This is a genomic window from Sulfitobacter sp. KMM 9851 (assembly GCF_057178245.1).
In genome coordinates, this window is sequence record NZ_CM169991.1 from 284,513 (window position 1) to 736,143 (window position 451,631).

Annotated in this window: 438 protein-coding genes, 5 tRNA genes, 3 pseudogenes and 1 riboswitch (2 of these 447 running past the window's edge); of the genes and pseudogenes, 262 read left to right on the forward strand and 184 right to left on the reverse strand. The window is 60.1% G+C overall.

The features are described from left to right. The 4 genes from AC1965_RS01385 to AC1965_RS01400 all read left to right on the forward strand — a co-directional run. A protein-coding gene (locus AC1965_RS01385; protein ID WP_483885524.1) for an alpha-2-macroglobulin family protein crosses the window boundary here: on the forward strand, positions 1-3,514 show its 3' portion. Its footprint begins 1,922 nt before the window's first position; only the last 3,514 of its 5,436 coding nucleotides appear in the window; its start codon lies beyond the left edge, outside the window; the stop codon is at positions 3,512-3,514. Continuing rightward, positions 3,511-5,535: a penicillin-binding protein 1C gene (gene pbpC / locus AC1965_RS01390; protein ID WP_483885525.1), complete on the forward strand. Its 2,025-nt coding sequence runs from the start codon at positions 3,511-3,513 to the stop codon at positions 5,533-5,535. Before AC1965_RS01385 ends, pbpC begins: the two co-directional genes overlap by 4 nt. A gap of 69 nt (positions 5,536-5,604) precedes the next feature. Then, positions 5,605-6,255 carry a DUF1007 family protein gene (locus tag AC1965_RS01395; protein ID WP_483885526.1) on the forward strand — a complete coding sequence of 217 codons (651 nt, stop codon included), beginning with the start codon at positions 5,605-5,607 and terminating at the stop codon, positions 6,253-6,255. After that, on the forward strand, positions 6,240-7,136 hold the full coding sequence (locus tag AC1965_RS01400) for a nickel/cobalt transporter (RefSeq protein ID WP_483885527.1): 897 nt from the start codon (positions 6,240-6,242) through the stop codon (positions 7,134-7,136). The genes AC1965_RS01395 and AC1965_RS01400 overlap by 16 nt, the downstream gene beginning before the upstream one ends. Positions 7,137-7,332: 196 nt before the next feature. On the opposite strand, the gene AC1965_RS01405 is transcribed toward AC1965_RS01400, so the two are convergent. Genes AC1965_RS01405 through AC1965_RS01420 form a run of 4 tightly spaced genes read right to left on the reverse strand, consistent with a single transcriptional unit; the run spans position 7,333 to position 14,034 of the window. Beyond that, positions 7,333-9,375: a hypothetical protein gene (locus AC1965_RS01405; protein ID WP_483885528.1), complete on the reverse strand. Its 2,043-nt coding sequence runs from the start codon at positions 9,373-9,375 to the stop codon at positions 7,333-7,335. Beyond that, positions 9,372-12,146, reverse strand: a complete 2,775-nt coding sequence (locus AC1965_RS01410; protein WP_483885529.1) for a DUF4159 domain-containing protein — start codon at positions 12,144-12,146, stop codon at positions 9,372-9,374. The genes AC1965_RS01405 and AC1965_RS01410 overlap by 4 nt, the downstream gene beginning before the upstream one ends. After that, positions 12,143-13,030 carry a DUF58 domain-containing protein gene (locus AC1965_RS01415; RefSeq protein ID WP_483885530.1) on the reverse strand — a complete coding sequence of 296 codons (888 nt, stop codon included), beginning with the start codon at positions 13,028-13,030 and terminating at the stop codon, positions 12,143-12,145. The genes AC1965_RS01410 and AC1965_RS01415 overlap by 4 nt, the downstream gene beginning before the upstream one ends. Next, a complete protein-coding gene (locus tag AC1965_RS01420) occupies positions 13,027-14,034 on the reverse strand; it encodes an AAA family ATPase (RefSeq protein WP_483885531.1) in 1,008 nt (335 codons plus the stop codon). The genes AC1965_RS01415 and AC1965_RS01420 overlap by 4 nt, the downstream gene beginning before the upstream one ends. 69 nt (positions 14,035-14,103) lie before the next feature. Between AC1965_RS01420 and AC1965_RS01425 the strand changes: the two genes are divergently transcribed. After that, positions 14,104-14,688 (forward strand): DUF1285 domain-containing protein, encoded by a 585-nt coding sequence (locus AC1965_RS01425; RefSeq protein ID WP_483885532.1) that lies wholly within the window; start codon positions 14,104-14,106, stop codon positions 14,686-14,688. After that, on the forward strand, positions 14,689-15,474 hold the full coding sequence (locus AC1965_RS01430; protein ID WP_483885533.1) for a hydroxypyruvate isomerase family protein: 786 nt from the start codon (positions 14,689-14,691) through the stop codon (positions 15,472-15,474). It abuts the gene before it with no gap. Here AC1965_RS01430 and AC1965_RS01435 read toward each other — a convergent pair. Further along, the gene (locus tag AC1965_RS01435; protein WP_483885534.1) at positions 15,457-16,092 is read right to left on the reverse strand and encodes a glutathione S-transferase; all 636 of its coding nucleotides are present in this window, start codon (positions 16,090-16,092) and stop codon (positions 15,457-15,459) included. The genes AC1965_RS01430 and AC1965_RS01435 overlap by 18 nt on opposite strands. A 154-nt stretch (positions 16,093-16,246) precedes the next feature. Between AC1965_RS01435 and AC1965_RS01440 the strand changes: the two genes are divergently transcribed. Continuing rightward, positions 16,247-16,639, forward strand: a complete 393-nt coding sequence (locus AC1965_RS01440) for a VOC family protein (RefSeq protein ID WP_483885535.1) — start codon at positions 16,247-16,249, stop codon at positions 16,637-16,639. A 98-nt stretch (positions 16,640-16,737) separates the two neighbouring features. Here the strand turns inward: AC1965_RS01440 and AC1965_RS01445 are convergent, their stop codons facing one another. The 3 genes from AC1965_RS01445 to AC1965_RS01455 form a co-directional block, all read right to left on the reverse strand. Beyond that, entirely contained in the window at positions 16,738-16,956 is a 219-nt protein-coding gene (locus AC1965_RS01445) for a YdeI/OmpD-associated family protein (protein WP_483885536.1), read from the reverse strand. After that, positions 16,956-19,757: a DNA polymerase I gene (polA, locus tag AC1965_RS01450; RefSeq protein ID WP_483886954.1), complete on the reverse strand. Its 2,802-nt coding sequence runs from the start codon at positions 19,755-19,757 to the stop codon at positions 16,956-16,958. Before polA ends, AC1965_RS01445 begins: the two co-directional genes overlap by 1 nt. A gap of 143 nt (positions 19,758-19,900) precedes the next feature. Continuing rightward, positions 19,901-20,080, reverse strand: coding sequence for a zinc-finger domain-containing protein (locus tag AC1965_RS01455; RefSeq protein WP_483885537.1), 180 nt, complete (start codon positions 20,078-20,080; stop codon positions 19,901-19,903). A gap of 167 nt (positions 20,081-20,247) precedes the next feature. On the opposite strand from AC1965_RS01455, the gene gpmI reads away from it, so the two are divergent. The 3 genes from gpmI to AC1965_RS01470 are packed head-to-tail and all read left to right on the forward strand — an operon-like array spanning position 20,248 to position 24,239. Continuing rightward, complete coding sequence (gene gpmI / locus AC1965_RS01460; RefSeq protein ID WP_483885538.1) at positions 20,248-21,765, forward strand: 2,3-bisphosphoglycerate-independent phosphoglycerate mutase; 1,518 nt, start codon at positions 20,248-20,250, stop codon at positions 21,763-21,765. After that, the gene (locus AC1965_RS01465) at positions 21,762-22,895 is read left to right on the forward strand and encodes a murein hydrolase activator EnvC family protein (RefSeq protein ID WP_483885539.1); all 1,134 of its coding nucleotides are present in this window, start codon (positions 21,762-21,764) and stop codon (positions 22,893-22,895) included. Before gpmI ends, AC1965_RS01465 begins: the two co-directional genes overlap by 4 nt. A 3-nt stretch (positions 22,896-22,898) precedes the next feature. Next, the gene (locus AC1965_RS01470; protein WP_483885540.1) at positions 22,899-24,239 is read left to right on the forward strand and encodes a S41 family peptidase; all 1,341 of its coding nucleotides are present in this window, start codon (positions 22,899-22,901) and stop codon (positions 24,237-24,239) included. 54 nt (positions 24,240-24,293) lie between these two features. Here the strand turns inward: AC1965_RS01470 and AC1965_RS01475 are convergent, their stop codons facing one another. The 5 genes from AC1965_RS01475 to ilvD all read right to left on the reverse strand — a co-directional run bounded on the left by AC1965_RS01475 (position 24,294) and on the right by ilvD (position 29,034). Next, on the reverse strand, positions 24,294-25,322 hold the full coding sequence (locus AC1965_RS01475; RefSeq protein WP_483885541.1) for a Hint domain-containing protein: 1,029 nt from the start codon (positions 25,320-25,322) through the stop codon (positions 24,294-24,296). Between the two features lie 90 nt (positions 25,323-25,412). Next, complete coding sequence (locus AC1965_RS01480; protein ID WP_483885542.1) at positions 25,413-25,790, reverse strand: hypothetical protein; 378 nt, start codon at positions 25,788-25,790, stop codon at positions 25,413-25,415. A 9-nt stretch (positions 25,791-25,799) separates the two neighbouring features. After that, positions 25,800-26,573: a DUF6478 family protein gene (locus AC1965_RS01485; RefSeq protein WP_483885543.1), complete on the reverse strand. Its 774-nt coding sequence runs from the start codon at positions 26,571-26,573 to the stop codon at positions 25,800-25,802. A 120-nt stretch (positions 26,574-26,693) separates the two neighbouring features. Next, positions 26,694-27,287 (reverse strand): hypothetical protein, encoded by a 594-nt coding sequence (locus AC1965_RS01490; protein WP_483885544.1) that lies wholly within the window; start codon positions 27,285-27,287, stop codon positions 26,694-26,696. Next, positions 27,268-29,034, reverse strand: coding sequence for a dihydroxy-acid dehydratase (gene ilvD / locus AC1965_RS01495; RefSeq protein ID WP_483885545.1), 1,767 nt, complete (start codon positions 29,032-29,034; stop codon positions 27,268-27,270). The genes AC1965_RS01490 and ilvD overlap by 20 nt, the downstream gene beginning before the upstream one ends. 196 nt (positions 29,035-29,230) lie before the next feature. Between ilvD and AC1965_RS01500 the strand changes: the two genes are divergently transcribed. From AC1965_RS01500 to AC1965_RS01520, 5 genes are all read left to right on the forward strand, one after another. Continuing rightward, entirely contained in the window at positions 29,231-32,338 is a 3,108-nt protein-coding gene (locus AC1965_RS01500; protein ID WP_483885546.1) for an ABC transporter transmembrane domain-containing protein, read from the forward strand. Beyond that, on the forward strand, positions 32,335-33,234 hold the full coding sequence (locus AC1965_RS01505) for a lysostaphin resistance A-like protein (RefSeq protein ID WP_483885547.1): 900 nt from the start codon (positions 32,335-32,337) through the stop codon (positions 33,232-33,234). Before AC1965_RS01500 ends, AC1965_RS01505 begins: the two co-directional genes overlap by 4 nt. A 58-nt stretch (positions 33,235-33,292) precedes the next feature. Then, complete coding sequence (gene accD, locus AC1965_RS01510) at positions 33,293-34,258, forward strand: acetyl-CoA carboxylase, carboxyltransferase subunit beta (protein WP_483885548.1); 966 nt, start codon at positions 33,293-33,295, stop codon at positions 34,256-34,258. Next, complete coding sequence (locus AC1965_RS01515; RefSeq protein ID WP_483885549.1) at positions 34,255-35,529, forward strand: bifunctional folylpolyglutamate synthase/dihydrofolate synthase; 1,275 nt, start codon at positions 34,255-34,257, stop codon at positions 35,527-35,529. The genes accD and AC1965_RS01515 overlap by 4 nt, the downstream gene beginning before the upstream one ends. A gap of 98 nt (positions 35,530-35,627) precedes the next feature. Then, positions 35,628-35,816, forward strand: coding sequence for a hypothetical protein (locus AC1965_RS01520; protein ID WP_483885550.1), 189 nt, complete (start codon positions 35,628-35,630; stop codon positions 35,814-35,816). An 11-nt stretch (positions 35,817-35,827) separates the two neighbouring features. On the opposite strand, the gene zapE is transcribed toward AC1965_RS01520, so the two are convergent. Continuing rightward, positions 35,828-36,886, reverse strand: coding sequence for a cell division protein ZapE (gene zapE / locus AC1965_RS01525; protein ID WP_483885551.1), 1,059 nt, complete (start codon positions 36,884-36,886; stop codon positions 35,828-35,830). Positions 36,887-37,124: 238 nt separating this feature from the next. Here zapE and AC1965_RS01530 point away from each other — a divergent pair, with 238 nt between their 5' ends. Further along, positions 37,125-38,366, forward strand: coding sequence for an MFS transporter (locus tag AC1965_RS01530; RefSeq protein WP_483885552.1), 1,242 nt, complete (start codon positions 37,125-37,127; stop codon positions 38,364-38,366). On the opposite strand, the gene AC1965_RS01535 is transcribed toward AC1965_RS01530, so the two are convergent. The 7 genes from AC1965_RS01535 to mbfA form a co-directional block, all read right to left on the reverse strand. Further along, positions 38,363-39,283, reverse strand: a complete 921-nt coding sequence (locus AC1965_RS01535; RefSeq protein WP_483885553.1) for an ornithine cyclodeaminase family protein — start codon at positions 39,281-39,283, stop codon at positions 38,363-38,365. The genes AC1965_RS01530 and AC1965_RS01535 overlap by 4 nt on opposite strands. Then, positions 39,280-39,900, reverse strand: a complete 621-nt coding sequence (locus AC1965_RS01540) for an HAD family hydrolase (protein ID WP_483885554.1) — start codon at positions 39,898-39,900, stop codon at positions 39,280-39,282. Before AC1965_RS01540 ends, AC1965_RS01535 begins: the two co-directional genes overlap by 4 nt. A gap of 68 nt (positions 39,901-39,968) precedes the next feature. Then, on the reverse strand, positions 39,969-40,421 hold the full coding sequence (locus AC1965_RS01545) for a YaiI/YqxD family protein (RefSeq protein ID WP_483885555.1): 453 nt from the start codon (positions 40,419-40,421) through the stop codon (positions 39,969-39,971). Next, positions 40,418-41,836: a Si-specific NAD(P)(+) transhydrogenase gene (gene sthA, locus AC1965_RS01550; protein WP_483885556.1), complete on the reverse strand. Its 1,419-nt coding sequence runs from the start codon at positions 41,834-41,836 to the stop codon at positions 40,418-40,420. Before sthA ends, AC1965_RS01545 begins: the two co-directional genes overlap by 4 nt. Before the next feature lie 5 nt (positions 41,837-41,841). After that, positions 41,842-42,675: an S-formylglutathione hydrolase gene (gene fghA / locus AC1965_RS01555; RefSeq protein WP_483885557.1), complete on the reverse strand. Its 834-nt coding sequence runs from the start codon at positions 42,673-42,675 to the stop codon at positions 41,842-41,844. 50 nt (positions 42,676-42,725) lie between these two features. Continuing rightward, positions 42,726-43,655, reverse strand: a complete 930-nt coding sequence (locus tag AC1965_RS01560; RefSeq protein WP_483885558.1) for an AEC family transporter — start codon at positions 43,653-43,655, stop codon at positions 42,726-42,728. Positions 43,656-43,803: 148 nt separating this feature from the next. After that, on the reverse strand, positions 43,804-44,778 hold the full coding sequence (mbfA, locus tag AC1965_RS01565; protein WP_483885559.1) for an iron exporter MbfA: 975 nt from the start codon (positions 44,776-44,778) through the stop codon (positions 43,804-43,806). 139 nt (positions 44,779-44,917) lie between these two features. Here mbfA and AC1965_RS01570 point away from each other — a divergent pair, with 139 nt between their 5' ends. Both AC1965_RS01570 and AC1965_RS01575 read left to right on the forward strand, forming a co-directional pair. Next, positions 44,918-45,535 carry a TetR/AcrR family transcriptional regulator gene (locus AC1965_RS01570; RefSeq protein ID WP_483885560.1) on the forward strand — a complete coding sequence of 206 codons (618 nt, stop codon included), beginning with the start codon at positions 44,918-44,920 and terminating at the stop codon, positions 45,533-45,535. After that, the gene (locus AC1965_RS01575) at positions 45,532-45,792 is read left to right on the forward strand and encodes an I78 family peptidase inhibitor (protein WP_483885561.1); all 261 of its coding nucleotides are present in this window, start codon (positions 45,532-45,534) and stop codon (positions 45,790-45,792) included. Before AC1965_RS01570 ends, AC1965_RS01575 begins: the two co-directional genes overlap by 4 nt. 64 nt (positions 45,793-45,856) lie before the next feature. Here the strand turns inward: AC1965_RS01575 and paaK are convergent, their stop codons facing one another. Both paaK and paaI read right to left on the reverse strand, forming a co-directional pair. After that, complete coding sequence (gene paaK, locus AC1965_RS01580) at positions 45,857-47,167, reverse strand: phenylacetate--CoA ligase PaaK (protein WP_483885562.1); 1,311 nt, start codon at positions 47,165-47,167, stop codon at positions 45,857-45,859. Next, positions 47,167-47,604: a hydroxyphenylacetyl-CoA thioesterase PaaI gene (gene paaI, locus AC1965_RS01585; protein ID WP_483885563.1), complete on the reverse strand. Its 438-nt coding sequence runs from the start codon at positions 47,602-47,604 to the stop codon at positions 47,167-47,169. Before paaI ends, paaK begins: the two co-directional genes overlap by 1 nt. Before the next feature lie 120 nt (positions 47,605-47,724). Between paaI and AC1965_RS01590 the strand changes: the two genes are divergently transcribed. After that, on the forward strand, positions 47,725-48,072 hold the full coding sequence (locus AC1965_RS01590; protein WP_483885564.1) for a DUF2794 domain-containing protein: 348 nt from the start codon (positions 47,725-47,727) through the stop codon (positions 48,070-48,072). A 15-nt stretch (positions 48,073-48,087) separates the two neighbouring features. On the opposite strand, the gene AC1965_RS01595 is transcribed toward AC1965_RS01590, so the two are convergent. From AC1965_RS01595 to AC1965_RS01605, 3 genes are all read right to left on the reverse strand, one after another. After that, entirely contained in the window at positions 48,088-48,867 is a 780-nt protein-coding gene (locus tag AC1965_RS01595; protein ID WP_483885565.1) for a C40 family peptidase, read from the reverse strand. Further along, the gene (locus AC1965_RS01600) at positions 48,864-50,246 is read right to left on the reverse strand and encodes a leucyl aminopeptidase family protein (RefSeq protein ID WP_483885566.1); all 1,383 of its coding nucleotides are present in this window, start codon (positions 50,244-50,246) and stop codon (positions 48,864-48,866) included. The genes AC1965_RS01595 and AC1965_RS01600 overlap by 4 nt, the downstream gene beginning before the upstream one ends. A gap of 64 nt (positions 50,247-50,310) precedes the next feature. Next, entirely contained in the window at positions 50,311-50,688 is a 378-nt protein-coding gene (locus tag AC1965_RS01605; protein WP_483885567.1) for a hypothetical protein, read from the reverse strand. A gap of 149 nt (positions 50,689-50,837) precedes the next feature. Here AC1965_RS01605 and AC1965_RS01610 point away from each other — a divergent pair, with 149 nt between their 5' ends. Beyond that, positions 50,838-51,488 carry a carbonic anhydrase gene (locus AC1965_RS01610; protein ID WP_483885568.1) on the forward strand — a complete coding sequence of 217 codons (651 nt, stop codon included), beginning with the start codon at positions 50,838-50,840 and terminating at the stop codon, positions 51,486-51,488. 68 nt (positions 51,489-51,556) lie between these two features. Here AC1965_RS01610 and AC1965_RS01615 read toward each other — a convergent pair whose 3' ends face one another. The 3 genes from AC1965_RS01615 to AC1965_RS01625 all read right to left on the reverse strand — a co-directional run bounded on the left by AC1965_RS01615 (position 51,557) and on the right by AC1965_RS01625 (position 53,690). Continuing rightward, on the reverse strand, positions 51,557-52,579 hold the full coding sequence (locus tag AC1965_RS01615; protein ID WP_483885569.1) for an aspartate-semialdehyde dehydrogenase: 1,023 nt from the start codon (positions 52,577-52,579) through the stop codon (positions 51,557-51,559). Between the two features lie 141 nt (positions 52,580-52,720). Continuing rightward, positions 52,721-53,395: a winged helix-turn-helix domain-containing protein gene (locus AC1965_RS01620; RefSeq protein WP_483886955.1), complete on the reverse strand. Its 675-nt coding sequence runs from the start codon at positions 53,393-53,395 to the stop codon at positions 52,721-52,723. A gap of 1 nt (position 53,396) precedes the next feature. Then, positions 53,397-53,690: a hypothetical protein gene (locus AC1965_RS01625; protein ID WP_483885570.1), complete on the reverse strand. Its 294-nt coding sequence runs from the start codon at positions 53,688-53,690 to the stop codon at positions 53,397-53,399. Positions 53,691-53,873: 183 nt separating this feature from the next. Between AC1965_RS01625 and AC1965_RS01630 the strand changes: the two genes are divergently transcribed. From AC1965_RS01630 to AC1965_RS01640, 3 genes are all read left to right on the forward strand, one after another. Next, entirely contained in the window at positions 53,874-54,383 is a 510-nt protein-coding gene (locus tag AC1965_RS01630) for a hypothetical protein (RefSeq protein WP_483885571.1), read from the forward strand. Between the two features lie 119 nt (positions 54,384-54,502). Next, positions 54,503-55,132 carry a ribonuclease HII gene (locus tag AC1965_RS01635; protein ID WP_483885572.1) on the forward strand — a complete coding sequence of 210 codons (630 nt, stop codon included), beginning with the start codon at positions 54,503-54,505 and terminating at the stop codon, positions 55,130-55,132. An 87-nt stretch (positions 55,133-55,219) separates the two neighbouring features. Further along, entirely contained in the window at positions 55,220-56,320 is a 1,101-nt protein-coding gene (locus AC1965_RS01640; RefSeq protein WP_483885573.1) for a DNA methyltransferase, read from the forward strand. Positions 56,321-56,433: 113 nt separating this feature from the next. Here the strand turns inward: AC1965_RS01640 and AC1965_RS01645 are convergent, their stop codons facing one another. The 3 genes from AC1965_RS01645 to mutY form a co-directional block, all read right to left on the reverse strand. Further along, positions 56,434-56,859: a response regulator gene (locus AC1965_RS01645; protein WP_483885574.1), complete on the reverse strand. Its 426-nt coding sequence runs from the start codon at positions 56,857-56,859 to the stop codon at positions 56,434-56,436. 67 nt (positions 56,860-56,926) lie between these two features. Further along, positions 56,927-58,072, reverse strand: coding sequence for an alkane 1-monooxygenase (locus AC1965_RS01650; RefSeq protein ID WP_483885575.1), 1,146 nt, complete (start codon positions 58,070-58,072; stop codon positions 56,927-56,929). Between the two features lie 70 nt (positions 58,073-58,142). Next, positions 58,143-59,207, reverse strand: a complete 1,065-nt coding sequence (mutY, locus tag AC1965_RS01655; protein ID WP_483885576.1) for an A/G-specific adenine glycosylase — start codon at positions 59,205-59,207, stop codon at positions 58,143-58,145. 82 nt (positions 59,208-59,289) lie between these two features. Between mutY and AC1965_RS01660 the strand changes: the two genes are divergently transcribed. From AC1965_RS01660 to AC1965_RS01670, 3 genes are read left to right on the forward strand one after another with little or no spacing between them, the layout of a single operon-like run. Continuing rightward, positions 59,290-59,799: a DUF721 domain-containing protein gene (locus tag AC1965_RS01660; protein WP_483885577.1), complete on the forward strand. Its 510-nt coding sequence runs from the start codon at positions 59,290-59,292 to the stop codon at positions 59,797-59,799. A 23-nt stretch (positions 59,800-59,822) separates the two neighbouring features. Beyond that, on the forward strand, positions 59,823-60,503 hold the full coding sequence (locus AC1965_RS01665; RefSeq protein ID WP_483885578.1) for a DsbA family protein: 681 nt from the start codon (positions 59,823-59,825) through the stop codon (positions 60,501-60,503). Next, entirely contained in the window at positions 60,503-61,615 is a 1,113-nt protein-coding gene (locus AC1965_RS01670; RefSeq protein WP_483885579.1) for a CaiB/BaiF CoA transferase family protein, read from the forward strand. The genes AC1965_RS01665 and AC1965_RS01670 overlap by 1 nt, the downstream gene beginning before the upstream one ends. Here AC1965_RS01670 and lpxK read toward each other — a convergent pair. From lpxK to AC1965_RS01700, 6 genes are all read right to left on the reverse strand, one after another. After that, on the reverse strand, positions 61,612-62,601 hold the full coding sequence (gene lpxK / locus AC1965_RS01675) for a tetraacyldisaccharide 4'-kinase (RefSeq protein WP_483886956.1): 990 nt from the start codon (positions 62,599-62,601) through the stop codon (positions 61,612-61,614). The two genes, AC1965_RS01670 and lpxK, sit on opposite strands and share 4 nt — an antisense overlap. Beyond that, positions 62,601-63,830 (reverse strand): 3-deoxy-D-manno-octulosonic acid transferase, encoded by a 1,230-nt coding sequence (locus AC1965_RS01680; RefSeq protein WP_483885580.1) that lies wholly within the window; start codon positions 63,828-63,830, stop codon positions 62,601-62,603. The genes lpxK and AC1965_RS01680 overlap by 1 nt, the downstream gene beginning before the upstream one ends. 7 nt (positions 63,831-63,837) lie before the next feature. Next, entirely contained in the window at positions 63,838-64,080 is a 243-nt protein-coding gene (locus tag AC1965_RS01685; RefSeq protein ID WP_483885581.1) for a DUF4170 domain-containing protein, read from the reverse strand. Between the two features lie 66 nt (positions 64,081-64,146). Beyond that, a complete protein-coding gene (locus AC1965_RS01690) occupies positions 64,147-64,926 on the reverse strand; it encodes an inositol monophosphatase family protein (protein ID WP_483885582.1) in 780 nt (259 codons plus the stop codon). Then, the gene (locus tag AC1965_RS01695) at positions 64,913-66,259 is read right to left on the reverse strand and encodes a TldD/PmbA family protein (protein WP_483885583.1); all 1,347 of its coding nucleotides are present in this window, start codon (positions 66,257-66,259) and stop codon (positions 64,913-64,915) included. The genes AC1965_RS01690 and AC1965_RS01695 overlap by 14 nt, the downstream gene beginning before the upstream one ends. A 145-nt stretch (positions 66,260-66,404) precedes the next feature. Beyond that, positions 66,405-67,937 carry a DUF2125 domain-containing protein gene (locus AC1965_RS01700; protein WP_483885584.1) on the reverse strand — a complete coding sequence of 511 codons (1,533 nt, stop codon included), beginning with the start codon at positions 67,935-67,937 and terminating at the stop codon, positions 66,405-66,407. A gap of 146 nt (positions 67,938-68,083) precedes the next feature. On the opposite strand from AC1965_RS01700, the gene AC1965_RS01705 reads away from it, so the two are divergent. From AC1965_RS01705 to AC1965_RS01715, 3 genes are read left to right on the forward strand one after another with little or no spacing between them, the layout of a single operon-like run. Further along, a complete protein-coding gene (locus AC1965_RS01705) occupies positions 68,084-68,833 on the forward strand; it encodes an SDR family oxidoreductase (RefSeq protein ID WP_483885585.1) in 750 nt (249 codons plus the stop codon). Continuing rightward, positions 68,830-69,474: an enoyl-CoA hydratase/isomerase family protein gene (locus AC1965_RS01710; RefSeq protein WP_483885586.1), complete on the forward strand. Its 645-nt coding sequence runs from the start codon at positions 68,830-68,832 to the stop codon at positions 69,472-69,474. Before AC1965_RS01705 ends, AC1965_RS01710 begins: the two co-directional genes overlap by 4 nt. Continuing rightward, positions 69,471-70,652, forward strand: a complete 1,182-nt coding sequence (locus AC1965_RS01715) for a TIGR03862 family flavoprotein (RefSeq protein ID WP_483885587.1) — start codon at positions 69,471-69,473, stop codon at positions 70,650-70,652. The genes AC1965_RS01710 and AC1965_RS01715 overlap by 4 nt, the downstream gene beginning before the upstream one ends. On the opposite strand, the gene AC1965_RS01720 is transcribed toward AC1965_RS01715, so the two are convergent. The 5 genes from AC1965_RS01720 to AC1965_RS01740 all read right to left on the reverse strand — a co-directional run bounded on the left by AC1965_RS01720 (position 70,649) and on the right by AC1965_RS01740 (position 75,873). Beyond that, positions 70,649-71,242 (reverse strand): glutathione S-transferase family protein, encoded by a 594-nt coding sequence (locus tag AC1965_RS01720; RefSeq protein ID WP_483885588.1) that lies wholly within the window; start codon positions 71,240-71,242, stop codon positions 70,649-70,651. The genes AC1965_RS01715 and AC1965_RS01720 overlap by 4 nt on opposite strands. A gap of 17 nt (positions 71,243-71,259) precedes the next feature. Then, complete coding sequence (gene holA / locus AC1965_RS01725; protein WP_483885589.1) at positions 71,260-72,258, reverse strand: DNA polymerase III subunit delta; 999 nt, start codon at positions 72,256-72,258, stop codon at positions 71,260-71,262. Next, entirely contained in the window at positions 72,255-72,755 is a 501-nt protein-coding gene (gene lptE, locus AC1965_RS01730) for an LPS assembly lipoprotein LptE (protein ID WP_483885590.1), read from the reverse strand. The genes holA and lptE overlap by 4 nt, the downstream gene beginning before the upstream one ends. Next, a complete protein-coding gene (gene leuS, locus AC1965_RS01735) occupies positions 72,742-75,288 on the reverse strand; it encodes a leucine--tRNA ligase (RefSeq protein ID WP_483885591.1) in 2,547 nt (848 codons plus the stop codon). The genes lptE and leuS overlap by 14 nt, the downstream gene beginning before the upstream one ends. Positions 75,289-75,372: 84 nt before the next feature. Beyond that, positions 75,373-75,873: a DUF3576 domain-containing protein gene (locus AC1965_RS01740; RefSeq protein WP_483885592.1), complete on the reverse strand. Its 501-nt coding sequence runs from the start codon at positions 75,871-75,873 to the stop codon at positions 75,373-75,375. A 405-nt stretch (positions 75,874-76,278) separates the two neighbouring features. Between AC1965_RS01740 and AC1965_RS01745 the strand changes: the two genes are divergently transcribed. Together AC1965_RS01745 and AC1965_RS01750 are read left to right on the forward strand one after the other, a co-directional pair. Continuing rightward, positions 76,279-77,229, forward strand: a complete 951-nt coding sequence (locus tag AC1965_RS01745) for a porin (protein ID WP_483885593.1) — start codon at positions 76,279-76,281, stop codon at positions 77,227-77,229. 102 nt (positions 77,230-77,331) lie between these two features. After that, complete coding sequence (locus AC1965_RS01750; protein ID WP_483885594.1) at positions 77,332-77,985, forward strand: YggS family pyridoxal phosphate-dependent enzyme; 654 nt, start codon at positions 77,332-77,334, stop codon at positions 77,983-77,985. Here the strand turns inward: AC1965_RS01750 and AC1965_RS01755 are convergent. Together AC1965_RS01755 and ribA are read right to left on the reverse strand one after the other, a co-directional pair. Beyond that, on the reverse strand, positions 77,975-78,469 hold the full coding sequence (locus AC1965_RS01755; protein WP_483885595.1) for a L,D-transpeptidase family protein: 495 nt from the start codon (positions 78,467-78,469) through the stop codon (positions 77,975-77,977). The genes AC1965_RS01750 and AC1965_RS01755 overlap by 11 nt on opposite strands. Continuing rightward, positions 78,466-79,554, reverse strand: coding sequence for a GTP cyclohydrolase II (gene ribA / locus AC1965_RS01760; protein WP_483885596.1), 1,089 nt, complete (start codon positions 79,552-79,554; stop codon positions 78,466-78,468). Before ribA ends, AC1965_RS01755 begins: the two co-directional genes overlap by 4 nt. A 163-nt stretch (positions 79,555-79,717) precedes the next feature. Here ribA and AC1965_RS01765 point away from each other — a divergent pair, with 163 nt between their 5' ends. The 6 genes from AC1965_RS01765 (at position 79,718) to AC1965_RS01790 (ending at position 84,288) form a co-directional block, all read left to right on the forward strand. Continuing rightward, the gene (locus AC1965_RS01765) at positions 79,718-80,404 is read left to right on the forward strand and encodes a response regulator transcription factor (protein ID WP_483885597.1); all 687 of its coding nucleotides are present in this window, start codon (positions 79,718-79,720) and stop codon (positions 80,402-80,404) included. Positions 80,405-80,647: 243 nt separating this feature from the next. Then, positions 80,648-81,610, forward strand: a complete 963-nt coding sequence (locus AC1965_RS01770) for a zinc-dependent alcohol dehydrogenase family protein (protein ID WP_483885598.1) — start codon at positions 80,648-80,650, stop codon at positions 81,608-81,610. 68 nt (positions 81,611-81,678) lie between these two features. Continuing rightward, positions 81,679-82,467, forward strand: coding sequence for an exodeoxyribonuclease III (locus AC1965_RS01775; protein ID WP_483885599.1), 789 nt, complete (start codon positions 81,679-81,681; stop codon positions 82,465-82,467). Between the two features lie 55 nt (positions 82,468-82,522). Beyond that, positions 82,523-83,437, forward strand: coding sequence for a thioredoxin (gene trxA / locus AC1965_RS01780; RefSeq protein ID WP_483885600.1), 915 nt, complete (start codon positions 82,523-82,525; stop codon positions 83,435-83,437). Between the two features lie 27 nt (positions 83,438-83,464). Then, positions 83,465-84,109 carry an LON peptidase substrate-binding domain-containing protein gene (locus AC1965_RS01785; RefSeq protein ID WP_483885601.1) on the forward strand — a complete coding sequence of 215 codons (645 nt, stop codon included), beginning with the start codon at positions 83,465-83,467 and terminating at the stop codon, positions 84,107-84,109. Beyond that, positions 84,106-84,288, forward strand: coding sequence for a Trm112 family protein (locus AC1965_RS01790; protein WP_483885602.1), 183 nt, complete (start codon positions 84,106-84,108; stop codon positions 84,286-84,288). The genes AC1965_RS01785 and AC1965_RS01790 overlap by 4 nt, the downstream gene beginning before the upstream one ends. Here the strand turns inward: AC1965_RS01790 and AC1965_RS01795 are convergent. Then, positions 84,285-85,511 (reverse strand): FAD-dependent monooxygenase, encoded by a 1,227-nt coding sequence (locus AC1965_RS01795; RefSeq protein WP_483885603.1) that lies wholly within the window; start codon positions 85,509-85,511, stop codon positions 84,285-84,287. The genes AC1965_RS01790 and AC1965_RS01795 overlap by 4 nt on opposite strands. An 84-nt stretch (positions 85,512-85,595) precedes the next feature. Between AC1965_RS01795 and AC1965_RS01800 the strand changes: the two genes are divergently transcribed. From AC1965_RS01800 to AC1965_RS01815, 4 genes are all read left to right on the forward strand, one after another. Continuing rightward, positions 85,596-86,924: an amidase gene (locus AC1965_RS01800; protein ID WP_483885604.1), complete on the forward strand. Its 1,329-nt coding sequence runs from the start codon at positions 85,596-85,598 to the stop codon at positions 86,922-86,924. A 144-nt stretch (positions 86,925-87,068) separates the two neighbouring features. Beyond that, positions 87,069-88,250 (forward strand): aminotransferase class I/II-fold pyridoxal phosphate-dependent enzyme, encoded by a 1,182-nt coding sequence (locus AC1965_RS01805; RefSeq protein ID WP_483886957.1) that lies wholly within the window; start codon positions 87,069-87,071, stop codon positions 88,248-88,250. Positions 88,251-88,264: 14 nt separating this feature from the next. After that, positions 88,265-91,141: a DNA translocase FtsK gene (locus AC1965_RS01810; RefSeq protein ID WP_483885605.1), complete on the forward strand. Its 2,877-nt coding sequence runs from the start codon at positions 88,265-88,267 to the stop codon at positions 91,139-91,141. 176 nt (positions 91,142-91,317) lie between these two features. After that, entirely contained in the window at positions 91,318-91,917 is a 600-nt protein-coding gene (locus tag AC1965_RS01815; RefSeq protein ID WP_483885606.1) for a LolA family protein, read from the forward strand. 68 nt (positions 91,918-91,985) lie between these two features. Here the strand turns inward: AC1965_RS01815 and AC1965_RS01820 are convergent, their stop codons facing one another. Then, positions 91,986-92,573, reverse strand: a complete 588-nt coding sequence (locus AC1965_RS01820; RefSeq protein WP_483885607.1) for a transglycosylase SLT domain-containing protein — start codon at positions 92,571-92,573, stop codon at positions 91,986-91,988. A gap of 15 nt (positions 92,574-92,588) precedes the next feature. Between AC1965_RS01820 and AC1965_RS01825 the strand changes: the two genes are divergently transcribed. Together AC1965_RS01825 and hspQ are read left to right on the forward strand one after the other, a co-directional pair. Next, positions 92,589-92,921: a hypothetical protein gene (locus AC1965_RS01825; RefSeq protein WP_483885608.1), complete on the forward strand. Its 333-nt coding sequence runs from the start codon at positions 92,589-92,591 to the stop codon at positions 92,919-92,921. 35 nt (positions 92,922-92,956) lie between these two features. Continuing rightward, entirely contained in the window at positions 92,957-93,283 is a 327-nt protein-coding gene (gene hspQ, locus AC1965_RS01830; RefSeq protein ID WP_483885609.1) for a heat shock protein HspQ, read from the forward strand. A gap of 38 nt (positions 93,284-93,321) precedes the next feature. Here hspQ and AC1965_RS01835 read toward each other — a convergent pair whose 3' ends face one another. The 3 genes from AC1965_RS01835 to AC1965_RS01845 form a co-directional block, all read right to left on the reverse strand. Beyond that, positions 93,322-94,899 carry a gamma-glutamyltransferase family protein gene (locus tag AC1965_RS01835; protein ID WP_483885610.1) on the reverse strand — a complete coding sequence of 526 codons (1,578 nt, stop codon included), beginning with the start codon at positions 94,897-94,899 and terminating at the stop codon, positions 93,322-93,324. Positions 94,900-95,253: 354 nt separating this feature from the next. Next, a complete protein-coding gene (locus tag AC1965_RS01840) occupies positions 95,254-95,691 on the reverse strand; it encodes an ATP-binding protein (RefSeq protein ID WP_483885611.1) in 438 nt (145 codons plus the stop codon). A 44-nt stretch (positions 95,692-95,735) separates the two neighbouring features. Further along, positions 95,736-96,074, reverse strand: coding sequence for an STAS domain-containing protein (locus AC1965_RS01845; RefSeq protein ID WP_483885612.1), 339 nt, complete (start codon positions 96,072-96,074; stop codon positions 95,736-95,738). Between the two features lie 87 nt (positions 96,075-96,161). On the opposite strand from AC1965_RS01845, the gene AC1965_RS01850 reads away from it, so the two are divergent. The 7 genes from AC1965_RS01850 to AC1965_RS01880 all read left to right on the forward strand — a co-directional run bounded on the left by AC1965_RS01850 (position 96,162) and on the right by AC1965_RS01880 (position 104,472). Next, positions 96,162-97,334: a thiolase family protein gene (locus AC1965_RS01850; RefSeq protein WP_483886958.1), complete on the forward strand. Its 1,173-nt coding sequence runs from the start codon at positions 96,162-96,164 to the stop codon at positions 97,332-97,334. A gap of 88 nt (positions 97,335-97,422) precedes the next feature. Next, positions 97,423-97,881, forward strand: a complete 459-nt coding sequence (locus AC1965_RS01855) for a GAF domain-containing protein (protein ID WP_483885613.1) — start codon at positions 97,423-97,425, stop codon at positions 97,879-97,881. 63 nt (positions 97,882-97,944) lie between these two features. Beyond that, the gene (locus AC1965_RS01860) at positions 97,945-98,517 is read left to right on the forward strand and encodes a helix-turn-helix domain-containing protein (protein ID WP_483886959.1); all 573 of its coding nucleotides are present in this window, start codon (positions 97,945-97,947) and stop codon (positions 98,515-98,517) included. Positions 98,518-98,520: 3 nt separating this feature from the next. After that, entirely contained in the window at positions 98,521-99,144 is a 624-nt protein-coding gene (locus tag AC1965_RS01865) for a LysE family translocator (RefSeq protein WP_483885614.1), read from the forward strand. A gap of 1 nt (position 99,145) precedes the next feature. Further along, positions 99,146-99,520: a GFA family protein gene (locus AC1965_RS01870; protein WP_483885615.1), complete on the forward strand. Its 375-nt coding sequence runs from the start codon at positions 99,146-99,148 to the stop codon at positions 99,518-99,520. Continuing rightward, the gene (locus tag AC1965_RS01875; protein WP_483885616.1) at positions 99,513-101,960 is read left to right on the forward strand and encodes a GcvT family protein; all 2,448 of its coding nucleotides are present in this window, start codon (positions 99,513-99,515) and stop codon (positions 101,958-101,960) included. The genes AC1965_RS01870 and AC1965_RS01875 overlap by 8 nt, the downstream gene beginning before the upstream one ends. 70 nt (positions 101,961-102,030) lie before the next feature. After that, a complete protein-coding gene (locus tag AC1965_RS01880) occupies positions 102,031-104,472 on the forward strand; it encodes a GcvT family protein (RefSeq protein WP_483885617.1) in 2,442 nt (813 codons plus the stop codon). A 2-nt stretch (positions 104,473-104,474) separates the two neighbouring features. Here the strand turns inward: AC1965_RS01880 and AC1965_RS01885 are convergent, their stop codons facing one another. Further along, complete coding sequence (locus AC1965_RS01885) at positions 104,475-104,885, reverse strand: nuclear transport factor 2 family protein (protein ID WP_483885618.1); 411 nt, start codon at positions 104,883-104,885, stop codon at positions 104,475-104,477. Between the two features lie 58 nt (positions 104,886-104,943). On the opposite strand from AC1965_RS01885, the gene AC1965_RS01890 reads away from it, so the two are divergent. Next, on the forward strand, positions 104,944-105,591 hold the full coding sequence (locus tag AC1965_RS01890) for a pseudouridine synthase (RefSeq protein ID WP_483885619.1): 648 nt from the start codon (positions 104,944-104,946) through the stop codon (positions 105,589-105,591). On the opposite strand, the gene AC1965_RS01895 is transcribed toward AC1965_RS01890, so the two are convergent. Both AC1965_RS01895 and AC1965_RS01900 read right to left on the reverse strand, forming a co-directional pair. Beyond that, entirely contained in the window at positions 105,588-106,427 is an 840-nt protein-coding gene (locus tag AC1965_RS01895; protein WP_483885620.1) for an alpha-1,2-fucosyltransferase, read from the reverse strand. The two genes, AC1965_RS01890 and AC1965_RS01895, sit on opposite strands and share 4 nt — an antisense overlap. A 247-nt stretch (positions 106,428-106,674) precedes the next feature. Then, the gene (locus AC1965_RS01900; protein WP_483885621.1) at positions 106,675-108,102 is read right to left on the reverse strand and encodes an aldehyde dehydrogenase family protein; all 1,428 of its coding nucleotides are present in this window, start codon (positions 108,100-108,102) and stop codon (positions 106,675-106,677) included. Between the two features lie 160 nt (positions 108,103-108,262). Here AC1965_RS01900 and AC1965_RS01905 point away from each other — a divergent pair, with 160 nt between their 5' ends. After that, entirely contained in the window at positions 108,263-108,916 is a 654-nt protein-coding gene (locus AC1965_RS01905; protein WP_483885622.1) for a peroxiredoxin, read from the forward strand. Here AC1965_RS01905 and AC1965_RS01910 read toward each other — a convergent pair whose 3' ends face one another. The 10 genes from AC1965_RS01910 to rbfA all read right to left on the reverse strand — a co-directional run bounded on the left by AC1965_RS01910 (position 108,917) and on the right by rbfA (position 118,139). After that, positions 108,917-109,633, reverse strand: a complete 717-nt coding sequence (locus AC1965_RS01910) for a glycosyltransferase family 25 protein (RefSeq protein WP_483885623.1) — start codon at positions 109,631-109,633, stop codon at positions 108,917-108,919. It lies immediately after the preceding gene. 122 nt (positions 109,634-109,755) lie between these two features. Beyond that, a complete protein-coding gene (gene pnp, locus AC1965_RS01915) occupies positions 109,756-111,891 on the reverse strand; it encodes a polyribonucleotide nucleotidyltransferase (protein WP_483885624.1) in 2,136 nt (711 codons plus the stop codon). A gap of 183 nt (positions 111,892-112,074) precedes the next feature. Next, entirely contained in the window at positions 112,075-113,220 is a 1,146-nt protein-coding gene (locus tag AC1965_RS01920) for a sensor histidine kinase (RefSeq protein ID WP_483885625.1), read from the reverse strand. Beyond that, the gene (locus tag AC1965_RS01925; protein ID WP_483885626.1) at positions 113,204-113,716 is read right to left on the reverse strand and encodes a methanogen output domain 1-containing protein; all 513 of its coding nucleotides are present in this window, start codon (positions 113,714-113,716) and stop codon (positions 113,204-113,206) included. The genes AC1965_RS01920 and AC1965_RS01925 overlap by 17 nt, the downstream gene beginning before the upstream one ends. 178 nt (positions 113,717-113,894) lie before the next feature. Further along, positions 113,895-114,164: a 30S ribosomal protein S15 gene (gene rpsO / locus AC1965_RS01930; RefSeq protein WP_483885627.1), complete on the reverse strand. Its 270-nt coding sequence runs from the start codon at positions 114,162-114,164 to the stop codon at positions 113,895-113,897. A gap of 174 nt (positions 114,165-114,338) precedes the next feature. Then, a complete protein-coding gene (locus AC1965_RS01935; RefSeq protein ID WP_483885628.1) occupies positions 114,339-115,265 on the reverse strand; it encodes a calcium-binding protein in 927 nt (308 codons plus the stop codon). Between the two features lie 142 nt (positions 115,266-115,407). Beyond that, a complete protein-coding gene (locus AC1965_RS01940) occupies positions 115,408-115,932 on the reverse strand; it encodes a DUF1643 domain-containing protein (RefSeq protein ID WP_483885629.1) in 525 nt (174 codons plus the stop codon). A 7-nt stretch (positions 115,933-115,939) separates the two neighbouring features. After that, the gene (truB, locus tag AC1965_RS01945; RefSeq protein WP_483885630.1) at positions 115,940-116,866 is read right to left on the reverse strand and encodes a tRNA pseudouridine(55) synthase TruB; all 927 of its coding nucleotides are present in this window, start codon (positions 116,864-116,866) and stop codon (positions 115,940-115,942) included. Between the two features lie 101 nt (positions 116,867-116,967). Further along, positions 116,968-117,714: a phosphodiester glycosidase family protein gene (locus AC1965_RS01950; protein ID WP_483885631.1), complete on the reverse strand. Its 747-nt coding sequence runs from the start codon at positions 117,712-117,714 to the stop codon at positions 116,968-116,970. Next, the gene (rbfA, locus tag AC1965_RS01955; protein WP_483885632.1) at positions 117,711-118,139 is read right to left on the reverse strand and encodes a 30S ribosome-binding factor RbfA; all 429 of its coding nucleotides are present in this window, start codon (positions 118,137-118,139) and stop codon (positions 117,711-117,713) included. Before rbfA ends, AC1965_RS01950 begins: the two co-directional genes overlap by 4 nt. 97 nt (positions 118,140-118,236) lie before the next feature. Between rbfA and dapB the strand changes: the two genes are divergently transcribed. Next, a complete protein-coding gene (gene dapB / locus AC1965_RS01960) occupies positions 118,237-119,052 on the forward strand; it encodes a 4-hydroxy-tetrahydrodipicolinate reductase (RefSeq protein ID WP_483885633.1) in 816 nt (271 codons plus the stop codon). Positions 119,053-119,175: 123 nt separating this feature from the next. Then, positions 119,176-119,535 carry a dihydrodipicolinate reductase gene (locus AC1965_RS01965; protein WP_483885634.1) on the forward strand — a complete coding sequence of 120 codons (360 nt, stop codon included), beginning with the start codon at positions 119,176-119,178 and terminating at the stop codon, positions 119,533-119,535. 2 nt (positions 119,536-119,537) lie between these two features. Here AC1965_RS01965 and AC1965_RS01970 read toward each other — a convergent pair whose 3' ends face one another. Further along, positions 119,538-119,738, reverse strand: coding sequence for a DUF1674 domain-containing protein (locus AC1965_RS01970; protein WP_483886960.1), 201 nt, complete (start codon positions 119,736-119,738; stop codon positions 119,538-119,540). A gap of 172 nt (positions 119,739-119,910) precedes the next feature. Between AC1965_RS01970 and AC1965_RS01975 the strand changes: the two genes are divergently transcribed. Then, positions 119,911-121,185 carry an RsmB/NOP family class I SAM-dependent RNA methyltransferase gene (locus tag AC1965_RS01975; RefSeq protein ID WP_483885635.1) on the forward strand — a complete coding sequence of 425 codons (1,275 nt, stop codon included), beginning with the start codon at positions 119,911-119,913 and terminating at the stop codon, positions 121,183-121,185. A 91-nt stretch (positions 121,186-121,276) separates the two neighbouring features. Here the strand turns inward: AC1965_RS01975 and AC1965_RS01980 are convergent, their stop codons facing one another. Next, entirely contained in the window at positions 121,277-122,068 is a 792-nt protein-coding gene (locus AC1965_RS01980) for a phosphate/phosphite/phosphonate ABC transporter substrate-binding protein (RefSeq protein ID WP_483885636.1), read from the reverse strand. A gap of 175 nt (positions 122,069-122,243) precedes the next feature. On the opposite strand from AC1965_RS01980, the gene AC1965_RS01985 reads away from it, so the two are divergent. The 6 genes from AC1965_RS01985 to AC1965_RS02010 all read left to right on the forward strand — a co-directional run bounded on the left by AC1965_RS01985 (position 122,244) and on the right by AC1965_RS02010 (position 129,387). After that, complete coding sequence (locus tag AC1965_RS01985) at positions 122,244-123,992, forward strand: heparinase II/III family protein (RefSeq protein WP_483885637.1); 1,749 nt, start codon at positions 122,244-122,246, stop codon at positions 123,990-123,992. A 17-nt stretch (positions 123,993-124,009) separates the two neighbouring features. Next, positions 124,010-125,596, forward strand: a complete 1,587-nt coding sequence (purH, locus tag AC1965_RS01990; protein ID WP_483885638.1) for a bifunctional phosphoribosylaminoimidazolecarboxamide formyltransferase/IMP cyclohydrolase — start codon at positions 124,010-124,012, stop codon at positions 125,594-125,596. A gap of 14 nt (positions 125,597-125,610) precedes the next feature. Continuing rightward, positions 125,611-126,099 carry a signal peptidase II gene (gene lspA / locus AC1965_RS01995; RefSeq protein WP_483885639.1) on the forward strand — a complete coding sequence of 163 codons (489 nt, stop codon included), beginning with the start codon at positions 125,611-125,613 and terminating at the stop codon, positions 126,097-126,099. Positions 126,100-126,150: 51 nt separating this feature from the next. Next, the gene (locus AC1965_RS02000) at positions 126,151-126,663 is read left to right on the forward strand and encodes a DUF3035 domain-containing protein (protein ID WP_483885640.1); all 513 of its coding nucleotides are present in this window, start codon (positions 126,151-126,153) and stop codon (positions 126,661-126,663) included. Positions 126,664-126,742: 79 nt separating this feature from the next. Next, positions 126,743-128,068, forward strand: coding sequence for a M16 family metallopeptidase (locus AC1965_RS02005; RefSeq protein ID WP_483886961.1), 1,326 nt, complete (start codon positions 126,743-126,745; stop codon positions 128,066-128,068). Beyond that, positions 128,065-129,387 (forward strand): M16 family metallopeptidase, encoded by a 1,323-nt coding sequence (locus AC1965_RS02010; protein ID WP_483885641.1) that lies wholly within the window; start codon positions 128,065-128,067, stop codon positions 129,385-129,387. The genes AC1965_RS02005 and AC1965_RS02010 overlap by 4 nt, the downstream gene beginning before the upstream one ends. A 104-nt stretch (positions 129,388-129,491) precedes the next feature. Here AC1965_RS02010 and AC1965_RS02015 read toward each other — a convergent pair whose 3' ends face one another. After that, the gene (locus tag AC1965_RS02015) at positions 129,492-131,837 is read right to left on the reverse strand and encodes an aldehyde dehydrogenase family protein (protein WP_483885642.1); all 2,346 of its coding nucleotides are present in this window, start codon (positions 131,835-131,837) and stop codon (positions 129,492-129,494) included. A 44-nt stretch (positions 131,838-131,881) separates the two neighbouring features. After that, positions 131,882-132,895, reverse strand: coding sequence for a deoxyribose-phosphate aldolase (gene deoC / locus AC1965_RS02020; RefSeq protein ID WP_483885643.1), 1,014 nt, complete (start codon positions 132,893-132,895; stop codon positions 131,882-131,884). Between the two features lie 167 nt (positions 132,896-133,062). On the opposite strand from deoC, the gene AC1965_RS02025 reads away from it, so the two are divergent. From AC1965_RS02025 to AC1965_RS02040, 4 genes are all read left to right on the forward strand, one after another. Next, entirely contained in the window at positions 133,063-134,553 is a 1,491-nt protein-coding gene (locus AC1965_RS02025) for a DUF4153 domain-containing protein (RefSeq protein WP_483885644.1), read from the forward strand. After that, complete coding sequence (locus AC1965_RS02030; protein WP_483885645.1) at positions 134,550-135,254, forward strand: response regulator transcription factor; 705 nt, start codon at positions 134,550-134,552, stop codon at positions 135,252-135,254. Before AC1965_RS02025 ends, AC1965_RS02030 begins: the two co-directional genes overlap by 4 nt. Then, positions 135,236-136,201: an ATP-binding protein gene (locus tag AC1965_RS02035; protein ID WP_483885646.1), complete on the forward strand. Its 966-nt coding sequence runs from the start codon at positions 135,236-135,238 to the stop codon at positions 136,199-136,201. The genes AC1965_RS02030 and AC1965_RS02035 overlap by 19 nt, the downstream gene beginning before the upstream one ends. A gap of 62 nt (positions 136,202-136,263) precedes the next feature. Then, a complete protein-coding gene (locus tag AC1965_RS02040; RefSeq protein ID WP_483885647.1) occupies positions 136,264-137,934 on the forward strand; it encodes an ABC transporter permease in 1,671 nt (556 codons plus the stop codon). A gap of 95 nt (positions 137,935-138,029) precedes the next feature. Here AC1965_RS02040 and AC1965_RS02045 read toward each other — a convergent pair whose 3' ends face one another. Both AC1965_RS02045 and yghU read right to left on the reverse strand, forming a co-directional pair. Further along, a complete protein-coding gene (locus AC1965_RS02045) occupies positions 138,030-139,046 on the reverse strand; it encodes a Fe(3+) ABC transporter substrate-binding protein (protein ID WP_483885648.1) in 1,017 nt (338 codons plus the stop codon). A 232-nt stretch (positions 139,047-139,278) separates the two neighbouring features. After that, positions 139,279-140,151 (reverse strand): glutathione-dependent disulfide-bond oxidoreductase, encoded by an 873-nt coding sequence (yghU, locus tag AC1965_RS02050; protein ID WP_483885649.1) that lies wholly within the window; start codon positions 140,149-140,151, stop codon positions 139,279-139,281. Positions 140,152-140,336: 185 nt separating this feature from the next. Between yghU and AC1965_RS02055 the strand changes: the two genes are divergently transcribed. The 7 genes from AC1965_RS02055 to AC1965_RS02085 all read left to right on the forward strand — a co-directional run bounded on the left by AC1965_RS02055 (position 140,337) and on the right by AC1965_RS02085 (position 148,741). Further along, the gene (locus AC1965_RS02055; protein WP_483885650.1) at positions 140,337-141,317 is read left to right on the forward strand and encodes a metal ABC transporter solute-binding protein, Zn/Mn family; all 981 of its coding nucleotides are present in this window, start codon (positions 140,337-140,339) and stop codon (positions 141,315-141,317) included. A gap of 3 nt (positions 141,318-141,320) precedes the next feature. Further along, positions 141,321-142,121, forward strand: a complete 801-nt coding sequence (locus tag AC1965_RS02060; protein WP_483885651.1) for a metal ABC transporter ATP-binding protein — start codon at positions 141,321-141,323, stop codon at positions 142,119-142,121. Then, positions 142,118-143,323 carry a metal ABC transporter permease gene (locus AC1965_RS02065; RefSeq protein WP_483885652.1) on the forward strand — a complete coding sequence of 402 codons (1,206 nt, stop codon included), beginning with the start codon at positions 142,118-142,120 and terminating at the stop codon, positions 143,321-143,323. The genes AC1965_RS02060 and AC1965_RS02065 overlap by 4 nt, the downstream gene beginning before the upstream one ends. After that, a complete protein-coding gene (locus AC1965_RS02070) occupies positions 143,320-144,249 on the forward strand; it encodes a metal ABC transporter permease (protein ID WP_483885653.1) in 930 nt (309 codons plus the stop codon). The genes AC1965_RS02065 and AC1965_RS02070 overlap by 4 nt, the downstream gene beginning before the upstream one ends. Before the next feature lie 376 nt (positions 144,250-144,625). After that, positions 144,626-146,482: a DNA mismatch repair endonuclease MutL gene (mutL, locus tag AC1965_RS02075; protein WP_483885654.1), complete on the forward strand. Its 1,857-nt coding sequence runs from the start codon at positions 144,626-144,628 to the stop codon at positions 146,480-146,482. Further along, positions 146,482-147,723: a DNA recombination protein RmuC gene (locus AC1965_RS02080; protein ID WP_483885655.1), complete on the forward strand. Its 1,242-nt coding sequence runs from the start codon at positions 146,482-146,484 to the stop codon at positions 147,721-147,723. The genes mutL and AC1965_RS02080 overlap by 1 nt, the downstream gene beginning before the upstream one ends. 1 nt (position 147,724) lies before the next feature. Continuing rightward, positions 147,725-148,741 (forward strand): pyridoxal-phosphate dependent enzyme, encoded by a 1,017-nt coding sequence (locus tag AC1965_RS02085; protein WP_483885656.1) that lies wholly within the window; start codon positions 147,725-147,727, stop codon positions 148,739-148,741. Here AC1965_RS02085 and AC1965_RS02090 read toward each other — a convergent pair. Both AC1965_RS02090 and AC1965_RS02095 read right to left on the reverse strand, forming a co-directional pair. Beyond that, positions 148,738-149,379 carry a ChrR family anti-sigma-E factor gene (locus AC1965_RS02090; protein ID WP_483885657.1) on the reverse strand — a complete coding sequence of 214 codons (642 nt, stop codon included), beginning with the start codon at positions 149,377-149,379 and terminating at the stop codon, positions 148,738-148,740. The two genes, AC1965_RS02085 and AC1965_RS02090, sit on opposite strands and share 4 nt — an antisense overlap. Beyond that, entirely contained in the window at positions 149,376-149,894 is a 519-nt protein-coding gene (locus AC1965_RS02095) for a sigma-70 family RNA polymerase sigma factor (RefSeq protein ID WP_483886962.1), read from the reverse strand. The genes AC1965_RS02090 and AC1965_RS02095 overlap by 4 nt, the downstream gene beginning before the upstream one ends. A 267-nt stretch (positions 149,895-150,161) precedes the next feature. On the opposite strand from AC1965_RS02095, the gene AC1965_RS02100 reads away from it, so the two are divergent. Genes AC1965_RS02100 through AC1965_RS02120 form a run of 5 tightly spaced genes read left to right on the forward strand, consistent with a single transcriptional unit; the run spans position 150,162 to position 154,771 of the window. Further along, the gene (locus AC1965_RS02100; protein WP_483886963.1) at positions 150,162-151,490 is read left to right on the forward strand and encodes an NAD(P)/FAD-dependent oxidoreductase; all 1,329 of its coding nucleotides are present in this window, start codon (positions 150,162-150,164) and stop codon (positions 151,488-151,490) included. Next, positions 151,487-152,248, forward strand: a complete 762-nt coding sequence (locus AC1965_RS02105) for a DUF1365 domain-containing protein (protein ID WP_483885658.1) — start codon at positions 151,487-151,489, stop codon at positions 152,246-152,248. The genes AC1965_RS02100 and AC1965_RS02105 overlap by 4 nt, the downstream gene beginning before the upstream one ends. Continuing rightward, positions 152,245-153,480, forward strand: coding sequence for an MFS transporter (locus AC1965_RS02110; protein ID WP_483886964.1), 1,236 nt, complete (start codon positions 152,245-152,247; stop codon positions 153,478-153,480). The genes AC1965_RS02105 and AC1965_RS02110 overlap by 4 nt, the downstream gene beginning before the upstream one ends. Next, positions 153,477-154,043, forward strand: a complete 567-nt coding sequence (locus AC1965_RS02115) for a DUF3833 family protein (RefSeq protein ID WP_483885659.1) — start codon at positions 153,477-153,479, stop codon at positions 154,041-154,043. Before AC1965_RS02110 ends, AC1965_RS02115 begins: the two co-directional genes overlap by 4 nt. Beyond that, the gene (locus tag AC1965_RS02120) at positions 154,040-154,771 is read left to right on the forward strand and encodes an SDR family NAD(P)-dependent oxidoreductase (protein ID WP_483885660.1); all 732 of its coding nucleotides are present in this window, start codon (positions 154,040-154,042) and stop codon (positions 154,769-154,771) included. Before AC1965_RS02115 ends, AC1965_RS02120 begins: the two co-directional genes overlap by 4 nt. A 1-nt stretch (position 154,772) precedes the next feature. On the opposite strand, the gene AC1965_RS02125 is transcribed toward AC1965_RS02120, so the two are convergent. Genes AC1965_RS02125 through AC1965_RS02135 form a run of 3 tightly spaced genes read right to left on the reverse strand, consistent with a single transcriptional unit; the run spans position 154,773 to position 157,119 of the window. Then, a complete protein-coding gene (locus AC1965_RS02125; protein WP_483885661.1) occupies positions 154,773-155,825 on the reverse strand; it encodes a saccharopine dehydrogenase in 1,053 nt (350 codons plus the stop codon). A 1-nt stretch (position 155,826) separates the two neighbouring features. Beyond that, a complete protein-coding gene (locus tag AC1965_RS02130) occupies positions 155,827-156,447 on the reverse strand; it encodes a glutathione S-transferase family protein (RefSeq protein ID WP_483885662.1) in 621 nt (206 codons plus the stop codon). Between the two features lie 21 nt (positions 156,448-156,468). Further along, a complete protein-coding gene (locus tag AC1965_RS02135; RefSeq protein WP_483885663.1) occupies positions 156,469-157,119 on the reverse strand; it encodes a histidine phosphatase family protein in 651 nt (216 codons plus the stop codon). A gap of 258 nt (positions 157,120-157,377) precedes the next feature. Between AC1965_RS02135 and fdhF the strand changes: the two genes are divergently transcribed. Together fdhF and AC1965_RS02145 are read left to right on the forward strand one after the other, a co-directional pair. Next, positions 157,378-160,143 carry a formate dehydrogenase subunit alpha gene (gene fdhF / locus AC1965_RS02140; RefSeq protein WP_483885664.1) on the forward strand — a complete coding sequence of 922 codons (2,766 nt, stop codon included), beginning with the start codon at positions 157,378-157,380 and terminating at the stop codon, positions 160,141-160,143. A gap of 100 nt (positions 160,144-160,243) precedes the next feature. After that, positions 160,244-161,437 (forward strand): Zn-dependent hydrolase, encoded by a 1,194-nt coding sequence (locus AC1965_RS02145; RefSeq protein WP_483885665.1) that lies wholly within the window; start codon positions 160,244-160,246, stop codon positions 161,435-161,437. Here AC1965_RS02145 and AC1965_RS02150 read toward each other — a convergent pair. The 3 genes from AC1965_RS02150 to AC1965_RS02160 all read right to left on the reverse strand — a co-directional run bounded on the left by AC1965_RS02150 (position 161,434) and on the right by AC1965_RS02160 (position 164,362). Beyond that, positions 161,434-161,661 (reverse strand): WGR domain-containing protein, encoded by a 228-nt coding sequence (locus tag AC1965_RS02150; protein WP_483885666.1) that lies wholly within the window; start codon positions 161,659-161,661, stop codon positions 161,434-161,436. The two genes, AC1965_RS02145 and AC1965_RS02150, sit on opposite strands and share 4 nt — an antisense overlap. A gap of 74 nt (positions 161,662-161,735) precedes the next feature. Beyond that, positions 161,736-162,455 carry a response regulator transcription factor gene (locus tag AC1965_RS02155; RefSeq protein ID WP_483885667.1) on the reverse strand — a complete coding sequence of 240 codons (720 nt, stop codon included), beginning with the start codon at positions 162,453-162,455 and terminating at the stop codon, positions 161,736-161,738. Continuing rightward, on the reverse strand, positions 162,452-164,362 hold the full coding sequence (locus tag AC1965_RS02160; RefSeq protein ID WP_483885668.1) for a hybrid sensor histidine kinase/response regulator: 1,911 nt from the start codon (positions 164,360-164,362) through the stop codon (positions 162,452-162,454). Before AC1965_RS02160 ends, AC1965_RS02155 begins: the two co-directional genes overlap by 4 nt. A 137-nt stretch (positions 164,363-164,499) precedes the next feature. Here AC1965_RS02160 and AC1965_RS02165 point away from each other — a divergent pair, with 137 nt between their 5' ends. From AC1965_RS02165 to AC1965_RS02200, 8 genes are all read left to right on the forward strand, one after another. Further along, positions 164,500-164,907, forward strand: a complete 408-nt coding sequence (locus AC1965_RS02165) for a c-type cytochrome (protein ID WP_483885669.1) — start codon at positions 164,500-164,502, stop codon at positions 164,905-164,907. A 152-nt stretch (positions 164,908-165,059) separates the two neighbouring features. Then, complete coding sequence (locus AC1965_RS02170; protein WP_483885670.1) at positions 165,060-167,030, forward strand: AMP-binding protein; 1,971 nt, start codon at positions 165,060-165,062, stop codon at positions 167,028-167,030. Between the two features lie 31 nt (positions 167,031-167,061). Next, positions 167,062-167,880: an ABC transporter ATP-binding protein gene (locus tag AC1965_RS02175; RefSeq protein ID WP_483885671.1), complete on the forward strand. Its 819-nt coding sequence runs from the start codon at positions 167,062-167,064 to the stop codon at positions 167,878-167,880. A 113-nt stretch (positions 167,881-167,993) separates the two neighbouring features. Continuing rightward, positions 167,994-168,983, forward strand: coding sequence for a branched-chain amino acid ABC transporter permease (locus AC1965_RS02180; RefSeq protein WP_483885672.1), 990 nt, complete (start codon positions 167,994-167,996; stop codon positions 168,981-168,983). Positions 168,984-169,094: 111 nt separating this feature from the next. Then, complete coding sequence (locus tag AC1965_RS02185; RefSeq protein ID WP_483885673.1) at positions 169,095-170,171, forward strand: branched-chain amino acid ABC transporter permease; 1,077 nt, start codon at positions 169,095-169,097, stop codon at positions 170,169-170,171. 82 nt (positions 170,172-170,253) lie between these two features. Then, the gene (locus AC1965_RS02190; RefSeq protein WP_483885674.1) at positions 170,254-171,537 is read left to right on the forward strand and encodes an ABC transporter substrate-binding protein; all 1,284 of its coding nucleotides are present in this window, start codon (positions 170,254-170,256) and stop codon (positions 171,535-171,537) included. Between the two features lie 73 nt (positions 171,538-171,610). Next, positions 171,611-172,447 carry an ABC transporter ATP-binding protein gene (locus AC1965_RS02195; protein ID WP_483885675.1) on the forward strand — a complete coding sequence of 279 codons (837 nt, stop codon included), beginning with the start codon at positions 171,611-171,613 and terminating at the stop codon, positions 172,445-172,447. A 51-nt stretch (positions 172,448-172,498) separates the two neighbouring features. Beyond that, positions 172,499-173,725 carry a phenylacetate--CoA ligase family protein gene (locus AC1965_RS02200; protein WP_483885676.1) on the forward strand — a complete coding sequence of 409 codons (1,227 nt, stop codon included), beginning with the start codon at positions 172,499-172,501 and terminating at the stop codon, positions 173,723-173,725. 188 nt (positions 173,726-173,913) lie between these two features. On the opposite strand, the gene AC1965_RS02205 is transcribed toward AC1965_RS02200, so the two are convergent. Continuing rightward, positions 173,914-174,984, reverse strand: coding sequence for a flavin monoamine oxidase family protein (locus tag AC1965_RS02205; protein WP_483885677.1), 1,071 nt, complete (start codon positions 174,982-174,984; stop codon positions 173,914-173,916). 207 nt (positions 174,985-175,191) lie between these two features. Continuing rightward, complete coding sequence (rpsU, locus tag AC1965_RS02210) at positions 175,192-175,398, reverse strand: 30S ribosomal protein S21 (protein ID WP_025051451.1); 207 nt, start codon at positions 175,396-175,398, stop codon at positions 175,192-175,194. A gap of 113 nt (positions 175,399-175,511) precedes the next feature. On the opposite strand from rpsU, the gene AC1965_RS02215 reads away from it, so the two are divergent. From AC1965_RS02215 to AC1965_RS02230, 4 genes are all read left to right on the forward strand, one after another. Beyond that, the gene (locus AC1965_RS02215) at positions 175,512-176,195 is read left to right on the forward strand and encodes a COQ9 family protein (RefSeq protein ID WP_483885678.1); all 684 of its coding nucleotides are present in this window, start codon (positions 175,512-175,514) and stop codon (positions 176,193-176,195) included. A 62-nt stretch (positions 176,196-176,257) separates the two neighbouring features. Further along, positions 176,258-176,992 carry an energy-coupling factor ABC transporter ATP-binding protein gene (locus AC1965_RS02220; RefSeq protein WP_483885679.1) on the forward strand — a complete coding sequence of 245 codons (735 nt, stop codon included), beginning with the start codon at positions 176,258-176,260 and terminating at the stop codon, positions 176,990-176,992. Further along, positions 176,967-177,563: an energy-coupling factor transporter transmembrane component T family protein gene (locus tag AC1965_RS02225; RefSeq protein ID WP_483885680.1), complete on the forward strand. Its 597-nt coding sequence runs from the start codon at positions 176,967-176,969 to the stop codon at positions 177,561-177,563. The genes AC1965_RS02220 and AC1965_RS02225 overlap by 26 nt, the downstream gene beginning before the upstream one ends. 62 nt (positions 177,564-177,625) lie before the next feature. Beyond that, positions 177,626-178,171 carry a biotin transporter BioY gene (locus tag AC1965_RS02230; protein ID WP_483885681.1) on the forward strand — a complete coding sequence of 182 codons (546 nt, stop codon included), beginning with the start codon at positions 177,626-177,628 and terminating at the stop codon, positions 178,169-178,171. Between the two features lie 46 nt (positions 178,172-178,217). Here the strand turns inward: AC1965_RS02230 and AC1965_RS02235 are convergent. Then, positions 178,218-179,323 (reverse strand): annotated as a pseudogene (locus AC1965_RS02235) (acetyl-CoA C-acyltransferase). After that, positions 179,320-180,561, reverse strand: a complete 1,242-nt coding sequence (locus AC1965_RS02240) for an AMP-binding protein (RefSeq protein ID WP_483885682.1) — start codon at positions 180,559-180,561, stop codon at positions 179,320-179,322. Before AC1965_RS02240 ends, AC1965_RS02235 begins: the two are co-directional and overlap by 4 nt. 133 nt (positions 180,562-180,694) lie before the next feature. Here AC1965_RS02240 and AC1965_RS02245 point away from each other — a divergent pair, with 133 nt between their 5' ends. Continuing rightward, positions 180,695-181,681, forward strand: coding sequence for an NAD(P)H-quinone oxidoreductase (locus AC1965_RS02245; RefSeq protein WP_483885683.1), 987 nt, complete (start codon positions 180,695-180,697; stop codon positions 181,679-181,681). Positions 181,682-181,950: 269 nt separating this feature from the next. Here AC1965_RS02245 and AC1965_RS02250 read toward each other — a convergent pair whose 3' ends face one another. Further along, entirely contained in the window at positions 181,951-182,589 is a 639-nt protein-coding gene (locus AC1965_RS02250; RefSeq protein WP_483886965.1) for a ribonuclease T2 family protein, read from the reverse strand. A 134-nt stretch (positions 182,590-182,723) separates the two neighbouring features. Between AC1965_RS02250 and AC1965_RS02255 the strand changes: the two genes are divergently transcribed. The 3 genes from AC1965_RS02255 (at position 182,724) to AC1965_RS02265 (ending at position 186,195) form a co-directional block, all read left to right on the forward strand. Further along, complete coding sequence (locus AC1965_RS02255) at positions 182,724-183,494, forward strand: DUF1013 domain-containing protein (protein WP_483885684.1); 771 nt, start codon at positions 182,724-182,726, stop codon at positions 183,492-183,494. Between the two features lie 115 nt (positions 183,495-183,609). Next, a complete protein-coding gene (locus tag AC1965_RS02260; protein ID WP_483885685.1) occupies positions 183,610-184,713 on the forward strand; it encodes an endonuclease/exonuclease/phosphatase family protein in 1,104 nt (367 codons plus the stop codon). Between the two features lie 303 nt (positions 184,714-185,016). Then, positions 185,017-186,195, forward strand: a complete 1,179-nt coding sequence (locus tag AC1965_RS02265) for a type III PLP-dependent enzyme (protein ID WP_483885686.1) — start codon at positions 185,017-185,019, stop codon at positions 186,193-186,195. A gap of 175 nt (positions 186,196-186,370) precedes the next feature. Here the strand turns inward: AC1965_RS02265 and recR are convergent, their stop codons facing one another. The 4 genes from recR to AC1965_RS02285 form a co-directional block, all read right to left on the reverse strand. Beyond that, positions 186,371-186,964 (reverse strand): recombination mediator RecR, encoded by a 594-nt coding sequence (gene recR / locus AC1965_RS02270; protein ID WP_483885687.1) that lies wholly within the window; start codon positions 186,962-186,964, stop codon positions 186,371-186,373. Positions 186,965-187,110: 146 nt separating this feature from the next. Next, positions 187,111-187,455: a YbaB/EbfC family nucleoid-associated protein gene (locus AC1965_RS02275; protein WP_483885688.1), complete on the reverse strand. Its 345-nt coding sequence runs from the start codon at positions 187,453-187,455 to the stop codon at positions 187,111-187,113. Positions 187,456-187,507: 52 nt separating this feature from the next. Next, positions 187,508-189,280, reverse strand: coding sequence for a DNA polymerase III subunit gamma/tau (locus tag AC1965_RS02280; RefSeq protein ID WP_483885689.1), 1,773 nt, complete (start codon positions 189,278-189,280; stop codon positions 187,508-187,510). Between the two features lie 66 nt (positions 189,281-189,346). Then, positions 189,347-189,709, reverse strand: a complete 363-nt coding sequence (locus AC1965_RS02285) for a DUF202 domain-containing protein (RefSeq protein WP_483885690.1) — start codon at positions 189,707-189,709, stop codon at positions 189,347-189,349. Positions 189,710-189,773: 64 nt separating this feature from the next. Here AC1965_RS02285 and ypfJ point away from each other — a divergent pair, with 64 nt between their 5' ends. Further along, the gene (gene ypfJ / locus AC1965_RS02290) at positions 189,774-190,622 is read left to right on the forward strand and encodes a KPN_02809 family neutral zinc metallopeptidase (protein ID WP_483885691.1); all 849 of its coding nucleotides are present in this window, start codon (positions 189,774-189,776) and stop codon (positions 190,620-190,622) included. On the opposite strand, the gene AC1965_RS02295 is transcribed toward ypfJ, so the two are convergent. Next, positions 190,623-193,442: a [protein-PII] uridylyltransferase gene (locus AC1965_RS02295; protein WP_483885692.1), complete on the reverse strand. Its 2,820-nt coding sequence runs from the start codon at positions 193,440-193,442 to the stop codon at positions 190,623-190,625. It abuts the gene before it with no gap. Then, on the reverse strand, positions 193,405-194,589 hold the full coding sequence (locus AC1965_RS02300) for a penicillin-binding protein activator (RefSeq protein ID WP_483885693.1): 1,185 nt from the start codon (positions 194,587-194,589) through the stop codon (positions 193,405-193,407). Before AC1965_RS02300 ends, AC1965_RS02295 begins: the two co-directional genes overlap by 38 nt. A gap of 89 nt (positions 194,590-194,678) precedes the next feature. Here AC1965_RS02300 and rsmI point away from each other — a divergent pair, with 89 nt between their 5' ends. From rsmI to AC1965_RS02320, 4 genes are all read left to right on the forward strand, one after another. Next, positions 194,679-195,542: a 16S rRNA (cytidine(1402)-2'-O)-methyltransferase gene (gene rsmI, locus AC1965_RS02305; protein WP_483885694.1), complete on the forward strand. Its 864-nt coding sequence runs from the start codon at positions 194,679-194,681 to the stop codon at positions 195,540-195,542. Positions 195,543-195,548: 6 nt separating this feature from the next. Continuing rightward, a complete protein-coding gene (locus AC1965_RS02310; protein ID WP_483885695.1) occupies positions 195,549-195,938 on the forward strand; it encodes a YraN family protein in 390 nt (129 codons plus the stop codon). 105 nt (positions 195,939-196,043) lie between these two features. Beyond that, the gene (gshB, locus tag AC1965_RS02315) at positions 196,044-196,979 is read left to right on the forward strand and encodes a glutathione synthase (protein ID WP_483885696.1); all 936 of its coding nucleotides are present in this window, start codon (positions 196,044-196,046) and stop codon (positions 196,977-196,979) included. Between the two features lie 131 nt (positions 196,980-197,110). Further along, the gene (locus tag AC1965_RS02320; protein WP_483885697.1) at positions 197,111-197,872 is read left to right on the forward strand and encodes an alpha/beta hydrolase; all 762 of its coding nucleotides are present in this window, start codon (positions 197,111-197,113) and stop codon (positions 197,870-197,872) included. Positions 197,873-197,952: 80 nt separating this feature from the next. On the opposite strand, the gene AC1965_RS02325 is transcribed toward AC1965_RS02320, so the two are convergent. The 4 genes from AC1965_RS02325 to cobU form a co-directional block, all read right to left on the reverse strand. Next, on the reverse strand, positions 197,953-199,467 hold the full coding sequence (locus AC1965_RS02325) for a YifB family Mg chelatase-like AAA ATPase (protein WP_483885698.1): 1,515 nt from the start codon (positions 199,465-199,467) through the stop codon (positions 197,953-197,955). Positions 199,468-199,586: 119 nt separating this feature from the next. Continuing rightward, positions 199,587-200,270 carry a glutathione S-transferase gene (locus AC1965_RS02330; RefSeq protein WP_483885699.1) on the reverse strand — a complete coding sequence of 228 codons (684 nt, stop codon included), beginning with the start codon at positions 200,268-200,270 and terminating at the stop codon, positions 199,587-199,589. Between the two features lie 59 nt (positions 200,271-200,329). Then, positions 200,330-200,911: a histidine phosphatase family protein gene (locus AC1965_RS02335; RefSeq protein WP_483885700.1), complete on the reverse strand. Its 582-nt coding sequence runs from the start codon at positions 200,909-200,911 to the stop codon at positions 200,330-200,332. Then, on the reverse strand, positions 200,908-201,429 hold the full coding sequence (gene cobU / locus AC1965_RS02340) for a bifunctional adenosylcobinamide kinase/adenosylcobinamide-phosphate guanylyltransferase (protein WP_483885701.1): 522 nt from the start codon (positions 201,427-201,429) through the stop codon (positions 200,908-200,910). The genes AC1965_RS02335 and cobU overlap by 4 nt, the downstream gene beginning before the upstream one ends. A gap of 95 nt (positions 201,430-201,524) precedes the next feature. On the opposite strand from cobU, the gene AC1965_RS02345 reads away from it, so the two are divergent. From AC1965_RS02345 to AC1965_RS02365, 5 genes are all read left to right on the forward strand, one after another. Beyond that, positions 201,525-202,403, forward strand: a complete 879-nt coding sequence (locus tag AC1965_RS02345) for an RNA polymerase factor sigma-32 (RefSeq protein ID WP_483885702.1) — start codon at positions 201,525-201,527, stop codon at positions 202,401-202,403. Positions 202,404-202,575: 172 nt separating this feature from the next. Next, complete coding sequence (gene coaBC / locus AC1965_RS02350) at positions 202,576-203,769, forward strand: bifunctional phosphopantothenoylcysteine decarboxylase/phosphopantothenate--cysteine ligase CoaBC (protein WP_483885703.1); 1,194 nt, start codon at positions 202,576-202,578, stop codon at positions 203,767-203,769. 10 nt (positions 203,770-203,779) lie between these two features. Continuing rightward, on the forward strand, positions 203,780-204,232 hold the full coding sequence (gene dut, locus AC1965_RS02355) for a dUTP diphosphatase (protein ID WP_483885704.1): 453 nt from the start codon (positions 203,780-203,782) through the stop codon (positions 204,230-204,232). Beyond that, positions 204,232-205,263 (forward strand): HesA/MoeB/ThiF family protein, encoded by a 1,032-nt coding sequence (locus AC1965_RS02360; protein ID WP_483885705.1) that lies wholly within the window; start codon positions 204,232-204,234, stop codon positions 205,261-205,263. Before dut ends, AC1965_RS02360 begins: the two co-directional genes overlap by 1 nt. A gap of 48 nt (positions 205,264-205,311) precedes the next feature. Further along, on the forward strand, positions 205,312-207,324 hold the full coding sequence (locus tag AC1965_RS02365) for a M3 family metallopeptidase (RefSeq protein ID WP_483885706.1): 2,013 nt from the start codon (positions 205,312-205,314) through the stop codon (positions 207,322-207,324). Position 207,325: 1 nt separating this feature from the next. Here the strand turns inward: AC1965_RS02365 and AC1965_RS02370 are convergent, their stop codons facing one another. From AC1965_RS02370 to AC1965_RS02395, 6 genes are all read right to left on the reverse strand, one after another. Further along, positions 207,326-208,258: a 2-hydroxyacid dehydrogenase gene (locus tag AC1965_RS02370; RefSeq protein ID WP_483885707.1), complete on the reverse strand. Its 933-nt coding sequence runs from the start codon at positions 208,256-208,258 to the stop codon at positions 207,326-207,328. A gap of 3 nt (positions 208,259-208,261) precedes the next feature. Continuing rightward, positions 208,262-209,401: a rod shape-determining protein RodA gene (rodA, locus tag AC1965_RS02375; protein ID WP_483885708.1), complete on the reverse strand. Its 1,140-nt coding sequence runs from the start codon at positions 209,399-209,401 to the stop codon at positions 208,262-208,264. Continuing rightward, positions 209,398-211,341 (reverse strand): penicillin-binding protein 2, encoded by a 1,944-nt coding sequence (mrdA, locus tag AC1965_RS02380; protein WP_483885709.1) that lies wholly within the window; start codon positions 211,339-211,341, stop codon positions 209,398-209,400. The genes rodA and mrdA overlap by 4 nt, the downstream gene beginning before the upstream one ends. A 31-nt stretch (positions 211,342-211,372) precedes the next feature. Continuing rightward, the gene (locus tag AC1965_RS02385) at positions 211,373-211,912 is read right to left on the reverse strand and encodes a rod shape-determining protein MreD (RefSeq protein ID WP_483885710.1); all 540 of its coding nucleotides are present in this window, start codon (positions 211,910-211,912) and stop codon (positions 211,373-211,375) included. Then, positions 211,909-212,814: a rod shape-determining protein MreC gene (gene mreC / locus AC1965_RS02390; protein ID WP_483885711.1), complete on the reverse strand. Its 906-nt coding sequence runs from the start codon at positions 212,812-212,814 to the stop codon at positions 211,909-211,911. Before mreC ends, AC1965_RS02385 begins: the two co-directional genes overlap by 4 nt. A gap of 71 nt (positions 212,815-212,885) precedes the next feature. Beyond that, entirely contained in the window at positions 212,886-213,932 is a 1,047-nt protein-coding gene (locus AC1965_RS02395) for a rod shape-determining protein (protein ID WP_483885712.1), read from the reverse strand. Between the two features lie 174 nt (positions 213,933-214,106). Between AC1965_RS02395 and AC1965_RS02400 the strand changes: the two genes are divergently transcribed. Continuing rightward, on the forward strand, positions 214,107-214,694 hold the full coding sequence (locus tag AC1965_RS02400) for a VOC family protein (protein WP_483885713.1): 588 nt from the start codon (positions 214,107-214,109) through the stop codon (positions 214,692-214,694). A gap of 84 nt (positions 214,695-214,778) precedes the next feature. Continuing rightward, a complete protein-coding gene (locus tag AC1965_RS02405) occupies positions 214,779-215,210 on the forward strand; it encodes a DsrE family protein (RefSeq protein WP_483885714.1) in 432 nt (143 codons plus the stop codon). A 44-nt stretch (positions 215,211-215,254) separates the two neighbouring features. Here AC1965_RS02405 and AC1965_RS02410 read toward each other — a convergent pair whose 3' ends face one another. Next, entirely contained in the window at positions 215,255-216,823 is a 1,569-nt protein-coding gene (locus AC1965_RS02410) for a 2-isopropylmalate synthase (RefSeq protein WP_483885715.1), read from the reverse strand. 264 nt (positions 216,824-217,087) lie between these two features. On the opposite strand from AC1965_RS02410, the gene AC1965_RS02415 reads away from it, so the two are divergent. Together AC1965_RS02415 and AC1965_RS02420 are read left to right on the forward strand one after the other, a co-directional pair. Next, positions 217,088-217,753 carry an SDR family NAD(P)-dependent oxidoreductase gene (locus AC1965_RS02415; protein ID WP_483885716.1) on the forward strand — a complete coding sequence of 222 codons (666 nt, stop codon included), beginning with the start codon at positions 217,088-217,090 and terminating at the stop codon, positions 217,751-217,753. Next, on the forward strand, positions 217,747-219,276 hold the full coding sequence (locus AC1965_RS02420) for a cryptochrome/photolyase family protein (RefSeq protein WP_483886966.1): 1,530 nt from the start codon (positions 217,747-217,749) through the stop codon (positions 219,274-219,276). Before AC1965_RS02415 ends, AC1965_RS02420 begins: the two co-directional genes overlap by 7 nt. 18 nt (positions 219,277-219,294) lie before the next feature. Here AC1965_RS02420 and AC1965_RS02425 read toward each other — a convergent pair whose 3' ends face one another. Together AC1965_RS02425 and AC1965_RS02430 are read right to left on the reverse strand one after the other, a co-directional pair. After that, the gene (locus tag AC1965_RS02425) at positions 219,295-219,639 is read right to left on the reverse strand and encodes an antibiotic biosynthesis monooxygenase family protein (protein ID WP_483885717.1); all 345 of its coding nucleotides are present in this window, start codon (positions 219,637-219,639) and stop codon (positions 219,295-219,297) included. Continuing rightward, complete coding sequence (locus tag AC1965_RS02430) at positions 219,636-219,959, reverse strand: NIPSNAP family protein (RefSeq protein ID WP_483885718.1); 324 nt, start codon at positions 219,957-219,959, stop codon at positions 219,636-219,638. Before AC1965_RS02430 ends, AC1965_RS02425 begins: the two co-directional genes overlap by 4 nt. A gap of 70 nt (positions 219,960-220,029) precedes the next feature. On the opposite strand from AC1965_RS02430, the gene AC1965_RS02435 reads away from it, so the two are divergent. Continuing rightward, complete coding sequence (locus tag AC1965_RS02435; protein ID WP_483885719.1) at positions 220,030-220,707, forward strand: ArsR/SmtB family transcription factor; 678 nt, start codon at positions 220,030-220,032, stop codon at positions 220,705-220,707. A 17-nt stretch (positions 220,708-220,724) separates the two neighbouring features. Here AC1965_RS02435 and AC1965_RS02440 read toward each other — a convergent pair whose 3' ends face one another. Then, positions 220,725-223,805, reverse strand: a complete 3,081-nt coding sequence (locus AC1965_RS02440) for an FG-GAP-like repeat-containing protein (RefSeq protein ID WP_483885720.1) — start codon at positions 223,803-223,805, stop codon at positions 220,725-220,727. 146 nt (positions 223,806-223,951) lie between these two features. On the opposite strand from AC1965_RS02440, the gene AC1965_RS02445 reads away from it, so the two are divergent. Continuing rightward, positions 223,952-224,851: a glycosyltransferase family 2 protein gene (locus AC1965_RS02445; RefSeq protein WP_483885721.1), complete on the forward strand. Its 900-nt coding sequence runs from the start codon at positions 223,952-223,954 to the stop codon at positions 224,849-224,851. On the opposite strand, the gene AC1965_RS02450 is transcribed toward AC1965_RS02445, so the two are convergent. The 6 genes from AC1965_RS02450 to AC1965_RS02475 form a co-directional block, all read right to left on the reverse strand. Continuing rightward, positions 224,830-225,681, reverse strand: a complete 852-nt coding sequence (locus AC1965_RS02450; protein ID WP_483885722.1) for a sulfotransferase family protein — start codon at positions 225,679-225,681, stop codon at positions 224,830-224,832. The two genes, AC1965_RS02445 and AC1965_RS02450, sit on opposite strands and share 22 nt — an antisense overlap. 156 nt (positions 225,682-225,837) lie before the next feature. Beyond that, a complete protein-coding gene (locus AC1965_RS02455; RefSeq protein WP_483885723.1) occupies positions 225,838-227,016 on the reverse strand; it encodes a hypothetical protein in 1,179 nt (392 codons plus the stop codon). A 62-nt stretch (positions 227,017-227,078) separates the two neighbouring features. Then, on the reverse strand, positions 227,079-227,537 hold the full coding sequence (locus AC1965_RS02460) for a hypothetical protein (protein ID WP_483885724.1): 459 nt from the start codon (positions 227,535-227,537) through the stop codon (positions 227,079-227,081). A gap of 140 nt (positions 227,538-227,677) precedes the next feature. Next, positions 227,678-228,817 (reverse strand): SEL1-like repeat protein, encoded by a 1,140-nt coding sequence (locus AC1965_RS02465; RefSeq protein ID WP_483885725.1) that lies wholly within the window; start codon positions 228,815-228,817, stop codon positions 227,678-227,680. A gap of 101 nt (positions 228,818-228,918) precedes the next feature. Further along, the gene (locus AC1965_RS02470) at positions 228,919-230,556 is read right to left on the reverse strand and encodes a tetratricopeptide repeat protein (RefSeq protein ID WP_483885726.1); all 1,638 of its coding nucleotides are present in this window, start codon (positions 230,554-230,556) and stop codon (positions 228,919-228,921) included. A gap of 71 nt (positions 230,557-230,627) precedes the next feature. Continuing rightward, entirely contained in the window at positions 230,628-231,374 is a 747-nt protein-coding gene (locus AC1965_RS02475) for a prepilin peptidase (RefSeq protein WP_483885727.1), read from the reverse strand. 134 nt (positions 231,375-231,508) lie between these two features. On the opposite strand from AC1965_RS02475, the gene gspG reads away from it, so the two are divergent. Genes gspG through gspM form a run of 7 tightly spaced genes read left to right on the forward strand, consistent with a single transcriptional unit; the run spans position 231,509 to position 236,223 of the window. Next, on the forward strand, positions 231,509-231,994 hold the full coding sequence (gspG, locus tag AC1965_RS02480) for a type II secretion system major pseudopilin GspG (protein WP_483885728.1): 486 nt from the start codon (positions 231,509-231,511) through the stop codon (positions 231,992-231,994). Further along, positions 231,979-232,467, forward strand: a complete 489-nt coding sequence (locus tag AC1965_RS02485; RefSeq protein WP_483885729.1) for a prepilin-type N-terminal cleavage/methylation domain-containing protein — start codon at positions 231,979-231,981, stop codon at positions 232,465-232,467. The genes gspG and AC1965_RS02485 overlap by 16 nt, the downstream gene beginning before the upstream one ends. A gap of 17 nt (positions 232,468-232,484) precedes the next feature. Beyond that, positions 232,485-232,838 carry a type IV pilus modification PilV family protein gene (locus tag AC1965_RS02490; protein WP_483885730.1) on the forward strand — a complete coding sequence of 118 codons (354 nt, stop codon included), beginning with the start codon at positions 232,485-232,487 and terminating at the stop codon, positions 232,836-232,838. Further along, positions 232,835-233,503, forward strand: coding sequence for a type II secretion system protein GspJ (locus AC1965_RS02495; RefSeq protein WP_483885731.1), 669 nt, complete (start codon positions 232,835-232,837; stop codon positions 233,501-233,503). Before AC1965_RS02490 ends, AC1965_RS02495 begins: the two co-directional genes overlap by 4 nt. After that, on the forward strand, positions 233,500-234,414 hold the full coding sequence (gene gspK / locus AC1965_RS02500) for a type II secretion system minor pseudopilin GspK (protein ID WP_483885732.1): 915 nt from the start codon (positions 233,500-233,502) through the stop codon (positions 234,412-234,414). Before AC1965_RS02495 ends, gspK begins: the two co-directional genes overlap by 4 nt. Then, positions 234,407-235,735 carry a type II secretion system protein GspL gene (gene gspL / locus AC1965_RS02505; RefSeq protein WP_483885733.1) on the forward strand — a complete coding sequence of 443 codons (1,329 nt, stop codon included), beginning with the start codon at positions 234,407-234,409 and terminating at the stop codon, positions 235,733-235,735. Before gspK ends, gspL begins: the two co-directional genes overlap by 8 nt. Continuing rightward, positions 235,732-236,223: a type II secretion system protein GspM gene (gene gspM, locus AC1965_RS02510; protein ID WP_483885734.1), complete on the forward strand. Its 492-nt coding sequence runs from the start codon at positions 235,732-235,734 to the stop codon at positions 236,221-236,223. Before gspL ends, gspM begins: the two co-directional genes overlap by 4 nt. Here gspM and AC1965_RS02515 read toward each other — a convergent pair. Next, positions 236,220-236,738, reverse strand: coding sequence for a hypothetical protein (locus AC1965_RS02515; RefSeq protein WP_483885735.1), 519 nt, complete (start codon positions 236,736-236,738; stop codon positions 236,220-236,222). The genes gspM and AC1965_RS02515 overlap by 4 nt on opposite strands. Before the next feature lie 119 nt (positions 236,739-236,857). Between AC1965_RS02515 and AC1965_RS02520 the strand changes: the two genes are divergently transcribed. From AC1965_RS02520 to AC1965_RS02540, 5 genes are all read left to right on the forward strand, one after another. Further along, positions 236,858-237,316, forward strand: coding sequence for a hypothetical protein (locus AC1965_RS02520; RefSeq protein WP_483885736.1), 459 nt, complete (start codon positions 236,858-236,860; stop codon positions 237,314-237,316). A 143-nt stretch (positions 237,317-237,459) separates the two neighbouring features. After that, entirely contained in the window at positions 237,460-239,430 is a 1,971-nt protein-coding gene (gene gspD, locus AC1965_RS02525; RefSeq protein WP_483885737.1) for a type II secretion system secretin GspD, read from the forward strand. A gap of 31 nt (positions 239,431-239,461) precedes the next feature. Next, positions 239,462-240,883 (forward strand): GspE/PulE family protein, encoded by a 1,422-nt coding sequence (locus AC1965_RS02530; protein WP_483885738.1) that lies wholly within the window; start codon positions 239,462-239,464, stop codon positions 240,881-240,883. After that, a complete protein-coding gene (locus tag AC1965_RS02535; RefSeq protein WP_483885739.1) occupies positions 240,880-242,094 on the forward strand; it encodes a type II secretion system F family protein in 1,215 nt (404 codons plus the stop codon). Before AC1965_RS02530 ends, AC1965_RS02535 begins: the two co-directional genes overlap by 4 nt. Positions 242,095-242,419: 325 nt before the next feature. After that, the gene (locus AC1965_RS02540) at positions 242,420-250,807 is read left to right on the forward strand and encodes a DUF7933 domain-containing protein (RefSeq protein ID WP_483885740.1); all 8,388 of its coding nucleotides are present in this window, start codon (positions 242,420-242,422) and stop codon (positions 250,805-250,807) included. A 118-nt stretch (positions 250,808-250,925) separates the two neighbouring features. On the opposite strand, the gene AC1965_RS02545 is transcribed toward AC1965_RS02540, so the two are convergent. The 3 genes from AC1965_RS02545 to AC1965_RS02555 form a co-directional block, all read right to left on the reverse strand. Next, entirely contained in the window at positions 250,926-251,654 is a 729-nt protein-coding gene (locus AC1965_RS02545; protein ID WP_483885741.1) for a CE1 family esterase, read from the reverse strand. A gap of 212 nt (positions 251,655-251,866) precedes the next feature. After that, the gene (locus tag AC1965_RS02550) at positions 251,867-252,547 is read right to left on the reverse strand and encodes a DUF1236 domain-containing protein (RefSeq protein ID WP_483885742.1); all 681 of its coding nucleotides are present in this window, start codon (positions 252,545-252,547) and stop codon (positions 251,867-251,869) included. A gap of 222 nt (positions 252,548-252,769) precedes the next feature. Then, a complete protein-coding gene (locus tag AC1965_RS02555) occupies positions 252,770-254,428 on the reverse strand; it encodes an NAD+ synthase (RefSeq protein ID WP_483885743.1) in 1,659 nt (552 codons plus the stop codon). A 191-nt stretch (positions 254,429-254,619) separates the two neighbouring features. On the opposite strand from AC1965_RS02555, the gene AC1965_RS02560 reads away from it, so the two are divergent. The 4 genes from AC1965_RS02560 to AC1965_RS02575 all read left to right on the forward strand — a co-directional run bounded on the left by AC1965_RS02560 (position 254,620) and on the right by AC1965_RS02575 (position 259,600). Then, complete coding sequence (locus AC1965_RS02560; RefSeq protein ID WP_483885744.1) at positions 254,620-256,011, forward strand: MORN repeat-containing protein; 1,392 nt, start codon at positions 254,620-254,622, stop codon at positions 256,009-256,011. 224 nt (positions 256,012-256,235) lie between these two features. Further along, positions 256,236-256,652: a VOC family protein gene (locus AC1965_RS02565; protein WP_483885745.1), complete on the forward strand. Its 417-nt coding sequence runs from the start codon at positions 256,236-256,238 to the stop codon at positions 256,650-256,652. Between the two features lie 131 nt (positions 256,653-256,783). Beyond that, complete coding sequence (gltX, locus tag AC1965_RS02570) at positions 256,784-258,121, forward strand: glutamate--tRNA ligase (protein WP_483885746.1); 1,338 nt, start codon at positions 256,784-256,786, stop codon at positions 258,119-258,121. Positions 258,122-258,196: 75 nt separating this feature from the next. Beyond that, positions 258,197-259,600 carry an MATE family efflux transporter gene (locus tag AC1965_RS02575; protein WP_483885747.1) on the forward strand — a complete coding sequence of 468 codons (1,404 nt, stop codon included), beginning with the start codon at positions 258,197-258,199 and terminating at the stop codon, positions 259,598-259,600. Here AC1965_RS02575 and AC1965_RS02580 read toward each other — a convergent pair. Next, positions 259,544-260,134 (reverse strand): gamma-glutamylcyclotransferase family protein, encoded by a 591-nt coding sequence (locus tag AC1965_RS02580; RefSeq protein WP_483885748.1) that lies wholly within the window; start codon positions 260,132-260,134, stop codon positions 259,544-259,546. The two genes, AC1965_RS02575 and AC1965_RS02580, sit on opposite strands and share 57 nt — an antisense overlap. 101 nt (positions 260,135-260,235) lie before the next feature. Then, a riboswitch (glycine riboswitch) is annotated at positions 260,236-260,323 on the forward strand. A gap of 148 nt (positions 260,324-260,471) precedes the next feature. Here AC1965_RS02580 and gcvT point away from each other — a divergent pair. From gcvT to gcvP, 3 genes are all read left to right on the forward strand, one after another. Next, positions 260,472-261,605, forward strand: a complete 1,134-nt coding sequence (gene gcvT, locus AC1965_RS02585; protein ID WP_483885749.1) for a glycine cleavage system aminomethyltransferase GcvT — start codon at positions 260,472-260,474, stop codon at positions 261,603-261,605. 21 nt (positions 261,606-261,626) lie between these two features. Then, on the forward strand, positions 261,627-261,986 hold the full coding sequence (gcvH, locus tag AC1965_RS02590) for a glycine cleavage system protein GcvH (protein ID WP_483885750.1): 360 nt from the start codon (positions 261,627-261,629) through the stop codon (positions 261,984-261,986). Between the two features lie 68 nt (positions 261,987-262,054). Further along, entirely contained in the window at positions 262,055-264,901 is a 2,847-nt protein-coding gene (gcvP, locus tag AC1965_RS02595) for an aminomethyl-transferring glycine dehydrogenase (protein ID WP_483885751.1), read from the forward strand. An 83-nt stretch (positions 264,902-264,984) separates the two neighbouring features. On the opposite strand, the gene AC1965_RS02600 is transcribed toward gcvP, so the two are convergent. Together AC1965_RS02600 and AC1965_RS02605 are read right to left on the reverse strand one after the other, a co-directional pair. After that, complete coding sequence (locus AC1965_RS02600; protein ID WP_483885752.1) at positions 264,985-267,513, reverse strand: ABC transporter permease; 2,529 nt, start codon at positions 267,511-267,513, stop codon at positions 264,985-264,987. Then, positions 267,510-268,178, reverse strand: coding sequence for an ABC transporter ATP-binding protein (locus AC1965_RS02605; RefSeq protein WP_483885753.1), 669 nt, complete (start codon positions 268,176-268,178; stop codon positions 267,510-267,512). Before AC1965_RS02605 ends, AC1965_RS02600 begins: the two co-directional genes overlap by 4 nt. Positions 268,179-268,227: 49 nt before the next feature. Here AC1965_RS02605 and AC1965_RS02610 point away from each other — a divergent pair, with 49 nt between their 5' ends. Then, positions 268,228-268,878, forward strand: coding sequence for an arylesterase (locus tag AC1965_RS02610; RefSeq protein WP_483885754.1), 651 nt, complete (start codon positions 268,228-268,230; stop codon positions 268,876-268,878). 52 nt (positions 268,879-268,930) lie between these two features. Here AC1965_RS02610 and AC1965_RS02615 read toward each other — a convergent pair whose 3' ends face one another. After that, the gene (locus tag AC1965_RS02615) at positions 268,931-269,137 is read right to left on the reverse strand and encodes a cold-shock protein (RefSeq protein WP_483886967.1); all 207 of its coding nucleotides are present in this window, start codon (positions 269,135-269,137) and stop codon (positions 268,931-268,933) included. Between the two features lie 286 nt (positions 269,138-269,423). Between AC1965_RS02615 and AC1965_RS02620 the strand changes: the two genes are divergently transcribed. Next, on the forward strand, positions 269,424-270,746 hold the full coding sequence (locus AC1965_RS02620; RefSeq protein WP_483885755.1) for an NAD(P)-dependent oxidoreductase: 1,323 nt from the start codon (positions 269,424-269,426) through the stop codon (positions 270,744-270,746). Between the two features lie 25 nt (positions 270,747-270,771). Continuing rightward, positions 270,772-272,076 (forward strand): NAD-dependent dihydropyrimidine dehydrogenase subunit PreA, encoded by a 1,305-nt coding sequence (gene preA, locus AC1965_RS02625; protein WP_483885756.1) that lies wholly within the window; start codon positions 270,772-270,774, stop codon positions 272,074-272,076. A 14-nt stretch (positions 272,077-272,090) separates the two neighbouring features. Here preA and AC1965_RS02630 read toward each other — a convergent pair whose 3' ends face one another. Both AC1965_RS02630 and AC1965_RS02635 read right to left on the reverse strand, forming a co-directional pair. Continuing rightward, positions 272,091-272,558 carry a hypothetical protein gene (locus AC1965_RS02630; RefSeq protein WP_483885757.1) on the reverse strand — a complete coding sequence of 156 codons (468 nt, stop codon included), beginning with the start codon at positions 272,556-272,558 and terminating at the stop codon, positions 272,091-272,093. Positions 272,559-272,672: 114 nt separating this feature from the next. Next, positions 272,673-273,245 carry a TetR family transcriptional regulator C-terminal domain-containing protein gene (locus tag AC1965_RS02635; protein ID WP_483886968.1) on the reverse strand — a complete coding sequence of 191 codons (573 nt, stop codon included), beginning with the start codon at positions 273,243-273,245 and terminating at the stop codon, positions 272,673-272,675. Positions 273,246-273,460: 215 nt separating this feature from the next. Between AC1965_RS02635 and AC1965_RS02640 the strand changes: the two genes are divergently transcribed. The 7 genes from AC1965_RS02640 to AC1965_RS02670 all read left to right on the forward strand — a co-directional run bounded on the left by AC1965_RS02640 (position 273,461) and on the right by AC1965_RS02670 (position 282,011). Beyond that, entirely contained in the window at positions 273,461-274,711 is a 1,251-nt protein-coding gene (locus tag AC1965_RS02640; protein WP_483885758.1) for a Zn-dependent hydrolase, read from the forward strand. Between the two features lie 106 nt (positions 274,712-274,817). After that, complete coding sequence (gene hydA, locus AC1965_RS02645) at positions 274,818-276,278, forward strand: dihydropyrimidinase (protein ID WP_483885759.1); 1,461 nt, start codon at positions 274,818-274,820, stop codon at positions 276,276-276,278. Positions 276,279-276,352: 74 nt separating this feature from the next. After that, entirely contained in the window at positions 276,353-277,138 is a 786-nt protein-coding gene (locus tag AC1965_RS02650) for an ABC transporter ATP-binding protein (protein WP_483885760.1), read from the forward strand. A gap of 63 nt (positions 277,139-277,201) precedes the next feature. Next, entirely contained in the window at positions 277,202-278,065 is an 864-nt protein-coding gene (locus tag AC1965_RS02655) for an ABC transporter permease (RefSeq protein ID WP_483885761.1), read from the forward strand. Then, entirely contained in the window at positions 278,065-278,904 is an 840-nt protein-coding gene (locus AC1965_RS02660) for an ABC transporter permease (protein WP_483886969.1), read from the forward strand. The genes AC1965_RS02655 and AC1965_RS02660 overlap by 1 nt, the downstream gene beginning before the upstream one ends. 37 nt (positions 278,905-278,941) lie before the next feature. Beyond that, entirely contained in the window at positions 278,942-279,922 is a 981-nt protein-coding gene (locus AC1965_RS02665; RefSeq protein WP_483885762.1) for an ABC transporter substrate-binding protein, read from the forward strand. Positions 279,923-280,115: 193 nt separating this feature from the next. Then, positions 280,116-282,011: a PAS domain-containing sensor histidine kinase gene (locus AC1965_RS02670; RefSeq protein WP_483885763.1), complete on the forward strand. Its 1,896-nt coding sequence runs from the start codon at positions 280,116-280,118 to the stop codon at positions 282,009-282,011. A gap of 79 nt (positions 282,012-282,090) precedes the next feature. Here AC1965_RS02670 and AC1965_RS02675 read toward each other — a convergent pair whose 3' ends face one another. Next, positions 282,091-282,642 carry a L,D-transpeptidase gene (locus AC1965_RS02675; RefSeq protein WP_483885764.1) on the reverse strand — a complete coding sequence of 184 codons (552 nt, stop codon included), beginning with the start codon at positions 282,640-282,642 and terminating at the stop codon, positions 282,091-282,093. Between the two features lie 141 nt (positions 282,643-282,783). Further along, on the reverse strand, positions 282,784-282,990 hold the full coding sequence (locus AC1965_RS02680; protein ID WP_007117950.1) for a cold-shock protein: 207 nt from the start codon (positions 282,988-282,990) through the stop codon (positions 282,784-282,786). Between the two features lie 376 nt (positions 282,991-283,366). Between AC1965_RS02680 and AC1965_RS02685 the strand changes: the two genes are divergently transcribed. Beyond that, positions 283,367-284,344, forward strand: coding sequence for a response regulator (locus AC1965_RS02685; protein ID WP_483885765.1), 978 nt, complete (start codon positions 283,367-283,369; stop codon positions 284,342-284,344). 62 nt (positions 284,345-284,406) lie between these two features. On the opposite strand, the gene AC1965_RS02690 is transcribed toward AC1965_RS02685, so the two are convergent. The 3 genes from AC1965_RS02690 to ettA all read right to left on the reverse strand — a co-directional run bounded on the left by AC1965_RS02690 (position 284,407) and on the right by ettA (position 288,233). Continuing rightward, complete coding sequence (locus AC1965_RS02690) at positions 284,407-284,616, reverse strand: hypothetical protein (RefSeq protein WP_483885766.1); 210 nt, start codon at positions 284,614-284,616, stop codon at positions 284,407-284,409. Positions 284,617-285,290: 674 nt separating this feature from the next. Next, complete coding sequence (locus tag AC1965_RS02695; RefSeq protein WP_483885767.1) at positions 285,291-286,448, reverse strand: SEC-C metal-binding domain-containing protein; 1,158 nt, start codon at positions 286,446-286,448, stop codon at positions 285,291-285,293. Positions 286,449-286,577: 129 nt separating this feature from the next. Beyond that, positions 286,578-288,233, reverse strand: coding sequence for an energy-dependent translational throttle protein EttA (gene ettA / locus AC1965_RS02700; protein WP_483885768.1), 1,656 nt, complete (start codon positions 288,231-288,233; stop codon positions 286,578-286,580). A gap of 333 nt (positions 288,234-288,566) precedes the next feature. Here ettA and AC1965_RS02705 point away from each other — a divergent pair, with 333 nt between their 5' ends. The 3 genes from AC1965_RS02705 to AC1965_RS02715 all read left to right on the forward strand — a co-directional run bounded on the left by AC1965_RS02705 (position 288,567) and on the right by AC1965_RS02715 (position 291,272). Continuing rightward, complete coding sequence (locus AC1965_RS02705; protein WP_483885769.1) at positions 288,567-289,007, forward strand: universal stress protein; 441 nt, start codon at positions 288,567-288,569, stop codon at positions 289,005-289,007. 15 nt (positions 289,008-289,022) lie between these two features. Next, positions 289,023-290,576, forward strand: coding sequence for an alanine/glycine:cation symporter family protein (locus AC1965_RS02710; protein WP_483885770.1), 1,554 nt, complete (start codon positions 289,023-289,025; stop codon positions 290,574-290,576). A gap of 78 nt (positions 290,577-290,654) precedes the next feature. Beyond that, the gene (locus tag AC1965_RS02715) at positions 290,655-291,272 is read left to right on the forward strand and encodes a nicotinate-nucleotide adenylyltransferase (RefSeq protein WP_483886970.1); all 618 of its coding nucleotides are present in this window, start codon (positions 290,655-290,657) and stop codon (positions 291,270-291,272) included. Here the strand turns inward: AC1965_RS02715 and AC1965_RS02720 are convergent. Then, entirely contained in the window at positions 291,269-292,102 is an 834-nt protein-coding gene (locus AC1965_RS02720; RefSeq protein ID WP_483885771.1) for a DMT family transporter, read from the reverse strand. The two genes, AC1965_RS02715 and AC1965_RS02720, sit on opposite strands and share 4 nt — an antisense overlap. Before the next feature lie 100 nt (positions 292,103-292,202). Here AC1965_RS02720 and dacB point away from each other — a divergent pair, with 100 nt between their 5' ends. Further along, positions 292,203-293,705 (forward strand): D-alanyl-D-alanine carboxypeptidase/D-alanyl-D-alanine endopeptidase, encoded by a 1,503-nt coding sequence (gene dacB / locus AC1965_RS02725; RefSeq protein WP_483885772.1) that lies wholly within the window; start codon positions 292,203-292,205, stop codon positions 293,703-293,705. A gap of 4 nt (positions 293,706-293,709) precedes the next feature. Here the strand turns inward: dacB and AC1965_RS02730 are convergent, their stop codons facing one another. Continuing rightward, the gene (locus tag AC1965_RS02730; protein WP_483885773.1) at positions 293,710-294,132 is read right to left on the reverse strand and encodes a tellurite resistance TerB family protein; all 423 of its coding nucleotides are present in this window, start codon (positions 294,130-294,132) and stop codon (positions 293,710-293,712) included. A 120-nt stretch (positions 294,133-294,252) separates the two neighbouring features. Here AC1965_RS02730 and AC1965_RS02735 point away from each other — a divergent pair, with 120 nt between their 5' ends. The 3 genes from AC1965_RS02735 to AC1965_RS02745 all read left to right on the forward strand — a co-directional run bounded on the left by AC1965_RS02735 (position 294,253) and on the right by AC1965_RS02745 (position 298,862). After that, positions 294,253-295,833: a lysine--tRNA ligase gene (locus tag AC1965_RS02735; protein ID WP_483885774.1), complete on the forward strand. Its 1,581-nt coding sequence runs from the start codon at positions 294,253-294,255 to the stop codon at positions 295,831-295,833. Positions 295,834-295,874: 41 nt separating this feature from the next. Continuing rightward, a complete protein-coding gene (locus AC1965_RS02740) occupies positions 295,875-296,309 on the forward strand; it encodes a DUF4864 domain-containing protein (protein ID WP_483885775.1) in 435 nt (144 codons plus the stop codon). A 264-nt stretch (positions 296,310-296,573) separates the two neighbouring features. Next, positions 296,574-298,862 carry a glycosyl hydrolase family 28-related protein gene (locus AC1965_RS02745; RefSeq protein WP_483885776.1) on the forward strand — a complete coding sequence of 763 codons (2,289 nt, stop codon included), beginning with the start codon at positions 296,574-296,576 and terminating at the stop codon, positions 298,860-298,862. 59 nt (positions 298,863-298,921) lie between these two features. Here AC1965_RS02745 and AC1965_RS02750 read toward each other — a convergent pair whose 3' ends face one another. Both AC1965_RS02750 and AC1965_RS02755 read right to left on the reverse strand, forming a co-directional pair. Next, positions 298,922-299,593, reverse strand: a complete 672-nt coding sequence (locus AC1965_RS02750) for a hypothetical protein (RefSeq protein ID WP_483885777.1) — start codon at positions 299,591-299,593, stop codon at positions 298,922-298,924. Between the two features lie 145 nt (positions 299,594-299,738). Beyond that, the gene (locus AC1965_RS02755; RefSeq protein ID WP_483885778.1) at positions 299,739-299,924 is read right to left on the reverse strand and encodes a PLD nuclease N-terminal domain-containing protein; all 186 of its coding nucleotides are present in this window, start codon (positions 299,922-299,924) and stop codon (positions 299,739-299,741) included. Between the two features lie 148 nt (positions 299,925-300,072). Here AC1965_RS02755 and AC1965_RS02760 point away from each other — a divergent pair, with 148 nt between their 5' ends. Both AC1965_RS02760 and AC1965_RS02765 read left to right on the forward strand, forming a co-directional pair. Continuing rightward, complete coding sequence (locus AC1965_RS02760) at positions 300,073-300,261, forward strand: DUF3008 family protein (RefSeq protein ID WP_483885779.1); 189 nt, start codon at positions 300,073-300,075, stop codon at positions 300,259-300,261. A gap of 111 nt (positions 300,262-300,372) precedes the next feature. After that, the gene (locus AC1965_RS02765; RefSeq protein WP_483885780.1) at positions 300,373-300,729 is read left to right on the forward strand and encodes a PRC-barrel domain-containing protein; all 357 of its coding nucleotides are present in this window, start codon (positions 300,373-300,375) and stop codon (positions 300,727-300,729) included. A gap of 120 nt (positions 300,730-300,849) precedes the next feature. Here AC1965_RS02765 and uvrB read toward each other — a convergent pair whose 3' ends face one another. Beyond that, positions 300,850-303,057 (reverse strand): excinuclease ABC subunit UvrB, encoded by a 2,208-nt coding sequence (gene uvrB, locus AC1965_RS02770; RefSeq protein ID WP_483885781.1) that lies wholly within the window; start codon positions 303,055-303,057, stop codon positions 300,850-300,852. A 105-nt stretch (positions 303,058-303,162) separates the two neighbouring features. After that, complete coding sequence (locus tag AC1965_RS02775; protein WP_483885782.1) at positions 303,163-303,447, reverse strand: antifreeze protein; 285 nt, start codon at positions 303,445-303,447, stop codon at positions 303,163-303,165. 140 nt (positions 303,448-303,587) lie between these two features. On the opposite strand from AC1965_RS02775, the gene AC1965_RS02780 reads away from it, so the two are divergent. From AC1965_RS02780 to AC1965_RS02790, 3 genes are all read left to right on the forward strand, one after another. Continuing rightward, positions 303,588-303,899 (forward strand): ETC complex I subunit, encoded by a 312-nt coding sequence (locus AC1965_RS02780; protein WP_483885783.1) that lies wholly within the window; start codon positions 303,588-303,590, stop codon positions 303,897-303,899. A gap of 15 nt (positions 303,900-303,914) precedes the next feature. Further along, positions 303,915-304,856 (forward strand): MYG1 family protein, encoded by a 942-nt coding sequence (locus AC1965_RS02785; protein ID WP_483885784.1) that lies wholly within the window; start codon positions 303,915-303,917, stop codon positions 304,854-304,856. 55 nt (positions 304,857-304,911) lie between these two features. Further along, positions 304,912-304,988: transfer RNA gene (locus AC1965_RS02790), tRNA-Arg, on the forward strand. Here the strand turns inward: AC1965_RS02790 and AC1965_RS02795 are convergent. The 3 genes from AC1965_RS02795 to AC1965_RS02805 all read right to left on the reverse strand — a co-directional run bounded on the left by AC1965_RS02795 (position 304,976) and on the right by AC1965_RS02805 (position 307,888). Further along, on the reverse strand, positions 304,976-306,436 hold the full coding sequence (locus AC1965_RS02795; RefSeq protein ID WP_483885785.1) for a UdgX family uracil-DNA binding protein: 1,461 nt from the start codon (positions 306,434-306,436) through the stop codon (positions 304,976-304,978). The genes AC1965_RS02790 and AC1965_RS02795 overlap by 13 nt on opposite strands. Continuing rightward, positions 306,436-307,671: a putative DNA modification/repair radical SAM protein gene (locus AC1965_RS02800; protein ID WP_483885786.1), complete on the reverse strand. Its 1,236-nt coding sequence runs from the start codon at positions 307,669-307,671 to the stop codon at positions 306,436-306,438. Before AC1965_RS02800 ends, AC1965_RS02795 begins: the two co-directional genes overlap by 1 nt. A 142-nt stretch (positions 307,672-307,813) precedes the next feature. Then, a tRNA-Thr gene (locus tag AC1965_RS02805) sits at positions 307,814-307,888 on the reverse strand. An 83-nt stretch (positions 307,889-307,971) separates the two neighbouring features. Here AC1965_RS02805 and AC1965_RS02810 point away from each other — a divergent pair. The 5 genes from AC1965_RS02810 to hisD all read left to right on the forward strand — a co-directional run bounded on the left by AC1965_RS02810 (position 307,972) and on the right by hisD (position 311,639). Then, the gene (locus tag AC1965_RS02810; RefSeq protein WP_483885787.1) at positions 307,972-308,148 is read left to right on the forward strand and encodes a hypothetical protein; all 177 of its coding nucleotides are present in this window, start codon (positions 307,972-307,974) and stop codon (positions 308,146-308,148) included. 3 nt (positions 308,149-308,151) lie between these two features. Further along, the gene (gene murA / locus AC1965_RS02815; RefSeq protein ID WP_483885788.1) at positions 308,152-309,423 is read left to right on the forward strand and encodes a UDP-N-acetylglucosamine 1-carboxyvinyltransferase; all 1,272 of its coding nucleotides are present in this window, start codon (positions 308,152-308,154) and stop codon (positions 309,421-309,423) included. Continuing rightward, entirely contained in the window at positions 309,420-309,890 is a 471-nt protein-coding gene (locus AC1965_RS02820) for a DUF2948 family protein (RefSeq protein WP_483885789.1), read from the forward strand. The genes murA and AC1965_RS02820 overlap by 4 nt, the downstream gene beginning before the upstream one ends. A 30-nt stretch (positions 309,891-309,920) precedes the next feature. Then, positions 309,921-310,271, forward strand: coding sequence for a hypothetical protein (locus AC1965_RS02825; protein WP_483885790.1), 351 nt, complete (start codon positions 309,921-309,923; stop codon positions 310,269-310,271). A 66-nt stretch (positions 310,272-310,337) separates the two neighbouring features. After that, the gene (gene hisD, locus AC1965_RS02830) at positions 310,338-311,639 is read left to right on the forward strand and encodes a histidinol dehydrogenase (protein WP_483885791.1); all 1,302 of its coding nucleotides are present in this window, start codon (positions 310,338-310,340) and stop codon (positions 311,637-311,639) included. 136 nt (positions 311,640-311,775) lie between these two features. Here the strand turns inward: hisD and AC1965_RS02835 are convergent, their stop codons facing one another. Beyond that, complete coding sequence (locus AC1965_RS02835; protein ID WP_483885792.1) at positions 311,776-312,327, reverse strand: fasciclin domain-containing protein; 552 nt, start codon at positions 312,325-312,327, stop codon at positions 311,776-311,778. Positions 312,328-312,534: 207 nt separating this feature from the next. Between AC1965_RS02835 and AC1965_RS02840 the strand changes: the two genes are divergently transcribed. The 13 genes from AC1965_RS02840 (at position 312,535) to AC1965_RS02900 (ending at position 325,227) form a co-directional block, all read left to right on the forward strand. Beyond that, positions 312,535-312,611 (forward strand) — tRNA-Met (locus tag AC1965_RS02840). A 282-nt stretch (positions 312,612-312,893) separates the two neighbouring features. Next, positions 312,894-313,934, forward strand: a complete 1,041-nt coding sequence (locus tag AC1965_RS02845) for a TRAP transporter substrate-binding protein (protein WP_483885793.1) — start codon at positions 312,894-312,896, stop codon at positions 313,932-313,934. 76 nt (positions 313,935-314,010) lie between these two features. Further along, entirely contained in the window at positions 314,011-314,592 is a 582-nt protein-coding gene (locus AC1965_RS02850; protein ID WP_483885794.1) for a TRAP transporter small permease, read from the forward strand. Position 314,593: 1 nt separating this feature from the next. Then, the gene (locus tag AC1965_RS02855) at positions 314,594-315,910 is read left to right on the forward strand and encodes a TRAP transporter large permease (RefSeq protein ID WP_483885795.1); all 1,317 of its coding nucleotides are present in this window, start codon (positions 314,594-314,596) and stop codon (positions 315,908-315,910) included. Positions 315,911-316,003: 93 nt separating this feature from the next. Continuing rightward, entirely contained in the window at positions 316,004-317,545 is a 1,542-nt protein-coding gene (locus AC1965_RS02860) for a benzoate-CoA ligase family protein (RefSeq protein WP_483885796.1), read from the forward strand. Further along, a complete protein-coding gene (locus AC1965_RS02865; protein WP_483885797.1) occupies positions 317,545-318,366 on the forward strand; it encodes an alpha/beta fold hydrolase in 822 nt (273 codons plus the stop codon). Before AC1965_RS02860 ends, AC1965_RS02865 begins: the two co-directional genes overlap by 1 nt. Beyond that, positions 318,350-318,799, forward strand: a complete 450-nt coding sequence (locus tag AC1965_RS02870) for a DUF309 domain-containing protein (protein ID WP_483885798.1) — start codon at positions 318,350-318,352, stop codon at positions 318,797-318,799. Before AC1965_RS02865 ends, AC1965_RS02870 begins: the two co-directional genes overlap by 17 nt. A gap of 115 nt (positions 318,800-318,914) precedes the next feature. Further along, on the forward strand, positions 318,915-320,573 hold the full coding sequence (boxC, locus tag AC1965_RS02875; protein ID WP_483885799.1) for a 2,3-epoxybenzoyl-CoA dihydrolase: 1,659 nt from the start codon (positions 318,915-318,917) through the stop codon (positions 320,571-320,573). 81 nt (positions 320,574-320,654) lie between these two features. Then, entirely contained in the window at positions 320,655-322,106 is a 1,452-nt protein-coding gene (gene boxB / locus AC1965_RS02880; protein ID WP_483885800.1) for a benzoyl-CoA 2,3-epoxidase subunit BoxB, read from the forward strand. Between the two features lie 50 nt (positions 322,107-322,156). Next, positions 322,157-323,338 carry a benzoyl-CoA 2,3-epoxidase subunit BoxA gene (gene boxA, locus AC1965_RS02885; protein ID WP_483885801.1) on the forward strand — a complete coding sequence of 394 codons (1,182 nt, stop codon included), beginning with the start codon at positions 322,157-322,159 and terminating at the stop codon, positions 323,336-323,338. Beyond that, complete coding sequence (locus AC1965_RS02890) at positions 323,338-323,763, forward strand: acyl-CoA thioesterase (RefSeq protein ID WP_483885802.1); 426 nt, start codon at positions 323,338-323,340, stop codon at positions 323,761-323,763. The genes boxA and AC1965_RS02890 overlap by 1 nt, the downstream gene beginning before the upstream one ends. 82 nt (positions 323,764-323,845) lie before the next feature. Next, positions 323,846-324,730 (forward strand): helix-turn-helix transcriptional regulator, encoded by an 885-nt coding sequence (locus tag AC1965_RS02895; RefSeq protein WP_483885803.1) that lies wholly within the window; start codon positions 323,846-323,848, stop codon positions 324,728-324,730. Beyond that, the gene (locus tag AC1965_RS02900) at positions 324,727-325,227 is read left to right on the forward strand and encodes a 3-hydroxyacyl-CoA dehydrogenase family protein (protein ID WP_483885804.1); all 501 of its coding nucleotides are present in this window, start codon (positions 324,727-324,729) and stop codon (positions 325,225-325,227) included. The genes AC1965_RS02895 and AC1965_RS02900 overlap by 4 nt, the downstream gene beginning before the upstream one ends. Before the next feature lie 88 nt (positions 325,228-325,315). Here AC1965_RS02900 and AC1965_RS02905 read toward each other — a convergent pair whose 3' ends face one another. The 6 genes and pseudogenes from AC1965_RS02905 to hmgA form a co-directional block, all read right to left on the reverse strand. Beyond that, entirely contained in the window at positions 325,316-326,992 is a 1,677-nt protein-coding gene (locus AC1965_RS02905; RefSeq protein WP_483885805.1) for an ABC transporter substrate-binding protein, read from the reverse strand. Between the two features lie 520 nt (positions 326,993-327,512). Continuing rightward, positions 327,513-327,701: a DUF2783 domain-containing protein gene (locus AC1965_RS02910; RefSeq protein ID WP_483885806.1), complete on the reverse strand. Its 189-nt coding sequence runs from the start codon at positions 327,699-327,701 to the stop codon at positions 327,513-327,515. After that, on the reverse strand, positions 327,698-329,308 hold the full coding sequence (locus AC1965_RS02915; RefSeq protein WP_483885807.1) for an FAD-dependent oxidoreductase: 1,611 nt from the start codon (positions 329,306-329,308) through the stop codon (positions 327,698-327,700). Before AC1965_RS02915 ends, AC1965_RS02910 begins: the two co-directional genes overlap by 4 nt. A gap of 21 nt (positions 329,309-329,329) precedes the next feature. Beyond that, positions 329,330-330,283: an MBL fold metallo-hydrolase gene (locus AC1965_RS02920; protein ID WP_483885808.1), complete on the reverse strand. Its 954-nt coding sequence runs from the start codon at positions 330,281-330,283 to the stop codon at positions 329,330-329,332. A 66-nt stretch (positions 330,284-330,349) separates the two neighbouring features. Beyond that, positions 330,350-331,602 (reverse strand): annotated as a pseudogene (gene fahA, locus AC1965_RS02925) (fumarylacetoacetase). Between the two features lie 87 nt (positions 331,603-331,689). Next, on the reverse strand, positions 331,690-333,051 hold the full coding sequence (gene hmgA / locus AC1965_RS02930; protein ID WP_483885809.1) for a homogentisate 1,2-dioxygenase: 1,362 nt from the start codon (positions 333,049-333,051) through the stop codon (positions 331,690-331,692). A gap of 69 nt (positions 333,052-333,120) precedes the next feature. Here hmgA and AC1965_RS02935 point away from each other — a divergent pair, with 69 nt between their 5' ends. After that, a complete protein-coding gene (locus tag AC1965_RS02935) occupies positions 333,121-333,567 on the forward strand; it encodes a MarR family winged helix-turn-helix transcriptional regulator (RefSeq protein ID WP_483885810.1) in 447 nt (148 codons plus the stop codon). Between the two features lie 152 nt (positions 333,568-333,719). Here the strand turns inward: AC1965_RS02935 and AC1965_RS02940 are convergent, their stop codons facing one another. Next, positions 333,720-334,529 carry a division plane positioning ATPase MipZ gene (locus AC1965_RS02940; RefSeq protein ID WP_483885811.1) on the reverse strand — a complete coding sequence of 270 codons (810 nt, stop codon included), beginning with the start codon at positions 334,527-334,529 and terminating at the stop codon, positions 333,720-333,722. Positions 334,530-334,866: 337 nt separating this feature from the next. On the opposite strand from AC1965_RS02940, the gene AC1965_RS02945 reads away from it, so the two are divergent. Further along, a complete protein-coding gene (locus AC1965_RS02945) occupies positions 334,867-335,445 on the forward strand; it encodes a hypothetical protein (RefSeq protein ID WP_483885812.1) in 579 nt (192 codons plus the stop codon). Between the two features lie 73 nt (positions 335,446-335,518). Here the strand turns inward: AC1965_RS02945 and rpmE are convergent, their stop codons facing one another. The 16 genes from rpmE to AC1965_RS03025 all read right to left on the reverse strand — a co-directional run bounded on the left by rpmE (position 335,519) and on the right by AC1965_RS03025 (position 344,470). Beyond that, positions 335,519-335,740 (reverse strand): 50S ribosomal protein L31, encoded by a 222-nt coding sequence (gene rpmE, locus AC1965_RS02950; protein WP_298974744.1) that lies wholly within the window; start codon positions 335,738-335,740, stop codon positions 335,519-335,521. 11 nt (positions 335,741-335,751) lie between these two features. Continuing rightward, positions 335,752-336,135, reverse strand: a complete 384-nt coding sequence (rplS, locus tag AC1965_RS02955) for a 50S ribosomal protein L19 (RefSeq protein WP_483885813.1) — start codon at positions 336,133-336,135, stop codon at positions 335,752-335,754. A gap of 263 nt (positions 336,136-336,398) precedes the next feature. Beyond that, on the reverse strand, positions 336,399-336,560 hold the full coding sequence (locus AC1965_RS02960) for a DUF1328 domain-containing protein (protein ID WP_483885814.1): 162 nt from the start codon (positions 336,558-336,560) through the stop codon (positions 336,399-336,401). Between the two features lie 140 nt (positions 336,561-336,700). After that, positions 336,701-337,501: a tRNA (guanosine(37)-N1)-methyltransferase TrmD gene (gene trmD, locus AC1965_RS02965; protein WP_483885815.1), complete on the reverse strand. Its 801-nt coding sequence runs from the start codon at positions 337,499-337,501 to the stop codon at positions 336,701-336,703. Continuing rightward, complete coding sequence (locus AC1965_RS02970; protein WP_483885816.1) at positions 337,498-338,286, reverse strand: hypothetical protein; 789 nt, start codon at positions 338,284-338,286, stop codon at positions 337,498-337,500. The genes trmD and AC1965_RS02970 overlap by 4 nt, the downstream gene beginning before the upstream one ends. Continuing rightward, on the reverse strand, positions 338,286-338,519 hold the full coding sequence (locus tag AC1965_RS02975; protein WP_483885817.1) for a hypothetical protein: 234 nt from the start codon (positions 338,517-338,519) through the stop codon (positions 338,286-338,288). Before AC1965_RS02975 ends, AC1965_RS02970 begins: the two co-directional genes overlap by 1 nt. A gap of 23 nt (positions 338,520-338,542) precedes the next feature. After that, positions 338,543-339,067 (reverse strand): hypothetical protein, encoded by a 525-nt coding sequence (locus tag AC1965_RS02980; RefSeq protein WP_483885818.1) that lies wholly within the window; start codon positions 339,065-339,067, stop codon positions 338,543-338,545. After that, the gene (rimM, locus tag AC1965_RS02985) at positions 339,067-339,588 is read right to left on the reverse strand and encodes a ribosome maturation factor RimM (RefSeq protein WP_483885819.1); all 522 of its coding nucleotides are present in this window, start codon (positions 339,586-339,588) and stop codon (positions 339,067-339,069) included. The genes AC1965_RS02980 and rimM overlap by 1 nt, the downstream gene beginning before the upstream one ends. Beyond that, positions 339,585-339,734, reverse strand: coding sequence for a hypothetical protein (locus AC1965_RS02990; protein WP_483885820.1), 150 nt, complete (start codon positions 339,732-339,734; stop codon positions 339,585-339,587). Before AC1965_RS02990 ends, rimM begins: the two co-directional genes overlap by 4 nt. After that, positions 339,734-340,363 (reverse strand): 5,6-dimethylbenzimidazole synthase, encoded by a 630-nt coding sequence (gene bluB, locus AC1965_RS02995; protein ID WP_483885821.1) that lies wholly within the window; start codon positions 340,361-340,363, stop codon positions 339,734-339,736. Before bluB ends, AC1965_RS02990 begins: the two co-directional genes overlap by 1 nt. A gap of 17 nt (positions 340,364-340,380) precedes the next feature. Continuing rightward, positions 340,381-340,782 (reverse strand): 30S ribosomal protein S16, encoded by a 402-nt coding sequence (gene rpsP, locus AC1965_RS03000; RefSeq protein WP_483885822.1) that lies wholly within the window; start codon positions 340,780-340,782, stop codon positions 340,381-340,383. Between the two features lie 51 nt (positions 340,783-340,833). Continuing rightward, positions 340,834-341,127 carry a chorismate mutase gene (locus AC1965_RS03005; RefSeq protein ID WP_483885823.1) on the reverse strand — a complete coding sequence of 98 codons (294 nt, stop codon included), beginning with the start codon at positions 341,125-341,127 and terminating at the stop codon, positions 340,834-340,836. Then, positions 341,124-341,690 carry a GNAT family N-acetyltransferase gene (locus AC1965_RS03010; protein WP_483885824.1) on the reverse strand — a complete coding sequence of 189 codons (567 nt, stop codon included), beginning with the start codon at positions 341,688-341,690 and terminating at the stop codon, positions 341,124-341,126. The genes AC1965_RS03005 and AC1965_RS03010 overlap by 4 nt, the downstream gene beginning before the upstream one ends. Next, on the reverse strand, positions 341,687-343,183 hold the full coding sequence (gene ffh / locus AC1965_RS03015) for a signal recognition particle protein (protein ID WP_483885825.1): 1,497 nt from the start codon (positions 343,181-343,183) through the stop codon (positions 341,687-341,689). Before ffh ends, AC1965_RS03010 begins: the two co-directional genes overlap by 4 nt. 158 nt (positions 343,184-343,341) lie before the next feature. After that, complete coding sequence (locus AC1965_RS03020) at positions 343,342-343,839, reverse strand: hypothetical protein (RefSeq protein ID WP_483885826.1); 498 nt, start codon at positions 343,837-343,839, stop codon at positions 343,342-343,344. A gap of 46 nt (positions 343,840-343,885) precedes the next feature. Then, a complete protein-coding gene (locus AC1965_RS03025; protein WP_483885827.1) occupies positions 343,886-344,470 on the reverse strand; it encodes an FMN-dependent NADH-azoreductase in 585 nt (194 codons plus the stop codon). 112 nt (positions 344,471-344,582) lie between these two features. Here AC1965_RS03025 and AC1965_RS03030 point away from each other — a divergent pair, with 112 nt between their 5' ends. Further along, positions 344,583-345,470 (forward strand): LysR family transcriptional regulator, encoded by an 888-nt coding sequence (locus tag AC1965_RS03030; RefSeq protein ID WP_483886971.1) that lies wholly within the window; start codon positions 344,583-344,585, stop codon positions 345,468-345,470. Beyond that, positions 345,467-346,405, forward strand: coding sequence for a DMT family transporter (locus AC1965_RS03035; protein ID WP_483885828.1), 939 nt, complete (start codon positions 345,467-345,469; stop codon positions 346,403-346,405). The genes AC1965_RS03030 and AC1965_RS03035 overlap by 4 nt, the downstream gene beginning before the upstream one ends. 170 nt (positions 346,406-346,575) lie before the next feature. On the opposite strand, the gene AC1965_RS03040 is transcribed toward AC1965_RS03035, so the two are convergent. Further along, a complete protein-coding gene (locus AC1965_RS03040; protein WP_483885829.1) occupies positions 346,576-346,932 on the reverse strand; it encodes an ArsR/SmtB family transcription factor in 357 nt (118 codons plus the stop codon). A 242-nt stretch (positions 346,933-347,174) separates the two neighbouring features. On the opposite strand from AC1965_RS03040, the gene AC1965_RS03045 reads away from it, so the two are divergent. The 6 genes from AC1965_RS03045 (at position 347,175) to AC1965_RS03070 (ending at position 350,962) form a co-directional block, all read left to right on the forward strand. Continuing rightward, complete coding sequence (locus AC1965_RS03045) at positions 347,175-347,528, forward strand: AtpZ/AtpI family protein (RefSeq protein ID WP_483885830.1); 354 nt, start codon at positions 347,175-347,177, stop codon at positions 347,526-347,528. Between the two features lies 1 nt (position 347,529). After that, the gene (locus AC1965_RS03050; RefSeq protein ID WP_483885831.1) at positions 347,530-348,291 is read left to right on the forward strand and encodes a F0F1 ATP synthase subunit A; all 762 of its coding nucleotides are present in this window, start codon (positions 347,530-347,532) and stop codon (positions 348,289-348,291) included. 60 nt (positions 348,292-348,351) lie between these two features. Continuing rightward, positions 348,352-348,576, forward strand: a complete 225-nt coding sequence (locus tag AC1965_RS03055; RefSeq protein ID WP_007816449.1) for a F0F1 ATP synthase subunit C — start codon at positions 348,352-348,354, stop codon at positions 348,574-348,576. An 89-nt stretch (positions 348,577-348,665) separates the two neighbouring features. Beyond that, a complete protein-coding gene (locus AC1965_RS03060; RefSeq protein ID WP_483885832.1) occupies positions 348,666-349,223 on the forward strand; it encodes a F0F1 ATP synthase subunit B' in 558 nt (185 codons plus the stop codon). Positions 349,224-349,238: 15 nt separating this feature from the next. Continuing rightward, positions 349,239-349,799 (forward strand): F0F1 ATP synthase subunit B, encoded by a 561-nt coding sequence (locus AC1965_RS03065; RefSeq protein ID WP_483886972.1) that lies wholly within the window; start codon positions 349,239-349,241, stop codon positions 349,797-349,799. A 167-nt stretch (positions 349,800-349,966) separates the two neighbouring features. Then, positions 349,967-350,962 (forward strand): GNAT family N-acetyltransferase, encoded by a 996-nt coding sequence (locus AC1965_RS03070; RefSeq protein ID WP_483885833.1) that lies wholly within the window; start codon positions 349,967-349,969, stop codon positions 350,960-350,962. Here the strand turns inward: AC1965_RS03070 and AC1965_RS03075 are convergent. After that, positions 350,959-351,729 (reverse strand): FadR/GntR family transcriptional regulator, encoded by a 771-nt coding sequence (locus AC1965_RS03075; protein ID WP_483885834.1) that lies wholly within the window; start codon positions 351,727-351,729, stop codon positions 350,959-350,961. The genes AC1965_RS03070 and AC1965_RS03075 overlap by 4 nt on opposite strands. 151 nt (positions 351,730-351,880) lie before the next feature. Between AC1965_RS03075 and AC1965_RS03080 the strand changes: the two genes are divergently transcribed. After that, the gene (locus AC1965_RS03080; protein ID WP_483885835.1) at positions 351,881-352,309 is read left to right on the forward strand and encodes a hypothetical protein; all 429 of its coding nucleotides are present in this window, start codon (positions 351,881-351,883) and stop codon (positions 352,307-352,309) included. Positions 352,310-352,431: 122 nt separating this feature from the next. Beyond that, complete coding sequence (locus AC1965_RS03085; RefSeq protein WP_483885836.1) at positions 352,432-355,887, forward strand: chromosome segregation SMC family protein; 3,456 nt, start codon at positions 352,432-352,434, stop codon at positions 355,885-355,887. 87 nt (positions 355,888-355,974) lie between these two features. Here the strand turns inward: AC1965_RS03085 and AC1965_RS03090 are convergent, their stop codons facing one another. Continuing rightward, on the reverse strand, positions 355,975-356,334 hold the full coding sequence (locus AC1965_RS03090) for a helix-turn-helix domain-containing protein (protein ID WP_483885837.1): 360 nt from the start codon (positions 356,332-356,334) through the stop codon (positions 355,975-355,977). Positions 356,335-356,609: 275 nt separating this feature from the next. Here AC1965_RS03090 and AC1965_RS03095 point away from each other — a divergent pair, with 275 nt between their 5' ends. Continuing rightward, entirely contained in the window at positions 356,610-357,440 is an 831-nt protein-coding gene (locus AC1965_RS03095) for a LysR family transcriptional regulator (RefSeq protein ID WP_483885838.1), read from the forward strand. A 95-nt stretch (positions 357,441-357,535) separates the two neighbouring features. Next, entirely contained in the window at positions 357,536-358,252 is a 717-nt protein-coding gene (locus AC1965_RS03100; RefSeq protein ID WP_483885839.1) for a hypothetical protein, read from the forward strand. Positions 358,253-358,303: 51 nt separating this feature from the next. Here the strand turns inward: AC1965_RS03100 and AC1965_RS03105 are convergent, their stop codons facing one another. Next, entirely contained in the window at positions 358,304-359,902 is a 1,599-nt protein-coding gene (locus AC1965_RS03105) for a phosphoenolpyruvate carboxykinase (protein WP_483885840.1), read from the reverse strand. Positions 359,903-360,274: 372 nt separating this feature from the next. On the opposite strand from AC1965_RS03105, the gene AC1965_RS03110 reads away from it, so the two are divergent. Genes AC1965_RS03110 through AC1965_RS03140 form a run of 7 tightly spaced genes read left to right on the forward strand, consistent with a single transcriptional unit; the run spans position 360,275 to position 365,662 of the window. Continuing rightward, positions 360,275-360,976, forward strand: coding sequence for a response regulator transcription factor (locus AC1965_RS03110; RefSeq protein WP_483885841.1), 702 nt, complete (start codon positions 360,275-360,277; stop codon positions 360,974-360,976). A gap of 43 nt (positions 360,977-361,019) precedes the next feature. After that, positions 361,020-362,711, forward strand: coding sequence for a sensor histidine kinase (locus AC1965_RS03115; protein WP_483886973.1), 1,692 nt, complete (start codon positions 361,020-361,022; stop codon positions 362,709-362,711). Between the two features lie 57 nt (positions 362,712-362,768). Further along, a complete protein-coding gene (locus AC1965_RS03120) occupies positions 362,769-363,164 on the forward strand; it encodes an HPr kinase/phosphorylase (RefSeq protein ID WP_483885842.1) in 396 nt (131 codons plus the stop codon). After that, a complete protein-coding gene (gene rapZ, locus AC1965_RS03125) occupies positions 363,161-364,066 on the forward strand; it encodes an RNase adapter RapZ (protein WP_483885843.1) in 906 nt (301 codons plus the stop codon). Before AC1965_RS03120 ends, rapZ begins: the two co-directional genes overlap by 4 nt. Then, entirely contained in the window at positions 364,063-364,455 is a 393-nt protein-coding gene (locus AC1965_RS03130; RefSeq protein WP_483885844.1) for a PTS sugar transporter subunit IIA, read from the forward strand. Before rapZ ends, AC1965_RS03130 begins: the two co-directional genes overlap by 4 nt. Before the next feature lie 15 nt (positions 364,456-364,470). Continuing rightward, a complete protein-coding gene (locus AC1965_RS03135) occupies positions 364,471-364,740 on the forward strand; it encodes an HPr family phosphocarrier protein (RefSeq protein ID WP_483885845.1) in 270 nt (89 codons plus the stop codon). 37 nt (positions 364,741-364,777) lie between these two features. Continuing rightward, positions 364,778-365,662 (forward strand): lysophospholipid acyltransferase family protein, encoded by an 885-nt coding sequence (locus AC1965_RS03140; RefSeq protein WP_483885846.1) that lies wholly within the window; start codon positions 364,778-364,780, stop codon positions 365,660-365,662. Positions 365,663-365,775: 113 nt separating this feature from the next. Here AC1965_RS03140 and AC1965_RS03145 read toward each other — a convergent pair whose 3' ends face one another. Beyond that, on the reverse strand, positions 365,776-366,651 hold the full coding sequence (locus AC1965_RS03145) for a 3-hydroxybutyryl-CoA dehydrogenase (RefSeq protein WP_483885847.1): 876 nt from the start codon (positions 366,649-366,651) through the stop codon (positions 365,776-365,778). A gap of 157 nt (positions 366,652-366,808) precedes the next feature. Here AC1965_RS03145 and AC1965_RS03150 point away from each other — a divergent pair, with 157 nt between their 5' ends. Continuing rightward, entirely contained in the window at positions 366,809-367,642 is an 834-nt protein-coding gene (locus AC1965_RS03150) for a DUF6473 family protein (RefSeq protein WP_483885848.1), read from the forward strand. Positions 367,643-367,727: 85 nt separating this feature from the next. Here the strand turns inward: AC1965_RS03150 and AC1965_RS03155 are convergent, their stop codons facing one another. From AC1965_RS03155 to AC1965_RS03180, 6 genes are all read right to left on the reverse strand, one after another. After that, positions 367,728-368,654: an electron transfer flavoprotein subunit alpha/FixB family protein gene (locus tag AC1965_RS03155; protein WP_483885849.1), complete on the reverse strand. Its 927-nt coding sequence runs from the start codon at positions 368,652-368,654 to the stop codon at positions 367,728-367,730. Then, positions 368,654-369,412: an electron transfer flavoprotein subunit beta/FixA family protein gene (locus tag AC1965_RS03160; protein ID WP_483885850.1), complete on the reverse strand. Its 759-nt coding sequence runs from the start codon at positions 369,410-369,412 to the stop codon at positions 368,654-368,656. The genes AC1965_RS03155 and AC1965_RS03160 overlap by 1 nt, the downstream gene beginning before the upstream one ends. Before the next feature lie 203 nt (positions 369,413-369,615). Further along, a complete protein-coding gene (locus AC1965_RS03165) occupies positions 369,616-370,191 on the reverse strand; it encodes a cob(I)yrinic acid a,c-diamide adenosyltransferase (protein WP_483885851.1) in 576 nt (191 codons plus the stop codon). Beyond that, positions 370,191-370,397 (reverse strand): twin transmembrane helix small protein, encoded by a 207-nt coding sequence (locus tag AC1965_RS03170; protein ID WP_483885852.1) that lies wholly within the window; start codon positions 370,395-370,397, stop codon positions 370,191-370,193. Before AC1965_RS03170 ends, AC1965_RS03165 begins: the two co-directional genes overlap by 1 nt. A gap of 58 nt (positions 370,398-370,455) precedes the next feature. Beyond that, positions 370,456-371,283, reverse strand: coding sequence for an SDR family NAD(P)-dependent oxidoreductase (locus AC1965_RS03175; protein WP_483885853.1), 828 nt, complete (start codon positions 371,281-371,283; stop codon positions 370,456-370,458). Positions 371,284-371,365: 82 nt separating this feature from the next. Beyond that, entirely contained in the window at positions 371,366-372,052 is a 687-nt protein-coding gene (locus AC1965_RS03180) for an SH3 domain-containing protein (protein ID WP_483885854.1), read from the reverse strand. Between the two features lie 211 nt (positions 372,053-372,263). Here AC1965_RS03180 and parC point away from each other — a divergent pair, with 211 nt between their 5' ends. The 3 genes from parC to AC1965_RS03195 all read left to right on the forward strand — a co-directional run bounded on the left by parC (position 372,264) and on the right by AC1965_RS03195 (position 377,083). After that, a complete protein-coding gene (gene parC / locus AC1965_RS03185; RefSeq protein ID WP_483885855.1) occupies positions 372,264-374,585 on the forward strand; it encodes a DNA topoisomerase IV subunit A in 2,322 nt (773 codons plus the stop codon). A 126-nt stretch (positions 374,586-374,711) separates the two neighbouring features. After that, positions 374,712-375,971 carry a DUF898 family protein gene (locus AC1965_RS03190; RefSeq protein ID WP_483886974.1) on the forward strand — a complete coding sequence of 420 codons (1,260 nt, stop codon included), beginning with the start codon at positions 374,712-374,714 and terminating at the stop codon, positions 375,969-375,971. A gap of 11 nt (positions 375,972-375,982) precedes the next feature. Then, positions 375,983-377,083, forward strand: coding sequence for a M48 family metallopeptidase (locus tag AC1965_RS03195; RefSeq protein ID WP_483885856.1), 1,101 nt, complete (start codon positions 375,983-375,985; stop codon positions 377,081-377,083). Positions 377,084-377,142: 59 nt separating this feature from the next. Here the strand turns inward: AC1965_RS03195 and AC1965_RS03200 are convergent, their stop codons facing one another. Then, positions 377,143-378,501 carry a cytochrome P450 gene (locus AC1965_RS03200; protein ID WP_483885857.1) on the reverse strand — a complete coding sequence of 453 codons (1,359 nt, stop codon included), beginning with the start codon at positions 378,499-378,501 and terminating at the stop codon, positions 377,143-377,145. A 128-nt stretch (positions 378,502-378,629) separates the two neighbouring features. Here AC1965_RS03200 and AC1965_RS03205 point away from each other — a divergent pair, with 128 nt between their 5' ends. The 15 genes from AC1965_RS03205 to AC1965_RS03275 all read left to right on the forward strand — a co-directional run bounded on the left by AC1965_RS03205 (position 378,630) and on the right by AC1965_RS03275 (position 397,050). Continuing rightward, on the forward strand, positions 378,630-379,208 hold the full coding sequence (locus tag AC1965_RS03205; RefSeq protein WP_483885858.1) for a hypothetical protein: 579 nt from the start codon (positions 378,630-378,632) through the stop codon (positions 379,206-379,208). A 113-nt stretch (positions 379,209-379,321) separates the two neighbouring features. Beyond that, positions 379,322-380,497: an elongation factor Tu gene (gene tuf, locus AC1965_RS03210; RefSeq protein ID WP_483885859.1), complete on the forward strand. Its 1,176-nt coding sequence runs from the start codon at positions 379,322-379,324 to the stop codon at positions 380,495-380,497. Positions 380,498-380,974: 477 nt separating this feature from the next. Further along, entirely contained in the window at positions 380,975-381,478 is a 504-nt protein-coding gene (locus tag AC1965_RS03215; RefSeq protein WP_483885860.1) for a GFA family protein, read from the forward strand. Positions 381,479-381,576: 98 nt separating this feature from the next. After that, on the forward strand, positions 381,577-382,227 hold the full coding sequence (locus tag AC1965_RS03220) for a CatB-related O-acetyltransferase (protein WP_483885861.1): 651 nt from the start codon (positions 381,577-381,579) through the stop codon (positions 382,225-382,227). Positions 382,228-382,312: 85 nt separating this feature from the next. Next, positions 382,313-382,388, forward strand: a tRNA-Trp gene (locus AC1965_RS03225). A 204-nt stretch (positions 382,389-382,592) separates the two neighbouring features. Beyond that, positions 382,593-383,300, forward strand: coding sequence for a hypothetical protein (locus tag AC1965_RS03230; RefSeq protein WP_483885862.1), 708 nt, complete (start codon positions 382,593-382,595; stop codon positions 383,298-383,300). Between the two features lie 87 nt (positions 383,301-383,387). After that, positions 383,388-383,585 (forward strand): preprotein translocase subunit SecE, encoded by a 198-nt coding sequence (secE, locus tag AC1965_RS03235; RefSeq protein WP_483885863.1) that lies wholly within the window; start codon positions 383,388-383,390, stop codon positions 383,583-383,585. Between the two features lie 211 nt (positions 383,586-383,796). Then, positions 383,797-384,330: a transcription termination/antitermination protein NusG gene (gene nusG / locus AC1965_RS03240; RefSeq protein WP_483885864.1), complete on the forward strand. Its 534-nt coding sequence runs from the start codon at positions 383,797-383,799 to the stop codon at positions 384,328-384,330. A 165-nt stretch (positions 384,331-384,495) separates the two neighbouring features. Next, positions 384,496-384,921, forward strand: a complete 426-nt coding sequence (rplK, locus tag AC1965_RS03245; RefSeq protein ID WP_483885865.1) for a 50S ribosomal protein L11 — start codon at positions 384,496-384,498, stop codon at positions 384,919-384,921. 1 nt (position 384,922) lies between these two features. Continuing rightward, on the forward strand, positions 384,923-385,621 hold the full coding sequence (rplA, locus tag AC1965_RS03250) for a 50S ribosomal protein L1 (protein WP_483885866.1): 699 nt from the start codon (positions 384,923-384,925) through the stop codon (positions 385,619-385,621). Between the two features lie 273 nt (positions 385,622-385,894). Continuing rightward, on the forward strand, positions 385,895-386,410 hold the full coding sequence (gene rplJ / locus AC1965_RS03255) for a 50S ribosomal protein L10 (protein WP_483885867.1): 516 nt from the start codon (positions 385,895-385,897) through the stop codon (positions 386,408-386,410). 74 nt (positions 386,411-386,484) lie between these two features. Further along, positions 386,485-386,856, forward strand: a complete 372-nt coding sequence (gene rplL / locus AC1965_RS03260) for a 50S ribosomal protein L7/L12 (protein ID WP_483885868.1) — start codon at positions 386,485-386,487, stop codon at positions 386,854-386,856. Between the two features lie 302 nt (positions 386,857-387,158). After that, complete coding sequence (rpoB, locus tag AC1965_RS03265) at positions 387,159-391,298, forward strand: DNA-directed RNA polymerase subunit beta (RefSeq protein WP_483885869.1); 4,140 nt, start codon at positions 387,159-387,161, stop codon at positions 391,296-391,298. A gap of 97 nt (positions 391,299-391,395) precedes the next feature. Next, positions 391,396-395,640 (forward strand): DNA-directed RNA polymerase subunit beta', encoded by a 4,245-nt coding sequence (rpoC, locus tag AC1965_RS03270; protein ID WP_483885870.1) that lies wholly within the window; start codon positions 391,396-391,398, stop codon positions 395,638-395,640. A 540-nt stretch (positions 395,641-396,180) separates the two neighbouring features. Further along, positions 396,181-397,050, forward strand: a complete 870-nt coding sequence (locus tag AC1965_RS03275) for a DMT family transporter (RefSeq protein ID WP_483885871.1) — start codon at positions 396,181-396,183, stop codon at positions 397,048-397,050. On the opposite strand, the gene AC1965_RS03280 is transcribed toward AC1965_RS03275, so the two are convergent. Next, complete coding sequence (locus AC1965_RS03280; protein WP_483885872.1) at positions 397,042-397,845, reverse strand: putative rhamnosyl transferase; 804 nt, start codon at positions 397,843-397,845, stop codon at positions 397,042-397,044. The two genes, AC1965_RS03275 and AC1965_RS03280, sit on opposite strands and share 9 nt — an antisense overlap. A 426-nt stretch (positions 397,846-398,271) precedes the next feature. Between AC1965_RS03280 and rpsL the strand changes: the two genes are divergently transcribed. The 18 genes from rpsL (at position 398,272) to rplP (ending at position 411,971) form a co-directional block, all read left to right on the forward strand. Next, a complete protein-coding gene (rpsL, locus tag AC1965_RS03285; RefSeq protein WP_011570072.1) occupies positions 398,272-398,643 on the forward strand; it encodes a 30S ribosomal protein S12 in 372 nt (123 codons plus the stop codon). A gap of 89 nt (positions 398,644-398,732) precedes the next feature. Further along, the gene (gene rpsG / locus AC1965_RS03290) at positions 398,733-399,203 is read left to right on the forward strand and encodes a 30S ribosomal protein S7 (protein ID WP_483885873.1); all 471 of its coding nucleotides are present in this window, start codon (positions 398,733-398,735) and stop codon (positions 399,201-399,203) included. 65 nt (positions 399,204-399,268) lie between these two features. Beyond that, positions 399,269-401,395, forward strand: coding sequence for an elongation factor G (gene fusA, locus AC1965_RS03295; protein ID WP_483885874.1), 2,127 nt, complete (start codon positions 399,269-399,271; stop codon positions 401,393-401,395). A gap of 90 nt (positions 401,396-401,485) precedes the next feature. After that, on the forward strand, positions 401,486-402,661 hold the full coding sequence (tuf, locus tag AC1965_RS03300; RefSeq protein WP_483885875.1) for an elongation factor Tu: 1,176 nt from the start codon (positions 401,486-401,488) through the stop codon (positions 402,659-402,661). An 847-nt stretch (positions 402,662-403,508) separates the two neighbouring features. Continuing rightward, positions 403,509-403,826, forward strand: a complete 318-nt coding sequence (rpsJ, locus tag AC1965_RS03305) for a 30S ribosomal protein S10 (protein WP_483885876.1) — start codon at positions 403,509-403,511, stop codon at positions 403,824-403,826. Positions 403,827-403,844: 18 nt separating this feature from the next. Continuing rightward, positions 403,845-404,696 carry a 50S ribosomal protein L3 gene (gene rplC / locus AC1965_RS03310; RefSeq protein WP_483885877.1) on the forward strand — a complete coding sequence of 284 codons (852 nt, stop codon included), beginning with the start codon at positions 403,845-403,847 and terminating at the stop codon, positions 404,694-404,696. Further along, the gene (gene rplD / locus AC1965_RS03315) at positions 404,693-405,310 is read left to right on the forward strand and encodes a 50S ribosomal protein L4 (protein ID WP_483885878.1); all 618 of its coding nucleotides are present in this window, start codon (positions 404,693-404,695) and stop codon (positions 405,308-405,310) included. The genes rplC and rplD overlap by 4 nt, the downstream gene beginning before the upstream one ends. Next, on the forward strand, positions 405,307-405,603 hold the full coding sequence (locus AC1965_RS03320) for a 50S ribosomal protein L23 (protein ID WP_483885879.1): 297 nt from the start codon (positions 405,307-405,309) through the stop codon (positions 405,601-405,603). The genes rplD and AC1965_RS03320 overlap by 4 nt, the downstream gene beginning before the upstream one ends. A 185-nt stretch (positions 405,604-405,788) precedes the next feature. After that, positions 405,789-406,628: an isocitrate lyase/PEP mutase family protein gene (locus AC1965_RS03325; RefSeq protein WP_483885880.1), complete on the forward strand. Its 840-nt coding sequence runs from the start codon at positions 405,789-405,791 to the stop codon at positions 406,626-406,628. A 42-nt stretch (positions 406,629-406,670) separates the two neighbouring features. Then, positions 406,671-406,796, forward strand: coding sequence for a hypothetical protein (locus AC1965_RS03330; RefSeq protein ID WP_483885881.1), 126 nt, complete (start codon positions 406,671-406,673; stop codon positions 406,794-406,796). A 13-nt stretch (positions 406,797-406,809) separates the two neighbouring features. Further along, positions 406,810-407,841, forward strand: coding sequence for a fatty acid desaturase (locus AC1965_RS03335; RefSeq protein WP_483885882.1), 1,032 nt, complete (start codon positions 406,810-406,812; stop codon positions 407,839-407,841). 277 nt (positions 407,842-408,118) lie between these two features. After that, positions 408,119-408,325, forward strand: coding sequence for a cold-shock protein (locus AC1965_RS03340; protein WP_483885883.1), 207 nt, complete (start codon positions 408,119-408,121; stop codon positions 408,323-408,325). 293 nt (positions 408,326-408,618) lie between these two features. Next, positions 408,619-408,966, forward strand: a complete 348-nt coding sequence (locus tag AC1965_RS03345) for a hypothetical protein (RefSeq protein WP_483885884.1) — start codon at positions 408,619-408,621, stop codon at positions 408,964-408,966. A gap of 364 nt (positions 408,967-409,330) precedes the next feature. Continuing rightward, positions 409,331-410,173, forward strand: a complete 843-nt coding sequence (gene rplB, locus AC1965_RS03350; RefSeq protein ID WP_483885885.1) for a 50S ribosomal protein L2 — start codon at positions 409,331-409,333, stop codon at positions 410,171-410,173. A 3-nt stretch (positions 410,174-410,176) separates the two neighbouring features. After that, positions 410,177-410,455: a 30S ribosomal protein S19 gene (rpsS, locus tag AC1965_RS03355; RefSeq protein WP_007118838.1), complete on the forward strand. Its 279-nt coding sequence runs from the start codon at positions 410,177-410,179 to the stop codon at positions 410,453-410,455. A 3-nt stretch (positions 410,456-410,458) separates the two neighbouring features. Beyond that, positions 410,459-410,839, forward strand: coding sequence for a 50S ribosomal protein L22 (gene rplV, locus AC1965_RS03360; protein WP_483885886.1), 381 nt, complete (start codon positions 410,459-410,461; stop codon positions 410,837-410,839). Beyond that, a complete protein-coding gene (gene rpsC / locus AC1965_RS03365) occupies positions 410,839-411,546 on the forward strand; it encodes a 30S ribosomal protein S3 (RefSeq protein ID WP_483885887.1) in 708 nt (235 codons plus the stop codon). The genes rplV and rpsC overlap by 1 nt, the downstream gene beginning before the upstream one ends. Before the next feature lie 11 nt (positions 411,547-411,557). Beyond that, positions 411,558-411,971: a 50S ribosomal protein L16 gene (gene rplP / locus AC1965_RS03370; protein WP_007118841.1), complete on the forward strand. Its 414-nt coding sequence runs from the start codon at positions 411,558-411,560 to the stop codon at positions 411,969-411,971. A 784-nt stretch (positions 411,972-412,755) separates the two neighbouring features. On the opposite strand, the gene AC1965_RS03375 is transcribed toward rplP, so the two are convergent. Further along, a complete protein-coding gene (locus AC1965_RS03375; protein ID WP_483885888.1) occupies positions 412,756-413,316 on the reverse strand; it encodes an NYN domain-containing protein in 561 nt (186 codons plus the stop codon). Positions 413,317-413,477: 161 nt separating this feature from the next. Between AC1965_RS03375 and AC1965_RS03380 the strand changes: the two genes are divergently transcribed. After that, the gene (locus AC1965_RS03380) at positions 413,478-413,681 is read left to right on the forward strand and encodes a hypothetical protein (protein ID WP_483885889.1); all 204 of its coding nucleotides are present in this window, start codon (positions 413,478-413,480) and stop codon (positions 413,679-413,681) included. Between the two features lie 171 nt (positions 413,682-413,852). Here the strand turns inward: AC1965_RS03380 and AC1965_RS03385 are convergent, their stop codons facing one another. Continuing rightward, entirely contained in the window at positions 413,853-414,473 is a 621-nt protein-coding gene (locus AC1965_RS03385) for a TIGR02466 family protein (RefSeq protein WP_483885890.1), read from the reverse strand. A 332-nt stretch (positions 414,474-414,805) separates the two neighbouring features. Here AC1965_RS03385 and rpmC point away from each other — a divergent pair, with 332 nt between their 5' ends. The 28 genes from rpmC to AC1965_RS03525 all read left to right on the forward strand — a co-directional run bounded on the left by rpmC (position 414,806) and on the right by AC1965_RS03525 (position 435,539). After that, the gene (rpmC, locus tag AC1965_RS03390) at positions 414,806-415,009 is read left to right on the forward strand and encodes a 50S ribosomal protein L29 (protein ID WP_483885891.1); all 204 of its coding nucleotides are present in this window, start codon (positions 414,806-414,808) and stop codon (positions 415,007-415,009) included. Between the two features lie 14 nt (positions 415,010-415,023). Further along, positions 415,024-415,269, forward strand: coding sequence for a 30S ribosomal protein S17 (gene rpsQ, locus AC1965_RS03395; protein WP_007118847.1), 246 nt, complete (start codon positions 415,024-415,026; stop codon positions 415,267-415,269). A 66-nt stretch (positions 415,270-415,335) separates the two neighbouring features. Beyond that, positions 415,336-415,704, forward strand: a complete 369-nt coding sequence (gene rplN, locus AC1965_RS03400; RefSeq protein WP_007118848.1) for a 50S ribosomal protein L14 — start codon at positions 415,336-415,338, stop codon at positions 415,702-415,704. Then, a complete protein-coding gene (rplX, locus tag AC1965_RS03405) occupies positions 415,704-416,015 on the forward strand; it encodes a 50S ribosomal protein L24 (protein WP_483885892.1) in 312 nt (103 codons plus the stop codon). The genes rplN and rplX overlap by 1 nt, the downstream gene beginning before the upstream one ends. Further along, on the forward strand, positions 416,008-416,571 hold the full coding sequence (gene rplE / locus AC1965_RS03410; RefSeq protein WP_483885893.1) for a 50S ribosomal protein L5: 564 nt from the start codon (positions 416,008-416,010) through the stop codon (positions 416,569-416,571). Before rplX ends, rplE begins: the two co-directional genes overlap by 8 nt. Before the next feature lie 18 nt (positions 416,572-416,589). Continuing rightward, positions 416,590-416,895: a 30S ribosomal protein S14 gene (gene rpsN / locus AC1965_RS03415; protein ID WP_483885894.1), complete on the forward strand. Its 306-nt coding sequence runs from the start codon at positions 416,590-416,592 to the stop codon at positions 416,893-416,895. 12 nt (positions 416,896-416,907) lie between these two features. Next, positions 416,908-417,300, forward strand: a complete 393-nt coding sequence (gene rpsH / locus AC1965_RS03420) for a 30S ribosomal protein S8 (protein WP_483885895.1) — start codon at positions 416,908-416,910, stop codon at positions 417,298-417,300. 10 nt (positions 417,301-417,310) lie between these two features. Beyond that, positions 417,311-417,844, forward strand: a complete 534-nt coding sequence (gene rplF, locus AC1965_RS03425) for a 50S ribosomal protein L6 (RefSeq protein WP_483885896.1) — start codon at positions 417,311-417,313, stop codon at positions 417,842-417,844. 11 nt (positions 417,845-417,855) lie between these two features. After that, entirely contained in the window at positions 417,856-418,215 is a 360-nt protein-coding gene (rplR, locus tag AC1965_RS03430) for a 50S ribosomal protein L18 (protein WP_483885897.1), read from the forward strand. A gap of 148 nt (positions 418,216-418,363) precedes the next feature. After that, entirely contained in the window at positions 418,364-418,945 is a 582-nt protein-coding gene (gene rpsE, locus AC1965_RS03435; protein ID WP_483885898.1) for a 30S ribosomal protein S5, read from the forward strand. A 2-nt stretch (positions 418,946-418,947) separates the two neighbouring features. Then, complete coding sequence (rpmD, locus tag AC1965_RS03440) at positions 418,948-419,136, forward strand: 50S ribosomal protein L30 (RefSeq protein ID WP_483885899.1); 189 nt, start codon at positions 418,948-418,950, stop codon at positions 419,134-419,136. A gap of 669 nt (positions 419,137-419,805) precedes the next feature. Further along, positions 419,806-420,288, forward strand: coding sequence for a 50S ribosomal protein L15 (gene rplO, locus AC1965_RS03445; protein ID WP_483885900.1), 483 nt, complete (start codon positions 419,806-419,808; stop codon positions 420,286-420,288). A gap of 119 nt (positions 420,289-420,407) precedes the next feature. Next, complete coding sequence (gene secY, locus AC1965_RS03450) at positions 420,408-421,784, forward strand: preprotein translocase subunit SecY (RefSeq protein WP_483885901.1); 1,377 nt, start codon at positions 420,408-420,410, stop codon at positions 421,782-421,784. Beyond that, positions 421,781-422,425, forward strand: coding sequence for an adenylate kinase (locus AC1965_RS03455; protein ID WP_483885902.1), 645 nt, complete (start codon positions 421,781-421,783; stop codon positions 422,423-422,425). Before secY ends, AC1965_RS03455 begins: the two co-directional genes overlap by 4 nt. A gap of 315 nt (positions 422,426-422,740) precedes the next feature. Next, a complete protein-coding gene (gene rpsM / locus AC1965_RS03460; protein WP_483885903.1) occupies positions 422,741-423,109 on the forward strand; it encodes a 30S ribosomal protein S13 in 369 nt (122 codons plus the stop codon). A gap of 15 nt (positions 423,110-423,124) precedes the next feature. Further along, complete coding sequence (gene rpsK, locus AC1965_RS03465; protein ID WP_483885904.1) at positions 423,125-423,514, forward strand: 30S ribosomal protein S11; 390 nt, start codon at positions 423,125-423,127, stop codon at positions 423,512-423,514. A 112-nt stretch (positions 423,515-423,626) separates the two neighbouring features. After that, entirely contained in the window at positions 423,627-424,643 is a 1,017-nt protein-coding gene (locus AC1965_RS03470) for a DNA-directed RNA polymerase subunit alpha (protein ID WP_483885905.1), read from the forward strand. A 164-nt stretch (positions 424,644-424,807) separates the two neighbouring features. Continuing rightward, positions 424,808-425,227, forward strand: coding sequence for a 50S ribosomal protein L17 (gene rplQ / locus AC1965_RS03475; protein ID WP_483885906.1), 420 nt, complete (start codon positions 424,808-424,810; stop codon positions 425,225-425,227). A 137-nt stretch (positions 425,228-425,364) separates the two neighbouring features. Beyond that, a complete protein-coding gene (locus AC1965_RS03480; RefSeq protein WP_483885907.1) occupies positions 425,365-426,738 on the forward strand; it encodes a trypsin-like peptidase domain-containing protein in 1,374 nt (457 codons plus the stop codon). A gap of 11 nt (positions 426,739-426,749) precedes the next feature. Beyond that, a complete protein-coding gene (locus tag AC1965_RS03485; RefSeq protein ID WP_483886975.1) occupies positions 426,750-428,051 on the forward strand; it encodes a replication-associated recombination protein A in 1,302 nt (433 codons plus the stop codon). A 31-nt stretch (positions 428,052-428,082) separates the two neighbouring features. Next, complete coding sequence (gene crcB / locus AC1965_RS03490; RefSeq protein WP_483885908.1) at positions 428,083-428,439, forward strand: fluoride efflux transporter CrcB; 357 nt, start codon at positions 428,083-428,085, stop codon at positions 428,437-428,439. Continuing rightward, positions 428,436-429,482: an RluA family pseudouridine synthase gene (locus AC1965_RS03495; protein WP_483885909.1), complete on the forward strand. Its 1,047-nt coding sequence runs from the start codon at positions 428,436-428,438 to the stop codon at positions 429,480-429,482. Before crcB ends, AC1965_RS03495 begins: the two co-directional genes overlap by 4 nt. Next, a complete protein-coding gene (locus AC1965_RS03500) occupies positions 429,479-430,162 on the forward strand; it encodes an HAD-IA family hydrolase (RefSeq protein WP_483885910.1) in 684 nt (227 codons plus the stop codon). Before AC1965_RS03495 ends, AC1965_RS03500 begins: the two co-directional genes overlap by 4 nt. Further along, complete coding sequence (locus AC1965_RS03505; protein WP_483885911.1) at positions 430,159-430,872, forward strand: ATP12 family chaperone protein; 714 nt, start codon at positions 430,159-430,161, stop codon at positions 430,870-430,872. Before AC1965_RS03500 ends, AC1965_RS03505 begins: the two co-directional genes overlap by 4 nt. Before the next feature lie 197 nt (positions 430,873-431,069). After that, positions 431,070-432,086, forward strand: a complete 1,017-nt coding sequence (locus AC1965_RS03510; RefSeq protein WP_483885912.1) for an amino acid ABC transporter substrate-binding protein — start codon at positions 431,070-431,072, stop codon at positions 432,084-432,086. A 154-nt stretch (positions 432,087-432,240) separates the two neighbouring features. Further along, complete coding sequence (locus tag AC1965_RS03515; RefSeq protein WP_483885913.1) at positions 432,241-433,455, forward strand: amino acid ABC transporter permease; 1,215 nt, start codon at positions 432,241-432,243, stop codon at positions 433,453-433,455. Between the two features lie 3 nt (positions 433,456-433,458). Further along, entirely contained in the window at positions 433,459-434,757 is a 1,299-nt protein-coding gene (locus AC1965_RS03520) for an amino acid ABC transporter permease (RefSeq protein ID WP_483885914.1), read from the forward strand. A 14-nt stretch (positions 434,758-434,771) separates the two neighbouring features. After that, the gene (locus tag AC1965_RS03525) at positions 434,772-435,539 is read left to right on the forward strand and encodes an amino acid ABC transporter ATP-binding protein (RefSeq protein WP_483885915.1); all 768 of its coding nucleotides are present in this window, start codon (positions 434,772-434,774) and stop codon (positions 435,537-435,539) included. A gap of 39 nt (positions 435,540-435,578) precedes the next feature. Here AC1965_RS03525 and AC1965_RS03530 read toward each other — a convergent pair whose 3' ends face one another. From AC1965_RS03530 to rpmH, 11 genes are all read right to left on the reverse strand, one after another. Further along, positions 435,579-436,067, reverse strand: a complete 489-nt coding sequence (locus tag AC1965_RS03530; protein WP_483885916.1) for a SixA phosphatase family protein — start codon at positions 436,065-436,067, stop codon at positions 435,579-435,581. Positions 436,068-436,077: 10 nt separating this feature from the next. Next, a complete protein-coding gene (locus AC1965_RS03535; protein WP_483885917.1) occupies positions 436,078-436,725 on the reverse strand; it encodes a ferredoxin in 648 nt (215 codons plus the stop codon). After that, the gene (gene argB / locus AC1965_RS03540) at positions 436,722-437,585 is read right to left on the reverse strand and encodes an acetylglutamate kinase (RefSeq protein WP_483885918.1); all 864 of its coding nucleotides are present in this window, start codon (positions 437,583-437,585) and stop codon (positions 436,722-436,724) included. The genes AC1965_RS03535 and argB overlap by 4 nt, the downstream gene beginning before the upstream one ends. 40 nt (positions 437,586-437,625) lie before the next feature. Continuing rightward, complete coding sequence (yihA, locus tag AC1965_RS03545) at positions 437,626-438,276, reverse strand: ribosome biogenesis GTP-binding protein YihA/YsxC (protein ID WP_483885919.1); 651 nt, start codon at positions 438,274-438,276, stop codon at positions 437,626-437,628. Then, positions 438,276-439,013 (reverse strand): MOSC domain-containing protein, encoded by a 738-nt coding sequence (locus AC1965_RS03550; protein ID WP_483885920.1) that lies wholly within the window; start codon positions 439,011-439,013, stop codon positions 438,276-438,278. The genes yihA and AC1965_RS03550 overlap by 1 nt, the downstream gene beginning before the upstream one ends. Beyond that, positions 439,013-440,902 carry a membrane protein insertase YidC gene (gene yidC, locus AC1965_RS03555; protein WP_483885921.1) on the reverse strand — a complete coding sequence of 630 codons (1,890 nt, stop codon included), beginning with the start codon at positions 440,900-440,902 and terminating at the stop codon, positions 439,013-439,015. The genes AC1965_RS03550 and yidC overlap by 1 nt, the downstream gene beginning before the upstream one ends. A 159-nt stretch (positions 440,903-441,061) precedes the next feature. Beyond that, positions 441,062-442,603, reverse strand: coding sequence for a putative bifunctional diguanylate cyclase/phosphodiesterase (locus tag AC1965_RS03560; RefSeq protein ID WP_483885922.1), 1,542 nt, complete (start codon positions 442,601-442,603; stop codon positions 441,062-441,064). 113 nt (positions 442,604-442,716) lie between these two features. Beyond that, positions 442,717-443,565 (reverse strand): tRNA 2-thiocytidine(32) synthetase TtcA, encoded by an 849-nt coding sequence (gene ttcA, locus AC1965_RS03565; RefSeq protein ID WP_483885923.1) that lies wholly within the window; start codon positions 443,563-443,565, stop codon positions 442,717-442,719. A 119-nt stretch (positions 443,566-443,684) separates the two neighbouring features. Next, positions 443,685-443,906 (reverse strand): membrane protein insertion efficiency factor YidD, encoded by a 222-nt coding sequence (gene yidD, locus AC1965_RS03570; protein WP_483885924.1) that lies wholly within the window; start codon positions 443,904-443,906, stop codon positions 443,685-443,687. After that, positions 443,903-444,322: a ribonuclease P protein component gene (gene rnpA / locus AC1965_RS03575; RefSeq protein ID WP_483885925.1), complete on the reverse strand. Its 420-nt coding sequence runs from the start codon at positions 444,320-444,322 to the stop codon at positions 443,903-443,905. Before rnpA ends, yidD begins: the two co-directional genes overlap by 4 nt. A gap of 23 nt (positions 444,323-444,345) precedes the next feature. Further along, entirely contained in the window at positions 444,346-444,480 is a 135-nt protein-coding gene (rpmH, locus tag AC1965_RS03580; RefSeq protein ID WP_005849748.1) for a 50S ribosomal protein L34, read from the reverse strand. A 306-nt stretch (positions 444,481-444,786) separates the two neighbouring features. On the opposite strand from rpmH, the gene AC1965_RS03585 reads away from it, so the two are divergent. From AC1965_RS03585 to AC1965_RS03600, 4 genes are all read left to right on the forward strand, one after another. Beyond that, positions 444,787-445,530, forward strand: coding sequence for a TVP38/TMEM64 family protein (locus AC1965_RS03585; RefSeq protein ID WP_483885926.1), 744 nt, complete (start codon positions 444,787-444,789; stop codon positions 445,528-445,530). Next, on the forward strand, positions 445,527-446,948 hold the full coding sequence (locus AC1965_RS03590) for a dihydrolipoyl dehydrogenase family protein (RefSeq protein WP_483885927.1): 1,422 nt from the start codon (positions 445,527-445,529) through the stop codon (positions 446,946-446,948). The genes AC1965_RS03585 and AC1965_RS03590 overlap by 4 nt, the downstream gene beginning before the upstream one ends. An 8-nt stretch (positions 446,949-446,956) precedes the next feature. Next, a complete protein-coding gene (locus tag AC1965_RS03595; protein WP_483885928.1) occupies positions 446,957-448,342 on the forward strand; it encodes a sensor histidine kinase in 1,386 nt (461 codons plus the stop codon). Positions 448,343-448,430: 88 nt separating this feature from the next. Then, positions 448,431-448,507, forward strand: a tRNA-Arg gene (locus AC1965_RS03600). Positions 448,508-449,057: 550 nt separating this feature from the next. On the opposite strand, the pseudogene AC1965_RS03605 reads toward AC1965_RS03600, so the two are convergent. Beyond that, positions 449,058-449,243, reverse strand: a pseudogene (locus tag AC1965_RS03605) (transposase); the annotation flags it as partial. 1,371 nt (positions 449,244-450,614) lie between these two features. Then, positions 450,615-451,631: the 3' portion of an ABC transporter ATP-binding protein gene (locus AC1965_RS03610; protein ID WP_483885929.1), read on the reverse strand. It continues 831 nt past the right edge of the window; the window shows 1,017 of its 1,848 coding nt (coding positions 832-1,848); the start codon falls outside the window, past its right edge; its stop codon occupies positions 450,615-450,617.

Sequence of the window (451,631 nt, forward strand, 5' to 3'; positions counted from 1 at the left end):
GGATGGCGTGGAATACAGCCGCCAGTTGAGCCAGAAAAGCGTGGCTGGCGGGCATGTCTTTGCCCTGCCACTGGGCGCCGATGTGCCACGCGGTGCTTGGCGGTTGGACGTCTTGTCTGACTTGGATGCGCCCGCCTTAGCCAGCCAGACCGTACTGGTCGAGGATTTCTTGCCCGAGCGGATCGACTTTGACATCACGCTACCGCAGGTCGCGCTCCGCCTGACGGATACGCCGCCGGCCACGGTGGATGTGAAATATCTGTTTGGGGCGCCGGGGGCCAATTTGCAGGTAGAGGGCGACCTGAGGTTGCGGGCGACGCGTGAGATGCCGGGCTGGGCGGGCTATCAATTTGGCCGACACGATACCCGTTTCGACACACGCACGGCTGTCATCGACAGTGCCGTGACCGATGCCACCGGCCGGGCGGTATTGGACGTGCAGATGCCCGAGCTTGAGGAAAGTCCGGGTCTGCCGCTGACCGCTGAATTGATACTGCGCGTGTCGGAAGGGTCGGGACGCGCGGTTGAGCGTCGCCTGCGTAAAGCGATCGCCGCCGATACGCCACTGATCGGGATCAAACCTGCCTTTGACGATGTACTGGGCGAGGGCCAGGACGCCGGATTCGAGATTGTCGCTGTCGGTCCGCAAGGCGACGCGCAGGCGATGCCGGTGCGTTGGACCCTGAACAAGGTTGAGCGGCGATATCAGTGGTATCAGCTTTATGGCAATTGGGAGTGGGAGCCCACCGTGCGCCGTAAACGGATCGACACCGGCGAGGTCACGCTAGCGGTCACGCCCACAGCGCTAAGCCTGCCGACCGAATGGGGCGAGTACGAATTGATCGTGGAGCAGATGGACGGGGGTTATGCCGCAAGTTCGGTAAGCTTTTCTTCGGGTTGGTACGGCGGAGACGGATCAACCGACACGCCGGACCGACTGGAAATGTCGTTGAATGCCACAGAATTTGACAGGGGCGACACCGCGAAATTGCGACTGGTGCCAGAGTCCGATGGCGTTGCATTGATCAGCGTACTGTCCAACCGCGTGGTAGAACGCCGGGTTGTCGTGGTCAGCGCGGGTGAAAACATTGTACCGCTCGAGGTGACCGAGGATTGGGGCGCGGGGGCTTATGTGACCGCGTCGGTGCTGCGCCCGATGGACGTGGCGGCGGGGCAAAACCCGGCCCGCGCGATGGGCCTCGCCCATGCCGCCGTGCGCCCTGCTGCGCGTGAACTGACAGTCAGCTTTGATACGCCTGATGTGGTGGACGGGCAGGCGGGCATTCTGCGCGCCGCTGTGGTGGTCGATGGCGTCGCCCCGGGCGAAACGGCCTATGTCACATTGTCAGCCGTGGATGTGGGTATCTTGAACCTCACGGGGTTTGCGGCGCCAGACGCAAGCGATCATTACTTTGGCCAGCGCCGACTGGGTGTTGAAATCCGTGACATTTACGGTCGATTGATTGACGGGATGAATGGCGCGATGGGTGCCGTCAGGTCGGGCGGCGATGCCGCGGCGAGCGCGCAATTGCAGTCACCCCCGCCCACCGAGGAACTGATGGCATATTTTAGCGGTCCGGTGCAGGTCGGCCCTGATGGCCGTGCAGAAGTTGAGATCATCCGCCCCGCCTTCAACGGGACGGTCAAACTAATGGCGGTGGCGTGGTCTGACTCTGCTGTAGGCGATGCGGAACGCGACGTGATCGCGCGCGACCCAGTGGTGGTGACCGCTTCTTTGCCCCGGTTCCTTTCGCCGGGGGATCAAAGCCGTTTGCTGCTGGAACTGGTTCATGCCGAAGGGGATGCGGGCCAGATGAACCTAGCGGTGCGCGCTGATGATGATCTACGTCTAGGCGATGTGCCTGCGGTGGTAACACTGGCCACCAATGGCACGCAAAAGCTGGAGATACCGGTGACTGCGCAGGCCATCGGCGATCCGCTGATCACCGTTATCCTGACGACGCCGGAGGGAAAAGAGTTGCGCAAGGTGCTTACGATGCCGGTGCGCAGCAACGACCCCGAAGTGGCCGAGACACGCCAGTTTGCACTGGGGGTCGGGGAAAGTTTTACCTTTGACGGCAATGTCTTTGCCGGGCTGAAATCCGGCACCGCCAGCGCCACACTAACCGCCGGGCCGCTGGCGCGTTTCGATGTTCCGGGGCTGCTGAACCAGCTTGATCGTTATCCATATGGCTGCACCGAACAGGTGACATCAGCAGCGATGCCACTGCTTTACCTGAGTTCTGTGGCACAGGCCGCAGGTCTGGGCGAACCCGAGCAGATTGAGGACAAGATATCGACTGCCATTGCACAGGTTCTGACGCGTCAGGCCAGCAACGGGGCCTTTGGTCTCTGGCGTGCGGATTCGGGGGAGTTCTGGCTAGATGCGTATGTCAGCGATTTCCTCAGTCGGGCGCGGCGCGAGGGGCATGAGGTGCCCGATCTGGCCTTTGGCCTTGCCATGGACAACCTGCGAAACCGGATCAGTTATGCCCCCGATTTCGACAGCGGGGGCGAGGATGTTGCCTATGCCCTGCTGGTGCTGGCACAGGAGGGCGCGGCGAGCATGGGCGATTTGCGCTATTACGCCGATACCAAGGGCGACGATTTCGGCACGCCCCTGGCCGCTGCTCAATTGGGGGCGGCGCTGGCGGCTTATGGTGATCCGCTGCGTGCTGACGTGATGTTCCGCCGGGCGGGCGCGATGCTGTTGACCGAGCGGCAGAGGCGAGACTGGCGGTCCGATTTTGGCTCTCCGCTGCGCGACACGGCCGCGGTGCTGAAGCTGTCGGCGGAGGCAGGCAGCAATGCGGTTGATACCGCCGTGCTGGCCAGTTGGATCGGACGCGATAACAACCGGCTGTCGACGCAAGAAGCTGCACAGGTGGTGATGGCCGCCCATGCCCTTGCCTCTCCGGATGCCGTGCCGGGGCTGCGGGTGAACGGGCAACCCGCCGCTGGCCCCGTCGTGCGCCGGTTGACCGACGGCGATGCGGCGGCGTCTGTAATCGAGAATATCTCGTCTGCGGCGATGGATGTCACCTTGACCACCTACGGCGTGCCACAAGTGCCGCCTGAGGCTGGCGGCTATGGCTATGCGATCACCCGCGCCTATTTCACGATGGACGGTGCGCCTGTTACGGATCTGTTCGCCAGCGGTGATCGGATGGTTGTGGTGCTTACGATCACCCCGTTCGAGGACATCGGCGCGCGGTTGATTGTGGATGATCCGCTGCCCGCGGGGTTCGAGATCGACAACCCCAACCTGTTGCGCAGCGGCGAGGTGGGTGCGATGGAATGGCTAAAGACCGCCGAGGCCGAAAACGCTGAATTCCGTAGTGATCGCTTTGTCGCTGCGGTGAACCATCGCGAGGCCGAGGCCTTCAACCTAGCCTATGTCGTGCGCGCAGTCAGCCCTGGTCACTATCACCACCCGGCGGCCACAGTCAGTGACATGTACCGCCCTGAATACCGTGCCTATACCGGCACAGGGGCGGTGACGGTCGCCCCATGATACGCCACGCGCTGCTCGCACTGGTCATAGTGTCGGGTACCGGCGCAGCTTTGCGTGACGCTGTGGATGATTGGGTCGGGGCGACTGTTCTGCCGCCCGTATTGGTCGAAACATCGGTCGAGATGCGCGACCGCAACGGCGCGCTGATGCGCGTGTTTCCGGTGGAGGACGGGCGCATTCGTCTGCCGCTATCACTGGCGCAGGTGGATGCCGATTTTCTGGCGATGCTGGTCACCTATGAGGACAAGCGTTTTTACGATCACGCAGGCGTCGATCCTGTCGCGATGCTGCGTGCAGCCGGTCAGGCACTGTGGCGCGGCGAGGTCGTTTCAGGCGGTTCCACCCTGACGATGCAAGTGGCGCGGCTGTTGGAAAACTCCGGCACCGGGCGTTGGCACGGCAAGCTGCGCCAGGTCCGCGTCGCCCTCGCGCTGGAACGCAAGCTGAGCAAAGAGCAGATATTGGAGCTATACCTTGCCCATGCTCCGTATGGCGGCGCGGTCGAAGGGCTCCGCGCCGGGGCTCTGGCATGGTTTGGCAAGGAGCCCGCGCGACTGACCTTGGCAGAGGCCGCTCTGCTGGTGGCGCTGCCCCAATCGCCCGAAAGCCGCCGCCCGGACCGTCACCCCCGCGCGGCCGAAGCGGCGCGTGATCGGGTGCTCGTGCGGGTAGGTGCCCCGGCCCTCGCGCGTGCGAACCCGGTGCCTCGGCGGATGAAGCCGTTTGTGCGCCTTGCGCCACATTTGGCCGATCACTTGCGCTGGGCCGATCCATTGGCGGGGCGCCATGATGTCACTCTGGACGCGGCGCTGCAGGCACAGATCGAAGACCTTGTGCAGCGGGCTGTCCAGGGACATGCGGCTGGCGTATCAGCGGCGATCGTGGTGGCGGACCACCGCAGTGGCGCGGTTATGGCCACTGCGGGGTCGTCTGATTATTCGTCCCAGAATGGCTCTCTGGGATTTGTTGACATGACCCGCGCTGTTCGCTCACCCGGATCGACACTAAAGCCTTTCATATACGGCTTGGCCTTTGATCAGGGCCTTGCGCACCCGGACACCCTTATCAACGACGTGCCAATCGCCTTTGGCCGCTATGCGCCGCAGAATTTCGATGGCCAGTTTCGCGGTGAGGTGACGGTGCGCGAGGCGCTGCAACTGTCGCTGAACATTCCGCCGATCCTGTTAACCCACGAACTTGGGCCGTCACGGTTGCTGGCCGCGCTTCGGGCTGGCGGGGCAGACCCGCAGGTACCTGGCGGTAAGCCGGGGCTGGCTGTTGCACTGGGTGGAGTCGGGTTGACGCTGAATGATCTGGTGCAGCTCTATGCCGGACTGGCACAGGGCGGGGCTGCGCGCCCGTTGTACTGGCGTTCCGGTGGCGACGCGACACGACGTCAGCCGATGATGTCGCGGGCGGCTGCATGGCAGATCGGACATATCCTCGCCGGGTTGGTCCCGCCTGCCGGTGCCGCTGCGCGCGATGGGCAGGTCGCGTATAAGACCGGCACGTCATATGGGCACCGCGACGCCTGGGCCTTGGGTTTTGATGGCGCGCATGTGATCGGTGTCTGGCTGGGGCGGCCTGATGGGACGCCGGTGCCGGGGGCCTTTGGTGGTGATCTGGCCGCACCAATCCTGTTCGAGGCGTTTGGCCGTCTCAAGCCGCGGCCCGACCCCATGCCAGCGCCACCGCCGGAAACGCTGATCCTTTCTACCGCGTCCCTGCCGGTACCCTTGCAGAGGTTCCGCAGCCGCGATGCAGTTTTCGTGCGCGATATCAATGCGCCGACAGTCAGTTTTCCCCCTGATGGCGCGGTGCTGCGCCACAACGCTGCGGGCATTCCGCTGAAACTGCGCGCCGGGATGTTGCCGCTGACGGTACTGGTAGATGGAACGCCCCTTTTGACCGGGGTGCGGCAGCGCGATATGATACTGCCGCTGACGGGGCAGGGGTTTGCGCAGATTGCGGTGGTCGATGCTAGGGGCCGTTCGGCGCAGGTTCAGATCCAGATCAAATGATCCGGCCATCCGTCGCCGACGCACGCGCACCAATTGCCGACGCCCGCCAAGGCCGCTAAAGATAGTGGTATGAAACGCTGTGCTGCGCATCTTTTATGTCTGCTTGTTGCCGCCCCTCTGGGAGCGCATCCGCATATATTTGTCGAAACTGGTGTCGATGCCATTGTGGATGACATCGGAAACCTGACCCATGTGAGGGTGACTTGGGTATATGACGAATTTTATTCCCTGTTGATTACCGAAGACCGTGCGTTGGACCCGGATTATGATGGCGTGCTGACGCCCGAGGAACTGGCTCAACTTAACGGTTTTGACATGCAATGGGTCGATGGGTTCAACGGCGATCTGGTGGTGACGGATGGCGCGCGCGACGTGCCCCTGTCCGGTCCGCAGGACATAATCACGCGATTCTCCGAAGGTCGCATCACCACGGTGCATACACGCGCGGTCACCGGATCGCCGCAACTGGCGGACGGGGTGGTGATCAAGCCCTACGACCCAACCTATTACACGGCCTACGAGGTGAACCGCCCGGTAAAGATCACGGGCAATGACGGCTGCCGGGGCCGCGTTAAAATGCCGGACATGACGGCGGGGCTGAAAGCGGTGCAAGAGCAGCTCAGCACCCTTGATATGGAGTCAGACCCCGAGGACGTCGGTCTGCCCGATATCGGTGCCGCCCTGGCCAACGAAGTGATCCTCTCATGCGCAGTGCCGTGACCCTAGCCGCAGTGGCGGCGACACTGGCGCTGCTGGGTATTTGGGCCACGGGTGGCTTTGATGTCCTGTCATCCTGGGCAGCAGGGCAACAACGCGGTTTCCAAAATACCATCGCAACCGGGTTGCGTGCCGCGCGCGGGGGTGAGGCAGGCGCCCTGGCGACTGTCCTGACGGCTTGTTTCCTGTACGGCTTGGCACATGCAGCGGGCCCAGGCCACGGTAAGGTTCTGATAGGCGGTTATGGGCTTGCGCGCCGGGTCCCGATGCTGCGGCTGTCATTGATCGCACTAACAGCGTCGCTGGGGCAAGCCGTGACGGCGGTGGTTTTGGTCTATACCGGTGTGATGGTGCTAAACCTCAGCCGCGAGGCGCTGGTGGGGGTGACAGAGGGCATCATGGCCCCGGCAAGCTATGGCGCGATCATGCTGATCGGGCTTTGGTTGATCTGGCGCGGCCTGAGGCATCTGCGCGGAGCTGGCCCTCACAACTTAGAAATGTCGCACAATCACGAAGCCTGCCCAAGCTGTGGTCACGCGCACGGCCCATCGCTGCGCGAGGTGGATGACGCGGTTACCCTGCGCGATGCCCTTGTCCTCATCGCCGGGATCGCCATCCGCCCCTGCACCGGGGCGCTGTTTGTGCTGATCATCACCTGGCATATGGGCATTGGCGGTGCGGGTGTGCTGGGGGCTTTTGCGATGGCCCTGGGCACCGCCTTGGTCACCATTGCGGTGGGCCTTGCCGCAGGGGGATTGCGGGGAGGGCTGCTGGCCGGGTTGGGAGGCTCGCCGCGCATGGCACAGGTGGCTGCGGTGGTGGAACTGACAGCAGGCGCGCTGGTGGCGGTGCTCGCGGGTGGGCTCCTGTTCCGGGCGGTGTGACGCGTTAGCCGGTTAACGTTTATATTTCAGCCAGATAGCCGATGCACAATCCGTACAGCACCTGTACAGCAGCCGTACAGCGGACGCTTTACAGATCGCCATTGCGCGAGAGGTTAACACCCCTCGGTCTTCCTACTTTTTTGAGTCAAAAATACCCTCGGGGGTCTGGGGGCTGGCCCCCAGCCAACAGCAGCAACTACCGCCGCCCCTCGCGCAGCCAAGCGCCCGTGATCAACAGCGCCGACATGAGCAACACCAACCACCCCGGCAAGATCGGCGTCTGCCGCACATCACGGGTTTCATAGGCACCACGCGGGGTCAGGCCCAGCCACCCGCGCCCGGCAGCAGGGCGGCCAACCCGCACGTCTCGCAGACGCGGCAGCCCGTCTTGCAACCGCGCGACGCCGCCGCGCATGCCGTCGATCACCGCGCGCAGGGCTGCGTCACTCGCGATCGTTTCAACAAATTCGCGCGGGGCAGCAGGGCCAAGCCCGATGACGCTGGTCTGGTCGCCATTTTCCAAACGATACAGCCCGATCTCTGGCCCGCTATAGACGCCTTCGAATTGGCCCGGACCTGCGGGGGTCAATGCCAATTCATGCACGCTGCCATCGGGGGCGGTGATGGTCACGGGCGGCACGGTTTCGCCCAGTGTACGGCGCGTGATGCGCATGGTCTGGCCCTCGGCGATGGCGGTCAGAGCTTCTTCTTCCAGCTCGGGTTCCTTCATCATCCAATGGGCAAGGCGGCGCAGCAGTTCCAACTGTGGGCCACCGCCCTCGTAACCCCGGCTCCAGAGCCATGCGTGATCGGATGCCAACAGCGCCACGCGGCCCTGATCAACCCGATCCAGAACCAGCAGGGGACGGTCGTCTATGCCGCTCATGACCACGGTGCCTTTTGGCGCGGTGACATCAATCTGGCGCAGCCAGCGGCCCCAGTCGCCGTTTCCGGGCATGTCGGCGGTCACCGGATGACGCTGGCCAAGTTCGGTGATGGCGGGAAGGTAGGGTTGTTCGATCACCCGCGCCGTCGGTGTCGCGGGCAGCACCAGCCCCAGTGGAGAGCGATAGAGACTGTCGGCGCTGGCAAAATCTGGCCCGGCCGCGACCAGCACTGCCCCGCCTTTGCGCACATAATTGGCCACGTTTTCGAGGTACAGCGCAGGCAGAATTCCGCGGCGCTGATATCGGTCAAAGATGATCAGGTCAAAGTCGTCTATCTTGTCCATGAACAATTCGCGGGTCGGAAAGGCGATCAGCGACAGTTCGTTCACCGGCACGCCGTCTTGTTTTTCCGGCGGGCGCAGAATGGTGAAATGTACCAGATCGACGGAACTGTCTGATTTCAGCAGGTTACGCCATGTGCGGCCGCCGGGGTGTGGCTCCCCCGACACCAGCAAGACGCGCAACCGGTCGCGCACGCCGTTCATCTGGATCAGCGCGGCATTGTTGCGGTCGGTCAATTCGCCCGGGCTTTCGGGTAGCGAAAAGCGGATCACGTTGCGTCCGCCGTGCGGCAGGGTCACAGGCAGGTCGATGTCTTCGCCCACGGGCACGCGAAAACGCTGCGGTTCTTCGCCATCGACAGAGATATCCAGCAGCGCCAGCCCGTCGTTTTCAGGGGCCGCACCCAGATCGTCAATGCGCAGGGTCAGGGTGACGGGTTCGCCGATGATGGCAAAGGCGGGCGCATTGCGCACAGACAGGCGGCGGTCCCAGTCGGTGTCCAGCCCGGTTTGCAGCAGGTGCAGCGGCGCGGGCAGGTCCAGCGGCAGGTCGGCGTCATGCACGCGCCCGTCGCTGATGGCGAGGATACCTGCGATGCGCGAACGCGGTTCATCGGCCAGCGCGTCGGCCAGTGTGGTCATCAATTGGGTGCCAGCATCGCCCGCCCCGTCGGGCACGGATATGCGGCGCAGGTCGGTGTTGGGCCGCGCGGTGATGCGCGCGGCGAGGGCATCGCCAGCGCTGCTGCTTTGGGCCGGGCGGTCACCGAGTTTCTGGCTGGCGCTGTTGTCTTCGAGCAGCAGGACAATGTCGCTGAGCGGGGCGCGGTCCTCTTGCTGATAAGACGGGCCAGCCAGCGCGCCAAGCACCACCAAAGCGGCCAATCCGCGCAAGGCCCAGCCTGACAGCCCACGCCAAGCGGCCAGCGCCACGCCGAGGGCGGCGAGCACGGCAATCACTGCCAGCAGGGCCAGCGGGATCAGCGGGTCAAAGACTATGGTGGCGGTCATTGGCCCAACCTATCAAGCAGCGCAGGCACATGCACCTGATCAGATTTGTAGTTGCCGGTCAGCACATGCATCACAAGGTTTACCCCAAAGCGGTAGGCCAGTTCGCGCTGCCGCTCGCCGGAAAACCCACGCCCGATAGGCAGCAGCGGCGCACCATCTGAGCGCACGGCCCATGCCGCGGCCCAATCATTACCGCCGATGACCACAGGTGTGACACCATCGTTGAGGTTGCGAAACGGCATACCGTCGATTTTTTCAGCATTAGGAGGCGCCGCTTCGACCCATAGGTCGCGGCTGGCGTGGCGTCCTGGGTAATCTTGAAGCAGATAAAACGTGCGGGTTAGGACGTGGTCACCCGGCAGTGGTTCCAATGGCGGAATGTCCAGCGGAGCTGCGAGCGATTGCAGTTTGCGGCCATTGGGGCTGGCGGCGCCGTACCGCGCGGTATCGCCATCACGGGTGTCAAACAGGATCAGCCCCCCCGACCGTAGGTACGCGTTTAGCTTGGCATAGGCTTCTTCGGATGGGCGTGGCTGATCGGGGGTGATGGGCCAGTAAAGGATCGGGAAAAACGCCAGTTCGTCGCGCTCCAGATCGACGCCTGTGGGTGGAGCGGGCTCGATGGAGGTGCGAAAGAATAATGTATCGGACAGGCCCATCAGCCCCGCCTGTGCAATTTCATCAACACCCGCATCGCCGGTAATCACATGGGCCAGCGACACCTCGCCGGTCGATTGGATGGCGAAGTTATCGGCTTCGGTCATGTCTTGGGCATGGCCGGGGACGGGGTGGTGCAGGCCAATCGCGACACCAAGCACCAGTGCCGCGTTTACGCCGCGTAGCAATCGCCCCGATAGCGCCAGCGAAGCGGCCACATCGGCGACCAGCAGCATAATCGCGAGGCTGAGCAACGCGCCGGTGACGGGCTGTTCAGGTGCGGTGGCAAAGCCGCGCAGGGGTACGTCGGCAGGCCATGTAGCGGGGGCAAGGGTACTGTCGGCGCGAAAAGTGTTGCGCGCGATGCGGCGATCATCGGAACCATAGATGCCGGGGCGCAGCGCGGGTCCAGCGGCGGCACTGATCAGGTCCGGCCCGGTGACGCCCGGCAGGTTGTCGGCATCCGACAGTGCGCCAAAGCCATCCATCACCCGCAAGGGGGTCCATGTGGTGCCTTCGAGGTTTTGCGCCTCCGGTGTGGCGGCACCTGAGGACACGGCGAGCCGCTCCAGCATCTGCACAAACAGACCTGACAGAGGCAGGGTTGACCATTCGGCAGTGGCGGTGACGTGAAACAGCACAATCTGGCCTTGGCCCACGGTTTTGCGGGTGACCAGTGGTGTGCCATCGCTAAGTGATGCAATCACTCGGTCGGCCAATGTGGGATCGGGTTGCGCAACCACCTGCGACGAGACAACAACATCACCCGGCACGGGCAGGCCGAAGAACGGCGAGGCGCTGCGAAATGGGGCCAGCGACTTAGGTTCGCCCCATGACATCGCGCCACCGACGCTGCGCCCGCCGGCGCGCAGGCGCACGGGCATCAGCGGGTCTTCGTCGATGCGGCTGACGTCGCTGGCGGCGATGCGCGGCCCGGCAAAGCGGATCAGCATGCCGCCCTCGTTGATCCACTCAAGCAGCGGGGTGGTTTCGGCATCTGACAGGGTGGCGATATCGGCCAGCACGATCACATCGGGGTTGGCGGGCAGCACATCGGCCAGCGATCCGTCGATCAGGTCGGCGCTGGGGGCCAGCGCCTGTTCGATATAGTGCAGCGGCGACAGCAGTTGCAGCCCTTCGCGGGTGCCGCGCCCACCGATCAGCGCCACTTCGCGGCGGCGCAGCCCATCGTCCACCAGCGTGGTGGCCCCAGCCGAGCGCTGCCCGGCGATGTTGAACGAGGTCAACCGCGCGCGCAGTTCGGCCGGTAGGGCCAGCGCGGTGGTGGCCTGTGTTGCACCCTGATCAAAGGTGGCATTGGCGGTGGCGAGGATGCGGGCGTTGCCCGCCGGATCGCGGCCCCGGGCCTCAACCACAACGTCGCGTTCTAAACCGGCCGCGGCGCGGTGCAGGGTCAGGTTGATCTCGCCGTCGTCATAGGTGGCAGGGGCGATGGCCAGCACATTGGCGGCGGTTTGGTAAACCTCGACCTGTCCGCGTGATTGCAAGGTTTGCAGCAGGGCATCGCGGCCGTCAAAATCCAGACCATCGCTGAACCACAGGGTGTCGGCGGCAGGCACTTCGGCCAGTATTTCTGTGGCGCGGGTGATGTTGGCGGGGGCGGGTTGCCAAGCCTCTGGCGCGAGGCCCGCCAGACGGCTGCGCCAGACATCGGCGGATTGAAAAGTGGGCATATCAGGGCGGGTGAGGCTGAGCAGGCCAACGGTGCGGCCTGCGCGCCCGGCGCGGGTAAGCTGCGCCTCCAGCGCCTCCATCTGCTGGGGCCAGCGGGCGGCCCCGGCCCATGAGCCATCCAGCACAATCAGCAGCGGGCCATCGCCCTGCGCCTGATCGGTTTGCGGGTTCAGCACGGGACCGGCCAGCCCGATGATGATCGCCGCCACCGCCAGCATGCGCAGCAGCAAGAGCCACCACGGGGTGCGGTCAGACACGCTTTCGTCGTCTTTCAGGCCCAAGAGCAGCGCCACACCGGGAAAGCGGCGGCGGATCGGTGCGGGGGGCACGGCGCGCAGGATCAGCCAGAGGATTGGCAGGGCCAGCAAGGCCAGCAGGAGCCAAGGCGCGGTAAAGCCGATGCCGCCAAAGACACTCATGCTGCGACCCCGGCGCGGGCGTCGAGCGCGCCGTACAGCCAAAGCAGCGCGGATTGCGCGGAGGCATTTGTATGGTGCAGCCCGTATTGCCAGCCGGTGACGGCGCAAAGCTGTTGCAGCTCGGCCTTGCGGGTGGCGAGGCGGTCAAGATAGCGGTCGCGCAGGTCGTTTGCCTTGAGCGTTTCATGACGCAGGGTGCCACCGACGCTCTCAAAAATGGTGCGGCCGGAAAAGGGGAAAGCCTCCTCGGACGGGTCGAGGACATGGTAGAGGATGCCGCGCACGCCACGGTCGGCGGCTTTGGTCAGGGCCGATTGCACGTCCGCCAGATCACCCATGAAATCAGAGATGAACACGGCGCGGGCATGGGGGATCATGGCGCGGTGTTCGGGGGGGCTGTAATCGCTGTCGTCGTCGCGGCAGAACGCCTCGGCCAGACGCAACACTTGGGGGTTGCCGCGCCGGGGCGGCAGGGTGGTGCCGGTCAGCCCCACGCGTTCGCCGCCGCGCAGCAACAAGATCGCCAGAGACAGGCCCAGCAGGCGGGCGCGGTCGGCCTTTTGTGGCAGGTCGCGCCCGGAGGTAAAGCGCATCGAGGCGCCCTGATCGACCCAGAGCATGATGGATTGGGCAATCTGCCATTCGCGTTCGCGCACAAATTCAAGGTCGCCGCGCGCGCTGCGGCGGTGGTCGATCATGCGGCGGCTGTCGCCCATTTGTGCCGGGCGGTATTGCCAGAAATCATCCCCCAGCCCCGCCCGCCTGCGGCCATGCGCGCCCAGCAGGACGGCGCCGGCCAGATGTTCGGCACGGGCCAGCAGGGCAGGCAGGCGCGCGGCCTGATCCTCGGCCAAGGCACGTAGGGAATGTGGGGTTTGGGTCACGCGGCGGCCTTTGATCCGGTCAGGCGGGTGGCGGTTTCGCTGATCAGGTTGGGCAGGCTATCGCCACGGGCGCGGGCGGCAAAATTCAGCGCCATGCGGTGGCTTAGCACCGGGCGGGCCATGGCGATCACATCCTCAGCCGAGGGGGCAAGGCGCCCTTGCAAAAGCGCCCGTGCGCGCACTGTCAGCATCAGGGCTTGGGCGGCGCGTGGGCCGGGGCCCCAAGCCACGGTTTCGCGCACCAAGGCGCTGGCATCGGGATCATCGGGGCGGAAGGAGCGGACCAGATCAAGGATCATTTCGACCACGCTGTCGCCCACCGGCATGCGGCGCAGCAGGGTTTGCGCGGCCAGCAGATTGGCAGAGGTGAAGACCGCATGGGCCTGTCCTTCAGCCTCGCCCGTGGTGGCGATTAGGATGTCGCGTTCGGTGGCGCGGTCGGGATAGTTGACGTCGATCTGCACCAGAAAACGGTCAAGCTGTGCCTCTGGCAAGGGGTAGGTGCCTTCTTGTTCAATCGGGTTCTGGGTGGCGAGCACGTGGAAGGGATTGCCCAACGGGCGGTCTTGGCCAGCGACGGTCACGGTCTTTTCCTGCATCGCCTGTAGCAGCGCCGATTGGGTGCGCGGGCTGGCGCGGTTAATCTCATCTGCCATCAAAAGCTGGCAGAAAATCGGTCCCTCAACAAATCGAAAGGCACGAGAGCCATCCGCGGCGGTATCCAGCACTTCCGACCCCAGAATATCGGCTGGCATCAGATCGGGGGTAAATTGAACACGGTTGCCGTTGAGGCCCATCACAGTGCCCAGTGTTTCGACCAGACGGGTTTTGCCAAGGCCCGGCAGGCCGATCAGCAGCCCGTGCCCACCGCAGAGGAGTGCCGTCAACGTCAGGTCAACCACTTGTTCCTGACCGATAAACCGCTGGGTGATCGACTGCTTTGCCAGCGCCAGTTTTTCGGCCAGTACCTCGATATGGGCGATCAGATCATCCGCTTGGGTCATGACATTTACTCTCTTAGGGTTATATCGTTCAGTGTAAGTGTATCGCGATGACAGGGAATGGCAAAAGCAATGAGTGGACAAAAAACCGTGACCCCAACCGCTGACAGCCTGATTGCATCGGCCAAAGCGGCCAAAACACGCGGTTTGCCGCCGCTGGAAAAGTGGAACCCGCCGTTTTGTGGGGATCTGGACATGCAGATCAAGCGGGACGGGACGTGGTTCTATCAAGGCACGCCGATTGGGCGGATCGAATTGGTCAAATTGTTCGCGACGATTCTGTGGCGGGAGGGGGATGATTATTTCCTTGTGACCCCGGTGGAGAAGGTGGGCATCACGGTAGAGGATGCGCCGTTTATCGCGGTGGATTTTGAGGCGGAAGGAGAGGTCGATAACCAGCGCCTAAGCTTTGTCACCAACCTGGGCGACGTGGCCGTGGCCGGGGCAGATCATCCGATCCGGGTGGAGCGGGACGACGAAACCGGAGAGCCGGCGCCATATGTGTTGGTGCGACGCAATCTTGAGGCGCTGATCGACCGCAAGAGCTTTTACCGCTTGGTTGAGTTGGCGACACACCATGACGGCTGGTTTGGCGTCTGGTCGTCCGGAGAATTCTTTGGCATTATTCCATCGGACGAACTGCCGAAAGACGCTTGAATGTCCTTGAAATATGCCGCGAACCTTTCCCTGCTTTGGCCCGATCTACCCTATCTGGACCGGTTCGATGCGGCGGCGGAGGCTGGGTTTTCGGCGGTCGAAATCTTGTTTCCCTACGATCTGCCTGCCAAGGAAACTCAACGCGCTCTGTTGCGCAATGGGTTGGAACTGGTGCTGATCAACGCGCCGCCGCCAAATTATACCGGGGGGGAGCGGGGCTTTGCCGCCGTGCCGGAACTGGCGGGGCGGTTCGCCTATGACATGCGGCGGGTGTACCGCTATGTCGATGTTTTGAAACCGAAAATGATCCATGTGATGGCGGGCGAGGCTGTCGGGGATGCGGCGAAGGCGGTGTTTGTCGAGAACCTGAAGCGCGCGGCAGATGACGCCCCTGCGGGACTGACCCTGATGATTGAACCGCTGAACCCGGTTGCGATGCCGGGGTATTTCCTAAACGACTACGCGCTGGCGGCAGAGGTTTTGGCGGCGGTGGATGCGCCGAATGTGGCGCTGCAATATGACAGCTATCATGCGCAAATGATCCACGGCGATGCGGTGGCGGTGTTTGATCAGTATCGCGATCTGATCCGCCACGTGCAGATCGGTGACTGCCCAGAACGCAGCGCGCCGGGAACAGGTGATGTGGATTTCGCCATGTTATTTGGGCGTCTGCGTGACAGTGGCTATGACGGTTGGATCAGCGGGGAGTATCATCCCGGAGGGCCGACGGAAGAAACCTTGGGTTGGATGCAGCTTGATGCCGGCAATCTAACGACGCTGCGCTGACACTGGAAAATCTATTGGCACGTCGCCCGGCTGCCATTGCGGATACTTTTGCATAATCGCGCCAAAGCGAGGGCTGATCAGAAACGCGTCGAGCCATGCGCGAAGGTCGGGCCACGACTGCGCGTCAAACCACTCGCGGTCGATATAGGCGAATTGGCGGACGAAGGGCAGGATCGCGTAATCCGCCAGCGTCGGCCGATCGAATATCCAGGTGGTGATGGTGTCGTCGAGTTCGTGCAGAAAGGCGGCGGCGATGGCGCGGTGGTTGGCAGCGTCCTCATCGGGATAGCGGCTGGCGTATTTCGTGCGGTCCAGCGCTTGCTTGAACGGGCCATCGGCACGGGTGATCAGGGCGTGGCCTGCATCTGGCATGTCGAGCCAGCCTTCGGGATCGTTCTGGGCCAGCGCCCATTTCATGATGTCGAGGCTTTCGTCGATGGGACCGGTTTTGATGACAAGGCAGGGCACCGTGGCGCTGGGCGAGGCGGTTAGGAATTCGGCGGGTTTGTCGCGCAGGACAACTTCGCGCAGATGTACAAGCCTGCCGGCGGAAGCCAACGCCAGACGCGCACGCATCGCATAAGGGCAGCGGCGAAAGGAATAGAGGATCGGGGTCATGGGATAAGAGGTAGCGGAATTTGGGTGGCAGTGCCAAGGGCGGCGTTAAAAGAAGGCGCGCTGCGACGTTGCTTCGTGCCCGGGGGTAGTTACCCATCTGGCGGCATGTCTGGCATTGTGGCTATTGTGGTGCTTTCAAAAGATGGAACTGCAGATGAACCAATCACTTTCCCTCGTTGCTGTCGTGGTGCGCGATTATGACGACGCGATTGCCTTTTATACTGAAAAGCTGGGGTTTGAGCTGATTGATGATACGTATCAGCCGGAGCAGGACAAACGCTGGGTTGTTGTGCGGCCGCGTGGGGAAGGGCAGGCCGGGGTGCTGTTAGCGCGTGCCTCGAATACCCATCAGGGGGGGTACATCGGTGATCAATGTGGTGGGCGGGTTTTTCTATTTTTACAGACGGATGATTTTGAGCGCGACTATAATGCCTATCTGAACCGCGGCGTGAAGTTTGTCAGGCCACCCAAACACGCCGATTATGGCACCGTGGCGGTGTTTGAGGACTTATACGGCAACCTGTGGGATTTGGTGCAGTTCAAATAGACGATATTGGGCTATCTTTCCGAGCGAAGCCCTGAAGTTTGATCGCACCTAATACGACGCGCGATGCGCCAGGTTTCGGACCGTGAGATCACAGTGTGTCACTGAAACGGCGTGGGCGGCATGCCTTTGCCAGCAAAGCGCGCCACATCATCCACCCGTTTTGAACGTGCCGCCGTGGTGCGCGCGCTGTCGATCCATTCCAGGGCATCTGCGCGCATTTCGTCACTATATGCATCCCACCCTGCCTGCGCGCCTGTTTCATCCAGCGCCTGCATCAGATCATCGGGCAGTGGCGCCTTTGGATCAAGGTTTTCCATCAATGTGCCTCCGCCCAATTGGCACCCTGACCGGCATCCACAGTCAGTTTCACATCCAGCTTTACCACCGGATCATTGGCGTTCTCCATGACCTCGCGCGCGGCAGAGATGAGTGCGTCCTCGGCGCCCTGCTCGACCTCGAACAGCAGTTCATCGTGCACCTGCAACAGCATCGTCGCGGGCAGATCGGCGATGGCGGCGGGCATGCGGATCATGGCGCGGCGGATCACATCGGCGGCAGTGCCTTGGATCGGGGCGTTGATCGCGGCGCGCGCAGCAAACCCGGCATGCGGCCCTTTGGCACCGATGTTGGGCGTGTGAATTTTACGGCCAAACAGGGTTTGCACAAATCCATGTTCCTTGGCGAAAGCTTTGGTGTCGTCCATGTAAGTACGGATGCCGGGGAAGCGTTCGAAATAACGGTCGATAAATCCCTGCGCCTCGGCCCGCGGGATGCGCAGGTTGCGCGCGAGGCCAAAGCCGGAAATGCCGTAGATCACGCCAAAGTTGATCGCCTTGGCCTGACGCCGGATCTCGGGCGTCATGTCGTCAAGCGCGACGTTGAACATTTCCGACGCAGTCAGCGCGTGAATGTCGATACCGTCAGCAAAGGCCTGCTTTAGTTCGGGGATATCAGCGATATGCGCCAGGATGCGCAATTCGATCTGCGAGTAATCGAGCGCTACCAGCGTCTTGCCCTTCTCTGCCACAAATGCCTCGCGGATGCGGCGGCCTTCCTCAGAGCGGATGGGGATGTTCTGCAGGTTTGGATCAGTCGACGCCAACCGCCCGGTCGAGGCCCCAGCAATGGAATATGACGTATGCACCCGCCCCGTGTCAGGATTGATGTGTTCCTGCAGCGCGTCGGTGTAGGTGGATTTGAGTTTGCTGAGCTGCCGCCAATCAAGAATGCGGCGCGGCAGTTCGTGTTCAGTGGCGAGGTCTTCCAGTACGTCCGCGCCAGTGGCATAGGCGCCGGTTTTGCCCTTCTTGCCGCCCTCTAGCGCCATTTCGTCAAACAGGATCTCACCTAGCTGCTTGGGTGAACCGACGTTGAACTTGCGGCCTGCCAGTTCGTAAATCTCGTCCTCCAGCCCTGCCATTTTCTGGGCAAAGGCGTTGGACATGCGCGACAGCGTATCACGGTCAACCTTGATACCAGAGCGTTCCATCGCGGCCAGCACTGGCACCAGCGGGCGCTCTAGCGTTTCATAGACCTTGGTGACCTGCGCGCGGTGCAGTTGTGGCTTGAACAACTGCCACAGACGCAGCGTGATGTCGGCGTCTTCGGCGGCATAGGCCACCGCGTCTTCCAACGGCACCTTGTCGAAGGTCACGGCAGATTTACCTGACCCCAACAGCGGTTTGATAGGGAGCGGCGTATGCGCAAGGTAGCGTTCGCAAAGCGTGTCCATTCCGTGATTATGCAGGCCCGCGTGCATCGCGTAGGACATCAGCATAGTGTCGTCGATCGGGGCAACCGTGATGCCGATCTGGGCAAAAATCTTGCTGTCATATTTCATGTTTTGCCCGATCTTGAGGATCGCAGGATCCTCCAGCATCGGGGTGAGCATTTTCAGTACCTCTTCGGTGGGCATCTGGCCGGGTGCCAGATCGTCAGAGCCGAACAAATCATCGTCCCGGCTGGCTTTATGAATCAGCGGGATATAGCAGGCTTCGCCCGCCGTGACAGACAGCGAAATGCCGACAAGATCTGCCACCATTTCATCAAGTCCAGTGGTTTCAGTATCGACCGCGACATGGCCCGCTTCGTAAATCTGGTCGAGCCATTTCTGCAGGGCGGCGGCGTCGCTGACCTGTTCATACTTGCTGGTGTCAAACGGTATATCGGCAGCCTGCGGTGCAGTGCTGTCAGGGGCCGGTGCCTCGGTGATAACCGGGGCCTCACGGCCTAAAACATCGGCCACGCGTTTGGACAGGGTGCGAAACTCCATCTCTGACAGGAATCCCAGCAGTGTGTCCGGGTCTGGGTCGCGCACCTCAAGATCGTCGATGGTGAAATCAAGCGGGGTGTTTTCGTCAAGCAGGACCAGTCGGCGGCTCAGGCGGATCTGGTCGGCATGGTCAATCAGGGTTTGCCGCCGCTTGGGCTGTTTGATCTCGCCCGCGCGGTCCAGCAGGGCGTCCAGATCACCATATTCATTGATCAGCAGCGCCGCGGTCTTGATCCCGATGCCAGGTGCCCCCGGGACGTTATCAACCGAATCGCCAGCAAGCGCCTGCACGTCGACCACGCGTTCTGGATAGACGCCGAACTTCTCGAACACGCCGTCGCGGTCGATGGTCCTGTTCTTCATCGCATCGAGCATTTCAACGCCGTCACCGACAAGCTGCATCAGGTCCTTGTCGGAACTGATGATGGTACAACGCCCTCCCGCTGCGCGGGCTTGTACGGCAAGCGTGGCAATAATGTCGTCGGCTTCAAAACCCTCTTTTTCCTTACAGGCGATGTTAAACGCCTCAGTCGCGGTGCGGGTCAGCGGGATCTGCGGGCGCAGGTCTTCGGGCATCGCCTCGCGGTTGGCTTTGTAGAGGTTGTACATGTCATTGCGAAACGTATGGCTCCCCTTGTCAAAGATCACGGCCACATGGGTAGGTGCATCGGGGCCGGTGTTGCCCTCAACATAGCGGTGCAGCATGTTGCAAAACCCAGCCACGGCGCCAATCGGCAACCCATCTGATTTGCGTGTCAGTGGCGGCAGCGCGTGATAGGCACGAAAGATGAAGGCCGAGCCGTCGATCAGATGCAGGTGGTGGCCTTTGCCGAATGTCATGGTGATGCTCCTGTCGCGTTGGCGTCCCTTTTGCCACGAAGATCAGGGTTGGGCCAGCGGTCATTGCCACGGCACCCCGCGTGCATATTGCCCGATAGACCTTTCGCCGGAGGCTCCCCCGTGTGGCATCAGGCACTGCCGGTTGTGGTTCAGACTTTGCCTTCGAAATCCACGTGCACGAACTTGCAGTCGCAATATCCACATTCGACCCAGCCGCGATCCTGTGGGATTTGCAGCCAGACGCGCGGATGGCCCAACGCGCCTTCGCTGCCGTCACAGGCCACACGCCAAGTGTTTACAATGCGGGTTTCGGGCGCTTGCAGGGTCATGGTCTGGTCCTTAATCGGGGCGAAATTTGCCCCTTGTTATGACCAAAGCGGGCAGGCGGGGCAAGGGCCGAGCGCGTGAATGAGGTGGAACACAGGAAAGTGGTTCACGTCCCTGCCTACAAAGGGTAAAAGGCGCAAAACAAGTCCCCAAGCGGAGCAGAGCCAGAATGAATGCCCCTAAACCTGTCGTATTGTGCATCCTTGACGGCTGGGGCCTGCGGGCGGAGCGGGAGGGGAATGCGCCGCTGCTTGCTCATACGCCAAATTTTGACCGCCTCATGCGCGATTTTCCCCATGCCAGCCTAATCACCCATGGTCCCGACGTTGGTCTGCCACGGGGGCAGATGGGCAATTCCGAGGTGGGTCACACCAATATCGGCGCGGGGCGGGTCGTCGCGATGGATCTGGGGCAGATTGATCTGGCGATCGAGGACGGCAGTTTTGCGCAGAACGCCCCTTTGTTGGATTTCATCGCGCGATTGAAAGCAACTGGCGGCACAGCACATTTGCTGGGGGTCGTTTCAGACGGCGGCGTGCATGGTCACCTGAACCACATGATAGCGGCGGCGCGGGCGATTGACGCGGCGGGCGTGCCGGTGGTGATCCATACCATGACCGACGGGCGCGATGTGGCCCCGCAATCGGCGCTGGGATATTTGGACAGCTTGCAGGCCAAGCTGCCAAAGGGGGTTCGGATTGCCACCGTCACAGGGCGCTATTTTGCGATGGACCGCGACAATCGCTGGGATCGGGTGGCCAAGGCCGTGGCGGCCATTCTGCGCGGCGAGGGCCATGCCGAACCCGATGCCATTGCGGCGGTAAACGCTGCCTATGAGCGTGGCGAAACTGATGAATTTATCCCTGCCAGCGTGATCGGCGGCTATACGGGGGCACGGGACGGCGACGCGATGCTCTGCCTGAACTTTCGCGCAGATCGCGCGCGAGAGATCATGGCGGCGCTGGCGGGTCCGGGTTTTGATACGTTTGATGTTGGTCCGCGCCCGGATTGGGCGGCGGTGATGGGGATGGCCGAATATTCCAAGATGCACGGCACGTACATGACGACGATGTACCCAAAACCTGACATCGTGAACACGTTGGGCGATTGGGTGGCGCAGCATGGGTTGCGTCAGTTCCGGCTGGCCGAGACCGAAAAATATCCGCATGTGACGTTTTTCTTGAACGGCGGGGTAGAGATTCCGGCCACGGGCGAGGACCGCGCAATGCCCAAATCCCCCGATGTGGCGACCTATGATTTGCAGCCGGAAATGTCGTCGGGCGAGGTGACGGAGAAATTTGTGGCGGCGATTGAGGCAGGTTATGACCTGATCGTGGTGAACTATGCCAATCCCGATATGGTCGGTCATACTGGCGATCTGGATGCCGCCATTGCCGCCTGCGAAGCGGTGGATGCCGGGCTGGGCAAGGTTCTGGCGGCGCTGGAAAAAGCCGGGGGCGCGATGATCGTCACTGCCGATCACGGCAATTGCGAGGTGATGATCGACCCCGAAACCGGTGGGCCGCATACGGCGCATACGCTGAACCTTGTGCCGGTGGCGGTGGTAGGTGCGCAGCAGGGGGTCGTGTTGCGCGACGGGCGCTTGGCCGATCTGGCGCCGACGGTGCTGCATCTGATGGGCTTGCCGCAACCGGACGAGATGACGGGGCGGTGCCTGCTGACATGATACGGTTTTTCATCTCGGTACTGCTGGTGGTCTGGCCGCTGGCGGGTATAGCGCAGAACGATGCAGCCTTGCAGGCGCGTCTGGCGGCAGAGGAGCTTGAGGTCGCTTCGGAGCGTTTGCGACAGGCTGATGGTGCGCGTGACCGGGTTCAGGCGCTGACTGAAACCATACAGGCGTTTGAGAATGGACTGGCGGCGATGCGGGCCGGGCTGCGGCAGGCAGCGATCAACGAAGCACAGCTCAGCCAAAAATTGCAGGCCCGCGAGGGCGAGGTGGCCCAGTTTCTGGGTGTCTTGCAGACCATTGGCGGCGATCCCACCCCGGTGGTGTTTCTTCACCCCGATGGCCCCACCGGCACCGCTCGCGCAGGCATGTTGCTGGCCGAGTTGACGCCTGCATTGAATGCCCGCGCCGATGCGCTGCGGCGGGACTATGAAAATGTGCAGACCCTGCGCGCCTTACAGGTTGATGCCGCGCAGCGGGTGCAGGAGGGGCTGACCGAGGTGCAGCGTGCGCGGACTGAGCTGAATCAGGCGATGGCAAATCGCACCGATCTGCCGCTGCGATTTACCGAAGATCCGGTGCGCACGGGCATCCTGATCGCATCGACCGAAACATTGGACGGTTTCGCCAGCGGCCTATCTGAAATCGCAGCAGGCGAAGTCGAACCGGCCCCGGTCAATCTGGATGGACAAGTGGGCGACTTGCCCCTGCCCGCGCAGGGGCTGACCCTGCGCGAGGCGGGCGAAACCGATGCCGCAGGTGTCACCCGACCCGGTATGATACTTGCCACGCGCCCGCGGGCCATCGTCACCACCCCCACAGCCGCGACGATCCGCTATGTCGGGCCATTGCTGGATTTGGGCAATGTCGTGATCTTGGAACCACAGGTTGATACGCTATTTGTTCTGGCGGGTCTGGACGTTGTTTATGGCCAGGCCGGGCAGGTGATTGCCGGTGGCACACCAATCGGGTTGATGGGTGGGACGGAAAACGGCACTAACTCGGCAATGTCACCAAATGGTGATGGCACTGGCACTGACCGCACAGAAACGCTCTATATAGAAGTCAGACAAGACAACATACCTCAGGACCCGGCAGACTGGTTCCGCACCGACAAGGATGGATAACAGATGAAGAAATTCGTGATGGCCGCCGTGGCAGGCACCGTGGCAGGTGTTGTGGCAACGACGCAGATTGCCGGTCCGCTGCTGGCGCAGGAGGCGGCAAAGACCAGCAACGTCTACGAGCAGCTGGACCTGTTTGGCGACATTTTCGAACGTATCCGCGCGCAATATGTTGAAGAAGTCGACCCCGGTGACCTGATCGAAGCAGCGATCAACGGTATGTTGACTTCGCTTGATCCACACTCAAGCTATCTGTCGCCCAAGGATGCATCCAAGATGCGCGAACAGACGCGCGGCGAGTTTGGTGGTCTGGGGATCGAGGTCACGCAGGAAGAAGGTTTCGTCAAGGTCGTATCGCCGATTGACGGCACACCCGCCGCCGAGGCCGGGATCGAAGCCGGAGATTTCATCACCCATGTGGATGGCGAGAGCCTGCTGGGGCTATTGCTGGACGACGCGGTTGAGTTGATGCGCGGGCCGGTGGGATCGGAAATCGTGATTACCGTGGTCCGCGAGGGCGAGGCAGAACCATTCGACGTGTCGATCGTGCGCGACACCATCCAGCTGACCGCCGTCAAAGCGCGCACCGAAGGCCAGACTGCCGTCTTGCGACTGACCACGTTCAACGAACAGACCTATCCCAAGATGAAGGAAGGCCTGGAAGAGCAGATTAAGAACGCCGGCGGCATCGACAACATCAACGGCATCGTCATCGACCTGCGCAACAACCCCGGCGGCTTGCTGAATCAGGCAATTTCGGTGTCGGATGCCTTTCTCGAAGAAGGTGAGATCGTCAGCACACGGGGCCGCGACCCAGCCGATGGTGACCGTGTGAATGCGACGCCGGGTGATCTGTCGATGGGCAAGCCGATCGTGGTCTTGATAAACGGTGGCTCTGCGTCCGCATCCGAGATTGTTGCAGGCGCCTTGCAGGACCATCGCCGTGCCATTGTGATCGGGACTAAAAGCTTTGGCAAAGGGTCGGTTCAGACGGTGATGCCGCTACGGGGCGAGGGTGCGATGCGCCTGACCACTGCCCGCTATTACACACCTTCGGGCCGGTCGATCCAGGCGCTGGGCGTGTCACCGGACATCATCGTGGCGCAGCCGCCGACCAAACCGAAAACCGACGAAGAAGACGGCGCGCTGTCGACCAATCCGCTGCGGTCAGAGGCTGATCTGCGCGGTCGCCTGAACAATGACAGCTTGACCGATGACCAGATCAAACAGATCGAAGAGGACCGCGAGCGCACCCGCAAAGCGGCAGAACTGCGCGAAGAAGATTATCAGCTGGCCTATGCCATTGATATTCTCAAGGGTCTGTCGGCGCTGGGTCCAAAAGAATAACCGAAGTCTAATCGGTTACTGCGGGCCTCGCTGGCGACAGTGGGGCCTTTTTTGTCAGAGCGCCTGTAGTTGGGGCTGGATGTCCCGCTCTGCAGGGTCATTGCTTAGCAGCATATGCGCCTCTTTTAGGGTGAGGATGGGCCGTGCAGCTGTTTTATGCTGCACAGCGGTGTCGAGCGCGAAATGTGGCGCCGCGTCGTCGAAAGCGCCCACGGACAGTGATTTGCGTGCCTCTGTTCCCAGCAGCAGACTTTCGCACTGCGCCCCTTCGGCAAAGAGGATTTCGTGGTTTTCAAGCAGAAGATGCACGTAGCACATGCGCGAACAGGCTATGAGGCGAATGTTTAAACCATTGATCAAGGCCTTGGCGGGGGCAAGGGCCTCGGGGACACCAAATAATAGTTCCACGGCTGGTGATCTGACCAGAACACGGTGATTTTGCGATAGGCGCAGGGTCTGGCTGTTCCCGATGCTGCCTGGGTCAAAAACGACCGGCGCGGCGTTTCCGGTGCCGGGGCCGATGCGTTGGCCTGTCCAGACCAGCTTTGCAGGGCCTTTGTCGCTGGTGATAACGGTGTCGCCCGCAGTTAATTGCTGGGCGCGGGTGTGGCCATCGGGTGTCTGGATGCGGGTGGCCCCAGCGAAACAGACATAGGTATGGTCGTAGGACGCTTGCATGTCCTGCGTGTAAAACTGCGGTTCTTCAGACGGGTTGGTGTTGGCGTTGTACCACCCTTCGAGATCATAGCCCGGCGTCCAGATGATCTGCGCGATGTCGCCGTTCTGATCCGTGCCCTCCAGCACGATGATGCCACCGCCGCTGCCCCCGTCGGGCGCCGCGTCAGAGCGTACGACCACGGCATTGATGATCGACCCGCCGCCACCCGCACCGCCCCAGGTCACATCATAGCTGTCGCCGACTTCGAACAGGCGGGGGTCGTTATCGCCTTCGTGTGCGGTGATCACCAAATCGCTGGAGCCGTAGGGCGGATTGTCAAAGGTGGACGAATTCGGCGTCGTGCCAACATTGGTGCCAGTCGCGGCAGCGAATTCGTTGTCTATTCCATAAAAGGTAAGTGGCATGGCAGTCCCTCTGTGACTGCCGCAGATTGCGCAAAACTGGTTTACCGCAGGTTCAACCGCGCGAAATCTATACCGCTAAATTTACGCGAATTAGTCGGTTTCCAGACAATGCCGTCGAAAGGCGCGTTTGAGCATATCAAGCTCGGCGCGCAGAAGATCCATCTCGGCGCGGATGTCATCGCCCAAAGCCTCGCCCGCCAGTATGGTGACATGACCCAGTTTTTCACCGCTGGACTGGTCGGCGATGATCAGGGTCTGGATACCATCGGCAATCGCCTCGGGCGGAATCGGGATGGCAATCTGCCAGTGCCCCGCCTTTTCGTCGTGTGTGACCGTCACGCGCTCAATAGGCTCGCCCTGGTGGGTGACCACAATCAGTGGCATTTCCGTATTGTCATCATTGCGGGTCACGATGCCGCGCCACACCCCTTGCTGCATATCGGTTTTGGTCAGTTCCAGCGTGGTCATGGTCAGTTCCTAGATTTGCGCGCGGGGGCGGCGAGAGAAGGTGAGGTCGCGCACGATGACCTGATTCATCTGCGGCCCTTCAAAAATCAGGTCGATCCACGCGCGTTCGACACGTTTTTCATTGAGATTAGAATAGGCGAGGTCAAATTCGACGCGTATGTTTTCCTCGTTCAGGGGCATTTCACGTACGATCTGTTCGGTGTTGGGACCGTTGCGGATGTTGAGGCGGGCAAAGATCTCCAGCGGCTTTTCCAGCTCGATGATGGCATCCATACGGATCAGGTGGCTGCGTTTCAGACCTTTAACGCCGTCTTCGGGCAGATCAACGACCAGCGACAGGAATGAACCGTCAAATTTAAAAACATCCAGCCTTAGCCCATAGGGAGCGAGGTCTTCTTCGCGCAGGTTGCGCAATTGGCGCAGGGTCAATTCCGAGTAGTCGCAATCGTGAAACAGCGTCACTTCACTGCCCAGCTTGGATTTTGTCTGGACCGAGCTGAGACCGGGTGTGGGCAACGGGCCGCGCCATAATTCGGGCCGCCACGCCCAATCGGCATTATGGGGTTTGGAAAAGCTGGTGGAGCCGACCACGGGTAGGGCCAGCCGTTCGTCGGCAGTGTGAATCAGGCGGTCCAGGTGCGCCTTGAGCAAACGCGCGCGCAGGCGTTGGCGGCGCAGCAGCGGCAGTTCAGTTACGGCCGAGCGCCGGGCAATGCGCGCCCAATGGCGCATCGTACGCGTGTAGATCCCGCTATCCAGAAAGCCGAAACCGAATTTGCCCATGGGTGTGACTGCGCCTCTTGTTTCGGGTCAGTCTATCCAGACCAAAGGTTTCATTCAAATAAATTGCCCGGCGATTGTTTCCACCGCTGGTCAGTGTTGCCAAATTGGAAACAGTGGGTGTTAGTTCGTGGCCGGGGAATTGGCGACGCTGCGTTGGATCAGGTTTGCGACAACCGCGCGCCCTTCGCCCGAAATTGCGCGGCTTTGTGGTGGCCCGTAGAAGGTGACGCTGGCCGTTTGACCGCCGATCAGCGCGGTGCCGCGCCATTGACGCGCTGACATGCCTTCGATTGGAACCGGCCCGTCGGCGGCAAAGATCGTCGCACCATCCCGCGTTGATGGGTCCATGACCCGGGTGAGTTTGGCTGCCTTGGCGACCTGTGTCGGCGTGGGTAGTGGAGCCCCAGGTTTGCTGTCAACGAGAGAGACGGTCAGGATGCCCAGCGGTGCATCAGTGATCACATCAGGCACGCCAAGCGCATCGCATCGGGCCATGAGGGCAAAGCGGGGCTTTAGGCTTTTGCGGTCGATGCAATAGCCCTGCGGCGGCAACAGATGAACCGCTCCCCCCGCCATCTTTGTCTGCAACAGTGGCTTTTCTGGCGCGGCCGGGCCGCCAAGGGTCAGGCCCTGACCGCCCTCGCAAGCGGTCAGCGCCGACAGCGCCAGCAGAGCAATCGCTGCCCGGAAAGGTTCAGAGATCCATGTAATCATGGGTTTCTGCCTTGCCACCGGGATGTGTTACGGCACCAAGGTAAGTTGGACCGACCAGTTGCGCGTATTTCCACAGCGCACCGCTTTGATAGTTGGTCTTGCGGGCACCGGGCCATGCCCTGCGGCGGGCGTCCATTTCGTCATCGGTCAGATTAACGCTGATACTGCCTTCAATCGCGTTCAGCGTGATCATGTCGCCATTCTTGAGCAGGGCAATTGGCCCGCCATGTGCTGCTTCTGGCCCGACGTGACCGACGCAGAAACCGCGTGTGGCACCCGAGAAGCGGCCATCGGTGATCAGCGCGACCTTTTTTCCCATGCCTTGGCCCGAGAGCGCCGCCGTGGTGGCCAGCATCTCGCGCATGCCGGGGCCACCTGCGGGGCCTTCGTTGCGGATGACAAAGACGTCACCTTCGGAATAGGCGCGGTTTTGCACCGCTTCAAAGGCATCTTGTTCGCATTCAAAGACCAGCGCCGGACCGGTAAACACGATGTCTTCGTCTGACATACCCGCGATCTTTACGATGGCACCTTCAGGAGCCAAATTGCCCTTCAGGCCAACCACACCGCCGGTCTTGCTGATCGGGTTGGCGACCGAGTGGATCACCTTGCCGTCTGCTTCGCGGGTCACTTGATCGAGCACTTCGCCCATGGAGTAGCCGGTGGCGGTCATGCAGTCTTCGTGGATGAGGCCCGCTTTGCGCAGCTCGTTCATCACGACAGGCACGCCGCCCGCGTCGTAGAGGTCTTTGGCGACATAGGCGCCGCCGGGTTTCATATCGACGAAATAGGGCGTGTCGCGGAAAATCTCGCAGACATCTTCAAGGTAGAATTCGATGCCCGCCTCATGCGCCATCGCCGGCAGGTGCAGGCCCGCATTGGTCGAGCCCCCCGTGCAGGCGACGATACGCGCTGCGTTTTCAAAGGCTTCGCGGGTACAGATGTCGCGGGCGCGGATGTTTTTCTCAATCAGGTGCATGACGGCAGCACCGGAGGCTTTGCCGTATTCATCGCGGTCCAAGTAGGGCGCGGGCATGCCGGAGGAGTTGGGCAGCGCAAGGCCAATGGCCTCGGACACGCATGCCATGGTGTTGGCGGTGAACTGGCCACCGCAGGCACCGGCAGAGGGGCAGGCGACGCGTTCAAGGATTTCCAGTTCGGCCTCGGTCATGGTGCCGGACTGGAAGTTGCCAACGGCCTCAAACATGTCCTGCACCGTAAGGTCGCGATCGGCAAAGCTTGCGGGCACGGCGGCACCCTTGGGCGCTTTGCCCGGCAGGATCGATCCGCCGTAGAGGAAAACCGATGGCACATTGAGGCGAATCATCGCCATCATCATGCCCGGCAAAGATTTGTCGCACCCAGCAAGACCTACGATGGCGTCATAGCAGTGACCGCGCATCGTCAGTTCGACGGTATCGGCAATCGCTTCGCGCGAAGCGAGCGAAGAACGCATACCCTCGTGGCCCATGGCAATACCGTCGGTGACGGTGATGGTGGTAAATTCGCGGGGGGTGCCCTGTTCGGATTTTACACCCAGTTTCACCGCTTGGGCCTGACGGTTGAGCGCGATGTTGCAAGGGGCGGCTTCATTCCAGCAGGTGGCAACGCCGACGAGGGGCTGGTGAATTTCCTCTTCCGTCATGCCCATCGCATAATAGTAAGACCGGTGCGGCGCGCGGGCCGGGCCTTCGGTCACGTGGCGGCTGGGCAATTTGGATTTGTCAAAGCGTTGGTTGGTGGACATCGGCGAGGCTCCTTGAAACGGTTGCATTCGGAATAGTCCTGCGCGGGCTGTGCTGCAAGGCTCCTGCCGAAATTCGCATCTGGCATTCCGCGGTTTAGCGGGCGCGCAGTTGTATTGACTGCGACGGGCGCATAAGTTTGCGCAATTCACGCGGCGTCGTTTTCAGGCCCGATCCCCAATTGCGAAAGACCGGTGCATGGAGCGTAGTCTCTTTTCCTTTATCTGGAAGTATTCGCGCCGCGAGCAGCTTGGGTTGCTGGCCTTCACGCTTTTTACGTTTCCGTTTCTTTACGCCACGCTGGAACTACCCAAGCGGATCATCAACGACGCCATAGGCTCTGACACAGCCATGGTGCAGGTGTTTGATATCGAAATGACGCAGGTGCAATTTCTGTTTGCACTTTGCCTTGCCTACCTCGTGGCGGTCATTGCGCATGGCGTGTTGAAAATGCGGCTAAACACCCTGAAAGGGGTGCTGGCAGAGCGGTTGTTGCGGCGGTTCCGGTATCAGTTGATCAGCCGGATCATGCGGTTTCCGCGCAGCTATTTCCAGACCACCAGCCAGGGTGAGCTGGTGGCAATGGTGACATCTGAGGCCGAACCGATGGGCGGGCTTATGGGCGATGCCGTGGCGCAGCCGGTTTTTCAGGCCGGGCAGATGCTGATCATCGTTGTATTCCTGTTCTTGCAGTCGTTTTGGTTCGGGCTGGCGGGTGTAGCGCTGATCCCGTTGCAGGCTTGGTTGATTCCGATGTTGCAACGACAGATTAACCAGCTCAACAAAGAGCGCATTCAGGAGGTGCGCTACCTGGCCGCCGAGATTGGCGAAACCGCAGCGGGCATTACCGATCTGCGCACCAATGGTGGTTGGCGTTTCCGGCTGGCGGAGTTCACCGCGCGGCTGGGGCGGCTGTTCGATATTCGTTTCCGCATCTACCAAAAGAAATACTTCATGAAGTTTCTGAACAACTTCATAACGCAGTTGACGCCGTTCTTCTTCTACCTCGTGGGGGGGTACCTGGCGATCAAGGGACAGATTACCGTGGGGGCGCTGGTGGCGGCGCTTGCGGCCTACAAAGACCTGAGCAGTCCTTGGCGCGAACTATTGACCTATTACAACCAGACGCAGGACATGTCGTTGCGTTGGGATGTGGTGGTAGAGCGGTTCGCCCCGCGCAACATGATTGACGAGGCACTGTTTGAAGGTGCCCCAGCGGTGATCCCGCGCCTGCGGGGCGACATCACGCTGGAGGGGGTTTCGGTCCGCAGTGGCGATGGCAACATGGTGTTGGAAGACCTGAACCTGCATATCCCGGCAGGCAGCCGCGTGGCGATCACAGTGCCGAACCAGTCGGAACGACTGGCACTGGCCGAAGTGCTGGTACGCGAGGCGCTGCCCAGTCGGGGCAAGATCACCATCGCGGGTCATGATCTGTCTGCTCTGCACCAATCGGTCATCGCGGCGCGGATCGGGTATGCCCGCGCCGAACCCTATCTGTTTCAGGGTACAGTGGGGGACAACCTGTTGATGCCGCTGCGCAGCGCCCCGAAAATCTCTGGTTGGGACAAGGCGACTAGCAACCGTGAAACTATCGAGGCGGTACGGGCAGGCAACAGTCCCGATAGCCTGCTTCCCGATTGGTTCGATCCGGCCCTCGCGGCCCTGGAGACACCACAACACGTAGATGCGTGGTGGTATCAGATCACCGAAGCGCTAGGCACGGCGGATATCCTTTTTGCCCGCATGCTGAATTCCCGGATGGACCCGGACCGGCACCCGGAACTCGCCCGCCGTATTGTGGGGCTGCGCGACGAGGTGCATACGCGGCTCAAGGCCAAGGGATTGGACCGCGCGGTGTACCGGTTTGATCCAGAGCGGTTTAACCCGACGATCCCCTTGGGCGGCAATCTGATGTTCGCCGCCCCTTCCCGAGAGATCACCCAGCAAGAGATGGCAGGTGAGCGTGGCTTTCTGTCGATGGTGATCGAACAAGGTCTGGCCGAACAGGGCATCGCAATCTCGCAGACTTTGGTGGAAACGCTACACCAGACCTTTGGCCGGGACGGGACAGGGCACCCCTTGTTTACCGCTCTGGGAATCGAAGAGACGCTTTATGAACAGCTGGTAGATATCGCTGCGCGTCGGCGCGATAAGGGCGATGCGGCGTTGAGTCAGGATGAATTTGCCCTGCTGCTCACGGTGCCATTTGCCTTTACCGCCGAACAATTTGGCCCCACCTTTCCCGAGAGTTTCAAGCAGGAAATCCTGCATATCCGGCGCACCAACGGGGCCGAACTGCGCGATAAGGCGAAGGCGATGTTCGTGGCGGTCGAGCCGCAGAACTATTTGCCCCGCCTGACGGTGCTGGAGAACCTCTTGTATGGCCGCATCGGTGCGATGGCCGGTTTGCAGGGCGATCTGATCCAAGACGAGGTGACAGACGTTCTCAAGGCTCATGGGTTACAGGAGATGATTTCAGGCACATTGTTTGACATCCCTACGGTGATTGGCGGCACCAACCTGCCTGCTGTTTTCCAGCAGCGCGCGGCCTTCGGGCGGGCGGTGATCAAGCGCCCTGATATCATCGTCTTTAACCAGGCGCTGGCAGGGCAGGACCGGAACATTCGTGAACAGGTCCGCAACCGCTTGCGCGATATGCTGCCCGAAACGACGCAGATCTATCTGGACGACAAATTTTTGCGGCCCGAGGATTTCGACATGCATATCGAAATCCGCAATGGCCATATTGACGGGGTGGCGCAGCCGGAAGAGGCAGAGGCAGATCAGGGGGTGGCGGGCGATTTGCGCCGTAAGCTACGCATCATCGCCCGCAACGAGCTTTTTTCGGGGCTGGACGCGCGCAGCCAGCGCCTGTTGGCTTTTGCCGCCCAGTGGTACACAGCCGAACCAGGTCAGCGCATATTCGAGATGGGCGACCGGCCCGATGCGGCCTATCTGTGCCTGTCCGGCAGGGCAGAAATGGCTTGGCACGAACCTGACGGTCAGGCGCATCACGTCACGGACGTCGAACCGGGCCGTTTGATTGGTGATCTGGCAGTCATCCTGAACGAGCCCCGGCAGTTGGACCTGACGGCGGTGGAAACGGTGGAGTTCCTGCGATTTGACGCGGATCAGTTCCGCGCGGTGGTTGAGAGCGACCGCAGTGTCCTGCTGATTTTGCTGCGCACCGTTGCCGGGCATCTGACCGGGGTCGCGGATTTGCTGCGTAGTGCAAAGATCGACATACCACGCGAATCCGGCCCGCCAGCGCCGCCGCTTGACCCGTCGGAGGACAAGCCATGAGGTGGCTGCCGGATTATCGCGCCCACGAGAGTTTCATCGCCCCCGCCCGCCCGGCGTCAGCGCTCTGGCGGTTTGCGCTGGGGTTTGCCTTGGCGCTTTTTGGTTATTTCGCCCTTAACGAGCTCTATTTCCAGATCGTTTACGGTTTGGTCGGGGACGCCGGGGGCGGGTTCTATGCCAACCTGCTCAGTGGATCGACAGCACAGGCAATGTACGTACTGCTGTTCAGCTTTGGGCTGATGTCGGTGGCGGTTGGTCTGTCCGTGCGGATGATCCATCGCCGTCCGGCACACAGCCTGCTGGGACCGCTGCCGCGTCTGTGGCCGCAGTTCCGTGCGGTGTCGGCGATGCTCATTGCCTTGGGCGCTGTGGTGTTGATCCTGCCGCCTTGGGATATGGGGGGGGATTTTGTTTCTAACATGGGATTGGGTCGCTGGCTGATACTCTTGCCGCTGTCCCTGCTGGCAGTTCTAGTCCAAGTCAGTGCCGAAGAGGTCGTGTTTCGTGGCTATGTTCAGCAACAGCTTGCGGCGCGGTTCCGTTCGCCGCTGATGTGGATGGTGCTGCCGTCCGCCCTGTTCGCACTGGGCCACTACCTGCCTGAATCTGCCGGCGAAAATGCGCTGATGGTGGCGCTTTGGGCGGGCCTATTCGGCATCCTGATGGCAGACCTCACGGCGCGGTCGGGCAGTTTGGGTCCGGCGATTGCGGTGCATTTCTGGAACAACGTCTCGGCGATCCTGATCGTGTCGTTGCCCGATGATCTGTCGGGGCTGGCGCTGTTCCTGACACCATTTTCGATGGCCGACACTGGGGCGATGCGCGATTGGTTGCCGGTGGATTTCGCACTGATGTTGGTATCCTGGCTTGCCGCGCGGCTGGCGATACGCCGTTGATTGCATTTTCCCAACTTGGGGCTTATCTGGGGTCTAAAGATGCCAGCAGGGGTTGCTCATGAATTGGATCACAAACTACGTCCGTCCGCGGATCAACTCGATCTTTTCGCGCCGCGAAACACCGGACAACCTGTGGACCAAATGTGATGAATGCGGCACCATGTTGTTCCACCGCGAGGTGTCGGACAACCTGAACGTCTGCACCAGCTGTGGCCACCACATGCACATCAGCCCGCGCGCCCGCTTTGATGCGCTGTTCGATGGCGGGGTGTTTACCGAGGTAAAGGTACCAGCGCCAACACCCGATCCCCTGCATTTCCGCGACCAAAAACGCTATCCTGACCGGATGAAAGCCGCGCAAAAGCAAACCGGCGAACCAGAGGCGATGCTGGTGGTCACCGGCGAAATGGGCCGCACCCCTATCGTTGCCGCGGCGCAGGATTTTTCCTTTATGGGCGGTTCCATGGGCATGTATGTCGGCAATGCGATCATCGCAGCGGCCGAACAGGCGGTAAAGCTCAAGCGGCCGCTGATCTTGTTCTCCGCTGCGGGTGGCGCGCGCATGCAAGAAGGTATCCTGAGCTTGATGCAGATGCCGCGCACGACGGTTGCGGTGCAGATGCTGAAAGAGGCAGGCCTGCCCTATATTGTTGTCCTGACACACCCCACCACCGGCGGCGTTACCGCCAGCTATGCCATGCTGGGTGATGTGCAGATCGCCGAACCCAATGCGCTGATCTGCTTTGCAGGACCGCGCGTTATCGAACAGACAATCCGCGAAAAACTGCCCGAAGGGTTTCAGCGCGCCGAATACCTTCTGGATCACGGGATGCTTGACCGCGTGACGCGCCGGACCGACATGCGTGAGGAACTCATCACCATCACGCGCATGCTGATGGGTATGCCACCCGTAGTGCGGGGCGATCTGCCGCCGCCGAATACGGGAGCGGCAGAGGCCGCCGATGCCGCCGCTGCGGTCACGGTAGGCGCCGAAACCGTGCCTGCGAACGCCAAGACGAAATGAGTGCGGCCACGTCGGATGTCATCCTGGAACGGATGATGGCCCTGCACCCCAAGGTGATGGATCTGGTGCTGGATCGGGTCTGGCGTCTGCTGGCCGCCCTGGGCAATCCACAAAATGATCTGCCGCCAGTGATTCACATCGCTGGCACAAATGGCAAAGGGTCGACACAGGCGATGATCCGTGCGGGGCTTGAGGCGTCAGGCAAGCGCGTGCACGCCTATACCTCCCCGCATCTGGCCCGGTTTCACGAGCGTATTCGCGTGGCTGGTTCGCTGATCTCCGAAGCAGAACTGACCGCCGTTCTCGATGAGTGTTACGCCGCCAATAACGGCGAGATGATCACCTATTTTGAAATCACAACCTGCGCTGCCATTCTGGCCTTTGCGCGCACCCCTGCGGATTACACCCTGCTCGAAGTGGGGCTTGGCGGGCGGTTGGACGCGACGAACGTCGTGGACAAACCGGCGCTGTGCGTGATCACCCCGGTGTCGGTCGACCACCAGCAATACCTAGGTGATACATTGGCCGAGATCGCAGGTGAAAAAGCCGGGATCATCAAGCGCGGCGTGCCCTGCGTGGTGGGCCCACAGGAAGACGCCGGGATGGACGTAATCGAAGCACGCGCCGCCAAACTGGGCGCGCCGCTGCTGGCTTATGGTCAACAGTGGCATGTGGGGCCAGAGGCCGATCGCATGGTGTACCAAGACGAGACAGGCCTGCTGGATCTGCCGCGCCCGAACTTGCCCGGCGCGCATCAGATTATGAACGCAGGCGCGGCATTGGCGGCGCTTCGGCATTTGGGGGCGGAGCCCGACGCCTGCGAGGCGGCAGTCACGCGCGCCGACTGGCCCGCACGGATGCAACGGCTGACCAAAGGCCCCTTGGCTGATATCGCCGCACAGGCAGAGCTCTGGTTGGATGGTGGCCACAACCCGGCGGCCGGCGAGGCGATTGCGGTTCTGCTGACTGAAATGCCCACGCGCCCGACCCATCTGATTTGCGGGATGCTGAACACCAAGGACATCGCAGGCTATCTGCGCCCGCTTGCAAAACATGTCAAAAGCCTGAGTGCGGTGTCGATTCCCGGAGAGGCAAATACCCTGCCTGCAGAGGTGACAGCCCGCGTCGCGCACGATGTCGGCATGCAGGCGCATGAGTCGGACAGCGTCGGCGTTGCACTGGCGGCAATCGTGGCCGCAGACCCCACGGCGCGTGTCCTGATTTGCGGGTCGCTGTACCTCGCCGGGGGCGTGTTGCGCGAAAACAGCTAAGCCACGATATTTTGCGGACCACCCTGCGGCGTTAAGCAAATGTGGTAATATCGGTGTCACACAAGGGGCCAAACTCTGGACCGACCGAGGATGAGAAAATGGGCAATGAATTTCGGAAAACTGCACCGATCAATGACGCCGATGCGCGGAAGTACCAGATTCTTTTCATGAGCGTAGGTTTGGCCATTATCACGGCTGGATTGTGGTGGCTCTACGAGGTCAACGCGCCCTATCACCCTGAACTACAGGGCAGCGATATGCATCAACAGGACTATACTGATTCCTGAGTGATGATCCGTCAGGCGCCCCAATCCGTGGCCTGCATCTCGCGTAGGCGCGAGGCGGTGCGTTCAAATTCAAAATGCCCTTCGCCTTCGACATAAAGCATTTCAGGATGCGCTGCGGCCGAGCAGATCAGTCGGACTTTCGCTTCGTAAAGTGCATCTATCAGCGTGACAAAACGCTTGGCCTCGTTGAAGTTTGACCGGCTCAGGCGCGGGATATCATCCAACAGCAATACGCGCACGGCCTCGGCCAACGCCAAATAGTCTGCGGCCCCCAGCGGACGACCACACAGATCATGAAACCCGGCGCGCGCCATGGCGTTGTGGAAGGCAGGGATCACGACCTCACGACCCTTGACGTGCAGGGTCAGGGGCGCGCCCGGCGTGCCTGCCAGATCATCCCAGACCGCGTTCATGGCCGCCCGGCTATCAGCATTGACAGGGGTGAAATATACCTTTGACCCGGCCAGACGATCCTGACGGTAATCCGTGGGGCTGGCCAGTTCATGCACCACCATGTGATCCTTGATCAGGGCGATGAACGGCACGAAAACCTCGCGGTTGATGCCATTCTTGTACAGATCATCTGGCACCCGGTTTGACGTGGTCACGACCACGACCCCGGCTGCAAAGAGCGCCTGAAACAGCCTTCCGACGATCATTGCATCGGCGATATCGCTGATCTGCATCTCGTCGAAGGCCAACAGGCGCAGATTCTGGGCCACCTCAGCCGCGACGGGGGCTATGGCATCGTCCACGCCGGTCTTGCGTGCCTCGTGCATCTTGGCATGAATTTCTTGCATGAAGGCGTGAAAGTGGACCCGGCGCGCCGGAATGTCCGCCAGCCCGGCGACGAACATATCCATTAACATGGACTTGCCGCGCCCGACACCGCCCCACAGGTACAGCCCCTTGGGCGGCGCAGGCGGTTTGCGGAACAGGCGCTTCTTTACGGGCTCTGCCAAGGCATCGCGGATGCGGTCAAACTCAGCCATTACGGTTTCTTGCGCCGGGTCGCGGCGCAGCTTTCCGGCCGAGACCATCTGTTCGTAGGTATCACGCATGTTCTTCATGGCTCACAGATAACCCGCTCTATGCGAATAGGAAAGCAACGCCGCAGCGATATCTCATTGCTTTTTTGGGTCATAAATACCCTCGGGGGGCGGCGCGGCAGGCGCCGGGGGGCTGGCCCCCCTTGCAACCCCAGTTCAACACGCGCTCATCACATATACTTACACGCGGCGCACAAATTCTGATTTGACCCTGTCCGTCCAAAATCTACTGTGGCGGCAACACTTGGCCGGAGGTTTCATGCCACATCGTACGCCCTTTTTCACCCCGGTCCTGATCGTCGGCTGCGTCATTATCATGGTCAGCTTTGCCATCCGCGCATCCTTTGGCGTATTTCAAATCCCCATCGCCGAAGAGTTCGCATGGCTGCGCAGCGAATTTTCCCTCGCCATTGCCATTCAGAACCTGGCCTGGGGCATCGGCCAGCCGCTGTTCGGCGCGCTGGCGGAAAAGATCGGGGACAAGCGCGCGATCGTGATGGGGGCCATGGTCTATGCACTGGGCCTGTTGCTGTCGGCCAACGCCACCACCCCGATCGAGATGCAATCTTATGCGTGGTTGGTCGGCTTTGGCATCGCCGGCACCGGGTTCGGCGTCATCCTCGCGGTCGTTGGGCGCGCGTCTTCGGATGAAAATCGGTCCATGTCACTGGCGGTGGCCACCGCAGCCGGCAGCGCGGGTCAGGTCTTTGGCGCGCCGGTGGCGGAATGGATGCTGGGCTTTCTCAGTTGGCAAATGACTTTTGGAGTCTTTGCCGCCGTGATCTTGTCGATGATCCTGACCTTGCCCTTAATGCGTGCCCCGGCATTGGCCGGGCGGGCCGAGCTTGAAGAGACCATGGGCCAGATACTTGGCAAGGCATTCCGCGACCCATCGTTTACGCTGATCTTTCTGGGTTTCTTTTCCTGTGGCTATCAGTTGGCGTTTATCACCGCGCATTTCCCCGCCTTCGTAACCGAGATGTGCGGCCCGATCCTCGCGGGGGGCGTGCTGCACAACATTGGTATCACAACCACGTCTGCGCTGGGGGCGGTCGCGATTTCGCTGATCGGGCTCGCGAATATCGCGGGCACCTTGCTGGCGGGCTGGGCGGGCAAGCGGTATTCAAAGAAGTATCTGCTGGCGGGAATCTATGTGGGCCGTACCGTGGTCGCGGCGCTGTTTATCCTGCTGCCGATGACCCCGCTGACGGTGATTGTGTTTTCGGTCGCCATGGGCGCACTTTGGCTTGCGACAGTGCCGCTGACCTCTGGCCTCGTCGCCCATATCTATGGGCTGCGCTACATGGGCACGCTTTATGGCATCGTATTTTTCAGCCATCAGTTGGGCAGCTTTCTGGGCGTCTGGCTGGGCGGGCGCCTTTATGACCTGTATGGCAATTACACTGCGGTCTGGTGGGTTGGCGTCGCGGTCGGCGCTTTCAGCGCCGTGGTGCACCTGCCGATCCGCGAACGCCGCCTTGAGGGGCTGGTGACCGCCTAGCCCTGCGCCCGCCAGCGGTCGAGGATGTAACGGCTGGTCATCAAATCCAGATGTGCACCGCCACCGTTTTTGAACAGCGTGATGTCATCGTGGCTGTTCCGGACAAAGCGATTCAGATCGTAGTAATCTGCGACCAGATCATCGCGGGTGATCGCGCCTGCCTCAAGCGGGATGTTGATTTCGCCGATGTGTCCGATGGTGGTATCGAAACTGTCGACAAATATACGGGCACGGCTCAGGGCTTCATCATCTACTTCGCGCATGTCAGGACGGTAGGCGCCGATCAGGTCGATATGTTGACCCGGTTGCAGCCAAGCACCCTTGATCAGTGGATCAGTGGACATCGTGGCGCTTGTGACGACACAGGCGGCGCGCACGGCGCTTTCCAGATCGTCCGCCACCCGTAATCCCGGCACCTCTGCCGCCATGGCTTCGGCATTTTTGCGGGTGCGGTTCCAGACGGTGAACTGCGCGTCGGGGAAGATCGCAGAATAGGCGGCATGCAGCGCCCGGCCCTGGGTGCCTGCGCCGACGATCAGGATGTGACGGCTGTCCGGGCGGGCCAGCTTTCGCGCAGCCAGCAGACTATCGCCCGCCGTCTTCCACTTTGTGACGAGGTGGAAATCGACAATCGCCTGCAAGGTACCGCTGGTGTCGTCATAAAGCGTGACACCGCCGTTAACCATCGGCTCCCCCCGCCCGGGATTGCCGGGGAAAATGGTGGCAGATTTCACCGCGATACCAAGCCCATCAATCCACGCCGCACGGCTGAGCAATGTGTCCTTCCCGCGATAGAGGAACGTATCGCCGATCTCTGCCTTGGGCAGCGAATGGCCAGCGGCCAGTGCGTCGGTCAGGCCGACCCAGTCCAGCAGCGCCTCGCCAGCAGCAAAGGGGATGTTCGGGATGTCGGTCATGCAGCTTCCTTTTGTGTGAGCAGCCCTTCGGCTACCAGTCGTTCGGCCCAGCCTTCCGGCCCGGTAAATTGATGCGTCTGCCAGCCTCGCGCGGCGGCGGCAGTGATGTTGTCGGTACGGTCGTCGGTGAAGAGCAGGGCACTGGGGGCGATGCCGCTGACTTGTTCGACAGTTTCGTAAATGCGTGGGTTCGGTTTGATCATGCCCAGGTGGCCTGAGATGAAATCGCGGTCAAAGTCGCGTAGGAAGGGATAGTGGGTGGCGGCGTGATCATAGCTTTGGATGCCGAAGTTGGTGAGCGAAAACACCGGGACGCCGCGCCGCTGCAATGCCGCCATCAGGCGCACGGAATGGTCGATCACGGGGGCTGCCATTTCGATCCAGCGGTCATGCCACATACGAATTTCGTCGCCCCAATCAGCGTAGTCGTCTGCAGCGGCATAGATCGTCTTGCGAAAATCCTCGCCCATATCAACCCGGTCATTCATCGCGTGCAGGTCAACGGCGGCAAACATCGCGCGGCGGCGATCTATGCCGATGACACTGTCGTAAAAACGCTCAGGCTGCCATTCGATCAGCACATTGCCGATGTCGAAAACCACGGCTTGTGGTGTCATGGATCGTCCTCTTCGATGCGCGCTGGACTACTAAAAAACCCGCGCCGTTGTATGTTGAAAAATAACGGTTACCCGCGCACTGCGGCGCGCAATTCCCGTTCCAACGCCTCCAGAAAACGGGAGCGGTCGGCCTTTGTAAACCCCTTGCCGCCCCCTTGGCGAAAAGGATCAGCGGCGCGCAGATCGGCCATCAGGTCGCGGGTCGCCAGGACGTTGCCAATGTTGGCCGCGGTCAACGCCTCGCCGTTGTGTTTCAACACCCGCGCGCCGGCTTCGACACAGCGTGCAGCGAGGGGGATATCGCCGGTTACGACCACATCGCCCGGGCCGCAGCGTTCGGCAATCCAGATGTCTGCTATATCTGGCCCGTCCGGTACGATTATGTTTTCCACCAGCGGATTGCGCGACAAGCGCAGCCCGCCGTTCGAAACCAAGTACATGCGTATCTTGTGGCGGGTGGCCACGCGTTCGGCCTCGTCTTTTACCGGGCAGGCGTCGGCGTCAATGTAGAGCGCTGTCATGATTTTGCCTTTGCCTTGTACTCTGCCGGGATCGGCATGCGGTTGAACGCATCAAGTCCCGCGATCTTGTAGGCTTCGGCCAGCGTGGGGTAGTTGAACGTGTTTTGCACGAAGTAGTCTACTGTGCCTTTCAGGTTCAATACGGCCTGAGCGATGTGGATCAGTTCAGTGGCCCCCTCACCGACGATCTGCACCCCCAGCACGCGGCGGGTTTTTAGGCTGACGAGCATCTTCAGCAACCCGTGCTCCAGGCCCATAATGTGCCCGCGCGAGGTTTCGCGAAACCGGGCCACGCCGATCTCGTAGGGGATGCCCCGGTCCTGCATTTCCTCTTCGGACATGCCGCAGGTGGAGATTTCGGGCACAGAATAGATGCCATAAGGGAACCACGGGCTTTCGGGCAATGTAGGCACCTCAAGCGCATGGCAGGCGGCAATGCGCCCCTGTTGCAGCGACGTAGAGGCGAGCGATGGATGACCGATCACATCTCCTGCGGCATAGATATGAGGCACCGTGGTCTGATAAGTTTTGCGGTTCACGTCTAGACGGCCGCGATGATCAGCCGTCAGGCCTGCGGCGTCGATGTTCAGGCGGTCCGTCGCACCGATACGTCCGGCAGCAAACAACAGCATCTCGGACCGTACATGGCGGCCATTGGCGAGCGTTGTCTCGATGTGGTCACCGCTGTCTTCGATCTTTTCGATTTCGGAGCCGAGGCGCAGATCGACACCATTTTCGCGAATTTGATGAGTGAAATCCTGAATGATCGCGCTGTCGATGAAATCGAGGAATGTGTCGCGTGGTTCAATCAGAGTCACCCGCACATCTAGCGCCGAGAACATCGTGGCGTATTCCACACCGATCACGCCGGCGCCGACCACCACCAGGGATCGCGGAATCTGTGCCATGTCGAGGAATTCATCACTGTCCAGCACCGTGGTGCCGTTGAAAGGTACCCAATCTGGGCGGTAGGTTTTTGTCCCGGTCGCGATTAGAAAACGATCCGCTGTCAGGGTGGTCGTCTCACCCGCTTCGGTTGCTACCTCCAAGGTCTTGGCGTCAAGGAAGCGCGCGATCCCGTTAAGCGTGTCGACATGATTGCGGTTGAACTGATGTTCCAGCACGTCGACCTCGTGGTCCAGCGTTTTGTGCAAACGTCCCTTCAGGTCGTCGGCGGCGATTTCCTGTTTCACGCGGTAGGCGCGGCCATAAAAGCTGCGTTCGCGCCAGCCGGTCAGGTTCAGCACCGTTTCGCGCAGTGTCTTGGACGGGATCGTGCCGGTATGGACCGACACCCCGCCCAGACGGTCCTTGCGGTCGATCACCAGCAGCCGGCGTTTCAGCTTGCCCGCCTGAATCGCGGCAGAGCGGCCCGCCGGGCCAGAGCCGATGATGATCAGATCAAAATGCGACATCGCGGTTATCCTGCGTAAAGCGCGTCGGCATGGAAAGCCACGTGATCTTCGATGAAGGTGGCGACGAAGAAATAGCTGTGGTCGTAACCTGGCTGCATCCGGAAAGTGCCGTGCTGCCGCCGTGCTGCCATCGCTTCGGCCAATACCTCGGGTTTGAGCAGGTCAAGAAATTGATCCTGCGTGCCTTGGTCGATCAAGATCGGCCCGTCAAAGCCGACGTCGCGCATCAGCAGGGTCGCGTCATGTGCGGCCCAGGTGGTTTCCTCCGCGCCTAGATATGCGCCCAACTGCTTGCGCCCCCAATCGCTGTTGGTCGGATGCGTGATGGGAGCAAAGGCCGATACAGACAAAAACCGCCCCGGTAGCCGCATCGCCAGCGTCAGTGCACCGTGCCCACCCATGGAGTGTCCGGTGATTCCCTGACGCGTCATGTCGAGGGCAAAGTTGTCTGCCAGCAGAGCGGGCAGTTCATCCGCGAGGTAGTCCCACATTTGAAAGTGTGGCTTCCAGGGGTCTTGGGTGGCGTTGACATAGAAACCGGCGCCCTGTCCCAGATCGTAGGCATCATCGTCTGCCACGCCTTCGCCCCGTGGCGAGGTGTCAGGAAAGACCAGCGCAATGCCATGTTCAGCCGCCCAAGTCTGCGCGCCCGCCTTGGTCATGGCGTTTTCGTGGGTGCAGGTCAGGCCCGACAGATACCACAACACGGGAACCGGCCCATCCTGCGCTTCGGCGGGCAGGAAAAGGCCGAATGTCATGTCACAATTACAAGCGTCGGAATGGTGCGAGTAGACGCCTTGGGTGCCGCCAAAGCAGGCATTTTCGGACAGAGTTTTCACGGTCGATGTTCCTTTCAAATAACGATGCGCAGGTCTTCACCCCACGAGGGTCAAAGACCGGTGACCCAGGCCACCACCAAGCTGACTGTAACAATGCTGAACGCCGTGGATACAAGGATTGCGGCGGACACGCGTTGCGGTGCGGCACCGTAGTGCTGCGCCAGCATATAGACGTTTCCTGCAACGGGTAAGGCAGCGGCGCAGATGATAACCCCCGCCTTGAACGGATCGACGCCAAACAGAAACAGCGCCGCAAAAGCCACGCAAAGTGGGTGCAGCACCAGCTTGCAAAAGCTCAGCCAGCCCGCGATTTCAATGCGTTCCGTCGATTTCGACGCCAGCGATGCCCCGATGGCAAAAAGCGCGCCGGGTGTTGCGGCCCCGCCCAGGATTGCCAAAAACTCATTCATCGGATTGGGAATGGGAATGTGCAGACCGGACCAGACAAACCCCAGCGTGATGGCCACGATCATCGGGTTCTTGATCAGGCCCATGCCGATGGTGCGCAGCATCCGAAAGCTGATCTGCCCGTCGCGTGATCCGGTGATCAGGATCACGATGAGGCTGGCAAAGATCACCAGATCAACCGCCAGCGCCAGCAGGACCGGGCCAATCGCCTCTGGCCCCAGCAACAGCGTCAACATCGGCACGCCTAGAAAACCGGTGTTTCCGATCACGGCGCATTGCGCTTCGATCGCGTTGGTCGGCACGTCCAGCCCCCGCAAAAAACCCACGAGACTGGCAATGCCATATACAAAGGCTGTGCCCCACAGATATGCGATAACAAGGCGCGTGTCCCATACCTCGGCCAGCGACAGGTTTGCGGAGAAGCGGAACAGCATCGCCGACAGGGCAAAGTAGAATACGAACTTGGTCAGGTATGCGGTCGCCTCGGCCGAAAAGAACCGCGTACGCCCTGCCCAGTAGCCAAGGCCAATAAGGGCGAAGAACGGTAAGGTTTTCAGGAAGATCGCGAGCATGGGTACAGGGATATCCAGCCTGTCGCAGCGGCGCAACTGTTCTGGTCAGCAGGACGGCCATCGGCCACGACTGCGGTATGATTGACACGATCGCCGGTGCCGAAACCGAACCGCGTGATGAAGACGCGTTTTAACGCAAGAGCATGACCTAGCCCGATCCGATCAGCACCCCTGCGGCAAATACCAGCGCCCCACCCAGAACGACCTGAAACGCGGCGCGCAAAAACGGGGTTTCCATAAATTTGTTTTGGATCCAGGCAATTGCCCAAAGTTCAACAAACACCACGATGATTGCAATGACCGTGGCAGTCCAAAAATCAGTGATCAAATAGGGCAAAGCGTGGCCCAAACCGCCGACAGTGGTCATGATGCCCGAGGCAAATCCGCGCTTGATCGGCGAGCCCCGCCCCGACAATTCCCCATCGTCAGACGCCGCTTCGGTAAAGCCCATTGAGATGCCGGCACCAACCGATGCGGCCAAGCCAACCAGAAAAGTGGTCCATGTATTATGGGTGGCAAATGCAACGGCAAAGATCGGCGCGAGCGTCGACACCGACCCATCCATCAACCCGGCAAGCCCCGGTTGTACCCAAGTTAGGACGAATTGACGATGCGCGCGGCGGTCTTCGTCGTCGCGGCTGTCCGGTGGCAGATGGGTTTGCTCTAGATCATCTGCTGTAGCCTGATGGCCGGCCTCGGCAGCGGCCAGATCGCCCAGCAACTTGCGGGTGTCGGCATCTGTCGTGCGCGCGGCGGCTGCCAGATAAAACTTTTCGGCGTCCTGTTCCATTGCCGCGGCTTCGGCGCGGATACGTTCGACGCCGAGGTTCTGGATCAGCCAAACCGGGCGGCGCGCGTAATAGCCCGACACATGCTCACGTCGGATCAGCGGGATAACGTCGCCAAAGCGTTTCTGATGCAGATCAATCAGGCGTTTGCGGTGGTCGTCCTCTTCGGCTGCCATGCCATCGAACACCGCGGCGCTGTCGGGGAATTCGTTGCGCAGGGTCTCGGCATAGCCGCGATAGATCCGCGCATCGTCTTCCTCGGACGAGATGGCAAGGGCCAGCACCTCCTGTTCGGAGAGATCTTTGAAACGCTTTCGGTTCAGAGCGAGAGGCATGGGTAAGTCCAACTTGTTTAGAACAATTCTAATTGTAGGTACGGCAAACGGCAACAGGCTAACGCGAGGTCCAACACATTTAGCCCTTGGAACTGAACGATCCGGTTTATATCCTGTATGTCAGTCAATCGGAGCAACCATGAACGCCACAGCCCCAACCATACGCAAAGGCCGTAAGTACGATCAGGTGCTGGACGGGGCGCGCAGCGTGTTCATGGCTGATGGTTTCGAAGGCGCAAGCGTGGATGAAATAGCCCGTGTCGCAGCGGTGTCAAAGGCGACGCTTTACAGTTATTTTCCAGACAAGCGGTTGCTTTTCATGGAGGTGGCGAACTGCGAATGCCGCCGTCAATCCTGCGATGCCCTCGACAGTCTCGATATGGCGGCACCGCCGCGCGAGGTGCTGACGCAAGCCGGGATACACTTCCTGCGCTTCATCACGTCAAAGCTGGGCCAGCAAGTGTTTCGCATCTGCGTGGCCGAATCCGACCGTTTCCCAGAGTTGGGGCGGCAGTTCTATAATTCCGGCCCGGCGATCATGCGGACAGAAATGGCCCATTATTTCGAACAGGCCGAGGCGCGTGGCGAATTAAAGATCGACGATCGCGTATTGGCGGCGGATCAATTTGGCGAGTTATGCAAGGCGGATTTATGGCCGCGCCTGATGTTCGGCGTCAGCAAAAGCGTCACCGAAGAAGAAATCGCCCGCGTGGTCCACAGCGCGGTGGACATGTTTATGGCGAGGTATGGCACATGAGATTTATCGTTTTGGCATCACTGCTTCTGACTGGTTGCGCTGACGTAACCGCGACACCGCCCCCGCCCTCACCATCAGAATGCAATGCTCAGGCCTGGGTCAGGCTCGTCGGGCAACCGGCCACGGCGGCACTTGTTGTGCCCGAACCAAAGCGGCTGTACCGGCTTGGCGATCCGGTCACGATGGATTTTCGGCCGGACCGCGTGAATGTTGTGCTCAGCGATACAGACACGATCATCGACGTGAAATGCGGATGACCTGAAGCCAGGGACTGCGCTCCCTCAGCGTTTAGGCAGGCGCAAATGCCGCCTGCCTGACCTTTCAAGCTTTGCCGCGCAGATCCAGAATACGCACCGCCTTGCCCTCTGACCGCGCAACGCTGCCCGCATCGCTGACGTCGACCGCCACGGAAAGCCCGACTGTCTGTTTGATTTGCGCCGAAAGCGTCTTGGCCGCGCGCGCGCGTGCTTGGTCAGTTACACTGGCATCGGCACACTCACATAGGACCCGCATCTGATCCATACGGCCTGGACGGCTGAGTTCGATCTGGAAGTGCGGCGCCAGATCAGGGGTCGCCATGAGCGCTTCTTCGATCTGTGTGGGAAACACATTTACGCCGCGCAGGATGATCATATCGTCGCTACGTCCCGTTACCTTTTCCATCCGGCGCATGGATCGCGCGGTGCCCGCCAATAGGCGCGTCAGGTCGCGGGTGCGGTAGCGGATAATCGGAAAGGCCTGTTTGGTCAGTGACGTAAAGACCAACTCGCCGATTTCACCGTCCTCCACGGGCTGGCCGGTGTCGGGGTTGATGATTTCGGGGTAAAAGTGGTCTTCCCATATGTGCAGCCCGTCTTTCGTCTCGACACACTCCATCGACACGCCAGGGCCCATGACCTCGCTCAACCCATAGATGTCGACTGCGTGCATATCGAAGGCCTGCTCAATCTCAAGCCGCATGGCATTCGTCCAAGGTTCTGCGCCAAAAATGCCAACTTGCAGGGACGTTGCACGCGGGTCGATCCCCTGAGCTGCAAATTCGTCGAGGATCGACAATGCGTAGGACGGGGTGACAGTGATGCCCTTGGGCTGAAAATCCTCAATCAGACGGACTTGGCGTGGTGTCATGCCGCCGGAAATCGGCGTGGTCGTCAGCCCTAGCGCATCTGCGCCCAGATGGATGCCCAGCCCGCCGGTAAACAGTCCATAACCATAGGCATTATGTAGCATGTCACCCGGCCGCATCCCTGCGGCACGAAGCGAGCGCGCGACGACGTTGCCCCAATTGACGAGATCGTCCTTAGTATAGCCCACCACTGTTGGCTGCCCGGTTGTGCCCGAAGACGCATGAATGCGCGCCACCTGTTCGCGCGGCACGGCGAACATACCAAAGGGATAGTTATCACGCAGATCGCTTTTCACTGTGAACGGAAAGCGCGCCAGATCGGCCAGATCATGCAGGTCGTCCGGGTGTACCCCTGCGGCGTCAAAACTTTGTTTGTAGAAGGGAACATTATCGTAAGCATGGCGCAGCGACCATTTTAGACGACTGACCTGCAGCGCAGAGATTTCGTCACGGCTGGCGATTTCGATCGGGTCCAGCGTATTTCTGGCAGGGGTAAGATCTTGCATCAGGACGGTGCCTCCTCTGAGAAAAGCTGGCCTTGGATGGTGCGGGACAGGCCCCGGAAAAGGGCGATCGTGCGGCCGTCAGACCCGGACACCGTCACGTCATAGACGCCGGAACGGCCGCTGCGCGACACTTCGGTCGCTGTTGCAGTCAGACGTTCACCCGATTTTCCAGGTGTCAGATATGTAATCTGGTTCTGCTGGGCCACGGTGATCTGATTGTAGCTGTTACAAGCAAAGGCAAAGGCACTATCGGCCAGCGAAAAAATGAAACCGCCATGACAAATGCCATGCCCGTTTAGCATGTCTGGCCGCACATCCATGGATAGTACGGCCTGTCCGGGTGCAATCTGGTCGATCGTCATTCCCAAACCGGCAGAGGCGGAATCCTGTGCGAACATCAGTTCGGCGCACCTCTGTGCGCGGGCCTCTGGTGTCATGGTTGCGCTCCATCATGTTTCATATTTTTTATTGCTGGCATAATCCTGTAACGCTTTCAACAGGTTTGATCTGGTCGATCTGGGCTTGATTTGGCGCGCGAAGGGCGCAACTGTCAAATTATGACGATGCAGATCCCCCCGTCGGTCACGCCGTTCGAGCGTCCAGCAGAGCAAGTTTCATTCCACCGCACGGAACTGTCGGCGATTTTGTCGCTCTATGGACAGATGGTCGCCGCTGGGGAATGGCGGGACTATGGAATTTCCTGTCTGCGTGAGGTGGCTGTGTTTTCAGTGTTTCGCCGTACCGCTGAAATCCCGCTTTACCGCATCGAGAAACGGCCCAAGCTGCGCAGTCGGCAGGGGATTTATGCAGTTGTCGGACCCGGTGGGCAGATCTTGCGGCGCGGACATGACCTAAAACAAGTGCTGCGCGTGCTGGAGCGCAAGTTGATCCGTGCGGTGAAGTAGGACGAGCTGAAAGAGCTAAAGCCGACGGTGTGATGTTAGCGGCCCATCACCGGCTTTTTCGATGCGAGAGATGGCATCGTTGATCGTCTCAGAGGTCACGGACATGGCATGGGCATTGGCGTGGATCATCGTATTGTCATCACTCACCAAAGCAACATGGCCTTTCCAGAACAACAGGTCGTTGCGCCGATACGGCCCTGTCACCGCTGTTCCGAGGCTGGCTTCCTGTTGATCGCTGTCACCGGGGGAGGGTACGCCGCAGGCCAGCAGCGCGGCCTGCACCAAGCCAGAACAATCAATTCCCCATCGACTGTTGCCGCCCCAAAGATAGGGTGTTCCGAGGAATAATGCAGCGACTGTTGCGGGGTCATCGTGTTGATGGTCTGCCGGGGCAAGATGTGTCAGCGGGACAAATCCGTGCGGGGTTTTCGCAAAAGAACCCTCGGCTGCGGTCACGGTGACTTCAGAACCGTAGCTGAGACTTAAAAGGTCAGGTGATTTCAGATTGGCGGATGTGTAGGCATGGGTGGCAGGCACGCTGACGCGGTGGGTTGGTACACTATCGGTGTCCGTTAGGGCCGCTGTCGATACATAACCGCAGTAGCCATCCTTGACCGCCTGTACATAGGCCCATCCATCAGCCTCGTTCAATTTGATAACCGCGGCACCCAAGAGCAACTGGCGGTCGCGGGGGCCATCGGGGCGGCGGCACAGGTTGACGACCGGCTGACAGACCCGGACGGGCAAGGCGGTTTTGACCAATTTTGGGTCCGGTGTCAGGCGCGCGTCCGTCATAGGTCGAACAACGGTGTAAGTGCCGCATGCAGGGCGCGGGTGGCTTGGCCGACGCCGCCTTTCGGCCGGGCCGGGGCATCGCTGGGTTGCCAGCCGTAGATGTCAAAGTGCGCATATTTGCTGTCGGTGACGAAACGGCGCAGGAACAGCGCAGCGGTAATACAACCGGCAAAGCCACCCTTGGGCGCATTGTCGAGATCGGCAATGCCAGGTTCGATCATTGCCTCATAGGGCGCGTGAAACGGCATCCGCCAGACCGGATCGGCATGGCTTGCCGCTTGCGTTTCCAAGGCGTCGACAAAGACGGGATCGTCGCTGAAGTAGGGGGCGAGGTCGGGGCCAACGGCCACACGCGCAGCACCTGTCAGGGTGGCCATCGAGATGATTTGATCGGGCTTTTCCTCATCCGCGAGAGCCAGTGCATCGGCCAGAACAAGACGGCCTTCGGCATCGGTGTTATTGATTTCGACAGTCAGACCCTTGCGCGATGTCAGGATGTCCTGCGGGCGGAAGGCATTGCCTGAAACTGAATTCTCCACCGCCGGGATCAGCACGCGTAACTGTACCCCCAGTCTTGTGGCCATGATCATGTGGGCCAGACCCAGCACGGCAGCCGCCCCGCCCATGTCCTTTTTCATCAGCCCCATTGACGCGCCGGGCTTTAGGTTGAGACCGCCGGTATCAAAACAGACGCCCTTGCCTACAAGCGTGAGCTTGGGTCCTTTCGTCCCCCAACGCATGTCGATCAGCCGTGGTGCGCGGTCGGCGGCGCGGCCAACGGTGTGGATCATCGGCAGGTTCTGCGCCAGTAGGTCGTCACCGGTTATAACGGTGATCGTGGCGTCATGTTCATCGGCCAGCCGACGTGCAGCGGCCTCGAGGTCGGGTGGTCCCATATCTGAGGCCGGCGTGTTGATCAGATCACGTGTCAGCGCCTCGCCGGTGGCGAGCGCCGTGATATGCTGCGCATCGACCCCGGCAGGCGCGACCATGCGGGCCAGTAGGGGCGGCTGCGTGTGGTAGCGATCAAAGCGATAGCCAGCCAAGAGCCAGCCCAACGCCTCGTTTGCTAATTGAACATCTGGTATGCCCGATGCGATCTGGTAATCCCCCTTGGGCAGTTTCGAGACCGCTGCCGCGAGGTGAAAGCGCGCGCGCGCGCGGCTTGGCTCGGTGCCATACCCCGCAAGTGCCATCATCGGCGCGCCATCGGCCCCCGCAATGGCCAGCGCCTGCCCCAGTGCGCCTGTAAACCCATTGGCGGTGACCCACGCCTGAACGGGGGCCGATTGGCGCGCCTGCCACTCTTCAAACTGGTCCTCTGCCAGAACGTGCAGGGGCAGGGCGCTATCGGAAGGCGTGGCAAATGCGAGTGTCATGTAAGACCTTTAAGGGATTGGAATTGCCCCGCAGCCTAATCATTCTTGACCTGCCCGCAAGCAGTCAGATGGTGATGTCCTGCAAATCCCAGATTGCGGTCAAAGACCGTTCTCCGATGCGGATCAGCCGCGACAACGTGGCGGCGAGGCCCACGGCATCGCTGGTGTCGATACATAGAATCACGTCCTGCGCCACCGGCGACAGGGCCTGCATCCCGACCTGATCAGCGATGGCGATCAAGGTATGGGTCGCCTTGCGCAAACCCACCCAATCCTGTGCCCGGTAAAGTCTGTCACAGCTGGACATCCGCAGCGCCAGTTCTTCCATCGCGCGGCAGACGACATCTTCGGCTCCGACCTCACCCAATTGCGCGTATAGCGCGCCAAGGCGATCCTGATCGACGGAGACATGCTCCGTTGGTCGAATTTTCAAAAGTTGCATTGTTTTCACCCCAAACTCAGCCCCCACGGCCCTGTAGCAACATGACCCCTACAGGTGTGCAAATGGTTGAGACGCAAACGCATTTTCCCTCGAATTCGTTAGGAATTTGGGATATCTGCGTATGAGCATATTCCGAGGGAGCTAAGCACGTGGATAAGGCCAAGGCACTGCCATCGTATCTTTTGCAACGTTACCATGGCTGGAAAGCCACCAGCTATACCGAGAACCAGGCCTGGTATCGAAGGCTGGCGGCCGAAGGGCAACGCCCACGGGCGATGGTGATCTCGTGCTGTGATAGCCGCGTGCATGTTACTTCGATCTTTGGGGCGGACCAGGGTGAGTTCTTTATCCACCGCAACATTGCGAATTTGGTGCCGCCCTATCAACCTGACGGCGACCACCACGGGACATCTGCAGCGGTGGAATATGCGGTGCGGGTGCTGAAAGTGGCGCATCTGATCGTGCTGGGCCATTCCAATTGCGGTGGCGTGCAGGGGTGTATTCACATGTGCCAAGGAAAGGCCCCCGAGCTGGAGGCGAAAGACAGTTTTGTCGGCCGTTGGATGGACATTCTACGCCCCAAATACGATCTGGTTGCCGATCTGGAAGATCCGATGCACCAGCAGCGGCAGTTGGAAAAGCACGCAGTGATGATTTCGCTGGAAAACCTGATGACCTTCCCGTGGATCAACGAAAAGGTCGATAGCGGCGAATTGAGCCTGCACGGGCTTTGGACCGATATCGGCGAAGGTGGGCTGGAGTATTACAGTACCGACAAAGAGAGCTTTCAGCCGGTGTAAGGCAGCGATCCAGACATGAAAAAGGGGGCCGAATTGGCCCCCTTTTGTTATCAGACTGGTCGGTGCGGTCAGCCCTTTTTCAGAACTTCACGCCCCAGCAGCTCAGCAATCTGCACGGCGTTCAGCGCGGCCCCCTTGCGAAGGTTGTCGCTGACGCACCACAGGTTCAGACCGTTATCGATCGTGCTGTCCTGGCGGATGCGGCTGATAAAGGTAGCGAAATCGCCAACGCATTCAACCGGGGTGACATAGCCACCGTCTTCGCGCTTGTCGATCACCATGATGCCGGGGGATTCGCGCAGAATGTCGCGGGCCTCAGCTTCGTCGAGGTGGTCTTCAAATTCGATATTGATCGCTTCGGAATGGCCAACAAAGACCGGCACACGCACGCAGGTGGCTGTGACCTTGATCTTGGAATCGATGATTTTCTTGGTCTCGGCCACCATCTTCCATTCTTCCTTGGTCGAACCGTCTTCGAGGAAGACGTCGATGTGGGGAATGACATTGAAAGCGATCTGCTTGGTGAATTTGCGCGGCGGCTTGTTGTCCGTGGGGTTATAAATGCTCTTGGTCTGATCCCAAAGCTCATCAATGCCTTCCTTGCCCGAGCCGGACACGGATTGATACGTGCTGACCACGACCCGCTTGATCGTTGCTCGGTCGTGCAGCGGCTTCAACGCGACAACCATCTGCGCGGTCGAGCAGTTGGGGTTGGCGATGATGTTCTTTTTGGAATAGCCGTGGATTGCCTCTGGGTTCACTTCTGGAACGATCAGCGGCACGTCGACATCATAGCGATAGAGCGACGAGTTATCGATCACAACGCAACCAGCCTTAGCGGCGGCGGGGGCGTATTTCTTGGTCGCCTCGGAACCGACGGCAAAAAGAGCGATGTCCCAGCCCGTGAAGTCAAATGTATCAAGGTCCTTGGACTTAAGCGTTCGGTCCCCAAAGCTGACTTCGGAACCCATGGATTTTCGGCTGGCCAAGGCCACGATTTCGTCCACGGGGAACTGGCGCTCGGCCAGGATGTTCAGCATTTCGCGGCCCACATTGCCTGTGGCGCCCACGACGGCGACGCGATAACCCATCTGATTACTCCAATATGTCTGTGTGATGGTCGCAGCCGTTTAACGCGCCTGAACAGCAAAGGCCAGCGCATGTTGGGGGCTTTGCCCCCGCCGCGCTTAATGCATCGCCCGAGGACGAGTTGCAGCTAAAAAGAAATGGCGTCAGAGAACTTTGATTACGTCCTTGTCGATAGCCAGCATATAGCCCCGCCGTGCGATATTCTTGACCAGAAGCTCCGAGACAAGCTGATTGCCCAGCGTGTCGCGCAGGCGTTTGATGCGGGTGGCGCCCGCGGCTTCGTCACAGTCAGCGGCGTTGCGGCCTGAAATCATGCCTTCGATCTCCGACCCGGACAGCACATCGTCGTCCATCCGCGCCTCGGCCAGTATCGACATAGTCTCCATCGCGGCGGCGGTCAGCTTGAAACCAAGGTTGTTGAGGTAGACGGTGTTTTCCTCGCGGCTGATCAGCAGGGAATTCACCTGAATCCCCGTGCGTTCGATCTGGGCCATGCGGCGGTTAAAGCTGATCAGCATGATCAGAAACACAACGGCAGCGATCAACATGGCGGTGGCAAAAATCAGCAGGACAATGATCACCACCCGGTAGCCCGACAACGTATCGGAAAAGGCGGTTCCGGACTGCGCGAGGATTTCCAGCAGCTTGATTTCGGCCTGGGTGGTCAGATCATCGTTTTCGATGAAAATCCGTTCGACGCGGGCATTAAAGGCGTTGGCATCGGGCAGCGCCCAAAGCAGCAGCAGAGCACCTGCCAGCAACACGGCCACGATGGCGGCAATGCCGCCCCCTACGAAACGTCCACCGACGCGCCGCATATCAGAAGCGGAGGTAGTATGTTCCTGCACTGTCTTTCCTTTGTGCCAAGCCGTCATCGCCAAACACAGACAGTATATTCAGCAATGTCCAGCCCTGAGACGCAAGACGTGCCGAGAGTTCTGCCTGTGCGCTGCCTGCATCGCAGGCCCCAGAGATCTGCGCCACACCATAATGCAGGCGCAGAGGATTGTCTTGCTTTGCCTTGTAATCGGCATAGCAGCCGGCTGCTGCCGCAGCGGGCAGTGCCAGTGTGACCATCAAGACGGTCATGAGGGAAAGACATGTGTTTTTCATATGTTTTTAATGCGCTTTTGCGCGCTGATATTCAATATCCAATGCGGTTGGCTCGCGTTGTTATCGGATAACAGGGGGCTGTTATTGCCTGTCTTGGCCGACACACCCAATTTGATTTCACAACAGTTCATTCGGCCCAAGCGCACGACCTATCCGTGCTGATAACAAGAAAGGATCAAACCCATGTACCGCAAAGTCATTGCAACGATCGCCGCTGCTTCCATCGCTTTAACCGCGCTCGGTTCTGTCCCAGCCTATGCGGGTGACAAGGACGTTGCACGCGCCCTCGCGGCGATTCTAGGTGTCGCGGTTGTGGGTAAGATCATTCACGACAAAAAGAAGGACAGGGAACGTGAAGAGGCTGCGGCACGTGAGCGGCATATCCCCGTCTACGAAGCCCCGCGTCGCCACCGCCCCTATGTCGACCCACGACCTGCACCGCGCCGCCTCGACCCCAAGCCGCTGCCGCGCCGTGTCGATCGCAAGCTGTTGCCCGCCAACTGTTTCCGCAGCTTCGACACCCGTCGCGGCAAGGTGCAGATGTTCGGGCAGCGCTGCTTAGAGAATAATTACCGCTATGCCGACAGGTTGCCGTCTTTCTGCGCTCAGCGCATCCAGACCAACCGTGGGCTGCGCCACGGGTATGATGCCCGCTGTCTGCGCGATGCGGGATACCGCTTGGCCCGTGGGTAACCACGTGCCTTGACCGGGTGGCGCGTCCCTGCTGCCTGGTATCGGAAAGGGGAGATGTTCGGGCATCTCCCCTTTCTTTTTTGTTGCACTACCGCGCCTCATGCGGTTTTCCCGGTCGCATGACACCTGATTATGAATTTGAGCGCGCGGCCATCGCGCAGGGCTTTGCCACCATTGCTGGTGTTGATGAGGTCGGGCGCGGGCCGCTGGCCGGGCCAGTCACCGCCGCCGCCGTTGTCTTGTCGCCTGACCGCATCCCCAAGGGGTTGAACGATTCCAAAGCGCTCACCGCCAAGGCGCGCGAACGGTTATATGACGAGATCATGACCTGCGCCGACGTCTGCATTGCCCACGCCAGTGTCCAGGAAATAGAAGATCTGAATATTTTGCGCGCCAGTCACCTTGCGATGACACGGGCGCTGGCAGGGCTTGGCAAACCCGCGGACTATGCGCTGATCGACGGGAACATGATCCCGCGTGATTTGACCCTCCCGGCACAGACAATCGTGAAGGGAGACGCGCGATCTGTGTCTATTTCAGCGGCCTCAATTGTGGCAAAAACATGTCGCGACAGGATCATGGTGGATTTGGCGCAACAGCATCCCGGCTATGGCTGGGAGACCAACATGGGATATGGATCAAAAAGACACATCGCCGCGCTGCAAAATCTTGGTGTGACCCCACACCATAGACGTTTGTTCAAGCCAGTGCACAATATCTTGTATCAAGGTAATTTCTTAACTGATTGATTCAAAAAAGAAATTGACCGCGAATCGCCTATGACTCATTCTGTACCCAACCAATGAGCGCACAAGCGCCGGGACAGAGGCAGAGATATGAAAACCATGACAAAGGGTGCTGCGGCACTTCCCTTGAACACGATTATTGCGGGTGATTGCATTGAGGCGATGAACGCCTTGCCGGAGGAGTCGGTCGATCTGATCTTCGCCGATCCGCCATATAACCTGCAGCTGCGGGGCGATTTGCATCGGCCGGATAATTCCAAGGTCGATGCAGTCGATGATGAATGGGATCAATTCGCCAGCTTCAAGGTCTATGACCAGTTCACCCGCGCATGGCTCAAGGCCGCACGGCGCCTTTTGAAACCCAATGGCGCGATTTGGGTTATTGGCAGCTATCACAACATTTTCCGCGTAGGGTCCGCGTTGCAGGATCAGGGGTTCTGGATTTTGAATGATGTGGTTTGGCGCAAGTCGAACCCGATGCCGAATTTCCGTGGCAAACGGTTTACCAATGCCCATGAGACAATGATCTGGGCGGGCAAGTCCGAGGCCAGCAAATATACCTTTAACTACGAGGCGCTGAAAGCGCTGAACGAAGGTATCCAGATGCGCAGCGATTGGGTCCTGCCGATCTGTACCGGGCATGAGCGCCTGAAGGACGAGGCCGGCGATAAGGCCCATCCGACACAGAAACCTGAAAGCCTGCTGCACCGTATCCTGGTAGGGTCGACCAATCCGGGCGACGTGATCTTGGACCCGTTTTTTGGCACAGGAACTACCGGGGCCGTGGCCAAGATGCTGGGCCGCGATTTTATCGGGATCGAACGCGAGGAAGCATACCGCAAGGTCGCTTTGAAGCGCATCTCGATGGTCCGCAAGTTCGACAACGAAGCGCTTCAGACCACCACATCGAAACGCGCAGAACCACGTGTGCCCTTTGGTCAGTTGGTCGAACGCGGCATGTTGCGCCCCGGCGAGCAGCTTTATTCAATGAATGGCCGCCACAAAGCCAAGGTGCGCGCCGATGGCACATTGATCGGCAGCGATGTCAAAGGGTCAATTCACCAAGTTGGAGCAGCCTATGAAAAGGCGCCTAGCTGCAATGGGTGGACCTATTGGTGCTATAAAAAGGACGGAAAGAATGTCCCCATCGACATTCTGCGTCAGCAGATCAGGGCCGAAATGGCCAACTGATCGCCCTCAAGTTTTCTGAACACCGCCGGTGCCCTGCGATCTTTGAATAAGGTACGCCACTAAGGGCACTCACCTTGACCCTGCCCTTGTGGCGGGGTTTTTTTGGTCTCACGCTAGCTTAACCGCCTTTTTTGCCCTCGCAGCTGTTTCAGCGCCGCTTCGACATAGCGGGCGTCGAATTCGGCCTTGTTGACCACATAAAGCACACCGGCAGAGGCCGCTTTTTCCCACATAAAGGGCGATGGCCAATCGCTGACCATGATCACCGGGGTTTCGGCATGATGCTTGTCCGTCGCCAATTCCATTGCAAAATGCGCGCCCAGCCCATCGGGCAGGTTGTTATCCAGCAAGATCAGAGCCTTTCTGCCCGTTGCCAACGCGCGACGTGCAGCCCCAAGGCTGGTTGCCACCTCAATCCGCAATCCCTGATGGGATTGGTGCAGGATGCGGCGCAGTTTTTCCTGATCAAATTCGCTGTCTTCGACGATCAGGCATACGCCATCGCGTCCCGGCTTAACGGTACTCGTCTCAAAACGCATAAATCCCACTCCACTGGTTGCGCCCCAACAGAGGTGCCATGGAATGTTTAATATTGCGTGTGTCCGCTCAGCGCGGCAGCGGCGTTGTGCCTTTGTTGTAATCCGACCAATCGGTGATCTCGGGGTAATACATGTCGCGCCATTTGCGCACCCTTGGGTTCATGATGCGCCGCCACAGCGGTGGTACCATCGCGGCCATGGTCATTACCGGATAGCCATAGGGCAGTTGCGGTGCATCGCCCGCGCCGTAGGTTTGAAGCACCGGAAAGCGCCGGTCGGGTTTATAGTGGTGATCAGAATGCCGTTGCAGGTTGATCAGCAGCCAGTTCGATGCACGATGTGCGGCATTCCATGAATGACGCGGTTGCACGTGCTCATATTTGCCATCCCCCAGATGTTTGCGAGTCAGCCCATAGTGTTCGATGTAATTAACCAGCTCCAACTGCCAGATCGCTACACCTGCTTGGACGAGGAAGAGCCCGACACCACCCCAGCCCCCCAACACGAGTGCCAGCAGCAAGAAAGCCCCCTGAAGCGCCCAGTATTTGAAAAACGGGTTGCTGGGATCAGTCCAGGGAAGGTCCTTGCGGGCCAGCATTTTTTGTTCCGCGCGAAATGCCGACTTCAGCGATTGCCGCAGGACGCGCGGATAAAAGCGGTGAAAGCCCTCGTTATAATGTGCTGTCACCGGATCGCGTGGCGTGGCGACATAGCGGTGGTGAACCAGTAGGTGCTCAGAGCGGAAGTGCGAATACATCACCATGGCCAGCAGGAAATCAGCCAGGAACCTTTCGGTCTTGTTCTTCTGGTGCATCAATTCGTGGCTGTAGTTGATGCCGATGGTCCCGGTAATCACACCCACGCCGAAGAAAAGAAAAATTCGTTCGGCTATGCCCAGATGCGCGGCGCGCGTGGCATAAAAGATCAGGCCGAATACGGTGATGAATTGCAGCGGCACCCAGACCAGCGTGACAACGCGATACCAAAATAGGTCCTCTTCGGTGGCATCCAGATCGGCGTTATCAAGGTTCAAGCCCAGAACGGCGTCAAGTAACGAAAAAAGGTACCAGGTGACCAACGGTAGCAACGCAATGCTCCACCCGCCCTGCACGGCGCAGAACCATGCCAGCGGGACGAGCAGCAACGACATCCAGAAAGGCAGCGCGCGGGATAGGCGGGCAAGGTCTGCGGGCGCGATGGTGCGGCTGGTCATTTTGGTCACCTTTGTTGGATCGTGGCAGATATAACGCATTCCACGCAGGGCACAAAGCCTGACGCAGCGCTCATCGTGCCAGATCGAAGGCTTTGCGCATGACCGTTGGCAGATCGGTCGGGCTGAACTGGTTTGGCGGGATGAATTGCCCCGCCTGTGGCGTCGCGTTCGCCGGCACTTGGGCGTGCTGCACGGTCAACATTAAATGGAAATGGGTAAAGGTATGGCGCACTTCGCCGGTAACCTTCTTCCAGTCAGCCGAAATTGGTGGCAGGCCTTGCGGGCGTGGCTCTGTCGCGTCCAACCAGTCAGAGCCTGGCCAGCCTAGCATGCCCCCCAGCAGGCCCTTGTCGGGGCGGGTTTCCAGCAGCCATGCGCCATCGACGCGTCGCGCCAGATAAACGGTGCCGTGGCGGATGGGTTTTGGCTTTTTCGGAGTTTTGCGCGGCAGGGATGCGGCGGTGCCTTCACGCCGGGCGGCGCAGGGGTCACGCCAGGGGCAGATGCCGCAGGCCGGAGATTTCGGTGTGCAGATCGTGGCACCCAGATCCATCACCGCCTGAGCATAATCGCCGGGGCGATGTGCGGGCGTCAGCGCTTCGGCGCGCGCCATCAGTTCCGGCTTGGCCCCGGGCAGGGGTGTGTGGATGTCAGACAGTCGTGACATCACCCGTTCCACATTGCCGTCCAGCACGGCAAAAGGCAGATCGAAAGCGATGGATGAAATGGCCGCCGCAGTGTACGGACCAATCCCCGGCAAGGCCAGAAGTGCGGCGTGATCCGCAGGAAAGACGCCGCCGTGATCCGCCACCACCGCGCGTGCGCATTTCAACAGATTGCGGGCGCGTGCGTAGTAGCCAAGCCCCGCCCATTCAGCCATGACATCTGCATCGGCAGCCGTGGCGAGGGCGTGCACATCGGGCCAACGTGCGGTAAAGCGGGAAAAATAGTCGCGAACTGTTGCAACGGTGGTTTGCTGCAACATGATTTCGCTCAGCCACACACGATAGGGATCGGGCGCTAAGCCCGACTGCCGCGCACCGGGTGGCACGCGCCATGGCAGCATGCGGGCATGGGTGTCGTACCACTCCAGCAGGATCGGCGGCAGATCGCTGGTATCTGGGGTTTCACGCAATGTTTATGGCCTTTCGGGCTGCTTTGGCTGGTGATGCACGGGCAAACCTTTATGTATGTGATGACATCCGGGAAACATAGTCATGCCGCCACGTCGTACCAGTACAAAAGGGTTCAAACGGACCGACAGCCTGTTATCGGGCCAAATTCGCAAGGCGAGCGAAACCCGTGGCTTTGCGCAATCACGCCTGTTGACCCATTGGGCCGAGATTGCAGGCGAAGACACTGCCGCCGTCGCGCAACCTGTCGAAGTCAGCTATGGCCGGGGTGGCATGGGCGCGACCCTGACTTTGCTGACGACCGGCGCAAATGCACCAATGCTTGAAATGCAAAAGGAGCAGTTGCGCACGCGGGTGAACGCCGTCTACGGCTATAATGCCATTGCCCGGGTGCGGATCACCCAGACCGCTGCCACAGGATTTGCCGAAGGCCAGGTGGCCTTTGCCCACAAGCGCCCCAAAGCCAAAGTTGCAGCGTCAGACCCCGTCTTACGGCAAAAAGCTGTTGAGGCTGCGCGCCCAGTAGTCGACGAAGGGTTGCGCGACGCCCTTGCACGTCTGGGCGAGAACATATTGAACAAGACCAACACCTGACGAAGACGACAAAGGAATATCCAATGAATCGAAGAAATGTAATCCTCGGCGGTATCGCTGTTCTTGGCGTCGGCGGCTGGTTCGCGGCCAACCAGTTCGGCACCAATCCTGCCAACAGCACCGCAATCACACCTCTTGCCGGGGCCGCGAACGCCCAAACTGCGGATGTGGATACATCCGGCATCACCGATATGGTGATGGGCGATGCTGATGCGCCGGTGACGATGGTGGAATATGCATCCTTCACCTGTCCGCATTGTGCGACGTTTCACACCACCGCTTTCAAGCAGCTCAAGGCCGATTATATCGACACCGGTAAGGTGAAATTCATCTACCGCGAGGTCTATTTTGATCGCTTTGGTCTTTGGGCGTCGATGGTGGCGCGTTGTGGTGGCGAACAGAAGTTCTTTGGCATTACCGATCTAATTTACAAATCCCAGTCCGAATGGACGCGCGCAGGTGAACCTGCCGCCATCGTAGAGGAATTGCGCAAGATCGGACGTCTGGCCGGGCTGGATAACGAGAAGTTGGATGAATGCCTGCAAGACGCCGAACAAGCAGAGGCATTGGTGGCTTGGTTTACCAAGAACTCTGAAGAGGACGAGATCACGAGCACGCCAAGCTTCATCATCGACGGTAAGAAACAATCTAATATGTCCTATGACGAGATGAAGGGAATCCTCGACGAGGCGCTGGCGGGCTGATGACTGCACCACTGGCGGGATTGAAAGTTGTCGAACTGGCACGGATTCTGGCTGGCCCTTGGGCTGGCCAAACCCTGTCAGATCTCGGCTGCGAGGTCATCAAGGTTGAAAGCCCCGCAGGGGATGACACCCGCCAATGGGGCCCACCCTTTGTCACGCGGGACGACGATGTGTCGGCGTCCTATTTCCATTCGACCAATAGGGGCAAAGCGTCGGTAACCATCGACTTTCGAACCGACGAAGGACAGGCGCAGCTCAAGGCGCTGTTGGCCGATGCTGATATCCTGATCGAAAATTTCAAGACTGGCGGTCTGGCGAAATACGGGCTGGATTACGCCAGTCTCGCGCCGCAGTTTCCCAAGCTGATCTATTGTTCGATCACCGGGTTCGGCCAGACCGGCCCCTATGCCCACCGTGCGGGATACGATTTCATCATCCAGGGCATGTCGGGCCTGATGTCGATCACCGGAGAGCCGGACCGGCAGCCGCAGAAGTCCGGAATGGCGATCACCGATATTTTTACCGGCGTCTATGCCAGCACTGCCATTCTTGCCGCCCTACACCAGCGCAGCCAGACGGGCGTGGGTCAGCATATTGACATGGCTTTGCTGGATTGTGCCGTAGCGATCACGGGCAATCAGGCAATGAACTATCTGACGACAGGCGTCGCCCCGACGCGCATGGGCAATGCCCACCCTAATCTGACGCCTTACGAGGTGTTCGAATGCTCTGATGGTCACCTGATCATCGCCACCGGCAACGATGGCCAATATCAGCGCCTGTGCCGGTTGTTGGGGCTGGACGACATGGCGGCATCGCCAGATTACGCCCGCAATGCTGACCGGGTTGCGAACCGGCCAGAGATGATCCGGCGTCTGACGGGCGCGACGCGTCTGCGCACGCGCGATGATCTGCTGGCGGCCTGCGAGGCCGATGGTGTACCTGCCGGGCCTATCAACGACATGGCAGACGTGATGGCCGATCCGCAGGTGGTGGCACGTGGCATGCAGGTGGAACTTGACGGGGTGCCCGGCCTACGGTCGCCGTTCACCTTTTCGGGTGCCGACTTGGCGTTGCATCGCCCTGCGCCAAAACTCGGTGAAGATAACTAGCCCAGCTTAGGCAGTTGCTTCAACGCGTCATGTAATGGGTTTTCCGCAGGCAGGCTCAGGCGTACAGGCAATGTGATTACCTTGGTCCGAAAGGCAGGCGGCAGGCGCACTGCGTCTTTTTCCGTGGTCACCAATTGCGCGCCGCGCATCGTGGCTTCGGCCTCTAGCCGGGCCATCAGCCGGGGCGTCAGCGGCTGGTGATCATCCAGCGCTTCGGCATGCAGGATAGTCGCCCCCAACCCACGCAGCGTCGCAAAGAATTTTTCCGGGTGGCCGATACCGGCAAAGGCCAGCACACGGGCGTCTGACCAGTCCATCCCGGTTATCAGCGGTACCAATTCCGCGCGCGCATGGGGCAGGGCCGCAGGCAGTGGCGAGGCGTCGAACATGCTTTGCGCTTCGGCGTCCCCAATCGACAGCAACAGATCGGCGCGTGCCAGCCCCACCGCCACAGGTTCGCGCAGCGGCCCGGCCGGCAAACATAACCCATTGCCAAACCCCTTGGCGGCGTCGACGACGACGATGCTTAGGTCTTTGACAAGGGCGGGGTTCTGAAAACCGTCGTCTAGGACCACGACACTGGCCCCTGCTGCCTGCGCCGCGCGCGCGCCCGCGGCCCGGTCCTTGGCGACCCAAACCTCCGCAAAGGCGGCCAGCAGCAGCGGTTCATCCCCCACCTGTGCCGCGCTGTGGCGCGAAGGGTCGACTCGCAGCGGCCCCTCGACCGTGCCGCCATAGCCACGCGACACGACGTGTGGCTCGTGAAACTGATCGCGCAGGTGTTCAACAACTGCGATGACTGTTGGTGTCTTGCCGGTGCCGCCTGCGTTGATATTGCCAACGCAGATAACGGGTATGTCCAGCTTGGCCGGTTCTCCGCTTGCCAGTCTGCGCGCTGTGGCCGCCGCATATAACGCGCCCAGCGGTTGCAGCGCCCGCGCGCGCCAGTCGGGCCGGGGCAGGTGCCAGAAGGCGGGCGCGCGCATCATGACGCCCCCGCGCGCACGTCAAGCGTGTCTTGAACCAGGTCAATCACGCGGTCTGCCAGCTCGGCGCCCTGGCTGATCACGTCCCACCCCGCATGGGCCATGGTCGCCGCTTGATCCGGGGCAATCAGGCGCGACACCGCGGTGCCGAGAGCGGCGGCATCATTGACGATCCGCGCGGCACCAGCGGTGGCAAGCCGACCGTAGGAGGGCAAAAAATGCCGCACTTTTGGGCCATAAAGCACGGCGGAGCCAAGGGCTGCTGCCTCGAAAGGATCACAGCCGCCATGGCCCGCAACCAAGGAGGAACCCAGGAACGACACTGGCGCGATGCGGAAAAACAATCCCCGATCTGCCGCGTCATCAGCGATCAGAACCTGGGTCGTATCATCAGGATATTGCGCACCTCCCCATTGAAGCGCGTTAAAATCGCGCGCTTGGGCTTTTTCGAGTGCGAATGTTGCATCTGTCGGATCCTGAATGTGCAGGATCAACAGCAGCCGATGCGATAGCCGCATGGCTTGTCGGTGGGCGGATAGAACGACAGGAATTTCTTCGGTCAGCACTTGGGTCGCGAACCACGCTGGCCGCCCTACCAGAATGCGCGACATATCGGCCAGATCGGAATCGGCACAGCCAAGCGCCTGCCCCCCGGCCAACAGGGGTGAGGTCGCCTGGCCCTTGCTTGGCGGCAGGCCAAGCTGGATCAACCGCCGCAGGGCCGCATCTGAACGGGTAAGGGCCACTTCAAACAGGGACAGCATCCGTCGCGTAAGTTCGGGCATCCACCGGTCTCGTCGGCCGTCAAACCCGGCGGTGTCAGCGTCGATCATCATCAGCGGGCATTTGCGCGCCGCCGTTTCCAGTATCAGGTTCGGCCGTAACGCACCCCACGTCCAGATGCACAGATCCGGCTTCCAGTGATCCAGAAAAGCCGCGACGCTTGTTGGGTGTTCGCTCGGCACCGGGCAGGCGATCAGATCGGCGCTGTCACATTGGGGGAAATCGGCTACTTGGGTCGCTTCGGGCAGGGTGATCAGCAGGTTCAGACGCTGACGGGTGGCGCAAAGGCGGCTGGCCAGATCAAGGATTGCGATCATATTGCCGGCATCGGCGGCATGAATCCACACCAGTTCACCCTTGGGGCGGGCGGGCAGATCGGGGGTGGCGCTGACCTCCCCGCGTCGTGCAAGCGCACGGTATGCCGCCAGCCCCAGTGACCGCGCCATCGGTGCCTTAGCCCAGCTCTTCGGTTGAAGAGGCGGCTTTTTCTTCGTCCCGCAGGCGGTGTAGATGCGCGATGAAATAGCGCATATGGGCGTTATCTACGGTCCGGTGCGCTTCGGCTTTCCATGCGTTATAGGCGCCGGCGTAATCCGGGAAAATGCCGACGATGTGGATGTCATCGACATTTTTGAAGGCGTTTTTCGTCGGATCGACAAGTTCGCCACCAAATACAAGGTGCAGGCGCTGGGTCATGGTTCTGTCCTTTGTTTCGTCAGATTTGCTTTGAAGCCTGACACGTGGGTACCCAGATGGGCGCGGTCACGCAAGGGCGTCAATCAGGGCCCTCTGTACGGCAGTGCCGCCCGATACAATTCCGTCAACGCGCGGATCGGCATTGTTGAAACGCAGCGGTGCGCCGGAGGTCGTGGTGCTGGCCCCGCCCGCTTCCGCGACGATCAACGTGCCAGCGGCAATGTCCCATTCCCAAGTCCGTCGCAGAGTGACCATGGCGTCGAAACGGCCCTGTGCCACTAATGCCATGCGATAGGCCAGTGAGGGGCGATAGCTGCGCCGGAACGCAGGCGCCGCGCCGCCGTGCCAACGCTCGGCCACCAGCGCAGGCCGCGCGGCCAGAACGGTGGCCTGCGCCAGATCGTTGAGGCCCGTTGTTTTGATCGGTTTGCCGTTCAATGTGGCGCCCTGACCCTTGGCCGCTGCAAACAATCTGTCGCGCAACGGTAGATAGACAACAGCGGCGGTGACTTCTCCTGCGGTGGCGATGGCCAGCGAATGTGCCCAAGTCGTTTCGCCCGCGACAAAGCTACGCGTTCCGTCGATGGGATCAATGATGAACACCTGATCATGCGCCAGCCGGGCTTCGGTGTCTTCGCTTTCCTCTGACAGCCAGCCATAGTTGGGCCGTGCCGGGCGCAGCGTCGCCAGCAATTGTTCATTAACAGCCAGATCTGCCTCGGTCACGGGCCCTGCGTCGTCAGGTTTGTCCCAGCGTTTCGCGGTCGGACCCGCAAATCTGCTGGCCACGCGACCCGCCTGACGCGCCGCTTCGATCAGAAGCGAAAGATCATCATGCGCCTGCAAGGGTCATTCCCGTCACCAGCAAGGACGGCACCACCTGGCTGAGATGGGTGCGGGCATCGTTGGCGGGGATCACGCTGCGCAGCATGTCGCGCAGATTGCCCGCGATGGTGCAGCCGCTGACCGCATGGGTGATTTCACCGTTCTCGATCCAAAGCCCCGCTGCCCCGCGTGAATAGTCGCCGGTGTTGGGATTGATCGTGCTGCCGATCATCGAGGTCACCAGCAGGCCGGTGCCCATGTCACGGATCAGATCCTCGCGACTGGCGCTGCCCTGGGTCAGCGCGATGTTCCAGTTTGACGGCTGCGGGCCAGACCCGGTGCCGCGCGCCGCGTTCCCGGTAGAGGCCAGTCCCAGCTTGCGCGCGGTTGCCAGATCAAGGGTCCAGCCCTGCAAAACCCCGTTTTCCACGATGGCGCGGCGCGCGGTGGGCAACCCTTCGCCATCAAATGGGCGCGATCCCGAAGCGCGGGGGCGGTGTGGGTCTTCGACCAGGGATATTCCTTCGGGCAGGACACTGTCACCCAATGCACCGCGCAGCCAGGATGCGCCACGCGAGATAGCGCTGCCATTGCTGGCTGCCAGCAGATGCCCGATCAGCGACGAGGACACACGTTCATCAAACAGCACCGGATAGCTGCCTGTCGGCGGTTTGATCGCCCCTTGCCGTGCCAAGGCGCGGGTGGCGGCGCTGGTGCCAATGTCCTCGGGGTCGCGCATATCTGCCTGAAAGATGCGGCTGTCGCCATCGTAGTCCCGTTCCATCGCGGTTCCACTGCCGACGATAGCAACGCAGGACGTGCCACGGTTGGTCCGGGCATAGCCGCCCTCAAAGCCGTTGGTCGCCGCGAGATATACTTGCTGCGCGCCGTACCCGGCACTGGCCGATTGCACCTGTGACACGCCCTTCACAGCAAGCGCCGCCGCTTCGGCGCGCGCTGCGTCGTCTTGCAAACTTGCTGCCGCTGGTTCGGCATCGGGGTCATGCAATTCCAGTGCCTGCACGTTCCAATTGGTTGCCAGTTGATCCGCCATCGCGAGGCCCGCATGGGGGTCTTCTGGCGCTTCGCGGGCCATGGCCACAGCGCGGGCGGCCATTTCGTCGATCGTGCGTTGCGATATGTCTGAGGCAGACACATGCGCCGACCGCTGGCCGACAAAGACCCGCAGGCCGATGTCGACCCCTTCAGAGCGTTCGGCCTGCTCTAACGCGCCGCCGCGAACGTCGATGGAAACCGAACGCGCACTGATTGCCATGGCGTCAGCGGCATCCGCCCCGGCGGCCTCGGCGGCTTTGAGCAAGGATTTGGTCAGGGCATCAAGTGGCTGCGTCATGCAAAGGCTCCGATTGGTTGTCCAGAGGGGTAGCCCCCTGCCGGAGGAGGGGCAAGGGCAGCGGCAATTTTTCCCGCTCCAGCATGGTCGCAAATGAAAATGGGCGCACCCGCAGGCACGCCCATCCTGGTCATCCGGGCGGAAATTACTTGATCCGCTGACCGTTGGCGAGGATCTGCCCCTCGTCCGTAAATTCGATCTTGGATTTCAGCGTGTCTTCGCCATCACCCGGAACCGCAAAGAGACCCATCATCATCCGCGCGCCCATTGCCTGCTCTTCTGGCAAAAGGCCCATGGCGACCAGTTTGTCGAGCAACCCATTGCCTCCAACCAACGACAGATCAACTGCACCTACCGGCTTGGGCATTCCGTCAAAGGTGACCTTGTCACTGTTGTCGAAGGTGAAATCGCCCGACCCGTCGAATTTGGCCCCTACTGCATCCAGCGCCAGCTTGTTCACCGTCAACGCCTGAAGTTCGCCAGGTTCAGCTTCGCCCATCTTGGCCGCTGAATCGGGGTCCATCAGGTCAAACAGCAGTTTCGCCTTGCCCGACAGATCGACAACCAGTGTCGCAGGATCGCGGGGTAATTGGCCGGTTGGGTCAAAAATACCCCAGATCATGTCCGACATTTTGAACTGGTCCAGCGTGAAGCCAAGCGCAAAATCCTGTGGGTCGTCGGACTTGGAAACCGGCATCTTCAGGTTGAACCCACCTTCGGCCATGCTTATGGCAATCGGAAATGGCATAGCGGTGGCGGTGATGTTGACGTCGATGTCTTTTTGCCCGCCGGCATAGGCCAGCCCCTCGGCACCCATTTCAACGCTCAGATTGCCCCCGGACGACGACGAGGTCAGCGCGAAGTCGCCGTTTTCCGGGTCAGATACATTCATTTCCGTGTTACCGGCGCCCAAGGTGACGTTGCCATCAACGGAAAAACCCGCCGCCAGCATCGCGGCCATATCGCTGGCATCGACCAATGTCATAGGGATCTTGCCAATACCGTCAAAGTTCAGGCCAGACAAACCACCCTTGATGGCGACCGCCACCGGATCTTCGGGGTTCTTGATGGCTATGTCGTATTGCACGCTGTCGACCTGACCTGTCTGGGTGTACTCACGCAGGTCGCCAATGATCATGTCGGTGCTGCTGCTGACGCCCGTCGCAATCACATTTATCTTGGCATTTTCCTCGCCAAAGGTATCCGGACCCACCTGCACGCGATCCAATGTAACCGAGATGGTGTCGGCATTGTAATCGTACTTCAACTCGTCCGACGATCCGCTCGCCGTCATGGCGTGGCCAGTTTGGGCGTAGTTCAACACCAGTTCGACAGGTTTCGCATCGTCGCCTTCGGGCGTAATGTTGATGGTCATCGGCATCGCCTCTGGCATCACGATCGCCACGGAGCCGTCGCTGTTCTGCGTAAAGGTCAGGGTGCCCAACGACATCGACATGGAGCCTTCGTCTTCGGGTAGTTCCATCTGAAGTGCGATGTCGCTGACAATCAGATTGTCGCCATCCGGGGCCTCTTTTGCGTCAATCTTGTACCCCATCCCCTCCATATACTGACGCCAGTCGCCCCACACCTCGGCGGGGGTAAGATCGGCAAATGCGGCTTGGGATAGCAGGGTGACGGGCAGAGCCAGAGCAAAGCTTGGAAGGGTAAATCGGGACATGATGAAATTCCTTGTGGCAATTGATCGAGGCAACGTCTGCCAATCGCCTCGCAGCGTCAAGGCTGCACAGGACTGGACCATACCCCTTCGGCAGATTACCACAGGGCAGGAAAAATGTACAAAAGACCCTTCAGAGGAATGATGCGATGGATATGACAGGCAAGACGATACTGATCACCGGTGCAAGCCGCGGTATCGGCGCTGAAACCGCGCGGGTTTTCGCCAATGCCGGGGCCAATGTGGCGCTGCTGGCGCGCTCGCAGGACGCTATTGCCGATCTCGCGGGTGAGATCGGCAGCCGTGCCATCGCCATCCCCTGCAACGTTGCCCGATTCGGCGAAGTCGACTCGGCCGTTGAAACGACGATCCGGGCGTTTGGGGGGCTCGACGTGTTGGTCAACAATGCGGGCGTGATCGACCCGATCTCGCATCTGGCTGAGGCCAATCCAAATGATTGGGGTCAGGTGATCGACATCAATGTCAAAGGCGTATTTAACGGCATGCGCGCGGCGCTTCCGGTCATGAAAGCCGCCGGGGGAGGGTCCATTCTGACTATCTCGTCGGGTGCCGCCCACAGCCCGATCGAAGCCTGGAGCCACTACTGCGCCTCCAAGGCCGCGGCGAACATGATGACGCGCTGCCTGCATCTGGAAGAAGCCAACAATGGCATTCGCGCAATTGGCCTGTCGCCCGGCACCGTCGCCACGCAAATGCAGCGCGAGATCAAGGCCAGTGGGATCAACCCTGTCAGCCAGCTCGATTGGGAGGTGCATGTCCCTGCCGATTGGCCTGCGCGGACATTGCTATGGATGTGCAGCCCCGAGGCGGACCGCTTTCTAGGCGAGGAAATCTCGCTGCGTGACGAGGACGTACGCCGCGCTGTCGGGCTGACATGATAGAGCTCACCCGCGCCGCTGACGTCTGGACGGTCACCCTGAACCGCCCCGAAAAGGCCAATTCGCTGACCCATGCGATGCTGGTAGAGCTGGCCGAAATCATGGAGCAGGCGCAAACAGCGCGTGCTGTTATTCTGACCGGGCAAGGCAAGGTGTTCAGCGCCGGGGCCGATCTGGACGAAGCCCGCGCCGGGCTTGCGAAATCCGATGTTTGGGAACGTCTGTCTGGCGCCATCGCGGCGCTGCCGGGGCTTAGCATTGCGGCGCTGAACGGCACGATCGCCGGTGGCGCGATGGGGATGGCTCTGGCCTGTGATCTGCGGATCGCGGTGCCAGAGGCGCGGTTTTTCTACCCGGTGATGAAACTCGGGTTCCTGCCGCAAGCTTCAGACCCGGCGCGCATGGCAGCGCTGATTGGCCCCGCACGAACCAAGTTGATTTTGATGGCTGGACAAAAGATCACCGCAGATGAGGCCCTGAGCTTTGGCTTGATCGATCGGATCGTGCCTGCGGATCGGCTGATTGACCAGACCACGGACCTATTGGCCGATACCCTTGCCGCGTCCGCCGAGGTTGCCGGCGGCATCAAAGCGATGTGCGCCAGTGAGACGGAGCGCGCAGCCCCACCAACGCGCCGATGACACGCGCGCTGGTCATCGGCGGTGGTCCGGCAGGGCTTATGGCGGCCGAAATGTTGGCTAAGGCCGGCTGCACTGTCACCCTGTGCGAGGCAAAGCCGTCAGTTGGGCGCAAGTTTTTGATGGCTGGTAAATCGGGGTTGAACCTGACCAAGGCAGAAGCGCAAGAACCGTTTATGGCTGCATATGCCGAGGCCACCGGCCCGCTGCGCCAGATGCTTGGCACCTTTGACAACACGACCGTGCAGGCCTGGGCCGAAGGGCTTGGGCAGGATGTGTTCACAGGATCAACCGGACGGGTATTTCCACGCGCGATGAAAGCATCGCCGTTGCTGCGGGCATGGTTGAAGCGGCTGGCAGATCATGGGGTGCAGATCAACACCCGGTGGCGCTGGACAGGTTGGCAGGATGAGGAGCTGTCATTTGAAACGCCTCAGGGCGTTCAGGTGATTGCTGCCGATGTGACCGTTTTGGCACTGGGCGGGGCAAGCTGGGCGCGTCTGGGGGCCACGGGTGAATGGGCCACCCTGCTCGCCGCGCGGGGCGTGCCATTGGCCGATTTTGCCCCTGCCAACGCCGGCGTTTCGGTGAATTGGTCCGATCACATGGCACAACATTTTGGCGCGGCGTTGAAAGGTATTGCGCTGTCCGCCGGGGTATTCGCATCGCGCGGCGAGGCAGTGATCTCGCGTCATGGGCTGGAAGGCGGCGGGGTCTACTCGGTGTCGCGTGGTCTGCGCGAGGGGAAGGCGCTGTTGATTGACCTGCTGCCCGATCTGACGGTTGAACAGGTGGCGGAACGCCTGGCGCGCCACCGTGGCAAGGCGAGCATGGCCAACCATCTGCGTAAAATGCTGAAACTCAGCCCGGCGCAGATCGCGTTGGCGCAGGAGATGGCGCGGCCGTTGCCGCAGGACCTTTCGGCGCTTGCCAAGCTGCTCAAGTCGCTGCCGATCACGCATTCAGGGTTGCGCCCGATGGATCAGGCGATTTCAACGGCTGGCGGCGTGCGCTTTGACGCGCTGGACGATGGGCTGATGTTGCGCGATCTGCCGGGGGTGTTTGTGGCTGGTGAGATGCTGGATTGGGAAGCCCCTACCGGGGGCTACCTGATCAACGGATGTTTGGCGACGGGGCGTTGGGCCGGACTGCGCGCAGCAGAGTGGGCGGCCAACCCCTAGCCGTTTTCCTTGGCCATAGCGGCCTGAAAAGCCGGGCGGTCCCGCATGGATTTGGCCCAGAGGTTCAGCTTGTCATCCACGCGCGGAAAATTCGCCCCAATCGACCAGTTGATGCAATGTACTGCCAGCAAATCCGGCAGGCTGATCTGATCGCCCATCAGAAACGGCCCGTCCAGCCTGTCAGACAGAGTGGCCGCGGCGCGTTCGAACTCGGCTCTCAGGCTCTCCTTGATCGCAGGCACGCGTGCCTCTTCGGGAAAGACAAAGCTGTGCTTGGCTGCCGCCCAGAGGATCGCGTCAAATTCGTCGATCAGCCAGAGCGTCATGGCATCCTGCCGCGCCCGGTCGGGTGTGCCTGCGGGGGCGGTCAGTTGGCCGTGCTTATCAGCCAGGTAGGTCATGATCGCCACGGAATCGGTTAACACGTCTGCGCCGTCAACCAGTGCGGGTATCTTGCCCGACGGGTTGAATTTCTTGGCCTCATCCGACCGCGCGGCAGCGGGGTTCAGATCGTAGGGCTGACCGATTTCTTCAAGCATCCACATAACGCGGAAGGCACGGGATTTGGTGGCGCCGATGACAGTGTACATGGCAGGTCCTTTCAAGGTCAGCGTTGAGCGCCCAGCATGGCGAGGCGGATAAAGGTGCGTTCGACCAATGCCAGTGCCGGGGCGTGCTGGCCCGCCGATCGCAACGTCAGATCGGTGTCGGTCAACTCGGCCAATGCGGTTTCCAGCTTGGCGGCGCCCCATTGCTTGGCCTGCCGCATCGCGCGGTCGCGGTCGCGCACGCCGTAGATCGGCGCGCCGGGGCTGGCCGCAATGCGGTAAAGCGTGCGGAAGTGTCGAATCGCCATGATGCACAGGGTCACCGCGTTTACGCCCTGGCCTTGCAGCTTGCTCATCACCGGTCCGATGTCAGCCGCTCGGGCCTCGGCCACCACATGCAGGATGTCGTCCACCTCAGCCTCAGTCGAGGTGGGCGCGCAGGCGGCGATGTCATTCAGGGAAACCGGGCTGGGGTCGCTAAGCTTGTACAGGGTGATCTTTTCAAGCGTCTGGCGGAAATCACCGGGGTCCAGCACGCGTGCCAGATCGCTAAGCGCGGCCATCGTATCGTCCTGAGGCGTCAGACCCGCGTCTTTGAGCAACTGTTCAATCTCTGCACGGTCGGGCGGGTTGTCATAGATCGCGGCGGCGTAGGCATTCTTGTGAGTTTCAAACGCCTTGAGAACCTTCGACGTTTTCTTGAGGTCGCCGCCGGTCACCACGATCTGCGCGTCACCTGTCTGCCAGTCCGCCAGCGTGTTGATCAGGATCTGGGCGATATTGTCATTGGCGTCTTCGACCAGTGCGGCGCGCGGGCCGGGGAAAAATCCAACCGCTTTGATTGCATCCAGCAGCAACGCCGGGTCGCGGCGCAACTCGGCGGCGGGCATGCGGGTCAGGCGCATTTCCTCTTCGGCGTTCGGACCTAACAGGTTTTTCAGGAATTCCTGCCGTTTCAGCGCAACGCGCATGGCATCGCCGCCGTAGATCAACAGCCCTGTTCGCCCGTTTTCGGGGCGCGCGAACAGACCCTTGGCATCGCGCGGTGACAGTTTCATTGTGTCAGGTCGGTGGCGTGCAGACGGGTGACGATCTGATCGGCCAGAATGGTCATCAGCCGTTTCTGCGCATCCTGCTCCGCCGCCAATGTCGCGACCGTGGTGCCGGTTGCGGAATAGCCGGTAAAACTTTCGACTTTGCCGGATGTCACGATCTGCCCGGTGGTCAGGTCGCGCAGGGCGAAATCGGCGGTGCCAAGGATGTTGTAACGGGTGGTCGTGCCCGTGCTGTCAATTGCCAACCCGTCTTCTTGGGTGGTGATGGTCAAGCCAAGGCCATAAGCAGGTGCATTTGTACGGCCCAGCCGGGTTTCCAGTTCGCGGACCAGGAAATAGCCAAAGCGGTCGTCAGGCGTGTCCACCAAGACCCGGTTTTGCAGGGCCGCACCTGTCCCGCCCGGCCCATAGACCGGTTGAAACCCGCAGGCGCTTAGGGCCAGCAGGGGCAGGATCAGCAGAAAACGGCGATTAAACCGAGGTGTTCTACGCAACGACATTCACAATCCGTCCCGGCACGACGATGACCTTTTTCGGAGCGGCCCCGTCAAGTGTTCGAATGACAGCTTCGTGCGCCAGCGCGATTTTTTCAACCTCTTCCTTAGGCATGTCGGCAGGCACCTGTATTTCGGCGCGGCGTTTGCCGTTGATCTGGATCGGCAGGGTGACGGTGTCGTCTACCAACATTGCCTCGTCGGCCTGTGGCCAAGGCGCTTTGACAATCAATCCCTCGCCGCCTTGATGCGCCCAGATGTCTTCTGACAGGTGCGGCGTCATGGGTGACATCAACTGCGCCAGCGTCATGATGGCCTGCCGCTGTGCATCGTACCCGGCCTTGGATTTCTGCAAAGTTGCGGTAAAGGCGTAAAGTTTTGCAATCGCGGCGTTAAACCCAAAGGATTCGATGCCCATTGTCACGTCATGGATCGTCTTGTGCATGGCGCGCAGCAGATCGTCGTCGCCTTCACCCTTGGCGGCGCGGTCCATTTCGCCCACCCGATCACAGATGTTCCAGACCCGGTTGAGGTGCTTGAACGCTGCATCGGCGCCCGAGGCCGTCCATTCCACATCCCGTTCGGGGGGCGAATCGGACAGAACGAACCAGCGCGCCGTGTCGGCCCCATAGGCCGAGATAATGCTAAGCGGGTCGACCACGTTTTTCTTGGACTTCGACATTTTCGCAGAGGGAATGATCTCCACCTCGGTGCCGTCGGCCAACTTACCATCGGTCACATCTTCGGGCAGGTGATATACCGGGCGGTCGTTTTCACCGCGAGTCTGATAGATCTCATGCGTGACCATGCCCTGCGTAAACAGCGCGTCAAACGGTTCAATAGCGCTTTCGGGCAGGTGGCCGGTGATCTGCATCGCACGTGCAAAGAACCGGGAATACAGCAGGTGCAGGATCGCGTGTTCAATGCCGCCGATGTATTGATCGACATTCATCCAGTATTGCGCGTCTTCCATCACTGTGGGCGTGTCGGCGCGCGGGGCGGTGAAGCGGGCAAAGTACCACGACGAATCGACAAATGTGTCCATCGTATCGGTTTCGCGCTTGGCCGCGGCTCCGCAGGCCGGGCAGGCGCAGTCGCGCCATGTCGGGTGCCGGTCCAGCGGGTTACCGGGCGTGGAAAAATCCACGTCATAGGGCAATTCGATGGGCAGGTTTTCTTTCTTTTCCGGCACCACGCCGCAGGCATCGCAATGCACCACGGGAATCGGGCAGCCCCAATAGCGCTGCCGAGACAGGCCCCAGTCGCGCAGCCGGTACTTGGTCACGCCCTGGCCGATGCCGTTTTCCTCGCAAAAGGCGATGGCGGCGTCGATGGCTTCCAATCCGGTCTGCCATGCGTCGCCCGCAAACCCGGAGTTGTAAAAGACCTTTTCGGTCTTGGGGGGCACATAGGCTTCGGACAGTTTCGGGCTGGTGTCTTCGCTTGGCAGATAGGTCGATATGATGGGCAGACCGTATTTGGTCGCGAATTCGAAATCGCGCTGATCGTGGGCCGGGCAGCCAAAGATGGCGCCGGTGCCGTAATCCATCAGGATGAAGTTGGCGATATAGACGGGCAGTTCGTGTGCCGTATCGAACGGATGGCGGACGCGAATACCAGTATCCAACCCCAGCTTTTCGGCCGTCTCAATGGCTTCTTCGGTGGTGCCACCCTTACGGCATTCAGCGCAAAATTCTGCCACAGCCGCATCATCGCGTTCCAGCGCCTTGGCCAGCGGATGATCGGGTGAGACGCCAACAAAGGCTGCGCCCAGCAGCGTGTCCGGCCTTGTGGTGTAAACCTCGATCCGGTCATGACCTTCGGGGGCATCGATAGTCGAGAACGCAAATTGCAGCCCGCGCGATTTGCCGATCCAATTGGCCTGCATCAGTTTGACCTTGGCTGGCCAGTTATCAAGACTGTCCAGCGCGGCCAGCAGTTCTTCGGAGTGGTCCGAGATCTTGAAGAACCACTGTGTCAACTCGCGCCGCTCAACCAAGGCACCAGAGCGCCAGCCGCGTCCGGCTTCGACCTGTTCGTTGGCCAAAACGGTCATATCCACCGGATCCCAGTTCACCACAGCATTCTTGCGATAAACCAGTCCGCTATCAAGGAAGTCGAGGAACAGCGCCTGTTGCTGCCCGTAGTAGCCCGGATGGCAGGTGGCGATCTCGCGGGACCAGTCGATCGACAGGCCCAGCGGCTTCATCTGCTTTTTCATCTCGGCAATGTTGGCATAGGTCCAGTCTGCGGGGTGACCGCCGATGGCCATTGCGGCATTTTCGGCAGGCATCCCAAAGGCATCCCAGCCCATCGGGTGCAGCACGTTATGGCCCGTCGCGATCTTGTAACGCGCGATGACGTCGCCCATCGTATAGTTGCGCACATGGCCCATATGGATGCGCCCCGACGGGTAGGGAAACATCTCAAGCACGTAGTACTTGGGCTTGTCCGCGGAACGGACGGCCTGAAAAATGCCATCCTTTTCCCAGGCCTGCTGCCAGCGGGTTTCGATTTCTGCGGGGGTATAGCGGGGCATCGGGCGGACCTTATGACATGAAAAACGCCGGGCTGCTGCTTTCACAAAGGCCCGGCGTTGACGTGGTTTGATGATATGGCGGGCTTAGAACTTGTTATCGGCGATGCGCATTTCGCGCGCCCGGCTGAGAATCGCATCTTCGACAGCGCGCGATGTTGCCGTGCTGACGGGGCGGCCGCCGCTGGTTTGCAGGGCCACGTTCAGCGAACGGGCATCAAGCGCCGGATCGTCGATCAACACGGTGGCACGGTAGGCGCGGCCACCGCCGGGCGGTGTGCCATACCCGGTGACAATTACACCAGTGAACGGATCAACTGATTGTACGGGTAGAAAATTCAGCACTTCTAAGGACGCGGACCACAGGTATTTGTTCACCGAGACATTGGTGTCATTGCTCTTGCGGTTGAAGATCGACCAAATCGTGTTGTTTGGATTAGTCTCAATGTTATTGGGATTATTGGCATTGGTATACTGCGCTGGGCGCTCAGTGGCAGGGCTGCCAAGGATACGGCCTCCACCGCAGGCGCTAAGGGCCGCCAGTGCCAAGAGAGAGATTGCGATTCTGCAAACGGTACGACGCGCCATTCCAGCTATCCTTTGCCTGTTTGGCCACTGGTCTACCCAAGCAGACCCCCATCGGCAAGGTCTATGTCGCTCGTAACGGGCGCAGGGTCTATGTCGCTCGTAACGTGCGCAGGGTCTATGTCGCTCGTAACGTGCGCAGGGTCTATGTCGCTCGTAACGTGCGCAGGGTCTATGTCGTGCGTAACGGGCGCAGGTCAGTTCGGAATGCGGCGCTCTATATGTATGTAGCCGCCGTTGGGTCAGGGCCGAGCGACAAAACTGTGGCAAAGCTGCACCATCCACCGCGACATTGCAGCGAACCGATGCGCGATCCTTGCCAAGACCGGGGCATTGGATGCAAACACCCTCCATACCCTTACCGGATTCCCCGGTTTGGGCATGTGAATTCAAACCGAGGGAAAACTCATGAAAAAAGTTCTCTTCGCTACAACGGCTCTGGTTGCGACCGCCGGCGTTGCAGCAGCAGACGTTACTTTCGGCGGCTACGGTCGTTTTGGTGTGATGTACACCGATCCAGCAGGCGCTGGCGCTTCCACAACAAACGTGACTTCGCGTTTCCGCCTGCAGATCGACGCGACAGCAGAATCTGACGCTGGCGTCACTTTCGGTGCCCGCGTTCGCATCCAGCAGAACAACACCGACAGCACAGGTGGCATTTCCGATCCCGATGGCATCCCAGCAAGCGGTGACGAAACCCTGACGTCGAACGGTCCTGCCGGTACCGGCATCAACGGTGTGCGCTTCTTCGCTCGCTCCGGTGGTCTGGAAGTTGGCGTTGGCAACATCTACGGCGCTCTGGAATTCATGCCTGGCATGTACCCAATCGACCTCGGCCTGACCGGTCTGGGCTATGACTACACCGCGTACAACTTCCGCGGCGATGCATACTCCTCCGGTGGCGCTGGCGCAGCTGGCAACAACGGCGTTGAAGTCATGTACTCCGCAGGCGACCTGTCGGTGCACGTGTCGGCTTCCGACGTAAACGACCGCATCGCCGGTTACGTTGCGTACACATGGAGCGGCTGGACATTTGCTCTGGGCGCACAGGACTCCAACAACGCAGCTGACACCGAGTTGGCCGCTTCGGTTGGTGGTTCCTTCGGCATGGCCGACGTGACACTGGCATATGCCGACAACGGCACAGCTGGCGATCGCATCGTTCTGGCCGGTCGCTTTGACGTTGGCGCAGCAACAGACGTAGAAGTCTACGTTGTTGACCAAGATTTCGCAGCCAACACAGGCTACGGTATCGACTTCAACCACGACCTGGGCGGCGGTACATCGCTGCGCGGTGGTGTTGCGAAGCGTCTGTCCGGTGCGACAGTTGCCGACCTGGGTGTTCGCTTCAACTTCTAAGTTGAACGACATACTCTGAATATTGGGGCAGGCCATTGGTCTGCCCCTTTTCTTTTGCGCGCCGCTGTTGTTCTGTGCACCCCGTATCAGGAGGGCCAAAACATGAGCTTGCAAGACATTCAGAACCGGATCGCGAAAGCCGAAAAAGATGCTGGGCGCGTTCCGGGATCGGTGACGTTGATCGCGGTCAGCAAGGTTCAGCCTGATTCCCGCGTGCGCGAGGTGCTGGAACAAGGGCATCGCTGTTTTGGCGAAAACAAGGTGCAGGAAGCGGCAGGCAAATGGCCCGATTTTCGCAAGGATTTCGACGGTGTTGACCTACATCTGATCGGTCCGCTGCAAAGCAACAAGGTCCGTCAGGCGATGGAACTGGCCAACGCGATCCACACGCTGGACCGTCCAAAGCTGGCGAATGCCTTGGCGCGGTTGGCGCAAGACCTTGGCCGTTGCCCCGACCTGTTCGTTCAAGTCAACACTGGCGAAGAGCCACAAAAGGCAGGCGTCCTGCCTGCCGATGCCGATGCGTTCATCGCAGAATGTTGTGCGCTGGACCTACCCCTGCGTGGTCTGATGTGCATCCCTCCGGTTGACGAAGAACCCAGCCTGCATTTCGCACTGTTGGCCAAGATTGCGGCCCGCAACGATTTGACAGGCCTGTCGATGGGCATGAGCGGTGATTTCGAACGCGCCATCGCACTGGGTGCGACCCATGTGCGTGTCGGCTCTGCGATCTTTGGCGAACGCGTTACCGGATAATCAGCCGCGTTTGCGGGGTTATCTGCCGGGCGATATGATGCAGATGCGGTCGTGAAACGGCAGCGCATCCCGCTGTAGGCGCGCCGCGCCGCCGCCATTGGTGGATGAAAATCGCAGATCCACGCCCCGGCTCTGCATCGGGCCAGTTCCAGTCTGTCAGGATAACCAAATCATACATCGGATCAGCGCGGCGCAAGGACTCGGACCTGCCGTCATAGGGTGCGCGCACCAAATGATTGTAATCGGGCATCGCAGCATCGTCTGACCACAGGTCGCCGGGGCCGATCGGCCGCGCCCAGGCGGTCGGGGCTGCCATGCGGTCAGCACGATAAAGCATGCCAACAAGCTGCAGCACCCCCCGTGGCGTTGCCCCGTCGCCTTCGCGTTTGGAATTCGTCCGCCCGCCGCTGCCAATGCTGCAAGGATACCGCCGACCCTGAAACCGAAGGCCGGTCGGGGTCAGTACCAGATCGTCGAGCGTCACAGCAGATGGCCCGACTTTGCGGCTTTGGTCGCCAGATATGCGTGATTATGGCTGTTCTCGCCGACCTTCAGGGGAACGCGCTCGCTGACCGTGATCCCGCTCTGTTCCATCATATCTACCTTGCGGGGGTTGTTCGTCAGCAGCCGAACGGCGGAAAAGCCCATAGATTTCAGAATATCCGAACCGATACGAAAATCGCGTTCGTCGTCCTCGAATCCCAGCCGGTGATTCGCTTCGACCGTGTCAAAACCCTGATCTTGCAAGGAATAGGCGCGCATCTTATTCGCCAGGCCAATGCCGCGCCCCTCTTGGTTCAGATACAGCAGCACACCGTTACCTTCGGCCCCCATCTGCGCCAGCGCCGCGCGCAGCTGTGGGCCGCAGTCGCATTTCAGGCTGCCCATCAGATCGCCCGTAAAGCAGGCCGAATGCAGGCGCGCCAACACGGGGCTGGCGCGATCGGGGCGGCCGATTTCGATGGCGTAATGTTCCTCGGCGCCGTCATCGGGGCGAAAGATATGCAGCCGTCCGGCGTCGGAGACCTCCATCGGCAGGCGGGCATGGATGACCGGGTGCAGCGGGCTGCGTTCGGCCAGAACCGTTTTGGCGGCGGCGAGGTCTATGACTGTCAGACCGTTTTGCCGGGCAAAGGTCGACCCATCGGACAAGTCCAACACCACAGCGGCAGGCAGCAGCCGCGCGGCCTTGATCAGGTGCAGCGCAGCGCGATGTGCCGCTGCATCCCCATCTCGGGCGCTGCGCAATGGGCCTTTCATCGGTGCGCGGAGGTCATCGGCGGGGTCGGCAACGCTTTGGACCCAGGCAGATGTCGCGTCGTCGGGCAGCACGATCCGTGCCAGATCGCCATCATAGGCCCGCGCCTTGAGCGTTTCTGCACGCCGCGCTGTGATGGCCAGCACAGGTGCCCCGCCCAAGGCCAGCACATCTGCGAGCCGCTGTGCGCTGAGCGTTTCGGCAGCCAGTACCAGCACGGCCTGCTCGCCCGTAAACACCACAGGCACGCCCATCCGCAGATCGGCCCGCGCACGCGCCAGTTGTTCGGTGATATCGGGGGCAAAGCTCATGGTTTGGTGCTACTCCGCAGGGGACAGATGATATCTAGGATACTTGGCGCAGGATTGAAACATTTGACCCTATTTCGACACGAGGCTGTGAAAGATTTGCAGCAAACCTTGTCGTGGGGCCCCACAAGGCGCATCTGTAGTGTCACCGCAGACGGAGAACCCCATGGCCCAGCTAAAGAAAATCCTGCTTGTTGACGACGACGACGATCTGCGCGAGGCGCTGAGCGAGCAGTTGATCATGACCGAGGATTTTGATGTCTTCGAAGCGGCCAATGGCGCCGATGCGATGACCCGCGTGAAAGAGGCGCTTTATGATCTGGTCATTCTCGACGTCGGCCTGCCTGATACAGACGGGCGCGAGCTGTGCCGCCTGATGCGCAAGCAGGGGGTCAAAAGCCCGATTGTGATGCTAACAGGCCATGACACCGATGCCGATACCATTCTGGGCCTTGATGCAGGCGCCAATGACTACGTCAGCAAGCCGTTCAAATTTCCCGTGCTCTTGGCGCGCATCCGCGCCCAACTGCGTCAGCACGAGCAATCTGAAGACGCAGTTTTTCAGCTTGGGCCATATACGTTCAAACCTTCTATGAAAGTCTTGGTCACCGAAGACGACAAGAAGGTGCGTTTGACCGAAAAAGAAACCAATATACTCAAGTACCTCTACCGCTCGAACGATGGGGTGGTGCCGCGCGACGTGTTGCTGCACGAGGTTTGGGGGTACAATGCCGGTGTGACCACACACACGCTTGAGACCCATATTTACCGCCTGCGCCAAAAGATCGAACCCGATCCGTCAAACGCGCGCCTGTTGGTTACCGAATCCGGCGGCTATCGTCTGATGGCCTGACACCGGGAACCTTTCCAGCCCGAGTTGGTTGGAAACCCGAGAGGCGGGGTTTTCATGACCTGCCGATCGGTTTGAACCCGACTTTTATGCCCGGGCATAGGCATATTCCTCCCTGTTGGACTGGTCGGGCCACTGTGCCCGACCTTTTTTTTGCCTGATGGCCACAGGGGATGACGTAGCGGCGCGGGGCTGGTCAGCAGCCTGTACCGCAGGCAGAATGGCCCCAACAAAAAGGATCACATAATGAAACAGGTAATCTACGAACGCTTTGGCAACCCGGCAGAGGTGCTGCAAGTTGTCGAGGTAGCACAACAGGCGTTGGAGCAGGGGCAGGTGCGGGTACAGGTGCTGCGCGCGCCGATTAACCCGTCAGACCTGATTCAGGTTACCGGAAACTACGGCGTTAAACCCCCGCTGCCAGCGGTGGCGGGCAACGAGGGCTTGGGCCGCATCGTCGAAGGCGAGGGTGCGGGGCAGCTTGTGCTGTTGCCAGCAGGGCAGGGGACTTGGGTCAGCGAGTTGGTTTGCGACCCGCGTCACCTCGTGCCATTGCCGGATGGTGATCTCGATCAGCTTTCGATGTTGATGGTCAACCCGGCCACCGCGCATTTGCTCCTGAGTGAATACGTCGATTTGCAGCCGGGCGATTGGGTGATCCAGTCTGCCGCGAATTCTGCGGTAGGGAGCTATCTTGTTCAGCTCGCACGGGAACGCGGAATAAACGTCGTCAATGTCGTGCGCCGCGAAAGCGCGATTGCCGGGCTGAAAGAGCTGGGCGCCGATGTGGTGTTGGTCGATGGGCCCGACCTCGTGCGCGACGTCAAGGCCGCGACCGGGGCCAAGATGAAATTGGCCGTCGATGCGGTGGGCGGTACGACATTCGGTAGATTGGGGGCCTGTCTGGAAAGCGGTGGCACGCTGGTCAGCTATGGCGGAATGTCCAACGAGGCATGCGCCATCGACGTCAGTGCCTTGATCTTCAACGACATCCATATCCACGGTTTCTGGCTGGTGAAATGGTTTGAGCGGGCGGACAAGGCGGCGCGCACATCGGTCTATCAATCGCTGACGCGCGCGGTTGCGGCGGGTACGTTGCACGCCCCCATCGACCGGCATTTTACTTTGGATCAGATCGCCGACGCCGCCAAATATTCTTGGGCGGGGGCGCGTAACGGCAAGGTGATGTTGGCGCCAAACGGCGTCTGATTTCGCCATGGCACCGGGCGGCGGCACGCGTTAGGGTGCCGCCGTACCCAAAGCCCGGAGCCAGCACCATGTCCTTTTCCCTTGCCACCTGGAACATCAATTCGGTGCGCCTGCGCGAACCTCTGGTACTGAAACTATTGGCAGAACATGGGCCTGACGTTCTGTGTTTGCAGGAATGCAAAAGCCCGGTCGACAAGATCCCCGTAGAGGCCTTTCGCGCGGCGGGCTACACTCACATGGTGGCGCGGGGCCAGAAGGGGTACAATGGCGTTGCGATCCTGTCCAAGCTGCCGTTGGTCGATGCGGGTGATCAGGATTTCGCCACGCTGGGCCATGCGCGCCACGTCGCCGCGACGCTAGACAACGGCACAACCGTTCACAACTTTTACGTCCCGGCCGGGGGCGACAAGCCGGACCGAAGCATCAATGAGAAATTTGGCCAAAAGCTTGATTACCTTGCAGAAATGCGGGACTGGTTTCATGCAGAAAAGCCCGAGAAATCAATTCTGGTGGGCGATCTGAATATTGCGCCGCGCGAAGATGACGTCTGGGATCACAAAAAGCTACTAAAGGTGGTCAGCCATACCCCGGTCGAAGTCGAAGCGCTGGGAGCTGCGCAGGATGCGGGCGGTTGGGTCGACATCACGCGCAAGGATGTGCCCGAGGGAAATCTTTACAGTTGGTGGTCCTATCGCGCTGCCGATTGGGATGCGGCGGACAAGGGCCGCAGGCTTGATCACATTTGGGCGACATCCGACATTGCACAGGCCGGTCATTCCAGCCACATCGTGCGCGCCGCGCGCGGTTGGCAGCAACCAAGCGACCACGCGCCGGTATTTGCTACTTTTGATCTTTGAATCACGGTGGCGCACGTCCATATAAAGTTAAATGCGACCAAGCGAGGATGACAACATGATGGATCTAAACCTTTCACCAGCCCCGGCAGATGACCTGATCAAGGACACGACTGAGGCGACATTCATGGCCGATGTGGTCGAAGCATCGCAAACCACCCCGATAATCGTTGATTTCTGGGCGCCGTGGTGTGGCCCTTGCAAGACGCTCGGCCCGATGTTGGAGGACGCCGTGCGCGGCGCCAAAGGCGCCGTCAAAATGGTCAAGATCAATGTGGACGAGGCGCAGGGAATTGCGGGCCAGTTACAGATTCAGTCGATCCCGACCGTTTATGCCTTTCACAAGGGCCAGCCGATTGATGGATTTCAGGGCGCGCTGCCGCAGTCCGAGATTTTGGCGTTCATTGACAAGGTGATCAAGGCAAGCGGTGGCGAAGCACCCGGCGATACGCTGGCCGATGCCGTCGAGGCTGCGGATGAAATGCTGGCCGAAGGCGCGACAGCGGATGCGGCCCAGACCTTTGCCGCCATTCTGGACGAGGACGGTAAACATGCCGGAGCTTACGGCGGGTTGGTGCGTGCCCATATTGCGATGGGTGATCTGGACCAGGCCGAGGCATTGTTGAACGGTGCGCCGATTGAAATTTCCAAGGCGCCAGAGCTGGAAGCGGCCCATGCACAACTCGTCCTTGCGCGGCAGGCCGCTGATGCAGGCCCCGTTGCAGAATTGACCGAACAGGTCGAGGCCAATCCGCAAGACCATCAGGCACGGTTTGATCTGGCGCAGGCACTCTATGCCAATGGTGATGCCGAAGGTGCGGTAACCCATCTGCTGACGCTGTTTGGCAAGGATCGCGACTGGAACGACGGGGCCGCCAAAGCGCAGCTTTTCACGATCTTTGAAGCCCTTAAGCCAAATGATCCGGTTGTGCTGAATGGTCGTCGCAAACTGTCGTCGATGATATTTGCCTGAGGAGTTGGGCGCACTACGTCCCATGTCATGATCAAGCCCGCAGAATTGCCAGACACCATCGCGATTTTCCCCTTGGCTGGGGCGTTGCTGTTGCCGCGCTCGCGCCTCCCGCTCCATATATTTGAGCCGCGTTATCTGCAGATGGTCGAAGATGCGTTGAAGACCGATGCGCGTCTGATCGGCATGGTGCAGCCCAACCCGGTTCCGGGGCGCGACGGGCCTGGCTTGCATACCATCGGCTGTGCCGGACGGATCACCCAGTTTTCCGAAACCGAAGATGGCCGTTATATGATCACCCTCGGCGGTGTTTCGCGCTTTCGCGTGGTGAGCGAAATTGAAGGTTTTTGCCCCTACCGCCGCTGCGATGTGAACTGGGACGGCTTTGATCGTGATTTGGGCAAAGACGAGGCTGATAATACCTTTGATCGTGAGTGCTTTCTTGATCTGCTTGGCAGGTATTTTGACGCGCGCGGTCTGTCGGCGGATTGGGATACTTTGAAAGAGGCGGACGACGAGCTGTTGATCAATTCCCTTTCGATGATGCTGGATTTCGAAGCCGAGGATAAACAGGCGCTGCTCGAGGCGCCTTCGCTTGAGACGCGGCGGGAAACATTGGTTACGCTGATCGAATTTTCGATGCGCGGCGGGCAAGAAGAAGGGCTGATGCAATGAGTGAAACAACGGTTCAATTTGATCGCCGTATGCTGGAAGCGCTTATCTGTCCGCGCACGCAGACGACGCTGAGCTATGACGCCGACAAGCAGGAGCTTGTGTCGAAAGCCGCCGGTTTGGCCTATCCGATCCGCAACGGCATCCCCATAATGCTGGTGGACGAGGCCCGACCGCTTTAAAGGGGTTCACCCTGCATCAAGCGCGGCAGTTCCCCGGTCAGGCCAGCGGCCTCGCGGATAAAGTTCCGGCGCAGGCCGGGCAATGCGTTGACGGCCGCCATGCCGATATCTCGCGCCAAGCGGATCATGGGGTTATCGTTTGAAAACAGCCTGTTGAAACTGTCTGTCGCCAGTGCAAGCGCGGTGTTGTCAAAGCGCCGCCATTCCTGATACCGCGCAAGTGCCGCGTCGCTGCCGGGGTCTTCGCCCCGCCGAGTGGCATCTGCGATGACCTCCGCCAGTGCAGCAACGTCGCGCAGGCCCGCGTTCAATCCCTGACCCGCAATCGGATGCACGCCATGCGCGGCGTCCCCGACAAGGGCCACACGGGGCGCGATCATGGTATGCGCCAGCGACAGACCCAGAGGATAGGTAAACCGCGCACCCGTCAGTGAGATGTCGCCCAGAAAGCTGCCGAAACGGGGTCGCAATACGTCGATGTATTCAGCGTCCGGCAGGGCGTGGATAGATGCGGCATTGGCCGTGGTCTCGCTCCAGACGATAGACGATCTGTTGCCGGTCAGGGGCAGGATTGCCAGTGGTCCGGGGGGCATAAAAAACTGATGCGCAATTCCGTGGTGGGGCAATTCGTGTTCCAGCGCGCAAACCAAAGCGGTCTGGCCATAGTCCCAGCCGATCCGTTTGATGCCAGCCCGTTGTCCGGTCCCTGTGGCACGCCCATCCGCCCCGATTGCCAATTTCGTGCGCAGTGTTTGACCGCTTTCCAAAGTCAGCGTGACGCCGGTGGCATCGACCTGTTGCGCGGTGACCGCCTGACCGTTCAATGAGGTCACCTCGGGCGTGGCTTTGACGGCGTCCAGTAAGGCGCGGCGCAGATGGCGGTCTTCGACCATGTGGCCCATCGGACCTTCTTCGATCTCGGCGTGGTCGAAATGCATGAACATCGGCGACGGGCCTTCGCCCGCGCGCCCGTCCGTCACCTTGATTTCCAGCATCGGTTGGGCGTGGTCGACAATAGCATCCCACAGGCCGAGGCCATGCAACAAACGCACTGAGGTCAGCGCCAGCGCGTAGGACCGGCCATCGAAGGCGGCGTTCTTGCGGGTTTTCACCTCTAGCGCGTCGATAAGCGTCACGCGCAGCCCCACCTTTGCGAGGGCCAAAGCCAAGGCGGGCCCGTTCAACCCGCCGCCGATGATCGCTATGTCGCTGTCAAAATCCATGCCCCTTGATATGACTGCCCGGCAGGGATTGTCCATGCGCGGAACGGTCGCTACCTTCCGACCAAATTACCAAGGGGACGTTCGATGCAGGATTGGTTGAAAATGACGGCGGCGGATCTGGGGCGCGGGATCGCATCGGGGGAAATTGACCCGGTGAACCTCTGCCAGACCTATCTGGATGCCATCGACGCGCATCCGATGCGCGACCGCATCTATGCCCGCGTGACCCCCGACCGCGCATTGGCCGAAGCGCGCGCTTCGGCGGAACGGGCTGCCGCTGGGCATCGCCTGTCGCTACTCGACGGCGTGCCAATCAGCTGGAAAGACCTATTTGATACTGCCGGAACGGCCACCGAAGCTGGGTCAAAGCTGCTTGAGGGTCGGGTGCCTGATGCCGATGCCGAGGTGCTGGTAAATGCCACCGCGATGGGGCTGGTTTGCCTGGGCAAAACCCATATGAGCGAACTGGCCTTCTCTGGCCTGGGACATAACCCTAGCACGGCCACATCGCCGTGCATCAATGATGAAACGGCAGTGTCCGGTGGGTCGTCTTCTGGCGCGGCGGCCTCTGTGGCTTTTGGTCTGGCTGCGGCGGCAATCGGCTCTGACACTGGCGGTTCGGTGCGTATTCCGGCGGCATGGAACGATCTTGTTGGGCTGAAAACCACTGCGGGCCGACTGTCGCTTCAGGGCGTGGTGCCACTGGCGGCAAAATTTGATACGGTCGGCCCGATCTGCCGCTCAGTCGAGGATGCGGGCCTGCTTTTGGCGATGCTGGAAGGCAGCAAACCTGCGGACCTGCAAGACACCCATCTGGAAGGCCGACACTTTGCCGTTCTGCGCAGCGTCGTGATGGAAAACATCGCGGATGACCCCGCCGAGGCCTTTCGAGGCGCGGTCGAGCGTATTCAGGACGCCGGCGCCACCGTCGACTATATCGACGTGGCAGAGGTGGACGAGGCGATGCCGCTGAGTTCGTGTCTTTATACCGTCGAGGCTTACGGCCTTTGGCGCGACATCATCGAAGCCAGCCCCGATGCGATGTTTGCTGAAATTCTTGAGCGGTTTCGGCTGGGTAAGGGATTTTCCGGGCCGGATTATGTCGCGGCTTGGGCCAAGCTGGATCTGGCGCGCGCAGGATATGACCGGGCCGTGGCAGGCTATGACGCGGTGCTGGTGCCCACCGCAGCGATGTTGCCGCCAAATTTGCAGCGCCTGAGCGATGATCATGACTACTATCTTGCGCAGAACCTTATGGCGCTGCGCAATACGCGGATAGCGAACCTGATGGGCCTATGCGCGCTGACCCTGCCAACTGATGTGGCATCTTGCGGTCTTTCACTGATGTGCGCCCCCAACATGGAGGAACAACTGTTGCGCCTGGGCGTCGCTGTAGAGGAAGCCCTGCGCTAAGCCGTTGTAAATGGGCGCGAAGCACCACGACCAAAAAGCCACAAGTGCAGCATCATCGCCCGGTTTTTCTGGACGAAAGCGCTGGCCTTAGGTAGCTTGAAACAAACGGGGCGATAATGATCCCGACCTGAGGCAGTTTAAATGATGTTTCCTGAGCGGTTTTCGAACCTTCCGGCCCATGCATGGCCGCGCCTGCGCGCATTGTTGGATGCGCACGAGGGTGGCGGTGTGCCGGTTCACATGACCATTGGTGAACCCAAGCATGAATTTCCTGCTTGGGTCACGGATGAGATCGTCCAGAACGCTGCGGGCTTTAACAGCTATCCACCGAACGAAGGGTCGCCCGAACTGCGCCGGGCCATTTCCGGCTGGATCAAACGCCGCTACGCGGTCGATATGGACCCCGATACCGAAGTAATGGCCCTGAACGGGACGCGCGAAGGGCTGTATAACGCTGTCATGGCGTTGTGTTCGGAGACAAAGAATGGTGAACAACCTGCCATTCTGATGCCGAACCCTTTTTACCAGGTCTATATGATCGGGGCGATTTCTGGCGGTGCCGAGCCGGTGATGGTGCCAGCCACCGCAGAAACGGGGCATCTGCCCGATTTTGCCAACCTGCCCGAAGAAGTATTGCGCCGCACCACAGCCGCCTATCTGTGTTCGCCTGCGAACCCGCAAGGCGTTGTGGCAACGGCAGAATACTGGGCCGACCTGATCGCGCTGGCCGAGAAATACGATTTCCTGATTTTTGCCGACGAATGCTATTCAGAAATCTACCGCGACACGGCGCCGACGGGCGCGCTGGAGGTGGTCAAGGATCTGGGCACCGACCGTAACCGCGTGGTGATCTTTCACTCTCTGTCGAAGCGTTCGAACCTTCCAGGCCTGCGTTCTGGCTTTGTTGCCAGTGGCCCCGGTACGATCCGCGAGATGAAGCAGTTGCGCAACTACGCCGGCGCGCCCTTGCCCTTGCCGCTGCAACAGGCTGCCGCAGCCGTGTGGTCTGACGAAGAGCACGTGCGCGAAAACCGCGACCTGTACCGCGAGAAATACGAGATCGCGGACCGTATTCTGGGCAATGTGCCGGGCTACAGCAGCCCGCAGGCCGGCTTCTTTTTGTGGCTTCCGGTCGAGAATGACGAGGCAGCAGCGCTGAAGCTGTGGCGCGAAACCGGCGTGCGGGTGCTACCCGGCAGCTATCTGGCGCAGGATGTGAACGGGGAAAACCCCGGCAAGACATATATCAGGGTCGCGTTAGTGGCCCCAAAAGACGAAACGACGCGCGGGTTGGAAGCGATCCGTGACTGTCTGTATTCGACATAAACGAGGGACGACGCATGGCATATCAGACACGGGGACGCGATCCATTGCTGGACAGCAACATGGCCGAGGCGATTGAAAAGCGCGGCAAGGAGTTGCTGGGCCTGGCGCTGATCATGCTGGGTGTGATGGCCGCGATGATGATCGGTAGCTACACGCCCGATGACCCCAACTGGATGGTGTCCACAGATGCGCCGGTGCAGAACTGGATGGGCCGGATGGGTGCGTCGATTGCCGCGCCTCTGTTTATGATTGTGGGTTGGGGCGCTTGGGGCATTGCCGTGGTTCTGCTGGTCTGGGGTGTGCGTTTTGCATTGCACAGAGGCGAAGACCGCGCCATCGCGCGCCTGATATTTGCGCCGATTGCTGTGGCCCTGGGGGCCATCTATGCCGCGACGTTGACGCCAGATTCGCAGTGGCTTCAGACGCATAGTTTTGGTCTGGGCGGTCTGTTTGGCGATACCGTGATGGGGGCGATGCTCACGATCCTACCAATTGGTTCGACCTTTACGGTCAAGCTGATGTCGCTGTTGATGGGCGTCGCTATCCTTGCATTGGGCGCATTCGTGCTGGGCTTTACCAAGGTTGAGCTGGGCCGCATCCTGCGGTTTTTGCTGATTGGCGTCATCATGGCCTACGCTGGGTTGATGAACCTGTTGGGCCGCGGTGCCAACGGTGCCGTGATGGCCGCGCAGAACATGTCAGCACGCCATGCCGACCGTCGCGAACGCCTTCGCCAAGAGGCCGAAGATGCGACAGACTTTGCCGCAAGCCAGCCCGAATACAATTGGTCCGAAAACAACTATGGGCAGGCAGCGCCGATGCCCATCGAACAGGCGATCCCAAAAACCAGTCTTCTTGGCCGGATGCCAGGTTTGATCAAACGCCCCGATGCGATGCCCGAACCGGAACTGATCGAAACCTATAGCGATGCCGTGGTCGATGAAGCGCCCGGCGAGGAACGGATCAAAAGCAAGATTGCCGACGTGATCAAGAACCGTGTGCGCAGCACCACAGCGCTCCACACCCCCACCACTGCGCCGCTGACCCGCGGGCGGGGCAGGGGGCCTGATCCATTGGTGCTGAGCACTGCGCCCGGTGCGCGGTTGCGGGCAGAACCGCCATTGACCGGCGGCGCGCGCGCAGAACCACCGCTGACTGCAACACCGCAGCTGCAACAGCAACCGATTACCACAATGATCGAACCGGAAATGCCGGACGAAGTGTTGCCATTGCAAGAGACCCCCGTGGCCGAGACGATCCAAATTCCGATCGCTGAGCCGCGCAAGGTCGTGCAGCAGCCGGTACGCAAGCCTGTCCAGCCATCACGCCAAGCGCGGGCAGAGGCACAGCCGACCCTTACCTTTGAAGACACGCATCCCGGTTTCGAGTTGCCACCGCTCAACCTCTTGGAAAGCCCGGAAACCGTGCAGCGCCTGCACCTCAGCGATGAGGCATTGGAAGAAAATGCGCGGATGCTGGAAACCGTGTTGGATGATTATGGCGTCAAGGGTGAGATCGTCGCCGTGCGCCCTGGCCCCGTTGTCACCATGTACGAGCTTGAACCAGCGCCGGGTCTCAAGGCCAGCCGTGTGATTGGTCTGGCCGACGACATCGCACGCTCGATGGCGGCGTTGTCGGCGCGGGTATCGACCGTGCCGGGCCGCAGCGTGATCGGCATTGAACTGCCCAATGAACACCGCGAAAAAGTCGTGCTGCGCGAAATTCTCGCAGCGCGTGACTTTGGCGACAGCAATATGCGCCTGCCGCTGGCCCTGGGTAAGGACATCGGTGGCGACCCCGTCGTTGCCAACCTTGCCAAGATGCCGCACCTTCTGATCGCGGGGACCACCGGGTCGGGTAAATCCGTGGCGATCAACACGATGATCCTGTCGCTGCTCTATAAACTGACGCCCGAAGAATGCCGCATGATCATGATCGACCCAAAGATGCTGGAACTCAGCGTCTATGACGGCATCCCGCACCTGCTGTCCCCAGTTGTGACCGACCCGAAAAAGGCGGTTGTGGCGCTGAAATGGACTGTGGGCGAGATGGAAGAGCGCTATCGCAAGATGTCCAAAATGGGCGTGCGCAACATTGAAGGCTATAATGGCCGTGTGCGCGAAGCGCTGGCCAAGGGCGAAATGTTCAGCCGCACCGTACAGACAGGGTTTGACGAAGACACCGGCGAGCCGATCTTTGAGACAGATGAGTTCAAGCCCGAAACACTGCCATATATTGTCGTGATCGTGGACGAGATGGCCGATCTGATGATGGTCGCTGGTAAAGAGATCGAAGCTTGCATCCAGCGTCTCGCACAGATGGCGCGGGCATCGGGCATTCATTTGATCATGGCCACACAACGTCCTTCGGTGGATGTTATCACCGGGACGATCAAGGCCAACTTCCCGACCCGGATTTCGTTTCAGGTGACGTCTAAAATCGACAGCCGTACGATCTTGGGTGAAATGGGGGCCGAACAGCTGCTGGGCATGGGTGACATGCTGTATATGGCGGGCGGCGCCAAGATTATCCGCTGCCACGGACCCTTTGTCAGCGACGAAGAAGTCGAAGAGATCGTCAATCACCTCAAGGCATTTGGTGAACCCGATTACATCGGCGGCGTGGTCGAAGGCCCGTCCGAGGAGAACGAAAGCAGCATCGACGCGGTGCTCGGCCTTGGCGGCAATACCGACGGCGAAGATGCGCTGTATGATACTGCCGTGCAGGTAGTGATCAAGGATCGGAAATGTTCCACCTCCTACATTCAGCGCAAGCTGGCGATCGGGTATAACAAGGCCGCGCGTCTGGTAGAGCAGATGGAAGATCAAGGCCTTGTGTCGCCCGCCAACCATGTCGGCAAACGTGAAATTCTGGTGCCAGAACAGGGATAGGCTTACCTCCTCCTCCCCTTGTGATCTGAGCATGCCAAAACACCGGCGGGCCCCTAGTCCCGGCGGTGTTTTTTTGTGAGATGGTCAAGGGGCAGGCGAAAATCTGCCCTATGATATCGCATATCACCGCGCCGCGCCCTATGTCTGAGCATGAGGCAAAACCCAAGGAAACAAATATGCGTATTCTGAATTCTGTGATCCTGGCGATCGGTATGGCTGTCACCGCCCCCCTTGCGGCGATGGCGCAGCAACTGTCGCTTGGCGAAATTTCGGGTTATCTGAACCAGTTGCAAACGGCTAAAGGTGATTTCACCCAGATCAACGACGATGGGTCTATCAGCACCGGGACGATCTATATCAAACGGCCCGGTAAGGTCCGATTTGAGTATAACCCGCCCGAATCCGCACTGGTCGTCGCAGGTAGCAATACCGTTGTTATCTATGATAAAAAGTCGAACCAGCCGGCTGAAACCTACCCGCTTTCGAAAACACCGCTGTCGATCATCCTTGCTGAAAAGGTTGATCTTGGCCGTGCCAAGATGGTGACGAACCATACTTATGACGGCACGGCGACAATTGTCACGGCTCAGGACCCCGCACATCCCGAGTATGGCAACATCCAGTTGAAGTTCACGGGCAACCCGGTCCAACTGCGCCAGTGGATCATCAACGACGGCAATGGCAGCAAAACAACGGTTGTGCTGGGCGATCTGAATGTTGGGGGCGCGCTACCCAACAGCCTGTTCGATGTCAGCAAGCCAAAACAGTCTCGCTGAATGTTTAGTTAAATTGCATAATAAGCAAAAAGCCCCAGCCATGATTGCCGGGGCTTTTTGATATTTGGTCAGCCGCGTAGACGACAGCCCGCGATCTGGGCCTGGTACATCTGCGCGCGGGCGTCCACCTTGCCCGCAACACCGACCAGCCACGCCTTACTGTTATAACTTTGCCGGGCAAAGCCTGTGTGGCCCTCGTGATAGGCCAGATACTGATTGCGTGCATCATGCAACGCGATACCGTTACGATCCCGGCTTTGGTTCATGTACCAGCCCATAAAATCGGTGGCGTCGCGGATATGATCCCGCTTGGCCCGGTTGCGGCCTTCGGCAACTTGATACTCTGCCCAGGTGGCATCCAGCGCTTGCGAATAGCCAAAGGCGCTGGACTGACGCCCCATCGGGAGGACGCCCAGCACGTATTTGAATGGCGTGCGCGCGTCAGCGACAAATTTGCTTTCCTGATGGATAGTGGCCATCTGCACATGCACCGGCACTCCCCACCTGCGTTCTGTGGCGCGGAAAGCCTTGTAGTATTCGGGGCGCTCTTTGAGAATCGTGCATGCGTCGTCTAGATTACGGGGCGTTGACGTATCTCCGCCACCGCAGGATGACACCAGCAGCACAATTATCAATGCGCGAAGGGTTTTGCTCATTTGCCTCTCGCTTTTTTGTCGTTTCTTGCTTTTTACAGCAGTTTACCCGATTCTGCGCTGGCATCACATCACTATTTTTACAGCAATGCGAACCGCAACAGCGGCATTGTGCCGAAAGCCATCAACTTGGATATCACCAGCCTGCCGACGACAGGTTGGGCATTGGCGGCACTTTTTCAGCTGGCAGCAACACCAATACCTAATCGTTGCGCGACGCAGCGCGGCGAAGGCGTAGCGTCCGGAGTGGATTTTAAGGCGTATAGGGCCACGATTAGGCGCACTGTCACTGTCAAGTTCACAGTCTGTTTCCCCGGCATGGTGCCGGAGGATTGGACAAATGCCTCTTGAAACGACTACTAACGAAAGGTAGGGGCTGCAATGTTATGATACGTACGCGCGCAAAATATCACCTCGGGCAGATTGTCCGTCACAAGAAACATCCCTTCCGAGGGGTGATCTTTGACGTGGACCCTGAATTTGCCAATACAGAGGAATGGTACGAGGCGATCCCCGAAGAGAACCGGCCGACCAAGGGGCAGCCGTTTTATCATCTTCTGGCTGAGAATGACCAAAGCTACTATGTGGCCTATGTGTCTGAACAGAACCTTGTTGCCGATTATTCCGGGGAACCTGTGGATCACCCGGACATCCCCGATCTGTTCGGCCCCTTCACCGATGGGGCCTATCCGCTGCATTTTCAGCTGAACTAAACGCGCAGGCGGGCAGTGCGCCTACCTGCGGTTTTACCTTAGTACCCCAGCGCGCAACCATCCTTGCGTGGATCGCTTGCGCCCTCAAGCACGCCGTCATCGCGAATACGAATGGCCTGCGCCCCACCAATCGGTGTTTCCGGGATTTCGATCTTGTGGCCCATGTCGGCCAGTGCCTGCACGACATCGGGTGCATACCCGCGTTCAATCTTCAAGATATCGCCATCGGCAAAGGCGCGGGGCGCATCTATTGCCGTCTGAGCGTCCATGCCGAAATCCGTTAGATTCGACGCAAATCGCGCATGACCACAGCACTGATACGCACCACCCATCACTCCAAAGGGCATGGTGACCTTGCCATTTTGGCAGATCATACCGGGGATGATCGTGTGCATCGGTCGCTTGCCGCCCTGCAATTCATTGGGGTGACCCTTCTCAAGGCTAAAGCCTGCCCCCCGGTTCTGCATCAGGATGCCAAATTTGTCCGATGCGATGCCGGAACCGAAGCCGTGAAAGATAGAATAGATCAATGAAACGGCCATGCCGTCACCGTCCACCACAGTGATATAGATTGTGTCCTTGTGCACCGCTTCGCTGATCCTCGTGGCCGAGGCCATCGCCTTGGCGGGGTCGATCAGCCCCGCCAGCGAACGCGCAGTTTCGGGCGCCAGCATATGCTCTAGCCGTGTGGTATGCTCGGGGTCAGCCAAGAACCTGTTGCGAGCGTCATAGGCCAGCTTTGTCGCTTCGGCTTCGATGTGCAGCCGCTCTGCGCCCAATGGCGCCATCCCGGCAAGGTCGAAATGGCCCAAGATATTAAGCAGCAACAATGCCGTTGCCCCCTGACCGTTGGGCGGATGCTCCACCACTTCGATGTCTTTGTAGGGACCACGGACCGGGATGGTTTCGGTACAGACCGCATCGGCAAAATCCGCCGCCGTGTGGGTGCCACCCATCGCCTGCAGGCTGGCGATCATGTCGTCGGCGATTTCCCCTTTATAAAACGCATCCCGACCCTGTTTGGCGATCCGGCGCAACACTTCCGCCTGCCCGGGGGCGCGGAAGATATCGCCGACGCGGGGAACATTGCCGTTGATCAGGTAGTGATTGCGCGCCTTGCCTTGCAGTGTGCCCGCATCAGTCGCCCAGTCATGGGCGACGCGGGGTGCGACCGGCACACCGGTTTCTGCATAATGAATCGCAGGTGCCAACAGTGCGTCCAGCCCCAGTTTTCCAACACTGTCAGACAAGTGGCAAAAAGCGTCGATCGCGGTGGGAATGGTGACCGCATGGGCAGACCTCAACGGCACCGCCGTTTCACCCTTTGCGCGCAACATCTCAGCGCTTAGGCCGGCAGGCGCGCGCCCGGACCCATTTAGTGCCTGAATGTCATTGCTGCCCGCAGGGGACCAAAGCACAAAGCAGTCGCCCCCAATCCCGGTCATTTGAGGTTCGCAAAGGCCCAACAGGACAGCGCCGGCGATAGCGGCGTCCATTGCGTTGCCACCCCGCGCCAAAATATCGACTGCGACCCGCGCGGCCAGTGGATGGGACGTGGCGCACATGCCATTTGTCGCTAGGACGGGTGACCGTCCGGGGAGGTGAAAGTCGCGCATATATTGCCCCTGTCGCTGAAACTTGGCAGAGTCTAGCCTGCCTTTGCAGGGCTGCCAATCATGATAGGGGGAAAGTAGTTCCTCGGCACCGCGCACTGGGTGGGGGCTATTAAACGCGATGCCGAGGGAAGCCATATGCAGCTACAAGTGCAGGTATGCAGCCCAACCAAGGCGGAAATGTGATCGAGGTGAGGCCGTTTCTTGATTTACACTGGCGGGAATGCGGCAGGGTTAACGCCTTTCCCCATGATTCATGAGTTAATGCCGTGCCTCAAAACACAGGACGCCCTCCGCAGGTTGGGGTGTGGCCGTGTGATTTATTTGGGGGTGCTGACGCCTGGCGCTGACACTAGGCTATGCCGGGGCTGGAATGGCCACCGCAAGTCGCAGATCTAGCTGATTTTGTTTGCCAACCCGATGATAGCAGACGTCCTTCGCCAAATCCCTGATCAAGAACCATCCAAAACCACCTTCGGGCAATTCGCTGTCTGGCACATCCAAGTTCTGGGCCATACCGAGAGGCGCCTGACCATCCGGCATCGCATAGCCTTCATCATTGATGCGAATGTGCAGTCCGTCTGCGCTGTGCAGGCAGTGGATGTGAATCAGCCCTGCTGCCTGCGGGTCGGGATAGGCGTGTTCGTTAATGTTGTTCAACGCTTCTGCGAGCACCAGTTCCACGGTGCTGGCTTCTTCCAAGTCAAGGCCCAGCGGATCAAGGCCATCCAGCACCTTGCGCAGCGCCTCGCGCACGGCAAATTCACTGCTTTCAATGTAGACGTCGAAAGGCAACAGCGTGGCAGAGTGCCTAGTGGAACATCCCGGCCTGTGCATGCTCAGACGCTCTGCGCCGACAGTGCCGCGTCCAATGTGTTGAAAACACTGAATACGGAATCCATCCGCGTCAGTTTGAACACCTTTTCAACTGCCGGCGTCAGGCCGGCCAGAACCAGCGACCGTTGCGGTGCAAGGTGCTTCATCGTCGCGACAATCGCACCCAGCCCGCTGGAATCTATGAAATCAACCCGGTGTAGATCTAGGATTACGACATTAGGGGCATCTGCGGTGGTTTGGCGCATCGCCTCTTTAAACTCAAGCGCTGCTGCGGCATCAATACGCTGATGCATGACGCTGACAACGCAAAAGCGGTCTTCAGTTTTTGCAGAAACTTCCATAGACAAATCCCGTGACCCATAAGTTATCAGACCTGATAGCCGCAAATCCTTACCAATTGATGAGCGGCTTTGACCAAGGAGACCATGATGCGCAATGTAGTAATTGCTGGTGCGGCCAGAACGCCAATGGGCGGATTTCAGGGCGTTTTTGAAACGCTCACCGCTGCCGACCTTGGCGGCATGGCGATCAAGGCGGCCTTGGACGGGGCAGGGAACGCACAGGTCCAGGAGGTGCTGATGGGCTGCGTCTTGCCTGCGGGGCAGGGCCAGGCACCGGCGCGTCAGGCCGGGTTCAAGGCCGGCTTGGGCGAAGACGTGCCCGCCACCACCCTGAACAAGATGTGCGGATCGGGCATGAAGGCGGCGATGATCGCCTTCGATCAGATCGCGCTGGGTCAGACAGATGTCATTGTAGCGGGCGGCATGGAAAGCATGACCAACGCGCCCTATGTCCTGCCGAAAATGCGCGGTGGCGCGCGGCTGGGGCACGGGCAGGTGATTGACCACATGTTCCTCGACGGGTTGGAAGACGCCTATGACAAGGGCCGCCTTATGGGCACCTTTGCCGAGGATTGCGCCGAACGCTTTCAATTCACCCGCGAGGTGCAGGACGATTACGCGCTTGCCTCCCTGTCCCGCGCGCTCGACGCGCAGTCGGGCGGCGCATTTGCCGACGAAATCGCGCCGGTCGAGGTTACCTCGCGCAAGGGCAGCGCCACCATCACCGCCGATGAACAGCCCGCCAGCGCCCGGCCGGAAAAAATTCCACAACTCAAACCCGCCTTTCGTGAGGGCGGAACTGTGACAGCGGCCAATTCTTCGTCCATATCAGACGGTGCGGCGGCGCTGGTGCTGGCGAGCGAAGACATCGCCAAAGCCCAAGGTCTGAATATCCGGGCCCGCATCGTAGGCCACGCCAGCCATGCGCAGGCCCCCGGTCTGTTCACAACCGCCCCCGTGCCTGCCGCACAAAAGCTGCTCGACAGGATCGGTTGGCGCAAGGAAGACGTGGACTTGTGGGAGGTGAACGAAGCCTTTGCCGTGGTTCCCCTGGCTTTCATGCATGAAATGGGTCTGTCGCATGACATCGTAAACGTCAACGGCGGTGCCTGCGCCTTGGGTCATCCTATCGGTGCATCGGGCGCACGGATCATGGTTACACTGCTGAACGCGCTTGAAAAGCGTGGCCTGAAACGCGGTGTTGCAGCAATCTGCATCGGCGGTGGTGAAGGCACGGCAATCGCCATCGAACGCCTCTGACCCTTTCTTTCAGGCCATAAACAATCCTCGGAGCGCTGGGGGGGGGCAGGCAGCCCTCCGGTGGTTCCCTTACCCCCCCAGGCACATCATGCACGTTGATTACACTACCCTAGCAAAAAACATTGCCGCCCTTACCGAAGGCGAAGATGACGCGGTGGCACTGATGGCGACAGTTGCCTGCGAAGTGCACCACGCAGATGATCGTTTTGACTGGACCGGCTTTTACCGTGTGACCGCACCAGCACTGCTCAAGATCGGTCCCTATCAGGGCGGCCACGGTTGTCTGGTGATCCCGTTTTCGCGCGGTGTCTGCGGGGCGGCGGCCCGTACGGAGCAGGTGCAACTTGTGGCTGATGTCGATGCCTTTCCGGGTCATATCGCCTGCGCCAGCTCCACGCGATCTGAACTCGTTTTGCCTGTATGGAACGGGCAGGGCACGCTGCTGGGCGTGTTCGATATCGACAGCAACCAACCAGACGCCTTTACGCAGAACGATGCCGACGCTCTTGGTGCAATTCTGAAAACAAGCTTCGCGTCCGTGAAATAGTTCTGGATTTTTTCACGCGAGTCGGTCAACGTGAAATTATATATCCAATTTTCACGAGCCGACATGCAGCACAGCACGCCCGACATCTCCGAAACTTTAGGCGCTGACCTGCGTGCCTTGCGCAAGGCACGTGGGCTGACCTTGAGCGACATGGCCGAAACACTTGGCCGTTCCGTTGGTTGGCTCAGCCAGGTTGAACGCGACAAATCCGAACCCTCAATTACCGATCTGCGCCATATCGCGGCCTGTCTGGGGGTCTCTGTGTCCATGCTGTTCCGTCACGCCGCCGCTCCGGCGCATGAGGCAGGCTATATCGTGCGCGCGGGCGCACGGCGGCGCATTGGGTCGGCCATTGCCGGTCTGGTAGAAGAACTGCTGTCCCCGGACCTGACCGATGATTTCGAGATGGTGCATTCCACCTTTCAGCCCCATAGCCGCATCAAGGCCGCCGTAACACGCCCTACCCAAGAGGTCGGCTACCTGCTCTCCGGTGCGCTCCAGATCGAGATCGCAGGCACCACACATGACATCGCCCCCGGTGACAGCTTTCGCATACGGGGCGAGCCGTTCCGCTGGGCCAATCCCGGTGCAGAACCCGCTGTGGCCATCTGGGTCATCGCGCCACCGGTGTATTGAGCCATGACATTTGACGCATGGATCATCTTTGCCTTGTTCTGGCTGGTTTTCGTCACCACGCCCGGGCCAAATGCGGTGAACTGTATCACCAACGGCATGACCCTGGGCTTTCGCCGTGCCCTGATCGGCGTGCTGGCGATTCTGACGCAGGCAACGCTGTTTTTGCTGCTTTCGGCGGTTGGGGTCACTGCGTTGATCGCCGCCTCGCCCGAGGCATTTCTGGTGGCCAAGCTGATTGGCGCGGGGTTTCTGATCTTTCTGGGGCTGCGCGGCTGGTTGACGGCGCGCAACCCGCCAATGGTGCAAGATCGCCCTGCGGCATCGGTCTATTTGCGCGCCTTTGCTATCGCCACGATCAACCCCAAGTCAGTCGCGGGTTACCTCGCTGCCTTTTCGCAACTCGTGCAGCCGGACGTGCCAATTTGGCAGCAGATGGGGGTGATCATGCCGACCGCGCTGACACTCACCGCGCTTAGCTATGTCGGGTTTACTGCGCTGGGGGCAGGTATTGGCCGCGCGGCGCTGGGGGCTGTGTTCAACGTCTGGTTTCGCCGGGTGATGGCGGTCTGTTTCATCATCTACGGGGTACTCTTGGGTGTCGCGACGCCCCTATCTGAAAGGACATGACATGTTGAAAGGCAGTTGCCTGTGTGGGGCGATCACATTCACCTCCGCTGCGGTTTCGCGTGATCCCGCCGCCTGTCACTGCGGCCAGTGCCGCAAGCAATCTGGCCACTACTGGGCCTCGGTGCAGGTCATGGACGATGGGCTGGCAATTTCGGGTACGCCCACTTGGTACGCCGCATCCGACGGCGCCAAGCGTGGCTTTTGCCCCACCTGCGGATCATTCTTGTTCTGGAAACGCAACGGTGATCCTGACACCGCCGTCGCGCTGGGTGCAGTTGACGGCGCCACCGGCCTTCGCCTGACGCGGCATATCTATACCTCCGACAAAGGCGATTACTACGAGTTGCCGCACGACGAAGGGACTAAGGATGTCTGATTTTCCCACCACCGCACGCGTGGTTATCATCGGCGGCGGCGTTGTCGGTGTTTCGTCGCTTTATCACCTGGCCAAGGCGGGCTGGACCGATTGCGTTTTGCTGGAAAAGAACGAATTGACCGCCGGCAGCACATGGCACGCCGCCGGCAATTGCCCCAGTTTCAGCACCTCCTGGGCTGTGATGAACATGCAGCGTTACTCGCTGGACCTCTACAAACGGCTCGGGGGCGAAGTCGGCTATCCGATGAACTACCATGTTACCGGCTCCGTCCGGCTGGCCCATGGCAAAAACCGGATGATGGAGTTTGAACGCGCCTGTTCGATGGGCAACTATCAGGGTCTGAACCTCGAAATGATGGACCTCGCGATGATCCGCGAGAAGTATCCGTTCATCGAAACGCATGACTTGGCCGGGGGGCTGTACGACCCCGACGATGGCGATATCGACCCGGCGCAACTGACACAAGCGCTGGCCAAGGGTGCACGTGACATGGGCGCGCGGATCGAACGGTTCTGTCCCGCGACAGGCGTCAGCCGCGATGGCGACGAATGGATCGTACACACCGACAAGGGCGATATCCGGTGCGAGAAGGTGGTTAACGCTGCCGGGTACTACGCGCAGCGGGTCGGGGAATGGTTCAAACCCCACGGCGGGCGCACCGTTCCCATGACCGTCATGTCACATCAATACTTCCTGACCGAAGAGATACCGGAGCTGAAGGACTGGACACAAAAGCAGGGCCACAAGGTGCCATTGCTGCGCGACGTCGACAGCTCCTACTATCTTCGGCAGGACAAATACGGGCTGAACCTCGGTCCATATGAACGCAACTGCCGTGCGCATTGGGTCACCCCGGACGATCCGATGCCCGATGATTTCTCGTTCCAACTTTATCCCGACGATCTGGAGCGGCTGGAGTGGTACATTGAAGATGCAATGGCACGGGTGCCGATTCTAGGCACCGCTGGCGTGGGCCGCGTGATCAACGGGCCAATCCCCTATGCCCCTGACGGCCTGCCGCTGATTGGCCCGATGCCGGGCGTGCCAAACGCATACGAAGCCTGCGTATTCACCTTTGGCATCACCCAAGGCGGTGGTGCGGGCAAGGTGCTGGCGGAATGGATCACCGAAGGGCAAACCGAATGGGACATGTGGGCGGTCGACCCGCGCCGTTACACCAATTACGCCGATCAAGCCTATTGCGATGCCAAGGCAGTCGAGACTTACGGCCACGAATACGCGATGCACTTCCCACGTCACCGCTGGGCTGCCGGGGGGGATAAACGTCAGTCGCCGCTGCATGCGCGCCTGCAAGACGCGGGCGCCGTTTTTGGCGCCTATAACGGCTGGGAGCGTGCCAACTGGTTTGCCAAACCGGGTGATGACACCAGCGAGGCCGCAACTCAAACCTGGGACCGCGAAGGGCCTTGGACCAAACGCGTGCAAAGCGAATGCGAGGCCGTGCGCGATGGCTGTGGCATCCTGCCGATTTCGGGGTTCACCCGGATCAAAGTCGCCGGGCCGGGCGCCCGCGATTTTGTCGACAGGCTGAGCTGTTCCGCCCTGCCAAAACCCGGGCGCATCGGCCTGGCCTATTTTCCCGACGACCGCGGCCGCGTCGTGACGGAAATGTCGGTGATGGTGCACGGCGATGATGATGTGGCGCTGATCACCGCCGGGACGGCGCAGTGGCACGATGCCGAGCATCTGTCGCGCCAGGCGCCCCCCGGCATCACCGTTACCGACCATTCCGACGAGGTGGAATGCGTGCTCGTCACTGGCCCGACATCGCGCGAGCTGCTCGCCCCGTTGACAGATCACGACCTGACCGCCCCATGGCTTTCGGTCAGCCTGCAGGGGCAGGTCGCAGGGCATGATTGCGCGCTGATCCGTGTCTCCTTTGCGGGTGAACTGGGTTGGGAGGTACATTGCGCCCCGGCGTCGGCCCCGGCGATATGGGACGCGCTGACGGATGCCGGTGCCGTACCCTTTGGCATGTGGGCACTCAATTCGCTGCGCATTGAAAAAGGGTATCGCGCGTGGAAGGGCGATCTTTCCACCGATTACAGTGTGCTTCAGGCGGGGCTGGACCGTTTTGTTAAACTGGACAAACCCAACGATTTCACAGGCAAGGCGGCGATGCTGCGCGAGAGGCAACAGGGTGTGACCAAGCGGTTCGCCACTTTGCTGGTCGATGCAGGCGATCAGGACGCGCCTTATATGTCGACGGTTTGGCATGACGGCGACATTGTGGGGGAAACCACCTCTGGCGAGTGGGGCTACCGCGTTGGCAGGTCCATCGCGCTGGCGATGCTGCGCAGTGACGTGGCCGTTCCGGGCACTGAAGTGCACATCAACATCTTTGGCAAGATGTGCCGCGCTGTCGTGCAACCTGACGCCCCGCTTTGGGACCCACATAACGAACGGCTGCGCGCTTAGCCGCTTTCTCGAATAGAAAACGTACCGGAGTTTTTGAAAACTTCGCCACCGCAGATTGGAGTTCTAAGCGATGTCCAGCGTCCCCTCCCAAGCCCGCGTCGTCATCATTGGCGGTGGCGTGATCGGCTGTTCAGTGGCCTACCACCTGACCCAACTGGGCTGGCAGGACGTGGTGCTGCTGGAACGCAAACAACTGACATCAGGAACCACATGGCATGCGGCGGGGCTGATCGCGCAGTTGCGCGCCAGCGCCAATATGACCAAACTCGCAAAATACTCTCAGGAACTGTACGGCAACCTAGAGGCCGAAACCGGTGTCGCCACCGGCTTCAAACGCTGCGGTTCTATCACCGTGGCGCTGACCGATGAACGCCGCGAGGAGATTTACCGGCAGGCGGCGATGGCCCGCGCATTTGGCGTGAGCGTCGAGGAAATCAGCCCGGCAGAGGTGAAAGACCGATACAGCCACCTCAATATCGATGGGGTGAAAGGGGCGGTCTATCTCGACAAGGACGGGCAGGGCGACCCTGCCAATATCGCGCTGGCGCTAGCCAAAGGGGCGCGGCAACGCGGCGGGCAGGTGTTTGAACGCACCGCCGTCACCGGCGTCACCCGGGTGGGCCGACGCATCACCGGCGTCGACTGGCAGCGCGGCGAGGAAACCGGCCACATCGTTTGCGATGCGGTGGTGAACTGCGCGGGGATGTGGGGGCACGGCGTGGGCCGGATGCTGGGTGCGAACGTCCCGCTGCACGCCTGCGAACATTTCTATATCGTGACCGAGGCAATTGCAGGGCTGACGCAACTGCCGGTACTGCGCGTGCCCGATGAATGTGCCTACTACAAGGAAGACGCGGGCAAAGTCCTGCTGGGCGCGTTTGAACCTAACGCGAAGCCTTGGCGGCTCGATATCCCTGCGGACTTCGAATTTGACCAGCTGCCCGAGGATTTCGATCATTTCGAACCGATCCTGGAGCGCGCTGTTCACCGGATGCCGATGCTGGCCGAGGCGGGGATACACACGTTTTTTAACGGCCCCGAAAGCTTTACCCCCGATGACGCCTACCACCTTGGTCAAGCGCCCGAGATGGACAATGTTTGGGTTGCCGCGGGTTTCAACTCCATCGGCATTCAGTCGGCGGGCGGCGCGGGTATGGCGCTGGCACAGTGGATGGACGCCGGTCAGAAACCCTTTGATCTGGGCGATGTGGATATCGCCCGGATGCAGCCGTTTCAGGGCAATCGGCGCTATCTGTTTGAACGGTCCAAGGAGACATTGGGCCTGCTTTATGCGGATCATTACCCCTACCGGCAAAAGGCCACGGCGCGCGGTGTGCGGCGCACGCCCTTTCACCATCAGTTGCTGGAAAACGGTGCAGTCATGGGCGAATTGGCTGGATGGGAGCGTGCAAACTGGTTTGCACGTCCGGAGCAAGACCCTGTCTATGAATACTCGTGGAAACGGCAGAACTTCTTTGACAACGTCGGGGATGAATTGCGGGCGGTGCGGAACAATGTCGGGATTTATGACATGTCGAGCTTCGGTAAAATTCGAGTCGAAGGGCGTGACGCCTGTGACTTCCTCAATCACGTGGGCGGCGGGCAATTCGACGTGCCGGTGGGCAAGATTGTCTATACCCAGTTTCTCAATCCGCGCGGCGGAATCGAAGCAGATGTCACCGTGACCCGTCTGTCAGAGACAGCCTATCTTGTCGTCACGCCTGCCGCGACGCGGCTGGCAGATGAAACATGGCTGCGCCGTCATGTCGACAATTTCAACGTGGTGATCACCGACGTGACCGCGGGCGAGGGCGTCTTGGCGGTCATGGGGCCTAATGCGCGCAAGCTCATGCAAATGGTATCGCCCGACGACTTTTCAAATGCAGCCAACCCATTTGGCACAGCACAAGACATCGAACTGGGCATGGGCCTCGCCCGCGTGCACCGGGTGACCTATGTTGGGGAACTGGGGTGGGAAGTTTACATCAGCACTGACATGGCGTCCCATGCGTTTGAGGTGCTGCACGCTGCCGGGCAGGAAATCGGCGCAAAACTTTGTGGGATGCACATGATGGATTGCGCCCGGATTGAAAAAGCGTTTCGCCACTTTGGCCATGATATCACGAGTGAGGATCACGTGCTCGAAGCCGGGCTTGGCTTTGCCGTGAAGACAGACAAACCCGATTTCATTGGCCGTGATGCGGTTCTACGCAAAAAGGACGCGGGGCTGAAACGGCGTCTGGTTCAGTTTCGCCTGCGCGACCCCGAACCGCTGCTTTATCATAACGAACCAATCCTGCGCGACGGGCAGATCGTTGGCTATCTGTCATCGGGCGCATACGGTCATCACCTTGGCGGGGCCATCGGGCTTGGCTATGTACCCTGCGCGGGTGAAACCGCACCCGAGGTTCTGGCCTCAAATTACGAAATTGACGTAGCGGGTGCGCGGTATGCGGCGGATGTATCGCTCAAACCGCTTTACGACCCCGCGTCAGAGCGGGCGAAAGTCTAGGATCAGCTTAGCGCATCTTTGAACGCGAGGAATGCGGGGTCTTTCATCACCCGCGCGTTCATCGCGTCACGCAACGCACCAACAGACTTATGCGGGCGCATGACGACCTCGAATGTCGCGATAAGCCCCTCATTGTCCAGCGTTATCAGGTCCACGCCTACAGCATCGAACGCCCCAATCTTGCACTGAAATTCCAGCGCCCAATCCTTGTCTGCGCCCATCACACGGCGATAGTGAAAATCACTGAACACCTGCCCAACGTGGCCAAGTACTGCGGCCACCGGCGCGCGGCCGGTCCAGGTTTTCCAATAGGTGGGCGGCAGGAACTTCACATTCTCGGCCAGCAGCGGCGCAATGGCGTCAGCATCGCCCTTGGCGACGACGGCTTGCATCTGTTCAATGGTGCTATGCATGGGCGGCCTTTGCGATCTGGTGGGTTGATCCCCCACTCTACATCTGGGAAGGGAAGGGATGGAAACGGAATATACGCCACCGCAGGACCCGCTGGTCGTCCTGCACGAAGATGCCGAAGTGCTGCTGGTCGACAAACCCGCCGGACTGCTGAGCGTGCCGGGCAAGGGGTCACATTTGGCCGATTGCCTTCTGGCACGGGTGCAGGCGGTATTCCCAGATGCGCTGCTGGTGCACCGGCTGGACCGCGACACATCGGGCGTGATGATCTTTGCCCTTACGCCCTATGCACAGCGCCATCTTGGGCTTCAGTTTGAAAAGCGTATGACGCGCAAGACCTATGTCGCGCGGGTTTGGGGCGTTCCGTCGGACAAGACGGGTACGATCGACCTGCCGTTGATCGTTGACTGGCCGAACCGCCCGTTGCAGATGGTCTGCCACGAAACCGGCAAAGCGGCACAAACGGATTGGCGCGTGCTGAAGGACGAAGGCGAGACATCTCGCATCCGACTGATGCCCAAAACCGGGCGCAGTCACCAGTTGCGGGTGCATATGCTGGCCTTGGGTCACCCGATCCTCGGTGATCCCTTCTATGCTACCGGACCCGCGCGCGATTTCCCGCGCCTGATGCTGCATTCCGAAGAGCTCAGGTTCAACCATCCTCAGGGCGGCACCTCGACCAAGGTGCGCGCCAAAGTGCCGTTCTAGATCCTGATCCAGTCGGCAGGCAGGATGTCGGGGTTATGCTGATGGTCATTGGCAAACCAGCGGGCCGGGGCGGCGACACGTTTGTTCGGATTCTGGTTCAGCCAGGCCGACCACCAACTGAAGGTGGAATTGGCAATGACATTGTGCTGACACAGGGACATCAGACGCATGTCCTCATGCGCGGTGTCGCGTCCATTCAGATCGACCACAACCTTGTCAAAAGGGACGGCCAGATTGTCGCGCGCCCAAGCGGGCTCGTCGGAGAATACAAAGACGGTCGGCGCTTTTGCCAAACCGTTGGTGACGGCATTGAGCGCCGCATCATAAAAGGCCTGATCACACACCGCTGTCGCGCCAAGGGCCACATAATCGCCGCGTCGCACATGCAGCGCGACCGACGGCCCTGCGGCAATCCGGGCCGCCATATCGGCGTTTTCCGGGGACATTGGCGGGGTCATCACAAACACCTTGCGCAGGTGGTCGGTGATGTCGTGAAAGTAACGCTCGCTTTGCCAATAACCGTGCAGATAGCTGTCATCGCCCCAAGTCGTAAATCCGGTATTATAGCCCAAACCGCGCTCGCGCCGTAGGTGTGGATGCCGACCCAGAACCCGCCATAGACCGTACGCCAGAGGACGCTTGTCCTGATCCGGAGGCAGTTTTTCCGGCGCCACAACAGGCAGATTAAATATATCGTTAAGGTCGCCCTGACCTGCTGCCGCCGCCCGACGTGTGTCGAGGGCCAGCGGCACATTCAGGCGCGTCGCCAAAGCCGCGCCTGCCGCGTATTGAAACATCTGGTTGCCGAGAAAGCCGTGCAGGCGGGAATAGATCATGCGCTTGGCTACCTTTTTCGTATGTCTTGGGCGGTATTACCTGAACGCGCCCTTATCAACCAGCGCAAATGAAACTGGCGATGAGCGTCGAAAGAGATCTTCACTTAGTTTAAAAACGCCCAAGCACCTTTGTGTAACGCGTCACTGCGCGACCGCTCGGCTGGTCGACATATGACAGGCGAGCGCGCTGTGGCGTATAAGAAAGGCCGCACAGTGGCGGCCTTACTCGTTAATTTATTGGGTGTGGTTATTCAGCGGCCCAGCCTGAGACCGCCTTGACCTCAAGGAACTCCTCAAGCCCGTACACCCCGCCTTCGCGGCCATTGCCCGACTGCTTGTAGCCGCCAAAAGGCGAACCTTGGGCAAATCCTTTGCCATTTGTTTCGACCATACCCGAACGCACCCGGCGCGCCACCCGGCGGCGTTTTTCCTGATCTTCGGTCTGGATGTAGTTGGTCAGCCCGTAGGGCGTGTCATTGGCGATGGCGATCGCTTCTTCTTCGCTCTCGAACGGGATGATCGACAGGACCGGGCCAAACACCTCTTCGCGGGCGATGGTCATGTCATTGTTCACATCTGCAAAGACCGTTGGTTTGACATAGTAGCCACGGTTCAACCCGTCGGGGCGGCCCAGACCACCGGCAACCAGACGTGCCTCCGCCATGCCTTTTTCGATCAGACCCTGAATCTTGTTGAACTGGGTCTCGCTCACGACGGGGCCGATGTGTTTGCCTGCGTCCGATGCGGGACCGACGTGGGTGTTATTAGCGACTTCCGCCGCCATTTCCACGGCTTCGTCATAGCGCGATTTGTGTACCAGCATCCGCGTGGGTGCGTTGCAAGACTGGCCGGAGTTGCCAAAACATTTAATCGCCCCCATTTTCGCAGCCTTCGGGTGCGCATCTTCAAAGATGATGTTGGCACCCTTGCCGCCCAATTCCAGCGAGACACGTTTCAGCGTGTCGGCGGCGGCCTTGGAAATGGCGATGCCCGCGCGGGTGGAGCCGGTGAAGCTGACCATATCGACATCGGGGTGCGCCGAAAGCTGGCTGCCCACGCCGGGGCCGTCGCCATTCACAAGGTTGAATACGCCGGCAGGAAAACCGGCCTCATGCACAAATTCGGCAAACAACAGCGCGCTGAGTGGGGCGATCTCTGACGGTTTGAGAACCATGGTGCATCCCGTCGCAATGGCGGGCACGGCCTTGAGCACGATCTGGTTCATTGGCCAGTTCCAAGGTGTGATCAGCGCGCAGACGCCAATCGGCTCCAACAGCGTCTTTTCAGTGCTGGTAAAATCACGCTCAAAGTTGAAATCTTCAAACGCCTTGAGGAAGCCTTCCATGTGCCAGCTGCCCGCGCCAACCTGGCTGCTGCGGCTCATGTCTATCGGGGCGCCCATTTCCATCGACATGGCCTGCGCCATTTCCTCGGATCGTGCATTGTAGATATCGAGCAGCTTCTTGATCAGCTTGGTGCGCTCTTCTTTTGAGGTCTGCGACCAGCCGTCAAAGGCGGCACGAGCGGCGGCCACGGCGGCGTTTGTGTCGGCCTCAGAACCAAGCGAGATGACGGCGCATTGCTCCTCGGTCGACGGGTCAATCACGGCGAGGTCATTGGCCTTGGCAGGGGCAACCCATTTACCGTTGATATAGAATTCGCGTTTCTCCAGCATGGTAAAACTCCTTTTATACATGCGGGCCTGTGGCAATGCCCGGGCCGAATTGGCGTCACTGTGTCACTGCCTAGATGGGGCCGCAAGAGAGGGGATGTAACCCGTCGCAATAAATACTACGTAAGAGATATCCGTTCAGACATTCACCCAGGAGGACATTATGGGCTTGCGTATTAACGATACTATTCCAGATATGACGGTCGAGACTGACCAAGGCACTATCAGCCTGCATGAATTCGTCGGCGACAAATGGGCGATCCTTTTCTCACATCCCAAGGATTTCACCCCCGTTTGCACCACTGAATTCGGCGCTGTGGCGCAACTGGCCGATGAATGGGCCAAACGCGACACAAAGGTCATCGGCATCAGCGTTGACGGCGTCGAGGATCACAAGAAATGGAAAGGCGACATTGAAAAAGTCGCCGGCGCCAAGGCCACATTCCCGATCATCGCCGACGCCGAGCTCGCGGTGTCCAAGGCCTTTGATATGCTGCCTGCCGAAGCTTATATGCCCGACGGTCGCACCCCCAATGACAGCGCGACCGTACGGTCGGTTTTCATCATCGGGCCAGACAAAAAGCTAAAGCTGTCGATGACGTACCCGATGAATGTGGGCCGCAACTTTGCCGAGGTGCTGCGCGCGCTGGATGGCTTGCAGACGGCCAACGGCAAGGGCGTGGCGACACCGGCGAATTGGAACGTCGGTGATGACGTGATCATCCCTACCACCGTTTCCGATGCGGATGCCAAGGCTAAGTTTGGCGATTTCACCACCGTGCTGCCCTACCTGCGCACCACCAAAGCGCCCAAGTAACTACGCCTTTTGGGGGCGCATCCTGACCTGCGCGCGATACCATGCGCGCCGTATTTCCCGCATCAGTTTGCCGCTGGTGCGGGTTTTTTTCTGAATGGTCGAACCACCGGTTTCCGCTGTCAATTCACGCACGCCATTGGGAATGACCGTCAGCATCCGCTGCCCCGTGACCCAGTGCATTTGCAGAAACGTGTCGACCGGGCGGTCAATGCGTGCGGATGCGGCGAGCAGCCGTTTTGCGGCGTTGCGCCCGACCACCTGACAGACAGTCTGCAATCCAACGACAGGGGGCTGGAACAACACAGCCTCGCCCTGCTGGGCAATAATCTTTCCCGGTGCTTCGCGCCTTTTCGCGGGCAGACGTATAAAACGATCCGGGCCCGCATGTGCCGTGATCAGCGCCAGCGCGTCGTTCCAAACTTTCGCGTCCAATCCCAGATCATCCTCGGCGATCAGCGCGTAATCTTCACCACTGTCGACGATCATCTGCCAGCATTTGCGGTGGCTGAGAAAACACCCAACTTCGCCGGGTGACAGGGCAAAGGGGTAGGCGGGGCTGTGCAGGTCGCCGGGGCGCAGGGTCATGCCCTCGGTCTGACTGGGGGCGCGGCCATTCACTGCGTCGATGACCCAAGCATCTGGCAACGCCTCAAGAAGACGCGCGACATTCTGCTGTCTCGCGTCGGTGCCGGGCATATGGATAATCAGCGATTTCATACCGTCTTCTTAGCGGCAATCGCGCGGCGGTCCAACGCCTCTGTTCGGCTCTACGTCTGGTCCGCACATAAAAAAGCCCCGGCGTTTCCACCGGGGCTTTGATCTGTCAGGTCGCGAAGGATTTACTCCTCTGCGCCTTCCTCTTTCTTCACTTCTTCGCCGGTTTCCTGATCGACGACTTTCATCGACAGGCGCACCTTGCCGCGATCGTCAAAGCCCAAAAGCTTCACTTTCACTTCCTGGCCTTCCTTCAGAACGTCCGAAGGGTGATTCAGGCGGCGGTTTTCGATCTGAGACACGTGGACCAGGCCGTCGCGCTTGCCAAAGAAGTTCACGAACGCACCGAAATCGACGATTTTCACAACCGTACCGGTGTAAACTGCGCCTTCTTCTGGCTCTGCGACGATCGAGTAGATCATCTCATAGGCCTTCTTGATCGCTTCGCCATTGGCGCTTGCAATCTTGATGATGCCTTCGTCGTTAATGTCGACTTTGGCGCCGGACACTTCGACGATCTCGCGGATCACTTTACCGCCGGACCCGATAACTTCACGGATCTTGTCGGTTGGAATCTGCATGGTTTCAATGCGTGGCGCGTGTTCGGAGAATTCTCCGGCACCCGACAACGCTTTGTTCATTTCGCCCAGAATGTGGATACGACCCGCTTTGGCTTGTGCCAGGGCTTTCTCCATGATCTCGGGCGTGATGCCTGCGATCTTGATGTCCATCTGCAAGGAGGTGATCCCCGCTTCGGTACCCGCAACCTTGAAATCCATGTCGCCAAGGTGGTCTTCGTCACCCAGGATGTCCGACAGGATCGCGTAAGACCCATCTTCTTCCAGGATCAGACCCATAGCCACACCGGCAACAGCCGATTTCAGCGGAACGCCTGCGTCCATCATGGACAAGGAGCCACCGCAGACGGACGCCATCGAGGAAGAGCCGTTGGATTCTGTAATCTCGGACACCAAGCGGATGGTGTAGGGGAAATCAGTCGACGCCGGCAGAACCGCCTGCAACGCGCGCCATGCCAGTTTACCGTGACCGATTTCACGACGACCGGGAGGGCCCACGCGCCCAACTTCGCCAACCGAATAGGGAGGGAAGTTATAGTGCAGCAGGAAGTTAGATTTGAAGTTGCCGTGCAGCGCGTCGATGAACTGTTCGTCATCGCCGGTGCCCAGAGTGGTCACAACCAGACCCTGCGTTTCACCACGGGTGAACAGCGCCGAACCGTGGGTGCGTGGCAGGATGCCGGTTTCGCAGACGATATCGCGGATTTCGTCGGTCTTGCGGCCGTCGATACGCTTGCCTGTTTTTACCACATCGCCGCGCAGGATGCTGGCTTCGAGCTTTTTGAGGGCGGAGCCGAGGTTGGCATCGTCCAGTTGCTCGTCGGTCAGCGATGCCTTGATCGTGTCGCGTGCAGCAGCAACAGCGGCGGTGCGCTCTTGCTTGTCAGCGATGGCAAAAGCAGCGCGCATGGCTGTCTCGCCAGCCGCTTTAACAGCAGCGGAAAGATCAGAGTAATCAACCGGCTGGAAATCAAACGGTTCTTTCGCGGCGTCTTCGGCCAGATCGACGATCAGGTCGATGACGGGCTGAATGTTGTCGTGGGCGAACTTAACGGCACCCAGCATTTCTTCTTCCGACAGCTCATAGGCTTCGGATTCAACCATCATCACCGCGTCTTTGGTGCCGGCAACAACCAGGTCAAGGCGCTGTTCGGGGTTCAGGCGCAGGTCCTGCATGTCGTCGACGGTGGGGTTCAGGATGTATTCGCCATCCTCAAAACCAACGCGGCATGCAGCGATCGGGCCCATGAATGGCGCGCCAGAGATAGTCAGCGCGGCAGAGGCGGCGATCATTGCAACCATGTCGGGGTCATTGACCAGATCGTGGCTCAACACGGTGCACATCACCAGAACTTCGTTTTTGAAGCCGGGGACGAACAGCGGGCGGATTGGGCGGTCAATCAGACGGCTTGTCAGCGTCTCTTTTTCCGTCGGGCGCGCCTCGCGCTTGAAGAAACCGCCGGGAATTTTACCCGCGGCATAGTATTTCTCATTGTAGTGCACGGTCAGCGGAAAGAAGTCCTGCCCCGGCTTTTGTTGGCGTGCAAAGGTGACGTTTGCCATGACGGACGTCTCGCCATAGGTGGCAATCACTGAACCGTCCGCCTGACGGGCAACTTTGCCGGTTTCCAGTGTCAGCGTCTCTTCGCCCCACTGGATCGATTTTTTCGTTACATTAAACATCTACGTTTCCTGTTTCGGCCCATTGGCCATTTCATAGGGGCCGTATTGCCCCTGACTCCGGTATCTTTTTTTCGGGCGCTGGAGTCCGGGCGCCGGATTTCAGATTGCGCGGGCATACATGTTTTTATGGTAGATGGGAAGGGCGCAGTGCGCTGCAGGGCCGCGGCGCGGTGCCACGAAAGCTCAGTCGGGCAGGCAGATGCGGAATGTCGCACCAACGCCGACCTCGCCGGTAGCGATCAAATGCCATCCGAAACGATCGCAGATGCGGCGGCACGTGGCCAGACCGACGCCGCTGCCTTCGATATTGCTGTCGGCATGCAAGCGTTTGAAAGGTTCAAACATCCGTTCCGCCAATGTGTTGTCAAAGCCGAGGCCATTGTCGCGTAATTCGATCGCACTGCCCTTTACGCCCGTAGTGCAACGGCTGATGCGGATATGCGGCGCACGGATCGGATCGCGGTATTTGATGGCATTGCCGATCAGGTTTTCAAACAGTTGGTGCAGTAACACAGGATCAGCCTGGACCATGCCAAGATCACCCACCACCGCAATGCTGCCCTGCGACGTGGCAATGACCTGCCCCAGGTTTTCTTGCACCGTTTCTACAACATGTCTGACCTCAACCATCTGCGTTTCGACAGCACCCTTTCCGGCGCGGGCAAATCCCAGCAGGCGGGAAATCAGCCGGGACAGCCGATCTGCCGCCGCATTGGCAAGCAGCATCATCTCGCGCGCTTCGAGCGGGAGCGCATCACCATGATCTTCTTCGATAAATTGCAGCAGCATAGAAATATTGCGCAATGGCGCCTTGAGGTCATGGGCCGCGATTGCGCTGAATTGCTCAAGCTCATCGACGGTACTTTTCAACAGAAAGCTTTGTTCGCGCGCGCGCGCGGCGGTCGAGTTGGTCGCGCGCAATTCGCCGGTCAGCTTGGTAAAGGTGCTGTGCATTTTTGTTGTCTCGCGGTGCATCAGGAGGAAGCTGTCCGGCCTGCGCCGCGTCTCATGGCATAGTGGTACAACCTTGAACCGCAACTTGGCCCATGGCGTGCCCTGATCGTTGCGTAGGGGCAGAGTGACGGACCCGCTGCTTGCGCCGACAACGATATCTTTCATCACCCGCGCGGTGCCTTGCGCAAAGACATCCGAAACCTGAATGTCCTCGCGACCGGATTTTCCTGACAGCGTGTGGAAGAACGCGCGGGCCTGGTTATTGACCACTTCGATACAGCCGTCGCGTGACACGATCAGCATGATCTGGGGCAGATGCTCAAGCGTCAGGGACAACAGTGCTTTGGAGGTACCCAGATCAGCTGTAATACTCACGTCCCTCCCCGTCAGGATCGAAATAGACGGTGACCCGGCACCCGTCGTCGCCTCTGGCAATCGTCCGGTCAAGCGATACACGCGCATAGCCGAGGTTGTTGGCCGCGATGCGCCCAAAGACATTCGATGTCATCATGCATAGTGATTCCCGTTCTTTGACGTAGGCGCCAAAGGGGCAGGCAGTGTTCACGAGTACGATCTTGTCGGCGTCCATCGATTCGATCGAGAAGCCCCCGTCGATCCGCGCCTTAAGGTCTACCAAAGCGGCGGCGACCTGTGCCAGATCAAGTGTGTCGGTGCCTGCTGCTGCGAGGTATTCATCATTCATCAACTCGCCAATGCGATTGCCGACGACCGAAATGAACCCCTCTGCCTCTTCCAAGCCTATGGTCTCTTCCAGCGTACCGGAAAGTTCGCGCAGCAGCTCGCGCAGGAATTGATCCCGGTCGCGCGGGGGCGCTTTAGAAGTGAATTGTGAGACCGGATTGTTCAACATTACCTCCAAAATCAGAGGCAGAATGACCCTTTCAGGCTTAAAATACCTTTAATGGCAGCCCCTCACGGCGATATAATCTGGTCGTAACCGTCCCCCGAGCATAAAAAAACCTCCCGGTGCGGACCGGGAGGTTTCGATGTCTTACAACAACCGGACGGGCCGGTGATGCGGATCTGGCTTAGCGGCGCAGGCCCAGACGTTTGATCAGGTCCTGGTAACGGGCCTCATCCTTGGTCTTGACGTAGTCCAGCAGCTTGCGGCGTGTCGCGACCATTTTCAAAAGGCCACGGCGACCGTGGTTGTCTTTCTTGTGGGTCTTGAAGTGCTCGGTCAGCGTGGCAATGCGCGACGACAGAATGGCAACTTGTACTTCGGGCGAACCGGTGTCGCCTTCTTTGTTGCCGAAATCTTTCATGACTTTGGCTTTTTCTTCAGCGGTAATCGACATCGGGGTCTCCTTTCGGGAAAATGTTGATATGAATGGCGCAGGCCGGGATGTCGTCCAGCACAGGCCCATGGAGAAATCACCCACCGATGGGAATCAGCAGGCGATGGGGGCGTATAGGGGGAATTGCCGCGATTGGCAAAGGCATATTGCACAGACGGGCGGCCGAGGGCGTCCTTATGCCGCTGCGAGACCCAGTTCAAATGCCGCGCTTAGCGGGATCAGCGCGATGTCAGAGCCGTCAATGCTATCCCCTGCCACTGTGGCCACCACAATGTCGCCCATCAGAATCAGCGATTGATTGGCATCCTCTGAGTTCTGCACCACGGATACTGGCGGCTCGGCACTATCTTCGCTGCGGTCATCCCAGACAAACAGCAGCGAATCATTGCCGGATTCAAAGTCCATGATCGTGATCCCGTGGCCTGCGCTGATCCAATCCCCCATCACGATCTGATCGGCGCCCGTGCCAGCCGTCACAATATCGTCCTGACCGGCAATGATCACGTCATCGCCGCCGCCACCGTTGAGGAAATCGCTTTCATCACTGTCTGTGATGCCCGCCTCGTCGGGGTCGTCTTCAATGCCACTGAGCGTGTCATTGCCCCATCCGCCGAACAGGCTGTCATTGCCCTGTCCGCCGTACAACACGTCGTCATGCAACCCGCCTTGCAGCGCGTCGTTGCCATCATCGCCAAACAGCAGGTCGTCCCCGGCAGAGCCTTGCAGGTGGTCGTCACCGCCGCCGCCATGCAAGGTATCGCGATCGTTGTGGCCTACCAGCATATCGTCGTCGTCCCCGCCAAAGATGGCGTCCTCGCCATCCTGGCCGTGAACTGTGTCCTGTCCGATTCCGCCGAACAGGGTGTCGTTGCCTAGGTCACCGTGCAGGTCGTCGTTGCCCGCGCCGCCGTTAACCAGATCATTGCCTTCGTAGCCGCCAAGCTGATCATCTCCGGTGCCACCGGTCAAAATGTCATCATCCGCAGTCCCTACGATGATGGCACCCGTATCGGGGATGGTTTGGCCAGTCTCGCCATCTGCCAGTAACTCGTCTTCGTCAGCGGTGCCGATTTCAACGTAGGCCACTGCACCAACGGCCATCAGACCCATCATTCCCGCTAACCACAACATATGTTGATCCCACCAGTTAAATCACGGGTACCCCACACACCCATCCGATGATGATACAACCACAAGATGTCGACAAATGCGAAAGCTTATGACCGCGATGGTTAACCACGTCTTACCCTTGTCGGGTCGGCGCCTCCCAGATGACCGGCAACTGTCGATACGGCAGATAAAGCGGATGCTTGGGATGGCCTGCCTTGGACAGACCCAGATGAAAAAGCGGCGTGGACCCGCTGTGCAGCATCTGCGTCACCGTTTCACCCCGGCCCAGGTGGGCGCCGTGCACGCCCCAGGCCGCGATGATCTGGTCTGCCCAATCGGCACCGTCGGTCAGAACATCATCATTGGCCGGGCCGATCGGATCGGCGGCAGCGCGCATATCGCGCGGGTCGGTGGCGCGCCAAGCAAAGATATTGGTCACCCGAAACCCGCCAAACCCCAGCACGCGCGCACGTCGTTCACAGCGCTCGACTGTGGGGTCGTTCTGCACTTCTGTGGCGGTCGAGGGGTTGAGCATCACGAACATCACCCGCGGTGCTGCGTCGCTCCAGACCCGTGTCAGGCTGTAACGGTACTGCTCGCACCCCGAATAGACGGCGGTTGATGGGGCGTCGCCCTTGGTATGCGTGCGGGTAATCATGCGGGCCTTAGCCCGCGTCAGGTACAGATGGCAGGTTAAACACCCGGCTGGGGTGCAATTCACCGGCCTTGAACCGGCCGACCGCGACAGGCACGCCATCGAAAGATGCCCAGCATTCATCGCCGTATTCTACATCATGGGCGATGACCATGCCGGGGTTTCCGTTGCGCAGACGGGTGGCGCCTTCGGCCGTTGCCTTTACCTGTGGCAATTCGGACAGGCCCTGCTCCAGCGGCAGCAGATAGCTGTCCAGTTCCGGTGTGCGCGCCATGGCCTCGATCTGATCGAGCGTCAGCGCCTGTGAGGCCTCGAATGGTCCCGACCAGATGCGGCGCAATTCGCGGACGTGGCCCAGACAGCCCAGTTTTTCACCCAAATCGCGTGCGATGGAACGGACATAGCCGCCCTTGCCGCAGACCATTTCCAACGTGACGTGATCCGCATCGGGGCGATCGGTCAACAGGAGGCTTTCGACCCAAAGCGGGCGCGCGGCGAGGTCCATTGCCTCGCCCTCGCGGGCCAGTTTATACGCACGCTGACCGTCGATCTTGACCGCCGAGAACTGCGGCGGAACCTGCTGGATGTCCCCGATGAAAGCGGCCAGTGCATCCTTGATCGCGGCATCGTCCGGGCGCAAGTCAGAGGTACCCAGCACCTCGCCTTCGGCATCATCCGTATTGGTAGAAATGCCCAGCCGCACGGTAAATTCATACGCTTTCAGCGCGTCGGTGATATAGGGCACGGTCTTGGTCGCCTCGCCCAGTGCGATGGCCAGAACGCCGGTCGCATCAGGGTCTAGCGTCCCGGCATGACCTGCTTTTTTCGCCTCAAGCGCCCAGCGGACCTTGTTTACCACGGTGGTCGAGGTCGGCCCGGCGGGCTTGTCCACCACCAGCCAGCCTGAGATATCGCGGCCTTTGCGTTTGCGTGCCATGTCTTGCTCTTTCATCAAATCCGGTGGTGTCGTCTAACGGCTCTGCGCGGGTCTGCCCAGCCCGGAGGCGGCGAAAAATGTCATTTTGCCCTGAAAGCAGGTCAGTTCGCGGGCTTTACGACGCCAATGATCGGCCCCAGCCGGGTAAACCCGGCCCCGTCCCGGCGCAGATCGGGTGCGCGCAGCCGCGAAATATTACCATCGAAATACAGCGCGTTGGGCAGTTTCAGATGATCCCGAAACAGCCGCCCGAAACTATGAAACGTCACGATATCGTTGGAAATCACGAATACCGCGCGTTTGCCATCCGCGCTGGTGCCCACACCGTTACGAATATAGCGTGACGTGCTGTCGGGCAGGAAGCGCGGGTGCAGCGCGCCATCAATCACCAACATGGGACCGGATTGCGTGGCAAATCGGCAGGTGGGATTTTGCCTGACAAAGCGCTTCGTCTCAAACACATCGGCGCGGCCCTTGCGCAGGCACAATACCCCATTGGGCAGCAAGCCGAAGTTACCTGGCCCGGCGTTACTGATCACGCGCTTGGCCTCGCGGCCTTCTTCGACATAATGACCAACAGGGGATCGGTCTTCGTGGTACATGCCCGCGTTCATGGCAAAGCCCAGCCGCAGCCCGCGCCTGTTCAAATCTGCATCCAGCGTGCCAAAATAGCCATAGGGTTGACCGTCAGCATTGTTCAGAAACAGCCGCAGATCTTCGCGGGTCAGATCGACGTCGCAGATCGTGTAGGACGTGCCATCATAACTGGTATTGGAACACGTCGCCGCCCCGGCAGAGGTGACATTCAGTGCGACAAGCGCCAGCGCGATCAAAGCGACCCGGATCACGCGTCTGGCATATCGTCTGGATTGGTATCGGGTGCCTCCGCGTCACGGCGCACCACGTCCTGCGCCAGCATCCGGCGCGTGTCATCCATCCGGTCGAATGTCTCGTCCAACTGAAACCGCAGATCGGGTGCGAACTTCAATGTCAGCTTCTTGGATAACAACCGCCGCAATTCGCCTTTGTTGCGCGACAAAAGTTTCAGCACCTCATCCTTGCCCTGTCCACCCAGCGGCAGCACATAGGCCGTGGCGATCTTGAGGTCGGTGGAAACGCGCACCTCGCCAACGGTGATCGACATGCGGTTCAGGTCAGTGTCATGCACATCGCCACGCTGTAGCACCTCGGACAGGGCCCGGCGGATGGTTTCACCCACCCGAAGCTGACGTTGCGTTGGGCCTGCGCCCTCGGAAAAATTGTTCTTAGCCATGGGTGTCATCTAAGGCTTTGCATCCGCTTTGCCAAGCGCTGCGCGAGCAGTTACACCGGGCAAGCAATTCGATGCCAAGCCGCGCAGGAGACGAGCGATGACCAAGACCCCCGGCATAGCCGTGACAGGTGCCTCAGGCCGTATGGGCCAGATGCTGATCCGCGAAATCGCGGCCAGTGAAAAGATGCACCTTGCTGCAGCGATAGAAAGGTCTGGCCATGATTGGGTCGGGCAGGATGTGGGCGTCGCGATGGGCGGCGGCACGACAGGCGTGATCGTCACTGATGATGCCGCCGCTGGCTTTGCGCAGGCACAGGCGGTAATCGATTTTACCGCGCCGCAGGCCACGGTCGCTTTTGCAAGGCACGCGTCAGAGGCGGGGATCGTGCATGTGATCGGCACAACCGGGATGAGCGATGATGAAATCGCCTCATTGGCCCCGTCGGCGCAAGGCGCGGTGATCATCCGCGCGGGCAATATGAGCCTTGGGGTCAACCTGCTGACGCAACTGACCAAACGCGTCGCGGCGGCGCTGGACACCGATTACGATATCGAAATCATCGAATCACATCACAACATGAAGGTCGACGCGCCCTCTGGCACCGCGCTGATGCTCGGCGAAGCTGCCGCCGAAGGACGCGGTGTGAAATTGGCCGACGTCTCTGACCGGGGCCGTGACGGCATCACCGGCGCGCGCAAAACTGGCGACATCGGGTTCACAGCGATCCGGGGCGGCGACATCGTGGGCGAGCACGACGTGATGTTTGCAGCGGCCGGCGAACGGATCATCCTGCGCCACATCGCCTCTGATCGGGCGCTGTTTGCGCGTGGCGCGCTCAAGGCGGCGCTTTGGGGGCAGGGACGTGCGCCGGGTGAATACGACATGCTGGATGTGCTTGGGCTGAAAGATTAACCCTCGACGTATGACTGCACCGCGACCAGCGGCGGTTTTCAGCGCAGGCGTTTGTCGGTAAAACTGAACCAATTGACAGATCGCCACGTATCCTTCCCATAGCCAATAGCCTGGGAGAGACCGATGAAACCTGTTTACGCCGTATTTTTCGCCGCGCTGACGGGGCTGGCAGCCAGCCCCGCCTTGGCCGAGTTTGCTAAGGTCGCCAGCGAGCAAGAGTTCATCGCCCTGATTTCAGGAAAGAAACTGACCCGCCCGTTGGTCAAGATCGAAGTCAGCCCCAGCGGTCAGATTTCTGGCACCGGCGCGTCCTGGGCTGTCACTGGCCAGTGGCAGTGGCAGGGCAGCTATTTCTGCCGCAGTCTCGAGTGGGGCGGCGATGACATGGGCTACAACTGTCAGGAAGTCGCATCCGACGGTGGCCGCATCCGCTTTACGTCGGACCAAGGCGCTGGGGACGCGGCGATATTCGCTTTGAAATAGGCTCAGAAGTCGACCGCGATCCCTTTGTTTTCCCAGTCTCCGTATCGTACTGGCTCTGGCCCCTCGCGGCCCCCCAATTCCGTTGGGCGCACCACGTCGGCCGCCTGCCTGCGGCGGTCCTCAGCCTCGGCCAATGCGCGCTGTGCAGCGGCAGGTAAATCGGGGCCCGGCGCAGGCTTGGGGCCGTTTGGCGTGTCGGGAATTGGCGCAGGCGCGGGTTTTGGATGAGGCGGCAGATCGGGGGCAGGCGTGGGATGGGGGCGTGGATCGGGCATATCAGGACCTCTTGAGGCAAGTTCATCCTTGATATACGCCGCCCTATGGCCCAGACAACCCGGCAACCCCGATTGACCGACCCCAGACAGGAAAAGACGAATGGCAGACACAGGCGTTCAGGCCCGCAGAAGCGCGGTTTATCTGTTGGACCACATCCTTGATGAGGACGAGCCGCGCCTGATGTCGGAATTGCTCGCGGGTGGCGCGCTGGACAAATTACCCCCCGATGACCGCGCGCGCGCGCAGCGCTTGGCGCTTGATACCCTGCGCGGGATGGAACGGGCCGATCGCCTGTTGCAGAAACATCTGCAGAAATCGCCGCCGCTGACCGTGCGCAATGTGTTGCGCGTCGGCACGGTCGAGCTGTGTCAGGGCGGCGCTGCGCATGGGGTTGTGAATGCAATGGTTACGCTGGTGTCGCAACATCGAACGCTGAGCCACCTCAAGGGGCTGACCAATGCCGTGCTGCGCAAAATAGCGGCACAGGGGCCCGAGGCCTGGGGTGCCTTGCGCCCGCCGCGCCTGCCAAAATGGTTGCGCGGGCCGCTGCTGGAAGCCTGGGGCAGCGATGCGATCGCGGCGATGGAGGCCGCACATTTTGCCGGTGCGCCGCTCGATCTTACCGCCAAGGGTGACACCGCTGCATTGGCCGAAGCCGTAGGCGGCACGTTGCTGCCGACAGGGTCGGTTCGGGTTGTCGATGCGGGCCAGGTCTCGGCCATGCCGGGTTTTGCCGACGGCGACTGGTGGGTGCAGGACGCTGCCGCCGCGATCCCCGTGCGCGTGCTGGCGCCGCAGCCCGGCGAAACTGTGCTTGATCTCTGCGCCGCTCCAGGGGGCAAGACCATGCAGCTGGCCGCCGCGGGTGCCAAAGTAACCGCAGTCGACAGTTCGTCGCCGCGTATGCAGCGGGTGGGTGAAAACCTGACGCGCGTGGGGCTCAAGGCCAAAACGCTGACGATGGATGCCCGCGCCGTGACCGGGGAATACGACGCGATCCTGCTTGACGCGCCCTGTTCTGCCACAGGCACCATGCGGCGGCATCCTGATCTGCCCTATGCCAAGGACGGGTCTGAGTTCGGCACGTTGATTGAATTGCAGTCCGAGCTGATCGACCACGCCTGGAGCCTGCTAAAACCCGGGGGGCGTCTGGTTTTTTGTACGTGCAGCCTATTGCCCGACGAGGGCGAGGTGCAGGTAGACGAAGCGCTGGAACGCCACGGCGATATGACAGTGGACCGCGCGGCGCTGGCGTTGCCCGGTGTGGACAATGCTTGGGTCACGTCCGAGGGCGGATTGCGGCTGCGGCCGGATTACTGGGCTGAGCGTGGCGGCATGGACGGGTTTTACATCGCCTGTTTACGCAAGGCGTAGGGACGTGCCGGGGGGCCAGCCCCCCGAAGTCCCCCGGGAATATAAAGACCAAAAAGAAAGACAAGAGCGGCATTAGCAGCGCTTTCGGGGTTCAGGCGCCCTGAGGCGGATTGGCGATGCTGAGGTAGTCGGCTTTGGGGAGGTCGATCAGAGCCCTGATGCCGAGCGCGGCTGTATCCGCAGGTGTGAGTGCCGCAATGGCGTCGCTGATCGCGGCGAATGTGTCTGCGCGATTGGCAGTAGCGGCAGCGATATAGGGAAGGCCAGGCGTGGGCGGCGTGGTGTCGAGCACGCGTAGGGTTTTTGCAAAGCTGTCGTGCTGCTGTATCAACCGCCAGGAGACGGCATCAAGCGCCGCAATGTCGGCGCGGTTCTCGGCGATGGCGCGGGCCGAGGCGCGGTGGCCGTCGCTTTGGCTGCGGTTCTGAAACCAGAACCCCTGCCTCATGGTGTGGGCGTAGGGTGCTGCATAGCCGGATTGCGAGAAGGTCTGGTTGTACGTGAAGCGGGCGGTTTCATAGTCAGGCAGCGTCCTGCGCGCATCGTCAGCGCGGGTGATAAAGACGCTGTTGTAGTACCCGGGCGGGCAGTTCGGGACGCCGAAATCGGGGGTGCCGACAAGTGTGACGTGATCGTGCAGCCACAACCGATAAGGCATGCCGCAGGTCTGGCTAAGGACAAGATCGGGCGCATTCCAGACCTCAAACTCATCAGCATCGTTGCTGAGGGTTTCGGGCGCGTCGATGCCCCGGCTGGCGAGGGCCTGACGGATCAGTGCCCAGTAGCGCGCGTTGGCGTCCGCCAGTTCGGGGCGCAGGTACATCATCAGGCTGGCGATCATCGTGGTGCTCCGGCAGGGTAGGACATGTGTAGGGGTGTGCATTGCGCCAAGGCAAGCGTTGGAAAAGCGCCTGCGCGGTCAGCAAACGGTCAACCACGGGCCTTGGACCGCACCAAACCCGCTCATTCCCCGCCCGCCCCGAAAAAGCGGTGACTCACTGTCGCGTGGCGGGTATGCTGCATTCAAACGCCATCAGAGCGTCAAGGGCAGCATAGATATGATTAACACAACCAGCGTGATGGCGCGCACGGCGCGGCTTCTGAACCGGTGGCATGCTTGGGCGGCGACGCGCAGGCGGGCGCAGGCGATCGGCTTTGTGTCCTCGCCCGAACCGCGCACCATCGGGTCTTATGCACGCGGGCGCCAGCTGGTCGCGGGGAATTACCTGTTTGCGGGCACCCTGTTGTCCGAGCCGGACAGGTCGTTGTGGGATATTACCCCTCCGGATGCATCGTTTGCGGCCGAGCTTCATGGCTTTGCATGGATGGATGACCTCGCCGCTGTCGGCGATGTGGCGGCGCGCGGCGCGGCGCAGCGTTGGCTTTGGGGGTGGATCGAGACATATGGCAAGGGAAATGGCCCGGGCTGGACGCCGGACCTGACCGGGCGGCGGTTGATCCGTTGGATCAACCATGCGCTGTTTATGCTGCGCGGGACCGAAGCCGAGCAAAGCGATGTGTTCTACCGATCGCTGGTACAGCAAACGCATTTCCTGTCGAAACGCTGGCGCGGTGCGGCGCCGGGACTGCCGCGGTTCGAGGCGCTGACCGGGCTGATTTATGCCGGGTTGTCACTGGAGGGGCAGGAGGGGCTGGCTGATCCCGCAATCAAGGCATTGGCGCGCGAATGCACGGCGCAGATCGACGCACAGGGTGGGCTGCCCACACGCAACCCCGAAGAATTGCTGGCGGTCTTTACCCTGCTGACATGGGCCGCAGCGGCGCTGAGCGATGCCGGGCGCAGCACCCCCAAAGAGCATCTGACCGCGATTGAACGGATTGCCCCCACGCTGCGCAGTCTGCGCCATGCCGATGGCGCGCTGGCGCGGTTTCACGGTGGCGGGCGCGGCGCCGAAGGCTGGCTGGATCACGCACTGGCAGCGGCCAAGGCCAAGACGCGGCACGCGGATGGGCTCGCGATGGGGTATGCGCGGCTGTCGGCGGGGCGCACCAGCGTCATTGTCGATGCCGCGACGCCGCCGCGCGGGGCGGCGTCATATAACGCCCATGCCTCGACCCTCGCGTTTGAGCTGACATCGGGGCGGCGGCCCTTGGTGGTGAACTGCGGGTCGGGGGCGTCTTTCGGGCTGGAATGGCGGCGGGCGGGGCGCGCGACGCCGTCGCATTCCGCGATGTCACTGGTGGGCCATTCTACTGCGCGTCTGGCAGAACCGGACCGCGACACGGGTCTGGAGGCGTTGATTGACGGCCCCAGCCATGTGCCGGTGGAAATCGGACAAGCCTCGGACGGGCTGCGGTTTCAGGGCGGGCATGACGGCTATCTGTGCAGCCACGGATTGACCCATGCGCGCATGTTAGAGCTGACACTCGATGGTCGGGGGCTGGCCGGTGAGGACATGCTGCTGGTGCTCGAGGACAGCGAAAAGCGCCGCTTTGACCGGGCGCTCGACGCGACCAAGCTTAAGGGCATCGCCTTTGACATCCGGTTTCACCTGCACCCGGATGTGGACGCAACGGTCGATCTGGGCGGAGCGGCAATTTCGATGGCGCTAAAAAGCGGGGAAATCTGGGTGTTTCGACATGATGGCACCCATAATCTGTCTTTGGAGCCGGGGGTTTACCTGGAAACCACCCGCTTGAAACCACGCGCGGCGCAGCAGATCGTGCTGTCGGGTTTTGCAATGAACTATGCCACGCGGGTCAGGTGGTCCTTGTCCAAAGCGCAGGAAACTGCGATTGGCGTGCGGGATCTGTCAATCGACGATCCCTATGTTGACGAAGCCTGACCCAGAGGACCAGCCCCATGCCCGATCTGCACCCCATCAAACGCGCCCTGCTATCTGTTTCCGACAAAACCGGATTGATTGATCTGGGCAAGGCACTGGCGGCGCGCGGGGTTGAACTGCTCAGCACCGGAGGCACGGCAAAGGCGCTGCGCGAGGCGGGACTTGACGTGCGCGACGTGGCCGATGTGACCGGCTTTCCCGAAATGATGGATGGCCGGGTGAAAACCCTGCATCCGGTGGTGCATGGCGGATTGCTGGCGCTGCGCGACAATGACGAACATATGGCCGCGATGACGGAACATGGCATTGGCGAAATTGATCTGGTCGTGGTCAACCTTTATCCGTTTGAGGAAACTGTCGCCAAAGGTGCGGAATATGCCGAGGTGATCGAAAACATCGATATTGGCGGCCCCGCAATGATCCGCTCTGCCGCGAAGAACCACGGTTTTGTGAATGTGGTCGTGGATGTCGAAGATTACGCCGAAGTCATCGCCGAGATGGAGGCAAACGACGGCCAGACGACCTATGCCCTGCGGCAGCGGTTGGCGCAGACGGCCTATGCCCGTACGGCGGCCTATGACACGGCAGTCAGCACATGGATGGCGGCGCAGGTTGGCGGCACGCCACGGCGACGCAGCTTTGCCGGGACACTGACACAGACCCTGCGGTACGGCGAAAACCCACATCAGCAGGCGGCGTTTTATACCGATGGCAGCACCGCCCCCAGCTTGGCCACCGCCCAGCAGCATCAGGGCAAGGAGCTGTCGTATAACAATATCAACGACACCGATGCGGCCTTTGCCTTGGTCAGTGAATTTGACCCCGCAGATGGCCCGGCCTGTGCGATCATCAAACACGCCAACCCCTGCGGCGTGGCGCGCGGTGCCACGATGCTTGAGGCTTACACGCGGGCCTTCGATTGCGACCGCACGTCGGCGTTTGGCGGGATTATCGCGCTGAACCAGCCGCTCGATGGACCCACAGCCGAAGCGATTGCAGCGATTTTCACTGAAGTGGTGATCGCCCCCGGGGCCGACGCCGACGCGCGGGCAGTTTTTGCCGCCAAGAAAAACCTGCGCCTGCTGACCACTGACGGTCTGGCCGATCCGGCGGCGGCGGCACTTGCCGTGCGGCAGGTCGCGGGCGGGTTTCTGGTGCAGGACAAGGATGTGGGTCGGATCACCCGTGACGATCTGAAGGTCGTGACCAAACGCGCGCCGTCGGATCAGGAACTGGATGACATGCTGTTTGCCTGGACCGTCGCGAAACACGTCAAATCGAATGCCATCATCTATGTGAAAAATGGCGCAACCGTGGGGGTCGGCGCGGGCCAGATGAGCCGGGTCGACAGCACCCGCATCGCCGCACGCAAATCACAGGACATGGCCGAGGCGATGGGGATGGCCGCGCCGCTGACCCAGGGGTCTGTCGTGGCGTCCGATGCGTTCTTCCCCTTCGCTGACGGCCTGATCACGGCGGCAGAAGCCGGGGCGACCGCACTGATCCAGCCGGGTGGGTCGATGCGCGACGACGAAGTGATCGCGGCGGCAGATGAAGCCGGGCTCGCGATGGTGTTCACCAACATGCGCCACTTCCGGCACTGAGCGGGGCGATCAACATGCGGAATTTCGGCATCGCGGCCTTTGCGGCCTTCATGATCGACCAGATCAGCAAATACGTGGTCATCCATATGATGGAACTGGCACGCATACGCTCGATTGATGTGCTGCCACCGGTGCTGAATTTCCGCTATGGCGAAAACCGGGGAATCAACTTTGGCCTTGGCGGCGACATGAGCCAATGGGTGCTGATTGCCCTGGCACTGGTGATCTGCGTCGGCGTCACCGCTTGGCTCTGGCGGGCGCCGCAGGGGCGCTGGGGCATGATCAGCGGTGGTTTGCTGGTCGGTGGTGCCTTGGCCAACGTGGCGGATCGGCTGATCTACGGCTACGTGCTCGATTTCCTGAACAACAGTTGCTGCGGTATCACCAACCCATTTGTGTATAACATCGCAGATGTGTTCATCTTTGCCGGCGCGCTGGGGTTGATCCTGTTCACGGGTGACGCAAAAGCCGCGCGTCAGGTACGCAATAAAAAAGGTCAGTGACATTGCCTGCCTGCCTGCGATATTGAAGGGCAGACCCCGAAAGGAGACACCATGCGCCTCACCGCTGTATTTTGCCTGATCACGCTGGCTTTGTCGGCCTGTTCCAATCAGGGGTTGCGCGACCTGCGCTCGAACGCGGCCGGGCCGGATGAATTCATGATCCAGCCGGTGAAACCGCTCGAAGCGCCGACAGACTTTTCCGCACTGCCCACACCCACCCCCGGACAAGCGAACCTTGCTGACCGTTCTGCGGTTGCCGAGGGAGCTGCTGCCTTTGGCGGGCGGCTGGATACCGGTGGCGCGGTGCCTGCCAGCGATGGCGCACTGGTGCAGCATGCCGGGCGTATGGGTGTCGCGCCCAACATTCGTGGCACATTGGCCGAAACCGACGCGCAGTTCCGCAAACGCAAGGCGCGGTTCACGCAATTCCGCATTGTGCCGGTAGATCGCTACGACCAAGCCTACAAGCGTCAGGCGCTGGACGCCAACAGCGAGGCCGCCCGCTGGCGCCGGGCCGGTGCGCGCACGCCATCTTCACCACCACAGTCCACACGTTTCCGTTGATCCGCTTGAAACTGGCCTGAGGCCACGTAAGTAAGGTGGCGACGGACAGTTTTAAGGATACCTCATGATCCGATTGCCGATGTTTGCTGCCCTGTGCACCTTGATGGCGCAGGTGGGGCCCGCGCAGGCCCGCGACAACGAAGCGGTAACGCATTTCACCCTGGATAATGGCATGGATGTGGTGGTCGTCGAGAACCACCGCGCGCCGGTGGTGCAACAGATGGTCTGGTACCGCGCCGGATCAGCGGATGAGCCGAAGGGATCGTCTGGCGTTGCGCATTTTCTGGAACATCTGCTGTTCAAAGCCACTGATAAGCTGGACGCGGGCGAGTTTTCCGCCACCGTCGCCGCCAATGGTGGGCGCGACAATGCCTTTACCAGCTATGATTACACCGCCTATCACCAGCGTATCGCCGCAGACCGTCTGGGCCTGATGATGGAGATGGAATCGGATCGGATGAAAAACATCCGCCTGACACCCGACAATATCCGCACCGAACGCGATGTGATCCTCGAAGAACGCAACCAGCGCACCGAAAATAACCCCGGCGCCCTGTTCAACGAACAGATGAACGCCGCACAGTATCTCAACCACCGCTATGGCACCCCGATCATCGGCTGGAAACATGAGATGCAGCAGCTTGATCTGGACGATGCACTGTCGTTCTACAAAACCTATTATTCGCCTAATAATGCCATCCTTGTGGTGTCCGGTGACGTCACCCCCGACGCCGTGCGCACATTGGCCGAGGCCACTTATGGTGCGATCCCGGCCAATGCCGACCTCCCCGAACGCCTGCGCACCGAAGAGCCGCCCCAAACCGCCGAGCGGCGGCTGATCTTCCGGGACGCGCGGGTGGCGCAGCCCTATGTCAGCCGATCTTATCTGGCACAGGAACGTGACAGTGGCGCGCAGGAAAAAGCGGCGGCGCTGACCATGCTCAGCCAGATCCTTGGCGGTGGCACCACGTCATTCCTGACCGAAAAACTGCAATTCGACAGCCAGACCGCGACCTATACCGGCGCGTTCTACAACGCCAATACGCTGGACGACACGACCTTTGATCTGGTTGTCGTTCCCGCCGCCGGCGTCACGCTGCAAGAGGCCGAAGATGCGCTGGACGCGGCCCTGACCAGTTTCATGGAAACAGGCGTGGATGCGCAGCAGCTAGACCGCATCAAGCTGCAAATTCGTGCCGATCAAATCTATGCCCGCGACGATGCCGACCGTGTCGCCAGCCGCTATGGCAGCGCGCTGGCCATCGGGCTGACGGTAGAGGATGTGCAGGCTTGGCCCGATGTGCTTGAGGCCGTGACCGCCGAAGACATCATGCAGGCCGCGGCCGAAGTTTTTGACAGGCGTGCCTCTGTCACCGGATGGCTGATGAAGGAGGACGCGAAATGAAGTTTGTCTTTGCCCTGATCGTCACGGTTTTTGCCGCGCTGCCCCTGCGGGCAGAGGTGGATATCAAATCGGTCACCAGCCCTGGCGGCATCACCGCTTGGCTTGTTGAGGAACATTCGATCCCCTTTGCCGCGCTGGAAATTCGCTTTCGCGGGGGGGCGTCGTTGGACGCAGCGGGCAAACGCGGCGCGATCAACCTGATGACCGGATTGCTGGAGGAAGGCGCCGCCGACATGGATGCCCGCGCCTTTAGCCGCGCCACAGAAGAGTTGGCGACCTCGCTGGGGTTTGACGTGTCAGACGATTCACTGTCGATCTCGGCGCGCTTTCTGACCGAAAACCGCGACGCTTCGGTCGCACTGCTGCGCGCGGCCCTGCTGGAGCCCAGGTTTGACCCGCAGGCCATCGAACGGGTGCGCGGACAGGTCCTGTCGATCATCCAGTCCGATGAAAAAGATCCCGACGACATCGCAGGCCGGACCTTTGACCGCATTGCCTACGGTGATCACCCTTACGGGTCGTCCCTGAATGGTACGCAGGACAGCGTCGCGGCGCTGACTCGCGATGATCTGCTGGCGGCACACAAGGCCGTGTTGGCTCGCGACCGGATCTATGTCGGTGCCGTGGGCGATATTTCACCCGAGGAACTGGGTGCCTTGCTGGATGACCTGCTGGGCGATCTGCCCGCAACAGGTGCGCCGATGCCACCGCGCGTCGAGGTCGATATTCCCGGCGGTGTCACCGTGGTGGATTTTGCCACGCCGCAGTCCGTGGCCGTGTTCGGCCATGGTGGCATGGCGCAGGAAGACCCCGATTTCTTTGCCGCGACCGTGCTGAACCAGGTGTTGGGCGGTGGGTCATTCGAATCGCGTCTGATGAACGAGGTCCGCGAGAAACGCGGGCTGACTTACGGGGTCTATTCCTATCTGGTGCCGCGCGATCTGGCCGAAACCTATATGGGGTCTGTCAGTTCGGCCAACGACCGTATCGCCGAAGCAATCGCCGTGATCCGCGATGAATGGGCCAAGGCAGCGACCGAGGGCATCACCCAGCAAGAGCTGGACGACGCAAAGACCTATATCACCGGGGCCTATCCGCTACGCTTTGATGGCAATGCGCCGATTGCGAATATCCTTGTGGGGATGCAGATGTTGGGCCTGCCGATCGATTACATTGCCACCCGCAACGACAAGGTCGAAGCGGTGACGCTGGCCGATGTAAAACGTGTGGCAGGTGAACTACTGGACCCGGATGGGCTGCATTTCGTGGTCGTGGGTCAGCCCGTAGGGTTGCAGACAACCGCGCCACAGCAGAATTGACGCACTGACAGGCTGCGGTTTTGCGCCTGTCCCCCGAGGGGGGGCAGGCAGCGCCTCCGGCGGGAGGTTTATTTGGCCGGATAAAGCTGGGGGGGTGTGGTGCCTTACTCCCCGTAGGGCACCCAGATGTTCTTGACCTCGGTGGCGGCGCTCAGGAATGCGCGGCCTTCGCCATCGGCCCCCATCCAGTCACGTGCCATGCCATGATTGACCCATGTGCGTTTGATGTTGCTGGCGGCCGCTTTTTCGACAACCGCTGACAACGCCGCTGCGCCGAAGGACCATACCGCGTCAATATCCATGTGGCCTGCCATTGGATCAGCCAGATCAGCCTGTGGGCCGGTCAGAATGTTGACGACGCCGCCCGGCACGTCAGAGGTTTCCAACACCTGCACGAAATCGGTGGCGGCGAGCGGGAACGCCTCGCTGGCCGACAGGATCACGCGGTTGCCCATGGCAATGGCTGGGGCCATCAGGCTGATCAGGCCCAGCAGCGGGGCCTCTGTCGCGCAAAGCGCGCCGATGACGCCGACAGGTTCCTTCATCGCCAGCGCCACGCCCCGGATCGGGACGCCGTGCACCTGACCATCATATTTGTCGGCCCAGGCGGCATAGGTGAACAGGCGGTTAACGCAGGCGTCGACCTCTTTACGGCCTGTCTTGCCGCCCTGCATGGCATCAAGGCGGGCGGCAAATTCATCGCCGCGCGCCGCAAGGTTTTCGGCGATGTAGTAAAGAATCTGCGCGCGCAGGTGGCCGGTGGTTTTCGACCAACCCTTTGCGGCATGGGCGGCCTCGACCGCGTTGCGCACATCCTTGCGGTTGGCAATACTGGCGTGTCCCAGCAATGCGCCGGATTTCCCCCAGACAGGCATGGAATAGCCGCCGTCGGGGCGCACCTGTTTGCCACCGATATAGAGTTTCGCCGTGCGGTCGATGCTGTCGGCGGGGGCCCCGTCACCGGTGAAGGGTTCGATTGATTTCAGCTTGTTGGCGCTGCCTTTGGGCTGGGTGTAACTGGCCAGCCCTTCCCAACCGCCTTCGCGGCCAAAGCCGCTTTCGCGCACACCGCCAAAACCAGCGGCAGCATCCATCAGATTGGTGCCATTGACCCAGACAATGCCTGCGGCCAATTGCGGCGCGATATCCAGCGCCAGATTGACGTTCTCGGACCAGATCGTCGCGGCAAGGCCATAACGGGTGTTATTGGCCAACTGCACCGCCTCGGCGGGGGTGCGAAAGGTGGTAGAGACCAACACAGGGCCAAAGATTTCTTCCTGCATCAGCGTGTCGGCAGGGTTTAGCCCGGTGATCAGTGTGGGTGGGTAGAAACAGCCGCTCTCAGGCATTTCTGTCTGCGCGACAAAGCGTTCGCCGGCGCTGTTGGCATCCACCATGTCACTGACGCGTTTAAGCTGGACCGGATCGACCAGCGCGCCCACGTCGATGCTTTTGTCCAGCGGGTTGCCGATGCGCAGTTTCTCCATGCGCGCGCGCAGTTTGGTGTAGAAACGATCGGCAACGGGTTCATGCACCAACAGGCGCGACCCGGCGCAGCAGACCTGACCCTGATTGAACCAAATGGCGTCAACCAACCCTTCGACGGCTGAATCCAGATCGGCATCGTCGAACACGATATAGGGCGATTTGCCGCCCAGTTCGAGGCTCAGCGCCTTGCCAGATCCGGCGGTGGCCTGGCGGATTTTGCGGCCCACGGGGGTGGAGCCGGTAAAGGCGATTTTGTCGATGTCGGGATGGTTCACGATCATCTCACCCACAGCCCCATCGCCGGTCACGATGTTCACGACACCCTTTGGCAGGCCGGCCTGACGGCAGATATCGGCGAACAGCATCGCGGTCAGCGATGTATACTCCGCCGGTTTCAGCACCACGGTATTGCCCATCGCCAGCGCTGGCGCGATTTTCCATGCCAGCATCAGCAGCGGGAAATTCCACGGGATGATCTGGCCGCAGACCCCCAAAGCGCGGGCGTCGGGCAGTTCTGTTTCCATCAGTTGCGCCATGCCGGCGTGATAGTAAAAATGCCGCTGGGCCAGCGGCACGTCGATATCGCGCGCTTCGCGGATGGGTTTGCCGTTGTCCAGCACTTCGAGCACGGCAAACAGGCGGGCGTGTTTTTGCAGCAGCCGGGCGAGGGCATAGATATGGCGCGCGCGGGCGTGGCCGCCGATTTTCTCCCACTTTGGCTGGGCTTTTCGCGCCGCGCGTACAGCGGCATCCACATCGCCTTGGGTGGCTTGGGTCAGGGTGGCCAGCACCTCACCGGTGGCGGGGTTGACGCTGTCAAAACCGTCGCCGGGGGCCGTGAATGCCCCGTCGATGAAATGGCCAAAACGATCGCCTTGGTCGACCAACCACGCCAGCGCGTCCGCAGGCGATTCCGGGGCCTGACCGTAATCCATGGTTTCGAATATCTCAGACACGCTCATGCCTTCATCCTTTTACAAATACCTTCCCGCGGCCTGCCGCAGGCTCAGGAAGTCGCGTGGCGGTAACCCGCCGAATAATTGCCCGTCAGGTGGTGTTCCAGCTGCCGCTCAATATCGCCCAGCAGCGACGACGCCCCAAAGCGGAACAGATCAGGCTGTAACCAGCGGTCGCCCAGTTCTTCTTTCATCATGGCCAGATAGGTGATGGCGTCCTTGGCCTTCGATATGCCGCCTGCGGGTTTATAGCCGACGCGGATGCCGGTCCGGTCGTAATAGTCGCGGATGGCGCGGATCATGGTCAGGCTGACGGGTAGGGTGGCGTTCACGCTTTCCTTGCCGGTCGAGGTTTTGATGAAATCGGCACCGGCCATCATGCAGACCAGGCTGGCGCGCGCGACATTTCGCAGGCTGCCCAACTCGCCAGTGGCAAGGATCGCTTTGACATGGGCATCACCACAGGCCGCGCGAAAGGCGCGCATTTCATCATAAAGCGCCTGCCAGTCGCCGCTCAGCACGTGGCGGCGCGAAATCACGATGTCGATCTCGGCAGCGCCTTCGGCCACGCTCATTTCAATCTCGCGGATGCGCAGCTCAAACGGGGACAGGCCCGCTGGGAAGCCCGTGGAGACAGCGGCGATGGGGATGGCGGTGCCTGCGAGGGCGGCGCGGGCGGCAGGGATCATCTCGTGGTAAACGCAGACCGCGCCCACGGTGATCGGCGCCATGCCCAGTGCCTCGAGCAGGGCGGGGGCAACGGGCTGGCGCGCCTTGGCGCAGAGCCGTTCAACCCGGCGGGCGGTGTCGTCGCCCGACAGTGTGGTCAGGTCGATACAGGTGATGGCGCGCAGCAACCATGCAGCCTGATGGGCTTTTTTCACGGACCGGCGGGCGGGCAGCGACGCGGCGCGCCGTTCAATGGCCGAGGTATTGGCCTGTACCGAGCGCACCCAGTTCATATCAAGCGCCATACCATCGTTGCGCGGTTCGGTGACCTGCGGCAGGTGGCCCGACGTGGTGGTCGCGTCGGTTGTTGTAGGGGTCGTGAGGGTGCTGGCCATCGCGCGTCTCCGGGATTTCGTCAAGGGTTCAGGGTGCCATGACGGCGGGGCCGTGGCAAGCGGCGCTAACCCACCGTCATCTGCGCAAGAACTGCACAATTGCCACGCGGGGGCTGCACCCGTGAATGGCACAAGGGCACAAAGAAACTGAGATGAGGACAGGCAGGATGAAGACATATCTGATACGCGGTGTGCCGCTGGCAATGCAGCAGGATGGCTGGTGGTTAAACGGCGCGATTTCGCCGCCGCGCGTACCGGGGCAAACGCAGCATCAAATGCCGACCGGCATGGGGCGTCTGGCGGTGTTGGCGGGGTTGATCCTGCTGGGCGATCTGCTGGTGTGGCAGGTGGTGCCGGGGCTGTCGCTGGCTGTTTTCGGCGCGGCAATGATTTTGGCGGCGCTTTGGGTGGCGCGGCAGCGGGTGACGCGGCAGCGGGCCTCGCTGGTGGGTGGCGGCGCGGTGCTGGTGCTGTTGCCCTTGGTGGAATTGGTGCAGCCGCTGTCGGTGTTGATCGCGGTGGCAGGTCTGTCGGTGGTGCTGGCGCTCTTGGCGGGGTTGCGAACGGGGCAATTGTGGCGCGGGGCGCTGCGGCTGTGGCCGGTGGGCGTGGGGCAGGGGCTGCGTGATCTGCGCGGCGCGGTTCAGGGCCATGATGGGCGCGATACCCAAACGGTGGTGCGGCGGCTAATGATGGGCTGGCTGTTGCCGCTGGCGCTGGGGGCGGTGTTTATTGCCCTATTGCTCGATGCCAACCCAATTGCGCAGCGTTGGGTCGATGGGCTGTGGCAAGTCGATGTGCGACTGCCTTCGGTCTGGCGGATGGTGCTTTGGGGGGTGATTGCAGGGATCGCGTGGACTGCGCTGTCGGTCAGGGGCATGGTCGAGCGGCTGATCCGCACCCCGGTGCCGCGCGCCTTTGGCCCGGCCCGCGAGGGGCTGGTCAACGCCGCCTCTGTGCGCCGGGCGCTGGTGTTGTTCAACGGGGTCTTTGCCCTGCAAACCGCGATGGATGTGATGTACCTTTATGGCGGTGTCGGGCTGCCCGAGGGGATCAGCTATGCCCAATACGCCCATCGCGGGGCCTATCCTTTGGTGGTGACGGCGTTGATGGCGGGGGCCTTTGCGATGGTGACGCGGCGCTGGACAGACGGGGACCGCATGATGCGGGTGCAGTTGATGCTGTGGGTGGCGCAGAATCTGGCCTTGGTGGTCAGCGCGCTGGTGCGGTTGGACCTGTATGTCGGCGTCTACGGGCTGACCCATCTGCGTATGGCGGCGGCAATCTGGATGGCGTTGGTGGCCGTCGGGCTGGGGCTGATCCTGTGGCAGTTGCGCCAGCGGCACGGTAACGATTGGCTGGTGCGGCGTGGCGGGCTTTTGGGGGCGGCGGTGCTATATGGCTGTACCTGGATCAGTTTTGACGCCACCATTGCGCGCTATAATCTGGGCAATCCGGTACAGCGGGATTGGGGCTATCTGTGTTGGCTCGGGGATGTGGGACAGTTGGTGATTGCCCAGGCCGAGGCCGAACGCGGGTACGCGATTTGCCAATATCGCCGCGATGTAGATGTGCCGGATGACTGGCGCGAATGGGGCTTTCGCAACTGGCGCGCGCGCAATAGCCTAAGTACGATCCAAGCCGAGGCCACACCGTGACATTGAACATCTTGATCGTTGATGATGATCCACACATCCGCAGCGTGCTGCGCATCGCGTTGCGCCAGGCGGGGATGGAGGCGGCCGAAGCGGGCGATGGGGCCGAAGGGCTGGCCAAGGCGCGCTCGGGGCGGTTTGACCTGATCGTGCTGGATATTGGCCTGCCGGAAATGGACGGGCTTGAGGTTTGCCGGGCCTTGCGGGTCAGTGACGATACGCCCGTGCTGTTTCTGACCGCGCGCGATGACGAGATCGACCGCGTGCTGGGCTTTGAGCTGGGCGGCGACGACTATGTGACCAAGCCGTTTTCCCCGCGCGAATTGGTGGCGCGGATCAAGGCGATTGTGAAGCGCAATGGCGGTGCACCGGCGGCCCGTGGCTCGGATGCAGGCACGTTGGCGCATGGGGTGGTTCAGATTGACCCCAGTCGTCACGCCTGCACCGTTGCGGGCGCGCCCGTTACCTTGACCGCACGCGAGATGGGAATTCTGGCGCATCTTATGGCGCGTCCTGATCAGGTGGTGCCGCGCCCGGCGCTGACCGACGCCGTCTATGGCGCGCATCTGCATGTGTCGGACCGTACGGTCGACAGCCACCTGCGCAATCTGCGCGCCAAACTGGCGGCTGTGGGATGCGTGGATGCCATCGAAACCTTGCACGGCGTTGGGATCAGGATGGGCGCATGCCGCAGCACCGCGTAGCGCGCAAATGGCGCCCGCCCTTGGCGCTGGTCATCGGCGGCACGCTGGCGGCGGTGCTGGTCTTGCCGGTGGTCGGTATCGGATATTTCAAACTCGCGGGCAGTGTAATGGGCTGGGGCGAGGCGGCGTGGTTGATCGGTGGCATGGCCTTGGTGGCCACCGCGATCCTTGCCTTCCTGCTGTGGCGGCTGGTTCTGCGCCCGGTCTATGCGCTGACGGCCCATGCCCGCGCGATGAAGGCCGGGCGCATCGACGCGCCGCTGCCCCAGCATTTCGGCACACCAGAGTTCAGCGATCTGGGGCAAAGCGTGATCGACATGGGCGAGACCTTGCACAACCGCGCGGCGAGAATGCGCGCTTATGCTGATCACGTGACACACGAACTGAAATCGCCGCTTACGGCCATTACGGGGGCGGCGGAACTGCTGGGTGAGGACCTGCCAGCGGATGACTGCGCCGCGCTGGCCGTCACGATCCGCGACGCCGCCGCGCGGATGGAGCTGTTGCTCAGCGATCTGCGCCGCCATGCCGCTGCGGGGCAATCGCAGGCCAGGGGCAGCGCCGATCTGGTCGACGCGGCCAAAGGCGTGACCGGGATCGCGGTAACCGTCGTGCAAGGCGGGCAGGTGCCGATGCCTGCCGGGCCACTGACCGCTGTTCTGGCGCAGCTTGCGCAGAACGCAGCAGCGCATGGGGCGGACCGTATGCAATTGCACTGGCAGGCGGATGTGCTGCGGATAGACGACAACGGAACTGGCATCGCGCCCGGCAACCGTGCCCATGTGTTCGAGCCGTTTTTTACCACGCGACGCGAAAGTGGCGGCACCGGTATGGGGCTGAGCATCGTACAGGCGCTGCTGGGCGCGCATGGCGGGCAGATCGCGTTGATGTCCGACGGTGGCGGCAGCGATAGTGGACGCGGCGCGCGGTTCGAGGTGACATTCTGACGGGATATTTCGTCACAGCCGCAGGCTCTGGCAATTCCGACTGAAATGATCGAAATAGGGGCATGAATAGCAGCACACCCCCTCTGGTCAGCCCCGCCGCCCGCCCTGCGCGGGATGGATTGCGCGCGCTGAGCGGTGTTGCGCTGCTGGTGGCGGGGTTTTGTGCGCTGCCGATGCTGGCGGTGCTGATTGCCGCCCTCAGTGGCGGGACCGAGACCGTTCAGCACCTCGTGTCGACGGTGCTGGGGCGCTATGCGGTCACGACGCTGGTTCTGGTGCTGCTGGTATCGGCAGGGACATTTTCCATCGGGGTCGGGGCGGCGTGGCTGGTCACGATGACGCGGTTTCCCGGCGCACGCGTGCTGGAAATTGCGCTGGTGCTGCCGTTGGCCTTTCCGGCCTATGTGCTGGCCTATGCCTATACCCATGTTCTGGATCACCCCGGTGTGGTTCAGGCGCTGCTGCGCGATGTGACGGGGTGGGGACCGCGCGACTATTGGTTCCCTGAAATCCGATCCTTGGGCGGGGCGGCGGCGATGCTGGTTCTGGTGCTGTACCCTTATGTCTATCTGCTGGCGCGGGCCGCATTCCTGCAGCAAAGCGGCACGACCTTTCTGGCGGCGCGCGCGCTAGGGTCGAGCGCCTGGGCGGCGTTTTTCAAGGTGAGCCTGCCGCTGGCACGCCCGGCCATTGCCGGCGGTGTGCTGCTGACGGTGATGGAGACGATCGCCGATTTCGGTACGGTGGCCTATTTCGGTGTGCAGACCTTTGCCACCGGTATCTATACCAGTTGGTTTTCCCTGTTCGACCGCTCGGCGGCGGCGCAGCTTGCGCTGTGCCTGCTGAGCTTTGCCTTGTTGCTGGCCATGCTGGAGCGTTTGCAGCGGGGGCGGGCCCAATATCACGATCCGGCGCGGCGCACGCAGGGTATGCCGCCATCGCAACTCAAAGGTTGGCAGGCCGGGGCGGCAATGGTGCTTTGTGGGGTGCCGGTGCTGTTTGGGGCGATTGTACCGATAGTCATCCTGCTGGTCATGGGGCTGAGTTCTGAGCAGAACCTGTTCAGCCCGCGCTATCTGGGTTTTATCCGCAATTCCGCGACGCTGGCCGGGGCGGCGGCGGTGCTGACCGTGCTGGCGGCAATTTCTGTCGGCTTCTTTCGGCGGCAGCGGCCCGGTCGTTTGTCTGCCGTGGCTGCTTATGTGGCGCGGTTGGGCTATGCGGTGCCGGGCGGCGTGATTGCGGTGGGGTTGCTGGTGCCCTTTGCGGCCTTTGACAATGCGTTGGACGCCTGGATGCGCGCGACGTTCGATATCTCGACCGGGCTTTTGATCACCGGGTCAATATGGCTGCTGGTGCTGGCCTATCTGGTGCGGTTTCTGGCGGCCGCGCTGGGGGCCTATGAGGGCGGGCAGGCGATGGTGCATGACAATATGGATGCGGCGTCGCGATCACTGGGGCAGACGCCGCTCGGGACATTGCGGCGGGTGCATCTGCCGATCCTGGCCCCCAGTCTGTTGACGGCGCTGTTGATCGTATTTGTCGATGTGATGAAAGAACTGCCAGCGACGCTGATTATGCGCCCGTTTAATTATGATACTCTGGCCGTGCAGGCATACCGGCTGGCCAGTGACGAGCGGTTGAACGGAGCGGCGGTGCCGAGCCTGGTGATCGTGGCGATGGGGCTGTTGCCGGTGATCCTGATCTGCCGACAGGTGGGGCGGCAGCGGTAAGCAAAGGGGGCCGCCACCCGGCCTTGGCAGACAATGATCGAAACCAGAAGGGGCGGGCCATGACAGCCCGCCCCTTGGCGTTCATATGGTAGGGATTATTCCCAGCCGACGGTGTCGAAGATCTTTTGCGCGGTGGGCAGGTTTTCAGCCACTTCCGACAGGTTGATCGTGTCCGCTTTGAAGTCGCCCAGTTTCTTGACCGAAGGGGCCAGTTCAACACCCTCTACGGCTGGGAACTCGTCATTGCCCGCCGAGAAATATTCCTGCGCACTGTCAGAGGCGAGATATTCGAGGAACTTGACCGCATTGTCGCGGTTTGGAGCGTTCACGGCCACGCCGCCGCCCGACAGGTTCATGTGTGCGCCATTGCCGTCCTGATCGGGCCAGATCAGACCGATCTTGCCGATATCGGCGCTGACGCCGTCCACGTCCGTGCGCAGCGCACGGGCGAAGTAATAGCTGTTGGACACGGCGATATCGCATTCGCCCGACACGATGCCGCGCAGTTGGTCGGTGTCGCCACCCTGGGGTGAGCGGGCCATGTTATCGACGATGCCTTGCGCCCAATTGGTCGCCGCTTCCTCGCCGTCGTGGGTGATGATCGCGGCCAGCAGGGTCTGGTTGTAGGTGTTGGTCGAAGACCGGATGCAAACCTGACCTTTGTAGGCAGGATCGGCCAGATCCATGTAGGTGGCAGGCGGTGTGTCGACCGTTTCGGTATTGTAAAAGATGATCCGGGCACGCTGGGACAGGCCAAACCACTGGTTGTCGTCATCCTGCAGATTGGAGGGGATGCGGGATTCGAGCGTGTCGCTGTCGACGGTTTGCAGCAGGCCCATGTCCTTGGCGTATTTCAGGCGGCTGGTGTCGACGGTCAGCAGCACATCAGCGGGCGAATTGGCGCCCTCGGCCTGCATGCGGGCCATCAGTTCGTCTGCTTTGCCCTCGATGCGGTTGATGGTGATGCCTGTCTGTTCGGTAAAATCGGTATAGAGCCGTTCATCGGTGTCATAGTGGCGTGCCGAATAGAGGTTCAGTTCACCTTCGGCAAGTGCGGGCAGCGCCAGCGACATGAGGGCGGCGGCGGCGGTCGATGTTTTTATAGCGGTCATTTTGGGGTCCGTTTCATTGAGGATACTTACCTGACTGAAAGAGTAAGAAACAGATTCCGGCGCGGGGTGCAACCAATTCCTGATCGAAATACTAGGAAATTCACGGTGCCCCCAATCCTTGCTTCCGAAGGATGATAGACCCGGGGGGAGCAGTCCCCCCGGACCCCACTGAGGTATTTTTGACCCAGAAAAGCCAAAGAGGCGCGCAGCGAAGGGTGCGCGCCAAGTTGAATCAGCTGTTTTGGTCGACCTTGTCTTGGGTTTTCGTGTCGAAGTCCGACGCGTCATGGCGTTCATGCAGTTGCAGTGACAGGTCATCACCAAAGGCGCGGTTGACCATGCGGCCCCGGGTCACAGCAGGGCGGTCGTCAATGGCCTTGGCCCAGCGCTGCACGTTTTTATATGATTCGATATCAAGGAATTCTGCCGCTGAGTAGAGCCGCCCGAGCGCCAGTTGGCCGTACCAGGCCCAGATCGCCATGTCGGCGATGCTGTATTCATCGGCGAAATAGTCGTGATCGGCCAGATGGCGGTCCATCACGTCAAGCTGGCGTTTCGTTTCCATCGTGAAGCGGTTGATCGGGTATTCGTACTTTTCCGGCGCGTAGGCGTAAAAATGGCCGAACCCGCCGCCGAGATAGGGCGCACTGCCCATTTGCCAAAATAGCCATGACAGCGCTTCTGTGCGCCGCGCGGGGGATTTTGGCAGGAAGGCGCCAAATTTTTCGGCAAGGTGCAGCAGGATTGCACCCGATTCAAATACCCGCTGCGGTGTGTCACCTGAGCGGTCCATCAGGGCGGGGATTTTGGAGTTTGGGTTCACCTCGACGAAGCCGGAGCCGAATTGATCACCTTCGGAGATGTCGATGATCCAGGCATCGTATTCCGCGCCCGAATGCCCTGCGGCCAGCAACTCTTCAAGCATCACGGTGACTTTGACGCCATTGGGCGTTGCCAGTGAATAGAGCTGCAACGGGTGTTTACCGACGGGCAGTTCCTTGTCACTGGTAGCGCCCGCGATAGGGCGGTTGATGCTGGCGAATTTTCCGCCGCTTTCGGCGTCCCATTTCCAGACTTTGGGTGGGGTGTAGGTGATATCGCTCATGTCAAGTGTCCTTGCTGGGGATGCGTTGCGGGGCAGAGTGGCAAATGCGCGGGGGGATTGCCACCTCGGCTGTGGGAAAATTGTCGTGATTGACGGCGCAACGTGCCGCGCTACTTTGTCTTGCGAATAATTCGCAACTGGTTGACTTAGTTGCGAATGGATCGCATATAGAGGGCATGGAACATATGAAACATAGCACTGACTTAACGCGCCGCGCTGCTTTGATTGGCGGGTTGAGCGGGATTGCATTGCTTGGCTCGGCCCCCTTTGCCGATGCGGCGGATCAAATGAGCATTGTTGCCACCACCGGGATGATTGCCGATGCTGCGCGCCGGATCGGGGGGGAGCTGGTGACGGTCAAGGGGTTGATGGGCTCGGGCGTTGATCCGCACGGCTATCGTCAGACCCGCAGCGACATTGTGGCGATGACGCGCGCCGATCTGGTGTTGTGGCATGGGCTTTACCTTGAGGCGCAGATGGAGGGCTTTTTTGAAGAGCTGGCCGACAAGCGCACGGTGGTCGCAGTCGCCCAGGCGCTGCCAGAGGATATCCTGCTGAGCCATCCGAGCTATGACGGGCGCTATGATCCGCATGTTTGGATGGATCCGACGACATGGATTGGTGTTGTGTCTGAAATCGAACGCGCGCTGAGTGCCGCGCGCCCGGACCATGCCGCCACCTTTGCTGCGAATGCGGAGGTCTATCGCGGCGAATTGGCAGCGCTGGCGACCTATGCGGCCGATACCCTCGCGCAGGTGCCCGAGGATCAGCGCGTGCTGGTCACGGCGCATGATGCCTTTGGTTACTTTGGGCGCGCCTTTGGGTTTGAAGTGATTGGCATTCAGGGCATTTCCACTAACAGTGAGGCCGGGCTGAACCGGATTAGCGCGCTGGTGGATGAACTGGTGCAGCGTCAAATCGGCGCGGTGTTTGTCGAGACATCGGTATCGGACCGCAACATGCGCGCGCTTGTCGAAGGGGCCGCCGCACAGGGGCATGAGGTTGCCATCGGGGGATCGCTGTATAGCGACGCCATGGGTGAGCCGGACAGCTATGAGGGCACCTATGTCGGCATGATAGATCACAACGTCACCACGATCGCCCGTGCGCTGGGCGCGCCGGTGGATGCGGGTGGTATGTTGGGCCAATTGGCCGGACGGAGCTGAGCCATGACCCTTGATCTGGCCCATGACAGCGGCACGGCCGTGTTACAGACCTCTCGACCTGACAGTCCGCTGGCCATCCGTGGCATGACCGTTTCATACGGGCAGAAACCGGCGGTGTTTTCGGTCGACATGACTGTGGCACCCGGCAAGATGACTGCGATCATCGGGCCAAACGGTGCGGGCAAATCGACCCTGCTCAAGGCTGCGCTGGGCATTTTGCAACCCTTGGCCGGTACGGTGACGGTTTATGGCAAACCGGTGGCGCAGCAGCGCCATCGCATCGCCTATGTGCCGCAGCGCGCATCGGTCGATTGGGATTTCCCGACGCGGGTGATCGACGTGGTGCTGATGGGGCTTTACCCGCAACTGGGCCTGCTGGGCCGTGTGCGTCCGGTACACCGCGCGCGGGCGGCTGATTGTCTGGCGCGCGTCGGTATGGAAGATTTCGCCACCCGCCAGATTGGCCAGCTTTCGGGTGGCCAGCAGCAGCGGGTGTTTCTGGCGCGGGCGCTGGCGCAGGAGGCGGACCTGTATCTGCTGGATGAACCCTTTGCCGGGGTTGATGCAGCAACGGAAAAGGCGATTATCGCCGTGCTGAAATCGCTGCGCGACGCGGGCAAGACGGTGGTGGCGGTGCATCATGACCTGTCCACAGTGACCGAGTATTTCGACAATGTGTTCCTGATCAACACGCACCGCGTGGCCGAAGGCCCGGTGGCTGATGTGTTCCGCGCGTCGATGTTGCAGGATGCCTATGGCGGACGTCTGGCCGGGGCGCAGATGGATGCGCTGCGCCTGTCATGATCCGCGAGGCGCTGCTGCTGCAACTGGGCTATAACGCCACATTGGTCACATTGGGGGCCGCCCTGCTGGGCATGGCTGCCGGGGTTGGCGGTACGTTTTTGTTTCTGCGCAAACGGGCGCTGGTCAGCGATGCGATTTCGCACGCGACGCTGCCGGGGGTGGCGCTGGCGTTTATGGTGATGGTCGCGCTGGGCGGCGAGGGGCGCAATCTGATCGGATTGCTGGGTGGTGCTGCGGTATCGGCGGCGGCCGGGCTGCTTTTGGTGTCCTGGCTCAGCACGCGCACGCGGCTGGCTGAAGATGCGGCGATTGGGTCGGTGCTGTCGGTGTTCTTTGGATTTGGCATCGTTTTGTTGACCATCGTGCAGACGATGAGCGCGGGGCGGCAGGCGGGCCTTGAGGGGTTCCTGCTGGGATCCACGGCCGGGATGCTGCGCAGTGATGCGCTGGTGATCGCGGTGTCGGCGGCGCTGGTGCTGGCGCTCGTGCTGCTGCTGCGCCGACCGCTGACACTGGCGTCCTTTGATCCGGAATATGGCACGTCCATCGGGCAGAACGTGCGGCGCACCGATTTGGCGATGATGGGGATCGTGCTGGCGGTAACGGTGGTCGGGCTCAAGATCGTGGGGCTGATCCTGATCGTCGCCTTGCTGATCATCCCGCCCGTCACCGCCCGGTTCTGGAGCGATCGGACCGATCATGTGGTGCTGATTGCGGGCGCCCTGGGCGGCATATCGGCCTATATCGGGGCGGCGCTGTCGGCGGCACTGCCGAACCTGCCGACCGGGCCGATCATCGTGCTGGTCGGGTTTGGCCTTTTTGCGCTGTCGCTGCTGCTGGCTCCGGGGCGCGGGGCGCTGTCGGCGCTGCTGCGCCATCGCGGGTATCAGCGCCGGGTGCATCTGCGGCAAGGGTTGCTGGCGCTGGCCCACGGTCAACCGATCTATGAGAACCTGACCCTGCGCCTGCTGCGCGCCGAAGGGCTGGCACGGCCTGACGGTGTGGCCACGCGCGAGGGCCGGGGCCGCGCGAGCAAGGCGTTGCGGGACGAAACCCGCTGGCAGTTGATCCGCCGCGACCCGGCCTATGAGGCGGCGGCGGAGCAATATGACGGGCTGACCCCGATTGAAACCGTGCTGACCGCAGATCAGATCCGCGACATCGACAGGCGCATCGACCAGACCAAGGAGGTCACCCAATGACCGGTACCGAATTTGTACCCCTGTCACTGGTGCCGATGCTGACAGGCATATTTGTCGCCGTGGCCTGCGCGCTGCCCGGCAATTTTCTGGTGCTGCGGCGTCAGGCGTTGATCGGGGATGCTATCAGCCATGTGGTGTTGCCCGGCATTGTGGTCGCGTTTCTGATCACCGGGACGGTCAGCACTTGGCCCATGCTGCTGGGGGCGGCGGGCGCTGCAATTGTTGCCGTTGTCGCAATCGAGGCCGTGCGCCGCCTGGGCCAGATCGAATCCGGGGCGGCGATGGGCGTGATCTTTACCGCGATGTTCGCGGGCGGTGTGCTGCTGCTGGAACAATCTGACACCAGCTCTGTGCATCTGGATGTCGAACACGCACTTTATGGCAATTTGGAAAGCCTGATCTGGCTGGATGCGACCGGTTGGTCGTCGCTGCTGGACCCTGTCGCACTGGCGGGGCTGCCGGTGGAGTTGCCGCGTATGGCGCTGACGCTGCTGGGGGTTTCGGCGTTTATCGCGCTGTTCTGGCGACCGTTGAAGATCAGCACTTTTGACGAAGGATTTGCCCGCACCATCGGCATGCCGACCCGCCCGCTGGGTCTGGCCTTGGTGATCGTGGCGGCCATCGCGGCGGTCGCGGCCTTTGACGCGGTGGGCAGTATCATCGTGATTGCAATGTTCATCTGTCCGCCTGCCGCCGCGCGGATGATGACCAATCGGCTGGAACATCAGATCGCATGGTCCGTGGGGTTCGGTACACTGGCCGCCATTCTGGGGTATGTGATTGCAGGCTACGGGCCGCTGTGGATCGGTTTGCAGGATTCAGTTTCTGCCGCGGGTATGATCGCGACGGTATCGGGTGTCATTCTGGGGCTTGCGGCACTCTTTGGCCCCCACCGGCAACGCGGCGCTGCGGCCTCTGTGGGGTAATGCCGCTGAGCGGCATTTTGGGGCCGAAAATTACCTCAACGGTCCGGGCTGCCAGTGCCGGGGGGCTGTGCCGCCGAACACAAAAGAAGCGGCCAGCGAAATTTTTCTGCCAAAGTGATTCGTTTTCCTTTGACCCGCGAATCATCCTTTGGCTATATGAGTGCAGTTTCGGCAGGCAAGCGACAACCAGACCGGCCCACCACTGATAACCGAGACATAAAAAACACAGTGCGCAGCGCAGCCAGTCTGCAACGGACCACCCAAAGTCAGGGTGGTCCGTTGGCCGTTTACCCCCATCGCAAGATGCCGCCGCAGGGTCACGAGCGATAGATTCGCGGCTGGCAGAATCGCAAGGTGACATGCTAGGTTTTGCGTTATGGCTATCCCAAACCCCAATATAAGCGAAAATCGCCCGGTTATCCGCCAATTGGACGAAGGCGCAATCAACCGCATCGCCGCTGGCGAAGTGCTTGAGCGTCCGGCCTCTGCTGTGAAGGAACTGGTCGAAAACGCCATCGACGCGGGTGCGCGACGCATCACGGTCGAATATGCCGACGGCGGCAAGACGATGATCCGCGTCACAGATGATGGCTGTGGCATCGCACCCGAGGATTTGCCGCTGGCCATGTCACGCCACGCCACGTCTAAAATCGACGGATCTGACCTGTTGAACATCCACACCTTCGGCTTTCGGGGGGAGGCGCTACCGTCATTGGGGGCGGTCGGGCGACTGACGATCACCAGCCGCGCACCGGGCCATGCGGGCGCCGAGGTGAGCGTTGATGGCGGCCAGATCGGGCGGGTACGGCCCGCCGCGCTGAACAGTGGCACCATCGTGACCCTGCGCGACATGTTTTTCGCCACACCCGCGCGGCTGAAATTTCTGCGCACGGACCGGGCTGAGGCGCAGGCGATTGGTGATGTCATCAAACGGTTGGCGATGGCCGAACCTTTTGTGCGTTTTGTGCTGCGCGATGTATCGGGTGATGGGGCGGGGCGTGATAGTGGTGGGCGCGATGTGTTTCGCGCCGAGGCAGAACAGGGCGATCTGTTCGACGCGCTGCATGGCCGTCTGGCACAGGTGCTGGGCCGCGAATTCGCCGAAAATGCGCTGCCGATTGATGCCACGCGCGACGGTCTGCACCTGACGGGCTTTGCCGCGCTTCCGACCTATTCGCGCGGCTCTGCCGTGGCGCAGTATCTTTTTGTGAACGGCCGCCCGGTGCGCGACAAGCTGTTGGTCGGGGCGTTGCGTGGGGCCTATTTTGATTTTCTCAGCCGTGACCGTCATCCGGCGGCGGCGCTGTTCCTCGACTGCGAACCGACGCTGGTCGACGTGAACGTGCATCCCGCCAAATCCGAGGTCCGGTTTCGTGATCCGGGATTGGCGCGCGGGCTGATCGTTTCCGCCCTGCGGCACGCGCTGGCCGAAGCAGGGCACCGCGCATCAACCACTGTGGCGCAGGCAACTTTGGGCGCGATGCAGCCGGAGCCTGTGGGCGCGCGGGTGTATCAGATGGACCGACCCAGCGCTGGCGCGCGTTTTGCCGCACATCAGGCGCAGGCGCCGGGGTTTGCCGAAACTGCTGGCATGTGGGGGCGTGTTGAGGGCACACCCACACCGCAGGCAGAACCCGAAGCCGACGCCCCCGATTACCCGCTGGGCACCGCGCGGGGCCAAGTGCACGAGAATTATATCATCGCACAGACCGCGACTGGCATGGTGATCGTTGATCAGCACGCCGCGCATGAGCGTTTGGTTTACGAAAAGCTCAAACGCCAGATGGCTGACACCGGGATTGCCGCGCAGGCGTTGCTGATCCCCGAGATTGTTGATCTGTCGGCGGGCGACTGTGCGCGGCTGCTGGATGTGGCCGACGATCTGGCGCGGCTGGGGCTGAGCATCGAAGCCTTTGGCGGCAGCGCCGTGGCGGTGCGCGAAACCCCGGCAATCCTTGGCACGGTCAACGCGCGCGCGCTGCTGCTGGACGTGCTGGACGAACTGGCCGATCAGAACAGCAGCAACATTGTGCAGGCCAAGATCGAGGCGATCCTGAGCCGTGTGGCCTGCCATGGCTCGATCCGGTCAGGCCGCTGGATGCGTGCCGAAGAGATGAACGCCCTGCTGCGCGAAATGGAGGCAACGCCCCATTCCGGCCAATGCAACCATGGGCGGCCCACATATGTAGAACTCAAATTGGCCGATATTGAACGGCTGTTCGGACGCACTTAATGCTCATTGATGGTACGGTTTACGATCTCAGCAACCCTTGGGTGCTGGCGGGCCTCGCGGCTGCGCTGGTGCTTTTGTTGTTTTTCATTCTGCTGATCATGGCCGTGCGCGCGGCGGGCCGTTCGGCGCGGATGGCCGCCCCGTTGGCGCAGCAGATGCAGATATTGGGCGGCCATGTGCAGCAGTTGGGCGCAGGCCAAGAGCAGTTGCGCGGGGGATTGCAGACCGTATCAGACACCCAGTCCAACGCGCAGGCCCAGATGATCCAGAGCATGGAAACGCGTCTGGCCCATGTGCAGCAGCAAATGCAGGACCGTCTGGCGGATAACGCGGCGCGCTCTGCCCGGTCGCTGTCCGACATGCAGGAACGTATGACGGAAACCCTGCACGGATCATCCAAGCAGACCACCACCAGCCTGACCCAGTTGCAGGAACGGCTGGCGTCGATCGACAAGGCGCAGGACAACATCACCAAACTGTCGAGCGACGTGTTGTCGTTGCAGGACATCCTGAGCAACAAACAAACGCGCGGGTCATTTGGCGAAATTCAGCTGCGAGATATCGTGTCAAAGGCGCTGCCGAGCGACAGCTATTCGTTGCAGGCGACGCTGACCAACGGCAAACGGCCCGATTGCCTGATCCATCTGCCCAATCCCCCCGGCCCCATTGTCATCGACAGTAAATTCCCGCTGGAGGCCTACGAGGCGCTGCGCCGCGCCAAGACGGATTTTGAGATCAAAGCCGCCGCGGCGCAGATGAAAGTGGCGGTGCGGGTGCATATCAATGCGATTTCAGAGAAATACATCATCGAAGGCGAAACCGCCGATGGGGCGCTGATGTTCCTGCCGTCCGAGGCCGTCTATGCCGAGTTGCATGCGAATTTCCCTGAACTGGTGCGCGAGGGGTTCGACAAACGGGTCTGGATCGTCAGCCCAACCACCTGCATGGCAACGCTGAACACCATGCGTGCCATCCTCAAGGACGCGCGGATGCGCGAACAGGCGGGGGCAATCCGTAAGGAATTGGGAAACTTGAACAAAGACGTGGAACGTCTGGTCGTGCGGGTGGGCAATCTGGACCGGCACTTTAACCAGGCCCGCAAGGACGTCGAGGAAATCAAAGTCAGTAGTGAAAAAGCGGCAAAGCGTGCTGGTAGATTACATAATTTTGATTTCGAAGAACTGGCAGAAGACAAAACCGACGCTATTGTTCCTATAGGGAAGCCCGAAGGGAATGGCTGAGATGAGGGACGTAGACATCACCGGCATGACGCTGGAAGCGATGCGCGAACGTCTGGCGGAACTGCGGGGTGATCTGGTGCACACACCTGTCGTCGCGCTGCAATCGCCGGTCGTAGAGGCCGCACTTGAGGGCGCGCGTGTATCCCTGAAACTAGAGTGTTTTCAGCATAGCGGCACCTTCAAGGCGCGTGGTGCGCTGTCGGTTGTGCGTCATCTAGACGCCTCGCAGCGCGAACGCGGGATCACGGCGGCAAGTGCGGGCAACCATGCCATTGCGGCAGGCTGGGCAGCGGCCAAGCTGGGGGTTTCCGCGAAGGTCGTGATGCAGTCCAACGCGAGCCCTTACCGCGTCACGCTGGCCCGCGCGACCGGGGCCGATGTCATTATGAAACCGCCGGGCGCCGAAACCTTTGCCGAAGCAGAGCGTCTGGTGCGCGACGAAGGCCGCGCCTTTGTGCATCCTTTCGAGGGGTTGAACACCTCGCTGGGCACGGCGGGTATAGGGCTGGAATTTCTGGCTCAGGTGCCGGAACTTGAAGCGGTGGTCGTCTCGGTCGGCGGTGGTGGTCTGATCAGCGGCATCGCCGCCGCGGTCAAGTCGATCAACCCAAGCTGCCTTGTCTACGGGGTCGAGCCGGAGGGGGCTGACAGCATGTCGCAAAGTCTGGCCGCAGGAGCACCCGTGACGATTTCGCAGGTGAATACCGTGGCCGACAGTTTGGGACCGCCGATGGCGCTGCCTTTCGGACATGCGTTGTGCTATGCGTATGTCGATGATGTGGTCACGATCAGCGATGATCTGATTTGCGCCGGCATGGTGGTCTTGCAGCAAGAGGGCAAGTTGGCAGTGGAACCTGCTGCCGGCGCCGCAATGGCGGGTGCCTTGGGCCCGCTCAGGGCGCGTCTGGCCGGGCGCTGTGTGGGCGTCGTGGTCTGCGGGGCCAATATCGACACGCAAACCTATCTGAAATTGCTTACACGCGGGCAGGGAGCGCTGCCCGCCTTGATCGGCGGTTAGATCCGCACGAATTTCTGCACCAGCCGGGGCAGCCAGCCCTGAAACCGCAGGGGCGCGTCGGTGACGGCAAGGCAGATGCAATCCTGCCCCGGTGCGGCGGTGGGGGTGTGCGTCACGCTGGCGTCGGCCGTCTCGATATCGCCACGGGCAAAGTGGTCGTCCTCATCCATGAATGCCCCCTGAAGGACCAGCGTCAGTTCCATGCCGCCGTGGCTGTGGTCGGGCATCGCCACGCCTGCCGGAATATACAGCAACCGCGCAGAGGCATCGCGCGATGTGGGAAGGATCGCCTGTTTCACGCCCATGCCGACGGGCCGCCAGCGCACGGCGTCAAGATCGCCACCGACGTAATGCTGCACCGGGCCGGGCAGTACACCGCGTGGTCTGGACGATGGCGTGGTATCTTTGGGGAGGCGCTCTAGCTTGGCGAGGGTCCGTGCAAGGCTGTCGTCGTCCATCGGGGCGGTGGCAACGTCGTCGAGCAGCGCACCGCCAACAGCCTCAAAGCTGTGCAGCCCGGCGCGGCAGGCATCACAAAGCGAGACATGTGCCGCGATTATCAGGTTAAACGCCTCAGGCAGGCTGCCTGCGGCATAGGCCATCAGCGTGGCATCATCGAGGTGGTGTTTGATGGTCATAGCTGGCCCTTCATGGCGTGGCGCAGACGGTCAAGCGCCAACCGGATACGAGATTTTATAGTGCCAAGGGGCAGGCCGGTGATCTGGGAAATCTCGGCCTGGGTCAAACCACCAAAATAGGCCTGTTCTATCAGGCGGCGCTGCTTTTCCGGCAAGGCGGCGAGGGCTGCGGTCAATTGGTCGCTTTCTTGTTGCAGGCCCAGCACATCCGCCTGATCCGGTTCCGGCTCGGGGCCCCAGGGCAGGTCTTCGGGTTCGGGGCGGCGCTGGCGGCGGATCATGTCGATGCGGCGGTTGCGCGCGATGGTGAAAATCCAGGTCGCGACCGAGGCGCGGGTGGGGTCAAACTGCGCCGCCTTTTGCCAGACTGTTGCCATGACATCCTGCGCGCATTCCTCGGCGCTGGTGGCATCGGTGCCTGAATTGATCAGGAAACCTTTGATCCGCGGCGCGAAATGGCCGAAGAGCGCGGCAAAGGCGGTACGGTCACTGCTGTCGCGTACCTTTACCATCATCTGCGCCCAGTCTGGGTCACTGCTCTTGCCGCTTTGTGTCACGTGCTGCTGCCCCGATACGACCTTTAGACGCGGGGCCGATGCCCGCGTCAGGCATAACGTGCCGGGGGCGGGGCGGGAATGCAATGTGGCAATCAAGCTGTTCATGCAGGTCATACGTGGCGGGGCACGCGATGGATCACTAATTTTCTGAAACTCTTTTTGGTCCATTTGCGTGGTTGCCGCGTATTCACTGCAACAAGAGCAATGACGGGAACATCTTTTACCATGCCAATCGAAACTTTGCCGCAGCGACCTGCCGTCAATATCCCGTCAAATCCCGAACAACGCCGTGTTGCGGTTATTGGCGGCGGGATATCTGGTATGGGGGCGGCGCATATGCTCGCACCCACGCATCAGGTGACGGTGTTCGAGGCTGGCGCGAAGTTGGGCGGCCATGCGCGCACAGTGATTGCGGGCAAGAATGGGGATCAGCCCGTAGATACCGGGTTCATCGTGTTCAACTATGCAAATTATCCACATCTTGCGGCGCTTTTTGCCGAGTTGGACGTGCCGGTGGTGCCGTCTAACATGAGTTTTGGTGCGTCGATTGATGGCGGGCGTCTGGAATACGCCCTTACCAACTTTAACGCGGTCTTTGCCCAGCGGCGCAACATGTTCAGCCCGCCGTTCATTCGGATGCTGCGCGACATCGTGCATTTCAACAAAAACGCGCTGAACGTGGCGCGCGACCCGTCGCTGACCATCGGCGAATTCCTCAAGGTATTGGGAACCGGCAGCTATTTCCGCGATTTCTATCTGTCGCCCCTGTCGGGTGCAATCTGGTCTACGCCGACGGAAAAGATCATGGATTTCCCGGCCCATGCGATGGTCAATTTCTTTGAAAACCATGCCTTGTTAAATTATTCGGGCCAGCATCAGTGGTACACCGTCAAGGGCGGGTCACGGCAGTATGTTGACCGGGTCGAGGCAGCGTTGGTCGGTGCGGGGGTGACCCTGCGCGTCAATGCGCCGGTGCAGGCGGTTCGGCGCACGGCACTGGGGGTAGAGGTGCGCGCCTGGGGAGGGGAATGGGAAACCTTTGACGAGGTGATCTTTGCCACCCATTCCGACGACACACTGGCGCTGCTGGCCGATGCCTCCCCACAGGAACAGCGCGCATTGGGGGCGATCAATTACCAGCCCAACGACATCACGCTGCATGCCGACACAAGCATCATGCCCAAGCGCCGAGCGACCTGGGCGTCTTGGGTCTATACCGAGGATCGTGATAACAAATCCGACCGGATCGACCTGACCTATTGGATGAATTCACTGCAACCAATACCGCAGGACGATCTGCATTTTGTGACACTGAACAGCAAACGCTCGATACGCGAGGAATTGATCTATGATCAAGTTACGCTGCGCCACCCGGTCTACGATCTGGGTGCGCTGGCGGCGCAGGAGGAGATCAAGGTGTTTAACGGAGACCGCAACACATGGTTCTGTGGCGCGTGGATGCGCAACGGTTTCCACGAGGACGGGCTGGCAAGTGCCGTTGATGTGGTCCGGGGGCTGACCGGCGCGCGCGGGCTGGCCCTGGCGGCGGAGTGACGGCGGGCATTGATCATATTCGCGGCCAGACCTTTCATGGCCGCAAGGGCGCGGTGCAGAACAAGTTTCGCTATTCGGTAGACTATGTGCTGTGCGATGCCGAGGCGCTAGTGAGAGGCAAGGCCCTGTTTGGTCGCAACCGGGCGGGCCTAACATCATTACACGACAGCGATCATGGTGGCGCGCCTGGGCAGGGGCGTGGGGCGGCGTGGGTGCGTGACGTACTGGCGGCGCATCACATCACGGGCGTGGCCAAGATCGAGCTTTTGGCGCAACCGCGTGTTCTGGGCTATGTGTTCAACCCTGTCAGTTTCTGGTTGTGTCGGCGCGATGATGCGGCGCTGATCGCGGTGATTGCCGAGGTGACAAATACCTATGGCGACCGACATTCCTATTTGTGCCACCATCCCGATCTGCGTGAAATCACACCGCAGGACCGGCTGACGGCGGCTAAGGTAATGCATGTCTCGCCGTTTCAGGATGTGGCAGGCAGCTATGTGTTTCGGTTCGATATCAGCGCCGAACGGGTCGGCATCTGGATTGATTTTACCCATGGGCAAGACGGTGTAATCGCGACACTGACGGGTCCGCGCGTGCCGTTGACCAATCGCGGCATCCTCTGGGCGATGCTGCGCCGCCCCTTGGGGGCGCGGCGGGTGATGGCATTGATCCATTGGCAGGCGTTCAAGCTGTGGCTGAAACGCGCTGCATTTCGGACGCGGCCTGTGCCGCCCGCACAGGACGTATCGGGCGGATGACCGGGGCTGCCCGACTTCCGGCTTATGCGCTTTTTGCGGCGCTTTTGGCGGCGGCAGGGCTGCCGATCTACATTCATGCGCCGAAATTTTATGTCGATGAATACGGCGTGTCGCTGGCGGCGCTTGGGTCCGTGCTGTTCGGGCTGCGGCTGCTGGATGTGGTGCAGGACCCGTTGCTGGGCCGCTTGGCCGAAGCCTTGCGGACCGTGCGGGGTTTGGCGGTCGGGGTCGCGGCAACGGTGATGGCTTTTGCTATGTTGGGGCTGTTCGCGGTAGCCCCGCCGGTTGCGCCGGTGGTTTGGTTTGCGACGATGCTCGCGCTGGTATTTTCAGGGTTCAGTTTTCTGACCATCTGCTTCTACGCTCAAGGTGTGGCCAAGGCGGATAGACTGCCGGGTGGCGCGGGGCATCTGCGCGTGGCGCGCTGGCGCGAAACCGGGGCGCTGTTGGGTGTCTGTGTGGCATCGGTGGCGCCGGTGCTGCTGGGCCTGTGGATGGGCGCGCCCTTTGCCGGTTTTGCGGTTGGTTTTGCCGCACTGACGTTGGGCGCAACGGCGGCGATGGCGGGCGAGTGGCGCGATGCGGGCCTGCCAGCGGCCACAGGATTTGGCACCGTCTTGCGCGATGCTCAGGCGCGGCAGTTGCTGCTGATCGCGTTGGTCAACGCCGCCCCTGTCGCCGTCAGTTCGACGCTGTTTCTGTTCTATGTCGACATCGCGCTGGAGGCGCCGGGCTGGGAAGGGCCACTGTTGTTGCTGTTCTTTCTGTCCGCGGCGGGGGCGGCGCCTGTCTGGGGCGCGCTGGCGGAACGGCATGGCCCGCGCCCTGTGCTGCTGGTGGCGATGTGTCTTGGGATCGTGGCTTTTGGCGGTGCGCTGTTTCTTGGTGCTGGGGATGCGTGGCTGTTCGCGGTGGTCTGTGTCGCATCGGGGGCCGTACTGGGCGCGGACCTGACTTTGCTGCCCGCGATGTTTGCCGCACGTATGGCAAAAATCGCGCCCACAGCGGCCGAAGGTTTCGGGCTTTGGTCCTTCGTTTCTAAAATGACATTGGCTTTGGCGGCAATCGTCCTACTTCCTGCATTGGAACGCGCGGGGTTACAAAGCGCGCCCGAAGCCAGCGCAACAGATGCTGTGATACTGTTGATCTGGTTCTACGCCGGTTTACCCTGTGTGCTGAAACTTCTGGCAATTGCCTTGCTCTTACGGGCGAGGGACGGGGGGACGACGTGACAGAACAGATTATTTTAATTGCAATTGGCTTTGTCATCGCCGTGCTGCTGATGGTGGCGCGGCGGCGGCTGGCCGAATTTCATGGCCAAAAGCCCGAAGACTACATCGACGCCTTCCCGCAACTCGATCTGCAAGAGCGGTTGCGTGGCAAGATGGTGTGCGAAGGTGTCATCTTTGGCCCGGTGGGGCGGGTCACCAGCACCTTTGTCGCGCAATTCAATGTGGCCTGGGACGACAGGACCGCCGTTATCGACGAAGAGTTTCGGTACAACAACGGTACGCGCCAAACCCGGCAGTGGACGGTTGTCATGGGCCGGGAGGGGCATTTCACATGCACCGCGCCCGATGTTGTGGGCAAAGGCATGGGCGTGCAGGCCGGGCCGACCGTGCAACTGCGCTACCGGATAAGGCTGCCCAAGGAATTGGGCGGGCATGTGCTGGACACCGTGGACTGGATGTACCTGACGCCGGACGGGACAATCGTGAACCGCAGTCAGTTTCGCAAGTTCGGTTTCAAGGTGGCAGAGTTGGTGGCAACAATCAGGCCGAAGGATACGATGTGAAAGAGTGGTCAGGTAAACGGTATTGGTTAATCGGGGCCAGCGATGGGCTGGGTGCGGCATTGGCCGCCCGGTTAAGCGCGGCGGGGGCAGAGGTGATCCTATCGGCGCGGTCCGAGGACAAGCTGGCCGCGGTGGTCGCAGGGTTGCCGGGGCGGGCCAAGTATCATGTTCTGGATGTTCAGGACGACGCCAGCGTTGCCGCCGCAGCCGAGGCGGTGGGGCAGGTTGATGGTATCGTCTATCTGGCCGGGGCCTATTGGCCGTTTGGTGCAGCGGATTGGCAGCCGGGGCATGCGGTGACGATGGCCGACGTGAACTTTACCGGGTTGGTGCGGGTCCTTGGGCAGGTCGTGCCAACGATGGTGGCGCGTGACGCGGGGCACATCGTTATTACCTCTAGCCTGACCGCCTATCGCGGGTTGCCACGCTCTATCGGCTATACGGCGTCCAAGGCGGCGACGCTGTCGCTGGCGGAATGCATGTACGCCGATCTACGCAAGACGGGTGTGCAGGTCCAGGTGATCAATCCGGGCTTTATCAAGACTCAGCTGACCGACAAAAATGATTTCAAGATGCCTTTTCTGATGACGCCGGAAAAGGCCGCGCAGTTGGTGTTTGAACATATGTCCGGGGACGGGTTCAAACGGAACTTCCCCTGGGGATTTTCGCTGTTGTTCCGCGCGGCGCAGTTTCTGCCGGATTGGGCGTACTACCGGCTGTTCGGCTAGGTCAAACCTGCGCCACATGCTGTTGGAACAGCGCGCGGGCGCGTTTCCATACATCACTGTCCTTTGGCAGATCGCGCAGGGTCGGCAGCAGTTGCCCAGCAAAATCAAGCGAGCTTTCGAGCGGCAGCATTGAGGGCAGATTGTCGATGGCGGTCAGGTCCAGCACCGGGTCGTCATGCACCCGCAGGGCAGGGGCGGCCCAGGTGGTGGTTTGGTCATAAATCTGCACGGGATTGAAATCGCTGTCAGGATCGCAGGCGATATCACCGACCACGCGCAGGGCGCGGGGTGCTGTGGGGGCGTCGGGGCGCACGAAGGCGGGGGTGGTTGGCCCGGCCAGAATGCAGTTGAAGAAATAGGTGTGAGCAAGGATTTCCGGGAAGGGGCCGCCATGCGCGGTTTCGGCCATGTCCCAGCCGGTGACGGGAATGTTCATCGCACGGCAGAGGTCACCCGCCCCGGTGCCAACGCGCCCAAGCGCGCCGATGATCAGCGCGGTGTCCTGAGCGGCATCCACCTGTGCCAGTTCGGCCATCAGTTCCGCCTTGAGCGCCTCGGCGTTTTTGTAGGGGTGCAGCGGGCCGCAAATCTCGCCGCGCAGCTGTGCGATGCGGCATTTCAGCGCCACGGCGGCCCCGGCGAACCCAGCCCAATAGCCAAAGGCCGCAACACGCCGACCCTCGGCATTGGTCAGGTATTCGAGGTCGAGCAAGCTGCCGCCGCCCGCCTTGAATCGCTTGAGCAGGATTTGCCCGGCGGATTGGCCCTTGAACGCGTGACCGAACATGATGTGGGTATGCGGCAGCGCCGTGCCGTTGTCGGGAAGTTCCTTTAGGCCAAAGATCACGGCATCACGTGGCGCGTCCGGCCAGCTGTGCTCCGGGACAATGGTACAGCCCGCATCGGCGTAATCGGAGATGGCAATGGCGCGGGTATCGCTTTCTTCGACGGTGACCGCAATGTCGGCAGCAATCAGCCGCGCGGCCCCTTCGGGTGTCAGCCCGGTACGGGATTCATTGTCGCGTTGTTCGGCGCGCAGCCACAGGTGGGTCATGTCACAACATTCCTTTTTCGCGGATCGCCTTGACGCTGGGGCGTTGCTCCATACGGTTCAGAAAGGCGTCGATGGCGGGGAAATCGGCGCGCGGCACGCCGTCGCCTTCGATCCAGTTGCAGACCACAAAGAGATAGGGGTCAGCCAGCGAAAACGCGTCGCCCAGCGCATAGTCGCCACGCAGGCAGTTGCTGGACACGTAAGTTGCGCAGGCCGCGACGGTTTGCGGCACCTTGGCTTTCATGTCATCATAGCTGGATTGTTGATCGGCCCAGCGGTGGCCGCGCATCTTGTGGGCGTGGGCCACATGCATGGTGGAGGCAAGATAATACATCACGCCGCGCATATGGGCGGCCGCGTCGGGGTTGGCCGGGATCAGGCCGGCCTGTGGCGCCAGCGCCGCGATGTAATCGAGCAGCGCGCCGGTTTCGGTCAGGACATTGCCTGCCTCGGTCACCAGCGCGGGCACACGGCCCTTGGGGTTGATGGCGAGATACTCGGGCTTGGTCTGGGCGGCGTTGGCGAAATCGACCTTGATTGGATCATAAGGCAGACCGGCTTCTTCCAGGGTCAGGGCGACAGCGACGGAGATGGTGCCGGGAGCGTAGTAAAGTTTCAGCATGGCGGGGGCCTTTTGCAAAGATTACATGTGAGTCTGGGCAGGGCGCCGGTCAGGCGTGTCAAGGTGCGGGACCGCGTTGAACAGCACCGGCGACCAATGGCCGTCGATGGGAAAAAGCCGGTGCATTGAGGTATGCACAATCGCCAGCGCCAGGCGGGACATCGCAGGAATGCCCAGCCCCATCGCCTGCGCCATCACCATCGAAATCAGACCACCAGAGGTCACAACCAGCGCCGGACCATCGCCATCCGCAATCTCGTGCAGGGCGGATTGCACGCGATCCTCAAACTGCGTGTAGCTTTCAGGCGTGTCGGTGATCTTGCCCGCTTTCCAATAGTCGAAGACCTGCGGCAGGTGCTGGGCAAAGCCGCCGGGCTGGGGGAAAGGGATGCGGTGTTGCTGTTCAAGCAGCCCTGCGAGGGTGAAATATTCCAGTTCGTTCAGCCGCGCGTCACGTATCGGGGTCAGGCCGGTGTCCATCCCTTCTGCGGTCTCGATATGGCGGGTCAGCGTGCCGGTATAAAGCCGTGTATGATGGGTTTCGCTGTGGCGCAGATGCTCGCCCAGCCAGGCAGCTTGATCGTGGCCCAGCGGGCTGAGCCGGTCATAACTGAGTTCGTCCTTGGCGGTGGAGTTCGCTTGGCCGTGGCGGATAAGGGTAATGTGGGACATGAGCGCGCTTTTGTTGGTTGACCAAGTGATAGGGCAGGACGGCTGCGCATTCAAACCCCTATCCGATGATGGGTCCGCCGCGTCACCGTTTGGGGCGGCCCTTGGGGCTCTGCGGGGGGACGATTATTTGACAAGGTGAATTAGGATGCGGTGATTGGTTGGCGGGGGCGCAAATTCTTGGCAGGGTGTCGGGAATGAGCAGCCTGACAGGGGCCGCGATTGGGTATAGCATGGGCAATGCGATGCAGGAGGCAAGAGATGGCAGACAAGATCACATTCACGCTGAACGGCGAAACCGTTGAGGCAGAGGCGGGTCTGACCATTTGGGAGGTCGCCAACGGGCGCGGCCTGAAAATCCCACATCTGTGTCATAAACCTGCCCCCGGCTATCGCCCTGACGGCAATTGCCGCGCCTGCATGGTCGAGATCGAGGGCGAACGTGTTTTGGCCGCATCGTGTATTCGCGAACCCGCCGAGGGCATGGTGGTGACGACGAACAACGCACGCGCTGAAAATGCCCGCAAAATGGTGGTGGAGCTGTTGCTTGCCGATCAGCCCGCGCAGGACATTGCGCATGATAAATCGAGCCATATGTGGGACATGGCCGCACTGAGCGGTGTTGACGCCAGCCGGTTTCCGAAGCTGGAAGAGGGCCGCATTCCGTTGCTGGATGACAGCCATGTGGCGATGTCGGTGAACCTGGATGCTTGTATCCAATGTGGACTTTGTGTGCGGGCCTGTCGTGAAGTGCAGGTCAATGATGTGATCGGCATGTCGGGGCGGGGCCATGATGCCTATCCGACCTTTGACATGGCCGACCCGATGGGCGCATCGTCTTGCGTGGCCTGCGGCGAATGTGTGCAGGCTTGCCCGACCGGGGCGTTGATGCCCGCCACCGTGGTGGACGCGGCGCAGGTTGGGGACAGCGCCGATTTTGACAGTGAAGTTGACAGCATCTGCCCGTTCTGCGGCGTTGGTTGTCAGATTTCGCTGAAGGTGAAAGACGGCAAGGTCAAATATGTCGAGGGCATCAATGGCCCGGCGAACGAAGGGCGGCTGTGCGTCAAAGGGCGCTTTGGCTTTGACTATATCCATCACGAACACCGCCTGACCAAGCCGTTGATCCGGCGTGACGATGCGCCGGCAAAGGGGTTAAACGTGGACCCGGGCAACTGGCAGGAAGTATTCCGCGAGGCGTCATGGGACGAGGCGCTGGATTTTGCAGCCAAAGGTCTGAAGGGTCGGGGGCGCGAGGTGGCGGGCTTTGGCAGTGCGAAATGCACCAATGAAGAGGCCTATCTGTTTCAAAAGATGATCCGGCAGGGCTTTGGTCATAACAACGTCGACCACTGCACGCGACTGTGCCATGCGTCGTCGGTGGCGGCGTTGATGGAGAACGTGGGCAGTGGTGCTGTGACAGCCACGTTTAACGAGATCGAAAACGCTGATGTGGCGATTGTGATCGGGGCCAACCCGGTGGAAAATCACCCCGTTGCCGCGACCTATTTCAAACAATTCACCAAACGCGGTGGCAAATTGATCGTGATGGACCCGCGTGGCGTGGGGCTGCGGCGGTTTTCCAGCCATATGTTGCAGTTCCGCCCCGGCACGGATGTATCCATGCTGAACGCGATCATGCATGTGATCGTCGAAGAGAAGCTTTATGATGCGCAGTATATCGCGGGCTATACCGAGAATTGGGAAGCTGAAAAGGAACATCTGAAGGATTTCAGCCCTGAGAAGATGGCGGCGGTTTGCGGCATCGAGGCGGATGTGCTGCGCGATGTGGCGCGGACCTTTGCCGGTGCCAAGGCGGCGATGATTTTCTGGGGTATGGGCATTTCGCAGCATATTCACGGCACAGATAATTCGCGTTGTCTGATCTCATTGGCGCTGATGACGGGCCAAGTGGGGCGACCCGGTGCGGGGCTGCATCCGTTGCGCGGGCAGAACAACGTGCAGGGTGCCTCGGACGCCGGGTTGGTGCCGATGTTCCTGCCCGACTATCAAAGCGTAATGGATGATGGCGTGCGGTCGGCGTTCACCGACGTCTGGGGGTCAGGAGATTTCAGCAATGAAAAGGGTCTGACCGTAACCGAGATCATGGACGCGGTGCATGATGGGGACATCAAGGCGATGTATGTGTTGGGAGAAAACCCGGCGATGTCGGACCCGGATGTGGAGCATGCGCGCGATGCGTTGGCCAAGTTGGATCATCTGGTCGTGCAGGATATCTTTATCACTGAAACGGCAAATTATGCCGATGTGATCCTGCCTGCGTCGGCCTTTGCCGAGAAATCAGGGACGGTGACCAATACCAACCGTCAGGTCCAGATGGGCCGCGCAGCGGTGTCACCGCCGGGCGAGGCGCGTGAGGATTGGTGGATCGAGGTGGAACTGGCCAAGCGGCTGGGGCTAGGGTGGAGCTATACCAGCCCCGCGGAAGTGTTTGCCGAAATGAAGTTGAATATGAAGTCTCTGGACAATATCAGTTGGAACCGGCTGGAACGTGAGAACGCGGTGACCTATCCGTCGCTGAGCGAAAGCGATCCGGGGCAGGCAATTGTCTTTGGCGATGGGTTTCCGCGAGCGAATGGGCGGGCGAAGTTTACGCCGGCGTCGATCATCGCGCCCGACGATGTGCCGGACGCGGAATACCCGATGATCCTGACCACGGGGCGGCAGTTGGAGCATTGGCACACAGGGTCGATGACCCGGCGGTCTAAAGTGTTGGACGGGCTGGAGCCGGAGGCGAATTGCTCGCTACATCCTTCCACCCTGCGCAAGCTGGGGGTGGCACCGGGAGAGCATGTGCGATTGACCACCAAGCGCGGCACGATCGAGATCATGGCGCGCGAGGACCGTGCGGTATCGCCTGATATGGTGTTCCTGCCCTTTGCCTATGTTGAGGCGGCAGCGAATATTCTGACCAACCCGGCGGTGGACCCCTATGGAAAAATTCCTGAGTTCAAGTTCTCGGCTGTGAAGGTTGAGGCGGCAAAGGGCGCGCTGGCTGCTGAGTGAGGCAGCGGTGCGCCTGCGGCGCGTTTTTCTGATTGGAATGAGGGACTTTGTCCCTCAAACTCCCTAGGAATATTAAATCCAGAAAGAGATGGGGAGTGGCATGCAAATAGATGCGGCGCGGTTCTTGGCAGACTTGCATATGTTGCGCAGCTTTGGGGCTGCGGGTGTGGGCAAGGGCGTCGTGCGTCCGGCCTATTCTGCGGCTGATGTGGCGGCGCGTCAGTGGTTGGCGGATCGGATGCGCGCGGCGGGGCTGCGTGTTGAGGTTGATCCAATGGGCAACCTGTTTGGGTTGGCCGAGGGGCCGTCTGTCCTGTTGGGATCGCATTCTGACAGCCAGCCCGAGGGGGGATGGTTGGACGGAGCCTTGGGCGTGATTGCGGCGCTGGAGGTGGCGCGCGCGGCGACTGAGGCGGGCGGGCCTGCTGTTTCAGTTGTGTCGTTTCAAGACGAGGAGGGGCGGTTCGGCGTCACCACCGGATCTGAGGTGTGGTCAGGGCATTTGGACCAAGGCACGGCCGATACCTTGACTGATCATGCAGGGGTCACGCTGGGCGAGGCGCGGCAGGCCGTGGGGCAGATGGTCACCGGGGAGGTTGATCCGGGGCTATTCACCGGCTTTGTCGAGATGCATATCGAACAGGGGCCGACGCTGGACCAGAGCGGGGAAAAGATTGGTGTGGTGACTGATATTGTTGGCATCCGCGATATGAATGTCACCTTTGAGGGGCAGCAAAATCATGCGGGCACCACGCCGATGCATCTGCGCCGAGACGCGTTTCAGGCAGTGTCAGAGTTTAATGCGCTGTTGAACGAACGGCTGCGCAATGTGGTCACGCCGAGCAGCGTTTGGACCATCGGGCATCTGTCGCTGCACCCAAATGCGTCATCCATCGTGCCGGGGCGTGCTGTGTTTTCGATGCAGTGGCGTGATGGGGATGCGGACCGGCTGGCGCGGATGGAGATGATCATTCGTGACACCGCCGCCGAGGTGGCGCAGACGCGGGGGATGGCGCTGTCTTATGGGCCGCTGTCGGGGCTGGAGCCGGTGGCGATGGACGCCCGGTTGCGCGACGCATTGGCCGAGGCGGCCGAGGCCGTGGCACCCGCCGATTGGCGCAAGATGCCATCGGGTGCGCTGCATGACGCCACGAATGTGTCGCGGCTGATGCCAGTGGCGATGCTGTTCGTGCCGTCGATCGGTGGGATCAGCCATGCCTTTGACGAAGATACCGCCGAGGATGATCTGGTGGCGGGGGTGCAGGTGTTGGCGCGTGCGGTTGGCGCGCTCTAGCTGCGCAGGTAACCGCGTTTCAGGGCGCGGTTTCTGAAACGGTCGGCGGCCTGTGATGCCTCGCGCAGATTGCCAAAGCAGTTGACCACGACGCGCGGTTTGGTCCCGCAGGAGCCCCATTCCCGCATGACCGACACCTCTGAAAATAGGTTCATCGCGATCTCGACGCGGTAAAAAGCCGGGCGTCGGGCAGGGGACAAACGGTATAGAAGGCATTCTAGCATGGGGTGATTATTGCACCTTTGCGCGCAACCTCAAGTGGCGATTCGGCCCGGCGTGATGTTTTTGGGAAATCGCGCTATCCCCAGATTACATCGCCTAAAAAGATATATCCCGCGCCGTAGATCGTCTTGATCAATTGTGGGTTTTTGGGGTCTTCGTTGAGCTTCGTGCGAAGGCGCGAAATGCGTACATCCATCGCCCGGTCAAAGCTTTCCGAAGCGACGCCGCCCAGGCTTTCCTGCATCTGGGCCCGGCTGATCAGGCGTTTCGGCGCGTCGAGGAAAAGACGCAGGACCTCGCCCTCGGCATGAGAAAACGGCACCTCTGTTCCGGTTGCGTCCTGCAACGTGTAGCGGTCGAAATGCGCGGTCCAGCCTGCAAAGCGGGCGGTCTGTCCGGCGGGGACCGTGGGTTTGGCGCTGCGCAGGCGGGCGCGGATGCGGGCGACGACCTCAGCCGGGTCGAAGGGTTTGATGATGTAATCATCTGCCCCCAGTTCAAGCCCGGTTACGCGGTCCTGCACCTGGGCGCGGCCCGAGATGATGATCACGATGGCGCCCTGTTCGAGTGCCAGGCGGTGCACCAACGTCAGCCCGTCGGTATCAGGCAGGCTGAGGTCGACAAGGCAGACATCAGGGGTGTGTTTGGCCAGTGCCGCCTCGAACGCGCGGGCGCGGCCAAAGCTGAGCGTGTCGAACCCGGCCTCTTGCAGTACATCCGACAGCATGGTGCGGATTTCGGGTTCGTCGTCCAGAATGGTGACAAGTGGGCGGGCATTTTTGCTGCGAGCGGTCATTGGGCGGCGACTTTCAAAGGGGCGATCAGCGCCGTCAGGTCGGTCTGGGCAAAGGGTTTGCGCAGTACCGGGGCCGTGGCCTGTGCCTGTAGGAACAGCGGGTCATCTACGGGCAGTGACGTCATCAGCAATAGCGGCAGGGCGCCGCCTATTCGGGTGGCAAGGTCAATGCCCGTCGCCTCGCCGGTCAATTGGATGTCAGAAACAACCAGTGCGATGTCAGGCAGATCGGCGATCAGGGCCGTGGCTTCGTCCGCGCTGGTGGCTTCGATAACGGAATGGCCGAGTTCCATCAGCATATCGCGCACCACGGCGCGAATGTCGGTGGCGTCTTCGACCAGCAGCACCAGTCCGGTCGTCGCAGGTACAGCGGCGCGGTACGGCAGACGCAGGCTGATTATTGCGCCACCTTCTGGGGCGTTTGACAGGCGCAGCGTGCCGCCGGCCGATTTGGTCATGTCATAGACCATCGACAGGCCCAAGCCCGACCCTTCGCTGCCTTTGGTCGAAAAGAACGGTTCGATCCCGCGCTCGAGCGCGGAGGCGGAAAAGCCCGGGCCGCTGTCGTGCAGCACCCATTCGATCCAGGTCTTATGCAGCAGGCGCTGCGTTAGCCTGATCTGGCCGGTCGCGCCGCAGGCATCGCGGGCGTTGAGGATGAGGTTCAGCAGGCAATCCTGCACCATCCCCTTGTCGAGCAAGACCGTGGCTTCTGATACATCATCCTCGACGATTAACATGCAGTTCTGAGGCAAGGAAGGAGCCGCCAGTGTCGTCAGTTCGCGCAGCAGTGCACCCAGATCGGTTGCCATCGGGCGCAGGGGGCGCGGGCCGGTGACGTCAGCGATGGAACTAAGCAGCGTGCCACCACGCCGCGCGGCGGCGAGCGTGCCGTCAATCAGATCGACGGCGCCTGCGGGCAGGTCGGGCTGGCGCGCCAATTTCGATTGCATGCCTAGAATGATCGTCAGCAGGTTGGAAAAATCATGCGCCAGCCCGGATATCATACGCGCCGCCAACTCGCGTTTCAGGGTCTGTTGCAGGGCTTCGCGGGTTTGGGTTTCCTCGGTGATGTCCATCGACAGAATATATACCCCGCCCCTTCCATCCGGGGTAAAAGCGGCGCGTATGCGGCGGGCGGAGGGGTCATCGGTAAATTCCAGCACCGCCGGGGTGCCGTCGTAGGCCTGCTGTAGTGACGCCGAGATGCGCGCGTAGGATGGTTGGCCAAGCGCCGCGCTGATGCGCAGCCCATAGATATTGCTGGGGCGGCCCGGAATGACGCTGCTAAGGCGGCGGTTGGAGTAGGTGTAATGGCCGCCGGGGTCGACATGCGCGATATGGGCCGGCATCATTTCGGTGGTCAGCCGGGTGCGCGCCTCGCTTTCGGTTAGCTGGCGTTTGGCCTCTTCCAGTGCTGTGATCATCGCGGCCAATTTACGGTTGCTGGCGGATAGCTGTTCGGCGTGGGCAAGCACCTGATCGCTAAGCGCATCTGAACGCGCGCGCAGCAGGCTTTCCTGGCGTTTTGTGTTGGTAATGTCGGTATAGACAGTCACCCAGCCCCCTTGGGGCAGGGGCGATCCTTCGACACTGATCGTGCGGCCATTGGCGCGGGTGCGTTCCATATAGTGCGGGGCAAAGGCACGGGCCTGATCCACGCGTTCGGTGACAAATGCATCGACGTCCGTCACCTCGCCATATTCGCCGGTCTGGGCGAGGTGGCGAATGGTATCCTCAAACGGGGCACCGGGGGTCACGAGCGCATCTGGCAGGTCGAACATTTGCTGAAACGGGGCGTTGCATACGGCCAGGCGCAGATTGGAATCGTAGATCGACAGCGCTTGGGCAATCAGGTTCAGTCCTGCCGCCGTCAGCGCCTTTGTTTGTTCATCCGTGATATGCATCGTGCTACGCCTCCCCCGCGCAGGGCTAGCACCAAGCCATGAAAACACAAGGGGCCACGGGGCAATTCCTGCTTGACCTTCTTGCGCTGGAACCTTGCACAACGCAGCGAAACCATAGCCCAAGGAACCGAAAGATAATGCAAAAAGTAACGATTATCGTGGCCATCGGGCTGCTGCTGGGCGCGACGTATATCTTCTGGCCAGCAGGCGAGGACCCCACTGGCGCGCCTTTGGCAGAGGTTGCCGTACCAGGCACCCTGAGCGCCGAGGCGGCAGAGGGCAAAGGCATTTTCGATACCAAATGCGCCGCCTGCCATGGCGAGAGCGCGGCGGGGCGTGATGGGGTGGGGCCGCCACTGGTCCACAAGATTTACGAACCCGGCCACCACGGCGACCGTGCGTTTCTGGCGGCGGCAACGACGGGCGTGCGACAGCACCATTGGCCCTTTGGCAACATGCCCCCAGTAGAGGGGATCACACTCGAAGAGGTCGCCAAAATAGTCGTCTATGTGCGAGAGTTGCAGCGCGCCAACGGGATCGAATAGCCCTTAGGGCCATCTTGTAACAATTCGAAAGGATTGCGAAAACTTCAGGTAAAAGTTGACCTCCACACCAAAGAGAACATCCTTGTGCAACATGGGAATCGCACAAGCGATCGAACCTGCCGGAAAAATGGCAGGAATGGGAGGAAGACAATTTGGCCAAGCCGCTGACGCGCGCTGACGGACCGCAGTCCGTCCCGGCGCTGTTGCATCGCAACGCACGTGAATTCACCAATGCGCCCGCGTATCGGGAAAAGGAATATGGGATCTGGCAAAGCTGGACCTGGTCCCAGACCCGCGACGAGGTCGAGGCGCTGGCGCTGGGCCTGTTGGAACTGGGCATCAACGAAGGCGATTTTGTCGCTGTGATCGGGCGCAACCGACCCTATCTGTACTGGGCGATGATGGCCACGCAGATGGCGGGCGGCGTGCCGGTGCCGCTGTATCAGGACGCCAACGCCGAAGAGATGGCCTATGTCATGGCCCATTGCGGCGCGCGTTTTGCCGTAGTCGGCGATCAGGAGCAGGTCGACAAGATCATCGACGTGCAGGACCAACTGCCCGAATTCGAACGCATGATTTACCTCGATCCACGCGGTTTGCGTAAATACGACCACAGAGCGCTGGATCAATATACCGCCGTGCAGGACATGGGCCGTGCGAACCGCGAAAAACACATCGCCGAGTTGGAGGCGCGTCAGGCCAAGCTGGACTACGATTCAACCGGTGTGATGCTCTATACCTCCGGTACAACGGGTAAACCCAAAGGCGTGGTGCTGAGCAATCGCAACGTGATCGAGACCGCCAAATCCTCGTCCGCCTTTGATAATCTGCAACGTGATGATGACATCCTGGCCTATTTGCCAATGGCGTGGGTCGGGGATTTCATATTCTCGGTGGGTCAGGCGCTGTGGGTCGGTTTCTGCACCAACTGCCCTGAAAGCGCGGATACGATGCATGTCGATCTGCGCGAAATCGGGCCGACCTACTACTTTGCCCCGCCGCGTGTTTTTGAAACGCAGTTGACCAGCGTGATGATCCGCATGGAGGATGCCAGCCGTTTCAAGAAATGGCTGTTTGATGTGTTCATGGCCCATGCCCGCAAGGTGGGTCCGGCCATTCTGGATGGTAAGCAAGTGTCGTTCTGGGACCGGGCTAAATATGCGCTGGGCGAGATGATGATCTACGGCCCGCTGAAAAACACGCTGGGGTTCAGCCGTGTGCGCGTCGGCTATACGGCGGGCGAGGCGATCGGGCCTGAGATTTTTGATTTCTATCGCAGTTTGGGCATCAACCTTAAACAGCTTTACGGTCAGACCGAGGCGACGGTGTTCATCACGGCGCAGCCTGATGGCGAGGTGCGCAGCGATACTGTCGGTGTGACCTGCCCCGGTGTGGAGTTGAAGATCGCCGAGAATGGTGAGGTGTTTTACCGCTCGCCCGGTGTTTTTGTCGAATACTACAAGAACCCCGAAAGCACAGCCGACACTAAAGATGCGGAAGGCTGGGTGGCAACGGGGGACGCGGGTTTCATCGAGGAAAGCAGTGGTCATCTGCGCATCATCGACCGCGCCAAAGATGTGGGTCAGATGGCAGACGGGCGGTTGTTTGCGCCTAAATATGTTGAAAACAAACTGAAATTCTTTCCCAACATTCTTGAGGTGGTTGTTTTTGGCAATACCCGCACGGAATGCACCGCCTTTATCAACATCGACCTGACTGCGGTGGGTAATTGGGCAGAACGGAACAACATCGGCTATGCGTCCTATCAGGAATTGGCCCGTCATCCACAGGTAATGGACACGATCCAGAGCCATGTGGAAGAGGTGAACCGATCTGTTGCCGAGGACGAAATGTTGTCGGGCTGTCAGGTGCATCGCTTTGTGGTGCTGCACAAGGAATTGGACGCCGATGACGGTGAATTGACACGCACGCGCAAGGTGCGCCGCAAGATCATCGAAGAGAAATATGCCGACATCATCGCAGCGCTTTATGACGGGTCCAAAAGCATCAGCACAGAGACCGAAGTGACCTATGAAGATGGCCGCAAGGGCAGCATCAAAGCCACGCTGGAAATCCGCACCGCGGCGGTGCAGCCGACAGCGGCACGGATGGCGGCGGAATGAGTGTGGCCATAAATACAAGGGGTTTCGCGCTGTGAAAGATCAGGCTGACAGCTATACCACCGCAGATGGCCGCACGATTGGGCCCGTGGTGATGGAGATGAAGAACATCACCCTGCGCTTTGGCGGGGTGGAGGCGATCAAGGATATTTCGTTTGATATCCGCGAGGGCGAAATTCGTGCGATTATCGGGCCGAACGGCGCGGGAAAATCTTCAATGTTGAATGTTATCAGTGGGTTCTATGTGCCCCAAGAGGGCGAAGTTTGGTATAAAGGCGCGCGCCGTCCGCCGATGAAGCCCTTTGAGGTGGCCCAGCAGGGGATCGCGCGGACGTTCCAGAACATCGCCTTGTTCGAGGGAATGAGCGTGCTGGACAACGTGATGACGGGCCGCCTGACCCATATGAAAACCGGGATGCTGGCGCAGTCGATCTGGAAGGGTAAGGCCGAGCGGGAAGAAACAGCCAACCGCGAACTTGCCGAGAAAGTCATTGATTTCCTTGAGATTCAGGCCATCCGCAAGACACCGGTTTCGCGTCTGCCCTATGGGTTGAAGAAACGCGTCGAACTGGCGCGCGCGCTGGCGGCGGAGCCGACGATCCTGCTGCTGGACGAGCCGATGGCGGGGATGAACGTCGAGGAAAAAGAGGACATGAGCCGCTTTATCCTGGACGTAAACGACGAGTTTGGCACCACGATTGCGCTGATTGAACATGACATGGGCGTGGTGATGGACCTGTCCGACCGGGTGGTTGTGATGGATTATGGCCGCAAGATTGGTGACGGCACGCCACATGACGTGCGCAACAATCAAGAGGTGATCGACGCCTATTTGGGGGTGGCCCATGACTGAGTTTCTTAACGCCAGGTTAAATGTCACACGACGTACACTGGGCGTGCACCGGGCGTACACTGCCGCAGTGCCGCACAACCATTCCACCAGACTGACTTTGAGAGGGACATCCGATGCCTGAGCAACTGGCGTTTACAATCGAGGTCTTCCTCAACGGGTTGATGGCGGGGGTGTTATACGCGCTGGTCGCGCTGGGGTTCGTGCTGATCTACAAGGCGAGCGGCATTTTCAATTACGCCCAAGGGGTGATGGCGCTTTTTGCGGCGCTGACACTGGTGGGGATCATCGACGGGCAGGTGCCGTTTTCGCATCTGATCAACGCAATCTTTGGCACCAACCTGCACCACTTTGGCTGGCATGTACCGGCGCTGCTGGCGATTTTCCTGACGATGGTGGTGATGATATTCCTAGCCTGGTGCGTGCAGCGGTTCGTGTTCCGGCATCTGGTGGGGCAAGAGCCGATCATCCTGTTCATGGCGACCATTGGTCTGGCCTATTTCCTCGAAGGGGTGGGCGACCTGATGTGGGGGTCTGAGATCAAGACGCTGGACGTGGGCCTGCCGCAGGGCATCAACGTCTGGCTAGACGAGTTCACCTTCAACGCGATCGGTTACGGGTTCTTTATCGACAACCTTGATATCGTGGCGTCGATCGTCGCCGCCATCCTTGTGTTGGGGTTGGTGATGTTTGCCCAATACACCAAACAGGGCCGCGCGATGCGGGCCGTCGCAGACGACCATCAGGCGGCGCTATCGGTGGGCGTGTCGCTGAATTTCATCTGGATACTGGTCTGGTCGCTGGCGGGTTTTGTCGCGCTGGTGGCGGGGATCATGTGGGGCGCAAAATCGGGGGTGCAGTTTTCGCTGTCACTGATCGCGCTCAAGGCGTTGCCGGTGTTGATGCTGGGCGGGTTCACGTCGATCCCCGGTGCGATTGTGGGCGGGTTGATCATCGGCGTGGGTGAGAAATTGTTCGAATTCCTGATTGGTGCGCCGTTCCTTGGCGGGGCCACCGAAAACTGGTTTGCCTATATGTTGGCGCTGCTGTTCCTCGTGTTTCGTCCGCAGGGCCTGTTTGGGGAGAAGATCATTGAGCGCGTTTGATCTGAACCCCCCAAACATAATGGCGGGGCGTGGGCCCGTGGCGAAGGTGGACTGGGGCCAGCCCCAGACCCCGGGAATATTTAAGACCAAAAAGAAAGAAGAGGACGTCTAATGTTTTACCGTGAAGCAGGTGATTTCAACACGTCCTATCCGCAGGACCAGCAGACATTCCCGATCAAGTTCGATCGCTATCGGTACTATCTGGTATTGTTCATTGCGGTGGTGGTTATTCCTTTCATGGTCAACGACTATTGGGTGAACTCGTTGTTCATGCCTTTCCTGATTTATGCCATCGCGGCGATTGGACTGAATATTCTGGTGGGCTATTGCGGGCAGGTGTCGCTGGGGACCGGGGGGTTCATGGCTGTGGGCGCTTATGCCTGTTACAAGCTGATGACCGCGATGCCCGATGTCAGCATGTTCATTCATGTGTTGCTGGCGGGCGCGATTACCGCGGCTGTGGGTGTCTTGTTTGGTTTGCCCAGTTTGCGGATCAAGGGATTCTATCTGGCGGTGGCGACGCTGGCGGCGCAGTTTTTCCTGGTGTGGCTGTTCAACCGGGTGCCGTGGTTTTACAACTATTCCGCCTCGGGTCAGATTTCGGCGCCCGAAAGGGATGTGTTTGGCATCTTTGTGACCGGGCCAAATACTGAGGCCTGGGCAACCTATATGTTCTGCCTGATCTTCACGATCTTTTCCGCCGTGGTGGCCCGCAATCTGACGCGCGGGTCGGTGGGGCGCAAGTGGATGGCGATCCGCGATATGGATATCGCCGCCGAGATCATCGGGGTGAACCCGCTGCGCGCCAAACTGACGGCCTTTGCGGTATCGTCGTTTTTCATCGGCATTTCTGGGGCGTTGTTTTTTGCGATCTATCTGGGTGCCGTGGAAGTGGGGGAAGCCTTTGGCATCACCAAGTCGTTCCTTGTGCTTTTCATGATCATCATCGGCGGGCTGGGGTCGATATTCGGGTCCTTCGCGGGGGCGGCGTTTCTGGTGCTGTTGCCGGTGCTGCTGAAGATCGTCGGCGTCGACTGGCTGGGCTGGCCCACGGACATCGTGGCGCATTTGCAGTTGGTGATCGTCGGCGCGCTGATCATCATTTTCCTTGTGGCAGAGCCGCATGGCATTGCGCAGCTGTGGCGTGTCGCCAAGGAAAAGCTGAGATTGTGGCCCTTCCCGCACTAGCGGGACAGGTCGCGAAAAGAAGGTGGGGGGGTGAACCCCATCCTGTGAAACCAAATCGGACACATCCAGGGAGGAAAAACCGATGAAATATAAACTAGGAACACTGGCAGTTGCAGGCCTGATGGCTGCAAGCCCCGTCATGGCGGATCTCGTATTCCCATCGCTGAGCTATCGCACCGGGCCTTATGCGGCGGGGGGCATCCCCTTTGCCGATGGCTATGCGGATTATTTCACCATGCTGAACGAACGTGACGGCGGTATCGGTGGTGTGATGACGCAGGTGCCGGAATGCGAAACCGCGTATAACACCGAAAAGGGTGTGGAATGCTACGAGTCACTGAAGGACAGCGGCGGGTTAGTGTATCAGCCGTTGTCGACCGGCATCACCTATCAGCTGATCCCCAAGACCACGGCGGATGACATTCCGATGCACACGATGGGTTATGGCCGGACGTCTGCCGCGAATGGCGACGTATTCAGCCATACGTTCAACTATCCAGCGAACTATTGGAACGGCGCGTCCGGTGCGATCAACTATTTGCTGGCCGAAAACGGCGGTGATCTGAAGGGCAAGAAAATCTCGCTCGTCTATCACAACTCTGCCTATGGCAAGGAGCCGATCCGCACCTTGCAGGAACTGGCGGAAAAGCACGGTTTCGAGTTTACCGAAGTGCCGGTGGATCACCCCGGTCAGGAGCAGAAATCGCAGTGGCTGCAAATTCGCCGCGACAAGCCTGATTATGTGATCATGTACGGTTGGGGCGTGATGAACCAGGTTGCGGTTCAGGAAGCGGCCAACATCCGGTTCCCGATGGAGAACTTTATCGGCATCTGGTGGTCCGGGTCGGAAAACGACGTGCTGGCAGCGGGCGACGCGGCCAACGGGTACAAGGCGTTGACGTTCCACGGTGTGGGCGATGACTTCCCTGTGTTCGATGATATCAAGACGCATGTTGTCGACAAGGGTAAAGCGGCGGGCAACGGCGACCAGATCGGTACGGTTCTGTATAACCGTGGGCTTTATGCCGCGATGCTGGCGGCCGAGGCGGCCAAAACCGCGCAGGAAATCCACGGCACGATGGACATCACCGCAGCCCAGATGCGTGATGGCATGGAAGCGCTGGAGATCACCGAAGAGAAGATGGCGGCGCTTGGCCTGCCGGGCTTTGGTCCATCGTTCAAAGTGTCCTGTGCGAACCACGGTGGCACCGGTCTGGTTGGCGTGACCCAGTGGGATGCGGCGGCCAAGGAATGGAACCTGATTTCCGAATTTGGCGCGACCGACATGGATGTGATCCAGCCGTTGATTGATGAGGATTCCGCAGCCTATGCGGCGGAAAACAAAATCGAAAGCAGCTGCAAGTAAGCGGCACTTCCCCGGCTGCGCCAATCGCGGCGTGGCCGGGGAATTTTACGAATTTTGCAAAGGGTGAAGCCAGATGCTGGATGCCGCCAATACCAATGATGTGGCCGTTGAAAACCTGCTTGAGGTCAACAACATCGAGGTGATTTATAATCACGTGATCCTCGTGTTGAAGGGCGTCAGCCTGAATGTGCCCAAGGGCGGAATCACCGCCCTGTTGGGGGGCAATGGCGCGGGCAAGACCACGACGCTGAAGGCGATATCGGGGTTGCTGGCGTCTGAGCGCGGGGAGGTCACCAAAGGGTCGATCAAGTATCGCGGTGGTGACATTCAACATCAGGACCCTGCCGAAACCGTCAAGCGCGGAGTCGTGCAGGTGATGGAAGGCCGCCATTGTTTTGAGCATCTGACGATTGAGGAAAACCTGCTGACCGGTGCCTATACCCGCACGGATGGCAAGGGCGCGACGGCGGCGGATTTGGAAATGGTTTATGAGTATTTCCCGCGCCTGCGCGAGCGGCGCAAAAGCCAGGCGGGCTATACCTCGGGTGGGGAGCAGCAGATGTGTGCCATCGGGCGCGCGTTGATGAGCCGCCCCGAGACCATCCTGTTGGACGAGCCGTCGATGGGGCTGGCGCCGCAACTGGTCGAACAGATTTTCGAGATCGTGAAATCGGTGAATGAAAAGGAAGGTGTGACCTTTCTGTTGGCCGAGCAGAACACCAATGTGGCGCTGCGGTTTGCGCATTATGGTTATATTCTGGAATCGGGCCGTGTGGTGATGGATGGCCCGGCCAAGGACCTGCGCGAAAATCAGGACGTTAAGGAATTTTACCTTGGGATGTCGGACGAGGGGCGTAAATCGTTCCGCGATGTGCGCAGCTATCGGCGGCGCAAGCGTTGGCTGAGCTAAGCGTACGACGACAAACCCCACAGACGAAATGCGATGTAAGAAAGTGACGGGATGCTGATGAAGCCCTTTTTTGACGATCTCGAAACCCGCAGTGGCGATGCGCGGGCAGTGGCATTGGCCAAAGCCTTGCCAGTCCAGATCGCGCGTGCGCAGGGGTTGCCGGGTTACGCGGGGGCGCTGGATGGGGTTGATCCTGACGCGATTACCGATGCGGCGGCGCTGGCGGCACTGCCGGTGCTGCGCAAGTCCGAGTTGGGCAAGGCACAAGCCGCATCTGCGCCCTTTGGCGGGTTCACGACGCGCCCCGCGCATGGGTTCAGCCATGTGTTTCAATCGCCCGGGCCGATCTATGAGCCGTCCAGCAATGACCCCGACTGGTGGCGCATGGGGCGGTTTTTGCATGCGGCGGGGATTGGCGCGGGAGATATCATCCAGAACTGCTTTGGCTATCATCTGACCCCTGCGGGCATGATTTTTGAATCCGGGGCGCGGGCGGTGGGGGCCACTGTGCTGCCTGCCGGAACCGGGCAGACAGAATTGCAGGTGATCGCGGCACGTGATGTGGGCAGCACGGCCTATGCCGGCACGCCGGATTACCTCAAGGTGATTTTGGACAAGGCCGACGAGATGGGCGTGACCTTGGGCATCACCAAGGCGGCGGTGGGCGGCGGCGCGCTGTTCCCGTCCTTGCGGGCATATTACGCGGAGCGGGGGATTACCTGCCTGCAATCCTATGCCACCGCCGATCTGGGCAATATCGCCTATGAGACCCCGGCGATGGAGGGGTTGATCGTTGATGAACATGTGATCGTCGAGATTGTGACCCCCGGCACGGGTGATCCTGTGGCACCGGGCGAGGTGGGCGAGGTTGTGGTGACGACGCTGAACCCCGATTACCCGCTGATCCGCTTTGCCACGGGTGATCTGTCTGCGGTGCTGGAAGGCGTGTCGCCCTGTGGGCGGACCAATATGCGCATCAAGGGCTGGATGGGCCGCGCAGACCAGACGGCCAAGATCAAGGGCATGTTTGTGCGTCCTGAACAGGTGGCGGCGCTGGTGGCGCACCACGATGAAATCGCGAAGGCGCGGGTGATCGTGGCGCGTGCGGGTGAGCAGGACGTGATGACGGTGCAAATTGAGGCATCGGGCGGCGATGCTGAGGTGTTCGCGCAGACGGTAGCGCAGGTGTTGAAATTGAAGGGCAAGGTTGAGGTGGTGGCACCGGGCAGCTTGGCCAAGGACGGTGTGGTGATCGAGGATCAGCGGAGTTACGATTGAGGGTGAGGGCCCGGCGCGTTTAATGTGGGGCTGAAGTGGCGAAAGAACCCTTGGTGTTGTGGGGTGCAACCGAATTCGAACTGTGATCCGGTTTGAGCGCACGACGACCGATCACAGTTTCGGTTTCATATAGGCGGCCATCATTAAACGAAAGCGCACAGCGCGCCTTCTCTTGCACAAGCCTGCCCCTATAAATCCGCGCTGAGCAACGCCAAGGCGGCGCTCTCTCCTATCGCTAGAGCCCCTTCGATTAGACCGGGGCTACGCTCGGACGCCTCAGACACAGCAAACCGAACGCGACCATCAAGATGCGGTTGCCTTAGATGGGCTGGACCGATGTCGGGATGGGTTGCGGGGTGCAAGGTATCCAGTTCGGTCACGATGCGCGGGTTCATCGCCCAGTCTTGGATCACCAGTTCAAGGGGCTGCGCAGCAGCATTTCCAAAGCAATCTGAAAGCTGGTCCAAGATTGCCTGCCTCAGACGCGCTGGCTCTGCGCGTCTTTGTTCCGGTGTCCAGCTTACAAAGCCGAACAGCGCGGCAGGCGTTTTGTTTACACCTGTGTGGTCATGCACTTCGGCAAGCGGTCCGGTACGACTGGCGATCCTGCCGGATAGTCCATCGTTGCGCCAAAATGGCCTATGGTAGAGCGCAACGGCTTTGGCGTGGGTGCTCATCCATGTCGGCATTCTACGCATGGTATCAATCAGAGTGGATGACGCCCATGGGAGGTGCATGGTTGTGGCTGCAACGCGAAGTGGCACCGAGATAATCACTTTTTTGGCGGTGATAACGTCGCCTGAACTAAGATGGACGGCCATCTGGCCCGGCCCATCTTCGGAGACCTCAGTTACAGGCGCTGACGTTCGGATGTTTTCTTGGCCAATGCGGTTGGCAAGGATGTCGATGAGCGTCGTTGGTCCGCCCGCGATGCGAACCATACCGTCCTGTCCTGGCAGCGGCTGGCGAACCGGGTTAGGCCCGTACCCGACGACAACAGCATCACCTTGATTAAATTGCTCAAAGGTTGTTGCACCAAGCGTGTTCAGCCAGCGCGCGACCACAGGTTGGTGCCTTGGCCAAACCCAAGTCGGGCCGAGATCGGCAACTGCATCACCACTGATCGGATCACGTAGGGCGCGAATACGACCTCCGATATGCGCATCCGCTTCGAGAAGTTGCACTTGTGCGCCTGCTTCGCGCAACACTGCTGCGGCTGTTAGCCCAGACAGCCCTGCGCCAATAATGACCACGTCCATAAATTTACCTCGACATCAGTAGCCGAAGCGCAAAACGGCTCCAACGATGGTGGGATGCAATATTCGAGATGCCTTTGCAAACCCTGCGTACACCCCGTGGTGGCACGGGGTTTTCAAATGCGGTGATTCCACCCCAGCAAAAACAAAACCCCCGCCGCCATCAGGCCACGGGGGTTTCGTAATTCTGTCGCGTTACGCGGGTATGATTTACATCATGCCTTCGCGTTGCAATTTCTTGCGCGCCAGCTTGCGGGCACGGCGGATGGCCTCGGCCTTCTCGCGCGCTTTTTTCTCGGAGGGTTTCTCGAAATGTTGCTTGAGCTTCATTTCACGGAAAACGCCTTCGCGCTGGAGCTTTTTCTTCAAGGCCCGGAGGGCTTGATCGACGTTGTTGTCGCGAACACTAACCTGCATGTGGTTGTCACCACCTTTCTAGGATAAAGTTGCAATGATTTGCAGGAAATGGCGCTATAGCAAGCTATGTGCGCTTTGTCCACCCTGCCGTTGCACCGCTAGAGGAGCTTGCCATGACCGATCCCAAGGCCCAACTGCTTGACGCAGCACTGCCCCATGTCGCCTTTGACGGCTGGACGGGGGCGACATTCGATGCAGCCATAAAAGACTGCGGCATGGACGAGGGCCTGGCCCGCGCCACCTGTCCGCGCGGGGCGGTTGATTTGGCTGTGACCTATCATCGGCGCGGTGATGCGCAGATGCTGGCGGCACTGGCCGAGGCCGATCTGGAGGGGATGCGGTTTCGTGACAAGATCGCCAAGGCGGTGCAGGTGCGATTCGAGGTGTCGGGCGACCGCGAGGTGGTGCGCCGGGGGACGACATTGTTTGCCCTGCCGCACCACGCGCCCGAAGGGGCCAAGCTGGTGTGGGACACCGTCGATGCCATCTGGACGGCGCTGGGGGACACATCGGATGATGTGAACTGGTACACCAAGCGGGCGACGCTGGCCGGGGTCTATTCCGCAACATTGCTGTTCTGGCTGGGTGATATCAGCGAGGGGCACGGCGCGACATGGCGGTTTCTGGATCGGCGGATCGACAATGTGATGCAGATCGAAAAGTTCAAGGCGCAGGTGCGCGAGAGCCCGACGCTGAGCCGGCTGATGGCGGGGCCAAACTGGTTGCTGGGCAAGGTCAAGGCGCCGGGCAAGGCGGTGGACCCGAACCTGCCGGGGCGCTGGACGCCGCCGCAGTAGGCTTTTCCACTGCCGCCACAAGTGTTAGGGCAGGGCCACCAGACCCAAGACAGGCCCCGCCGATGACTAGCCCGACTGCCCCCCTGATCAGCGTTGAGGCCGTGCAGTACGCCCCCGGTGGGGTGGATGTGCTGCGCGATGTCGCTTTGCAATCAGATGCGCGGCGCATCGGTATTGTGGGGCGCAACGGGTCGGGCAAAACGTCGCTGGCGCGGGTGATTGCGGGGCTGGTGGCCCCGGACGCGGGCAAGGTGCGGCTGGCAGGCATTGACGTGGCCCGCGACCGCAAGGCGGCGCTGGGGATCGTCGGCATCCTGTTTCAGAACCCGGACCATCAGATCATTTTTCCCACGGTGGAAGAGGAAATCGGCTTTGGCCTGCGCCAGTTGGGGCAGTCCAAAGCCGAGGCGGCGCGGGGCGTTGCGGCCATTTTGGCGCGCTTTGACAAGGGGCATTGGGCGCAGGCGGCAATTCATCAGTTGTCGCAGGGCCAGCGGCAGTTGGTTTGCCTGATGGCTGTGCTGGCGATGCAGCCGCGGGTGATCATCCTGGATGAACCCTTTGCCGGGCTTGATATCCCCACTGCGATGCATCTGGCGCGCGTGCTCGATGGGGTGGAGGCTGTGTTGATCCACATCACCCATGATCCGGCGGTTTTGCGCATTTATGACCATGTGCTGTGGCTGGAGCAGGGCCGAGTGGCCGAGCAGGGCAGGCCCGACAGCGTTTTGCGCGCCTTCAGTCACCGGATGCAGAAATTGGGGGCTGACGATGATCTCTCTGACCTCGCCGGTTGAGACCCGCGCCCATGGTTGGGCGGCGGGGGGTAAACTGGGCGCGCTTTGTGGTGCGACGTTGGTTTTGTTTGCAGTGGACGCGCCGGGGGCGCATCTGGCCTTTCTGGCGGGCACGCTTGCGCTCTATGCGCTGCCGGGTCGGGCGTTTCTGCGCGCCGGTTTGGGGCGGCTTTGGCTGCTGTGGCCATTTGTCGGGCTGATTGTCTTGTGGCATTTGTTCACCGCCGATCTGGCCGCCGGTTTGGTCATCGCAATGCGGATGCTGACGGCCGTGGGGCTGGCCAATCTGGTCACCATGACCACACGGCTAACCGATATGATGGGGGTGGTGCGCTGGCTGCTGACGCCGCTGCGCCGCTTTGGCGTGAATACCCGCGCGGTGGAACTGGCGATGGCGATGGTGATCCGTTTCACCCCGGTTCTGGGGCAGAAAGGGCATCTGCTGGCGCTGGCATGGCGGGCGCGGGCGCGGCGACGGCTGAGTTGGCGCATTGTCACGCCCTTTGCCGTGCTGGCGATAGACGATGCGGAACATCTGGCCGAGGCGTTGCGGGCGCGCGGCGGCATCTGATGGCTTGACCGTGGCCGGGGGCGGTCCTACCAATCGCCAACGGAAACAAAAGGACCGCGCCAATGGAACGCAACCTGACCATGATCGCCCTCTTTGCTGCGTTGATCGCCGCACTGGGCCTGATCCCGAAATTTACCCTTGGGTTCGGCGTGCCGATCACGGCGCAGACGCTGGGCGTGATGCTGTGCGGGACCGTGCTGGGTGCCCGGCGCGGGGCGCTGGCGGTTCTCTTGTTCGTGGCGTTGGTGGCCTTGGGGCTGCCGCTGCTGGCTGGCGGTCGGGGCGGCTTGGGCGTCTTTGCCTCGCCTACCGTGGGCTTTCTTGTCGGGTTTCCTGTTGCGGCATTTGTCACAGGCTGGATCATGGGCCAATGGCGGAGCGCGCCTGTGGGCCTTGTCGCCGGTGTGGCGTCGGTCATCGGTGGGGTGCTGGTGCTCTATGTCTTTGGCATCTTCGGCATGATGATGACGCTGAACAAAACCGCGCCCGAGGCAGCACTGCTCGTCACCGCCTTTATTCCCGGTGATCTGATCAAGGCCGTTCTGGCCGGGTTCATCACCGCCGGTCTGGCCAAGGCCCGGCCTGCCAGCCTGCTGTCGCGGGCCTGACGTCTGCCACTGTCCCCAAAGGTTCGCGCATGTGGACCTTTGGGGATCAGGCGCGCAGGATCAGCGCTGAGCCGATCCCCCCCGCTGCCGCAATCGCGGCCAGCCCGGTGCCCTGCCCGCGCGCGCGCAATTCATGCCAGAGCCGCACGGCGTTGATTGCGCCTGACGCGCCAATCGGGTGCCCCGCGCAAGCGCACCGCCGCCGGGATTCACAATCTTTGGGTCGATCTGTGCGCCCTGCACGCAGGCGATCGCCTGCACGGCATAGGCTTCCATAACCTCGGCCACGGACAGATCAGCGATGGTCACATTGGCCTGCGCAAGGACGGCGCGGATGGCCACCAGCGGTGCCAGCCCCGGCATATCCGGCGTGCTGCCTTTGGTTGCGGCGGACAGTACCTCAATCCGCGGGACCCCCAGGCGCGCTGCGACCTTTTCGGACACCACAACGCAGTAGGCGGCGGCATCGGCTGCCACGGCCGCGTTGGCGGCGGTGATGTCGCCACTGATTGGCGCGGCGCGGCGGCAAAGTGCAAGGCTGAGGCGGCGGGTAAAAGCATCACGGTCAAGGCCCGCCAGCGGCACCAGTTCTTGTTTTGAAACGGGGTGCGCGCAGGCCTTGGCATGGCTGTGGACGGCCCAATCGTCCTGCGCTGCACGGCTGATGTGATGGCTGCGGGCCAAGGCGTCGGCGGCATCGGCCATGTCGGGGTCGCGGTCGGGCCAGGGGGTAAAGGGGGCCTGCTCGTAAGGTTCTGGCGGGCGGCCATCGGCAAAGGTACGCAGCCGCAGCGGCTGGCGCGAATAACTTTCCGCGCCGCCGGCGATCACCACATCTGCCGCGCCGCTGATGATCATCTGCCGCGCCAGTGCCAATGCATCCAGGCCGCCTGCGCATTGTCGATCAATGCTAAGCCCCGCGACATGGTCAGACAGCCCCGCCGCCAGTGCGATGCTGCGCGCGGGGTTGCCGCCGGGGCCAAGGGCGGTGCTGCTGATCACCTCATCCACCTGCGCCGGGTCAAGGTTCGCCTGCGCCAGAGTTGCACGCAGGATCGGGGCGGCAAGCTGCGGCAGGTCCAGATGCGCCAGCGCGCCACCGCGCGGGGCCACCGGGCTGCGGCAGGCGGAGATGATATAGGCGCGGGTCATGGGCGATCCTTAAGCCAACGGGCAAGGGCCGTGAGGTCGATCTTGCCCGAGGGGAGCAGCGGCAAGCTGGGATGAAAGAAAACCTGCTTTGGGGTGGCGAGGGGCCCAAATCTGGCGCGGCAGGCATCGGTGATCTGTGTGGCGATCTGATCGGCGATGGCGCCATCGGGCGTGGCGTCGACAATGGCAACCAGATGCTGCCCGCGCATCGGGTCGGGCCGGGGCAGAACGGCGCAAGCGCGCCCCAGATGCGCGGTGATCAGCGCTTCGATGGTTTCGGGAAAGACGTTCTGATCGGCGACCGTGATCATCCGACTGCGCCGCCCCTTAAGCCACAGATTGCCATCTTCGTCCAACTGGCCCATCTCGCCCACCGTGACAAAACCGTCGCGCCACCGGGTCTCTGTGCTATGGCCCAGGGCGTAGCCGTCGAATAAATAGGGGCTGCGCACCCAGACAGTGCCGATCCCCTGCGTCGGTTTGCCATCATCGGTCAGGATGCGCAGCGTGACACCGGGATAGGCCCGCCCGACAGCGCCCGCAGGCGTGGTGGCATCGGACAGGGTGATAAAACTGGTTTCAGCAGCGCCGTAAAATTCATGGATCGCCGCCTGCGGGGCCAACGTAGCAGCCGCGCGGCGGGCGTCAGCATCCAGCGCGCCCCCACCGCAGAGGATAAGCCGCAGAGCGCTGAGCGGCTGCCCTGCCGCGCCCCGCGCCAGCAGCCGCAATTGGGTTGGGGTGGTATACAGGATGCTGACCTCGGCTGCTGCCATCCGCGCCGCCTGGGCGCCGGGCCCCAGGTCGGACAGCACATGGGCATCGAGCCCCAGATGAAGCGCCTCAAGCACGCCGTATAGAGCCAGAGAATGGCCAAGCTGACCCAGCACCGCAATGCTGTCGGCCGGACCATAGGTAAACTGGGCGGCGTTGGCGGTGAAACTGGCGATCCAGGAGGCCTGGCTTCGGCGCACCGCCTTGGGCTGGCCCGCGCTGCCCCCGGTGAGCGTCAGTATCTGCCCCGGAGCGCAGGTGACGTTGGCAGGCAAGGCGGAATCGGCAAGGCAGAATGGGGCGCGTGCCAGAAGTGCCGCGCCAAGCCCGTCGAGGGCGGCGGATGCGGGTGTGGCCGGGATCTGGCGAAATTCGGTGCTGTCCGCCGCCACCACACGGATGCGATGCGCCCCGGCATACAGCCCTGCGTCTGCTGCCCAGCTAAAACTGTCCGCTGCCGCCATCCCAAGGGCCCTTCCGTCTGGTCCGGTCTGTCTAGCAAACTGCGCAGGCCTTGGCCAAGCGGCGATTATCGGGGTGCATGGGGCAGGGCTGCCGCATATGGTGCGGGAAAATCTCAGTTTGAAGGAGCCTGATATGACCGAGATGATGCGCGCAGTTGAAATTACGGAGCCCGGCGGGCCGGAGGTTTTAAAACTGGTCGAGCGTCCGCGCCCGGTGGCGGGGCATGGGCAGGTTGTGATCAAGGTGGCCTATGCCGGGGTCAACCGCCCCGATGCGCTGCAACGTGCGGGGAAATATGCGCCGCCCCCCACGGCGAGTGATCTGCCAGGGTTGGAGGCGGCCGGCGAAGTCGTCGAGGTTGGACCGGGGGTGCAGAACGTCGCGGTTGGCGATCTGGTCTGCGCGTTGCTGCCCGGTGGCGGCTATGCCGACTATGTCGCGACACCTGCGGCACATTGCCTACCGGTGCCCGAGGGGATGGGGCTGAAAGAGGCCGCCTGCCTGCCAGAGACGTTTTTCACCGTCTGGTCCAACCTGTTTGTGCGCGGCGGGCTGAAGGCAGGCGAACGGGTGCTGATCCACGGCGGGTCATCGGGCATTGGCACAACGGCAATCCAGCTTGCTCATGCTTTTGGCGCGCGGGTGTTCGTGACGGCGGGAACAGACAGCAAATGCGCGGCCTGCATGAAGCTGGGCGCAGAGGCGGCGATCAATTATCGCGATATGGATTTTGTCGATGTGTTGCAGGCCGAGGGCGGCGCGGATGTCATCCTTGATATGGTCGGCGGCAGTTACATCGACCGCAACCTCAAGGCGCTGGCCGAGGATGGGCGTCTGGTGCAGATCGCGTTCCTGCAGGGGGCGAAGCAGGAGATCAATTTCGCCACGCTGATGACGCGGCGGCTGACGATGACGGGCTCTACGTTGCGGCCCCAAAGTGATCTTGCCAAGGCGCGCATCGCCTCGGCGTTGCTGGAAACGGTCTGGCCGTTGCTGGAGGCAGGACGGGTGGCGCCGGTGATGGATAGCGAATACGACCTTGATGCTGCGAGCGCTGCGCACGCGCGCATGGAAGCCAGCGGCCATATTGGCAAGATCGTGCTGAAGGTCGGCGGCTGAAAGTGACGCACGGACCGCAGGAGTCCTTGTTGGGTTTGCCAGTGGCAAACCTGTGCCTCCGGCGGGGAATATAAGACCAAAAAGAGTAAGGAATTATTAACCCGAAGTGGGTTTCAATACCACCGCGGTACAGGCGTGGAAGCCGATGACCGTACCAGAAAGAGAGCGAAAGCTTTCGCGGGGAGGGGGGAGACTTCCTCCTCTTTTTGGTCTTATATATTCCCCGCCGGAGGCTCCGCCGCACGCCACGGGCGGTGCCAGTTGGCGCGTTAGCGCAGCGGCGTGAACAGGGCATCTTTCATCGTGCAGTCGCGCGATACATCGCGCCCGCAGGGGGTGAACTCCAGCGCGCGGGTCAGGCAGATGCGGGCTTCTTGAATGTGTCGCTGTTTGCAGGTGATAGTCAGCCCCGCGCGCGTCAGGCCGGGGTTGGCTTTCACAAACGCCTCCTCGACAACGTGAGCGGGAAGTTTCACTGCGCGGTCAAGTTTGCGAAAGATCGCGGGGCGGACGACGCGGGCGTAGGCTTTGCGCGACAGAGCGTAGTAGTCGGCGGGGTCAAGCCCGGTGCAGGAGCCGTGTTTCTTCCACTGATGCCAAGCCAGCCCGCTGGTGCCCATGATGTCAGCCATGGCGGTGGTCATGGCGCGGTTCGGCGGTGCCTTGCCGCTTTGGCAAAAGCTGGGGTACCCGCGCGTGTTCTGGGGCCAGAGCCCGTGCAGGATCCAGCCGTGGCCGCTGTTCTCGTCGCATTGCGGCGAACGGCGCGCGTCGCCGGTTAGGGCACACCAGTTGGGTGACCAGCTGAGGGCCAGTACGTAGTAGTCGAACTGGCCCGTACGACTGCCGTCAGCGCCGACGGTGGCCGGGGGGCACAGGAGGCTCAGGGCCAGCAGGCAGGTGCGCATCATATGCATTGGGTCTTTCCTTATTGCGTGGTCCTGAGTATATAGGCCTGAAGTTCCCCGACAATGGAGACCGTTCTGCCAGACAGGACAGCCTTTCAGGCGACGGGAAAGTTGCGTTTTAAGGAGAGAGCCACATGGCAAAACCAATCATGGCAAAGGCCACCGCCGTTTGGCTGGTGGATAACACCACCATCAGTTTCAAGCAGATCGCCGATTTCGTCGGCATGCACGAGCTGGAAGTCCAGGGTATCGCGGACGGCGATGTGGCACAGGGCGTCAAGGGCTTTGACCCTATTGCCAACAACCAGTTGACCGAAGAAGAAATCGAGGCGGCCCAGGCCGATCCGTTGCACAAGATTGCGCTGAAGTTCAACGCCGCAGCCCAAGGCGAAGAAAAACGCCGTGGCCCGCGCTACACCCCGCTCAGCAAACGCCAGGACCGCCCAGCGTCGATCCTCTGGCTGGTGAAGTTTCACCCCGAGTTGAGTGATGGTCAGGTCAGCAAGTTGGTCGGCACCACCAAGCCGACCATTCAGGCAATCCGCGAGCGGACCCATTGGAATATCTCGAATATCCAGCCGATTGATCCGGTTGCCCTGGGTCTGTGCAAACAGTCCGAACTGGACGCCGCGGTGCAAAAGGCCGCAGCCAAGAAGCTGGCCGCTGGTGAAGTGATGAATGATGACGAGCGTCGCAAGCTGGTCAGCACCGAGCAAAGCCTCGGCATGGACGCAGAGCCGAAGATGCCGACCGCCATTGAGGGGCTCGAAACCTTTACCCTTTCCGGCAACCCTCTTGATGAGGATGACGAACACAAACCCAAGGGCGACTACTCTGACGCGGACAGTTTCTTCAACATCCGTGATGGTGGGGAAGACGACGAAGAAGACGACGAAAAATCCTGAAACGAGGTGTCGGCGGAACATTTCCGCTGCACTGTGTGTTATGACAACAGGGCGTCGGGGAACCGGCGCCCTGTTTCAATTTACCCCCACTGGCGTGTTGCGCCTGAAAGGCATCATGGAGACCTCGCTGACCATCGTAATCTGGGGACTGGCGGTTCTGTTGGTCGTGGCGACCCTGCTGCCGCTCAGCAAGGTGCCGTTTGGGGCCATTCGGGGCCTCGCCTTTCCGCGCGAACAGATGGTGGCGTTGGCCTTGGTGCTGGTTCTGGTCCTACCTTGGGTACATGGTGGCACCTTGGGTGCCGCGGGGGCCGTCGTGATGGTGGCGATGGCGGCGATACAGGCCGCTTATATTATCAAGTTCACCCCGATCTGGCGGCGACAATCGGTGAACGCTGGGGCATCGCTGCGCGCCGACACCGACCGGCACGTCAGCCTGCTGGCCGCCAATGTCAAAAAATCCAACCGCGCCTATGACCGCTTGATCGCGCTGATCAGCGCCCGGTCACCCGATATCGTCATGGCCATCGAGGTGGACGATGATTGGATCAAGGCGCTGGAAGACGGTGTGGGTGACGACTACGAACACTGGGTCAAAGTGCCCAAAGACAACGGTTATGGCATGTGTGTCATGTCGAAGCTGCCATTGTCAGAGATCGAGATCAGCGAACTCGTTACCGAGGGTGTGCCATCGGTCAGTGCGCGGGTACGCCTGCGGATCGGTGAGGATTTCCGGCTTTATGTTGTGCACCCCGAGCCGCCTGTCATCAACCATGATACCGTCGGCCGCGACAGCGAGATCGCGTTGATTGGCATGTTGGCAGAAAAAGATCCTCTGCCTGCTGTTGTTTCGGGCGATCTGAATGACGTTGCTTGGTCCAGCACCACCCGACGGTTTCAGCGCCTTTCAGGTCTGCTGGATCCAAGGGTCGGTCGTGGCATGTACAACACCTTTAGCGCCACGATGCCGTGGATGCGCTGGCCGTTGGACCATCTATTTCATGACCCGCAGTTCCGCCTGCTGGAAATGGATCGATTAGGCAAGATCGGGTCGGACCATTTTCCGATGTGGTTCATCATTGCCTTGGCCGAAACCGAAGCAGCGGAAACAGAGCCTGAAGATATGGACGATCAAGAGCGCCGCGAGGTGTCTCAGATGATCCAAGAAGAACGTGGACGTAACCGGGATGCGATTGGCAGCGATTGGGAAGATGAATGACGGTGGTTGGCGGCGGTGCGATAACGCCTTGATTTAAAACAATTATATGTCTTTTTGGTCTTGGCGCACCGAAGCGTGTGATGCAATGACGACACAGTGACTTGCGGCGTCGAACAATTCTGAAACATGCTGATTTTCCCACTTGTACGAATCTGAAAAGGGCGTAAATGCGCCTCTACAGACGCCAACGCACGCGCCTCGGGCGGCTCAGTTTTCCAAGCTGACTGCCTTGTGACTTTGCAGCGACGGTAACGTCTCTTGAAACGACTCTTGGGGTACTCCCGCCCCACCTGCTCTTTGGAGATGCATATGACTTCTACCGCACAACGTACCGTTTTTTCCGATGCCGCGTCGAACTACGATGAAGTGGCGGAATATATCGCCGAAAACACATTCGACCGCCCGACGCTGGTCATCAGCCGTGACCGGGTTGCGGCGAAATACGACGCCTTGCACGACGGGCTGGGGCGCGCGCATATCCACTATGCGGTAAAAGCCAATCCGGCGCCCGAGATCATCCGTATGCTGGTCGAGAAGGGCTGCGGTTTCGATGCGGCCTCACGCCAGGAAATCGAACTCTGTCTGTCGCAGGGTGTGGATACCACCAAGGTATCTTTCGGCAACACCATCAAACGCGGTGTCGACATTGCTTTTGCGCATTCCGTGGGCGTGACCCTGTTCGCCGCCGATTGCGAAAGCGAATTGGACAAGATCGCGGAACATGCGCCCGGTGCACGTGTCTATATCCGGGTGATCGTGGAAAATTCGCTGGCCGACTGGCCGCTGACCCGCAAATTCGGCTGCGCGGATTCGCTGCTGCCGTCGCTGCTGGACCATGCAAAATCCGTGGGTCTGGTGCCCTATGGGCTGTCTTTTCACGTCGGGTCGCAAACCCGCAAGGCAGAATTCTGGCACCCGGTTCTGGATCAGGTCGCACCGCTGTGGCACGCCGCAAACGCCGCCGGGCACGATTTGCAATTGCTGAACATTGGCGGTGGTTTCCCGGCGTTTCACGGTGAGGCGATTGACGCGCCACGCGCCTATGCCTCAGCGATCATGAAGGCGGTCGAAGATCGCTTTGGACATGTGCCACATGTGATGGCAGAGCCGGGCCGTGGCCTCGTGGCCGAGGCGGGGCACATCGCCGCCGAAGTCCTGCTGGTGTCGACAAAATCGAAAGACGCGCAGCGCCGCTGGGTCTACCTGGACATCGGCCGCTTTTCGGGGCTGGCCGAAACCGAAGGCGAAGCGATCCGCTATCAGTTCGATACACCACATGACGGCGGCCCGGTTGGGCCGTGTGTTCTGGCTGGTCCGTCGTGCGACTCTGCCGATATCCTGTACGAAAAGAACCCGATTGATCTGCCTCTCGCGCTGCGTGATGGTGACAAGATCATGATCCGCAACTGTGGCGCCTATACCAGCTCTTACAGTTCGGTTGGGTTCAACGGGTTTCCGCCGCTGGATGTGGTCGTCCTGTAACCGGGACCGATCTGCCATGCCGGAAAGGGCCGCCTGCTTTGGGAGGAGCAGGCGGCCCGATTTGCTTTCACAGGCTGAAACTGCCCGCTGCCTTATCTCTTTTTGGTCAAAAATATTCCCGGGGGAATCGCCGCAGGCGATGGGGGCTGGCCCCCTTACCTCACACAGCCTTGCCTCACACCGCCTTGCGCGCGCGCATAGCGGCAGTGATGGTGCCATCGTCGAGGTAATCCAACTCGCCCCCTATCGGCACGCCCTGTGCCAGCGACGTCAGTTGCACCTGCCCGTCCAATTGATCGGCGATGTAATGTGCCGTCGTCTGGCCGTCGATCGTCGCATTCAGTGCGAGGATGACCTCGCTGATGCCTTCGGTCGCGACCCGGTCGATCAGGCGCGGGATGCGCAGTTCCTGCGGGCCGATGGCGTCCAGCGCGCTCAGGGTACCGCCGAGCACGTGGTAGCGCCCCTTGAACACGCCCGAGCGTTCCATCGCCCAGAGGTCTGCGACATCCTCGACCACACAAAGTTCGCCATTGCCGCGTTTTTCACTGGTACAGATATCGCAGACATCGGTGGTGCCGACATTACCGCAGTTCAAACACTCCCGCGCTGTGACGGCCACGGTCTGCATCAGGTCAGACAGGGGCGTCAGCAGCAGGGCCCGTTTGCGGATCAGGTGCAGTACCGCGCGCCGGGCCGAGCGGGGACCGAGGCCGGGTAGCTTGGCCATCAGTTCGATCAGGGCGTCGATGTCGCGGGTTGAACTCAAGGAATAGCACCTGTGGCAGAGGGTGGGTCGAGTTTATTTGGCAAAATAAAACAGAGGGGCGCGTCGCGCGAAGCACGGGGCGGGAAGCCGGATGCGATGGAAATCCGTTGCCGCCCGCCGAGCCGTGCCTTTGGTGAAAACACAGATTAGAAAGGCAGCTTCATGCCAGCGGGCAGGCCCATACCTTCGGTAAGCTTGGCCATTTCGGACTGCGCGCGCTCGCTTGCCTTGGACTGGGCATCTTTGATGGCAGCGAGGATCAGGTCTTCGACCACTTCCTTGTCGTCGCCATTAAAGATCGAGGGGTCGATATCGAGAGAGGTCAACTCGCCCTTAGCGGTGCACGTGGCTTTGACCAGGCCCGCACCGGATTCGCCGGTGACAGTGATATTCGCCATCTCCTCTTGCATCTGGGCCATCTTGCCCTGCATTTCCTGCGCTTTTTTCATCATTCCGGCCATATCGCCGAGGCCGCCTAGTCCTTTGAGCATCTCGTTCTCCTTGAATTGCGTGTCGTTTATATGTGGGGTCGGCGCGCAGGGATCAACCGTCTTCGAAGGGGTCCCATTCGTCTTCGACTTCGGGCAGCGCTTCGCTGATGGCGGCGGCGGCGCGTTGTTCGGGGGTATGGATCGCGGTGATGCGGGCTTTGGGAAAGCGCGCGAGAACCGCCTGCATCAGGGGGTGGTCCTGCGCCTTGGCGCGCAAGTCGTTTTCCTTTGCATCGCGGATTTCGGCGATGGTTTCAGCGTCGCCGGTATTGACCAGCGAGACAGCCCAGCGGTTGCCTGTCCATTGCTGAAGCCTTGTGCCAAGCCGGTGCGCGAGGTCAGGCGGGGCATTGGCGGCGGGGGTAAACTCGATGCGGCCCGGCTGATAGGCGGCGAGGCGCACGCCCGATTCCACGTCGACCAACAGCTTGACGTCACGGTTGGCGCGGATCAGTTCGACCACATGTTCGAAGGTGGGAAAGCGCGCCAAGGCGGCATCGACTTCGGTGGCGAGGGCTGCGACCGCCCCGCCGCCGCTGCGGGCAGTTGGCGCGCCGCCTGTGGTGCCGGAGGCGGGTGTGCTGTGGCTCGACTGCGCCGATGTGTTGCCACCTGTCACGCCGCCGCCAGTTCCGCCGCCGCTTGGGGGCGGGGCGGGGGGCGGTGGGGTGGCATTGAGTTTGCGCACCAGTTCCTCGGGTGTGGGCAGGTCCGCGACATGGGTTAGGCGGATGATGGCCATTTCGGCGGCCATCATCGCGTTGGGGGCTGCGGCGACCTCGTCCAGCGACTTTAGCAGCATCTGCCAAAGCCGTGCCAGCACCCGCATCGGCAATGCCTCGGCCATTTCCTGGCCTCGTTCGCGTTCCTCGGGTGACACTGTGGGGTCTTCGGCGGCGTCAGGCGTGATTTTGACCACGGACACCCAATGGGTGATTTCGGCCAGGTCGCGCATCACTGCCATCGGGTCTGCGCCATCGGCGTATTGCCCGCTGAGTTCGGTCAACGCACCTGCCGCATCGCCGCGCAGCACCATATCGAACAGGTCAAGCACGCGGCCCCGGTCGGCCAGGCCCAGCATGGCGCGGACCTGTACGGCAGTGGTTTCGCCCGCGCCGTGGCTGATGGCCTGATCAAGCAGCGATGTGGCATCGCGCGCAGAACCTTCGGCGGCGCGCGTGATGAGGGCCAGTGCGTCATCAGCGATCTCGGCCCCCTCTGACGTCGCGATCTTGCGCAGCAGGGCGATCATCACTTCGGGTTCAATCCGGCGCAGGTCGAACCGTTGACAGCGCGACAGCACGGTTACCGGCACCTTGCGGATTTCGGTGGTGGCAAAGATGAATTTGACGTGTTCGGGCGGTTCCTCGAGGGTTTTCAACAGGGCGTTGAAGGCCCCGGTCGAGAGCATGTGCACTTCGTCCACGATATAGACTTTGTAGCGGGCCGAGGCCGCGCGATAGTGAACGCTGTCAATAATTTCGCGGATGTTGGCGACGCCGGTATTGGATGCGGCGTCCATCTCCATCACGTCGACATGGCGCCCCTCCATGATCGCGGTGCAGTGTTCGCACTGCCCGCAAGGTTCGGTGGTGGGGCCGCCGGTGCCATCGGGTCCGATGCAGTTCATGCCTTTGGCGATGATCCGTGCGGTGGTGGTTTTACCGGTGCCGCGGATGCCCGTCATGATAAAAGCCTGCGCGATGCGGTCAGCCTCGAACGCGTTTTTGAGGGTGCGCACCATGGCATCCTGCCCAACGAGATCGGCAAAGGTTTCGGGCCTATATTTGCGGGCCAGCACGCGGTAGGCGGATGTGTCTGTCATGGTGCCCCAGATCGGATTCGGTCAGGTTGGTAAGCTAAGCTGTCCGGGCGGCGGCGTCCACCGCAGTCAGAGCATCCACAGGATGGCGCCCACGGCCACCGATGCAGCGCTGAAAATCACCGCGAGTGTTTTCATCCGGGAGTTGGGTTGCGCGTTGGCGTGGTGGTCCTCAAGCCGTTCCAGCGTTTTGGTCGCCGTGTCATGGGCGGCCCAAAAGATATAGACGGCCGCGACGACGAAGACGCTGGCAACCGCTTTTGCGGCCCAAGTCGGTTCAAAATCACCAAACACGGCCTTGAGGCCCACGGCCACCGCAAGAGCGGCCATGCCGGTCCGCATCCAACCCGCGAAGGTGCGTTCATTGGCGAGGATCGTGCGGTCCTCGGCCCAGTTGGTGCGGTGTTCGGCCAAATCATTTTTGTCAGTCATTGAACCATTGTGCGCGGTGTGCGTTCGCCTGACAATAGTCAGTGACATTCAGGGGGAGAGACACATGCGTTTGCGAGGGATCAATCGAAGCCGAAACGTCGAGGTGCGGCGTGGTGGCGGCGGGGGCGGCGGGCGTGCCGGTGGGCTTGGGCTTGTCGGTGTCGTGGCGGTTTTGGCAATCGGGTATTTCACCGGGATCGACGTAACGCCGCTGCTGACCGGGCAGGGCGGTGGCGGCGGTCAGGTGCAACAATCGCAGCCTGTGTCCGAGAGTGACGACCCCCAGACCCAGTTCGTCGCACAGGTGTTGACCACGACAGAGCAGGTCTGGACCCGTGTGTTTCAGGAACAGGTCGGCGAAACCTACCGCGCCCCCAAGGTTGTGGTGTTTGATAACGTGACTCAAAGCGCTTGTGGGGGGGCATCGGGCGCCACCGGTCCGTTTTATTGTCCGGCGGATCGCAAGGCGTATCTAGATACGAGTTTCTTTACCATGCTGGACCGTCAGATGGGTGCGGGCGGCGATTTTGCCGCGGCGTATGTGATCGCCCATGAGGTCGCGCACCACGTGCAGAACGAGCTGGGCATCCTGCCACAGGTTGATGCCGCGCGCAGGCAGGCATCGAAAACCGAGGCAAACGCCCTGACCGTAAAGCTGGAACTGATGGCGGATTGCTTTTCCGGGATATGGGCCGCGAATGTACAGGGTTTGATGGAAAAAGGTGATCTGGACGAGGCGCTGAACGCGGCGCGCAAGATCGGTGATGACCATCTGCAACGTCAGGCCGGGCGCGTGCCGCAGCCGCATACCTTTACCCACGGCACATCGGAACAGCGCGCACGCTGGTTCGGGCGCGGCTATGACAGCGGATCGCTTGATCAGTGCGACACCTTCGCCGCCAAGCAGCTTTAGTCAGCCTTCGGCGCGTTCAACACCGGCGGTGATCGCCTCGCGTAGGCGGCTTTCGAGTGAACGTTGTTTGGCCTCGGAATAGTATTTGAGGCCGAACATATCCTTTACATAGAAGGTATCGACCACTTGTTCGCCGTATGTCGCGATGACGGCATTGGCGATATAGACGTTGGCAGATGCCAGTGTCCGCGCCAGATCATAGAGCAGGCCGGGGCGGTCACGGGTATCGACCTCGATAATCGTGTAGATTTCTGATCCTTCGTTGTCGAAGGTAATATGGGTCGGCACGCGAAATGCCTTTTCGCGTTTCTTGACTTTGTCGCGAGATTTCAACGCATCGCGGGCCACGATTTCGCCGCGCAATGTCTTTTCGATCATCTGGCGCAGGCGAGGCAGGCGGTCGGTCTCAAAGGCGTTGCCGTCAGCGTCCTGTATCCAGAAGGCATCGGTCACGATCCCGTCCTTAGTGGTATAGCTGCGGGCGTCGACGACATTGGCGCCGACCAATGCCAGCGCGCCTGCCAGCCGTGAAAAGATGCCGGGGTGATCGGCCATGACAAAACAGGCACGGGTGGCGTCGCGGTCTTCGTCGGGGTGCAGGTCTATGCGCACATCTCCGTCCTGCACGTCGCGCAGCATTTCGGCAAAGGCGATATGGGCGGTGACATGCAGCCCCTGCCAGTACGGTGGATAATGTCGGGCGGTTTCCGTCTGCAATACCTTGCGCGGCCAATGCGACAGGGACTCGCGCAGGGCCTTCTTGGCCTCGGTGCCGCGATTTTCACGGTTGAGATCCTCAAGCCCGGTTTCCAGCGCGCGTTCGGTCTGGCGGTACAGGGCGCGGATCAGCACGGCCTTCCAGTTGTTCCAGGTGTTAGGGCCGACGCCACGAATATCGCAGACCGTTAGCACGCAAAGCATATCAAGCCGTTTGACCGTCTGCACCGCCTTGGCAAAGTCGCGCACCGTGCGGGGATCGGCAATATCGCGTTTCTGAGCCATGTCGGACATCAGCAAGTGATAGCGCACCAGCCATTCCACCGTGTCGACTTCGTCCTGTTTCAGACCCAGACGAGGACCGATTTTGCGCACCATTTTGGCGCCCAGTATCGAATGGTCTTCGGGGCGGCCCTTGCCGATGTCATGCAGCAGCAGCGCCACATAGAGCACCTTGCGGTTCACGCCGCGTTTCAGGATTGACGAGGCGACGGGCAGCTCTTCCTCCAGCTCGCCCTTTTCGATCCGGGCAAGGTTGGCGACACACTGGATGATATGTTCGTCCACGGTATAGCTGTGGTACATATTGAACTGCATCATTGCGACGATGGGTTCAAATTCGGGGATGAAGGCGCCCAGCACGCCCAGCTCGTTCATCCGGCGCAGAGCGCGCTCTGGGTTGCCATGTTTCAGCAGCAGGTCGAGGAAGATGCGCTGCGCCTCGCTGTTCTGACGCATGTCGTCGTCGATCAGCTCTAGGTTCGCCTTGATCAGGCGCATGGCTTCGGGGTGTATCAACATACCGGTGCGCAGTGCTTCTTCGAAGATGCGCAGCAGGTTTAATTTGTCGGACAGGAAATTCACGTCGTCGGCGACGGCGATACGGTTGTGCACCACCTCATAGCCGGCGCGGATTTTGGGACGTCGGCGGAAGATGCGTTCGAGCAGTGGTTCGGCCTTGACGTGCATCGCTTCCAGCCCGGTCACAAAGATGCGGGTAAGGTCGCCCACGGCGGTGGCCTGGCGGAAATAGGCTTGCATGAACACTTCGACCCCGCGCCGCCCGCCGGTGTCTTCGTAGCCCATGGCCTGCGCGACAGAGACCTGCATGTCGAAGGTCAGTTGTTCGGTGGCGCGGCCCGTTAGCAGGTGCAGATGGCCCCGCACGGCCCAGAGAAATTCCTCTGCTTCGCGGAAGGTTTCATATTCGTCGGCGCGGAACACTCCCTTGTCCACCAAATCGGCGACGCGGTCGACATTATGGATGAACTTCGCGATCCAGAACAGCGAATGCAGGTCCCGCAAGCCGCCTTTGCCTTCCTTCACGTTCGGCTCCACGACATAGCGTTCGCCCTGTTTCAGGTGACGGTTGTCGCGCTCTTCCAGCTTGGCTTCGATAAAGTCGCGCCCTGAGCCGGAGAAAAGATCGTTGCGCAGGGTGCTGTCCAGTTTTTTGGCCAGTGCGACGTCCCCAGCGATGAAGCGGTGTTCGAGAAGCGCTGTCTGAATCGTGTAATCATTGGCGCCCAAGCGGATACATTCACGGATCGTGCGGGTGGCATGGCCGACCTTGAGCTTGAGATCCCAGAGCACGTAAAGCATGGATTCGATCACGCTTTCGGACCAGGCGGTGGCCTTGTAGGGGATCAGAAACAGCAGATCGACATCAGAAAACGGTGCCATCTCGCCCCGGCCATAGCCGCCGACGCCGATCACCGACAGCCGTTCGCCATTGGTCGGGTTAGGGTTCGGATGCAGAATCTTGGCCGCAACATCAAGCGCCGTGCGCACCAGATGGTCTGTCAAATATGTATAGGCCGATGTCATGGCGCGGGCATCAAACGGGGTGGCGGCAAAAGCACGGGCAATTTCGGCGCGGCCTTGGTCCTGCGCGCGGCGCAGGATGGTCACCACCTCGGCGCGCTGGGCGGTGGCATCGCCACTGCTGTCCAGTTGCGCGAGCGCACTTTGTACCGCCTGGGTATCAAAGATCAGGTCCGGGGGGCAGATCAGGCGTGGCCGGGGGGCCACGCCTGTTGATGTGTCTGGCTGTGCGAGGTCCAACTCAGAACCCGGCCCCGCCAAAGGCACGCGGCGCCGCATCAATCACGACAACCTTGTTGTTGCGGATAGTGGCAACGGCCAAACCGCGTTCGTTCGTGCCGTTGGGACGCAGGCGGAAAATGCCGCTGGCGCCCTTAAAGCCCGCGCCTTGGGTAAGTGCCGCACCGGTCAAGGCGTTGGATTTACCCGATTTCACCAGTGCGCCCACAGCGGCGATGCCGTCGAAGGCGAGACCGGCCAGTGGGTGTGGTTCGCTGCCGTAGGCGGCACTGTAGCGCTGTGCGAAGGCTGCTGAGGCCGACGGATCAGGCAAGGCAAACCAGCCGCCCTGCACGCCAGGCAACTCCAGGGTTTGGCGCGGGATATCCCAACGTGTCAGGCCGATATACTGGGTGGTGGCGACCTGAAGACCTGCCTCTGGCAGCAATTGCGCAAAGAGTGGCAAGGCGCTGGCGGACGATGTGGTCAGGAACAGCGCGTTGGCCCCGGAAGCGTCGACCGTCGCCTTGACCCGCGGTACGGCGGCAATCACCGATTCCTGGCTGAGCGCATAGTCGACATTGCCTGCCAGCGTGGCACCATTGGCGCGGATGGCCTGTTCGATGGCGCTGCGGCCCAACTGACCAGCAACATCTTGCCCAGACACGATGACGATGCGGTCTTTGCCGGTCTTTTTGGCATAGCCAACCAAGCGGTTCGCGGTGTTGTCAAAGGTCGGCCCAAGGACAAAAACGTTGCCGCCCGCGATCGTTGGATTGTTGGAAAAGGACAAAACATTGATGCCCTTGGACGCAGCGGCGACGCCGGCTGCATTGGCGGCTTCGCCGTAGACCGGGCCAATGATGATCTTGGCACCCTCGTTCACCGCCTGAGTGGCCACAGCGGCGGCCGTGTCGGCACGGCCGGCGGTGGCATAGACACGCAGGTCAATTGTAACGCCGTCCAGGTCGCGCATCGCCAAACGCGCAGCGTTTTCTAGGTTTTTTGCCAACAGCTCGTCACTGCTGGACCCGCCGCGCGGGATCAGAAGTGCGACTGGAACAGGGGCAGATGTGTCAATCTTGGGCCCGCCGGAACTGGCCAGACCGCCCATCGCGGCCGGATCGCAGGCGGCCAGAATCAGGGCGAAAAGTGGCAACAGCAACAGTCGCATCCGCTTGCAGCTGGCGTGGAAAAAGGCAATCATCGTCAGTTCACTCCCCGGGTGGTGGCGCGGCACAAATCGCCGCAGAATATGTGCCGCGATCATAGTGTCTGCGAAAGGCGGGTCTAGCGTTGAATTTTCAGAAGGTGGCGCTAGCGCCCGGACTTTATTTTGTCGGGGTGCCAATTGGCACCGCACGCGACATCACGTTGCGGGCGCTCGACGTCTTGGCATCGGCGGATGTGCTGGCGGCAGAGGACACGCGCAGCCTGCGGCGGTTGATGGAGATTCACGGTGTGCCGCTGGCCGGTCGGCAGGTTCAGGCGCTTCATGATCACAGCGGCACAGGCGTGCAGGAGCGGCTGATTGCGGCCATGGCCGAGGGCAAATCCGTGGCCTACGCATCGGAAGCAGGTATGCCGCTGATTGCCGATCCGGGGTTCGAACTGTCGCGGGCGGTGGCGAAGGCCGGGCTGATGATGACTTGTGCGCCGGGGCCGTCTGCCGTGCTGACGGCGCTGGCATTGGGCGGCCTGCCGACAGATGCGTTTTTCTTTGCCGGTTTTTTGCCAAACAGCAAAGCTGCGCGGCTGGCGGCACTGGAACGGCTGCGCGATATACCCGGGACGCTGGTGTTTTACGAATCGCCCAAGCGCCTTGGGGCGATGCTGCGGGATGCGGCCCAGGCGCTGGGTGCCGAAAGACAGGCGGCGATGTGCCGCGAATTGACCAAGAAATTCGAGGAAATTCAACGCGGTAGTCTTAAAGATCTGGCGGAAATGTACCAAGGTGCCGCGCCAAAAGGCGAGGTCGTGGTGCTGGTCGATCGGGGGCGTTTGGAATCTGTTAAGCAAATTGATCTAGAATCTGACCTGTCGCGGGCCTTGGCTGATATGTCGATGCGCGACGCTGTTGATCTGGTGGCGCAGGCCCATGGCCTGCCCCGTCGGCAGGTGTATCAGGCCGCCTTGGCTTTGGGGCAGAACAAGGACTAGATGACGATGGATAAATTGAAATCGAACAGCATCCGTCATCAGCGCGGGCAGATCGCTTATCAGGCTGGTTTGGCCGCCGAAAACCGGATTGCACAGGATTACGAAAGACGGGGCTTTGCCGTTGCAAGTCGCCGCTGGCGTGGTCGGTCCGGCGAGATTGATCTGATCCTGCGCGACGGCAGCGGATTGATCTTTGTCGAAGTAAAACAAAGCCGGGATTTCGCGCGCGCGGCCGAAAGCCTGTCGCGGCGACAGATGCAACGGATATATCGCTCTGCCGAGGAATTCATGGGCCATGAACCGCTTGGCAGCCTGACAGAGGCGCGGTTTGACGTCGCACTGGTCGATGGTCAGGGCGCGATGGAAATCATCGAAAACGCGTTTGGCCACGGCTGACCCATTGCGCAGCGGCCCGTGCTGCGCCATCTAGGATAGAGTGCTTTTTGCCAGAGTTGCTGGCCGAATGGCGCTGAACTAGTGTACAGCAGCAGGGACAGCCCAATGAAAATCGCCTTTCAGATGGACCCGATCGGGGACGTGAACATCAATGCCGACAGCAGCTTTCGTTTGGCGGAGGAAGCGCAGGCGCGCGGGCATGATCTGTTCTTTTATACGCCCGACCACCTCGCCTATCAGGAGGGACGGATCACGGCGCGCGGGCATGATTTCACTGTTCAGCGGGTGCAGGGCGATCATGCCCAGCTTGGCCCGGAGAGAGAGGTGGATCTTGCCGATTACGACGTGGTCTGGCTGCGTCAGGACCCGCCCTTTGACATGCACTACATCACCTCGACGCACCTGCTGGACCGGCTGAAAGACACGACGCTGGTGGTGAACGACCCATTTTGGGTCCGCAACTACCCCGAAAAACTGATGGTGCTGGATTTCCCCGACCTGACGCCGCCAACGACCATCGCCCGCGATCTGGCGACCATCAAAGCGTTCAAGGCAAAGCACGGCGATGTTATACTCAAGCCGCTTTACGGCAACGGTGGCGCCGGCGTGTTTCGGCTTGATGCCAACGACCGCAACCTGTCGTCGCTGCATGAACTTTTCACAGGCTTCTCGCGCGAGCCCCTGATCGTGCAGAAATTCCTGCCTGCTGTTGCCAAGGGTGACAAACGGGTAATTCTTGTCGATGGTGAACCGGTGGGCGCCATCAACCGCGTGCCTGCAGAGGGTGAAACCCGATCCAATATGCATGTCGGCGGGCGGCCTGAGAAGATCGGACTCACCGAGCGCGACCTCGAAATTTGCGCCGCCATCGGCCCGCTGCTCAAGGAAAAGGGCCAGGTTTTTGTCGGCATCGACGTGATCGGCGATTACCTGACAGAAATCAACGTGACGTCGCCGACCGGCATTCAGGAATTGGAGCGGTTTGACAATGTCAACATTGCTGCCCGGATCTGGGAGGCGATTGAGCGTCGCCGCGGATGAGCCTGCGCCGACAAATACTCAATCGTTTGTTGCGCTGGACGGAACGACCCGTAATCGCAAGGGCAACGCCCGCGGGGCTCCGCCGCTCGCTTGCCGTAAAGGCGCGGTTGTTTTTCCATGGACCGCGTGGCGTGCACGAGGAATGGCGGCGCGCGGGCAAGACCGAGGCGCTTTGGCTTACGCCAGCCGCGCAAACGCGTAAGTTGGTGATCTTTTACATCCATGGCGGAGGCTTTGTTTTTGGCAGCCCCGATACCCACAAGGCCATGATCGCGCGGCTTGCGACATCCTTGGGCGCGCGCGCTGTTCTGCCCCGCTATGCGCTTTCGCCCGAAGTTGCCTTTCCGGGGGCTGCGGATGACGTGCGTTCAGCTTGGGATGATCTGATTGCAAGCGGTGTCGCACCAGGTGACGTGGTCGTCGGCGGTGACAGTGCTGGTGGGGCGCTGGCCTTTGATTTGCTGGCGCAGATTTGTCGCGAAGGGCGCGGCGTGCCAGCGGGGCTGTTTGCGCTCTCGCCCTTGGTGGATCTCACGTTCTCCGGCGCCAGCTTTCGCGAAAACCTGCATTGCGATGTCGTGCTGCCTGGCGAAAGGGCGGCAGAGTTGGCCCAAATGTATCTGCGTGGCCACGCCGCCAGTGATCCGCGCGCGAGTCCGCTGTTTGCAGACTTTCCCGGCGCGCCACCCGTTTGGTTAACGGTCGGTGATACCGAAATTCTACGCGATGACAGCCGTCGCATGGCGGCGCATTTGAACGCCACTGGCATCGATGTGACGCTAGAGGAAAGGCACGATCTGCCGCATGTCTGGCCGATTTTTCATAACGTCCTGCCCGAGGCACGCAACAGCATTGATGCCTTGGCCGCGTGGATCACCGCGATGGAGCGATAGAGTTTTGCATTCTTTTTGGTCTTAAATATTCCCCGCCGGAGGCTCCCTCATGCGCCTCGGGCGCTTTGGGTTAGGAAGTGTCAGCCGCCGCCTGGCGATGGCAATCGAAAGCTGATGGCCTCGGCGACATGGGGTTTGCGCACCTGCTCGGCCCCGGCAAGGTCTGCAATGGTACGTGCGACGCGCATCACCCGGTGATAACCCCGCGCCGAAAGGTGAAACCTGGCTGCCGCACGGCTCAGCAGTTCGCGTGCTTCGGGGTCAGGGCTGGCGATTGTCTCCAGCATGTCTCCGATGGCGTCTGCATTTGCTGACATGTCGGGCGTGTCGGCAAAACGTTCGGATTGGACCTGTCGCGCGGCGGCGACGCGCGTGGCGACCTCGGCGGAGCTTTCACCATTTGCGGGCAGGTCAAGGTCGGTGTAGGCGACGGGGGGCACGTCGACGCGCAGATCAAAGCGGTCCATCAACGGGCCGGAAATACGTCCCATGTAATCCTCGCCACATTGCGGGACGCGGGCACAGGCCCGCGCGGGATCGGGCAGATAGCCACATTTACAGGGGTTAGCGGCGGCGATCAGCATGAACTTGCAGGGGTAGGTGACATGGGCATTGGCGCGCGCAATCATCACTTCGCCGGTTTCGATGGGCTGGCGCAGGGTTTCCAAAACAGTGCGGGGGAATTCGGGGAATTCGTCCATGAACAGCACGCCATTATGGGCCAGCGAGACTTCGCCGGGACGCGCGCGCCGCCCGCCTCCGATGATTGCAGCCATCGACGCGGTGTGGTGCGGCTCACGAAACGGGCGGCTGCGCGAAATGCCCCCTTCGTCCAGCAATCCGGCGAGCGAGTGGATCATCGAGGTTTCTAGCGCCTCGGTCGGGGTGAGTGGTGGCAGGATTGTGGGTAGGCGCGCGGCGAGCATGGATTTGCCTGACCCCGGTGTGCCCACCAACATCAGGTGGTGACGTCCTGCCGCCGCTATTTCCAATGCGCGTTTGGCGCGTTCCTGGCCTTTGACCTCGCGCAGATCGCGGCCCTGCGGAGTAAGGGGCACCTCACCTGGTTCGGCGGGGCTGAGAGGCACTTGTCCGGTATAATGGCGCACGACGTCGCCGAGGGTTGCCGCCGCGATGACCTGTGCGGAGCCGACCCAGGCTGCTTCGGCCCCGGATGACGCGGGGCAAAGCAGCCCGAGGTTGCGCGAGGCCGCAGCCATCGCAGCGGGAAGTGCGCCGACAACAGGCATCAAGGTGCCATCAAGCGATAATTCCCCGAGAGCAACGACTGTCCGTGTCACATCATCGGGAAGGATGTCGAGCGCGGCCAGCAGAGCCAGCGCAATCGGCAGGTCGAAATGGCTGCCTTCCTTGGGCAGGTCGGCGGGGGAGAGGTTGATGGTGATGCGGCGTGACGGCAGGGCGATGGCCATAGCAGTAAGGGCGGTGCGCACACGGTCGCGGGCCTCTGACACGGCTTTGTCCGGCAGGCCGACGATGGAGAACGCAGGCAATCCCGCCGTTACCGCGCATTGGACCTCGACGATGCGTGCGTCGATGCCTTGGAATGCGACTGTGTAGGCGTGCGATACCATGCTGACCCTTCTCTCCGGATATGGTTAATCGGTAGGTAAGGGATGTTTAAGAATAGTTAACGCACGCGCTAAGTGCGTCGTTTTTTTAGTTTATTTGGCGGGGTGAAATTGAACAGCGCTTATGCGTCGGGCCACGCGCGGCGTTCGGTAGTGATTGGGTAAGGGAAGGGGTCGTAGGTCGTTTTCAACCCTTCGGTGCGCCATGCCTTAAACGCGGGGTCACTGATGGTAGCGTCGCAATAGTCGCGCGCAGCAGTTGAGACCGGCAGGTCGTATCCCACGATCCGCGCGGCAACAGGGGCATAAAAGGCGTCCGCGAGGCTGTAGCGGCCAAAAAGCCAGGGGCCGTCGTCCGTTGCCATGCTGCGGGCGTGCGACCAGAGGGTTTCAATGCGCGCAAGATCGGCTTTGACCGCGTCGGTGGGGGCAAACCCGGCGGCCACGTGATCAAGCTGCATCGGGCAGGCCGAACGGAGAGCAGAGAACCCGGATGCCATTGCGGCGGCCAGCCATCGCGCGGTGGCGCGGGCTTTGGCATCGTCGGGCCACAGACCTGCATCGGGATGCCGCTCTGCGAGGGTTTCGGCCATCGCCATTGTTTCCCCGACCACGGTGCCATCGGGCATACGTAGGGCCGGTACCAGCGTGGCGGGGACCAGCGGGGCCAGATCGGCGGCCATTGTGCCGCTGTAGAGACCGACCAGATGGGTCCGGTAGGGCAGGTTGAATTTTTCCAACATCAGCCAGCCGCGCAGGGACCAGCTCGAGAAGGTGCGATCGCCGATATAGAGGTCATACGTCATGTGTTCATGAATAGGTCGGCGTTGGCGGCGCGGCAAATGCTGGTTTGTGCGCCGTTCCATCACGGGCAGTGATTGATCCCCAGAACATGCCAATCGCCATCGCTGTGGCACATGTGCGTGACGGACAGGTTGTCGATCTTATGTGCCATGGCGGTGGTGGCATCCGCGCCGAGGGCTTGCTGAATTTGGGTCAGGATTACACCAAAATGCGCCACCGCGATGATATGAGCCGTAGGATGCGCGGCATTGAGGCGCGCCACGACCCGGTCGACGCGCGCCTTTGTCTGGTTCCAGCTTTCGCCGTCGGGCGGGGCGATATCGCCGGGCGTTTCCCAATAGGCGCGGCTGAGTGCCGGATCGCGCGTGGCAACATCGCTGAAATGCATTCCGTCCCAGACCCCAAAGTGCAGTTCGCGGAGGTCTCGTTCGTGTGCCAATCGGTGGCGGCCCTGCTGTGCGAGGGCATCAGCGGTGGCGCTGGCACGCGTCAGATCAGAAGAGACCAGCAGCGCGGCATCCGGCAGATGGGCGTTCAGCCGGGCGATTTGCGCGTGATCAGATAGGTCAGCCGGCACATCGCGCCATCCGACAAAGGTCTTTTCATGGGTTGGGCCGTGGCGCACCCAGTGCCATGTGGTCATGGCATCTGTCCTTTCAGCACCTGAGGCAGTCCCGCGATCACTTGCACGGCGAGGGTCGCCTCGGCTGCCAAAGCGATGTTTAGTCGGCCCTGCGCTTCGCGGAATTGTCGCCCCAGCGCGTTGTCGGGTACAATGCCGTTCCCCACTTCGTTCGAGACGATGACCCACGGTGCGGGGCACGCACGCAGCGAACAGAGCAATGCCGCTTGGGCGCGCGCAAGATCGGTGCCATCCATCAGGTGATTGCTAAGCCACATTGTCGCGCAGTCGATCAATACGACGCTGTCGGAGGTCAATTCTGCGAGTTCTGGCGCGAGGTCGAGCGGAGTTTCGATGGTTTTCCAGCTGCTGTCACGCCGGGCGCGGTGCGTGTTCACGCGAAGTTGAACCTCTGCATCCCAGATCCGGCCGGTGGCGAGGTAAACCTTTTGTAACCCACAGGATTCCACGAATTTTTCGGCCCATTGCGACTTGCCTGATGCGGCGCCGCCTAGGGCAAATGTACCTTTTGGCAACATGTTTTTCACCAAATATTTGAACCAAACACCTTGTCTCTGCGTATCTCTCACAATGGTTCATCACAAGATGCGCCGTGGATCAGGGGGATTTAAACATGTCATTGCAAACAGCGCGAGAATTTTCGCTCACCCGCACGGCAATGAAGGCAGAGCTGCTAGATGCCGACACCGAACTGGCATTGGCCTATGCTTGGCGCGACCAGCGCGATGAGGCGGCGCTGCACCGGTTAATCACCGCCTATATGCGTCTGGCCATTTCCATGGCGGGCAAATTCAAGCGCTACGGCGCGCCGATGAATGACCTGATTCAAGAGGCTGGTCTGGGCCTGATGAAGGCGGCAGACAAGTTTGATCCCGACCGGGGCGTACGGTTTTCCACCTACGCGGTCTGGTGGATCAAGGCGAGCATTCAGGATCACGTGATGCGCAATTGGTCGATGGTGCGCACCGGGTCCACCTCAAGCCAAAAATCGTTGTTTTTCAACATGCGCCGGGTACAGGCGCGGTTGGAGCGCGAGGCAACAGCTCAAGGCGAAACGCTGGATCGGCACCAGCTACGGCAGATGATCTCGACCGAGATTGGCGTGCCATTGCATGATGTGGAGATGATGGAGGGGCGGTTGTCCGGGTCGGATTATTCTCTGAATGCGACCCAGTCCGCAGAGGATGAAGGACGCGAATGGATCGATGCCTTGGCCGACGACGGTATCCAGGCGGCAGAACGGGTGGAAGAGTCGCATGACACTGCGCAATTGCGGCGCTGGCTGGTGGCCGCGATGCAGGGGCTGACCGAGCGCGAGCAGTTCATCGTGCGTGAACGCAAGCTGCGCGAACCTTCGCGGACCCTGGAAAGCCTTGGCGATGAATTGAGCCTGAGCAAGGAGCGTGTGCGCCAGCTAGAGGCGGCGGCCTTTGGCAAGATGCGCAAATCCCTGCAGGAGCAATCGCGTGAGGTTATGGCCTTTTTGGTCTGAAACGTCTCGCTGAGCAAACGGATGTACCTGGGGGGCAGCCCCCCAGCCCCCCCGAGGGTATTTATTGTCCAAAAAAGCATAGCGTGTACAGTTGCTGGCCTCTTGGCGGGGCTGGCAGATCGGGGTGTGTCGGACTATGGTTTGCCCAGCGGCAGATCATAAGGGGCGCATCATGCTGGAGGGCAAACATATTCTGCTGATTATCGGGGGCGGTATTGCGGCGTTTAAATCGCTGGATCTGATCCGGCGCTTGCGTGAACGTGGCGCCACTGTGACCCCGGTATTGACGCGCGCGGGGGAGGAATTTGTCACGCCGCTTTCCGTGTCTGCATTGGCGGGAAAGAAGGTTTTTCGCGATCTATTTGATTTGGGGGATGAGGCCGAGATGGGCCATATCCAGCTCAGCCGTGTGGCCGATCTGCTGGTTGTTGCCCCGGCGACGGCGGATTTGATGGCCAAGATGGCACAGGGTCTGGCCAATGATCTGGCGTCGACACTGCTGTTGGCAACCGACACGCCGGTGTTGCTGGCGCCTGCGATGAATGTGCGGATGTGGGAGCACGCCGCGACCCAGCGCAACGTTGAAACACTGCGCGGTGATGGCATCACATTGGTAGGTCCGAACGATGGCGACATGGCCTGCGGCGAGTTTGGCCCTGGACGCATGGCTGAGCCGCTGGAGATTGTTGCGGCTGTCGAGGCGCGGCTTGCGGATGGGCCGTTGAAGGGCAAGCGGGTGCTGGTGACGTCCGGGCCGACGCATGAACCCATTGATCCGGTGCGCTATATCGCCAACCGCTCGTCTGGTGCGCAAGGTACCGCGATCGCGCGGGCGCTGTCGGCGTTGGGCGCGCATGTGGTGTTTGTAACCGGGCCTGCCGATGTGCCGCCGCCTGAGGGTGTTGAGGTGATCCGGGTGCAGACGGCACAGCAGATGCTGGCGGCGGTCGAGGGCGTGCTGCCTGTCGATGCGGGGGTTTTTGCCGCCGCAGTTGCCGACTGGCGGGTTGAGGGCGCGAGTGGACGCAAGTTGAAAAAGTCCAAGGATGGCCTGCCACGTTTGGAGTTTGCCGAAAATCCCGACATTCTGAAAACCGTCAGTCGGATGGACAAGGACCGGCCAAAGCTCGTCGTTGGATTTGCCGCCGAGACCGACGATGTATTGGCCAATGCAACAGCCAAGCGGGTTCGTAAGGGATGTGATTGGATTGTCGCCAATGATGTGTCCGAAGGAACCGGCATCATGGGCGGACATGAGAATGCCGTGACGTTGATCAGCGATGACGGGGCCGAGGATTGGCCGCGTATGGGCAAGGATATGGTGGCGTCCAAGCTGGCGGCGCGGATCGCTGCGGCGCTGGCCTGAGGGGACGGATGTGGTTGTGATCAAGCTGACTTGGGCCGATGCGGCGGACGCAGCACTGGGCTTGCCTGCGTATCAGACACCGGGTGCGGCGGGGGCCGATCTGCGGGCCAATCTGCCGGGTGGCGCGATTGTCTTGGCTGCCGGTGCGCGTGCGCTTGTGTCTACGGGGTTGCACATGGAGATCCCGCAGGGGTTTGAGGTGCAGGTGCGCCCCCGGTCGGGGCTGGCGCTGAAACACGGGATCACCCTGATCAATAGTCCCGGCACGATCGACGCTGATTATCGTGGTGTCGTGGGGGTGATCCTGGGCAACACCGGGGATGCGCCGTTTGAGGTGACGCATGGGATGCGGATTGCACAGATGGTCGTGGCACCGGTGGTGCAGGCACGGTTTGAACTGGCCGACAGGTTGAGCGTGACCGCGCGCGGCGCGTCTGGCTTTGGCTCAACTGGGGCGGATTGATGCTGCTGGTATTGGTTATTGCCGGTGCGCTTTGGTTCGGCAGCGGCTGGATGGGCGCACCGCGTGCGATGCGTCTGGGGCTGGTGGCGTTGTTGTTTCTGGCGGTTTTGGGTATTCAGTTGATCTTTCCTGACGGGCACCCGCTGCGCGAGGCGACTGGGCAAAGTGGAGCGCTATGGCTCATCCTGGCGGGGTTCGCGGCCTTGGCGGCGGGATATCGCGTGGTGTTGCTGCGGTTGCGCGCACGCGCCGTGGCACCAACAGCGGAGCCCGTCGGCGGCACGTTTTCCGAGAGTGAACTTGGGCGCTATGCACGCCATATCGTGCTGCGTGAAGTCGGTGGTGCGGGGCAGAAGGCGCTGAAAAACGCCAAGGTTCTGGTGATCGGTGCCGGGGGCCTAGGGGCACCGGTGTTGCAATATCTTGCGGCGGCGGGGGTCGGCACCATCGGCGTGATCGACGACGATGTTGTGGAAAGCGCCAATTTACAGCGGCAGGTGATCCACAAGGATGCGGCGATCGGCACCCCAAAGGTTTTTTCGGCGCAGGCGGAAATGCTGGCGCAGAACCCCTTTGTGACCGTGCGCCCCTATCATCGCCGCCTGACCGCTGACATCGCAGCGGATTTGGTGGCGGAATATGATCTGGTTCTGGATGGCTGCGATAACTTTGATACCCGCTATCTGGTCAACGCCGCCTGTGTCGCGGCGGGCGTGCCGATGATTTCGGGCGCATTGAGCCAGTGGGAGGGGCAGTTGACCGTTTTTGACCCCGCACGCGGCGCGCCGTGCTATCGCTGTATCTTTGCGCAGCCGCCGACCGATGGGCTGGCGCCCAGTTGCGCCGAGGCGGGGGTAATAGGGCCGCTGCCCGGTGTCATTGGTGCGATGATGGCGCAGGAGGCGATCAAGCTGATTACGGGCGCGGGTAGTGTGCTGCGCGGGCAAATGGTGATCTATGACGGGCTTTATGGTGAAAGCCGCACCATTGGCGTGACCCGGCGCGAAGGCTGCGAAACCTGCGGCGGGTGATTGTAACTGCTGCCCCTGCGCCCCTATGTTGAGGCAAAGGAGATCCGCATGAACAACCCGCTGCTGCAAGACTGGAATACGCCCTTTGGGCTGGCCCCCTTCGATCAAATTACCGACGAGGATTTTACCCCCGCGCTGGAGGCCGCGCTGGCAGCGCATCTGGCCGAGATTGATGCGATCGCCGCCAATCCCGCCCCACCGGACTTTGCCAATGTGATCGAGGCAATGGAAGCATCGGGCAAGGAATTGGACAAGGTGCTGAGCGTCTTCTTTACAGTGGCCGGGGCCGACAGCAATCCGGCGCGAGAGGCATTGCAGCGCGATTTTTCGCCGTTGTTGGCCACACACCAGTCCGAAATTTCGGGCAATGCCGCGCTGTTTGCGCGTGTTGCGGCAGTCTGGGACGCGCGGGAGAACCTGAGTTTGAGCGATGAGCAGGCGCGGGTGCTGATGCTGACGCACCGTGGCTTTGTGCGCGCGGGTGCTGCGCTGACCGGGGACAGCGCTGCGCGGATGAAAGAGATCAAGGCGCGGTTGGCGGTCTTGGGAACGCAGTTTACCCAGAACCTGCTGGCGGATGAGCGTAGCTGGTTCATGGCGTTGAGCGAGGACGATCTGGACGGTCTGCCTGATTTTGTGATCGACACGGCCCGTGCGGCGGGCGTGGAAAAAGGTGCGGATGGTCCGGTGGTTACGCTGTCGCGGTCCCTGATCGTGCCGTTCCTTCAATTTTCGCCGCGTCGCGATCTGCGCGAAAAGGCATTTCGCGCCTGGGAAGCACGGGGTGCCAATGGCGGCGACACGGACAACCGCGCGATTGCGGCCGAAACGCTGGCGTTGCGGGCCGAACGGGCGTCGCTGCTTGGCTATGACAACTTTGCCACTTACAAGCTGGAAACCGAGATGGCCAAGACCCCGGCGGCGGTGCGTGATCTGCTTATGGCCGTCTGGCAACCGGCCAAGGCGCAGGCGGATGCGGATGCGCAGGTGCTCACGGCAATGATGCAGGAAGACGGCGTGAACGGCCCGTTAGAGCCGTGGGACTGGCGCTATTATGCGCAAATGCGGCGCACGGCAGAGCATGATTTGGACGAAGCCGCGATGAAACCGTATTTTCAGTTGAACCAGATGATCGACGCGGCCTTTGACTGCGCCACCCGGCTGTTCGGATTGGAATTTGCGCCTCTTGATGTGCCGCTCTACCACCCCGATTGCCGGGCGTGGGAGGTGACGCGCGGCGGCAAGCATGTGGCGGTGTTCATCGGCGATTATTTCGCGCGCGGATCGAAACGGTCGGGTGCCTGGTGCTCGGCGATGCGGGCGCAGGCAAAGTTCCCGGACACGCAGGCGCCGGTCGTCATCAACGTGTGCAACTTTGCCAAGGGTGATCCGGCGCTACTGTCCTATGACGATGCACGAACGCTGTTTCATGAATTTGGCCATGCCTTGCACCAAATGCTGTCGGATGTGACCTACGAATCCGTTTCAGGCACATCGGTCGCACGTGACTTCGTGGAATTGCCCAGCCAGCTTTATGAACACTGGCTTGAGGTGCCAGAGGTGCTGGCAAAGTTTGCGATCCACGCCAAGACCGGCCAGCCGATGCCGCGCGAGATGCTGGATAAGGTGCTGGGGGCCGCGACCTTTGACATGGGATTTCAGACGGTGGAATACGTCGCCTCGGCGCTGGTCGATCTAGACTTTCACGACGGTGCGCCGCCTGCTGACGCAATGGCGCGGCAGGCTGAGGTTCTGGCAGGGCTCGGGATGCCTGCCGCGATCCGCATGCGTCATGCCACACCGCAGTTTGCCCATGTCTTTGCCGGAGATGGCTATTCCAGCGCCTACTATAGCTATATGTGGTCCGAGGTAATGGACGCCGATGCGTTTGAAGCCTTTGAAGAGGCGGGTGGCGGATTCGATGCCGAGCGCGCCAAGGCTTTGGAGACCCATATCCTGTCGACCGGTGGCAGCCGCGACCCGGCAGAATTGTACACCGCGTTTCGGGGACGTCTGCCGGGTGTGGCGGCCTTGCTCAAGGGGCGGGGGTTGGCGGCCTGATCTAATAGCCTAGGGCGCGGTCCACCAGATGCAGGAAGGGCGCGCCCGTCTCGCCGCGACGGATGTTTTCCACGATCACCTCTGACGCAGTGTCGGCGCGGGTTTCGGCGGCGATATGCGGCGTAACGGTCACCTTCGGATCGGCCCAATAGGGGTGATCCGAAGGCAGCGGCTCTACCCGGAAAACGTCCAGCGTGGCGTGCGCAATCTGGCCGTCGTCGAGCGCCCCCAAAAGCGCGTCATCGTCAATCAGCGGCCCCCGTCCGGGATTGATGATAAAGGCGCCGCGCGGCATTTGGGCCAGGGTGTCGGCGTTGATGACATTGTTGGTGGCCGGGGTGTCGGGCATCAGCAGAACGGCGATTTCGGCCCGCGACAGCGCCTCTGACAGCCCGTCCTCGCCGTGTAGGCAACGCACACCTGCCACGTCTTTTTCGCTGCGCGACCAGCCGCTGATGTCAAAGCCAAGACCGACCAGCGTCCGTGCCACGGCCTGTCCCAGCGCGCCGAGGCCAAAGATCACGACGCCGCGTTCATGCGCCAGAGGCGGGGTGCGTTGCACCCAGTCAGTGCTGCGGTTCAGGATGTCGATGTCCAGTCCCAGATGATACCGCATGACATGGCCGGTGACCCATTCCACCATGCCCTTGGTCAGTCCCGGATCGACCATGCGGGCCAGCGGGATCGTAAGGGTCTGATTGCCTGTGATGTTTTCGACCCCTGCCCAGAGGTTCAGCACTGCCTTGGCGCGGGTGTAGGGGGTGAAATCCTGTAGCGCGCTGTTGGGCGCATAGACAATGTAATCGACGTCAGCAGGCGCGATGTCCTGTGCCAGATGGGCGTCGATCCCAGCTTTGGCCAAGGCAGCGCGCAGCGGTGCTTCGTAGATTATCCAGCGTTCGGGGCGGGCGGCAAATAGGATATTGAGGGGCATAGGCTACCTTGGTCTGTGAACATGGGCCGATTGCACCAGCCCAAAGGCCAGCAGCAGGACAAGCATCGCAGAGCCGCCATAGCTGACCAGCGGCAACGGCACGCCGACAACCGGGGCCAGCCCCATGACCATCGACATATTGACGGCAAAGAACAAAAAGAAATTAAGCGCAATGGAGAGCGTCAGCAGGGATGAAAACCGGTCCTTGTTTTTGAGCGCGGTCGCGACGCAGAACACGATGATCAGGGCATAAAGCCCAAGCAGGGAGAACCCGCCAACAAAACCGAACTCTTCGGCGAGGGTGGTAAAGATGAAGTCGGTGTGTTTTTCGGGCAGGAAGTTCAGCCGCGATTGTGTGCCCTGCATATACCCACGCCCGGCCCAGCCGCCAGACCCCAGCGCGATCTTGGACTGGGTGATGTGATAGCCTGCCCCCAGCGGGTCGGAACTGGGATCGAGAAACGTATCAATGCGGCGGTATTGGTAGTCTTTCAACAGTTGCCACGGCGTGCCGCGCGACTGGAAGACGGTTGTAACCAGCCCGATGGCCGCCGCGACCACGGCGGTGAAATACGCCCAGTGAACACCGGCCAGAAACATCACGCCACCGCCCGCCGCCAGCAGCAGGATCGCCGTGCCAAGGTCGGGCTGTTTGAGCACCAGCGCGGTCGGAACGATAATGATCATCAGCGGGAGCAACACCCAGAAGGGGCGCGAGGTCTTGCGTGCGGGCAGCCAGTCGTAATAGGCGGCGAGGAACATCACCAAAGTGATCTTCATCAGCTCTGACGGTTGCAGCCGCATGAAGCCTAAATCGATCCAGCGTTGCGCGCCCATGCCAACGGACCCGAAAAGTTCAACCGCCACAAGCAGCAGCAGCGTACCGCCATAGGCCACCCCGGCCAGGTTGCGCCACAACCAGATCGGCACCATCGCCACCCCGATCATCAACGCCATTCCAAGGCCAAAGCGTTTCATCTGAGGTTCGGCCCATGGGTCAAAACTGCCGCCTGCCACCGAGTAGAGCATCAAAAAACCGATGCCGCTGACACTGGACAGCAAAATCGCAAGCGGCCAGTTCAGGTACAGCACCTTGCGCAGACCTGTGGGGACGGATTTGACGGTATGTTCAAGATAGCTCACGCCTGATCGTTCCCGTGGATTGCCGCCTCGGGACGGACATCGCGCAGGCGTTCCTGCTGGGCGGCAATACGGGCGCGGTCGGCGGTCGGATAGGCCTCAAGCGGGGGTTCACCGCCAGCCATCGCTTGCAATAGAACGTCACGCGCAATGGGTGCTGCAGCGGTCGAACCACCGCCGCCGTGTTCCACCAGCACCGCTACCGCATAGCGCGGGGCATCATAGGGGGCAAAACTAACGAAAAGCGCGTGGTCACGCCGTTCCCAAGGCAGATCGGCGTTGCTGATCACGCCGCGGGCGCGTTCGGCGGCGGTAATGTTGCGCACCTGGCTGGTGCCACTTTTCCCGGCCATGCGCATGGCATCGTCGATGATGCGGCTGCGATAGCCAGTCCCGCGGCGGTCGTTTACCACATCGTACATGGCGCGGCGCATTTTGCGCAGGTTGTTTTCGTTCATGTTCAGCGATCCGCCCGCCCCGGTGGGCTGTTCAACGCCGTCGATGGACTTGATCAGCCGCGGCGCGATTTCGCGTCCGGTGGCAAGGCGTGCTGTCATCACCGCGAGCTGCAGCGGCGACGAAAGTGTAAAGCCCTGACCGATAGAGGCGTTCACCGTATCGCCAATCACCCAATCGGCATCTCTGTTGGCTTTTTTCCATTCCTTCGTTGGGGTCAGCCCCGCAGCGACAGACGACAGCGCCAATTCATGTTTCACCCCAAGGCCAAAGCGGTTGGCCATGGCCGAAATCTTTTCGATCCCGACCTTCAGTGCCAGGTCGTAATAATAAACATCGCAGGATTGTTTCAGCGAATTCTGCAAATCAACCCAGCCGTGGCCCGCCCGTTTCCAGCAGTGAAAGCGGCGGCCAGCGACCTCTAGATGGCCGGGGCAGTAGACGGTTTCATCGGGGCCTATGATGCCTTCTTCGATGGCGGCCATGGCCACGACCATCTTGAACGTCGATCCAGGCGGATAGGTGCCCTGCACAGTTTTGTTTACCAGCGGTCGGTATTTCGAATTCAGCAGCGGGTCATAGTCAGCCGACGATATGCCGCCGATGAACAGGTTTGGATCATAGCTGGGCGACGAGGCGAGCGCGGCCAGGTCACCGTTTTCGCAATCGATCATTACTACGGCGGCGCTTTCGTCCCCCAGACGGGCCTGCACATAGCCTTGCAGCTTGGCGTCCACCGTCAACTGAATATCGGCCCCGGCCTGGCCTTCGCGGCGGGCCAGTTCGCGCATCACGCGCCCGGTTGCGTTGACCTCGACCTGTTTGGTGCCGGCGCTGCCGCGCAGCGCGCTTTCGGCGCGGGCTTCGACGTTGATCTTGCCGATCTGGAAACGTGGGATGCGCAGCACCTGATCGGGATCTTCCAAGGCATCAAGATCCGCTTGGCTGACGCGGCCGACGCGGCCCACCACATGGGCAAAGTCGGACCCGCGTGGGTAGACCCGTGTCAGGCCCACCTCGGGTGTGACGCCAGGCAAGGCCGGGGCATTGACGCTGACACGGCTGACGTCGTCCCAACTGACATCGTCCACAATGGTCACGGGCAGAAACGGCGCCGAGCGGTTGATCTCGGCCATGGCGCGGGCGCGGACCTCAGGATCAATCTGGATCACCTGAGCAAGTTTGGCCATGACGGCATCGACATCACCGGCATCCTCGCGCACCAGTACGATCCGGTAGGACGGCACGTTCTGCGCCAACCGCATGCCGTTGCGGTCAAAAATTTCGCCCCGCGCGGGGGGGATCAGGCGGATGTTGATACGGTTCTCTTCGGCCAGCAGGCGAAACTGGTCTGCCTGATCGACCTGAAGATAGCGCATCCGCGCTGCCAGCCCGCCCATGAACAGCAGTTGCGCCCCGCCGAGCAAGGCCGCGCGGCGGGTCAGTTTGGAATGACTGGCGTCATTGTCGGCACGGTTGCGTCTCATGGCTTTGTGGCTTTCATCATACCCGCTGGCCTCACACCCTCTGGCCTAGGGCATCAAGATCGCCGGGCGCGGATTTTCGCACCCCCATCAGCCCGTGGGTGACCAGTACGATCAGGGGGTAGAATAGCACGGTCATCATCAGTTCTGAAAGGGTCAGCGCCAGGGCGGGAGGCTCGATCAGGACCAGGGCAAGGATGATCCGGTTCGCGAAGGTGATCACCGTCAGAACCAGCCCGACGGTCAGCCACTCGGCGACAAAGCTGGCATCGCGCAGGTTTCGCCCGCGCGACTTCAGGTTCTCGCAGCCCAGCAGTGCCAGCAGTGACCACAAGCCGGGGGGGCGTTGCAGCAGCAAATCGGCCAGCAGAAATGTCAGGGCAAGGAACAGCGCAGGCACGTATTCAGGCCGTCGTAGGCACCACGCAAAGGCAAAGCTGAGCAAGAGGTCCGGCCCCGCCCAACTGCGCGGCGTGGTTTCCAGCGGTAGCAGGTGAAAGAACAGGATCAAGAGCGCCAGAAAGACGAAACCGACCCGCATCAGCCATAGCCGGGTTTGTGACAGGTCGGTCACTGTTGCACCTCTTCCGGCTGCACAGTGATGTCTGCCAGCGGCCCGTTCGGGGTGATGACCTGCGCCGTGTCAGATACCTTTTCATTGCCATGGTGGCGCAGCACGCGCAGAAATTCCAGCCGTTCGTAATCGGCAGCCAGCCGCACACGAAGCCGGCCACCGGGGTCTGCAGCGACCTGACCGATCAGAAGCCCGGCAGGAAATACACCACCATCGCCCGAACTGATCACCCGGTCGCCGGGGCGCACCAGATCGGGGCTTTCAAGGAAATCAATCGGCGGCGCCGCAGAATTGTCTCCCGCGACAATGGCGCGTTGCCCGGAGGGCTGGATCGTGGCGGGGATGCGGCTGCTGGCGTCAGTTAGCAGGATCACCCGCGACGTGTTTTTAGCGACGCCCGAAATACGCCCGACAAGGCCGATACCGTCCATCGTTGCCCAGCCTTCGACGATGCCGTCACGCGCGCCGACATTCAACAGCACCGACTGCCGAAAGGGCGAGCCGGAATCGGCCAGCACCACGCCAGAGATCACGGTCAGCCGCGGGTCCAGCCGCACGTTGTTCAGATCGAGCAGGCGGGCGTTTTCCTGTTCGAGTTGCACTGCGGCTTCTTTCCAAGCCTGCATCTTGCGCAATTCCGAGCGCAGCTCGCGGTTCTGGGCCTCAAGCCGCTGATAACTTTGGTAATCGCGCAGCATGTTGATGGTGCCGGTCACCGGGGCCATGGCCCAATCGAGGTTAGGCACAAAACGGTCCGTGATTTGCGCGCGAAAGCGTTCAACGCGCGGGCTGTCGATGCGCCACAACAAAAATACGGCAGTGAGCACCAATACCAGCACAGCCAGCAGCAACCGGCGCAAAGGGCCGGTAAAATCATTGGAGCTTGATCTATCTCTGGCCATATTCCCTGAAACTCCCGCCCGGGGAGGCCGGGCATCTGCGCCGCAATCCGGGTTTGGCTATTTTGCCAGCCTTAGCTGTCGTAGTCGATGGCGTGGCGCAGTTGTTTTTCGTATTCCAGCGCCTTGCCGGTGCCAAGCGCCACACAGTTGAGCGGTTCATCGGCCACCGAAATCGCCAGCCCTGTCTGTTCTCGCAGCGCCAGGTCCAAATCGCCCAGCAACGCGCCACCGCCGGTCAGCATCACACCGCGGTCGACAATGTCGGCGGCCAGATCGGGTGGGGTGGTTTCCAGCGCGGTCATCACCGCTTCGCAAATCTGCTGTACGGGTTCGGCCAGCGCTTCGGCGATCTGCGCCTGTGTGACCTCGATTTCCTTTGGGACACCGTTGAGCAGGTCGCGGCCACGGATCTGCATTGATGTGCCGCGCCCGTCGTCGGGCATCCGCGCCGTCCCGATGGACGTTTTCACACGTTCGGCTGTGGTTTCCCCGATCAGCAGGTTCTGCTGGCGGCGCAGATAGCTGATGATTGCCTCATCCATGCGGTCACCCCCAACGCGCACCGACCGGGCGTAGACAATATCGCCAAGCGACAGAACGGCAACTTCCGTGGTGCCGCCGCCGATATCGACAACCATGTTACCAGTTGGATCAGTGATGGGCATACCTGCACCGATGGCTGCGGCAATGGGTTCTGCGATCAGTCCGGCGCGACGCGCGCCTGCGCTTAGCACTGAGGTGCGGATCGCACGTTTTTCAACCGGGGTCGCGCCGTGGGGCACGCAGACGATGATCTTGGGTTTGGAAAAGGTTGAGCGTTTGTGAACCTTGCGGATGAAGTGTTTGATCATCTCTTCGGCAGTGTCGAAATCGGCGATCACCCCTTCGCGCATCGGGCGGATCGCCTCGATGCTGCCCGGTGTGCGGCCCAGCATCAGCTTGGCGTCTTCGCCCACGGCCAGCACCTTTTTGACGCCGTCCTTGACGTGGTAGGCCACGACAGAGGGTTCAGACAATACGATCCCCTTGCCCTTGACGTAAACCAGCGTGTTTGCGGTGCCTAGGTCAATCGCCATGTCGGAGGAGAAAAGACCGCGAAATTGATCAAATATGGACATGGGCAGTGTGACCTTGCAAAAATTCGTATTGGCCCGACGACTCTATCTGAGGCGGGCTAGAGGCCCTTATAGGCTGGGGTGTCTCTGGGTGGAAGGGGGATCACCGGAAAGCTGGCACGATATCGCCGCTGCGCTATGCTAAACAGGGATCACGCAAGAAGTCAGGAAAATAGCATGCAGAAAATTCAGGTTCTTGGGGTGCACCACATCACCTTGACGGGGGCGGATCGGCAAAGCTCGATCGACTTTTGGGAGGGGGTTTTGGGTATGCCTTTCATCTTTGACCAGCCCAATCTGGACGACCCCGACGAGGGACATTTGTACTTTGATCCCGGCGACGGCCGGTTGATCACGATTTTCACTAATGAGGCGCGCAAGCCTGTGCATCGCCGCACGCCCACCGATCCGGGTTGTGTGCACCATCTCGCGTTCGAAGTGGACAGGGCAATGTTTGATCAGGCAATCGAGCGGTTAGAGGCGCGGGGCATTGGACATTCGGGGGTTAAGGACCGGGGCTTCATGTTCTCGATCTATTTCAAAGACCCGCTGGGGCTGCTCATCGAACTGGCTTGTTACACCTTTATCCCGCCGCGTGGCGCCAGCCATGCACAGGTGATGATTGAGGCGCATAAACTGCGGGTGGCGGCGGGGGATGATCATATTCAGCGCCAGCATCTGGCGGATGCCAGCGTAAAGATCGTGGAGCGTAGCCAAGCGTCACTGAGCGAAGATCGCGGGCCACAGAACCCATATCAGGGCTGAGCATCGACATCACATATTCGAATACGTAGTTGCTTTTCACGCGGAGTTGGCCGACGCTTTTGCTTTGGGAGAGAGGAACAAGCGATGAAATATCTGATATTGGCCATGTTCGTTGCAATGGCGCCTGTCATGGCGTTGGCTGAGGGCAAATCGCATAAGGTCGCGATCCATGTCGACGAAAATGATCCGCAGGTCATGAATATGGCGCTCAACAACGTCTCGAACGTGATCAGCTATTACGAATCCGTCGGTGATACGGTCGAGGTAGAGGTGGTGACCTATGGTCCCGGTCTGAACATGCTGGTTGCGGGCAAAAGCCCTGTCGAGGACCGGATCAGCGTCATGTCGCTGGAGATGGATAACGTGACCTTTGCGGCCTGCGGCAATACCCATCGTGCCATGCAGGAAAACGCCGGCAAAGACGTCCCGTTGATGTCAGAAGCCACAGTTGTGCCGTCAGGTGTGGTTCGCCTGATCGAGTTGCAAGAAGATGGATATGCCTACGTGCGACCCTGAAAATCAATGGGGCGACCCTGGAAAGGGCCGCCCCGTGATTGGTATTAACCAACGTCTTTGTAGTGGATTTCTCGTCGGTCCGTGCCGCCCTTTTCACGGCGCACAAGCAGGCGGTTCAGGGCATGGATATAGGCGCGTACCGAAGCGACAACCGTGTCAGTATCTGCTGACTGTCCGGTCACGATCCGGCCTTCTTCTTCCATCCGCACTGACACTGTGGCCTGCGCGTCGGTGCCTTCGGTCACTGCATGCACCTGATAAAGTTGCAGGCGCGCGGTGTGAGGCACCAGCACCTTGATGCAGTTGAACGCGGCATCAACCGGGCCGTCCCCGGTCTGAGAGGTCGTGTGTTCAAGCCCATCAACCGTCAGCACCATATCGGCCTTCTGCGGACCTTCGGTGCCGCAGACAACGGTCATTGATTTCAGGCGTACGCGATCTTCCTCGGGGTCGGTCGCGGTGCGCATGAGGGCGATCAGGTCTTCTTCGTAGATTTCCTTTTTGCGGTCGGCCAATTCCTTGAACCGCACAAAGACATCCTTGAGCTGGTTATCCCCCAACTCAAACCCGAGATCCTCAAGCTTGGAACGCAGTGCGGCGCGGCCCGAATGCTTGCCCATGACGATATTTGTCTCGGTCAGGCCCACGTCCTCTGGTCGCATGATTTCAAAGGTTTCAGCGTTTTTCAGCATGCCGTCTTGGTGAATGCCGGATTCGTGCGCAAATGCGTTCTTGCCGACGATCGCCTTGTTGTACTGCACTGCAAAGCCCGAAACAGCCGCGACCCGGCGCGATATGTTCATAAGCTTGGTGCTGTCGATCTGCGTGCGGTAGGGCATGATGTCATTGCGCACCTTCAGCGCCATCACAACCTCTTCAAGCGCGGTGTTGCCCGCGCGTTCGCCCAAGCCGTTGATGGTACATTCGACCTGCCGCGCACCAGCTTCGACCGCAGCAAGGCTGTTGGCCGTCGCCATGCCAAGGTCATTGTGGCAGTGCGTGGCGAAAATGATCTCATCCGCGCCCGGTACGTTTTCGAGCAGCTTACGGATCAGCTCAGCGCTTTCGCGCGGGGCGGTATAGCCGACGGTATCGGGGATGTTGATCGTCGTCGCCCCGGCCTTGATCGCGATTTCGACGGTCCGGTAAAGATAATCAAGCTCCGTCCTTGTCGCATCCATCGGGGACCACTGCACGTTCTCGCACAGATTGCGCGCATGGGTTACGGTTTCGTGGATGCGGTCGGCCATTTCGTCCTTTGTCAGGTTCGGGATGGCGCGGTGCAGCGGCGAGGTGCCGATAAAGGTATGAATGCGCGGCTGGCGGGCATGTTTTACCGCCTCCCAACAGCGGTCGATATCGCCAAGCTGGGCGCGGGCGAGACCACAGATCACGGCATTCTGGCTCTGGCGGGCGATCTCGCTTACGGCGTTGAAGTCACCTTCGGAGGCGATGGGGAAACCTGCCTCGATGATATCGACGCCCATTTCATCCAGCAGCGCTGCGATCTCAATCTTTTCGGCATGGGTCATTGTTGCGCCGGGGGATTGTTCGCCATCACGCAAAGTGGTGTCAAAAATCAAGACGCGGTCTTGTTTTGCTGTATCGGTCATTCTTGGATTCTTTCGTTTGCTAAATTCCGTGGCGCGCGCGCATGTCCCTCTGAGCGGGCGCGCCGAATGGCACGCTCAGAGGCGGATTAGCAGCAGTAGGTTGGCACGCAGCAGGCCCGCGCAGGGGCGCGGCAGGGTCGCATTATGGACGGCCTGTGTCATGGCGACTGTTATACCGGGCGTTTTTCAAATGGAAAGGGGGCAGCATGGTTTTGTTTGCCAGTTCCAGCGCGTGGCCTAGTTCGTGAGCCCAAGGAGTGACGCATGAGCCGGATTTTAATCATTGGGGCGACGGGTGGCATCGGGGCGGCGCTGGCGGCAGCCTATGGCGCGCGCGGTGATGATGTTGTTACGCTGTCGCGGTCTGCGGATGGGCTGGACCTGACGGATGACGTGTCGGTGCGCCGTCTCTTGGGCATGCTGACGGGACCGTTTGACGCGATCATAATTGCAACCGGGGCCTTGGAGATTGCCGGAGCGGTGCCCGAGAAAACCATCCGCGATGTTACACAACAGGCGATGCTGGATCAGTTCGCGCTCAATGCTGTGGGGCCAGCGTTGGTTTTGTCTCATGCGGCGGGGCTATTGCCGCGCACAGGGCGCTGCGTTTTTGCCGTGCTATCGGCCCGGGTTGGGTCCATCGGGGACAACAGGATCGGCGGGTGGATCAGTTATCGTGCGGCCAAGGCTGCGGTGAATCAGATCGTTCATACCGCCGCAATTGAACTAAGCCGCAGCCATCCGCAAAGTATTTGCGTGGCGCTGCATCCCGGCACGGTACAGACGCCCTTTACCGAAAAATATCTGGGCCGCCATCCGTCTGTCCCAGCTGCCGAGGCGGCGGAAAACCTGATTGGGGTGATGGACGGGCTGACCGCAGCGGACAGCGGCGGATTTTTTGATTGGGCTGGCAAGGCCGTTGTCTGGTGACACGGCTGATTTTAATACTGGGTGATCAGCTCAGCCTTGATCTGACCACGCTGCGTGGGGCGGACCGAAACACCGATGTCATCGTGATGGCAGAGGTGCGCGATGAGGCAGAATACGTCCGGCACCATCCCAAGAAGATCGCGCTGGTCTTTGCCGCCATGCGCAAGTTTGCAGCGCAACTGCGGCAAGACGGCTGGGAGCTGCGGTATACCGAATTGGATGACCCTGAGAACGCAGGGTCCATTGTTGGCGAATTGTTGCGCCGCGCCGAAGAAACAGGCGCTAAGGCAGTGATGGTGACAGAGCCGGGCGAGTGGCGGCTGATCGACAAGCTGACTTATGCCCCGATCAAGACCCATATCCTGCCGGATGACCGTTTTCTGGCCAGCCATGACGAATTTGATCAATGGGCAAAGGGCAGGAAGGCCTTGCGGATGGAGTATTTCTACCGCGAGATGCGCCGTAAAACGGGGCTGATGATGGAGGGCGATGACCCGGCAGGGGGCAAGTGGAACTATGACCACGACAACCGCAAACCGGCGCGCGAGGACCTCGACCTGCCGCAGCCTGTGAATTTTGAACCAGACAAGACCACGCGTGCGGTGCTGGATCTGGTAGGCAAACACTACGGCGACAACTTTGGTGATCTGGAGCCATTCGGATTTGCCACCACGCGCGACGAGGCGCTGAGGGTGCTGGACCATTTCATCAAGAACGCCCTGCCGCGGTTCGGCGATTACCAAGATGCCATGCTACAGGGCGAGGCGCATTTGTTTCACGCGCTCATATCTCCCTATCTCAACCTGGGTTTGCTGGGGGTGATGGAGGTCTGCAAGGCCGCCGAAAAAGCGTGGCAGGACGGCGATGTACCGATCAACGCGGCCGAAGGGTTCATTCGTCAGATCATCGGCTGGCGCGAATACATGCGTGGCATCTATTTTCACGAGGGGCGCGACTACACCGCGCGCAATGTGCTGGATCACCAGCGGGATCTGCCGGGATTTTACTGGGGTGGTGAAACCAAGATGAACTGTATTGCGCAGGTGGTTGGCCAGACCCAGACCCATGCCTATGCGCATCATATTCAGCGGCTGATGGTCACCGGGAACTTTGCCTTGTTGGCTGGGATCGACCCGGCGCAGGTGCATGAATGGTATCTTGAGGTCTATGCCGACGCCTATGAATGGGTCGAGGCGCCCAATACCCTGGGCATGAGCCAGTTTGCTGATGGCGGGGTGATTGCCTCAAAACCTTACGTGTCATCGGGGGCGTATATCAACCGGATGTCAGACCACTGCAAACATTGTAGCTATAGCGTGACGGCGAAAACCGGCGATAGGGCCTGCCCTTTCAACCTGCTGTACTGGCATTTTCTGGATCGGCACCGCGACCGTTTTGCGGGCAATCCGCGGATGACCAACATGTATGCCACCTGGGACAGGATGGACGCAGACCGCCGCGCCACGGTTTTGCAGGACGCCGGGGAGTGGCTGGCGCGGCTTGATAGAGGTGATGTGGTGTGAACGCCTGCGTTCGCGTTGTTAGCCATGGCTTTCACGGCTGTCGTCGGGAGCTTCGTCACGATCGAACATGCCGTAATCGCGGATCACATGGGCGATGCGCAGATGGTAATCGGTGAAAATTCCCCCGCGCCCGGCCTGTTGCGCGCCACGGTGCGCTGTCAATTGACGCCATTTTGCAACCGCCTCCTCATCGCGGAAGAAGGACAGCGATAACAGCTTTTCGGGGTTGGTCAGGCTTTGAAACCGCTCGACCGAGACGAAACCGTCCACCTGTTCCAACAGCGGGCGCATCTTGGCGGCGATGGCAAGGTATTCCTCACGGCGCGCAGGGTCAGGATAAACTTCGAAAATTACGGCAATCATTCGGGCGCTCCATGTGGCGATGACACCAGCTTAAGAAATGTGCGGTCCTCGCGCAGCAGAAACTTTTCCGATTGAGCAAAGTCGTAGTTTTCGCGACCCAAAGGATCGTCGCGCAGCCGCGCGCGGTAGGTTTCATACGCAGCCAGATCGGCGACATTGTAGATGCCATAGGCCAGCGTTGATGATCCTTCATGCGGGGCATAATAGCCGATCAGATCAGCGCCGCAGCGTGGGATTGCCTGACCCCAATTGCGCGCATACTGGGCGAACTCTGCGTGTTTGGTGGGGTCGATTTGATAGCGGATGATACAGGTCAGCATGGTTTTTCCTTTCGTGCTGTCCCTTTGATAGATGATTGCGCGGCGTCAATGCTTCGGCTAGCGTCGAAGTATGAAGGAAGGCCCAGACATATCCCGCATTGCGGCGTTGATCGGTGATCCGGCACGCGCCAATATCCTGACCGCGCTGATGAGTGGCAAGGCCCTGACAGCCACTGAACTGGCGGGCGAAGCGGGTGTAACGTTGCAAACCACCAGCGCGCATCTGGCCAAGCTGGACGCAGGCGGCATGATTAGCTGTCGAAAATCCGGGCGGCACAAGTATTTCACCCTCGCGGGGGCCGAGGTCGGTCATGCGCTTGAGGCGCTGATGGGGCTGGCGGCGGGCGCGGGGCATCTGCGCAACCGCACCGGACCGCGCGATGCGGCGCTGCGGGAGGCACGGGTGTGCTACAACCATTTGGCAGGGGAAAAAGGGATCGCGCTGTATCAAGGGCTGCTGTCGCGCGGACATCTAAAGGAAGATGGCACAGAGGTGACCCTGACCGACAGCGGCGCGGCGTTTCTTGATAGCTTCGGTATTGATCTTGCCACGCTCAGGCGCAGCAAAACGCCGCTTTGTCGGTCCTGTCTGGACTGGAGCGCGCGGCGCAATCACTTGGCCGGGTCGGTCGGGCGCGCGCTGCTGACGCAGATGCAGGCGTTGGGCTGGGCTGAGCGGGTTGCGGACACGCGGGTGGTGGCGTTTACGGCTGTGGGCGCGGCGGCGTTTCAGCGGCAGTTTGGCTGACGGTTTTCGCGGAGGTGTTACCGCCGCATGATCACATATCGGCTGCCAACCTCAAGCGTACCTTCAATCACGCTGACCGTGCCATCTGGCCAGCGCAGGTCGAGCCGTGTTGCGTGGGTTTCATTCCCCAATCCGAAATGTGCCTGCGGCGCGTCGAAGGACATGAAGCCACCGCCAAGCTGCACTTCGCGGGACTGCTGGCGACCGCTGGCATCCGATAGGGTCAGCGTCGCGCCGATCCCATCACGGTTTCCCGCCAGATCGTTCAGAACAAAGACAATGCCGGGGGTCTGGCCGTTGTTGCGAAATAGTGTGATCGGCCCGTTGACCGGGTGCGTGACCATATCCAGATCACCGTCGCCGTCCATATCGAACGCGGTGCCTGTGGCGGTCATCAGGTAATCTTCAACGCCAAAGGGGCCCGACGCTTCGACAAAGGTACCGTCGCCCTGATTGTGAAAAAACATGTTCGACGGGGATACTTCATTGGGTACCCAGGTACCGTTCATGATATAGACATCAAGCCAGCCGTCATGATCAAAATCTGCCAGCTTGGTGTCCCAGCTCCAGCCGCCGACATCCAGCCCCTGTGCCTCGGCAGTGTCTTGATAGGCGCTGCCATCCCAGTTCAGCAACACGTTCGAGCGCAGAATTTGCGGGTGGGTCAAGGCAATTTCATCAGCCTGCGGGCTGCGGGCGGGCAGAAAGTGGTTATCGCAATAAGCCCGGGCAATCGGCTGGCCTGCCGGGATCAGGGCGCAGACCGCTGGGTCGCGCTTTTGGATTGCCAAATCTTTGACCAGCATCGCGCGACATTCATCACGGTAGCGTCCCTCCAGCGCCTGACAGCGGCTGGCATAGCCCGGATCAAAATTGTTGCCGGACTTGTACCACGTCTTGATCTGCATGTTCTGCTGGCAAGTCGCGCGCGCGTCCGGGTTCTGAATCCCGGCGCAGTACTGCGCCAGCGGCTGCATCTTGAGCGTTTTTGACACGCCTGATGACCGCCCCGCGATCTGCGCAAGGTAGATCGCCAAGGTGCCATCGTTTGCCAGATCGCCGGTTTTCACAGCCATCGTGGTGGTGGTGGTGTGCGGAATCAGCCCGCTGTCATGGTCGATCATGGCAAAACCGCCTGCGCCATCGCCGCGATAAAAGTAATCGGGAATGTCGAAATCATTGCCTTCGATCAGGTCTGCATCGCCATCGCCGTCGATGTCGGAAAACAGGATGCTGAGTGTTTCGCCGGGCAGGCCGGGCAGGTCGGTGAATTTGTCGCCGGTCAATTGGCCATCATCGTTCCAGACGATGCGATTGCGCGCCTCTTCGCCGGGGATGCGGCGGTACCAACCGGCGGCCCAGTTGCCCAAGGCAAGATCCAGGTCCCCGTCGCGGTCGGGGTCGGCCAACGCAAAGGCCAGCGTCATCACAGCATCCGGGCGGTTCTTGATCGAGCGCGGCGGCTCTGGGCCGAACTGGCCCTTTACGTTCCGCCAAAGGTAATTGCCCTGCATATAGGTGCCCAGCACGAGATCAGGCCAGCCGTCGTTGTCGATATCCGCCAGGACGGCATGAAATACCGGGGCATCGCCAAGCGGCCCCAGATCGGTGGCGACGCGGGTGAACCGGCCAGTGCCATCATTTTCGTAAAGGTATAGTCCCACCTCGGTTGAGGCGATGACCAGATCCAGGTCGCCGTCGCGGTCGAAATCGCCCGACGAAATGCCGCGGCCTTCCCAGAACGGTGGCCACATGTCGCGAAAAGAGAACTCAATCGGTTTGTCGATGCCGATCTGGTCGGCCTCCATCCGGGTGAAAGGCTGATCGGCGGCGGGTGACAGAGGCCGCAGCGGTTCAGCGCTGACCGTAACGCGGTCGGCGTCGCCGCTGGTGATTTGCCACGGCGTTACCTCATCTGCATGGGCGGCCCAGAACAGCGGGGCGGGGCGCGCGTCGCCTTGCAGCAGGATGTCCAGCGCGCGATTGCTTTGCCATTGGTAATAGCTTTGCGTGGCGACCCCGGCGAGGATGCCCAATGCCGCCACCGCCCCCGCCAGCATCCACGCCGCGCGTGCGCCGATGGCCTGGTAGACGATAAAGAACGAATAGATCGAAAACGTCCCCAGCGTGAACAGCAGCCCCATAACATAGCCCTGCGCCAAGCCTGCACTCAGCAGGGCACCGCAGACCACCACATCAAAGGCGATGGGCACGGGCAAGAACAGTCCGACCAGCGCAATCAGCACCAGCGCGATGAGGGAGTACGACAGCCCGGTGATCAGTGATTGTGGCAGCAGCGTAGCGACCGCTGCCCCCAGCACCCCGGCAAGCAGCATCAGCGGCAGGGTCATCTTAACGATGTACCACAGGTTGCGCAGGTATTCGGAGGCGATGGCTACGACCGAATGCAGCGGATTTTCCCGACGCGGCAGGCTGCCGGGAGGTGCGGGAGGCGTTTCCGGCAGGGCGCATACGATCTCTTCAGGGGGCAGTTCGACCTGGGACAGATAGCGGCAGATCAGCGGAATGATCACGAGAATGATCAACAGGCTCAGCGCGATCTTGGTCAGCGCCATGTACAGTGGCAGCAGCGAGAACAGCATCGTCAGAACCACGATGTTTAGCGTCGGCGACGCAATCATCGCCGATAGGGTGGTTTCCGCCCGCATCCCCGCCGAATACATCCCACGCGCAATTGGCGCGGCACAGTTCACGCAGACACCCAGCGGCGCCCCGATCACCATCCCAAGCATCGAATTGGCAAATCCCCCGCGAAAACTGCGTCTTTTGAGGTAGGGTGTTACGGTCAGGAAACCGGCAGCAAAGAGCAAGCCAAAGGTCATGCCCTTTTTGTTGGTATTGATCCAGTTAAGCGTGGTCCAGAATATCCGCTCCGGCAGGGCCATGTCGGCGGTCAGGGCGTATTTAGCCTCAAATCCCAGTGGATCCTCAAGCTGGATCGCGCCCGACATCATTGCCTTTTCATCCAACGCGGGATAGCGCGAACCGGTCCAGAACAGATAGGTTAAAGTGATAAGTATCAGCGCGGCGAGGATGAAGCGCAGGCTGTAGGGTGATTTAATATAGCTAACAAACATACGGGCTTTTCCAAAGAGTATGGTGGCGCTCTGCGCTGAAAGTAAAATGGATTTCCTAGCTAGATTGGTATTTGCCAGTCTTGCCGATAATATGCCATTCGGGTCAGGAAACAAACCTAGAAGATGTATGCGGCAGAGGACACGATATGAAACTGGTCATGACCATGATCGTGCGCGATGAGGACGACATCATCGCTGACAATCTTCGATTTCATTTCGAAGGCGGTATTGATGGAGCTATTGTGTTAGATAACAATTCAAAAGATGGGACACGCGACATCCTGTCAGATTTGGCCAAAGTGTATCCCATCAAAATTATGGATGAACCGGGCAGAGACCATTCTCAGGGGCGGTGGATGTCACAGTTGGCGGGTATTGCCCGAGAGGAGATACAAGCGGATTGGATTTTGCCAAATGATGCGGATGAATTCTGGTGGTTTGGCGGCCAATCATTAAAGACAGCAATCGCGAATGTGGAAAATCGGCGAGATGCGGATATCAGTCTGATCAGATGTAAAAGGTACAATATGGTATGTGGGCATGATGCCCCTGAGGACGCGCTTTGGGCATCGCGGATCCTTTACCGGGTGGTTGACCCACAGCCACTGCCTAAATTGCAAAACCCCGTGCAAGATTTTCGACCTGACCCACATTTTTATTCCGCCTTGCCAGGCAAAGTACTGATCCGTGCCGAAAACATGATTTCAATCAGCCAGGGCAATCATAATGCCGAAGTCTCTGCCGGGGCGGATGATTCCGACAGTGGTATCGTCGTCTATCATTTCCCTGTGCGGTCAAAGCAGCAGTTTATAATCAAGTCCTGCAACGGTGGAGAGGCTTATGCGCGTAACGAACATCTGCCCAAAAGTGCGGGTTGGCACAAACGTCGCTGGTATTGGTTGTTGAACAACCGAGGAATAGAGCCCGCAATTAATGACGCGATACCCTCTGCTCAGCGGGTCGAAGCGGATGTCGAAGGGGGTATCCTGACAAGGGATGATACAATCATGCGCGCCCTTGCCGGTTACGCCGCTGGCAAATCATAACCCAATTTTCGCAAAAGGTCCCCGGCAATGGCATGAAATTGTGTCAGATCAGGTGCTGACATATCTGTGCGCCACTTGTTGATCCTGCTTGTTGTTGGGGGTTGGGACGCGAGAGTGAACATTTCACGGCGCTCTTTGGCGCTGATCATTCTGTGGTGTTCAAAATCCTTAAGCTCTTTCAGCCGATCGTCAGCGCGTGTGTGAAAAGCCGATTGCGCGGGATGCATATCGAGATCAATGAAGTCGCAGACTTTTTGCAGCACAACCTTGGGGTCGGTCACCAGTTGTTCATAGCGGATTTCAAGGTAATGCGACAGTTTGGGTGCGTCTTGTTGGGCCTGCAATATTTGCGTTTTCCAGTATCTGGCCATTGCTACGACATTTGATTGTTCTCCCGTCCAGACAGACAGACGGCTCAGCGCCACATCGCGCCCGTCCCGGATGATGTGGATGAACCGGGCCTCAGGAAGGACCTGTTGCAGCCACGGCATACGCAGCAGGTTCTTTGGTGTCTTGTCACCATATCTGGGTTTGTCAAAGCGATCGGCATAGCGGCGATATAGCTGGCGCAGAAAGCTCTGTGCCAAGGGGGGCGGGCTGGTCTGCAACAGGTGGCCCAACTCGGCGCGGGATATGTCGAGGTCTGGCCAGGACTGCGTTTTGGCAATCTTGTCTGCCAGCGCTTGGAGGTCTGGTTCTGTGGCGTCGAAATCCTGCATCGTCGCTTCCAGCCAGTTCAGTTCGGGCGGGATGGCCATTTCAGGATGTGCATCCAACATCATCCTGAGCAGGGTTGTGCCGGACCTGCCAACACCAACGATAAACGGCATGGGAGCGAGAGATGACTTGGATGGTTCGAAATGCATGTTCGCAATACCCTCTTTTGAACTGCGGCTGGCGCATGTCTGACTAGGGTATAGAAAAGAAACAAGCGCAGCCATGGCAGACTGCGCTTGTTAATTGTATCGGTTCGCCGGAAAAGCGAATTAGCCGTCTTGCTGTTCCAGAACGGACAGGCGCGTGTGCAGCTGTTCGATATAGATATGCGCTTTTTCCAGCTCGTTGAGCATCCGCAACATTTTGACGGTCATATCAATGGGCGTCTCAGCATTTGTCGGACCAACCGCAGGCAAATGTTTATTGGCCCACATGTCGCGCGCATGATCGTCGATGCTGGGAACAGTATATTTCTCAGGGTCAAATACCGCATCGCAAGGGTCAACCGCCGTACAGGCGCCGCCGCCGCCTGTGGTGATCAGGCTACCGGTCAGTGTCATGTTGCCTGCCTGTGAAACGGTGACAGCATTTGTTCCGGAAGAGTGGTTGCGGATCAGGAATTCGTCACCGGGCGAGCTGAGGCCGATATGCCATTCACCCACCCCTGCGGTTGCAGAGTTGTCAAATACAGCCCGTGGTGCACCGTTGTTGAGCAGCTTGAGCATCTGGGTAAAGCCAGCACCGGTTTCTTCGATCAGAAGCTGAACAGAGTTATCGCTGCGTTTGATGTGCAGGGCCGCTGATGGGTTTGTGCCCGCGCCGATACCAACCTCGGAACTGCCATCAATCACCAGAGCTTGGCTGGCCGCACCCGGCAGGATGCGGAAGGGCAGTGTGCTGCCATTTGTGGCGTCGCGCACGAAAAAGCCCGCTTCGTTCCCTGCCACATCCCAAGTCTGAGCTGTAAAGCCGGACGAGCCATCTTGCTCAAGGCGCATCGTGGGCGTGTTGCCGTCTTTCATGTGAACGCGCATCACAGGTGTCGCGGTACCGACGCCAACGCGCCCGGCATCGTCGACATAGAGCGAATTGGTGCGCGCACTAGCTTCGATGGTGAAGGGCGTCCGGCCGCTGTCAATATCATCGATAGAAAACTTGTTTTGGCCACCGTTGCTGGTGTCGTTGAACGTGATCTGCCAATCAACGCTCGGAAAACTAGCCGAAGTGGAGGTATCCTGCGCTTTGATGCGCAAGTTGTTCTCTTTCAAGCGCAGTGTGTCAAATCCGAAAGATTCGCCATTCACGCAGTCAAACCCGGCGCAGATGGACCCATCGACGATCAGATCGTCAAGGATCACCTGATCCGCCAATGCGCCGCTTGCCATGATGGCCAGGCTTGCGGTTGTCAGTGCGAAACCCCGCATCTGACGTTTTTTCAAAAGTGTCATAAATCCCCCCTTGAGGTGTTTTGCTTCGGATGTTGGCAACCGCGTCACCCGAAATTGATTGGTTATTCTTCTTTGATGTCTTCGGGCGTCACGATGACCCCACGAGAGACGGTGAAATGTCCGTTCAGAAAATATGGCATCGCTTGGCTGTCTTTTTGTGCGTCGCCGCGGCCGTTGTCGATCGGGTTTACGATCTTGACAGTTTCCTTGGTCGCAGCAGTCAGTTCATAGCGATAAATGCCATCTTGCACCTCGCCACCTTCCAACTGGAAAACGGGCGTGCCGCTATCGGCGATGATCGTGGTAACCTTTCCATCCGGGCTGGCGATGATCATCGAAGCATTGCTTAAGCCAGTCCAGTTTTCAAACCAGACGGCGTTGGAGTTGTGCTGCTGAACCGGTTTTGGCGTTTCTTGCGCAGCGGCAGGCAAAGCTGACAAAACCGCACAAAGACCGAGGCTCATCCATTGGGTTTTCATCTTGGCATCCTGAAGAAGTGGCAGGTTAAAGAAAGCGGGCATGAAAAGTGTAAATCAAATTCAACTGGTGCATACCATAAAAGGCGGCATCTGGGCAATAAAATGTTAAATTTGTGGCGCGAGGCTGTCAGCTAGTCTTTGTTTTTAAGTGTTTTTCCGAACAGATGCGCGGCGAGCAAGATTTAATGCTCTACCTGTGATTGAAGTCGAGATCCGTGTTCATCTGCGGCGCGCGCCTGGGCGTTGTTGATCTGTGCCGAAGTCATGCGCGCGCTGTAAATGTTGCTGAGTGTTTTGGCGGTTTCCACACCTGCAGATGCGGCGCGCAGGAGCCACATCTGCCCCAATTCGTAATCCTGCGGCAGGCCGGTACCCTGAAAATATAACACGCCCAGATTTGCCATTGATGGACCATGGCCCAGATCAGCCCCGCGTTGGAACAGCTCGGCCGCCCAGCGGTGGTCATCAAAGTGCGCATCTGGCGCGGTGGTTAACAGCCAAGCCATCTGGAACTGGGCCACTGGGTCGCCGAGTTGCGCGGCGGTTTGAAGGGCGCCGAGGCCCGGTGCGCTGGTATCTGGTGGCAACAGACGGGGGTCATATATCGGGCCGAGGCCGTCTTGGGGGGCGCTCGGGTCGGCACTGTTGCCGCGCCCGGCCTGACGATAGAGATCTGCGGCGCGCGCTTCGTCTACCGGCACGCCAAATCCGTTTTCATAAAGAACGCCAAGGTTGGCTAGTGCTTCGGTTAGGCCCTGGTTCGCAGCGGCGGTGAAATATTCGGCGGCGCGGACATAATCCTGCGGGACGCCGTTTCCACGCACGTGCAATGCCCCCAGATTGTTGAGCGCGCGGGGGTGGTTCCGCTCTGCCGGGGCCTGATATAGTGCGGCAGCGCGGGCGAAATCCTGTGCCACGCCCATGCCATTCTGGTAAAGTACGCCAAGATTGACGGGTGCATCTGGGTGCCCGGCTTCGACTGCCTGTGCATAGAGCTCCGCCGCCCGCGCAACGGTCGCTGCGTCCTTCTCCAGCACAAGCGCCAAATCAAAGAGGTGTTGCGCCGTGCCGTCGGATGCCGCTTGCTCAAGAAGTTGCAGGGCTTTGGCACGGTCCTGCGCAACGCCCAGACCTTCAAAGTAATAGCGGGCAAGGTGGTTCTGAGCCCCAGTATGGCCCTGTTGCGCCGCCTGACTGAACAGTTCGGCGGCCTTGGCGTAGTCAGCCAGAACGCCGTCGCCATTATGATATTTCACGCCCAGTTCGTACAGGGCGCCCGGCGTGCCCGCGACGGCATTTCCGTGCTGTTGTGGGGCGGTCATGGCGGGCGGCGGCGCGGTGTCTTGCGCCACGGTAGCTTGGGGAAGCAGGGTTATCAGCGCGAGACCTAGGACGCCTCCACCGCATGCAATGCGCCGCGTTCTCATTGGTCTTGCGGGGCAGTTTGAACGACCTGCGACGTCTGCGGAGCGCGCGCTGTTGCGCCGTCGAAATAGTCGCGAGCGGCAGTTTGGGCGTCAGCGATCTGTTCAGGGGTCATCAGGTCATTTATCGTCGACCGGGTTGCGGCAGCGGCGTCGTGGCCGCTGGCTGCGGCGATGTTCAGCCATTTATGGGCCAGAACATAGTCGAGCGACCCTGCGGCACCTGTCGTGTACAGTATACCAAGATGATATTGCGCGCTTACATCGCCAGCCGTGGCAGCGGCATCTAGCAGTTCATGCGCCTCGTCTGGGTTGGTCTGCCGATCCACATACCACAGGCCAAGCGCAGTCTGCGCCGGGCGCACCTGTGCCGTGGCCTGTTTTTGCAGCCAGTCGACGGCTAATTCATCGCCAGTTTCGGTCAGCAGTACCTTCACCCAGCGCACAGCATCATGCGGGGCAACGATGCCATCCAGTTCACCACTGACTGCGAGCTGGCCCAGCCGCTGTGCTGCTGGGCGATCCCCCTGACGAAAGGCAAGGTCATAAAGGCCGACTGCCTTGACCAGATCAGCGGGGACGCCGCGCCCTGCGTGATACATCTGCGCCAGACCCCGACTGGCGCGCGCCAGTCCTTTATCCGAGGCAATCTCGTACCATCGCAGGGCTTTTGCATCATCTTGAGCAAGAACGTCACCCTTGGCATAGGCAATGGCGAGGTTGTTCATCGCGCCGGGGTCGCCCGCCTGCGCAGCGGCCTCCAGCCACCTTTCGGCCTCGTCTGCATCGGGGTGATGACCATCTGCGCCGCCTAGGTATTTGGTGCCAAGGGCGCGTTGCGCCAACACGTGTCCTGTCTCTGCCGCGCGGCGGTACCAATCAAGCGCCTCTGCCGCAGACTGGGTTGCGCCTTGACCGGTATCAAGTGCAAAGGCCAAAAAGTACTGCGCATCGGCATGGCCGCCCTCGGCGGCGGCACGTAACCACCGCAGCGCCTCGCCGCTGTCGCCCGGCGTGCCTTCACCGCGCGAATAGGCGCGGCTAAGCTCGTATTGTGCCGCGACATTCTGGGCCTCGCTGGCCGCCAGAAACCAATTGAATGCGGTGGTTAAATCCTGCTCAACGCCTGTGCCATTGCGGTAGAGTAACCCAAGGTAGTATTGCGCTTCGGCCTCGCCTCGTGCGGCGGCATTGGCAAATAGGGCCGCCGCGCGTTCGGGATCGCGCGTGCCGGGGTCCGATAGCAATACACGGCCCAATAGTGTTGCAGCGGCGGCGTGGTTCTGTGCCACTGCCTGTTCCAGCGCCGTAATCCCGGCTTGCGGTTCACGGGGGCCACCCAGTCCTTCCAGCAGAACGCGGCCATAACGATAGAGTGCCAGTGCACTTTTTTCCTGTTCCGCCAACGTCTTTAGCCCTTGGCGGACAAAGACGTAATCTCCGCGCTGCCACGCTTGTTCAACTGCGGCCATGTCGACCGGCGCGATAACTGGCGGCGCGGCTGGTGTTGTCTCTTGTGCAGTGATGGTGGTGCCGGCGCCAATCAGCAGCAGCGCCAAAATCGCAGTAAATTGAGGGGAAGATGCGGACATATTGCTCTCTTTTGTGGCGGTGGGGCAGGCCGGGGTGCTGATCATGTCTTGGGTTTTGGTCGCAACAAAAGAGCAGGGCAAGGCAAGATTGAAGCATAAAGGCACCGAATATGAAGTCAATTGATCAGCCATAGCAGCGCCGCAGCAGCGCAGAGCGATGCGCCGAAAGGCAGGGGGTGGTCCGCCTGCACCCCTTGCCCTGAGCCGCGCTGGTACGCCAACGCCAGACCCAGTGCCAGCAGCGCGGCCAGCAGGACCAGCAGCGCGATATCCCAAGGCCCCGCAAAGGCGCCCAGCCCCGCCATCAGTTTGACGTCGCCCAGCCCCAGCCCTTCGCGCCCGCGCAGGACTTGATAGGCCCACCTGATGACCGCAAAGCTTCCGGCGCCGATTGCAGCACCTAGCATTGCAGTGCTCAGCCCCATGCCGTCTGGCATTGTGGCCATCAACAGGGCTATCCCGGCAAGGGTGGCGGTCAGTGCGTCGGGCAGGCGAAACCAGATCAGGTCACAGGCGCCAAGCGCGATAAGCAGCCACAGGAACAGGGCCGACAACGCAATGCTGTGCATACCGCCCCCGGCGATCACCGCCAGTACTGCCGCGCCCAGCGCGAGGATTTCAAGGTAGAGCGTCCAAGCCGGGATCTGGGTGGCGCAGGACTTGCAAGTGCCGCGCTGCTGAATGAACGACAGGATCGGAACCAACTGACCGGACCGTAGCCGCACACCGCATCCCCGACAGGCAGAGGGTTTGCTGATCACATTCTCTCCGCGTGGCAAGCGGTCCACCAGCACGGCCAGAAAGGACCCCACGGCAGGGCTGATCAGCAGCAAAAACAGAACGAGCGGGACTGAAACGGGCATTCGCGGCCTTTTGAGGCTAAGGCAAGCCGCCGAAATGGGGTGCCTGCGTTGCGTATAATCATGACGCAGGAAAACTGCGCATGGACAAGAAGCGTCGCGTTCATATGATATGCGCAATTGACAAGGACGTTGCAATGCACACTACCCTCTTCTGCCACCCCCCCCGGCCTGATCGCCACCAACGCGACGGCGCGCCTTGCCGCGACGCCGGATTTTCCTTGTTAGAGCTGATGGTCGTGGTGGTGATCCTATCCATTCTGGCGCTGGTGATCGTGCCGCGCGTGATCGACCGTCCTGATCAGGCGCGTGTCGTACGCGCCCAATCCGACATCGCCGCAATCTCAAGCGCCGTGCAGTTTTACCGCTTGGACAACTTTCAGTATCCCACCACTGAACAAGGGTTGGCCGCATTGGTTAATCGCCCGTCAAGTGATCCGCAGCCCCAAAACTGGGCCACGAATGGTTATATGGAACGCCTGCCGATCGACCCTTGGGGCAACCCATATCTTTATCTGTCGCCGGGCGTGCATGGTGACTTTGATATCTTTACCTATGCTGCCGACGGGGTCGCGGGCGGTAGTGGCGTAGATGCGGATATCGGGTCATGGACCCAGAATTAACCAAGGCTGCGACCAAAGCTGCGTCAGGCTCTGACGACGGTGTGACCTTGGTTGAATTGCTGGTTGTGGTTGCCGTCCTGGCGGTGCTGGCCGTGGGGACAAGCGTTCTCGCACTGCGCAGCGGCACGGATCGGGCAGAAACGGATCTGGCTTTGTTTCGCAGCAGTTATGACACAGCCCGCACCCTGGCCATCGAAGGCCGCAGCCCGCAGGGGCTGAATGTCGCCGCGCAGGGCATAGCGCGGCTGCGGCACGGCGCGGATGGCTGGCACGCGCCGGATAGCTTGCGGCGGTGGCAGGGGCGTGTGACCTTGGCCATGTCCGGCCCGCCGCCCCCGTTCGACGCGCCCGACATCATCCTGCTGGCAACCGGGCAGACGTCGACCTTTAGCATAGTTTTTGATCCCGGTAACGCAGCCCCTCGCCGTTGCCAGAGCGATGGCTGGACGGGTTTGACATGTTCGGGGGATTGAGGCGGCAGGGCACGCGCGTGCGGCGCGATCGGGGTTTGACGCTTGTCGAACTGACCGTGGCCATTTTGGTTTTGGCTATTGGTAGCGTTGCGGCGCTGCGTGCCGCCGATCAGTCGCGCCTGGCCATCGGAGGGGGGCAGGACCGCGTGCTGGCGCAGCTTGCCGCACGCAACCGGGCCGAGGAGTTGCGTGTGTTGGGAGGCAGCGGCGGCGGCGCTTTGCCCGGCGTCGTGGTGCAGGCCGGGCGGAATTTCACCCTGACCACCACCACCGCGCGCACTGCTTCTGGATTGGTCGAGGCGACAATCACTGCCCGCGCGCCGGGTGGCGGGGGTGCGGTGCAGGTCGTCTATCTGCCGGTGTCGCCATGACCCGACAGACTGGGCGTGGCGACAGGGGGCTGACGCTGATCGAACTGGTGGTGGCGATGGCGATTTTTGCGCTCGTGGCGATCATGGGCCTGCAAAGCCTGACGGCGATGTTGCGGATGCGCGACCGGCTGACGGAGATGGACGCGCAGACGGCAGCGCTTAGCCGCGGGATCAGCATGATGCGCAACGATCTGACGGCGGTGCTGCCGCTGTTGTTCTATCCGCCTGACCGGGCCCTGCCGCGATCGGCCTTGCATGTCAGTGGCGGTGGCGAGGTGTTTTCGATGTCTCTGGGCGGGCAGCCCGAATTGTCCGGGCGTATCGCGATGCACCGCGTCGACTGGCGACTTGATACGACATCCGGCGTGCTGCACCGGCGGGTTTGGTCCACATTGACCCCCGCTGACAGCAGCGCAATGCAGCAGGAGACGATCGTGCTGGACGGGATCGACGGGTTGCGCTTGCGCAGCTATTGGGCCGGGCAGGGTTGGGTCGATGGCCTGTCGTCACCGCTTGCCATATCGGGCGGGTTTGCGCGGCCTTTGGATGGCGACATCGCGGGGGGGGCGGCCGAGGTTTATTCCGACATATTACCTGACGCGATCGAGGTGACGCTGCTGCGCGGCGCACAGGGTGACATCACCCTGATCGAGAGTTTGCAATGAGCCGGGACCGGGGATTTGTTCTGGTGAACGCGCTGCTGATTGTTGCGGCCTTGGCGGCGGCGGCGGTGTTTTTGCTGGCACGGGCGGATTCCGGTCGGGTGCGTCTGGAAGCGCGTCAAGGTGCGGCGCAACTGGGGGCCTATCTGGATGCCTTCGAGGCGCTTGCGATCACTCAATTAAACCGCGATGCCCGCACTGGGGCGGTGGATCATGCGGGGGAGGATTGGGCGCGCCCTGTTCAGGATGTCACGTTGGACCGTGGCAGGGTGACTGGGCGGCTGCGGGATGAACAGGCGTTGTTCAACCTCAACTGGCTGGCCGATCAGGGCAACACCCAAGCCTCGGAAGCTTTTGATGCCCTGGCCAGCCGTATCGGCATTGCCCCCAGTACCGGCGATGCCATCCGTGCGTTTCTGCGTCCCGGCGGGCCAGAGCAACGGGCGCTGTTTCGCCGCCAGACGCCGCCGCTTGATCCAGTGGGCGGCGCGCTGCTGATGTTTGATCAACTGGCTGATGTGCCTGGCATTCCTGCGCGCGACATGCAGCGGTTGCGCCAGTTCACAACCGTGCTGCCGGGCGATAGCGCAATCAATGTCAACACGGTGTCGGTTGAGGTACTTGCCGGGTTTCTGCCCGCGCTGCGCCCTGCCATGTTGGACGGCGTTCTGCGCCGTCGCAGGCAGGCGCCTTTCACCTCGGCGGATGATTTCGTGCTGGTGGTAGAGGCCGCGATGGGGGCCGCGCTGGACGAGACCGTGGATGTTGCACGCTTTGCAGTGGGCAGCGATTGGTTCCGCGTTCAGGCGCAGGCCGAGTTGGAGGGGCAGACGGCCACAAGAACCGCGCTTTTGATGCGTCAATCCGCGCCGCGGGGCGCATTGGTGCGCTGGCGGGTCAGCACATATGACTGATAGGTCAGGGTTGAAGGGCCAGCAGGAGGCATTTGGTCGAACAGGCAGTGGCCTGCTTGCCATTGATCAATGGCGTCGCAGGCTGCATCTTGCAAACGCGGGCAAGCCCCGTGGCATTGCACAGGATACCGGTGTGAACGATCTGATAGATCATGGCTTTGGCGCGGACTTTATTCGGCTGGTCGACGGTGGCCCGCCGCCGGACGCGCGGCAGGTGGCGCTGGTCCCGGGGGCAGAAATACCAATTTTGGCGCTCGACCTGCCCAAGGGGCTGCGCGGTCAGGCGCGCGAACAGGTGGCCAGACGACAATTGCGCGACCGGACCAGCCTGACAGGCGATGTGATTGAAATGCGGCCATTTGCGCCATCGGCGCAGGCAGATAGTTGGCATCGCGTACTGTTGGCCGATGCCGGTCGGCTGGGAGAATGGCGGCGCAATGCCGGTCCGCTTTGCCGTGCCCTGTTGCCCGATTATCTAGCACTGCCAACCTGTCCGGCGCTCTGGACGGTAGGGCAGGTCGATGGGCAAATTCTGGTACGTCTTGGCCCCGATGATGGGTTTTCTGCAATACCGCCAGTGGCATTGGCACTCCTGTCCAAACAAATTCAACAGTCGGAGGCGAAGCCTAGCGCGATACTCTGCCTGAGCGATGACATGCCCGAGGTCGAGGCGTTGGCCGTGGCAAATGACATCGCTATTGTTCGGGATGCACAGGCGCTCAAGCCGCTTGGCCTGCCGATGCCAAAGGTGCTGGGCCATGGTGAATTGGCCTTTGATCTGCGCCGTAACCCGCAACTGGCGCGCGCCCGTTTGCGCGCGGCACTGGCGCCCTGGCGCTGGCCGCTGCTGGTGGGACTGGGGGCAGCGGCGGTCTGGGCTGCGGCGATGACGATCGAAACCGCGCGGATTGAGACCGAAATCGACGCCCTGCGTCAGCAAACTGAAATCCTTGCGCGGACGCATTTTGTTCCTAGCGGGCCGTTGCTGGATCTGCGCGTGCAAGTTGCGCAGGCGCTGGCGCAGCACCACAAGGCCGCCGCAGGAGGTGGAGCGCCGGACATGAGTGCGCTTGATCTCTTTGCCCGTGCTGCGGCCGTGATTGCGCGGACGAATGCGCAGACAGACAGCGCGGTATCCGGCTCGCCTGATGCGCTGACCCTTGTAATGCGTGTCACCGATTTTGCGGCGGCTGACGCATTGGCCGAGGCGCTGCGCGACGCAGGGTTACAGGTGGATGTAGTCGAGACACGCGTAACCGATGCTGCCGCAGAAGTGCGCAGCGAATTACGCATCACTGGCGATGCGAGGGTTGCAAAATGATGGATCGCTTGGTCGACACCTTGGTGAAGCGCACGGCGCGGGAACGGCGGATGCTGGGGCTGACGGTGCTGGTTGGCGTGCCCTTGGCCGTGGCGTTCGGGATCATGCTGCCGTTGCAGACGGCCTTACAGGCCGCGCGGCACGATCACATTGATGCGCTGGCGTTGCAGCTGTGGGTGGCGCAGCGCGCCGGCGAAGCGGCGATGCTGGCGCCCGCCAGTGTGCCCGAGAGCCAGGCGCCCGTCGGGTCGAGCGGGCTGGAGCGCGGGCTGATTGACGTCGGCTTGCGGGGAGATGTGTCTGATCTGGGGGTGGGCGACAACGGTGTGATCGAGTTACGATTTGATGAGGTCGGATTTACTGCGCTGGCCAATTGGGTGTCAGCCGCGCAGCCTTTCTGGGGCTATGACATCACCCGTTTTCGGTTCGAAGCGACCGAGGTTTCGGGCAAGGTCAGCGCGACCCTGACCCTCACACCGCGAAGTTAAGGCATCCCCTTGAGGCGTGCCGCGATGGTCGCCCGGCGACCCGCCAGTGATCCCAGCGGATCAAATTCGGGGTTGCTGGCCAGCAACTCGGTCAGGGCCTGTTCGGCCTGCATCAGATGGGTCTTGCCTGTCTTTGCGTCGCCATCGGCGAGCGCTGCGATACCCAGTTCATGATCAGCGGTCGCCTGAACCGAAAGCGCTGCGGCCCGACCCGCGCCAGATTGGCTTTGGGCCAGTTTGCCGGCCTCGGCGGCGGCGGCTTTGAAGTTGCCCGATCGTAAATAACTGTGCGACAGCTCCAATCGTACACGCGGTTGCAGCGCGCCCGCATCCGGTGCCAGCCGCAAATACATGCGGTTTGCGCTGTCGAAGTCACCTTTTTCCAAGGCATTGCGCGCCGTGGCATATTGCGACTGAAAAGAAGTTTTGCCTTTGCTGCTGCCCTCGGTGCAACTTGCCAACGCGAGAAAAGACAGGCCGATGACCCCGGCCCGGGTTATTTGGATTGCCTGCATTGTCCTGCTCATTTTTATTGTTTTGTTTTGATAGACCCTATCACGCGGCGGGCATTTCGTCCACAAAAGCAAGCGATGATGGGTGTGGGAGCAATATAATGCGGCTGATTGCTGCGATAATGACACTGCTTGCATTGGCAGCCCTCGGGCTGGCGGCACAGCGGCTGCACGCCACGATCACCATGCCGTTGGCGTCTGCTGATCTGGCGGAGCCGGTCGTCTTGATAGGGGCGGAGCCGCAGCCACCAATCCCCGGTCGTAAACCGCCACACTGGCCCGCATTGTTTGGCGAACCGCAGCCCCCGGCCCCACCACCCGAACCGCAGCCGCCCGTACAGAATACGCCGGAGCCGCAACCACCCGCCCCACCGATCGAGAGCCTTGGGTACAGGCTCAAGGGGCTGGTGCGCGCCAACGATACGGTCTGGGCACTGGTATCTCATCCTACCGGCGAGCGTATCATGCGGGTCGGGGACAGCCTTACCGACGGGATCGTCATCGAAAAGATCGACGACACCGGGATATGGCTTGATACGGGCGGTGGCGATCTGGTGCTGCTCGGGTTTGTCGAGGAATAGCGGCAAGAGAGTCACAGGCACATAATTTGCAGAAGCAACAGGTGCCAAGCGGCGCGAACTGCGCTAGGATTCATACAATCACATGGCACATACCCCAAAATCGGTCATCAGAACCGGATAGGGACGGCAGGCAGAGAGCAGTCTTGAAACAGAAATTTTCCCTTCGGGCGGCGATGCTGGCCCTTGTTCTGGCGTTGACGCAAGGTGCGTTGCTGTCGGTCCTTGTGCCGACACAAGTAAGTGCGCAGGTGCGTCTGGATCTGCGCGACGCTGACCTGCGTAGTTTCGCCGAAATTGTATCCGAGGCGACGGGCAAAAGCTTTGTTCTCGATCCTGCAGTGCGGGGCACTGTCACCGTGCTGGCCCCCGACGCGCTGAGTGCTGCCGAGCTTTATGAAGTATTCCTCAACGTGTTGGAGCTGAACCGCCTGACGCTGATCGAGGGGGGCAATGTCTCGCGGATCGTGCCGATGAACGTGGCCCGCGAGCTGTCTTCTGGTCCGGCGGGCACACTGGCCAAGGGTTTTGAGACGCGGGTGATCGAGGTAAAGAATATTCCGCTGAGCGAAGTTATCGAGGTGATCCGTCCGTTGATCCCGGCCGAAGCAGTGCTGACGCCGCTGCCGGGGTCCAACCTGATGATCCTGTCTGATCGCGGCCAGAACCACGCGCGGATTGAGGCGTTGGTGCGGCGGTTGGATACCTCGCGCGAACAGCCGATCGAAATGATCCGCCTGCGCAATGCTAATGCCGCCGAAGTTCTGCAGGTAATTGAATCTATGGGTATTCTGCCGCCAGACGCCGCGGTGTCGGTGGATCGGCGTTCCAATGCGCTGGTCGTTTCCGGGTCGGACGATTTGCGTATGCAGATGCGCACGCTGGCATCGCGGTTGGACACCCAGCGCGATAATGTAACGTCGCTGGCGGTGGAGCTTAACTATGCTGATGCGGTGGCTGTTGCCGACGTTATCCTGCGCGCCATTACCAATGAAAGCCCGACTGAAACCGCTGCCGCTATTCGCATCATTCCAGAACCGCAAACCAACAGCCTGCTGATCAGCGCGCCCGAAGACCGTATCCAAGACATCACCCAGATGATTCATTTCCTTGACCGCCGCCCGACGCAGGTGCTGGTCGAAGCGGTGATTTTCGAGATGTCGATCGAAGGTTTTGCCGATCTGTCAGCACAGTTTGGTGCGGTGCTGAACAACGCCGTTGTGGGCGGGGTGGAATTTGCCCTGCAAGGGCGGCCCAGCCTGACCTCGCTGGTTTCGTCAATCTTGAACAATCCAAACCAGCCAACGTCTCCGGGGGCTGGTGGCAGTGTCGGCATTCGTGCGGGCAACTCGGAAAACGGAATCGCCGGGCTGTTGTCTGCCATTGCATCCACCACCTCGACACGGCTGTTGTCCACACCGTCGATTATGACGCTGAACAATCAGGAAGCCGAAATCGTAGTGGCGAAGAACGTGCCTTTTGTCACAGGGTCGTTTTCGCAAGTGGGCGAAAGCAACCAGCCCGATAATCCGTTTCAGACCATCGAGCGTCAGGATGTGGGCCTGACACTGAATGTCACGCCGCAGATCAATGCCGACCGTACTGTGCGCATGGTGATCAAGCAGGAAGTGTCGAGCCTGACCAACACGTCCTCGGCGGCAGGGGGCGAGATTACAGCCCGCCGCGCGCTGTCGACTACCGTGCTGGTGCGCGACGGCAATGTGATCATGCTGGGCGGTTTGCTGGAAGACGGCTCGGGCTCGGTGTCGCAAGAGGTGCCGGGGTTGAGCAAACTGCCTTTTGTCGGTGGCCTGTTCAGAGGTAAAAATTCAAGCCAGAACCAGCGGGTTCTTTTGGTTTTGCTGCGCCCGCGTGTGGTAAATTCCGATGCCGAAGCAAAGCAGTTGACCACGCATGTGACGCAGGAGGCCAAAAAGGCAAGCCTTGCCTTGCAGCCCCCCAATGATGGACAGTATCCGCCAACACCGCAGGGAACATTGCCGTTTGATGGCGCTGATCTCAACCAACCCTTTGATGCCGGATTTGTTGATGACTTTGCCCAAAGCCGAAACTACCCGCCCCTCCCCAGCAGGCTCCGGTTCCGCAGCTCGAACTAGGCTGCCGTTTGCTTTTGCCCGGGATCAGCAGGTGATCCTGGACGGGTCGCGGATGATCGTCGGTCCCGGTGTCACCGACTTTGGCCTGCGCGAGGCGCAGCGGCGTGCGGCACATGTGCAAGGGCTGCATTTGATAAGCGAGAGCGCCGACATGTTCGAGGCGACACTGGCGCGGATTTATCAGGCCAAGGACGAGACCGCAGAGGGTAACTCGCCATTGCTCTTTGATCTGGAGGATACGGGCAACAGTGGCGGTCCGGCGCGCCAGCGTGATCTGCTAGAGGACGCGGGCGAGGCGCCCGTTATCCAACTGGTCAATCAATTGCTGATGCGTGCCGTGACGGCCGGGGCATCGGATCTTCATATCGAACCCTATGAGGGCGGTTTGCGGGCGCGGATGCGGGTGGACGGCTTTCTACAACAGATCATGGACCGCGCGGACGTTCCGGTGCGGCGCGTTGTGTCCCGATTAAAGGTGATGGCTGGACTGGATATCGCGGAAACCCGACTGCCGCAGGACGGGCGTATTCCGCTGTCGCTGGGCGGGCGGATGATCGACACGCGGGTGTCATCCTTGCCGGGCAACTACGGTGAACGCATCGTGCTGCGGATACTGGACCGGTCGGCGGGGCTGATGGAATTGCCGCAGCTGGGTCTGTCGCGCAATCAGATCGTGCTGCTGGAGCGGCTGGCGGCTCTGCCCAATGGTATCATCCTTGCCACCGGGCCCACAGGCGCGGGCAAGACGACAACGCTTTATTCCCTGCTGAAACTTGCCAACCGCGACGAACGCAACATTGTGACGGTCGAAGACCCCATCGAATACGATCTTCCCGGCATTTCGCAAAGCCAGATCAACGCCGAAATCGGTATGACCTTTGCAAACGGCCTGCGCGCCACCTTGCGCCAAGATCCTGACGTGATCCTTGTGGGTGAAATTCGGGACGGTGAGACATCAAGCGTGGCGGCACAGGCGGCGCTGACCGGGCATCTGGTTTTTTCGTCACTGCACGCCAATGGGTCGGTGGGCGCGGTCGTGCGACTGCGTGACCTCGGGCTCGACGATTTCCTGATCGCTGCCACCCTACGCGGCGTTATCGCGCAAAGGCTGCTGCGCAGGCTGTGTGGTCAGTGCCGCGCTGCCGCTGCCCCGGATGCCACAGAAGCTGCGCATTTCACTCGCCACGGCCTTGAGGCACCAGACACAATTTTTCACGCCAAGGGCTGCGATGTCTGCGGTGGGTCGGGTTATGCCGGGCGTCTCGGCATATTCGAGATGATTGAGGTTGGCGCTGCGCTGCGTGCGGCGATTGACCGGGGCGCGAGCGAGGCGGAAATGCGTGACCTCGCGCTGGAAGGGCGCGAAACACTGATCGGACAGGGGCTGGCCGAAGTTGCCGCCGGACGCACCAGTCTGGCAGAGACCCTGCGGGTCGTGGGGGATGTCGCGTGAGGGCTTATGCCTACGTCGCGTTTACCGAAGGCGGCAAACGCCGCAGTGGCACAGTCGTGGCCGAGACCGAAGCCCACGCCGCAGCACAGCTGAGTGAAAAGGGTCTCTATGTCTCGGACTTGACGGCGCGTGAGAATGACGCCGGCACTGGCTTTTTCACAGGTGCGCGGCGGATAAGTCTGAACCCCGACCTGCAAGCGGTGTTCACGCGCCAGATGGCGGTGTTGCTCAGTGCCGATCTAGCGGTCGATGCGGCCTTGGAGGCGGTGCGACAGGGTGGCCATTCCGCATTGGATGCGGTTGCCGCGCGGGCGCGGGCACGTTTGCTGGATGGGGCCAGCTTGTCGGACGCACTGGGGCGCAGCAATGCAGGGTTTGCGCCCTATTATCTCGCTTCGGTCCGGGCGGGGGAAACGGCGGGCAATCTGGCAGGGGTCTTTGCCGAACTGGCGGACCATATGGAAGGGCAGGGGCAGGACAAGGCGCAGATTGCTACGGCGCTGATCTATCCCGGTTTCGTCGCGGTCGTGGCGTTGCTCGTCTGCGGAATACTGATGGTGAATGTGGCCCCCGAAATCGTCGCGATGTTTGAACTGTCGGGGCGTCCTTTGCCGCAGATCACTCTGGTGGTGATGGCGATAAGCGATTGGATCAAGGCGAATTTCCTTCTGTTGTGCCTGGGTGCTTTTCTGCTGGTGGCTTTTGCCATTGCCGCTGCGCGCATTCCGGCCTGGCGGGCGCGTCGCGACCGGGTGTTTCTGCACCTGCCGCTGGTGGGGCGATTCATGCGCCTGTCGGCGGCGGTGCAATACCTGCGGACACTGGCCTTGGTGCTTGGAAGCCGTAATACGGTACCGGTGGCAATCCAGAATGCCGCAGAAGTCCTGACCGTCGCGAGATTTCGCACCGAGGGTGACGAGGTATCAGAAGCGATCCGACGGGGAGAGACCATGTCGCAGGCCTTGACCCATCTGTCGATCATCCCCCCAGTCGCACGACAATTGGTGCAGGCCGGAGAGGCATCGGTGCGATTGGCCGGCATGACCGAACGCGCAGCGGTACTGGTTGAAAACGGGTTGTCGACCGAGCGCAAACGTATCGCAGCCTTACTGGAGCCGGCGTTGATGATGCTGGTGGGCGCCTTGGTGTTGGTCATTGTACTGGCGGTATTACTGCCGATTTTTGACCTGCAGGCAGTTGTGGCGGGTTAACCATTTTTGAACGAATAACGGGTTCCCGCCGGTGGTGGCAACTGAGCCGTTGGGCCCCGTAGATGCAGCGCGTCGGCGCAAGAGTGCAACAGCCCGGATCAAACGCCAAAGCAGTTGTGCGCTGGGTTGTTTTCTAACCCCCCTCATGCGTTACTGGCGAAAATACGCCGATATAGCCCATTAGGCAAAAAGCCGCTTCGGCGTTTCAAAAGATACAACAGGCAGGGGAGATACCATGCAAACTCTATGTGCAATAAAGTCGCGCGTCCTGAGCGGATTTTTGGTGTTTCTCGCGGCTTTTGCGATTACCGGTTCCGCCAGCGCATTGAGCCCAGGACCTTCTTTCTCTGCCGCATACGCCCCCGACGCTATGGCCGAGGGCGAAGTGAGCGTCCTCACCTACACCATCACAAATTCGACGGCCAATGCCGCTACCGGACTGGCGTTTACACATACCTTGCCCGCAGCGTTGGAACTGGCAGCAGGTGAGGCCAGCACGAATTGTGGGCCTGCCGCGCTCTCCGCGCCCGCAGGATCGGGTACTATAGAACTTAGCGGTGGTACTATCGGGTCGGAGGCGAGCTGCACGGTATCGGTTACCGTGACAAGTGGCACCGCAGGTAGCTATCAGAATGCCACCGGCGATCTGACGTCATCCCTGGGCAACAGTGGCAGCGCGAGCACAAATCAACTGACGGTCAATGCCCCCAGCGGCGCACCGGTTTTGAGCCAGGCATTTTCACCGTCCTCGGTGACCCTTGGGGCCAAGTCGACGCTGACGTTTTCAATCGACAACACGGCCAATACCAATGGTCTTGCCACGATTTCGTTTTCCGATTCCTTACCCGCGGGGATCGAGATTGACCCATCCGTGGCGGCCACCAATACCTGCGGCAATCCCAATTTCGGCGCGACTTTCACCGTCGACACGGCGGCACAGTCATTTTCACTGTTTGCAAATGGATTCAATCCATCGTTCCCCGCTTTAGCGGCCGGCGCAAGCTGCGAAATAATCCTGCCGATTGTGACGCCGGCATTGGGCCGCTTCACCAATCAATCAGGTGGTGTGAGCTATGACAGCTCCACAACCGGCAATTCCGTGGCAACCCTGAACGTCACCGGTGCGCCCGCTGGCAGCCCGCTGCTGACCAAATCCTTCACCAATGATCCGGTCGATCCCGGAGCAAGCGTTTCCGTCGTCTATAACATTCGTAACACGGCGCGCAGTTCTGGTGCCACCGCGCTGACCTTCTCGGACGATCTTGATGCGGCGCTCTCGGGGCTGACCTTTGACGCCCTGACCAGCAATGGCTGCGGCGGTTCGGTTTCCGGTGTGGGCACCGGTGTCCTGACCCTGTCTGGCGGTTCGCTGTCTGTAGGTGACAGTTGCACCATCCAAGCCGCGCTCGCCGTGCCGACAGGGGCTGCTGGCGGCAGCTTTGTTGCGCCGACCAGCGTCGTTTCGGCCAACGTCGACGGCGCTACTGTGACCGGCAATAGCGCGTCGGACACGTTGCTGGTGCGGACGGCCCCAGCCCCGACCGGGACGGTATCCTTTAGCGACAGCGTCGCGGGTGGAAGCACCACGATGACGCTCGAAATTACCAATCAAAGCAGCACTGAGACCGCCACCGACGTCGCTTATAGCACTGTTTTCAGTGAGTTTCCGGTGACAACTCTAAATGGCGCGCCCACTGACGGCGACTGCGGGGCGGGCAGCAGCTTTGTGTTTTCAGCCGCCACTGGCGCTGGTGGCGGACAGCCTGCCAGCCTAAGTATGTCCGGCGGAACACTGAGCGCGGGGGCGTCCTGCACGCTGATCTGGGATTTGGCGGTCAGCCCAAGTGCGGCTGGCGGTACCTATTCCAACACATCCGCCCCGCTGTCGGCCAGCATTGGCGGCGGCAGCGTCACTGGCGGCCGGGTCAGCGGATCCATGGTGGTCGGCGGTAACCTAAAGCTTTCGATCAGCAAAGCCTTTTCGTCCTCGGCCGTCGCGGGGGGTAGCACCACGCTGACTTTCACCATCCGCAACGGCGCGGAATCGCCAGTTGCTGCGACTGACATCGGTTTTGTCGATAATCTGGACGGGATGCTGGTTGGGGCGACCGTAGATTTGGGCGCTGCGGTAAATGGCTGTGGTGGTTCGCTTGCAGGGACGAACGCCAACAAGGAATTGACGTTCTCGGGCGGGGCGCTGGCCGCGGGTGCAAATTGTACGATTCAAGTTGGTGTGGATATTCCGGCCAACGCCGCTGACGGCAGTTACACAAACACCACCAGCGCACTGTCGGCGACACCCGACGGCGGCGCGCCAACGTCGTTCGGCCCTGCCATTGCGGATTTGCAGGTTGCCTCCCTCTCGGTCAGCGGCACCTTTGTGCCTGACAGGATTTTGGCGGGGCAAACTACCAACCTGCGTTATGTCTTTACCAATCCAGGCAGTCAGAACGCCACTGATCTGTCATTCTTTTTTGAGACAAACCCCATCGGCACCGGAACAGTGCTGTCGCCCACACCCGTAACCGACACCTGCGGCGGCAGCTTCTCAAGGCCGTCATCCACATTAGGGTTCTATTCCAGTGGGACCGTCGCGGCAGGAAGCAGTTGCACGCTTGAAGTGGCCGTAACCTCACCCGTTTCGGCGACTCAAGACCGCAAAACCGTGACAACGAACACGATAACTTCGCAGGTCGGCGGCAACGCGGCCACGACCCCGCCGGTTCTGGCAAGTCTGACAATCGACAACTCGCAATTGCTGTTCTCCAAAGCATTTGCGGCAAACTCTGCCATTGACGGAAGCGCTGTCGATCTGACGTTCACTCTGGAAAACACCAACACCAGTTCAGCGGTTTCGTCGATGGCATTTGTCGATAATATGGATGATGATTTTATCCGTGGCGCGACAGTGCTGTCGGTTGGAACCAATACCTGCGGTGGCACAGTAGGCGGCGTTGGAACTGGCGCCCTTAACCTAACTGGCGCCAGTCTGGCTGCAGCGAGCAGCTGTAACATCTCAGCGAGTATTCAACTCCCCGCCGGGGCGGCATTGGGCGAGCATACAAATACGACCTCGAAACTGACCGGCGACGTTTCTGGGCTTACCGTCTCTGGCGACAGTGCCGTGGCAAAATTGACCATCCTGCGCTCGGATGCGCCGACCTTGGCGAAGTCTTTCGTGCCTGACAGCGCGTCGGCATCTGGCACTACCATCGCGCGCTATACGATCACCAACCCTGCAGGCGGCACGGCATTCGCCAATCTTCAATTCTCCGATCCCATCGGGACCGATATCCCGGGTGCGACGCTGACCATCGCGAGTGCGTCTGGCGTCTGCGGCGGCGCGGCTCGTCTTTCGGGAACGTCGACGCTGGCGATGACCGGCGGCAGTCTTGATGTTGGCACGTCCTGCAGCTTTGACGTCGCGGTGAATTTGCCGTTGGTTGCGGCCAATAGCTTCACCTCAAACACAAGTGATCTGTCCGACAATGGTATCAAGGTCGCTGATGGGGGCAGTGCGACGCTGACCATCACGTCCCCTTTGCCCACATTTGCGCAGGCGACCAGCCCGACGAGTATCGCCCAGGGTGACACCAGCACATTGACCTACTCGGTGGACAACACCGCCAGCGCGGACGCGCTGACGGGTCTTAGCTTTACCGGGGCGTTGCCCGCTGGGTTGAGAGTTGCGGCTACGCCTGCAGCAGCGTCGGGGTGTAGTGGCACACTGACAGCGGTTGCCGGTGACAGTAGCATCGCCTTTGTGGGAGGTACTCTTGCGGCCGGGGCCACCTGCACCGTACAGGTCGACGTCACCTCACGGACGATTGGGACTGCCAGTATTGCGGCAGTGACGCTGTCCAGTTCCGCAGGCGGCGCGACGGCGACAAGCACTTCGCTGACGGTCACCGCCGCATCGCCCCCGTCGTTTGCCAAAGCGTTTGCACCCGCAGCCATTGTTCAGGGCGCAACGTCGACCGTCACACTGACCATTGATAACACTGCTGCTGGAATTGAGGCCACCGCGCTGGACGTGACCGATAACCTGCCTGCCGGGATGACGATCGCCGCCACACCTGCGGCCACCAACACATGTACCGGCGGAACACTAACCGCCGCAGCGGGCGGCAACACCGTTGGCCTTTCTGGCGCCAGCATTGCTGCGGGCGAAAGCTGCGTCGTGTCTTTTGATGTCACTTCGGAAACGCCGGGCCTGTCGACCAACACCGCGGGTGATCTTACATCATCGTTGGGCAATAGTGGCACGGCATCGGCCGGTTTGACAATCAATGCCGCCCCTCCGCCTGCGTTCACCGCAGATTTTGCACCAGCCGCCATCGCGCAGGGCGCAACATCGACCTTGACCTTCAGCATTGACAGTTCGACCGCACTGGTGAGTGTCACCGCCTTGGATTTCACCAATAACCTGCCCGCAGGCGTGGTCTTGGCCGATACCCCGAACGCTTCTACCACCTGTACCGGCGGCACCCTGACTGCCGTGGCAGGCAGCGGAACCATTAGTTATTCCGGCGGCAGCGTTGCGGCAGGAGGGTCGTGCGCCATTGTGGCTGACGTTACCTCTGTTACCGTCGGTGCGGCGTTCAATACGTCGGGTGATCTGACCTCTTCTCAGGGTAACAGTGGCACTGCGTCGTCTACGCTGACAGTTACGGCAGCGCCTGCGCCAGATTTTGCCATGACCGTGTTGCCCGATACGATTGTCCAAGGGGGCGTGACAACAGTCCGGTTCACCGTCGACAACTCAGGCTCGCTGGTAGATGCTGAAACTCTGGCATTCGACTTTGTCCTGCCAAGCGGTGTCAATCTGGCGCCGACCCTGAATTTCTCTTCTGATTGTAGCGGTGGTGCTGCGACGCCGATTGTGGGAGGGGCGCGTCTGACGGCCACGACTCTTGCGGCCGGTGCATCGTGTTTTGCGCAGTTTGACGTGACTGCCACCGATGTAGGTGCCACGGTCTTTACCACGGGTGATCTGATTACATCGCTGGGCAATAGCGGCACGGCGATGGCGACACTGACCGTGCAGGGCGCTGATGTGCCCGCGTTCACCACCAGCTTTACCCCTGACAGCATCGTACAGGGTGCCGTATCGACCCTCGCGTTTAGCATCGACAACAGCGCGGCCTTGGTCGCGGCGGAAAACGTGGCATTTACCAATGCGCTCCCGAGCGGGGTCACCATCGCGGCCACGCCGAATTTTGTCGGCAGTTGCACCGGTACATCGACGGTTGGAACGACAACCTTTGCCGCCGGTGGGTCCAGCTTTGAGCTGGCCGGTGCCGAAGTGGGGGCCGGGGCGATCTGTAGCTATGCTGTTGATGTCACGAGTGTGACTGTCGGGGCGCAGCCCAATACGACGGGTGATCTGACGTCCTCGCTGGGCAATAGCGGCACCGCTGCTGCGATACTGACGGTGACCAGCGCCGCAGTCCCAGACTTTACCAGTGCCTATGTGCCCGACACCGTCGAACAGGGCGGGGTTTCGATCCTTACCTATAGCATCGACAATAGCGCAGGGTTGATTGACGTGACGGGCCTTGGGTTCAACGAACGGTTCCCGGCAGGGGTTCTCGTCGCGGACACACCAAATGCTGCCACCGATTGTGGACCGGGCGGTGTGACCGCAATTGCTGGGGCCACAGGGGTGGCCTTTAGCGGCGGTACCGTTGCCGCAGGCGCAATCTGTACCGTAGAAATCGACGTAACCTCGGCCGGTGTAGGCGGTTTCACTGGGACCAGTTCGGTGCTTGCGTCGTCGCAAGGCGACAGCGCGGCTGGCGCATCGGCTACGCTCACAGTGACGGGGGCAACACCTCCGAGCTTTGCAGCGGCCTATGTCCCGGACAGTATCGCGCAAGGCGACGTCAGCACGCTGACCTTCACCATTTCCAACACGGTAGCGCTGGTCGAGGCGAACGCGTTGTCCTTTGCGCAAACGCTGCCTGCGGGTGTGACGATTGCCGACAGTCCCAACGCGGCAACAACCTGTAACGGCACGGTGACTGCCGCAGCGGGCGATAGCGCGTTCAGCTTTGCCAGTGGTCTTGTGGCAGTTGGGGCCGAGTGCAGTGTTTCGGTCGATGTAACCTCGGCCACGATCGGCACGGTGTCCGCCACATCGGACAGCCTGACATCATCACTGGGCGACAGCGGAACGGCCACGGCGGGACTGACCGTCACTGGCGCGACCCCGCCCAGCTTTGCCAAGGCATTCGCACCTGACACTATCGTACAGGGCGCGGTATCGACACTGACTTTCACCGTCGACAATGCCGCCGCACTTGTTACTGCAGAGAGCCTCGCCTTTGTTGATACGATGCCCAGCGACATGGTGGTCGCCACGTCGCCGAACGCCACCACCACCTGCGGCAGCGGAACGGTGACAGCGGCTGCGAACACAGGCACGATCAGCCTCGCAGGCGGTGACGTCGCAGCAGCAGGAACCTGTACCGTCAGCGTTGATGTGACACTTTTGACTGTAGGCGTCTCTAACAACGTATCGGGCGATCTGACGTCGTCACTAGGCAACAGCGGCCCGGCGACTGCTTCGCTGACAGCTACGCCTGCGGATGCGCCGGGCTTTGCCAAATCTTTTGGCCCGTCTGCCATCACGCAGGGTGAAATCAGCACCTTGCAGTTTGACATCGACAACAGCAGCGTCGGTGTTGCAGCCACCGGTCTGGCCTTTGGCGATACTTTCCCGTCGGGGATGACAGTGGCGGCCGTGCCAAACGCGACCAACAGCTGTAGCGGCGGCGCGGTCATTGCGGCCGCAGGGTCGACCACAATGAACTATGCCGGTGGCAGTGTGGGCGCTGGGGCCAGTTGTTCGATCACTGTCGATGTAACCTCGGTCACCGTGGGAAGCTATGCCAATACCTCGGGCGATCTGACATCTTCGTTGGGTAACAGCGGAGCGGCAACGGCAACGCTGACGGTGTCGGCCCCTGCCGCGCCCGGCTTTACCAGCAGTTACTCACCGGCGACGATCGGGCAGCGCGGCACCACAACATTGGTACTGCGTATCGACAATAGCGGTGCCAGTATCGCTGTAACCGGCCTCGGATTTGCCGTCACGCTGCCGTCGGGCTTGACGATCGACGGCACACCGGTCTCGACCTGCGGGGGTAGCGTCAGCGCCTCAGGTGACAACGTAACCCTGATTGGTGGCACCGCCGCAGCAGGCGCGACCTGCACAGTCAGCGTGGACGTCACCGCAACCGCCATCGGGAGCTACGGACCCGCAACCGGCGCATTGTCTTCGTCGCTGGGTACATCGACGGTCAGCGGCGGCAGCGCTCCAACGCTTGAAGTGGTTGTAAGACAACCGGCACAGGTAACCTTTGTACAAACAGCGTCCGAAGATGGCACCTATCAGTTCAGCTCTGCCGAACCGAACCTCAACTTTGCCATCTCCACCAGCGGTGGCACGGGCACCTTTGGCCCGATCGACGTGGACGATGGCACCTATATGGTCACCCAGACCCGGCCCGCCGGAGTGGGCAATTCGACGGTCAGTTGTAACGATAGCGATAGTTTGGCGGATGCTGCCACGGGGACACTGACACTGGTTCTGGCAGAAGCCGAATCTGTTACCTGTACCTACAGCAGCATCAGCACGGCGCAGAAAACTAGTGAGGTCATTAATTCCTTCCTCAACCGCCGCAACAACCTGATCCTGAGCAATGGTCCTACCCGGGCGCGGCGCATGGCGCGGTTGTCGCAGGGCATTGGTCGCAGCGAAACGCTGAGCTTTCAGAACGGTGATATCAAATCCTTCCTGCCAGCGAACATTAATCTGCTGTCAGCGGGATCGGGTAACTACCAGATATCAACCTCGCTCTATCAAGTTGAGCGCGCGGCGCTGATGTTCCAACTGGCGCACGATGGCATCGCTGGGTCCACGGCTACATTTGAGCCGCGCCGTTTCGACATCTGGTTCGAGGCACATTACAACGAGTTTAAGGCCAGCCAGGGTTCAAGCGGTCACTTTGGTATCGCTTATCTGGGGGCGGATTACCTGGTCACGCCAGACTTGCTGGCAGGTGCGATGCTGCAATTCGACAGCCTCGACGACAGTTCGCCCATTACCAATTCGTCGATCAGTGGTCGCGGCTGGATGGTGGGGCCATATGTCACTGCGCGCCTGGCCCCGAACCTGATTTTCGACGGGCGTCTGGCCTATGGCAAATCGGTGAACGAAGTAAGTCCGTTCAACACCTACACCGATACGTTCGACACCGACCGCTTCTTGATCGACGCTTCTTTGTCAGGCAACTTTGACTGGGACGATTGGGTCGTCTCACCCGTTGTCAGCATCAGCTATATCGAAGAACGCCAACATGGTTATGTTGATACGCTGAACGTGGCGATCCCCGAACAGACGGTTTCGCTAGGCCAGATCAAATTCGGTCCGACGTTCTCGACCCGGTTCGACGGGGCCAACCATACGGTGATCGAACCTTCGTTCACGCTGAATGGCATCTATAACTTCGGCAATCGCAATGGGCCGCTGATCACTAACAACACGGCAGATGAAACGGACGGGCTGCGCGCTCGCATCGAGGCTGCCGTACGGATCACGAACCGCTATGGCACAAAGCTTGAGATGGGCGCGAATTATGACGGTATCGGCAAATCCGACTACGAAAGCTGGGGCGCAAACTTTAAGCTGTCTATCCCGCTTCAATAAACGAGGGGCGGCAGGGGCGTGACCCTGCCGCCGTCGACATCCGGCCCACAAGGCGAAAGCCAGTTCATCCTGTCATTTGAACCCTATCCGTTTTACGCCTGCGCCCCGCGCGATAGCATCATAGCCGCCCGGCGGCGCGTAATCGGTCTAATCCATAGCGCAGATATTCGGTTCGGAACGAATGACCGCCGGGAAACAGGCAGAACTCAAGGATTGCGCCCCCTGGATTGACCTTGTTTTCGCAGGTCAGATCATCGTTGCGGCGGGCGGTGGCGGGGCCAAAGCCACCAAATGCGCTGTACATTGCCAGCGCAGCGGATACTTCGCCCTGCCGCGTCGGGCCGATGGCGCGACCCTCCAGCGGAACAGTGCCGTCTGCGTTGCCGTGGATATGTACGATACTGGCCGTCGGTGCGGCGCAGGTGTCGGGCGGCGCTTGCCAAAAGGTGCCCGCGATCGGGACAAAGCCTGCAAACAAGTCAGGCCGCGCGCAGGCGAGGTTCCACACCATCATGCCGCCCGCGCTAAAACCCGCCGCGATCACGCGGCTGCGGTCGATGCCATAGCGGTTGGCAGCATCGTCGAGCACGGCTTCGAAATAGGCAAATTCCGAAGCGCCGCTGCTGTGCATATCGCGCGGCGCGCCGGGGATGTCCCACCCCCCTTCGCCGGATTTTACCGCAATTAGGGCCAGACCCGCGCCGGATACCATTCGCCGTAGGCTGTTATTCTGCATGACGCCCGCCGCCGTTCCGCGATAGCCGTGCGCCCAGACAACCGCCCCCACATCGCTGGTGCCATCATGCCCGACTGGCAGCGCAATCCGGTAGTGGCGCGCGCCAATCATGCAGTTGCTATCCGGGCCACAAGCCAAAGCTGGAGAGGCGAGCCAGCAAAGAAGGAATATTAAACCGCGCATGTCGTTTTCCCCGGTGTCTTGATCCGACTTTGGCGGGCGGGGCGGCTATTGGCAATTCACGTTGTGCTCGTCAGCAGACTGGCAGGAACAGAAAAAGGCCCGGAGAAAACTCCGGGCCCCGCTTTTAGATGGTAGGATGCTTAACGCACGACGCCAACGATGACGTTTGTCTTGGCGTCCACCAGTACGGTCTGGCCGTTCACGTTCAGATAGCGGTACTCTGTCTGTGGCACTTCGTAGGTCACGATTTCGGTTGGCACGCCGGCGCCCACGACAACTTCACCGTCAAGATACACTGTCTCGACTGGGTTGGATTTGACGTAAGTGACGGTTTCTTCGGCTGGTTCAGCAGCGGCAGAACCCGCAGCGCCCCCGATGATGCCTCCGGCTATGATGCCGCCAATCGGGCCGCCAACGGCGTAGGCTGTCAGTGCGCCCAACGTGGCCCCAGCAGTTGCGCCCGCTTTTTGGTTGCTGGCGGTGCCTTCGGGGTCTGCGTAGGTCACAGTTTCAACTTCGACGGTCGCGGGGCGTGTTGTCAGGGCGACAGCCTGCTTGTCAACTTCGACGGCAAGGTAATCCGAATAGGCCCAGCCCATCGTGTCGCCGAATTTGACCTGGCACCAAGATGCGCCATCAAGGCAGCCTTCGACAACGGCCGCTTTGCCACCGGGGATCACGCCGACGACTTCGTACTGAGGACCAGGCCCCATACGGATGTTGAGGTCTGTCGCGGCATAGGCCTCGGCAGATTGAGCGTAAACAGGTGCTGCGACGCCAAGGGCAAGTGCAGATACCATTCCAAGTTTCACGAGTTTCATTTCGACATCCTTTCTGACTGGCAGGCGTTCACATCTACGATGCGGCACCTACGCTGTGTTGGTAGTGGATGAACAACTTCAAGGCGGATGGAATGTTCCTGTGCGCTTTATCAAAAAGCACGCAAGCTACTGTTTTTGAGCGGGTTCTTGCCCGGGCTGTGCAATACATCGCCGAATTGGTGGCGGCCTGAAAAACTGCTGTGTGGCCGGGAACTTTTCGCGTCAGGACGGGTCGCGCCAGCGGTTAACAATAGGATAACGCCGATCAAGCCAAAACGCGCCCTTGGTCAGACGCGGACCGGGGGCGGATTGAAAACGCTTGTATTCGCTAATGTAGATAAGGTGTTCCACCTTCTTGGCGACAGCGCGGTCAAATCCCGCGTCAACGCAATCCGCGACAGAGCCATCATCATCCACCAGGATCTCAAGGATCGCGTCCAGCACCGGATAATCCGGCAGGCTGTCGCTGTCTCTTTGATCGTCACGCAGCTCGGCGGTGGGGGGCTTGGCGATGATATTGGGTACGATGACTTCGCCTGCTGGCCCCATCATCCAGTCGCGGTGATTGTCATTGCGCCAGCGGCAGGTTTCAAACACGCGGGTCTTATACAGGTCCTTGATCGGATTATAGCCGCCGGCCATGTCGCCATAGATCGTGGCATAGCCCACCGCGACCTCGGATTTGTTGCCGGTGGTCAGCAGCATCTCGCCAAATTTGTTCGACATTGCCATCAACAGCAACCCGCGCAGGCGCGACTGGATGTTTTCCTCGGTCAGATCTGGGGCGAAGCCCTGAAACAGGGGGGCAAGCGTGTCGGTGATAGCCCCGCGCGCCTGTTTGATCGTGACATAGTCATAGTGGCACCCCAGTGCCTTGGCCACGGCTTCGGCATCATCCAGCGAGGCTTGCGAGGTGTATTCAGATGGCAGCATCACGCATCGCACGTTCTGCGGCCCGAGTGCATCGGCGGCGATTGTGGCAACAATGGCGGAATCGATGCCGCCCGACAGGCCCAGCAGAACTTTTTTGAAGCCGGTCTTGCGCATGTAATCGCGCAGGCCCTCAACCATGACGCGGTAGTCTTTCTCGTATTCATCTGGCTGGTGTGCGATTTCGCCAGGCAGCACGCGCCAGCCTTCGGGCCCGCGGTCCAGATCAACATGGGCGATGGTGCTGTCAAAGGCGGGCAATTGCTGCACCAACTTGCCGCCGGGGTTCAGCGCAAAGGACGCGCCGTCGAAAATCTGGTCGTCCTGTCCGCCGACCATGTTCAGATAGATCAGCGGCAGACCGGTTTCGACAACGCGCGCAACCATGTGATTGAAGCGGGTATCCATCTTGTCGCGGTAGTAGGGCGATCCGTTTGGGACCAGCAGGAATTCGGCACCGGTCTCGGCCAAGGTCTCTGCGACATCCGGGTGCCAGGCATCCTCGCAGATTGGGCTGCCGATGCGCGTGTTGCCGACGGAATAGGGGCCGCCCAGCGGGCCAGCATCGAAAATCCGAACCTCGTCGAACACGGTTTCATTGGGCAGATTGTGTTTCAGAACCCGGCTGGCGATCTTGCCATCCTTGAGGATCAGATAGGCGTTATAAAGCTTGGTTCCTTCGACCCACGGCGCGCCGATGCCAAGAGCGGGGCCATCGACACAATCAGCGGCCAGCGCCTCGATATGGGCGAGGGTGTCGAGCTGAAAAGCCTGCTTCATCACAAGGTCTTGGGCGTTGTAGCCGGTGATGAACATCTCGGGGAGCGCCACCATCTGCGCGCCCGCCGCCTTGCCCGCAGCCCAGGCATCCCGGGCCAGAGCCGCGTTGCCGGCGAGGTCGCCAACGGTGGGGTTCAATTGCCCCAAAGTGATGCGAAAACGCTCTGCCATGTGATGTCTCCGGGCCTGTTCAGGCGATGATGTAGCAGATCAGGCGCGGGGCGAAACCCCCCTCATGGTGGCGTGCGGGTGGCATGCCTTCGCCAAAACGGGCACTGCTTGAGTGCAAACCCGTTGCCACTGGGGCGCATCACCCTTAACCTCTTGGCGAAACTCCAACTACGTGATCGGGATTCCTGCCCATGTTGCATCGCAGCTTGTCCATCTGCCTACTCGCCCTTCTGGCCACGCCCTTGTCGGCTCAGGATGGGCAGGTGCTGACCAAAGAATACGATGATGGCGGGGTCTATGAGGGCAAGTTTCAGGGCGGGTTGCAGCATGGCATCGGCTCTTACAAGCTGCCCAACGGCTATGAATACACCGGCGAATGGGTCGAGGGCGAGATCAAGGGCGAAGGTGTCGCGCGTTTTCCCAACGGGTCGGTCTATGAAGGTAGTTTTGCCAAGGGCAAGCCGGACGGTCTGGGCAAGATCACCTTTGCCGATGGTGGCACATACGAAGGCGAATGGCAGGCCGGCGCGATCATGGGGCAAGGCGTCGCCCTTTATGCGAACGGGGTCCGTTACGAGGGTGCGTTTCGCAATGCCAAACACCATGGCAAGGGCGTGATGCAAAGCCCCGGCGGCTATGAATACAAAGGCGACTGGGTTGACGGCGTCAAGCAGGGCGCGGGAACGATCACCTATCCAGATGGTGCTGTCTACGAAGGCAGTATCGCTGATGGCAAACGCAGCGGCGAGGGCAAGCTGACGATGCCCGACGGGCTGGTATATGTAGGCCTTTGGAAAGATGGGCAGATCGACGGCACGGGCAAGCTGACCCAGCCCAACGGCGATATTTACGAGGGCACGCTGGTGGCGGGCCGCCGTGAGGGCAAAGGCAAGGTGACCTATGAAAATGGCGACGTCTACGAAGGCGACTTCAAGGACGATCGCCGCGATGGGCAGGGTATTTTCACCGGGACCGATGGCTATATTTACAATGGCTCTTGGGTAGCGGGGCAGATCGAGGGCGAGGGCACGGTGACCTATCCGGACGGATCGGTTTATGTCGGATCTTTCCGTGATGATCTGGCAGATGGCATGGGCAAGATCACCTACCCCGATGGTTCTACCTACGAAGGCAATTGGGCCGCAGGTGTAATCGAAGGCGAGGGCATCGCGACCTATACCAACGGTGTGGTCTATGAGGGCGGTTTCAAGAACGCCCGCAACGATGGGCAGGGGGTTATGACCTATGCCGACGGCTATCGCTACGAGGGGGGCTGGAAAGATGGACAGCGGCACGGGCAGGGCAAGGCGACCTACCCGGATGGCACTGTTTACGAAGGACAGTTTGCAGAGGGGCAGCGCCAGGGCAACGGCAAGATCACCATGGCCAGCGGCTTTGTCTACGAGGGCGACTGGGCCGATGGCGAGATTGAGGGCGAAGGCCGCGCGACCTATGCCAACGGCGACGCTTATGAAGGTACCTTCAAGGCGGGCAAGCGACAGGGCAAGGGCACCATGCGCTATGCCAGTGGCGAAGAGGCCAGCGGCGACTGGGACAACGGGGCGCTGAAGGAAGGCGGCTGAAAGTGTGTCATCTCGCACATGCTTTAAACGCCGCTCCTTATATCCCCGTTTACGGCGTTTCAAACGTTGGCGATGCTGACAAGCGAGCTTGCGCGGCAAGTGCCGCGAATTCTAATCTGGGCATGCGTTGAGCGAATGGTTGATTGCGAACCAATTTCGTGAGGACGCTTGGCTCGGAATTGGTCTCATAGCGACACTCAAGTTTCCGAGAAGGAACGCTCAGAATGATTGCCTACGTCACCGTTGGTGCTGATGATATCACGCGTGCAAGACGGTTTTACTCTGCGTTCCTTCCGGCGCTTGATTACGGGCTGGAGGAGGGGGCCGAGGGTCTTAGCTACGCGCTGCCTGTGCAGCCGGGGCAATCACCTGCCTCGCCCGATTTCTATGTAAAGCCAACCTTTGACGGACGTCCGGCCACGGCAGGAAACGGTGTAATGGTTGCATTCGAGGCGCGCAGCCAAAGCCAAGTACGTGATCTCCACGCCGCAGCGCTTGCCGCAGGCGGTTTTAACGAAGGCGAGCCGGGCTTTCGGGCGTCTTATGGGCCGCATTTTTATGTCGGCTACCTTCGCGATCCTCAGGGGAACAAGATTGCATTGTTCTCCTGCAATCCGAACGAGCCTGGGCGAGACGGGTAGGACGTTTTTTGCGAGTGGCAAGATCGCCTGGCTCGCCTGAGCGGAATGAGCGCGGGCCGTCTCCCTCACCCAGCATAACTGGACAATACCTGCGCCTTGTGGCAAGCCCGCGCGCAACAGGAGTATGCCCGATGTCCAATTCCACCATCACCCGATTTGCCCCGTCGCCCACCGGTTTCATCCATGTGGGCAACCTGCGCACGGCGCTAATGAACTTTCTCATCGCGCGCAAAAACGGCGGCACCTTCATTCTGCGCATCGACGACACCGACCCTGAGCGCAGCAAGGAAGAGTATGTCGACGGCATCAAGGAAGACCTGACATGGCTGGGGCTGCATTGGGACCGAGTCGAGCGCCAGTCAGAACGTCTGGAGCAGTATCACGCCGCTGCGGAAGACCTGCGTGCCAAGGGCCGGTTTTATGAGGCATTCGAGACCCCGACCGAACTGGATCTGAAGCGCAAGAAACAGCTGAACATGGGCAAGCCGCCGGTCTATGACCGCGCCGCACTGGCACTGTCCGAGACAGAGAAAGACACATTGCGCGCCGAGAGGGGCGACGGGGTGTGGCGGTTCAAGCTGGACCAGCAACGCATTGAATGGGCCGACGGCATACTGGGCGACATTTCGATTGATGCGGCATCGGTCAGTGACCCCGTTCTGATACGGGGCGACGGGCAAATCCTGTACACGCTCGCGTCGGTCGTCGACGACACTGAAATGGGCGTGACCCATGTGGTGCGTGGGTCGGACCACGTGACCAATACGGCAACACAGATTCAGATAATGCAGGCGCTGGGCAATGGCGCTGTGCCATCCTTCGCGCATCATTCGCTGTTGACCGGACCACAGGGTGAGGCGCTGAGCAAGCGGTTGGGGACGCTGGCGTTGCGCGACCTGCGCGCGCAGGGCGTACAGCCTTTTGCCCTGCTCAGCCTGATGGCGCGGCTCGGGTCGTCCGATCCGGTTGAATTGCGCACCCAGATGGCGGAGCTGATCGACGGATTTGACATCAACCGTTTTGGCTCTGCCCCTACGAAATTCGATGTGGCGGACCTTTTTCCACTGACCGGGCGCTATTTGCAGCTATTGCCGCTGGCCGATGTAGCCGGACAGATTGCCGACCTTGGCGTGCCAGACGACAAGGCGGCGCTGTTCTGGGACGTGACGCGCGAAAACATAACCACGCTGAAAGATCTAGAAGGCTGGTGGGCGATGTTCCGCGAAGGGGCGGAGCCAGTGATCGAGCCGGACGATAAAGACTTTATCGTGCAGGCGATGGCGATGCTGCCCGAGATGCCGTTTGACACTGAGACCTGGGGAAGCTGGACCGCCGCCGTCAAAGAAGCGACGGGACGCAAGGGGCGCGGTTTGTTCCGGCCCTTGCGGTTGGCGCTGACAGGGCAGGAACACGGGCCGGAGATGGCCAAGGTGATGCCACTGCTGCAGGTCGTGAAGGCGCGGGAGTGAGGGCCCGGCGCGATCACTCGGTTGCGCCGCTACCGTTCCATATTTTCGGACACTTAAGATGCGCGGTGCCGCGCCATGGCTGAGGCGCGCGCCCCCAAGTTTCTGACGGGCAACTTGTTTGGCCACGTCACGGTGATGTCGCTGACCGCCTCGGTCGGGTTGATGGCGGTGTTTCTGGTCGATTTCGTCGACATGATCTTCATTTCCATGCTGGGCAAAGCCGAACTGGCGGCGGCGGTGGGCTATGCCGGTGCCATACTGTTTTTCACCACGTCATTTGGAATCGGGTTGAGCATTGCGGCAGGCGCATTGGTTTCGCGGGCGCTGGGGGCCGGTGAGGCGGCGCTGGCGCGTGAACGGACAACCCATGCACTGACCTATGGCGTGGTGTTCGGTGTCATCTTTTCCGTGGCTATTTGGCTGGCGCTGCCGGTGCTGGTTTCGCTGTTGGGGGCCACGGGCGAGACAGCGGATCTGGCGGTGCATTTCTTGCAGATTGTGGTGCCGTCGGTGCCGTTTTTGATGTTGGGGATGATGGGGGGCGCGGTGTTGCGCGCCCATGGCGATGCGCGGCGGGCGATGTTTGCCACGATTTCGGGTGGGGTGGTGAATGCCATTCTGGACCCGATCCTGATCTTTGGTTTTGACCTAGAGCTGACAGGGGCGGCACTGGCGTCTTTTGTGGCGCGTGTGGTGATTGCGGTGATGGCAATGCTACCGCTGATCCGCCATTACGGCGGCATTGCGCGGCCTCGGATGGCGGGGATGATGCGCGATCTCCGGCCCGTACTGGCCATCGCTTTCCCTGCCATTCTTGCACAGATCGCCACACCGGTGGGGCAGGCCTATGTCACCCGCGCGATGGCGGGCTATGGCGAGGCGGCGGTGGCGGGGATGGCGATTGTCATGCGGATGATGCCAGTGGCCTTTGGCGTGATCTTCGCCTTATCGGGCGCGGTGGGGCCGATCATCGGGCAGAATTTCGGCGCGGGCGACATGGACCGGGTGCGGCGCGGATTCAATGCGGCGGTGGTCTTTGTCGCTGTAGTGGTCGTCGTGGTATCGGCAATTCTGTTCGGACTGCGCGGCCAGATCGCGGCGCTGTTTGCCGCCGAAGGCATCACGCGCGAGTTGATTTATCTCTTTTGCGGTCCGCTGGCGCTGGCGTTTTTCTTTCCCGGTGTTATGTTTGTCGCCAATGCGGCCTTTAACAACATGGGCCGCCCCTTCCTGTCGACCTTCACCAACTGGGGGCGCAACGCGTTGGCGCTGATTCCGATGGTTTGGCTGGGGTCCACGCTGTTTGGCGCGCCGGGCGTGCTGATTGGCCAATTTGCCGCGGGCGTGCTGTTTGGCATTGTGGCTTGGGCCCTGGCCTTGCGCACGATTTCCCAAGGCGGCAAGCCGGGCGGCGGTTCCGGGTCAGAAATTTTTGGCCGTGAGGGTCGACTGATGGCCCTCTTTCACGCGCGCCGATAGGCGGATGAGGTGGTCATCGACCACGGATTTTTCCTCGGCGGTCAGCACTTGATGGCGCGGATAATGCGGCGCGTTGCGGTCGTTCAGGATCGGCGTATCCCAGCCATCGGTCGTGTCGAAAAAGCGCTGCGCACCTTCCTCGCCGAATTCGCGCAGGAAGCCTTGGACGACCACATCAAGATAGCTGAGCAGGATAACGTGTTCGCCGTCTTTACCACATGTCTCAGGTGGAATGGCGTAATGCGCGATGTCGGGGGATGGGATCAGATCATGCGCCACAGCGCCGCCTGATGCATGTCGCTGGTAGCCGCGTTCGCGCGCGTCCAATGCCACCCAATCGGCACCCGGTACCGCAGCGATGAGACCGTCAACAGTGGTAGGGCCGTGCGGCACGACTGTCAAAAATACGATATCGCGCCCACCGGTGCGGACCCATTTGCGCCGCCATCCTGCCAACTGTGCTGGCCGCGCATCGGGGTAGGCATGGGTGTTGCGATTCACAAGGCTGCCGTAGCCAAAGAAATAAGGGGTCATCAGGAGGGCCTTCCGATTATCGTGTCGTGCGCACCAAATCATGTGTCGCATCCGGTCACAAGCACGCTTGACGTGGAGGTATGCGGCAGCATACCTAAGTGCCAATCGTCACGGGAGAATCGGCACCACGCCGATGCCGAAGGAGCAACCGCCCCGGAAACTCTCAGGCCCAAGGACCGTGATGTGACCAAAAACTCTGGAGAGTGGCGCAGACGCGCCCGCCGAAGGGATAACGATCTCAGGCGGAAGGACAGAGGGGGCATCGGGCGCGGCGGTATGCCGTGCGGGGTGCCGGTATGGTCATTGGGACATCCGGAGCGACAAAAGGGGCGACCGGATGAGTGATTTGAAACGCACGGCATTGTACGATCTGCATGTTGAGCTTGGGGCCAAGATGGTGCCTTTTGCGGGCTATGACATGCCGGTTCAATACCCGATGGGGGTATTGAAAGAGCATCTGCACACCCGGGCCGAAGCCGGGCTCTTCGACGTCAGCCATATGGGGCAAGTCGTGGTGCGGGCCAAATCCGGGACATACGCCGATGCGGCGCTGGCAATGGAAACATTGGTGCCGGTTGATGTGCTGGGCCTGAGCGAGATGCGTCAGCGCTATGCAATGTTCACCAACGAGCAGGGCGGCATTCTGGACGATTTGATGCTGGCCAATCTGGGTGATCACTTGTTCGTCGTGGTTAACGCAGGCTGCAAGGATGCGGACATCGCACATATGAAAGCGGCATTGTCTGACACGTGCGATATCGAAGTTCTGGAAGACCGCGCATTGCTGGCTTTGCAGGGCCCAAAGGCCGCAGCGGCGTTGTCGCGGTTGCAGCCAGCCGTCGCAGACATGAAATTCATGGATGTAGCGCGCGATGTCGAAATCGCGGGCGTCAAGGTTGTCATGTCGCGGTCGGGTTATACCGGCGAAGATGGATATGAAATTTCAGTCGCAAATGGCGATGCGGTCACCCTCGCACGGGCGTTGCTGGCGCTGGACGAAGTCGCGCCGATTGGTCTGGGGGCGCGCGACAGTCTGCGTCTGGAGGGCGGTCTGTGCCTCTATGGCCATGACATTGATGAGGGTACGACCCCGGTTGAGGCTGCGCTGAACTGGGCAATCCAGAAGGTGCGTCGCACGGATGGTGACCGCGCGGGCGGTTTCCCCGGTGCCGATGTGGTGTTGGCGCAGCTGGCGGAGGGTGCCGGGCGCAAGCGGGTTGGGCTGTTGCCGGAAGGCCGCGCGCCGATGCGTGAAGGCGTGGTCCTTTTCGATGCCGCAGAGGGCGGCACCGAGGTGGGAAAAATTACGTCCGGTGGTTTTGGTCCGACAGCTGGTGGACCCATTGCCATGGGCTATGTCGCGGCGGGCAAGAGTGCTGTCGGCACGCCGCTGTGGGGTGAACTTCGCGGCAAACGCATGCCGCTTACAATTGCAAAGCTGCCGTTTGTTGCGGCAAACTTCAAAAGATAAACCAAGCATAGGGAAGACGACATGAAATTTACTGAAGAACACGAGTGGCTGCGCGTTGAGGGTGACGAAGTGGTGGTGGGCATCACGTCCCATGCCGCCGAGCAATTGGGCGACGTGGTTTTTGTCGAGTTGCCCGGCGAGGGCACAACCGTCAGCAAGGACGACGAAGTTGTGGTGATCGAAAGCGTTAAGGCAGCGTCAGATATTCTGGCCCCGATCGACGGCCAGATCACCGAAGTTAACACCCCGCTGACCGACAACCCCAGCATGGTGAATGACGACCCACAGGGCGAAGCATGGTTTTTCAAGATGAAGCCGAGCGATCCAAGCCAGATGGATGAGTTCATGGACGAGGCCGCCTACCAGAAGTTTATCGGGTAACGCCCGCAGCCCCCGCCGGAGCCTCCGGCGGGAGTTTATTCAGCAAAGTGAAACAAGGGGCCTGCGCCATGGTTTTCAAACCGACCGACTATTTGCCATATGATTTTGCCAACCGCCGTCACATTGGCCCATCGCCTGCCGAAATGGCGAAGATGTTGGAGACTGTGGGCGCAGACACCCTTGATGGTTTGATTGATGACACGCTGCCAAAGGCAATCCGGGCAAAAGAGCCCTTGGATTTCGGCAAGGCGATGTCGGAGCGTGAGGTGCTGGAGCACATGCGCGTTGTGGCGGGCAAGAACAAGGTTCTGACCTCGCTGATCGGGCAGGGTTATCACGGCACGGTGACGCCGCCTGCGATCCAGCGCAACATTCTGGAGAACCCTGCGTGGTACACGGCCTACACCCCGTATCAGCCTGAGATTTCACAAGGACGTCTTGAGGCGCTGCTGAACTTTCAGACCATGGTCAGTGATCTGACCGGGCTTGAGGTGGCCAATGCATCCCTGCTGGACGAGGCCACGGCCTGTGCCGAGGCGATGACCATGGCGCAGCGGGTTTCCAAGTCAAAGGCGACGGCATTTTTCGTCGACCGCGATTGCCACCCCCAGAACATCGCGGTGATGAAGACCCGCGCGGAACCTCTGGGGATCGAAGTTGTGGTGGGTGACCCTGACAAAATGGACGCCGAGACAGTCTTTGGCGCTATTTTCCAATATCCGGGCACGTACGGCCACGTGCGCGACTTTACCAAACATATTGCGGCGCTGCATGCTGCCAATGCCATTGGTGTCATTTCGGCTGATCCTCTGTCGCTGACGCTGTTGAAAGAGCCAGGCGAAATGGGAGCGGATATCGCCGTGGGCTCGACCCAGCGCTTTGGCGTACCCGAAGGTTACGGTGGGCCGCATGCGGCCTATATGGCGTGCAAAGAGGCGATGAAGCGCAATATGCCGGGGCGGATTGTGGGTGTGTCTATTGATGCCCATGGCAACCGCGCCTATCGGTTGAGCCTACAGACCCGCGAGCAGCACATCCGCCGCGAAAAGGCGACATCCAACGTCTGTACAGCGCAGGCGTTGCTGGCTGTTATGGCGTCGATGTATGCTGTGTTCCACGGGCCAGAGGGGCTCAAGGCGATTGCGCAGCGCATTCACCGCAAGGCGGTACGTTTGGCAAAAGGGCTGGAGGCCGCGGGCTTCAAAGTTGATCCGCAGGCGTTTTTCGACACGATCACAGTGGATGTCGGCCCCTTGCAGGCAGCGGTGATGAAATCGGCCGTGGATGAGGGCATCAACCTGCGCCGCGTGGGTGAGACCCGCGTGGGTATCTCTGTGGACGAGCGCACGCGGCCTGCCACGGTGGAGGCAGTTTGGCGGGCCTTTGGCATTGTGCAGGCAGACGATGACTTTACCCCAGATTACCGTGTGCCGGACAACATGCTGCGCACCAGTGCGTATCTGACCCATCCGATTTTCCACATGAACCGGGCCGAGACCGAGATGATGCGCTATATGCGTCGTCTTGCGGACCGTGATCTGGCGCTGGACCGTGCGATGATCCCGCTGGGGTCTTGCACGATGAAGCTGAACTCGGCCGCCGAGATGATGCCAGTGACTTGGCGCGAGTTTTCGTTGATCCACCCATATGTGCCTGCGGATCAGGCATTGGGGTACAAGGAAATGATCGACGATCTGTCGTCGAAACTGTGTGACATCACAGGCTATGATGCGATTTCGATGCAGCCAAATTCGGGCGCGCAGGGGGAGTATGCGGGGCTTTTGACCATTGCCGCCTATCACCGGGCGCAAGGCCAGGGGCATCGCAACATCTGCCTAATCCCGATGAGCGCGCATGGTACAAACCCCGCATCGGCGCAGATGGTGGGCTGGAAGGTTGTGGTGATCAAGACGGCGGCCAATGGGGACATTGATCTGGACGATTTCCGCGCCAAGGCCGAGCACCACAGCGAGAACCTTGCGGGCTGTATGATTACCTATCCGTCGACCCACGGTGTGTTTGAAGAAACCGTGCATGATGTAACGCGCATCACCCATGAACATGGTGGGCAGGTCTATATCGACGGGGCCAATATGAACGCGATGGTGGGGCTAAGCCGCCCCGGTGATCTGGGCGGCGACGTCAGCCACCTGAACCTGCACAAGACGTTTTGCATTCCGCATGGCGGCGGTGGCCCCGGCATGGGGCCGATCGGTGTGAAGTCTCACCTGATCCCGCATCTGCCGGGCCATCCGAACGATGAGGGTGCTGCCGTCTCTGCGGCGCCTTATGGCTCGCCATCGCTGTTGCCGATTTCGTGGTCTTACTGCCTGATGATGGGCGGTGACGGGCTGACGCAGGCGACGCGGGTGGCGATCTTGAATGCCAACTACATCGCCAAGCGGTTGGAGGGTGCGTTTGACGTTCTCTACAAGGGGCCGACGGGACGTGTGGCGCATGAATGTATCGTCGATGTGCGCCCGTTTGAGGACAGCGCTGGTGTGACCGTTGAGGATATTGCCAAGCGGCTAATCGACTGCGGATTCCATGCGCCAACGATGTCCTGGCCAGTTGCGGGTACGCTGATGGTCGAGCCGACGGAGAGCGAAACCAAGGCCGAGCTGGACCGGTTCTGTGATGCTATGCTGGCGATCCGGGCCGAGATTGCAGCGATTGAAGATGGCAAGATGGACCGCGACAACAACCCGCTCAAGAACGCGCCACATACTGTGGAGGATCTGGTTCTGGAGTGGGGCGATCGGCCCTATAGCCGCGAGCAGGGTTGTTTCCCTCCCGGTGCGTTCCGGGTCGACAAGTATTGGCCACCTGTGAACCGTGTTGACAACGTGCACGGGGACCGGAACCTGATCTGTACCTGTCCACCGATGGAAGACTACGCCGAAGCGGCGGAGTAAGGCGAAGCGGCGGAACTGGGGGGCCAGCCCCCCAAGGCCCCCCGAGGGTATTTAAGACTCAAAAAAGTTAGAAGGGCGCGGGGTTATTCCTGCGCCCTTAGCACGCCGGCGGGGCGGGTGTTGAGGGCTTGGATGGCAAAGCCGAGGCCAGCGAGGATCGTGGCCGCGACGCCGCCCAAGATGATCAGCAGGGCGTTTGGCCAGATCACGGTGAAGGAGGTCTCCATCACGTAATGGCTGACGGCCCAGCCGCCCGCGATCCCTGCAAGCAGCGCCACGCTGCCCGCAAACAGCCCCAGCAGGGCGGCGCGCAGAATGAAGCTGGCGGCGATCATCCGGCGGGACGCGCCGAGCGTTTTAAGCACGGCAGCCTCGTAGGTGCGGGCGTTTGCGCCAGCGGCGGCAGCACCGATCAGAACCAGGAAGCCAGTGAGCAGGGTGGCCATCGCGCCGTAGGAGGTGGCGGCGGCGAGGCCTGCCAGCACGGTGGCGACGCGGTCAATCGCATCGCGCACGCGGATGGCGGTGATGTTAGGGTACGCGCTGGCGAGGTCACGCAAGATGGCGACTTCGGCCTTTGGCTCGGCGTAGACGGTTGAGATGAAGGTATGCGGCGCGCCTTGAAGGGCGGCGGGGTTCATCGTGAGGACAAAGCCGATGCCAGCGGTGGAAAAATCGACCTCTTGAAAGCTGGTGATGGTGCCGGTGATGTCGCGGCCCAGCACGTTGATGGTGAGCGTGTCGCCAAGTGAGAGGCCAATCTCTTCGGCTTCTTCAGCGGCAAAGCTGATCTGGGGTGGCCCGGCGTAGTCTTTGGGCCACCATTCACCTTGGGTCAGCACCGTGCCATCACCCGGTAAGGCGGCATAGGTCACACCGCGGTCGCCGCGCACAACCCAGTGGTCGCCGGCCACCTCGCGCGCCGGTTTGTCGTTTATCGTGGTGATGACGCCGCGCAGCATTGGGGCGCTGTCAACCCGGGTGACGGCGGGGTCATCTGCCAGGCGCGCAGTATAGCCGGGCATTTGGTCTTTCTGAATATCGACAAAGAAATAAGAAGGCGCAACGTCGGGCAAGTTTCCAGAAATCGCCTGACGCAGATTGCCGTCGATCTGGCCGACGGCGGCGAGGACCGACAGGCCAAGGCCAAGCGACAGGACAACGGCACCTGCGCCTTCGCCGGGGCCCCCGATGGCGGCAAGCGCCCATCGCAGCCGGGGGTGCCCCCGCGCGCGCCGGGCTGCCACGCGCGAGAGCCAGCGCAGCAGTGTTGCTGCCAATGCCAGTAGCATCAGTGCGCCCGCGATGCCGCCGAGGGTGGATATGGTCAGCCACCATGAGCCGTTGAACCAGCCTGCGCTGCCGACCAGCGCCGCCACCAGCAGCGCCATTGTGATCAGATAGCGTGGCGCAGGCCAGCGCGGCGTGCCTTGCCATGCGTCGCGAAACAGGGTTGCGGCGCGAACTTCGGCGCTGCGGGCGAGGGGCCACAGAGTAAAGATAAGCGCGGTCAGAACGCCGTAGAGAGCCGCTTCGATTAGGGGAGCCGGGTAGAGCGTGAAACTCGCCGGTAGCGGCAGGCGAGACGTAATCAGCGGGGCAAGCAGGAGCGGCAGCCCCGCGCCGAGGATGAGGCCCAGCGCGATGCCGACCAGCGACAGAAGGCCAATCTGGATGAAATAGGTCTGAAAGATCGTGGCGCGGGTCGCCCCGAGCGCGCGTAGGGTGGCGATGACGCCAGTCTTGCCTTGTAGGTAGGCACGTACGGCGGCAGCAACCCCAACACCGCCTACGGCCAGACCGGACAGGCCGACAAGCACCAAAAACGCGCTGAGCCGTTCGACAAAACGCGCCACGCCGGGGGCGCCGTTGCGGGCGTCTGTCCAGCGCATCCCGGCGTCAGCGAATCGTTTCTGGGCCGCAGATTTCATCGGCGCAAGGGCCGTGTCGGGCGGAAGGTCGAGCCGGTATTTGCTGTTAAAGAGTGTACCGGGTGCCAGCAGGCCCGAGCCATCGAGAGCGGCGCGCAGCACCAAGGTGCGTGGGCCGAGGGCGAAGCCGCTGGCGGCGCTGTCGGGTTCACGCAAAATCAGGGCGGCGAGGCGAAAGCGCTGATCGCCAAGGGCAAACTCGTCACCGGGGGCCAAGCCAAGGCGGTCTGACAGGGCGCGTTCCATCACGGCGCCGGGTAGGCCATTCTGGTTTGCAAGCGCGGTGTCCAGCGGCATCGCCGGGTCCAGTACCATTTGGCCGATCAGGGGATAGGCACTGTCGACGGCTTTGACCTGCGTCAGGGCGCGGTCGGCGGTGTCCCCAGCGCCGACCACGGCCATGGACCGGAATTCGACCACTTCGGATAGTGCGTCGGCACGGATTTCCATCCACTCGCGCTCTTCCTGGGTGGCAAAGCGGTAGGTGAAATCAAGTTCGGCATCACCGCCCAAAAGCGCAGCACCCTCTTGTTTCAGCCCTGCATCAATCGCGGCGCGCACTGAACCGACAGCGGCAATTGCGGCGACGCCGAGGGCAAGGCACGCCAGCAAAAGACGGAAACCGTGCAGGCCGCCGCGCATTTCGCGTCGGGCAAAGCGGGCGGCGAGCCGAAGGCTCATGCAAGCCGCCCGTCGGCCAGACCCACCACACGATCACAGCGCGCTGCCAGTTCATCGGCGTGGGTGACCAGCACCAGCGTCGCGCCGTGACGATCGCGCAGGCCAAAGAGCAAATCCATAATCGCGGCGCCGTTAACGCTATCGAGATTACCTGTGGGTTCATCGGCGAGCAGGATCGCAGGACGCGGGGCGCAGGCGCGGGCCAGTGCCACACGCTGTTGTTCGCCCCCAGACATCTGCGCAGGGTAATGGTGGGTGCGGTGGCCAAGACCCACGGCCTCAAGTTCTTCGCGGGCGCGGTCAAAGGCATCAGTGTCGCCTGCCAGTTCCAGTGGCGTCGCGACGTTTTCAAGCGCGGTCATGGTGGGGATCAGGTGAAAGGATTGAAATACGATACCCATGCGCCCTTGGCGAAAGCGCGCCAGTGCATCCTCGTCCATTGTGCTGAGATCGTGGCCAAGTGCGGTGACAGTGCCGCCGGTGGCACGCTCGAGCCCGCCCATGACCATCAGCAGTGACGACTTGCCCGATCCCGATGGGCCGGTCAGGGCGAGGGTCTCGCCCGGCTCGACCTGTAACGATATGCCGCGCAAAATATCTACGGGTCCGGCATTGCCCTTGAGGCTTAGCATCACATCTTTGAGGTGGTAGACAGGATCAGTCACAGGGCCGCCTTTGGCTGGGGTCTTTGTTCGATATGGAGGTTGGCAGGCAATGCGCAAGGTATTGATCTCATTTGTTATGGTGTTCGCAGGGGCCGCGCAGGCGGATGAGGTCGTTATTGCGGCGCTTGGGGACAGCCTGACTCAGGGCTACGGCCTTCCGGCGGAAGACGGATTTGTACCGCAGTTGCAAGCCTGGCTGGATGCGCAGGGGACCGATGTGCGCCTGATCAACGCGGGGGTGTCGGGTGACACGACAGCAGGGGGGCTGGCGCGGGTCGATTGGACGCTGACGCCGGATGTGGAGGGAATGATCGTAACCTTGGGGGGGAATGATCTGTTGCGCGGGTTGTCACCCGCGCAGGCACGCGCAAACCTGAACGGGATATTGGATGCAGCAGATCGCGCCAAGGTCGACGTATTATTGGTGGGAATGACCGCCCCGACTAACTTTGGTGCCGGGTACAAAACGGGATTTGATGCGCTCTATCCAGACCTGGCTGACAACCACGGTGCCGCACTCTATCCAGATTTCTTTTCCGGGTTGCTGGCCGGCGATGTAGCGCGCGCTGATGCCTTGCGCCTGTACTTTCAGCCCGATGGCATTCACCCAAATGCGGTTGGGGTGGCACGGATCGTCGCGGACATTGGTCCTGCGGTGGCCGAACTGGCCCAGCGGATCGCTGCGCAAACAGACAACTGAAACGAAAACGGACGCCGTGGCGTCCGTCTAAAATTCTTATGCTGTGCCGGGCTTATGCCAGCGACAGGTTGCTTGCGCTTTCGCGGCCATCCCGGCCTGCTTCTACGTCAAAAGTCACCTTTTGATTGTCTGCAAGACCGGTCAGCCCTGCGCGTTCGACTGCGGAAATATGGACAAAAATGTCCTTTCCGCCGCCGTCAGGCGCGATAAAGCCGAAGCCTTTTGTTGTGTTGAACCATTTTACGGTGCCAGATGCCATGACCCATATCTCCGTTACTTGTTCTGCCCGCAGGATGCGGCAGCGTGGCTCTGTCGAATTCTTGATCGGACCAAAGCCATAGGGCAACCGGGTCGATATTTCTTCGCGTCGCAGCTCTGATATTGGAATCTTATTCACCAAAATCAAGGAAATTTGGCAGAGCGCAGGTGACAGGCGGGTGTTTGCCCATGAAATTTCACATCCCTGAAATAATTTTACCAGTTGATAAAAAAATGATTCCGTGAGAGCGTTTTGCAACAGCACAAGAAACGCAGGGGAGTTTATAATGGCACGTGATGTCTTTGAGCCGGGGATCGTACCGGGGCGGCTTGATCCGCAAAGCTATGAAACCGGGTTTTCGGACCTGCACCCGCCTTTGGGAGAACACGAGGCGTTGGTGGCTGCGGATCGGTGCTACTTTTGCCATGATGCACCCTGTATTACGGCCTGTCCGACGGATATCGACATTCCACTTTTCATTCGTCAAATCGCGACCGGCACGCCAGATGCGGCGGCCAAAACGATCCTGAGCCAGAACATTCTGGGCGGCATGTGCGCGCGAGTCTGTCCTACCGAAACGCTGTGCGAGCAGGCCTGTGTACGTGAATTGGCCGAGGGCAAGCCGGTGTTGATCGGTCAGTTGCAGCGCTATGCCACGGATCACCTGCAGGCGCAGGGCAAGCACCCGTTTGTTCGGGCGGAACCGACGGGCAAGCGCGTGGCGGTTGTCGGGGCCGGGCCGTCGGGCTTGTCCTGTGCACACCGTTTGGCGATGCTGGGACATGATGTGGTGATCCACGATGCGCGACCAAAACCCGGTGGGCTGAACGAATACGGCATCGCGGCCTACAAAACGCCTGATGGCTTTGCGCAGGGCGAGGTTGATTGGCTGATGCAGATCGGTGGGATCACCATCAAGAACAATACGGCATTAGGGCGGGACGTGACGCTTGATGCGCTGACGTCTGACTTTGACGCGGTTTTCCTTGGGCTTGGCCTTGTTGGGGTCAATGCACTGGGAGCCGAGGGCGAGGACAAGGTGGGGGTCGCCAATGCGGTGGATTTCATCGCAGACCTGCGCCAGGCAGGCGACATGGGCACGGTTCCCATCGGCCGTGATGTGGTGGTGATCGGCGGCGGAATGACTGCAGTGGATGCGGCAGTGCAAGCCAAGCTGTTGGGCGCGCTGAACGTGACACTTGTGTACCGTCGCGGCCGGGACAGGATGAACGCAAGCCCGTTCGAGCAGGATCTGGCTGCCAGCAATGGGGTGCGGATCGTGACACATGCGGTGCCTGTGGCGGTGCATGGCAACGGTGCGGTGCGCGAGATTGAATTTGAATATGTCGATGAGGCGATGAAAGGCACTGGGCAGATGCTGCGACTTGCGGCGGATCAGGTGTTCAAAGCCATCGGGCAAACGCTGATGGGCGACGGGCTGCCCGCGCTTGAGGGTCGCAAGATCAAGGTCGACGCGGCAGGGAGGACATCAATCAAGGGTGTCTGGGCCGGTGGTGATTGCGCCAGCGGCGGTGACGATTTGACGGTGACAGGCGTGGCCGAGGGCCGCGATGCGGCAATGGATATTCACAAGGCGTTGGTGGGCTAAGCCCAGTTCGACGGGAGGAACGAAAATGGCAGATCTGAGAAGCGACTTTATCGGGATCAAATCCCCCAACCCGTTCTGGCTGGCTTCTGCGCCGCCAACGGACAAGGAATACAACGTGCGCCGCGCCTTTGAGGCAGGCTGGGGCGGCGTCGTGTGGAAGACACTGGGCATGGAGGGCCCGCCGGTGGTGAACGTCAACGGTCCGCGCTACGGTGCAATCTACGGCGCCGACCGTCGGCTTTTGGGGCTGAACAACATTGAGTTGATCACTGACCGCCCGCTCGAGGTCAACCTGCAAGAGATGAAGGTGGTCAAACGTGACTATCCTGACAGGGCGCTGATCGCGTCCATCATGGTGCCTTGCGAAGAGGAGGAATGGAAGGCGATCCTGCCGCGCGTTGAGGAAACCGGCGTTGACGGGATCGAACTGAATTTTGGCTGCCCGCATGGTATGGCCGAACGCGGTATGGGCAGTGCCGTGGGGCAAGTGCCGGAATATATCGAGATGGTCACCCGCTGGTGCAAGATGTACTCGCGGATGCCGGTGATCGTAAAGCTGACGCCCAACATCACCAATGTTCTTTATCCGGCAGAGGCTGCGAAACGTGGCGGGGCGGATGCGGTGAGCCTGATCAACACGATCAATTCGATCACATCCGTCGATCTGGACTGTTTCGCACCGGAACCAATGATTGATGGCAAGGGCACCCATGGTGGCTATTGTGGCCCAGCGGTGAAACCGATCGCGCTGAACATGGTCGCCGAGATTGCGCGCAACCCGGCGACTGCGGATCTGCCGATTTCGGGCATCGGCGGGGTGACCACATGGCGTGACGCGGCTGAGTTTTTGGCGCTGGGTGCAGGGAACGTACAGGTTTGTACGGCGGCGATGACCTATGGCTTCAAGGTGGTGCAGGAAATGATTTCGGGCCTCAGCGATTATATGGACGAGAAGGGGCTGACCTCGGTCGACCAGATCGTGCGCCGCGCCGTGCCGAATGTGACCGACTGGAATCAGCTAAACCTGAACTACATCGCCAAGGCAGAGATCAATCAGGACCTTTGCATTTCTTGCGGCCGGTGCTTTGCCGCTTGTGAGGACACAAGCCATCAGGCAATCGCCATGTCCGAAGACCGCGTGTTCAGCGTGATCGACGATGAATGTGTCGCCTGTAACCTTTGCGTGAATGTCTGCCCGGTCGAAGATTGTATCTCGATGGTGCCGATGGCCGCAGGGCAAACGGACCCGCGCACGGGCAAGGTGGTCCAGTCAGATTATGCCAACTGGACCACGCATCCGAATAACCCGAGTGCAACCGCAGCAGAGTGACGCAACCGGTCTGATCACTGCCTCCTGAGATAGGGCGAGGTCGGCAACGGGTCAGGCATCTGATTGGCGGCCTCGCGCACCTCTTGGCTGGTGTTGATCACTTCGGGCACCGCGGGGCGCCCGTCAGATACCGCGTTCTGGCGTTTGGCCTCTATCAGGGCAAGCGCGCCGTCACGCGCCATCTGTTCCGTTCGCGCCGCGGCATTCGCCGTGGCCTGTGCCGTAACCACAGAGCGTGGCGTGGCATCTGATCGGCGGATGGCGGACGCGGGTTGTCGTGCCCCTTCGCCCCCGGCACCGCTGCCGGAACCGGAGTAGCTTGTTGAATTGCCGGATGTTTGGCTGTCTGGAGACGTTCGCGCGGGGGGCACGGCATCTGGCCCGGCGCTTTCGCTGGAGGCGTGCCCTGATTGCGCGCCGTCTGCTTGGGTTGGAGGCGGCTGTTGTGCCGCCCACGGATTCGTCAAAAGAATAGCACTCATGTCTGCTCCTCATGCTGCTGAAGGAGCCCTCACCCGCGTCGAATCTGCGCCTTTGAGGTTAACAAACGCTAAATGGGTGGGATGTTCTGGCATCGTGGTAAATGGTTTGGGGGGTCAGGACTGGTCCTTAACACCCAATAGCCCGCCGAACATCGCTTGAAGATGGGCCGCAGCGCGATCATGGGACGCGCCGCCGTCCAGAAGAACTTGCACCTGCACCTCGAAATCCGCATAGTGCTGTGTGGTCGCCCAGATCGAAAAGATCAGGTGCTGCGGGTCCAGCAGGGGCAGTTTTCCCGCAGTTACCCAGCCCGCGATAACGGCACATTTTTCGTCGAACAGGGGTTTGAGATGACTGTGCAGTTGCGGCGCTATTCGCGGCGCGCCTTGCAGGATTTCATTGGCGAACAAGCGGCTTTCGCGGGGCAGATCACGGGCCATGTCGAGCTTGCGCTGGACGTAATCGAGTATCTCAGTGCGCGGATCGCCGGCCGGATCTAGTTCGACAAGCGGGTCAAGCCAGGTCTCCATCAGATGCGACAACAGGGTCACGTGGATGTCTTCCTTGCCGCTGAAATAATACAGGATATTCGGTTTGCTCAGCCCCGCCTCTTCGGCAATCTGATCCAGAGTGGCGCCGCGAAAGCCGTGTCGCGAGAACACTTCGAGGGCGGCATCCAGAATCATCCGGCGGTTACGACGTTGGATGCGGCTGGGTTTCTTGATCGTGCCATCGTGCAAGGGAGCGCTCCTAAGAGTTGTGCCGCGAAAAGAGGCGGTTGGCCAATCTGCGGCGGCTTGTTTCAAACCAGTTCTTGACAGAACCTAGCCTAGCCGCAATCGTGGATTTACCAAATGGTAAAAAAATATGACGGCAAATGCCGCTGACGGAGGAGTAAACAATGCCCGCACCCGGAGAGAACCTGAAGATCAATCCTGACCGTTTGTGGGATACTCTGATGGAGATGGCCAAGATCGGTCCCGGTGTTGCAGGTGGCAACAACCGCCAGACGCTGACAGACGCCGATGGCGAGGGTCGCGCGTTGTTCCAAAGGTGGTGCGAGGATGCCGGTTGCGAGATGGGGCTGGATCAGATGGGCAACATGTTCGCTCGTCGTGAAGGCACGGACCCTGATGCCCTGCCGGTATATGTGGGGTCGCATCTGGACACACAGCCGACGGGCGGGAAATATGATGGGGTGCTGGGCGTTCTCGGCGGGTTGGAGATTATCCGCACGCTGAGCGATCTGGGGATCAAGACGAAGCACCCGATCGTCGCGACCAATTTCACCAACGAAGAAGGCACGCGCTATGCACCTGCGATGTTGTCGTCTGGTGTCTTTGCCGGGATTCATACGCAGGATTGGGCTTATGGCCGCGTTGATGCCGAGGGTAAGTCCTTTGGTGATGAGTTGAAGCGGATCGGCTGGCGCGGTGAAGAAGAGGTCGGCGCGCGCAAGATGCATGCATTCTTTGAGCTGCATATCGAGCAAGGGCCGATACTGGAGGCCGAGGGCAAGGATATCGGCGTGGTCACCCATGGGCAGGGGTTGAGCTGGACGCAGATCACCGTGACCGGCAAGGACAGCCACACCGGCAGCACGCCGATGCCGATGCGGTACGACGCGGGGCTGGGTATGGCGCGGATATTGGAAAAGGTGAATGAGATTGCGCTCAGCCATGCGCCCCACGCAGTTGGTGCCGCGGGGCATATTGATGTCTACCCCAACTCGCGCAACGTGATCCCCGGCAAGGTGGTGTTCACGGTTGATTTCCGATCCCCAGAACTGGCTGTGATCGAAGACATGGAGGCACGGTTGCGCGACGCAGGGCAGAAGATTGCTGATGACATGGGGTTGGGCATTGAGTTTGAAAAAGTTGGCGGGTTTGATCCGGTCGCCTTTGACGAGAGCTGTGTGTCGGCTGTACGTAGCGCGGCGGAGCGGCTGGGTTACAGTCACATGGACCTGATTTCGGGCGCCGGGCATGATGCGTGCTGGATCAACCGTGTGGCGCCGACTGCGATGGTGATGTGTCCTTGTGTGGATGGGTTGAGCCACAATGAGGCGGAAGAGATATCCAAGGAATGGGCGATGGCGGGCGCGGACGTGCTGCTGCATGCGGTTTTAGAAACGGCGCAAGTTGTGAGCTGATCTGTCTGGATTGGCCAAGGGTCAACCTCCAAAGGTAAGGGAATTGCGGGCCAGCCTCCGACCCCTCCGGAATAATTAAGGCTAAAAAGAACAAGGGAGAGTTGTGATGAGCAAAGTCATTAAGGGCGGCACAGTCTGTACGGCGGACAGAACGTGGAAGGCGGATGTGCTGATCGAGGGCGAGAAGATCGTGCGGATAGGCGAGGACCTGGTGGGGGATGAATACATCGACGCCGAAGGCGCCTATGTGATCCCGGGTGGCATTGACCCGCATACGCATCTTGAGATGCCCTTTATGGGGACCACAGCGGCAGAAACCTTTGAGAGCGGCACCTGGGCGGCGGCGGCGGGGGGCACCACGATGGTGGTGGATTTCTGCCTGCCGGGGGCTGATGGGTCGATCAAAAACGCGATCAACGAATGGCACCGCAAGAGCGCGCCGCAGATTTGCAGCGACATCGGTTATCATATGGCGATCACCGGCTGGAACGAGAGCGTTTTCAACGAGATGAAAGATGCTGTCGACATGGGGGTAAACTCGTTCAAGCACTTCATGGCCTACAAGGGCGCCTTGATGATCGAGGACGATGAGATGTTCGCCTCTTTCAAGCGCTGTGCCGAACTGGGCGCTTTGCCGATGGTACATGCCGAGAACGGTGATCTGGTGGCCGAGTTGCAGCAGAAATATTTCGATCTGGGCATTACCGGGCCAGAGGGTCATGCGTACAGCCGTCCTCCGGAATTAGAAGGCGAGGCAGCGAACCGAGCGATCACCATTGCCGATACCGCAGGTGTGCCGCTGTACATCGTGCATGTGTCTTGTGAACAGACCCACGAGGCGATCCGGCGGGCGCGGCAAAAGGGGATGCGGGTGTACGGCGAGCCGCTGATCCAGTTCCTTACCTTGGACGAGAGCGAGTATTTCAACAAGGATTGGGACCACGCGGCACGCCGAGTGATGAGCCCGCCGTTCCGCAGCAAGGATCACCAGGACAGCCTTTGGGCTGGGTTGCAGTCGGGGTCGTTGCAGGTGGTGGCGACCGATCATGCGGCATTCAACACCGAGCAAAAGCGCGCGGGCCGCAATGATTTTAGGATTATTCCAAACGGTTCCAATGGGTTAGAGGAACGTCTGGCCGTGCTCTGGACCGAGGGTGTGGAAACGGGGCGTCTGACGCCGAATGAATTTGTCGCGGCGACCAGCACCAATGTGGCAAAGATTCTGAACATCTATCCTCGTAAAGGCGCTATTGTTGAAGGCGCAGATGCCGACATCGTGGTCTGGGACCCAAAGATCAGCAAGACAATCAGCCCCGCGAACCATCATTCGGTGCTGGATTACAATGTATTCGAAGGTTTCGAGGTCAAGGCTCAGAGCCGTTACACCCTAAGCCGCGGTGAGGTGATCTGGGCATGGGGGCAGAACAGCCAGCCGCAGCCGGGGCGTGGCAAGTTTATCCCACGGCCTGCCTTCCCCAGCGCCAATGTGGCGCTGAGCAAGTGGAAGGAACTGAACAGCCCGAAGATGATCAAGCGTGATCCGCTGAATATACCTGCGGGGATATAACCGCCAAACAGCGCCAATACTGAAACGGTAAAGTGCCGCGCCAAAAGCGGCCTGCCAATGGGGAAGTGAACTTCGTGAATGACAGCCAGAGCGTAATAAGCGCCAGCAATCTAGACCTGACCTTTCAAACCAATGATGGGCCAATCCATGCGTTGAAGGACGTGAACCTAGAGATCAACAAGGGTGATTTTGTCAGCTTTATCGGGCCGTCGGGCTGTGGCAAGACCACGTTCCTGCGGGTGATGGCCGATCTTGAACAGCCCACCGGCGGCACTGTTCTGATCAATGGGGTAACGCCGGAGCAGGCGCGTAAATCGCGGGCCTACGGTTACGTGTTCCAGGCTGCGGGGCTCTATCCGTGGCGCACCATCGGGGGCAATATCCGCCTGCCGCTCGAGATTATGGGCATTCCCAAAGCCGAACAGGCCGAGCGGGTGAAGCGGGTACTGGAGCTGGTTGAGCTGGACGGGTTTGAAAAGAAGTTCCCCTGGCAATTATCGGGCGGCATGCAGCAGCGGGCAAGCATCGCCCGCGCGCTGAGCTTTGATGCCGACATCCTGCTGATGGACGAACCCTTTGGTGCGCTGGACGAGATCGTGCGTGACCATTTGAACGAACAATTGTTGAGGCTGTGGGCGCGGACCGAAAAGACCATCGCCTTTGTCACACATTCGATCCCCGAAGCGGTCTATCTCAGCACCAAGATCGTCGTGATGAGCCCGCGACCGGGGCGTATCACCGATGTGATCGACAGCCCTCTGCCCAAGGAACGGCCGTTGGACATTCGTGATACGCAGGCTTTTCTGGACGTGGCGCATCGGGTGCGCGAAGGGTTGCGGGCGGGGCATGGCGATGTTTGACAGTATATGCGCGTCCGTCGGGGTCGTGAGTTTTTCTGGCGGGATAAAACCGGGGGGCAGGGCATGAGGCGTAGCATACTGCCTGTTCTGACCGTCGTGAGCGCGTTGTTTGTCCTGTGGTATGCCGCCGCTATCTGGCTGAACACGCCATGGGCGCAGGACCGGGCTGCGCGGGCGGGAGAAACACTGAGCATGCAGGCGCTGGTGGCTGATACCTGGGCGCAGGATAAACCCAAGTTACCGGCCCCGCATCAGGTGGCGATTGAGCTGTGGCAGACCGTGGCGGAAAAGAAAATCACGTCGAAGCGGTCTTTGGTTTACCATTCCTGGGTGACGTTAAGCGCAACGTTGTTGGGGTTTGTAATGGGCACAGTGCTGGGCACGTTATTAGCCGTTGGCATCGTGTTTAACCGCACGATGGATATGTCACTGATGCCTTGGGTTATTGCCAGCCAGACCATCCCGATCCTGGCGATTGCGCCGATGATCATCGTCGTCTTGAACGCCGTGGGTGTGTCGGGCCTGCTTCCCAAGGCGATGATCAGCATGTATCTATCGTTTTTCCCCGTCGTCGTGGGCATGGTCAAAGGGTTGCGCAGCCCGGATCAGATGCAGCTAGACCAGATGCGCACCTGGCATGCCAGCGGCGCGCAGACATTCTGGAACCTGCGCTTGCCGGCGTCGATGCCGTACTTCTTTACATCGCTCAAGATCGGCATGGCTGCGTCCTTGGTGGGGGCGATTGTCGGTGAATTGCCAACGGGTGCTGTGGCCGGATTGGGCGCGCGACTGCTTGCGGGCAGTTATTACGGGCAGACCATTCAAATCTGGAGCGCGCTGATCATGGCCGCTGCCTTGGCCGCGGCGCTGGTGGGTACGATCGGAATTATCCAGCGCGTCACGTTGAAACGGATGGGGATGGCATGATGGGCTGGTTGTTTTTCGCACTTGGTGCCTGGGTGCTGGGTTGGTGGGTAAACCATCTGCTGGCGCGATATCCGCACCAGCGCTGGGCGCAGTTGGCCGCGCCGATTGTTTTTGGCCTGACCCTGATCGCCATCTGGGAAGGCGTGGTGCACGGGTTGGACATCAACCAGGTGCTTCTGCCTGCACCGTCGGTGATCGCCGCGCGCTTTGCTGTGTCGTTGGATATCCTGTGGGTGGATTTTGTGCAGACGGTAATCAAGGGCGCGCTGTCGGGGTATGCAATCGGCTGTGGCGCGGCGTTTTTGATTGCAGTAGCAATTGACCGCTATCCGTTTTTGCAGCGCGGTCTGTTGCCGGTCGGCAATTTTGTCGCCGCTTTACCGGTGATTGGCATGGCCCCGATTCTGGTGATGTGGTTCGGTTTTGACTGGCAGTCCAAAGCGGCTGTTGTCGTTGTCATGGTATTTTTTCCAATGCTGGTGAACACTGTACAGGGGTTGCAGGCCAGCGATGCAATGCAGCGCGATCTGATGCGGACCTATGCGGCAGGCTATTGGCGCACGTTGTTCAAGCTACGCCTGCCCGCGGCGATGCCTTTTGTCTTTAACGGGCTTAAGATCGCGTCGACGCTGGCATTGATCGGGGCGATTGTTGCCGAATTTTTCGGCTCTCCGATCAAGGGCATGGGGTTTCGCATCTCGACATCGGTCGGGCAGCTTGCGCTTGATCTGGTCTGGGCCGAGATTGTTGTGGCGGCAATTGCCGGATCGGCGTTTTATGGCATCATGGCGTTGATCGAGGGCCGGGTAACATTCTGGCACCCGAGCCAGCGAAGCTAAATACAAGAAGACGACCAACCAAGAGGGAGAATAACAAATGAAAAATATCACCAAGATTACAGCAGGGGCGGCCGTGGGCCTTTGGGGAAGCATGGCGCAGGCAGCGGATGATCTGACCTTGCAGTTGAAATGGGTCACACAGGCGCAGTTCGGCGGGTATTACGTGGCGCTGGACAAAGGTTTCTACGAAGAAGAGGGTCTAAACGTCACGATCAAACCGGGTGGGCCGGATATTGCGCCGGTTCAGGTTCTGCTGGGTGGCGGGGCCGATGTCATGGTGGATTGGCTGCCCTCCGCGCTGGCCGCGCGCGAAAAGGGCGCCCCGATCGTGAACATCGCGCAGCCCTTTGCCAAATCCGGGCTGATGCTGACCTGTCTTAAGGAACACGGGATTGAAAAGCCGGAAGATTTCCCGGGCCACACGCTGGGGACATGGTTTTTCGGTAACGAAATCCCACTGCTGAGCTGGATGGGGAAATTGGGTTATTCGACCGATGGATCGGACGGTGGAGTGACTATTCAAAAGATCAACTTTAACGTCGACCCGCTGCTGCAAAAGCAGGTCGAATGCGCAACCACCATGACCTACAACGAATATTGGCAGGTCATTGATGCCGGGCTAACGCCAGAAGATCTGGTCGTCTTTAAATACGAAGACGAGGGCATCTCGACGCTCGAGGATGGCCTGTATACCACCGAAGAAAATCTGGCCGATCCTGAAATGCAGGACAAGTTGGTGCGCTTTGTGCGGGCGTCGATGAAGGGCTGGAAGTACGCCGAGGAAAACACGGACGAGGCGGCGGAGATCGTGCTGGAAAACGATCAGACAGGCGCACAGACCGAAGAGCATCAGAAGCGTATGATGGGTGAGATTGCCAAGCTGACGGCTGGCAGTAACGGGGCGCTGGACGAGGCCGCGTTTGAGCGCAGTGCGACCATCACCATGGAGGGTGGCATGATTACCAAAGCGCCAGAAGGGGCCTGGACACATGATATCACTGACAAAGCGTTGAACTAAACCTTATGAGATAGAGCGTGAAAGGCCGGGAGCGATCCCGGCCTTTTGCATTTGGGGGCTGATAAGATCGGTTCAGCGCCACACCGGACCGCAAGTATTGTGCGCCGAAAGGCTTGGGCCAGATATTTTTATTGAATTTCCTAATTTTCTGCTAAGTTTGTTTCCCTAATGGGAGCTTGTGAATGGGGTCGTGATGGAAACGAGTCGGCTTGCCAGTTTGCAACTAGAAGTGCCGCGGCTCGAAGACGCGGCGGACCGTGTGCTCGATCAATTGAGCGCGGCTGTCTATACAACGGACAGTGCGGGCGTGATCACCTACTACAATCGTGCCGCCGCCGAGCTTTGGGGAGATAAGCCTGTTATCGGGTCGGCCCATTGGTGTGGGTCATTTCGGATTTACGAACAGGACGGGCGTGTTTTGCCCCATGATGCCTGTCCAATGGCGATATGTTTGAAATCGGGGAAAGGTATCGCGAGCGCCGAAATTGTTGTTGAGCGACCAAACGGTGAAATGCGTAATGTGATGGTGTCGCCGCAGCCTATCTTTAACGAGGCTGGCACCTTGATCGGCGCGGTTAATACACTGACGGATGTCACCGCGCTGCGCACCACGCAAGAGCAGCAACATAGCAGTGCATCGCTGGTTGGCTCCATCCTCGACTTCAGCAATGACTGCATCAAGATCCTAGCGCTAGATGGCAGTCTGAAGTCTATCAACCCCTGTGGCTGTCGCAGCCTTGAGGTGGACGACCCCGGGCAGGCACTGGGTCTCAGTTATTTTGACTTCTGGCAGCGCGAGGACGGAAAACTGGCGCGCAAAGCTGCGGCCGAAGCGTTAAAGTCCGGTGAGAGCGCATTTGTCGGCACCTACACAAGCAGTTCTGGCAAGGTCACGATCTGGGACGAGAGGATATCGGTGATCAACGATGCGGCTGGCGCGCCGAAAGGGTTTGTCGTGATCTCGCGCGACGTGACCGGCGAGCTTCGGGAAGCCGAGCGCAAATCCAAGCAATTAAAACAGCAAAAATCACTGACCGAAATTGGCGCACTGGCCCTGCGAAATGACCCGTTCGAGGATTTTATGGCGGCAACGGTGGCGCTGATGGCCGATGCATTGGCGGTGCCGATGGTCAAAATCCTAGGGTTTTCGGATCAAGCAGATCATCTGGTGTTGCTGGCTGGGGTTGGCTGGCACGATGGACTGGTTGGCGCAGCACAGGTCGGCATAGATCAGGAATCGCAGGCGGGCTATACGTTGTTGGCCGATGCACCTGTGGTCGTCACCGATCTATCAACTGAAACGCGGTTCAGTGGGCCACCCCTGTTATTCGAACACGGTGTCGTCAGTGGATTAAGTGTATCTATTCCGGGCATCAAAAGCCGCGCCTTTGGTGTGCTAGGTGTGCACGATGCAGTAGCGCATGAATTTACAGAAAGTGACGTGGATTATGTCGTGTCGGTGGCGAACCTCATCGCCAGTTGCCACCGCCTGCAAGACGCTACCCAGAACCAATTCTTGCTGACGCGTGAGATTGCTCATCGGGCGGGCAATCTGCTGCAAATGGTAAATTCGATCTTTAATCACACGGTACGTGCCTCTGCCGACTTGGGCGAGGCCAAAAGCAAGTTTGAAAAGCGCTTGGCGCATATGTCACGGTCCAACATGCTGGTCAGCGGTGACGGTTGGACCAAGACACAGGTGAGGGCGCTGGTCGAAACGACGCTGGAACCGTTCATGGCGATACTGGATATGGCCGGGCGCGATGTGTTGCTATCTGCTGACCTGAGCTTTGATTTGGGGCTGGTACTGCATGAATTGGCGACGAATTCGGCCAAATATGGTGCATTTACCGGCGATAGTGGGCGGGTTGCTGTCAGCTGGACGGTGACCAAGGGCTCAAATGGCGATCGCGAGTTCTGCCTGATTTGGTGCGATCATAAACAAGTTGAAACGACCAAATGTGCCGGAACCGGCTTTGGTACGAAACTCATTCATCAATTGATCGAGCGTAAATGGTCGGGCCACATCGAAACTGTGCTCGAGCCGAACTTCACCTGCACCATTAGGCTGCCGTTGCAGGATGGCTAACCACACGCGATTGCGTTTGGCATAAAAAAGGGGGCCGACGTTCCCGTCGACCCCTTTAGATCCAGCAATCTGGATCGGTTCAGAGAACGGTCACGACAGTACCAATCGGCACACGATTATAAAGGTCGATCACATGTTCGTTCAGCATTCGGATGCAACCGCTGGATACTGATCGACCGATTGAATTCGGCTGCGTCGTTCCGTGAATTCGGTAATACGTGTCGCGCCCGTTCTGGAACAGGTACAATGCACGTGCGCCCAGTGGATTGCCGGGGCCGCCGGGTTGGGCTTCGGTATTGCCAATAAAGCGTTTGTAGGCGCTTGGATCACGTTCGATCATCTCGTCCGTAGGACGCCACGTGGGCCATTCTTTCTTGACGCGGATGTTTGCAGTTCCGGTGAATTCCAGACCTGCTTTGCCCACGCCGACACCGTAGCGCATGGCTTGGCCCGGGGCGGTCACGAAATACAGGTAGTGGCTGCGCGGCAGGACAAGCAACTGGCCGGGCGAATACTGTGCCTTGATTGGGACCACTTGGGGTTTCGGATCATAGGCGGCTGTCTGGGCAATGCCCACGGCAGGTAGGGCTGTCGCGGCGAAGGTGCTGGCAAGAAAAGTACGGCGGCGCATAGCATGCTCCAATAAATTAGTTGAGTTAGAGATATTGTGGCACGGGCACTGATTTTGGCAACCCTGAGCCATAAAAAAACCGACCAACCGTTGCCGGTTGGTCGGTAAAATCTGCGTGTGGGGCCATGGCCCCGCTGACCCTTAGGCCAGTGCGATGTTAGTCGCGGATTCGCGACCGTCACGGCCGGCTTCGATGTCGAAAGTCACTTTCTGGTTGTCGGCCAGGCCTGTGAGGCCAGCGCGCTCAACAGCAGAGATGTGCACGAACACGTCTTTGCTGCCGCCATCGGGTGCGATAAAGCCGAAGCCTTTAGTTGTATTGAACCATTTTACGGTGCCAGTGGCCATATCCGTAGTCTCCATTTTAAACGCCATCCGCGGTGTGCGATGGCCCGGCGTGGTTGGTCTGGATCGATAGACTGAGCGCCGTGTAAGGGAGACAGTGGGTCGAAAAAGATAACGTTTGCGGAGGTTGTATCGCACTTATCAGAGATTCGTTCAAGGGGGCACGCATTTGGTGCCATTTGGGCACCCAAAGCATGGCGCGAAATGGCAAGTTGCCGCCACAAATCAGCGCGATTCCTTTTGTTTCATTGGCGTGGTCAAAACCGGCTGCGCCTAAAGATTGTCTAAAAGGCACCGCAATGATGCCCGCTATACGTGTTTTTCTGCAAGGAACAGCCACAACTGCGCCTGACGAAGGTGCATCCCTTGGAGAATGAACATGATGCGTATCCTAGCGGTTGATGACGATCCGGTGATCCTTGATCTCTTGACCGGGTGTCTGACTGAAAACGACCAATTTGAACTGGTGTGTTGCGAAAGTTCGGAAGAGGCACTGGAAATGATCAAGACGGCCAAGCAGCCGTTTGATTCCTTCCTGCTTGATATCATGTTGCCGGGGGTCAGTGGCATTGAGCTGTGCAAAATCGTTCGCGGCAAGCCCGAGCATCGCACGACACCTGTCATTATGATCACCGCCAGCAAGGAACCCGAGCTGATGCAGCGCGCGTTCGATGCGGGGGCGACCGATTTTATCAGCAAACCGCTGGATGGTATGGAGCTGGGCGCGCGGATCAACTCGGCGAGCATGTTGAACGCGTCGCTATTGCGCGAACGCGAAACCCAGCACACCTTGTCTGAATTGACCGAGCTGATGAAAATCCGCTTTGATGAGGATTTTGACCTGAATGTCGATGGGGTCAGCGATTTTCTTGAACTGGAAAATCACCTGCTGCGCCTGCCCGCGGGATGTTTTTCGATGAACCTGTTCTCCATCGCCGTCGAAGGCGCGCGGGGCATTTACCGGGCGGTGAAAGCGCCGGCATTTCGCCAGCAGATGGAGCAGGTCGGCGCCGCGTCCGTTCATGCCTTGGAGGGCATGCCGTTTCATCTGGCCTATGCCGGCAGCGGTCGGTTCGTCGGTGTCGTGATGAGCCGAACGCGGTTGAACTGTGGCGATCTGGCCGAGCGCATGCATGGGCATTTGTCCCAATTCTGGGAAGCGCGCGGAATGGCGGTGTCCATGGCCCCAACGCTTCGGGTGGCCGCAGTGACTGAGCAGCGGTTGTGGTCGGGTCTGTCAGCGAGCAACAAACTGCGGGAGTTCTTGCAGACATGGGACCCTCTGCATGGGTTGGCCAGGTCGGATGAGGACAATCTTTTTGCCCGTCTGGACAGCGTGTTCGACGACGAACGGTAACCGATCGGAAATACGCGAAAAGGCCGGGGAAACCCGGCCTTTTTTGTTTGTATAATAGGGGTTTAGGCGATGGCTGCGTTGTCGCCTTGGGGCGTTTCACGCGGCGCCGTGTGGCGCGCAAAAGCGATCAGGGCGAAGAGGGCGGTGACGGCAGTGCCCGCGGCAAAGTAGATGCCCAGAGCGGTGACAAAGCCGGTGCCTAAAATCAGCCAAGCCGTCACGAAGCTGACAAATCCTGCCAAGCTGCCAATCATGATCCCTGCAAGTGCCATTTGTTCATCCCTTTCGTTTCGATCGTATTAGTGCGCGGGAATGGGGCGATTTTGGGGCAGGCGGGGAAAATTTTGGAAGGGAATGGTTAACAGATGGCGCGGTGAGGGGGGCGGCCGGGCAACGGCGGGGCCGGAAGGGGCAGGTTAACAAGGGGAATCGGGGCGATTTTCGGGGGACACAACCCGTACAGCACCTGTACAGCGGGCGGACACAAAGGGCTGGATTAACGGGGCGTGCGGTGGGGAAAGGTTAATTTTGGAGTTTTTGGGGAGAGGATGGGCGGGGTTGGAGTGGGCTGTGGGTGGGTTGGTGTTCGATGTTTGAGCGATGGCTCAGAGTGTCGCGCAGCCCGGAACAAGCCGCAGGCCGCAACGGTGATGCGGTCACCAGAGCCCGGAACAAGCCGCAGGCGCCGGGCCATCGCCTGCGCGTGTCACGGCAAAGGCGTGCTTTAAGAGTGGCGCACCGTTGGTGCGACGGGCGGGTGATGGCCCAGCTTTCGCGGGTGTTGGAAAATTGGTACTTCGCGGAAACGCCTCGCGTTTTCGCCGCGCCCGACCGCCCCTCTGGGCGGGCGCGTTTCACGCCCCCGAGGCTTGTCAGCCTTCGAAACCCTCAATCGCTCCACTGGAGCGATTGCAAGACTGGTTTCGACCCGCGGTCGGGCGCTGGGTTAGCAAGGTTTTCGTTTCAGTTCACTGTGAAGATTATGCGAGATGTGCAATGCCCTATCAGAAAGTTTTGCTGCCAATGGCTTTTGTAACGTGTTGGAGATTTTTTCTTCGCCAACGCGAAAGTCAGTCCCATAATCTGATCTCTCGATTAGCTCAGCTTGCTGAGCCTCGGTGAGGTTTTCTACCCAGCTTGGGCGAAAATAGGTGTTTTCGATATGAACTAACGCAGCCCTTAAGGCGCAATCAGCTAATGTTTGCTTCGGTTGCGCTAGCAAAGAAGCCAAAAGTTGAAGCGTGGCTTTTGAATTTTGATCATTCATGCCAGAAATTACGAAACACCACCTATTCTCGGCATGCTGAACCACAGAAATCTGCGCGTAGCTGAAGCGTTGAGATACGGAAAATTCCTGAATTGTATTACCATCGAAATCTAGTTCGATGCAGAAATTTCCAGCGCTCGTAAAGTTGAGATTTCCTTCAAATTCAATTGCAACGAAGAAGAGCTTTCGATGGGATTTTCTCTCGATTACTTTTCCAAAGCGCCTTACTTGAGCCCAGTTATACCCTGAAAAGTATCGCATATTTTCGATTTCAGGTAGCATTTCGTCAGTGTGGAACGGGAATTCGAATTTAGGAACTGTCGAGAGCCATTGGAGCCACATGGTCGCTTTGGTATGTTCCAGTGCTTCATAAAGGACTGATCGATAGGCTAACCCAAGAAAAGTTCGATAAGAAAGAGCTAGGGGAAAATTTTCGATTTCGGCAAAAATTTCATTGTCATGAGCCGCACACAAACCTCTGAAAGTTGATGCGGTCCTTGTGCCGACGAGTACTAACCCAGATTTGAGGCGAAGAGATTTGGTCTGACCATATTTGTTGCTAGAAAAGGTGTAGACATGGTGAGCCTCAGCAATGGATCGCAAAGTGCCGTTCCGTTGGATCGAATGAGATGAAATTATTGGGTTTTCGCATTTATTCCCATCTTCTAGGACGCCACAGTTGGGCCACCATTTATTGAATTTCAAATGGTCTACAGAAATTTCATTCAAGTGACGATATCGTTTGAGTTTATGACAATCCGAATATTTACGCTGGCTTCCACAAAAGCAGGGTTCGTCTTCACCAAACCAATCACGAGGGCTAGGCTGTAACTTCATCTCAAAAGTCTTTCATAATTCAACCGCTCCGGCCTTCACCCCCGGCACTCAAACACCACCGAGTGCGAACGCGCCCGCAAGAGCGGACGCTGCCTCGCACCCGTTGAATTTGCTACGCAAAGTTCAACGTTAACGAACGAACTTCTTATGCTTCAACCGCTTCGGCTCAAGCGCATCGGCGCCCAAGCGGCGCTTTTTGTCTTCTTCGTAATCTTCAAAGTTGCCTTCGAACCATTCCACATGCGCTTCGCCTTCAAACGCCATGATGTGGGTACAGATCCGGTCAAGGAAGAAACGGTCGTGGGAGATGACCACGGCGCAGCCGGCGAAATCGACAAGGGCGTCTTCCAAAGCGCGTAGGGTTTCGACGTCAAGGTCGTTGGTCGGTTCATCGAGCAGCAGCACGTTGCCGCCGGCCTTCAAAAGCCGCGCCATGTGGACGCGGTTGCGTTCACCGCCTGACAGCAGGCCGACTTTTTTCTGCTGATCGCCACCTTTGAAGTTGAAGGAGGAGCAATAGGCGCGGGAGTTTACCTCGGCGTCGCCAAGCTGGATGATCTCGGCCCCGCCGGTGATGGCCTGCCAGACGGTATCGTCGTGGTTGAGGTCGTCGCGGGACTGGTCGACATAGGACAGATCAACGGTATCGCCGTATTCGATGGTGCCTGAGTCGGGTTTTTCCTGCCCCGTCAGCATTTTGAACAGGGTCGATTTACCCGCGCCGTTGGGGCCGATCACGCCAACGATGCCACCGGGCGGCAGCGAGAAGTCGAGGTTTTCGACCAACAGCTTGTCGCCCATGTGTTTGGTCAGGCCCGCCACTTCGATCACCTTGTTGCCAAGGCGGGGGCCGTTGGGGATGACGATCTGGGCGCGGGACAGTTTTTCGCGCTCGGACACTTCGGCCATTTCGTTATAGGATTTGATCCGGGCCTTGGATTTGGCTTGGCGGGCCTTGGCCCCCTGGCGCATCCATTCAAGTTCGCGTTCCAGCGTTTTCTGTTTGGATTTGTCTTCGCGGGCTTCTTGGCTCAGGCGTTTTGCCTTTTGTTCCAACCAGTCGGAATAGTTGCCTTCGTTCGGGATGCCCTTGCCGCGGTCGAGTTCGAGAATCCACGATGTGATGTCATCGAGGAAGTAACGGTCGTGGGTGACGATCAGGATTGTGCCTTTGTAATCAATCAGGTGCTGTTGCAGCCAAGCGATTGTTTCGGCGTCCAGGTGGTTGGTCGGTTCATCGAGCAGCAGCATATCGGGCGCTTCGAGCAGCAGTTTGCACAGGGCAACGCGGCGCGCTTCGCCGCCTGAGAGGTCGGCGATATTGGCGTCATCGGCGGGGCAGCGCAGGGCCTCCATTGAGACGTCGATCTGGCTGTCGAGATCCCAGAGGTCTTCGGCGTCGATCTGGTCTTGGAGCTTTGCCATTTCGTCGGCGGTTTCGTCCGAGTAGTTCATCGCCAGCTCGTTGTAGCGGTCGAGTATGGCCTTTTTCTTGGCCACGCCCAGCATGACGTTTTCACGCACGGTCAGGGTTTCATCCAGTTTCGGTTCCTGCGGCAGATAGCCGACGCGCGCGCCTTCGGCCGCCCATGCTTCGCCGGTGAAATCCTTGTCGAGGCCGGCCATGATTTTCAGCAGGGTGGATTTACCCGCGCCGTTGACGCCGACGACACCGATTTTTACGCCGGGGAGGAAGTTGAGGTGGATGTTTTCGAAAGTCTTTTTACCGCCCGGATAGGTCTTGGAAACGCCGGACATGTGATAGACGTATTGATAGGCGGCCATGAGAGACTCCTTAGAACGGGTGATTGGGCTTTGGCATGCAATATCGCCCAGAGGGGGCAAGATCAAACACTCAATCGGAGCGCAGGCGGTGCGGGGGGATTGGCCCCGGCTGGGTCGTTACACAGGACGTTTGGGCAGGGGGTGGTCTGCATTTTGGGGATTGGTTTTCGATCTGCACAATAATTAGTCGACGTGTGGTTAATACTTTTGTTACATTCATTACAACCTGTGATGGGTCGCATCAGAACGGCGGATCGCGGGTAGAGGAAACCGGGTGGGCGTATCATCGGTTCTGGTGTGCGCGATAATCGGTGCAGCAACAGGAAAATACTCATGTCAAAAACCACAATTGTTGTGGGTCTGGACGGGTCAGAGGCTGGCGCGCGTGCGCTGGCGTTTGCCAAGGCTCAGGCCAAACAGATCGGAGATTGTGCGATTTCGATTTGCTACGTGATCGAGTGGTCGCCTTTCAGCTTTCAAACCCCCGAGGAAAATGAGCAACGCCACAAGCGGCGTGAAGAAGAGCTGGCACTGGCCCGTGAGCGTGTCTTGGACCCAGCGGTAAAGGACACCGAAAGCGCAGGTGTGACGGTGGAAGGCATCGTTCGGCACGGGGACGTGGCCGATATTTTGCATGACGTCGCTAAGAAAAAGGGCGCGATACAGATCGTGGTGGGCCGGGTTGGCGTGCGCGGGCTGAAAGATCGTCTGTTTGGCGGTGTTACAGGCCGACTGGTGGCAGCATCCAGCGTGCCTGTCACGATTATCCCCTGAATTTGAGGTGAGCACATGAAACGTTTTATCACATCCGGGGTGGCCGCCGCAGCGGCGCTAAGCCATCCCAGCATGGTCGCGGCCCAAGAGGCTATGACCATGGACGAAAAGATTAACCAGACCTTTGCCAGTTCGACAGGCTGGTTCGTGAACCTAATTTTCGCGCCACTTCCCGGCACGGCATTTCCGTGGATCGTGTTGTGGTTGGTGGTCGCGGCGTCGGTCTTTACCATCTATTTCGGCTTTATCCAGTTTCGGGCCTTTGGCCATGCGATCAGCCTTGTGAAGGGTGATTATTCTGATCCCAACGACGCGGGTGAGGTGAGCCACTTTCAGGCGCTGACAACGGCGTTGTCGGGCACGGTGGGTTTGGGCAACATCGCGGGTGTGGCCGTGGCCGTGGGCATTGGTGGCCCCGGTGCGACCTTCTGGATGATTTTGGCGGGCCTGTTGGGCATGGCGTCAAAATTCACCGAATGTACGCTGGGTGTGAAGTACCGCAATGAATATCCTGACGGCACGGTATCGGGTGGCCCGATGTACTATATGTCCAAGGGCTTCACCGAACGCGGTCTGCCGGGTGGCAAGGCGCTGGCGGTGCTCTTTTCGGTCTTTTGTATTCTGGGTGCGCTGGGCGGGGGCAATATGTTCCAGGCCAATCAGGCGCATGCACAGATTTCCGGCATCGTGGGGGATTTCCCCGGATGGATTACGGGCGTGATTTTTGCCGGTGTGGTGTTTGCCGTGATCGTGGGCGGTATCAAATCCATCGCGCAGGTCACTGAAAAGGTCGTGCCGTTCATGGGCGTCTTGTATGTGGTCACGGCGCTGATCATTCTGATCATGAATGCGGGCCAGATCGGGTGGGCCTTTGGTCAGATCTGGGCCGGTGCCTTTACCGGGCTTGGTGTTGCGGGCGGCTTTGTCGGGGCGTTGATCCAAGGGTTCAAACGGGCGGCGTTTTCGAACGAAGCGGGTGTTGGGTCTGCGGCGATTGCGCACTCTGCCGTGCGGACCAAGGAGCCTGTGACCGAAGGCGTGGTTTCACTGCTTGAGCCGTTCATTGATACGGTTGTGATCTGCACCATGACGGCGCTTGTCATCACCATTTCTGGTGTTTTGGTGATGGACCCTGCCACCGGCAACTTTGTCTTGAACGAAGCTGGCACAGCGATCCAGACCATTGACGGTTCCAGCGGCGTTGGCCTGACATCGGCGGCCTTTGCCTCCGGGTTTAGCTGGTTCCCCTATGTGCTGGCGATTGCGGTGGTGCTGTTTGCGTTCTCCACCATGATCAGCTGGTCCTACTATGGGCTGAAGGCTTGGACCTATCTGTTTGGTGAAGGCAAGAACAAGGAATTGGTGTTCAAGCTGATTTTCTGCGTCTTCATCATCATTGGTGCGGCGGCGAGCCTTGGTCCGGTCATCGACTTTTCGGATGCGGCGATCTTTGCCATGGCGGTTGTGAACATCACGGCGCTGTATTTCCTGATGCCGATCGTGAAGCGCGAAACAGCCAGCTATTTCCGCCGGTTGAAGTCGGGTGAGATCGTCAAGCACGTGCCGTAATATTACCGTCACATGATTGACAATGGGCGCTTTAGCCCCTTCTTTCGGCCTCTGATACATCATCAGGGGCCGATTGCGTTGCGACATACCATTCCATATGCGGCCCGCGGTCAGGTCATCGGTCTGTTGGGGGGGTCATTTGACCCCGCGCATGAGGGTCATGCGCATATAACGCGCGAGGCGATCAAGCGGTTCGCGCTGGATCGGGTATGGTGGCTGGTCAGTCCTGGTAATCCCCTGAAATCTCACGGGCCGGCACCGCTGTCGCAGCGGTTGGAACGGGCTGGCGAGGTCATGCGGCATCCGCGTGTGGAGGTCACGGACATCGAGGCGCAGCTTGGCACGCGCTATACCGCGCAGACGTTGCGGGCGATGCAGGCGCGCTATCCCGGCGTGCGGTTTGTCTGGCTGATGGGGGCTGATAACTTGGCACAGTTTCACCTCTGGCAGGATTGGCGGCAGATCATGCAAAGTGTTCCCGTGGGCGTGTTGGCACGACCCGGACAACGCATTTCAGCCCGGATGAGCCGCGCCGCGGCCCTATATGCGCCCTACCGCATTGCCGGAAGGCAAAGCCAACTACTGGGTCGCGCAGAGGCACCTGCGTGGTGCTTCGTAAATGTGCCGATGGTCGATCTATCATCGAGCGCGATCCGGGCGGCGGGGGTCTGGACCTCGGCGGCGAAGGCCGATTAACGCAGCCGAGCGGACGTGATGCCTGCGGTGATGATCACGGCAAGTCCAACCCATGTCAGAGTGTCGGGCAGAGTGTTGAACAGCATCAGCCCCAGAAGAACCGCAGCGATCAGTTGAAAATAGACCAGCGGGGCGAGCCGCGTGGCGGGGGCTATTCTATAGGCGTAAAGCAACAGCAGGTTTCCGAGCATCGAAAATAGCGCACTGATTCCGGCCAGGGCAGCGATGGGTGCTGTGGCGGGGGGGAGGTTGATCAGCCCCAGTGGCAAGAGCAGCAGCGCGCTTATGGCCAGCTGCGTAAATGTCATGGCCAAGGGCGTAGCGACGGCTGACAGCCAGCGCGACATCGTCAGAAATACACCGTAAAACAGCCCCGCCGCCACCGCAAAGATCAATCTGCCACCGCCGCCGCCAGTATCCATACCGGGGCGCACCACCAACAGTACGCCGATAAACCCCAGTAAAATCAGCGCGCTGCGCAGCACTGTAATGCGTTCGCGCAGGAAAAGGGTGGCAAGGACATAGCTGAACATCGGGCCGATGAAGAAGGCGGCAAAGACGGTTGCGATGGCTTCGGTTTGCAGGGCGATCTGGATGCAAGTGATGCCACAGGCGAGTGTTGCTGCGCGCAGCCAGAGCCGCCAGTCGCGAAACAGCGCCCAAGTGCCGCGCGGCACAAATGGCAGTAATAAACCCGCGCCAATGATAAAGCGTGACCATGCCACAAAGACCGGGGCAACACCGAGACTGCCGCTCAGCAGTTTGCCGGCGCTGTCCCCGGCTGGGATCATCGACATGGCGACGAACATGATCAGGACCGCGCGTTGCATGACAGTCGATTATCAGGTCGGCGGTTTTGTGCAACCGCGAAAGAAAAGGGGGGGGAGGGGTGCTTGTGGCCGAGCGCGGCTTGCGGTTTATATCAGCGATATGAGCAAGAATATAACAAGACAGATTTCGCGGCGGTTTTTCCTGGGTAGCGCGGTTGCGGCAGTGGCCGGGTTGCCCGCCTTGGCGGCCCCGCCCACGGCATCGCTGCGCCCCGTGTTGCGCGGCGACGACCTGTTCAAGCGCAGCATCCCGGATGCCGCCGGAATCATTTCCGATGTCGGGCTCACGGGGGATGTGGCATTCGCCCTCGCGGATGTGGAGACTGGCGTCTGGCTGGAATGTGCCAGTGAACAGATGGGCATCCCCCCGGCCAGTGTCGCCAAGGCAATTACCGCACTCTACGCGCTGGATGTGTTGGGGGCGGATCATCGTTTCGAGACCCGTCTGCTGGCCACCGGCGGTGTAGAGGGGGGCGAAGTTCAGGGTGATCTGATCCTGGTCGGAGGTGGTGACCCGACGCTGGATACTGATGCGCTGGCGACGATGGCTGCCAACCTCAAAGCGGCCGGGGTCATTGGTGTTAAAGGCGCGTTCAAAGTCCATGAGGCGACACTGCCTGTATTGCGCCAGATCGACCCCGAACAGCCCGATCATCTGGGCTATAACCCCGGTGTGTCGGGGGTCGCGCTGAACTATAACCGTGTACATTTTGAGTGGAAGCGCGGCGGCAATGGCTATGGCGTGACGATGGAAGGGCGGACCCAGAAGTACCGCCCCGCCGTTGCGATGGCGTCGATGCAGATCGCAGACCGTTCGGCACCCGTCTATACTTACGAAGATCGCGGCGGGCGCGACAACTGGACCGTAGCGAAGGGCGCATTGGGCGGTGGCGGCGCGCGGTGGCTGCCGGTGCGCAAGCCTGGACTGTATGCAGGCGATGTCTTTGCCACATTGGCAGGCGCGCAGGGGATCAGGCTGGGCAGACCCGAGATGATTGACGCGCTGCCGGTGGCCGAGGTGCTGGTGACGCAGCACAGCGGCGATTTGCGCGGAATTCTGAAGGACATGCTGAAGTATTCGACAAACCTGACGGCAGAAATGGTCGGCTTGTCGGCCAGCCAGAAACGGTTGGGCGCGGTCAGCGATCTGCGTACCTCGGCGGCGGAAATGAACCGCTGGGCGATTGATACCCTGGGCATGGTCGGGCCCAAGATGGTTGATCACTCTGGCCTGGGTGATGACAGCCGGATGATGGCGCTGGACATGGCAGGCGCTTTGATGCGGATGAAGGACAGCGGGCTGCGGCCGATCCTCAAAGAAATCGTGCTGCGCGACGCCAAAGGCCGCCCCGACAAATCGCATCCGGTAAAGGTGGAGGCCAAGACCGGCACGTTAAATTTTGTCTCGGCGCTGGCAGGCTATGTCACCACGCCGAAGGGGCGCGTGCTGGCCTTTGCGATCTTCACGGCAGACCCGGATAAACGTGCCAAGGTCAGCAGAGAAGAGCGCGAGAGCCCGCCCGGCGCGTCAGGTTGGAACAGCCGCGCCAAGAAGGTTCAGCAAGGGCTGCTGGAACGCTGGGGAATGCTCTACGACGTCTGAGCGTTTAAGTCAGGTGTCGCGCCCGTGCGCCGCGTTCGATCGCGGCGGCATGCAAGCGGTCGATGTTTAACTCATACCGGACTTCTTCGAGCAGGCGGAGTTCGGCTTCGTCCAGTTTGCCATCTGCCGCCGCCACATCGCAGGCCAGTGCATAGGCCGTTTCGTGAAGGCGGTCCGGCAGGGCCTCGCGGATCAGCCCGAACAGGGCATCAAGCCCGTCTTCCTGTTCAAACAGGTCAAATACGGTTTTGCTCATGATGCCGACGCGGTCGTTGTCATAGCCGGAAAACACCGGGAGCAGGTTCAACGCGGACTCGATCTTGATCAATTCGGCGGTGCGGATGTTCTCATCCGAGGCTGAGACGGCGATCATCAGGGCCACCAGACAATCCTGAGCGCTGAGGGAAAGGGAGCTGTCGTCGGTCATGGGGGCCGTCCTTTGAAAGGGTTTGTTGCGGTGCAGAATATTGACCCGCCACCGGGGACGCAATAGGAACACACGACCCCCGCGCATTGGGTGCGGGGCAAGATTGATGGATGATCAGACATGTCCGAGACCCGCGACGCGGCAATGACCAGCAAAGCATGGCCCTTTGAAGAAGCGCGCCGGGTGCTCAAACGGTATGCCAAGGGCGCGCCGGAAAAGGGCTATGTGCTGTTTGAAACCGGCTATGGCCCCAGCGGTTTGCCGCACATCGGCACCTTTGGCGAGGTGGCACGTACCACGATGATCCGCCGCGCGTTTGAGGAAATCAGCGACATCCCGACGCGCCTGATTTGTTTCTCCGACGATCTGGACGGGATGCGCAAGGTGCCGGGCAATGTGCCGAACCCCGAAGCGCTGGCCGAGCATTTGCAGCGTCCGCTGACGTCTGTACCGGACCCGTTTGGCACCCACGAAAGTTTTGGCCATCACAACAACGCCATGTTGCGCCGGTTCCTCGACACGTTTGGTTTTGAGTACGAGTTTTATTCGGCGACGGAATTTTACGGGTCGGGCCAGTTCGATAAGATCCTGCTGCGGGCCTGTGAAAAGTACGATGAGATCATGGCCGTTATGCTAAAGTCGCTGCGCGAAGAGCGGCGCCAGACCTATTCGATCTTTCTGCCGATCCACCCTGAAACGGGTCGGGTGCTTTATGTGCCGATGAAAGAAGTGAACGCCAAAGAAGGCACGATCACCTTTGATACCGAAGAAGGCGAAGAAATGACCCTGCCGGTGACCGGCGGCAATGTGAAGCTACAATGGAAGCCCGATTTCGGCGCCCGTTGGGCGGCGCTGGGTGTCGACTTTGAGATGTATGGCAAGGATCATTCTACCAATACGCCGATCTATGACAGCATCTGCCGTATCCTTGGGGAAAAGGCGCCCGAGCATTTCACCTATGAGCTGTTCCTGGATCAGGATGGTCACAAGATTTCCAAATCATCGGGCAATGGCCTGACGATTGACGAATGGCTGACCTATGCCAGCGCCGAGTCCCTTTCGTATTTCATGTATCAAAAGCCAAAGACCGCCAAGCGGATGTATTTTGACGTGATCCCTAAGGCGGTAGATGAATACCATCAACAGTTGCGCGCCTATGAAGGCCAGGACATCAAGGCACGGTTGAACAACCCGGTCTGGCACATCCACGGCGGCGATGTGCCGACCTCGGATATGGTGGTGCCATATTCGATGCTTTTGAATCTGGCGTCTGTGTCTTCTGCCGAGGATTCCACGCAGTTGTGGGGCTTTATCCAGCGCTACGCGCCCGATGCCACGCCGGAAAACAACCCCGGCATGGATGCGGCGGCAGGCCATGCGGTGCGCTACTACAACGACTTCGTGAAGCCGCAGCGGGTGTTCCGCGCGCCCAGCGATCTGGAACGCGAAGCGCTGGAAGACCTTCGCGACCAGCTCAAGGTCTGGGAGGGCGGGCTGGATGCAGAAGCCTTGCAAACCATGGTCTTTGCCGTGGGCAAGGAACGGTTTGACCCGCTGCGCGACTGGTTTACGGCACTTTACGAAGTGCTGCTGGGTGCGAGCCAAGGGCCGCGATTTGGCGGATTTATCGCCCTTTACGGTGTGGATGAAACAATTGCGCTAATTGATCAGGCACTGGCGGGAAAACTGACCACCGTGTGAAACTTTTGCCCCTTTCGCCACGTGACTTAGATTAAGGCATCATGGCACGCGGGGGAAAGACAATGCGCAACGGCATCTTATCACTCTTCGGGGGGCTGATCCTGTCAGCCCTCCTGAACTTTGGCGCGGCGGCCCAGGACGCTGAGATTCAAAGCACGATCAAGCAGCAGTTTGAGGCCTTCAAGGCGGATGATTTCGCCGCCGCGTTTGAATTTGCTACGCCGCGTCTGCAAGGGCTCTTCCAGAACCCTGAAAATTTCCGCCGTATGGTCACAACCGGTTATCCGATGGTGATGCTCCCTGCTGAAGTGCGGTTCTTGGATCGCCGAGCGCAAGGCGAAGCGATCTGGCAGAAGGTGCAGATAACCGACGCAAAGGGTTTTACGCATCTGCTTGCCTATCTGATGGAGCAAACCGACGAGGGTTGGCGCATCGGCGCGGTGCAGATTCTTGACGCTCCGGGGGCGACTGTCTGAAGCATGCCCCGCGCGCGCCACTCCGTTCTCTTTTCTGCGACGTAAATACGTTGCACCGTGCGGGCGATACGCCTTGGCAACCCTTGTCCGCGTACCCCGTTCACTATGTGGGTGTTGCGTCGCACAGCGTTCGCAGCCCTCAGTCTGGTTTAACACTTCGTTGATATTTCCATGACTTCGCGGTCCGACAGCTTCGGATCACAGTCACAGTTCGGCACGCCACCGGTCCGGGGGGCATGTGTCGGCCCGGGGAAAGGAAATGCGATGAACAAGGCAATTACCGAGGGTGTGGTGCTGATGCCAACGCCGTTCGCGGCGGGGTTGGATGTGTATTCTAGCGGCGATGGGACGCCGGGGTCGGATACCTATGAAAGTGCCGCAAATGCCGCATTTGTCCCAGCGGACCAGGATTTTGGCGGCGCGTTGGAATTGCAGAAGATCACGTCGACGACCAAGGTGCGCTACATGGGGCAGACACCGTTGTTGCCGGGCTGCTATCTGCGGGTAACGGCGCGGATCAAGGCCGTTAGTGGCAATCTGCCCTCAGTGCGCATCGCCGCCTATCCGGCGACAGCGGGCGGGGCAAAAGTATCGGGTGTACCCGAATTCGGGCCCGCCACGGTTTTGCAGACCTATGGCGACGTTGTCGAAGTGTCGGCGATCATCGGGGCTGGCGCGCGTGGCGGGGTCGATATGGTTTGGGGAACAGCGCCGATCTATGCGCATGTCGGGCTCGACCTGACTGGGCCGAATGGTGGTGTGGTGCGGATTGACGATCTGGTGGTGGAAGACATCACATCTGTTTTCCTGCGCGACATGCTGGCCCAGATTGACGTGCGCGATTACGGTGCCATCGGAAATGGTGTGACAGATGACACAGCGGCCTTTGAGGCGGCGAATGCGGCAGCAGACGGGCGCACCGTGTTGGTACCTGCAGGGAATTTCCTGCTGAACGGTGACGTCACCTTTGATACCCCGGTCAAGTTTGAGGGCAGGGTGACGATGCCAGCCGCGGCCGTGTTGCTGCTGCGCCGGAATTTCGATCTGCCAAACTATGTCGAGGCATTCGAAAATGAAGAAACTGCCTTTCTGAAGGCGTTTCAGGCCCTACTGAATAACGCCGATCATGAATCGCTTGATATGGGAGGGCGCAAGGTCACGGTGACGCAGCCATTGAATATGCAGGCCGCCGTGCCGGACCGGACGGTCTATGCGACGCGCCGTGTGATCCGCAACGGCCAATTGGAGGCGGCGGCCAGCTCTGCCTGGGACACCCAGGTGGTGACATCGCAGGCGACGTATTCCGCATCCAACAATCGGACGCTGACGAACGTGACAAATGTGTCCAATATTCCCGTGGGGTCATTGGTCGAAGGCACCGGCGTGGGGCGCGAGATTTACGTGCGGTCCAAGAACGTGGCGACACAGGAAATCACGTTGAACGCGTCACTGTTTGACGCGGCCGGCACGCAGACTTTCACCTTTCGGAAATTCCAATATCTGATGGATTTCAGCGGGTTTTCTGCGCTGAGCAAGTTCACCATGTCTGACATCGAATTCCAGTGTAACAACCGATGCAGCGGCATCAATCTGGCGCCGTCGGGCATTACCTTTAACCTGCGGGACTGCTTTATCAGCCGTCCTATGGACCGGGGCATCACCTCGATCCGGGGCGGGTGCCAAGGGATGTTCCTTGACCGCTGTCAGTTCCTGTCGTCCGAAGACGCGCTGAACGTGCCGCAGCGCAAGACCATCGGGTTCAACACCAATGCGAATGATCTCAAGCTGCGCAACTGCAGGGCAACGCGCTTTCGCCACTTCGGGCTGATCGCGGGGGGCAACAGCATCATCACGGGCAACCATTTCTTTCAGGGTGATGCGGTGGCCAACGGTATACGCTCTGCCGGTTTGATCCTGGCTGCCCAGCACACCAGTTCGATCGTGTCAGGTAACTACGTCGATAACTGTTTCATCGAGTGGACAAACGAACAAGATCCGGCCCCGGAATACAGTAATGAATTTTCTTTTAGCGCGCTGAGTATCACTGATAACATTTTCCTGTCAGGGGACGTGGCGCCTTGGTTCAGCTATATTGTGGTCAAGCCGCATGGCACGGGGCATTTTCTGACGGGGGTCAGCATCACGGGTAACAAATTCCGTAGCATCAACGGCGGTATTGATCGGGCAGAACGGGTCGATACGACATATGCAGATCTGGATTTGTCGCGCTGCAAGGATGTGGTGATGGTCGGAAACTCCTTTCACAATGTCACCAATCAGGTGCACAACCTTGCCGAGATCGAACATACGGAATCGACACCAAGCGACACGTGGGTGATCGACACCAGTGGCAAGTTGCCCTTTGGCGGGCAGGCGCTGAACGTCGATACCGTGGTGGCCCACGGGGCGTTGCGGAACGGCGGGAATGTCACGCAGTTCGTGGTGCCCTATGTCAAGAATGCACAAGGGCCCGACAAGGATCAGGTGCATCTGATCTGGCCGTCAGATGTGAAGGGAAAGGTGTTGATTACCGTGCGGATGGACAACCGCTAGACCTGCACAGATCAACGAATTTTGGCCCCGGGGGAGCGATCCTACCGGGGCTTTTACCATCAGAAACTGCGCCAGAGACCAATTTTTATGGCTGTGCCGCGGGGGCTGCCCAGCGGGGTTTCGGTCCCGACCTGAAAGCGGAATTTGCTGAAACTAGGCGAAATCACGACAGAAGGGGCCAGTTTGGCATTGGCCCCGGCAGGATCGTGCGTGACGAATAGTTGTAGCATCCCGGTGGTGACGGGGGTGAAATCAATCCCAATGGTGCTGTCGATCTTGGTTACCGTCGTGTCGATGCCGATATCTCGGCGCACCGAGGCATCAACCGCCATCCAGCCAGAGTGGTCGTTCCATTTGACACTGCGCCCCCACGAGAGGCCCGCCCTGACATGCGGGTAATAGAACTCACCCGCCCAGGTGGCCCCGATCCCCAGTTCGTAGGCCCAGCGATTATCGCTATCGGTGGCCCCTATGGGCATCCTTAGGAACAGAGTGGCGTGACCTGACTGCTGGCCAAGGCGGCTGTTATAGAAATTTATATCGGCGCCCAGGGTCAGATTATCGCGCAATCCGAATTCGATATAGGTCGATTGGCTGGTATCAAGGAAATAGCTGCCGCTAAAGCTGGTGGCGGAAAAGCTGCTTCCCTTTTCGCGCAGCCATGCCCCAGCGCTTGCGCCTGTGGCAAACAGATGTGTCGCGAAAAGGATGATACCAAAACTAGGTCGCACTGCGTTCTCCCGGTCCGATATTGGTTAATGGGAGTTAACAAATTGTTAGGATTGGGGGACGCAGCGGCTCCAACAGCAAAAAACCCAGTGCGCGTGGCACCGGGTTTTAATGATCTGCTTTGATCGTTTCGGTTCTGACCCTGCGTCAGACGTGTGCGTGCTTTCCGCGTGGGCCAGCGACCAGCCATGCGATAAAGCCGAGGACGGGCAGGATCAGGATGGCAAGCACCCAGACGATCTTGGCCGCGCCGGAGCTGCCGGACGTCAGCACTTGGTAGATGGCGTAAAGGTCGGCGATCAGGATGATTAGTCCCAGAAGTCCATATTCCATTGTCATTCTCCGAGATAAAATTGTTGTTCCATTGCCAGTTCAACCCCTTGTCACCGGATTTTGTTCCCTGATCAGTAAATGGCGGAACCACGCGTGTTTCCCGCCTGTTGGTTAAACATCGAGAAATGCAACAATAGGAACGACACCCATGCCAGCCCAATCCAAATCACAACAGCGTGCCGCCGGTGCGGCGCTGTCCGCAAAACGTGGTGAGACCAAAGTGTCTGATCTTCAGGGCGCTTCAAAGGACATGTACGACGGCATGACCGAGGAGGAGTTAGGGGATTTTGCCAGTACCGATCACGATAACCTGCCCGAAAAGGTGGGCGAGAGTTGAGGGCGGATGAGGGGAGATGGGCCAAAATTTGCCGGCAATTCGCGCTCGGCGGAACAGGGCCATCGACGCGGCGTTTAATGTGCATCACCCCCACCATGAAAGGAATGCGCTATGAATGATTTGTCTGCACCTTCAACACTGGTTTCCTCCGACGATGTAAACGGTACGGCTGTCTACGGCTCCGCTGGTACGGAAATCGGACACATCGACCACCTCATGATCGACAAGAAATCTGGCAATGTCGCCTACGCCGTCATGGGGTTTGGCGGTTTTCTAGGGCTGGGTGAAGAACATTACCCGGTGCCTTGGAACGCGTTGCGCTATGATGTCGATCGCGATGGCTTTGTCACCAATATCGACGAGGCCACTGTCAAAGGCGCGCCGGACCGTCACGACGGATGGCACAGCGACCGAGACTGGCAACAGCGCACATTCGATCACTACGGTGTGCCGTACTATTGGCTGTAATTGCCAGTAAATAATTGCCAGTAAATTGATTGGGCAGGGAGGGCGGTTTCGCCCTCCTTTTTATGCCCGTCTTCCTATGCCTGTCGGCGTCAACCAAGTGGCTGGCCCGAACCATCCATCCTAACGCCGACCGCCATACCGCGACTTGCCGCCGCGCATGCCTCCTCGGCCGCCGGTGCTGCGACCCGACGCTTTCTGAGCGTCGCCGACAGCCTTTTCCACGGCGTATTGCCGCGCCATCGGATCGTCGGAGATTGCCATATCCACCGCTTCAAGGCGTTTGACCTCATCGCGCAGGCGGGCGGCTTCTTCGAACTCGAGGTTCTCTGCGGCCTTGCGCATGTCGGTGCGCAGACCGTCCAGCACGGTTTGCAGATTGCCACCGGCCAGCGGGTTGTCGACCTTGGCGGTGACGCGGTTCATGTCGACATCGCCTTTGTAGAGGCCTGCCAGAATATCCTCGACGTTCTTTTTCACCGTCTGCGGGGTGATGCCGTGTTCTTCGTTATAGGCGATCTGCTTGGCCCGGCGGCGGTCGGTTTCGCCCATCGCGCGTTCCATGCTGCCAGTGATGCGGTCGGCATACATGATCACGCGGCCTTTTTCGTTGCGCGCGGCACGGCCAATCGTCTGGATTAATGAGGTTTCAGAGCGCAGGAACCCTTCTTTATCCGCATCCAATATGGCCACCAGACCACATTCGGGAATGTCCAACCCCTCGCGCAGCAGGTTGATGCCGATCAGCACGTCAAAGGCCCCCAGCCGCAGGTCGCGCAGGATTTCGATACGTTCAATCGTGTCGATATCGCTGTGCATATAGCGCACGCGAATACCCTGTTCGTGCATGTATTCGGTCAGATCTTCGGCCATGCGTTTGGTCAGCGTGGTACACAGAGTGCGGAACCCATCGGCGGCGACGCGGCGCACCTCGTCTAGCAGATCATCGACCTGCATTTCCACAGGGCGGATTTCGATCATCGGGTCCAGCAGGCCGGTGGGGCGGATAACCTGTTCGGTGAACACACCGCCAGTTTGTTCGATTTCCCATTTCGCAGGGGTGGCCGAGACAAAGACCGATTGCGGGCGCATGGCGTCCCATTCCTCAAACTTCAGGGGGCGGTTGTCCATGCAGGACGGCAGGCGAAACCCATGTTCGGCCAGCGTCATTTTGCGCCTAAAGTCACCTTTGTACATGCCGCCGATCTGCGGGACGGACACGTGGGATTCATCTGCAAAAACAATGGCGTTGTCGGGGATAAATTCAAACAGGGTGGGGGGTGGCTCGCCCGGGGCGCGGCCTGTGAGGTAACGCGAATAATTCTCAATGCCGTTGCAGACCCCGGTGGCCTCCAACATTTCCAGATCAAAGTTTGTGCGTTGTTCCAGCCGCTGCGCCTCAAGCAGTTTGCCATCGCCGACCAGTTGATCCAGCCGCATCCGCAGCTCTTTCTTGATGCCGATGATGGCCTGGGACATCGTCGGTTTAGGGGTCACATAGTGGCTGTTGGCATAGACGCGGATCTGGTCGAAATTGTCGGTCTTTTCCCCGGTCAGCGGGTCAAATTCCGTGATGCTTTCCAGTTCCTCACCGAAAAATGACAGCCGCCAAGCGCGGTCATCAAGGTGGGCAGGGAAAATCTCAAGACTGTCGCCGCGCACCCGGAACGACCCGCGTTGGAAGGCCGCATCGTTGCGTTTATATTGCTGCGCCACAAGGTCTGCGATCACCTGCCGCTGATCGTAGTGTTCGCCCACTTTGATGTCCTGCGTCATCGCGCCGTAGGTTTCGACGGACCCAATGCCGTAGATGCACGACACCGACGCCACGATGATCACATCGTCACGCTCCAGCAGCGCCCGCGTGGCCGAGTGGCGCATGCGGTCGATCTGTTCGTTGATCTGCGATTCCTTCTCGATAAAGGTATCAGACCGCGCAACATAGGCTTCGGGCTGATAGTAATCGTAGTAGGAAACAAAGTATTCCACGGCGTTGTCGGGAAAGAAGCCTTTGAATTCGCCGTAAAGCTGTGCCGCCAAAGTTTTGTTCGGGGCCAGAATGATGGCGGGGCGCTGGGTCTCTTCGATCACCTTGGCCATGGTGAACGTCTTGCCAGTGCCGGTCGCCCCCAGCAGCACCTGATCACGCTCTCCCGCATTCACCCCTGCGGTTAACTCCTTGATCGCGGTTGGCTGGTCACCCGCGGGCTCAAATTCCGTCACCAGCTTGAACGCCCGCCCGCCCTCAAGCTTTGGCCGGGTCCGCACATCGGGTGCGGGGTTTGCCAGCACAGGCATCACGTCTGATTTGTCGGAATGGGCATAGGGCATCGGCGGCATCCTTGGGTGGGCAGCCCCATAGGTGCGCTCTTTTGCCTGAGGTTCAAGGGGGCGGGGCGTTATGCTGACAGAAACTGACAGCAAACGCTGCCACGGTCACGTCATCAGACGCTTGCGATTCTTGCGAACCTTGCTGGCCAGGGGGGTGAGCGTGGCGCTGAGCACCTGATCGGGGCTTTTGCCAGCCAAGGCGGCGCGGGTGCCGGCGCTCATGGCCTTTGCCATGGCGGGGCCCTTTTCGTTGATCATGCGCGCGTTTTCACCGGGGCGGGCGGGGATCGCCCCGGCCATGGCCATCAGCCGCAGTGACATGACGATCTGGGTCTCGACCGCCAGCGTCGCAAATTGTGCTTGCATGGCGAAAAACGAAAATGGGTTCATGATAGCCTCCAAAAGCTCTGCCGAGATATAGCGCTGCGTTGCAGCATTGTAATGGCGCGCGCGAATATGTTTGCATTCTCTTGCCCCTTTGGGCGGAATATCGGATAAGCTGTCACCATCCAAAAGCGAAAGATCACACAATGCGCGCACGTATCTACCAACCCGCCCGCACCGCGATGTCATCGGGCACCGCCAAGACACGTGTCTGGCTGCTGGAATTTGCCCCGTCCGAGGCGCGCGAAGTTGATCCGTTGATGGGTTGGACATCGTCCAACGACACACAGGCGCAGGTACGTTTGCAGTTCGACACCCGCGAAGCGGCGGTCGAATATGCCCGCGAGAATGGCATCGACGCGCAGGTGCAGGACCCGCAAAAGCGCAAACCCAATATCCGTGCCGGCGGCTATGGCGAGAACTTTGCCACTGGACGCCGAGGGGCCTGGACCCACTGAGGCATTATTAATCCCGTGACCATTACCCAACTTGTCACCCATTCCGGCGGGTTTCATGCGGATGAACTGCTGTCATCCGTCATTCTGACCCGGCTGTATCCTGACGCCACACTGCTGCGCACCCGCGACGAGAGTTGGATCGCCCCGGCGCAAAGCCGGATCGTTTACGACGTGGGCCGGGATTACGATGCCGACGCGCAGATTTTCGACCACCATCAACGCCCGACACCGCTGCGTGACGATGGCCAGCCCTACAGCTCCTTCGGACTGATCTGGAGGCATTACGGCCCTGCCTATCTGCGTGCGCTCGACCTGCCGGAGACCGACATCCCGGACATACACGCAAGTTTTGACGCCGACTTCGTATTGCCGATCGACCTGATGGATAACGGCGCCCTGGACCCGTCGGCGGCAGGGCCCCTGCTGTCCGGGCTGACCTTGCCGATGCTGCTTGAAAGCCTAAAGCCGGTGTTCGACAACCGCAGTGCGCAGGCGGATGATGAGGCGTTTGCAAACGCGCTGCCCATCGCCCGCGCCTTTGTCGAGGCGGCCATCGCGCGCAAAGCCGCCAAGCGCCGCGCATATTCCATCGTAATGCAGGCAATAACAAAGGCAGGCACCGCGCGGGTGTTGGAGCTGCCCATGGGCATGCCGTTTAGATCAGCCATTGACGCGGCTGGGGCCGATCACCTGCTGTTCGTCGTTCATCCGCGTGACAGTGACTGGGCCATCACAGGCATACGGGTGCGTGAAGACAGTTTTGACCAACGCGCCGATCTACCTGCTTCCTGGGCGGGCCTGACCGATGATGCGCTCGAAGCAGTCTCTGGTGTGGCCGGTGCCAAGTTTTGTCACAATGCCCGCTTTATCGCCGTGGCCAGTACCCATGAGGCGGCCCTGCGCATGGCATTCCTGGCGGTAGAGGCGGCGATGGCACAGCGCGAAATCGTCAGTTGATCCAGTCGACTTCCCCTTGATGCGCGGCGGGGCTTCCCCCTATAAGCGCAGGCGTGCTCCCTTAGCTCAGCTGGATAGAGCAGCCGACTTCTAATCGGCAGGTCGAGGGTTCGAATCCTTCAGGGAGCGCCACCAGACACCGACATTGGGCGCATGGCCTGTGACAACTGCCGCGCGGCCGCCTGCAAATCGGCGCTGAAACGGGCAGTCGCCCGTTCCTTTGCGACCGGATCGGGTAGCCGCAGCAGATACGACGGATGCATTGTGATCAGCACAGGGTGACCTGACGGTGTGCGTTCCATCGCGCCGCACCGGGCAAGAATATCTTTGCCCGTACCGGTCAACGCTTCGGCCGCCGTCGCGCCCATCGCAAGGATCAATTTCGGTTTCACCTGCGCAATTTCTGCATCCAGCCACCAGCGGCAATGACTGATTTCCGAGCTGTTGGGCCGCTGGTGCAACCGGCGTTTGCCGCGAGGTGTAAACTTGAAGTGTTTGACCGCGTTGGTCACATAGGCTTGCCCCCGGTCCAGCCCGACAGATCCCGCGATCTTGTCAAAAAGCTGTCCGGCGGGGCCAACAAAGGGCCGCCCGGTCAAATCCTCCATGTCGCCGGGTTGTTCGCCAACGATCATCAGGTCGGCGTCGACAGGCCCTTCGCCGGGCACGGCTTGGGTTGCGGACCTGTGAAGAGGGCAGCGGGTACAGGCCGAAACCGCCGCAGACAGCGCGCTGCGGTCGCCCTCCCAGGCGGAATGGCAGGCTTCCAACTGTGCCTGAACCTTGGCCAGCCGGGCAGGCGGTAGGGTCGGGGCCGCTTCAGCCATCTGGCGCGCGCGGGCAGGGGCGCCTGCGATCAGATCAGGTATCGCGACGGCTTCGGGCATGTTTTTCCAATACTTTTTGGGCATCTCTGATTGCATTGCTTTTACCTTCAACCGGGCAGGATTGAAGATATTGCGGAAATAGGTAACCCAAAGCTGTTCGTTCGCATCCTCAGGCAAAGTCGGTTTGTCCTGGCCCTGATGAAAGGACAGATCACCGTTTACAAAGGTTGCCGTGACATCCGGTGTCATGATCCGCCAGTCCATATCGCTGAACCGTCCGACAAAGAAATCCGCCGTCGGCTCAACGGTATGATGCGTGGGTTCAAACCAGGCGGCAAATGATCGGCGGGCGGCGTCTGCCTCGCCGATGTCGCGAAACCGCACGAACGCCTTCATCTTGTGCTGGCAACGGCGCACGTTTTTCTCCATTTGTCGCAGGCGGGCCAGATCGGCATCCCCCCGGTCCGTCATCAAATGAGGGGCGTCCTTTACCCGCCACAAAAAGGCGTAGAGCCGCGCAAACCGTTCCGGATCATTATGCCAGACAACCGTCTGCGCCATCGCGACGAAGCTGCGCGGCACAGTCATCTTTGTACCGGCTGGCAAAGGTGTCTCGCGTGCGAACAGGTCCAGTGCCGTCGATGCCTCGCCCCAAATGATCTGGTCAGGTGACACGCCCGCTGTCAAAAATTGCCGCGCCAGATCGCGCCATGCCTGTGCGGCCCCGATGCGGGGTACAACCGCCCGGTGCATTACAGCAGGATCAACTGTTGCGGGGGCGGCGTGAAACGCGCGCGCAAATCAATGCTGTCGATCAACCCGCGCGGCGACCAACCGACCGCCGTGATAAAGGCACGCGCTTTTTTGATCGACGCACCCATCCGCGCGAGGTCTTCATAGCGCAACGTGCGGTGGCGGCGGGTCGACAGGATGCGATTGACGGTCTTGATCCCAAACCCCGGCACACGCAGCAGCATTTCCCGGCTGGCGCGGTTCACGTCCATCGGAAAAACCTCGCGATGGATGAGGGCCCAGGCCAGCTTGGGGTCCACTTCGAGATCAAGATTGCCATCCGGTGCGACAGACGTGATTTCATCGAGTTTGAAATCGTAAAACCGTAGCAGCCAATCGGCCTGATACAGACGGTGCTCACGCTGCAACGGTGGCCGCACCAGCGGCAATTTCGACGACGAATCCGGGATCGGGGAAAAAGCCGAGTAGTACACCCGCTTTAGTTTATAGCTGGAATATAGCCGGGTAGACTGGCCCAAAACAGTGGCGTCGTTCGATCCATCCGCGCCGATGATCATCTGGGTCGACTGCCCAGCCGGCGCAAATCGCGGCGGGCGTTTGCCAGTGAATGACATCTCCTTGCCCGCTTCCTTGCGTAGACGGACATCGGCCATCGCCTTGCGAATTTGTTCGGGTTTCTTCTCGGGGGCATATTGCTTGACCGCGTCATCGGTCGGCAGCTCCACGTTGATTGACAGCCGGTCTGCCAGCAATCCGGCCTCGGCGATCAGTTCCGGTGCGGCATCCGGGATCGTCTTGAGGTGAATATAGCCGCGAAAACTCTCTTCGTGCCGCAGTTTGCGGGCGATCTGAACCATGTCGGACATCGTGGCATCAGGCGATCGGATCACCCCTGAGGATAAAAACAGCCCCTCAATATAATTGCGGCGATAAAATTCGATCGTCAGCTTGACCACTTCGTCCACACTGAACCGGGCGCGGGCCACGTTCGACGACACCCGGTTGATACAATAGCTGCAATCGTAGATGCAGAAATTGGTCATCAGGATTTTTAACAGACTGATGCAGCGCCCATCCGGCGCGTAGGCATGGCAGATGCCACTGCCTTCGTTCGATCCCAGCCCCTTGCCATCGCGCGAGTCGCGTTTTGTCGACCCCGAAGAGGCACAGGAGGCATCATATTTCGCGGCATCACTGAGAATCGCGAGCTTTTGTTCAAGTGTTTGCTTTGCCATGCGTTCACTATATGTTCTCGCGTCTCCGTCGGCAATTCCATTTGGGTCATGTCGTGGCGGCAGGCGATCAAACACGCGTTACCGGGCGTGAGGACAGTAGTGATCCTCATCGTGTACGACGCTGGAAATTTGTCAGGCTGAATGGTGCTGCTACAGAGAATCGAACTCTGGACCTCTCCCTTACCAAGGGAGTGCTCTACCTCTGAGCTACAGCAGCATCGTGGCGGGTGATTAGCGGCATTCCGAATACGGTGCAACCCTAATCTGGACCCTACCGGCACCCTGCGCTAGATAGGCATCATGGCAAAGGATACCGCCCCCAAAAAGCCCGCGAAACCGGCATCAAGCCGTGAGGCACGGCTCAAAGCTGCGCTCAAGGCCAATATGGGTCGGCGCAAGGCCCAGGCGCGCGCCCGGGCCATTGATGTGGCGGATGATACAGGCAATGGCCCGCAGGGGCCGGAAAAGGAAAGCTGAACGATGGATTCCATTCTGGTCAGGGGCGGTGGCGCCCTTCACGGGCAAATTCCGATTGCAGGCGCGAAAAACGCCTGCCTTGCCTTGATGCCTGCAACACTGCTCAGCGAAGAACCGCTGACACTGACCAATGCGCCACGGCTCAGCGACATCCGTACGATGACCGAACTTTTGCGCTCGCTCGGGGCCGAGGTCACGTCGTTGCAGGAGGGCAAAGTGATCGCCATGGCCAGCCACGGGCCGATTAACACCCGCGCCGAATATGATATTGTGCGCAAGATGCGCGCCTCCAACCTTGTGTTGGGTCCGCTTTTGGCCCGCGAAGGCCATGCCGAAGTGTCGCTGCCCGGGGGCTGCGCGATTGGCGCACGTCCGATGGACATTCACACCGATGGTCTGGCCAAAATGGGGGCCGAGATCGAATTGCGCGATGGCTATCTGCACGCCAAGGCGCAGGGCGGCAAGCTCAAGGGCGCGGTGATTGATTTCCCCTTCGCCTCGGTTGGCGCCACCGAAAACATCCTGATGGCCGCGACCTTGGCCAAGGGCACGACCGTAATCAACAATGCCGCGCGCGAGCCTGAAATCGTCGACCTGGCCAATTGCCTGCGGGCCATGGGCGCCCAGATCGACGGCGACGGCACCGCGAGCATCACAATTCAGGGCGTCGACAGCCTGCACGGTGCAACCCACCGCGTGGTGACGGACCGAATCGAACTTGGCACCTATATGCTGGCCCCGGCCTTTTGCGGCGGCGAAGTCGAACTGCTGGGCGGGCGGATCGACCTGCTGGCGGCGTTCTGTGAAAAGCTGGACGCGGCAGGCATTGATGTGTCTGAGACCGAGGCAGGGCTTAAAGTCGCGCGGCGCAATGGGCGCATTGGAGCCGTGGATATCACCACCGAACCTTTCCCCGGTTTTCCCACTGACCTTCAGGCGCAGATGATGGCGCTGCTATGTACCGCAGACGGAACATCAGTGCTGGAAGAAAAGATTTTTGAAAACCGCTTCATGCACGCGCCTGAACTTATTCGCATGGGGGCCAAGATTGACGTGCACGGCGGTCATGCCACCGTGACCGGCGTTGACAAACTAAAAGGCGCGCCGGTGATGGCCACCGATCTGCGCGCCTCGATCTCGTTGATCCTCGCGGGTCTGGCAGCCAGCGGCGAAACCACGGTCAGCCGCGTCTACCACCTTGATCGCGGCTACGAACATGTGGTCGCCAAATTGCGCGGCGTCGGCGCCGATATTGAACGGGTGCACGGCACATGACAGAAGACGCACGTTTCCAAGACGGCCGCGAGGCTCCTCTGAACCTGGGCGCGCTGGATGACGCCGACCTCGGCATCGTCGCGGCCTTGGCACAGGATGCCGTCTTTCCGGCGTCCGAAATGCGCTGGCACCGCAAGGGCGCGCGCTTTGCCCTCTTGCTCAACCGGCTGCGCCGCGAAGATGGCGACACATCGCGCCACGCGCCGGAACGGGTGCAATCGGTGCTGATGTTCAACAACGTGCAAAAGGTCGCCAGCCAGGGCGTACCCAAGGGCGACGCCGACACCATCCTGTCGCTGCTCGACATCACATTTGATGCCACTGACGCCCCCTCCGGCCAGATCACCCTGATCCTCGCAGGTGACGGCGCGATCCGGCTTGATGTCGAAGCGCTCGAAGTGACCCTCAAGGACGTGACGCGCCCCTATGTTGCGCCGTCAAAGAAGCGTCCGTCCCACCCCGAATAACCCGCACCGCGGTATCTCAGGATTAATCCAATGTCTGATCTCAAACCTGCAAAATATATCAGGGGCCGCACCGTTGCCCTTGTCCTCGAAGTGTTCGGTTGGGCCTTGATCCTGCTGGGGCTGGCGATGGCGGTTAACCTGCTGTTGCAGGGCCTGCAAGTGCTCGCCCTGCTGCCCGCGCTCTCAGCGGCGTCGGGCGGGCTGTTTGCCATTCTTGCAGCCCATGCGGCGCGTGCGCTTTTCGATCTGGCCCAGGACACCCGCGCACAGCGTCTGGCCCAGCGATCCAGCCCCGCCACGACTGGTGCCAACGCCCCCACCAAACCCGCCGCCACCAGCTTGCGCGCCGAGCCCAGCATCCGCCGCCCGGCCCCCCAATAACCGCGTCTTTGGACGTTAAATACCCTCCGCTGGAGGCATACTTCTCTTTTTGGAGCCTGATCCGCCATGCCCGTGACCCTTGACGCTACCGCCCCAGATTTCGAAGCCGCCTTCGACAAGCTGTTGAACGCCAAACGCGAAGACAGCCCCGACGTGGACGCGGTGGTCGCCGAGATCATCGCAGATGTACGCAATCGCGGCGACGCAGCGCTGATCGCATTGACCGAGAAGTTTGACCACGTCACCCTCACGCCCGATACGCTGCGCATCTCGGCGGATGAAATCGCAGCGGCCGCCGCCCAAGTCTCGGCCGAAGACCGACACGCGCTGGAATTGGCTGCCCACCGCATCCGCGCGTACCACGTGCGCCAGCTGCCCCAAGACGCTGAATGGACCGACCCCGACGGCGCAACCCTGGGCTGGCGCTGGACCCCGGTTTCTGCGGCGGGTCTCTACGTGCCGGGAGGGTTGGCCAGCTATCCTTCCTCTGTCTTGATGAACGCCGTCCCGGCCAAGGTCGCCGGAGTCGCGCGCCTGGCCATGGTCGTGCCAACCCCGGGGGGCGTGCTGAACCCGCTTGTGCTGCTGGCCGCTCAGATCGCGGGCGTGGACGAAATTTACCGCGTCGGTGGCGCGCAGGCGGTGGCGGCACTTGCCTATGGCACCGCCACCATCCCACCGGTGGACAAGATTACCGGCCCCGGCAACGCCTTTGTTGCCGCCGCCAAACGGCGCGTTTTCGGCAAAGTCGGCATCGACATGATCGCCGGGCCGTCGGAAATTCTGGTCATTGCGGACGCCGACAACGATCCCGACTGGATCGCGCTTGACCTGCTCAGCCAGGCCGAACACGACGAAAGCGCACAAAGCATCTTGATCACCACCGATCCCGCTTTTGGCCGCGCGGTGGCAGATGCGGTGCACAAACGGCTCGAAACCCTTGAACGCCGTGCGATTGCCGGGGTCAGTTGGCGCGACAATGGCGCAATCATCACCGTGCCCGACCTCGCGACGGCGGCCAGGCTTAGCAACCGTATCGCGCCCGAACACCTTGAACTATGTGTTGCTGACCCGGACGCGCTGAGTGCGCAGATTACGCACGCAGGTGCGATATTCCTGGGGCAATGGACACCCGAAGCCATCGGGGATTACGTCGGCGGGCCAAACCACGTCTTGCCCACCGCCCGCTCGGCACGGTTCTCGTCGGGGCTGTCGGTGCTTGATTTCATGAAGCGCACCACGCTGGCGCGGATGTCGCCCGACGCGCTGCGTGCGATTGGGCCTGCGGCGGAACGGCTGGCCCGCTCAGAGAGCCTTGAGGCGCATGGTCTGTCTGTGACGGCGCGGTTGCGCAAGTTGAACGGGTAGGGCGCGTTGCGCGCGATTGGGCGTAAACCAATTACGCAAAAATAATCACCCCCCGAGGGTGTTCTGGACCCGGAAAAGAATGTGGTAAGCGAAGATGCGTCCCCCGAGTAAAGCGCTCGGGGAACGCCGCTTTGGTTTATTGCTTGGGCAGCAGAACGCCGTCGATCACGTGGATCACGCCGTTTGACTGCTTGACGTCAGCGATCGTCACGTTGGCTTTGTTGCCGTTTTCATCGGTCAAGATCATTGCGCCATCGGCGTAGGTCGCTTGCAGAGTGCAGCCGCCCAATGTCGGTACAGGGTGGGTGCCACCATCATCGGCGATCATGCCTTGCAGTGCCTTGGCCATCACTTCCTTGCCAACCACGTGGCAGGTCAGGATCTGGGTCAGGGTTTCCTTGTTCTCAGGCTTTACCAGTGTCTCCACGGTGCCGGCGGGCAGCTTGTCAAAAGCGGCGTTGGTTGGGGCGAACACGGTAAAGGGGCCTTCACCCGACAGTGTTTCGACCAGACCGGCGGCTTTCACAGCGGCGACGAGCGTGGTGTGGTCCTTGGAGTTCACGGCGTTTTCCACGATGGTCTTGTCTTCGTACATCGCGGCGCCGCCGACGATGGGGCTGCCTGCAAAGGCGGTGCTGCCCACAAGGGCGAGGGCGGCGGTGGTCATCAGTGTTTGGGTAAAGGTCATTTCGGGTCTCCCGTTCATTATTCGCGATCGTCTTGCGATCCGGTTGAACCCACGCAGGGCACCGACCAAAGTTTCAACAAATGGCAGAATTATTTTTGGAAGGGGGCAAGGTGGCCAATGCGCCGCCATCTAATTGCAGTGGCAACCGGCCCAATCGGGTTTTCGCCCTTGACGGCGGTGCATGGCTGGCTTAGTCCACGCGCCGATGGCGTTATAGCTCAGTTGGTTAGAGCGAACGACTCATAATCGTTAGGTCCCTGGTTCAAATCCAGGTAACGCCACCATCTTTCCTCCAAAAACCAAGGCCTCTAGGCCCGCCTGCAGCCCGGAAATATTCGCGCATTGCGTGCAGTGTTTGCATTTTACTGCGAAATTTTCTCGGGCCTGTTGACTGTCACCTGATAACTTTGCCTAGATGTGCAAGAAATTGCGTTGGGGGCGCGGGATTTACTTCGGGGGGCAGGATTTACCTTGGTGACATCCAACATGCACTCACTTAGCGTTGCTTAACAAAACAACTGCATTGCATCCACTTGGGATGCGAGCGGGTTATCAGGGAGGATACGATGACCATCACGCGGAAAACATTTCTGAACATGGCCGGTGCGGCCGCGCTGGCCTTTGGCTTTGGCGCGACATCTGCCGCAGCGCAGGACGTCACGCTGCGCCTGCACCAGTTCCTGCCGCCTCAGGCCAACGTGCCAAAGCTGGTGCTGGACGTCTGGGCAGACAAAGTCGAGGCCGACAGCGAGGGCCGCATCAAGATTGAACGGTATCCGTCGATGCAGCTTGGCGGCACCCCGCCAGAGTTGATGGACCAGGCCATTGATGGCGTGGCCGACATCGTCTGGACCGTGGTCGGGTATACGCCGGGCCGCTATCCGTCGACCGAGGTGTTCGAACTGCCCTTCATGATGACCAATGCCCGCGCTGCCAGTTCGGCCTATTGGCAGATGTTTGAAAAGCACATGAAGGACACCGAATTTAAAGACGTCCATATCCTTGGCACTTGGGTCCATGGCCCCGGCATGTTGCACACCAACAAGGAAATCCGCACGCCCGCTGACATGCAGGGCATGAAGATCCGCGGCGGGTCGCGTCTGGCCAATGCGCTGCTGGAAAAGGTCGGCGCGACACCTGTCGGCATGCCGGTTCCGGCGATCCCCGAGGGGCTGTCCAAGGGTGTGATCGACGGGGCGACGATCCCGTGGGAAGTGACACCGGCGCTGAAAGTGTCGGAACTGGTCAAGAACCATACCGAGTACACAGGCAACGCGCTGTATGTGCTGACCTTTGTTCTGGCGATGAACAAGGACAAGTATGAAAGCCTGCCTGACGACCTGAAAAAGGTGGTCGACGATAACTCCGGTCTGGAATTCTCGATCTTTGCGGGTGGCACACAGGAGGATGCGGATGTTGGTGCGCGTCAGATCGCGGTTGATCTGGGCAACAACATCGTGACCCTGAACGAAGAAGAAACCGCCGTTTGGAAAGAGGCCGCGCAGCCGATCTATGCGGAATGGATTGCGGATATGGACAGCAAGGGCATCGACGGTCAGGCGCTGATCGACGAAGCCCGCGAATTGATGGACGCCTACGACAAGTAAGCGTACCACCAAGGGCCATGGTCTGCGGCGGCATTGCCCGCCGCAGACCTTTTTTAACCCCCAAGAGGTTTTCCAGATGCACAGAGCGATCCAGACCCTTGCCCGTGTCACGGCCATTGCCGGTGGCGTGGTGTTGTTGGTGTTGATCGTGATCACCACGCTGTCGATCGTCGGGCGGGCGCTGAACAAGCTGATGCACGGAGATTTCTTTCGCGAGAACATGACCGGGCTGGCGCAGTTTGTGCTGGATCTGGGGGTGGGGGAGATCAACGGCAATTACGAGATACTGGAGGCCGGTGTCGCCTTTGCGATCTTTTCCTTTTTGCCGATCTGCCAATTGTATGGTGCCCATGCGAGTGTCGATATTTTCACATCCTTCCTGCCTGCGCGGGTGAACCGCTGGATTGTGGCGTTCTGGGAGGTGGTGCTGACGCTGGTGATCTTGTTGATCATCTGGCGGTTGTACGAGGGGATGCAGCGTTATCTGGGCAATGGCGAGACGACATTTTTCCTGCAATTTCCGGTCTGGTGGTCCTATGCCGCCAGTTTTGCCGCCGGGATCGTGGCCTGTATCATCGCCGTCTATTGCGTGGTGATGCGTGTGGGCGAAGCGATGATTGGCCGTCCTTTGCTGCCATCAGAACACGGGGGCCACTGACGTGACCAATCTTGAGATGGGCTTTTGGTCCTTTCCTATTCTGCTGCTTATGGTGTTTTTGCGCGCACCGATTGGGTTGGCGATGCTGCTGTGTGGGTTTGGCGGCTGGTATATGGCGATGGGCGGCAACCCGACGCCGCTGTTGGCCAAGCTGAAGTCCGAAACCTACACCACCTTTTCAAGCTATTCGCTGAGCATCATCCCGTTGTTTTTGCTGATGGGCCAGTTTGCCACGCTGTCGGGCATGTCCTCGGCGTTGTTCAAGGCCGCCGAAAGTTTCCTTGGCCACCGCCGTGGGGGCGTCGCCATGGCCGCTGTGGGGGCCTGTGCGGGCTTTGGTGCGATCTGCGGGTCGTCACTGGCCACCGCCGCCACCATGAGCCGTGTGGCCCTGCCTGAGCTGCGGCGCTATGGCTATTCCGGTGGGTTTTCCACCGCGACGCTGGCGGCGGGGGGGACATTGGGGATTTTGATCCCGCCTTCGGTCATTTTGGTGATCTATGCGATCCTGACGGAGCAGAATATCGCCAAGCTGTTTTTGGCGGCCTTTATCCCCGGCATCCTTGCGGCGCTGGGCTATATCGCGACGATTTCGGTTTATGTGCGGCTGCATCCGGATGCGGCGGGCACGCGGCCCCCGGTGCCGATGGGCGAACGGTTTCGCGCGCTGGCGGACACATGGCCGGTGCTGGTGATCTTTTTCGTCGTGGTGGGCGGCATCTATCTGGGCTGGTTCACCCCAACCGAAGGGTCGGCCATCGGCGCGGCCGGCACCGGGCTGGTGGCGCTGATGTCCGGCTCTCTGAACTGGGCAGTGCTGCGCGAGAGTCTGCTGGGCACTGCACGCACCACAGCGATGATCTTTTTCATCGTGCTGGGGGCGGCGTTTTATAACGGGTTCCTCGCCCTGTCTGGCGTGCCTCAGTACATGGCGGAATGGGTCACGACCCAGGGCTATGCGCCGCTGACCGTTCTGATCGTGATCTTGGTGTTCTATCTGATCTTTGGCTGCCTGATGGATAGCCTGTCGATGATATTGCTGACGGTGCCGATCTTCTTCCCTGTCATCTCGGCGATGGATTTCGGGATGAGCCCGGAACATCTGGCGATCTGGTTCGGCATCTTGGTGCTGATCGTGGTTGAGGTTGGGCTGATCACGCCACCGGTGGGGATGAACCTGTTCATCATCAATTCAATGGACCGCGAGACACCGATTACCGACACTTACAAAGCGGTCATGTACTTTGTCGCCTCTGACATCGTCCGCGTCGTGATCCTTGTCGCCTTTCCTGCAATCACCCTGTTTCTCTTGCCCTGACGGCGGTTGATTGCACTAAAGTGCAGCTTTGCCACGGATTGCTTGCGGTATCCGCACTAAGATGCACAGATTGCCCCACATAAGGGGGATCATATGCTATCAGTCCATGCCAACGCCGCGACGTATTTTGTCGACCGTCACTGTGACGAAGGGCGCGGCGACGCCTGCGCCTACCGCGAGGTCGAAAACGGCCGAACGCTGAGTTTTGCGGCGTTGGCTGACGGGTCTGGTGCCGTGGCGGGGGCGCTGGGGCTGGCCGGGGTGCGGGCCGAGGAGCGTGCCGCGATGCTGGTGCTGGACCAGATTGAATTCCCACAGATTTTCTGGGGCGCGCTCAAGGCCGGGGTCGTGCCGGTGCCGCTCAACACGCTTTTGGGCGGTGATGTCTACGATGCGATCCTACGCGATTGCCGGGCGCCGATTTTGTTTGTCTCTGCCCCCCTTTGGGCGACAGTTGCCCCAGTGATCAAGGACAATCCCTATCTGCGGCAGGTGGTGGTGATTGGCGATGCCGTGCCCGGCACGACCCGCTATGAAGATTTCATCAAAGACGCCCCGGTTGTCGCCGCGCGACCGGCAAAAAGCGATGAGGTGGCGTTCTGGCTTTACTCATCTGGTTCGACCGGGCAGCCCAAGGGGGTGGCGCATGTGCATTCAGCGCTGCGCGCCACCGCTGATACCTACGGCGCGCAGGTACTGGGCATTGCCCAAAATGATTTGGTGCTGTCCGCGGCGAAACTGTTTTTCGCCTATGGGTTGGGCAATGCGATGACATTTCCACTGTCGGTGGGGGCTTGCACGCTGCTGTTTGCCGGGCGGCCCACGCCGCAGGGGATGATCGACGCGATTGCCACACATCAGCCGACAGTCTTTTGCGGTGTGCCGACGCTCTATGCCGCAATGGTTGCCCAGATGGATAAATCCGGCGCACCCAAGGCGCCGCTGCGGCGCTGCCTGTCGGCGGGCGAGGCACTGCCCGAGGATATTGGTCGCCGTTGGGAGGCGCATATGGGGGTCGGCATCCTTGATGGGGTCGGATCAACCGAGATGCTGCATATCTTTCTTTCAAATCAATCGGGCGATATCGCCTATGGCACCTCCGGCATTGCGGTGCCGGGCTATGCGCTGCGGCTGGTGGATGAACATGGCGAAGACGTGTTGGATGGCGAGGTCGGCGAGCTGCTGGTGAACGGCGCCTCTGCCGCGAGCTGCTATTGGAACCAGCGCGACAAAAGCCGCGAGACGTTTCAGGGCGTCTGGACGCGCACCGGTGATAAATACACGCGCCGCGCCGATGGGCGACTGGTTTACTGCGGGCGCACAGACGACATGTTCAAGGTGTCGGGCATCTGGCTGTCCCCGTTCGAGGTGGAGGGCGCGCTGATCAGCCACCCTGCCGTGTTGGAGGCCGCCGTGGTGGCCGCAAGGGACGAAGACGGACTTGAGAAACCCCGTGCCTATGTCGTTTTGCAGTCGGGCGCAGGAAACGACGCGCTGCGCGCCGAGTTGCAAGAGCACGTGAAGACCAAGGTGGGCAAATGGAAATATCCGCGCTGGATCGAATTTGTCGAAGACCTGCCCAAGACGGCAACCGGCAAGATCCAGCGCTTCAAACTACGACAGGGAGAAAACTAATGGTCGAATGGACACATGCAGCGGGCGCAAGGATCACCGTGGACGGAACCGCGCTGGAATATGGCTGCTGGGGGCCCGCCCCCGATCAGGCACCGACATTGGTGCTGTTGCACGAAGGTTTGGGTTCTGTGGCGCAGTGGCGAGATGTGCCCCAGCGTCTGGCTGAAATGACAGGCTTTGGCGTTCTGGCCTATTCGCGCGCTGGCTACGGCGGTTCTGATCCGGCGACACTGCCGCGCCCGCTGGATTACATGACCCGCGAGGCAGAGGATGTGTTGGGCGCCGTGTTGGACGGATTTGGCGTGCAGCACGCGGTGCTGATGGGCCATTCCGACGGGGCCAGCATCGCCGCGATTTACGGCGGATCGGTGTCGGACATGCGGGTGCGCGCGCTGGTGCTGATCGCGCCACATTTCTTTACCGAAAGCGCCGGTCTGGCGGCGATTGCGCAGGCGGGTGAACAGTTTGCCACCGGCGATCTGCGCGACCGGCTGGCGAAATATCATGCAGATGTCGACAGCGCCTTTAACGGCTGGCATGGGGTCTGGACCGATCCTGGGTTTGCGACCTGGAACGTGGCAGACGCGATTGACCACTGGCGCATTCCGGTGCTTGCGGTGCAAGGGGCGGATGACCCCTATGGCAGCATTGCCCAGATCGACGAAATCGCCGAGCGGATATATTCGCCGTTGGAGACGTGGATCCTGCCTGACTGCGGCCATGCCCCGCATCTGGAAAAGCCGGACGAAACACTGGCCGCAATTGCTGCGTTCTGCGCGCGTCTGCACCGTCTGGAGCAGGCCCATGTTGTCGCCGCCTGACGTCTTAACCGGGGTGATGCCGCCACATGCCCATGTGCCGGGCGTCACCCCGCGCCACCCCGAAGACTTTTTCGACGCCCTTAAGGCAACCGTGCGCGAGGACACGCCGCTTGCGGCGTTGCAGGACACACAGGCTTTCATCACCGGGCGCGCCTATTTCGATGCGGGCTATTACTGGGAATGTCACGAATTGCTCGAGGCCGTATGGCTGCGCACCCCCGAAGGTTCGCCCGAGCGCGATATGGTGCAGGCCGTGATCCAATTGGCCAATGCCCGGTTGAAGCTGTTGATGCAACGCCCGCGCGCCGCGTGGCGGCTGTGCGACATGGTCCTGGCGCATCTGGCGCGCTGCCCGAGGGACCACGCGATTCTGGGGCTGAGGGTCGCCCAGGTGAAGATCTGGGTAAAGCAAACGCAATCCCGTGTGAGGTAGTCGCTTTGTGCAATATTTTGCAAATTATGGGCGAAATATAGCATCTCAGCCCCGTTTACCCGCGCGGCTTGTGAACTATAATACATTCAAAGCCCAGCAGGCAAAGGACGCTTAGATGAACAAAGTTATTGATTTTCAAACCGACCCCTCACGCTACCGCCACTGGCGGGTGGAGTATGATGGCGCAGTTGCCAACCTGTTCATGGATGTGGACGAAAAGGGCGGGCTGTTTGACGGTTATGAGTTGAAGCTGAACAGCTATGATCTGGGCGTCGACATCGAACTCGCCGACATCGTGCAGCGGATGCGGTTCGAGCACCCCGAGGTCAAGGTGGTCGTGATGCAGTCGGCCAAGGACAAGGTATTCTGTGCCGGGGCAAATATTCGCATGCTGGGCGGTGCGGCCCATGCCCACAAGGTGAATTTTTGTAAATTCACCAATGAAACCCGCAACACCTATGAAGCAGCGCTGGCGGACAGCGGGCAGAACTACATCTGTGCCATCAAGGGCGCCTGTGCCGGCGGTGGGTATGAGCTGGCGTTGGCCTGTAACCATCTGATGCTGACCGACGACAGCACGTCATCGGTGGCGCTGCCCGAAGTGCCGCTATTGGCGGTGCTGCCGGGCACCGGCGGTCTGACCCGGGTGACGGACAAACGCAAAGTGCGGCGCGATCTGGCCGATGTGTTCTGTGCCATCGAAGAAGGTGTCAAAGGCAAGCGCGCGCTGGAATGGCGGCTGGTGGATGAGGTGATCCCCAACTCGAAATTCGACGAAACGGTTGTGGCGCGGGCGCGCGAAATGGCGGCGGCGTCGGACAAGGCGGATGTGGCGGCGGGGATTGAACTGACGCCCTTGGCACGCGAAATCACCGACGATAGCGTGCGTTATTCCACCGTTGATGTGGTGCTGCACCGGACGGGGCGGCGTGCGACGATCACCATCACCGGACCGGATGCGGCGGCCCCTGCGGATATGGATGCCTTTACCGCTGAGGGGGCGCAGGCTTGGATGTTGCGCGCGGCGCGGGAGTTGGACGATGCGATTTTGCACCTGCGCAACAATGAAAAAGAGCTGGGCCTGATTGAGTTTCAGACCCAAGGCGACCCCGATACCCTGATTGCACATGAAGCGCTGCTGCTCGACAATGCCGATCATTGGTTGGCGGGCGAGGTGCTTCAATATTGGAAACGCCTGCTGAAACGGATCGACGTGACCTCGCGGTCGCTGGTGGCGATTGTCGAACACGGGTCGTGCTATGCCGGGGTTCTGGCTGAACTGCTCTGGGCCGTGGACCGCAGCTATATGATGCTGGAAGAATTTGACGATGACGACCGCGCACTGGCGGCGATCACGCTGAGCGAAGCCAACTTTGGCCGCTACCCGATGGGCAATGATCTGACACGGCTTGAAACCCGTTTTCTGGGCACACCGGAGCATGTCGAGGCCCTGCGCGCCCAGATCGGCACCCCGCTGGAGGCCAAGGCCGCCGATGAGCTGGGTCTGGTAACCTATGTCTATGACGACATCGATTGGGAAGACGAAGTGCGCCTGTTCATGGAGGAGCGCGCCAGTTTTAGCCCCGATGCGATGACGGGGATGGAAGCGAACCTGCGCTTTGCCGGACCGGAAACCATGGAAACACGGATTTTTGGCCGCTTGACCGCTTGGCAAAACTGGATCTTCCAGCGTCCGAACGCGGTCGGCGAAGAAGGCGCGCTGCAACGCTACGGCAGCGGCGTACGCGGCAAATACAACATGGAACGTGTGTAACCGGGATGGGCTGCGCGCCGATCTTGCAGAGATGAATTGTTAGGGGGGCGCATGGCCCACCGCCACAGGAGGAACACCAAAATGATGGACCTGATCAACGTCAGCTACGACACGCAAATCCCAAATAACGTGGGGCTGAGCGAAGACAAAAAGGTGCTCAAAGCGCTCGAAAAATGGCACCCCGGTTACATCAACTGGTGGAACGACCTGATCCCGCAGAACTTTCAGGAAAGCATGGTTTACCTGCGCACCGCCGTGAGCGTGGACCCCAAAGGTTGGGCCAAGTTCGACTATGTGAAGATGCCCGAATACCGTTGGGGCGTGTTGCTGGCCCCGGCTGTCGAGGACCGCAAGATCCCGATGGGCGAACATCTGGGTGAACCCGCCTGGCAGGAAGTGCCGGGCGAATACCGCAACATGCTGAAACGTCTGATCGTCATTCAGGGCGACACCGAGCCGGGCAGTGTGGAACAGCAGAAGTTTCTGGGCCTGACCGCGCCGTCGCTCTATGACCTGCGCAACCTGTTTCAAGTGAACGTCGAAGAGGGCCGCCACCTCTGGGCGATGGTGTATTTGCTGCAAAAGTACTTTGGCCGCGATGGGCGCGAAGAGGCGAACGATCTGCTGGTGCGCTCGTCGGGCAGCGACGAGGCGCCGCGCATGTTGGGGGCGTTCAACGAGGAAACGCCCGACTGGCTGTCGTTCTTCATGTTCACGTACTTCACTGACCGTGATGGCAAAATGCAGTTGGAATCCCTCGCGCAATCGGGTTTTGACCCGCTCAGCCGCACCTGTCGTTTCATGCTGACCGAAGAGGCGCACCACATGTTTGTGGGTGAAACCGGGGTGGGCCGGGTTATTCAAGCGACGCTGGAGGCGATGGCCAAGGCGGGCATTACCGATCCGACGGATGTGGGTAAAATCCGTGATCTCGGCGTGATTGACCTGCCGACGATCCAGAAAAAGCTGAACCTGCACTATACGCTCAGCCTTGATCTGTTTGGTCAGGAGGTCAGCACCAATGCCGCCAATGCCTTTAACTCGGGCGTCAAGGGGCGCTACATGGAGCAGCGCATCGACGATGATCACAAGCTGACCAACGACACCTATCCGGTGACCTCGCTCAAGGAAGGCAAGATCGTCACCGAGGACGTGCCTGCCCTGACGGCGATCAACATGCGGCTGCGCGATGACTATGTGCGCGATGCGGCGGGCGGTGTAGGCCGCTGGAACAAGCAGATTGCCAAGGCCGGGGTCGAATTTGAACTCAAGCTGCCACACGAAGGGTTCCATCGGCAAATCGGGGTGTTTTCATCCGTTGCGGTGGACCCGGCGGGCAATATGATCAGCAGTGATGAATGGCACAAACGCCGCGATGAATGGCTGCCGACCAAGGCGGATGGCGATTTCATCCAGTCGCTAATGGTGCCGTGTTACGAGCCGGGCAAATACGCCAGCTGGATCGCCGCGCCCAAGGTCGGGATCGACAACAAGCCCGGCGATTTCGAATATGTGCAACTGCACATGGCATGAATGGTAGGGTGGGTTTGAAACCCACCCTACCTGCCCACCGAACCGGAGGCATGATGAACCAGCCCGTCAAACAACACCTGATCGACCCGGAAATCTGTATCCGCTGCTACACTTGCGAGATGACCTGCCCGATCAATGCGATCACCCATGACGATAATAATGTCGTGGTGGATGCGGATATCTGTAACTTCTGCATGGATTGCATTCCGGTTTGCCCGACGGGGTCGATCGACGAATGGCGCGTGGTGCAGGAACCCTATTCGCTGGAACAGCAGTACGAATTCGAAGAACTGCCCGAACAGGCACAGATCGAAGCCGCCCCCGCAACGGGCGATGATATCGCCGCAGACCCGATTGCGGCGCTGTTGGCCGAGGCGCACAAGGGCGCGGGCGGCAAGGCGCGCGCGCCGGTGACAGCCGCAAAACCTGCGTCGAACATGTATAATCTGGGCAAGCCTGCGCGCATGACGGTACAGGGCAATTACCCGCTGACCGATGATCCCGAACATGACGTGCGCCACATCATCCTCGACCCTGGCGCGCTGCGCTTTCCGGTGCTCGAGGGGCAATCGGTCGGAATCATTCCGCCTGGTATGGATGCCGACGGCAAGCCGCATCTGCCGCGGCTTTATTCCGTCTCAAGCCCCCGCGATGGTGAACGCCCCGGCTATCACAATATTTCGCTGACCGTGAAACGTGAGGGCGGCGGGCTGGCGTCAAATTACCTATGTGATCTTGCGCAGGGGGCAACGGTCGACGTGACCGGACCGTTTGGCACGACATTCTTGATGCCCAACCACCCGGACGCGCATATGCTGTTGATCTGCACCGGAACGGGGTCGGCCCCAATGCGGGCCTTTACCATGCAACGCCAGCGCAGTGGGGCGACGGGGGGCATGACCATGTACTTTGGCGCGCGCGCGCCCGAAAGCCTGCCCTATTTCGGACCGCTGAAAAAGGTGCCGACATCGGTGTTGCAACAGAACCTTGTGTTCAGCCGTTTGCCCGACAGCCCGCGTGAATATGTGCAGGATCGGATATTGGCACAGGGCGATGATCTGGCGCCGCTGCTGCGTGATGACCGCACCCATATCTACATCTGCGGGTTGCGCGGGATGGAGGAGGGGGTAGAACGGGCGCTCACCTCCGTTGCCGAAAGCATCGGCGAGCAATGGGCCGCTTTGCGCGACAAGATGCGTGAAGAGGGCCGCTATCACGTGGAAACCTACTGATGACCAAGACCAACTTCGTCCATGAAATCAACGTCACGTGGGGCGACTGTGACCCGGCACGCATCGCTTATACCGCGCGGCTGCCCTATTTTGCGCTGGATGCGATCAACGCTTGGTGGGAAGCGCACTTTGATGGCGATGGCTGGTTTCAACTTGAGATTGACCGCAACATCGGCACGCCGTTTGTGCATCTGTCGCTGGATTTTCGCAGCCCTGTCACCCCGCGCCACAAGCTGCTGTGCGAGACCTATCCGACACGGCTGGGCGATAAATCCATCACCTTTGGCATGAAGGCGCGGCAGAATGATGTGCTGTGTTTCGAAGGCACGTTCACCTGCGTCTTTACTATTGCAGACCAGTTCAAAAGCCAGTCCGCCCCGCCAGAACTACGCAAAGTGATCGAGCCGCTGATCCGGTCTGTGTGATTTTGCGCTTTAGTGCAAATCCTCCGTTTAAAAGCGGCGTGATCTGCGCTATTCATGCATTATCTTACATGAATTGAGCGCCATGACCCCACAAACTCCGCCCGCTGATCCCGGTATGCAATTGATCGCACGGCTTGCTACACGGGTGGGGGACGCGCGCCGAGCGCGCGGGTTGCCGCGTCGGGTGTTGTCGGAAATGTCGGGCGTGTCGCCGCGCTATCTGGCGCAGTTGGAGGCCGGGGAGGGCAATATTTCGGTCCTGCTGTTGCAGCGGGTGGCGGCGGCGCTCGATCTCAAGGTTGAGGACCTGCTGGCCGAAACCGCGCCGATGGACCACGACGCGGGCCGGGTGGCCACGTTGTTCCGTGATGCCCCTTTGGCGGTGCAGCACAAGGTGCGCGGCCTGCTGGCGCCACAGAACCCGCATGCGCTGCGTGCCGGGCGTATTGCGCTGATCGGGCTGCGCGGGGCCGGTAAATCCACCCTGGGGCGCATGGCAGGCGAGGCGCTGAACATTCCGTTTGTCGAGTTGAACCGCGAGATCGAGGCCGAGGCCGACATGCCGCTGGCCGAGGTCATGGCGTTCTACGGCCAGGATGGATATCGCCGGATGGAGGCCGACGCGCTGGAACGGGTCTGTACCCGGCATGACCGCGTCATCCTGGCGGTGGCGGGTGGCATCGTGGCCGACAGCGACACCTACGCGCATCTGTTGGAGCGGTTTCACTCTGTCTGGATACGCACCAGCCCGGCAGAGCACATGCAGCGGGTGCGCGCGCAAGGCGATGTGCGCCCGATGCAGGGCAACCCGGCGGCAATGGCCCAGCTTCGGCAATTGCTGACCGACCGCACGCCGCTGTATAATCAGGCCGAGGCGATGATGAATACATCGAACAAGGCGGTGCGGTCGTCACTGAACGATCTGATGACGATCATCGCCAAGGGCCGTTTTCTGGAGGCGGAGTGATCGCCCCCGATGTTACCGCCGATCTGCAAGACAGGTTCTGGCAGGCGGCCGAACGGATGCTGCTGCATCACACCAACCCTTGGGAGCTGGACGAGGCGCTGTGCGACTGGGGTTATGGCCTTGGACCCTGTGCCGCGCAGGATTTGCTGGGGCTGGACCGGGTGCTGGCGCGCCTCGCGCGGCCGCACAACCCGATCCTGCCGCGCATGGTGGCAGAGGGGCGGATGGGCAAGAGCGGCAGTGTTGGATACTACCGCTATCCCGGTGGGGGCGGGGCGGTGATTGATCCGCTGATCGAAGACCTGATCCGCGAAGAGGCGTGGTTTGCCAAGGTTGCGCGCAGCGAACTGGGGGATACAGAACTGGTAACGGCGATGAATGACGCGGTGGCGCAGGGGCGGGCGGCGTTGATCGCGGCAGGGGCGGACCGGGCGGCAGTTGCGGATGCTATCGTGGACGGGCTGCATTTTCCGCGTGACCGATTGAGCGAGATTTAGTGCGGCATCAAGGGGCGGCTACGTCCTACTTCATCACAAAAAAAGGGCCGCAGCGATGCGGCCCCTTCGATGTTGGTTGATCAGACGATCATTCAGTCCATGCCATCCGGGCCGGGTGGTATTCGAACCCGATGTGATGCTCTGCGCCAACCAGACCAAGCCTGGTGTGGTTATATAGTGACCGCCAGTAAGGCTGGATCGTGACGCCATCGTCTTGCAGCATCTTTTCGCCCTTCGCCATCAGCGCGCGGCGTTTTTCCACGTCGGCGGTGGCCAACGCTTGGGTCAGCAGGGCGTCGAACTCGGCGTTGGAATAGCCAAATTCGTTCCATGCTTCGCCCGAGCGATAGGCCAGTGCCCAGATCTGGACGCCCAAGGGGCGCGCGTTCCAGTTGGTCGAGGAGAAGGGATATTTTGTCCAGTCGTTCCAGAAGGTCGAGCCGGGCAGGATCGTCCGCTTTACCTTGATGCCTGCATCGCGCAACTGTGCCGCGACCGCATCGTTGGTGTCCTTGAGCCAGGCATCGTCGATCGAAATCAGCTCATGCTCGAAATCGCCAAAGCCTGCTTCGTCCATCAGGGCTTTGGCCGCTGCCGGATCAGCCTTGAGCGGTTCAATCTCGGCGTACTCGGGGTGCATTGGGCCGACGTGGTGGTTTTGCGCCACAAGTCCGCGTCCGCCATAGCCAAGCTCGAGCAATACTTCGTTGTCGACAGCCATCGCAATGGCCCGACGCACGCGGGCGTCTTCGTAGGGTTTCTTGCCATCGACTTCGGCCAGCTGGTTGGGGCGGATCACAACGGTTGCTGCGGTGGCAATGTTGTTTTCGTTCCATCCGTCCAGCGTGCTCATGACGTCGACGTATTCGCCCTCCATGGAATAGAAGGCGTCGACCTCTTCGGCCTCGGCGGCAGCGATCCATGCGGAGGGGTCGGTGCCGTAGTCGATGTATTCAAGCCGGTCGATGTAAGGCCCGCCGTAAACTTCGGTGCCCCACCAGGTGTGATCCTCGTTCTTTACCAGAACGCATTTCACACCGACCTCAAAGCTTTCGGGCAGGTAGGCGCCGGTGCCGACGGGATTGTCGAACATGGTGTCGGCGTTAAATCCTTCTGGCACAATTGCGGCGGGATAGTCGGCCATGCCGGGGATCAGCGTGATGTCAGAGACCGGAAGCGTTAGCTTGACGGTATGATCGTCGACGACCTGAATGGCGCCCTCGATGGCCTTGCCCGTGCCTTCGTCGATCAACGACGCGAAACGGCCAGCCATGGAGTTGCCCTCGACCGACTTGTCGCACCAGCCTTCGATGTTGCGGGCAACATCATTGGCGGTGAAGTCAGACCCGTCATTCCACGTGACGCCCTTGCGGACATTCAGCGTGTATTCGGTGGCGTCGTCGTTGATTTCCCAGCTTTCCAGCAGGGCGGGGGTGAATGTGCCGTCATTTTCCCAGATGGCCAGATATTCCAGCCACCCGCGCGATACGTTGCCCATCTCGGACCAGTCATAGGTGCGTGGGTCCTTGAGCGGTTTCAACAGCATCTGCATGCGGACGGTGCCGCCTTGCTTCATATTGGCGTGGGCGTCGGCGCGGGCTGGGGTCGCCATGCCAAGCATCGCGTAGGCGGTGGCGGATGTCGCGCCAAAGGCTGAAGCGATCGCCAGGAATTCGCGGCGGTTGACGGGGCTCTTTTTCGCGCTTTCGGCAGAATCCAGAACGGACTGTGGCAGCGGTTTACCGGTGCGTGTCAGAAATTTCATGATCTTCCTCTCTGTTGTCATGGACGGCCCGGGGGGCTGCCATGCGAAACGCCGCCAGATGTGCGCGGCTTCAGGTGTTGCAGTTGTCCTGCTTTTGGCACTCCCGAACGGGTGCACTGCGATAGTCAAACACTCCGGTGCGTTGCGTCAAGCCCATCACCGTAAGTTGTCCAAGGAACTAGGTCGCCAGCGGGGACCGGCAAGCGGTTGTTTTGAAAGGTATCGGGGGGACTTGTCGGTTTTGTGACAGGTGCCGCTTTCGGGCCTTGCAGGCAGGGTTTTCCCGGCAGCGCCATCTTTGGGCCCGTAGATGTCGCTGACAAACTATCGGGCGTAGATCGCGCCGCGTCTTTTTGCGCGGATCGGGCGGCATGAGGGGACGTGCGGAAACGGTTTTGGCTAACTGCCGCTGGCCGAGGCTGCATTGAAGAGACGGTTGGGCATTCGTGCCACCTCGCACGCTATCGGCAGTATTTTGGCCTGTTGCACGAATCCCCCCTGGCGTTCCCTTGGCGGCGGTTTACGCCTGTGGCTGCGCGGCTTGCAGCAGGGTCATCAGGCGGGGCAGGTCGCCGATGTCATTGGCGAGTATCAACACCAAGCGCGCGTTGAGTGCATGGCTTTGCGCATCGGTCAGGCCGCTGTGGGCGTCCATCAGGGCATTGTAAAACGCATCGCCATCGGGGCCCAGATTGTCGTCGAGGATCATGGCCGGGGTCCTTTTGCGCGCGTCAGGGCCGCCGTGATGGCGGCAGTGTCGGCCGGGTGTTCAAACGCGGCGCAGACATGGCCGTCGGGGCGCAGCAGGTACAGGTAATCGGTGCCGTAGCGCGCGCGGGCGTGGCCTGTCGTGTCGTTGAAACAGGGATAGTCGGCGTGGCTGTGACCAATGCCAATACGCGCGACGTCCTTGACTGCTGGCAGGGGGGCATCGCCCAGCCCCAGCAGGGTAAATTGCCCCTGCGCCTCGTGGATCAGCCAGGTGTCGCCCATCGGGCCGGTGAGAGGGGCATCAAGCAAGGCGCTGCCGGGGGGCAATGGTGCGTTACCAGGGGTTTGCAGCGCCTCGCCGTTCAGAGCGCAGGGCTGCGACAGGCGGCCCGAATTGATCAGTTTGCGCGCGAAGGGGTGTTTGGTCGCAAGGTGCAGCACCTCGTCCCGGAACAGTGCCTCCATGGGGGATTTTGGGGTCATGAAATTGGTGGCGCGGGAGGAATTGAGGATGTTTTCAGCCGAAGCGCGGCTGCGTTCTGCGGTGTAGGTTTCGATCAGGCCGGGTGCGGCATTGCCGTGCAGCAGCGCGGCAAGTTTCCAGCCCAGATTGTCGACATCCTGAATGCCGCCATTGCCGCCGCGCGCGCCAAAGGGGCTGACCACATGGGCGCTGTCGCCGACAAAGATTACGCGGTTGTGGATGAAACGATCAAGTTTGGCGCAGCGGAATTTATACACGCTCATCCAGTCGAGGCGAAATTCAGCATCGCCCAGCATGGCGCGCAGGCGCGGGATGACTTTTTCCTCGGTTGCCTCAAGCTTTGGGTCGGTGTCGGGGCCGAGCTGCAGGTCGATCCGGTAGATGTTGTCGGGCTGCTTGTGCAGCAGCGCAGATTGGCCGGCGTGGAAGGGCGGCGCGAACCAGAACCAGCGTTCGGGCGTGTCATGGTTACCAAAGGGCGAGGTTTGCATTTCCACATCGACGATCAGGAAATGTTCGTCGAATGTCTGGCCTTCGAACGGCAATTCCATCCGGGTGCGGGTGGCAGAGGCGGCACCGTCACAGGCGAGATACCATTCGGATTCGAGTGTGTAGGTGCCGTCTGGGGTGTCGATGGTGAGGGTCACGTGATCGCCGTGGTCTGTGTGATCCGTGACCTTGTTGAGAAAACGCAGATCGATGAGATCGGGAAAGTCGTGGGCGCGTTCAACGAGGTATTGTTCGACGTAGTATTGTTGCAGGTTCACGAAGGCGGGGTATTTGTGGCCGGGTTCGGGCAGCAGATCAAAGCTATAGACTTCGTTGGCGCCAAAGAATTGCCGCCCAACTTGCCATGTGACGCCTTTGGCGAGCATCCGGTCCCCGACCCCGAGACGGTCAAAGATTTCGAGTGTGCGTTTGGACCAGCAGATCGCGCGCGATCCGACGGACACCACGTTGTTGTCGTCCAGCACCACAGATTTGATGCCGCGCAGGGCCAGGTCCACCGCCATGGCCAACCCGATGGGCCCCGCGCCCACGATCACCACCGGATGACGCGGTTCGGGCGCTGTCAGGCCGGGTGGCGGGGTGTAGGGGAACGGGGCGTAATCATAGGCCATGGGTGACGTCCCTTGCTGGTGTCAGTCGCTTTGCAGCGCGTCCCACATTGCGATGTCGCGCTCTGCGGTCCAGATGCGCGGGGTGTCGATGTCGCGGGCTTCGTCATAGGCGCGGGCGACGTTGAAGGGCAGGCAGTGTTCGTAGATCGCGTAATCACCGAATTTGGGGTCACATTCGGCGCGCACGGCATCCCATGCTTCCTTGAGCGTACCGCCGCGCAGGGCAACGCGGGCCGCCGGGCTGTAGGTCGAGCGCACGAAATCCTTGGTGTTGTCGATGGCGGCGTTGACCATATCGCGTCCCACCAGCGCATCACCGCGCCCCGGCGCGATGGCATCGAGATTGAAGTTTCGGATACGGTCCAGCGTGCCGGGCCAATCGTGAAAATGGCCATCCCCGCAATAGCAGGCGGAGTGGTATTCAACGATGTCACCGGTGAACATAACGTTCTGATCGGGCACATAGACCACCGCATCGCCCGCCGTATGGGCGCGGCCAAGGTGCATGATGTCGACGCGGCGGTTGCCCAGATACACTGTCATGCGGTCATTGAAGGTGGTGGTGGGGTAGGTCAGGCCGGGGATGGATTCGTGGCCTTCAAACAGACGGGGGAAGCGTTGAAATTCGCTGTCCCAATCCTCTTGGCCGCGCTCAACAACCATGGCGCGGGCCTTTTCGGACATGATGATTTGGGTCGCACCAAAGGCCGATGCGCCCAGCACGCGCACGGCGTGATAGTGGGTAAGCACCACGTGGCTAATCGGTTTGTCGGTGACCGACCGTACACATTCGATGACCTTGTTGGCCAGTCGTGGGGTGGCTTGGGCTTCGATGATCATCACGCTGTCATCGCCGATGATCACGCCAGAGTTTGGATCTCCTTCGGCGGTGAAGGCGTAGAGGCCATCGCCCACTTCGGTGAAGGAGATTTTCTTTTCGGTCATGTCATCTTGGGAGGCGAATTTCTTGGCCATGGGGGATCCTTTGTCAACGTCGCGCTAGGTGCGGGGGCGGTGGGGCATATTTGGGGAACATTGAAATCAGGGGAATTTGACCGCCGGTTGGATGGTGCCGCTACAGGCGCCAAAGCCGATGCGGTAGCCATCGCCCTGGGCGTGGCCGGTGAGGATCATGGTGTCGCCGTCCTCGATAAAGCTGCGGGTGGAGCCGTCGGCGAGGGTGATCGGTTCCTTGCCGCCCCAGCTGAGCTCCAAGAGGCTGCCGCGTTGCGATTTTTCGGGGCCGGAGATGGTGCCGGAGCCCAGAGATCCCCTGCGTTCATGGCGCAGCCGGAGGAGGCGTGGTGGGTGAGTTGCTGCGCGGCGGAGTAGTACATTTCGCTGTAGTTGGTGCGCGCGATGACCTCTTGGTCACCGCCTTGGGGCTGGATGATTACCGACAGGTTGATGTCGTACAATCCCGGCTTTTCCTCCTTGAGGTAAGGCAACAATTCATGTTCGCGCGTGGGGGTCGACGTACGGAACGGTTCAAGTGCGGCGCGCGTCACGATCCACGGGCTGATCGAGGTGGCAAAGGCTTTGGCCTGAAAGGGGCCAAGCGGCTGATATTCCCATGCCTGAATGTCGCGTGCCGACCAGTCGTTCAGCAGCACGTAGCCAAAGATCATCTCGTCCGCCTGCGCCACGCTGACAGGTTGGCCCATATCGGTGGAGGTGCCAACAATCGCGCCCATTTCCAATTCGATATCGAGCCGTTTGCAGGGGCCGAAATGCGGCATATCGGCGTCCGGCGCCTTGAGCTGTCCATTGGGGCGGGTGATGTCGGTGCCAGAGACAACCACGGTGGAGGCGCGGCCGTTGTAGCCGATGGGTATGTGCAGCCAGTTCGGTGGCAGGGCGTTTTCGGCCCCGCGGAACATGGTGCCGACGTTGGTGGCGTGGTGCCGCCCGGCGTAGAAATCGGTATATTCCGACACAACCATCGGTATGTGCAGGCGCACGTCAGCCATCGGTATCAGATGCGGTGCGACCTTTGCCTGATCGGGGCTGGTCGCGCTGAGCAGTTCGAACAGCCGCGCGCGCAGAGTGGCCCAGGCGTCAGGCCCGAGATCCATCACGTCGTTCCAGTAAGGCACGTCAAAGACCGGTTCAAAATGCAGCAGGATCAGGTCTTCTTCTTCCATCGCGACCATATCGAGGATCATGTCACCGATGGCGACGCCGCAGCGTGGTTCAAGGCTGTTGGTGGAAAACACGCCGTAGGGCAGATTGTTGAGCGGGAAATCGGTGGCGGCTGAATTGGCGCTTTCCACCCAGGAGGTCATCAGGGTCATGTATGTTCTTTCTGTATCGGGACGGTGGGCTTTGCGCCCATCTTAGGCAAGGTGCAGGGATGCTGCACCTTCGCAATGATGCGGGGGTCACTTTTTGCCGGGGGTACCGTCGAATTTCTTTTCAAGGCTTTCCCAACAGTCGATGTAATCGTCCTGTAACGGGGCCTCTTTTGCGGCGAATTCCGTGAGGTGCTGCGGGAAGCGGGTTTCGAACATGAAGGACATGGTATTGTCGAGCTTGTGCGGTTGCAGATCGGCGTTCGAGGCCCCTTCAAAGGCGTTCCGGTCGGGCCCGTGCGGCAGCATCATATTGTGCAGCGACATGCCACCGGGGATGAAGCCCTTGGGCTTGGCATCGTATTGACCGTAAATATTGCCCATCAGCTCTGACATGATGTTCTTGTGATACCACGGCGGGCGGAAGGTGTCTTCGGCGACCATCCAGCGTTCGCGGAAGAGCACAAAGTCGATATTCGCGGTGCCCTCAACCCCCGACGGGGCGGTAAGCACGGTAAAGATCGACGGATCGGGGTGATCAAACAGGATCGACCCGACGGGGCAATAGGTGGTCAGGTCATATTTCACCGGGCAGTAGTTGCCGTGCCATGCGACCACATCCAGCGGTGAGTGGCCGATGTGGGTTTCGTGGAATTGGCCGCACCATTTGATCGTGACGGTCGAAGGCACCTCGCGGTCCTCAAACGCGGCCACGGGGGTTTTGAAATCGCGGCGGTTGGCCATGCAGTTGGCCCCGATCGGGCCGCGACCGGGCAGGTGGAATTTCTGGCCGTAGTTTTCACAGACAAAGCCGCGCGCGGGGCCTTCGACAACTTCGACACGATAGACCAACCCGCGCGGGATGATCGCGATTTCCTGTGGGGCTAGATCAATCACACCCAATTCCGTGCAAAAGCGCAGTCGGCCTTCCTGGGGGACGATCAACAATTCGGAATCGGCGGAGTAGAAGTAACTGTCTACCATGCTGTCGGTGACCAGATAGATGTGGCTGGCCATGCCGACCTGGGTGTTCACATCACCCGCCGTGGTCATGGTGCGCATGCCGGTGAGCCAAGTGAGGTTTTCGCCGGAATGCGGGACCGGGTCCCAGCGGTATTGTCCCAAGCTGGTGACGTCTTCTGGGATGTGGGGCGCGGATTTCCAGTAGGGCAGATCAATCTTTTCATAGCGGTGCGAATGTTTCACCGACGGGCGGATGCGGTAACACCAAGTACGTTCATTCGCATGGCTTGGGGCGGTAAATGCCGTGCCAGAGAGCTGTTCACCATAAAGCCCGTAATTGCATTTTTGCGGGCTGTTCATGCCCTGCGGCAGCGCACCGGGCAGGGCTTCGGTTTCGAAATCATTGCCGAAACCGGGCATATAGCCGGGGTGTGTGCCCATGGATGTGGCGGCTGTTGTCATCGCGGTCGGTTTGGTCTGACGGTTCATGGTGGCCCCCTTGCAGAATCTGTTGCATCTGTAATAGTTGTTTTTGTAACTAACAACCGGTCTGACCTGATGAATGACGATTTCGATCTAGAGAGTTTTCTGCCGTACTTGCTGAACCAGGCGGCGGAGGCGTCTTCGTTAGAGTTTCAGCGGATTTATAAAGACCGCTATGGGATGCTGCGCACGGAATGGCGGGTGCTGTTTCATCTGGGACTATATGGCCAGCTGACGGCGAGCGATATCGCGACGCGGGCCAAAATGCACAAGACCAAGATCAGCCGGGCGGTGTATCGGTTGAACGAGCGGCGGTTTGTGACCCGTGCGCGTGACGATGGGGATCGAAGGGTGGAGCATCTGACGCTGACGGCGCGGGGCCGCGCGGCCTATGACGACCTGCGTGCCGTCGCACGCCGCTATGACGCAGCGCTGACAGACGCGCTTGACCCCGCCGAAGAGGCCGCGCTGCGACGCGCTTTGCAAAAACTAAAGTCGATGGGGCCTGTGCCGTTTGCTTAGGCTGTGAATCCCGCCACCGATGCCCCGATATAAGACCAAATCAAAGGCCTTTCGATAACCCTTATTGCCGACCTATCGGCGGTGCCAGCGGCGTTGGCCATCTCACCGCCGCGCTGGTTTTGCTGCTCTGGGCACGGCCATTTGATGGGCCTTTAGAAATCTGCCGTTACGCCGGGCAGGTTCAATGCCTTGATCAGATCGCGCAACTCCTGACGTGCGGCGATATTCGAGATATTTAGCTGTTTGACGCCAATATCCTTGAGATCGAGTAAGGTCAGCCCGCGCGGGAATAGCTCGCGGAAGATGACGCGTTCGTTGAACCCCGGCGCAATTCGGAAACCGATGCGTTTGCTGAGGTTCTCAATCGCGCGCTCCATCTTTTCCTTGTTGACCATGCGCTGCGCACCCATACGGTTGCGCACGACAACCCAGTCGATTGCAGACAGCCCGGCCTGCGCACGCAACTGGCGCGCGTTCCAGACCATCTCGGAATAGACTGACGGACCGGTGATCTTGTCACCGCTGGAATCGGTATGGGCAAGCAGGTCAAAGTCGATGAAACTGTCGTTCAGCGGTGTGATCAGCGTGTCTGCCAACGAGTGGGCAACCTGGCTCAGCCGGGTATGCGAGCCGGGACAGTCGATCAGGATGAAGTCGTTGTGAGCCTCAAGCGAGGCCACGGCAGCACTAAGTCGGTGATCATAGATGTTTTCGCCAGGCCGCAGGCTGCCCGCTTCGACGTCTGGCAATTCGCACAGGCTTGGGCTGGCCAGCGACAGGCCCGCATCTTTTAGAAAGCCCTGCCGGTTCTCGACATAGCGCCCGAAAGTGCGCTGGCGCAGATCAAGGTCGAGCCCGCTGACCCTGTGGCCCAGACGCGCCAGTGCCGTCGCCACATGCATCGAGACAGTTGATTTACCCGCCCCGCCCTTTTCGTTTCCGACGACGATAATATGCGCCATACTGCTGTCCCTTCGTCCCTGCTGTTCATGCAGGATATTGTTGATAACCACTATATGTGGGGTTGGCAGCTTTGGGAAGTGGTACCGGCCTTGCCGCTGCAATGCAGGTGTCAAATGTAACCAAATAGTGTCCTGCGCAGCGCCGATATGGGGAACTTTGCGCGCGGTCAATCCGTTAGTCCGTCACCGTGGCACACAAGCTACACGACTTAGATATCGGAGCATTTGGCCGTTCATGGCGACACCCCTGACCCCACTCTCATCCTCGCACACCTCCGGCGCGCCCGGGCTCAGTACCACTGGGCGCAGGGTTCTGGCCCTTCTGACGGAAGCCTTGATGCTGGTGCTTGCCCTCGCCGCGGTGCCGGTTGTGGTGTTGCTGGACACGACGGTATTGGGCGTCCATATGTCGGAACATTCACTGACGGAGCTGTTGCAGGGAATGCTGATCGGCCTGTCGGCGCTTGCCTTTGGCTGGTCGGCGGCACGGATTGCGTCGTCGCGCGGCTACCTTGCGCTGGTAGCGGGGCTGTTTGGCTGGATGTTCCTGCGCGAGAATGACGCGGTTTTTGACATGATCGTACATGGGTTCTGGCAGGTACCGGCGACGGCGGTTCTGCTGACAGGTATTGGCATTGCCTGGCTGCATCGGCACCGCGTGTTGCCTGCGTTCCTGGCCCACGCCGAAACGCGGCAGTCGACCTATGTTTTTGTCGGCGTCATCCTGTTGGTGGTGTTCAGCCGGCTGTTTGGCACGGGCTCGTTATGGCAGGGCGTGATGGGCGACGCCTACCACCCGACGCTCAAATCCGCGATCCAGGAAGGGCTTGAACTGATGTCATATGTCCTGATCGCCTACGGCGCATTAGCATCTTACCGGACCGATTATGGCACGTCGCGCCAAGATGCGCACTGAGCCGTAGCGCATAACACAAAAGGCGCGACCCGTTGAGGGGCCGCGCCTTTCAATACCTGCAGGGTCGGGGTGCTTAGAAGCCCAGACCGGCGTATTTGTTCTTGAACTTCGACACGCGGCCGCCGGTGTCCATCAAACGGCTGGTGCCGCCGGTCCACGCGGGGTGCACAGAGGGGTCGATGTCGAGCGACAGTTGGTCGCCTTCCTTGCCCCAGGTCGATTTCATTTCCACGATCGTGCCGTCGGTCATCTTGACGTTGATCGTGTGGTATTCTGGATGTGTATCGGCTTTCATCGACCTGTCCTTTATGCGTTCGCGCCGGAAAGCGGCTTGTAGTGAGCGTTTTCGACAATCCGTGCGGATTTGCCGCGACGGCTGCGCAGGTAGTACAGTTTCGCGCGGCGCACACGGCCACGGCGGACAACTGTGATGCTGTCGATGTTTGTCGAGTGCAGTGGGAACACACGTTCCACGCCTTCGCCAAAGGAAATCTTGCGTACGGTGAACGACCCGGCGATGCCTTTGCCGTTGTTGCGCGCGATGCACACACCTTCGTAGTTCTGTACACGGGTGCGGGTGCCTTCGGTGACTTTAAAGCCAACGCGAATGGTGTCACCGGCACGGAAATCTGGGATTTCTTTGCCCAGTTCGGCGATTTGTTCCGCCTCGATCTCTGCGATCAGGTTCATCTGACCTATCTCCTATGATGTTCGCGGTATTCCACGAAATTATGACGCGACCCAGAGCTTCGGGTTCTATCGGGACGACACGTATGTGGCCCGCCGGAGGTATCATCGACATTACTTATAGCCTTGCGTCAAAAACGCAAAACACCGGAGCCGCCACAAAGCGATTCCAGTTGGCCGGGGTATAGGGGGCTTGTGCCGTGGGATCAAGGGGGCAGATTGCCTGCCCCCAAGTCCGAAATTAGGCCAAAAAAATTAGGCCACAATCAGGCCAGCGCGATAATGCCCAGAACCACCAGCAAGAACAACACCAGCACCACGCCGATCAGGAACTTTGCACCCGTCAGGGCGGCACCGGAAACGCGGCCAAAGCCCAACAAGGCAGCCACCGCACCAACGATCAGCAGAACAAGAATAATCTGTAGCATGTTTCTTCTCCCAAAAATGTGAGAGACCAACGCCCTGTGCCGCCTGCCGGTTCCAGAGGCACAGAAACCATGCTTTTACGTCCGCTTTTCTGAGTCCTAAATACCTATCCGGCCCATCGTCCGGGTGGTGTCAGCAGCGTTCAATCCTGCCCGCCGCCCTGCCGCGCCGCCCACATGTCAGGTCTGCGTTCCTGGGTGATCCGCTCGGCCTCGGCCTGGCGCCACTTGGCGATCTCGCCGTGGTTGCCCGACATTAGAACCGGGGGTATCTCGCGGCCTTCCCACACGGCGGGGCGGGTATACTGCGGGTGTTCGAGCAGGCCACTGGCGTGGCTTTCTTCCTCGATACTGTCGGCATTGCCCAGCACACCGGGCAGCAGACGCACGGTGGCGTCGATCATTGCCTGCGCCGCCAATTCGCCACCCGTCATGACAAAATCACCCAAGGAGACCTCGGTGATGCCGAAATGCTCGATCACGCGCTCGTCCACACCCTCAAATCGTCCACAGAGCATTGTCACCCCAGCGCAGTCCGCCAGATCGCGGGCCATGGCCTGATCAAACCGCTGTCCGCGTGGCGACATATACAGGATCGGCCAGCGGCCATGGCGCGATGCATGGCCCTGCGCTTCGGCCAACGCGGGGCCAACCACATCGGCGCGCATGACCATGCCGGCACCACCTCCCGCTGGGGTGTCATCGACGTTGCGGTGCTTGCCGATGCCAAAGCCGCGCAAATCATGGGTGTGCAACTGCCAGCGCCCGTCCTGCAGCGCCTTGCCGGTCAGGCTGGCGCCCAGCACCCCGGGAAAAAGTTCAGGAAACAGGGTCACGATGCGCGCCTGCCAGACATCGGCGTAATCGGGGTTGTCGCGCATCAACTCGCGCGGTTGCAGCGTGGCCTTCACGCTTTGGCGGCCGTGGGAGCGAGGTGAATTCATGTCGGTCTTGCCTGTTTTAGGATGTCCGCCTTGGCGGCACGGCGGGTGTCGGGGTCGCCCAGATTGCGGTTGGCGTCCAGCAGGGCCAGCAGGACGTCGGCGGGCAGTCGCGTGTTCGCAGGTGGCGGAACAGTCATCCCGGCCAGCACATCGTCTGGCACGCCGCAAAGGTCAAGCAATGGCGACGCGGGGCCAAGCGGCAGACCGCAGCTGTCGTCAAGCGCGCTGTGATGCACCGGGCAGGGCACGCGGCTGGCAATCTCGGCCACCATTTCGTCCAGTGCGGCCGCTGCGTGATAGCGTTCGACAAAGGCGTCTAGGTCCAGCGTCATCGACGAGGCTTTGACATGTTCCCAATAGGCTGACGTCAACCAGTCATCCGGCGCGCGGGTGGACAGATGGATCACGATTTCGGCCTGTGGATAGCGGCGGTGCAGAATTTCCCACATGGCATAAAGCAAAACCGGTGCGGCGGAATAATCGGCCAGATCACCGCGCCCCGGCATATGGCCAGACAGTTCTTCGGACGAGATGATCAGCGTGCGGCGGGGCATGCCCGGCACGCCGTCGAGCAGTGTTTCAAAACGATCCTGCACCTTGATCAGCGTCAGCGGATCGCGCCATGTGGAATAGCCCCGGGTGGCCTGGACCAGCTCCCTGAGCTGCCAATGCAGGCGCAGCGCCGCAAAGGGTTTCAGCGCCACACGGTTTTCGCGGAGCAGGTGCTGGATGCTGCTGGTGCCGGTCTTGTGGAAACCGGGGTGTAGGACGATCCGGCGTGGCATCAGCGGCGTCCTCGGTTGATCGCCTTACGCGCGCGGGCCGCGTCATCGTCGCTGATGGCAGAGAGGTTGATCGCCAGCAGATCGGACAGGGCCGTGGCCGAAAGTGCTCGGTTGGCGCGCGGCGCAGGTGTAAGGCGGCGTCGCAGGGCATCGGGGATTTCGGCGTGGTTCAACATCAGGTCCAACGCGCCAAGTGGACTATCGCCTGCAGTTTCTACAGCTACCTGCTGCACATCGACATCCGGCAGCGCCGCGGCTACGGCGGCGACAGCTGCGGGCAGATCGGATCCGCACCGAATTTCTGCACATAGTCGTCGCGTGTCAGGCACATGCGGGTGTGGCGCAGGTGATGTGCATGGCAGCTGTTCACCCAATCGACAGCGGTGCGGGTGGTAAACACAACGCTCAGCGGCGTGTCGGGCAGCACGGCGCGCAGGGCGTCCGCGATCAGCCGCATGAGTTTTGGCGTGTCGTCATATCCCGGCTTGCCATCCCGACCGGGGATCAGGCCCGACAGATCCTCAGCGCTGATCAGTACCGCGCCATCGTGGTCTTGCAGGTTCTGCGCCAACGTCAGGGCATCATCGGCAATCCTCGCCAGATCCAGCGGGTCGCCAAAACGCGAAAAGCGCCGGGTGGCGGCGCAAAGTGGTCTGATATCTTCGATCAGCAGAATCTTTAGCCTCGGCGCCAGAATGGCGCGGTTGTTGCGCAGCGTGTTTTGCAAGGTGGTCGTCCCCGTCTTGTGAAAACCGGGATGAAGGATGACCCTGCGCGGCATCAGTCGGTGTCTGCGCCCGGCAATATGCCCAGGGGCGGGTCCGCCACAATGCGCCGCGCTGCCAGATCGACGGTGGGCACGGCCGCCTTGGTAAACGGCAGAAAAGTGGTGGCGGAGTTGCCGGCAAGCTGCAGTTCCAGCAGGTCGTCCGCGCCGTGGTTTTGTACTGTCTTGACGCGGCCCAACAACACGCCGCCGGTGTCATATACCTCAAGCCCGATCAGGTCTGCGTGGTAAAATTCGTCGTCCGGCAATGAGGGCAGACTGTCACGCGCAGCATAAAGCGCTGTACCGCGCAGGGCGTCGCCGTCCTCTTTCGTGGTGATTTCAGCGATGCGGGCTGCAAAGCCATGTTTGACGGGGTGCAGCAGTGCCAGGGTGAACTGGCGGCTGCCGTCCTCAGACAGCAATGGGCCGTAGGTCTCGATGTCTTCGGGAGTGGCGCAATAGCTTTTTACGCGCACTTCGCCACGCACACCGTAAGAACCGGCGATAGCGCCCACACAAATCATGTCTGTCATTGCAGCAAATCCGAATTGAGGCAGATCGTGCCTGTCCATTGTCCGACGCCCGCCTTGCATTCGCCCTTCATCAGGTTGCGATCATACCAGATGCCGATGCCAAAGCCGATCACGAGCGCAGCAAGGAGGGTTAGCAAGCGTATCATCAGCGGCTCTCGATATTCAGGCGGGGGGCGCGTGCCTCCCAGCCTTTGGTTTCCAGTTCGGGCGTCAGGGTGTTTTCAAGTGGCCATCCCAGGCAAAGATAGCCCACCAGCGTCCAGTCCTGCGATACCCCAAGATCACGGTTCAGGCGGTCGGGGTCAAGCACCGACACCCAACCCAACCCCAAACCGTGCGCGCGCAGCGCAAGCCAGAACAAAGAGATCGCGCCAACCACGGAATAGCGGCGCATTTCGGGCATCGTTGCAGCGCCAAGGCCCGCGCCCTTGTCGGTGCTGTCGTCACAATAAACCGCCAATTGTTCCGGCGCGTCCTGCATACCGGACAGTTTTAGCCCGGCATAAAGCGCGGCCTGATCGCCGGCATACCCCGCAAGGGCCTCGGCGTTGGCTGATTGAAAGTTTTCAAGCGCAGCAGCGCGCGCGGTGTCAGAGGTGACGCGGATAATGCGCCAAGGTTCTGACAGGCCCACGGATGGGGCAAGGTTGAAGGTGTCGAGGCATTGGCTGAGCAATGCCTCATCCACCGGATCGCTGCGAAAGTGGCGCACATCGCGCCGCCATCGCATCAGATCGTGCAGCCCGGCACGGAAGTCGTCTGAGAACTGTTCCATGCCGGGCCTTTGCGCAATTATTCCGCGGCTGCGTCGTCAGCGGCAGGCGCTTCGGCTGGGGCTGCGGCAGCTTCGGCTGCGGCGGCTGCCTTGGCGGCTTTCTCTTCGACACGTGCGACGGCTTTCTTGCCTGGGGTGCCTTTTTTCGGGTTCTTGCGCTCGGTCTTGGGCAGGGCGCCCGCAGCTTCGAGCATACGTGCCACGCGGTCTGTTGGCTGCGCGCCTTTGGCGATCCATGCCTGGACCTTTTCGATGTCCATGTTCACACGGTCTTCGCTGTCTTTTGGCAGCAGTGGGTTATAGGTGCCCAGCTTTTCGATGAAACGGCCATCGCGTGGCATACGGCTGTCGGCAGCAACGATCCGGTAAAACGGGCGTTTCTTGGAGCCACCACGGGCGAGACGGATTTTCATGGACATGATTTTGTTTCCTTTAAGTTTTTTCAGTGAGGGCGGTGGGTTTCACGCACCCTAGCTTTGGTGGTTTTTGTGGTGCTGAATGACTTCAGCGATGATGAAGTTCAGGAACTTCTTGGCGAATTCGGGATCGAGGTCAGCCTCTTTCGCCAAATCTTCGAGCCGCGCAATCTGGTCCGCTTCGCGGGCCGGATCGGACGGGGGAAGGTCGTGGGTGGCCTTGAGTATCCCCACGGCCTGGGTGTGTTTGAACCGCTCGCCCAGCGTGTAAACGAGGATCGCGTCGAGGCGGTCGATCGAGGCGCGGTGGCCCTTTAGAATGTCGGCGGCACGAGTTACGTCATTCATGTAAGAGCCCCCTTATGATGCCGCCAGATGTTCACCAGCGGCATGTCGTCACCGTGAAAATCGCCGCCCGGTGCATTGGCGATTTTCGTTTCCTCGGCGTCAAAGGTGGCCCCGAGTGCCTTGGCGACAGCGACAGAAGGTTCGTTGCCTTCGTTGATATGCGATTGTGCCGTGTTGAGGCCAATCACGTCCCACGCCCATGGAATGATCCTGCGCATCGCTTCGGTGACAAAACCCTTCCCTTCGGAGGCGCCGTCATAAAGGGTCCAGCCAAATTCCGGCTCTGCCTGTGTCAGGGGATGAAAGATGCCAAAACCGCCAATGGGTGTGTCGGTGCTATCCTTGCGCACTGCCATGAACAGGCCATAACCGCGCAGACCCCATTGGCCCGCGATGCTGAAGAAATTCCTAGCAGCCTGTGCCCGGTCAATCTGCCCGCCCGTAAACCTGGACCGTTCAGAGCCTTTGAACGCGATATAGGCTTCTGCATCCGACAGGCGCGGGGCGCGTAGGATCAACCTGTTGGTTTCAAGTGTGGGGATGTCGACGGTGGTGGACATCATTTCTTTTTCCCGAAACCGGATAGGCCGGGGGGCAGGCCCATGCCGCCACCCATGCCACCCAGACCACCGGGCAGTTTGCCACCCATTTGCTTGGCGGCGGCTTCCAATGCGGCGGGGTCCATCTGGGACGGGTCCATGCCGCCTTTGCCCATCATGCCCTTCATGGCCTGCTTGAGCAAGCCGCCCTTACCCATCTTGCCCATCTTTTTCATCATGTCGGACATCTGACGGTGCATTTTCATCAGCTTATTAAGGTCGGACACTTCCATGCCCGCGCCGCGCGCGATGCGCTTTTTGCGCGAGGCTTGCAGCAGGGCGGGATTGGCGCGTTCTTTCTTGGTCATCGATTGGATCAGCGCGATTTGCTGTTTCAGGATGCGGTCATCAAGGCCCGCGTCTTCGACCTGTTTGGCCATCTTGCCCATGCCGGGCATCATACCCATCATGCCTTGCATGCCGCCCATCTTGATCATTTGCTCAAGCTGCATCTTGAGGTCGTTCATGTTGAACTGACCCTTGGCCATGCGCTTCATCATGCGCTCGGCTTGTTCGGCCTCGATGGTCTGCTGGGCCTTCTCGACCAATGCAACAATGTCGCCCATACCAAGGATGCGGCCCGCGATCCGCTCCGGCTCAAACGTCTCAAGCGCGTCCATCTTTTCGCCAAGCCCGACGAACTTGATCGGTTTGCCGGTCACGGCGCGCATCGACAGCGCCGCACCGCCGCGCCCGTCGCCGTCCATCCGCGTCAGCACCACGCCGGTGATGCCGATACGTTCGTCAAAGTTTTCCGCCGTGTGCACCGCGTCTTGACCGGTCAGGCCATCGACCACCAGCAGCGTTTCGCGCGGGTTGGCGACATCGCGCACCGCTTTGACCTGTTGCATCAGTTCTTCGTCGATGGACAGGCGGCCCGCGGTATCGAGCATATAGACGTCGTAGCCGCCCAAGCCCGCCTGCGTTTTGGCGCGTTTCGCGATCTGGACCGGGGTTTCGCCCTTGACGATCGGCAGGGTGTCGACGCCGATCTGCACGCCGAGGATCGCCAACTGTTCCATCGCGGCGGGGCGGTTGACGTCGAGCGACGCCATCAACACGCGCTTGCCGTCGCGTTCTTTCAGACGTTTGGCCAGTTTTGCGGTGGTGGTGGTTTTACCGCCACCTTGCAGACCAACCATCAGGATCGGCGCAGGCGGGTTGTCAATTTTCAGCGCGCCCGGTTCGCCTTCACCCTTGAGCACGTCGATCAGCGCGTCATGCACGATTTTGACGACTTGCTGGCCGGGGGTGATGGATCTGGTGACGGCTTGGCCGGTGGCCTTGTCTTGCACCGCTTTGACGAAATCGCGGGCGACGGGCAGGGAAACGTCGGCCTCAAGCAGGGCGACGCGCACCTCGCGCAGGGCGGTTTTTACGTCTTCGTCGCTGAGGGCACCTTGTTTGGTCAGGCGGTCAAAGACACCAGAGAGGCGTTCGCTGAGATTCTCAAACATGGGGCGCGGGGCCTTTCGAAACGGTTGCGGGATGCACCTGATGTAGGGGCGCCGCGATAAATGCACAATTACCCCCACGGGCGTAACACGCTGGTGGGGGGCGATCCCCGCCACAGGCAGGGACCGGAAGTCAGAGCTTCCGGGAGTTGCGCCAGCGTTTAGGCGCTTGGCGCGGCGGAGTCAAGCCGGGCGGCGTCGAGCCAGCGGTTGATGGCTTTGGCCGCGCGGTCGGCCCCGCCGCCGGAGGAATAGACGATGGTGATCGGATGGGTGCCTGCATCCATGCCGCCGGTAAAAACCAGCGCGGTGCGGTACGTCATGCTACCGTCGGATCGTCCTCGTTCGACGATGGCGCGGTCAAGGTCGGCCAAATCCCAGTCGCGGCGGCGATAGCCCGTGACAGACTTGCGGCGCATCTCGACGCGGCCGGTGGAGCGGTCAAAAATCACTTGGCTGCGGCGGATGAAGGCCGCCAGAAACACGCCGCCGAACACCATCCCGCCCAAGATGAAGCCAAGTCCGAGGCTGGTGTCATCCCCGAGGCTGAACATGCCGATACCGACGAACCCCAGAGCAAACAGGCCCAGCAGGATCGCCAGCAAGACCGGATTGTTTTCGATGATCAGTTGATCCGGGGTATCGCGGGTAATTTTCATCGCCGCATGTTACTGCGCCGATGAAACCTGTCAAAGCCCGCGTTTGTCACGCGGCAAGGGGCAGCGCGTCGATCTGGGCGTTGGCGCGGGCCAGTGTACCCTGGGCATCCTTCGCAAGCGCATCTGCGGCCACAAAGGTGACGTCAGTGATGCCGAGAAAGCCTAGTACGAAGCGCAGGTAGTTGCTGGCAAAGTCAGCGTCGGAGCCAAGGCCGGTGCCGCCCGATGCCATGGCGATGATCACGCGCTTGCCCTCAAGCAGACCTTCGGGGCCGTTTTCGGTATAGCGAAAGGTTACGCCCGCGCGGGCGATCTGATCGATCCACGTTTTCAGCGAGGCAGGAATAGAGAAATTGTAAACGGGCACGCCGATAATGATGGTGTCTGCCGCCTGGACTTCGGCAACCAGTGTATCGGACAGGGCCAGCGCGGCCTTGTGATCGGCGTTGCGGTCGTCTTCGGGGATAACGCGGGCGGTGGCCCAGGCGGCGTCGATCTGGGGCAGGGGGTCTGCTGCCAGATCGCGGGTCGTGACCACGCTGTCGTTCAGGGTCTCTACGATGCGGTCAGCCAGTTTGCGGGTCACCGAGTTTTCGGTGTTCAAAGATGTGTCGATGCGCAGGGTGGCCATTGGGGGCTTCCTTTAATGTGGTTGCGGGTATGTTGTTAATTTGGTTATTGCGCTCACGAACGCAACGGTCAAAATAGCGCAGTTGATGTTCATTTTCGCACAGGAGCCGACGTTGGATAACTGGGATGAAATCAAGACCGCCTATCAGGTGGCACAGATGGGAACGGTGAGCGGTGCGGCTGATGTGCTGGGGGTTCATCATGCCACGGTGATCCGCCATATCGACGCGCTCGAAAAGCGGTTGGGCGTCAAACTGTTCCAGCGTCACGCGCGCGGGTACACCGCGACCGAGGCCGGGCGGGACCTGTTGCAAGTTGCGCGGGCGACCGACGACCAGTTCAACCTGCTGGCCGGGCGTATCCGCGGGCAGGGCAGTGCCGTATCGGGTGATCTGGTGATCACGTCGCTGGCGTTTCTGGCGCCCAGTGTGGCGCCCCTGCTGACCGGTTTTCAAAAGCTGCACCCCGATGTGGTGGTGCGCTATCTGATTGGTGATCGGCTGTTCCGTCTGGAATACGGCGAGGCACATGTGGCGATCCGCGCAGGCAGCGCGCCTGATCAGCCGGACAACGTCGTGCAACCCTATGTGCAGATGGAGATGGCCGCCTTTGCCAGCCGCGCCTATGTCGCTGAACGCGGCATACCTGCGGGGCCGGATGACTATATCAACCACCGGTTTGTCGGGGCCGACAACCGCGACAGCCGCGCGCCCTGCTATCAGTGGCTGCGGGCCAATGTTCCGGATGCCAATGTGACGTGGCGCAGTTCTGATGGCCTGGCGATGGAATTCGCGGTCAAGGCGGGGGCTGGCATTGGGTTTCTGCCGCTGGCACATGGGCAGGCAGAGCCCGATCTGGTCGAGATGCTGCCTACGCGGCCGGAATGGACGAGCCCTTTGTGGCTGGTGACCCATGTCGACATGCACCGTACCTCAAAGGTGCAGGCGGCGCTGGCATTCCTGAAAAAGCATGCCGCCGCTGCGGCGACCTGCCCAACATGAGCCCGTCTGCGCAGGGGCATCTGGCGATGCTGACGTTTTCGGCGCTGGTGGCGGGGTCTTTCTCGCTGGGCAGCCAAGTGGCGAACGAGATGACACCGACGGCGCTGAACGCGGTCCGGTTCCTGTTTGCTACGGTTCTGGTCGGGCTGATGGCATGGCAGCGGGGCGATATCACGCGCCGCGGCTTTGACGCGCCGTGGCGCTATGTCGTACTGGCGGGTTTCTTTACCCTGTATTTCGTGTTGATGTTTGAGGGGTTGAAAACCGCGCCGCCCGTTTCTGCGGCAGCGGTGTTCACGTTGGTGCCGGTGATGGCGGCGGGCTTTGCCTGGTTGCTGATGCGGCAGGTGCTGACGCCGCGCATGGCGCTGGCGCTGGGCATTGGCGGCGTTGGCGCGCTTTGGGTGATCTTTCGCGGCGATCTGGGGGCCTTGGTGGCGTTTGACTTGGGGCGGGGCGAGGTGATCTATTTCATCGGCTGCATTTCGCACGCCATCTATGCGCCACTGGTGCGACGGCTGAACCGGGGCGAAAGTGCGGTGATGTTCACCTTTGGCACCCTGCTGGCCGGGAGCGTGCTGTTGGTCGCTTATGGCTGGAACGATCTGCGTTCGACGGATTGGGCCGGGCTGCGGCCGCTGGTCTGGATCACGATCCTTTATGTTGCGGTGTTTGCCACGGCGGTGACCATCGTTCTGCTGCAATTTGCGGCACTGCGTCTGCCGTCGGCCAAGGTGATGGCCTATACCTATCTGACGCCAAGCTGGGTGATATTGTGGGAAATTGCGCTGGGCAATGGTATCCCCGGCCCGCTGGTTCTGGGCGGGATCGCGCTGACCATTCTGGCGCTTTACCTGCTGCTGCGCGACGACGATGCGGCGGCCCAAATGACCCCTGCAAAGGGGGCGCAAAAAAAATTGGAACCAAATCGGTAGACACTGCGTTAGGGCATGAGGGAACTTAATAAGGACATACCCATGCGTAGCATTATTTATCTCATTGGCTTGATTGTCGTCGTTCTGGCCATCCTGAGGTTCGCATTCGGCGTCATTTGATCGCCGGTTGATCCCTCCCTTGTCTTATTTTACCTCGTGGCAAGGGAGGATCACTCTCCTAATTCCCGCCGCTCCCCGTTTTGGGTCGAGGGCAACTCGCTTTCCAAAAATCTTTCGAATGCATCTAGGTTGACCGGTTCAAACTGGCCAAACCCCTGCATCCAGACGGACGCTGCGCGCAACGCGTCCGGCTCCAGTTTGCACCACTTTACGCGGCCCCGCTTTTCCTGACTGATCAGCCCGGCAGCACTCAGCACACCTAGATGCTTAGATATCGCCGCCAATGACATGTCGAAGGGATCGGCCACATCGGTCACGGCCATATCATCCTCCAGCAGCATCCCAAGGATGGCGCGGCGGGTGGGGTCGGCAAGGGCGGCGAAAGCCTGATCTAGATCGCGTGTCATGATGCCAGCCATAGCGCGCAGGGGGGCGCGAGGGAAGTGGCCTGCACTTCATAGTCAACCGCGAGGTTGAATAAGCAATTTATCCTGCTGAGGTGCGAAAAGCTGTGAGTGTGGCCGGGGTGGCCCCATATAGAGGGGCTCAACGCACTGAATTTATTGCGATAATTGCGCCGCGCATCGCAGTTGACTCTGACCCCTCTGGCCATTAGCACCGCAGCAGATAATCCAATGGGGATTTTGGTGTGACCAGCCCGGACCAGCAGCAGCAACTGCAGCAGCTAGAGGCCAAGCTGGCCGCCGCGAAAAAACGCGGTGAGCCAAAGCCCCGCGCGGATGAACATTATTCGCAGGCCAATCTGGCATGGCGCATGGTGATTGAATTGGTGGCCGGTCTTGGGATCGGTTTTGGCATCGGATACGGGTTGGACCTGCTGTTTGGCACCCTTCCCATTTTCATGGTGCTGTTTGTGATGCTGGGCCTTGCGGCGGGGGTAAAGACGATGCTCCGCTCTGCTAAGGAAATCCAGGAAAAGCAGTTGGCCGAAGAGGCTGCAAAGAATTCGCCCGAAATGGGCGGCAAGGACGAGGGAGCCTGAAATGGCAACAGAGACACAAGGTGCAGAAGAAGGCGGTCTGGTCTTCCACCCGATGGACCAGTTCATCGTTGAGCCCCTGTTTGGCGAAAACGGCATCGTTGCGTGGTACACAATCACCAACGCGACCTTCTGGATGGCGCTGGCTGTGCTGGCGACATTTGCCCTGTTGGTTCTGGGCAGTTCGCGCCGCGCCATCGTGCCGGGCCGGATGCAGTCCATCGCGGAAATGGCCTACGGCTTTGTCTATAAGATGGTCGAAGACATCTGCGGCAAGGAAGGGCTCAAGTTTTTCCCCTACATCATGACCCTGTTCATGTTCATCGTCTGCGCCAACTTCCTCGGTCTGATCCCCACGGCCTTTACCCCCACGTCGCATTTTGCCGTGACCGTGGTGCTGGCGCTGGCCGTGTTCCTGACCGTGACCATCCTGGGTTTTGTCAAGAATGGCACCGCGTTTCTGGGTCTGTTCTGGGTCGCCTCCGCGCCATTGGCGCTGCGTCCGGTGCTGGCAATCATCGAATTGATCAGCTATTTCGTGCGCCCTGTCAGCCACTCCATTCGTTTGGCGGGCAACGTGATGGCGGGCCACGCGGTGATCAAAGTGTTCGCGGGTTTTGCCGCAATCACGCTTATTTCCCCGGCTTCGGTCGTCGCCATCACCGCGATGTACGGCCTCGAAGTGCTGGTGTCTTTCATCCAGGCATATGTCTTTACCATCCTGACATGCGTCTACCTGAAAGATGCGCTGCATCCGGGTCACTAACAACCAACAACGTGGGTTTCTCCCACATACTTTAAACTTCCAACGCATAGGAGATTTCTCATGGAAGGCGAACTCGCACATATCGGCGCAGGTCTGGCAGCAATTGGTTCCGGCGCAGCCGCAATCGGTGTTGGCAACGTGGCAGGCAACTTCTTGTCCGGCGCTCTGCGCAACCCATCGGCAGCCGCCGGTCAGACCGCAACACTGTTCATCGGCATCGCCTTTGCAGAAGCCCTGGGGATCTTCTCGTTCCTCGTTGCTCTGCTGCTGATGTTCGCCGTCTAAGCTCTCGGAACTGATATCCTTACGAGCGGGCAGGCGCGGTTCACGTGTCTGCCCGGCTGTAACGGCAAAGTTTCCAAGGAGAAGCCACGATGGCAACTGAAACAACAAGCGACGGACTGGCCGATGCGACCGGCGTTGCGACCCATGCTGCCGACACACCGGGCATGCCGCAACTGAACTTCGACCACTGGGGCAACCAGATCTTCTGGCTGATCTTGGCGTTGATCGCGACCTATCTGATCCTGTCGCGCGTGGCTCTGCCGCGCATTGGTGCCATTCTGGCCGAACGCCAAGGCACCATCACAAACGACATCGCCGCTGCCGAAGATCTCAAGGCAAAGGCGTTGGAGGCGGAAGCCGCTTATGACAAGGCGCTGGTTGATGCCCGCGCCGAGGCTCACACGATTGTGGCACAGGCCAAGGCTGACATGCAGGCCGATCTTGACGTAGAGATCGCCAGGGCAGATGCCGAGATTGCAGCGCAGGTTGCGGAATCGGAAAAAGCCATTGCAGAAATCCGCGACGGGGCAATGGACAGCGTGAAAATCGTTGCCAAGGACACCGCCAAGGAATTGATCACGGCGCTCGGCGGTAAGGCCGATGCCAAAACTGTAACCGCAGCCGTCACCGCACGGATGAAAGGATAAGCCATGAAGAATTCCATGCGTCTGAGCCTTTCGACCACGCTGGCTGCTGTTATGGCGTCGCCCGCCCTCGCGGCAAGCGGCCCGTTCTTTTCGCTCAAAAACACCGATTTCGTGGTGTTGCTGGCGTTCATTCTGTTCATCGCGGTCTTGTTCTATTTCAAGGTGCCGTCGCTGGTCGGTGGGATGCTGGACAAACGCGCCGATGGCATCAAGACCGAGCTGGAAGAAGCCCGCGCCCTGCGTGAAGAAGCGCAATCGCTGCTGGCCAGCTACGAGCGTAAGCAGAAAGAAGTGCAGGATCAGGCAGACCGGATTGTCAGCGCCGCCAAGGAAGAGGCCCGTGTGGCCGCTGAACAGGCGCGTGTTGATCTGGGCAAATCCTTGGAGCGCCGCATGGCGAGTGCCAAGGAACAGATCGGCTCGGCCCAAACGGCTGCCGTGAAGGAAGTGCGTGATCAGGCGGTGATGATTGCCGTGGCAGCCGCCCGCGACGTGATCGCCAAGCAGATGACCGCTGCGGACAGCAACAAGCTGATCGAAGACGGTATTGCACAGGTTGACGCCAAGCTGCACTGAGCGGCACTGGCAGAGATATCAAAAGGCCCCGGTTTTTATCGGGGCCTTTTGTGTTTGTGGGGCGGGCGACCGCGACGGGGCCGCTTGCCTTTGGCCGTCGTTTGTATGGTGGGCAAGCTGCGAAATTGTTGCTAGCCTTGTCGCGCGCCAATAACAGGGGATGTCACATGCCCATTTCGATACGTCCCGCCGACACCCGCGATATTCGCGTAATGGTCCCCCTCTTGCTGCAAGATGCCGCCGCGCGGGAGGCCCAGAACAACCAGCTGTGGGCCGTTGACCCCCACGCCGCCGCCCGACTGGGCGCCACTCTCACCGCCACTCTGCAAAACGAAACCCTGCCCTTTCGCCAGCAATGGTTGATTGCCGAGGACGCCGGGCGCGTCGTTGGGTTGGCCCACTCCATACTGCTGCCCGTGCCACCGATCTATGCCGGTGAATTCGGCCCGCCTGGGTTGATCATGGAGGATTGCTGTATCGCGCCGGGCGCGCCCGTTGGTACGCTTGCTGACCTTGTGCAGGCGGCGCAGGACGATCTGGTGGCCGCAGGTGCCCGTATCGTTATCGGCGCGTCGGTGCCGGATGGTGTGTTTGCCGCTGAGTACACGGCAAGGGGGTATGAGCCCCTGACACTGTATCTGACGAAATCTGATCTGCCCAGGGCGGCCCCACAAAGTGACATGCGCGCGGCACAAGCGGCGGATGTGCCGCAGATCGTCGCCGCCAGTGCACGGCACCGCCAGATAATCGCGGATCTGGACGACTTTTGGAAAACCCACCCAGACGCAGATGCGCGATTTGGCAGTTGGATGCACAAGAGCCTGACACTGCAAGATCGCGACATGGTCGTGGCCGAGGCCGAAGGCCAGTTGGAAGGCTATGCCATCGCTCAACCCGCCAGCGCGCTACATATTCCGCCCGCCCATGACCCCGCCAAGATCGGGTTTATCGACGATTTTTACCACGACGACTATGCCGATCCGGCGGTGCTGGAGGCAGATAGTGCAGGCGCGTCCGGCTTGTTGGCCGCAGCCGAGGGCGCATTGGCCGCCCGCGGCGATGTCGCGGCACTGATTGTCTGCCCTGCCGCGTGGGACTCCAAGGTCGCTCTGTTGGCACGGAACGGGTACAGCGTCGGGCAGACTTGGTTCATCCGTCGCTAGTGGCGTTCGGTTTCGTGCTGTAGCCGCTGACGGGCGACGACTTCGTTCCGTTCGGATTGCTGCTGTCCGTGCAGGGCGGCACCGACATAATCAAGGTGCGTTTCCACAGCGTCCCGCGCGGCGGCAGGATCGCGGGCCAACAGCGCCGCCATAATGCTGCGGTGCTGATCCAGCAGGCTGCTGCGGGTGGTCTTTTGCTTGAACATCACCCGGCGATTGTAAAACACCCCGTCCCGCAGCAGATCGTACATTGATCGCATCATGTGCAACATCACGACGTTATGGCTCGCCTCGAAGATCGCCATGTGAAATTGCGCGTCCAACTGCCCTTCTTCGTCGGCATCCTTGGCGATATGGGCCTTTTCCATCTTGGCAAAGATCGTGGCAATTACCGCCAGATCAGTGTCCGACCCAAGACGCGCCGCGCGTTCGGCGGCCAGCCCTTCCATATCGCGGCGAAACGACAGGTAATCAAAGACGGCCTCGTCGTGGCGGGCGAACAGATCGGTCAGCGCCGGTGAAAAGGCCGACCCAAGGACGTCAGCGACATAGACACCGGCACCGGGGCGCGCGGCGAGCAGCCCGGCCTCTTGCAACTGCGACAACGCATCGCGCAGCGACGGGCGAGACACCGCAAGCCGTTCGGCCAGTTCACGTTCTGCGGGCAGCCGCTCACCGGGCCGAAGGATGCCGCGCAGGATCAGTTCCTCGATCTGGCGGACCACAGCGTGGGACAGTTTTTCAGGTGCGACAGGGCGAAAGGGCATGGGGTTTCCTTGAATTGGTCAAACAATATGACCGCAGGCCCGGCGCCGCAAACGGTTTTTCCCAAGCAAGGGCGGAAGCCCGCGCCGCGCGCTGCGCGGTCCCCTTGAGGTTTGTCTGGCAAGGTGAAGGGCAAGTAAGGTTTTGTTAACCATGCCGACGCAGGATGATGGGATGTGGCGGTTTGTTGTGATCATGGCTGTGGTTAGTGCGGGCGCGGGGTGTAACACGCCCGGCCCCCATTTTCGCGGTTTGCCTGCAACGCGTGTCACGGTCGAGGGGTCGACCTTTGATGTGCGGGTGCGGGGTGACTTGGCCGAAGCGATGCGTGTGAACATGCAGTATGCGCCCCGGTTCGGCCCGATACGGGCGCGCGCGGGCAAGGCGATGGCGTTGGTCAGCGGCTGCGAGGTCAGCGAAGTGCGCGGCGATCAGGCCCTGGCCCTTGGGCTGCTGGATTGCGGCACCGGCGCGGCAAAGGCACGGCGGGCGCCTGTGGCCATAGACTGCGCCCCCGTGCCTGGCTCGGCCTATCGCTCGCCGCTGGGGCTGGAGGTCGATATTGACTGCTACACCCAGTAATTCGACAATATGTTGTGGATAACCCAGCCTCAGCCCCTTCCCCTTGTGGCTTTTGATTGACTTGAGGGCTATTGGCCCGGCAGGTTTGTGTTCAATCAGGAATCACCGGAGCACTGCGGGTTTTGCGCTTTTCCAAACTCAGACTGACAGGCTTTAAAAGTTTTGTGGACCCCACCGATCTGATCATCGCCGATGGTCTGACCGGCGTTGTGGGGCCAAACGGCTGTGGAAAGTCCAATCTGCTGGAGGCGCTGCGCTGGGTCATGGGTGAAAACCGCCCCACGGCAATGCGCGGCGGCGGCATGGAGGACGTAATCTTTGCCGGGGCGGCAACGCGGCCGGCGCGCAATTTTGCCGAAGTGTCGTTGCATCTGGACAATTCTGAGCGCCTGGCCCCGGCGGGCTTCAACGATCATGACGCTCTGGAGATCGTGCGCCGAATAACCCGCGATGTCGGCAGCGCCTACAAGGTCGGCGGTAAGGACGTGCGCGCGCGCGATGTGCAGATGCTGTTTGCCGATGCCTCCACCGGGGCGCACAGCCCGGCGTTGGTACGTCAGGGCCAGATTGCCGAGTTGATCAATGCCAAGCCAAAGAGCCGACGGCGTATTCTGGAAGAAGCGGCGGGTATTTCCGGGCTCTATCAGCGGCGCCATGAGGCCGAGCTGAAGCTGAACGGCGCCGAGGCCAATCTGGCGCGGGTCGATGATGTCGTAGAGCAGCTTGCGGCGCAATTGGCGCAGCTTGCGCGGCAGGCCCGGCAGGCGGCGCGCTACCGCGAAATCGGCGATGCGCTGCGCCGGGGCGAAGGCATGTTGCTGTATCGTCGTTGGCGCGAGGCCGATGAGGCGCGGGCCAGGGCCGAGGATGATCTGCGCGGACGGGTGACGGCTGCGGCGCAGGCCGAAGGTGTGGTGCGCCACGTTGCAAAGGGGCGGGCCGAAGCCGAAGATGCGCTGCCTGCGCTGCGCGAGGAAGAGGCGATTGCCGCGGCGGTGTTGCAGCGCCTGACGGTGCAGCGCGACACGCTGAGCGACCAAGAGGCGCGGGCGCAGGCGTTGATCGACACGCTGACCGGGCGGATTGCCCAACTGGCGCGCGACATCGACCGCGAAGGCGGGCTTAACCGGGACGCCGGCGAAACCATCGAGCGGTTGGAATGGGAAGCGCGCGAACTGGCCAAGGCGGGGGATGGCCACGGTGCGGCACTGGAAGCCGCGGCGGAGGCGGCGCGCGAGGCGGCAGCGGTATTGCAAGCGCGCGAGGGTGATCTGGCGCAGCAGACCGAAGATGTGGCCCGACTGGCGGCGCGGCACGGCTCGGCAGAGCGGCTGCTGCTGGACAGCCGTAAGACGATGGAAAAGTCCGAGGCCGAGGCACAGCGCGCACGCGATGCGGTGGCGCAGAGCCGCGCCACGCTTGAGCGCGCGGGTGTCGATTTTGCGCAGGCGCAAAAGGCCGAAGCAGACGCGGTCACGGCAGCGGCCGCAGCAGATACGGCGCTACTGGCGGCAGAAGAAACCCGGGCCGAGACCCAGACCCGCGAGGCCGATGCCCGCGGTGAACGGTCCGAGGCCGAGGGCGAGATGAATGCGTTGCGTGCCGAGGCTGGTGCGCTGGCCAAGCTGGTGGAACGTGACACAGCAGAAGGCGGCCAGATCCTTGATCGGCTTCAGGTGGAACACGGGTTTGAAAAGGCGCTGGGGGCCGCATTGGCCGATGACCTGCGCGCGCCGGAAGTGGCAGCGGATGGGCCATCCGGCTGGGCGGTGTTGCCCGGCTATGATGTGCCACAGGGCTTGCCTGCCGGTGTCACACCGTTGACACAGCATGTGTCGGTGCCCGAGGTCTTGGAACGCCGAATGAGCCAAATTGGTCTGGTCGACCCGGACGATGGTGGGCGGTTGCAGGCGTTGCTTTTGCCGGGGCAGCGGCTTGTGTCACTTGAGGGTGATCTGTGGCGCTGGGACGGCTTTCGCGCCTGGGCCGAAGATGCGCCATCGGCGGCGGCCTTGCGATTGCAACAGTTGAACCGGCTAGAAGTGTTGAAGCAATCGTTGGAGCAGGCCACGCAGCGAGCAGATGGTGCGCGGGATGCGCATGACAGCTTGCAACGGTTGCTGACCGAGCAGGGCGAGGCCGACAAACGTGCCCGCGAGGCGCGGCGTATGGCAGACCGTCAGGTCGCGGATGCCGGTCGGGCGCTGAGCCGGGCAGAGGCAGATCGTAACCTCGCCGAGGGGCGGCTGGAATCGCTAGGGCTTGCGGTAAAGCGTCACGAAGAAGAGGCGATTGCCGCACGCGCGCAAGTGCTGGATGCGGAACGGACCCTTGCGGGCTTGGGCGATCTGGCGGCGGCGCGGGCAGCGGTGGACGATATCCGCATGACCGTCGAGGCGTCGCGCATCACGATGATGTCGCGGCGGTCGGGCCATGACGAGTTGCGCCGAGAGGGCGAGGCCAGGACCAAACGGGCGCAGGAGGTCACCAAGGAGATCAGCGGCTGGCGGCACCGGTTGGAAACCGCTGAAAAGCGCAGCGCGGAACTGGTGGAGCGCAAGGCGGCATCAGAAGCGGAGCTGAAAGAGGCCAGCGCCGCCCCGGCAGAGATCGCGGCAAAGCGGGACGAATTGAACGGGGCGATCACCACAGCCGAGGCACGCCGCGCGCAGGCGTCCGATGCGCTGTCGGCGGCCGAAGGCGCCCTGCGTGCCGCCACAGATGCAGAACGAGACGCAGAGCGGCAGGCGTCAGAGGCGCGTGAGGCGCGCGCGCGGGCCGAGGCGCGCAGCGATGCAGCCCGCGAAACTGTGGCCTATGCCGCCGAACGCATCGCCGATGATCAGCAGATGACGCCGAATCAGTTGCTGACGGCCTTGGACATCAACCCCGATCAGATGCCTGCCGCCGACACGTTGGAAGCGGATGTGAACCGTTATAAGCGCCAGCGCGATGCCCTGGGTGCCGTGAACCTGCGTGCCGAGGAAGACGCCAAGGAAGTGCAGGCGGAGCACGATAACCTGACGGCTGAAAAAGCCGATCTGGAAGAGGCGATTAAGACCCTGCGCAGCGGTATTGCCAGTCTGAACCGCGAGGGACGCGAACGGCTGCTGACGGCGTTTGAGCAGGTGAATTCCAATTTCTCTATGCTGTTCAAACATCTGTTTGGCGGCGGCGAGGCTAATCTGGTGATGGTGGAAAGCGATGACCCGCTTGAGGCCGGGCTTGAGATCATGTGTCAGCCGCCGGGCAAAAAGCTCAGCACGCTGAGCCTGCTGTCGGGGGGGGAGCAGACGCTGACGGCTATGGCGTTGATTTTTGCCGTGTTCCTGGCGAATCCGGCGCCGATCTGTGTGCTGGACGAGGTCGATGCGCCACTGGATGATGCCAACGTGACGCGGTTCTGTGACCTGCTTGATGAAATGTGCCGCCAGACCGACACCCGTTTCCTGATCATCACCCACCATGCTGTCACCATGGCCCGCATGGATCGGCTGTTTGGGGTAACGATGGCAGAACAGGGTGTCAGTCAGTTGGTATCGGTGGATCTGAAAAAAGCGGAAACGCTAGTCGCCTAGGGTCCTGACTTTGTGGTGCATCCCCCATTCCTGCTCCGCCGGCCCAATAATGCAGGCCTCCCCCGGTGGGGCAGGAATGAGGGAGCATCAGACCTGCCGGGCGACCGTCATACCAGATACATCTTCGATGAATGTGACGATGCGGGTTTTGACCGCGTCATCCTTGATTGCGGCGAGGGCGGTAACGATTTCCATGCCTGGGTCATTCTTTGGCGGTGTGTTGGTGTTGTCGTGCAGACCTTCAAAGAAATAAGAGGGCGGCACCTCTAGTATTTGCGCCAATTCGAACAGCCGGCTGGCAGCAACGCGATTCGACCCGATCTCGTATTTCTGGATCTGTTGAAACGACAGTGCCAGTTTGCGCGCGACATCGGTCTGGGACAAACGGCGTAAGGTTCGGATCTGCTTTAGTTTTCGGCCAACGTGGATATCTACTGGATGTGACATTGTAACAAACCTCTGGTTGAATATACCTCATTCAGCCCCAACAAGCCCTTTCCAATCAATTGGATAGATATTTTCGTTTTTAGGTAATCTATCATCGGTTGCAGTGTGATTTTTGTTGCAATGGTGGGTGATATATTTACCAATATGGGTATATGAATAAACATATGACGCCAGAGAGTTCAGAACACCCTGTTCGTGAGTCCAAAAATGAAGCGCCGCCTGCGCTTCTTTTCGAGATGATGCGCTCTTTCACAACTTTGGCACGCACACTGAATTTGAGTCACGCAGTCAAGGAGCTGGGCAGCACGCGCCAGACCCTGCGACGGCACATTGCCCATCTGGAAGACCTGCGCGGCGCGCCGCTGTTTCACATTGTCGACCGGCACTACCAGTTGACCGACGAGGGGCATCGCGCGTTACCCGATGCCAAAGAACTGATCGCATTGGCCACAGTCTGGCTGCGCGGGCAAAGCGGCACTGTTGGTCAACTGCAAATCCTGAATGCCCGCGTCGGCGATTGGGCCTTTTTTCAGCAGCAAAAACCGATTGGCAGTCTGTGGAACGACGACGCCATCCTGATGCGCGAGACATACCGCGCCTGGTCAATGGCATCCGGGCAGATCGAAAGCCCCCTGATGGCGCATGTCAGGCCGTTTTTGATCGTCTACCGCCATACCGATGCGGGATGGGTCTGTGTCGAATTTGGCGAAAAATCGGTCTATGTGCATTGGTTCGGGTTGGATTTTGCACGGTCGAGCATAGGGCGACCTATCGCAAGACTGCCCGCGGGTGAAGAATTTGGCCTGCTGATGGACCGGTCATTTCACGAAGTTGAAAGCAATCAATCCGCCCGGCTGGACCATATCTTTACGCGGATGCCGCTGCGCGAATCGGATCGCCTGGTGCCGGTTGCTTACCAAAGGCTAATTCTGGGCGGCTCCTTTCCAGATGGATCGCCTGCCATCCTGTCGCTGATCCAACCCTTGCAACATGTCGATATCGCTGGGGTCACGGCGAACATGATCCAAGACGCAGAATCCGTTCCACCCTCTGATTTTGACCCAATAAGTGCGATTTTCGAGAGCATCGGCAAGGAAGGTATCTAGGGCAAATGCAGTTTTTGCGCTTCTGATTCAATTTTAGAGCGTTTTTTTTGAGAATGGATTAACCTTGTGCCAGGCCAGGCACAGGAGACAGCTTCATGACTATTCAATTCCCAAGGGATGCGGCACCATTTATTGCGACCAGCCGCGACATCTTGCGGGCACACGGTATCGAGGTAATTATAGGCAGCGATTTCGATGAATATCGCGAGATCATTGCCGATGAACGAAAGGTTCAGCAGCTCGGATCACCGTTCAACAGTCAGATGCATGAGCTTTCGAGTGCCAATGCGTTTTGGCTGATCGGGCGGAACGCGGACGGCGAGTTGATCCATACGCAGGCCGCCAAGGGAATCAATCTGGGGGGCAAGAATTTAAGCGGGTATCTGCTGCGGCAGTATAAGGCGTTTCCGCCGCCGCTTGCCGGCGTTAATCTAGAAAAATCGCGCTATCGTGCGACACCTGGCGCACATAGAATTCGCGGCCATGTGATCTACCATGGCGAAGTCTGGATGGCGCCAGACGAGAGCCGCTATCGCGGCGTCGGGTTGTCGACCGTGCTGGCCCGAACCGGATTGCTTGAAATCCTGCGCCGCTGGGACCCCGATTATATCTACGGTTTCATGCTGCGCAGTGTCGCCTTTAAAGGCTTTGCCGAGCGGATGGGCTATATGCATAACGAGCCCGGTGCCCTGTTGTGGTCAGTCGATGGCCGCGACGCGCAGATCGAAGCTTTTTTGACCTATCTCAGCCGGGAAGATGCACGGTTCTTGCTTGATATTCCCGTAGAAGATCTTGTGGCCCAAGCGGCGTGATACAAAAAGGGCCGCAGAATACTGCGGCCCTTTTTGCGTAACTCCGGTGCCTTAGCCGATCGCGGCGGCCCTAACGTCGTCGTCGATGAACGGCAGGTACTGCTCAAAGTTGTCCGAGAACATCGTGACCAGCTTGGCCGCCTGGCGGTCGTAGGACTGTGGATTGTCCCAGGTGCGGCGCGGGTCAAGCAGGATGTCAGCGACACCGTTCACTGAGACAGGCACATCAAAGCCGAAGTTCGAGTCTTTGCGATATTCTACATCTGCCAGACGTCCTTCGAGTGCGGCAGTCAGCAAGGCGCGGGTTGCCTTGATCGGCATCCGCGACCCGGTGCCGTGGGCCCCGCCGGTCCAGCCCGTGTTAACCAGCCAGCAGGTCGCGCCATGCTGGGCGATCTTTTCACGCAGCAGGTTGCCATAGACTTCGGGGCGGCGCGGCATGAAAGGCGCACCAAAGCAGGTGGAGAACGTAGGCTCAGGCTCTGTTACGCCGCGTTCTGTACCCGCCACCTTGGAGGTGAAACCGGACAGGAAGTGATACATAGCCTGCGCCGGGCTGAGACGTGCAATCGGGGGCAGCACGCCAAAGGCATCGCAGGTCAGCATGATGATGTTCTTAGGGTGGCCGCCGACGGCCTTGGCCGATGCGTTCGAGATATAGTGCAGCGGATAGGCCGCACGCATGTTGGCTGTCAGAGAATCATCGTCGAAATCCAGCTCGAAAGTGTCTGGATCAAAGACCATGTTTTCGATCACGGTGCCAAATTTGGACGTGGTGGCATAGATCTCTGGCTCGGCCTCGGGCGACAGGTTGATCGTTTTGGCATAGCAGCCACCCTCAAAGTTGAAGGTGCCGTTGTTGGACCAGCCGTGTTCATCATCGCCAATCAGCGTGCGTTCAGGATCAGCCGATAGCGTTGTCTTGCCGGTGCCCGACAGGCCAAAGAACACGGCTGTGTCGACTGGGTTGCCGGTGGCATGATTGGCCGAGCAATGCATCGGCATGATGCCTTTTTCGGGCAGCAGGTAGTTCAGCAGGGTAAAGACCGATTTCTTGTTCTCGCCCGCGTATTCCGTGCCGCCGATCAGGATCATCTTACGGTCAAAGTTCATCGCGATAACGGTGTCAGACCGGCAATCGTGTTTCTTTGGGTCCGCCTTGAAGCTGGGGCAGTTAATAACCGTGAAGTCGGCGGTAAAGTCGTCCAGTGCGTCCTGATCAGGGCGGCGCAGCATGGTGCGGATGAACAGCCCATGCCAGGCCAGTTCGGTGACCATACGCACGTTAATCGCATGTTTGGGGTCGGCGCCGCCCACCAGATCTTGCACGAAATAGTCGCGGCCCTGCATGTGGGCGATCATATCGGTATAGAGCGCGTCAAACCCTTCGGGTGACATCGCGGCGTTGTTTTCCCACCAGATCGTGTCGGCAACGCTGTCGGTCTTGACCACGTGCTTGTCCTTGGGCGACCGCCCGGTGAACTTTCCCGTGGTGACGAGGAAAGCCCCGCCACGCCCCAGGGTGCCTTCGCCACGGGCCAGAGCGGCCTGAACCAGCGCAGGTTCCATCTGGTTGTAATAGACATCGCCCAGCCCGGTGATCTGCTGATCTTCTAGGCGGAACTGCGGGTTTACCCGTCCAAATGTCATGTAATGTCTCCTGTAGCTGCGCGTCAGGTGGCGCAAATCTTGCTTGACCGGGCTTAACATACCCTGGGCTGCGAAGGCCTTGCTTGGCCTCTTAACACGATGTTTTCCCTGATGAACAGGCAGCTTTGTCGCAGTTAGCGCCACCATCGACATGTTTGCGCCGAAGGTTCGAAAACCCGCCGAGAAGTTGTGCGCCCTTCACGCAGGCGCTGCAGCGAAAGTGCGGCAATTTAGCCATTCCTAACCAAATTGTGGCGAAATTGGAGCGCCGAGGTGGCCTGATTCGCAGTTAAGGATTGATTCGTTTGGCGAAATTGTTGATCACTGTCCCTAAAAACTAGCAATGTTTTGAGCAGCATAAGGAAACAGGCAATGTCGAAGATCGCATTGGTAGACGATGACAGGAACATCCTGACATCCGTCTCGATGACCCTCGAAGCCGAAGGTTTCGAAGTGGAAACCTATAATGACGGGCAGGCCGCACTGGACGCCTTTAACAAGAAACTCCCCGATATGGCCGTGCTGGACATCAAGATGCCGCGCATGGACGGGATGGACCTGTTGCAGCGTCTGCGCCAGAAATCGGCGATGCCGGTGATCTTTCTGACCTCCAAGGATGACGAGATCGACGAGGTGTTGGGCCTGCGCATGGGGGCGGACGACTACGTCAAGAAACCCTTTAGCCAGCGCCTGCTGGTCGAACGCATCCGCGCGCTGTTGCGCCGTCAGGATGCGGTCGCCACGGACGAGGTCGGCGATACCGAAGAAACCAAGGTGATGGAGCGCGGCGAGTTGCGGATGGACCCGCTGCGCCATGCGGTCAGCTGGAAGGGCAAGGACGTGTCACTTACCGTGACCGAATTCCTGCTGCTTCAGGCGCTGGCGCAACGCCCCGGTTTCGTAAAGTCGCGCGATCAGCTGATGGACGTCGCCTATGACGATCAGGTCTATGTCGATGACCGCACGATCGACAGCCACATCAAACGTCTGCGCAAGAAGATGCGTACCGCCGATGACGAATTCTCGGCGATTGAGACGCTTTATGGTATTGGTTACAGATATAACGAAGAGTGATCTAAGGCTCACGGCCTTGGCCGAAAGGAACTTTGTGCGGGATATGGCCTCTTCCAGTCGTGATGGGGATGTGGTGCTGGGCGACGATTGGGTCGCACCGGACAGCGCCGCGCCAGATGAAATCAGGGTGCACCGGGAACGGCGCGGCCTGTTTTCTTTGCGCGCATCGCCGCTGACCCGCAAGATCATCACCTTCAACCTGATTGCGTTGAATGTGCTGGTTGCCGGCATCTTGTACCTCAATTCCTCGCGCGACAGCCTTGCGGTGCAACGCGCCGCATCGCTGGTGTCAGAGGCCGAGCTGATTGCAGATGTCATCGAAGCGCAGTTGCCGTCGGGTGCGCCGGTCAATCTGGCCACTGGCGACGGTGTGGATGTCGCCGAAACGCTGCTAGGGCTGGACCTGCGCAGCGGTATCGAAGTGTATGTCTACGATCCGGCAGAAACGCTGGTGGGGCGATCGGTCGGCAATCTGAGCCTGCAAAACACCCTGACACCGCAGTCGGATGGCGGTCGCACCCTTTTGACCGACGGGTTGAATTGGGTCTGGGGCAAGGTATCGTCGCCCTTTGGTGCCTCTGACACTTTGCCCTCGCTGCCGGTCGAAGAGCAGTTGCGCGCCCTTGTGGCCCAAAGCCTGAGCAGTGGCACCCAGATCGAAGACAATCTGGACGCCGATGGCGGCACCTTGTTCAGTGTTGTGACGCCGATCATGCAGGGCGGCACCGCCGTGGGCGCTGTGGCCATCGCCAGTGCCGCAGGCGAGATCGACAAATTGGTGCGCAGCGAACGTGAACGCGTCTTGCAGATGTTCGTCATTGCTACGCTGGTCTCCATCGGGCTCAGCCTTGTTCTGGCCTCTACCATCGCCAACCCGCTGGCCGATCTATCTGCCGCTGCCGAGCTGGGCCGCGACAAGGACGCCCGCAAGATGAACCCCGGCCGCATCCGCATCCCCGATCTGACCGCGCGGCCTGACGAAATTGGCCGCCTCTCCGGCGCGCTGCGCGGTATGGTATCGGCGCTTTACAACCGTATTGACGGCAACGAACAATTTGCCGCGGACGTCGCGCATGAGATCAAGAATCCACTGGCGTCACTGCGGTCTGCGGTTGGTACTTTGCGGATGATCAAACGCGAAGACCAGCGTGACAAGCTGCTTGACGTGATCGAACATGACGTACGGCGGTTGGACCGTCTGGTCAGCGATATCTCCAACGCCTCACGTCTGGATTCCGAGCTGGTCAAAGAGGAAGAAGAACCCTTCGATCTGCTGCAAATGCTGGGCAACCTGGGGCAGTACCTGGGCGAAGATGCCAAATCCAAGGGCATAGATTTCATCACGGATCTGCCGGCCAATCCAATCACCGTTCACGGGCTAGAGGCGCGGCTGGCGCAGGTGTTCGTCAACCTGATTACCAATGCGATTTCCTTTTGCGAAGATGGCGACGCCATCCGGGTCTGGGCGCGAAAGCGGGCCAACCGCGTTCTGATCGTCGTCGAAGACACCGGTCCGGGCATTCCCGAACAGGCGCTTGGCAAGATTTTCAAACGCTTTTACTCGCAACGCCCGGACGAACATTTCGGCAATAACTCTGGCCTGGGGCTGGCGATTTCCAAACAGATCGTCGAGGCGCATGGCGGGGTGATATGGGCCGAGAACATTCGCCCGACCGAGGCCGATATCACGTCCGAGCCGCTGGGTGCGCGCTTTGTCGTCGGCCTGCCGACCTGAGGTGCGCCGCCGAGCCGCGCAATGACGTCGAACGCTGAAATAGTGCATGCCAGTTGCGTGGCCATCGCCGGTCGCGGCGTGCTGATCCTCGGACCCTCCGGTGCCGGAAAATCGACCTTGGCGTTGCAGCTGATTGCCCTTGGGGCGACGTTGGTGGCCGATGACCGCACCGAGGTGACGCGACAGGCTGGCGCGGTGATCGCCACCGTCCCAAGCGCGATCAAGGGCCTGATCGAAGCGCGCGGCGTCGGGCTGATCAAGCTACCGGATCACGGCGCTGTGCAACTGGCATTGGTGGTGGACCTAAGCCAGACCGAAACGCAGCGTTTGCCGGACCCGCATGTGCACCTGCTTCAAGGCGTGGCGTTGCCGTGTCTTCACAAATGCGATACCGCTCATTTTCCATCGACGATCACTCTCTACATGTCTAACGACATGGGCGTACAAAAATGACAGACACCGCACTTCCGATCGACAGCGCGCGCCGCCGCTTTGTCTTTGTCACCGGCCCATCGGGCGCCGGACGGTCTTCTGCGCTTAATGTGCTGGAGGATGCAGGGTTCGAAACTATTGACAACCTGCCGTTGCGGCTGATCCCCGCGCTGCTGGCCAGCCCCGGCACGATGCGTCCGCTGGCTTTGGGCATCGACGCGCGCAACCGTGACTTTACCACCAACGCGGTGTTGGATTTGTTGGGCCAATTGTCTGCCGATCCGACAATGCAGGTCGAACTGCTGTATCTTGACTGCTCGACCGACGTGCTGCTGCGGCGGTTTTCGGAAACGCGGCGACGTCACCCGCTGGCCCCGGCGGACCGCGCTGCCGAAGGCATCCGCCTCGAGCAGGATTTGCTGCTCCCGATCCGCGCCCGCGCGGACGTGCTGATCGACACATCAAGCCTGAACGTCCACGAATTGCGCGCCGAGGTCGACCAATGGTTCGCGCCCGGCGGACAACGGCAGCTCAGCGTCTCGGTGCAAAGCTTTTCCTACAAACGCGGCCTGCCGCGCAGCGTGGACATCGTGCACGACTGCCGCTTCCTGCGAAATCCCTATTGGGAACCGAGCCTGCGGGCCCTCAACGGCCGCGATGCCGCGGTAGCGGCCCATGTGGCCGGCGACCCGCGGTTCGCCGATTTTGCGCAAAAGGTGCTGGAACTGAGCCTGCTGCTGCTGCCAGCCTTCCGCGAAGAGGGTAAATCGTACATTTCAATCGCCTTTGGCTGTACCGGCGGACAACACCGTTCGGTGACGCTGGCGGAACATCATGCTTTGCGCCTTGCAGAGCAGGGGTGGCAGGTGTCAATTAGGCACCGGGAGCTGGATCGCCAGCAGTCTGTAGAGGCAAAGACGTGATTGGAATTGTGATCGTTGCACATGGTGGGTTGGCGCAAGAGTATCTTGCCGCCATCGAACATGTCGTGGGGTCGCAGTTTGGCGTGCGCGCCATCGCCATCGAGGCCAATCACGACCGCGCTGCCAAGGAACGCGAGATTTGCTTGGCCGCCAATGAGGTGGACCAGGGCGCGGGTGTTGTGGTTGTGACCGATCTGTTCGGCGGCTCGCCCTCGAACCTCAGCTTGCTGGCCTGCCTGCCCGAGAATCGCCGCATCATCTATGGTGCCAACTTGCCCATGCTGATCAAACTGGCCAAATCCCGCCAGATGGATGTCCCGGATGCCGTGCGTGCGGCGCTGGAAGCGGGTAAAAAGTATATCGACAGCCAGAACGTCAGTGCCGGTTAAGGAAATCCCAGACACATGCCCGAATTTTCTCTTAAGATCGTAAACGAAAAAGGTCTGCACGCCCGCGCTTCGGCCAAACTGGTCGAGGTCGTCGAAGCATTTGACGCCCGCGCCGAGGTCAGCAAAGGTGGGATGTCGGCATCTGGCGACAGCATCATGGGGCTTTTGATGTTGGCCGCCGCGCGGGGGAGCACGATCGACGTGCAGACCTCCGGGCCCGACGCCGATGCACTGGCTGCCGCCTTGACCGCCCTGGTGGCGGACAAGTTCGGTGAAGGCTTCTGAGGTTAGGACCTTCTAGAATAAGGGATTGGCCATCAAAATGGATGACGCACAGCATATGACAGCACCGCAAACGGCACAGGATGAAGGCACGGTAAGCTTCACCAAATACGACCGTAGCAGCCTGTCCTATGCCTCGACTTTTGATGATCCGGTGAAGGCCGGGATCATCAGCGCGATGGAGCTGTTCACTGGCAAGCTGACCATCCTGCGGTTGATCCGCAAGTTTGAGCGCCGCGGCGCGCCGTCCGGGCAAGCGTTCTGGCGCGCGGCGCTGGATACGATGGGCATAGATCTGACCACCCCGCAGTCCCAGCTTGACCGCATACCCAAAGAGGGTCCAGTCGTGGTTGTGGCGAACCATCCGCACGGCATGGTCGACGGCATGATCTTTGCCGACCTGATTGGCCGTGTGCGCCCCGATTACCGCATCTTGACGCGGTCCCTGCTGACCTCAATCGACGAGGTCGCGGGCAGTTACATGATCCCGGTGCCGTTTCCGCATGATCCCGATGCGCAGCGCAAAGGCGTTGAAATGCGGGCCAACGCGATGGGGCACCTCAAAAACGGCGGCGTTGTGGCGCTGTTCCCCTCGGGTGTGGTGGCTACGTCTGAGACCTATTTCGGCCCCGCCGTCGAAGCGGAGTGGAACGTATTTACCGCCAAGATGATCCGCCGCTCAGGCGCCACAGTGGTGCCGATGAAATTCCCCGGCCAGAACAGCCGCGCCTATCAGATCGCCAACAAACTCAGTCCGATGTTGCGCCAAGGGTTGCTCCTGCATGAGATCGTGCACGCCTGTAACAAGCCACAGGGGCCGATCGTAGGCAATCCGCTGGACCAGGCCGAGATTGACAAATGGGCCGATGATCCGCGCGGTTTCATGGCCTGGCTGCGCGCGCATACGCTGGCGCTGTCAGACTAGTCGGGACGCACAAGAGCTAATCCCTTCATCCTTTTACAAATACCCTCGGGGGGATCGCGCCGTGGCGCGATGGGGGCAGCGCCCCCATTGGTCAGGTAGGACAGCCCGATCGCCTAGCGTGTCGGCACAGGGGTTTCGCCCCGGTAATCATAGAATCCGCGTTGCGTCTTGCGGCCCAGCCACCCGGCCTCGACGTATTTGGTCAATAGCGGGCAGGGGCGGTATTTCGTATCGGCCAGCCCGTCGTGCAACACGTTCATGATCGCCAGACAGGTGTCTAGCCCAATGAAATCCGCCAACTCTAACGGTCCCATCGGATGATTGGCACCCAGCTTGAGCGAGCTGTCGATGGACTGCACGTTACCCACCCCTTCATAGAGCGTATAGACCGCCTCGTTGATCATGGGCATCAGGATGCGGTTCACGATGAAGGCGGGAAAATCTTCGGCCGATGCGGCAGTCTTGCCCAGACGGTCGACCACGATCTTGCAGGCATTATAGGTTTCCTTGTCCGTGGCGATGCCTCGGATCAGTTCGACCAGTTGCATCACAGGCACCGGGTTCATGAAATGGAACCCCATGAATTTTTCGGGTCGGTCCGTGCGGCTGGCCAATCGCGTGATCGAGATGGACGAGGTGTTTGACGTCAGGATCGTCGTGGGCTTGAGGTGCGGTATCAGGTCTTCAAAAATTGCCTGCTTGACCGTCTCGCGTTCGGTCGCGGCCTCGATCACCAGATCGCTCTGACCCAGATCGGTCAGCGTTTGCGTCGTGGTGATCCGCGCCAAGGCGGCATCACGTTCGTCCGACGTAATCTTTTCGCGGCTGACCTGGCGGTCCATGTTGCCGGTCACGATATCGACAGCCCGTTGCAGGGCGTCGGCACTGACATCCGTCAACAACACGTCATAGCCTGCCAATGCCATCACATGGGCGATGCCGTTGCCCATTTGGCCCGCGCCAACGATGCCGATTGTCTGGATGTCCATGGCCTGTCCTTTGCTGCTGTTCGGCGCACAATAGGGCGCGCGGGGGCGGGGCTGCAAGGGCCGGAGTTTATGAAATCTGTCGTCAAATTGGCGCATTAAGCGAATCGCAGCATGGAACATGCATTCTGCCCATGGGTGAATAAAATGAGGTGGGTGTATGACCTATGATGTAATGGGGCCGGGGGCCCTAGACTATCTTCCGTGCCGATATGGCACGTCCAAGCTGCTGTTCCGCGGACCGCGCCGCGATCTTGACAGACCTTACGTCGCCTTTGTCGGCGGGACAGAGACATACGGTAAATTCATCGAAGACCCCTATCCGGCACTGACGGAAACCCGGCTGGGCATGACATGTGCCAACTTTGGCTTTCCCAATGCGGGCATTGATGCCTTTGCGAATGATCCCTTTGTCGTGCAGGCCTGCAACGATGCCGAGGTGACCGTGGTTCAGGTGATGGGGGCGCAAAACATGACCAATCGGTTCTACTCTGTGCATCCGCGTCGCAATGATCGGTTTGTGTCGGCCTCTGCCCTGCTCAGCACGATCTATCGCGAGGTCGATTTTCCTGATTTCCATTTCAACAAACATATGTTGAGCCATCTGCTGAAAGTGTCACCAGAGCGTTTTATCGCGGTGCGCGCCGAGTTACAGCAGGCGTGGACGGCCCGCATGAAACTGCTGTTGGGGCAAATCAGGGGCAAGACCCTGCTGCTGTGGCTGGCAGACCACGCGCCGCATCCCGAAACCCGGCAAGAAGGATTTGATTTGGGCAGCGACCCCTTGTTCATCACGCAGCAGATGATGGAACACGTCGCGGAATTTGCCACCGAAACTCAGATCGTGGTGAGCAGCAAACAGGCCGCCGCCAAAGGCACGGAGGGCATGATTTTTGGCGAGATGGAGGAAATGGCCGCGTCAGAGATGCTGGGCACCGACGCCCACGCAGAAGCGGCCGAGGTGGTAGCGGACAGGCTAAAGACGATGCTGTGACCGCCGGGTGCGTCCGCATGAGATGCAAAAAGGCCCGCCATTTCTGGCGGGCCTTTCGCGTGTATAACAGGGTTTGCGCCCCGAATTACAGTTTGTCGATCAACTCAGGCACAGCTTCGAACAGGTCAGCGACCAGACCGAAATCAGCCACCTGGAAAATCGGTGCTTCTTCGTCCTTGTTGATCGCGACGATGATCTTGCTGTCCTTCATGCCCGCAAGGTGCTGAATCGCACCAGAGATGCCGACAGCAACATAGAGACCCGGCGCCACAACCTTGCCCGTCTGGCCAACTTGCCAGTCGTTCGGGGCATAGCCACTGTCAACCGCCGCGCGCGAGGCGCCAACAGCGGCACCCAATTTGTCGGCCAGTTTCTCGATCAGCGCAAAGTCTTCTTCAGAGCCGACACCGCGACCACCGGACACAACCACGCCTGCACTTGTCAGTTCGGGGCGGTCAGATTCGGCAACCTTGTCTTCGACCCATTCGGACAGGCCGGGGTTTTCAGCAGCCGAAATAGTTTCAACGCTGGCAGACCCACCGGTCCCGGCGGCATCGAATGTTGATGTCCGGAAGGTGATGACCTTTTTCGCGTCGGTCGATTTCACAGTCTGGACCGCGTTGCCTGCATAGATCGGGCGCTCGAATGTGTCGGCATCCACAACACCTGAGGCGTCAGAGATGATCATCACATCCAGCAATGCCGCCACGCGGGGCATCACGTTTTTCGCGTCTGTCGTGGCCGGGGCGACGATGTGATCATAGTCGCCTGCCAGCGACACGATCAGCGCTGCCGTGGCTTCGGCCAGACGGTGACCCAGCATCGGGTCTTCGGCAACCAGCACCTTGGACACGCCGTCGATCTTGGAGGCCGCGTCGCCTGCCGCTGCGGCAGAGCTGCCGGCGGCCAGAACAGTCACGTCACCCAGCGATTTAGCAGCGGTCACGGTCTTGGCGGTCGCGTCCATGGACAATTCGCCATCGGTGATTTCTGCAATCAGAAGAACAGCCATTATACAGCCCCCACTTCTTTGAGTTTCGCCACAAGCTCGTCTACGGAGCCGACCTTGATCCCCGCAGCGCGGGTTTCAGGCTCGATCGTTTTCACGATTTCCAGGCGATTTGCGACGTCGACGCCATAGTCGGCGGCTGTCTTTTCATCCAAAGGCTTTTTCTTGGCCTTCATGATGTTGGGCAGCGACGCATAACGTGGCTCGTTCAACCGCAGATCTACGGTCACGACGGTTGGCATCTTGACCTTGATGGTCTGCAAACCACCATCGACTTCGCGGGTCACCGCAGCATGATCACCGTCGATTTCGACTTTGGACGCAAATGTCGCCTGGCTCCAGCCCAGCAAGGCCGACAGCATCTGGCCGGTGGCGTTCATATCGTTGTCGATCGCCTGTTTACCGCAGAGCACGAGGCCCGGCTGTTCTTCGTCGACGATCGCCTTGAGGATCTTGGCAACCGCCAATGGTTCGATGTCCTGATGCACATCATCGGTGGCCACGACAAGAATGGCGCGGTCCGCGCCCATTGCCAGCGCCGTGCGCAGGGTTTCCTGCGATTGCTTGACGCCGATGGACACGACGACGATCTCGTCCGCCTGGCCAGCTTCCTTGAGCCGGATGGCCTGTTCGACGGAAATTTCGTCAAACGGGTTCATCGACATTTTCACGTTGGCAAGATCAACTCCCGATCCGTCCGCTTTGACGCGCACTTTCACGTTGTAGTCGATCACGCGTTTGACAGGCACCAGTACCTTCATGGGCGTTCTCTCTCCTCAGTTTGCGACACGGGCAATTGCTGGCCCGGTCTCCATATTCTCCAGACGGGTGTAACGAAGCACGCGGCGGCAAAACAGGCCAAAATCGGCAATATTAGTGATTTGAACGCCGCGTTCTTAGGCTTTTGTCCCGTTAGCGCCAACGATACGCGCGCTTTCTCCCCCCCTGATCCCGCGATCGACCGCTAGACGCGGTTGGCGCCGGGCACCCAGAGTACATCTTCCTTGCCGCCATTGTTGGCCATGCGTGCCGCGACAAAAAACCAATCGCTAAGCCGGTTCAGGTAGGTCACCGTCGTAGGGTTGATTGTCTCTTGTTCGGCCAGACGCACCGCCAGCCGTTCAGCCCGCCGCGCCACAGTGCGGCAGACATGCAGGTGCGCCGCCAGCGCTCGCCCACCGGGCAGGATAAAGCTGCGCAGCGGCTCCAGCTCGGCATTCATGATGTCGATTTCCTGTTCCAGCCGTTTGACCTGTGCATCGGTCATCCGCAGGGGCGGGTATTCGGCGTCGCGGTCGGCCGCCATATCCGGGCGGCACAGATCAGCACCCAGATCGAACAGATCGTTTTGGATGCGCGACAGCGCCTCGTCCGTGTCCTGCGTCGCCTCAAGCCGGGCAATACCGACAAAACAGTTGAGTTCGTCACTGGTGCCGTAGGCTTCGACGCGGGCATCGTATTTCGTCACGCGTGTGCCGTTGCCAAGCGCCGTGGTGCCCTTGTCGCCGGTGCGGGTGTAAATCTTGTTCAGCACGACCATCAGACAGACCCCTTGCGCAGATAGACATAGAGCAGGATCAGCAGCACGGCGACGAATTGCGCGATGATGCGCCAGCGCATGATTTTGTTGGCGTTGCGTTTGTTAAAGGCGCCGCCGCGGGCAAAGCCACCAAGCCCCAGCAGCAGAACGCCGGCGGTGATGGCGACGGCGATCACAACGATGATGAACAGCGGATCACTTGGCATGGTTTATCCTTTTCAATGCCCCGAGATGTAGCGGCCCATGCCCCGTGCGCAAGTAATATCAGCGCCCCGTCACCCAATCCAGCGCCCGGGTGGGCAGGATGCGGCGCAATATCCCCGCAATATGCGTGGGGGTTGTGACGAAATAACGCGGGCGGGGGCGGGGTGATTCGACGGCATGCACCAGTTTTTCCAGCACTGCTTCGGGGGGCAGTTCAAACCGGTCGGGGCCGCTGCTTTCGTACAGGCGGGGGCGTAGTTTGTTTTCGTAGTCGTCAGCGCGGGCTGAGGATTTCCAGTCGATCCAGCGTTCAAAATGCGGGATCGCCTTGACCCGTAGGCGCGATGTGACAGGCCCCGGTTCGATCAGGATCAGCCGGATGTCGGTGTCGCGCATTTCCAGCCGCTGGGTGTCGGTCAGTCCCTCAAGTGCAAATTTGGTGGCGTTGTATGCGCCGCGCCACGGCATAGCGACCATGCCAAGCACGGATGAACACTGCACGATCCGACCGTGCCCCTGCACGCGCATTACCTTGGTCACGGCGCGGGTCAGCGTGTGCCAGCCAAAAAAGTTGGCCTCGAAAATCTCGCGCAGGGCTTGGGTCGGCAGGTCTTCTACCAGACCGGGGGTCGCGTGGGCGCCATTGTTGAACACGGCGTCCAGCGTGCCGCCGGTTTCAGCCAGCACATGATCCAGCGCTGCGGTGATACTGGCCTCGTCGGTGTAATCAAGCTGGGGGGCGTCAAAGCCTTCGGCGCGCAGGCGATCGCAGTCGGCCTCGGCGCGGCAGGCCGCAAAGACGCGCCAGCCGCGGTCGCGCATACCGTGGGCAGCGGCATAGCCGATCCCGCTGGAACAACCGGTGATCAGGATTGATTTGCCAGACATGCAGCACCTTTCATTCAAAGGCACTTCATCACCCGCCGCCGTGGGAATGGCAACGGGTGATGGTTACATCATCGGCAGGGGATTAGTCGCTGGCGAGCAGGAAATCGGCCATCCAGCCTTCTGCGCCACCATCCAGCGGGCGCATTTTTACCCAGCCGGACCCATCGTCGAGCAGCACTTCGACTGCGTCACCCTGCACCAGTTTGCCAACCACGCCATGATCTGTGCCCGGCCCGCCGCGCACGTTAACGCGGTTGCCGCTGACAGTGCGCAGGTCAGTCCCTGTGTTGTCGTTGGAATAGGTGGTCTGGGTTGCGACGGCGCCATTGTCTGACGGGTCAATCAGGCTGGGGATGATGGCGGGGGTCGTTGCCGAAGACAGAATCACACCGGCGTTCTGCGGCACTGGTGCGGCGAACGCGTTCTGTGGCTTGGCCGGCGCGGCCACGTCTCGCAGGGTGGTCAGGTTCAGTGAAACGCGGGTTACTTCGTTATCCTGTGCCAGATTATCCTGCGCCAATTGCGGCGCGGGGTTCAGCGCCGGCGGTGCTGTGTCAACGACCGCTTTGACGGTGATAGGCTGGGGAAGCGGGTCATTCATGACGGTGGCGGCGTCGGCGGATGCAACCAGAGCCGACCCTTTGTCGGCTTCGGCTGTCGGGGTGTTTCGCGCCATGCGCACGCTGGCTGGTTCAAAGTCGGCACCGCCGCTCATCTCATAGAAAGCCCAGCCCAAAAAACCAAATGTCAGTAGGATGAATTTCGTCATCGTACACCCCCGAAATCAAAAAAATAAGCAGCTAGTGAGGGCACAACGCAGAACTCCCCTATTAGTTTCATACCAAAGAACTGTTTTCGGCGGCAGTGCAAAAAGCAGAAAGTTTTGGCAGTTGCTGCGCTGCCGCACCTTTGACGGTCATCTTGGGCAGGGTGCAATCTCGCGCTTGCCCGCCTGCCGCCGCTTGACTACAAGAGCCTGCATGTCAGACGTAATCCCCCCCCCTGAAACGGACCCCAACGACCTTTCCGAGCCGCTGCGCCGCGCGCTGGGGGACCGGTATCTGACCTATGCGCTGTCGACGATTATGCACCGCGCACTGCCCGATGCCCGCGACGGACTAAAACCGGTTCACCGCCGGATTCTCTTTGCGATGCGCGAGTTGAAACTGGCGTCGAACGGCGGTTTCCGTAAATCCGCCAAGATTTCGGGCGACGTGATGGGTAACTATCACCCGCACGGCGATGCCGCGATCTATGACGCGATGGCGCGTCTGGCGCAGGATTTCAACGTCCGCTACCCGCTTGTTGACGGGCAGGGTAACTTTGGCAACATCGACGGCGATAACCCCGCCGCCAGCCGCTATACCGAAGCGCGGATGACTGCCGTTGCCGAGGCGATGCTTGAAGGGCTGAACGAAAACGCCGTTGATTTCCGCGAGAACTATGACGGCACGCTAACCGAACCCGTTGTTCTGCCTGCGCAATTCCCGAACCTGCTGGCAAACGGATCGTCCGGGATTGCCGTTGGCATGGCAACGAATATTCCGCCGCACAACATTGCCGAGCTCTGCGACGCCTGCGTGCATCTGATCAAGACGCCGGATGCCCGCGACGACACGCTGCTTAACTATGTGCCAGGCCCCGATTTCCCCACCGGCGGTGTCATTGTCGAACCGCCCGAGAATATCGCCAACGCCTATCGCACCGGACGCGGATCGTTCCGCTTGCGCTGCCGTTGGGAGGTCGAAGATCTGGGCCGGGGGCTGTGGCAGATCGTGATCACGGAAATTCCTTATCAGGTGCCAAAATCGCGTCTGATCGAAAAGATCGCCGAACTGATCCAGACCAAGAAGATCCCAATTCTGGGCGACGTGCGCGACGAATTTGCCGAAGACGTGCGGATGATCATTGAACCCCGATCCAAGAACGTCGATCCGGCGGTTCTGATGGGCATGTTGTTCCGCAATTCCGATCTTGAGATTCGCTTCTCGCTCAACATGAACGTGTTGATCAACGGCGTGACGCCAAAGGTCTGTTCGCTCAAAGAAGTGCTGCGCGCCTTTCTCGATCACCGCCGTGAGGTGTTGCAGCGCCGCTCGACCCACCGGATGGAAAAAATTGACCACCGGCTTGAGGTGCTCGAAGGCTTTATCATTGCCTTTCTGAACCTCGACCGTGTGATCGACATCATCCGGTACGACGACGACCCCAAGGCAGCGCTGATGCGCGAGGACTGGGGCCGCGACCATGTGCGCGCCCGCGACGAGGCGGATTATGTCTCGCCACTGCCGTCGGCCGAAAATTCGCTGAGCGAAGTGCAGGCTGATGCGATCCTGAACATGCGCCTGCGGTCCTTGCGGCGTCTGGAAGAACTGGAACTGCTGCGCGAACAATCTGCCCTGATGGAAGAGCGCGCCGGCCTCGAAGACCTGCTGGAAAGCGAAGACCTGCAGTGGTCGACCATTGCCGATCAACTGCGTGAGACCAAAAAGAAGTTTGGCAAGGACTGGGTGATTGATGGCGTTAATCGCGGTCAGCGTCTGACCACATTCGAGGTCGCAGGCGAAGTCGAGGATGTGCCGATCGAGGCGATGATCGACCGCGAACCGATCACCGTGGTTTGTAGCCAGATGGGCTGGATCAGGGCGATGACGGGCCATATCGACCTGAACCGCGAATTAAAGTTCAAGGACGGCGATGCCCCGCGCTTTACCTTCCACGCTGAAACGACCGACCGCCTGCTGGTCTTTGGGTCGAACGGCCGTTTCTACACAATTTCTGCCGCCAGCCTGCCCGGCGGGCGCGGCATGGGCGAACCGCTGCGGCTGATGGTTGACCTGCCGAATGAGGCGCAGATCGTGGCGCTATTCATCCACCAGCCTGACCGCAAGCTGCTGGTTGCTTCCAGCGCGGGCGACGGCTTTGTCGTGCCTGAGAATGATGTGCTGGCCCAGACCCGCAGCGGCAAACAGGTGCTGAACGTGCGCGGCGACGTGTCGGCGCTGGTGTGTCGGCCAGTGACGGGTGACAGCGTGGCGACCGTCGGTGAAAACCGCAAAGTGCTGGTCTTTGGCCTGGATGAACTGCCCGAGATGGGCCGGGGCAAGGGCGTGCGTCTGCAAAAGTACAAAGACGGCGGGCTGTCCGATGCGGCCACCTTTGACCGGGCGCTGGGGTTGACATGGCTTGACCCCGCCGGCCGCACCCGGAGCGAAGTCGATCTGGCCGAATGGACCGGCAAACGCGCCAGCGCCGGGCGCATGGCGCCACGCGGTTTCCCGCGGGATAACAAATTTACCTGATCCGGGGGCCGCGCTGCCATGAGCGACATCAGCACTGCAAACGGCCCGTGGGACAGCGTTGCAGGGTCGCGGGGAATGGCCGCGCCTGACGCTCGGCCACCGGCACCGCACCCCGCCGCCCAAGGGATGATGGTGCACTTCAACGGGCGGCGCGGGGCGCTGTTCTGGTTGGCGCTGCGCACAGGGTTCTACACCATCCTGACGCTGGGCTTTTATCGGTTCTGGATGAAAACACGTCTTAGGCGCTGGTACTGGTCGGCGATCCGTCCGGGGGGGCATCCGCTGGAATATGTGGGCGACCCGTGGGAAAAGCTACTGGGGTTCTTCATCGCGGTGGTGATCCTGACGTTTTATATCGGCATCGTGAACCTGCTGCTGATGTTCGTCAGCTTCTCGGTATTCAACTCGTCCATGCTGGGCTATCTGGCCAGTTTCGCGGGTATTGTGCCGCTGTGGTTCTACGCCCAGTACCGCGCGCGGCGCTATGTGCTGGGGCGCACGCGCTGGTGCGGGGTGCGGTTCGGGCTTGAACCCGGCGCCTGGGGCTATGCCGGGCGGGCGTTGATGCACTGGGCGATCACGATTGTCAGCTTGGGTTTGCTGTGGCCGCGCATGACCTTTGCGCTTGAAAAATACCGCACTGACCGCACCTTCTTTGGGTCGGCCCGGTTGGTGCAGGGCGGTCGGTGGCAGATGCTGTACCGCGCGTCGGGACCCTTTGCCATCGCCGCGCTGGCCAGTGCCGCCACGGGGCTATGGCTCCTGTGGTGGGGTCCGGTCGTGCCCTCCGGGGCATTTGATTTGAATGAGATACTGACGGGGTCTGCGACGGCCTTCGACATCGACCTGAAAGGCATGCGGCTCCAAGATCCGATGCGCCTGTGGTTGGTGCCGCTATGTCTGGCTGCGCTCGTCTATGGTGCAGTTCATTACCGCTGGGTGGCCAAGCGTCTGATGGCCAATGAAAAGTCTGCGCCCGGTCTGCGCTTTGCCTCGCGGCTCAGCGGGCCTCGGGTTGGGGTGATCTATGTTCTGGGGACGTTCATCGCCTATCTGGTGCTGGTACTGGGGATCGCGCTGATCGTTTTCATGGGGGTGATGATGTTTGGTTTTGGCAGCACGCTGAACCCCGAGTTGGCGCTGGTCATGGCCGGGTGGCCGCAGTGGCTGTCGGTTGTGCTGCTCGCCGTGGTCTATATCTCGGTGCTGCTGATGTGGGGCGTGATGTGGAATGCTTTCGTTGTCTTTCCGCTGATGCGACACATGGCGCTGACGACCTCGCTGCCCGATGTTTCTGGCCTGCCTGCGGTCAGCCAGCGCGCCCGCGATGAATTTGCCGAGGCCGAAGGCTTTGCCGAGGCGCTTGATCTGGGGGCCGCGATATGAGGCGGCCTGCCATGCCTGATGCCACGGACCGCAGCGCGTCAGGGTATTTCGACGGCGACCGCCCGGTGCCGCAGCAGGTCGAGGTCAGCATCAATGCCGCTGCGGGCCTGCTAGAACTGACCCTGCCGGATGACCGCGTGATCGGATGGCCGCTCCGCGAGGTGCGCCGCCTGCCCGATACCGCAGGGGGGGACATTGCGCTGCTGCGCTGGCTGGGCGATCCGGTGGCGCGGCTGGAATTGGGGGACCGGTCCGTGTTGCGCGCCTTGCCGCGCGCGCATCGCAGCGCCCCGCCCAAGGGGCGCGGGCGGCTTGCGGGCTGGGCCGTGGCCGCCGTGGCTGCTGTGGCGTTGCAGATCGGTGTGCTGGTGCCGCTCTTGGCTGACAATCTGGCGCGGTTCATCCCGCCTGCCGGGGAACGCGCCCTGGGCGAGGCGACCTTTGGCCATATCCGGTCAGCGCTGGACCAAAGCGGGCTGAACCCGGTGCCGCTTTGCGACGCAGCGGCAGGGACCGCTGCGCTGCACCGCCTTGCTGACACGCTGACCGCCGGGCTGGAGGTGCCGCAGGACATCACCGTGTCGGTACTGGACCACGAGATGGTCAATGCCTTTGCCCTGCCGGGCGGCTTTGTCGTGCTGTTTCGCGGGCTGATCGACAAGGCGCAGAGCCCCGATGAGGTGGCCGCTGTGCTCGCCCATGAGATCGGCCACGTTGCCAGCCGCGACCCCACCCGCCACGCGTTGCGCTCTGCCGGGTCGATTGGGGTGTTGGGGCTGTTGCTGGGCGATTTTGCCGGCGGCGCGGCGGTGCTGTTCATGGCAGAGCGGTTGATTTCCGCACAGTATTCGCAAGGGGCCGAGGCCGGGGCAGATGAATTTGCCCATGTCGCACTGGCCGAGGCCGGGATCAGCCCGGCGGCCTTGGGCGATATGTTTGAACATATGCGTGATGACGGCGGCGATCACGATGGGGTGGTGGCGCATTTCCTGAGCCATCCGACCCTGGGCGCGCGGATTGACGCAGCGCGGGCGGCGGTCAACCCGTCGACACGTTATGAAGCAGCGCTATCCGCCGATGATTGGACGGCGTTGCGCGCCATTTGCAAGTAGCGCAGCCCATCGGGATTTTTTGAAAATCCCGGCCCGTTTTCTTTTAAAGAAAACGGATGCTAAGCGAGCGGCTCTGCCGTCATCCATACACCGCCTTCGGGGCGCAGGGTGAGAATCATGACCGGCTCGGGGTCTTTGCCCGGCACCGGGGTGAACTTGAACCGCCCCAGCAGCGTGGCAAGGATGATCACCGCCTCTTGTAGCGCGAAACTAGCCCCGATGCAGATGCGCGGCCCGTCGCCAAAGGGCAGGTAGGCATAGCGGTCGATCGCCTTGCGGTCGGCAAATCGCTCGGGGTGAAAGGCGTCCGGATCGTTCCACAGCAGCTCGTGCCGCCCCAGCGCGTAGATCGGGATCATCACCGTATCGCCTGGCAGGATCTGGCGGTCGCACAGGGTATCTTTCTTGAGCGCCGTGCGCGAGATGATCCCGGCAGCGGGATAGAGGCGCAGGGCCTCGTCGATGATCATGCGGACATAGGGCAGGTTTTCGACATCGTCGCCCGTACAGGGCCGGTCCCCCAGCACCGAGCGCACTTCGGCGCGGGCGCGGTCCTGAATGTCCTGATCAAACCCCAGCAAATACATGGACCAGGCCAGTGTCAGGGCCGTTGTCTCATGGCCCGCCACGATAAAGGTCAACAGGTTGTCGCGCAGCTCGGCGGTGTTCATCTTGCGCTGGGTCTTGGGGTCAACGCCGTCCAGCAGCAGGTCCAGCAGGTCTGGCACCCCGTCATGGCCGCGCTGCACACGTGCCTCAATGGCGCTGTCGGCCATCGTCTTCATCTCTTTCAGGGCGGCACCCGACATGACCCTGCCGGGGCGCGGCACCCAGTCGGGAAAGCCGAGGATGTCGAACAGGCTGATCTTGCCCGCCTCGGCAATATAGTCGTCAATCGCCCCATGTACCTTGTCGCGGTCAAAGGTATCGCCGCCGGAAAAGGTGACGTCGCCAATCACGTCAAAGGTGGTGGTGACCATTTCATCAAGCATGTTCACCGCGCGGGGCCCGGCCGTGGCAATACGGTCCGCGGCGCGGGTGGCGGCGGCGGTCATGATCGGTGACAGGTTCATCACGTTGCGGTGCGAAAATACCGGCGCGGCCGCCCGTCGTTGCCAGCGCCAATGCGCGCCCTCGGCGATGAACAGCGATTCCCCGATGGCGGGTTTCAGCAGATTCTTGGTAACCGTCGACTTTGGGTAATCGTCCAGTCGGTCCAGCAGGATATGCCGGATCGCTTGCGGGTCCATCACCATATGCCAGCGCTTGCCGGTCTTGCCCGACACCATCGGTTGCTTGGTGGCGATGGCGGGAATGATACTCAGGACATTGCGCCGCGCCTGTTGCAGGCTTTTCCAGATGCCCCAAGGCTCTGTCACGAGCGGGACGCGGACGGGGTGGCGGATGGGACTGGTCATTGGGTTTCCTTCGTGCCTGACCTCAAGATAGGGTCGCGGCCCGGTCTTGCCAACGCGGCAAATGATTGCACCGCTTGTCGGCATGGGGTATCGCGGAGCGGACTTTAACGCCTTTGGGGGGTGTCTTGATGATCCGTGTACTTGCCGTGTTGATGACCGTTGCCATGCTGGCTGCCTGCAATGGGGCGGCGGATCTGAACAAACCGGCGGTGCCGCTGGGCGATTTCAGCCTTCACCATAATATCGCTGTGGCGCCCAAGGCGGTCAAAGGCCCGCTGAGCCGCGAGGTCAGCAAAGAGGTGCTGGCCAAGGCGCTGAGCGACGCCACAGCCGAGCGGTTCAGCCGCTACAATGGCAGCCGCAAGTACCACTTTGGCATGAGCGTCGAGGGATACGTCCTTGCCCAGCCCGGTATCCCGCTGGTGTTTGCGCCTAAATCGATTCTGATCATCAATCTGACGGTCTGGGATGATGCCAAAAATAAGAAGCTGACGGAAAAACCGCACCAGATCACGGTGCTGGAATCATTTGACCAGGGTCCGGTTGTCGGATCGGGCTATACCAAATCCGCCGAAGAGCAGCTGAAAAACCTCAGCCAGAATGTCGCCAAGTCGATCGAGAATTATCTGGTCAAGATGAACAAGGAAGAGGGTTGGTTCAGCGGGCAGGCAGATGCCACGACGCAGGCGGTTGTCGCGGCGGAGTGACAACCGTGCAACTTCTGCCAACTCGCGCTTGATTTTACCGGCCAGACCCAATACATCGCCCGCCAGATAAGGTTCGGGTCCCGTCGGGGCCCCTCAATACAAAGGGCGCCACCATGGCAAAGGCAAAGTTTGAACGTAACAAACCACACGTCAACATCGGCACAATTGGCCACGTTGACCACGGCAAGACCACGCTGACCGCGGCGATCACCAAGTATTTTGGCGACTTCCGCGCCTATGACCAGATCGACGGCGCGCCCGAAGAAAAGGCACGCGGCATCACCATCTCGACCGCACACGTCGAGTATGAGACCGAAGCCCGTCACTATGCCCACGTCGACTGCCCCGGCCACGCTGACTATGTGAAGAACATGATCACCGGTGCCGCACAGATGGACGGCGCGATCCTGGTTGTGAACGCCGCTGACGGCCCGATGCCACAGACCCGCGAGCACATCCTGCTGGGCCGCCAGGTGGGCATCCCCACGATGGTTGTCTACATGAACAAAGTTGACCAGGTAGACGACGACGAGCTGCTGGAACTGGTGGAAATGGAAATCCGCGAGTTGCTGTCTTCTTACGACTACCCCGGCGACGACATGCCAGTGATCCCTGGTTCGGCTCTGCACGCGATGAACGGCACCCAGCCTGAAATCGGCGAAGAATCGATCCGCAAGCTGATGGCTGCCGTTGACGAATACATCCCGACACCGGCCCGCGCCATCGACCAGCCGTTCCTGATGCCCGTCGAAGACGTGTTCTCGATCTCTGGCCGTGGTACTGTTGTGACCGGCCGTGTTGAGCGTGGCGTGATCAACGTTGGCGACGAAATTGAAATCGTCGGCATCCGCGACACCAAGAAAACCACCTGTACCGGTGTGGAAATGTTCCGCAAGCTGCTGGACCGTGGTGAAGCTGGCGACAACATCGGCGCCCTGCTGCGCGGTGTGGAACGTGAGGGCGTTGAGCGCGGTCAGGTTCTGTGTAAGCCAGGTTCGGTGAACCCGCACACCAAGTTCGAAGCCGAAGCCTATATTCTGACCAAAGAAGAAGGTGGCCGTCACACGCCATTCTTCGCCAACTACCGTCCACAGTTCTACTTCCGCACCACGGATGTGACCGGGACAGTTCAGCTGGCCGAAGGTACAGAAATGGTGATGCCAGGCGATAACGTGTCGTTCGGCGTAGAGCTGATCGCCCCGATCGCCATGGAACAGGGTCTGCGCTTTGCGATCCGCGAAGGTGGCCGCACTGTTGGCGCCGGCGTGGTTTCCAAAATCACTGATTGATCACGGGGGTAGGGGCGCAAGCCCCTGCGCCGGGTTGGTGACAGTCGCTCCTCTTGGGGAGCGATGAGAACCAACTCAGTGGTTATGATGCGCAGCACACGGCTGTTATGAAATACAAAAGGCCGCAGCACACGCTGCGGCCTTTTTGCGTGACCGCCAACATGACCACCCCGCCCGGGACAAGCCGCAGGCGCCGGGCCATCGCCTGCCCGCCGTTCGATCTAATGCGCACCTGCGGTGCGACGGGAAAGCGATTTGGTGAGGCATGGTTCTAGTTTGATAGGGTGCGCTATGGTTGCGGCATAAATCGGGACAGATCACCCGAGAGCATCGCCACCCGTCACGCCGAAGGCGTGCCGCTGACATGATGGCGCACCTTTGGTGCGACGGGCAGGCGATGGCCCTTCACCAAAAACGATTAGGCTGTTTTCCCCGCTCCGTGCTACTTTCCCCCTCTCACAACCGGAAAGACACGCCATGTCGATTGCCCAGGGAGGCTGCCTTTGCGGCGGCATCAGATACTCGGCGGCGGCAGCGCCGGGCCGGGTTACCATCTGCCATTGCACCTTTTGCCAGCGCGCCACGGGCAGCGCCTTTATGGTCGAGCCGATCTTTGACGCGGGCGATATCTCCGTCACGGCGGGCACCCCCAAGACCTATACCCATGTTTCAACCGGCAGCGGCAAAGAGGTGTATGTGCATTTTTGTGATACCTGCGGCACGAAGCTCTTCCTGACGTTTGAACGCTTTGTCGGGGTTATTGGCGTCTATGCGGGCACATTTGACGATCCGAACTGGTTTGACGTGAGCCCCGGAAATGCCAAGCACATCTTTCTCGGCGTGGCGCAGCGTGGCACTATCGTTCCTGCCGGGATCAACACATTTACGGAACACGCGACCCAGAATGACGGCACGCCGATTGACCCGCAGGTATTTGGCACTCCGCATGTCATCGGTGCGCCTCGACACAAAACCATTTAACCCCGCAGGCCGCTGCGCTAAACTGCTGCCAACCAATGGAGGGTGCCATGAACAAGTCCTGATCAAAGCCAACACCAACTTTGACCATAGGATTTATCATGCCCGATTCCGCTACATTCCCCACACCCGATACCCGGTTCCCGATCACGCTGTCCGATGGCACGGCGCATCGCGGCACGGTGTTCCTCTGTGCTGTCATTGACCATCCGCGCATGGTGGTCGGGGCCTATACCTATGCCAGCGCCTTTGAACCGCCGCAGGACTGGGCGGCGCGTCTGGCTCCCTATCTGTTCGACTTCAGCCCCGAACGGTTGATCTTGGGCAAGTTCTGCCAGATCGCGGACGGGGTTCAGTTTATCACCGCCTCGGCCAATCACCGCCATGACGGGATCAGCAGTTTCCCCTTTGCGATTTTTGGCGGCGACAGACAGGGCCGCGCGTCAATGCCTGCGCCGGGGCGCGATACCGTGGTCGGCCATGATGTCTGGATCGGGCAGGGCGCGCGCATCCTGCCGGGGGCGCATATCGGCGATGGGGTGATCGTCGGCGCGGGCGCGGTCGTGGCGGGCAGGGTGCCTGCCTACAGCATCGTTGCAGGCAATCCAGCGCGGGTCATCCGCCCCCGGTTTGACGCCGCCACCGCCCAACAATTGCAGGCCATCGCCTGGTGGGATTGGCCGATCGACCGCATTCTGGCCCATGAGGCCCTGATTTGCGGTGGTGATGTGGCAGCATTGGCGCGGGTCTGACGGCCTTGGGGCAGAGTTTTTGCGCCGCATCGTCGCAATCCCCCTTGATCACCCCGCAAATTGCGACTACCCAAACCCCCGGCATAGGGGTTTAGCTCAGTTGGTAGAGCATCGGTCTCCAAAACCGAGGGTCGTGGGTTCGAGTCCCTCAGCCCCTGCCAATTTTCCTTCAGTTTTGATCGCAGTGGGTGCCCGTTTCGGGGCCGCATATCGGTGTTAACAGCGGGTTTGCGACGTCGTCGGTTGCGCTATCTGCCGCTGCAACGCGCCGCAGGCGGCCAGGCACCACGATCTTGCCACATTTGCGCCAAGTGACTGTCGGATTGAAGCCGTATGGCTGAGGCAACCTGTCGAGAGAGATGCAGATGACCAGCCAACCAGACCAACAGACCCCAACAGTGCCAGCAGATGCGACCGCGCCCGAGCTTGACCCGCAGTCATTGGCCGCGATCCGCACGCTGTTGGCGTCGCAATCCGAAGGGGCGGAGGAATCCGCGACCCCAGCGCCTGCTGTCGCCGTGGCCACACCGCCCGCCTCTGCGACGCCTACGGCGGCGCCGCGCCGTGCAACGGGAAAGGCCGCACTGCCGCCCCTTGCCGCACCCGATCCTGTCGCGGCACCGCGCCCGACCAGCAGGTTGCGTGCAACCATCGGCAACTGGGTGACACAACAAAAGGCGCGGGTGCTCGGCTATCGTCCGACGCCGCAGCACATTATGTGGACCTGCTTTGGTCTGCTGGTGCTGTTCCGGCCTTGGTTGATGATTGGGATGCTGCTTTTGGGGCTGTTCGTTTTCCTGGGTGTGTTCTTGATTCTTGGCTACGATGGCTTTTGGCACCGCACCATGGCGCTGGGGCGTTGGTACGCCCGGCGCCGACCCGAACATTCAGCCCGCCTGCATAGCAAGCTTGATACCTTTGCCATGAAATGGGACGCCGTGCTGGACCGTTTTCCCGAAGGGACGGTGGATGGGCTTTATCTGCCGGACTTTGGCGAACTGGCCGCCGCAGAGGCGCGCCACGACGCATCTCTGGATCGCCGCTTTGACACCCTGCGCGAAACCGAAGGCTGACCGTCGCGCCCGCGCCCTGCACAGCGGCCTTGAATCCGTGGCGCAGAGCCGTTACATCCGCCCAATCCGGCAATAGGGAAATATGTCATGGCCACCACCAATCCGCTTCAGTTCATTCAGCAGGTCCGTGCCGAAGTTGCAAAGGTCGTATGGCCGACGCGGCGTGAGGTTTTGCTGACCACGGTGATGGTGTTTATCCTTGCGGCACTCACGGCGGTGTTCTTTGCACTGGTTGATATCTTGATCCGTGGCGGCTTGCAGTCGGTGCTGGGGATGTTCGGCTAAGTCTGGCCGGGTGTGAGTAATTCTTCTTTAAACCCTTGAAACCTTTGGGCGCGCGGGCTATTGCGCAGTCCTGACCTGATAAAAGGGCGTGCGGCGATTCGTGTTGCGCGCCGATTTTTTGTTCAGGCGGGGCGGGTAACTGCCCGTGATAAAAGACTAATTTTGATGCCGGGACCACCCCGCGCGTCGCAAGGCAAGGACCAGAGTTCAGATGGCAAAACGTTGGTATTCGGTCAGTGTCCTGTCGAACTTCGAAAAGAAGATCGCCGAACAGATCCGCACCACGGTTGCTGAGCAGCAACTCGAGGACCAGATTGACGAAGTGTTGGTGCCCACCGAAGAGGTGATCGAGGTGCGTCGCGGCAAGAAGGTGACAACCGAACGTCGCTTTATGCCCGGCTATGTGCTGGTTCACATGGAAATGTCGGACAAGGGCTATCACCTGATTAACTCGATCAACCGCGTTACCGGATTTTTGGGGCCACAGGGCCGTCCGATGCCGATGCGCGATGCAGAAGTTCAGGCGATCCTGGGTCGCGTGCAGGAAGGCGAAGATGCGCCACGTACGCTGATCCACTTCGAAATTGGCGAGAAGGTCAAAGTGGCCGATGGCCCGTTCGAAGATTTCGATGGCATGATCGAAGAGGTCGACGAGGACAACCAGCGCTTGAAGGTGTCGGTGTCGATCTTTGGCCGGGAAACCCCGGTCGAGTTGGAATTTACTCAGGTCAACAAACAGATGTGAGTGAGCGGTGGGCTTCGCGCCCACCTTGCGGCACTCCGGTGCCGATCGTTTGTGGGAGGCGAGGCTGCGCGCAGTCAGACCGAACCACGCTAGAGAATGGACCGCAGGCGCGCTTGTGGTTCGATAGGGTGGGCCTCGGCCCGCCGATGAAAAAGGAGAAGGCCAATGGCCAAGAAGCTCGTCGGTACGATGAAGTTGCAAGTGAAAGCGGGTCAAGCAAACCCGTCCCCACCCGTCGGCCCAGCATTGGGTCAGCGCGGCATCAACATCATGGAATTCTGCAAGGCGTTCAACGCCAAGACCGCGGATCTGGAGCCAGGTGCGCCTTGCCCAACCGTGATCAGCTATTATCAGGACAAGTCCTTTACCATGGACATCAAGACGCCCCCGGCGTCGTATTACCTGAAAAAAGCGGCCAAAGTGAACTCTGGTGCGAAACTGCCCAGCCGTGAAACTGTTGGTACCGTGACCACCAAGCAGCTGCGCGAAATCGCAGAAGCAAAAGCCGCCGATCTGAGCGCCAACGACGTTGAAGCCGCAATGAAGATCATTCTGGGCTCCGCCCGCTCTATGGGCATTGAGGTGAAGTAAGATGGCAAAATTTGGTAAACGCACCCGCGCCGCCCGTGAAGCATTTGCAGGCAAAGAAGACCTGACAGTCGAAGAAGCTGTCACGCTGATCAAGGCAAACTCAAAGACGAAGTTCGATGAGACCATTGAGATCGCCATGAACCTCGGCGTTGACCCACGCCACGCAGACCAGATGGTCCGCGGTGTTGTCGGCCTGCCAAACGGCACCGGCAAAACCATGCGTGTTGCTGTGTTCGCCCGTGGTGCCAAAGCTGAAGAAGCCCAAAAGGCTGGCGCAGATATCGTTGGCGCAGAAGACCTGATGGAAATCGTTCAAAGCGGCAAGATCGAGTTTGATCGCTGCATTGCGACCCCGGACATGATGCCAATCGTTGGCCGTCTGGGTAAGGTCCTTGGCCCCCGCAACCTGATGCCGAACCCCAAAGTGGGCACGGTAACAATGGATGTGGCCGATGCTGTGAAAGCGGCAAAGGGCGGCGAAGTGCAGTTCAAAGCTGAAAAGGGCGGTGTCGTCCATGCAGGCGTTGGCAAACTGTCCTTTGACGAAGCCAAGCTGGTCGAAAACATCCGCGCATTCGTCAGCGCTGTGTCCAAGGCAAAGCCATCCGGCTCCAAGGGCGCGTACCTGAAAAAGATCAACCTGAGCTCGACAATGGGCCCTGGTGTTTCCGTGGCCGTGGATAACGCAGCCGCTGAGTGATTACGTAGGGTGGGCCCCAGCGGCCCGCCTTGCGACCCGAGATTTGGCGGGTTCGCCCGCCAGATACGCAACGGCCAGAGTATCGGCCCGCGCGTCTGTCCGAGACGGAGGGTTTAGGCGTCAGCCTGAATAATTCCTTCCTGAGATGGGAAACCGGAAAAATTCTGCCTTCGGGCGGTTTTGGCCGGGACCCTTCATTGGACCCGAATGGGATGCAGAGTATCCGCATCCTGAACTGAGCCGGGGGGCAACCCCCAAATTTGGAGTGAAACTGTGGATAGAGCACAAAAAGAACAGTTGGTCGACGAACTCGGCCAAATCTTTGAAAGCTCTGGCGTCGTTGTGGTTAGCCATTACGTCGGTTTGACAGTTGCTGAAATGCAGGACCTTCGGGCGCGCGCACGCGCTGCCGGTGGGGCCGTGCGTGTTGCCAAAAACAGGCTCGCCAAGATCGCCCTTGAGGGCAAGCCATGCGAAAGCATTGCTGACCTTCTGACGGGTATGACCGTTCTGACCTATTCCGAAGACCCCGTGGCAGCAGCCAAGGTGGCCCAGGAATTTTCCAAAGAGAATCCTAAGCTAATGATTCTCGGCGGCGCTATGGGTGAGAACGCGTTGGACATCGCCGGTGTCGAAGCCGTGTCCAAGATGCCTTCGCGGGAGGAGCTTATCTCCACCATCGCGGGTATGTTGGGCGCACCAGCATCGAACATCGCCGGGGCCATTGGCGCACCTGCAAGCAATATCGCATCCATCTTGTCCACCATCGAGGACAAGGCGGCTGCGTAAAGCAAATCGTCAAGCTGACGCATGGGTTGAACACTCGCGTTGGAACACACATATCGTAACGGAAAGAGCTAAACATGGCTGATCTGAAAAAACTGGCAGAAGAGATCGTTGGTCTGACCCTGCTTGAAGCACAAGAACTGAAAACAATCCTGAAAGACGAGTACGGCATCGAGCCCGCCGCTGGTGGCGCTGTGATGATGGCTGGTCCTGCAGATGCTGGTGCAGCTGCTGAGGAAAAAACTGAATTTGACGTCGTTCTGAAGAACGCGGGCGCCTCCAAGATCAACGTGATCAAAGAAGTGCGCGGCATCACCGGTCTTGGTCTGAAAGAAGCCAAAGATCTGGTCGAAGCTGGCGGCAAAATCAAAGAAGGCGTCGACAAAGCCGAAGCCGAAGAAGTCAAAGCCAAGCTGGAAGCAGCTGGCGCAGAAGTCGAACTGGCCTAAGGCCGGTTTTCGGGGACCGTTTTCTTTTCAAGAGAACGGGTCGGAGTTTTCACAATTCCGAATTACCCCACATAAACAAGGGCTGGACGGGGACAAACCCTGTCCAGCCTGACCTGTTTTGATAAATGTTTCGCCAGCTGATTTGGCTGCGGAACATTTATCTGGAGAGGTCCACATGATCGGAAGGGGTGCGGTGGGACGCACTCCAAGAATTGATCCCGGATTTTTCGCTCTTATGGGTGCGCTACCACGGCCCCGGTGGTTGCAGCACTCGGCAAGAGACACGAAAGGTGACACGACACATGGCACAATCCTTCCTTGGCCAGAAGCGTCTGCGTAAATATTATGGCAAAATCCGCGAAGTGCTGGAGATGCCGAACCTGATCGAGGTTCAAAAATCATCCTACGATCTGTTCCTGAACTCCGGCGATGCCGAGACGCCCACCGATGGTGACGGCATCCAGGGCGTTTTCCAGTCGGTATTCCCGATCAAGGATTTCAACGAGACCTCCGTGCTTGAATACGTCAAGTACGAGCTGGAAAAACCCAAATACGATGTTGAGGAATGTCAGCAACGTGACATGACCTACAGCGCGCCACTGAAAGTGACGCTGCGCCTGATCGTGTTTGATGTGGACGAGGACACGGGCGCCAAATCCGTCAAGGACATCAAGGAACAGGACGTGTTCATGGGCGACATGCCCCTGATGACGCCAAACGGGACGTTCATTGTGAACGGCACCGAGCGTGTGATCGTTTCCCAGATGCACCGCTCTCCCGGCGTGTTCTTTGACCACGACAAGGGCAAGACGCATTCCTCGGGCAAGCTGTTGTTTGCCTGCCGCATCATCCCATATCGCGGCTCCTGGCTCGATTTCGAATTCGACGCCAAAGACAACGTCTATGCCCGGATCGACCGTCGTCGTAAATTGCCTGTAACCACCCTGCTGTATTCGCTTGGTCTGGACCAAGAGGCGATCATGGACGCCTATTACAAGACGGTCACCTACAAGCTGAAGAAGAACAAAGGCTGGGTGGCACCGTTCTACCCTGACCGTATCCGCGGCACCCGTCCGACCTATGATCTTGTCGATGCCAACACGGGTGAAATCCTGTTCGAGACAGGCAAGAAAGTGACCCCGCGCGCCGTCAAGCAATTGGTGGACGAAGGCAAGGTCACGGAACTGCTGCTGCCCTTCGAGCACATCGTAGGCAAATTCGCTGCGCGTGATATCATCAACGAAGAAAACGGCGCGATCTATGTCGAAGCCGGTGATGAGCTGACGCTGGAATATGACAAGGACGGCACGCTGATCGGCGGCACCGCGAAAGAGCTGATCGACGCAGGCGTCACCGAGATCCCGTTGCTGGACATCGACAACGTCAACGTCGGCCCCTACATGCGCAACACCATGGCGATGGACAAGAACATGAACCGCGACACCGCGCTCATGGACATCTACCGCGTCATGCGTCCGGGCGAGCCGCCCACCGTCGAGGCCGCTTCGGCGCTGTTCGACACGCTGTTCTTTGACAGCGAACGCTATGACCTGTCCGCTGTTGGCCGTGTGAAGATGAACATGCGTCTGGCGCTGGACAAGCCTGACACACAGCGCACGCTGGATCGTGACGATATCGTCGCCTGTATCAAAGCGCTGGTTGACCTGCGCGATGGCCGTGGCGACATCGACGATATCGACCACCTTGGTAACCGCCGGGTGCGTTCGGTCGGCGAACTGATGGAAAACCAGTACCGTGTTGGTCTGCTGCGCATGGAGCGCGCGATCAAGGAACGGATGTCTTCCGTTGAGATCGACACCGTCATGCCGCAGGATCTGATCAACGCGAAACCTGCCGCCGCTGCTGTGCGCGAATTCTTCGGCTCCAGCCAGCTGTCGCAGTTCATGGACCAAACCAACCCGCTGTCCGAAGTGACGCACAAGCGTCGCCTGTCGGCGCTTGGACCTGGCGGTTTGACCCGCGAGCGTGCAGGCTTTGAGGTGCGTGACGTTCACCCGACCCACTATGGCCGGATGTGTCCGATTGAAACGCCCGAAGGCCCGAACATTGGTCTGATCAACTCGCTGGCCACTTTTGCCCGCGTGAACAAATATGGCTTCATCGAAACACCGTACCGCAAGGTTTCCAACGGTGTGGTGTCGGACGATGTGCAGTACATGTCGGCGACCGAAGAAATGCGTCACACTGTGGCGCAGGCCAACGCGAACCTTGATGAAAACATGAAGTTCGTGAACGATCTGGTGTCGACCCGTAAGTCGGGCGACTACACGCTGTCGCCTTCTACATCGGTTGACCTGATCGACGTTAGCCCAAAACAGTTGGTCTCCGTTGCGGCCTCGCTGATCCCATTCCTTGAAAACGACGATGCGAACCGGGCCTTGATGGGTTCGAACATGCAACGTCAGGCTGTGCCACTGCTTCAGGCAGAAGCACCGCTGGTGGGTACGGGTATCGAAGAAGTGGTGGCACGGGATTCCGGTGCGGCTTATATGGCGAAACGCGGTGGTATCATCGACCAAGTGGATGCCAGCCGGATCGTGATCCGGGCCACCGAGGACCTTGAACTGGGTGACGCGGGTGTGGACATCTACCGCATGCGTAAATTCCAGCGTTCGAACCAGAACACCTGCATCAACCAGCGTCCGCTGGTGAAGGTGGGCGAGACGGTTCAAAAAGGTCAGGTGATTGCCGATGGTCCATCCACGGACATGGGCGAACTGGCACTGGGTAAGAACGTGGTCGTCGCGTTTATGCCTTGGAACGGTTACAACTACGAAGATAGTATCCTGATCTCTGAGCGTATCAGCCGCGATGACGTGTTCACCTCGATCCACATCGAGGAATTCGAAGTCGCCGCACGTGATACCAAGCTTGGGCCAGAGGAAATCACCCGCGACATTCCGAACGTCGGTGAAGAAGCGCTGCGCAACCTCGACGAGGCTGGCATCGTGTACATCGGCGCGGACGTGGAGCCGGGCGACATTCTGGTGGGTAAGATCACGCCAAAAGGCGAAAGCCCGATGACGCCGGAAGAGAAGCTGCTGCGCGCCATCTTTGGTGAAAAAGCATCGGACGTGCGTGACACCTCGCTGCGTGTGAAACCGGGCGATTTCGGCACAGTCGTCGAAGTCCGCGTGTTCAACCGCCACGGCGTTGAAAAAGACGAACGTGCGTTGCAGATCGAGCGTGAAGAAGTCGAACGCCTGGCGCGTGACCGTGACGACGAGCTGACCATTCTTGACCGGAACATCTATGCGCGCCTGCGCCAGATGATCCTCGGCAAGGTGGCGGTGAAAGGGCCACGGGGCGTCAAACCCAACAGCCAGATCACCGAAGAGGTGCTCGATGAACAGTTGTCACGTGGTCAGTGGTGGCAGCTTGCCCTTGAGGACGAAGACGACGCGAAAATCGTCGAGGCCCTGAACGAGCAGTACGAGATCCAGAAGCGGACCTTGGATGCACGTTTTGAGGACAAGGTCGAAAAAGTCCGCCGTGGCGATGATTTGCCCCCAGGCGTGATGAAGATGGTCAAAGTGTTCGTGGCGGTGAAGCGCAAGCTGCAACCGGGCGACAAGATGGCCGGTCGTCACGGGAACAAGGGTGTGATTTCGAAAGTGGTGCCAATGGAGGACATGCCGTTCCTCGCGGATGGTACACCTGTCGATTTCTGTTTGAACCCGCTGGGCGTTCCATCGCGTATGAACGTCGGTCAGATCCTTGAAACCCACATGGGTTGGGCCGCACGTGGCCTGGGCATCAACATCGACGAAGCGTTGCAGGAATATAAGCGCTCCGGCGATCTGACCCCGGTACGTGAAGCCATGAGCCTGGCCTACGGTGACGACGTCTATGACGAAGGCATCGCAGGCATGGACGAGGACACGCTGATCGAAGCGGCAGGCAACGTCACACGCGGTGTGCCGATTGCAACGCCGGTCTTTGACGGTGCCAAGGAAGCGGATGTGAACGACAGCCTCAAGCGGGCCGGGTTCGATACGTCCGGTCAGTCGGTGCTGTTTGATGGCCGCACAGGCGAGCAGTTTGCCCGCCCTGTGACCGTTGGCGTGAAATACCTGCTGAAACTGCACCACCTTGTGGACGATAAAATCCACGCGCGCTCCACCGGTCCATACTCGCTGGTCACCCAGCAGCCATTGGGCGGTAAAGCGCAGTTCGGTGGTCAGCGCTTTGGTGAGATGGAGGTCTGGGCTTTGGAGGCTTATGGCGCTGCATACACCCTTCAGGAAATGCTGACCGTGAAATCGGATGACGTTGCAGGCCGGACGAAGGTCTATGAAAGCATCGTCAAAGGCGAGGACAACTTCGAAGCAGGTATTCCGGAATCGTTCAACGTTCTGGTCAAAGAAGTCCGCGGCCTCGGCCTGAACATGGAACTCCTGGATGCGGAGGAGGATGAGTAACGGAACAGCCGGACTTTTCTAAAAAGTCCGGGCCGTTTTCTTCAACAGAAAACGGCCCGCTACCCATCCAATACCGCGCCAAATCAAGGATTTGAAAATGAACCAGGAACTTACAAACAGCCCGTTCAACCCCGTTGCGCCGGCAAAAACATTCGACGAGATCAAAGTCTCTCTGGCCTCGCCAGAGCGCATCTTGTCGTGGTCATTTGGTGAGATCAAAAAGCCAGAGACCATCAACTATCGGACGTTCAAGCCCGAGCGGGACGGTCTGTTCTGCGCGCGTATCTTTGGCCCGATCAAAGATTACGAATGTCTGTGCGGCAAATATAAGCGCATGAAGTATCGCGGCGTTGTCTGCGAAAAATGTGGTGTCGAAGTGACGCTGCAAAAGGTCCGTCGCGAACGTATGGGCCACATCGAACTGGCGTCGCCCGTTGCGCATATCTGGTTCCTGAAATCGCTGCCATCGCGCATCGGTCTGATGCTGGACATGACACTGCGTGATCTGGAGCGTGTGCTCTACTTTGAAAACTACGTCGTGATCGAACCCGGTCTGACCGACCTGACCTATGGTCAGATGATGACCGAAGAAGAGTATATGGACGCGCAGGATGCGTTCGGCATGGACGCTTTCACCGCCAATATCGGTGCCGAAGCGATCCGCGAAATGTTGGCCGCCATCGACCTTGAGGCCGAAGCCGATCAGCTGCGTGCCGATCTGAAAGAAGCCACAGGCGAATTGAAGCCCAAGAAGATCATCAAGCGTTTGAAGGTGGTCGAGTCCTTCCTTGAGTCCGGCAACCGCCCCGAGTGGATGGTGATGACCGTGATCCCCGTGATCCCGCCAGAACTGCGCCCGCTGGTGCCGCTGGACGGTGGCCGCTTTGCGACTTCCGACCTGAACGACCTGTACCGTCGCGTGATCAACCGGAACAACCGTCTGAAGCGTCTGATCGAACTGCGCGCACCTGACATCATCGTCCGCAACGAAAAGCGGATGTTGCAGGAATCTGTCGACGCATTGTTCGACAACGGCCGTCGTGGCCGCGTCATCACCGGTGCCAACAAGCGCCCGCTGAAGTCGCTGTCGGACATGCTGAAGGGTAAGCAGGGTCGCTTCCGTCAGAACCTTTTGGGCAAGCGCGTCGACTTCTCGGGTCGTTCGGTCATCGTGACCGGCCCCGAATTGAAGCTGCATCAGTGCGGTCTGCCCAAGAAGATGGCGTTGGAACTGTTCAAGCCGTTCATCTACTCACGTCTTGAGGCCAAAGGTCTGTCCTCCACCGTGAAGCAGGCGAAAAAGCTGGTCGAAAAAGAGCGTCCCGAAGTTTGGGATATCTTGGACGAAGTGATCCGCGAACACCCTGTCATGCTGAACCGTGCGCCTACATTGCACCGTCTTGGCATTCAGGCGTTTGAGCCGGTTCTCATCGAAGGTAAGGCGATCCAGCTGCACCCGCTGGTTTGTTCCGCCTTTAACGCCGACTTTGACGGTGACCAGATGGCCGTGCACGTTCCGCTCTCGCTGGAAGCCCAGCTTGAAGCGCGCGTTCTGATGATGTCGACGAACAACGTCCTGTCCCCTGCAAACGGCGCGCCGATTATCGTGCCGTCGCAGGATATGATCTTGGGTCTGTACTATACGACCCTGGAACGTGAAGGCATGGTTGGTCAGGGCATGGTCTTTGGATCGGTTGACGAAGTGCAGCACGCACTCGACGCCGGCGCGGTGCATTTGCACACCAAGATCAAGGCACGGATCAAACAGATCGACGCCGAAGGCAACGAAGTGATGATGCGCTTTGACACGACCCCCGGTCGTGTACGTCTGGGCGCCTTGCTGCCGCTGAACGCCAAGGCACCGTTTGATCTGGTCAACCGTCTGCTGCGCAAGAAAGAAGTGCAGCAGGTCATCGATACCGTCTACCGCTATTGCGGTCAGAAGGAATCGGTTATCTTCTGTGACCAGATCATGACCATGGGTTTCCGCGAGGCCTTCAAGGCCGGGATTTCCTTTGGCAAGGACGACATGCTGATCCCGGACTCCAAGTGGCCGCTGGTCGAAGAGACCCGCGAGCAGGTCAAGGACTTTGAACAGCAGTACATGGACGGCCTGATCACTCAGGGTGAAAAGTACAACAAAGTTGTCGATGCTTGGTCCAAGTGTAACGACAAGGTCACAGACGCGATGATGGGCTCCATCTCGGCCATCACCTACCATGAGGATGGGTCCGAGAAAGAACCGAACTCTGTCTATATGATGGCCCACTCCGGTGCGCGTGGTTCGGTGACCCAGATGAAGCAGCTCGGCGGGATGCGCGGCCTGATGGCCAAGCCGAACGGCGACATCATCGAAACACCGATCATCTCGAACTTTAAAGAAGGTCTGACCGTTCTCGAGTACTTCAACTCGACACACGGTGCGCGTAAGGGTCTGTCGGATACCGCTCTGAAAACAGCGAACTCCGGTTACCTGACACGTCGTCTGGTGGACGTGGCGCAGGACTGCATCGTGCGTATGCACGACTGTGGGACTGAGACAGCGATCACCGCCGTTGCAGCCGTGAACGATGGTGAGGTAGTTTCCTCGCTGGCCGAACGTCTGCTGGGTCGTGTAAACGCCGATGATATCCTGCGTCCCGGCACCGACGAAGTGCTGGTGCCCGCAGGTAGCATCATCGACGAACGCATGGCCGACATCATCGACGAAGCGGCGGTCGCCTCTGCGCGTATCCGTTCGCCTCTGACCTGTGAGGCCGAAGAAGGCGTCTGCGCCATGTGTTATGGCCGTGACCTTGCGCGCGGTACATTGGTGAACCAAGGCGAAGCGGTGGGTATCATCGCGGCGCAGTCCATTGGTGAACCCGGTACCCAGCTGACGATGCGGACGTTCCACATCGGCGGCGTTGCACAGGGTGGCCAGCAGTCCTTCCTTGAGGCCAGCCAGTCCGGCAAGATCGTGTTCGACAACGCACTGACCCTTGAGAACGCCGCAGGCGAGATCATGGTGATGGGCCGGAACATGAAGCTGTCGATTGTGGATGAAAACGGCGATGAGCGGTCGAGCCACAAGGTTGGTTACGGCACCAAGCTGTTCGTCAAAGACGGCGACAAGGTGGTGCGCGGTGACAAGCTGTTTGAATGGGATCCGTACACCCTGCCGATCATCGCTGAAAAGTCGGGTATGACCAAGTTTGTCGACCTGGTATCGGGTATCGCCGTCAAGGACGAAACCGATGACGCGACAGGCATGACCCAGAAGATCGTTATCGACTGGCGCGCGGCCCCCAAGGGCAACGAGCTGAAGCCGGAAGTGATCCTGGTGGGTGACGATGGTGAGCCGGTCCGCAACGATGCGGGCAACCCGATCACCTATGCGATGTCGGTTGATGCGGTTCTGTCCGTTGAGGACCAGACCGAGATCAAGGCCGGTGACATCATCGCGCGTATCCCGCGTGAAGGTGCCAAGACCAAGGACATTACCGGTGGTTTGCCACGGGTTGCGGAACTCTTTGAGGCGCGTCGCCCCAAGGATCACGCGATCATCGCGGAAATCGATGGCTATGTTCGCTTTGGCAAGGACTATAAAAACAAGCGCCGTATCGCGATTGAGTCCTCTGAAGATGCCGACGTGAAGGTCGAATACATGGTGCCCAAGGGGAAACACATCCCCGTTGCCGAAGGCGACTTCGTGCAGAAGGGTGACTACATCATGGACGGCAACCCAGCGCCGCACGACATCCTTGCCATTATGGGTGTCGAGGCCTTGGCTGACTATATGATCGACGAAGTGCAGGACGTGTATCGCCTTCAGGGTGTGCGCATCAACGACAAGCACATCGAGGTTATTGTCCGTCAGATGCTTCAGAAGTGGGAAATCCAGGAAAGCGGCGACACCACGCTGCTGAAGGGCGAACACGTCGACAAGCAGGAGTTCGACCAAGCCAACGAAAAGGCGATCTCGAAGGGTGGCCGTGCCGCCAAGGGCGAGCCGATCTTGCTCGGCATCACCAAGGCGTCGCTGCAAACCCGCAGCTTCATCTCGGCGGCGTCGTTCCAGGAAACCACACGTGTGCTGACCGAAGCATCGGTTCAGGGCAAGCGTGACAAACTGGTCGGCCTGAAAGAGAACGTGATCGTGGGCCGTCTGATCCCGGCCGGTACCGGTGGGGCAACCCAGCAGATGCGCAAAGTGGCGCTGGACCGTGACAACGTCGTGATCGAAGCCCGCCGCGAAGAGGCCGAGGCCGCAGCCGCACTGGCCGCCCCTGTGCCAAGCGCCGACGTGGTTGGTGGCGATGTGTTCAGCACGCCGATCGTGGACGAAGAAAGCCGCGATTGATCACCTAGGTTGATTTGAAAAAGAAAAGCCCCCGCATTGTGAAATGCGGGGGCTTTTTCGTTTTACCGATGCTGGCTGGCGCCCGCGCCGGCGGCACGCGTTATCGCTGCACTGGGGAAATAACCCGGTGCAGTTTATCGAAAGCTTTGATGTGGATCGTGGGAAGCCCATTTAAAAGGCGGCGCCGCCAGATCGGATATATGAGACAGGATTTTATCCCTGCATGTCTGAACCGTTCAGATATGGCGCGGATGGTCACGCGCCTCTGGTCCTTTGGGCCGCCGGGTGGGTTGATGGCCCCTCCGGCGGGTGTTGCAACGGGGATGAGAATGGCGTTTGGCAGTTAAGATCGGGTGAGGGGTGCGTACGGTGCGGGCCATCGCCCGTCGGTGGGGGGCAGGCGGTAACCCTGCGCTGCGCGCTTGATATCGTTCCGCGTGTGGCACCGTTCCTTGACAGTCCTCGCACCCGCTGCCAGTGGTTTTCATGGCGGTGCGGCCCATTCCGGTAGCGCCCAGTCCCGCACCGGAGGCGCGTTTCATGTCACCCAATATGGTCGGCGCATCGCTTATGATGGCTTCGATGGCCGCGTTTACGATCAATGACGCCCTGCTGAAGATGACCGATGGCGCATTGCCGCTGTTTCAACTGCTGTTTCTGCGCGGGGCGATCACATCGCTGCTGATAATAGGTTTTGGCCGCCATATGGGCCGCATCAGCTTTGACATCAGCAGACGCGATTGGGGCGTGATCGCCGTGCGGTCCTTTGCCGAGGTTGCTGCCGCATATTTCTTTCTGTCGGCGCTGTTTCATATGCCGCTGGCCAACGTCACGGCCATTCTTCAGGTCTTGCCGCTGGCGCTGACGCTGGTATCGGCCGTGATCCTGCGCGAGGCGGTGGGCTGGCGGCGTATGTCGGCCATCGTGGTCGGGTTTGTCGGGGTAATGCTGATCGTGAAACCGGGGGCCGAGGGCTTTAACATCTGGTCGGTCTACGCCCTGATTGCCGTCGCCTGTGTCACCCTGCGCGATTTGTCGACGCGGTTTTTGTCGCCCGCTGCGCCGTCCATGACGGTCACGCTGGTGACTGCGCTGTCGGTGATGTCGGCGGCGGGGTTGGCATCGCTCAGCGCGCCCTGGGCTCCTGTCACGCCACACCTTGGTGTGCTGATCGCAGGCTCTGGCGTGTTCGTGCTTGGGGGGTACTTCTTTTCGATCCAGGTTATGCGGACGGGCGATGTGTCGTTCGTCGCGCCGTTTCGGTATACCAGCCTGATCTGGGCGCTGTTGCTGGGCTGGTTCATCTTTGGCGACTGGCCGGGCGTGTTGACCATGATCGGCGCGGCCATTGTCGTGGGGACGGGAATTTTCACGCTCTACCGCGAACGCAAGGTCAAGCTGTCAGGCTGAAAACACCCGGCGCACATGATCGACGTCGATGGCAAAGCGGTCACGGAACATCGCGATGCCCTCTGCGCTGATCGGTGTCACTGGCACGGGCTTTACCGGTTTTTGCCGGGAATCATTATAGCCATTGTGGCTGCGCACCCACATATCAGGATCGGAAAAGCTGATCGCGGGCATGAACTGGGGGATCTTTTCATGGGCGAAGTTCATGATGGTCAGGGGGCAGTTGCCCTTGATGCACATCCCCAGTGACGCAACATAGAATTGGCGAAACATCTCGACGGTCGAAATGCCGTCGGGCCCGAATTCGGCGACATGGCCGCGGTTCCAGTCAAAGGCCACGGTTTTATAATCCGCCAGCATCGGTGCACTGTCCTGCGCGGCCTTGCGCAGTTTCGCAATGAAATCCAACGCTACGGCGTCGTCGTCATCATAGCGGAATTGCAGGCAAGGTTCGGTTGGATCGAGCCGCGCATCATTCAGGATTTCTTTCATCACCTCGCGCTGGTTGCGGGGTGGTTCGCGGTGAATCAGCGCCTGAGGCAGGTCTGCGACCAACTTTTCAAGGCGTTTTGCGTGATGTTCCGGAAATTGGTCACCGATCACGATGATCAGGCTGAAGTCAGGGTCAGTCTGGGCGCGCAGGCAGGGTAGGGCAACGGTTTCAAGCAGGCGAAAGCGCTCTTCAAGCCGATTTTCCTCGTAGAGATATTGGATTCGGTCCTCAATGGTCTCATGGTCGACCTGAAAACCGCCCAAGGCAGGGTAGGAGAAACGGCAAAGGCCAATGGCTTGCATGAGGGTACCTTCCGATGTCGCGTAAATTCTGTGGCAATATGGGAGGTTACACCCTGTGGTGGCAAGGGCGGAGTGTGAGGGAGAGGAATTGGCCCTGCGGCTTGATCCCGTGCCGGCTGGGCATCATGCTGGTGCTCACCCCCCGCCCGCGACCCTTATTGCCCGCCCCTGTTGACTCCCCCCCGGCAACATCCTATACGCCCGCTATCTCGGAGGCGGAGGCCGCTCTGCCAATCCGACATCATAACTGAAGTGGTCACGATCCGGCCTAATACTGGCCCGATCCTCTGTTAACCCACCGCGTCGTTTTCCTCGGTACGGGAACGTTGCGGTCATTTTGCTTTGTGGACGCATGAAGTAGCCGAATTTAACCGCATGGGGGTTCCCCCGTGTACACAATGTGAGCGATACGGGGAAATAACCGGAATGCCAACGATCCAACAGCTGATCCGCAAGCCGCGGCAGCCAAAAATCAAACGTTCGAAATCCATGCACCTGCAGGAGTGCCCACAAAAGCGTGGCGTCTGCACACGGGTTTACACAACCACACCCAAGAAGCCGAACTCGGCCATGCGGAAGGTTGCCAAAGTGCGCCTGACCAATGGTTTTGAGGTCATCTCTTACATCCCAGGTGAAAGCCACAACCTTCAGGAACACTCTGTGGTTCTGATCCGCGGCGGTCGTGTAAAAGACCTTCCAGGTGTGCGTTACCACATTCTGCGCGGTGTTCTGGATACTCAGGGCGTCAAGGACCGCAAGCAGCGCCGCTCCAAGTATGGTGCCAAGCGTCCGAAGTAATTGCCACGGGCGGGGGGCATGCCCCCGCCGACCAACCCGACACGTAAGGTGGTGCAACGCGCCACCCCCGCCAAGAGGAAGACAGCAACATGTCACGCCGCCACGCCGCTGAAAAACGCGAAGTTCTGCCAGACGCCAAATACGGCGATCTGGTTCTGACCAAATTCATGAACAACCTGATGATCGACGGCAAAAAATCTGTCGCCGAGCGTATTGTTTACAACGCGATGACCCGCGTCGAAGACAAGATCAAACGCGCGCCCATCGAAGTGTTCCACGAAGCCCTGGAAAACATCCAACCTTCCGTCGAAGTGCGTTCGCGCCGCGTCGGTGGTGCCACTTATCAGGTGCCGGTTGAAGTTCGCCCAGAGCGCCGCCAGGCTCTGGCGATCCGCTGGTTGATCAAAGCGGCCCGTTCGCGCAACGAAAACACCATGGAAGAGCGCCTTGCAGGCGAGCTTTTGGATGCTGTTCAGTCGCGCGGTACAGCCGTCAAGAAACGTGAAGACACGCACAAGATGGCCGACGCCAACAAGGCATTCAGCCACTACCGCTGGTAATTCATTTGTCGCGCCCGCTTTCGGGCGCGACTTATTCGTACTGACATTCTCGAGGAAGCAGCCCCATGGCCCGCGATTATCCGCTCCAACGTTACCGCAACTTCGGCATCATGGCCCACATCGATGCCGGCAAAACCACGTGTTCCGAACGCATCCTGTTCTACACCGGCAAATCCCACAACATCGGCGAAGTGCACGACGGTGCCGCCACGATGGACTGGATGGAGCAGGAACAGGAACGCGGGATCACCATTACATCCGCCGCCACCACCACGTTCTGGCAGCGTCAGGAAGAGCCGACACCAGAGGCCACTTCCGACACCAAGTACCGCATGAACATCATCGACACCCCCGGCCACGTTGACTTCACCATCGAAGTTGAGCGTTCGCTTGCGGTTCTCGATGGCGCGGTTGCCGTTCTCGACGCCAACGCGGGTGTTGAGCCACAGACCGAAACCGTTTGGCGTCAGGCCGACCGGTACAAGGTGCCGCGGATTGTGTTCGTCAACAAGATGGACAAGATCGGTGCTGACTTCTTCAACTGCGTGAAGATGATCAAGGACCGCACTGGTGCGACACCTGCACCTATCCAGATTCCAATCGGTGCCGAAACCGAGCTGGAAGGCATGATCGATCTCGTGACCATGGAAGAATGGGTCTGGGAAGGCGAAGATCTGGGCGCAAGCTGGATCAAAAAGCCGATCCGCGACAGCCTGAAAGACCTGGCTGACGAATGGCGTGCCAAACTCATCGAGATTGCGGTCGAGATGGACGACGAAGCCATGGAAAACTATCTGATGGATGGCGCCGAGCCTGACGTCGATACGCTGCGCAAGCTGATCCGCAAGGGCACGCTGGCCATCAAGTTTATCCCGGTTCTGTGTGGTTCCGCGTTTAAGAACAAAGGCGTGCAGCCACTGTTGAACGCTGTAATCGACTATCTGCCCAGCCCGCTGGACGTTGTTGATTACATGGGCTTCAAACCCGGTGACGAAACAGAAACACGTAGCATCCCGCGCCGTGCGGATGATGCGATGGCGTTTTCGGGCCTTGCCTTTAAAATCATGAACGACCCCTTCGTTGGTTCGTTGACCTTTACCCGCATCTATTCCGGCCAGTTGAAGAAGGGCGATACGCTCCTGAACTCGACCAAAGGCAAGAAAGAGCGCGTTGGTCGTATGATGATGATGCACTCGATCAACCGCGAAGAGATCGACGAAGCATTCGCGGGCGACATCATTGCGCTGGCAGGTCTGAAAGACACCACAACCGGGGACACACTGTGTTCCGTTGCCGATCCTGTGGTTCTGGAAACCATGACCTTCCCCGATCCGGTGATCGAAATCGCGGTTGAGCCTAAAACCAAGGCTGACCAGGAAAAAATGTCTGCTGGTCTGGCCCGTCTGGCCGCCGAAGATCCATCTTTCCGCGTCGAAACCGATATCGAATCCGGTCAGACGATTATGAAGGGCATGGGCGAACTTCACCTCGATATTCTGGTGGACCGTCTGAAGCGCGAATTCAAAGTCGAAGCCAACATTGGTGCGCCACAGGTTGCCTACCGCGAAACCATTTCGCGCGAAGCCGAGCACACCTACACCCACAAGAAGCAGTCGGGTGGTTCGGGTCAGTTTGCTGAGGTCAAGATGATCATCACGCCGACAGAGCCGGGCGAAGGTTTCTCCTTTGAGAGCAAGATCGTTGGTGGTGCGGTGCCTAAGGAATACATTCCGGGCGTTGAAAAGGGCGTCAAATCTGTCATGGATTCCGGTCCGTTGGCGGGCTTCCCGGTCATCGACTTCAAGGTCGCGCTGATCGACGGTAAGTTCCACGATGTTGACTCCTCGGTGCTGGCATTTGAAATCGCAGCCCGTCAGTGGATGCGCGAAGCCATGAAGAAGGCCGGCGCGAAACTGTTGGAACCGATCATGAAAGTTGAAGTGGTGACACCGGAAGAATACACCGGCGGCATCATCGGCGATCTGACATCCCGTCGGGGTCAGGTTCAGGGGCAGGACACGCGCGGCAACGCCATCGCGATCGACTGTTTCGTGCCACTGGCGAATATGTTTGGCTACATCAACACCCTGCGTTCGATGTCTTCGGGCCGTGCGAACTTTACCATGCAGTTCGATCACTACGAACCCGTACCGCAGAACATCTCTGACGAGATCCAGTCCAAATACGCATAACCGGGATGGCGGGGGTTTAACCCCGCCCTACCCAAACCGTAGGGTGGGTTTTTGGCCCACCACCCAACACTAAATCAAGGAGACCTCCCCATGGGTAAGGCAAAGTTTGAACGCAATAAACCACACGTCAACATCGGCACAATTGGCCACGTTGACCACGGCAAGACCACGCTGACCGCGGCGATCACCAAGTATTTTGGCGATTTCAAAGCCTATGACCAGATCGACGGCGCGCCCGAAGAAAAGGCCCGCGGCATCACCATCTCGACCGCACACGTCGAGTATGAGACCGAAGCCCGTCACTACGCCCACGTCGACTGCCCCGGCCACGCTGACTATGTGAAGAACATGATCACCGGTGCGGCACAGATGGACGGCGCGATCCTGGTTGTGAACGCCGCTGATGGCCCAATGCCACAGACCCGCGAGCACATCCTGCTGGGCCGCCAGGTGGGTATCCCCACGATGGTTGTCTACATGAACAAGGTTGACCAGGTAGACGACGACGAGCTGCTGGAACTGGTGGAAATGGAAATCCGCGAGTTGCTGTCTTCGTACGACTACCCCGGCGACGACATGCCAGTGATCCCTGGTTCGGCTCTGCACGCGATGAACGGCACCCAGCCTGAAATCGGCGAAGAATCGATCCGCAAGCTGATGGCTGCCGTTGACGAATACATCCCGACACCGGCCCGCGCCATCGACCAGCCGTTCCTGATGCCCGTCGAAGACGTGTTCTCGATCTCGGGTCGTGGTACAGTTGTGACCGGCCGTGTTGAGCGTGGCGTGATCAACGTAGGCGACGAGATTGAAATCGTCGGCATCCGCGACACCAAGAAAACCACCTGTACCGGTGTGGAAATGTTCCGCAAACTGCTGGACCGTGGTGAAGCTGGCGACAACATCGGCGCCCTGCTGCGCGGTGTGGAACGTGAAGGCGTTGAGCGCGGTCAGGTTCTGTGTAAGCCAGGTTCGGTGAACCCGCACACCAAGTTCGAAGCCGAAGCCTATATTCTGACCAAAGAAGAAGGTGGCCGTCACACGCCATTCTTCGCCAACTACCGTCCACAGTTCTACTTCCGCACCACGGATGTGACCGGGACAGTTCAGCTGGCCGAAGGTACAGAAATGGTTATGCCTGGCGATAACGTGTCGTTCGGCGTAGAGCTGATTGCCCCGATCGCCATGGAACAGGGTCTGCGCTTTGCGATCCGCGAAGGTGGCCGCACTGTTGGCGCCGGCGTGGTTTCCAAAATCACTGATTGATCACGGGGTAGGGGCGCAAGCCCCTGCGCCGGGTTGGTGGCAGTCGCTCCTCTTGGGGAGCGATGAGAACCAACTCAGTGGTTATGAGGCGCAGCACTCGGCTGTTATGAAAAACAAAAGGCCGCAGCACACGCTGCGGCCTTTTTGCGTGACCGCCAACATGACCACTCCGCCCGGGACAAGTCGCAGGCGCCGGGCCATCGCCTGCCCGCAAGTCATATTATGCGCACCTGCGGTGCGACGGGAAGGCGGTTACGCGCGCCCCCATCGCCCACACCACACCCTGCACCGTCCATACTGCAGCCCGCCCGGAACAAGCCGCAGGCGCCGGGCCATCGCCTGCCCGTCCGGCGGGGAGGCGATATAGTGAGGCGGGGGTCTAGTTTGATAGGGTGCGCTATGGTTGCGGCATAAAGTGGGACGGATCACCGTTTGGGATCGCCACCCGTCACGCCGAAGGCGTGCCGCTGATATGATGGCGCACCTTTGGTGCGACGGGCAGGCGATGGCCTCGGTGTCGTCCGTCCACGAGCGGCGGGGTGCGCTGTCACGCCGCAAGCGGCATGACCTTGCGCACTGGTTCTGAAAACCGGGGGGCGGGATGGGATTGAACGCGGACGGGGTGCGCTGTCACGCCGCAAGCGGCATGACCCTGCGCACTGGTTTTGAAAACCGGGGCGTTTTCAAAACGCCCTTGCCACGCCGTGCGATTCCCCCTATAGCAGCCCAATCAACCGGGGTGCGTTCAATCGCGCCCCGTTTCATATGATACACTAAGACGCGAAGAGGGGGCCGGATGAGCCTGCTTCCTCCAATCCGTTGACATCCCAAGATAAGGGATATGCACATGGCTGCCAGCCAGAACATCCGCATCCGCCTGAAGGCGTTTGACTATCGGGTGCTTGATGCCTCCACCCAGGAAATCGTAAGCACCGCCAAGCGCACAGGCGCATCCGTTCGCGGCCCCATTCCGCTGCCGAACAAGATCGAAAAATTCACCGTTCTTCGTGGCCCACACGTTGACAAGAAATCCCGTGACCAGTTTGAAATCCGCACGCACAAGCGTCTGCTGGATATCATTGATCCGACCCCCCAGACCGTTGACGCGCTGATGAAGCTCGACCTCGCCGCTGGTGTGGACGTCGAGATCAAGCTGCAAGCATAAGCGTAGGAGGGTAATATCATGTTGCGCTCAGGCGTTATTGCAAAAAAGATGGGCATGACCCGTCTGTTCATGGAAGACGGTAAGCAGATTCCTGTGACCGTTCTTCAGCTCGATAACCTTCAGGTTGTTGCACAGCGTACCATCGAGAAGGACGGCTATGTTGCTGTTCAGCTGGGTGCCGGTACAGCCAAGGCCAAACGCACAAGCCAAGCCATGCGTGGCCACTTCGCCCTGGCGAAAGTGGAACCCAAGCGCAAGGTTGCAGAGTTCCGCGTTGACGCGGATGCGATGATTGGTGTTGGTGAAGAGATCACTGCCGACCATTACTTTGCCGGTCAGTACGTTGACGTTGCAGGCACATCCATCGGTAAAGGTTTTGCCGGTGCGATGAAGCGCCACAACTTTGGCGGTCTGCGGGCGACACACGGTGTGTCGATCAGCCACCGTTCGCACGGTTCCACTGGCCAGTGTCAGGATCCGGGCAAGGTTTTCAAAGGCAAGAAAATGGCCGGTCACATGGGCGCTGCCCGTGTTACCACGCAGAACCTCGAGGTTGTCAAAACTGACACCGCGCGCGGTCTGATCATGGTCAAAGGCGCTGTTCCCGGTTCCAAAGGTGGTTGGGTGACAGTCAAGGATGCGGTGAAAAAGCCGTTCCCCGAGAATGCCATCGTGCCAGCCGCTCTGGCGTCCGCCGCGAAAGAAGCTGCGAAAGCCGCTGAAGCCGCAGCAGCAGCCGCCGCAGCCGAAGCAGAAGCCGCAGCAGCAGAAGCCGCCGCAGCCGAGCAGGCCGCAATGGAAGCCGCAGAAAGCGCTGAATCTACGCCAGATGCCGTAGCCGAAGCCGAAAAGAAAGAAGGTGACGCATGAAACTCGATGTCATCAAACTCGACGGCGGCAAGGCCGGGTCCGTAGACCTGGACGAAGCGCTGTTTGGTCTTGAGCCACGTGCAGACATCCTGCACCGTGTCGTCCGCTGGCAGCGTAACAACGCTCAGGCAGGCACACACAAGGTCAAGACACGGTCCGAAGTGAGCTACTCGACCAAGAAGATCTATCGCCAGAAAGGCACCGGCGGCGCACGCCACGGCGCACGTTCTGCCCCGATCTTCCGCGGTGGTGGTGTTTACAAGGGCCCGGTTGTTCGCAGCCACGGCCACGAGCTGACCAAGAAGTTCCGCAAATTGGGCCTGCGCCACGCGCTGTCGTCCAAGATGAAGTCGGGCTCCTTGGTGATCATTGATGAGCTGAACTCAGATGGTAAGACGGCCGCACTGGCCAAGCAGATTTCCAGCCTTGGCTGGAAGCGCGCGCTGATCATCGACGGTACAACTGTCAACGAGAGCTTTGCCCAAGCCGCACGCAACATCGAAGGTCTGGATATCCTGCCAACGATGGGTGCAAACGTCTATGACATCCTCAAGCGTGATACACTTGTGATCACCAAGGCGGGGATCGAAGCACTGGAGGCCCGTTTGAAATGAGCGCCAAGCATGAACACTACGACGTGATCCGCAAGCCGATCATCACGGAAAAAGCCACCATGGCTTCTGAAAACAACGCCGTTGTTTTCGAAGTTGCCATGGAAAGCAACAAGCCGATGATCAAAGAGGCCGTTGAGGCACTGTTTGGGGTCAAGGTGAAGGCCGTGAACACGACCATCACCAAAGGTAAGGTCAAGCGTTTCCGGGGCCAGATGGGCCGCCGCAAAGACGTGAAGAAGGCCTATGTGACGCTCGAAGAGGGCAACACAATCGACGTATCCACCGGGCTGTAAGCGCCTGACAGGATTGAATTACGAAAGGCCCTCGCAGCGATGCGGGGGCCTTTTTCGTTGTGGTCAGGGCAGCATATGCCGCCCCTCGCTCGCGGAAATCCTCGAACGAGGGTATATTGGTCAAGGTTTGTGATGGCGTCGTGTTAGGCTTCGGCGCGTATGGACGGGCAGCGAAGGGAAGCGGTATGGATCGGCAGCAGGCAAAGTTTGAACGGTTCAAGGCACTGCACGAACAGGACGGGGCGTTTGTCATGCCCAACCCTTGGGATGCCGGATCGGCGCGGATACTCACCGCGATGGGATTTGAGGCGCTGGCGACCACGAGCGCCGGCTATGCGTTTTCCGTCGGCAAGCGCGATTCATTTGCCGGGTTGAGCCAAGCTGAGATTCTTGCGAACGCGCAAGCGATCGTAGCGGCGACCAATCTGCCTGTTTCTGCGGATTTGGAAGACGGGTTTGGCGCTTTGCCGGGGGCATGTGCCGAAACGGTCCGCAAGGCCACAAGCATCGGGCTGATCGGCGGGTCAATCGAAGATGCGACGGGCGATGCGGCGGCGCCCATCTATGAACTTGATCGGGCGATTGAGCGGATCGGCGCGGCGGCAGAGGCGGCCAGGGGCAAGCCATTTTACCTGACGGCGCGGGCCGAAAACTTCCTGTGGGGCCGCGCTGATCTGCACGACACGATACGGCGCCTGCAAGCCTATGCTGAGGCCGGGGCGGATGTACTCTATGCCCCGGGGCTGCCCGATATTGACGCGATCAGAACCGTCTGTCGGGAAGTGGGCAAGCCGGTCAATGTGCTGATGGGGTTGCAGGGCCGTACATATTCGGTCCAGGCGTTGACGGATGCGGGGGTGAAGCGGATCAGCGTCGGCGGGTCATTTGCGCGCGCGGCCTTGGGTGCCATGCGCCGCGCGGCGCACGAGGTCCTGCACGATGGGACATTTACCTACGCGGCTGAAGCGATGCCTGACAGTGAAATTGCAGCGCTGATGGGGCAGGGCAAGGACGATAGGCGGTGAAAACGTCGCAGTTGGTCCGTATGCGCGGCGTTTGACAGGCGAATGAGCCAGCTTTCGCCGTCGGTCGGCCTGTTTTTGCAGGGTGTTTTGATCAACTTGTCATCAAACTTTGCTTTACGCGTTGTTCTGCGCGTGCTTTCGTCTATCAAGGCGGCAAGTAAACGATAAAAAAAGCAGGCATATGTTCCAAGATTCCGGGTCTTTCCGGCCGTCCCCCGAAGTTTCCAACGCGCGCGATTGGGTCAAGGTCCTATCCAAGTACCGCGAGCCCAGCGTCTGGCGCAGCTCTTTTGAGCTGGCTGTCACCCTGGGGCCGTTCATCGCGCTTTGGGCGCTGGCCTGGTGGTCGCTGTCGATCAGCGGTTGGCTGACGCTGGCGATTTCGCTGTGCAACGCGGGCTTTCTGCTGCGGCTTTTCGCCATCCAGCATGATTGCGGCCACGCGGCCTTTTTCAACAACCGCGCAATGAGCGATTGGGTGGGCCGGGTGATTGGTGTGCTGACGCTGACGCCCTATGACGTTTGGCGGCGCACCCATTCCATTCATCACAGTTCCTCCGGCAACCTGGGGCGGCGGGGCATCGGTGACATTCACACGCTGACCGTGGCGGAATATCAGGAAATGGGTCCGCTGGGGCGCTTGCACTACCGATTGTATCGGCATCCTGTGGTGCTGTTCGGTCTGGGACCGAGCTATCTATTTTTCCTACAGAATCGCCTGCCGCTGGGCCTGATGGCCAAGGCGCGCTATTGGGTGAGCGCGATGGGCACCAATGCGGCCATCATCGCGGCGCTGTTGGTGATTTTCTACTTTGGCGGCATCATGCCGATTCTGTTGATCTTTGTTCCGACAACACTGCTCGCTGCGACGGCGGGGATGTGGCTGTTTTACGTGCAGCACCAGTTTGAGACGACCCATTGGGAAGAAAGCCAGGACTGGGATCTGCACGACGCGGCCTATCACGGGTCATCGCATTACGTGCTGCCGCGCGTGTTGCAGTGGATGAGCGCGAATATCGGTATTCACCATGTGCACCACCTTTATAGCCGTATCCCGTTCTATCGCCTGCCCGAAGTACTGCGCGACCATGCGGTGCTGGCCGAGGGCAACCGCATGACGATCCGCGAAAGCCTGGTGAACGCGCGGCTGCATCTGTGGGATGAAAAATCCAAGAAGCTGCTGTCCTTTGCCCAGGCCAAGCAGGCGGCGTGACCGCGCCCCGCATTTGATGGCACAAGATTAAAGGCCCCGCGGAGACGTCGGGGCCTTTTTGCTGCGCGGTGCGGGCGCAGGGCCGCGGCGCTATTTCGCCGGTCGCACCCAGGTCGGTCATTTAGCTTGCTATATGGTGCGAATAGGCGCATGAGGGCGGTGCGACGTTACTATATCTATCGGCATTTCTGCTCCTTACGGCTCAGTCATAACGATCTTTCACTGACTTAGCCGATCTGCCGCATCCTGCGGGCAGTCTTTTTCTAGGAGTACGACGATGGCTAATGGCACCGTCAAATGGTTCAACACAACTAAAGGTTTTGGTTTTATCGCCCCCGATGGCGGCAGCAAAGACGTGTTCGTACACATCTCTGCTGTTGAGCAAGCCGGCCTGACAGGTCTGAGCGATGACCAGAAGGTAACCTTCGACATCGAAGGTGGCCGTGATGGCCGCGAAAGCGCGACAAACATCAAACTGGCATAAGCTGGTTGGCCCCTGCGGGGGCTGATGTTTGAATGAATTGGAAGGGGCGTGGCTGTGATGGCTGCGCCCTTTTTGTTTGTCAGGTGGTGAAGGTTCGAGGGTCAGGGAGATCGCCTCCCCGTCCGCGGGGGCAGGCGATGGCCCGGCGGGCTGTGCGCGAGTTTCCGGGCGGGAAAGCTGCCACTTTTACAAGGCGCAGCGAGCGGCGGGTGTGAGCCCATATCGACCTCGCAACTTGAGATGATTGAGCAGCGACCTTATGCTTGGGCAAACGGATTAATGGTTAGAGTGTCATGGAAAACAACGAAGACGTCCCAGATCGAATGCTCGAAGCACTGAAGCAATTTGGTCTCGATGACAACCTGATGGGAGACCTTAACCCTAGATCTGAAATTGTCACCGATTTGGGAATCTGGGGCGATGATTTTGGCGATTTTTACGAGATACTTAGCCGAGTTTATAACACAGACTACCTAATTCCGGCAGAGTGCGTGCCAAGCGAATTTGCTTGGGCAAGAACCCTCAAGGGTTGGCTTCCATTCACTGACAAAAAAGACGCGGTTCCGTCTGCTTCACTGTCCGTTGCGGAGCTTGATCAAGTGATGCGTGGTCTTGGCCTGCAAACCAAAAGTCGAGATTAGGTAGCAAGGTCCGCTTCGTCGGCCTAGCAGGCATTGATGGAAAACGCGCCACCCTACTGGAGTCAAGGGCGTAGCCCGCCGGGCAGCGCCACCCCGCGGTCTGGCGCTGCCCGGCCATATTAGGCGCGTTTCTCGACGAAACGGCGCGCGCGCGCATTCTTTGCTTAATCCCTTGACCCTCTGCTGCATCCCCCCTATCAGACCCCATCGGCAGTGGCCCCGGATTCGTCCGGGGCTTTGCCTTTGTTCTTGGTCCAAGCGTGATATTTGGACGCGGAGCACTATCCGGGGACCTTCGGGGCCCTACAACCATCGCGGCGTCACCAACTAGACGACGCGCACAAGCAAACGGAAGACAGACAACATGGCACTAAAGTCGTATAAACCGACGACGCCGGGCCAGCGTGGGCTGGTACTGATCGACCGTTCGGAGCTTTGGAAAGGCCGACCCGTAAAAGCCCTCACCGAGGGTTTGACCAAATCGGGTGGTCGGAACAACACCGGACGGATCACAATGCGTCGCACAGGTGGGGGCGCAAAGCGTCTTTACCGGATCGTTGATTTCAAGCGTAACAAGCTGGACATGTCCGCTGTTGTCGCCCGGATCGAATATGACCCTAACCGGACCGCGTTCATTGCGCTGATCCAGTACGAAGATGGCGAACAGGCATACATCCTGGCACCGCAGCGTTTGGCTGTTGGTGACAAGGTTATTGCCAGCAAAAAGGCTGACATCAAGCCGGGCAACGCGATGCCCTTCTCTGGTATGCCTATTGGTACGATCATCCACAACATCGAGATGAAGCCCGGCAAAGGCGGTCAGATCGCCCGTGCTGCAGGCACCTACGCCCAGTTCGTTGGTCGTGATGGTGGCTATGCTCAGATCCGTCTGAGCAGCGGCGAGCTGCGTCTCGTGCGTCAGGAATGCATGGCCACCGTTGGTGCCGTGTCCAACCCCGACAACTCGAACCAGAACTACGGTAAAGCGGGCCGCATGCGTCACAAGGGCATCCGTCCTTCGGTACGTGGTGTCGTGATGAACCCGATCGATCACCCTCATGGTGGTGGTGAAGGCCGTACGTCCGGTGGTCGTCACCCGGTTACCCCTTGGGGCAAACCGACAAAGGGTGCCAAGACTCGCAACAAGAACAAAGCGTCCAGCAAGCTGATCATCCGCTCGCGGCACGCCAAGAAGAAGGGGCGTTAATTAATGGCTCGTTCAGTATGGAAAGGTCCTTTTGTTGACTCTTATGTCCTCAAAAAGGCAGAGGCTTCCCGCGAGGGCGGTCGTAACGAAGTGATCAAGATCTGGTCGCGCCGCAGCACGATCCTGCCCCAGTTCGTGGGTCTGACGTTTGGCGTGTACAACGGTCACAAGCACATCCCTGTAAACGTCAGCGAAGACATGATTGGTCAGAAGTTTGGTGAATATTCGCCAACACGGACCTACTACGGTCATGCCGCCGACAAAAAAGCGAAGCGGAAATAAGCCATGAGCAAGGATAAAAATCCCCGCCGCGTGGCAGACAACGAAGCACGTGCGAAGCTGCGCATGTTGCGGACGTCGCCGCAGAAACTGAACCTCGTCGCCGCGTTGATCCGTGGCAAGAAGGTGGACAAGGCCCTGACGGACCTCACTTTCAGCAAAAAACGGATCTCAGCAGATGTGAAGAAATGTCTTCAGTCAGCCATCGCGAATGCCGAGAACAACCACAACCTTGATGTGGACGAACTGGTCGTAGCCGAAGCATATTGCGGCAAAAACCTGATCATGAAGCGCGGTCGCCCTCGGGCCCGTGGGCGTTTTGGCAAGATCGTCAAGCCGTTTTCGGAAATCACAATCGTCGTGCGTCAAGTTGAGGAGCAAGCATAATGGGTAATAAAGTAAACCCGATCGGCATGCGCCTTCAGGTCAACCGTACCTGGGACAGCCGCTGGTATGCCGACACCAAGGATTACGGTGATCTTCTGCTTGAAGACCTCGCAATCCGCGCCTTCATCAAGAAGGAATGCCACCAGGCCGGTATCGCCCGTGTGATCATCGAACGTCCGCACAAAAAGTGCCGCGTTACGATCCACACAGCACGTCCCGGCGTCATCATCGGCAAGAAAGGGGCAGACATCGAAGGTCTGCGCCAGAAAATCGCCAAGATGACCAAATCCGAGCTGCACCTCAACATCGTTGAAGTGCGCAAGCCGGAACTGGACGCGGCATTGGTTGGTGAAAGCATTGCTCAGCAATTGGAACGCCGGGTGTCTTTCCGTCGTGCCATGAAGCGCGCCGTGCAGAATGCCATGCGCATGGGTGCCCTGGGCATTCGTGTGAACCTGGCCGGTCGTTTGGGTGGCGCGGAAATCGCGCGTACCGAATGGTACCGCGAAGGTCGCGTGCCTCTGCACACATTGCGTGCCGATATCGATTACGCACATGTCGAAGCGATGACCGCTTATGGCATCATCGGGATCAAGACCTGGATCTTCAAAGGCGAGATCATGGAACACGACCCCGCTGCGCGTGACCGTAAGGCACAGGAACTGCAAGACGGCCCAGCACCTCGCGGTGCCGGCGGTCGGCGTTAAGGAGTAGATAGATGCTACAGCCAAAACGTACTAAATTCCGTAAGCAGTTCAAAGGCTCGATCAAGGGTTTGGCAAAGGGCGGGTCTGACCTGAACTTTGGCACCTACGGGCTGAAGGCACTGCAGCCGGAGCGGGTAACAGCCCGTCAAATCGAAGCGGCACGCCGCGCGATGACGCGTCACATGAAGCGTCAGGGCCGTGTCTGGATCCGCATTTTCCCGGATGTTCCGGTAACCTCCAAGCCCGTCGAAGTGCGTATGGGTAAGGGTAAAGGTTCCGTCGACTTCTGGGCAGCCAAGGTCAAGCCAGGCCGCATCATGTTCGAGATCGACGGTGTCGGCGAAGATGTGGCGCGCGAAGCTCTGCGTCTGGCGGCAATGAAGCTGCCGATCAAGACACGGGTCGTCGTACGCGAAGACTGGTAATCCCGTCGCCCCGCATGCGGGGCGACGCGGCGGAGGCAGCGTATTTGCAAAGCAAATGCGCGTTCCGCCACCGGTAGGGTTATAGAAACCCCCGCTGAGTGATCAGCGGGGGTTTTTCTTTGATATGGATATTGAAGGAGATATAAGTGAATTGAAAAATTGAAGGTTGTCTACATGAGTACTCAAACAATCAAATATTGTTCTGATATAAAAATTTCCCGACGAGAATTGTTGCTGCTCTCGCTAGTCCCCCCCACTATCGCATTGGCGTCATGTGCAGGTGATAGAGTGCCCCATTCCTCCGGCGGCTCAATCATAAGAAAAGGAACGGGGTTCAAAGGTGGAACTTTTAAAGCTAAGAAATAGAAATGAAGATCCTATTTCTTTAGAATTTTCCTACCTTAGTTTTCCAATTTGCAGCTTTGATTTTGCGCTATTTTTTGCTTTTACTCTGCAAAAGCAGTGTCCGAACCGCGCCCTAAGTGCCTTAGGCAAGCCGCTAGCGTAATGCGAGTGCCTTGCATCTTGCCCCACAGTTTAGGCGGGTGCCATGGTGGGTACCTGTTGCCCACCGATCCTGCCCCCCCGTCCGGAACAAGCGCGTAGCGCGCCGGACCATCGCCTGCCCGTCCGTTCGGGCTGGCGATTGATCGAGGCTGGGATCAAGTTTGATAAGGCACGACACCGCTGGGGCATAAAGTGGGACGGATCAGCGAGCAGGATCGCCACCCCACGGGCAGGCGATGGTCCAGCCTACTCTAGTGCTACGATTGCTACGATGGCCTCACGCATCCTCCCCCAAATCCAACCACAACCGCCCCTTGCGATAGCCGCCCTTCACCACATGCCCCGGCTCCGCCACCTCCGGATGCGCCTCTGCCCAGTCGCGAAAACGGTCTTTGCTGATGACCCGCGCGCCATAATCACGCGCGGCCTTTAGGATGAAGGAATCCGCCGGGTTGCCCTTGGGGACGACCATAACCCGGTCCTGGGGCAGGTCGAGTTGTGAGCTGAGGGCGCGGTCATGTTGGTAACGGCCCGTAAGCAAATAGCCTGCGTTCGCATCGAAAACGACACCGGGAGTGAAGCCACGTTCCCGCAGGTAATCGACCACATCGCGTACTGTCAAAATGTCAGGTTCGCCGCCCCTCCAATACATCACGTTCGAGCCGTCGATGATGATCCAATTCTTTGGGGTCTTGTCGCGCCGTAGCGATTTTATCAGCAGGATCGCACTGGCGATGATGCAAGGCCCGCCCAGCAGCAGCAGGTCGGACAGGCCGGGCAGGAACCCGGCGGCAGTTATCATCGCTGAGATGAGCAACAAGAAAAGAGGGGAAGTCATTTGGTGAAATCGTCTTTTGCAAAAATAGGGCGGTTCAATTCATGGTTGAGTTTCAGGGAATTTGTGGAGCCTGGCAAGTGCCATGGTTCTAGCCATCTCTGTCAAACCCAACTACCATAAGGACCAGCCAAGTCCCTCTCTGCCAAGAAAGGCCACGCCCCATGAACCACGTCCCCAAACCCACCACTGACGACGACCTGATCAAGCAATTCCTTGATAACGGCGGGTCTGTCAAAAAGGGCAAGACCAAGCCGATGCCAGCCGATCTGGGGCTGAGCAACAATCAGTGGGGCAACAAGCTGACCAAGGAAGAAAAGGCGGCGGTAAAGGCGCAGGAAGAGGCGGCCAAGGCGGCGAAGAAGTAGGAACAGGCCCGGGATCAAGTCGCAGGCGCCGGGCCATCGCCTGCCCGCCCGGACGGGTCGGCGATTTAGTGAGACTTTGCGCACGTCAGCTAAGTCACGTCACGATTGAACCATAAAGTGGCATAGGGCCACCATTCGAACGCCGACCCGCGGGCAGGCGCTGGCCCAACCTTACGCCCAGTTGTAGTTAAAACTCACCGACACCCTATCATCTTCGATCATGTTCATCGGCACCTCGTGGCGCAGCCAGCTTTCCCATAGCAGTACGTCACCAACCGCCGGTTCCACATAGATGAACGGGCGCAGTTCTTCGCGGGCGTCTTTGACGCGCCCCGGGGCGGCCATCATCATGGGCAGTCGCGGGTCCTCGAACCGGATCGCGCTGGCACCTTCGGGCATGGTGACATAGGTGGTGCCGGAAATCACCGAATGCGGGTGGATGTGCGAGGTGTGGATGCCGCCCTCGGGCAGGATGTTCAGCCACAGCGAATCCAGCACCAGCTTGCGCTCGCCGAGATCAAACTCCAGATCCTTGGCAAAGGCTGCAACATGTTTGTCCAGCACCTTGACCAGATCCTTGAAGATGGGAAAGCGGTAGGGCAGGTCGTCGAGCGAAGCGTAAGAGGTGTAGCCGGCATAGCCGTTTTCTTCGCACCAGTCCTGGCCCGCTTCGTCGTCTTCCGCGATGGAAAAGCAGGAAGCGGCAAGTTCATCGGTGTCAATGGCTTTGCCATGGGCCGACAGGGCGGCGTGATAGAGGCGGGTGGCGAAAAGCGATTTGATATGTGTCATGGGGCGTGTTTACTAAGACAGTGACGGGTTGGCGAGTGAAATTGCCTTTGGCGCGTGTCGCAGACACGGGCCGCGCCTGACCTTCCCCCCGGGAAGGCGCATGGCAAGGTGTCAACACACGGCAAGGTGGCGGCGGCGGCAATCCCTACGCATGACGAACTGTTGGGACGCCTTCCAAAGGTCAGGCGCGGCCCTTAGCGCATTTGCTATCCAATCGGCAAAAAGGGTTGCGTTAGGCAGGCACCCGGCGTATTGGCACCTTTCATCATGAACTCCACCAGAATCATGGTCACCCTTCAGGGGCCATCTGGTGATGTTGAAAGGAATAGGCCGTGAAAGCCAACGAACTGCATGACAAGACGCCGGACCAGCTCCGCGACGAACTTGTGAACCTGAAAAAAGAATCCTTCAACTTGCGTTTTCAGCAGGCCACCGGCCAGTTGGAAAACCCTGCACGTTTGAAGTCGGTTAAGCGCGATGTGGCCCGTGTCCACACTGTGTTGAACCAAAAAGCCGCCGCTGCGGCAGCCGAATAAGAGGAGCCTGAAAAATGCCCAAGCGTATCCTGACAGGCACCGTGACATCGGACGCCAACGCCCAGACAGTAACCGTATCGGTAGAGCGTCGCTTTACACACCCGGTTCTGAAGAAAACCATTCGTAAGTCCAAGAAATACCGGGCTCACGATGAGAACAACACATTCAAAGTGGGCGATTCTGTTCGCATCATCGAATGTGCACCAAAGTCGAAAACCAAACGTTGGGAAGTTCTGACTTCGGAAACTGCCGAAGCCTAAACAACCTGTTAATCGAAACCCTGGGACGCGGGCCGCATCGCCCCCCAGAAGGTCGGGAGAAACCAAATGATCCAGATGCAGACCAACCTGGATGTAGCTGACAACAGCGGCGCTCGCCGTGTTCAGTGCATCAAGGTCCTGGGTGGTTCCAAGCGTAAATACGCATCCGTCGGCGACATCATTGTCGTGTCGGTCAAGGAAGCCATCCCTCGCGGTCGTGTGAAAAAGGGCGACGTCCGTAAGGCCGTCGTCGTTCGCACCGCCAAAGAAGTCCGTCGTGACGATGGCACAGCCATCCGTTTCGACCGCAATGCAGCCGTTATTCTGAATAACAACAACGAACCAGTTGGCACCCGTATCTTTGGGCCAGTTGTTCGTGAACTGCGCGCGAAAAACTTCATGAAAATCATCTCGCTTGCGCCGGAGGTGCTGTAATGGCTGCTAAACTTCGCAAAGGTGACAAGGTCATCGTGCTGGCTGGCAAGGACAAGGGCAAGACAGGGGCAATCACCTCGGTCGATCCCAAGTCGAACAAAGCGGTTGTGGATGGTCTGAACGTCTCCATCCGTGCCACGCGCCAGACACAGACATCTCAGGGCGGCCGCATCCCCAAGGCGATGCCGATCGACCTGAGCAACCTCGCGCTTGTGGATGCCAATGGCAAAGCCACCCGCGTGGGCTTTAAAATCGAAGGCGACAAAAAAGTGCGCTTTGCCAAGACCACGGGGGACGTGATCGATGCTTGATACCGCAACCTACACACCCCGCCTTCAGGCTGAATACCGCGAAAAGATCCGCGCAGCCCTGAAAGAGGAATTCGGCTATAAGAACGACATGATGATCCCGCGTCTGGATAAAATCGTTCTGAACATCGGCTGTGGTGCCGAAGCCGTGCGTGACAGCAAGAAAGCCAAGTCGGCCCAGGAAGACCTGACGACAATCGCTGGCCAGAAAGCGCTGACCACTATCGCCAAGAAATCCATCGCTGGTTTCCGTGTACGCGAAGAAATGCCACTGGGCGCGAAAGTGACCCTGCGCGGCGATCGCATGTACGAATTCCTGGATCGTCTGATCACGATTGCAATGCCCCGCATCCGCGACTTCCGCGGCGTACCGGGCAAAAGCTTTGACGGCCGTGGCAACTACGCCATGGGCTTGAAAGAGCATATCGTGTTCCCTGAAATCGACTTTGATAAAGTTGATGAAAACTGGGGGATGGACATCGTGATCGCCACCACGGCGAAAACCGACGCTGAAGGCAAGGCCCTGTTGAAAGCTTTCAACATGCCCTTCAATTCATAAGCGCGGGAAGGAATAGACATGGCTAAGAAATCTATGATCGAGCGCGAAAAGAAGCGCGAAGCACTGGTCAAGAAGTACGCCACTAAGCGTGCTGACTTGAAAGCGATTGTAAGCGACCAAGAAAAGCCGATGGAAGAGCGTTTTCGCGCTTCTCTCGCGCTGGCGAAACTGCCTCGGAACTCCAGCGCTGTGCGTCTGCACAACCGTTGCCAGCTGACAGGCCGTCCGCACGCTTATTATCGTAAACTGAAAATTTCGCGGATCGCGCTGCGGGATCTTGGCTCTGCTGGCCAAATCCCCGGCATGGTCAAGTCGAGCTGGTAAGGAGCGCATCAGATGAACGATCCTATCGCAGATATGCTGACACGCATCCGTAACTCTTCGATGCGCGGCAAATCCACAGTTGTCACACCTGCATCCAAGCTGCGTGCTTGGGTTCTGGACGTGTTGGCCGACGAAGGCTACATCCGTGGCTACGAAAAGATGACTGGTAAAGACGGCCACCCGGCCATCGAAATCAGCCTGAAATACTACGAGGGCGAACCTGTTATTCGCGAACTGAAGCGGGTCTCCAAGCCCGGTCGTCGCGTGTACATGGGCGTACATGACATTCCAGTGGTCCGTCAGGGCCTCGGCGTGTCGATTGTCTCCACCCCCCGGGGTGTGATGTCGGATGCTGCTGCACGCTCTGCCAATGTTGGCGGCGAAGTGCTCTGCACCGTATTCTAAGGAGAAATTCATGTCTCGTATTGGTAAAAAACCGGTCTCCATGCCGTCTGGCGTGTCAGCATCGGTCAGCGGTCAGTCGATCGAAGTAAAGGGCCCCAAGGGCACCCGCAGCTTCAAGGCGACTGACGATGTGACCCTCACCGTCGAGGATAATGTGATCACTGTCACGCCGCGTGGTAAGTCCAAGCGCGCGCTGCAGCAGTGGGGCATGTCCCGCACCATGATTGAAAACCTGGTGACCGGTGTCACACAGGGTTTCAAGAAGGAGCTGGAAATCCAGGGTGTTGGTTATCGTGCTGCCATGAACGGCAACACGCTGAAACTGAACCTCGGCCTGAGCCACGACGTTGATTACATGCCACCAGAAGGTGTCACCGTAACAGCGCCAAAGCAGACCGAAATCATTGTGGAAGGCATTGACGAACAGCTTGTTGGTCAAGTCGCTGCGAACATCCGTGCATGGCGCAAGCCCGAGCCCTACAAGGGCAAAGGCATTCGCTATAAAGGTGAGTTCGTCTTCCGCAAAGAAGGCAAGAAGAAGTAAGGACGCACATCATGGCAAACAGCAAAAGACAACTGTTTTTGAAACGCCGCATGCGCGTTCGGAACAAACTTCGCAAGGTAAACGCAGGCCGTATGCGCCTGTCGGTACACCGCTCGTCCAAGAACATCTCGGCTCAGCTGATCGACGATGTGAATGGCGTGACACTGGCTTCCGCCTCCACACTGGAGAAGGATCTGGGTTTCATCGGCAAGAACAACATCGAAGCGGCCGCGAAAGTGGGCGCCGTGATTGCCGAACGTGCCAAGAAAGCCGGCGTGGAAACAGCCTATTTCGACCGTGGCGGTTTTCTGTTCCACGGCAAGGTGAAGGCTCTGGCCGACGCCGCACGCGAAGGCGGCCTGAAGATCTGATGCAGCGGTGCGTGGGCGACCACGCACCCTCTGCATCACGACATTGCGAAGAGGGCCACACCGGCCCTCTCGATAATCCGGGGGCACTACGCCCACCTGGATTGACCAAGACAAGGCCCAAGGGCCGACAAAAAAAGGAAGATGCCAGATGGCAAGAGATGACAACCGTGGGGGCAACCGCCGCAACCAGCGCGAAGAGACCCCGGAATTCGCTGACCGTCTGGTCGCGATCAACCGCGTGTCCAAAACCGTAAAAGGTGGTAAGCGTTTTGGCTTTGCCGCTTTGGTGGTTGTGGGCGATCAAAAAGGCCGCGTTGGTTTCGGTAAAGGTAAAGCGAAAGAGGTCCCTGAGGCCATTCGCAAAGCCACCGAGCAGGCCAAGCGTCAGATGATCCGCGTGCAATTGCGCGAAGGTCGGACGTTGCACCACGACATGGAAGGCCGCCACGGCGCGGGCCGCGTTGTGATGCGCACAGCACCAGAAGGTACCGGGATCATCGCCGGTGGTCCAATGCGTGCCGTATTCGAAATGCTGGGCGTGAAGGACGTGGTTTCCAAGTCCATCGGGTCGCAGAACCCATACAACATGATCCGCGCCACGATGGACGGGTTGAAGAAAGAGCAATCGCCTCGTTCTGTTGCGCAGCGTCGCGGCAAGAAAGTGGCCGACATTCTGCCCAAGCGTGACGACAACGTAGAATCGTCCGCACAAGTGGCTGAGGAGGCATAAGCATGGCCAAGACAATCGTGATCAAGCAGGTAGGTTCGCCCATCCGCCGCCCCGCCAAACAGCGTGCCACGCTGATCGGCTTGGGCCTGAACAAAATGCACAAAACCCGTGAGCTGGAAGACACTCCTTCCGTGCGCGGCATGATCAATGCGATTTCGCACATGGTCGAGATTGTGGAAGAAAAAGGCTGAATCGGTGGTGGGGTGAACCCTACCTTACCGATTGGCCGTAGGGTGGGTTTCTAGCCCACCAATGTTAGAACGCCTCGCAGGTAACTGCGGGGCGTTTTTATTTTAAGTGATTTGTACTTTGCTCAATAGCCGTGAGGTTGGAAGGTGAGTTGGTCTCTCAGATTTTGGTTGTTAATACTTTGTTAACTTTTACGGCTGCCCTGCGCGTATTTTTTAAGCGCGTTTTGCACACTGGATTTTGTTAATGAAACCTATTCTCGCAGCACTTTTTTGCCTGTCACTTCCCGCTATTGTCACAGCGGGGCCAATCTCCGTTCCAACCCACTCATCAAGTGAAACTGATAATCCTGGGCACAGTGGTGGTTGTCGCAAGTCTTCTCCCCCAGGCCAATGCTGTCATGCCGGGTCCAAGCCGTTGCATTGTCACTGATCGAGTGCATAGCGCGCCGGGCCATCGCGTCCCCCACGGGCAGGCGATGGCCCTCACCGACCGGGTGCACCCCCTAGGCGGGTGACCGACGCGGCTACGTCCCAAACCACGCCCCCTTGATCCCGCGCAGCCGTTCCCCTATACGCCCCCAGTGGCCTTCATGCGCCACATCAGAATCGTAACGCCGCGTTTGCTCACTCCCGTCGCTGGGGAGCATTTCCGGCAAAAGGAGAAGCGACATGAAACTGAATGAACTTTCCGACAACGAAGGCGCAACAAAACGCCGCAAACGTGTTGGTCGTGGCCCCGGCTCCGGCAAGGGTAAGATGGGTGGCCGTGGTATCAAGGGTCAGAAGTCCCGTTCGGGTGTGGCCATCAATGGCTACGAAGGCGGCCAGATGCCTTTGTACCAGCGCCTGCCAAAGCGTGGCTTTAACAAGCCGAATCGCAAATCCTACGCCGTTGTGAACCTGGGCCTGATCCAGAAATTCATCGACGCCAAGAAAATCGACGCCAAAAAGACCATCGATGGCGCGGCTCTGGTCGCTTCGGGTCTGGTGCGTCGCGAGCTGGACGGTATTCGCGTTCTGGCCAAGGGTGACATCACGTCGAAGATCGACCTGAACGTACACGGCGCGTCCAAATCTGCCATTGAAGCGGTGGAAAAAGCGGGCGGTAAACTGACCGTAGTTGCGTCCAAGGCGGAAGCAGCGGCTGAGTAATGCGGCCTTAAGGCTTGTGAGCGGCGCGTCAGCCGCTTACATATCCTCAAGTTTTCCCTAACGCCGCCCGCCGGAGAACGGCCCGGGCGGCGTTTTAGTAACGAAAGATGAGACCCATAATGGTATCTGCCGTCGAAAATATGGCCGCCAACACCAGCTGGTCCGCATTGGGCAAGGCATCTGACCTGCGCAATCGTATCCTTTACACGCTGGGCCTGCTGATTGTTTATCGGTTGGGCACCTTCATTCCGGTGCCGGGCATCGACGGTGGCGCGCTGCGCGACTTTATGGAAAGCGCGGGGCAGGGGATCGGCGGCATGGTTTCCATGTTCACCGGCGGCGCCCTGGGGCGCATGGGTATTTTTGCCCTCGGCATCATGCCTTACATTTCGGCCTCGATCATTGTTCAGTTGCTGACCTCGATGGTTCCGGCGTTGGAACAGCTCAAAAAAGAGGGCGAGCAGGGCCGCAAGAAGATCAACCAATACACCCGTTTCGGTACTGTCGCGCTTGCCACGCTGCAATCCTACGGTCTCGCCATCAGCCTTCAGGCCGGTGATATCGTGGCCGATGGTCAGATGGGTTTCTCCTTTATTGCGGCCTGTATGATCACACTGGTCGGCGGCACCATGTTCCTGATGTGGCTGGGTGAGCAGATCACTGCGCGCGGCATTGGCAACGGCATTTCGCTGATTATCTTTGTCGGCATCATCGCCGAAGTTCCCGCCGCCATCGCGCAGTTCTTTGCGTCTGGCCGGTCTGGCGCGATCAGCCCTGCGGTAATTGTGGGCGTGCTGGTCATGGTGATCGCGACGATCATGTTCGTGGTCTTTATGGAACGCGCGCTGCGCAAGATTCACATCCAGTATCCCCGCCGTCAGGTTGGTATGAAGATGTACGACGGTGGCTCCAGCCACCTGCCGATCAAGGTCAACCCGGCCGGCGTGATCCCCGCGATCTTTGCCTCGTCGCTGCTGTTGCTGCCGGTGACCGTCAGCACCTTTTCGGGTAATTCCAGCAGCCCTGTAATGTCTTGGCTTCTGGCCAATCTCGGGCCGGGCCAGCCGCTGAACCTGCTGTTCTTCGTCGCGATGATCGTGTTCTTTGCCTATTTCTACACCTTCAACGTCAGCTTTAAACCTGACGACGTTGCCGACAATCTGAAAAACCAAAGCGGCTTTGTCCCCGGCATCCGTCCGGGCAAGAAAACCGCCGAGTACCTGGAATATGTCGTCAACCGCGTGCTTGTGCTGGGCTCTGCCTATCTGGCGGCGGTCTGTATCCTGCCCGAAATCCTGCGCGGCCAGTTCGCCATTCCGTTCTACTTTGGCGGCACGTCGGTTTTGATTGTAGTTTCGGTGACCATGGATACGATCCAACAGGTTCAAAGCCATCTGTTGGCGCATCAATACGAAGGTCTGCTTGAACGGTCGCAATTGCGCGGCAAGGGGGCAGGCAAAGGTACACGCAAGAAACGGAGTCCCGTACGTCGATGAATATAATTCTACTCGGGCCTCCGGGCGCAGGAAAAGGCACGCAAGCGCGTCATCTGGTCGACACCCGCAACATGGTTCAGCTGTCCACCGGTGACATGCTGCGCGATGCCAAGGAAAGCGGCACCGAGATGGGCAAGATGGTCGCGGGCGTGATGGCGCGCGGCGAATTGGTCACCGATGAAATCGTCATCGGGTTGATCAAGGAAAAGCTTCAGGGCGAAAACGGTGGCGGTTTCATCTTTGACGGTTTTCCACGAACGCTGGCCCAGGCTGACGCGCTGGGTGAGTTGATGGCGTCGGAGGGCAAGACCCTTGATGCCGTGATCGAAATGCAGGTCGACGACGAGGCGCTGGTCGCCCGGATCACCGCACGGTCCACATGCGCAAGCTGCGGTGAGGTGTACAACGACAACACCAAGCCGATCCCGGCAGATGGCAAATGCAGCCACTGCGGCGGCACAGAATTCAAACGCCGTGCCGACGACAACGAAGAAAGCCTCAAGACACGGCTGATGGCCTATTACAAGCAGACCTCGCCGCTGATTGGGTATTACTATGCCAAGGACATGCTGCGCAGCGTCAACGGCTTGGGTGCCATCGACGCCGTACGGGGCGAGATCAAGGGCGTGCTCGACAGCTGAGCCGTTTTACGGGTCGCTCTGCCTGATGAAAGGGTAGGGGCGGCTCTGCTCCGTCTTGTCAGATCACCCTCCGGGCGCGCGGGTCGGTCCCCCAATTGGCTGATGTACCGCGGCCCCGCGCAAGCCGGGTTGACGCCCCGCGCAAATCCCCGTAGGCAGCGCTATCTCGAAAGAGAATCAATTTGCGGCCAGGGTAGCGCCCGACCCCGCATGATCACCTGATCAGCTGTAGCCCGATGGCCATAAACGCCTCGGGCTTACGTTGTGAAAAAAGGGTCTGGTATAACGGACCCGCAACGAAAAGGAATTGCACACGTGGCACGTATTGCCGGCGTAAACATCCCGACTGCAAAGCGGGTTCCAATCGCCCTCACATATATCACCGGTATCGGCAACTCGTCGGCGCAAGCCATCTGCGAAGCTGTCGGCATCGACATCTCCCGCCGGGTCAACGAACTGTCGGACGCCGAAGTTCTGGCCGTGCGCGAGCACATCGACGCGAACTACACCGTCGAAGGTGACCTGCGTCGTGACACGCAGATGAACATCAAGCGCCTGATGGACCTTGGCTGCTACCGTGGCCTGCGCCACCGTCGCAACCTGCCTGTCCGTGGTCAGCGTACCCACACCAACGCTCGCACTCGCAAAGGCCCCGCAAAGGCCATTGCTGGTAAGAAGAAATAAGGGAGGGTCTGACAGATGGCACGCGAAAAGACAAAAACCAAGCGTAAGGTCTCCAAGAACATCGCCGCAGGTGTGGCGCATGTAAACTCGAGCTTTAACAATACAAAAATCCTGATCTCGGATGTGCAGGGCAATGCAATCGCATGGTCTTCTGCTGGCACAATGGGTTTCAAGGGGTCGCGCAAATCGACACCTTACGCCGCCCAGATGGCCGCCGAAGATGTGGGCCGCAAGGCACAGGACCACGGCGTGAAGACGCTGGAAGTCGAAGTGCAGGGCCCCGGTTCCGGCCGCGAGTCCGCACTGCGCGCTCTGGCTGCTGCTGGTTTCAACATCACCTCGATCCGTGATGTGACTCCAATGGCGCACAACGGCTGCCGCCCGCCAAAGCGCCGCCGCGTCTAAGGTTATTATTACCCATGGGGCCGCGTATTTTGCGCGGCCCCATACCGCTTTTTAGAAACCTCGAGCGTTTGTGTCATTTGGACATGAGGCACAAACAAGGATGGAGGGACGCATGATCCACAAAAATTGGGCTGAATTGATCAAGCCAACACAGCTTGACGTCAAGCCGGGTAATGACCCGGCCCGTCAGGCAACTGTTGTCGCCGAACCGCTGGAACGCGGCTTTGGTCTGACAATGGGCAACGCGCTGCGTCGCGTGCTGATGTCGTCGCTGCAAGGTGCTGCGATCACATCCGTGCAGATCGACAACGTGCTGCATGAATTCTCCAGCGTTGCTGGTGTGCGTGAAGACGTGACCGACATCATCTTGAACCTCAAGGGCGTCAGCCTGCGTATGGAAGTCGAAGGGCCAAAGCGCCTGTCGATCTCTGCCAAGGGTCCGGGCGTTGTTACCGCTGGTGACATTTCTGAATCCGCAGGGATTGAGATCTTGAACCGCGATCACGTGATCTGCCACCTTGACGATGGTGCCGACGTGTACATGGAACTGACGGTTAACACCGGCAAGGGCTATGTCTCCGCTGACAAGAACAAGCCGGAAGACGCGCCTATCGGGTTGATCCCGATCGACGCGATCTATTCCCCGGTCAAAAAGGTGTCTTATGATGTTCAGCCTACCCGTGAGGGCCAGGTTCTGGATTATGATAAGCTGACCATGAAAGTGGAAACCGACGGGTCGATCACGCCGGATGACGCCGTGGCATTTGCTGCGCGCATTCTGCAAGACCAGTTGGGCATCTTCGTCAACTTCGACGAGCCTGAATCGGCATCCCGTCAGGACGACGACGATGGTCTGGAATTCAACCCGCTGCTGCTCAAGAAAGTGGACGAGTTGGAACTGTCTGTCCGTTCGGCAAACTGCCTGAAGAACGACAATATCGTGTATATTGGCGATCTGATCCAGAAGACCGAAGCCGAAATGCTGCGCACGCCGAACTTTGGCCGCAAATCCTTGAACGAGATCAAGGAAGTGCTGTCGGGCATGGGTCTGCACCTTGGCATGGACGTCGAGGACTGGCCACCGGACAACATCGAAGACCTCGCCAAGAAGTTCGAGGATTCGTTTTAAGAACCACGGTACCGGATACTTTTAAAGTTTCCGGGCCGATTTCTTTTAAAGAAATCGGCGCACCGTTACGACCGGGCGCAAGCCCCAAGGAGAGCCCAAGACACGCATCGCGGGCCAGACAAAGCAAAACCGCCCGTAGAGGGCATCAAATCGGAGACTAAGAAATGCGTCACGCACGTGGATACCGCCGCCTGAACCGTACACATGAACACCGCAAGGCGTTGTTCTCGAACATGGCAGGCTCGCTCATTGAACATGAGCAGATCAAGACAACCTTGCCAAAAGCCAAGGAACTGAAGCCAATCATCGAAAAGATGATCACGCTGGCGAAACGTGGCGATCTGCACGCCCGCCGCCAGGCCGCTTCTAAGTTGAAAGAAGACCAGTATGTCGCGAAACTGTTCGACATTCTGGGCCCACGCTACAAAGACCGCCAGGGTGGTTATGTGCGCGTGTTGAAAGCCGGTTTCCGTTATGGCGACATGGCACCGATGGCGATCATCGAATTTGTTGACCGCGACCGCGACGCCAAAGGCGCTGGCGACAAGGCCCGTCTGGCCGCTGCCGAAGCAGCCGACGAATAAGAATTTTCGCAGTAGCGAGACGGAAAGCCCTGCCATTTGGCGGGGCTTTTTGTTTTTGGCGGCTGCGTTGGTATATTTTCAGTCAAATACAGATGGGGGAGTTGCGCCGCGCGCTGCTGCTGCGCATATCATGGGACATGAAAACATTCCTGATGATCGTGATGATGCTCGCCGCCCCTGCCGCCGCGCAGCAGGTGCCGCAATCGGCGGCGCAGATACAGCTCAGCTTTGCGCCCCTGGTCAAACAGGCGGCGCCTGCGGTGGTGAACATCTATGCCAAGATCATGGCAGAGCCACGCCGCACCCCCCTGCAAACCGATCCGTTCTTTGAACGCTTCTTTCGTGATCCGTTTTCCGAACGCCCCCGTGTGCAGAACTCGCTCGGCTCAGGTGTGATCCTTTCGGCCGATGGTATTGTGGTGTCGAACTATCATGTCGTGGGTATGGCCACGGATATTCGCGTGGTGCTGAACGACCGCCGGGAATTCAGCGCGCATGTGATGCTGAGCGATGCCGAGGCCGACCTGGCGATCCTGAAGCTGGATGATGCAGGCGGCCTGCCGTTCCTGTCGCTGCGCGACAGCGATGCCGTAGAAGTGGGCGAACTGGTGCTGGCCATCGGGAACCCGTTTGGCGTGGGCCAAACTGTCAGCAGCGGGATCGTATCGGGGTTGGCGCGGTCCGGTGCCGCGGGCAACGGGGGGCTGGGTTATTTCATCCAGACCGATGCACCGATCAATCCCGGCAACTCAGGTGGCGCTTTGATTGATGTGCAGGGGCACCTGATCGGGATCAATACGTCGATCCTGACGCGTTCGGGTGGGTCGAACGGCATCGGTTTTGCCATTCCTGCCGATCTGGTTGCGGCCTTTGTCGAACGGGCAAGGGCGGGGGATGCGCAGTTTGCACGCCCGTGGGCCGGCATTTCGGGTCAGCCGGTGGATGCGGATATGGCCGCGCCCTTGGGGCTGGACCGCCCCGGCGGGATCATCGTGTCTGGCCTGCACCCGGCCAGTCCGTTTCTTGCGGCGGGGCTTGCTGTCGGGGATGTGATCACGGCGGTGGATGGCCAGCCGGTGAACACGCCGGCCGAGATGATCTATCGGATGTCGGTGGCCGGTCTGGGCCATAGCGCACAGATCACGCATTTGCGGGGCGGGGTGTCAGACGATGTGATGGTATCGCTGATCGCAGCGCCGGATGTGCCTGACCGCGCCGAGGTGGTGCTGGGCCAGCGATCCGTGCTGCCCGGATTGCGGGTGGCTCGGATCAACCCTGCGGTAATGTCAGAGATGAACCTTCCGCTGGAGAGTGCCGGCATCGTGGTGGTGGACGCAGGGCCCATTGGCCCGCGTGTGGGGCTGCGTGCCGGTGATGTGATCATGGCGCTGAACGATGTGGTGCTCGACGACACCAGCGATCTGGCGGCGCTTCTGTCGGGGCAGGTGCGCCGTATCCACATGGTCGTGCAACGCGGCGACCGCCGTGTTGTCTTGCGGTTTCGGGTCTAGCGCTGTGGTGGATTCTTTTTGACGACGGTACCCCGCCGCCCGACAGCAGCCATCGCCCTTTGGCAGACCGCCTGCGCCCGCGCACATTGGGCGAGGTGATTGGTCAGCGGCAGGTCCTGGGGCCTGATGCGCCGCTGACAGTGATGCTGGCGTCCGGCGCGCTGTCCTCGCTGATCTTCTGGGGGCCACCGGGGGTGGGGAAAACCACGATTGCCCGGTTGTTGGCGGATGAAACCGATCTGCATTTCGTGCAGATCAGCGCGATTTTCAGCGGTGTGCCGGAGTTGCGGAAGGTCTTTGAGGCCGCCAAGATACGCCGCGCCAATGGGCAGGGAACGTTGCTGTTCGTTGACGAAATCCATCGCTTTAACAAGGCGCAGCAGGATGGGTTTCTGCCGCATATGGAGGATGGCACGATCTTGTTGGTGGGTGCCACGACCGAGAACCCGAGTTTCGAGCTGAACGCCGCTGTGCTGAGCCGCTCGCAGGTCCTGGTGCTAGAGCGTCTGCCGCATGACGATCTGGAACTGTTGGCGCAGCGGGCCGAGCAGGAATTGGGTCGTACCCTGCCGCTTGAACCTGAGGCGCGCGCGGCGCTGCTGGAAATGGCCGATGGCGATGGTCGGGCGCTGTTGAACCTGATCGAACAGGTGGCATCCTGGAAAGGCGATGCTGCGCTGGACAAGGCGGGCCTGTCCAAGCGTCTGATGCGGCGCGCGGCGCAATATGACAAGGGCGGCGACAGCCATTACAACCTGATCTCGGCCCTGCATAAATCCATGCGCGGGTCGGACCCCGACGCGGCGCTCTATTGGCTGGCCCGGATGCTGGAGGGCGGCGAAGACCCGCGGTATCTGATGCGGCGCATCACCCGGATGGCGGTCGAAGACGTCGGCCTCGCTGATCCGCAGGCGCAGGCCGTATGCTTGCAGGCCTGGGAAACCTACGAGCGGCTGGGCAGCCCCGAGGGTGAATTGGCCATTGCACAGGCGCTGACCTATCTGGCGCTGGCACCAAAATCCAATGCGACCTATGTCGCCTATAAGGGCGCGCGCAAACTGGCCCGCGACAGCGGGTCCGAGCCGCCGCCGAAACATATTCTGAACGCGCCGACCAAGCTGATGAAGGATCAGGGCTATGGCACCGGCTATGCCTATGACCACGACGCGGAGGACGGGTTTTCGGGACAGAACTACTTTCCTGATGGCATGACGCGCCCGGTGTTATACGCGCCGGTCGAACGCGGGTTTGAACGTGAGCTGAAAAAGCGGCAGGATTACTTTGCCGGGCTGCGGGCCAAGCGCAAAACTTGACTCTGACGCGCCTGCAAGCGATGGGGTGCGGATGATAAAAACACTGATCTTTGTGGCGTTAGGCGGCGCTTTGGGGGCCTGCCTGCGCTTTGGCGTCGGCATCATGCTGGCCTTTCCGCTGGGAACGCTGGCGGTGAATGTGGCGGGCTCGCTGCTGATCGGCATCATTTGGGTGATGCTGACGGACAAGGCGCCGGATCTGTTGCCCTTTGTGATGACAGGGCTGCTGGGCGGATTTACCACTTTTTCAGCGTTTTCACTCGATACCCTGCGACTGGTCGAAGATGGCCGACTGGGGTTTGCAATTTTTTATGTGGCAGCTTCTGTGATCCTTTCACTAGTTGCCTGTTTGCTGGGCCTTTGGCTGGCACGAGGAGTAATGGCATGAGCCGTGTACAAACTGTAACCGTGGCCGAAGGGGATGGCGATCAGCGCCTCGACCGTTGGTTTAAGCGGATGTTCCCCCTGATCAATCAGGGCCATATCGAAAAGATGTGCCGCAAAGGCGAAATTCGTGTTGACGGGGGGCGTGTCAAGGCATCCACGCGGGTGGAAACCGGCCAGCAAATCCGTATCCCACCACTGCCCGAAGGCGAGGCGCCGCCGCCGCCCAAGCGTACGCGGATCACCGATGCCGATGCCAAGATGATCCGCAACTGCGTGATCTATCGCGATGATCATGTTATCGCGCTGAACAAACCTGCCGGTCTGGCCGTGCAGGGCGGTTCTGGTCAATCTGACCGCCATGTTGATGCCCTCTCTGAGGCGCTGATGTTTGATCTGGATGAAAAGCCGCGCCTTGTTCACCGGCTTGATCGTGACACATCCGGCGTGCTGCTGCTGGCGCGGACCCGACTGGCGGCCAAGGCGCTGACGGCGGCGATGCGGCACCGCGAAACCCGCAAGATTTATTGGGCCATCGTCGCCGGGGTGCCGACGCCCTATCTGGGCGAGATCAAATATGGTTTGGTCAAGGCCAGCGGTCACGGCAAGGGCGGCGAGGGCGAAAAGATGATCGCCGTGCATCCGCGCGATATCGATGCGACGCCCGGTGCCAAACGCGCACATAGTCTTTATGCGACATTGTTCCGCGTCGGCTCGCGGGCGGCGTGGATCGCCCTTGAACCGGTGACGGGCCGCACCCACCAGCTGCGCGCGCATATGGCCGAAATTGGTCACCCGATCGTGGGTGATGGCAAATATGGCGGGTCAGGTCAGGAAAACATGGGCGATGGCTGGGGCGCGCAACTTGGGGGGATCATCTCGAAAAAGCTGCATCTGCATGCGCGGATGATGCGTTTTGAGCATCCTCATACCCGCAAGGTGATCACCGTGACGGCGGAACTGCCCGATCACATGGCGAACAGCTGGGATACCTTTGGCTGGACGCCCGATCTGGCTGCCGATGATCCGTTTGAGTCGCTGCAATGATATCACCCTTGCGGCTCGTGATCTTTGATGTCGACGGCACTTTGGTTGATAGCCAGGGCGATATCGTCGCGGCGATGGCGGCGGCGTTTGCGGCGGTAAATGCGCCGCTGCCCGCGCGGGCGCAGCTGCTGTCGATTGTCGGGCTTTCGCTTGATGTGGCGATGCCGGTGCTGGCGCCTGACCTGTCCGCGGTGGACCATGCGACCATGGTCGCGGCCTACAAGGATGCCTATATGACGCTGCGGGCCGAGGTGGGCGTGGCGCAATCGTCACCGCTTTATCCCGGTGCGCTGGCCACCCTGCGCCAATTGCACGCCATCCCCGATGTGCTGCTGGGCATCGCCACGGGCAAATCCAAACGCGGGCTGGACAAGTTGATCGAGGGGCACGGGCTGCATGGCCTATTTGTAACCCAACAAGTCGCGGATTTTCATCCCTCCAAGCCGCATCCGTCGATGATCTTTCAGGCGATGGCCGATGCCGGTGTCAGTGCTGAGAACACCGTGATGGTGGGAGATACTAGTTTTGACATGGATATGGCCGCCGCCGCCGGGGTGCGTGGTATTGGTGTGAACTGGGGCTATCACACGTCAGATAGATTGCAAAACGCAGCGCAGATCATTGACAGCTATGCCGATCTGCCGCTGCTACTGGACGCATTTTGGAGCCTGCCCGCATGAGCGATTGGAAAGCGAAACGTTTCTGGAAAGAGGCAACGGTCGTCGCGTTGGACGACGGGTTTACTGTCGAATTGGACGGGCGCCGCGTGAAAACCCCTGCGAAACGTCCCCTGACCTTGCCGACCCGCGCCATGGCCGATGCTATCGCGGCAGAATGGCAGGCACAGGACGGCGTGATCAAGCCGCAGACCATGCCTGTGACCAAAAGTGCCAACGCCGCAATCGACAAGGTTGCGGTGCAAAAGAACGAGGTGGTGGAGCTGTTGGCCGCGTACGGCGACAGCGATCTGCTGTGTTACCGGGCGGAAAGCCCCGAAGAACTGGTCGCGCGTCAAGCGGCGGTCTGGGGTCCGATGCTGGACTGGGCCGAGAGTGCCCTTGCCGTCCGGCTGGATACCCGCGCGGGCATCATGCATCAGCCCCAATCGCCCGAGGCGCTGGCGACCCTTCACCAGCGTACTGCCGCCCTGACGGATTTCGAACTGGCCGCGTTTCACGATCTGGTCAGCCTCACCGGGTCACTGGTGCTGGGTTTCGCTGCTGCAGAGCAAGTCTTTGATACGCAAGAAATATGGCAGGTTTCGCGGCTGGACGAAGAGTGGCAGGCCGAGCAGTGGGGCCGCGACGACCTTGCCGACGAGCAGGCCGAAATCAAACGGCAGGCGTTTGAGCATGCGGTGGGTTTTTTTCACCTGTGCCGTGCGTCATAGCACATTAGCCACGTTTTGGACGCAATCGGTGCATTCAAGAGGTCGTTTTTGATGAACACGCCCTTGACCTTCAAACGGGAATCCGACCACACTACGATCCATTGAGCAGGGGCAACCCTGCACAAGATCGCCTCCGGTGCCACAAGGTGCCGGTGTAACCGCCCGCAAACGTGGCGGACTATCAGGAAGAGGTAAAAATGAAAAAATCCGTAATTTTTGGCGCGTTGACTGTTGCAGGTCTTGCGGCTGGCGCTGCGGCAGCCGGCACGCTTGACGATGTAAAGGCACGTGGCAAGCTGAACTGTGGTGTGACCACCGGTCTGGCTGGCTTTGCCGCGCCTAACGCCAATGGCGAATGGGAAGGCTTTGACGTGGCAGTATGCCGCGCGGTCGCCGCTGCCGTGCTTGGCGACAAGAACGCCGTGGAATTCGTTCCGACAACTGGCAAAACCCGCTTTACCGCGCTGGCATCGGGCGAGATCGACTTTCTCGCACGTAACACCACATGGACGTTCAGCCGTGACACCGACCTGAAATTCGATTTTGTCGGCGTGAACTACTACGATGGTCAGGGCTTCATGGTGCCAAAGGCGCTGGGTGTATCCTCGGCCAAGGATCTGGACGGCGCGACCGTTTGTATCCAGACCGGTACAACAACCGAGCTGAACCTGGCGGACTTCTTCCGCAAGAACAACATCAGCTATGAGCCGGTTCCAATTGAAACCAACGCCGAAGGCCAGCAGCAGTACCTTGCCGGTGCCTGCGACACCTACACCACCGACGCATCGGGTCTGGCCGCGACGCGCGCCACGTTCGAAAACCCCGGTGACCACGTTCTGCTGCCCGAAATCATCTCGAAAGAGCCGCTGGGCCCGCTGGTCCGTCACGGTGACAACGAATGGGGCGACATCACACGCTGGGTTCTGAACGCCCTGATCGCAGCTGAAGAGCTGGGTGTGACATCGGCCAACATCGAAGAGATGTCCGGCAACACCAACAACCCCGAAGTTGCCCGCCTGTTGGGCACCGAAGGTGAATTGGGTGCGATGATCGGCCTCGATGCCGATTGGGCCAAGCGCGCGATTATGGCCGAAGGCAACTACGGTGAAATCTTTGCCAAGAACATCGGCGAAGAAACACCAATTGGTCTGGCACGTGGCCTGAACGCTCAGTGGACCGACGGCGGTCTGCTTTACACACCACCGTTCCGCTAAACACAATTGCCAGGGGGCGCAGGATTTCCTGCGCCCCCTGCGCATCTGCGACCACGGCGAATTTCGCACATCAACGACCACGACCAAAAAATGATCCGGCCAAGGCCCCGCAAAGGCGCCACAAAAAACCAAGCCGGGGCACAGGGATAGTTTCATGACCACACTCACCGACCCTCCTAAGGAGTCGTTCCGGCCGTCTATGCTGTTGAACGACACGCGATACAGGTCGATTACCTTTCAGGTGATTGCACTGCTGCTGCTACTCGGCGCGATCTGGTATCTGGGTTCGAACCTGGCAACCAACCTGCGTGAGGCGGGGCTGAACATCTCGTTTCAGTTCCTCGCCAGCCCAGCAGGCTATGACATCAATCAGACACTGATCCCCTACACCAGCCAGTCGAGCAACCTTCAGGCCGCCTACGTCGGCGCGATCAACACATTGCTGGTTGCCTTTCTGGCCTGTATCACGGCCACGATCTTTGGGGTGTTGGCCGGGGTGCTGCGCCTGTCGAACAACTGGCTGGTGCGCAAGCTGATGGCCGTCTACGTCGAAATCTTTCGCAACATTCCGGTGCTGATCTGGATCCTGATCATCTATACGATCATGACCGTGACAATGCCCGCACCCAACGCGTTCCGGGGCGAAACGCCGACGTCTTCGATGTTCATGGATGCAGTCGCTATCACAAATCGGGGGGTCTATATCCCTGCGCCGGTTTGGGGCGAAGGTTCGATGGTCGTCGTAGTGACCTTTATTCTGTCGGTCATCGGCGTCATCGCGTACCGGCGCTATGCCACAAACCTGCTTTACGCCACGGGCCGGCTGTTGCCGATGCTCTGGCCATCGGTAGCAATCTTTTTTGTCCCGACAATCGTGGTCTTTCTGATCATGGGGTCGCCCATCGGGTTGGATTATCCCGCGCTCAAGGGTTTCAACTTTCAGGGCGGTCTCCAGATTGGTGCGCCGCTGATCGCATTGTGGTTCGCCCTGTCGATCTATACCGGCGCCTTTATCGCGGAGAACGTCCGTGCCGGCATTCAGGCCGTTAGCAAAGGCCAGACCGAAGCCGCGGCCGCCCTTGGCCTGCGTCCACGCCGGGTGATGAGCTTGGTCGTGCTGCCACAGGCGTTGCGGGTGATCATCCCGCCGCTGATCTCGCAATACCTCAACATCACCAAGAACTCGTCGCTGGCGATTCTGGTGGGCTATGCAGACATCACCGCGACGCTGGGCGGGATCACCCTGAACCAAACCGGGCGGGCGATTGAATGTGTGCTGCTGTTGATGGCCTTCTACCTGACGATCTCACTGCTGATCTCTGCGGTGATGAACGTCTATAACAATGCAACGAAGCTGAAGGAGCGTTAAGCCATGTCAGACACACATGCCGAATCCGTCGCCTTCGTGCGCGAAACCGCCGTGCCGCCAGCCCCGCCGCCGATGAATGCGTCCGGGCCGGTCAAATGGATGCGCGAAAACCTGTTTCCGACCTGGGCCAACGCCCTGCTGACGGTTGCGGCGCTTTATGCCATCTATCTGATCTTGGCGGCGACCCTGCCGTGGATGCTGAACGGTGTCTGGAGTGCGAGCAGCCTTCGCGAATGCCGCGAGATCCTCGACGGCAGCACCGGGGCCTGTTTCTCGGTTCTGGCCGAACGCTGGAACCAGTTGCTCTTTGGGTTCAAATACCCGTCTGATCAATATTGGCGCCCGACGTTGGCGCTGGTGCTGCTGTTCCTCGCCGCCGCACCGGTTCTGTTCATCGACCTGCCGCGCAAGTTGCTGATCTTTACCGGCATCTATCCCTTTCTGGCCTTCTGGCTGATCTGGGGCGGTTCGATCTGGAACCCGATCTTTGCGCTGCTAGGCGTGATCGCAGCCTATGTCGCCTATAGCCGCATCGTGCATCGCAGCTTTGCCCTTGGGGTGCTGGGCGGGCTGATCGCTGCTGTGGTCGTCTGGACCCTTGGCGGCCCAATTGGCGATATGCTCAGCGCGCCGAAACCCCTCCTCGAAGCGGTGCCAAGCCGCGACCTCGGGGGTTTCATGCTCAATATGATGCTGGGCATCACCTGTGTGTCGCTGTCGGTGCCGATCGGCATTGCATTGGCGCTGGGGCGGCAATCGCACCTACCGATCGTCAAGATGGTCTGTGTTGTGTTCATCGAATTCGTGCGGGGCGTGCCGCTGATCACCTTGCTTTTCGTTGCAAACGTGATGCTGGCCTATTTCTTCCCGCCCGGTTCTGGTGTCGATTTGTTCATCCGGGTGGTGATCATGATCACCATGTTCTCTTCGGCCTATATCGCCGAAGTGATCCGGGGTGGCCTCGCCGCTCTGCCGAAAGGCCAGTACGAGGCGGCGAACAGTCTTGGGCTTGATTACTCGCAGGCAATGCGGCTGATCATCTTGCCACAGGCGCTCAAGATTTCGATCCCGGGCATCGTGAATATCGCGGTGGGTCTGTTCAAGGATACCACACTGGTTTCCGTCATCTCGATGTTCGACATCATCGGCATGATCCGCGGGCCGATCCTTGCCTCGACCGATTGGGCAGGCGTCTATTGGGAACTGTTCATGTTCGCATCGCTGCTGTTCTTTGTCGTTTGCTACGGCATCTCACAATATTCGCAATGGCTGGAACGCCGTCTTGCGACAGATCATCGTTAAGGGAGGGTTCTCACATGGCTGAGACCGCACAAATGCAGGTATCCGACGAAGTCGCGATTAGCATCAACAACATGAACAAATGGTACGGTGCGTTTCACGTGCTGCGCGATATTGATCTGACCGTCCATCGCGGCGAACGGATCGTGATCTGCGGACCCTCCGGGTCGGGCAAGTCGACGTTGATCCGTTGCATCAACGCCCTGGAAGAGCACCAGAAAGGGTCGATTGAGGTCGACGGCACATTGTTGTCTTCGGACCTCAAGAACATCGACAAGATCCGGTCGGAGGTTGGGATGTGTTTTCAGCACTTTAACCTGTTTCCGCATCTGACCATTCTGGAAAACTGCACGCTGGCCCCGATCTGGGTGCGCAAGACGCCCAAGAAAGAAGCCGAAGAAACGGCGATGCACTTTCTTGAAAAGGTGAAAATCCCCGATCAGGCCAACAAATACCCCGGCCAGCTTTCGGGTGGTCAGCAGCAGCGTGTGGCGATTGCCCGCTCGCTCTGCATGCGGCCGCGCATCATGCTGTTTGACGAACCTACATCGGCGCTTGACCCAGAGATGATCAAAGAAGTTCTCGACACGATGATCGAGCTTGCCGAAGAAGGCATGACCATGCTCTGCGTCACGCACGAGATGGGTTTTGCCCGTCAGGTGGCGAACCGGGTGATCTTTATGGATGAGGGTCAGATCGTTGAGCAGAACGAACCTGAGGCCTTCTTTAACAACCCGCAGTCGCCACGGACCCAGTTGTTCCTGAGCCAGATTTTGGGCCACTAAGGCACATCGAAACGGGTGGGCGTGCGTCCACTGCTGACATCAAAGATCGCGCGGCACTGTAAAGTGTCGCGCGTTTGCTTTTCCCCAGCCCGCCTGCGCCCAATCGGTGATATCAACATCCGTGACAAGTGTGGCCCCGGTTGGGTAGCTGTCAAATCGCGGATGGTCGGGTGGTGTCGCAATCAGTTCAGCGGCGCAGAGGGCAATACCCGGATTGTGTCCCAAGACCAGCACGCAAGCGCCCGTCGCCTTCCGAATAGATTCCAGAATATCGTGGTGGGTGGCCAGATACAGATCGCGTGTCAAAGTCACCTCCGTGCCTTCGGACAGGGCCAGTCCGGCCAACGTCTCTTGGGTGCGTTGCGCCGACGAACACAGCACCTGATCGGGCAGGGTGCCTTGCGCCCGCAGCCAATCACCCAGGGTCAGTGCAGCCTGCCGCCCGCGTGCGTTCAGCGGCCGGTCATGGTCCGGCGTGCCGCTGGACCAGTCAGATTTTGCGTGGCGCATCAGGATCAGGCGGCGCATGGCGTTCCTTTCAGAAGAAGTATTTCATATGATACGCGGATTGCGCCGCGAGACGGCCAAAATTCTGTGACACCGGGCAGGCCCGGCGCGCGGCGCACCCCCGCCCGAGGCAGTCAGCTCCGGCGGCGCTGGCCAGATATGTTTTGCAGCGTGGCACGTCATATCCCGCAGGCGTCAGCGCGTCCACAGGGCAGGCGCTGCGGCAGGGTTGTGCCGCACAAGTCTGGCAGGGGGATGGCGGCGGCACCGGCAGGTCCAGGCGGGCCCCGAGCGCCAGCGCGCCGCGAAAGGACACGAACAGCCCCGAGATGTCATGCACTAGAAAGCGGATCGGTGATGCGTGAATGCGGCCTGTGCGCAGCGCCCAGCTGTAGAATGGCTGGTAGGGTGGCCCGCCAAAGGGGAACAGCGCCTGCGCCCCCAATTCCGCCGCCCAATCCCCGATCACCCGCGTTGACCAGCGGTCCATCGCGTCGGCGTCGCCGTCCTTGAATTCTGGTGTGGCCGTAAACGCGGGCCAAAAGCCGGGTTCATCGGGGCCTAGCAGCACCACAGTCTTGCAGCCCCTTGGGGTGGCATCCTCAGGACCGGGGTGAAATGCTCCCAGCACTTTCAGATGCCGTTGCCGTGCGGCCGCCTCAAGCTCTGCGTAGGTCATCCCTTTCGGATGATGCTGCCCGCGCCATGTTCGGTGAAAAGCTCTAACAGGCAGGCATTGGGCGCGCGGCCATCCAGGATAACCGCAGCCCGAACCCCGCCGTCCAGCGCATCCAGTGCGGTCTGCACCTTTGGGATCATGCCGCCTGCGATGGTGCCATCGGTGATCATGTCGTTGATCTGCGCCGCTGTCAGCTCCGTCAGAACCTCGCCCGCGCCGTTCTTGACCCCGGCCACATCCGTCAGCAGCAGCAGGCGGTCGGCCTTGAGCGCGGCGGCGATTGCGCCCGCCGCTGTGTCGCCGTTGATATTAAAAGTCTCGCCGCCCCGACCCATGCCAAGCGGCGCGATTACGGGGATAATCCCCTTGTCGGCAAAGTCGCGCAGGATGCGGGGGTTTACCTCGGTGGGGTTGCCGACGAGGCCTAGGGCCGGGTCCTCGGGATCGCAGATGATCAATCCGCTGTCCTTGCCCGACACACCTACGGCACGACCACCCTGTTCGGATATCGCCTGCACGATACGTGCGTTCACAAGGCCTGACAGCACCATTTCCACGATTTCCATGGTGGCGGCGTCGGTCACCCGTTTGCCATTCACGAACTCGGATTTGATGTTCAGCCGTGCCAACATGTCGTTGATCATCGGCCCGCCGCCATGCACGATCACCGGATTCACGCCAACCTGCCGCATCAGTGCGACGTCGCGGGCAAATTCGTCCATCGCTTCGTCACTGCCCATGGCGTGACCGCCCAACTTGATGACAACGGTGGCATCGGCGTAGCGTTGTAAATAGGGCAGGGCTTGGCTGAGCGTGCGGGCGGTGGCGATCCAATCGCGGTTCATGTCTTGCGTTCTCATCTTTTACCCATGGTGAAGCGTTGCGAGCGGGGGCGGGATGTTATTCCAGCGTGGCGATGATGGCACGCAACGTCGGGATGCCCCAGCCCTTTTCCGACGAGGTAACGACAATTTCGGGGTAGGCGGCAGGGTGTTTGGCCAACGCACCGCGCACTTGATCCAGGATTTTGGCGCGCTCGGCTTCCTTGACCTTGTCGGCCTTGGTCAGCACCACCTGAAAGGTCACCGCCGAACTGTCGAGCAGCGACATGATTTCGTCGTCGACCTTTTTCACACCATGCCGCGCGTCGATCAGCACAAAAGCGCGGCGCAGGGTCTGCCGGCCTGACAAGTATTGCTTTAGCAGGCGCTGCCATTTCTCCACCACAGGCAGCGGCGCGTTGGCATAGCCATATCCGGGCAAATCGACGAGGTAATGTTCTTCACCGGCGGTGAAAAAGTTAATCTCCTGCGTGCGGCCCGGCGTGTTCGACGCGCGTGCCAGTGCCTTCATGCCCGTTAGTGCGTTGATCAACGTCGACTTGCCCACGTTCGAGCGCCCGGCAAAGCAGACTTCCATGCGGTCTGGATCGGGCAGGCCGTCCATCGCGACGACACCTTTGACAAAGGTCGTTTCGCCTGCAAACAGCATCCGGCCCTTTTCGGCGCTCGGCGTGTCGGGCTCTTCGGCGATGGTGAAATTCATTTGCATCAAATCAGCTCCAGTTCGTCGCCCACGGCGATCTCGCCACCTTTGGTGACGGTCAGTGTAACGCCAAAATCGCGGTGGCCCAATTGATCAAGCGCGGCCAGCGTATCGACATCGCGCTCGCCGGTATCGGTATTTACCGTGGTGGCAAGGCAGCGGGTGATGCGGGCGTGCACATGCAACACGGCACCACCGATTTTCATGTCGCGACCGACCCAGCCGAATTCATCCCAGGGTGCAGCACCGTCAAACCAGATGTTGCCGCGCCACCGCTCGGTTTGCAACGCTTGACCCGCCAGCGCCTCGACGGACTGGTGTGACGACAGGCTGTTCAGCGACAGCGTTGCCACGTCGCTGTCGGTATACCCCCGGCCATCAAGCCGCAGGATGCGCGCGGGTTCGGCACGGCCTTGGGCGCACAGCGGGCGCACCCAATTGATGAACTGCGAGGCATCGTGGTCGGGGTGAAAACAGATGTCGGGCCGATCCGGGTGGGAGAGCGTCAGCATCTCTGTCGGCTCGTCCAGCCGGGCGGTGATCGCCTGCAACTGCGGCGAACTGGCGCCGCGCGTGAAATTCAAGCAGCGCGCCCATTCTCCATCCACAACTTTGGCCGCGTCATGGGCAACCGCCCAGAGCCGGTCAAACGGCATAGACTGCCCCGGTTGCAGCGTCACGCGCTGTACCGTCTCGCGGCCGTGGGCCTTGAGCGGATGACGGTTCAGCGCGGTGACCTGCATTACTTCTTGGGCCCGGATTTGCCGTTGCCCTTGCCCTTGGGCTTGGTATCGGCATTGGCGACGACGTCTGCCTTGGGTTTGCGTTTCAGCCCGCCCGCGATGTTACCCCACAGGTCGGGCTTGTAGCCCTGGCTGCGCATGATCAGATACTGCTGGGTGAACGTGATCGTGTTGTTCGCGATCCAGTACACCACCAGGCCGCTGGCAAAGCTGCCGAGCATGAACATGAACACCCATGGCATCCAGGCAAAGATCATCTGCTGTGTCGGATCGGTGGGCGCGGGGTTCAGCTTTTGCTGAAGGTACATCGAAATGCCCAGCAACAGCGGCAGGATACCGATAAAGACCAGTGCCATCATCGAACCGGGTTCAGGGGCGGCATAGGGCAGCAGACCCCAGAGGTTAATGATCGACGTGGGATCAGGCGCGCTGAGATCCTGGAACGGACCAAAGAAAGGCGCGTGGCGCAGTTCGATCGTGACAAAGATCACCTTGTAGAGTGAAAAGAAGATCGGGATCTGGAGCAGGATCGGCAAACAGCCCGCGGCCGGGTTCACCTTGTTCTTCTTGTAAAGCTCCATCATGCCTTGCTGCATCTTCTGACGGTCGTCGCCCGCGTCCTTCTTCAGTGCCTCCATCTGAGGTTGAAGTTCCTTCATCCGCGCCATTGAAACATAGGATTTATACGCCAGCGGGAAGAGCAACGCTTTGATCAGCAGGGTCAGGCCGATGATGGCGACACCCATGTTGCCGATGAGCTGGTTCAGGTTGTGCAGCAGCCAGAAGATCGGCTTGGTCAGGAAAAAGAACCAACCCCAGTCGATGCTGTCGATGAATTTGGTCACACCTGCTGCTTCATAGTTCTGCAGGGTTTCCCATTCCTTGGCTCCTGCAAACAGCTTGCTTGTGACGCTGGCTGTCGCGCCAGCGGCAACCGACTGTGTGGGCAGGCGGGTGAACGCGCGGTAGATATCGGCGCGGGGGTCATAGGTCAGTGCCTGTTCAAAGGTCTGGCCTGCGTCGGGGATCAGCACGGCCTGCCAATAATGGTCGGTAAAGCCGATCCAACCTTCGGTGACGGATTCTGTCACGACGGCGGGGCGGCCCCATTTGCTATTGATGTCAGCATCGGCAATGTCATCCCAATCCACTTCGGCCAATTCGCCATTAGCCATGGCCACGGCACCTTCGTGCAGGATAAAGAAGTTCTTGAGATCGTCGGGCTGGCCATGTTGGGCGATCATGCCATAGGGGGCCACATTGATCGCGCCGTCGCCGTTGTTGGTGACGGTCTGGGTGACGCTGAACATGTATTCATCGTCGACCGAAATGGTGCGGGTAAAAATCTGGCCTGCGCCATTGTCCCAGCTTAGCGTGACGGGGGTGTCGACGCCCAATGCTTCGCCTTCGCTGAGGGTCCAGACAGTGTCGACGCCTGGCACGTTGTCGGCGTCCAAGCCCGCACCCGCGGCCCAGCCGTGCAGCGCGTAATAGGCATCGTCGGTCCCTTCGGGTGACAGCATGCTGACCACTTCGGCGTCCGCGTCGAGGCTGGTTTGATAGGCGTTTAGTTTGAGATCATCAATTCGGCCACCCATGAGCGAGATCGACCCGCTCAGCCGGTCGGTTGCAATCGGTACGCGGGGGGCGTTGGCCAGATCGGTTGCACGGCTTTCGCCTGGGGTCGTGGGGGCCGTCGTGGCGGGCGCTGCACCGTCAGAAGGGGCAGAAGGCACGATCACGCCGCTGGCTTCACCGGACTGCGCCGTGACCTGTGCCGGATCGAGAGCCGGGTCGGCCTCTGGCGGTGGGAAAAGCACAAACCATACAAGGATCACGACAAAGCTGAGCGCCGTCGCGAGGATGAGGTTCTTGTTTTGTTGGTCCATTGGGGCCGCCACCTGATGTCTTTGAATATCAGGTGGGTTCAACAGAGTGCGGCACCAAAGGTCAAGCGGATTCGGGCAATTTCCCTTTGTAACAGGCCCCCAGTCGCCTGCTAACTCATCTGCCAAGCCCCCGCCCTGCGGCGCGTGGGTCGGCAGCCGCTATTTTGCCTTCCCATCCATGATGCGCGGTACATCCTGCAACTTGGCGTTATGGCGTGAAATCCAGTCGAGTGTTTGTTCAAAAGGCATCGGGCGCGCAATGCCAAAGCCCTGCACATGATCGCATCCCAACTGCGCCAACAGTACGTGTTCGCCCACGGTTTCAACCCCTTCGGCCAGGGTTTCGACCCCCAACCGTTCGGCCATCGTCAGGATCGCGGTGATCATGCGCTGCTGTTCCGGGTCGCGGTCAGCCTTCATTACAAAAGAACGGTCGATCTTGATCCGGCTGACCGAAAACCGCCGAATTGATGAAATGGACGCATGCCCAGTGCCAAAATCATCCAAGTCGATGCGGCAACCCAGCGCGCCCAACGCATTGATGTTGCGCGTGATCATATCGTCCGGTGCGGCGGCGACCACGGTTTCCAATACTTCGACCGCCAGCCGTTCGGGCGTCAGGTCAAAGCGGTCCAGCTCCCATTTGATCTTGTCCAGGAGGCGGGGGTTGTTCAGCTCGGAACCGGCAAAATTAACCCCCACCTGCGGCACGTCCACACCGGCGCCATCCCAGGCTTTTAGCGCGGCAAAAGCGTGGTACATCATCACCTCGGCCAGACGCTCCAGCATGCAGACTTCTTCAATGAGGGGCAGGAATTCCGCGGGCGGGATCATACCGCGCACGGGGTGGTTCCACCGGGCCAGCGCCTCGAACCCGGTGATCTGGCCGGTGTCGGTGGAAATCTGGGGCTGAAACCACGGCTGGATCTGTCCGATGTCCAACGCCTGCGCCACGTCTTCGCGCAATTCCGCGCGGTATTCTATATCGCGGCGCATCTGGTCGGAAAAGGCCCGGACCGCTGAAGGGCCACGCTGCTGCGCGGCGCGCAGGGCGGTTGCGGCGGCTTGTAGCCACGCGGCCCCATCGTGTCCGGGGGCGCGCGAATTCAGGCAAAAGCCCATTGAGGCCGAGACATAAACCGCCACCCCATCGACCGACACCGGCTCTTCCAGGGCGGCCTGTAGGCGGGCGGCCAGTTGAATGCAGAGTTCCAAGTCAAGCTGGCGCACTGGTTCGGTGCAAATCGCAAAGCGGGCATCGCCCATTTGGCCGACGATGTCCTCGGCGCGCAGGGCGCTGATCAGACGTTCACCGCTTCGCTGCACGATAATATCGGCGGCGGCTTGGCCGTAGCGGTCGATCAACGGCTCAAATTCCTCTAGCGCGATGAAAAAGGTAGCGGAATGGCGGCCCTTGTTGCGGGCGCGCTGATACAACTGCTCGGTCAATTCCTCAAAGGCGCTGCGTTGATACACCCCGCTTAGCGCGTCGCGCGGCAGCCATCGCCCGGCGCTGAACCCGCCGCCCAGCAAATATATAAACGGCAGGGAACATGCCGCGACCATCAGCGCAATTTCGCCCCCAAACCAAAAGGCGGCCAGGGTCGCCGCAGGCAGAAAGGCCAGCGCAGGCGGTCCGGTCAGCACAAACGCCAGATTTCGTCGTATCTGGATCAGTGCCGTGGTCCGAAATTTCGCCATTGCGACCCTCCTCCTGCAGTGCACGCCAAACGCGCGGCTTTTGCAGAATTATCGCCTATGGGGTGTGTCTTGGGTTAACACGGCCGCAGATGTTCACGTAAAATTCGCTAAAATTATTCTGAATTTCGGGTCAGCGCGGCGAAATCAAAAAGGTTCGGGTCCAGCAGATGTGAGGGACGCGCATTCATCAAGGCACGGAACATGACCTGTCGGCGGCCGGGGCTGTTGGCCTCCCAACCATCGAGAATCGCCTTGACCTGCTGGCGCTGCAACCCATCCTGAGAGCCGCAGAGGTCACATGGGATAATGGGATAGTCCATCGCACGCGTAAACCGTTCGCAATCAGCCTCGGCGACATGGGCCAGCGGACGATAGAGAAACAGATCGCCCTCTTCATTCACCAGCTTGGGCGGCATCGTCGCCAGCCGCCCGCCGTGAAACAGGTTCATGAAAAAGGTCTCTAGAATGTCGTCACGGTGATGGCCCAACACCACCGCAGAACACCCTTCTTCGCGCGCAATCCGGTAGAGATTGCCCCGTCGTAAACGACTGCACAGCGCGCAGAATGTACGCCCGGCGGGTATCTTATCCATCACGATGGAGTAGGTGTCCCGATATTCGATCCGATGTGGCACGTTCATCTTCTTGAGGAACTCAGGCAGCACCGTCGCCGGAAAGCCCGGCTGCCCCTGATCGAGATTGCACGCCAGCAGATCAACCGGCAGCAGCCCGCGCCATTGCAGCTCATGCAACACCGCCAGCAAGGTATAGCTGTCCTTGCCGCCCGACAGGCAAACCAGCCATCGCGGTTTTGCGGTGCCTTCGGCGGGGGCTTCGATCATGCCGTACTGTTCGATCGCCTCGCGTGTCAACCGTACGATACGCTTGCGCAGCTTCTTGAATTCGGTGCTTTGTGGGGCACCATGAAACAGGGGATGAATGTCGTCGTGGTCGTCCAGCATGGCGGCTCTTTCGTCACGGATCGGGCATAGACCACCTAGGCCATTTGCCCACCCGCACGCAAGCATCACGGACATCGCGCGTTTCTAGGTCAAACAGGCTATCGGGGGGCCGCGCCGTCTTAATCCGGCACGTTATCCACGCCGCTGCCGCCCCATGGATGACAGCGCGCGATGCGCCGCGCGGCCAGCCAGCCGCCCCTGACACCGCCATGCTTGCGCAGGGCTTCGAGCGCGTAGGCGCTGCAGGTGGGGTGGTAACGGCAGTTGAAACCCAGCCAGGGGCTAAAAATCAGACGGTAGGCACGCACCGGCAGCGACAGGATGAACGCCAGCGGCGTCACTTGGTACCGTGCAGAATGTGCAAAGCGCGGTGCATATCGGTGCGCAGCTGATCAAAGGGCAGGGTGGCCGTGGCCCCGCGCCGTCCAATCAGCACGTAATCCATGCCCGTGCGCCCGTGGTCGGGCAGGATCAGCCGGGCAATCTCGCGCAGGCGCCGTTTGGCCCGGTTGCGGGCCACGGCGTTGCCGACCTTCTTGGAGCAGGTGATTCCGATGCGAATCTCGGCCTGGCAGCGCTCGTCTGCGCGGCGCGGGCGCATTTGCAGCACGAAACCGGGCATTGCCACGTGTTGCGCTCGGCTGGCACGCTGGAAATCGGGGCGTTTGGTCAGGGTCTCCAAACGCAAAGAAACCGCCGGAGGGGTGTCCCCCATGGTGGCAATCATGCCATCCTTTGGGGCCTCCGGCGGTGTCATTTTCGGTCCGAAACAGTGAACGCTTACGCGCTCAGCTCTTTCCGTCCCTGCGCGCGACGCGCGTTGATGATCTTGCGACCGGCCTTTGTGGCCATGCGTGCGCGGAAACCGTGGCGCCGCTTGCGCACGAGGTTCGAAGGTTGATAGGTGCGTTTCATCGCTCCGTCTCCAGTTTGTGGCTTGCTGGGCAGAATCGGACATTCATCCGGCTGCCAGCGTCAATTCAAGCCCGTCCTCTAAAGCGGTGACGCGGGCAAGTCAAACCCTCTGGCGTGGAAAAAGCCGGTTCTGCAACAAATTCCCCCACAATCGGCGGGGATATGTTTCAATTGTGGTCTGGGGCGACAGAAAATCAGAGATAAACCACACCTTGTATCAACCACGCGTGAAGAGCCTGTCGGCGGGGCGCATAAGGCCCCATTGTCATAAAGGGAACGACCCCGGCAGCGGATACCTTAGCAGAAATGGCCCAGATGACACAGACGAACCCACCCAAACCCACGCTGATGCGTCATCTGCCGCTTATTTTGATCGCACTGGTGGCTGCTGTGGGCGCTTTTACCCTGCGCGATCACCTCAGCTTTGATGCACTGCGTGACAACCGCGAAGCATTGATCGCCTTTCGGGATGCAAACTATGTGCTGACGGTATTGGGATTCGTGGCGGCCTATTTGGTGATCGTGGCCTTTTCGCTGCCGGGCGCCACAGTGGCCACGCTGACGGGCGGGTTCCTGTTTGGAGTGTTTCCCGGCGTTCCCTTTAACGTGGCGGCGGCCACGCTGGGGGCTGTTGTCATCTTTCTCGCGGCGCGCTGGGGCCTTGGTGCAAGGCTGAAGGAACGGATGGACGCCTCGGACGGAATGGTCCGCAAGATCAAGGCAGGGATCGACGACAACCAGTGGTCGATGCTGTTCTTTATCCGCCTCGTGCCGGTGGTGCCGTTCTTTGTGGCCAATCTGCTGCCTGCCTTCCTTGGGGTGCCGCTTTATCGTTTTGTGATTTCAACCTTTTTGGGCATCATCCCGGGCGCGCTGGTCTTTACCTCGGTCGGGGCCGGGCTAGGTACGGTTTTTGCACGCGGGGAAACGCCAGACCTCGATATCATCTTTGAGCCTCATATTTTGTTGCCCATTCTGGGCCTCTGCGCGCTGTCATTGCTGCCCGTGGTGATCAAAGCCATGACCACCAGAAAGGACCTGTTGAAATGAACACGCGGATCAAGACGGATATTCTGATTATCGGTGCAGGCTCTGGTGGGTTGTCCGTGGCTGCTGGGGCGGCGCAGATGGGCGCCGATGTCGTTCTGCTCGAAGGTCATAAGATGGGGGGCGATTGCCTGAATTACGGCTGTGTCCCGTCTAAGGCCCTGATCGCGAGCGGCAAGGCGGCTTATGGCCAGCAGAATTCGGCACAGTTCGGCGTGGCAAATGCCCCCGGTACGGTGGATTACGCCGCCGCCAAGGATCATGTGGCCGACGTGATCGCCCAGATCGCCCCGGTCGACAGTCAGGAACGGTTTGAAGGCTTTGGCGTGCGGGTGATCCGCGAATTTGGCCGCTTTATTTCTGACACCGAGGTTCAAGCGGGCGACAGCATCATCACCGCGCGGCGCATCGTGATCGCTACCGGTTCATCGCCTTTGGTTCCGCCAATTCCGGGGTTGGATCAGGTCCCCTATGAGACCAACGAAACCCTGTTCGAGCTGCGTGAGAAACCTGATCATCTGCTGATCATTGGCGGCGGTCCGATCGGCATGGAGATGGCGCAGGCGCATGTGCGGATGGGCTGCAAGGTGACGGTGATCGAGGGGGAAAAGGCGCTGGGCAACGATGACCCCGAGCTGGCGGGGATCGTGCTTCAGACGCTGCGCGACGAAGGGGTGGCGATTGAAGAAGGCGCGTTAGCGGCCAACATACGCGGCATGGCGGGCGCGATCGAGGTGGAGGCCAAGGATGGCCGCGTGTTCAAAGGTTCGCATCTGCTGATGGCGGTGGGGCGCAAGGCGAACACCGACCGGCTGGACCTGGATAAGGCCGGGGTGGAGCCGACCAAATCAGGGATCAAGGTTGATGATAGTTTGCGCACGACCAATAGGCGGGTATACGCGATTGGGGATGTGGCCGGAGGCCTGCAATTTACCCATGTGGCGGGCTATCATGCGGGCGTGATCATCCGGTCGATGCTGTTTGGCCTGCCAAGCAAGGCAAAGACCGCGCATATTCCCTGGGCCACCTATACCGCGCCGGAACTGGCACAGGTCGGGCTGACCGAAGCGCAGGCGCGCGAGGAACATGGTGACAAGCTTGAAGTCGTGCGATTTCATTACAACCACAACGACCGCGCCATTGCCGAGCGCAAGACCAAGGGCCTGATCAAGCTGATGGTGGTCAAGGGGCGCCCTGTGGGGGCCAGCATCGTGGGGCATCAGGCGGGCGAGCTGATCTCACTTTGGTCATTGGCGCTGGCAAATGGCATGAAGATGAGCCAGATTGCCGCCATGGTGGCCCCCTATCCGACAATCGGCGAGATCAACAAACGTGCGGCGGGCGCCTATTTCAGCCCCCGCCTGTTCGAGAGTGCCATGGTCAAGCGCGTGGTGCGCGTCGTACAGCGATTTCTGCCCTGAGGCCGCGCATGATCAATTCCCTCTCCGGCCGGTTGCTGATCCTGACCACTATCTTTGTGATGCTGGCCGAGGTTCTGATCTTTGTGCCCTCCATCGCGCGGTTTCGCGAAGAATACATGCTGGCCCGGCTGGAGCGGGCACAGATCGCATCGCTGGCGCTGTTGGCCGACGATATGCTGGACCCGGAACTGGAAGACGAGCTGCTGCGTAATGCCGAGGTGTTCAACGTCGTGCTGCGGCGCGACGAGGTGCGCCAGTTGGTGTTGTCGTCGACCATGCCCCACCCGATTTCGCAGACCTTTGATCTGCGCGACGCCAGCGCCATGGTGCTAATCCGCGACGCCATGGTGCGGCTGTTCAAACCCGGCAACGAGGTGGTGCGCGTGATCGGTGCCCCGGTGCGCGAGGCCGGCCTGCTGATTGAGGTCACGATGGACACCGCACCCATGCGTATGGCGATGCTGGACTACGGTATCCGCATCCTTGCGCTGTCGGCGGTGATTTCGGTGTTCACGGCGTTCTTGTTGTTTCTGGCGATGCGGGCCTTCCTGCTTAAACCCATCAAAGGTGTTGTGGGGCATATGCAACGCTACGCCGCCGCACCGGAAGATGCCCGGCGCATCATCGTGCCCTCGGCTGCCGTAACCGAATTGCGCGAGGCCGAAGAGGCGCTGAAAACGCTACAGACCGACCTGACGCAGGCGCTCAAGCAGAAGGATCGGCTGGCACAGCTGGGCAGCGCGGTAAGCAAGATCAGCCATGATTTGCGTAACATCCTGACAACGGCACAACTGTTCACCGACCGGATCGAAATGTCCGAAGATCCGGGCGTCAAGCGACTGGCGCCGAAACTGGTCGGCTCGATCACCCGCGCGGTGCATCTGTGCGAATCGACCTTGGCCTTTGGCAAGGCGGAAGAACCGGGGCCGACCCTGACGATGGTGCCGCTAGCCGAACTGGTCGAAGACGTGATCGACGGTGAACGTCTGGCCGACAGTCACGCGGACATCAGCTTTGCCGTTGATATTCCGGCCACGCTGACGGTGCGCGCAGACCCCGAACAGATGTACCGCGTGCTGGCCAATCTGCTGCGCAACGCCCGTCAGGCCATCGCCGCCACTGGGCAGCCCGGCGAGGTCGGTCTGCGCGCCGTCGACAGCCCCCATGCCTGGCAGATCACCATAAGCGACACTGGCCCGGGCCTGCCGCCCAAGGCGCGCGCGCATTTGTTCACGGCGTTTCAGGGCGGGGCGCGAAAGGGCGGATCGGGGCTTGGGCTGGTCATTGCTGCCGAATTGGTTCGGGGCCACGGTGGCAGTTTGGCCCTGCAATACAGCGGCCCCGAGGGCACGGCCTTTGACATTATCTTGCCCAAGGGCGATGGCACGATCTGATCTGCCGGAAGGGGGCCGCGAGGTTTTACACTTTTGCGCAAAACTGGGCTTGCAAACCCCGGCTACCCCGACTAAACCCCGCCGCAGTGGACCGATAGCTCAGCTGGATAGAGTACCTGACTACGAATCAGGGGGTCGGGGGTTCGAATCCTCCTCGGTCCGCCACTACCACATTTTCTTCAGTTTGAATGGGTCGCCTTGGGCGGCCTTTTTCATTTGTTTATATGGCTTTTGTGGTCACTGCCCATTGTCTTGAATACCTTTCGATGATGCCGATACTCCCCCGTATATGCTGTAAGTTTTATCGCGTATCACGGGCCTAACCACCTTCAGATCACGAAGTAGGTCGGCGAAAGTGCCGTTTCACCGGCAACGGGTGTTTTGATTTTGACGGATCGGCATGAGATTCATCACGCGCCTCCAACGTCTGATACGTTTCAGCTGTGAGAGTTGCCTCTTATTGGATAGATGGCACGTCACTTGGCGCAGCCTGTCTAACGAGGTCTCAAGGCATGGCCTGTCGATGGTCCGCGTCAGACCCGGTTTCATCCTAGTCTCTCCCTAGGGCACTTATTAAACTGAGGACGGTGAGGTCAATTGCAGGCCGCATTGTGGGCCAACAGATGGATCAGGCGGATTGCACTCTATTCTCTGGCGCCTCAGTTGCACCCTGCGCTTGGCGTGCGGGTCTTCGTTGCCTTCAGGTGCCTTACGTCTCCGCATACATCTTCTTGAGGCGGCGGTTCTGTTCGGCCATGTCCTTCATCTCGGCAATCAAAGATGCGTCCATGCCGCCAAACTTAGACTGCAATTTGTAAAAGCTGGCACTGCTCATCCCACGCTCGCGGCACAGCTCAGAGACCGGCACGCCGCCCACCGCCTGCTTCAAGACAGCCGTGATCTACGCGTCGCTAAATCGTCCGTCTTCATCGATAATCTCCTCAGATACCTTGCCGAGAAAATTCTACTTTTGAACACCACTAATATTAGGGGGATTACCCTAGGAGTTCCTTTAAGAGATAGGTTTCGCAAAGAGAACTGCCGGTCCCAAAAAATGTTGCGTGTTCAAGCATTGTCGACTTCAGTACAAATTCTGACGTGTTCGGATCGGCGCCCCAATGATCCAGGTTATGTGAGGACAATATCGGTCCTGCGGATCGGCTCGGTCTCGTAGCCGGGTAGTCGGGCAGCACACCGCGCGGTACATCGGGAAAGCGTCGCAAGGCCAGGTTGCCGCGATGCCCGTCCCCTACGATTAGGTTACAGAGGACCTGACCACCGACAAGCGCGCCCTCGTGCGGCTCCTTGAGCCAAGCCATCGTCTTAGCCTCGTCCGGCAACAGGATGGTTAGTTCCTGGAGGATCTCGCCCCGCGCCATTTTTACTGGCTGCCCCCCCCCTGAGGCACGCTCATACATAGGGAGAGCGCCTCAGGGGGGGGCAGAGTAGAACGCATGCAAGTTTTCCCGTTGTCTGCAGCTGTGAGCGGGGTCGTGAAGGGCCCCTAGATTTGCAAGCTCATTGATCATCAAGATTGTACCTTGAAGCACAATTCAACGGCCGTCCGACCTCAATGGAACCGAGACGGTTCGGTTGTAGTTGGAAATGTATGATTATGCCTTGCAAAGTACCGACAAAGTCTAGTAGAAACGCTAGAGTTTTAGAAAGGAAATTTAATGTATTATTCGAAGCCAGTACTTAAAGTCGAACGGATTACGACAGCGTTGAAAAGCTCTTCAGGGGGCAGTCTTGGCGACAGTCAGGCATTTGCAGGTGCCCCGCTAATCAACGCCACGAACAGCTAAGTAGTTGCATTGGTGCTAAAGGCCGGGGCATTCCGTCTGAGGCGGTAGGCTGCGGCTTTTTTTGTTGGCGCGGGGGTGGTGCGGGTTTCTTAGCGCCAATCCTACCCGCGCTTTCATCTGGTTCTGTCTACCGTGTCCTGTGAGCCCGGACTAATCGGGCGGGACCGTCGTCGAGAAGTTCTCGAACGTTTCTTGCGAAATCTTCGTCCTAGAAGCGCAGCAGATTGTCAGTCCCTTAATAGACCATTTATCAGGGTAGCACGTTAGAGCCGTTTATCGGAATATCCTTGTCGTGCTGAATTCGGTTTCAAACTACATCAATCACCTCATCATTTTCGTGAACGCAGGCTAGACTGGCTGATTATTTGGGAACCGGCGCGCGCTGGACCTGACACGTGACCGCTAGACCTGTGAAACTATCGGGGCAAGCGATGGACGATTGGCAACTGCGAAAAGCCTGTTCCACTCTAGCGGTACTTGCGAGCCTGAATTTCGAACATCTCGGCATAGCGGCCGCCAGCACTCGCCAAGTCGTCGTGCGTGCCATTTTCAATCATCCGCCCATTTTCTAGGACGTATGTGTAGTCGGCCATGCGCACGGTGCTTAGCCGGTGGCTGATCAGCAGGATTGCGCGGTCCCCGGCGCGGCGGCGAAGGTCATCGAATAGTTCGAATTCCGCGCGCGGGTCCAGCGCACTTGACGGTTCGTCCAGCACCAAAAAATCGCTGCGCCGGAAAAACGCCCGTGCAAGGGCCAGCCGTTGCCATTGGCCGATGCTCAGTTCGTGGCCTCCCTCAAAGGTTCGGGACAACTGGGTATCCAATCCTTGCGGCAGACGTTCCAAGATTTGCATTGCACCTGCACGCTCCAGTGCGTCCATTATCCGGTCATCGTCCTGCACGCCAGCGGTATCCGCAGCGGCGACGTTTTGCCTGAGCGTCATGGCATAACTTGCGAAGTTCTGAAAAACGACGCTAAACTTGCGGCGGTACGCTTCAGGATCGAAATCACGGATGTTCCGCGAATCGAGCAGAACCTGCCCGGCGACAGGGTCGTAAAGTCTGGTCAGCAACTTGATCAGCGTGGTTTTGCCCGATCCATTTTCGCCCACGAGAGCAATGACCTTCCCAGTAGGCAGCGACATGTCAATATCCTCCAGCACCAACCCGAGACTGCTGGGGTAAGCGAAGCTTACCTTCTCCATCCGGATGCCTTCCTGTATCCTGACCGGCAGGTCGACTGGTAGCGCGGGGAGGGTCATATGTGTCTTTTTCTGTAAAAAATTGAACAACTGCCGGAGGAACAAGCGGTCGTCGTATAGCTTGGACATGCTTTGAACCATCTCGCGCCCGCTGGTCTCCGCGCGGCGGAACAGCAGCAGGAACAGGACAAGATTGCCGACCGTTTGGGAGGAGTCCGTGCTCTCGTACATCAACAATGCAATGGAGCCTGCAAACAGGACAGCACCCAGCAGCGAGACGAA

What these genes read in the sequence shown, in the direction of transcription:
- pbpC (WP_483885525.1), top strand. Translation starts at nt 3,511, where the DNA reads ATGATACGCCACGCGCTGCTCGCACTGGTCATAGTGTCGGGTACCGGC.
- AC1965_RS01395 (WP_483885526.1), top strand. Translation starts at nt 5,605, where the DNA reads ATGAAACGCTGTGCTGCGCATCTTTTATGTCTGCTTGTTGCCGCCCCT.
- AC1965_RS01400 (WP_483885527.1), top strand. Translation starts at nt 6,240, where the DNA reads ATGCGCAGTGCCGTGACCCTAGCCGCAGTGGCGGCGACACTGGCGCTG.
- AC1965_RS01405 (WP_483885528.1), bottom strand. Translation starts at nt 9,375, where the DNA reads ATGACCGCCACCATAGTCTTTGACCCGCTGATCCCGCTGGCCCTGCTG.
- AC1965_RS01410 (WP_483885529.1), bottom strand. Translation starts at nt 12,146, where the DNA reads ATGAGTGTCTTTGGCGGCATCGGCTTTACCGCGCCTTGGCTCCTGCTG.
- AC1965_RS01420 (WP_483885531.1), bottom strand. Translation starts at nt 14,034, where the DNA reads ATGACCCAAGCGGATGATCTGATCGCCCATATCGAGGTACTGGCCGAA.
- AC1965_RS01425 (WP_483885532.1), top strand. Translation starts at nt 14,104, where the DNA reads ATGAGTGGACAAAAAACCGTGACCCCAACCGCTGACAGCCTGATTGCA.
- AC1965_RS01430 (WP_483885533.1), top strand. Translation starts at nt 14,689, where the DNA reads ATGTCCTTGAAATATGCCGCGAACCTTTCCCTGCTTTGGCCCGATCTA.
- AC1965_RS01435 (WP_483885534.1), bottom strand. Translation starts at nt 16,092, where the DNA reads ATGACCCCGATCCTCTATTCCTTTCGCCGCTGCCCTTATGCGATGCGT.
- AC1965_RS01440 (WP_483885535.1), top strand. Translation starts at nt 16,247, where the DNA reads ATGAACCAATCACTTTCCCTCGTTGCTGTCGTGGTGCGCGATTATGAC.
- AC1965_RS01445 (WP_483885536.1), bottom strand. Translation starts at nt 16,956, where the DNA reads ATGGAAAACCTTGATCCAAAGGCGCCACTGCCCGATGATCTGATGCAG.
- AC1965_RS01455 (WP_483885537.1), bottom strand. Translation starts at nt 20,080, where the DNA reads ATGACCCTGCAAGCGCCCGAAACCCGCATTGTAAACACTTGGCGTGTG.
- gpmI (WP_483885538.1), top strand. Translation starts at nt 20,248, where the DNA reads ATGAATGCCCCTAAACCTGTCGTATTGTGCATCCTTGACGGCTGGGGC.
- AC1965_RS01465 (WP_483885539.1), top strand. Translation starts at nt 21,762, where the DNA reads ATGATACGGTTTTTCATCTCGGTACTGCTGGTGGTCTGGCCGCTGGCG.
- AC1965_RS01470 (WP_483885540.1), top strand. Translation starts at nt 22,899, where the DNA reads ATGAAGAAATTCGTGATGGCCGCCGTGGCAGGCACCGTGGCAGGTGTT.
- AC1965_RS01475 (WP_483885541.1), bottom strand. Translation starts at nt 25,322, where the DNA reads ATGCCACTTACCTTTTATGGAATAGACAACGAATTCGCTGCCGCGACT.
- AC1965_RS01480 (WP_483885542.1), bottom strand. Translation starts at nt 25,790, where the DNA reads ATGACCACGCTGGAACTGACCAAAACCGATATGCAGCAAGGGGTGTGG.
- AC1965_RS01485 (WP_483885543.1), bottom strand. Translation starts at nt 26,573, where the DNA reads ATGGGCAAATTCGGTTTCGGCTTTCTGGATAGCGGGATCTACACGCGT.
- AC1965_RS01490 (WP_483885544.1), bottom strand. Translation starts at nt 27,287, where the DNA reads ATGATTACATGGATCTCTGAACCTTTCCGGGCAGCGATTGCTCTGCTG.
- ilvD (WP_483885545.1), bottom strand. Translation starts at nt 29,034, where the DNA reads ATGTCCACCAACCAACGCTTTGACAAATCCAAATTGCCCAGCCGCCAC.
- AC1965_RS01500 (WP_483885546.1), top strand. Translation starts at nt 29,231, where the DNA reads ATGGAGCGTAGTCTCTTTTCCTTTATCTGGAAGTATTCGCGCCGCGAG.
- AC1965_RS01505 (WP_483885547.1), top strand. Translation starts at nt 32,335, where the DNA reads ATGAGGTGGCTGCCGGATTATCGCGCCCACGAGAGTTTCATCGCCCCC.
- accD (WP_483885548.1), top strand. Translation starts at nt 33,293, where the DNA reads ATGAATTGGATCACAAACTACGTCCGTCCGCGGATCAACTCGATCTTT.
- AC1965_RS01515 (WP_483885549.1), top strand. Translation starts at nt 34,255, where the DNA reads ATGAGTGCGGCCACGTCGGATGTCATCCTGGAACGGATGATGGCCCTG.
- AC1965_RS01520 (WP_483885550.1), top strand. Translation starts at nt 35,628, where the DNA reads ATGGGCAATGAATTTCGGAAAACTGCACCGATCAATGACGCCGATGCG.
- zapE (WP_483885551.1), bottom strand. Translation starts at nt 36,886, where the DNA reads ATGAAGAACATGCGTGATACCTACGAACAGATGGTCTCGGCCGGAAAG.
- AC1965_RS01530 (WP_483885552.1), top strand. Translation starts at nt 37,125, where the DNA reads ATGCCACATCGTACGCCCTTTTTCACCCCGGTCCTGATCGTCGGCTGC.
- AC1965_RS01535 (WP_483885553.1), bottom strand. Translation starts at nt 39,283, where the DNA reads ATGACCGACATCCCGAACATCCCCTTTGCTGCTGGCGAGGCGCTGCTG.
- AC1965_RS01540 (WP_483885554.1), bottom strand. Translation starts at nt 39,900, where the DNA reads ATGACACCACAAGCCGTGGTTTTCGACATCGGCAATGTGCTGATCGAA.
- AC1965_RS01545 (WP_483885555.1), bottom strand. Translation starts at nt 40,421, where the DNA reads ATGACAGCGCTCTACATTGACGCCGACGCCTGCCCGGTAAAAGACGAG.
- sthA (WP_483885556.1), bottom strand. Translation starts at nt 41,836, where the DNA reads ATGTCGCATTTTGATCTGATCATCATCGGCTCTGGCCCGGCGGGCCGC.
- AC1965_RS01560 (WP_483885558.1), bottom strand. Translation starts at nt 43,655, where the DNA reads ATGCTCGCGATCTTCCTGAAAACCTTACCGTTCTTCGCCCTTATTGGC.
- mbfA (WP_483885559.1), bottom strand. Translation starts at nt 44,778, where the DNA reads ATGCCTCTCGCTCTGAACCGAAAGCGTTTCAAAGATCTCTCCGAACAG.
- AC1965_RS01570 (WP_483885560.1), top strand. Translation starts at nt 44,918, where the DNA reads ATGAACGCCACAGCCCCAACCATACGCAAAGGCCGTAAGTACGATCAG.
- AC1965_RS01575 (WP_483885561.1), top strand. Translation starts at nt 45,532, where the DNA reads ATGAGATTTATCGTTTTGGCATCACTGCTTCTGACTGGTTGCGCTGAC.
- paaK (WP_483885562.1), bottom strand. Translation starts at nt 47,167, where the DNA reads ATGCAAGATCTTACCCCTGCCAGAAATACGCTGGACCCGATCGAAATC.
- paaI (WP_483885563.1), bottom strand. Translation starts at nt 47,604, where the DNA reads ATGACACCAGAGGCCCGCGCACAGAGGTGCGCCGAACTGATGTTCGCA.
- AC1965_RS01590 (WP_483885564.1), top strand. Translation starts at nt 47,725, where the DNA reads ATGACGATGCAGATCCCCCCGTCGGTCACGCCGTTCGAGCGTCCAGCA.
- AC1965_RS01595 (WP_483885565.1), bottom strand. Translation starts at nt 48,867, where the DNA reads ATGACGGACGCGCGCCTGACACCGGACCCAAAATTGGTCAAAACCGCC.
- AC1965_RS01600 (WP_483885566.1), bottom strand. Translation starts at nt 50,246, where the DNA reads ATGACACTCGCATTTGCCACGCCTTCCGATAGCGCCCTGCCCCTGCAC.
- AC1965_RS01605 (WP_483885567.1), bottom strand. Translation starts at nt 50,688, where the DNA reads ATGCAACTTTTGAAAATTCGACCAACGGAGCATGTCTCCGTCGATCAG.
- AC1965_RS01615 (WP_483885569.1), bottom strand. Translation starts at nt 52,579, where the DNA reads ATGGGTTATCGCGTCGCCGTCGTGGGCGCCACAGGCAATGTGGGCCGC.
- AC1965_RS01620 (WP_483886955.1), bottom strand. Translation starts at nt 53,395, where the DNA reads ATGCGGCGCGTCGGTGGACGTTTCGTAGGGGGCGGCATTGCCGCCATC.
- AC1965_RS01625 (WP_483885570.1), bottom strand. Translation starts at nt 53,690, where the DNA reads ATGAAAAACACATGTCTTTCCCTCATGACCGTCTTGATGGTCACACTG.
- AC1965_RS01630 (WP_483885571.1), top strand. Translation starts at nt 53,874, where the DNA reads ATGTACCGCAAAGTCATTGCAACGATCGCCGCTGCTTCCATCGCTTTA.
- AC1965_RS01635 (WP_483885572.1), top strand. Translation starts at nt 54,503, where the DNA reads ATGACACCTGATTATGAATTTGAGCGCGCGGCCATCGCGCAGGGCTTT.
- AC1965_RS01640 (WP_483885573.1), top strand. Translation starts at nt 55,220, where the DNA reads ATGAAAACCATGACAAAGGGTGCTGCGGCACTTCCCTTGAACACGATT.
- AC1965_RS01645 (WP_483885574.1), bottom strand. Translation starts at nt 56,859, where the DNA reads ATGCGTTTTGAGACGAGTACCGTTAAGCCGGGACGCGATGGCGTATGC.
- AC1965_RS01650 (WP_483885575.1), bottom strand. Translation starts at nt 58,072, where the DNA reads ATGACCAGCCGCACCATCGCGCCCGCAGACCTTGCCCGCCTATCCCGC.
- AC1965_RS01660 (WP_483885577.1), top strand. Translation starts at nt 59,290, where the DNA reads ATGCCGCCACGTCGTACCAGTACAAAAGGGTTCAAACGGACCGACAGC.
- AC1965_RS01665 (WP_483885578.1), top strand. Translation starts at nt 59,823, where the DNA reads ATGAATCGAAGAAATGTAATCCTCGGCGGTATCGCTGTTCTTGGCGTC.
- AC1965_RS01670 (WP_483885579.1), top strand. Translation starts at nt 60,503, where the DNA reads ATGACTGCACCACTGGCGGGATTGAAAGTTGTCGAACTGGCACGGATT.
- lpxK (WP_483886956.1), bottom strand. Translation starts at nt 62,601, where the DNA reads ATGCGCGCGCCCGCCTTCTGGCACCTGCCCCGGCCCGACTGGCGCGCG.
- AC1965_RS01680 (WP_483885580.1), bottom strand. Translation starts at nt 63,830, where the DNA reads ATGGCGCGGTCACTGGGGCTGGCGGCATACCGTGCGCTTGCACGACGC.
- AC1965_RS01685 (WP_483885581.1), bottom strand. Translation starts at nt 64,080, where the DNA reads ATGACCCAGCGCCTGCACCTTGTATTTGGTGGCGAACTTGTCGATCCG.
- AC1965_RS01695 (WP_483885583.1), bottom strand. Translation starts at nt 66,259, where the DNA reads ATGACGCAGCCACTTGATGCCCTGACCAAATCCTTGCTCAAAGCCGCC.
- AC1965_RS01700 (WP_483885584.1), bottom strand. Translation starts at nt 67,937, where the DNA reads ATGTCCCGATTTACCCTTCCAAGCTTTGCTCTGGCTCTGCCCGTCACC.
- AC1965_RS01705 (WP_483885585.1), top strand. Translation starts at nt 68,084, where the DNA reads ATGGATATGACAGGCAAGACGATACTGATCACCGGTGCAAGCCGCGGT.
- AC1965_RS01710 (WP_483885586.1), top strand. Translation starts at nt 68,830, where the DNA reads ATGATAGAGCTCACCCGCGCCGCTGACGTCTGGACGGTCACCCTGAAC.
- AC1965_RS01715 (WP_483885587.1), top strand. Translation starts at nt 69,471, where the DNA reads ATGACACGCGCGCTGGTCATCGGCGGTGGTCCGGCAGGGCTTATGGCG.
- AC1965_RS01720 (WP_483885588.1), bottom strand. Translation starts at nt 71,242, where the DNA reads ATGTACACTGTCATCGGCGCCACCAAATCCCGTGCCTTCCGCGTTATG.
- holA (WP_483885589.1), bottom strand. Translation starts at nt 72,258, where the DNA reads ATGAAACTGTCACCGCGCGATGCCAAGGGTCTGTTCGCGCGCCCCGAA.
- lptE (WP_483885590.1), bottom strand. Translation starts at nt 72,755, where the DNA reads ATGTCGTTGCGTAGAACACCTCGGTTTAATCGCCGTTTTCTGCTGATC.
- leuS (WP_483885591.1), bottom strand. Translation starts at nt 75,288, where the DNA reads ATGCCCCGCTATACCCCCGCAGAAATCGAAACCCGCTGGCAGCAGGCC.
- AC1965_RS01740 (WP_483885592.1), bottom strand. Translation starts at nt 75,873, where the DNA reads ATGGCGCGTCGTACCGTTTGCAGAATCGCAATCTCTCTCTTGGCACTG.
- AC1965_RS01745 (WP_483885593.1), top strand. Translation starts at nt 76,279, where the DNA reads ATGAAAAAAGTTCTCTTCGCTACAACGGCTCTGGTTGCGACCGCCGGC.
- AC1965_RS01750 (WP_483885594.1), top strand. Translation starts at nt 77,332, where the DNA reads ATGAGCTTGCAAGACATTCAGAACCGGATCGCGAAAGCCGAAAAAGAT.
- ribA (WP_483885596.1), bottom strand. Translation starts at nt 79,554, where the DNA reads ATGAGCTTTGCCCCCGATATCACCGAACAACTGGCGCGTGCGCGGGCC.
- AC1965_RS01765 (WP_483885597.1), top strand. Translation starts at nt 79,718, where the DNA reads ATGGCCCAGCTAAAGAAAATCCTGCTTGTTGACGACGACGACGATCTG.
- AC1965_RS01770 (WP_483885598.1), top strand. Translation starts at nt 80,648, where the DNA reads ATGAAACAGGTAATCTACGAACGCTTTGGCAACCCGGCAGAGGTGCTG.
- AC1965_RS01775 (WP_483885599.1), top strand. Translation starts at nt 81,679, where the DNA reads ATGTCCTTTTCCCTTGCCACCTGGAACATCAATTCGGTGCGCCTGCGC.
- trxA (WP_483885600.1), top strand. Translation starts at nt 82,523, where the DNA reads ATGATGGATCTAAACCTTTCACCAGCCCCGGCAGATGACCTGATCAAG.
- AC1965_RS01785 (WP_483885601.1), top strand. Translation starts at nt 83,465, where the DNA reads ATGATCAAGCCCGCAGAATTGCCAGACACCATCGCGATTTTCCCCTTG.
- AC1965_RS01790 (WP_483885602.1), top strand. Translation starts at nt 84,106, where the DNA reads ATGAGTGAAACAACGGTTCAATTTGATCGCCGTATGCTGGAAGCGCTT.
- AC1965_RS01795 (WP_483885603.1), bottom strand. Translation starts at nt 85,511, where the DNA reads ATGGATTTTGACAGCGACATAGCGATCATCGGCGGCGGGTTGAACGGG.
- AC1965_RS01800 (WP_483885604.1), top strand. Translation starts at nt 85,596, where the DNA reads ATGCAGGATTGGTTGAAAATGACGGCGGCGGATCTGGGGCGCGGGATC.
- AC1965_RS01805 (WP_483886957.1), top strand. Translation starts at nt 87,069, where the DNA reads ATGTTTCCTGAGCGGTTTTCGAACCTTCCGGCCCATGCATGGCCGCGC.
- AC1965_RS01810 (WP_483885605.1), top strand. Translation starts at nt 88,265, where the DNA reads ATGGCATATCAGACACGGGGACGCGATCCATTGCTGGACAGCAACATG.
- AC1965_RS01815 (WP_483885606.1), top strand. Translation starts at nt 91,318, where the DNA reads ATGCGTATTCTGAATTCTGTGATCCTGGCGATCGGTATGGCTGTCACC.
- AC1965_RS01820 (WP_483885607.1), bottom strand. Translation starts at nt 92,573, where the DNA reads ATGAGCAAAACCCTTCGCGCATTGATAATTGTGCTGCTGGTGTCATCC.
- hspQ (WP_483885609.1), top strand. Translation starts at nt 92,957, where the DNA reads ATGATACGTACGCGCGCAAAATATCACCTCGGGCAGATTGTCCGTCAC.
- AC1965_RS01835 (WP_483885610.1), bottom strand. Translation starts at nt 94,899, where the DNA reads ATGCGCGACTTTCACCTCCCCGGACGGTCACCCGTCCTAGCGACAAAT.
- AC1965_RS01845 (WP_483885612.1), bottom strand. Translation starts at nt 96,074, where the DNA reads ATGGAAGTTTCTGCAAAAACTGAAGACCGCTTTTGCGTTGTCAGCGTC.
- AC1965_RS01850 (WP_483886958.1), top strand. Translation starts at nt 96,162, where the DNA reads ATGCGCAATGTAGTAATTGCTGGTGCGGCCAGAACGCCAATGGGCGGA.
- AC1965_RS01855 (WP_483885613.1), top strand. Translation starts at nt 97,423, where the DNA reads ATGCACGTTGATTACACTACCCTAGCAAAAAACATTGCCGCCCTTACC.
- AC1965_RS01860 (WP_483886959.1), top strand. Translation starts at nt 97,945, where the DNA reads ATGCAGCACAGCACGCCCGACATCTCCGAAACTTTAGGCGCTGACCTG.
- AC1965_RS01865 (WP_483885614.1), top strand. Translation starts at nt 98,521, where the DNA reads ATGACATTTGACGCATGGATCATCTTTGCCTTGTTCTGGCTGGTTTTC.
- AC1965_RS01870 (WP_483885615.1), top strand. Translation starts at nt 99,146, where the DNA reads ATGTTGAAAGGCAGTTGCCTGTGTGGGGCGATCACATTCACCTCCGCT.
- AC1965_RS01875 (WP_483885616.1), top strand. Translation starts at nt 99,513, where the DNA reads ATGTCTGATTTTCCCACCACCGCACGCGTGGTTATCATCGGCGGCGGC.
- AC1965_RS01880 (WP_483885617.1), top strand. Translation starts at nt 102,031, where the DNA reads ATGTCCAGCGTCCCCTCCCAAGCCCGCGTCGTCATCATTGGCGGTGGC.
- AC1965_RS01885 (WP_483885618.1), bottom strand. Translation starts at nt 104,885, where the DNA reads ATGCATAGCACCATTGAACAGATGCAAGCCGTCGTCGCCAAGGGCGAT.
- AC1965_RS01890 (WP_483885619.1), top strand. Translation starts at nt 104,944, where the DNA reads ATGGAAACGGAATATACGCCACCGCAGGACCCGCTGGTCGTCCTGCAC.
- AC1965_RS01895 (WP_483885620.1), bottom strand. Translation starts at nt 106,427, where the DNA reads ATGATCTATTCCCGCCTGCACGGCTTTCTCGGCAACCAGATGTTTCAA.
- AC1965_RS01900 (WP_483885621.1), bottom strand. Translation starts at nt 108,102, where the DNA reads ATGCTGGAGAAACGCGAATTCTATATCAACGGTAAATGGGTTGCCCCT.
- AC1965_RS01905 (WP_483885622.1), top strand. Translation starts at nt 108,263, where the DNA reads ATGGGCTTGCGTATTAACGATACTATTCCAGATATGACGGTCGAGACT.
- AC1965_RS01910 (WP_483885623.1), bottom strand. Translation starts at nt 109,633, where the DNA reads ATGAAATCGCTGATTATCCATATGCCCGGCACCGACGCGAGACAGCAG.
- pnp (WP_483885624.1), bottom strand. Translation starts at nt 111,891, where the DNA reads ATGTTTAATGTAACGAAAAAATCGATCCAGTGGGGCGAAGAGACGCTG.
- AC1965_RS01925 (WP_483885626.1), bottom strand. Translation starts at nt 113,716, where the DNA reads ATGTTGAACAATCCGGTCTCACAATTCACTTCTAAAGCGCCCCCGCGC.
- rpsO (WP_483885627.1), bottom strand. Translation starts at nt 114,164, where the DNA reads ATGTCGATTACCGCTGAAGAAAAAGCCAAAGTCATGAAAGATTTCGGC.
- AC1965_RS01935 (WP_483885628.1), bottom strand. Translation starts at nt 115,265, where the DNA reads ATGGCCGTTGGTGCAGTGGCCTACGTTGAAATCGGCACCGCTGACGAA.
- AC1965_RS01940 (WP_483885629.1), bottom strand. Translation starts at nt 115,932, where the DNA reads ATGATTACCCGCACGCATACCAAGGGCGACGCCCCATCAACCGCCGTC.
- truB (WP_483885630.1), bottom strand. Translation starts at nt 116,866, where the DNA reads ATGGCACGCAAACGCAAAGGCCGCGATATCTCAGGCTGGCTGGTGGTG.
- rbfA (WP_483885632.1), bottom strand. Translation starts at nt 118,139, where the DNA reads ATGGCTAAGAACAATTTTTCCGAGGGCGCAGGCCCAACGCAACGTCAG.
- dapB (WP_483885633.1), top strand. Translation starts at nt 118,237, where the DNA reads ATGACCAAGACCCCCGGCATAGCCGTGACAGGTGCCTCAGGCCGTATG.
- AC1965_RS01965 (WP_483885634.1), top strand. Translation starts at nt 119,176, where the DNA reads ATGAAACCTGTTTACGCCGTATTTTTCGCCGCGCTGACGGGGCTGGCA.
- AC1965_RS01975 (WP_483885635.1), top strand. Translation starts at nt 119,911, where the DNA reads ATGGCAGACACAGGCGTTCAGGCCCGCAGAAGCGCGGTTTATCTGTTG.
- AC1965_RS01980 (WP_483885636.1), bottom strand. Translation starts at nt 122,068, where the DNA reads ATGCACACCCCTACACATGTCCTACCCTGCCGGAGCACCACGATGATC.
- AC1965_RS01985 (WP_483885637.1), top strand. Translation starts at nt 122,244, where the DNA reads ATGATTAACACAACCAGCGTGATGGCGCGCACGGCGCGGCTTCTGAAC.
- purH (WP_483885638.1), top strand. Translation starts at nt 124,010, where the DNA reads ATGCCCGATCTGCACCCCATCAAACGCGCCCTGCTATCTGTTTCCGAC.
- lspA (WP_483885639.1), top strand. Translation starts at nt 125,611, where the DNA reads ATGCGGAATTTCGGCATCGCGGCCTTTGCGGCCTTCATGATCGACCAG.
- AC1965_RS02000 (WP_483885640.1), top strand. Translation starts at nt 126,151, where the DNA reads ATGCGCCTCACCGCTGTATTTTGCCTGATCACGCTGGCTTTGTCGGCC.
- AC1965_RS02005 (WP_483886961.1), top strand. Translation starts at nt 126,743, where the DNA reads ATGTTTGCTGCCCTGTGCACCTTGATGGCGCAGGTGGGGCCCGCGCAG.
- AC1965_RS02010 (WP_483885641.1), top strand. Translation starts at nt 128,065, where the DNA reads ATGAAGTTTGTCTTTGCCCTGATCGTCACGGTTTTTGCCGCGCTGCCC.
- AC1965_RS02015 (WP_483885642.1), bottom strand. Translation starts at nt 131,837, where the DNA reads ATGAGCGTGTCTGAGATATTCGAAACCATGGATTACGGTCAGGCCCCG.
- deoC (WP_483885643.1), bottom strand. Translation starts at nt 132,895, where the DNA reads ATGGCCAGCACCCTCACGACCCCTACAACAACCGACGCGACCACCACG.
- AC1965_RS02025 (WP_483885644.1), top strand. Translation starts at nt 133,063, where the DNA reads ATGAAGACATATCTGATACGCGGTGTGCCGCTGGCAATGCAGCAGGAT.
- AC1965_RS02035 (WP_483885646.1), top strand. Translation starts at nt 135,236, where the DNA reads ATGCCGCAGCACCGCGTAGCGCGCAAATGGCGCCCGCCCTTGGCGCTG.
- AC1965_RS02040 (WP_483885647.1), top strand. Translation starts at nt 136,264, where the DNA reads ATGAATAGCAGCACACCCCCTCTGGTCAGCCCCGCCGCCCGCCCTGCG.
- AC1965_RS02045 (WP_483885648.1), bottom strand. Translation starts at nt 139,046, where the DNA reads ATGACCGCTATAAAAACATCGACCGCCGCCGCCGCCCTCATGTCGCTG.
- yghU (WP_483885649.1), bottom strand. Translation starts at nt 140,151, where the DNA reads ATGAGCGATATCACCTACACCCCACCCAAAGTCTGGAAATGGGACGCC.
- AC1965_RS02055 (WP_483885650.1), top strand. Translation starts at nt 140,337, where the DNA reads ATGAAACATAGCACTGACTTAACGCGCCGCGCTGCTTTGATTGGCGGG.
- AC1965_RS02060 (WP_483885651.1), top strand. Translation starts at nt 141,321, where the DNA reads ATGACCCTTGATCTGGCCCATGACAGCGGCACGGCCGTGTTACAGACC.
- AC1965_RS02065 (WP_483885652.1), top strand. Translation starts at nt 142,118, where the DNA reads ATGATCCGCGAGGCGCTGCTGCTGCAACTGGGCTATAACGCCACATTG.
- AC1965_RS02070 (WP_483885653.1), top strand. Translation starts at nt 143,320, where the DNA reads ATGACCGGTACCGAATTTGTACCCCTGTCACTGGTGCCGATGCTGACA.
- mutL (WP_483885654.1), top strand. Translation starts at nt 144,626, where the DNA reads ATGGCTATCCCAAACCCCAATATAAGCGAAAATCGCCCGGTTATCCGC.
- AC1965_RS02080 (WP_483885655.1), top strand. Translation starts at nt 146,482, where the DNA reads ATGCTCATTGATGGTACGGTTTACGATCTCAGCAACCCTTGGGTGCTG.
- AC1965_RS02085 (WP_483885656.1), top strand. Translation starts at nt 147,725, where the DNA reads ATGAGGGACGTAGACATCACCGGCATGACGCTGGAAGCGATGCGCGAA.
- AC1965_RS02090 (WP_483885657.1), bottom strand. Translation starts at nt 149,379, where the DNA reads ATGACCATCAAACACCACCTCGATGATGCCACGCTGATGGCCTATGCC.
- AC1965_RS02095 (WP_483886962.1), bottom strand. Translation starts at nt 149,894, where the DNA reads ATGATGGTAAAGGTACGCGACAGCAGTGACCGTACCGCCTTTGCCGCG.
- AC1965_RS02100 (WP_483886963.1), top strand. Translation starts at nt 150,162, where the DNA reads ATGCCAATCGAAACTTTGCCGCAGCGACCTGCCGTCAATATCCCGTCA.
- AC1965_RS02110 (WP_483886964.1), top strand. Translation starts at nt 152,245, where the DNA reads ATGACCGGGGCTGCCCGACTTCCGGCTTATGCGCTTTTTGCGGCGCTT.
- AC1965_RS02125 (WP_483885661.1), bottom strand. Translation starts at nt 155,825, where the DNA reads ATGACCCACCTGTGGCTGCGCGCCGAACAACGCGACAATGAATCCCGT.
- AC1965_RS02130 (WP_483885662.1), bottom strand. Translation starts at nt 156,447, where the DNA reads ATGCTGAAACTTTACTACGCTCCCGGCACCATCTCCGTCGCTGTCGCC.
- AC1965_RS02135 (WP_483885663.1), bottom strand. Translation starts at nt 157,119, where the DNA reads ATGTCCCACATTACCCTTATCCGCCACGGCCAAGCGAACTCCACCGCC.
- fdhF (WP_483885664.1), top strand. Translation starts at nt 157,378, where the DNA reads ATGGCAGACAAGATCACATTCACGCTGAACGGCGAAACCGTTGAGGCA.
- AC1965_RS02145 (WP_483885665.1), top strand. Translation starts at nt 160,244, where the DNA reads ATGCAAATAGATGCGGCGCGGTTCTTGGCAGACTTGCATATGTTGCGC.
- AC1965_RS02150 (WP_483885666.1), bottom strand. Translation starts at nt 161,661, where the DNA reads ATGCTAGAATGCCTTCTATACCGTTTGTCCCCTGCCCGACGCCCGGCT.
- AC1965_RS02155 (WP_483885667.1), bottom strand. Translation starts at nt 162,455, where the DNA reads ATGACCGCTCGCAGCAAAAATGCCCGCCCACTTGTCACCATTCTGGAC.
- AC1965_RS02160 (WP_483885668.1), bottom strand. Translation starts at nt 164,362, where the DNA reads ATGCATATCACGGATGAACAAACAAAGGCGCTGACGGCGGCAGGACTG.
- AC1965_RS02165 (WP_483885669.1), top strand. Translation starts at nt 164,500, where the DNA reads ATGCAAAAAGTAACGATTATCGTGGCCATCGGGCTGCTGCTGGGCGCG.
- AC1965_RS02180 (WP_483885672.1), top strand. Translation starts at nt 167,994, where the DNA reads ATGCCTGAGCAACTGGCGTTTACAATCGAGGTCTTCCTCAACGGGTTG.
- AC1965_RS02185 (WP_483885673.1), top strand. Translation starts at nt 169,095, where the DNA reads ATGTTTTACCGTGAAGCAGGTGATTTCAACACGTCCTATCCGCAGGAC.
- AC1965_RS02190 (WP_483885674.1), top strand. Translation starts at nt 170,254, where the DNA reads ATGAAATATAAACTAGGAACACTGGCAGTTGCAGGCCTGATGGCTGCA.
- AC1965_RS02195 (WP_483885675.1), top strand. Translation starts at nt 171,611, where the DNA reads ATGCTGGATGCCGCCAATACCAATGATGTGGCCGTTGAAAACCTGCTT.
- AC1965_RS02200 (WP_483885676.1), top strand. Translation starts at nt 172,499, where the DNA reads ATGCTGATGAAGCCCTTTTTTGACGATCTCGAAACCCGCAGTGGCGAT.
- AC1965_RS02205 (WP_483885677.1), bottom strand. Translation starts at nt 174,984, where the DNA reads ATGGACGTGGTCATTATTGGCGCAGGGCTGTCTGGGCTAACAGCCGCA.
- rpsU (WP_025051451.1), bottom strand. Translation starts at nt 175,398, where the DNA reads ATGCAGGTTAGTGTTCGCGACAACAACGTCGATCAAGCCCTCCGGGCC.
- AC1965_RS02215 (WP_483885678.1), top strand. Translation starts at nt 175,512, where the DNA reads ATGACCGATCCCAAGGCCCAACTGCTTGACGCAGCACTGCCCCATGTC.
- AC1965_RS02220 (WP_483885679.1), top strand. Translation starts at nt 176,258, where the DNA reads ATGACTAGCCCGACTGCCCCCCTGATCAGCGTTGAGGCCGTGCAGTAC.
- AC1965_RS02225 (WP_483885680.1), top strand. Translation starts at nt 176,967, where the DNA reads ATGATCTCTCTGACCTCGCCGGTTGAGACCCGCGCCCATGGTTGGGCG.
- AC1965_RS02230 (WP_483885681.1), top strand. Translation starts at nt 177,626, where the DNA reads ATGGAACGCAACCTGACCATGATCGCCCTCTTTGCTGCGTTGATCGCC.
- AC1965_RS02240 (WP_483885682.1), bottom strand. Translation starts at nt 180,561, where the DNA reads ATGGCGGCAGCGGACAGTTTTAGCTGGGCAGCAGACGCAGGGCTGTAT.
- AC1965_RS02245 (WP_483885683.1), top strand. Translation starts at nt 180,695, where the DNA reads ATGACCGAGATGATGCGCGCAGTTGAAATTACGGAGCCCGGCGGGCCG.
- AC1965_RS02250 (WP_483886965.1), bottom strand. Translation starts at nt 182,589, where the DNA reads ATGCGCACCTGCCTGCTGGCCCTGAGCCTCCTGTGCCCCCCGGCCACC.
- AC1965_RS02255 (WP_483885684.1), top strand. Translation starts at nt 182,724, where the DNA reads ATGGCAAAACCAATCATGGCAAAGGCCACCGCCGTTTGGCTGGTGGAT.
- AC1965_RS02260 (WP_483885685.1), top strand. Translation starts at nt 183,610, where the DNA reads ATGGAGACCTCGCTGACCATCGTAATCTGGGGACTGGCGGTTCTGTTG.
- AC1965_RS02265 (WP_483885686.1), top strand. Translation starts at nt 185,017, where the DNA reads ATGCATATGACTTCTACCGCACAACGTACCGTTTTTTCCGATGCCGCG.
- AC1965_RS02275 (WP_483885688.1), bottom strand. Translation starts at nt 187,455, where the DNA reads ATGCTCAAAGGACTAGGCGGCCTCGGCGATATGGCCGGAATGATGAAA.
- AC1965_RS02280 (WP_483885689.1), bottom strand. Translation starts at nt 189,280, where the DNA reads ATGACAGACACATCCGCCTACCGCGTGCTGGCCCGCAAATATAGGCCC.
- AC1965_RS02285 (WP_483885690.1), bottom strand. Translation starts at nt 189,709, where the DNA reads ATGACTGACAAAAATGATTTGGCCGAACACCGCACCAACTGGGCCGAG.
- ypfJ (WP_483885691.1), top strand. Translation starts at nt 189,774, where the DNA reads ATGCGTTTGCGAGGGATCAATCGAAGCCGAAACGTCGAGGTGCGGCGT.
- AC1965_RS02295 (WP_483885692.1), bottom strand. Translation starts at nt 193,442, where the DNA reads ATGCGGCGCCGCGTGCCTTTGGCGGGGCCGGGTTCTGAGTTGGACCTC.
- AC1965_RS02300 (WP_483885693.1), bottom strand. Translation starts at nt 194,589, where the DNA reads ATGATTGCCTTTTTCCACGCCAGCTGCAAGCGGATGCGACTGTTGCTG.
- AC1965_RS02310 (WP_483885695.1), top strand. Translation starts at nt 195,549, where the DNA reads ATGGATAAATTGAAATCGAACAGCATCCGTCATCAGCGCGGGCAGATC.
- gshB (WP_483885696.1), top strand. Translation starts at nt 196,044, where the DNA reads ATGAAAATCGCCTTTCAGATGGACCCGATCGGGGACGTGAACATCAAT.
- AC1965_RS02325 (WP_483885698.1), bottom strand. Translation starts at nt 199,467, where the DNA reads ATGGTATCGCACGCCTACACAGTCGCATTCCAAGGCATCGACGCACGC.
- AC1965_RS02330 (WP_483885699.1), bottom strand. Translation starts at nt 200,270, where the DNA reads ATGACGTATGACCTCTATATCGGCGATCGCACCTTCTCGAGCTGGTCC.
- AC1965_RS02335 (WP_483885700.1), bottom strand. Translation starts at nt 200,911, where the DNA reads ATGACCACATGGCACTGGGTGCGCCACGGCCCAACCCATGAAAAGACC.
- cobU (WP_483885701.1), bottom strand. Translation starts at nt 201,429, where the DNA reads ATGTTGCCAAAAGGTACATTTGCCCTAGGCGGCGCCGCATCAGGCAAG.
- AC1965_RS02345 (WP_483885702.1), top strand. Translation starts at nt 201,525, where the DNA reads ATGTCATTGCAAACAGCGCGAGAATTTTCGCTCACCCGCACGGCAATG.
- coaBC (WP_483885703.1), top strand. Translation starts at nt 202,576, where the DNA reads ATGCTGGAGGGCAAACATATTCTGCTGATTATCGGGGGCGGTATTGCG.
- AC1965_RS02360 (WP_483885705.1), top strand. Translation starts at nt 204,232, where the DNA reads ATGCTGCTGGTATTGGTTATTGCCGGTGCGCTTTGGTTCGGCAGCGGC.
- AC1965_RS02365 (WP_483885706.1), top strand. Translation starts at nt 205,312, where the DNA reads ATGAACAACCCGCTGCTGCAAGACTGGAATACGCCCTTTGGGCTGGCC.
- AC1965_RS02370 (WP_483885707.1), bottom strand. Translation starts at nt 208,258, where the DNA reads ATGCCCCTCAATATCCTATTTGCCGCCCGCCCCGAACGCTGGATAATC.
- mrdA (WP_483885709.1), bottom strand. Translation starts at nt 211,341, where the DNA reads ATGAGACGCAACCGTGCCGACAATGACGCCAGTCATTCCAAACTGACC.
- mreC (WP_483885711.1), bottom strand. Translation starts at nt 212,814, where the DNA reads ATGGCCAGAGATAGATCAAGCTCCAATGATTTTACCGGCCCTTTGCGC.
- AC1965_RS02395 (WP_483885712.1), bottom strand. Translation starts at nt 213,932, where the DNA reads ATGTCCATATTTGATCAATTTCGCGGTCTTTTCTCCTCCGACATGGCG.
- AC1965_RS02400 (WP_483885713.1), top strand. Translation starts at nt 214,107, where the DNA reads ATGCAGAAAATTCAGGTTCTTGGGGTGCACCACATCACCTTGACGGGG.
- AC1965_RS02405 (WP_483885714.1), top strand. Translation starts at nt 214,779, where the DNA reads ATGAAATATCTGATATTGGCCATGTTCGTTGCAATGGCGCCTGTCATG.
- AC1965_RS02410 (WP_483885715.1), bottom strand. Translation starts at nt 216,823, where the DNA reads ATGACCGATACAGCAAAACAAGACCGCGTCTTGATTTTTGACACCACT.
- AC1965_RS02415 (WP_483885716.1), top strand. Translation starts at nt 217,088, where the DNA reads ATGAGCCGGATTTTAATCATTGGGGCGACGGGTGGCATCGGGGCGGCG.
- AC1965_RS02425 (WP_483885717.1), bottom strand. Translation starts at nt 219,639, where the DNA reads ATGATTGCCGTAATTTTCGAAGTTTATCCTGACCCTGCGCGCCGTGAG.
- AC1965_RS02430 (WP_483885718.1), bottom strand. Translation starts at nt 219,959, where the DNA reads ATGCTGACCTGTATCATCCGCTATCAAATCGACCCCACCAAACACGCA.
- AC1965_RS02435 (WP_483885719.1), top strand. Translation starts at nt 220,030, where the DNA reads ATGAAGGAAGGCCCAGACATATCCCGCATTGCGGCGTTGATCGGTGAT.
- AC1965_RS02440 (WP_483885720.1), bottom strand. Translation starts at nt 223,805, where the DNA reads ATGTTTGTTAGCTATATTAAATCACCCTACAGCCTGCGCTTCATCCTC.
- AC1965_RS02445 (WP_483885721.1), top strand. Translation starts at nt 223,952, where the DNA reads ATGAAACTGGTCATGACCATGATCGTGCGCGATGAGGACGACATCATC.
- AC1965_RS02450 (WP_483885722.1), bottom strand. Translation starts at nt 225,681, where the DNA reads ATGCCGTTTATCGTTGGTGTTGGCAGGTCCGGCACAACCCTGCTCAGG.
- AC1965_RS02455 (WP_483885723.1), bottom strand. Translation starts at nt 227,016, where the DNA reads ATGACACTTTTGAAAAAACGTCAGATGCGGGGTTTCGCACTGACAACC.
- AC1965_RS02460 (WP_483885724.1), bottom strand. Translation starts at nt 227,537, where the DNA reads ATGCCCGCTTTCTTTAACCTGCCACTTCTTCAGGATGCCAAGATGAAA.
- AC1965_RS02465 (WP_483885725.1), bottom strand. Translation starts at nt 228,817, where the DNA reads ATGACCGCCCCACAACAGCACGGAAATGCCGTCGCGGGCACGCCGGGC.
- AC1965_RS02470 (WP_483885726.1), bottom strand. Translation starts at nt 230,556, where the DNA reads ATGATCAGCACCCCGGCCTGCCCCACCGCCACAAAAGAGAGCAATATG.
- AC1965_RS02475 (WP_483885727.1), bottom strand. Translation starts at nt 231,374, where the DNA reads ATGCCCGTTTCAGTCCCGCTCGTTCTGTTTTTGCTGCTGATCAGCCCT.
- gspG (WP_483885728.1), top strand. Translation starts at nt 231,509, where the DNA reads ATGCACACTACCCTCTTCTGCCACCCCCCCCGGCCTGATCGCCACCAA.
- AC1965_RS02485 (WP_483885729.1), top strand. Translation starts at nt 231,979, where the DNA reads ATGGACCCAGAATTAACCAAGGCTGCGACCAAAGCTGCGTCAGGCTCT.
- AC1965_RS02495 (WP_483885731.1), top strand. Translation starts at nt 232,835, where the DNA reads ATGACCCGACAGACTGGGCGTGGCGACAGGGGGCTGACGCTGATCGAA.
- gspK (WP_483885732.1), top strand. Translation starts at nt 233,500, where the DNA reads ATGAGCCGGGACCGGGGATTTGTTCTGGTGAACGCGCTGCTGATTGTT.
- gspL (WP_483885733.1), top strand. Translation starts at nt 234,407, where the DNA reads ATGACTGATAGGTCAGGGTTGAAGGGCCAGCAGGAGGCATTTGGTCGA.
- gspM (WP_483885734.1), top strand. Translation starts at nt 235,732, where the DNA reads ATGATGGATCGCTTGGTCGACACCTTGGTGAAGCGCACGGCGCGGGAA.
- AC1965_RS02515 (WP_483885735.1), bottom strand. Translation starts at nt 236,738, where the DNA reads ATGCAGGCAATCCAAATAACCCGGGCCGGGGTCATCGGCCTGTCTTTT.
- AC1965_RS02520 (WP_483885736.1), top strand. Translation starts at nt 236,858, where the DNA reads ATGACACTGCTTGCATTGGCAGCCCTCGGGCTGGCGGCACAGCGGCTG.
- AC1965_RS02545 (WP_483885741.1), bottom strand. Translation starts at nt 251,654, where the DNA reads ATGATTGGCGCGCGCCACTACCGGATTGCGCTGCCAGTCGGGCATGAT.
- AC1965_RS02550 (WP_483885742.1), bottom strand. Translation starts at nt 252,547, where the DNA reads ATGAAACTCGTGAAACTTGGAATGGTATCTGCACTTGCCCTTGGCGTC.
- AC1965_RS02555 (WP_483885743.1), bottom strand. Translation starts at nt 254,428, where the DNA reads ATGGCAGAGCGTTTTCGCATCACTTTGGGGCAATTGAACCCCACCGTT.
- AC1965_RS02560 (WP_483885744.1), top strand. Translation starts at nt 254,620, where the DNA reads ATGTTGCATCGCAGCTTGTCCATCTGCCTACTCGCCCTTCTGGCCACG.
- AC1965_RS02565 (WP_483885745.1), top strand. Translation starts at nt 256,236, where the DNA reads ATGATTGCCTACGTCACCGTTGGTGCTGATGATATCACGCGTGCAAGA.
- gltX (WP_483885746.1), top strand. Translation starts at nt 256,784, where the DNA reads ATGTCCAATTCCACCATCACCCGATTTGCCCCGTCGCCCACCGGTTTC.
- AC1965_RS02575 (WP_483885747.1), top strand. Translation starts at nt 258,197, where the DNA reads ATGGCTGAGGCGCGCGCCCCCAAGTTTCTGACGGGCAACTTGTTTGGC.
- AC1965_RS02580 (WP_483885748.1), bottom strand. Translation starts at nt 260,134, where the DNA reads ATGACCCCTTATTTCTTTGGCTACGGCAGCCTTGTGAATCGCAACACC.
- gcvT (WP_483885749.1), top strand. Translation starts at nt 260,472, where the DNA reads ATGAGTGATTTGAAACGCACGGCATTGTACGATCTGCATGTTGAGCTT.
- gcvH (WP_483885750.1), top strand. Translation starts at nt 261,627, where the DNA reads ATGAAATTTACTGAAGAACACGAGTGGCTGCGCGTTGAGGGTGACGAA.
- gcvP (WP_483885751.1), top strand. Translation starts at nt 262,055, where the DNA reads ATGGTTTTCAAACCGACCGACTATTTGCCATATGATTTTGCCAACCGC.
- AC1965_RS02600 (WP_483885752.1), bottom strand. Translation starts at nt 267,513, where the DNA reads ATGAGCCTTCGGCTCGCCGCCCGCTTTGCCCGACGCGAAATGCGCGGC.
- AC1965_RS02610 (WP_483885754.1), top strand. Translation starts at nt 268,228, where the DNA reads ATGCGCAAGGTATTGATCTCATTTGTTATGGTGTTCGCAGGGGCCGCG.
- AC1965_RS02615 (WP_483886967.1), bottom strand. Translation starts at nt 269,137, where the DNA reads ATGGCATCTGGCACCGTAAAATGGTTCAACACAACAAAAGGCTTCGGC.
- AC1965_RS02620 (WP_483885755.1), top strand. Translation starts at nt 269,424, where the DNA reads ATGGCACGTGATGTCTTTGAGCCGGGGATCGTACCGGGGCGGCTTGAT.
- preA (WP_483885756.1), top strand. Translation starts at nt 270,772, where the DNA reads ATGGCAGATCTGAGAAGCGACTTTATCGGGATCAAATCCCCCAACCCG.
- AC1965_RS02630 (WP_483885757.1), bottom strand. Translation starts at nt 272,558, where the DNA reads ATGAGTGCTATTCTTTTGACGAATCCGTGGGCGGCACAACAGCCGCCT.
- AC1965_RS02635 (WP_483886968.1), bottom strand. Translation starts at nt 273,245, where the DNA reads ATGATTCTGGATGCCGCCCTCGAAGTGTTCTCGCGACACGGCTTTCGC.
- AC1965_RS02640 (WP_483885758.1), top strand. Translation starts at nt 273,461, where the DNA reads ATGCCCGCACCCGGAGAGAACCTGAAGATCAATCCTGACCGTTTGTGG.
- hydA (WP_483885759.1), top strand. Translation starts at nt 274,818, where the DNA reads ATGAGCAAAGTCATTAAGGGCGGCACAGTCTGTACGGCGGACAGAACG.
- AC1965_RS02655 (WP_483885761.1), top strand. Translation starts at nt 277,202, where the DNA reads ATGAGGCGTAGCATACTGCCTGTTCTGACCGTCGTGAGCGCGTTGTTT.
- AC1965_RS02660 (WP_483886969.1), top strand. Translation starts at nt 278,065, where the DNA reads ATGGGCTGGTTGTTTTTCGCACTTGGTGCCTGGGTGCTGGGTTGGTGG.
- AC1965_RS02665 (WP_483885762.1), top strand. Translation starts at nt 278,942, where the DNA reads ATGAAAAATATCACCAAGATTACAGCAGGGGCGGCCGTGGGCCTTTGG.
- AC1965_RS02670 (WP_483885763.1), top strand. Translation starts at nt 280,116, where the DNA reads ATGGAAACGAGTCGGCTTGCCAGTTTGCAACTAGAAGTGCCGCGGCTC.
- AC1965_RS02675 (WP_483885764.1), bottom strand. Translation starts at nt 282,642, where the DNA reads ATGCGCCGCCGTACTTTTCTTGCCAGCACCTTCGCCGCGACAGCCCTA.
- AC1965_RS02680 (WP_007117950.1), bottom strand. Translation starts at nt 282,990, where the DNA reads ATGGCCACTGGCACCGTAAAATGGTTCAATACAACTAAAGGCTTCGGC.
- AC1965_RS02685 (WP_483885765.1), top strand. Translation starts at nt 283,367, where the DNA reads ATGATGCGTATCCTAGCGGTTGATGACGATCCGGTGATCCTTGATCTC.
- AC1965_RS02690 (WP_483885766.1), bottom strand. Translation starts at nt 284,616, where the DNA reads ATGGCACTTGCAGGGATCATGATTGGCAGCTTGGCAGGATTTGTCAGC.
- AC1965_RS02695 (WP_483885767.1), bottom strand. Translation starts at nt 286,448, where the DNA reads ATGAAGTTACAGCCTAGCCCTCGTGATTGGTTTGGTGAAGACGAACCC.
- ettA (WP_483885768.1), bottom strand. Translation starts at nt 288,233, where the DNA reads ATGGCCGCCTATCAATACGTCTATCACATGTCCGGCGTTTCCAAGACC.
- AC1965_RS02705 (WP_483885769.1), top strand. Translation starts at nt 288,567, where the DNA reads ATGTCAAAAACCACAATTGTTGTGGGTCTGGACGGGTCAGAGGCTGGC.
- AC1965_RS02710 (WP_483885770.1), top strand. Translation starts at nt 289,023, where the DNA reads ATGAAACGTTTTATCACATCCGGGGTGGCCGCCGCAGCGGCGCTAAGC.
- AC1965_RS02720 (WP_483885771.1), bottom strand. Translation starts at nt 292,102, where the DNA reads ATGCAACGCGCGGTCCTGATCATGTTCGTCGCCATGTCGATGATCCCA.
- dacB (WP_483885772.1), top strand. Translation starts at nt 292,203, where the DNA reads ATGAGCAAGAATATAACAAGACAGATTTCGCGGCGGTTTTTCCTGGGT.
- AC1965_RS02730 (WP_483885773.1), bottom strand. Translation starts at nt 294,132, where the DNA reads ATGACCGACGACAGCTCCCTTTCCCTCAGCGCTCAGGATTGTCTGGTG.
- AC1965_RS02735 (WP_483885774.1), top strand. Translation starts at nt 294,253, where the DNA reads ATGTCCGAGACCCGCGACGCGGCAATGACCAGCAAAGCATGGCCCTTT.
- AC1965_RS02740 (WP_483885775.1), top strand. Translation starts at nt 295,875, where the DNA reads ATGGCACGCGGGGGAAAGACAATGCGCAACGGCATCTTATCACTCTTC.
- AC1965_RS02745 (WP_483885776.1), top strand. Translation starts at nt 296,574, where the DNA reads ATGAACAAGGCAATTACCGAGGGTGTGGTGCTGATGCCAACGCCGTTC.
- AC1965_RS02755 (WP_483885778.1), bottom strand. Translation starts at nt 299,924, where the DNA reads ATGGAATATGGACTTCTGGGACTAATCATCCTGATCGCCGACCTTTAC.
- AC1965_RS02760 (WP_483885779.1), top strand. Translation starts at nt 300,073, where the DNA reads ATGCCAGCCCAATCCAAATCACAACAGCGTGCCGCCGGTGCGGCGCTG.
- AC1965_RS02765 (WP_483885780.1), top strand. Translation starts at nt 300,373, where the DNA reads ATGAATGATTTGTCTGCACCTTCAACACTGGTTTCCTCCGACGATGTA.
- uvrB (WP_483885781.1), bottom strand. Translation starts at nt 303,057, where the DNA reads ATGCCCTATGCCCATTCCGACAAATCAGACGTGATGCCTGTGCTGGCA.
- AC1965_RS02775 (WP_483885782.1), bottom strand. Translation starts at nt 303,447, where the DNA reads ATGAACCCATTTTCGTTTTTCGCCATGCAAGCACAATTTGCGACGCTG.
- AC1965_RS02780 (WP_483885783.1), top strand. Translation starts at nt 303,588, where the DNA reads ATGCGCGCACGTATCTACCAACCCGCCCGCACCGCGATGTCATCGGGC.
- AC1965_RS02795 (WP_483885785.1), bottom strand. Translation starts at nt 306,436, where the DNA reads ATGCACCGGGCGGTTGTACCCCGCATCGGGGCCGCACAGGCATGGCGC.
- AC1965_RS02800 (WP_483885786.1), bottom strand. Translation starts at nt 307,671, where the DNA reads ATGGCAAAGCAAACACTTGAACAAAAGCTCGCGATTCTCAGTGATGCC.
- AC1965_RS02810 (WP_483885787.1), top strand. Translation starts at nt 307,972, where the DNA reads ATGGCAAAGGATACCGCCCCCAAAAAGCCCGCGAAACCGGCATCAAGC.
- murA (WP_483885788.1), top strand. Translation starts at nt 308,152, where the DNA reads ATGGATTCCATTCTGGTCAGGGGCGGTGGCGCCCTTCACGGGCAAATT.
- AC1965_RS02820 (WP_483885789.1), top strand. Translation starts at nt 309,420, where the DNA reads ATGACAGAAGACGCACGTTTCCAAGACGGCCGCGAGGCTCCTCTGAAC.
- AC1965_RS02825 (WP_483885790.1), top strand. Translation starts at nt 309,921, where the DNA reads ATGTCTGATCTCAAACCTGCAAAATATATCAGGGGCCGCACCGTTGCC.
- hisD (WP_483885791.1), top strand. Translation starts at nt 310,338, where the DNA reads ATGCCCGTGACCCTTGACGCTACCGCCCCAGATTTCGAAGCCGCCTTC.
- AC1965_RS02835 (WP_483885792.1), bottom strand. Translation starts at nt 312,327, where the DNA reads ATGACCTTTACCCAAACACTGATGACCACCGCCGCCCTCGCCCTTGTG.
- AC1965_RS02845 (WP_483885793.1), top strand. Translation starts at nt 312,894, where the DNA reads ATGACCATCACGCGGAAAACATTTCTGAACATGGCCGGTGCGGCCGCG.
- AC1965_RS02850 (WP_483885794.1), top strand. Translation starts at nt 314,011, where the DNA reads ATGCACAGAGCGATCCAGACCCTTGCCCGTGTCACGGCCATTGCCGGT.
- AC1965_RS02860 (WP_483885796.1), top strand. Translation starts at nt 316,004, where the DNA reads ATGCTATCAGTCCATGCCAACGCCGCGACGTATTTTGTCGACCGTCAC.
- AC1965_RS02865 (WP_483885797.1), top strand. Translation starts at nt 317,545, where the DNA reads ATGGTCGAATGGACACATGCAGCGGGCGCAAGGATCACCGTGGACGGA.
- AC1965_RS02870 (WP_483885798.1), top strand. Translation starts at nt 318,350, where the DNA reads ATGTTGTCGCCGCCTGACGTCTTAACCGGGGTGATGCCGCCACATGCC.
- boxC (WP_483885799.1), top strand. Translation starts at nt 318,915, where the DNA reads ATGAACAAAGTTATTGATTTTCAAACCGACCCCTCACGCTACCGCCAC.
- boxB (WP_483885800.1), top strand. Translation starts at nt 320,655, where the DNA reads ATGATGGACCTGATCAACGTCAGCTACGACACGCAAATCCCAAATAAC.
- boxA (WP_483885801.1), top strand. Translation starts at nt 322,157, where the DNA reads ATGATGAACCAGCCCGTCAAACAACACCTGATCGACCCGGAAATCTGT.
- AC1965_RS02890 (WP_483885802.1), top strand. Translation starts at nt 323,338, where the DNA reads ATGACCAAGACCAACTTCGTCCATGAAATCAACGTCACGTGGGGCGAC.
- AC1965_RS02895 (WP_483885803.1), top strand. Translation starts at nt 323,846, where the DNA reads ATGACCCCACAAACTCCGCCCGCTGATCCCGGTATGCAATTGATCGCA.
- AC1965_RS02905 (WP_483885805.1), bottom strand. Translation starts at nt 326,992, where the DNA reads ATGAAATTTCTGACACGCACCGGTAAACCGCTGCCACAGTCCGTTCTG.
- AC1965_RS02910 (WP_483885806.1), bottom strand. Translation starts at nt 327,701, where the DNA reads ATGATCCTCGACGACAATCTGGGCCCCGATGGCGATGCGTTTTACAAT.
- AC1965_RS02915 (WP_483885807.1), bottom strand. Translation starts at nt 329,308, where the DNA reads ATGGCCTATGATTACGCCCCGTTCCCCTACACCCCGCCACCCGGCCTG.
- AC1965_RS02920 (WP_483885808.1), bottom strand. Translation starts at nt 330,283, where the DNA reads ATGGCCAAGAAATTCGCCTCCCAAGATGACATGACCGAAAAGAAAATC.
- hmgA (WP_483885809.1), bottom strand. Translation starts at nt 333,051, where the DNA reads ATGAACCGTCAGACCAAACCGACCGCGATGACAACAGCCGCCACATCC.
- AC1965_RS02935 (WP_483885810.1), top strand. Translation starts at nt 333,121, where the DNA reads ATGAATGACGATTTCGATCTAGAGAGTTTTCTGCCGTACTTGCTGAAC.
- AC1965_RS02940 (WP_483885811.1), bottom strand. Translation starts at nt 334,529, where the DNA reads ATGGCGCATATTATCGTCGTCGGAAACGAAAAGGGCGGGGCGGGTAAA.
- AC1965_RS02945 (WP_483885812.1), top strand. Translation starts at nt 334,867, where the DNA reads ATGCTGGTGCTTGCCCTCGCCGCGGTGCCGGTTGTGGTGTTGCTGGAC.
- rpmE (WP_298974744.1), bottom strand. Translation starts at nt 335,740, where the DNA reads ATGAAAGCCGATACACATCCAGAATACCACACGATCAACGTCAAGATG.
- rplS (WP_483885813.1), bottom strand. Translation starts at nt 336,135, where the DNA reads ATGAACCTGATCGCAGAGATCGAGGCGGAACAAATCGCCGAACTGGGC.
- AC1965_RS02960 (WP_483885814.1), bottom strand. Translation starts at nt 336,560, where the DNA reads ATGCTACAGATTATTCTTGTTCTGCTGATCGTTGGTGCGGTGGCTGCC.
- trmD (WP_483885815.1), bottom strand. Translation starts at nt 337,501, where the DNA reads ATGAATTCACCTCGCTCCCACGGCCGCCAAAGCGTGAAGGCCACGCTG.
- AC1965_RS02970 (WP_483885816.1), bottom strand. Translation starts at nt 338,286, where the DNA reads ATGCCACGCCGGATCGTCCTACACCCCGGTTTCCACAAGACCGGCACC.
- AC1965_RS02980 (WP_483885818.1), bottom strand. Translation starts at nt 339,067, where the DNA reads ATGCCGCGCAGGGTCATCCTTCATCCCGGTTTTCACAAGACGGGGACG.
- rimM (WP_483885819.1), bottom strand. Translation starts at nt 339,588, where the DNA reads ATGACAGACATGATTTGTGTGGGCGCTATCGCCGGTTCTTACGGTGTG.
- AC1965_RS02990 (WP_483885820.1), bottom strand. Translation starts at nt 339,734, where the DNA reads ATGATACGCTTGCTAACCCTCCTTGCTGCGCTCGTGATCGGCTTTGGC.
- bluB (WP_483885821.1), bottom strand. Translation starts at nt 340,363, where the DNA reads ATGGAACAGTTCTCAGACGACTTCCGTGCCGGGCTGCACGATCTGATG.
- rpsP (WP_483885822.1), bottom strand. Translation starts at nt 340,782, where the DNA reads ATGTCCATGAAAATCCGTCTCGCCCGTGGTGGCTCCAAGAAACGCCCG.
- AC1965_RS03005 (WP_483885823.1), bottom strand. Translation starts at nt 341,127, where the DNA reads ATGAATGACGTAACTCGTGCCGCCGACATTCTAAAGGGCCACCGCGCC.
- AC1965_RS03010 (WP_483885824.1), bottom strand. Translation starts at nt 341,690, where the DNA reads ATGATGTCCACCACCGTCGACATCCCCACACTTGAAACCAACAGGTTG.
- ffh (WP_483885825.1), bottom strand. Translation starts at nt 343,183, where the DNA reads ATGTTTGAGAATCTCAGCGAACGCCTCTCTGGTGTCTTTGACCGCCTG.
- AC1965_RS03020 (WP_483885826.1), bottom strand. Translation starts at nt 343,839, where the DNA reads ATGAAAATTACCCGCGATACCCCGGATCAACTGATCATCGAAAACAAT.
- AC1965_RS03025 (WP_483885827.1), bottom strand. Translation starts at nt 344,470, where the DNA reads ATGGCCACCCTGCGCATCGACACATCTTTGAACACCGAAAACTCGGTG.
- AC1965_RS03035 (WP_483885828.1), top strand. Translation starts at nt 345,467, where the DNA reads ATGAGCCCGTCTGCGCAGGGGCATCTGGCGATGCTGACGTTTTCGGCG.
- AC1965_RS03040 (WP_483885829.1), bottom strand. Translation starts at nt 346,932, where the DNA reads ATGACACGCGATCTAGATCAGGCTTTCGCCGCCCTTGCCGACCCCACC.
- AC1965_RS03050 (WP_483885831.1), top strand. Translation starts at nt 347,530, where the DNA reads ATGGCAACAGAGACACAAGGTGCAGAAGAAGGCGGTCTGGTCTTCCAC.
- AC1965_RS03055 (WP_007816449.1), top strand. Translation starts at nt 348,352, where the DNA reads ATGGAAGGCGAACTCGCACATATCGGCGCAGGTCTGGCAGCAATTGGT.
- AC1965_RS03060 (WP_483885832.1), top strand. Translation starts at nt 348,666, where the DNA reads ATGGCAACTGAAACAACAAGCGACGGACTGGCCGATGCGACCGGCGTT.
- AC1965_RS03065 (WP_483886972.1), top strand. Translation starts at nt 349,239, where the DNA reads ATGCGTCTGAGCCTTTCGACCACGCTGGCTGCTGTTATGGCGTCGCCC.
- AC1965_RS03070 (WP_483885833.1), top strand. Translation starts at nt 349,967, where the DNA reads ATGCCCATTTCGATACGTCCCGCCGACACCCGCGATATTCGCGTAATG.
- AC1965_RS03075 (WP_483885834.1), bottom strand. Translation starts at nt 351,729, where the DNA reads ATGCCCTTTCGCCCTGTCGCACCTGAAAAACTGTCCCACGCTGTGGTC.
- AC1965_RS03080 (WP_483885835.1), top strand. Translation starts at nt 351,881, where the DNA reads ATGCCGACGCAGGATGATGGGATGTGGCGGTTTGTTGTGATCATGGCT.
- AC1965_RS03090 (WP_483885837.1), bottom strand. Translation starts at nt 356,334, where the DNA reads ATGTCACATCCAGTAGATATCCACGTTGGCCGAAAACTAAAGCAGATC.
- AC1965_RS03100 (WP_483885839.1), top strand. Translation starts at nt 357,536, where the DNA reads ATGACTATTCAATTCCCAAGGGATGCGGCACCATTTATTGCGACCAGC.
- AC1965_RS03105 (WP_483885840.1), bottom strand. Translation starts at nt 359,902, where the DNA reads ATGACATTTGGACGGGTAAACCCGCAGTTCCGCCTAGAAGATCAGCAG.
- AC1965_RS03110 (WP_483885841.1), top strand. Translation starts at nt 360,275, where the DNA reads ATGTCGAAGATCGCATTGGTAGACGATGACAGGAACATCCTGACATCC.
- AC1965_RS03115 (WP_483886973.1), top strand. Translation starts at nt 361,020, where the DNA reads ATGGCCTCTTCCAGTCGTGATGGGGATGTGGTGCTGGGCGACGATTGG.
- rapZ (WP_483885843.1), top strand. Translation starts at nt 363,161, where the DNA reads ATGACAGACACCGCACTTCCGATCGACAGCGCGCGCCGCCGCTTTGTC.
- AC1965_RS03135 (WP_483885845.1), top strand. Translation starts at nt 364,471, where the DNA reads ATGCCCGAATTTTCTCTTAAGATCGTAAACGAAAAAGGTCTGCACGCC.
- AC1965_RS03140 (WP_483885846.1), top strand. Translation starts at nt 364,778, where the DNA reads ATGGATGACGCACAGCATATGACAGCACCGCAAACGGCACAGGATGAA.
- AC1965_RS03145 (WP_483885847.1), bottom strand. Translation starts at nt 366,651, where the DNA reads ATGGACATCCAGACAATCGGCATCGTTGGCGCGGGCCAAATGGGCAAC.
- AC1965_RS03150 (WP_483885848.1), top strand. Translation starts at nt 366,809, where the DNA reads ATGACCTATGATGTAATGGGGCCGGGGGCCCTAGACTATCTTCCGTGC.
- AC1965_RS03155 (WP_483885849.1), bottom strand. Translation starts at nt 368,654, where the DNA reads ATGGCTGTTCTTCTGATTGCAGAAATCACCGATGGCGAATTGTCCATG.
- AC1965_RS03160 (WP_483885850.1), bottom strand. Translation starts at nt 369,412, where the DNA reads ATGAAGGTACTGGTGCCTGTCAAACGCGTGATCGACTACAACGTGAAA.
- AC1965_RS03165 (WP_483885851.1), bottom strand. Translation starts at nt 370,191, where the DNA reads ATGGTCGTGCTGAACAAGATTTACACCCGCACCGGCGACAAGGGCACC.
- AC1965_RS03170 (WP_483885852.1), bottom strand. Translation starts at nt 370,397, where the DNA reads ATGCCAAGTGATCCGCTGTTCATCATCGTTGTGATCGCCGTCGCCATC.
- AC1965_RS03175 (WP_483885853.1), bottom strand. Translation starts at nt 371,283, where the DNA reads ATGTCTGGCAAATCAATCCTGATCACCGGTTGTTCCAGCGGGATCGGC.
- AC1965_RS03180 (WP_483885854.1), bottom strand. Translation starts at nt 372,052, where the DNA reads ATGACGAAATTCATCCTACTGACATTTGGTTTTTTGGGCTGGGCTTTC.
- parC (WP_483885855.1), top strand. Translation starts at nt 372,264, where the DNA reads ATGTCAGACGTAATCCCCCCCCCTGAAACGGACCCCAACGACCTTTCC.
- AC1965_RS03190 (WP_483886974.1), top strand. Translation starts at nt 374,712, where the DNA reads ATGATGGTGCACTTCAACGGGCGGCGCGGGGCGCTGTTCTGGTTGGCG.
- AC1965_RS03195 (WP_483885856.1), top strand. Translation starts at nt 375,983, where the DNA reads ATGCCTGATGCCACGGACCGCAGCGCGTCAGGGTATTTCGACGGCGAC.
- AC1965_RS03200 (WP_483885857.1), bottom strand. Translation starts at nt 378,501, where the DNA reads ATGACCAGTCCCATCCGCCACCCCGTCCGCGTCCCGCTCGTGACAGAG.
- AC1965_RS03205 (WP_483885858.1), top strand. Translation starts at nt 378,630, where the DNA reads ATGATCCGTGTACTTGCCGTGTTGATGACCGTTGCCATGCTGGCTGCC.
- tuf (WP_483885859.1), top strand. Translation starts at nt 379,322, where the DNA reads ATGGCAAAGGCAAAGTTTGAACGTAACAAACCACACGTCAACATCGGC.
- AC1965_RS03215 (WP_483885860.1), top strand. Translation starts at nt 380,975, where the DNA reads ATGTCGATTGCCCAGGGAGGCTGCCTTTGCGGCGGCATCAGATACTCG.
- AC1965_RS03220 (WP_483885861.1), top strand. Translation starts at nt 381,577, where the DNA reads ATGCCCGATTCCGCTACATTCCCCACACCCGATACCCGGTTCCCGATC.
- AC1965_RS03230 (WP_483885862.1), top strand. Translation starts at nt 382,593, where the DNA reads ATGACCAGCCAACCAGACCAACAGACCCCAACAGTGCCAGCAGATGCG.
- secE (WP_483885863.1), top strand. Translation starts at nt 383,388, where the DNA reads ATGGCCACCACCAATCCGCTTCAGTTCATTCAGCAGGTCCGTGCCGAA.
- nusG (WP_483885864.1), top strand. Translation starts at nt 383,797, where the DNA reads ATGGCAAAACGTTGGTATTCGGTCAGTGTCCTGTCGAACTTCGAAAAG.
- rplK (WP_483885865.1), top strand. Translation starts at nt 384,496, where the DNA reads ATGGCCAAGAAGCTCGTCGGTACGATGAAGTTGCAAGTGAAAGCGGGT.
- rplA (WP_483885866.1), top strand. Translation starts at nt 384,923, where the DNA reads ATGGCAAAATTTGGTAAACGCACCCGCGCCGCCCGTGAAGCATTTGCA.
- rplL (WP_483885868.1), top strand. Translation starts at nt 386,485, where the DNA reads ATGGCTGATCTGAAAAAACTGGCAGAAGAGATCGTTGGTCTGACCCTG.
- rpoB (WP_483885869.1), top strand. Translation starts at nt 387,159, where the DNA reads ATGGCACAATCCTTCCTTGGCCAGAAGCGTCTGCGTAAATATTATGGC.
- rpoC (WP_483885870.1), top strand. Translation starts at nt 391,396, where the DNA reads ATGAACCAGGAACTTACAAACAGCCCGTTCAACCCCGTTGCGCCGGCA.
- AC1965_RS03275 (WP_483885871.1), top strand. Translation starts at nt 396,181, where the DNA reads ATGTCACCCAATATGGTCGGCGCATCGCTTATGATGGCTTCGATGGCC.
- AC1965_RS03280 (WP_483885872.1), bottom strand. Translation starts at nt 397,845, where the DNA reads ATGCAAGCCATTGGCCTTTGCCGTTTCTCCTACCCTGCCTTGGGCGGT.
- rpsL (WP_011570072.1), top strand. Translation starts at nt 398,272, where the DNA reads ATGCCAACGATCCAACAGCTGATCCGCAAGCCGCGGCAGCCAAAAATC.
- rpsG (WP_483885873.1), top strand. Translation starts at nt 398,733, where the DNA reads ATGTCACGCCGCCACGCCGCTGAAAAACGCGAAGTTCTGCCAGACGCC.
- fusA (WP_483885874.1), top strand. Translation starts at nt 399,269, where the DNA reads ATGGCCCGCGATTATCCGCTCCAACGTTACCGCAACTTCGGCATCATG.
- tuf (WP_483885875.1), top strand. Translation starts at nt 401,486, where the DNA reads ATGGGTAAGGCAAAGTTTGAACGCAATAAACCACACGTCAACATCGGC.
- rpsJ (WP_483885876.1), top strand. Translation starts at nt 403,509, where the DNA reads ATGGCTGCCAGCCAGAACATCCGCATCCGCCTGAAGGCGTTTGACTAT.
- rplC (WP_483885877.1), top strand. Translation starts at nt 403,845, where the DNA reads ATGTTGCGCTCAGGCGTTATTGCAAAAAAGATGGGCATGACCCGTCTG.
- rplD (WP_483885878.1), top strand. Translation starts at nt 404,693, where the DNA reads ATGAAACTCGATGTCATCAAACTCGACGGCGGCAAGGCCGGGTCCGTA.
- AC1965_RS03320 (WP_483885879.1), top strand. Translation starts at nt 405,307, where the DNA reads ATGAGCGCCAAGCATGAACACTACGACGTGATCCGCAAGCCGATCATC.
- AC1965_RS03325 (WP_483885880.1), top strand. Translation starts at nt 405,789, where the DNA reads ATGGATCGGCAGCAGGCAAAGTTTGAACGGTTCAAGGCACTGCACGAA.
- AC1965_RS03330 (WP_483885881.1), top strand. Translation starts at nt 406,671, where the DNA reads ATGAGCCAGCTTTCGCCGTCGGTCGGCCTGTTTTTGCAGGGTGTTTTG.
- AC1965_RS03335 (WP_483885882.1), top strand. Translation starts at nt 406,810, where the DNA reads ATGTTCCAAGATTCCGGGTCTTTCCGGCCGTCCCCCGAAGTTTCCAAC.
- AC1965_RS03340 (WP_483885883.1), top strand. Translation starts at nt 408,119, where the DNA reads ATGGCTAATGGCACCGTCAAATGGTTCAACACAACTAAAGGTTTTGGT.
- AC1965_RS03345 (WP_483885884.1), top strand. Translation starts at nt 408,619, where the DNA reads ATGGAAAACAACGAAGACGTCCCAGATCGAATGCTCGAAGCACTGAAG.
- rplB (WP_483885885.1), top strand. Translation starts at nt 409,331, where the DNA reads ATGGCACTAAAGTCGTATAAACCGACGACGCCGGGCCAGCGTGGGCTG.
- rpsS (WP_007118838.1), top strand. Translation starts at nt 410,177, where the DNA reads ATGGCTCGTTCAGTATGGAAAGGTCCTTTTGTTGACTCTTATGTCCTC.
- rplV (WP_483885886.1), top strand. Translation starts at nt 410,459, where the DNA reads ATGAGCAAGGATAAAAATCCCCGCCGCGTGGCAGACAACGAAGCACGT.
- rpsC (WP_483885887.1), top strand. Translation starts at nt 410,839, where the DNA reads ATGGGTAATAAAGTAAACCCGATCGGCATGCGCCTTCAGGTCAACCGT.
- rplP (WP_007118841.1), top strand. Translation starts at nt 411,558, where the DNA reads ATGCTACAGCCAAAACGTACTAAATTCCGTAAGCAGTTCAAAGGCTCG.
- AC1965_RS03375 (WP_483885888.1), bottom strand. Translation starts at nt 413,316, where the DNA reads ATGACTTCCCCTCTTTTCTTGTTGCTCATCTCAGCGATGATAACTGCC.
- AC1965_RS03380 (WP_483885889.1), top strand. Translation starts at nt 413,478, where the DNA reads ATGAACCACGTCCCCAAACCCACCACTGACGACGACCTGATCAAGCAA.
- AC1965_RS03385 (WP_483885890.1), bottom strand. Translation starts at nt 414,473, where the DNA reads ATGACACATATCAAATCGCTTTTCGCCACCCGCCTCTATCACGCCGCC.
- rpsQ (WP_007118847.1), top strand. Translation starts at nt 415,024, where the DNA reads ATGCCCAAGCGTATCCTGACAGGCACCGTGACATCGGACGCCAACGCC.
- rplN (WP_007118848.1), top strand. Translation starts at nt 415,336, where the DNA reads ATGATCCAGATGCAGACCAACCTGGATGTAGCTGACAACAGCGGCGCT.
- rplX (WP_483885892.1), top strand. Translation starts at nt 415,704, where the DNA reads ATGGCTGCTAAACTTCGCAAAGGTGACAAGGTCATCGTGCTGGCTGGC.
- rplE (WP_483885893.1), top strand. Translation starts at nt 416,008, where the DNA reads ATGCTTGATACCGCAACCTACACACCCCGCCTTCAGGCTGAATACCGC.
- rpsN (WP_483885894.1), top strand. Translation starts at nt 416,590, where the DNA reads ATGGCTAAGAAATCTATGATCGAGCGCGAAAAGAAGCGCGAAGCACTG.
- rpsH (WP_483885895.1), top strand. Translation starts at nt 416,908, where the DNA reads ATGAACGATCCTATCGCAGATATGCTGACACGCATCCGTAACTCTTCG.
- rplF (WP_483885896.1), top strand. Translation starts at nt 417,311, where the DNA reads ATGTCTCGTATTGGTAAAAAACCGGTCTCCATGCCGTCTGGCGTGTCA.
- rplR (WP_483885897.1), top strand. Translation starts at nt 417,856, where the DNA reads ATGGCAAACAGCAAAAGACAACTGTTTTTGAAACGCCGCATGCGCGTT.
- rpsE (WP_483885898.1), top strand. Translation starts at nt 418,364, where the DNA reads ATGGCAAGAGATGACAACCGTGGGGGCAACCGCCGCAACCAGCGCGAA.
- rpmD (WP_483885899.1), top strand. Translation starts at nt 418,948, where the DNA reads ATGGCCAAGACAATCGTGATCAAGCAGGTAGGTTCGCCCATCCGCCGC.
- rplO (WP_483885900.1), top strand. Translation starts at nt 419,806, where the DNA reads ATGAAACTGAATGAACTTTCCGACAACGAAGGCGCAACAAAACGCCGC.
- secY (WP_483885901.1), top strand. Translation starts at nt 420,408, where the DNA reads ATGGTATCTGCCGTCGAAAATATGGCCGCCAACACCAGCTGGTCCGCA.
- AC1965_RS03455 (WP_483885902.1), top strand. Translation starts at nt 421,781, where the DNA reads ATGAATATAATTCTACTCGGGCCTCCGGGCGCAGGAAAAGGCACGCAA.
- rpsK (WP_483885904.1), top strand. Translation starts at nt 423,125, where the DNA reads ATGGCACGCGAAAAGACAAAAACCAAGCGTAAGGTCTCCAAGAACATC.
- AC1965_RS03470 (WP_483885905.1), top strand. Translation starts at nt 423,627, where the DNA reads ATGATCCACAAAAATTGGGCTGAATTGATCAAGCCAACACAGCTTGAC.
- rplQ (WP_483885906.1), top strand. Translation starts at nt 424,808, where the DNA reads ATGCGTCACGCACGTGGATACCGCCGCCTGAACCGTACACATGAACAC.
- AC1965_RS03480 (WP_483885907.1), top strand. Translation starts at nt 425,365, where the DNA reads ATGAAAACATTCCTGATGATCGTGATGATGCTCGCCGCCCCTGCCGCC.
- crcB (WP_483885908.1), top strand. Translation starts at nt 428,083, where the DNA reads ATGATAAAAACACTGATCTTTGTGGCGTTAGGCGGCGCTTTGGGGGCC.
- AC1965_RS03495 (WP_483885909.1), top strand. Translation starts at nt 428,436, where the DNA reads ATGAGCCGTGTACAAACTGTAACCGTGGCCGAAGGGGATGGCGATCAG.
- AC1965_RS03500 (WP_483885910.1), top strand. Translation starts at nt 429,479, where the DNA reads ATGATATCACCCTTGCGGCTCGTGATCTTTGATGTCGACGGCACTTTG.
- AC1965_RS03505 (WP_483885911.1), top strand. Translation starts at nt 430,159, where the DNA reads ATGAGCGATTGGAAAGCGAAACGTTTCTGGAAAGAGGCAACGGTCGTC.
- AC1965_RS03510 (WP_483885912.1), top strand. Translation starts at nt 431,070, where the DNA reads ATGAAAAAATCCGTAATTTTTGGCGCGTTGACTGTTGCAGGTCTTGCG.
- AC1965_RS03515 (WP_483885913.1), top strand. Translation starts at nt 432,241, where the DNA reads ATGACCACACTCACCGACCCTCCTAAGGAGTCGTTCCGGCCGTCTATG.
- AC1965_RS03520 (WP_483885914.1), top strand. Translation starts at nt 433,459, where the DNA reads ATGTCAGACACACATGCCGAATCCGTCGCCTTCGTGCGCGAAACCGCC.
- AC1965_RS03525 (WP_483885915.1), top strand. Translation starts at nt 434,772, where the DNA reads ATGGCTGAGACCGCACAAATGCAGGTATCCGACGAAGTCGCGATTAGC.
- AC1965_RS03530 (WP_483885916.1), bottom strand. Translation starts at nt 436,067, where the DNA reads ATGCGCCGCCTGATCCTGATGCGCCACGCAAAATCTGACTGGTCCAGC.
- AC1965_RS03535 (WP_483885917.1), bottom strand. Translation starts at nt 436,725, where the DNA reads ATGACCTACGCAGAGCTTGAGGCGGCCGCACGGCAACGGCATCTGAAA.
- argB (WP_483885918.1), bottom strand. Translation starts at nt 437,585, where the DNA reads ATGAGAACGCAAGACATGAACCGCGATTGGATCGCCACCGCCCGCACG.
- yihA (WP_483885919.1), bottom strand. Translation starts at nt 438,276, where the DNA reads ATGCAAATGAATTTCACCATCGCCGAAGAGCCCGACACGCCGAGCGCC.
- AC1965_RS03550 (WP_483885920.1), bottom strand. Translation starts at nt 439,013, where the DNA reads ATGCAGGTCACCGCGCTGAACCGTCATCCGCTCAAGGCCCACGGCCGC.
- yidC (WP_483885921.1), bottom strand. Translation starts at nt 440,902, where the DNA reads ATGGACCAACAAAACAAGAACCTCATCCTCGCGACGGCGCTCAGCTTT.
- AC1965_RS03560 (WP_483885922.1), bottom strand. Translation starts at nt 442,603, where the DNA reads ATGGCGAAATTTCGGACCACGGCACTGATCCAGATACGACGAAATCTG.
- ttcA (WP_483885923.1), bottom strand. Translation starts at nt 443,565, where the DNA reads ATGCTGGACGACCACGACGACATTCATCCCCTGTTTCATGGTGCCCCA.
- rnpA (WP_483885925.1), bottom strand. Translation starts at nt 444,322, where the DNA reads ATGACACCGCCGGAGGCCCCAAAGGATGGCATGATTGCCACCATGGGG.
- rpmH (WP_005849748.1), bottom strand. Translation starts at nt 444,480, where the DNA reads ATGAAACGCACCTATCAACCTTCGAACCTCGTGCGCAAGCGGCGCCAC.
- AC1965_RS03585 (WP_483885926.1), top strand. Translation starts at nt 444,787, where the DNA reads ATGGCCCAGATGACACAGACGAACCCACCCAAACCCACGCTGATGCGT.
- AC1965_RS03590 (WP_483885927.1), top strand. Translation starts at nt 445,527, where the DNA reads ATGAACACGCGGATCAAGACGGATATTCTGATTATCGGTGCAGGCTCT.
- AC1965_RS03595 (WP_483885928.1), top strand. Translation starts at nt 446,957, where the DNA reads ATGATCAATTCCCTCTCCGGCCGGTTGCTGATCCTGACCACTATCTTT.